Source organism: Allorhizobium sp. NPDC080224 (assembly GCF_050281005.1).
Classification (GTDB): Bacteria; Pseudomonadota; Alphaproteobacteria; order Rhizobiales; family Rhizobiaceae; genus Allorhizobium.
This window is the reverse complement of record NZ_JBNNWJ010000001.1, coordinates 2,687,239-3,137,833: the sequence shown is the minus strand read 5'-3', so window position 1 is coordinate 3,137,833 and position 450,595 is coordinate 2,687,239. Positions and strand designations below refer to the sequence as shown.

The 450,595-nt window shown below is 61.3% G+C and carries 416 protein-coding genes, 2 tRNA genes, 1 other RNA gene and 6 pseudogenes; 208 read left to right on the top strand and 217 right to left on the bottom strand.

Translation table 11 applies throughout. The features are described from left to right. Nucleotides 1–76: 76 nt before the first annotated feature. The 7 genes from ACQKP1_RS15420 to tkt all read right to left on the bottom strand — a co-directional run bounded on the left by ACQKP1_RS15420 (nt 77) and on the right by tkt (nt 10,773). Nucleotides 77–1,000 (bottom strand): PhzF family phenazine biosynthesis protein, encoded by a 924-nt coding sequence (locus tag ACQKP1_RS15420; RefSeq protein ID WP_427275927.1) that lies wholly within the window; start codon nt 998–1,000, stop codon nt 77–79. Nucleotides 1,001–1,125: 125 nt separating this feature from the next. Beyond that, a complete protein-coding gene (locus ACQKP1_RS15415; RefSeq protein WP_427275926.1) occupies nt 1,126–2,040 on the bottom strand; it encodes a fructose bisphosphate aldolase in 915 nt (304 codons plus the stop codon). 428 nt (nt 2,041–2,468) lie between these two features. Then, nucleotides 2,469–3,668, bottom strand: a complete 1,200-nt coding sequence (locus tag ACQKP1_RS15410) for a phosphoglycerate kinase (RefSeq protein WP_427275925.1) — start codon at nt 3,666–3,668, stop codon at nt 2,469–2,471. 84 nt (nt 3,669–3,752) lie between these two features. After that, nucleotides 3,753–5,582: a potassium/proton antiporter gene (locus ACQKP1_RS15405; RefSeq protein WP_203017460.1), complete on the bottom strand. Its 1,830-nt coding sequence runs from the start codon at nt 5,580–5,582 to the stop codon at nt 3,753–3,755. Between the two features lie 214 nt (nt 5,583–5,796). Beyond that, nucleotides 5,797–7,455: a BCCT family transporter gene (locus tag ACQKP1_RS15400; RefSeq protein WP_427275924.1), complete on the bottom strand. Its 1,659-nt coding sequence runs from the start codon at nt 7,453–7,455 to the stop codon at nt 5,797–5,799. Between the two features lie 249 nt (nt 7,456–7,704). After that, entirely contained in the window at nt 7,705–8,715 is a 1,011-nt protein-coding gene (gap, locus tag ACQKP1_RS15395; RefSeq protein ID WP_427275923.1) for a type I glyceraldehyde-3-phosphate dehydrogenase, read from the bottom strand. A 75-nt stretch (nt 8,716–8,790) separates the two neighbouring features. After that, complete coding sequence (tkt, locus tag ACQKP1_RS15390; RefSeq protein WP_427275922.1) at nt 8,791–10,773, bottom strand: transketolase; 1,983 nt, start codon at nt 10,771–10,773, stop codon at nt 8,791–8,793. Nucleotides 10,774–11,115: 342 nt separating this feature from the next. On the opposite strand from tkt, the gene ACQKP1_RS15385 reads away from it, so the two are divergent. From ACQKP1_RS15385 to ssrS, 3 genes are all read left to right on the top strand, one after another. After that, on the top strand, nt 11,116–11,388 hold the full coding sequence (locus ACQKP1_RS15385) for a DUF4164 domain-containing protein (protein WP_006726844.1): 273 nt from the start codon (nt 11,116–11,118) through the stop codon (nt 11,386–11,388). 71 nt (nt 11,389–11,459) lie between these two features. Next, nucleotides 11,460–11,840, top strand: coding sequence for a cell division protein ZapA (locus ACQKP1_RS15380; protein WP_203017456.1), 381 nt, complete (start codon nt 11,460–11,462; stop codon nt 11,838–11,840). Between the two features lie 54 nt (nt 11,841–11,894). Then, nucleotides 11,895–12,053: non-coding RNA, 6S RNA (gene ssrS / locus ACQKP1_RS15375), on the top strand. An 84-nt stretch (nt 12,054–12,137) separates the two neighbouring features. Here the strand turns inward: ssrS and ACQKP1_RS15370 are convergent. Next, nucleotides 12,138–14,162: a methyl-accepting chemotaxis protein gene (locus tag ACQKP1_RS15370; RefSeq protein WP_427275921.1), complete on the bottom strand. Its 2,025-nt coding sequence runs from the start codon at nt 14,160–14,162 to the stop codon at nt 12,138–12,140. Nucleotides 14,163–14,330: 168 nt separating this feature from the next. Here ACQKP1_RS15370 and ACQKP1_RS15365 point away from each other — a divergent pair, with 168 nt between their 5' ends. The 3 genes from ACQKP1_RS15365 (at nt 14,331) to ACQKP1_RS15355 (ending at nt 16,695) form a co-directional block, all read left to right on the top strand. Continuing rightward, nucleotides 14,331–14,909, top strand: a complete 579-nt coding sequence (locus ACQKP1_RS15365; RefSeq protein WP_427276464.1) for a 5-formyltetrahydrofolate cyclo-ligase — start codon at nt 14,331–14,333, stop codon at nt 14,907–14,909. 10 nt (nt 14,910–14,919) lie between these two features. Then, complete coding sequence (locus tag ACQKP1_RS15360) at nt 14,920–15,744, top strand: TIGR00282 family metallophosphoesterase (protein WP_203017452.1); 825 nt, start codon at nt 14,920–14,922, stop codon at nt 15,742–15,744. Nucleotides 15,745–15,852: 108 nt separating this feature from the next. Beyond that, nucleotides 15,853–16,695, top strand: coding sequence for an MBL fold metallo-hydrolase (locus ACQKP1_RS15355; RefSeq protein ID WP_427275920.1), 843 nt, complete (start codon nt 15,853–15,855; stop codon nt 16,693–16,695). A 15-nt stretch (nt 16,696–16,710) separates the two neighbouring features. On the opposite strand, the gene ACQKP1_RS15350 is transcribed toward ACQKP1_RS15355, so the two are convergent. Then, complete coding sequence (locus tag ACQKP1_RS15350; protein ID WP_006726837.1) at nt 16,711–17,214, bottom strand: pyridoxamine 5'-phosphate oxidase family protein; 504 nt, start codon at nt 17,212–17,214, stop codon at nt 16,711–16,713. A gap of 147 nt (nt 17,215–17,361) precedes the next feature. Here ACQKP1_RS15350 and ACQKP1_RS15345 point away from each other — a divergent pair, with 147 nt between their 5' ends. Then, complete coding sequence (locus tag ACQKP1_RS15345) at nt 17,362–18,108, top strand: YebC/PmpR family DNA-binding transcriptional regulator (protein ID WP_427275919.1); 747 nt, start codon at nt 17,362–17,364, stop codon at nt 18,106–18,108. A gap of 79 nt (nt 18,109–18,187) precedes the next feature. Here ACQKP1_RS15345 and glmM read toward each other — a convergent pair whose 3' ends face one another. The 18 genes from glmM to ruvC form a co-directional block, all read right to left on the bottom strand. Beyond that, nucleotides 18,188–19,543, bottom strand: a complete 1,356-nt coding sequence (glmM, locus tag ACQKP1_RS15340; protein ID WP_427275918.1) for a phosphoglucosamine mutase — start codon at nt 19,541–19,543, stop codon at nt 18,188–18,190. Between the two features lie 249 nt (nt 19,544–19,792). Continuing rightward, complete coding sequence (gene ftsH, locus ACQKP1_RS15335) at nt 19,793–21,724, bottom strand: ATP-dependent zinc metalloprotease FtsH (RefSeq protein ID WP_427275917.1); 1,932 nt, start codon at nt 21,722–21,724, stop codon at nt 19,793–19,795. 120 nt (nt 21,725–21,844) lie between these two features. Next, entirely contained in the window at nt 21,845–23,164 is a 1,320-nt protein-coding gene (gene tilS / locus ACQKP1_RS15330; protein WP_427275916.1) for a tRNA lysidine(34) synthetase TilS, read from the bottom strand. Further along, the gene (ybgF, locus tag ACQKP1_RS15325) at nt 23,164–24,153 is read right to left on the bottom strand and encodes a tol-pal system protein YbgF (protein WP_006726832.1); all 990 of its coding nucleotides are present in this window, start codon (nt 24,151–24,153) and stop codon (nt 23,164–23,166) included. Before ybgF ends, tilS begins: the two co-directional genes overlap by 1 nt. A gap of 162 nt (nt 24,154–24,315) precedes the next feature. Continuing rightward, complete coding sequence (pal, locus tag ACQKP1_RS15320) at nt 24,316–24,855, bottom strand: peptidoglycan-associated lipoprotein Pal (protein WP_006726831.1); 540 nt, start codon at nt 24,853–24,855, stop codon at nt 24,316–24,318. A 165-nt stretch (nt 24,856–25,020) separates the two neighbouring features. Then, entirely contained in the window at nt 25,021–26,325 is a 1,305-nt protein-coding gene (gene tolB / locus ACQKP1_RS15315) for a Tol-Pal system beta propeller repeat protein TolB (protein ID WP_203017444.1), read from the bottom strand. A 21-nt stretch (nt 26,326–26,346) separates the two neighbouring features. Continuing rightward, complete coding sequence (locus tag ACQKP1_RS15310; RefSeq protein ID WP_427275915.1) at nt 26,347–27,381, bottom strand: cell envelope integrity protein TolA; 1,035 nt, start codon at nt 27,379–27,381, stop codon at nt 26,347–26,349. A gap of 10 nt (nt 27,382–27,391) precedes the next feature. Beyond that, nucleotides 27,392–27,844: a protein TolR gene (gene tolR / locus ACQKP1_RS15305; RefSeq protein WP_006726828.1), complete on the bottom strand. Its 453-nt coding sequence runs from the start codon at nt 27,842–27,844 to the stop codon at nt 27,392–27,394. A gap of 24 nt (nt 27,845–27,868) precedes the next feature. Next, the gene (gene tolQ / locus ACQKP1_RS15300; protein WP_203017443.1) at nt 27,869–28,588 is read right to left on the bottom strand and encodes a protein TolQ; all 720 of its coding nucleotides are present in this window, start codon (nt 28,586–28,588) and stop codon (nt 27,869–27,871) included. A 245-nt stretch (nt 28,589–28,833) separates the two neighbouring features. Next, complete coding sequence (ybgC, locus tag ACQKP1_RS15295; RefSeq protein WP_427276463.1) at nt 28,834–29,217, bottom strand: tol-pal system-associated acyl-CoA thioesterase; 384 nt, start codon at nt 29,215–29,217, stop codon at nt 28,834–28,836. A gap of 118 nt (nt 29,218–29,335) precedes the next feature. Then, entirely contained in the window at nt 29,336–29,851 is a 516-nt protein-coding gene (locus ACQKP1_RS15290) for an NUDIX hydrolase (RefSeq protein ID WP_427275914.1), read from the bottom strand. Nucleotides 29,852–29,855: 4 nt separating this feature from the next. Beyond that, nucleotides 29,856–30,896, bottom strand: a complete 1,041-nt coding sequence (gene ruvB / locus ACQKP1_RS15285) for a Holliday junction branch migration DNA helicase RuvB (RefSeq protein WP_307367692.1) — start codon at nt 30,894–30,896, stop codon at nt 29,856–29,858. Then, complete coding sequence (locus ACQKP1_RS15280) at nt 30,893–31,291, bottom strand: PIN domain-containing protein (RefSeq protein ID WP_427275913.1); 399 nt, start codon at nt 31,289–31,291, stop codon at nt 30,893–30,895. The genes ruvB and ACQKP1_RS15280 overlap by 4 nt, the downstream gene beginning before the upstream one ends. Then, nucleotides 31,288–31,548 (bottom strand): AbrB/MazE/SpoVT family DNA-binding domain-containing protein, encoded by a 261-nt coding sequence (locus tag ACQKP1_RS15275; RefSeq protein ID WP_427275912.1) that lies wholly within the window; start codon nt 31,546–31,548, stop codon nt 31,288–31,290. Before ACQKP1_RS15275 ends, ACQKP1_RS15280 begins: the two co-directional genes overlap by 4 nt. A 54-nt stretch (nt 31,549–31,602) precedes the next feature. Next, nucleotides 31,603–32,220, bottom strand: a complete 618-nt coding sequence (gene ruvA / locus ACQKP1_RS15270) for a Holliday junction branch migration protein RuvA (RefSeq protein WP_427275911.1) — start codon at nt 32,218–32,220, stop codon at nt 31,603–31,605. 16 nt (nt 32,221–32,236) lie between these two features. Beyond that, a complete protein-coding gene (locus ACQKP1_RS15265) occupies nt 32,237–32,656 on the bottom strand; it encodes a type II toxin-antitoxin system VapC family toxin (protein WP_427275910.1) in 420 nt (139 codons plus the stop codon). Next, a complete protein-coding gene (locus ACQKP1_RS15260) occupies nt 32,637–32,897 on the bottom strand; it encodes an AbrB/MazE/SpoVT family DNA-binding domain-containing protein (protein WP_203017432.1) in 261 nt (86 codons plus the stop codon). The genes ACQKP1_RS15265 and ACQKP1_RS15260 overlap by 20 nt, the downstream gene beginning before the upstream one ends. Before the next feature lie 55 nt (nt 32,898–32,952). Further along, nucleotides 32,953–33,465, bottom strand: coding sequence for a crossover junction endodeoxyribonuclease RuvC (gene ruvC / locus ACQKP1_RS15255; protein WP_006726817.1), 513 nt, complete (start codon nt 33,463–33,465; stop codon nt 32,953–32,955). A gap of 151 nt (nt 33,466–33,616) precedes the next feature. Here ruvC and ACQKP1_RS15250 point away from each other — a divergent pair, with 151 nt between their 5' ends. The 8 genes from ACQKP1_RS15250 to ACQKP1_RS15215 all read left to right on the top strand — a co-directional run bounded on the left by ACQKP1_RS15250 (nt 33,617) and on the right by ACQKP1_RS15215 (nt 45,050). Beyond that, entirely contained in the window at nt 33,617–34,618 is a 1,002-nt protein-coding gene (locus tag ACQKP1_RS15250) for an LLM class flavin-dependent oxidoreductase (protein ID WP_427275909.1), read from the top strand. A 156-nt stretch (nt 34,619–34,774) separates the two neighbouring features. Next, a complete protein-coding gene (locus tag ACQKP1_RS15245; RefSeq protein ID WP_427275908.1) occupies nt 34,775–37,054 on the top strand; it encodes a methyl-accepting chemotaxis protein in 2,280 nt (759 codons plus the stop codon). 230 nt (nt 37,055–37,284) lie between these two features. Next, nucleotides 37,285–38,121, top strand: coding sequence for an outer membrane beta-barrel protein (locus ACQKP1_RS15240; protein WP_427275907.1), 837 nt, complete (start codon nt 37,285–37,287; stop codon nt 38,119–38,121). A gap of 199 nt (nt 38,122–38,320) precedes the next feature. Further along, nucleotides 38,321–39,499, top strand: coding sequence for a phosphoserine transaminase (locus tag ACQKP1_RS15235; RefSeq protein WP_427275906.1), 1,179 nt, complete (start codon nt 38,321–38,323; stop codon nt 39,497–39,499). 88 nt (nt 39,500–39,587) lie between these two features. Then, nucleotides 39,588–41,183 (top strand): phosphoglycerate dehydrogenase, encoded by a 1,596-nt coding sequence (serA, locus tag ACQKP1_RS15230; protein WP_427275905.1) that lies wholly within the window; start codon nt 39,588–39,590, stop codon nt 41,181–41,183. A gap of 205 nt (nt 41,184–41,388) precedes the next feature. Then, complete coding sequence (locus tag ACQKP1_RS15225) at nt 41,389–42,801, top strand: cytochrome ubiquinol oxidase subunit I (RefSeq protein ID WP_006726811.1); 1,413 nt, start codon at nt 41,389–41,391, stop codon at nt 42,799–42,801. Then, nucleotides 42,791–43,795 (top strand): cytochrome d ubiquinol oxidase subunit II, encoded by a 1,005-nt coding sequence (gene cydB, locus ACQKP1_RS15220; protein WP_427275904.1) that lies wholly within the window; start codon nt 42,791–42,793, stop codon nt 43,793–43,795. Before ACQKP1_RS15225 ends, cydB begins: the two co-directional genes overlap by 11 nt. A 238-nt stretch (nt 43,796–44,033) precedes the next feature. Beyond that, nucleotides 44,034–45,050, top strand: a complete 1,017-nt coding sequence (locus tag ACQKP1_RS15215; RefSeq protein WP_427275903.1) for a Tim44 domain-containing protein — start codon at nt 44,034–44,036, stop codon at nt 45,048–45,050. A 65-nt stretch (nt 45,051–45,115) separates the two neighbouring features. Here ACQKP1_RS15215 and ACQKP1_RS15210 read toward each other — a convergent pair whose 3' ends face one another. Further along, nucleotides 45,116–45,556: a GNAT family N-acetyltransferase gene (locus tag ACQKP1_RS15210; protein WP_427275902.1), complete on the bottom strand. Its 441-nt coding sequence runs from the start codon at nt 45,554–45,556 to the stop codon at nt 45,116–45,118. Between the two features lie 183 nt (nt 45,557–45,739). Then, nucleotides 45,740–46,324 carry a transglycosylase SLT domain-containing protein gene (locus ACQKP1_RS15205; RefSeq protein ID WP_006726806.1) on the bottom strand — a complete coding sequence of 195 codons (585 nt, stop codon included), beginning with the start codon at nt 46,322–46,324 and terminating at the stop codon, nt 45,740–45,742. A 270-nt stretch (nt 46,325–46,594) separates the two neighbouring features. Between ACQKP1_RS15205 and ACQKP1_RS15200 the strand changes: the two genes are divergently transcribed. Together ACQKP1_RS15200 and ACQKP1_RS15195 are read left to right on the top strand one after the other, a co-directional pair. Continuing rightward, nucleotides 46,595–47,695 carry a Gfo/Idh/MocA family protein gene (locus ACQKP1_RS15200; protein WP_427275901.1) on the top strand — a complete coding sequence of 367 codons (1,101 nt, stop codon included), beginning with the start codon at nt 46,595–46,597 and terminating at the stop codon, nt 47,693–47,695. Between the two features lie 24 nt (nt 47,696–47,719). Next, nucleotides 47,720–48,361 carry a ThuA domain-containing protein gene (locus ACQKP1_RS15195; RefSeq protein WP_427275900.1) on the top strand — a complete coding sequence of 214 codons (642 nt, stop codon included), beginning with the start codon at nt 47,720–47,722 and terminating at the stop codon, nt 48,359–48,361. A gap of 7 nt (nt 48,362–48,368) precedes the next feature. Here ACQKP1_RS15195 and ACQKP1_RS15190 read toward each other — a convergent pair whose 3' ends face one another. Next, nucleotides 48,369–48,569, bottom strand: coding sequence for a hypothetical protein (locus tag ACQKP1_RS15190; RefSeq protein ID WP_427275899.1), 201 nt, complete (start codon nt 48,567–48,569; stop codon nt 48,369–48,371). Nucleotides 48,570–49,089: 520 nt separating this feature from the next. On the opposite strand from ACQKP1_RS15190, the gene ACQKP1_RS15185 reads away from it, so the two are divergent. Then, nucleotides 49,090–50,346, top strand: coding sequence for a hypothetical protein (locus ACQKP1_RS15185; protein ID WP_427275898.1), 1,257 nt, complete (start codon nt 49,090–49,092; stop codon nt 50,344–50,346). A gap of 554 nt (nt 50,347–50,900) precedes the next feature. On the opposite strand, the gene ACQKP1_RS15180 is transcribed toward ACQKP1_RS15185, so the two are convergent. Further along, a tRNA-Met gene (locus ACQKP1_RS15180) sits at nt 50,901–50,977 on the bottom strand. A gap of 159 nt (nt 50,978–51,136) precedes the next feature. After that, nucleotides 51,137–52,333, bottom strand: coding sequence for a tRNA 2-thiouridine(34) synthase MnmA (mnmA, locus tag ACQKP1_RS15175; RefSeq protein ID WP_427275897.1), 1,197 nt, complete (start codon nt 52,331–52,333; stop codon nt 51,137–51,139). A 179-nt stretch (nt 52,334–52,512) separates the two neighbouring features. Here mnmA and dgcA point away from each other — a divergent pair, with 179 nt between their 5' ends. After that, the gene (gene dgcA / locus ACQKP1_RS15170; RefSeq protein WP_427275896.1) at nt 52,513–53,496 is read left to right on the top strand and encodes an N-acetyl-D-Glu racemase DgcA; all 984 of its coding nucleotides are present in this window, start codon (nt 52,513–52,515) and stop codon (nt 53,494–53,496) included. A gap of 271 nt (nt 53,497–53,767) precedes the next feature. On the opposite strand, the gene ACQKP1_RS15165 is transcribed toward dgcA, so the two are convergent. Continuing rightward, on the bottom strand, nt 53,768–54,436 hold the full coding sequence (locus tag ACQKP1_RS15165; protein ID WP_427275895.1) for a spermidine synthase: 669 nt from the start codon (nt 54,434–54,436) through the stop codon (nt 53,768–53,770). A gap of 185 nt (nt 54,437–54,621) precedes the next feature. Here ACQKP1_RS15165 and ACQKP1_RS15160 point away from each other — a divergent pair, with 185 nt between their 5' ends. Together ACQKP1_RS15160 and ACQKP1_RS15155 are read left to right on the top strand one after the other, a co-directional pair. Beyond that, nucleotides 54,622–55,392: an HpcH/HpaI aldolase family protein gene (locus ACQKP1_RS15160; protein ID WP_427275894.1), complete on the top strand. Its 771-nt coding sequence runs from the start codon at nt 54,622–54,624 to the stop codon at nt 55,390–55,392. 34 nt (nt 55,393–55,426) lie between these two features. Then, nucleotides 55,427–56,418: pseudogene (locus ACQKP1_RS15155) on the top strand (Ldh family oxidoreductase). Between the two features lie 69 nt (nt 56,419–56,487). On the opposite strand, the gene ACQKP1_RS15150 reads toward ACQKP1_RS15155, so the two are convergent. Next, a complete protein-coding gene (locus ACQKP1_RS15150) occupies nt 56,488–56,796 on the bottom strand; it encodes a ribbon-helix-helix domain-containing protein (protein ID WP_427275893.1) in 309 nt (102 codons plus the stop codon). A gap of 230 nt (nt 56,797–57,026) precedes the next feature. Here ACQKP1_RS15150 and ACQKP1_RS15145 point away from each other — a divergent pair, with 230 nt between their 5' ends. The 3 genes from ACQKP1_RS15145 to ACQKP1_RS15135 all read left to right on the top strand — a co-directional run bounded on the left by ACQKP1_RS15145 (nt 57,027) and on the right by ACQKP1_RS15135 (nt 59,747). Beyond that, nucleotides 57,027–57,422, top strand: a complete 396-nt coding sequence (locus ACQKP1_RS15145; protein WP_427275892.1) for a VOC family protein — start codon at nt 57,027–57,029, stop codon at nt 57,420–57,422. Between the two features lie 123 nt (nt 57,423–57,545). Then, the gene (locus ACQKP1_RS15140) at nt 57,546–58,076 is read left to right on the top strand and encodes a twin-arginine translocation signal domain-containing protein (protein ID WP_006726792.1); all 531 of its coding nucleotides are present in this window, start codon (nt 57,546–57,548) and stop codon (nt 58,074–58,076) included. Nucleotides 58,077–58,175: 99 nt separating this feature from the next. After that, nucleotides 58,176–59,747 carry a GMC family oxidoreductase gene (locus ACQKP1_RS15135; protein ID WP_203017297.1) on the top strand — a complete coding sequence of 524 codons (1,572 nt, stop codon included), beginning with the start codon at nt 58,176–58,178 and terminating at the stop codon, nt 59,745–59,747. A gap of 75 nt (nt 59,748–59,822) precedes the next feature. On the opposite strand, the gene ACQKP1_RS15130 is transcribed toward ACQKP1_RS15135, so the two are convergent. The 3 genes from ACQKP1_RS15130 to ACQKP1_RS15120 form a co-directional block, all read right to left on the bottom strand. Beyond that, nucleotides 59,823–61,025: a ceramide glucosyltransferase gene (locus ACQKP1_RS15130; RefSeq protein ID WP_427275891.1), complete on the bottom strand. Its 1,203-nt coding sequence runs from the start codon at nt 61,023–61,025 to the stop codon at nt 59,823–59,825. Nucleotides 61,026–61,106: 81 nt separating this feature from the next. Continuing rightward, complete coding sequence (locus tag ACQKP1_RS15125) at nt 61,107–61,706, bottom strand: DedA family protein (RefSeq protein WP_427275890.1); 600 nt, start codon at nt 61,704–61,706, stop codon at nt 61,107–61,109. Beyond that, nucleotides 61,703–62,062: a hypothetical protein gene (locus tag ACQKP1_RS15120; RefSeq protein WP_427275889.1), complete on the bottom strand. Its 360-nt coding sequence runs from the start codon at nt 62,060–62,062 to the stop codon at nt 61,703–61,705. Before ACQKP1_RS15120 ends, ACQKP1_RS15125 begins: the two co-directional genes overlap by 4 nt. Before the next feature lie 98 nt (nt 62,063–62,160). On the opposite strand from ACQKP1_RS15120, the gene ung reads away from it, so the two are divergent. The 6 genes from ung (at nt 62,161) to ACQKP1_RS15090 (ending at nt 67,810) form a co-directional block, all read left to right on the top strand. Next, nucleotides 62,161–62,853: a uracil-DNA glycosylase gene (ung, locus tag ACQKP1_RS15115; RefSeq protein ID WP_427275888.1), complete on the top strand. Its 693-nt coding sequence runs from the start codon at nt 62,161–62,163 to the stop codon at nt 62,851–62,853. A gap of 153 nt (nt 62,854–63,006) precedes the next feature. Beyond that, nucleotides 63,007–64,281 carry an NAD(P)/FAD-dependent oxidoreductase gene (locus tag ACQKP1_RS15110; RefSeq protein ID WP_427275887.1) on the top strand — a complete coding sequence of 425 codons (1,275 nt, stop codon included), beginning with the start codon at nt 63,007–63,009 and terminating at the stop codon, nt 64,279–64,281. Between the two features lie 111 nt (nt 64,282–64,392). Then, nucleotides 64,393–65,820: an aldehyde dehydrogenase family protein gene (locus ACQKP1_RS15105; RefSeq protein ID WP_427275886.1), complete on the top strand. Its 1,428-nt coding sequence runs from the start codon at nt 64,393–64,395 to the stop codon at nt 65,818–65,820. A 263-nt stretch (nt 65,821–66,083) separates the two neighbouring features. Continuing rightward, nucleotides 66,084–66,482, top strand: coding sequence for a DUF1236 domain-containing protein (locus tag ACQKP1_RS15100; RefSeq protein WP_427275885.1), 399 nt, complete (start codon nt 66,084–66,086; stop codon nt 66,480–66,482). A 78-nt stretch (nt 66,483–66,560) separates the two neighbouring features. Beyond that, the gene (locus ACQKP1_RS15095; protein WP_203017282.1) at nt 66,561–66,935 is read left to right on the top strand and encodes a hypothetical protein; all 375 of its coding nucleotides are present in this window, start codon (nt 66,561–66,563) and stop codon (nt 66,933–66,935) included. Nucleotides 66,936–67,063: 128 nt separating this feature from the next. Continuing rightward, on the top strand, nt 67,064–67,810 hold the full coding sequence (locus ACQKP1_RS15090) for a metallophosphoesterase (RefSeq protein WP_427275884.1): 747 nt from the start codon (nt 67,064–67,066) through the stop codon (nt 67,808–67,810). Nucleotides 67,811–67,825: 15 nt separating this feature from the next. Here ACQKP1_RS15090 and ACQKP1_RS15085 read toward each other — a convergent pair whose 3' ends face one another. Then, a complete protein-coding gene (locus ACQKP1_RS15085) occupies nt 67,826–68,725 on the bottom strand; it encodes a DMT family transporter (RefSeq protein ID WP_427275883.1) in 900 nt (299 codons plus the stop codon). Nucleotides 68,726–68,938: 213 nt separating this feature from the next. On the opposite strand from ACQKP1_RS15085, the gene ACQKP1_RS15080 reads away from it, so the two are divergent. From ACQKP1_RS15080 to ACQKP1_RS15065, 4 genes are all read left to right on the top strand, one after another. Continuing rightward, nucleotides 68,939–70,237 (top strand): adenylosuccinate synthase, encoded by a 1,299-nt coding sequence (locus tag ACQKP1_RS15080; protein ID WP_203017278.1) that lies wholly within the window; start codon nt 68,939–68,941, stop codon nt 70,235–70,237. A 59-nt stretch (nt 70,238–70,296) separates the two neighbouring features. Beyond that, complete coding sequence (locus tag ACQKP1_RS15075) at nt 70,297–72,792, top strand: hypothetical protein (protein WP_427275882.1); 2,496 nt, start codon at nt 70,297–70,299, stop codon at nt 72,790–72,792. Between the two features lie 118 nt (nt 72,793–72,910). After that, the gene (locus ACQKP1_RS15070; RefSeq protein WP_427275881.1) at nt 72,911–73,855 is read left to right on the top strand and encodes an ATP-binding cassette domain-containing protein; all 945 of its coding nucleotides are present in this window, start codon (nt 72,911–72,913) and stop codon (nt 73,853–73,855) included. Then, nucleotides 73,852–74,634 carry an ABC transporter permease gene (locus tag ACQKP1_RS15065; RefSeq protein WP_427275880.1) on the top strand — a complete coding sequence of 261 codons (783 nt, stop codon included), beginning with the start codon at nt 73,852–73,854 and terminating at the stop codon, nt 74,632–74,634. The genes ACQKP1_RS15070 and ACQKP1_RS15065 overlap by 4 nt, the downstream gene beginning before the upstream one ends. Before the next feature lie 77 nt (nt 74,635–74,711). Here ACQKP1_RS15065 and rpoH read toward each other — a convergent pair whose 3' ends face one another. Both rpoH and ACQKP1_RS15055 read right to left on the bottom strand, forming a co-directional pair. Further along, entirely contained in the window at nt 74,712–75,614 is a 903-nt protein-coding gene (gene rpoH, locus ACQKP1_RS15060; RefSeq protein ID WP_054148332.1) for an RNA polymerase sigma factor RpoH, read from the bottom strand. A 188-nt stretch (nt 75,615–75,802) separates the two neighbouring features. Beyond that, nucleotides 75,803–76,831, bottom strand: coding sequence for an RluA family pseudouridine synthase (locus ACQKP1_RS15055; RefSeq protein ID WP_427276462.1), 1,029 nt, complete (start codon nt 76,829–76,831; stop codon nt 75,803–75,805). Nucleotides 76,832–77,003: 172 nt separating this feature from the next. On the opposite strand from ACQKP1_RS15055, the gene ACQKP1_RS15050 reads away from it, so the two are divergent. Both ACQKP1_RS15050 and ACQKP1_RS15045 read left to right on the top strand, forming a co-directional pair. Then, nucleotides 77,004–77,396 (top strand): hypothetical protein, encoded by a 393-nt coding sequence (locus ACQKP1_RS15050; protein WP_427275879.1) that lies wholly within the window; start codon nt 77,004–77,006, stop codon nt 77,394–77,396. A gap of 7 nt (nt 77,397–77,403) precedes the next feature. After that, a complete protein-coding gene (locus ACQKP1_RS15045; RefSeq protein ID WP_427275878.1) occupies nt 77,404–78,237 on the top strand; it encodes a TrmH family RNA methyltransferase in 834 nt (277 codons plus the stop codon). A 43-nt stretch (nt 78,238–78,280) separates the two neighbouring features. On the opposite strand, the gene ACQKP1_RS15040 is transcribed toward ACQKP1_RS15045, so the two are convergent. Both ACQKP1_RS15040 and ACQKP1_RS15035 read right to left on the bottom strand, forming a co-directional pair. Further along, a complete protein-coding gene (locus tag ACQKP1_RS15040; RefSeq protein ID WP_427275877.1) occupies nt 78,281–79,426 on the bottom strand; it encodes a hypothetical protein in 1,146 nt (381 codons plus the stop codon). Nucleotides 79,427–79,612: 186 nt separating this feature from the next. After that, entirely contained in the window at nt 79,613–80,200 is a 588-nt protein-coding gene (locus ACQKP1_RS15035) for a DUF1134 domain-containing protein (protein WP_427275876.1), read from the bottom strand. A 190-nt stretch (nt 80,201–80,390) separates the two neighbouring features. Between ACQKP1_RS15035 and chpT the strand changes: the two genes are divergently transcribed. Together chpT and ACQKP1_RS15025 are read left to right on the top strand one after the other, a co-directional pair. Continuing rightward, nucleotides 80,391–81,035 carry a histidine phosphotransferase ChpT gene (chpT, locus tag ACQKP1_RS15030; RefSeq protein ID WP_006725858.1) on the top strand — a complete coding sequence of 215 codons (645 nt, stop codon included), beginning with the start codon at nt 80,391–80,393 and terminating at the stop codon, nt 81,033–81,035. Nucleotides 81,036–81,147: 112 nt separating this feature from the next. Next, a complete protein-coding gene (locus tag ACQKP1_RS15025) occupies nt 81,148–81,510 on the top strand; it encodes a response regulator (protein WP_427275875.1) in 363 nt (120 codons plus the stop codon). 165 nt (nt 81,511–81,675) lie between these two features. Here the strand turns inward: ACQKP1_RS15025 and ctrA are convergent, their stop codons facing one another. Next, nucleotides 81,676–82,377 carry a response regulator transcription factor CtrA gene (ctrA, locus tag ACQKP1_RS15020; protein WP_006725856.1) on the bottom strand — a complete coding sequence of 234 codons (702 nt, stop codon included), beginning with the start codon at nt 82,375–82,377 and terminating at the stop codon, nt 81,676–81,678. Nucleotides 82,378–82,812: 435 nt separating this feature from the next. Here ctrA and ACQKP1_RS15015 point away from each other — a divergent pair, with 435 nt between their 5' ends. Beyond that, on the top strand, nt 82,813–83,163 hold the full coding sequence (locus ACQKP1_RS15015; protein ID WP_006725855.1) for a hypothetical protein: 351 nt from the start codon (nt 82,813–82,815) through the stop codon (nt 83,161–83,163). A 98-nt stretch (nt 83,164–83,261) separates the two neighbouring features. Here ACQKP1_RS15015 and ACQKP1_RS15010 read toward each other — a convergent pair whose 3' ends face one another. Beyond that, a complete protein-coding gene (locus ACQKP1_RS15010; RefSeq protein WP_203017254.1) occupies nt 83,262–83,546 on the bottom strand; it encodes a GNAT family N-acetyltransferase in 285 nt (94 codons plus the stop codon). An 81-nt stretch (nt 83,547–83,627) separates the two neighbouring features. Here ACQKP1_RS15010 and ACQKP1_RS15005 point away from each other — a divergent pair, with 81 nt between their 5' ends. Then, a complete protein-coding gene (locus tag ACQKP1_RS15005; protein ID WP_427275874.1) occupies nt 83,628–84,080 on the top strand; it encodes a paraquat-inducible protein A in 453 nt (150 codons plus the stop codon). A gap of 122 nt (nt 84,081–84,202) precedes the next feature. Here ACQKP1_RS15005 and ACQKP1_RS15000 read toward each other — a convergent pair whose 3' ends face one another. Then, nucleotides 84,203–84,478: a DUF1153 domain-containing protein gene (locus ACQKP1_RS15000; RefSeq protein ID WP_006725852.1), complete on the bottom strand. Its 276-nt coding sequence runs from the start codon at nt 84,476–84,478 to the stop codon at nt 84,203–84,205. 402 nt (nt 84,479–84,880) lie between these two features. Between ACQKP1_RS15000 and ACQKP1_RS14995 the strand changes: the two genes are divergently transcribed. Beyond that, entirely contained in the window at nt 84,881–85,621 is a 741-nt protein-coding gene (locus tag ACQKP1_RS14995) for a helix-turn-helix domain-containing protein (RefSeq protein ID WP_427275873.1), read from the top strand. Between the two features lie 66 nt (nt 85,622–85,687). Here ACQKP1_RS14995 and ACQKP1_RS14990 read toward each other — a convergent pair whose 3' ends face one another. Together ACQKP1_RS14990 and cysQ are read right to left on the bottom strand one after the other, a co-directional pair. After that, a complete protein-coding gene (locus ACQKP1_RS14990) occupies nt 85,688–86,713 on the bottom strand; it encodes a DUF2793 domain-containing protein (protein WP_427275872.1) in 1,026 nt (341 codons plus the stop codon). 123 nt (nt 86,714–86,836) lie between these two features. Continuing rightward, nucleotides 86,837–87,640, bottom strand: coding sequence for a 3'(2'),5'-bisphosphate nucleotidase CysQ (gene cysQ, locus ACQKP1_RS14985; RefSeq protein WP_427275871.1), 804 nt, complete (start codon nt 87,638–87,640; stop codon nt 86,837–86,839). Nucleotides 87,641–87,858: 218 nt separating this feature from the next. Here cysQ and ACQKP1_RS14980 point away from each other — a divergent pair, with 218 nt between their 5' ends. The 5 genes from ACQKP1_RS14980 (at nt 87,859) to ACQKP1_RS14960 (ending at nt 94,115) form a co-directional block, all read left to right on the top strand. Continuing rightward, on the top strand, nt 87,859–89,112 hold the full coding sequence (locus ACQKP1_RS14980; RefSeq protein ID WP_427275870.1) for a sarcosine oxidase subunit beta family protein: 1,254 nt from the start codon (nt 87,859–87,861) through the stop codon (nt 89,110–89,112). A gap of 9 nt (nt 89,113–89,121) precedes the next feature. Then, on the top strand, nt 89,122–89,403 hold the full coding sequence (locus ACQKP1_RS14975; RefSeq protein ID WP_427275869.1) for a sarcosine oxidase subunit delta: 282 nt from the start codon (nt 89,122–89,124) through the stop codon (nt 89,401–89,403). After that, nucleotides 89,400–92,357, top strand: a complete 2,958-nt coding sequence (locus ACQKP1_RS14970; protein WP_427275868.1) for a sarcosine oxidase subunit alpha family protein — start codon at nt 89,400–89,402, stop codon at nt 92,355–92,357. The genes ACQKP1_RS14975 and ACQKP1_RS14970 overlap by 4 nt, the downstream gene beginning before the upstream one ends. A gap of 10 nt (nt 92,358–92,367) precedes the next feature. Next, nucleotides 92,368–92,919: a sarcosine oxidase subunit gamma gene (locus ACQKP1_RS14965; protein WP_427275867.1), complete on the top strand. Its 552-nt coding sequence runs from the start codon at nt 92,368–92,370 to the stop codon at nt 92,917–92,919. 77 nt (nt 92,920–92,996) lie between these two features. Continuing rightward, complete coding sequence (locus ACQKP1_RS14960) at nt 92,997–94,115, top strand: metallophosphoesterase (RefSeq protein ID WP_427275866.1); 1,119 nt, start codon at nt 92,997–92,999, stop codon at nt 94,113–94,115. A 58-nt stretch (nt 94,116–94,173) separates the two neighbouring features. Here the strand turns inward: ACQKP1_RS14960 and ACQKP1_RS14955 are convergent, their stop codons facing one another. After that, entirely contained in the window at nt 94,174–95,907 is a 1,734-nt protein-coding gene (locus ACQKP1_RS14955; RefSeq protein ID WP_427275865.1) for a methyl-accepting chemotaxis protein, read from the bottom strand. 253 nt (nt 95,908–96,160) lie between these two features. Here ACQKP1_RS14955 and ACQKP1_RS14950 point away from each other — a divergent pair, with 253 nt between their 5' ends. From ACQKP1_RS14950 to ACQKP1_RS14920, 7 genes are all read left to right on the top strand, one after another. Continuing rightward, entirely contained in the window at nt 96,161–98,587 is a 2,427-nt protein-coding gene (locus tag ACQKP1_RS14950; RefSeq protein WP_427275864.1) for a GcvT family protein, read from the top strand. Between the two features lie 273 nt (nt 98,588–98,860). Further along, entirely contained in the window at nt 98,861–99,763 is a 903-nt protein-coding gene (locus tag ACQKP1_RS14945; RefSeq protein ID WP_006725839.1) for a branched-chain amino acid ABC transporter permease, read from the top strand. 4 nt (nt 99,764–99,767) lie between these two features. Beyond that, on the top strand, nt 99,768–101,162 hold the full coding sequence (gene livM / locus ACQKP1_RS14940) for a high-affinity branched-chain amino acid ABC transporter permease LivM (RefSeq protein WP_427275863.1): 1,395 nt from the start codon (nt 99,768–99,770) through the stop codon (nt 101,160–101,162). Continuing rightward, on the top strand, nt 101,162–102,034 hold the full coding sequence (locus tag ACQKP1_RS14935; protein WP_427275862.1) for an ABC transporter ATP-binding protein: 873 nt from the start codon (nt 101,162–101,164) through the stop codon (nt 102,032–102,034). The genes livM and ACQKP1_RS14935 overlap by 1 nt, the downstream gene beginning before the upstream one ends. Continuing rightward, complete coding sequence (locus ACQKP1_RS14930; protein WP_427275861.1) at nt 102,034–102,762, top strand: ABC transporter ATP-binding protein; 729 nt, start codon at nt 102,034–102,036, stop codon at nt 102,760–102,762. The genes ACQKP1_RS14935 and ACQKP1_RS14930 overlap by 1 nt, the downstream gene beginning before the upstream one ends. Nucleotides 102,763–102,780: 18 nt before the next feature. After that, a complete protein-coding gene (locus ACQKP1_RS14925; RefSeq protein WP_006725835.1) occupies nt 102,781–103,134 on the top strand; it encodes a DUF6867 family protein in 354 nt (117 codons plus the stop codon). Nucleotides 103,135–103,299: 165 nt separating this feature from the next. Beyond that, nucleotides 103,300–104,415 (top strand): branched-chain amino acid ABC transporter substrate-binding protein, encoded by a 1,116-nt coding sequence (locus ACQKP1_RS14920; RefSeq protein ID WP_427275860.1) that lies wholly within the window; start codon nt 103,300–103,302, stop codon nt 104,413–104,415. A gap of 64 nt (nt 104,416–104,479) precedes the next feature. Here ACQKP1_RS14920 and ACQKP1_RS14915 read toward each other — a convergent pair whose 3' ends face one another. The 6 genes from ACQKP1_RS14915 to ACQKP1_RS14890 all read right to left on the bottom strand — a co-directional run bounded on the left by ACQKP1_RS14915 (nt 104,480) and on the right by ACQKP1_RS14890 (nt 113,176). Then, nucleotides 104,480–105,013, bottom strand: coding sequence for an AAA family ATPase (locus tag ACQKP1_RS14915; protein WP_427275859.1), 534 nt, complete (start codon nt 105,011–105,013; stop codon nt 104,480–104,482). A 132-nt stretch (nt 105,014–105,145) separates the two neighbouring features. Continuing rightward, the gene (locus ACQKP1_RS14910) at nt 105,146–106,069 is read right to left on the bottom strand and encodes a response regulator (protein ID WP_427275858.1); all 924 of its coding nucleotides are present in this window, start codon (nt 106,067–106,069) and stop codon (nt 105,146–105,148) included. Next, nucleotides 106,062–109,445 carry a hybrid sensor histidine kinase/response regulator gene (locus ACQKP1_RS14905; protein WP_427275857.1) on the bottom strand — a complete coding sequence of 1,128 codons (3,384 nt, stop codon included), beginning with the start codon at nt 109,443–109,445 and terminating at the stop codon, nt 106,062–106,064. The genes ACQKP1_RS14910 and ACQKP1_RS14905 overlap by 8 nt, the downstream gene beginning before the upstream one ends. Nucleotides 109,446–109,522: 77 nt before the next feature. Beyond that, nucleotides 109,523–110,005 (bottom strand): DUF5680 domain-containing protein, encoded by a 483-nt coding sequence (locus ACQKP1_RS14900; RefSeq protein WP_427275856.1) that lies wholly within the window; start codon nt 110,003–110,005, stop codon nt 109,523–109,525. A gap of 71 nt (nt 110,006–110,076) precedes the next feature. After that, nucleotides 110,077–112,632, bottom strand: coding sequence for an HWE histidine kinase domain-containing protein (locus ACQKP1_RS14895; protein WP_427275855.1), 2,556 nt, complete (start codon nt 112,630–112,632; stop codon nt 110,077–110,079). Next, nucleotides 112,595–113,176 carry a biliverdin-producing heme oxygenase gene (locus ACQKP1_RS14890; protein ID WP_427275854.1) on the bottom strand — a complete coding sequence of 194 codons (582 nt, stop codon included), beginning with the start codon at nt 113,174–113,176 and terminating at the stop codon, nt 112,595–112,597. The genes ACQKP1_RS14895 and ACQKP1_RS14890 overlap by 38 nt, the downstream gene beginning before the upstream one ends. 224 nt (nt 113,177–113,400) lie before the next feature. Here ACQKP1_RS14890 and urtA point away from each other — a divergent pair, with 224 nt between their 5' ends. From urtA to ureG, 18 genes are all read left to right on the top strand, one after another. Further along, nucleotides 113,401–114,690: an urea ABC transporter substrate-binding protein gene (gene urtA, locus ACQKP1_RS14885; protein WP_427275853.1), complete on the top strand. Its 1,290-nt coding sequence runs from the start codon at nt 113,401–113,403 to the stop codon at nt 114,688–114,690. Between the two features lie 245 nt (nt 114,691–114,935). Then, entirely contained in the window at nt 114,936–116,540 is a 1,605-nt protein-coding gene (gene urtB / locus ACQKP1_RS14880) for an urea ABC transporter permease subunit UrtB (protein ID WP_427275852.1), read from the top strand. Continuing rightward, a complete protein-coding gene (urtC, locus tag ACQKP1_RS14875; RefSeq protein ID WP_427275851.1) occupies nt 116,537–117,706 on the top strand; it encodes an urea ABC transporter permease subunit UrtC in 1,170 nt (389 codons plus the stop codon). Before urtB ends, urtC begins: the two co-directional genes overlap by 4 nt. Before the next feature lie 4 nt (nt 117,707–117,710). Next, nucleotides 117,711–118,466 (top strand): urea ABC transporter ATP-binding protein UrtD, encoded by a 756-nt coding sequence (urtD, locus tag ACQKP1_RS14870; protein ID WP_427275850.1) that lies wholly within the window; start codon nt 117,711–117,713, stop codon nt 118,464–118,466. A gap of 143 nt (nt 118,467–118,609) precedes the next feature. Next, complete coding sequence (urtE, locus tag ACQKP1_RS14865; RefSeq protein ID WP_153762647.1) at nt 118,610–119,305, top strand: urea ABC transporter ATP-binding subunit UrtE; 696 nt, start codon at nt 118,610–118,612, stop codon at nt 119,303–119,305. A 97-nt stretch (nt 119,306–119,402) separates the two neighbouring features. Further along, nucleotides 119,403–120,530: an alpha/beta hydrolase family esterase gene (locus ACQKP1_RS14860; RefSeq protein WP_427275849.1), complete on the top strand. Its 1,128-nt coding sequence runs from the start codon at nt 119,403–119,405 to the stop codon at nt 120,528–120,530. Continuing rightward, on the top strand, nt 120,473–121,291 hold the full coding sequence (locus ACQKP1_RS14855) for an urease accessory protein UreD (protein ID WP_427275848.1): 819 nt from the start codon (nt 120,473–120,475) through the stop codon (nt 121,289–121,291). Before ACQKP1_RS14860 ends, ACQKP1_RS14855 begins: the two co-directional genes overlap by 58 nt. Nucleotides 121,292–121,313: 22 nt before the next feature. Continuing rightward, nucleotides 121,314–121,616: an urease subunit gamma gene (locus tag ACQKP1_RS14850; protein WP_006725821.1), complete on the top strand. Its 303-nt coding sequence runs from the start codon at nt 121,314–121,316 to the stop codon at nt 121,614–121,616. An 11-nt stretch (nt 121,617–121,627) separates the two neighbouring features. Then, on the top strand, nt 121,628–121,882 hold the full coding sequence (locus ACQKP1_RS14845; RefSeq protein ID WP_427275847.1) for a DUF1272 domain-containing protein: 255 nt from the start codon (nt 121,628–121,630) through the stop codon (nt 121,880–121,882). A gap of 20 nt (nt 121,883–121,902) precedes the next feature. Further along, the gene (locus tag ACQKP1_RS14840) at nt 121,903–122,208 is read left to right on the top strand and encodes an urease subunit beta (RefSeq protein WP_427275846.1); all 306 of its coding nucleotides are present in this window, start codon (nt 121,903–121,905) and stop codon (nt 122,206–122,208) included. 24 nt (nt 122,209–122,232) lie between these two features. Next, the gene (locus tag ACQKP1_RS14835) at nt 122,233–122,661 is read left to right on the top strand and encodes a lysozyme inhibitor LprI family protein (protein ID WP_427275845.1); all 429 of its coding nucleotides are present in this window, start codon (nt 122,233–122,235) and stop codon (nt 122,659–122,661) included. Nucleotides 122,662–122,673: 12 nt separating this feature from the next. Further along, the gene (locus ACQKP1_RS14830) at nt 122,674–123,324 is read left to right on the top strand and encodes a Urease operon accessory protein (RefSeq protein WP_427275844.1); all 651 of its coding nucleotides are present in this window, start codon (nt 122,674–122,676) and stop codon (nt 123,322–123,324) included. A gap of 5 nt (nt 123,325–123,329) precedes the next feature. Further along, the gene (gene ureC, locus ACQKP1_RS14825) at nt 123,330–125,042 is read left to right on the top strand and encodes an urease subunit alpha (RefSeq protein ID WP_427275843.1); all 1,713 of its coding nucleotides are present in this window, start codon (nt 123,330–123,332) and stop codon (nt 125,040–125,042) included. Continuing rightward, a complete protein-coding gene (locus ACQKP1_RS14820; protein WP_427275842.1) occupies nt 125,042–125,725 on the top strand; it encodes a TIGR02117 family protein in 684 nt (227 codons plus the stop codon). The genes ureC and ACQKP1_RS14820 overlap by 1 nt, the downstream gene beginning before the upstream one ends. A 164-nt stretch (nt 125,726–125,889) precedes the next feature. Further along, on the top strand, nt 125,890–126,744 hold the full coding sequence (locus ACQKP1_RS14815) for a GGDEF domain-containing protein (RefSeq protein WP_427275841.1): 855 nt from the start codon (nt 125,890–125,892) through the stop codon (nt 126,742–126,744). Nucleotides 126,745–126,809: 65 nt separating this feature from the next. Then, complete coding sequence (gene ureE, locus ACQKP1_RS14810; protein WP_427275840.1) at nt 126,810–127,295, top strand: urease accessory protein UreE; 486 nt, start codon at nt 126,810–126,812, stop codon at nt 127,293–127,295. Beyond that, complete coding sequence (locus tag ACQKP1_RS14805) at nt 127,282–127,974, top strand: urease accessory protein UreF (RefSeq protein ID WP_427275839.1); 693 nt, start codon at nt 127,282–127,284, stop codon at nt 127,972–127,974. Before ureE ends, ACQKP1_RS14805 begins: the two co-directional genes overlap by 14 nt. Nucleotides 127,975–128,002: 28 nt before the next feature. Continuing rightward, on the top strand, nt 128,003–128,614 hold the full coding sequence (gene ureG / locus ACQKP1_RS14800; RefSeq protein ID WP_006725811.1) for an urease accessory protein UreG: 612 nt from the start codon (nt 128,003–128,005) through the stop codon (nt 128,612–128,614). A 32-nt stretch (nt 128,615–128,646) separates the two neighbouring features. On the opposite strand, the gene ACQKP1_RS14795 is transcribed toward ureG, so the two are convergent. The 8 genes from ACQKP1_RS14795 to ACQKP1_RS14760 form a co-directional block, all read right to left on the bottom strand. Beyond that, entirely contained in the window at nt 128,647–129,330 is a 684-nt protein-coding gene (locus tag ACQKP1_RS14795; RefSeq protein ID WP_427276461.1) for a Crp/Fnr family transcriptional regulator, read from the bottom strand. 275 nt (nt 129,331–129,605) lie between these two features. After that, nucleotides 129,606–132,929, bottom strand: coding sequence for an efflux RND transporter permease subunit (locus ACQKP1_RS14790; RefSeq protein WP_427275838.1), 3,324 nt, complete (start codon nt 132,927–132,929; stop codon nt 129,606–129,608). A 14-nt stretch (nt 132,930–132,943) separates the two neighbouring features. Further along, nucleotides 132,944–134,134 (bottom strand): efflux RND transporter periplasmic adaptor subunit, encoded by a 1,191-nt coding sequence (locus ACQKP1_RS14785; RefSeq protein WP_427275837.1) that lies wholly within the window; start codon nt 134,132–134,134, stop codon nt 132,944–132,946. A 320-nt stretch (nt 134,135–134,454) separates the two neighbouring features. Then, on the bottom strand, nt 134,455–135,447 hold the full coding sequence (locus ACQKP1_RS14780) for an ABC transporter substrate-binding protein (RefSeq protein ID WP_427275836.1): 993 nt from the start codon (nt 135,445–135,447) through the stop codon (nt 134,455–134,457). A 29-nt stretch (nt 135,448–135,476) separates the two neighbouring features. Beyond that, nucleotides 135,477–136,343 carry an ABC transporter permease gene (locus ACQKP1_RS14775; RefSeq protein WP_427275835.1) on the bottom strand — a complete coding sequence of 289 codons (867 nt, stop codon included), beginning with the start codon at nt 136,341–136,343 and terminating at the stop codon, nt 135,477–135,479. Beyond that, nucleotides 136,340–137,227 (bottom strand): ABC transporter permease, encoded by an 888-nt coding sequence (locus tag ACQKP1_RS14770; protein ID WP_427275834.1) that lies wholly within the window; start codon nt 137,225–137,227, stop codon nt 136,340–136,342. Before ACQKP1_RS14770 ends, ACQKP1_RS14775 begins: the two co-directional genes overlap by 4 nt. After that, the gene (locus ACQKP1_RS14765; protein ID WP_427275833.1) at nt 137,227–137,562 is read right to left on the bottom strand and encodes a hypothetical protein; all 336 of its coding nucleotides are present in this window, start codon (nt 137,560–137,562) and stop codon (nt 137,227–137,229) included. Before ACQKP1_RS14765 ends, ACQKP1_RS14770 begins: the two co-directional genes overlap by 1 nt. Before the next feature lie 357 nt (nt 137,563–137,919). Further along, on the bottom strand, nt 137,920–138,708 hold the full coding sequence (locus ACQKP1_RS14760; protein ID WP_427275832.1) for an ABC transporter ATP-binding protein: 789 nt from the start codon (nt 138,706–138,708) through the stop codon (nt 137,920–137,922). 124 nt (nt 138,709–138,832) lie between these two features. On the opposite strand from ACQKP1_RS14760, the gene ACQKP1_RS14755 reads away from it, so the two are divergent. After that, entirely contained in the window at nt 138,833–139,246 is a 414-nt protein-coding gene (locus tag ACQKP1_RS14755; RefSeq protein ID WP_427275831.1) for a cupin domain-containing protein, read from the top strand. Between the two features lie 8 nt (nt 139,247–139,254). Here ACQKP1_RS14755 and ACQKP1_RS14750 read toward each other — a convergent pair whose 3' ends face one another. The 5 genes from ACQKP1_RS14750 to ACQKP1_RS14730 are packed head-to-tail and all read right to left on the bottom strand — an operon-like array spanning nt 139,255 to nt 143,063. After that, entirely contained in the window at nt 139,255–139,722 is a 468-nt protein-coding gene (locus ACQKP1_RS14750) for a hypothetical protein (RefSeq protein ID WP_427275830.1), read from the bottom strand. A gap of 2 nt (nt 139,723–139,724) precedes the next feature. Beyond that, nucleotides 139,725–141,182, bottom strand: a complete 1,458-nt coding sequence (gene hydA, locus ACQKP1_RS14745) for a dihydropyrimidinase (protein ID WP_427275829.1) — start codon at nt 141,180–141,182, stop codon at nt 139,725–139,727. A 2-nt stretch (nt 141,183–141,184) separates the two neighbouring features. Continuing rightward, on the bottom strand, nt 141,185–141,538 hold the full coding sequence (locus ACQKP1_RS14740) for a type II toxin-antitoxin system PemK/MazF family toxin (protein WP_427275828.1): 354 nt from the start codon (nt 141,536–141,538) through the stop codon (nt 141,185–141,187). 20 nt (nt 141,539–141,558) lie between these two features. Beyond that, entirely contained in the window at nt 141,559–141,771 is a 213-nt protein-coding gene (locus ACQKP1_RS14735) for an antitoxin MazE-like protein (RefSeq protein WP_427275827.1), read from the bottom strand. Between the two features lie 38 nt (nt 141,772–141,809). Beyond that, a complete protein-coding gene (locus tag ACQKP1_RS14730; protein ID WP_427275826.1) occupies nt 141,810–143,063 on the bottom strand; it encodes a Zn-dependent hydrolase in 1,254 nt (417 codons plus the stop codon). 286 nt (nt 143,064–143,349) lie between these two features. On the opposite strand from ACQKP1_RS14730, the gene ACQKP1_RS14725 reads away from it, so the two are divergent. Next, the gene (locus ACQKP1_RS14725) at nt 143,350–143,997 is read left to right on the top strand and encodes a TetR family transcriptional regulator C-terminal domain-containing protein (RefSeq protein ID WP_427275825.1); all 648 of its coding nucleotides are present in this window, start codon (nt 143,350–143,352) and stop codon (nt 143,995–143,997) included. Between the two features lie 9 nt (nt 143,998–144,006). Here the strand turns inward: ACQKP1_RS14725 and ACQKP1_RS14720 are convergent, their stop codons facing one another. Beyond that, nucleotides 144,007–144,948 carry a DMT family transporter gene (locus ACQKP1_RS14720; protein ID WP_427275824.1) on the bottom strand — a complete coding sequence of 314 codons (942 nt, stop codon included), beginning with the start codon at nt 144,946–144,948 and terminating at the stop codon, nt 144,007–144,009. Between the two features lie 138 nt (nt 144,949–145,086). Here ACQKP1_RS14720 and ACQKP1_RS14715 point away from each other — a divergent pair, with 138 nt between their 5' ends. Further along, a complete protein-coding gene (locus tag ACQKP1_RS14715) occupies nt 145,087–145,719 on the top strand; it encodes an exopolysaccharide biosynthesis protein (RefSeq protein ID WP_006725794.1) in 633 nt (210 codons plus the stop codon). A 19-nt stretch (nt 145,720–145,738) separates the two neighbouring features. On the opposite strand, the gene ACQKP1_RS14710 is transcribed toward ACQKP1_RS14715, so the two are convergent. The 3 genes from ACQKP1_RS14710 to ACQKP1_RS14700 form a co-directional block, all read right to left on the bottom strand. Continuing rightward, a complete protein-coding gene (locus tag ACQKP1_RS14710) occupies nt 145,739–148,432 on the bottom strand; it encodes a bifunctional diguanylate cyclase/phosphodiesterase (RefSeq protein ID WP_427275823.1) in 2,694 nt (897 codons plus the stop codon). 167 nt (nt 148,433–148,599) lie between these two features. Then, nucleotides 148,600–149,913 (bottom strand): NAD-dependent dihydropyrimidine dehydrogenase subunit PreA, encoded by a 1,314-nt coding sequence (gene preA / locus ACQKP1_RS14705; protein WP_427275822.1) that lies wholly within the window; start codon nt 149,911–149,913, stop codon nt 148,600–148,602. Nucleotides 149,914–149,940: 27 nt separating this feature from the next. Further along, nucleotides 149,941–151,302, bottom strand: a complete 1,362-nt coding sequence (locus ACQKP1_RS14700; protein ID WP_427275821.1) for an NAD(P)-dependent oxidoreductase — start codon at nt 151,300–151,302, stop codon at nt 149,941–149,943. A gap of 289 nt (nt 151,303–151,591) precedes the next feature. Between ACQKP1_RS14700 and ACQKP1_RS14695 the strand changes: the two genes are divergently transcribed. Together ACQKP1_RS14695 and ACQKP1_RS14690 are read left to right on the top strand one after the other, a co-directional pair. Beyond that, nucleotides 151,592–151,987 (top strand): DUF2325 domain-containing protein, encoded by a 396-nt coding sequence (locus ACQKP1_RS14695; RefSeq protein WP_427275820.1) that lies wholly within the window; start codon nt 151,592–151,594, stop codon nt 151,985–151,987. A 309-nt stretch (nt 151,988–152,296) separates the two neighbouring features. Then, nucleotides 152,297–152,692: a glyoxalase superfamily protein gene (locus ACQKP1_RS14690; protein WP_203017165.1), complete on the top strand. Its 396-nt coding sequence runs from the start codon at nt 152,297–152,299 to the stop codon at nt 152,690–152,692. Between the two features lie 69 nt (nt 152,693–152,761). On the opposite strand, the gene ACQKP1_RS14685 is transcribed toward ACQKP1_RS14690, so the two are convergent. Both ACQKP1_RS14685 and ACQKP1_RS14680 read right to left on the bottom strand, forming a co-directional pair. After that, nucleotides 152,762–153,127: a DUF423 domain-containing protein gene (locus ACQKP1_RS14685; protein ID WP_427275819.1), complete on the bottom strand. Its 366-nt coding sequence runs from the start codon at nt 153,125–153,127 to the stop codon at nt 152,762–152,764. A gap of 5 nt (nt 153,128–153,132) precedes the next feature. After that, nucleotides 153,133–153,522 (bottom strand): globin, encoded by a 390-nt coding sequence (locus ACQKP1_RS14680; protein WP_203017161.1) that lies wholly within the window; start codon nt 153,520–153,522, stop codon nt 153,133–153,135. A gap of 167 nt (nt 153,523–153,689) precedes the next feature. Between ACQKP1_RS14680 and ACQKP1_RS14675 the strand changes: the two genes are divergently transcribed. Continuing rightward, nucleotides 153,690–155,312 (top strand): ABC-F family ATP-binding cassette domain-containing protein, encoded by a 1,623-nt coding sequence (locus tag ACQKP1_RS14675; protein WP_427275818.1) that lies wholly within the window; start codon nt 153,690–153,692, stop codon nt 155,310–155,312. Between the two features lie 27 nt (nt 155,313–155,339). Here ACQKP1_RS14675 and ACQKP1_RS14670 read toward each other — a convergent pair whose 3' ends face one another. The 5 genes from ACQKP1_RS14670 to ACQKP1_RS14650 all read right to left on the bottom strand — a co-directional run bounded on the left by ACQKP1_RS14670 (nt 155,340) and on the right by ACQKP1_RS14650 (nt 161,881). Next, complete coding sequence (locus tag ACQKP1_RS14670) at nt 155,340–156,140, bottom strand: ion transporter (protein WP_427275817.1); 801 nt, start codon at nt 156,138–156,140, stop codon at nt 155,340–155,342. A 127-nt stretch (nt 156,141–156,267) separates the two neighbouring features. Continuing rightward, nucleotides 156,268–157,257: a UDP-glucose 4-epimerase GalE gene (gene galE, locus ACQKP1_RS14665; protein ID WP_427275816.1), complete on the bottom strand. Its 990-nt coding sequence runs from the start codon at nt 157,255–157,257 to the stop codon at nt 156,268–156,270. Nucleotides 157,258–157,270: 13 nt separating this feature from the next. Next, nucleotides 157,271–158,428, bottom strand: a complete 1,158-nt coding sequence (glf, locus tag ACQKP1_RS14660; RefSeq protein WP_427275815.1) for a UDP-galactopyranose mutase — start codon at nt 158,426–158,428, stop codon at nt 157,271–157,273. Nucleotides 158,429–158,541: 113 nt separating this feature from the next. Then, the gene (locus ACQKP1_RS14655) at nt 158,542–159,795 is read right to left on the bottom strand and encodes a hypothetical protein (protein WP_246753992.1); all 1,254 of its coding nucleotides are present in this window, start codon (nt 159,793–159,795) and stop codon (nt 158,542–158,544) included. A gap of 52 nt (nt 159,796–159,847) precedes the next feature. Further along, nucleotides 159,848–161,881 (bottom strand): glycosyl transferase, encoded by a 2,034-nt coding sequence (locus ACQKP1_RS14650; RefSeq protein ID WP_427276460.1) that lies wholly within the window; start codon nt 161,879–161,881, stop codon nt 159,848–159,850. A 600-nt stretch (nt 161,882–162,481) separates the two neighbouring features. On the opposite strand from ACQKP1_RS14650, the gene ACQKP1_RS14645 reads away from it, so the two are divergent. Further along, entirely contained in the window at nt 162,482–167,617 is a 5,136-nt protein-coding gene (locus ACQKP1_RS14645) for a beta strand repeat-containing protein (RefSeq protein ID WP_427275814.1), read from the top strand. A 257-nt stretch (nt 167,618–167,874) separates the two neighbouring features. Here the strand turns inward: ACQKP1_RS14645 and ACQKP1_RS14640 are convergent, their stop codons facing one another. The 3 genes from ACQKP1_RS14640 to ACQKP1_RS14630 form a co-directional block, all read right to left on the bottom strand. Next, entirely contained in the window at nt 167,875–168,774 is a 900-nt protein-coding gene (locus tag ACQKP1_RS14640) for a bile acid:sodium symporter family protein (protein WP_203017149.1), read from the bottom strand. Nucleotides 168,775–168,786: 12 nt separating this feature from the next. Beyond that, the gene (locus ACQKP1_RS14635; protein WP_427275813.1) at nt 168,787–170,523 is read right to left on the bottom strand and encodes an AMP-binding protein; all 1,737 of its coding nucleotides are present in this window, start codon (nt 170,521–170,523) and stop codon (nt 168,787–168,789) included. A gap of 261 nt (nt 170,524–170,784) precedes the next feature. After that, nucleotides 170,785–170,861, bottom strand: a tRNA-Arg gene (locus ACQKP1_RS14630). A 352-nt stretch (nt 170,862–171,213) separates the two neighbouring features. On the opposite strand from ACQKP1_RS14630, the gene ACQKP1_RS14625 reads away from it, so the two are divergent. Next, complete coding sequence (locus tag ACQKP1_RS14625; protein ID WP_139330410.1) at nt 171,214–171,666, top strand: MarR family winged helix-turn-helix transcriptional regulator; 453 nt, start codon at nt 171,214–171,216, stop codon at nt 171,664–171,666. A gap of 3 nt (nt 171,667–171,669) precedes the next feature. On the opposite strand, the gene ACQKP1_RS14620 is transcribed toward ACQKP1_RS14625, so the two are convergent. From ACQKP1_RS14620 to ACQKP1_RS14600, 5 genes are all read right to left on the bottom strand, one after another. Further along, on the bottom strand, nt 171,670–172,191 hold the full coding sequence (locus tag ACQKP1_RS14620; RefSeq protein WP_427275812.1) for a hypothetical protein: 522 nt from the start codon (nt 172,189–172,191) through the stop codon (nt 171,670–171,672). Nucleotides 172,192–172,276: 85 nt separating this feature from the next. Beyond that, nucleotides 172,277–173,098 carry a transglutaminase family protein gene (locus ACQKP1_RS14615; protein ID WP_427275811.1) on the bottom strand — a complete coding sequence of 274 codons (822 nt, stop codon included), beginning with the start codon at nt 173,096–173,098 and terminating at the stop codon, nt 172,277–172,279. Nucleotides 173,099–173,112: 14 nt separating this feature from the next. Then, nucleotides 173,113–174,054: an alpha-E domain-containing protein gene (locus ACQKP1_RS14610; RefSeq protein ID WP_006725771.1), complete on the bottom strand. Its 942-nt coding sequence runs from the start codon at nt 174,052–174,054 to the stop codon at nt 173,113–173,115. A gap of 7 nt (nt 174,055–174,061) precedes the next feature. Next, nucleotides 174,062–175,471, bottom strand: a complete 1,410-nt coding sequence (locus ACQKP1_RS14605) for a circularly permuted type 2 ATP-grasp protein (protein WP_427275810.1) — start codon at nt 175,469–175,471, stop codon at nt 174,062–174,064. A 206-nt stretch (nt 175,472–175,677) separates the two neighbouring features. After that, entirely contained in the window at nt 175,678–175,857 is a 180-nt protein-coding gene (locus ACQKP1_RS14600; protein WP_427275809.1) for a hypothetical protein, read from the bottom strand. Here ACQKP1_RS14600 and ACQKP1_RS14595 point away from each other — a divergent pair. Continuing rightward, on the top strand, nt 175,856–176,752 hold the full coding sequence (locus tag ACQKP1_RS14595) for a DMT family transporter (RefSeq protein ID WP_427275808.1): 897 nt from the start codon (nt 175,856–175,858) through the stop codon (nt 176,750–176,752). The genes ACQKP1_RS14600 and ACQKP1_RS14595 overlap by 2 nt on opposite strands. Before the next feature lie 64 nt (nt 176,753–176,816). Here the strand turns inward: ACQKP1_RS14595 and ACQKP1_RS14590 are convergent, their stop codons facing one another. Then, a complete protein-coding gene (locus tag ACQKP1_RS14590; RefSeq protein ID WP_427275807.1) occupies nt 176,817–178,226 on the bottom strand; it encodes a DEAD/DEAH box helicase in 1,410 nt (469 codons plus the stop codon). A gap of 466 nt (nt 178,227–178,692) precedes the next feature. Here ACQKP1_RS14590 and ACQKP1_RS14585 point away from each other — a divergent pair, with 466 nt between their 5' ends. Beyond that, the gene (locus tag ACQKP1_RS14585) at nt 178,693–178,965 is read left to right on the top strand and encodes a PepSY domain-containing protein (protein WP_040299764.1); all 273 of its coding nucleotides are present in this window, start codon (nt 178,693–178,695) and stop codon (nt 178,963–178,965) included. Between the two features lie 58 nt (nt 178,966–179,023). Here the strand turns inward: ACQKP1_RS14585 and ACQKP1_RS14580 are convergent, their stop codons facing one another. Together ACQKP1_RS14580 and ACQKP1_RS14575 are read right to left on the bottom strand one after the other, a co-directional pair. Then, a complete protein-coding gene (locus ACQKP1_RS14580; RefSeq protein ID WP_427275806.1) occupies nt 179,024–180,166 on the bottom strand; it encodes a DNA alkylation repair protein in 1,143 nt (380 codons plus the stop codon). Then, on the bottom strand, nt 180,159–180,470 hold the full coding sequence (locus ACQKP1_RS14575) for a hypothetical protein (RefSeq protein WP_427275805.1): 312 nt from the start codon (nt 180,468–180,470) through the stop codon (nt 180,159–180,161). Before ACQKP1_RS14575 ends, ACQKP1_RS14580 begins: the two co-directional genes overlap by 8 nt. Before the next feature lie 84 nt (nt 180,471–180,554). Between ACQKP1_RS14575 and ACQKP1_RS14570 the strand changes: the two genes are divergently transcribed. Further along, a complete protein-coding gene (locus ACQKP1_RS14570) occupies nt 180,555–181,232 on the top strand; it encodes a helix-turn-helix transcriptional regulator (RefSeq protein ID WP_427275804.1) in 678 nt (225 codons plus the stop codon). A 4-nt stretch (nt 181,233–181,236) separates the two neighbouring features. Here the strand turns inward: ACQKP1_RS14570 and ACQKP1_RS14565 are convergent, their stop codons facing one another. After that, nucleotides 181,237–182,823, bottom strand: coding sequence for a trimethylamine methyltransferase family protein (locus ACQKP1_RS14565; RefSeq protein WP_427275803.1), 1,587 nt, complete (start codon nt 182,821–182,823; stop codon nt 181,237–181,239). A 242-nt stretch (nt 182,824–183,065) separates the two neighbouring features. Here ACQKP1_RS14565 and ACQKP1_RS14560 point away from each other — a divergent pair, with 242 nt between their 5' ends. Further along, nucleotides 183,066–187,067: a response regulator gene (locus tag ACQKP1_RS14560; protein ID WP_427275802.1), complete on the top strand. Its 4,002-nt coding sequence runs from the start codon at nt 183,066–183,068 to the stop codon at nt 187,065–187,067. Here ACQKP1_RS14560 and mnmD read toward each other — a convergent pair whose 3' ends face one another. Further along, nucleotides 187,068–187,793 (bottom strand): tRNA (5-methylaminomethyl-2-thiouridine)(34)-methyltransferase MnmD, encoded by a 726-nt coding sequence (gene mnmD / locus ACQKP1_RS14555; RefSeq protein WP_427275801.1) that lies wholly within the window; start codon nt 187,791–187,793, stop codon nt 187,068–187,070. It abuts the gene before it with no gap. Here mnmD and ACQKP1_RS14550 point away from each other — a divergent pair. The 3 genes from ACQKP1_RS14550 (at nt 187,792) to puuE (ending at nt 190,857) form a co-directional block, all read left to right on the top strand. Further along, the gene (locus ACQKP1_RS14550; RefSeq protein ID WP_427275800.1) at nt 187,792–189,000 is read left to right on the top strand and encodes an NAD(P)/FAD-dependent oxidoreductase; all 1,209 of its coding nucleotides are present in this window, start codon (nt 187,792–187,794) and stop codon (nt 188,998–189,000) included. The genes mnmD and ACQKP1_RS14550 overlap by 2 nt on opposite strands. A gap of 137 nt (nt 189,001–189,137) precedes the next feature. Then, complete coding sequence (locus tag ACQKP1_RS14545; protein ID WP_427275799.1) at nt 189,138–189,845, top strand: DUF1045 domain-containing protein; 708 nt, start codon at nt 189,138–189,140, stop codon at nt 189,843–189,845. 91 nt (nt 189,846–189,936) lie between these two features. Further along, on the top strand, nt 189,937–190,857 hold the full coding sequence (puuE, locus tag ACQKP1_RS14540; protein ID WP_427275798.1) for an allantoinase PuuE: 921 nt from the start codon (nt 189,937–189,939) through the stop codon (nt 190,855–190,857). A 5-nt stretch (nt 190,858–190,862) separates the two neighbouring features. Here the strand turns inward: puuE and ACQKP1_RS14535 are convergent, their stop codons facing one another. Then, the gene (locus ACQKP1_RS14535; RefSeq protein WP_427275797.1) at nt 190,863–191,726 is read right to left on the bottom strand and encodes a LysR substrate-binding domain-containing protein; all 864 of its coding nucleotides are present in this window, start codon (nt 191,724–191,726) and stop codon (nt 190,863–190,865) included. A gap of 110 nt (nt 191,727–191,836) precedes the next feature. On the opposite strand from ACQKP1_RS14535, the gene ACQKP1_RS14530 reads away from it, so the two are divergent. Beyond that, nucleotides 191,837–192,694 (top strand): urea carboxylase-associated family protein, encoded by an 858-nt coding sequence (locus tag ACQKP1_RS14530; protein WP_427275796.1) that lies wholly within the window; start codon nt 191,837–191,839, stop codon nt 192,692–192,694. Nucleotides 192,695–192,876: 182 nt separating this feature from the next. Here ACQKP1_RS14530 and ACQKP1_RS14525 read toward each other — a convergent pair whose 3' ends face one another. Further along, on the bottom strand, nt 192,877–193,923 hold the full coding sequence (locus ACQKP1_RS14525; protein ID WP_427275795.1) for an NAD(P)-dependent alcohol dehydrogenase: 1,047 nt from the start codon (nt 193,921–193,923) through the stop codon (nt 192,877–192,879). A gap of 233 nt (nt 193,924–194,156) precedes the next feature. On the opposite strand from ACQKP1_RS14525, the gene uraD reads away from it, so the two are divergent. Continuing rightward, nucleotides 194,157–194,654 (top strand): 2-oxo-4-hydroxy-4-carboxy-5-ureidoimidazoline decarboxylase, encoded by a 498-nt coding sequence (uraD, locus tag ACQKP1_RS14520; protein WP_427275794.1) that lies wholly within the window; start codon nt 194,157–194,159, stop codon nt 194,652–194,654. A 1-nt stretch (nt 194,655) separates the two neighbouring features. Then, complete coding sequence (gene alc / locus ACQKP1_RS14515) at nt 194,656–195,678, top strand: allantoicase (RefSeq protein ID WP_427275793.1); 1,023 nt, start codon at nt 194,656–194,658, stop codon at nt 195,676–195,678. A gap of 94 nt (nt 195,679–195,772) precedes the next feature. On the opposite strand, the gene ACQKP1_RS14510 is transcribed toward alc, so the two are convergent. After that, a complete protein-coding gene (locus ACQKP1_RS14510; protein WP_006725752.1) occupies nt 195,773–195,952 on the bottom strand; it encodes a DUF2735 domain-containing protein in 180 nt (59 codons plus the stop codon). Nucleotides 195,953–196,348: 396 nt separating this feature from the next. On the opposite strand from ACQKP1_RS14510, the gene ACQKP1_RS14505 reads away from it, so the two are divergent. The 6 genes from ACQKP1_RS14505 to ACQKP1_RS14480 all read left to right on the top strand — a co-directional run bounded on the left by ACQKP1_RS14505 (nt 196,349) and on the right by ACQKP1_RS14480 (nt 199,769). Then, nucleotides 196,349–197,389 carry a glutamine synthetase beta-grasp domain-containing protein gene (locus ACQKP1_RS14505; RefSeq protein WP_427275792.1) on the top strand — a complete coding sequence of 347 codons (1,041 nt, stop codon included), beginning with the start codon at nt 196,349–196,351 and terminating at the stop codon, nt 197,387–197,389. Between the two features lie 125 nt (nt 197,390–197,514). Further along, the gene (locus ACQKP1_RS14500) at nt 197,515–197,805 is read left to right on the top strand and encodes a nucleotidyltransferase family protein (protein ID WP_427275791.1); all 291 of its coding nucleotides are present in this window, start codon (nt 197,515–197,517) and stop codon (nt 197,803–197,805) included. After that, entirely contained in the window at nt 197,802–198,167 is a 366-nt protein-coding gene (locus ACQKP1_RS14495) for a HepT-like ribonuclease domain-containing protein (protein WP_427275790.1), read from the top strand. The genes ACQKP1_RS14500 and ACQKP1_RS14495 overlap by 4 nt, the downstream gene beginning before the upstream one ends. 5 nt (nt 198,168–198,172) lie before the next feature. After that, nucleotides 198,173–198,673 carry an ureidoglycolate lyase gene (locus ACQKP1_RS14490; protein WP_427275789.1) on the top strand — a complete coding sequence of 167 codons (501 nt, stop codon included), beginning with the start codon at nt 198,173–198,175 and terminating at the stop codon, nt 198,671–198,673. Continuing rightward, a complete protein-coding gene (gene uraH, locus ACQKP1_RS14485) occupies nt 198,670–199,026 on the top strand; it encodes a hydroxyisourate hydrolase (RefSeq protein ID WP_427275788.1) in 357 nt (118 codons plus the stop codon). Before ACQKP1_RS14490 ends, uraH begins: the two co-directional genes overlap by 4 nt. Before the next feature lie 2 nt (nt 199,027–199,028). Then, the gene (locus ACQKP1_RS14480; protein WP_427275787.1) at nt 199,029–199,769 is read left to right on the top strand and encodes a metallophosphoesterase family protein; all 741 of its coding nucleotides are present in this window, start codon (nt 199,029–199,031) and stop codon (nt 199,767–199,769) included. Nucleotides 199,770–199,776: 7 nt separating this feature from the next. On the opposite strand, the gene ACQKP1_RS14475 is transcribed toward ACQKP1_RS14480, so the two are convergent. The 6 genes from ACQKP1_RS14475 to xdhC all read right to left on the bottom strand — a co-directional run bounded on the left by ACQKP1_RS14475 (nt 199,777) and on the right by xdhC (nt 206,278). Next, the gene (locus ACQKP1_RS14475) at nt 199,777–200,922 is read right to left on the bottom strand and encodes an alpha-hydroxy acid oxidase (RefSeq protein ID WP_427275786.1); all 1,146 of its coding nucleotides are present in this window, start codon (nt 200,920–200,922) and stop codon (nt 199,777–199,779) included. Nucleotides 200,923–201,028: 106 nt separating this feature from the next. Next, nucleotides 201,029–201,463 carry a potassium channel family protein gene (locus ACQKP1_RS14470; protein ID WP_427275785.1) on the bottom strand — a complete coding sequence of 145 codons (435 nt, stop codon included), beginning with the start codon at nt 201,461–201,463 and terminating at the stop codon, nt 201,029–201,031. A 27-nt stretch (nt 201,464–201,490) separates the two neighbouring features. After that, nucleotides 201,491–202,807 carry a guanine deaminase gene (guaD, locus tag ACQKP1_RS14465; RefSeq protein WP_427276459.1) on the bottom strand — a complete coding sequence of 439 codons (1,317 nt, stop codon included), beginning with the start codon at nt 202,805–202,807 and terminating at the stop codon, nt 201,491–201,493. Further along, nucleotides 202,807–204,039, bottom strand: coding sequence for a urate hydroxylase PuuD (gene puuD / locus ACQKP1_RS14460; protein ID WP_427275784.1), 1,233 nt, complete (start codon nt 204,037–204,039; stop codon nt 202,807–202,809). The genes guaD and puuD overlap by 1 nt, the downstream gene beginning before the upstream one ends. A 137-nt stretch (nt 204,040–204,176) precedes the next feature. Continuing rightward, nucleotides 204,177–205,076 (bottom strand): LysR substrate-binding domain-containing protein, encoded by a 900-nt coding sequence (locus tag ACQKP1_RS14455; protein WP_427275783.1) that lies wholly within the window; start codon nt 205,074–205,076, stop codon nt 204,177–204,179. 404 nt (nt 205,077–205,480) lie between these two features. Continuing rightward, on the bottom strand, nt 205,481–206,278 hold the full coding sequence (xdhC, locus tag ACQKP1_RS14450; RefSeq protein ID WP_427275782.1) for a xanthine dehydrogenase accessory protein XdhC: 798 nt from the start codon (nt 206,276–206,278) through the stop codon (nt 205,481–205,483). A gap of 130 nt (nt 206,279–206,408) precedes the next feature. On the opposite strand from xdhC, the gene ACQKP1_RS14445 reads away from it, so the two are divergent. After that, nucleotides 206,409–207,299: a hypothetical protein gene (locus ACQKP1_RS14445; RefSeq protein ID WP_427275781.1), complete on the top strand. Its 891-nt coding sequence runs from the start codon at nt 206,409–206,411 to the stop codon at nt 207,297–207,299. On the opposite strand, the gene xdhB is transcribed toward ACQKP1_RS14445, so the two are convergent. From xdhB to ACQKP1_RS14430, 3 genes are all read right to left on the bottom strand, one after another. Further along, nucleotides 207,296–209,632 (bottom strand): xanthine dehydrogenase molybdopterin binding subunit, encoded by a 2,337-nt coding sequence (xdhB, locus tag ACQKP1_RS14440; RefSeq protein WP_427275780.1) that lies wholly within the window; start codon nt 209,630–209,632, stop codon nt 207,296–207,298. The two genes, ACQKP1_RS14445 and xdhB, sit on opposite strands and share 4 nt — an antisense overlap. Before the next feature lie 2 nt (nt 209,633–209,634). Beyond that, entirely contained in the window at nt 209,635–211,107 is a 1,473-nt protein-coding gene (gene xdhA / locus ACQKP1_RS14435; protein ID WP_427275779.1) for a xanthine dehydrogenase small subunit, read from the bottom strand. A 98-nt stretch (nt 211,108–211,205) separates the two neighbouring features. Continuing rightward, a complete protein-coding gene (locus ACQKP1_RS14430; RefSeq protein WP_427275778.1) occupies nt 211,206–211,979 on the bottom strand; it encodes a 3-hydroxybutyrate dehydrogenase in 774 nt (257 codons plus the stop codon). 231 nt (nt 211,980–212,210) lie between these two features. Between ACQKP1_RS14430 and ACQKP1_RS14425 the strand changes: the two genes are divergently transcribed. Both ACQKP1_RS14425 and map read left to right on the top strand, forming a co-directional pair. Further along, nucleotides 212,211–213,257 carry an LLM class flavin-dependent oxidoreductase gene (locus tag ACQKP1_RS14425; protein WP_427275777.1) on the top strand — a complete coding sequence of 349 codons (1,047 nt, stop codon included), beginning with the start codon at nt 212,211–212,213 and terminating at the stop codon, nt 213,255–213,257. A gap of 41 nt (nt 213,258–213,298) precedes the next feature. Further along, nucleotides 213,299–214,051: a type I methionyl aminopeptidase gene (map, locus tag ACQKP1_RS14420; RefSeq protein WP_427275776.1), complete on the top strand. Its 753-nt coding sequence runs from the start codon at nt 213,299–213,301 to the stop codon at nt 214,049–214,051. A gap of 27 nt (nt 214,052–214,078) precedes the next feature. On the opposite strand, the gene ACQKP1_RS14415 is transcribed toward map, so the two are convergent. Further along, a complete protein-coding gene (locus ACQKP1_RS14415) occupies nt 214,079–214,315 on the bottom strand; it encodes a hypothetical protein (protein ID WP_203017094.1) in 237 nt (78 codons plus the stop codon). Nucleotides 214,316–214,529: 214 nt separating this feature from the next. Between ACQKP1_RS14415 and sbmA the strand changes: the two genes are divergently transcribed. Then, entirely contained in the window at nt 214,530–215,810 is a 1,281-nt protein-coding gene (sbmA, locus tag ACQKP1_RS14410) for a peptide antibiotic transporter SbmA (protein ID WP_427275775.1), read from the top strand. A 78-nt stretch (nt 215,811–215,888) separates the two neighbouring features. On the opposite strand, the gene ACQKP1_RS14405 is transcribed toward sbmA, so the two are convergent. Together ACQKP1_RS14405 and ACQKP1_RS14400 are read right to left on the bottom strand one after the other, a co-directional pair. Next, nucleotides 215,889–216,044 (bottom strand): hypothetical protein, encoded by a 156-nt coding sequence (locus ACQKP1_RS14405; protein WP_427275774.1) that lies wholly within the window; start codon nt 216,042–216,044, stop codon nt 215,889–215,891. Nucleotides 216,045–216,134: 90 nt separating this feature from the next. Continuing rightward, nucleotides 216,135–217,151, bottom strand: coding sequence for a polysaccharide deacetylase (locus ACQKP1_RS14400; protein WP_427275773.1), 1,017 nt, complete (start codon nt 217,149–217,151; stop codon nt 216,135–216,137). Between the two features lie 129 nt (nt 217,152–217,280). Here ACQKP1_RS14400 and ACQKP1_RS14395 point away from each other — a divergent pair, with 129 nt between their 5' ends. From ACQKP1_RS14395 to der, 3 genes are all read left to right on the top strand, one after another. Beyond that, nucleotides 217,281–217,859 (top strand): NnrU family protein, encoded by a 579-nt coding sequence (locus ACQKP1_RS14395; protein WP_427275772.1) that lies wholly within the window; start codon nt 217,281–217,283, stop codon nt 217,857–217,859. A gap of 110 nt (nt 217,860–217,969) precedes the next feature. After that, nucleotides 217,970–218,641: a tetratricopeptide repeat protein gene (locus ACQKP1_RS14390; RefSeq protein WP_006725728.1), complete on the top strand. Its 672-nt coding sequence runs from the start codon at nt 217,970–217,972 to the stop codon at nt 218,639–218,641. A gap of 40 nt (nt 218,642–218,681) precedes the next feature. Further along, nucleotides 218,682–220,097: a ribosome biogenesis GTPase Der gene (der, locus tag ACQKP1_RS14385; RefSeq protein ID WP_427275771.1), complete on the top strand. Its 1,416-nt coding sequence runs from the start codon at nt 218,682–218,684 to the stop codon at nt 220,095–220,097. A gap of 9 nt (nt 220,098–220,106) precedes the next feature. Here der and ACQKP1_RS14380 read toward each other — a convergent pair whose 3' ends face one another. Then, nucleotides 220,107–221,201, bottom strand: coding sequence for a glycosyltransferase family 4 protein (locus tag ACQKP1_RS14380; protein ID WP_427275770.1), 1,095 nt, complete (start codon nt 221,199–221,201; stop codon nt 220,107–220,109). A 181-nt stretch (nt 221,202–221,382) separates the two neighbouring features. Between ACQKP1_RS14380 and ACQKP1_RS14375 the strand changes: the two genes are divergently transcribed. Both ACQKP1_RS14375 and aac(6') read left to right on the top strand, forming a co-directional pair. Further along, a complete protein-coding gene (locus ACQKP1_RS14375) occupies nt 221,383–223,044 on the top strand; it encodes an alpha-glucosidase family protein (RefSeq protein ID WP_427275769.1) in 1,662 nt (553 codons plus the stop codon). Beyond that, a complete protein-coding gene (aac(6'), locus tag ACQKP1_RS14370) occupies nt 223,041–223,493 on the top strand; it encodes an aminoglycoside 6'-N-acetyltransferase (protein ID WP_427275768.1) in 453 nt (150 codons plus the stop codon). Before ACQKP1_RS14375 ends, aac(6') begins: the two co-directional genes overlap by 4 nt. Before the next feature lie 3 nt (nt 223,494–223,496). On the opposite strand, the gene ACQKP1_RS14365 is transcribed toward aac(6'), so the two are convergent. From ACQKP1_RS14365 to ACQKP1_RS14315, 11 genes are all read right to left on the bottom strand, one after another. Next, nucleotides 223,497–224,282, bottom strand: coding sequence for a potassium channel family protein (locus ACQKP1_RS14365; RefSeq protein ID WP_427275767.1), 786 nt, complete (start codon nt 224,280–224,282; stop codon nt 223,497–223,499). A 9-nt stretch (nt 224,283–224,291) separates the two neighbouring features. Next, complete coding sequence (locus tag ACQKP1_RS14360; RefSeq protein ID WP_427275766.1) at nt 224,292–224,396, bottom strand: type II toxin-antitoxin system YoeB family toxin; 105 nt, start codon at nt 224,394–224,396, stop codon at nt 224,292–224,294. An 18-nt stretch (nt 224,397–224,414) separates the two neighbouring features. After that, entirely contained in the window at nt 224,415–224,672 is a 258-nt protein-coding gene (locus ACQKP1_RS14355; RefSeq protein WP_427275765.1) for a hypothetical protein, read from the bottom strand. After that, a complete protein-coding gene (locus ACQKP1_RS14350) occupies nt 224,669–224,869 on the bottom strand; it encodes a hypothetical protein (RefSeq protein ID WP_427275764.1) in 201 nt (66 codons plus the stop codon). Before ACQKP1_RS14350 ends, ACQKP1_RS14355 begins: the two co-directional genes overlap by 4 nt. Before the next feature lie 50 nt (nt 224,870–224,919). Beyond that, nucleotides 224,920–226,614, bottom strand: coding sequence for an adenine deaminase (ade, locus tag ACQKP1_RS14345; protein WP_427275763.1), 1,695 nt, complete (start codon nt 226,612–226,614; stop codon nt 224,920–224,922). A gap of 90 nt (nt 226,615–226,704) precedes the next feature. Next, nucleotides 226,705–227,121 (bottom strand): carboxymuconolactone decarboxylase family protein, encoded by a 417-nt coding sequence (locus ACQKP1_RS14340; protein WP_427275762.1) that lies wholly within the window; start codon nt 227,119–227,121, stop codon nt 226,705–226,707. Between the two features lie 10 nt (nt 227,122–227,131). After that, entirely contained in the window at nt 227,132–227,944 is an 813-nt protein-coding gene (locus ACQKP1_RS14335) for a cyclase family protein (RefSeq protein ID WP_427275761.1), read from the bottom strand. 76 nt (nt 227,945–228,020) lie between these two features. Further along, a complete protein-coding gene (locus tag ACQKP1_RS14330) occupies nt 228,021–228,464 on the bottom strand; it encodes an SAM-dependent methyltransferase (protein ID WP_203017066.1) in 444 nt (147 codons plus the stop codon). Nucleotides 228,465–228,479: 15 nt separating this feature from the next. After that, the gene (locus ACQKP1_RS14325; RefSeq protein ID WP_427275760.1) at nt 228,480–229,346 is read right to left on the bottom strand and encodes an aldose 1-epimerase family protein; all 867 of its coding nucleotides are present in this window, start codon (nt 229,344–229,346) and stop codon (nt 228,480–228,482) included. Between the two features lie 131 nt (nt 229,347–229,477). Beyond that, a complete protein-coding gene (locus ACQKP1_RS14320; RefSeq protein WP_427275759.1) occupies nt 229,478–229,777 on the bottom strand; it encodes a hypothetical protein in 300 nt (99 codons plus the stop codon). A gap of 180 nt (nt 229,778–229,957) precedes the next feature. Beyond that, complete coding sequence (locus ACQKP1_RS14315; RefSeq protein ID WP_427275758.1) at nt 229,958–230,359, bottom strand: rhodanese-like domain-containing protein; 402 nt, start codon at nt 230,357–230,359, stop codon at nt 229,958–229,960. 138 nt (nt 230,360–230,497) lie between these two features. On the opposite strand from ACQKP1_RS14315, the gene ACQKP1_RS14310 reads away from it, so the two are divergent. The 3 genes from ACQKP1_RS14310 (at nt 230,498) to ACQKP1_RS14300 (ending at nt 232,822) form a co-directional block, all read left to right on the top strand. Beyond that, complete coding sequence (locus tag ACQKP1_RS14310; protein ID WP_203017061.1) at nt 230,498–230,908, top strand: thiol-disulfide oxidoreductase DCC family protein; 411 nt, start codon at nt 230,498–230,500, stop codon at nt 230,906–230,908. A gap of 51 nt (nt 230,909–230,959) precedes the next feature. Then, entirely contained in the window at nt 230,960–231,637 is a 678-nt protein-coding gene (locus ACQKP1_RS14305; protein WP_427275757.1) for an SDR family NAD(P)-dependent oxidoreductase, read from the top strand. A gap of 87 nt (nt 231,638–231,724) precedes the next feature. Next, nucleotides 231,725–232,822, top strand: coding sequence for an AI-2E family transporter (locus tag ACQKP1_RS14300; protein ID WP_427275756.1), 1,098 nt, complete (start codon nt 231,725–231,727; stop codon nt 232,820–232,822). A 91-nt stretch (nt 232,823–232,913) separates the two neighbouring features. Here ACQKP1_RS14300 and ACQKP1_RS14295 read toward each other — a convergent pair whose 3' ends face one another. The 8 genes from ACQKP1_RS14295 to ACQKP1_RS14260 all read right to left on the bottom strand — a co-directional run bounded on the left by ACQKP1_RS14295 (nt 232,914) and on the right by ACQKP1_RS14260 (nt 240,593). Continuing rightward, nucleotides 232,914–234,020: a branched-chain amino acid ABC transporter substrate-binding protein gene (locus tag ACQKP1_RS14295; protein WP_427275755.1), complete on the bottom strand. Its 1,107-nt coding sequence runs from the start codon at nt 234,018–234,020 to the stop codon at nt 232,914–232,916. A gap of 183 nt (nt 234,021–234,203) precedes the next feature. Beyond that, nucleotides 234,204–234,473: a hypothetical protein gene (locus tag ACQKP1_RS14290; protein WP_427275754.1), complete on the bottom strand. Its 270-nt coding sequence runs from the start codon at nt 234,471–234,473 to the stop codon at nt 234,204–234,206. A 254-nt stretch (nt 234,474–234,727) separates the two neighbouring features. Next, nucleotides 234,728–236,056 carry an aspartate aminotransferase family protein gene (locus ACQKP1_RS14285; protein ID WP_006725708.1) on the bottom strand — a complete coding sequence of 443 codons (1,329 nt, stop codon included), beginning with the start codon at nt 236,054–236,056 and terminating at the stop codon, nt 234,728–234,730. A gap of 350 nt (nt 236,057–236,406) precedes the next feature. Beyond that, nucleotides 236,407–236,724, bottom strand: a complete 318-nt coding sequence (locus ACQKP1_RS14280; protein WP_006725707.1) for an ArsR/SmtB family transcription factor — start codon at nt 236,722–236,724, stop codon at nt 236,407–236,409. Between the two features lie 116 nt (nt 236,725–236,840). Further along, nucleotides 236,841–237,587: a HugZ family protein gene (locus tag ACQKP1_RS14275; protein ID WP_427275753.1), complete on the bottom strand. Its 747-nt coding sequence runs from the start codon at nt 237,585–237,587 to the stop codon at nt 236,841–236,843. 45 nt (nt 237,588–237,632) lie between these two features. Then, nucleotides 237,633–238,676, bottom strand: a complete 1,044-nt coding sequence (gene choV / locus ACQKP1_RS14270) for a choline ABC transporter ATP-binding protein (protein ID WP_427275752.1) — start codon at nt 238,674–238,676, stop codon at nt 237,633–237,635. Then, nucleotides 238,673–239,542 carry a choline ABC transporter permease subunit gene (gene choW / locus ACQKP1_RS14265; RefSeq protein ID WP_203017047.1) on the bottom strand — a complete coding sequence of 290 codons (870 nt, stop codon included), beginning with the start codon at nt 239,540–239,542 and terminating at the stop codon, nt 238,673–238,675. Before choW ends, choV begins: the two co-directional genes overlap by 4 nt. 94 nt (nt 239,543–239,636) lie before the next feature. Further along, nucleotides 239,637–240,593, bottom strand: a complete 957-nt coding sequence (locus ACQKP1_RS14260) for a choline ABC transporter substrate-binding protein (RefSeq protein ID WP_427275751.1) — start codon at nt 240,591–240,593, stop codon at nt 239,637–239,639. A 257-nt stretch (nt 240,594–240,850) separates the two neighbouring features. Here ACQKP1_RS14260 and ACQKP1_RS14255 point away from each other — a divergent pair, with 257 nt between their 5' ends. From ACQKP1_RS14255 to ACQKP1_RS14220, 8 genes are all read left to right on the top strand, one after another. Continuing rightward, on the top strand, nt 240,851–241,237 hold the full coding sequence (locus ACQKP1_RS14255; protein WP_427275750.1) for a c-type cytochrome: 387 nt from the start codon (nt 240,851–240,853) through the stop codon (nt 241,235–241,237). A gap of 206 nt (nt 241,238–241,443) precedes the next feature. Continuing rightward, nucleotides 241,444–242,532 carry a hypothetical protein gene (locus tag ACQKP1_RS14250; protein ID WP_427275749.1) on the top strand — a complete coding sequence of 363 codons (1,089 nt, stop codon included), beginning with the start codon at nt 241,444–241,446 and terminating at the stop codon, nt 242,530–242,532. A 72-nt stretch (nt 242,533–242,604) separates the two neighbouring features. Continuing rightward, a complete protein-coding gene (locus ACQKP1_RS14245) occupies nt 242,605–243,756 on the top strand; it encodes a hypothetical protein (RefSeq protein ID WP_427275748.1) in 1,152 nt (383 codons plus the stop codon). A 2-nt stretch (nt 243,757–243,758) separates the two neighbouring features. After that, on the top strand, nt 243,759–245,672 hold the full coding sequence (locus ACQKP1_RS14240; protein WP_427275747.1) for an AAA family ATPase: 1,914 nt from the start codon (nt 243,759–243,761) through the stop codon (nt 245,670–245,672). Between the two features lie 162 nt (nt 245,673–245,834). After that, nucleotides 245,835–246,239 (top strand): endonuclease domain-containing protein, encoded by a 405-nt coding sequence (locus ACQKP1_RS14235; protein ID WP_427276458.1) that lies wholly within the window; start codon nt 245,835–245,837, stop codon nt 246,237–246,239. Further along, nucleotides 246,236–247,531 (top strand): DUF6638 family protein, encoded by a 1,296-nt coding sequence (locus ACQKP1_RS14230; protein WP_427275746.1) that lies wholly within the window; start codon nt 246,236–246,238, stop codon nt 247,529–247,531. The genes ACQKP1_RS14235 and ACQKP1_RS14230 overlap by 4 nt, the downstream gene beginning before the upstream one ends. Beyond that, a complete protein-coding gene (locus tag ACQKP1_RS14225; RefSeq protein WP_427275745.1) occupies nt 247,524–248,633 on the top strand; it encodes a DUF2333 family protein in 1,110 nt (369 codons plus the stop codon). Before ACQKP1_RS14230 ends, ACQKP1_RS14225 begins: the two co-directional genes overlap by 8 nt. A 162-nt stretch (nt 248,634–248,795) precedes the next feature. Beyond that, the gene (locus ACQKP1_RS14220; protein ID WP_427275744.1) at nt 248,796–249,446 is read left to right on the top strand and encodes a pyridoxamine 5'-phosphate oxidase family protein; all 651 of its coding nucleotides are present in this window, start codon (nt 248,796–248,798) and stop codon (nt 249,444–249,446) included. Between the two features lie 11 nt (nt 249,447–249,457). Here ACQKP1_RS14220 and ACQKP1_RS14215 read toward each other — a convergent pair whose 3' ends face one another. Together ACQKP1_RS14215 and ACQKP1_RS14210 are read right to left on the bottom strand one after the other, a co-directional pair. Continuing rightward, nucleotides 249,458–250,174, bottom strand: coding sequence for a LuxR C-terminal-related transcriptional regulator (locus ACQKP1_RS14215; protein ID WP_427275743.1), 717 nt, complete (start codon nt 250,172–250,174; stop codon nt 249,458–249,460). Between the two features lie 155 nt (nt 250,175–250,329). After that, nucleotides 250,330–250,794, bottom strand: a complete 465-nt coding sequence (locus tag ACQKP1_RS14210; RefSeq protein WP_427275742.1) for an Lrp/AsnC ligand binding domain-containing protein — start codon at nt 250,792–250,794, stop codon at nt 250,330–250,332. A gap of 107 nt (nt 250,795–250,901) precedes the next feature. Here ACQKP1_RS14210 and putA point away from each other — a divergent pair, with 107 nt between their 5' ends. The 3 genes from putA (at nt 250,902) to ACQKP1_RS14195 (ending at nt 258,529) form a co-directional block, all read left to right on the top strand. After that, a complete protein-coding gene (gene putA, locus ACQKP1_RS14205; RefSeq protein WP_427275741.1) occupies nt 250,902–254,021 on the top strand; it encodes a bifunctional proline dehydrogenase/L-glutamate gamma-semialdehyde dehydrogenase PutA in 3,120 nt (1,039 codons plus the stop codon). A 343-nt stretch (nt 254,022–254,364) separates the two neighbouring features. Further along, complete coding sequence (locus ACQKP1_RS14200) at nt 254,365–256,038, top strand: formate--tetrahydrofolate ligase (RefSeq protein WP_427275740.1); 1,674 nt, start codon at nt 254,365–254,367, stop codon at nt 256,036–256,038. 238 nt (nt 256,039–256,276) lie between these two features. Beyond that, on the top strand, nt 256,277–258,529 hold the full coding sequence (locus tag ACQKP1_RS14195) for a TonB-dependent hemoglobin/transferrin/lactoferrin family receptor (RefSeq protein ID WP_427275739.1): 2,253 nt from the start codon (nt 256,277–256,279) through the stop codon (nt 258,527–258,529). Nucleotides 258,530–258,585: 56 nt separating this feature from the next. Here the strand turns inward: ACQKP1_RS14195 and ACQKP1_RS14190 are convergent, their stop codons facing one another. Then, nucleotides 258,586–259,494, bottom strand: a complete 909-nt coding sequence (locus ACQKP1_RS14190) for an extensin family protein (protein WP_427275738.1) — start codon at nt 259,492–259,494, stop codon at nt 258,586–258,588. 287 nt (nt 259,495–259,781) lie between these two features. Between ACQKP1_RS14190 and ACQKP1_RS14185 the strand changes: the two genes are divergently transcribed. Then, nucleotides 259,782–261,971: an anthranilate synthase gene (locus ACQKP1_RS14185; protein ID WP_427275737.1), complete on the top strand. Its 2,190-nt coding sequence runs from the start codon at nt 259,782–259,784 to the stop codon at nt 261,969–261,971. A 44-nt stretch (nt 261,972–262,015) separates the two neighbouring features. On the opposite strand, the gene ACQKP1_RS14180 is transcribed toward ACQKP1_RS14185, so the two are convergent. The 3 genes and pseudogenes from ACQKP1_RS14180 to ACQKP1_RS14170 form a co-directional block, all read right to left on the bottom strand. Continuing rightward, nucleotides 262,016–262,276: a type II toxin-antitoxin system RelE/ParE family toxin gene (locus ACQKP1_RS14180; RefSeq protein ID WP_427275736.1), complete on the bottom strand. Its 261-nt coding sequence runs from the start codon at nt 262,274–262,276 to the stop codon at nt 262,016–262,018. Nucleotides 262,277–262,354: 78 nt separating this feature from the next. Continuing rightward, a complete protein-coding gene (locus ACQKP1_RS14175; RefSeq protein ID WP_203020077.1) occupies nt 262,355–262,669 on the bottom strand; it encodes a HigA family addiction module antitoxin in 315 nt (104 codons plus the stop codon). After that, nucleotides 262,641–262,919: pseudogene (locus tag ACQKP1_RS14170) on the bottom strand (type II toxin-antitoxin system RelE/ParE family toxin). The gene ACQKP1_RS14175 and the pseudogene ACQKP1_RS14170 overlap by 29 nt, the downstream one beginning before the upstream one ends. A 316-nt stretch (nt 262,920–263,235) precedes the next feature. On the opposite strand from ACQKP1_RS14170, the gene ACQKP1_RS14165 reads away from it, so the two are divergent. The 7 genes from ACQKP1_RS14165 (at nt 263,236) to ACQKP1_RS14135 (ending at nt 270,625) form a co-directional block, all read left to right on the top strand. Then, nucleotides 263,236–265,497 carry a TonB-dependent receptor gene (locus ACQKP1_RS14165; RefSeq protein ID WP_427275735.1) on the top strand — a complete coding sequence of 754 codons (2,262 nt, stop codon included), beginning with the start codon at nt 263,236–263,238 and terminating at the stop codon, nt 265,495–265,497. A gap of 204 nt (nt 265,498–265,701) precedes the next feature. After that, the gene (locus ACQKP1_RS14160; protein WP_427275734.1) at nt 265,702–266,610 is read left to right on the top strand and encodes a cation diffusion facilitator family transporter; all 909 of its coding nucleotides are present in this window, start codon (nt 265,702–265,704) and stop codon (nt 266,608–266,610) included. A 17-nt stretch (nt 266,611–266,627) separates the two neighbouring features. Continuing rightward, the gene (gene queF, locus ACQKP1_RS14155; RefSeq protein WP_427275733.1) at nt 266,628–267,092 is read left to right on the top strand and encodes a preQ(1) synthase; all 465 of its coding nucleotides are present in this window, start codon (nt 266,628–266,630) and stop codon (nt 267,090–267,092) included. 76 nt (nt 267,093–267,168) lie between these two features. Beyond that, entirely contained in the window at nt 267,169–267,519 is a 351-nt protein-coding gene (locus ACQKP1_RS14150) for a hypothetical protein (RefSeq protein ID WP_427275732.1), read from the top strand. A 369-nt stretch (nt 267,520–267,888) separates the two neighbouring features. Continuing rightward, nucleotides 267,889–268,131, top strand: a complete 243-nt coding sequence (locus ACQKP1_RS14145) for a hypothetical protein (RefSeq protein ID WP_425958821.1) — start codon at nt 267,889–267,891, stop codon at nt 268,129–268,131. A 646-nt stretch (nt 268,132–268,777) separates the two neighbouring features. Further along, nucleotides 268,778–269,461 (top strand): hypothetical protein, encoded by a 684-nt coding sequence (locus ACQKP1_RS14140; RefSeq protein ID WP_203017017.1) that lies wholly within the window; start codon nt 268,778–268,780, stop codon nt 269,459–269,461. 96 nt (nt 269,462–269,557) lie between these two features. After that, nucleotides 269,558–270,625, top strand: coding sequence for a hypothetical protein (locus ACQKP1_RS14135; protein WP_427275731.1), 1,068 nt, complete (start codon nt 269,558–269,560; stop codon nt 270,623–270,625). Between the two features lie 48 nt (nt 270,626–270,673). Here ACQKP1_RS14135 and ACQKP1_RS14130 read toward each other — a convergent pair whose 3' ends face one another. Further along, nucleotides 270,674–271,090 (bottom strand): hypothetical protein, encoded by a 417-nt coding sequence (locus ACQKP1_RS14130; RefSeq protein ID WP_203017015.1) that lies wholly within the window; start codon nt 271,088–271,090, stop codon nt 270,674–270,676. Between the two features lie 249 nt (nt 271,091–271,339). On the opposite strand from ACQKP1_RS14130, the gene ACQKP1_RS14125 reads away from it, so the two are divergent. Together ACQKP1_RS14125 and ACQKP1_RS14120 are read left to right on the top strand one after the other, a co-directional pair. Then, nucleotides 271,340–271,678 (top strand): hypothetical protein, encoded by a 339-nt coding sequence (locus ACQKP1_RS14125; RefSeq protein WP_427275730.1) that lies wholly within the window; start codon nt 271,340–271,342, stop codon nt 271,676–271,678. A 10-nt stretch (nt 271,679–271,688) separates the two neighbouring features. Then, nucleotides 271,689–272,567 (top strand): CsgG/HfaB family protein, encoded by an 879-nt coding sequence (locus ACQKP1_RS14120; RefSeq protein ID WP_427275729.1) that lies wholly within the window; start codon nt 271,689–271,691, stop codon nt 272,565–272,567. A 131-nt stretch (nt 272,568–272,698) separates the two neighbouring features. Here ACQKP1_RS14120 and ACQKP1_RS14115 read toward each other — a convergent pair whose 3' ends face one another. Continuing rightward, nucleotides 272,699–273,196 carry a hypothetical protein gene (locus tag ACQKP1_RS14115; RefSeq protein WP_427275728.1) on the bottom strand — a complete coding sequence of 166 codons (498 nt, stop codon included), beginning with the start codon at nt 273,194–273,196 and terminating at the stop codon, nt 272,699–272,701. Nucleotides 273,197–273,393: 197 nt separating this feature from the next. On the opposite strand from ACQKP1_RS14115, the gene ACQKP1_RS14110 reads away from it, so the two are divergent. Next, nucleotides 273,394–274,077: a glutathione S-transferase family protein gene (locus tag ACQKP1_RS14110; RefSeq protein ID WP_427276457.1), complete on the top strand. Its 684-nt coding sequence runs from the start codon at nt 273,394–273,396 to the stop codon at nt 274,075–274,077. 90 nt (nt 274,078–274,167) lie between these two features. Further along, nucleotides 274,168–275,631 (top strand): protein adenylyltransferase SelO, encoded by a 1,464-nt coding sequence (locus ACQKP1_RS14105; protein ID WP_427275727.1) that lies wholly within the window; start codon nt 274,168–274,170, stop codon nt 275,629–275,631. 91 nt (nt 275,632–275,722) lie between these two features. On the opposite strand, the gene ACQKP1_RS14100 is transcribed toward ACQKP1_RS14105, so the two are convergent. After that, on the bottom strand, nt 275,723–276,256 hold the full coding sequence (locus tag ACQKP1_RS14100) for a DUF992 domain-containing protein (RefSeq protein WP_203017009.1): 534 nt from the start codon (nt 276,254–276,256) through the stop codon (nt 275,723–275,725). 237 nt (nt 276,257–276,493) lie between these two features. Between ACQKP1_RS14100 and ACQKP1_RS14095 the strand changes: the two genes are divergently transcribed. From ACQKP1_RS14095 to ACQKP1_RS14080, 4 genes are all read left to right on the top strand, one after another. Beyond that, nucleotides 276,494–276,925, top strand: a complete 432-nt coding sequence (locus ACQKP1_RS14095; RefSeq protein WP_427275726.1) for a pyridoxamine 5'-phosphate oxidase family protein — start codon at nt 276,494–276,496, stop codon at nt 276,923–276,925. A 229-nt stretch (nt 276,926–277,154) separates the two neighbouring features. Then, nucleotides 277,155–279,716, top strand: a complete 2,562-nt coding sequence (locus tag ACQKP1_RS14090) for a GcvT family protein (protein ID WP_427275725.1) — start codon at nt 277,155–277,157, stop codon at nt 279,714–279,716. A gap of 378 nt (nt 279,717–280,094) precedes the next feature. Further along, on the top strand, nt 280,095–280,349 hold the full coding sequence (locus tag ACQKP1_RS14085; RefSeq protein ID WP_203017000.1) for a GlsB/YeaQ/YmgE family stress response membrane protein: 255 nt from the start codon (nt 280,095–280,097) through the stop codon (nt 280,347–280,349). A gap of 531 nt (nt 280,350–280,880) precedes the next feature. Beyond that, nucleotides 280,881–282,320: a coniferyl aldehyde dehydrogenase gene (locus ACQKP1_RS14080; protein WP_427275724.1), complete on the top strand. Its 1,440-nt coding sequence runs from the start codon at nt 280,881–280,883 to the stop codon at nt 282,318–282,320. Between the two features lie 17 nt (nt 282,321–282,337). Here ACQKP1_RS14080 and ACQKP1_RS14075 read toward each other — a convergent pair whose 3' ends face one another. Further along, nucleotides 282,338–283,708, bottom strand: coding sequence for a putative bifunctional diguanylate cyclase/phosphodiesterase (locus ACQKP1_RS14075; protein WP_427275723.1), 1,371 nt, complete (start codon nt 283,706–283,708; stop codon nt 282,338–282,340). Between the two features lie 250 nt (nt 283,709–283,958). Then, nucleotides 283,959–285,062, bottom strand: coding sequence for a saccharopine dehydrogenase C-terminal domain-containing protein (locus tag ACQKP1_RS14070; RefSeq protein ID WP_427275722.1), 1,104 nt, complete (start codon nt 285,060–285,062; stop codon nt 283,959–283,961). Between the two features lie 145 nt (nt 285,063–285,207). Here ACQKP1_RS14070 and ACQKP1_RS14065 point away from each other — a divergent pair, with 145 nt between their 5' ends. After that, nucleotides 285,208–285,639 carry an Lrp/AsnC family transcriptional regulator gene (locus ACQKP1_RS14065; RefSeq protein ID WP_203016991.1) on the top strand — a complete coding sequence of 144 codons (432 nt, stop codon included), beginning with the start codon at nt 285,208–285,210 and terminating at the stop codon, nt 285,637–285,639. A 3-nt stretch (nt 285,640–285,642) separates the two neighbouring features. On the opposite strand, the gene ACQKP1_RS14060 is transcribed toward ACQKP1_RS14065, so the two are convergent. Further along, nucleotides 285,643–286,986, bottom strand: coding sequence for an HD-GYP domain-containing protein (locus ACQKP1_RS14060; protein ID WP_427275721.1), 1,344 nt, complete (start codon nt 286,984–286,986; stop codon nt 285,643–285,645). 187 nt (nt 286,987–287,173) lie between these two features. Between ACQKP1_RS14060 and ACQKP1_RS14055 the strand changes: the two genes are divergently transcribed. Continuing rightward, nucleotides 287,174–287,758, top strand: a complete 585-nt coding sequence (locus ACQKP1_RS14055; protein WP_427275720.1) for an ATP-dependent Clp protease proteolytic subunit — start codon at nt 287,174–287,176, stop codon at nt 287,756–287,758. A 73-nt stretch (nt 287,759–287,831) separates the two neighbouring features. Here ACQKP1_RS14055 and ACQKP1_RS14050 read toward each other — a convergent pair whose 3' ends face one another. Further along, the gene (locus ACQKP1_RS14050) at nt 287,832–288,176 is read right to left on the bottom strand and encodes a hypothetical protein (RefSeq protein WP_427275719.1); all 345 of its coding nucleotides are present in this window, start codon (nt 288,174–288,176) and stop codon (nt 287,832–287,834) included. A gap of 82 nt (nt 288,177–288,258) precedes the next feature. Further along, a complete protein-coding gene (locus tag ACQKP1_RS14045; RefSeq protein WP_427275718.1) occupies nt 288,259–288,762 on the bottom strand; it encodes a hypothetical protein in 504 nt (167 codons plus the stop codon). Between the two features lie 181 nt (nt 288,763–288,943). On the opposite strand from ACQKP1_RS14045, the gene ACQKP1_RS14040 reads away from it, so the two are divergent. Both ACQKP1_RS14040 and ACQKP1_RS14035 read left to right on the top strand, forming a co-directional pair. Next, nucleotides 288,944–289,993, top strand: a complete 1,050-nt coding sequence (locus ACQKP1_RS14040) for an IS481 family transposase (RefSeq protein ID WP_427275717.1) — start codon at nt 288,944–288,946, stop codon at nt 289,991–289,993. Beyond that, nucleotides 289,905–290,387, top strand: coding sequence for a sigma factor-like helix-turn-helix DNA-binding protein (locus tag ACQKP1_RS14035; RefSeq protein ID WP_427275716.1), 483 nt, complete (start codon nt 289,905–289,907; stop codon nt 290,385–290,387). Before ACQKP1_RS14040 ends, ACQKP1_RS14035 begins: the two co-directional genes overlap by 89 nt. 311 nt (nt 290,388–290,698) lie before the next feature. On the opposite strand, the gene ACQKP1_RS14030 is transcribed toward ACQKP1_RS14035, so the two are convergent. Together ACQKP1_RS14030 and ACQKP1_RS14025 are read right to left on the bottom strand one after the other, a co-directional pair. Continuing rightward, nucleotides 290,699–291,193, bottom strand: coding sequence for an RES family NAD+ phosphorylase (locus ACQKP1_RS14030; protein WP_427275715.1), 495 nt, complete (start codon nt 291,191–291,193; stop codon nt 290,699–290,701). A 10-nt stretch (nt 291,194–291,203) separates the two neighbouring features. Then, on the bottom strand, nt 291,204–291,554 hold the full coding sequence (locus ACQKP1_RS14025) for an MbcA/ParS/Xre antitoxin family protein (RefSeq protein ID WP_427276456.1): 351 nt from the start codon (nt 291,552–291,554) through the stop codon (nt 291,204–291,206). 465 nt (nt 291,555–292,019) lie between these two features. Between ACQKP1_RS14025 and ACQKP1_RS14020 the strand changes: the two genes are divergently transcribed. From ACQKP1_RS14020 to ACQKP1_RS14005, 4 genes are all read left to right on the top strand, one after another. After that, nucleotides 292,020–292,322 carry a hypothetical protein gene (locus tag ACQKP1_RS14020; RefSeq protein ID WP_427275714.1) on the top strand — a complete coding sequence of 101 codons (303 nt, stop codon included), beginning with the start codon at nt 292,020–292,022 and terminating at the stop codon, nt 292,320–292,322. 656 nt (nt 292,323–292,978) lie between these two features. Next, nucleotides 292,979–293,185: a hypothetical protein gene (locus ACQKP1_RS14015; protein ID WP_427275713.1), complete on the top strand. Its 207-nt coding sequence runs from the start codon at nt 292,979–292,981 to the stop codon at nt 293,183–293,185. A 201-nt stretch (nt 293,186–293,386) separates the two neighbouring features. Beyond that, nucleotides 293,387–294,562: a glycosyltransferase gene (locus ACQKP1_RS14010; protein WP_427275712.1), complete on the top strand. Its 1,176-nt coding sequence runs from the start codon at nt 293,387–293,389 to the stop codon at nt 294,560–294,562. An 8-nt stretch (nt 294,563–294,570) separates the two neighbouring features. After that, on the top strand, nt 294,571–296,127 hold the full coding sequence (locus ACQKP1_RS14005) for a hypothetical protein (protein WP_427275711.1): 1,557 nt from the start codon (nt 294,571–294,573) through the stop codon (nt 296,125–296,127). A gap of 247 nt (nt 296,128–296,374) precedes the next feature. Here the strand turns inward: ACQKP1_RS14005 and ACQKP1_RS14000 are convergent, their stop codons facing one another. The 4 genes from ACQKP1_RS14000 to ACQKP1_RS13985 all read right to left on the bottom strand — a co-directional run bounded on the left by ACQKP1_RS14000 (nt 296,375) and on the right by ACQKP1_RS13985 (nt 304,105). Beyond that, nucleotides 296,375–297,385, bottom strand: coding sequence for a hypothetical protein (locus ACQKP1_RS14000; RefSeq protein ID WP_427275710.1), 1,011 nt, complete (start codon nt 297,383–297,385; stop codon nt 296,375–296,377). A 110-nt stretch (nt 297,386–297,495) separates the two neighbouring features. Continuing rightward, nucleotides 297,496–298,791 (bottom strand): glycosyltransferase, encoded by a 1,296-nt coding sequence (locus ACQKP1_RS13995; protein WP_427275709.1) that lies wholly within the window; start codon nt 298,789–298,791, stop codon nt 297,496–297,498. Further along, nucleotides 298,788–299,372 (bottom strand): 4'-phosphopantetheinyl transferase family protein, encoded by a 585-nt coding sequence (locus tag ACQKP1_RS13990; protein WP_427275708.1) that lies wholly within the window; start codon nt 299,370–299,372, stop codon nt 298,788–298,790. The genes ACQKP1_RS13995 and ACQKP1_RS13990 overlap by 4 nt, the downstream gene beginning before the upstream one ends. A 98-nt stretch (nt 299,373–299,470) precedes the next feature. Next, a complete protein-coding gene (locus ACQKP1_RS13985; protein WP_427275707.1) occupies nt 299,471–304,105 on the bottom strand; it encodes a MupA/Atu3671 family FMN-dependent luciferase-like monooxygenase in 4,635 nt (1,544 codons plus the stop codon). A gap of 383 nt (nt 304,106–304,488) precedes the next feature. Between ACQKP1_RS13985 and ACQKP1_RS13980 the strand changes: the two genes are divergently transcribed. The 3 genes from ACQKP1_RS13980 to ACQKP1_RS13970 all read left to right on the top strand — a co-directional run bounded on the left by ACQKP1_RS13980 (nt 304,489) and on the right by ACQKP1_RS13970 (nt 308,131). Next, entirely contained in the window at nt 304,489–305,697 is a 1,209-nt protein-coding gene (locus ACQKP1_RS13980) for a glycosyltransferase family 4 protein (protein ID WP_427275706.1), read from the top strand. Nucleotides 305,698–305,783: 86 nt separating this feature from the next. Continuing rightward, entirely contained in the window at nt 305,784–307,139 is a 1,356-nt protein-coding gene (locus ACQKP1_RS13975; protein WP_427275705.1) for an oligosaccharide flippase family protein, read from the top strand. Continuing rightward, nucleotides 307,136–308,131: a glycosyltransferase family 2 protein gene (locus ACQKP1_RS13970; protein ID WP_427275704.1), complete on the top strand. Its 996-nt coding sequence runs from the start codon at nt 307,136–307,138 to the stop codon at nt 308,129–308,131. Before ACQKP1_RS13975 ends, ACQKP1_RS13970 begins: the two co-directional genes overlap by 4 nt. Before the next feature lie 9 nt (nt 308,132–308,140). On the opposite strand, the gene ACQKP1_RS13965 is transcribed toward ACQKP1_RS13970, so the two are convergent. Then, nucleotides 308,141–309,349: a glycosyltransferase family 2 protein gene (locus tag ACQKP1_RS13965; RefSeq protein WP_427275703.1), complete on the bottom strand. Its 1,209-nt coding sequence runs from the start codon at nt 309,347–309,349 to the stop codon at nt 308,141–308,143. A gap of 264 nt (nt 309,350–309,613) precedes the next feature. Between ACQKP1_RS13965 and ACQKP1_RS13960 the strand changes: the two genes are divergently transcribed. Further along, a complete protein-coding gene (locus ACQKP1_RS13960) occupies nt 309,614–316,069 on the top strand; it encodes an SDR family NAD(P)-dependent oxidoreductase (RefSeq protein WP_427275702.1) in 6,456 nt (2,151 codons plus the stop codon). Nucleotides 316,070–316,159: 90 nt separating this feature from the next. On the opposite strand, the gene ACQKP1_RS13955 is transcribed toward ACQKP1_RS13960, so the two are convergent. The 5 genes from ACQKP1_RS13955 to ACQKP1_RS13935 form a co-directional block, all read right to left on the bottom strand. Beyond that, the gene (locus ACQKP1_RS13955; protein ID WP_427275701.1) at nt 316,160–316,822 is read right to left on the bottom strand and encodes a sugar transferase; all 663 of its coding nucleotides are present in this window, start codon (nt 316,820–316,822) and stop codon (nt 316,160–316,162) included. 294 nt (nt 316,823–317,116) lie between these two features. Then, nucleotides 317,117–317,260, bottom strand: coding sequence for a hypothetical protein (locus ACQKP1_RS13950; protein WP_427275700.1), 144 nt, complete (start codon nt 317,258–317,260; stop codon nt 317,117–317,119). A 187-nt stretch (nt 317,261–317,447) separates the two neighbouring features. Further along, nucleotides 317,448–319,040 (bottom strand): Wzz/FepE/Etk N-terminal domain-containing protein, encoded by a 1,593-nt coding sequence (locus ACQKP1_RS13945; protein WP_427275699.1) that lies wholly within the window; start codon nt 319,038–319,040, stop codon nt 317,448–317,450. A gap of 87 nt (nt 319,041–319,127) precedes the next feature. Beyond that, the gene (locus ACQKP1_RS13940) at nt 319,128–320,303 is read right to left on the bottom strand and encodes a polysaccharide biosynthesis/export family protein (RefSeq protein WP_427276455.1); all 1,176 of its coding nucleotides are present in this window, start codon (nt 320,301–320,303) and stop codon (nt 319,128–319,130) included. Between the two features lie 235 nt (nt 320,304–320,538). Then, entirely contained in the window at nt 320,539–321,834 is a 1,296-nt protein-coding gene (locus ACQKP1_RS13935) for an O-antigen ligase family protein (RefSeq protein WP_427275698.1), read from the bottom strand. A 198-nt stretch (nt 321,835–322,032) separates the two neighbouring features. Here ACQKP1_RS13935 and ACQKP1_RS13930 point away from each other — a divergent pair, with 198 nt between their 5' ends. Further along, nucleotides 322,033–324,675, top strand: coding sequence for a glycoside hydrolase family 9 protein (locus tag ACQKP1_RS13930; protein WP_427275697.1), 2,643 nt, complete (start codon nt 322,033–322,035; stop codon nt 324,673–324,675). A gap of 95 nt (nt 324,676–324,770) precedes the next feature. Here the strand turns inward: ACQKP1_RS13930 and ACQKP1_RS13925 are convergent, their stop codons facing one another. Further along, on the bottom strand, nt 324,771–325,526 hold the full coding sequence (locus tag ACQKP1_RS13925; RefSeq protein WP_427275696.1) for a WecB/TagA/CpsF family glycosyltransferase: 756 nt from the start codon (nt 325,524–325,526) through the stop codon (nt 324,771–324,773). Between the two features lie 229 nt (nt 325,527–325,755). Here ACQKP1_RS13925 and ACQKP1_RS13920 point away from each other — a divergent pair, with 229 nt between their 5' ends. Further along, nucleotides 325,756–328,467 carry a DUF5801 repeats-in-toxin domain-containing protein gene (locus ACQKP1_RS13920; protein WP_427275695.1) on the top strand — a complete coding sequence of 904 codons (2,712 nt, stop codon included), beginning with the start codon at nt 325,756–325,758 and terminating at the stop codon, nt 328,465–328,467. 31 nt (nt 328,468–328,498) lie between these two features. On the opposite strand, the gene istB is transcribed toward ACQKP1_RS13920, so the two are convergent. Both istB and istA read right to left on the bottom strand, forming a co-directional pair. After that, entirely contained in the window at nt 328,499–329,311 is an 813-nt protein-coding gene (istB, locus tag ACQKP1_RS13915) for an IS21-like element helper ATPase IstB (protein ID WP_427275694.1), read from the bottom strand. Continuing rightward, nucleotides 329,301–330,827: an IS21 family transposase gene (gene istA / locus ACQKP1_RS13910; protein WP_427275693.1), complete on the bottom strand. Its 1,527-nt coding sequence runs from the start codon at nt 330,825–330,827 to the stop codon at nt 329,301–329,303. Before istA ends, istB begins: the two co-directional genes overlap by 11 nt. A gap of 103 nt (nt 330,828–330,930) precedes the next feature. Here istA and ACQKP1_RS13905 point away from each other — a divergent pair. After that, nucleotides 330,931–331,398: pseudogene (locus tag ACQKP1_RS13905) on the top strand (ISNCY family transposase); the annotation flags it as partial. Nucleotides 331,399–331,630: 232 nt separating this feature from the next. Here the strand turns inward: ACQKP1_RS13905 and ACQKP1_RS13900 are convergent. Beyond that, nucleotides 331,631–331,834 (bottom strand): helix-turn-helix domain-containing protein, encoded by a 204-nt coding sequence (locus ACQKP1_RS13900; protein WP_427275692.1) that lies wholly within the window; start codon nt 331,832–331,834, stop codon nt 331,631–331,633. Nucleotides 331,835–331,942: 108 nt separating this feature from the next. Between ACQKP1_RS13900 and ACQKP1_RS13895 the strand changes: the two genes are divergently transcribed. Beyond that, nucleotides 331,943–332,833, top strand: coding sequence for a LysR family transcriptional regulator (locus tag ACQKP1_RS13895; RefSeq protein WP_427275691.1), 891 nt, complete (start codon nt 331,943–331,945; stop codon nt 332,831–332,833). 202 nt (nt 332,834–333,035) lie between these two features. Here the strand turns inward: ACQKP1_RS13895 and ACQKP1_RS13890 are convergent. After that, nucleotides 333,036–334,395 (bottom strand): annotated as a pseudogene (locus ACQKP1_RS13890) (type IV secretory system conjugative DNA transfer family protein); the annotation flags it as partial. Between the two features lie 242 nt (nt 334,396–334,637). Here ACQKP1_RS13890 and ACQKP1_RS13885 point away from each other — a divergent pair. Both ACQKP1_RS13885 and ACQKP1_RS13880 read left to right on the top strand, forming a co-directional pair. Continuing rightward, nucleotides 334,638–334,967 (top strand): hypothetical protein, encoded by a 330-nt coding sequence (locus ACQKP1_RS13885; protein WP_427275690.1) that lies wholly within the window; start codon nt 334,638–334,640, stop codon nt 334,965–334,967. Between the two features lie 114 nt (nt 334,968–335,081). Then, nucleotides 335,082–335,331, top strand: a pseudogene (locus ACQKP1_RS13880) (hypothetical protein); the annotation flags it as partial. 406 nt (nt 335,332–335,737) lie between these two features. Here the strand turns inward: ACQKP1_RS13880 and ACQKP1_RS13875 are convergent. Beyond that, complete coding sequence (locus tag ACQKP1_RS13875; RefSeq protein ID WP_427275689.1) at nt 335,738–336,976, bottom strand: saccharopine dehydrogenase family protein; 1,239 nt, start codon at nt 336,974–336,976, stop codon at nt 335,738–335,740. Nucleotides 336,977–337,026: 50 nt separating this feature from the next. Then, entirely contained in the window at nt 337,027–338,124 is a 1,098-nt protein-coding gene (locus tag ACQKP1_RS13870; RefSeq protein WP_427275688.1) for a carboxynorspermidine decarboxylase, read from the bottom strand. 339 nt (nt 338,125–338,463) lie between these two features. On the opposite strand from ACQKP1_RS13870, the gene ACQKP1_RS13865 reads away from it, so the two are divergent. The 4 genes from ACQKP1_RS13865 (at nt 338,464) to ACQKP1_RS13850 (ending at nt 342,790) form a co-directional block, all read left to right on the top strand. Next, nucleotides 338,464–339,645, top strand: a complete 1,182-nt coding sequence (locus ACQKP1_RS13865) for a benzoate/H(+) symporter BenE family transporter (protein ID WP_427275687.1) — start codon at nt 338,464–338,466, stop codon at nt 339,643–339,645. Further along, nucleotides 339,642–339,866 carry a hypothetical protein gene (locus ACQKP1_RS13860; protein ID WP_427275686.1) on the top strand — a complete coding sequence of 75 codons (225 nt, stop codon included), beginning with the start codon at nt 339,642–339,644 and terminating at the stop codon, nt 339,864–339,866. Before ACQKP1_RS13865 ends, ACQKP1_RS13860 begins: the two co-directional genes overlap by 4 nt. 427 nt (nt 339,867–340,293) lie before the next feature. Beyond that, complete coding sequence (leuA, locus tag ACQKP1_RS13855) at nt 340,294–342,009, top strand: 2-isopropylmalate synthase (protein WP_427275685.1); 1,716 nt, start codon at nt 340,294–340,296, stop codon at nt 342,007–342,009. A 4-nt stretch (nt 342,010–342,013) separates the two neighbouring features. Beyond that, entirely contained in the window at nt 342,014–342,790 is a 777-nt protein-coding gene (locus ACQKP1_RS13850) for an alpha/beta fold hydrolase (RefSeq protein WP_427275684.1), read from the top strand. A gap of 4 nt (nt 342,791–342,794) precedes the next feature. On the opposite strand, the gene ACQKP1_RS13845 is transcribed toward ACQKP1_RS13850, so the two are convergent. Continuing rightward, nucleotides 342,795–343,703, bottom strand: a complete 909-nt coding sequence (locus ACQKP1_RS13845; protein WP_427275683.1) for a metallophosphoesterase family protein — start codon at nt 343,701–343,703, stop codon at nt 342,795–342,797. Nucleotides 343,704–343,744: 41 nt separating this feature from the next. Between ACQKP1_RS13845 and ACQKP1_RS13840 the strand changes: the two genes are divergently transcribed. Beyond that, nucleotides 343,745–344,251 carry an NUDIX domain-containing protein gene (locus ACQKP1_RS13840; protein ID WP_427275682.1) on the top strand — a complete coding sequence of 169 codons (507 nt, stop codon included), beginning with the start codon at nt 343,745–343,747 and terminating at the stop codon, nt 344,249–344,251. A gap of 2 nt (nt 344,252–344,253) precedes the next feature. On the opposite strand, the gene ACQKP1_RS13835 is transcribed toward ACQKP1_RS13840, so the two are convergent. Then, nucleotides 344,254–345,237 (bottom strand): glutathione S-transferase family protein, encoded by a 984-nt coding sequence (locus tag ACQKP1_RS13835; protein WP_427275681.1) that lies wholly within the window; start codon nt 345,235–345,237, stop codon nt 344,254–344,256. A 248-nt stretch (nt 345,238–345,485) separates the two neighbouring features. Here ACQKP1_RS13835 and ACQKP1_RS13830 point away from each other — a divergent pair, with 248 nt between their 5' ends. Beyond that, nucleotides 345,486–346,046, top strand: a complete 561-nt coding sequence (locus tag ACQKP1_RS13830; RefSeq protein WP_203016974.1) for a GNAT family N-acetyltransferase — start codon at nt 345,486–345,488, stop codon at nt 346,044–346,046. Here the strand turns inward: ACQKP1_RS13830 and ACQKP1_RS13825 are convergent. Continuing rightward, on the bottom strand, nt 346,031–346,486 hold the full coding sequence (locus ACQKP1_RS13825) for a GNAT family N-acetyltransferase (protein WP_427275680.1): 456 nt from the start codon (nt 346,484–346,486) through the stop codon (nt 346,031–346,033). The two genes, ACQKP1_RS13830 and ACQKP1_RS13825, sit on opposite strands and share 16 nt — an antisense overlap. Before the next feature lie 120 nt (nt 346,487–346,606). Between ACQKP1_RS13825 and ACQKP1_RS13820 the strand changes: the two genes are divergently transcribed. The 3 genes from ACQKP1_RS13820 to ACQKP1_RS13810 all read left to right on the top strand — a co-directional run bounded on the left by ACQKP1_RS13820 (nt 346,607) and on the right by ACQKP1_RS13810 (nt 348,916). Then, complete coding sequence (locus tag ACQKP1_RS13820; protein ID WP_427275679.1) at nt 346,607–347,782, top strand: zinc-dependent alcohol dehydrogenase; 1,176 nt, start codon at nt 346,607–346,609, stop codon at nt 347,780–347,782. Nucleotides 347,783–347,796: 14 nt separating this feature from the next. Continuing rightward, entirely contained in the window at nt 347,797–348,327 is a 531-nt protein-coding gene (locus ACQKP1_RS13815; protein ID WP_203016971.1) for a hypothetical protein, read from the top strand. Between the two features lie 76 nt (nt 348,328–348,403). Beyond that, complete coding sequence (locus tag ACQKP1_RS13810) at nt 348,404–348,916, top strand: GNAT family N-acetyltransferase (RefSeq protein ID WP_427275678.1); 513 nt, start codon at nt 348,404–348,406, stop codon at nt 348,914–348,916. Nucleotides 348,917–348,943: 27 nt separating this feature from the next. Here the strand turns inward: ACQKP1_RS13810 and ACQKP1_RS13805 are convergent, their stop codons facing one another. Genes ACQKP1_RS13805 through ACQKP1_RS13790 form a run of 4 tightly spaced genes read right to left on the bottom strand, consistent with a single transcriptional unit; the run spans nt 348,944 to nt 355,787 of the window. After that, a complete protein-coding gene (locus ACQKP1_RS13805) occupies nt 348,944–351,013 on the bottom strand; it encodes a hypothetical protein (protein WP_427275677.1) in 2,070 nt (689 codons plus the stop codon). A 4-nt stretch (nt 351,014–351,017) separates the two neighbouring features. Next, nucleotides 351,018–353,840, bottom strand: coding sequence for a DUF4159 domain-containing protein (locus ACQKP1_RS13800; RefSeq protein ID WP_427275676.1), 2,823 nt, complete (start codon nt 353,838–353,840; stop codon nt 351,018–351,020). Beyond that, on the bottom strand, nt 353,840–354,757 hold the full coding sequence (locus tag ACQKP1_RS13795; RefSeq protein WP_427275675.1) for a DUF58 domain-containing protein: 918 nt from the start codon (nt 354,755–354,757) through the stop codon (nt 353,840–353,842). The genes ACQKP1_RS13800 and ACQKP1_RS13795 overlap by 1 nt, the downstream gene beginning before the upstream one ends. Before the next feature lie 16 nt (nt 354,758–354,773). Then, nucleotides 354,774–355,787, bottom strand: a complete 1,014-nt coding sequence (locus tag ACQKP1_RS13790; RefSeq protein WP_427275674.1) for an AAA family ATPase — start codon at nt 355,785–355,787, stop codon at nt 354,774–354,776. 160 nt (nt 355,788–355,947) lie between these two features. Between ACQKP1_RS13790 and ACQKP1_RS13785 the strand changes: the two genes are divergently transcribed. The 4 genes from ACQKP1_RS13785 to ACQKP1_RS13770 all read left to right on the top strand — a co-directional run bounded on the left by ACQKP1_RS13785 (nt 355,948) and on the right by ACQKP1_RS13770 (nt 359,117). Continuing rightward, the gene (locus ACQKP1_RS13785; protein ID WP_427275673.1) at nt 355,948–356,571 is read left to right on the top strand and encodes a DUF1285 domain-containing protein; all 624 of its coding nucleotides are present in this window, start codon (nt 355,948–355,950) and stop codon (nt 356,569–356,571) included. Then, nucleotides 356,568–357,200, top strand: coding sequence for a CoA pyrophosphatase (locus ACQKP1_RS13780; RefSeq protein WP_427275672.1), 633 nt, complete (start codon nt 356,568–356,570; stop codon nt 357,198–357,200). The genes ACQKP1_RS13785 and ACQKP1_RS13780 overlap by 4 nt, the downstream gene beginning before the upstream one ends. After that, the gene (locus tag ACQKP1_RS13775; protein ID WP_427275671.1) at nt 357,197–358,453 is read left to right on the top strand and encodes a CCA tRNA nucleotidyltransferase; all 1,257 of its coding nucleotides are present in this window, start codon (nt 357,197–357,199) and stop codon (nt 358,451–358,453) included. Before ACQKP1_RS13780 ends, ACQKP1_RS13775 begins: the two co-directional genes overlap by 4 nt. A 175-nt stretch (nt 358,454–358,628) precedes the next feature. Continuing rightward, complete coding sequence (locus tag ACQKP1_RS13770) at nt 358,629–359,117, top strand: fasciclin domain-containing protein (protein ID WP_427275670.1); 489 nt, start codon at nt 358,629–358,631, stop codon at nt 359,115–359,117. Nucleotides 359,118–359,191: 74 nt separating this feature from the next. Here the strand turns inward: ACQKP1_RS13770 and ACQKP1_RS13765 are convergent, their stop codons facing one another. From ACQKP1_RS13765 to hemF, 3 genes are all read right to left on the bottom strand, one after another. Next, on the bottom strand, nt 359,192–359,380 hold the full coding sequence (locus ACQKP1_RS13765; protein WP_006725630.1) for a DUF1059 domain-containing protein: 189 nt from the start codon (nt 359,378–359,380) through the stop codon (nt 359,192–359,194). 123 nt (nt 359,381–359,503) lie between these two features. Next, entirely contained in the window at nt 359,504–359,779 is a 276-nt protein-coding gene (locus ACQKP1_RS13760) for a hypothetical protein (protein WP_203016955.1), read from the bottom strand. 172 nt (nt 359,780–359,951) lie between these two features. Then, nucleotides 359,952–360,866: an oxygen-dependent coproporphyrinogen oxidase gene (gene hemF, locus ACQKP1_RS13755; protein ID WP_006725628.1), complete on the bottom strand. Its 915-nt coding sequence runs from the start codon at nt 360,864–360,866 to the stop codon at nt 359,952–359,954. A 139-nt stretch (nt 360,867–361,005) separates the two neighbouring features. Here hemF and ACQKP1_RS13750 point away from each other — a divergent pair, with 139 nt between their 5' ends. Beyond that, the gene (locus tag ACQKP1_RS13750; RefSeq protein WP_054151479.1) at nt 361,006–361,266 is read left to right on the top strand and encodes a hypothetical protein; all 261 of its coding nucleotides are present in this window, start codon (nt 361,006–361,008) and stop codon (nt 361,264–361,266) included. Nucleotides 361,267–361,427: 161 nt separating this feature from the next. Next, nucleotides 361,428–362,381, top strand: coding sequence for a flagellin (locus ACQKP1_RS13745; RefSeq protein ID WP_427275669.1), 954 nt, complete (start codon nt 361,428–361,430; stop codon nt 362,379–362,381). 80 nt (nt 362,382–362,461) lie between these two features. Here the strand turns inward: ACQKP1_RS13745 and ACQKP1_RS13740 are convergent, their stop codons facing one another. Further along, nucleotides 362,462–363,775 carry a cell envelope biogenesis protein OmpA gene (locus ACQKP1_RS13740; protein WP_427275668.1) on the bottom strand — a complete coding sequence of 438 codons (1,314 nt, stop codon included), beginning with the start codon at nt 363,773–363,775 and terminating at the stop codon, nt 362,462–362,464. A 152-nt stretch (nt 363,776–363,927) separates the two neighbouring features. Next, the gene (locus ACQKP1_RS13735; RefSeq protein ID WP_427275667.1) at nt 363,928–364,386 is read right to left on the bottom strand and encodes a tRNA (cytidine(34)-2'-O)-methyltransferase; all 459 of its coding nucleotides are present in this window, start codon (nt 364,384–364,386) and stop codon (nt 363,928–363,930) included. Nucleotides 364,387–364,752: 366 nt separating this feature from the next. Here ACQKP1_RS13735 and ACQKP1_RS13730 point away from each other — a divergent pair, with 366 nt between their 5' ends. The 11 genes from ACQKP1_RS13730 to ACQKP1_RS13680 all read left to right on the top strand — a co-directional run bounded on the left by ACQKP1_RS13730 (nt 364,753) and on the right by ACQKP1_RS13680 (nt 378,835). After that, nucleotides 364,753–366,621: an ABC transporter ATP-binding protein gene (locus tag ACQKP1_RS13730; protein ID WP_427275666.1), complete on the top strand. Its 1,869-nt coding sequence runs from the start codon at nt 364,753–364,755 to the stop codon at nt 366,619–366,621. Between the two features lie 264 nt (nt 366,622–366,885). Then, nucleotides 366,886–368,808 (top strand): HAMP domain-containing methyl-accepting chemotaxis protein, encoded by a 1,923-nt coding sequence (locus ACQKP1_RS13725; protein ID WP_203016946.1) that lies wholly within the window; start codon nt 366,886–366,888, stop codon nt 368,806–368,808. A 196-nt stretch (nt 368,809–369,004) separates the two neighbouring features. Further along, complete coding sequence (locus ACQKP1_RS13720) at nt 369,005–370,927, top strand: methyl-accepting chemotaxis protein (protein WP_427275665.1); 1,923 nt, start codon at nt 369,005–369,007, stop codon at nt 370,925–370,927. A 212-nt stretch (nt 370,928–371,139) separates the two neighbouring features. Continuing rightward, nucleotides 371,140–371,604, top strand: coding sequence for a DMT family transporter (locus tag ACQKP1_RS13715; protein WP_069043685.1), 465 nt, complete (start codon nt 371,140–371,142; stop codon nt 371,602–371,604). Beyond that, complete coding sequence (locus tag ACQKP1_RS13710) at nt 371,605–372,027, top strand: DMT family transporter (protein WP_203016944.1); 423 nt, start codon at nt 371,605–371,607, stop codon at nt 372,025–372,027. It begins immediately after the preceding gene. 120 nt (nt 372,028–372,147) lie between these two features. Continuing rightward, the gene (locus ACQKP1_RS13705; RefSeq protein WP_427275664.1) at nt 372,148–373,167 is read left to right on the top strand and encodes a hypothetical protein; all 1,020 of its coding nucleotides are present in this window, start codon (nt 372,148–372,150) and stop codon (nt 373,165–373,167) included. Nucleotides 373,168–373,271: 104 nt separating this feature from the next. Then, entirely contained in the window at nt 373,272–375,143 is a 1,872-nt protein-coding gene (locus tag ACQKP1_RS13700; RefSeq protein ID WP_427275663.1) for an ABC transporter ATP-binding protein, read from the top strand. 272 nt (nt 375,144–375,415) lie between these two features. After that, entirely contained in the window at nt 375,416–375,994 is a 579-nt protein-coding gene (gene petA / locus ACQKP1_RS13695) for a ubiquinol-cytochrome c reductase iron-sulfur subunit (RefSeq protein ID WP_427275662.1), read from the top strand. Nucleotides 375,995–376,008: 14 nt separating this feature from the next. Beyond that, the gene (locus ACQKP1_RS13690; protein ID WP_427275661.1) at nt 376,009–377,277 is read left to right on the top strand and encodes a cytochrome b; all 1,269 of its coding nucleotides are present in this window, start codon (nt 376,009–376,011) and stop codon (nt 377,275–377,277) included. 21 nt (nt 377,278–377,298) lie between these two features. Further along, a complete protein-coding gene (locus tag ACQKP1_RS13685) occupies nt 377,299–378,174 on the top strand; it encodes a cytochrome c1 (protein ID WP_427275660.1) in 876 nt (291 codons plus the stop codon). A gap of 118 nt (nt 378,175–378,292) precedes the next feature. Next, nucleotides 378,293–378,835, top strand: coding sequence for an adenine phosphoribosyltransferase (locus ACQKP1_RS13680; protein WP_006725613.1), 543 nt, complete (start codon nt 378,293–378,295; stop codon nt 378,833–378,835). A gap of 54 nt (nt 378,836–378,889) precedes the next feature. Here ACQKP1_RS13680 and ACQKP1_RS13675 read toward each other — a convergent pair whose 3' ends face one another. The 5 genes from ACQKP1_RS13675 to ACQKP1_RS13655 are packed head-to-tail and all read right to left on the bottom strand — an operon-like array spanning nt 378,890 to nt 381,796. Then, a complete protein-coding gene (locus tag ACQKP1_RS13675; protein WP_427275659.1) occupies nt 378,890–379,498 on the bottom strand; it encodes a LysE family translocator in 609 nt (202 codons plus the stop codon). Between the two features lie 37 nt (nt 379,499–379,535). Further along, nucleotides 379,536–380,363 (bottom strand): AraC family transcriptional regulator, encoded by an 828-nt coding sequence (locus tag ACQKP1_RS13670; RefSeq protein ID WP_427275658.1) that lies wholly within the window; start codon nt 380,361–380,363, stop codon nt 379,536–379,538. A gap of 4 nt (nt 380,364–380,367) precedes the next feature. Continuing rightward, nucleotides 380,368–380,844 (bottom strand): glutathione peroxidase, encoded by a 477-nt coding sequence (locus tag ACQKP1_RS13665; protein WP_427275657.1) that lies wholly within the window; start codon nt 380,842–380,844, stop codon nt 380,368–380,370. After that, a complete protein-coding gene (locus tag ACQKP1_RS13660; RefSeq protein ID WP_203016933.1) occupies nt 380,841–381,329 on the bottom strand; it encodes a MaoC/PaaZ C-terminal domain-containing protein in 489 nt (162 codons plus the stop codon). The genes ACQKP1_RS13665 and ACQKP1_RS13660 overlap by 4 nt, the downstream gene beginning before the upstream one ends. After that, a complete protein-coding gene (locus ACQKP1_RS13655; protein WP_427275656.1) occupies nt 381,326–381,796 on the bottom strand; it encodes a MaoC family dehydratase in 471 nt (156 codons plus the stop codon). Before ACQKP1_RS13655 ends, ACQKP1_RS13660 begins: the two co-directional genes overlap by 4 nt. 63 nt (nt 381,797–381,859) lie before the next feature. Here ACQKP1_RS13655 and ACQKP1_RS13650 point away from each other — a divergent pair, with 63 nt between their 5' ends. Further along, nucleotides 381,860–382,522 (top strand): Crp/Fnr family transcriptional regulator, encoded by a 663-nt coding sequence (locus ACQKP1_RS13650; protein WP_427275655.1) that lies wholly within the window; start codon nt 381,860–381,862, stop codon nt 382,520–382,522. Between the two features lie 89 nt (nt 382,523–382,611). Then, a complete protein-coding gene (locus ACQKP1_RS13645; RefSeq protein WP_427275654.1) occupies nt 382,612–382,818 on the top strand; it encodes a YgaP family membrane protein in 207 nt (68 codons plus the stop codon). 76 nt (nt 382,819–382,894) lie between these two features. Here ACQKP1_RS13645 and ychF read toward each other — a convergent pair whose 3' ends face one another. Next, nucleotides 382,895–383,998, bottom strand: a complete 1,104-nt coding sequence (gene ychF, locus ACQKP1_RS13640) for a redox-regulated ATPase YchF (protein WP_427275653.1) — start codon at nt 383,996–383,998, stop codon at nt 382,895–382,897. Between the two features lie 112 nt (nt 383,999–384,110). On the opposite strand from ychF, the gene clpS reads away from it, so the two are divergent. Continuing rightward, entirely contained in the window at nt 384,111–384,419 is a 309-nt protein-coding gene (gene clpS / locus ACQKP1_RS13635; protein WP_006725606.1) for an ATP-dependent Clp protease adapter ClpS, read from the top strand. A gap of 51 nt (nt 384,420–384,470) precedes the next feature. Here clpS and ACQKP1_RS13630 read toward each other — a convergent pair whose 3' ends face one another. Continuing rightward, nucleotides 384,471–384,869, bottom strand: coding sequence for a RidA family protein (locus tag ACQKP1_RS13630; protein WP_427275652.1), 399 nt, complete (start codon nt 384,867–384,869; stop codon nt 384,471–384,473). A 190-nt stretch (nt 384,870–385,059) separates the two neighbouring features. Here ACQKP1_RS13630 and ACQKP1_RS13625 point away from each other — a divergent pair, with 190 nt between their 5' ends. After that, entirely contained in the window at nt 385,060–385,623 is a 564-nt protein-coding gene (locus ACQKP1_RS13625; RefSeq protein WP_427276454.1) for a TetR/AcrR family transcriptional regulator, read from the top strand. Nucleotides 385,624–385,656: 33 nt separating this feature from the next. Here the strand turns inward: ACQKP1_RS13625 and prmB are convergent, their stop codons facing one another. From prmB to ACQKP1_RS13600, 5 genes are all read right to left on the bottom strand, one after another. Then, the gene (gene prmB, locus ACQKP1_RS13620; RefSeq protein ID WP_427275651.1) at nt 385,657–386,586 is read right to left on the bottom strand and encodes a 50S ribosomal protein L3 N(5)-glutamine methyltransferase; all 930 of its coding nucleotides are present in this window, start codon (nt 386,584–386,586) and stop codon (nt 385,657–385,659) included. Between the two features lie 70 nt (nt 386,587–386,656). Next, a complete protein-coding gene (gene pth, locus ACQKP1_RS13615; protein ID WP_427275650.1) occupies nt 386,657–387,391 on the bottom strand; it encodes an aminoacyl-tRNA hydrolase in 735 nt (244 codons plus the stop codon). 78 nt (nt 387,392–387,469) lie between these two features. After that, on the bottom strand, nt 387,470–388,210 hold the full coding sequence (locus tag ACQKP1_RS13610) for a substrate-binding periplasmic protein (RefSeq protein ID WP_427275649.1): 741 nt from the start codon (nt 388,208–388,210) through the stop codon (nt 387,470–387,472). 24 nt (nt 388,211–388,234) lie between these two features. Continuing rightward, nucleotides 388,235–390,613 (bottom strand): EAL domain-containing protein, encoded by a 2,379-nt coding sequence (locus ACQKP1_RS13605; protein WP_427275648.1) that lies wholly within the window; start codon nt 390,611–390,613, stop codon nt 388,235–388,237. Between the two features lie 210 nt (nt 390,614–390,823). Next, nucleotides 390,824–391,426, bottom strand: a complete 603-nt coding sequence (locus ACQKP1_RS13600) for a 50S ribosomal protein L25/general stress protein Ctc (RefSeq protein WP_427275647.1) — start codon at nt 391,424–391,426, stop codon at nt 390,824–390,826. Between ACQKP1_RS13600 and ACQKP1_RS13595 the strand changes: the two genes are divergently transcribed. The 5 genes from ACQKP1_RS13595 to ACQKP1_RS13575 all read left to right on the top strand — a co-directional run bounded on the left by ACQKP1_RS13595 (nt 391,425) and on the right by ACQKP1_RS13575 (nt 397,062). After that, nucleotides 391,425–391,634 carry a hypothetical protein gene (locus ACQKP1_RS13595; RefSeq protein WP_427275646.1) on the top strand — a complete coding sequence of 70 codons (210 nt, stop codon included), beginning with the start codon at nt 391,425–391,427 and terminating at the stop codon, nt 391,632–391,634. The genes ACQKP1_RS13600 and ACQKP1_RS13595 overlap by 2 nt on opposite strands. Nucleotides 391,635–391,719: 85 nt before the next feature. Beyond that, nucleotides 391,720–393,807 carry a putative bifunctional diguanylate cyclase/phosphodiesterase gene (locus ACQKP1_RS13590; RefSeq protein ID WP_427276453.1) on the top strand — a complete coding sequence of 696 codons (2,088 nt, stop codon included), beginning with the start codon at nt 391,720–391,722 and terminating at the stop codon, nt 393,805–393,807. 146 nt (nt 393,808–393,953) lie between these two features. After that, complete coding sequence (locus ACQKP1_RS13585; protein ID WP_427275645.1) at nt 393,954–394,910, top strand: helix-turn-helix domain-containing protein; 957 nt, start codon at nt 393,954–393,956, stop codon at nt 394,908–394,910. Nucleotides 394,911–395,046: 136 nt separating this feature from the next. Next, entirely contained in the window at nt 395,047–396,561 is a 1,515-nt protein-coding gene (gene adh / locus ACQKP1_RS13580; protein ID WP_076394631.1) for an aldehyde dehydrogenase, read from the top strand. Nucleotides 396,562–396,669: 108 nt separating this feature from the next. Further along, the gene (locus tag ACQKP1_RS13575) at nt 396,670–397,062 is read left to right on the top strand and encodes a DUF779 domain-containing protein (protein WP_203016910.1); all 393 of its coding nucleotides are present in this window, start codon (nt 396,670–396,672) and stop codon (nt 397,060–397,062) included. Here ACQKP1_RS13575 and ACQKP1_RS13570 read toward each other — a convergent pair whose 3' ends face one another. The 7 genes from ACQKP1_RS13570 to lgt all read right to left on the bottom strand — a co-directional run bounded on the left by ACQKP1_RS13570 (nt 397,063) and on the right by lgt (nt 404,118). After that, nucleotides 397,063–397,917, bottom strand: a complete 855-nt coding sequence (locus ACQKP1_RS13570; RefSeq protein WP_427275644.1) for a hypothetical protein — start codon at nt 397,915–397,917, stop codon at nt 397,063–397,065. A 145-nt stretch (nt 397,918–398,062) separates the two neighbouring features. Continuing rightward, nucleotides 398,063–398,995, bottom strand: a complete 933-nt coding sequence (locus tag ACQKP1_RS13565; RefSeq protein WP_006725592.1) for a ribose-phosphate pyrophosphokinase — start codon at nt 398,993–398,995, stop codon at nt 398,063–398,065. A 152-nt stretch (nt 398,996–399,147) separates the two neighbouring features. Further along, on the bottom strand, nt 399,148–399,936 hold the full coding sequence (locus tag ACQKP1_RS13560) for a hypothetical protein (protein WP_203016908.1): 789 nt from the start codon (nt 399,934–399,936) through the stop codon (nt 399,148–399,150). A 143-nt stretch (nt 399,937–400,079) separates the two neighbouring features. After that, a complete protein-coding gene (locus ACQKP1_RS13555) occupies nt 400,080–401,231 on the bottom strand; it encodes a M24 family metallopeptidase (RefSeq protein WP_427275643.1) in 1,152 nt (383 codons plus the stop codon). Between the two features lies 1 nt (nt 401,232). Continuing rightward, the gene (gene pgeF / locus ACQKP1_RS13550; protein ID WP_427275642.1) at nt 401,233–402,027 is read right to left on the bottom strand and encodes a peptidoglycan editing factor PgeF; all 795 of its coding nucleotides are present in this window, start codon (nt 402,025–402,027) and stop codon (nt 401,233–401,235) included. Between the two features lie 132 nt (nt 402,028–402,159). Then, the gene (locus ACQKP1_RS13545; protein ID WP_427275641.1) at nt 402,160–403,260 is read right to left on the bottom strand and encodes a class I SAM-dependent methyltransferase; all 1,101 of its coding nucleotides are present in this window, start codon (nt 403,258–403,260) and stop codon (nt 402,160–402,162) included. A 9-nt stretch (nt 403,261–403,269) separates the two neighbouring features. Further along, the gene (gene lgt / locus ACQKP1_RS13540) at nt 403,270–404,118 is read right to left on the bottom strand and encodes a prolipoprotein diacylglyceryl transferase (RefSeq protein ID WP_427275640.1); all 849 of its coding nucleotides are present in this window, start codon (nt 404,116–404,118) and stop codon (nt 403,270–403,272) included. Between the two features lie 190 nt (nt 404,119–404,308). Between lgt and ACQKP1_RS13535 the strand changes: the two genes are divergently transcribed. From ACQKP1_RS13535 to ACQKP1_RS13520, 4 genes are all read left to right on the top strand, one after another. Continuing rightward, nucleotides 404,309–404,569, top strand: a complete 261-nt coding sequence (locus ACQKP1_RS13535) for an accessory factor UbiK family protein (protein WP_076394649.1) — start codon at nt 404,309–404,311, stop codon at nt 404,567–404,569. A gap of 441 nt (nt 404,570–405,010) precedes the next feature. After that, nucleotides 405,011–405,511 carry a YbjN domain-containing protein gene (locus ACQKP1_RS13530; RefSeq protein WP_006725585.1) on the top strand — a complete coding sequence of 167 codons (501 nt, stop codon included), beginning with the start codon at nt 405,011–405,013 and terminating at the stop codon, nt 405,509–405,511. Nucleotides 405,512–405,513: 2 nt separating this feature from the next. Further along, nucleotides 405,514–406,332 (top strand): pyrroline-5-carboxylate reductase, encoded by an 819-nt coding sequence (gene proC / locus ACQKP1_RS13525; RefSeq protein ID WP_427275639.1) that lies wholly within the window; start codon nt 405,514–405,516, stop codon nt 406,330–406,332. Beyond that, nucleotides 406,329–406,673 carry a tRNA-binding protein gene (locus ACQKP1_RS13520; protein ID WP_427275638.1) on the top strand — a complete coding sequence of 115 codons (345 nt, stop codon included), beginning with the start codon at nt 406,329–406,331 and terminating at the stop codon, nt 406,671–406,673. Before proC ends, ACQKP1_RS13520 begins: the two co-directional genes overlap by 4 nt. A gap of 40 nt (nt 406,674–406,713) precedes the next feature. On the opposite strand, the gene ACQKP1_RS13515 is transcribed toward ACQKP1_RS13520, so the two are convergent. From ACQKP1_RS13515 to ACQKP1_RS13505, 3 genes are read right to left on the bottom strand one after another with little or no spacing between them, the layout of a single operon-like run. Next, a complete protein-coding gene (locus ACQKP1_RS13515; protein WP_427275637.1) occupies nt 406,714–408,096 on the bottom strand; it encodes an ATP-binding protein in 1,383 nt (460 codons plus the stop codon). Nucleotides 408,097–408,138: 42 nt separating this feature from the next. Continuing rightward, the gene (locus tag ACQKP1_RS13510; RefSeq protein WP_427275636.1) at nt 408,139–408,840 is read right to left on the bottom strand and encodes a response regulator; all 702 of its coding nucleotides are present in this window, start codon (nt 408,838–408,840) and stop codon (nt 408,139–408,141) included. 1 nt (nt 408,841) lies between these two features. Then, nucleotides 408,842–409,366, bottom strand: a complete 525-nt coding sequence (locus tag ACQKP1_RS13505) for a MarR family winged helix-turn-helix transcriptional regulator (RefSeq protein WP_427275635.1) — start codon at nt 409,364–409,366, stop codon at nt 408,842–408,844. A gap of 304 nt (nt 409,367–409,670) precedes the next feature. Here ACQKP1_RS13505 and ACQKP1_RS13500 point away from each other — a divergent pair, with 304 nt between their 5' ends. Further along, complete coding sequence (locus ACQKP1_RS13500) at nt 409,671–409,835, top strand: hypothetical protein (RefSeq protein WP_427275634.1); 165 nt, start codon at nt 409,671–409,673, stop codon at nt 409,833–409,835. A gap of 89 nt (nt 409,836–409,924) precedes the next feature. After that, on the top strand, nt 409,925–410,569 hold the full coding sequence (locus ACQKP1_RS13495) for an MBL fold metallo-hydrolase (RefSeq protein ID WP_300888349.1): 645 nt from the start codon (nt 409,925–409,927) through the stop codon (nt 410,567–410,569). 58 nt (nt 410,570–410,627) lie between these two features. Here ACQKP1_RS13495 and ACQKP1_RS13490 read toward each other — a convergent pair whose 3' ends face one another. From ACQKP1_RS13490 to ACQKP1_RS13475, 4 genes are all read right to left on the bottom strand, one after another. After that, nucleotides 410,628–411,080, bottom strand: a complete 453-nt coding sequence (locus tag ACQKP1_RS13490) for a BA14K family protein (protein WP_427275633.1) — start codon at nt 411,078–411,080, stop codon at nt 410,628–410,630. 154 nt (nt 411,081–411,234) lie between these two features. After that, complete coding sequence (locus tag ACQKP1_RS13485) at nt 411,235–411,450, bottom strand: cold-shock protein (protein ID WP_006725577.1); 216 nt, start codon at nt 411,448–411,450, stop codon at nt 411,235–411,237. Between the two features lie 538 nt (nt 411,451–411,988). Then, nucleotides 411,989–413,137, bottom strand: a complete 1,149-nt coding sequence (locus ACQKP1_RS13480; protein ID WP_427275632.1) for a PQQ-dependent sugar dehydrogenase — start codon at nt 413,135–413,137, stop codon at nt 411,989–411,991. Nucleotides 413,138–413,284: 147 nt separating this feature from the next. Further along, nucleotides 413,285–413,680, bottom strand: coding sequence for a hypothetical protein (locus ACQKP1_RS13475; protein ID WP_427275631.1), 396 nt, complete (start codon nt 413,678–413,680; stop codon nt 413,285–413,287). Between the two features lie 263 nt (nt 413,681–413,943). Here ACQKP1_RS13475 and ACQKP1_RS13470 point away from each other — a divergent pair, with 263 nt between their 5' ends. The 3 genes from ACQKP1_RS13470 (at nt 413,944) to ACQKP1_RS13460 (ending at nt 415,935) form a co-directional block, all read left to right on the top strand. After that, nucleotides 413,944–415,146, top strand: a complete 1,203-nt coding sequence (locus tag ACQKP1_RS13470) for a pyridoxal phosphate-dependent aminotransferase (RefSeq protein ID WP_427275630.1) — start codon at nt 413,944–413,946, stop codon at nt 415,144–415,146. A gap of 103 nt (nt 415,147–415,249) precedes the next feature. Further along, nucleotides 415,250–415,546 (top strand): type II toxin-antitoxin system Phd/YefM family antitoxin, encoded by a 297-nt coding sequence (locus ACQKP1_RS13465; protein WP_427275629.1) that lies wholly within the window; start codon nt 415,250–415,252, stop codon nt 415,544–415,546. Continuing rightward, entirely contained in the window at nt 415,546–415,935 is a 390-nt protein-coding gene (locus ACQKP1_RS13460) for a type II toxin-antitoxin system VapC family toxin (RefSeq protein WP_427275628.1), read from the top strand. The genes ACQKP1_RS13465 and ACQKP1_RS13460 overlap by 1 nt, the downstream gene beginning before the upstream one ends. A gap of 29 nt (nt 415,936–415,964) precedes the next feature. Here ACQKP1_RS13460 and ACQKP1_RS13455 read toward each other — a convergent pair whose 3' ends face one another. From ACQKP1_RS13455 to ACQKP1_RS13445, 3 genes and pseudogenes are all read right to left on the bottom strand, one after another. After that, nucleotides 415,965–417,194, bottom strand: coding sequence for a PQQ-dependent sugar dehydrogenase (locus ACQKP1_RS13455; protein WP_427275627.1), 1,230 nt, complete (start codon nt 417,192–417,194; stop codon nt 415,965–415,967). A gap of 166 nt (nt 417,195–417,360) precedes the next feature. Next, nucleotides 417,361–418,566 carry an OpgC family protein gene (locus ACQKP1_RS13450; RefSeq protein ID WP_427275626.1) on the bottom strand — a complete coding sequence of 402 codons (1,206 nt, stop codon included), beginning with the start codon at nt 418,564–418,566 and terminating at the stop codon, nt 417,361–417,363. 169 nt (nt 418,567–418,735) lie between these two features. Continuing rightward, a pseudogene (locus tag ACQKP1_RS13445) lies at nt 418,736–418,915 on the bottom strand (hypothetical protein); the annotation flags it as partial. 69 nt (nt 418,916–418,984) lie between these two features. On the opposite strand from ACQKP1_RS13445, the gene ACQKP1_RS13440 reads away from it, so the two are divergent. After that, nucleotides 418,985–419,254 (top strand): DUF2188 domain-containing protein, encoded by a 270-nt coding sequence (locus tag ACQKP1_RS13440; RefSeq protein WP_054151533.1) that lies wholly within the window; start codon nt 418,985–418,987, stop codon nt 419,252–419,254. A 48-nt stretch (nt 419,255–419,302) separates the two neighbouring features. Here ACQKP1_RS13440 and ACQKP1_RS13435 read toward each other — a convergent pair whose 3' ends face one another. After that, nucleotides 419,303–420,241 (bottom strand): LysR family transcriptional regulator, encoded by a 939-nt coding sequence (locus ACQKP1_RS13435; RefSeq protein ID WP_427275625.1) that lies wholly within the window; start codon nt 420,239–420,241, stop codon nt 419,303–419,305. A gap of 93 nt (nt 420,242–420,334) precedes the next feature. On the opposite strand from ACQKP1_RS13435, the gene ACQKP1_RS13430 reads away from it, so the two are divergent. Next, nucleotides 420,335–421,375, top strand: coding sequence for an NAD(P)H-binding protein (locus tag ACQKP1_RS13430; protein ID WP_427275624.1), 1,041 nt, complete (start codon nt 420,335–420,337; stop codon nt 421,373–421,375). Continuing rightward, nucleotides 421,372–421,746, top strand: coding sequence for a DUF6220 domain-containing protein (locus tag ACQKP1_RS13425; RefSeq protein ID WP_427275623.1), 375 nt, complete (start codon nt 421,372–421,374; stop codon nt 421,744–421,746). Before ACQKP1_RS13430 ends, ACQKP1_RS13425 begins: the two co-directional genes overlap by 4 nt. A 54-nt stretch (nt 421,747–421,800) precedes the next feature. Here the strand turns inward: ACQKP1_RS13425 and ACQKP1_RS13420 are convergent, their stop codons facing one another. The 4 genes from ACQKP1_RS13420 to trxB form a co-directional block, all read right to left on the bottom strand. Continuing rightward, nucleotides 421,801–422,901: an alkene reductase gene (locus ACQKP1_RS13420; protein WP_427275622.1), complete on the bottom strand. Its 1,101-nt coding sequence runs from the start codon at nt 422,899–422,901 to the stop codon at nt 421,801–421,803. 59 nt (nt 422,902–422,960) lie between these two features. Beyond that, nucleotides 422,961–423,254, bottom strand: coding sequence for an ArsR/SmtB family transcription factor (locus tag ACQKP1_RS13415; RefSeq protein WP_054151538.1), 294 nt, complete (start codon nt 423,252–423,254; stop codon nt 422,961–422,963). A gap of 364 nt (nt 423,255–423,618) precedes the next feature. Then, complete coding sequence (locus ACQKP1_RS13410) at nt 423,619–424,515, bottom strand: LysR family transcriptional regulator VtlR (protein ID WP_054151539.1); 897 nt, start codon at nt 424,513–424,515, stop codon at nt 423,619–423,621. A 20-nt stretch (nt 424,516–424,535) separates the two neighbouring features. After that, entirely contained in the window at nt 424,536–425,513 is a 978-nt protein-coding gene (gene trxB, locus ACQKP1_RS13405; RefSeq protein WP_427275621.1) for a thioredoxin-disulfide reductase, read from the bottom strand. A 238-nt stretch (nt 425,514–425,751) separates the two neighbouring features. Between trxB and ACQKP1_RS13400 the strand changes: the two genes are divergently transcribed. Then, a complete protein-coding gene (locus ACQKP1_RS13400; RefSeq protein ID WP_006725561.1) occupies nt 425,752–426,219 on the top strand; it encodes an Lrp/AsnC family transcriptional regulator in 468 nt (155 codons plus the stop codon). Between the two features lie 9 nt (nt 426,220–426,228). Here the strand turns inward: ACQKP1_RS13400 and ACQKP1_RS13395 are convergent, their stop codons facing one another. The 3 genes from ACQKP1_RS13395 to greA are packed head-to-tail and all read right to left on the bottom strand — an operon-like array spanning nt 426,229 to nt 428,785. Then, entirely contained in the window at nt 426,229–427,185 is a 957-nt protein-coding gene (locus tag ACQKP1_RS13395; protein ID WP_427275620.1) for a glycosyltransferase, read from the bottom strand. A 3-nt stretch (nt 427,186–427,188) separates the two neighbouring features. Then, the gene (locus tag ACQKP1_RS13390) at nt 427,189–428,286 is read right to left on the bottom strand and encodes a glycosyltransferase family 4 protein (protein WP_427275619.1); all 1,098 of its coding nucleotides are present in this window, start codon (nt 428,284–428,286) and stop codon (nt 427,189–427,191) included. Between the two features lie 22 nt (nt 428,287–428,308). After that, on the bottom strand, nt 428,309–428,785 hold the full coding sequence (greA, locus tag ACQKP1_RS13385) for a transcription elongation factor GreA (protein WP_203016868.1): 477 nt from the start codon (nt 428,783–428,785) through the stop codon (nt 428,309–428,311). Between the two features lie 267 nt (nt 428,786–429,052). On the opposite strand from greA, the gene ACQKP1_RS13380 reads away from it, so the two are divergent. Next, entirely contained in the window at nt 429,053–430,282 is a 1,230-nt protein-coding gene (locus ACQKP1_RS13380; RefSeq protein WP_427275618.1) for a putative DNA modification/repair radical SAM protein, read from the top strand. After that, nucleotides 430,282–431,745 carry a UdgX family uracil-DNA binding protein gene (locus ACQKP1_RS13375; RefSeq protein WP_427275617.1) on the top strand — a complete coding sequence of 488 codons (1,464 nt, stop codon included), beginning with the start codon at nt 430,282–430,284 and terminating at the stop codon, nt 431,743–431,745. Before ACQKP1_RS13380 ends, ACQKP1_RS13375 begins: the two co-directional genes overlap by 1 nt. Nucleotides 431,746–431,754: 9 nt before the next feature. Here the strand turns inward: ACQKP1_RS13375 and ACQKP1_RS13370 are convergent, their stop codons facing one another. Together ACQKP1_RS13370 and ACQKP1_RS13365 are read right to left on the bottom strand one after the other, a co-directional pair. Next, nucleotides 431,755–433,302, bottom strand: a complete 1,548-nt coding sequence (locus ACQKP1_RS13370) for an MFS transporter (RefSeq protein WP_427275616.1) — start codon at nt 433,300–433,302, stop codon at nt 431,755–431,757. Nucleotides 433,303–433,413: 111 nt separating this feature from the next. Then, nucleotides 433,414–433,842: an SRPBCC domain-containing protein gene (locus ACQKP1_RS13365; RefSeq protein ID WP_427275615.1), complete on the bottom strand. Its 429-nt coding sequence runs from the start codon at nt 433,840–433,842 to the stop codon at nt 433,414–433,416. 112 nt (nt 433,843–433,954) lie between these two features. On the opposite strand from ACQKP1_RS13365, the gene ACQKP1_RS13360 reads away from it, so the two are divergent. Further along, nucleotides 433,955–434,812 (top strand): DMT family transporter, encoded by an 858-nt coding sequence (locus tag ACQKP1_RS13360; protein WP_427275614.1) that lies wholly within the window; start codon nt 433,955–433,957, stop codon nt 434,810–434,812. A gap of 21 nt (nt 434,813–434,833) precedes the next feature. Here the strand turns inward: ACQKP1_RS13360 and ACQKP1_RS13355 are convergent, their stop codons facing one another. The 3 genes from ACQKP1_RS13355 to carB all read right to left on the bottom strand — a co-directional run bounded on the left by ACQKP1_RS13355 (nt 434,834) and on the right by carB (nt 439,008). Continuing rightward, a complete protein-coding gene (locus ACQKP1_RS13355) occupies nt 434,834–435,019 on the bottom strand; it encodes a hypothetical protein (protein ID WP_427275613.1) in 186 nt (61 codons plus the stop codon). A 143-nt stretch (nt 435,020–435,162) separates the two neighbouring features. Next, nucleotides 435,163–435,357 (bottom strand): DUF2283 domain-containing protein, encoded by a 195-nt coding sequence (locus ACQKP1_RS13350; RefSeq protein WP_203016857.1) that lies wholly within the window; start codon nt 435,355–435,357, stop codon nt 435,163–435,165. Between the two features lie 168 nt (nt 435,358–435,525). Then, nucleotides 435,526–439,008, bottom strand: coding sequence for a carbamoyl-phosphate synthase large subunit (carB, locus tag ACQKP1_RS13345; protein ID WP_427275612.1), 3,483 nt, complete (start codon nt 439,006–439,008; stop codon nt 435,526–435,528). A 256-nt stretch (nt 439,009–439,264) separates the two neighbouring features. Between carB and ACQKP1_RS13340 the strand changes: the two genes are divergently transcribed. Then, nucleotides 439,265–439,981: a DUF1868 domain-containing protein gene (locus ACQKP1_RS13340; RefSeq protein ID WP_427275611.1), complete on the top strand. Its 717-nt coding sequence runs from the start codon at nt 439,265–439,267 to the stop codon at nt 439,979–439,981. Between the two features lie 68 nt (nt 439,982–440,049). Here ACQKP1_RS13340 and ACQKP1_RS13335 read toward each other — a convergent pair whose 3' ends face one another. Further along, nucleotides 440,050–442,425: a methyl-accepting chemotaxis protein gene (locus ACQKP1_RS13335; protein WP_203016850.1), complete on the bottom strand. Its 2,376-nt coding sequence runs from the start codon at nt 442,423–442,425 to the stop codon at nt 440,050–440,052. Between the two features lie 208 nt (nt 442,426–442,633). Here ACQKP1_RS13335 and ACQKP1_RS13330 point away from each other — a divergent pair, with 208 nt between their 5' ends. Continuing rightward, nucleotides 442,634–444,121, top strand: a complete 1,488-nt coding sequence (locus tag ACQKP1_RS13330; protein ID WP_427275610.1) for an amidase — start codon at nt 442,634–442,636, stop codon at nt 444,119–444,121. A gap of 9 nt (nt 444,122–444,130) precedes the next feature. Here ACQKP1_RS13330 and ACQKP1_RS13325 read toward each other — a convergent pair whose 3' ends face one another. Next, nucleotides 444,131–445,156, bottom strand: coding sequence for a zinc-dependent alcohol dehydrogenase family protein (locus ACQKP1_RS13325; RefSeq protein WP_427275609.1), 1,026 nt, complete (start codon nt 445,154–445,156; stop codon nt 444,131–444,133). 179 nt (nt 445,157–445,335) lie between these two features. Between ACQKP1_RS13325 and ACQKP1_RS13320 the strand changes: the two genes are divergently transcribed. Continuing rightward, nucleotides 445,336–446,004 (top strand): glutathione S-transferase family protein, encoded by a 669-nt coding sequence (locus ACQKP1_RS13320; RefSeq protein ID WP_203016844.1) that lies wholly within the window; start codon nt 445,336–445,338, stop codon nt 446,002–446,004. A gap of 119 nt (nt 446,005–446,123) precedes the next feature. Next, nucleotides 446,124–447,050 carry a KPN_02809 family neutral zinc metallopeptidase gene (gene ypfJ, locus ACQKP1_RS13315; RefSeq protein ID WP_006725546.1) on the top strand — a complete coding sequence of 309 codons (927 nt, stop codon included), beginning with the start codon at nt 446,124–446,126 and terminating at the stop codon, nt 447,048–447,050. A 13-nt stretch (nt 447,051–447,063) separates the two neighbouring features. On the opposite strand, the gene ACQKP1_RS13310 is transcribed toward ypfJ, so the two are convergent. Continuing rightward, the gene (locus ACQKP1_RS13310) at nt 447,064–447,543 is read right to left on the bottom strand and encodes a DUF2938 domain-containing protein (protein WP_203016840.1); all 480 of its coding nucleotides are present in this window, start codon (nt 447,541–447,543) and stop codon (nt 447,064–447,066) included. 290 nt (nt 447,544–447,833) lie between these two features. Between ACQKP1_RS13310 and ACQKP1_RS13305 the strand changes: the two genes are divergently transcribed. Beyond that, nucleotides 447,834–449,246, top strand: coding sequence for an MATE family efflux transporter (locus ACQKP1_RS13305; RefSeq protein ID WP_427275608.1), 1,413 nt, complete (start codon nt 447,834–447,836; stop codon nt 449,244–449,246). 34 nt (nt 449,247–449,280) lie between these two features. Here ACQKP1_RS13305 and carA read toward each other — a convergent pair whose 3' ends face one another. After that, nucleotides 449,281–450,486: a glutamine-hydrolyzing carbamoyl-phosphate synthase small subunit gene (carA, locus tag ACQKP1_RS13300; protein WP_427275607.1), complete on the bottom strand. Its 1,206-nt coding sequence runs from the start codon at nt 450,484–450,486 to the stop codon at nt 449,281–449,283. Nucleotides 450,487–450,595 lie beyond the last annotated feature (109 nt).

The following is a 450,595-nucleotide window of genomic DNA, read 5'->3' as shown; positions in this document are numbered from 1 at the left end:
TGTGGAACGGAGGCGGCAAGGTACGCTCGTCGAAGTTTTCGGCCGGGATCCGGGGAGTGCGCGGGCGTGCGGGAAACTAGAGCGCCAGTTGACCCCGTATGACAAGGACGGAGCTTCCGGTGATCTCGACATGGTCGAAGGCGCCGTTGCTTGTCCGTACGGCAAGCCTGATCAGGCTGCGGCGCCCCATCTCCACGCCCTGTTCAACGAGAATGTGCCGCTCCCCCGCGGCAGGTGCGAGCGTCGTCAGGAAGGCGCCAAGGGCTGCGGATGCACTGCCAGTCGCCGGGTCTTCGATCACATTGTCGAACGGTGCAAACATGCGCGCACGCAGATGGTGCGGCCCGACCCAGGTGTAGAGGAAGGTGGCGCAGTCGCAATCTTCGCCGGCATGCATCTGCCTCAGGGCCGTCAGCGGCTCCAGGCGAGACGCAGCCCTTGCCAGCGCGTCGAGGTTTGCCACCTCGACCAGGATGAACTTCAGGCCGACGGAGGCGAATATGGGGTGGTGCCGGCTGGTGACAATGTCGTCGGGTGCGAGGGCGAGGCATGGTGCCATGATCTCGGGTGCAATCGATGCGCCTGTTGTCAGTGGCCCGGGTGCCCGGATGGTGGTAGCCGTCACCGTGCCGTCTGCGCCACGGTTCACGCTCACCTCGACGAGTCCCGCCTTCTCCTCGAATCGGATGCGATCTGCGACAGGCTTGCCGAAGACGTTGCCTTCGATGGCCAGCGCGTGAGCGGTGCCGACATTGGGATGTCCGGCAAAGGGCACTTCCGTCACCGGTGTGAAGATGCGGACTTCTGCTGTGTTGCCTGGATCATCAGGCGGCAGCACGAAGGTCGTCTCGGAATAGCCGAACTCGGCCGCAATCTCCTGCATCTCCTTGTCGCTCAAGCCCCGGGCGTCCGTGATCACGGCAAGCGGATTGCCGCAGAAGCGGGTGTCAGTGAAGACGTCGAGGGTGACGAAGGGAATGCTGCGGGAAGGGGACGGCATGATGGCTCCAGAGGATTCTAGCGCATCCTAATAACGCAAGAAGCCCGGCGCATGGCCGGGCTTTCGTGTCCTGATGACAAGATTTCGCGTGCGGCCGCGGATCAACCGGAGGCCGTGAACGCCGTCTATTCGGCGGCGATCGCGCCGACCTTGTTGACGCTTGCGGCATAGATCTGGTCGATGGTTGCGGCGATGCTCGCATTGAATTCGGCGTCGCTCATCGAGACGCGCAGCTTCTCGGCCAGCGCACGCGAGAAGCTTGCGATCATCCCGTGGTTCTGGCTCAACTTTTCACAGGCGTCGGCCGTGCTGTAGCCTCCGGAGAGTGCGACGACCCGAACGACGGAGGGATGCGAAACGAGAGGCGCGTAGAAATCGGCGACTGTCGGAATGGTCAGCTTCAGCATGACCTTGTCGCCGGAGGGCAGCTTGTTGAGCTCGGCGGCGATCTCTTCGCGAAGGATGGTCTCGGCCTCGGCCTTGCTCGGGCTCTTGATCGAAACTTCCGGTTCGACGATCGGGACGAGACCCTGGCCGATGATCTGGCGCGCGACTTCGAATTGCTGTTTGACGACGGCGGCGATGCCGGCCTTGTCGGCATGGGCGATGACCGAGCGCATCTTGGTGCCGAAGATGCCCTTGTCGCGTCCGCGGGTCAGGAGCGTGTCGAGGTCGGGCATCGGCTTCATCAACTGGACGCCGTTCTCTTCGTCGAGCAGTCCCTTGTCGATCTTGAGGAAGGGCACGACGCCACGCTTTTCCCAGAGGAAGGAGGGGACGGGTTCGCCGTCGACGTCGCCGTCCATCGTGCGCTCGAATAGGATGGCGCCGATGACCTTGTCGCCAGAGAAGGCTGGTGCCTTCATGATGCGCACGCGCATGGCGTGGATCAGGCGATACATCTCGTCGTCGCCGTTATAATCGGTTTCGGCAACGCCGTAGAGGCGCAGGGCGCCGGGTGTCGAACCCCCACTCTGGTCCAGCGCAGCGATGAAGCCCGGCGCCGAGGTGATCTTGTTCAACATCTTTGCGTCCACCATAACTCACTCCTATCCCGATCATGGCGCGCATGGCGCCGGACTGTTGTCTTGCTCTTAGGACGGACACTCTGGCCGTCCGGTCACTCCCTGACCCTCTTCGGCCTCTCAGGACCGTGGTGACATCGGCGATAACAGAACTTCCCCAAGGGGAAAATGGGCTGCTAAGCTATTGAAACGATTGAAATCATTTCAATCGTTTGAAAATTCAAAGATTTTTAAATCCGTTTCAATTGACGTGCGTTGCGCGGTCCGGCCGATGCCTTCTTCGCGATCCGGCTCGTCACGATACAAACCCATCGCGTGTGCCGGAGGTTCCCTTGGGGGGATGGTAACACGTCTCTGTCGACGGCCAAATGACGTACGAAAAAACCGCGCGCCCGGGAGGCACGCGGTTCATTCGAAATATCGGGCGGTTGAGCCGCCGTCGTTTAGCCCTTGGTAAGGACAGCCACGCCCGGCAGTTCCTTGCCTTCCATCCATTCCAGGAAGGCGCCGCCGGCGGTCGAGACATAAGAAAAGTCGTCAGCGACTTCGGCATGGTTGAGCGCTGAGACAGTGTCGCCGCCGCCAGCGACGGAAACGAGCTTGCCGGCTCTGGTCTGTTCGGCTGCGTGCAAGGCGGCCGACACCGTTGCCTTGTCGAAAGGAGCGATCTCGAAGGCGCCCAGCGGGCCATTCCATACCAGCGTCGAGGCCTTGCCGATCCAGCCATTGATCAGTTCGACCGACTTCGGGCCGACATCGAGCATCATCGCATCTGCCGGGATGGCGTTGATCTCGACGGTTTCGTTGGCGGCGTTAGCCTTGAATTCCCGAGCGACCACGCCGTCGACCGGAAGCACGATCGCGCAGCCGGCAGTCTTCGCCGTTTCCATGATCGAGCGGGCAGTGTCTGCAAGGTCATGCTCGCAGAGCGACTTGCCGACATTGATACCCTGGGCTGCGATGAAGGTATTTGCCATGCCGCCGCCGATGACGAGAGCGTCGACCTTGGTCACCAGGTTGGACAGGAGGTCGATCTTGGTCGAGACCTTAGCGCCGCCGACAATGGCGACAACCGGGCGTGTCGGCTGTCCGAGACCTTTTTCCAAGGCTTCAAGCTCGGCCTGCATGGTGCGGCCGGCATAGGCAGGAAGGTGATGGGCCAGCCCCTCCGTCGAGGCGTGCGCGCGGTGGGCGGCTGAAAAGGCGTCGTTGACGTAGATGTCGCCGTTCTTCGCGAGCTCCGCGGTAAACTCGGGGGTGTTCTTTTCTTCGCCCTTGTGGAAGCGGGTGTTTTCGAGAAGCAGGATGTCGCCATTTTCCATCTTGGCGATAGCGTCTGCTGCCGGGGCGCCGATGCAGTCGGAGGCGAAAGCAACGCGCTGGTCGAGCACTTCCTCGACGGCGGGTGCAATCAGCGACAGCGACTGGTCGGCAACCGGTTCACCCTTTGGGCGACCGAAATGCGCGAGCAGGATGACCTTGGCGCCCTTTTCAGACAGTTCGAGGATCGTCGGCGCCACACGCTCGATGCGCGTCGTGTCGGAAACCTTGCCGTCGGTGACGGGTACGTTGAGGTCGACGCGGACAAGCACACGCTTGCCTGCGATGTCGGTGAGATCGTCGAGTGTCTTGAAAGCCGGCATGGAATTACCCGTCTTGAATGCTGTTGAACTGGGCTGACGGGCCGGACCTTACACCGCTCGCGTGACGGTGCAAGGCGAGCAGCGTCATTTTTCGCCGCCGACATCGCCTCTTGCCGCAGCCCGCTTCTGGCGCAGGTAGTCGCGGGTCGCGTGGGCGAGTTCACGCAGGTTGAGAAAGATCGGCCAGGTGGTCGCCGGCTCCACAGGCTCCATGGAAACGCCGACCTTGGCAATGTGACCAAGTTCGTCGATGTCGCGGACGATGAGCACGATGGTGCCGAGGCGGACGCGGTCAGCATAATCGGCGCGACCGCCGAGACGCTGGGTGATCATCTCGGCAACGGTCTTGCCGCGTTCACTGTCCGTGATCGACAGAGGGCCATAGGCTTCGTCGAGGTCGCGCACATGGGTGGAGGGCGAAATGGCAAAGGTGCCGAAGAATTCGCCATCGTCCTCTGCGACCGGCGCTTCGGTCGCAAACAGGCGGTCGAGAAGTTTCGAATAGGTCGGGGCGATGAAGAGATAGACCTGATCATTCTCGCGCAGGCGTCCGGCATATTGATAGCGCATCGACTTGCCATCTCGAATGACGAGCGACGGCATGGCCCAGCGCGGAATGCGCTCACCCCCCAATACGGGGCTGCCGGCCACCACGCGATAGGCCAGCAGTTCATGATTGGCCGTGCCCGGCAGGTCGAGTTCGACCTTGTCGATTGCGCCGATGCGCGGCGGAATGATCAGGCCGAGGCGTTTCGCAAGCGGCTTGATGGTCCAGCCTTGAAGCACGAGCGAGATCATGACGACGATGAAGGCCGTGTTGAAGAAGGTCTGGCCGTTTTCCATCGCTCCGACGACGGGCACGATGCCGAGCAGGATCGAGACGGCGCCGCGCAAGCCCACCCATGCGATGAAGCCGGTTTCGCGCTGGGTGAAGTCGAAGGGCAAGAGGCAGAGCCAGACGGCGATCGGTCGGGCGATGAAGACCAGGAAAAGAGCGAGCAGAACTGCCGGCAGCAGGATTTCCGGAAACTGCGACGGGGTCGCCAGCAGTCCGAGGACCAAGAACATGATGATCTGGGCAAGCCAGGTCATGCCGTCCTGGAAGCGCTTGATCGAGACCGTTGAAGGCAATTTCCGAGAGCCTGCGTAGATGCCAGCCACATAGACGGCGAGGAAACCGCTACCGCCGATCAGGCCGGTGAAGGCGAAAATCATCAGCGCCATCGCCAACATGAAAATCGGCGCGAGCCCCTGCTCGATCTGCAGCTTGCGCAAGATGAAGGCGATCGAAGCGCCACCGAGGAGGCCAAGGATCAGGCCTATGCCCATCTGTTCGATGAAGAGCCTGAGCAATTCTAGCGACAGGCCATCGGAGCCGCTGCCGGTCGTAATCAGTTCGACGAGCGCGATGGTGAGGAAGATTGCCATCGGGTCGTTGGTGCCGGATTCGACTTCCAGAGAGGAACGAACCCTGTCGCGGATGTTGATGCCGCCAATACGGAGGAGGAAGAACACGGCTGCGGCGTCGGTCGAGCCCAGGATCGCGCCGAGCAACATGCCTTCGAGATAGGTGAGGCCGAACAGAAAATGCGCGGCGACCCCGACGAGAATGGTGGTCAGCAGCACGCCGAGTGTCGCCAGAGTGAGGGCGGGGCCGGCCGAAAGCCGGAAGGACTGGAGCGAGGTGCCAAAACCGGAATCGAAAAGGACGACCGCCAGAGCAAGCGAGCCGATGACATAGGCAAGCGGAAAGTTGGAGAACTCGATGCCGAGACCATCGATGCCGGCACCAAGGCCGATCGTCAGGAAGAGCAGAAGGAGGGGAGCGCCGAAGCGGAAGGCTATGAGGCTCGAAAACGCGGCCAGGAAAACCAGGGCTGTCGCAACCAGCGTGACCGCATAGAACTCACTCAATCCTCTTCCCCTCTCGCCCTATCGCCCCTCACCGAGGTCCCGCTCGTTCTCAGGCAGGCGGCGGCTGTCAGACCGATTGCGTCTGCGCATGCGACATGCCTGCAAGCTGACAATTTCATGAAACTCAGATTTGCCGAATGGCATAGGGAAAATGCAATGGGATCATGATGATATTAGGGCGGATTTAAATTTTTAAATCCGCCCTGATAGAGTTTTACCTTGGTTCCGACAGGAGTCCCTTGATCAAGGCATAGCTTGCGCCGAGCAAGACGATCGCGAAGGGCAGACCGGTGGAGACCGCCATTGCCTGGAGCGCGACCAGTCCCCCGCCGAGAAGCAGGGCCACAGCCACCAGACCTTCAAAGCTCGCCCAGAAGACGCGCTGCGGGACCGGCGCATTGACCTTGCCGCCGGCTGAGATCGTGTCGATGACAAGCGAACCGGAGTCCGATGACGTCACGAAGAAGACGATCACAAGCACGATACCGACAAACGAGGTTACCGCTGTGATCGGCAGGTGAGCCAGCATCTCGAATAGCTGCAGCTCAAGCGCCGCGTCCTGGACACTGGTCAGGCCGTCGTTGACGAACTGGCTGATCGCCGTGCCACCAAGCGCCGTCATCCAGAGGATGGAGACAAGCGAGGGAATGAGCAGCACTGCGGTCAGGAGCTCACGTACGCTGCGACCGCGGCTGACACGGGCGATGAACATGCCGACAAACGGCGACCAGCTGATCCACCAGGCCCAGTAGAAGGCCGTCCAACCCTGCGAGAAGTTGGTGTCTTCACGACCAAAGGGATTGGCCAGGGCCGGCAGATAGGTGGCGTAAGCCTTCAGGTTCAGGAAGAAGCCCTGAATAATCTGCATGGTTGGGCCAACGGCGATGACGAAGAGCAACAGTAGAGCCGCCAGGCCGAGATTGACCTCGGAGAGCAGCTTCACGCCCTTGTCCATGCCGGCAACCACCGATGCGATGGCAACACAGGTGATGGCCAGCACCAGCAGGATCATCGTGGTCTCGGTCGAGGGAATGCCAAACAGGAATTCCAGGCCGGCACTTGCCTGCTGTGCTCCGATGCCGAGCGAAGTCGACAGGCCGAAGATCGTCGCGAAGACCGCGAGAATGTCGATCACATGGCCCGGCCAGCCCCAGACGCGCTCGCCGAAGATCGGGTAGAAGATCGAACGCAAGGTGAGCGGCAAGCCCTTGTTGAAGGAGAAGAGTGCAAGCGACAGCGCAACGACAGCATAGATCGCCCAGGGATGGAGGCCCCAGTGGAAGATCGTTGCGGCCATGGCAAGCCGGCGTGCTGCTTCAGGATCGCCAGCGGCGCCATTCAAGGGCGCCCAGTCCGTGCGAACGCCGTCTTCGAAGACCGGTCCGCCAAGCGCTGCTGTGAAATGTCCCATGGGCTCGGAGACCCCGTAGAACATCAGGCCGATGCCCATGCCAGCGGCAAAGAGCATCGAGAACCAGGCGAGATTGCCGTAATCAGGTGTTGCTTCGGGTCCGCCAAGCCGGATTCGCCCGAGCGGCGAGAGGATGAGGCCGATGCAGACGAGCACGAAGACATTGCCCGTCAGCAGGAAGAACCAGTCGAGATTGCTCGTCAGAAAGTTCCTGAGACCCGTGAAGGCCGGTTCGAGCGTGGTCTGGAAGGCCAGCGTCAGGAAGGTAAAGAGTACGATTGACAGAGCCGAGACGCTGAAGACGACATTATGGATGTCGAGCTCGAAGACGAAACGGCGGCGGAAGTTGATGTTGTCCTGACCGATCTCATAATCAGTGTCGATGATTTCGGTCCGCCCTTCGGGCGCCGGTATCGCATCTTCGGCGACGGCTGTATGGGGATCGGTCGTTGTGAGAGCCAATGGTCCGGTATCCTTTCGATGTCATCAGGGGCTGAGCAGCACTGGAAGTAGGCGCATGACCTGCGCCGGAATGTGGTGAAGCGACCACAAGGGTGGCCGCATTTGCGCCACAATTCGTATGGGCAACTTGCGAGGCGGCTGATTGTTCCCCTTGCGGAGCAATTTTTCTGGCCGTCGTCCGAACGCTGCCCGAAACAAAAAAGGCGAGCCATTGCTGGCCCGCCTTCATGCGAGATCAGTTGATTGAGATCAGATGAGCTTGGCCATTGCCACTGCCGTATCCGACATGCGGTTGGAGAAGCCCCACTCGTTGTCGTACCAGGTCAGGATGCGCACGAAGTTGCCTTCGAGAACCTTGGTCTGGTCGAGCGCGAAGATCGACGAATGGCTGTCGTGGTTGAAGTCGCGGGAAACCAGCGGCTCGTCGGTGTAACCGAGGATGCCCTTCAGCGCGCCGTTCGAGGCGGCAATGATGGCGTCGTTGATTTCCTGAGCCGTCGTGTTCTTCTTGGCGACGAACTTGAAGTCGACGACCGAGACGTTCGGGGTCGGCACGCGGATCGAGGTGCCGTCGAGACGACCCTTGAGATGCGGCAGGACGAGGCCAACGGCCTTTGCTGCACCCGTCGAGGTCGGGATCATGGAGAGCGCTGCCGCGCGGGCGCGGTAGAGATCCTTGTGCATGGTGTCGAGCGTCGGCTGATCACCCGTGTAGGAGTGAATCGTGGTCATGAAGCCGTGGTCGATGCCGACGGCGTCATCAAGCGTCTTGACGACCGGAACCAGGCAGTTCGTCGTGCAGGAGGCGTTGGAGATGACCAGGTGGTCCTTGGTCAGCTGGTCGTGGTTGACGCCGAAGACGACGGTGAGATCAGCGCCATCAGCCGGTGCCGAGACGATGACGCGCTTGGCGCCAGCCTGGAGGTGCAGGGCGGCCTTGTCACGCGAGGTGAAGATGCCGGTGCATTCCATCGCGATATCGACGCCGAGTTCCTTGTGCGGAAGGGTTGCCGGATCCTTGATCGCGGTGACCTTGATCGGCTTGCCGCCGCCGACGGTGATCGTGTCGCCATCGACCTTCACGGTGGCCGGGAACTTGCCGTGGATCGAGTCGTAACGCAGCAGATGCGCGTTGGTCTCGACCGGGCCGAGATCGTTGATCGCGACGACTTCGATGTCGGTGCGGCCGGATTCGACGATGGCGCGGAGAACGTTACGTCCGATACGGCCGAAGCCGTTGATGGCAACTTTCACAGTCATTGGTGCACTCCCGATTGAATATTGAGCTCTTGGGCAATGTCAGGGCGCCCCGGGGGACGCCCTGGCGGGATGGTGTCAGGCAAGCTTGGCTTCGGCGGCAGCGACGACGGCGTCAGCCGTGATGCCGAAATGCTTGTATAGTTCCTTGGCCGGGCCGGAGGCGCCGAACGACTTCATGCCGATGAAGGTGCCGGTGGAACCGATGATCGCGTCCCAGCCCTGGCGGATGCCGGCTTCGACGGCGATCTTGACCGGCGCATTGCCGATGATCGCTTCCTGGTAGGCCGCATCCTGTTCGAAGAAGAGTTCGAAGCAGGGGACGGAGACGACGCGAGCCGGGATGCCCTTGGCTTCCAGCTGCTGCTGTGCCTTCATCGCGATTTCGACTTCCGAACCGGAGGCGAAGATCGAGACCTTGGCGTCGCTGGCCGAGATCAGCTCGTAAGCACCCTGGGCGCAAAGATTGCGCTCCTCGTACTCGGTGCGGGCCGGGATCAGGTTCTGGCGCGTCAGGGCGATGCCGGACGGACGATCCTTGGTTTCAAGTGCCACCTGCCAGCATTCCACCGTTTCCGTGGCGTCGGCCGGGCGGAACATCAGGAGGTTCGGGATAGCGCGGAGGGCTGCCATGTGCTCGACCGGCTGGTGGGTCGGGCCGTCTTCGCCCAGACCGATGGAATCATGGGTCAGGACGTGGATGACGCGGATGCCCATGAGGGCAGCCAGACGGATCGACGGACGGCAATAGTCCGAGAAGATCAGGAAGCCGCCGGAATAGGGGATCAGACCGCCATGAAGCGCAATCCCGTTCATCGCAGCCGCCATGCCGTGTTCGCGGATGCCGTAATGGATGTAACGGCCAGAGAAGTCGGTCGGGGTGATCGACTTGGTCTGGCTGGTCTTGGTGTTGTTCGAGCCGGTCAGGTCGGCAGAGCCGCCGAGCGTTTCGGTGACGACACCGTTGATGACTTCAAGCGCATCTTCCGAAGCCTTGCGGGTTGCAACCGTCGGCTTGGTTTCAGCGAGCTTCTTCTTGTAGGCGTCGACGGCGCCGGCGAGCGTGCCGGGCAGTTCGCCAGCGAAGCGGCGGTTGAATTCGGCGCGCTTCTCGGCGTCGGCGGCAGCCAGGCGGGCTTCCCAGTCCTTGCGGGTCTTGGTCGAGCGCAGGCCAGCCAGACGCCAGGCGTCGAGCACGTCGGCGGGGATCGAGAAGGCTTCGTCTTCCCAGCCAAGCGCCTTGCGGGTCGCGGCAATCTCATCGGCGCCGAGCGGCGAGCCGTGGACCTTGTGCGTGCCGGCCTTGTTCGGAGCGCCGAAGCCGATGACGGTCTTGGCGGCGATCATGGTCGGCTTGTCGGAGGCCTTGGCGGTTTCGATGGCAGCGGCGATCGCTTCCGGATCATGGCCGTCGATCGCGATGGTGTTCCAGCCGGCCGAGCGGAAGCGGGCGTGCTGGTCGGTCGAGTCGGCCAGCGAAATCGCGCCGTCGATCGAGATGCCGTTGTCGTCCCAGAAGACGATCAGCTTGTTGAGCTTCAGGTGGCCAGCCAGCGTGATCGCTTCCTGGCTGATGCCTTCCATCAGGCAGCCGTCGCCTGCGAGCACGTAGGTGTAATGGTCCTGCAGCTCCGAGCCGAACTCGTCTGCGAGCTTCTTTTCGGCGAGTGCCATGCCAACGGCCGTGGCGATGCCCTGACCGAGCGGACCGGTGGTCGTTTCGATGCCCGAGGCGTGGCCGTATTCCGGGTGGCCGGCGGTCTTGGCGCCCAGTTGGCGGAAGGACTTGATGTCCTCGATCGTCATGTCCTCATAGCCGGTCAAATAGAGGAGCGAGTAGATGAGCATCGAGCCATGGCCTGCCGACAAGACAAAGCGGTCGCGGTCCGGCCAGAGCGGGTTCTTGGGGTCGAAGCTCAGGTAGCGGGTAAAGAGAACGGTCGCGACATCGGCGCAGCCCATGGGCATGCCGGGGTGGCCGGAATTGGCCTTTTCCACTGCATCCATGGCGAGGAAACGGATCGCATTCGCCATCCGCTGATGTTTTTCGGGAGAAATCATGGCTTTTCCGCTTGTTCCGGGGCTTCGAGACACGGCTCGCCGAGACGGGCCGTCTGAACGGGGGTGATCCTTAGCAGGTGCATCGCGCAAGTCAACAAATGGGCCGGGTTGCGGCGTTTCCGGGATCAAGAAAACATCTCTTTGCCTCTTTCCTGTGCGATGGCGCCGGATGACTTACGGAGTGGCAAGAACGAGACAGTCTTCCACAGAATTGGCTTCTTCCGGAGGTGTGCGCTTTATTGACGCGTGCCAAGGGCGGGGCTTACTGTCCCGGCTCACATGATCGGGGCGGCCACGACGATTCGTGTAGCGAACAGACTTCACTGAGGCAGGGGCAAGAGAATGCCGGCGGAAAATTCGGTGGATGCCGCGCTCGCGGCGCTGCGGCAGGCTGTCGCCGGGCTCGAGAACGCCGTCGACATGCGTTTCGAAGCGGAGCGCGAGAGTATGGAGATCGATGGCGAGGTGCGGCGCGTTCATGCGGATCGCGCCCGTCTTGCTCAGGAACTGGACCAGTCGGAGTTTCGGGCCAACCGGCTCGAGGAGGTCAACCGCGAGGTCTCGCGTCGACTGGTGACGGCGATGGAAACGATCAGGGCGGTGCTCGATCGCTGAAGTATCGTGCCGCAGGGCGCTTTTTGCTTACGGTGCGATTGCACCACGCGTAGAAGAGAGTTGGAACGCCGATGGCGCAGGTCACAGTCACGATCGACGGAAAAGCCTATCGCATGGCGTGCGAGGAGGGGCAGGAAGCCCATCTGACGGAGCTTGCGAGCGAATTCGATCGTTATGTCGGCCATCTCAAGGGACAATTCGGTGAAATCGGCGATCTCCGGATCACCGTCATGGCCGGGATCATGGTCATGGACGAGATGGCGGAGATCAATCGGCGGCTTGCGGCGGCCGAGGCGGAGCTGGCTGGTTTCCGGGAGGGGCGCGATACGGTCCTGTCAGGCGTGCATAACCGCGAGGAGGCCGTGGCCCATGCGATATCAGACCTTGCGGATCGCCTGAATGGCATCACCCGCAAACTCACCCAGCGGCCCGCGCCCCAGCCTCAGGCTTGAGGACTATTTTTCCAGCCCACTGGCGCGGTGCCCGCGAAGCGCCTATATCTGAAATGCGATCTGCGCCTCACGACAGGAACCACAATCCCTGGGGCCATACTCGATCCAAAGGGAGCTGTCCCTGACCAGGCCCGTGGGCTTGGACATATGGCGCCCACCTACGTTTGTAGGCACCCAGGATCGTAAATCTCCATCGGTTGCCGTGGATCGCACCTTCCTCTTCTGATCAGACATGATGCAAGACAAAAGCCGCCGCGATCGCTCGCGACGGCTTTTGTCTTTGATCGGTTCCTGGGATCAGAATTCTTCCCAGTTGTCCTGCGAGGTGGCGGTTGCGGTGCTGCCGCCACCGAAGGCTTTGGCAAGGTTGCCGACCATGCGGCGAGCCGGGGAGGCTACGGGGCGCGTCTCGGCTTGAGCGGCGGCCGGGCGTGCTGCCGGACGGGCCGTCGGTGCCGGTGCAGCATAGCTCGGCGTCGGAGCGCGGTTCGGGGAAGCTGCTCCGCCGGTGACACGGAACTGCGCGACGAGCCCACCCAGACTGCGGGCGCTGTCGGCCAGACGGTGGGTCACGGCGGTCGCTTCTTCGACCATCGCGGCGTTCTTCTGGGTGAACTGGTCCATGTGGTTGACCGAGCCGTTGATCTCGTTCAGCGCGGTGGACTGCTCGCGGGCAGCCGAGGCGATCGACGAGATGTGGTCGTTGATGACGGCCACCTGACTGGAGATCTCGGTGAGCGCGCTGCCGGTCTGCTGAACGGGCGACACACCGCCGGCGACGGCTTCACCCGACTTGTTGATCAGCGCCTTGATGTCCTTGGCAGCATTTGCGGAGCGCTGAGCCAGTTCACGGACCTCCTGGGCGACGACGGCAAAGCCCTTGCCGGCTTCGCCAGCGCGCGCTGCCTCGACACCTGCGTTCAAGGCGAGCAGGTTGGTCTGGAAGGCGATTTCATCGATGACGTTGATGATCTTCGAGATCTCGCTCGACGCCTGTTCGATGCGGCTCATGGCCTCGATCGCGTTGGACACGACCTTGCTGGAGCTCTCCGTGCTCTGGCGAGCCTTGGTCGCCATGGTCGCGGCTTCGTCTGCCTTGGCCGACGAGCCACGCACGGTCGATGTGATCTCCTCGAGGGCGGCGGAGGTCTCTTCGAGAGAGGCGGCCTGCTGTTCGGTGCGCTTCGACAGGTCGTCGGTCGCAGAGCGCATCTCGGCCGAGCTCGCCTCGATGCCCGTGGTTTCATTGCGGATCTCGGCGAGCGTGCTGCTGAGCTTCTCGACGGAGGCGTTAAAGTCGACGCGCAGACGGTCGAGGTTTCCGGTGAAGGCGCGATCGATGCGCACGGTCAGGTCGCCGTCGCTCAGACGGTTCAGACCGTCGGCGAGAGCATCGACGGCTTCCTGTACGAGACGGGCATCCTCTGCCTTGGCGACTTCGCGCTCGGCGCGTTCCTGCTCGCCCTGGGCGGCAGCGTCGGCGGCACGGCGTTCGATCTCGATCTTCTGGATCGCGCTTTCGCGGAAGACGTTGATCGCTCGGGCAAGTGCGCCAATCTCGTTGCGCAGATTTTGATCCGGCACGTCGGTTTCGAGCTGGCCGGAAGCAAGGCGGTCAGCGACAGCCGTCAGGCGCGGCAGGGAGCCGACGATGCGACGGACGAGAAGGGCGATCAGCGTTGCGGCGATCAGAAGCACGATCAGCGCGGTGGTGCCGATCGCGTAGGTCATCTCGGTTGCGATGCTGTTGATGTCGGCCTTGCGCACGCCGGCATAGAGAATGCCGAGCACATCACCGGTCGGCGAGAAGATCGGCTGGTAGATCGTGTAATATGGCGTCTCCAGGATGACGGCTTCGCCGCGATAGACCTCGCCCTTGACGGAATAGGGATAGACAGCGCCGGTCTGGCCGAGTGCGGTGCCGACGGCGCGGTTGCCATCCGGCTTGATGATGTTGGTGGTGCGGCGCCAGAAGTCCTTGCTTTCAGCATCCCAGGCAAAGATCGTCGCCGTCTGGCCGGTCATGCGGCCGATGACGTCGATCATGCCGTGCTCGGTGAACTCAGTCGGAATGGATTCCATCACGATGCGGCTGACGTTGCCGTCCTGAGCCCAGGTGATCTGGGTGCCGGGCAGATCCCGTTCGATGATCGTGGCCGCTGTGCGAAGGCTTGCATCCTGGCCAGCGATCGCCTGCTGCTGGATGCGGGTTTCGATGCTGCCAGAGATGACCCAGGCCACGGCTCCGAGCGCCGCGATCAGGATGAGGACCGTGGTGGCGGTGATTGTCTTCGTGATGCCGAAGCGCGAAAAGAACTGCATTATAAAAGGGCCTTTGGACGTTGACTTGGACGTTAGTCTAAGCGCTTTGAGTTAATCCTTGGTTTTACAGAGGTTTTCGGAATCGAGTTGACGAAGGGCAAAAACACGATTTCTCGTTAGTCGGCCTCCCCAAATCTGGCGTGGCTGGAAAGAAAGGGCCTTGAAATGGTGGAAAAGCGGGAATTGAAGGCCGAGATCCGGAAAGCGCGGCTGGCGGTCCGGGACGCGATCCCGGCGGATACGAGACTGGAGCACAGTCTTGCCATGGCCGAGCTTGCGGGAGATGCTCTGTCGCTGGAGCCCGGGCTCGTCGTCTCCGGCTTCTTCCCGATCCGCTCCGAGGCGGATATTCGCCCTCTGATGGCACGGCTCAAGGCCCGGGGCGCGCGGCTCTGCCTGCCTGTCGTTCTGGACAAGGAGACGATCGTCTTTCGCGAACTCGCAGCCGACGCGGAGCTCGTCGATACCGGTTTTGGCACCCGCGGCCCAGGCCCTGAAGCTGCGGTTCTCGACCCCGATCTGCTTCTGGTGCCTCTGTCGGCCTTCGATGCTGCCGGCAACCGGATCGGCTATGGTGCCGGTCATTACGACCGCGCGATCGCCCGTCTCAGGGAAAAAGGCCGGCATCCGAGGCTGATCGGCATTGCATTCGACTGTCAGGAGGTGGCAGAAGTGCCCTACGAGGCCCATGACGTCCGGCTGGAAGCCGTGCTGACCGAGAGCGGCCTTAGAAGATTCATGGAGTGATTGGACGAAAATGCGACTTCTGTTCCTCGGAGACATGGTGGGCAAGACCGGACGTACGGCTGTATGGGAGCGGTTGCCGGGCCTGATCTCCGATCTGAAGCTCGATTTCGTCATCGTCAACGGCGAGAATGCCGCCGGCGGCTTTGGCATCACCGAGGATATCTATCTCGAGACGATCAATGCCGGTGCCGATGTGGTGACAACCGGCAACCATGTCTGGGACCAGAAGGAAGCGGTGTCGTTCTGCACCCGGCACGACCAGTTCCTGCGCCCGGCCAATTATCCGGCCGGCACGCCCGGCAAGGGTTCCGGTCTTTTCTACGCCCGCAACGGTGCGCGCGTGCTCGTCGCCAACATCATGGGCCGCGTCTTCATGCATCCTGAGCTGGACGATCCCTTCAAGTCTGCAGAGAGCATTCTTGCGGCCGCCCCGCTGAAGGAGCAGGCGGACGTCATCGTCTTCGATTTCCATGCCGAAGCGACCAGCGAGAAGCAGTGCTTCGGACATTTCGTCGATGGCCGTGCAAGCTTCGTTGTCGGCACCCACACCCATGTGCCGACCGCCGACCACCAGATCCTGAACGGTGGCACGGCCTATATGTCGGATGCCGGCATGTGTGGTGATTACGACTCCTCGCTCGGCATGGAGAAGGAAGAGCCGCTCAACCGCTTCATCTCGAAGATGCCCAAGGGCCGCTTCGAGGCGGCAAGCGGGCCGGCGACGATCTGCGGCGTCGGCGTCGAGATCTCAGACAGCACAGGGCTTGCCGAAAAGATCGCCCCCTTGCGGCTCGGCCCGCGGCTCGCCGAGACGATCCCGCCCTTCTGGGCCTAACGGCCCGGCGATAACGCCATTGTGAGGCCTGGAGACGGGGAGGCAGCTTTACGCTTTCCCGGTGCTCCCGCATTCTTGGCTTTCAAGCTAGACGGTGCAGGGAGCGGCATGATGCTGAGACTGGTGTTGTCCACGATGGTGCTCTCGGTTCTGACCGGTGGTGCCTTGGCGCAAGAGGCACAGCGACCGCAGGTCAGCCAGTGCCAGCTGATCGCCGAGAAGATTCCCAAGGTTCAGTACGCCAACTTCACGCCTGCAGGCTCCGGCGCCCCGGTCTTGACGCTCGCGCAGGTGCAGGAAGATGTGGTTATCAGCTTTGTCGGCCATTCCACCTTCCAGATCGACACGCCGGCCGGCATTTCAATCGCAACAGATTTCAATGGCTGGCTCCGCACGTCGCGTACACCCGATGTCGTGACGATGAACAAGGCGCATTCGAGCCACTATACCCTCAATCCCGATCCCGCCATCGGTTCAGTCCTGCACGGCTGGAACGAGGCCCAGCCCGGAGAGCCGATCGAGCATCGGCTGGTCGTGGGGGATGCCTATGTCAGAAACGTGCCAACGGATATCAGGAGTTGGGGCGGAACCATGGAGCCGAATGGCAACTCGATCTTCATCATCGAGGTCGCAGGCCTGTGCATCGGCCATCTCGGCCATCTGCATCATGAATTGACCGACACCCATTACGGTGAGATCGGCCGACTGGATATCGTCATGGTGCCGGTGGATGGTGGATTGACGCTCGGGGCAGACAGCATGAGCCGGATCGTGAAGCGTCTGCGCTCCGCACTGATCCTGCCCATGCATCGTCGCGGTCCACCGATCGAAACTTTCCTGTCAATGTTCGACGACAGTTTCGATACGCAGATCTCGGAGAATCGCGGCTTCACGGTGTCGATGCGGACATTGCCGAAAAAGCCGCTGATCCTAGTCTTGCAGGGGGTCTAGTACCCCCGCTGCGGTTCAGGCGAAGCGGACTTCGCGGTGTACGCCGACATCCGGCATCTTCTCGTCGCTCATGTTCGCCTTGGCGATTTCCCAGCCGAACTTGAGCGAGCTGTTGGTGGAGGCCCAGATCTCGCCATCGTCCAGCTTGAGTTCCAGAAGCGTCAGCTTCGGATCGGACTTTCCGCCTTCGTACCAGGCTGCGACGACGGAATTCCAATATTCGTCGATCTTGGCCGGATCCTTGTTCTCCACCAGCGTGCCTGCGAGGCAGGCATGATAGTCGTGATCCTTGCCGACGACGCAGAAGTGAGCGCGGCTGCCGGGACGCAGGGCCTGCACAAGATGGCTGTCGGTCTTGGAGAAGAACCAGATGCTGTTGCGCTTGCGATCCGCATTCGGGGCCATCGGCTGCATGTGCATATTGCCGCCCATAAGGCCGAGCATACCGGCATGGATGCTGTCGATTTCATCCCAAAGCTGTTCGACGGGATTTTCGCGGGCTTCGCTAAAACTTGCCATGTTCTGTCTCCTTGTCGTGTGTGCTCAGAGCAACGAGTTCGGCAGGCACTTGTTCCGGCTTTTTGAACCGATGTCGCGGCCTTGAAACAGCTGGCTTTCGCCCTTATAAGGCGGCCATTCCCACAAACAGACCTGATCAGGGGTGCCATGGCTGGCCATTCACAGTTCAAAAACATCATGCACCGCAAGGGCAAGCAGGACGGTATCCGTTCGAAGATGTTCTCCAAGCTCGCGCGCGAAATCACCGTTGCCGCAAAGACCGGTCTGCCCGACCCTGCGATGAATGCCGCACTTCGTCTCGCCGTGCAGAACGCCAAGGCGCAATCGATGCCGAAGGACAACATCGAACGCGCGATCAAGAAGGCGTCCGGTGCCGATGCCGAGAGCTACGACGCGATCCGTTATGAAGGCTACGGTCCTGGCGGCGTTGCCGTCATCGTCGAGACGCTGACCGACAACCGCAACCGTACGGCCTCCGTCGTTCGCTCGACATTCTCCAAGGCCGGCGGGGCGCTCGGCGAAACAGGATCGGTGTCCTACTCCTTCGACCATGTCGGCGAGATCACCTACAAGGCCTCCGTCGGCGATGCCGACAAGGTGATGGAAGCGGCGATCGAAGCCGGTGCCGAAGACGTCGTTTCGGATGAAGACGGGCATACGATCTACTGCGCCTTCGAAGACATGAACGAAGTGTCCAAGGCGCTCGAAGCCGTGCTCGGTGGTGCGGAATCGGTCAAGGCAATCTGGAAGCCGCAGAACACGATCGAGGTCGATGAAGAAAAGGCGACCTCGCTGATGAAGCTCATCGACACACTCGAAGACGATGATGACGTGCAGAACGTCTATTCGAACTTCGAAATCTCCGACGAAGTCATGGCGAAGTTGTCCGCCTGATCGTCTGGACCGATCGAGACATACAAAAGCCCGGCTGCATCGCAGCCGGGCTTTTATCATTCAGCGATTTTTCGGCAACTCAGGCAGCGGCGCTGCGTACACTGCCGATGACGTCGACGAGTTCGTTGACGATGCGCTCGACTTGCTCGCGGTCGTCTCCTTCGGCCATGACGCGGATCAGCGGCTCGGTGCCTGAGGGGCGGATGACCAGACGGCCGGACTTGGCGAGCTCTGCCTCAGCGTCAGCGATGGCCTGCTTGACGACGGCGTCTTCCAAAGGCTTGCCGCCGGAGAAGCGGACATTGCGCAGGAGCTGCGGCACGGGCTCGAAGCGGTGGCAGAGTTCGCTGACCGCCTTGCCGGTGCGCTTGACGGCGGCGAGGATCTGCAGGGCGGCGACGAGGCCGTCACCGGTCGTGCCGTGATCGGCGAGAACGATATGGCCGGACTGTTCGCCGCCGACGTTGAAGTCGTGGTTGCGCATGTGCTCGACGACATAGCGGTCGCCGACCTTGGTGCGGGCAAGCGTCAGGCCCTTGTCGCCGAGGAAACGCTCGAGGCCGAGGTTCGACATGACGGTCGCGACGATGCCGCCGCCACGCAGCAGCCCGTCTTGTGCCCAGGTTTCGGCAACGACTGCCATAAGCTGATCGCCGTCGATGACAGTGCCGTTTTCGTCGACGATGATGACTCGGTCGGCGTCGCCATCGAGTGCGATGCCGATGTCGGCGCGGGTCTCGTGGACCTTCTTCTGCAATGCGTCCGGATGGGTCGAGCCGCATTCCAGGTTAATGTTCGTGCCGTTCGGCTCGTCGCCGATGGTGACCACGTCGGCGCCGAGTTCCCAAAGGGCAGCCGGCGCCACCTTGTAGGCCGCGCCGTTGGCACAGTCGATGGCGACACGCAGACCGTGAAGGGTCACGTCGCGGGGTAGGGTGCGCTTGGCGAATTCGACATAGCGGTCATGCACGCCATCGATGCGCTTGGCGCGGCCGATGTCGTTGGGGGCTGCAAGCTGGCCGTAGAGATCCTTCTCGAGCAGTTCCTCGATCTGCTGCTCCAGCTCGTCCGACAGCTTGTAGCCATCGGGGCCAAAGAGCTTGATGCCGTTGTCGGCAAAGGGGTTGTGCGAGGCGGAGATCATCACGCCGAGATCGCAGCGGAGCGAGCGCGTCAGCATGGCGACCGCAGGCGTCGGGATCGGGCCGAGAACGAAGGCATCGAGGCCGGCGGCCGTGAAACCCGCGACCATGGCGTTTTCCAGCATGTAACCGGAGAGGCGTGTGTCCTTGCCAATCACCACGCGGTGGCGGTGCCCGCCGCGGCGGAAGATCGTGCCGGCGGCTATACCGACACGCATGGCGAGATCGGGTGTCATGGGGAAGCGGTTGGAGAGGCCGCGAATACCGTCCGTGCCGAAGTAACGACGTGTCATCAAGTGTTCCTTCAAGTCCATTTCGCTGGCGGTCGCTGCACGTGATCAGCACTGGCGATCGTGCAGGGGCCCGCGGTTGGCTGCTCATGCCATAGAACGCGGCGAAGAACACGTAAAATAGCGCTAAAACTCATTACATGGCGTTACCAAAGGCCCTGTCGTCCACCGGATTTTGCGGCTTGGCACGCTCCATACAAAAAAGGCCACCCCGTGAAGGGTGGCCTTTCACTTGATCTCTATCGCGTTCAATCAGTGCGGCTGCGGTTCCAGCCCGCCTTCCGGTTCGCCACCCTTGGGCGCATCCTTGCGACCGGTCGAGGGCACGGCGGAGCCACGGCTCGGTGTGCTGTCGTCACCGCTGTCGCGGGACGGCTTTTCGCCGCGGATCAGCGCCTTGATCTCTTCGCCCGAGAGCGTCTCGTATTCCAGCAGGCCTTCGGCAATCGCCACGAAGGCGTCGTGGTGGTCGGTCAGGATACGGCGTGCCTCGGTATAGGCTTCGTCGATCAGGCGACGCACTTCCATGTCGATCTTCTGGGCGGTCGATTCCGAAACATTCTTCGACTGCGAGACCGAATGACCGAGGAAGACTTCCTGCTGGTTCTCACCATAGGCGACCTGACCGAGGACATCCGAGAAGCCCCACTGGGTAACCATGGCGCGGGCAAGTTTGGTGGCCTGCTCGATGTCGGAAGACGCGCCGGAGGTGATGTTCTCCTTGCCGAAGGTCAGTTCTTCAGCCACGCGTCCACCCATCATAATGACGAGACGCGAGACCATCCACTTGTAGCTCATCGAGTAGCGGTCGCCCTCGGGGAGCTGCATGACCATGCCGAGCGCACGACCGCGGGGGATGATGGTTGCCTTGTGCAGCGGATCGGCGACGGGCACCTGCAATGCGGTGATCGCATGGCCAGCTTCGTGATAGGCGGTCAGCTTCTTTTCGGCCTCGGTCATGGCGGAGGAGCGGCGTTCCGCGCCCATCATGATCTTGTCCTTGGCGTCTTCGAACTCCGACATGGTGACGACACGCTTGTTACGTCGGGCGGCCATGAGGGCAGCTTCGTTGACGAGGTTCATCAGGTCGGCACCGGAGAAGCCGGGCGTACCACGCGCGAGAACCTTGAGGTCGACATTCGGGGCCAGCGGCACGTTGCGGGCGTGGACCTTGAGGATTCGCTCGCGGCCGATGATGTCTGGGTTCGGCACGACGACCTGACGGTCGAAACGGCCCGGACGCAGAAGAGCAGGGTCGAGAACGTCGGGACGGTTGGTCGCCGCGATCAGGATGATGCCTTCATTGGCTTCGAAGCCGTCCATCTCGACGAGCAGCTGGTTGAGCGTCTGTTCGCGTTCGTCGTTACCGCCGCCGAGACCGGCGCCACGATGGCGGCCAACGGCGTCGATTTCGTCGATGAAGATGATGCAAGGCGCATTCTTCTTGGCCTGCTCGAACATGTCGCGGACACGGCTTGCGCCGACGCCGACGAACATTTCGACGAAGTCAGAGCCGGAAATGGTGAAGAAAGGCACATTGGCTTCGCCGGCAACGGAGCGGGCGAGAAGCGTCTTACCCGTGCCCGGAGGGCCAACGAGCAGAACGCCGCGCGGGATCTTGCCGCCGAGGCGCTGGAACTTCTGCGGGTCGCGCAGGAATTCGACGATTTCTTCCAGGTCCTGCTTGGCTTCGTCAACGCCTGCAACGTCATCAAAGGTGACCCGGCCGTGTGCTTCCGTCAGGAGCTTGGCCTTCGACTTGCCGAAGCCCATGGCTCCACGCGAGCCACCCTGCATCTGACGCATGAAGAAGAGCCAGACGCCGAGAATCAGCAGCATGGGGAGAAGCGTGCCGATATAGCTCAGGAAGCCGGAGGACCCATCCGTTTCGGGACGGGCCACGATCATCACGTTCTTGGCTTCCAGCTTGGTCAACAGGTTGTCGTCGACCACTGGGGCATAGGTCTGGAACGCCGTTCCAGACTCGACATACTTGCCGAGAACGCGATTGCCAGTGACCGTCACTTCCCGCACGCGCCCTGCATCCACCTCTCGGAGGAACTGCGAGTAAGGCACCTCGCTTGAGGCCGTCTGCGACGGCGAGGTCTGGAACATGCTGAAGAGCGCGATCAGCAACAATGCGATAATCGCCCAGAGCGCGAAATTGCGAAAATTTGGGTTCATTGAACTCCCCGAACCTGTGGTGCGGGACGAAGCCCCGCAGAATTACTCTCTAACATAGGATCACGCCGCATCCTTGCCAAGGCAAACGGGCCTTCACAGATCGTTTTCCGTCAATAAGTCTTAAATGGGACAGCTGGGGCTCGGTTCCGCGCCAATGAGTGTGGCTATCGCGTCGGCCAATGGCTGGTCGAAACTGGGCATGAAATCCGCGTAGATCGAGAGCCGTGGTGCGACCGTCACGAGTGGGCCCTGCTGGTGGGAAATGCCATGGATATCAGCGATTTGTGGCGCGTTACCCTGCAATGCAGAACGGATCGAGCCAGGCAAAGCGCGGTCGATCGTGGATGCAGGACCGCCTGTGATCGTGACCTCGTCATCGCTCGAATTCAGGATTGTATAGCGGCCGTCCCAGACACCGATTGCCGCTGGTAAAAGCGACAGCGGCAAAAGACCGCGCCTTTCGCGCACGAGATAGAGCCGGTCGCGTCGTCGAAGGACCAGGGTACCCGACAGGGTCAGGCGAAAATCCGAGCCTTCGTCCAGTTTGAGGCTGAGCCGCGCGAGGCTGTTGGCACCGGGACGATGTAGCCTGCCGCCGAGCACGGCGACCAGCGCGCCAAGGGCGTGATCGCTAACGGCCTTCTCAGTCGAGGCAGGCAGCGACACAGTGACAAGCATTCCGGGTCCGGCAGTCGCATGACCTTTCAGCCAGTCTGCCGCTTGTGCCGAAAGGGATGTTCTTTGTCGGGCGGAAGCGTCGATCACGGCGAGATCGACTGTCGGAACCGCACGCCGCGTCCGGACCCGCTCATAGCGGGAGTCGTCATTGCTCGGGTCGTCGATCCACGTCCGGCCAGCGGCCTGGAGACAACTGCGGATCGTCGCGCGCCGCGTGCGGAGAAAAGGGCGCAGGATCCAGAGGCGGCCGGCATAAAGCGTGGCTGGCGCCATGCCGGAAAGACCGAGGACCGCGTCGGCGGAGCGACCCGCGCGCATGGCCACAGTCTCGATCTGATCGTCCAGAGTATGGCCGGTGACGATTGCGTCGGCGTCGTAGGTGTCTGCTGCATGGGCGAGCAACCGATAACGCGCCTCGCGAGCGGCAGCTGAGAGGCCGGTCGTGGGCTTCTCGCCGGTCCAGCGTTCGATCCGATGCGATATGCCGAGCTCTCCGCACAGTATCGCGATCTGCTCAGCCTCGTCGGCGGCTTCCGGCCTCAGGCCGTGGTCGATGGTTGCGGCGGAAAGAGAGTGGCGGTGAGGATATGTGTGTCCGTCGATCGCGCGCTTCAGTGACAAAAGCAGGCCGAGCGAATCGCTGCCACCGGATACGGCGACGAGCAGGCGCATGGGACGGTTGAGGAAGGATAGAAATTCTTGGGTCGCGGCTTCGGGCGAGAGTTCGGGCAGCGATGACCCTGCCGCGAGGACGGCGCTCATCAGCAGCTGAGGCGCTTCTGCTCGCTCGCGACCTTCGATACGACGGCGCGGGAAGCCTTAGGGTAGCGCTTCGAGACTTCGCGCAGCGTGGCGCAGGCCGTCTCGGTATTGTCGAGGGCGGCGAGCGACATGCCGAGCTTCAGCAGCATCTCAGGCGCCTTCGGGGAGGTGTTGTAGGTCTGATGGGCATTCAGGAAGGTTTTGGCCGCCTCGTTGAAATTGCCCTGGGAGTAGAGCGCTTCTCCGAGCCAGAAATGAGCATCGGCGATCTTGGCGCTGCTTGGATAGGCCGCGATGAAATCGCGGAACTCGCTCTCGGCTAGCGAATAGTCGCCGGAGAGCACATGGGCATAGGCAATCTGATAGACGTCGCCCTCGGAATTGAGCGAGGCGGTCTGCTGCGGCGCAGACGGAGGCGTTGTCGAGGGGGCGGTCACGCCGGTATCGACGCCGGGCAGGGCGGTAGAGCTGTTGTTCAGCGCATCCTGGTTGAGCGTGGCCGTGACGGGCATGCCGCTTTCATCGAGCGCGATGGAGCCGAGCGTCTGTTCGCCGGGTGCTGTTCCGGACCCGAGACCGGAAGCGTCGGCGGTTACGCCGACGTCCGGGGTTTCGGTGATGATCTCTGCGACCGAATCCTGCTGGTCGCCGGCGGTGGCAGGACGGGTCAGCGAGCCGCTTTTCTTCTCGAGATCCTGGAAGCGGAACTCATTGTCTTCCTGCTGCTTTCGGATGGCTTCCTGCATCTGCAGGAGCTGGAAGCTCATTTCCTCGATCCGGCCGTTCAGGGCGCGAATTTCTTCCTCGAGCTGCTGGACACGCAAGGTCGGATCCGTCGCCTGAGCGAACTGGACGTCTGCCTTCGGCGTTTGTCCGGTGGCCTTCTGGCCGAGCTGGACATTCGGAAACAGCTGGAATGCGTTAGCAGCGCTGCTCAGTCCGGTAAGCGAGGCCGTCGCAAACAGAGCGGCCATCACAAGTTTGTTCATGTTCCTTTTCCTGTTTTCGCGATGATTTTGCGCCGAACCAGCGCCGACAGGAGTTTTCCCAATTGCCTGCAAAAAGCAACCAAGTTCGGCCAAAGTAAGGAGAAAAGTAAAAGGCGGCCCATGGGCCGCCTTCAAGCTCTGGTGATGACCGGGTGAACCGGATCACATGCCGGCGCCACCGAGAACAGTGACGGCGCGGCGGTTCTGCGACCAGCAGGAGATGTCGTCGCAAACGGCGACCGGACGTTCCTTGCCGTAGGAAATGGTCTTCAGACGCTGAGCCGGAACGCCACGCTGTGCGAGGTAGTCGCGGGTCGCTGCTGCACGGCGAGCACCGAGCGCCAGGTTGTATTCGCGGGTGCCGCGTTCGTCGGCATGACCTTCGATCGTGATCGCGTAGTTCGGGTAACGCTGCAGCCACTGCGCCTGACGGTCGAGCGTCTGGGCGGCATCGGCGCGGATGGCGGTCGAGTCGGTGTCGAAGAAGATGCGGTCGCCGACGTTGACGGTGAAGTCCTGGGCAGAGCCCGGGGTGGCGGCACCAGCGCCACCGGCGCCGAGGCCGAGTTCGCCGGCGCTGTTCGGCAGGTTCTTCTTGTTGGCACAGCCGGCAAGGGCGAGGGCCACGGCAAATGCGACCATGGCCGGATTGGTTGCCATCTTCTGCAGGCGGCTCGTGGCCGGGGAATGAATGCGGCTCATCGCCGGTCTCCTTGAATTCTCTGTTAGGGTTGCCGGAGCATAACCAATCGCGGTTAACCGGCTTCCAACAATTATGGTTAACGAAGCGTCAATTCTCGTCAGAAACAGCGCAATTGCCGGCCCTTTGAGGCAAGAAAGAGGCGCAATTGCGCCTCTTTCCAGTCACTATTCCATCAGTGGCGACCAGGCCGGGTCGGAGGCGAAGGATGGCGTCTTCACCAGTTGCTCGTTGTAGCCCGTGAGGTCGATCGAGTAGAGCTGCGGGCCACCGGCGCCAGCGTTCTGGCGGAAGAACATCAGCACGCGTCCGTTCGGTGCCCAGGTCGGGCCTTCGTTGTGGAAGCCCGTGGTCAGGATGCGCTCGCCGGAGCCGTCAGTCTTCATGACGCCGATGGAGAACCGGCCGCCGGACTGCTTGGTGAAGGCGATCAGATCGCCGCGGGGCGACCAGACCGGAGTCGAGTAGGAACCGTCACCGAATGAAATGCGGCGCTGGCCGGAGCCATCGGCACCCATGACATAGAGCTGCTGGCGGCCGCCGCGGTCACTTTCGAAGACAATCTGGCTGCCGTCGGGCGAATAGGATGGCGACGTGTCGATCGCGGCCGTGTTCGTCAGACGGGTTGTGGTGCGCGAACGCAGGTCCATCGTGTAGATGTTGGCGTTACCGTCCTGCTGCAGGCTCATGATGACCCGCTGGCCATCGGGAGAGAAGCGCGGCGCAAAGGTCATGCCGGGGAAATTGCCGACGACCTCACGGGCGCCGGTTTCCAGCTGCAGGAGGTAGACGCGCGGCTGCTGGCCCTCGAACGACATGTAAGTGATTTCCTGTCGGCTCGGCGAGAAGCGCGGCGTCAGGACGATGTCGTTGCTGTTGGTCAGCATGCGGATGTTTTCGCCGTCCTGGTCCATGATGGCCAGCTGACGCTTGCGGTCTGTCTTCGGGCCGCTCTCCGAGACGAAGACGACACGGGTGTCGAAATAGCCCTTTTCGCCGGTAATGCGCTCATAGATCGCATCAGCGATCATATGGGCGACGCGCCGCCAGTTCTTCGGATCGGTGAAGAACTGCTGGCCGGTCATCTGCTGGCCACCGAAGGTGTCCCAGAGGCGGAATTCGGCGCGCAGGCGGCCATCGGGTTCGCGCACGATGCGTCCGACGACCAGAGCCTCGGCCTTCAGGGCTGTCCAGTCGGGAAAGCGCGGTGCCTGATCGGGGTTCTGAATCTTCTCGATGAAGGCGGCACGGTTGACCGGGGCGAAGAGGCCCGAGCGCTTCAGGTCGGCTTCCACGACCGCAGAGATTTGCGCGCCGATGCCGTCGGCCGAGATGAAGTCGGTGATGGCGATCGGCAGCGGTTGGACGTTGCCGCGGTTGATGTTGATTTCAACGGCTGCGTTTGCAGGCGCCACAAAGGCAGCTGCCATGCCGGCACAGACCAGCAGAAGTCGGAGGAGGAGAGTTTTCATGCTTACCAAGCCTTTCAGCTCTTACATCAGTTCGCTGGGGTCGAAATTGACGACAACTTCAGACCATGCGTCGTATTTGTCCGGGGGCAGATTGGTGAAGGGGGCGGACTTGCGTACGGCGCGTACGGCGCCGCTCATGAGAACCTGCTGGGCCGAGGGCGAGCCGCCAGTGGCAGTCGCTTCGGGTTCGCCGATCAGAGCACCGTTCTGGTCGAGGCGGAAGGTGACGCGGATGCGAACGTCGGCGGCATCCGCCATGCCCGGCGTGATCAGCCAGTTGTCCTGGATGACGCCACGCAGCGCATCGAGTTCGCTCTGGCTGAGCTTCGAACCGCCGGTGTCGGTGCGGCCGCCCAGGGCCGCCTGATCGGTTGAGCGCTTCGCCCCACCGCCGGCCGCGTCCGTCTTGTTCAGAAGGGCTGCGACCTCGTCGGCGTTGAAGTCGCTTTCCATCTGCGGCTTGGATTTCGCCGTTTCCTGCGCCTTGGTGTCTTTCTTGGCGTCAGGCTTGGGTGCCGGTTTCTTCTCCGCCGGCTTGGCGATCTCGGGCTTCGGGCGGGCAGCCGGGATCGGCGCCTGCTCGGGCAGGGGAATTTCTTCGGCTACCGCCTGTTCGACCGGCTGAGGCTCCGTGGGCTGTGGTTCCGGCTCCGGTGGTGGTGCCGTGTCTTCCTTGACCACTTCCTTCACTTCGTTCGCCTTCGGATCAGGCGTCGGCGCCGGCGTCTCGACCTTCTTCGGGGCGGCTGCGACTTCCTGTTCGACCGGACGCTTGGAGGGGGTCGGCGGTGACTTCAGATCGACCTCGTTGTCGCCGATGTTCTCGGCGGGCTCGGCAATCGGCGGCCTCTGGGTCGGCACGGGGGCAGATGTCTCCGCCAGCGGCGCGTCGGTCGCACCCTTCTGGATCTGAGTGAATTCTTCGATCGGAACGATGTCTACCGGAAGCGACTCCATCGGAGCGAATTCGAGTTTTTCAGGCGAGCCGAGGCTCACCAGCGCTGCCGAGAGCGCCAGAGTGTGCAGAAGCGAGGATGTGAAGAGGCTGCCCTTCATGTCCGTCCGATCAGTTCTGCTGTTCCTGCAGGGTCACAAGACCAATATTGGTAAAGCCTGCGGCTGAAATCCGCGCCATGACCTGCATGACGATGCCGTAGGTGGCGGCGGTGTCGGCGCGCACGAAGATGCGTTCACTGTAGCCGGTGGTGGCGATCGCCTGCAGCTTCGGCACGACTTCCTCGATCGGGATCGCCGTTTCCTGCAGATAGATCTCGCCTTCCGGATTGACCGAGACGGTGATCGGCTGATTTTCGCTGCTCATCGCCTGTGCCTGGGTCTGCGGCAGGTCGATCGGCACGCCAACGGTCATCATCGGGGCTGCGACCATGAAGATGATCAGCAGCACGAGAACGACGTCGACGAAGGGCGTAACGTTGATATCGCTGACGAGGGCCTTCTTGCCACCGCGGCGACCGCGGCGTCCACCGCCCTTGCTACCCGATCCAACCGACATACCCATGATGCGTCTCCTGCTCCCTGAGCTTTACTGGGCGGCCTGGCGAGGCTGCAGCTTCTCGTCGATCTGACGCGACAGGATGGCCGAGAATTCGTCTGCAAAGCCTTCCATACGCGCACCGAGCTTGCCGGCTTCGCCCGCAAACTTGTTGTAGGCGATGACGGCGGGAATAGCGGCGATCAGACCCATGGCGGTCGCGAGCAGCGCTTCCGCGATACCGGGGGCGACGACCGCGAGGCTTGCATTATTGGAGCCGGCGATGGCCTGGAAGGAGGTCATGATGCCGACAACGGTACCGAAGAGACCGATAAATGGCCCGGCGGAGCCGATGGTGGCGAGCGACGAAAGGCGGGATTCGAGCGCTTCGGATTCGCGTGCCATGGTGACATCCATGGCGCGGTCGATGCGCATCTGCAGGCCGATCGGCGAACGGGCGCCGCGCTCGAAGCTCTTCTTCCATTCGCGCATGGCGGCGACGAAGATAGCGGCAAGGCCGGTATTGCTGCGCTCGGCAAGCGTCCGGTACAGCTCTTCCAGCGACTGGCCGGACCAGAAGACCTGTTCGAACTGGTCGAACTGGCGCCGGGCGCGGGCATAGCTCACATACTTGTCGATGACGATGGCCCAGGTCCAGACGGAGGCGGCCACCAAGCCGATCATGACCAGCTTGACGATCAAGCCTGCCTGCATGAACAGGCCCCAAAGGCTCACGTCATGCGCTGCTGCAGCCATTCCAACTTGTTCCATCGCCTTCAATTCCCCGAAATCCAAACGCCCGGTGGGTTGGACCGGGCGGTGACATGAGCTCTACTGTGGAAAGTGTGCGCGGTCGCAGCCGCCGAAACCCTTTTCCCGCCTTAGCTCCCAGAGTGCTTCTGGTATGAAAATTTGGTCAAAGGAAGGCGTGCATTGCACAAACTTCCAGCTTCCGAGTAAGACCCGATTAAGGTTAAAAAGGGGTTACTGCAGCGCTCGCTCAGGGCTTTGTGAAGTCAGGTGAGGAACTGCCTGGCAAGGTCGTCGGGCAGGCGTCTTGGACGGCCATTGCGATTGACGACGGCGATCACGACCTTCGCCGCGATCAGCAATTGGTCTGCGCGGCGGATCTCCTGTTGCAAGACCATCTTGGCGCCCCCGGCCTTCTCCGTTCTCGTCAGAACGCTGATGATGTCATCCATCCGGGCAGGGGCCTTGAAGTCGATTTCCATCCGATGAACCATGAAGGCGAGGCCTTCGTCGGATGTCTCGAAAAGGGTCGATTGCTCGACGCCGAAACAGCGCAGATAGTCGGTGCGGGCGCGCTCCATGAAGTGCAGGTAACGGGCATGATAGACGGCACCGGAAAAATCGGTGTCTTCGTAGTAGACTCGCTGCATGAGGAGGTGCACGCCGTCGATGATTTCGCCACAAATCGAAATGGATCTTTTGTCTACCACGCCCTGTCCTCGCTGATCTCAGGCGGCACCTAGCAGAAGCCATGGGCCGAAGCCAGTCTCAGCCTTGGTTCTCGTCGAGATCGCCATCATGCCAGACGATATGCTTGGGAGAGGTCGGCAAGGATTCGATTTCATCGGCGATGAAGTAGGGCGGGATATCCAGCGCGACCAGCGCATCCCGCGTCGCCGGCACCCATTTGAATTCGAGGCTGTTCTTGCCGTCTTCGTTGCGGTGGATGATGTCGGTCGCGTGGAAGGGGAAGTGCTCCGGGATCTCCATCCGGTAGTAAAGTCCGAGTTCGTGCCAGGCCTTTTGCTCGTAGTCGAAGAAGTTCTCGACGATCCAGAGTAGCTCGCGGACCTCTGCGGCCACGCCCAGCTCCTCGTGCATTTCACGCACCAGCGTCTCGGCCGAGGTCTCGCCGATCTCGGCCCGACCGCCCGGAAAGGTCCAGAAGGTCTCATGCGTTGCGCGGTGGACCAGCACATGGCCGTCGCGAAAGGCAAGGCCCGCGATACGATGGTTGAAGCGTCGCTTGCCGTCCTTGATGGTGATCACGGTGCGTTTCGACACGGGTTCAGTCATCCTCAAGCGTCAGCCGGAATTGTGCGGCCTCGAGATCCTTGGGCGGGGTCATGCCGAGGTGCTTCCAGGCGGTGGCCGTCAAGACGCGGCCACGCGGTGTGCGCTGGATGAAGCCCTGCTGGATCATGTAGGGCTCGATGATGTCCTCGATCGCGTCGCGTGGTTCGGACAGGCCTGCGGCGATGGTTTCGATGCCGACCGGGCCGCCGCCGAAGTTGACGGCGATCATCGAGAGGTAGCGCATGTCGAGCTGGTCGAGGCCCATATTGTCCACGTTCAGCCGCGTGAGCGCTTCGTCGGCGATCTGCCGGGTGACTGCTTCTGCACGAGCGACCTCGGCAAAGTCGCGCACACGGCGCAACAGGCGGCCGGCAATGCGTGGTGTGCCGCGCGCACGACGGGCGACTTCGCGGGCGCCGTCTTCTGTCATCGGCAGGTTAAGGAGCCGAGCGCCGCGACGGACGATCGATTCCAGTTCCTCGACGGTGTAGAAATTCAGGCGGACCGGAATGCCGAAACGGTCGCGCAGCGGCGTCGTCAAAAGGCCAAGGCGCGTGGTTGCGGCCACCAGCGTGAATTTTGACAGGTCGATCTTGACCGAACGGGCCGCCGGGCCTTCGCCGATGATCAGGTCGAGCTGGAAGTCTTCCATCGCCGGATAGAGGATTTCCTCGACAGCGGGGCTCAGGCGATGGATTTCATCAATGAAGAGAACGTCACGTTCTTCGAGATTGGTGAGAAGAGCCGCTAGATCGCCAGCCTTGGCGATCACAGGGCCCGAGGTCGAGCGGAAGTTGACGCCGAGTTCCTTGGCCATGATCTGGGCAAGGGTCGTCTTGCCGAGCCCCGGCGGGCCGACGAACAGCACGTGATCGAGCGCCTCACCGCGATTCTTGGCCGCCTCAATGAAGATCTTCAGATTGGCGCGGGCTTCCGCCTGGCCGGTGAAGTCGTCAAGCGTCTGCGGGCGCAGGGCGGCGTCGAGATCTTCGCCGCGCTTTTCCGGCGTCAGGATCGGGTTGTTGGTCATCATGCGAGGAGTTCCATACCGGGCACACGGGTGGCGGCGCGTTTGTCGAAGGTCAGGGTGGTGCGACAGCCGAGTTCGCGGTTCTTCAAGGCAATAAAAATGTCGGCGAACTCTTCTTCGTTTCGCTCCATCTCGTCTAGTGCAAGTTCGATGACGTTCTCATCCTCCAGCACCAGATTGTCTGAATCCAGAAGGCCTCCCAGGATCTGCTTGAGCTCTTCCCTGGACATCCTTGCCTGCCGGCGTGCTGTCCAGATGAATTCCAGGAGAACCGCGCTGTTAACGAAGCCTGGTTCTGCCGGTGTCAGACCGCCGACCAGCGCAAGCGCCTTTTTCGAATGTGTTTCGTCATCTGGAAGTATCAACCGAAGCAGAATGTTGGTGTCGAGTCCGATCATGTGCTGCGGTTCACATGTTCAACGATGGCATCACCGATGGCCTCATCAATATCGGTCAGGCTGAGGGCCGAAACGTCGGGACGATGAAGGATACCCGCCAGATCGATCAACCGTTTGTTCTTTGCCTTGATCACGACTTCGCCGTTTCGCACGACGTAGCGAATTCGATCACCCGGCTTCAACTTCAGAAGTTCTCTGATCTCTTGGGGAACAGTCGTTTGTCCCTTGGAGGTCATCGTCCCATAGAACACGTTCATGATCTTCTCCTTACAATTTCAGGATAGTAAGGATTCCGAATCTGCGCAAGGAAGTCACCGCGACAGCTCCTTCAGTCCCAGTCGGATCAATTTTGCGCTGTCAGCCCCTTCGCCGCCGTTCTTCAGCGCTGCGGCGACGGCATTGGCGGCCTGGTCGCGGGAGTAGCCGAGATTGGTGAGGGCCGAGACCGCGTCGGCGACAGGGGCGGAGGCGACACCTTCGCCGAGTTCCTGCTTGAGGCCGATATTGGCAGCGGCCTCGCCGGCAAAGGCGGGTGCCTTGTTCTTCAACTCCGTTACGAGGCGCAGCGCGACCTTCGGGCCGACGCCGGGTGCGCGGGAGATAGCGGCCTTGTCCTGCAGCGCCATCGCATTCGCCAGTTCCGACGGGGTGAGGGTGGAGAGTACGGCGAGTGCTACCTTGGCGCCGACGCCCTGGACGCTCTGCAGCAGGTTGAACCACTCCCGCTCCAGCGCGCTCATAAAGCCGAAGAGCTTCAGCTGATCCTCGCGCACATAGGTTTCGATGAACAGCACGACAGCTTCGCCGACGGAGCCGATGCGCGACAGTGTGCGGGCCGAGCAATGCGCGACGTAGCAGACGCCGTGGACATCGACGAGGACGTAATCGTCGCCGATTTCGTCGATGGTGCCTTTGAGTTTGCCGATCATGGGAGCGTCCGTCGCGTTACAGGGGATGGGTTTCGGGGGAGATGATATCGAGGTCCGGGAAGTAGCTGCGGTAGCGCGCTGCATCCCGTGTCAGTAGCCGGTGAGACCGGACGGCGGCGTGCGCGCCGATGAAGAAGTCCGGCAGAGTGCGTTCGCGCTGTCCCCCATTCCTTCGATAGAGGAGATGAGCCTTGCCAGCGCGAAACGCCACTTCGTAGGATAGCGGTTCCTTTTTCAGATCGAGCCAATCAAGGGCCAGGCTCAGCTGCTGCTCGCTCAAGGGCGAGGCTGCGAGTTCGGACCAAATCACAGGATTGATCACGAGCGGCCCTTCATGGAAGCAGCGTTTCATTGCATCAAGCGACCAGGCGCGCGTTTCGCTGTTCGGTCCCAGCACGTCGATCAGCGCATTTGTGTCAATGATGGTCGAGGTCATCACGCGGTCCTCGAAGCCAATCGACATATTCGTCTGCTGTCATTCCGTTGGTGTCGAAGGTCCCTTGGACGCTCTGCGCCCAGGCATCGAAGTCCTTGAATGCATCCGTTGCATCGCCGGTCTTGATCAGCATGACACCTGTGTCAGCGATGACGAAGTCGACATCCGACCCCGGCTTGATGTCGAGCCGATCGCGGATTTCCTTGGGAATGGTGACTTGGCCTTTTTCCGTAACGCGCATGGTAATACCTCTGGGGTATTACTTAAGTGCAGACTTGGAACAAGTCAAGAACAAATCAGGCGCTGGCGAGCAGTTGGCGCATCCGTTCGCCGCCTCTGTTATGGGCGTGGCAGATGGCGATGGCGAGGGCATCGGCTGCGTCATTGCCCTTGAATTCGGCCTTCGGCATCAGGATCTTCAGCATCATGTGGATCTGTTTCTTGTCACCATGGCCGACGCCGATGACGGCTTTCTTCACCGCATTCGGCGCGTATTCGGAAACACGCAGACCGGCGCGGGCAGGCACCAGCATGGCGATGCCACGGGCCTGGCCGAGTTTCAGGGTGGCCACCGCATCCTTGTTGACGAAGGTCTGTTCGACGGCCGCCTCGTCGGGTTTGTGGGCATGAACCACTTCAGCCAGGCCGTCATGCAATTGGCAGAGGCGCGATGCGAGATCCATGTCGCCATCGGAGGTGACCGTACCCGAAGCGACGAAACGCAGCGAGTTGCCGAGTGTCTCGATCACGCCCCAGCCGCAGCGGCGAAGGCCAGGATCGATGCCGATGATGCGAATCGTTGAAGTCATGGCAAATCCTAGTGCAGGTCGGGGCAGAAGTGCCACTGAAATGTGAACAAAACAAAAACAAACGAAGTGATTATATTTTATTATCGTCACCTCTTGGGCGCCTGATCTGCCCTCCCTACATGAAAGGTCTCACAGATCGAAGGCCGCCGACATGATCCCGTTTTCCATTCTCGACCTCTCCCCGATTGCCGAAGGGCATACTGTGCGCGAAGCGCTGGATGCGTCGCGTCGGCTTGCCCAGGTGGCCGAGAAAAACGGATATCGCCGCTTCTGGCTGGCCGAACATCATGGCATGCCCGGCATCGCCAGCGCCGCCACTGCGCTCGTCATTTCCCATGTCGCTGCCGGCACGGAGACGATCCGCGTCGGATCGGGCGGAATCATGCTGCCCAATCACTCGCCGCTGGTGATCGCTGAGCAGTTCGGAACGCTGGAGGCGCTCTATCCCGGGCGCATCGAGCTCGGTCTCGGTCGAGCTCCGGGCACCGATATGCGCACGGCGCGCGCCCTTCGCCGCAACATGGAAGCCGGCGCTGAAAGCTTCCCCCATGACATCATCGAATTGCAGCGGCTGCTCGGGACACCGGATGAAGAGAGTGGCTTGATCGCCGTGCCCGGCATGAACAGCCATGTGCCGATTTGGCTCCTCGGTTCCAGTCTCTACAGCGCACATCTCGCCGCGGCGCTGGGTCTGCCGTATGCCTTCGCATCGCATTTTGCGCCCGATCAACTCCTCGAAGCTGTCGAGATCTACCGCGAACGGTTCCAGCCGTCGGCGGGCCTGCAGAAGCCATATGTCATGGTGGGTGTCATGGCCGCGATTGCCGAGACGGATGCGGAGGCGTCGTATCTCTTCACCTCGGCCCAGCAGCAGTTCGTCAATCTGCGACGCAACATCCGGCGGGCTTTTCCGCGGCCTGTCGATACCATGGAGGGCTTCTGGACCGATATCGAGCGCATCGGGGTCGAGCACACCTTGCGTTATGCGATCGTCGGGTCTCGGGAGACGGCATCGGACAAACTGGAGCGCTTCATCGCGGCGGTTCGTCCCGACGAGGTGATCATCTCGACGCCGGTACACGACCTTGATGCTCGACTAAGATCTGTCGAACTGTTTGCAGGCCTCAGACACGGCGTCAAACAGACGGCCTAACCCCCTGGATTACAGGGTTTAGCCTGAGATCTTTACCCCCGATTAAGTGCCGAGGGTGATTGTTCCCGCATAAGGGGAGCCTGCCGACTCGAATTGGCAGGCCATGAACTATGGGCGCGTGGTCTTCTGGCCGGGCTGCTCCGGGGAACAACAATCATGACAGCTCGCATCCATTCGCTATCGTTCAAAGTCATTGCCGTATTTCTCGTTCTGACTTTCATCACCGTCGCGCTCCTTAACGTCTTTGCCTATCGCAGCTCCAGCGCGCTGTTCGGCGAGCAGACCGAGAAGGCGATGACCAGCATGTTGACCTTCCGCGGCGACATGCTGACGGAAAAGCTCCAGGCCCTGGAAAACCAGGCGGCCTCCATCGCCAAGATCGAGACGCTGCAGCAGTCGATGACCGGGCTGAAGAGCGGTTGGAACACCATCAGCAAGAGCACAGGCGATGCGAAAGCGGAACTGCAGCGTGTCTTCGTTGCGGAAAATCCCAATCCGCCTGGCGAACGCGAGAAGCTTTTGAAGCCCGAGGGGCCGAGTGGCTTCTATTATTCGACGCACGAGACCACGCAGGCCCAGATTGGCGCCTATCTCGAAGGCACGAGCTTCAGCGACATGCTGATCGCCGACCAGAACGGCAACGTCATCTACTCCTTCAGGAAGGGCGCTGCATTTGGGGAAAATCTTGCGGAGGGAAGCTTCGCCGCGACGAACCTCGGGCGCGTCTTCCAGCAATCGGTGCAGGCGGCGGCAGCATCGGTCGACGATGTCGTCGGCGTCAACTTCTCCGGCCTGTCGGTCGGTGCAGATCCCGCTGCGCCGGACATCTATTTCGCCGTACCCTTCGTCAAGCTCGGTGATTACAAGGGCAGCCTGATGTTCCAGGTGAAGGCCGACGTCTTCGAGAACCTTCTGTCCAAGGGCATTGTCGCCGGAAGCAGCCAGAAGGCCGCCATTCTTTCAGGCGAGGGCTCGGGCATCGCGCTTGACGCCTCCGGCAAGCTCATCGACGTCCGGTCTGATTTCACCATGTCGGGCGACGGCGTTTCCGTGCAGTCCGGCGAACGTCCCGAAGGTGCAGCGATGGTCTATGGCCGTCGCATCGGCTTCGGTGACCAGAGCTTCGTGGTGACGGAAAGCCTGACGACGGCCGAGCTCGAAGCCGGCTCGATCCGCATTGCGACGATCCTGTTCGTGACCGGCCTGATCGCGCTCGGCGTGCTTGCCGCCGCGACCTGGGTCTTTACCCGCCGCCTGTTTGCGCCGCTCGAGCGCCTCGTCGCGTTTACGGGCGCCGTTGCCGACGGCGAGATCGACCATCCCGTTGCAAACCAGGACCGGCGCGACGAGATCGGCAGCATGGCGCGGGCGCTCGAACGCTTCCGCCTGGCATTGATCGAGCAGCAGCGGCTGTCTGCCGAGCGCCGGGAGGAGCGGGCGCGCGCCGAAGAAGAACGCCGCCAGCGGATGGAAGAGCGTGACAGCGAAGCTCGAACCCTGCAGGACGTGGTCGAAACCCTCGATCAGGGGCTGGACAGGTTGGCCGCAGGCGATCTCGCCTTCCGTATCGAAAGCCGCTTCCCGACCGATCTCGAAGCGCTGCGTACCAACTTCAACAAGGCGATCGAGACCCTGAGCGCAACGCTTGGCGGCATTGGCGGCAATTCTGTCGCTGTCCGTGAAGGCTCCGAGGAGATGCGGGCAGGTGCGGACCAGCTCGCCGAACGGACCGAGCGGCAGGCGGCTGCGATCTCGCAGGCTGCCACGGCAATCCAGGAGATTACCGGTGCGGTCAAGGTACAGATCGCGAGGGCCGAGGAAGCAGAACGGATCGCTCGGGCCGCGCGGGACGATACCGCGATGTCCGGCCACATCATGCGCGATACCATTGCGGCCATGGAGGCGATCCAGGGCTCCTCAATGGAGATCAACAAGATCGTGTCGGTGATCGACGAGATCGCTTTCCAGACCAATCTGCTGGCGCTCAATGCCGGCGTCGAGGCGGCGCGTGCAGGCGAAAGCGGCAAGGGCTTCGCCGTTGTCGCGCAGGAGGTCCGAGAGCTTGCGCAGCGTTCGTCGAATGCGGCGAAGGAGATTGCGGGTCTGCTCTCCAAATCTCGCGGCGAGGTCGATCACGGTGTGCAGCTGGTCGAAAAGGCCGGCAATGCGCTCGACGGCATCGGCTCGCATGTCCTGTCGATCAACAGCCATATCGCCGAGATCATGGAGTCCACCCGTGAAGAGGCGCAAACGCTTGTCGACATCAACACTTCGGTGAACCAGCTCGATGCGATGACGCAGCAGAATGCCGCGATGGTCGAGGAGACAACTGCTGCCATCCATCGCCTCGCTGGCGAGGCGGCCGAAATGGACCAGCGGCTCGGTCTCTTCAACCTCGGGGGCGAGCGTCCCGGCACGGCGCGCCACGCTGCCTGAGCACTTCGCGGACAGACCGGGAGATACTGAAATGCGGTCCTTCGGGCCGCATTTTTCTTTTGGGCCGGACTTCTTGCTCTAAGTATCAAGGTAAGCAAATGGATAACGTCTAAAGTTAAGAACTGTAGTTAATCCGAACTTAACCTTTCCACTCCATTATCTGTCCCAATTCAGGATGTTGGGTCTTTGACAGCCTGACGCGATAACGCTGGGATTTGGAGTATCCTGTCATGACGAAAACCATTCTTGCCGTGGCAACGGCTGCCCTGCTCGCCAGCTCGGCCGCCTATGCCGCCGATGTCTATCAGCCTGAACCGCAGCCCGTGTACGTCGATGCTCCTGAGGTTGCCGTTTCGGAAGCCTCCGGCTGGTATCTGCGCGGCGATCTCGGCTACAGCTTCAACAAGCTGCGCGGCGCCAACTATTTTCAGGGCAGCAACGGCAATCAGGTCGACTTCGCCACGTCCTCAATCAAGGACAGCTTCTGGGTCGGCGGCGGTGTCGGTTATCAGATCAACAGCTATCTGCGCACGGACCTGACGTTCGACTATCTGACCAAGGCCGACTTCAACGGCTCGACACGCGGCGAGTGCGGCTTCTCCGCCACGCCGTGCACGTCCTCTGATGTCTCCTCGATGCGCGCCTATACGCTGATGGCCAACGCTTATGTCGACCTCGGCACCTATGCCTACTTCACGCCCTATATCGGCGGCGGTATCGGTGGCTCGTACGTCAAGTGGGACAAGCTTCGCAACACGTCATGCGCCGACAACGGTACCGGTTGCGACGCAACCGTCGAGCACCATGGCGCAGGCAGCTGGCGCTTCGCCTATCAGCTAATGGCTGGCGCCTCGATCGATGTGACCTGCAACGTCAAGGCCGACCTCGGCTATCGCTTCCGCCACACTGCGGGCGGCGACATGTTCGGCTACGCGCTGAACGGCGGTCCTGGCTACGACAAGGGCTTCCACAGCCACAGCCTGCATGCTGGTGCCCGCTACGTCTTCGGTGGCTGCGAAACGCCTGTGGCATACCAGCCACCGGTAGAGCTGCCGGTCTACAAGTAAGACGCACATTCAGATCGTTCAAAGGGCTGCCTTCGGGCGGCCCTTTTGCGTTTCTGCCCTTTGCCGCGGCGGCGCAGACGAGACAAAAATTTCTCCTCATGCGACTTCGCCCCGCTTGACTGATAGGGGCGACAGGAGTAGTTCCGACGGCGGGACACCTCTCCCCAACGAGAGGCTAATTACCTGGAAGGGTATCTATATGGCTGATATCGTCGCCCCCGCCGCGCGTCCGGCGAATGCTCACTTTTCTTCTGGCCCTTGCTCGAAGCGCCCCGGTTGGTCGCTAGACGCGCTTTCCGATGCCCCGCTCGGTCGTTCGCACCGCGCCAAGGTCGGCAAGGAAAAGCTCAAGCTGGCCATCGACCTTACCCGCGAAATTCTCAAAGTTCCCGCTGACTACCGCATCGGCATCGTTCCGGCATCCGACACGGGCGCCGTCGAAATGGCCATGTGGTCGCTGCTTGGCGAACGTGGCGTCGACATGCTCTCCTGGGAAAGCTTCGGCGCCGGCTGGGTCACCGATGTGGTGAAACAGCTGAAGCTCGCCGATGTGCGCAAGTTCAATGCCGATTACGGCTTGCTGCCGGATCTCGCCGCCGTCGATTTCGACCGTGACGTCGTCTTCACCTGGAACGGCACGACCTCGGGCGTCCGCGTTCCCAACGCCGACTTTATTCCGGCGGATCGCAAGGGCCTGACGATCTGCGACGCCACGTCTGCGGCCTTCGCGCAGGATCTGGACTTCTCCAAGCTCGATGTCACCACCTTCTCCTGGCAGAAGGTTCTGGGCGGCGAGGGCGGTCACGGCGTGATCATCCTGTCCCCGCGTGCCGTCGAGCGCCTGACGACCTATGTTCCGGCCTGGCCGCTGCCGAAGATCTTCCGCATGACCTCGGGTGGCAAGCTGATCGAAGGCATCTTCGTCGGTGAAACCATCAACACGCCGTCGATGCTCTGCGTCGAGGATTATATCGATGCGCTGAAATGGGCAAAGTCGATCGGTGGCCTCGAAGCCCTGGTCGCCCGTGCCGACGCCAATGCCAAGGTGATCTTCGACTTCATCGACAAGAATGACTGGATCGCCAACCTGGCCGTCGATGATGCGACGCGTTCGAACACCTCGGTCTGCGTGAAGATCGTTGATCCCGAAGTCACGGCGCTCGATGCCGATGCTCAGGCCGCGTTTGCCAAGGGCATTGCCAGCATCCTCGAAAAGCAGGGCGTCGCCTTCGACATCGGCGCTTACCGTGATGCGCCGGCCGGCCTTCGGATCTGGGCAGGTGCGACGATCGAGACATCAGACATGGCGGCGCTGATGCCGTGGCTCTCCTTTGCCTATGAGACGCAGAAGGCGTCTCTGGCCAAGGCTGCCGCTTGATCCTGGACGATTTCGGCTCCGCCTGACTGGCGGAGCCCCGCAATTCTCATCATCCCATTCAAACGAACTCTCTGAAGGAGGCCTCGTCATGGCACCTCGCGTTCTCGTATCCGACGAATTGTCTGAAACCGCCGTCCAGATCTTCCGCGATCGCGGCGTTGAAGTGGATTTCCAGCCGAAGCTCGGCAAGGACAAGGAAAAGCTTGCCGAAATCATCGGCAATTATGATGGTCTCGCCATCCGCTCCGCCACCAAGGCGACGGAAAAGCTGATCGCTGCCGCCACCAATCTCAAGGTCATCGGCCGCGCCGGCATCGGTGTCGACAATGTCGATATCCCGGCTGCCTCCAAGCGAGGCATCATCGTGATGAACACGCCTTTCGGCAACTCGATCACGACGGCCGAACACGCCATCGCCCTGATGTTTGCCGTCGCCCGCCAGATCCCGCAGGCCGACGTCTCGACCCAGGCCGGCAAGTGGGAAAAGTCGAAGTTCATGGGTGTCGAAATCACCGGCAAGACGCTCGGCGTCATCGGTGCCGGCAATATCGGTGGCATCGTCTGCAAGAAGGCGATCGGCCTTGGCATGCATGTGCTGGCCTATGACCCCTTCCTGTCGACCGAGCGCGCCCAGGAAATGGGCGTCACCAAGGTCGAGCTCGACGAGCTGCTCGCCAAGGCCGACTTCATCACCTTGCATGTGCCGATGACCGACAAGACCCGCGGTATCATCTCGAAGGAAGCGCTCGCCACGACCAAGCCGGGTGTCCGCATCATCAACTGCGCCCGTGGTGGCCTTGTCGACGAGGCGGCTCTCGCAGACGCCATCAAGTCCGGCCATGTGGCTGGCGCCGGCTTCGACGTCTTCGAAGTCGAGCCCGCGACCGAAAGCCCGCTTTTCGGCCTGCCGAACGTCGTCTGCACGCCGCATCTGGGCGCCTCGACCACGGAAGCCCAGGAGAACGTCGCTCTGCAGGTCGCCGAGCAGATGTCGGATTACCTCATGAAGGGTGCCGTTTCGAACGCCATCAACATGCCGTCGATCACGGCTGAGGAAGCGCCGATCCTGAAGCCGTTCATTCGGCTTGCCGACGTGCTCGGCTCGTTTGCCGGTCAGATGACCGAGAACCCGATCAAGGAAATCGAGATCCTCTATGACGGTGTGACCTCGGGCATGAACACCAAGGCGCTGACCTCGGCACTGCTTGCCGGCCTCATCCGTCCGCAGGTGGCGGACGTCAACATGGTTTCTGCCCCGATCATGATCAAGGAAAAGGGCGTGATTGTCTCGGAAGTGAAGCGCGACAAGACCGGCGTCTATGACGGTTACATCAAGCTCACCGTCACCACCGAGAAGCAGACCCGCTCGGTGGCCGGCACCGTCTTCTCCGATGGCAAGCCGCGCTTCATCCAGATCAAGGGCATCAACATGGATGCCGATGTCGGTCAGAACATGATCTACATCTCCAACACCGACGTTCCCGGCATGATCGGCTTCATGGGCACGACGCTTGGCAATGCCAAGGTCAATATCGCGAACTTCCAGCTCGGTCGCGACAAGGAAGGCGGCGATGCCATCGCTCTTCTGTATGTCGACGGTCCCGTCGAGCAGGCGGTTCTCGACCAGCTGACCGCCAATCCGGCCGTCAAGCAGGCCAAGCCGCTGGTGTTCAACGTCGACTGATCGGCGCTTAGAAATTCATCGACAAAGACGGCGCGGGATCAAACCCGCGCCGTTTTCGTTTTGGAGCTTTCGGCTAAACGCAAAGTTACATATTGAAAAGCATATGCGTTGAACTGACGCATGGCGGGTTGTCGCATTGCTTCTGCAGTGCGAGGGTATAGTTGATGTTTATCATCTCCGGGGGGAGAGAAGGAAGGGACAGCCCATGTTCGAGCACTTCGACGCGCAACTCCTGGCACGCATACAGTTTGCTTTTACCGTATCGTTCCACATCATCTTTCCGGCCTTCTCGATCGGGCTTGCAAGCTATCTCGCGGTGCTTGAAGGCCTCTATCTCTGGAAGAAGGACAAGGTCTATCTGGAGCTCTTCGACTTCTGGAAGACCATCTTCGCGGTCGCCTTCGGCATGGGGGTCGTCTCCGGCATCGTCATGTCCTATCAGTTCGGCACCAACTGGTCCGTCTTCTCAGACAAGGCAGGACCGGTCATCGGTCCCTTGATGGGCTACGAGGTCTTGACAGCCTTCTTCCTTGAGGCTGGCTTCCTCGGCGTCATGCTGTTCGGCCGCAACCGGGTCGGGCCGGGGCTGCACTTCTTCGCGACCCTGATGGTTGCCTTCGGGACCCTGATCTCGGCCACCTGGATCCTCTCGGTCAATTCTTGGATGCAGACGCCGGATGGTTTTGCCATGAATGAGGTTGGCCAGTTCGTGCCCACCGACTGGTGGAAAATCGTCTTCAACCCGTCCTTCCCCTATCGCCTCGTGCATATGGTGATTGCCGCCTATCTGACCACTGCCTTCGTCGTCGGCGCTGTTGGAGCCTGGCATCTCGTCAAGCGCACGGCGCCACGCCGCGCCGGCAAGATGTTCTCCATGGCCATGTGGATGGCGGCGATCGTCGCGCCGATCCAGATCTTTGCCGGTGACATGCATGGCCTCAACACGCTGGAGTATCAACCGGTCAAGGTCATGGCCATGGAGGGCCATTTCGAAAGCCATCCGGAGGGCGCGCCGTTGATCCTGTTTGGCATCCCGAACCAGGATGAGCAGCGGATCGACTATGCGGTACAGATCCCGAAACTCTCCAGCCTGATCCTCAAGCACGACCTGAATGCGCCGCTCGACGGTCTGGACACCGTGCCACGGGAATTGCAGCCGCCGGTCGCCATCGTCTTCTGGTCCTTCCGCGTGATGATCGCCATCGGCTTTGCGATGCTGGGTGTCGGCCTCTTCTCGCTCTGGTGTCGCTGGAAGGGCACGCTCTATTCGAACGGATGGCTGCACCGCGCGGCACTCGTCATGGGCCCCTCTGGTTTTGTCGCTGTGCTCGCCGGATGGATCACCACGGAGGTCGGGCGCCAGCCCTACACGGTCTACGGCCATCTGCTGACCGCCGACTCGATCTCGCCGATTGCAGCGCCTGCGGTCGCGGCCTCGCTGATCGCCTTCATCGTCGTCTATTTCATCGTCTTCGGTGCCGGCACCTTTTACATTCTGCGCCTGATGGGCCGCCTGCCGCGGGATCCCTTGCCGGATCTCGACGACGGCCCGATCCGCTCGTCCGGCATCACGCCGGCCGCCCAGCCTGGACACCATGGAGGCAGACATGCCCATTGATCTTCCCTTCATCTGGGCCGGCATCATCGCCTTTGCCGTGCTCGCCTATGTCATCCTCGACGGCTTCGATCTCGGCGTCGGCATCCTCTTCCCCTTCTTTCCTGAAAAGCACGAGAAGGATCTGATGATGAACTCGGTGGCGCCGGTCTGGGATGGCAACGAGACCTGGCTGGTGCTTGGCGGGGGAGGGTTGCTTGCCGTCTTCCCGCTCGCCTATGCCACGATCCTGCCCGCGCTTTATGCGCCACTGATCATCATGCTGCTGGGCTTGATCTTCCGGGGCGTGGCCTTCGAATATCGCTGGCGCACCAAGCGCGCGGAGTATCTCTGGAACTGGGCCTTTACCGGCGGCTCCGTCGTTGCGGCCTTCTTTCAGGGCGTGGCGCTCGGTGCATTGGTACAGGGTATCCCGGTCGAGAACCGCGCCTATTCCGGCGGCTGGTGGGACTGGCTGACGCCGTTTTCGCTCGCAACCGGTGCTGCTCTCGTCATCGGTTATGCGCTTCTGGGCGCCACCTGGCTCGTGATGAAGACGGAAGGGGAGATCTCGGATCGGGCGCGGTCCTTCGCGCTGCCTCTGTCATTTGCCACCGTCGGCGCGATGGGCGTCTTCAGCCTCTGGACGCCTTGGCTCGAACCGCTCTATTTCGAGCGCTGGTTCAGTTTCCCGACGCTGATCTTCTCGGTCATCGTGCCTGCACTGGTGCTCGGCTGCCTCTACGTGATCGTCAACGGGTTGCGCAAAGGCCATGACGCGCGGCCCTTCCTGGCGGCACTCGGCCTCTTCGTGCTCGGCTATGCCGGGATCGGGATCAGCTTCTATCCCTATATCGTGCCGACGTCCCTCACCATCTGGGAGGCGGCGGCACCCGACGAGAGCCTTGCCTTCCTGCTGGTCGGTGCCGTCATTCTCGTGCCGATGATCCTCGGATACACGGCCTATGCCTATTGGGTCTTCCGCGGAAAGCTCAATCCGGACGAGGGCTATCACTAATGGATAAGCGCCTCATCGCCAGCCGTCTTCTCTGGTTCGTCGGCCTTTGGGCCGGCGGCGTGCTGGCAATCACGATCGTCGGACTGATCATCAAGTTCTGGCTTCGAGCCTGACGTCGATCACCTGAAATTCAATGGAAATCGGCTCGCTCTCTCTTCAAAAGAGAGCGAGCTCTCTCCATATGGGGGACAAGCCCGAAAGGGCATTCAAGACTGTTTCGAGGAGGACAGGAAACACGATGCGGCAATACGCAAAGACATTCGCGACGCTCGCGCTTGGCATGATGGTCACGCTGGTGGCCGTCGATTTCGCCGAGGCGCGCCGGGCAGGTGGCGGCGGCTTCGGCAGCCGCGGCACGCGCACCTTCGATGCCCCGGCGGCAACTCGGACCGCGCCCACCCCGGCCGCGCCGATCGAACGCACCATGACCCCGCGCACCAATGCGAACCAGCCCGGTGCTGCCCAGTCGACAGCGGCCAATCAGGCTGCGCGTCCGGGTGGTCTGTTCGGCGGTCTCGCCGGTGGTCTGATGGGCGGCCTGTTGCTCGGTGGTCTCTTCGGCATGCTGATGGGCACCGGTTTCGGTGGCGGTTTCGGCTTCCTCGGACTGCTGCTGCAGGGCTTGCTGATCTTCTTCCTGATCCGCTTTGCGATGCGTATGTTCGCCAATCGTCAGGCGCCGGCATCGGGCCCGAGCGGCGGCCCCGGCTTTGGCGGCTTTGGCGGAATGGCGCGCGACAACCAGAGCGGTGATCAGGCCCGTCCGAGCTTCCAGATCCCGAAGCTTGGTGGTGGCGGCGTGGCGTCGGCGGCTTCCGCTCGCCGGTCCGGTCAGTCCGACGAACTCGGCATCACGTCGAAGGATCTCGAGCGCTTCGAGGAACTGCTGCAGGAGATGCAGCGGGCCTATGCTGCGGAAGATTACGGCGCGCTTCGCCGCATCACCACGCCGGAAGCCATGTCCTATCTTGCCGAGGAACTGAGCGAGAACGCGACCAAGGGCGTCAAGAACGAGGTGCGTGACGTGCATCTGGTTCAGGGCGACGTGGCCGAGAGCTGGGCCGAGGACAAGATGGAATATGCGACCGTCGCCATGCGCTACGAGGCAATCGACTATATTGTCGATCGCCAGAGCGGGGATGTGGTCGAGGGGGATCCGAATGCGCCGACCGAGTCGGTCGAGCTCTGGACCTTCGCCCGCCGCCCGAACACCCTGTGGCAGATCTCGGCAATCCAGGGTGTCGAACAAAGCTGAGTGCCTCGGCACTTGGTATCCCTCAACATATTGGGGCCCGGCCTATTGGCCGGGCCTTTTTTGCGTCAGCGAACGAGCTTGATCAACTCGAAGGGTAGACCGCTGTCATCGGTCGGTCGGCGGCCTGTCTCGATGAAGCCAAGCCGGTCGTAGAAGCGGCGGGCGCTTTCATTGAGCGTATACACTTCCAGCTCCAGCCTTGGGCGGAGTCGTGAGGCATGGTCCACGAGATGCCGGCCGATGCCCGTCCCATGGTGGCTCGGGTCGACGAACAGGCCGCCGATGGTTTGATCCAGCAGGCTGATGAAGCCGACGATCTCGCCGTTCCGCAGCGCCACATGGGTCTCCGCCAGCGGCAGGTAATGGTCGGCCACGAGGGTCGCCTGAGCGTCCAGTTGCTCGCGGGCGAGGAAGGGGTGTCCTTTCTCAGATGCGGCACGCCAGATAGCGACGAGGCGCGTGCTATCCTCGGGCAGAAAAGCCCGGATTTGCAGGTCGTATTTCATGATTGTTCCGTCAGTGGTTTGTTGATGCGTATGCGACAGCATTCGGCCGTCGAGCCGTTCCCATAGGGTTCAAAGGCTATCGTTACTGCGCATCAAGCTCCTTCTTGCCGACGATCCTGAACTTTTAGACATTGAGGCGTCTCGCCTCAAGTCTTGAATGCATGCTGCCCGGTCAGATCACCCTCAGCCCGGGCACTGCTGCAGCTGCTTGGCGTAGGTATAGGTGATGTCGGTGAAGCGCTTGGCGCCCCTCAGCGCTTCCGGGCGCTTGTTATAGGCGCCGCGGAGATACCCGGTATGGCCGGAGTGATAGGCCAGATAAAGCTTGTAAGGGTCGTTCAGGGGGATGTTGACCTTGGTCGCGCTCTCGCGGTGATACCAGCCGATGAAGCGGATGGCGTCGGCGAAATCGGTGCGGCGGGCGCCCCAGCGGCCGGTTTCGCGCTGATACCGTTCCCAGGTGCCATCGAGGGCCTGGGAGTAGCCATAGGCGGTCGACTGGCGCTTGCCGGGGATAAAGCCGAAGATCTTCTTGCGCGGCGGTTTGGCGTTGTGGCGGAAGCTCGATTCCGTATAGATCGTCGCCATCAGGATCGGCACCGGCACGCCATATTCGCGCTCGGCAGCGATCGCCGCGCGGCGCCAGTTGTTGAACAGCCCGTTGCGCTGCTCGAAAATCGCGCAGGCATTGCGGGTCTGGGATGGCGGCTTGGCACAGGCCGACAGCATCAGCATGACGCCGAGGGCGGAGATAAGAGCGGTACGCATGACAAAACCTCGCTACAGGCCCTCCATCCTATTCATTAAAATTTAACGAAAGGTTTTCTTAACCGCCCCTGGATCTCGCATCCCCCGATCAGGGGTGGGGATGCCGGTGGCGAGCGGTCCTGCATGCTCGCCTGGCGAGAAACAGGCGTTGACGTCAGTCGCATTTGCTACCAGTCTGCCGGGCGATCGCCGAGGCAGCGAGGAGGAACGGTTGCGTTCTTGCCCGGCGATCGCAGGTGGACGGATGTCCGGGAGTGAGGAATTCAAGGCATGCAGCAGGTCGGCATCGGCATCATCGGATGCGGCAATATTTCAAGCGCTTATCTCAAGGCGCTACAGCATTTTCCTATTCTGAAAGTCTGCGGCATTGCCGATCTGAACAGTGATCTCGCCGCCGCGCGGGCCGCCGAATTCGGTGTGCCGGCGCGCACGATCGACGAACTGCATGCCGATCAGGATGTGCAAATCATCGTCAATCTGACGATCCCCAAGGCGCATGTCGAGGTGGGGCTGAAGGCACTCCAGGCCGGCAAACATGTCTATTCGGAAAAGCCGCTCGGCGTGACCTTTGCCGAAGGCATGCGGCTCGTCGAAACGGCCAGATCCCTCAATCTCCGCGTCGGATCTGCGCCCGATACCTTTCTCGGCGGCGCGCATCAGACGGCGCGTGGGCTGATCGACCAGGGCGTCATCGGCCAGCCGATCGGCGGCACCGCCTACTTCATGTGCCCGGGCCACGAGCGATGGCATCCCAATCCGGATTTCTACTACGAGGTCGGTGGCGGGCCGATGCTCGACATGGGACCCTACTACATCACCGATCTCGTCAATCTCTTCGGCCCGGTCGAGAAGGTGGCGGGCTTTGCCACCAAGGTGCGGGACACCAGAAAGATCGGCAGCGAGCCGCGCCGGGGCGAAACGATCCCCGTGCATGTGCCGACGCATGTTTCGGGGCTGATGTCCTTTGCCAATGGCGCGGTGGTGCAGATCTCGATGAGCTTTGATGTTGCGGCCCACTGGCACAAGCCGCTCGAGGTCTATGGCACCGAGGGCACGCTGATCGTGCCGGATCCCAACCATTTCGGCGGTGACGTCTTTGTCTTGCCGCTGACGGGCGAGGCGCAAGGCAAGCCGGTTACACTGCCCTATGCCGATGGAAACTGGCGCTCGCTCGGCGTCGCCGACATGGCGCATGCCATCCTGTCCAACCGCCCGCATCGGGCAAACGGCGACCTCGCGCTGCATGTGCTTGAAGTCATGGAAGCCTTCCAGACGGCCTCCGACCGGGGTGAGACCGTCGCCATCACCACCAGCGTCGAGCGGCCGGCGCCGCTCGAACAGTCGCTTATCGATGGCCTGATCGGCCGCTGAGTTCATTTCCAAAAGGATATCTTCATGCGTCAGGTTCTGATTTGCTGGGGCGGTTGGGATGGGCACCAGCCCGACCAATGTGCCGCCATCGTCTCCGACATGCTGCAGGCGGAAGGGTTTTCCGTCCGCGTCGAGGCAGGCACGGAGGCCTTTGCCGATCCCGCCATCCGCGACTACAGCCTCATCGTGCCGATGCTGACGATGACCAGGATCGAGAAGCCGGAAATCGAGAACCTCGAACTCGCCATCCGCGGCGGCGTCGGCCTCGGCGGCTTCCACGGCCAGGCGGGCGACAGCTTTCGCGACTGCGTGCAGTATCAATACATGATCGGCGGCCAGTGGGTCGCCCATCCCGGCAATATCTATGATTACACGGTCAATATCGTGAAGCCCGACGACCCGCTCGTAACAGGCATCGGCGATTTCCCCTATCGCTCCGAGCAGTATTACATGCATGTCGACCCCAACAACGAGGTGCTGGCGACGACCACCTTTACCGGCGAGCACGATGCCTGGATCGACGGCCATGTGATCCCGGTCGTCTGGAAGCGCCGCCACGGGCAGGGCAGGGTGTTCTACTCCTCGCTCGGCCATCAGGCGGCGGAGTTCGAGGTGCCGCAGATGCGGGAGATTGTGCGGCGGGGGCTGGTTTGGGCAGCGCGGTGAGAGCGGATTAGCCGACGAGCCAGGAACGCACGGCCGTCCAGTTGTTCAGGATGACGATGACGGCCGTTGCGATCGACAGCATGGCGGCCGCCTTGCCCATGGTCGGCAGGCTGTTGACGCGGCCTTTCAGCTCGCCGAACTCGATCGCAGACGGTGCTGCGCGCAGCATTCCCTTGATCTCGGCGGTGTCCCGCAGGACCCGCTTCATATCATCCTCGAGAGCTTTTACGCGCTGTTACATGGGGGGCAAATGTGCCATCACCTCCCTTCAACGCGGTTGCAGGGATTGTCCCGCCTCGAGGCGCCGGTTCAACCCTTGTCTTTGCTTGGCCGAACTTGTAGGTGTAAGAAGCGTAAACAACCTATGGGCGAGTTTAGGCGCAGCGAAAATGCTCTGGGTCAGGCAGTCGGGCAGCAAGTTATGTCGTTTCAAGCGTTCGAAGACTTTGATAGCGGAGGACTCACGAAAGCGGACACTGTGAACAGATCGAGATCAGCGCAGGGACATGGCAATTGCTCTTGGGCGAGTATCCGAAACACTGGTGGTACGAGTTTTGTGAATCTGACCGAGACTGACGCTCGTTGAACGGGGAATGCAGAGGAATAAGCGGAGCGGCAGTCAGTGGCGCTTTTCAAGCACGCTGCGGAGATAGCGAATTTGCAGGACGTTTCTGTCCGTCTCGAACCTGATGGCTCGATTAGCGAATAAACATCGAAAGGGGTGATTTATGTTTTTCGAAAGGGCCTGGGATGCAGTTAGCCGAGCGCGTTATAAAATCGCGATCAGGGTCCGCGTAATCGTTGATATTGTACTGCTCGCAGTCGGCATCGCACTCGCATTTTTTGGCGGTACGGATATCGTCGCTTTGATCGGCGTTTCACTCACGGCAATCAGCGCTATCCTTTTGTTTATCAACCTTTGGAAGGACGAGGCGGACAAAAAGAGAACCAGGGTTGTTGCCAATCCTGACTTCTTGCAGTCGCTGCGCAGTGCGCGCTTACCAAACGGGTTCGAACTCAAATCTGGTGCGATCCCAAGATCAGAAAATACCAACCCTACTGCTGGAGAGTTTCGGCCGTACATAACGAGCGAGGACGTCAATGCTATCCTCGACAAGTCCGCAAATCCGCTTGCGGTGGAAGAGGTAAGATTTGAGGTGCCGCGACAACTGCAAGAGTTTCGCGCACGTTCAATCAACATTAAACTCCCCAATCGCAATGATCCGAAAATCGGGTTGCGAAACGATATCACCGTCGATGTACTTGCCAATTCTGAGATCCTGTCTGTTCAGGAAACGGACTACTTCAGTGGAGCAGCCACAAACGAGATGGCGTGTGATCAGTTTATGTCAGTGCCCGTTTTGCGCTCGCGGCGCCCGTCCTTGCAGTTCGCAGTCGCAGACCTCGTTATCGATAACAACGAATTGGTGGGGCTGAGCGAAAGCTCATTATCGAATCATATCGGTATTTCGACGGTGGTCTTCACCGCTGACAGTTTTCTAGTCCTCCAAGAGCAAGACGAGCAAATGATATCCAGCAAAGAGGTAGCGATTGGTGCCTCAGGTTCGCTCGACCTAAAAGATATAGAGGTGACAAGACACCAAAATCCGACTCTTCAGGGGTTGGTTCGTTTTGGCATGGAGCGAGAAGCAACAGAGGAATTGTCTGCGGCTTTCTGGCCGAACAGACAGAACACTACTATAACCGGTTACGCTCGCTATCTTGCTCGGGGCGGTAAGCCTGAATTCTTTGGCATCACACGCACCACGTCGGTTTTCAGCGAACTCAAGCCGACAAAGAAAGATGTTCGTTACGTGAAGAATATTGTGGGGCGCCCGTTTGAGCCAAACAAGGCAGGTTTAGCTCGAGCGCTCGAGGAAATTCTCGGCGAAGGGCAGAATTCTGACAAGGTGTACAGCATGTCTATGGTCGTTAGCCTACAGATGGCGCTCAGCTACTTGGCCAAGCACAAACTGGTCTTTTGAACTGGATTGTACGGTTTAGATTGGAGCGTATGGAGTCATCGGCCAGATGCAACGGTAGCGGGGGCACGGTTCAGACCGTTCTGGGCCCGCCCATGACTCGCCACTGTGGCGTTGAGGTGTCATTCTGAGTCAATAATCACCGCCATTACACTCAGAAGATTGAGCAGGACGTGATCGAGCGCCTTGGTGTTATCTTAGCGGCCTGTAGCGCCATCGACGCCTATGTCGAGACATAAAAAGCTGAGAGCAAGCCTATTTCAATCGAACGGCGTACGGGCAGGGGCCCCTAGGAATGAAATGGCCAGCGTTCGGGAGCGTATCGCCGCCGTGCTCGACCAAGTGTCACGCGGCCGGCTCGACGGCAACGATATCGAGGCTCCGGTAGACATGCTCAAAATTATGATGGGTAACTATCGGGGAACTGGGGGAATGTGTTCAAGGGGCAGCGCCATGGTCCATTACACCCTAGCAGTGAATGAATCCAACCACAATTCAAAGAGCTGTGTGCCGGGTATTGCTAGACCGGAGTAGTCGGTATGGACAAAAGGAGATTTTGGTAGCGGGGGGCGGACTTGAACCGCCGACCTTGGGGTTATGAATCCCACGCTCTAACCACCTGAGCTACCCCGCCACACATCGAACATTCGGGCCTTGAAGCCGTCGCCGTCCGAAGCGATGGGCGGCTTATAAGGCGAGGGTCCGATCAAAGTCAAGCGCGGTTTGGCCAAAAACAGCGTGGCTTTCCACCGGCTTGACTGAAGAGCTTAAGAGCGGGCCGAAAGCCGTGGCTTCAGGCCGCCACGGGGCTCGCGAGAAGCGCCTTCAGCGCGCTTTCGGCCGTCCCTGAGCGCTCCGAACGCTCGATGAAGCCGCCGCCATAGACGCGGGCGTCGGCACCGGTTGCCGAATAGAGCACGCAGGCCTGGCCCGGCGCGACGCCGGCTTCGCCGATTTCGAGATCGACATATATGCCGCGCTCGTCGCTATGCAGCACGGCCGGGGTCGGCGGGCGGGTGGAGCGCACCTTGGCGAAGCAGGGCATGCCGTCGGCAGCGTCTTCCGCCAGTGTGCGGTCGCCGAGCCAGTTGATGTCACGCAGATAGACGCGGTGGGTTTCCAGCGCTTCCTTCGGGCCGACGATGACGCGGCGCGAGCGGGCGTCGAGATAGATGACATAGAGCGGCTCGCCCGTGGCGACGCCCAGACCCTTCCGCTGGCCGATCGTGTAATGCAGGATGCCTTCGTGATTGCCCAGCACGCGGCCGTCGAGATGCACGATGTCACCGGCCAGAGCCGCATTCGGCTTCAGCTTGTTGATGACGTCGGCATATTTGCCCTGGGGCACGAAACAGATGTCCTGGCTGTCGGCCTTCTGGGCAACGACGAGGCCCATCTCTTCGGCGAGCACACGGACTTCTGCCTTCGACATGGCACCGAGCGGGAAGCGCAGATAGTCGATCTGCTCCTGCGTGGTGGCAAAGAGGAAATAGCTCTGGTCGCGTTCGCTATCGATCGGGCGGAAGAGGGCGCGGTGGCCGGGATCGTTGGCGAGCGGCACAGACTTCGAGCGAATGTAATGGCCGGTCGCCAGCGCATCGGCGCCGAGTTCTCTCGCGGTCGCAAGCAAGTCGGCGAACTTGACCGTCTGGTTGCAGGCCACGCAGGGGATCGGCGTTTCGCCGGCGACATAGCTTTCCATGAACGGGTTGATGACCGTGTCGCGGAAGCGCTGTTCGTAGTCGAGCACGTAATGGGGGATGCCGAGCGTCTCGCAGACGCGACGGGCATCGTCGATGTCCTGGCCGGCGCAGCAGGAACCGGCGCGGTGGACGGCAGCGCCGTGGTCGTAGAGCTGCAGCGTGATGCCGAGGACGTCATAACCCTCGCGCTTCAGGATGCCGGCAACGACGGACGAATCCACGCCGCCCGACATGGCGACGACAACGCGCGTATCTTCCGGTCTCTTGTCAAAATCCAGCGTGTTCACGGGCTTCGTCTCTGTGCTTCATGTGACCGTTCAGCCCGCATTGTGCGGGGATCTACATCTGGCTTTGCGGGGTTTTTGGCCCGCTGCCGGTACCGGTCCTTTAGTTGACGGATATAGAAAGGATTGCATCTTCGTGCAAGAGCAGCGATTCGCGGGGATTGCCCGCGAGAGGAGATCCCATGCCTGTCCATATGACCGTCACACCGGAAAGCTTCCCGATTGCGGGCAGCTTCACGATTTCGCGCGGGTCGAAGACCGAGGCGAAGGTGGTCACGGTGCGGCTGACCGATGGCGCGCATGTGGGCCAAGGCGAATGCGTGCCCTATGCGCGTTACGGCGAGACAGTGGAGAGTGTCGTCGAGGTCCTTTCGGCGCTGGTGCCGGAGGTTGCGGAAGGTCTCAACCGGGCCGGGCTGCAGGGCAGGCTGAAGCCGGGTGCGGCGCGCAATGCGCTGGACTGCGCCTTCTGGGATCTCGAGGCGAAGCGGGCGGGCGGGCCTGTGTGGCAACTTGCAAAGTTGCAAGAGCCGAAGCCGCTGTCGGTCACCTATACGCTCTCGCTCGGCACGCCTGAGGGCATGTGGGCTGCGGCGGAGAAGGAGGCGGCGCGGCCACTGCTGAAGGTCAAGCTCGGCGGTGAAGGGGATGTCGAGCGAATCCGGGCCGTCAGGGCTGGTGCGCCGAAGTCTGCCATCATCGTCGATGCCAATGAGGGCTGGAACCTGGAGCAATACAAGGCGCTGGCGCCCGTCTTTCTCGATCTCGGGGTGAAGCTCGTCGAGCAGCCGTTTCCGTCGGGCGATGACGAGGCGCTTCTCGGCCTCGACCGAGTTCTGCCCGTCTGTGCCGACGAGAGCTGTCATGACACGGCGTCGCTGGCGAGCCTCAAGGGCAAGTATGATGCCGTCAACATCAAGCTCGACAAGACTGGCGGGCTGACGGAAGCGCTTGCTATGCGCGATGCGGCTCTCGAAGCCGGCTTCGAGATCATGGTGGGCTGCATGGTCGGCACATCGCTCGCCATGGCCCCGGCCTTTCTGATCGGGCAGGGCGCGGCGTTTGTCGATCTCGACGGGCCGCTGCTTCTGGCGCGGGACCGGGAGCCTGCGATTGCCTATGACGGCGCGGTGATGCCGCTGCCGCCGCGTGGGTTGTGGGGGTAGATTTCCCGCTTTGCCCGACGGCACCCCCCTCTGTCCTGCCGGACATCTCCCCCACAAGGGGGGAGACTGGCTACCCTGCTAGCCTTTCACCCACCTTTGGGGTTGCATTCGGTGCGGCAGACGCGACGCCCCGCTCTCCCCCCTTGTGGGGGAGATGTCACGCAGTGACAGAGGGGGGTGTTGGCGAAGCCGCAGCGGCGCGTCTGGGTTAAGCCCTCCCCCTTGTGGGTGGGTTAGGGAGGGGATTTTCTTCAAATGGAAAGACCGAACCTCACGCCTTCGCCATCCAGATCACATGCTTCTTGCCGCGACCGGTCCGCCCGGCGCGGACCGGAATCTCTTCCACGCCATAGCCGCAGTCCTTAAGGCGTCGCGTGAACTTCGGGTCGGGGCCCTGTGACCAGACGCCGAGCACGCCGCCGCGGGTGAGCGCCGACTTGGATTTGCGAATCCCGTCATGGGAATAGAGGCCGTCATTCGCCTCGCGTGTGAGGCCATCTGGCCCGTTGTCGACGTCGAGCAGGATCGCGTCGAATTGGCCCTTTGACTTGGCGATCAGGGCGCCGACATCGCCGACATGCACAGTGACACGCGGGTCGTCGAGGCTGCCGGCATAGATTTCGGCCATGGGGCCGCGCGCCCAGTCGACGACGGCGGGCACGAGTTCGGCTACGGTCACCTTCGCATCCTGAGGCAGGACGGCAAGCGCTGCGCGCAGCGTGAAGCCCATACCGAGGCCGCCGATCAGGATATGCGGGCGCTTGTGGGTAGCGATCCGCTCGAAGGCCAGCGTGGCGAGCGCTTCCTCGGAGCCGCTGAGGCGGCTGTTCATCAGCTCGTTGGTGCCGAGCATGATGGAGAATTCGGTGCCGCGGCCCTTCAAGCGCAATTCGCCGCCGCCGGGTATCTTGGCCGTGTCGAGCTTGATCCAGGGAAGCATGGTCAATTCCTGCGCGTTGGGGTCTCGGCTGCCCGTATCACGATGGGACGGACGGCTTCAACTGTGGCCGCCAATCGCCGTCCGTACCAAAGGTGTTTGATTGGCCCTTGCGGTCTGCGTCCGCCAGAGCGCATCTTGCGCCTTGAACACACCGTGTCGACACGTCCTGCAGTTGGAGAATGCCCATGCCCGCCCCCAAGAATGCCTTCAAGGCCGCCCTTTACGACACCAACGAACTGCTGGTCGGTTTCTGGGTGGCTCTAGCGAGCCCGCATGTTGCGGAAGTTTGTGCCGGGGCTGGCTTCGACTGGATTTTGATCGATGGCGAGCATGGGCCGAACGACATTCCGCTGATGGCCGCACAGCTCGCCGCCGTGGCAAGGCATCCGGCACATCCCGTCGTGCGCCTGCCGGTCGGCGAAAGCTGGCTGATCAAGCAGGCGCTCGATATCGGCGCGCAGACGCTGATGATCCCTATGGTCGAGACGAGGCAAGAGGCAGAGCGCCTGGCCAAGGCCCTGCGCTATCCGCCGGAGGGCATCCGCGGCATGGGCGCGAGCCTCGGCCGTGCCTCGGATTTCGGGCGGATTGCCGATTATGCGGAGACGGCGAATGCCGAGGTCTGCCTGATCGCGCAGATCGAAAGCCGGCTTGGCGTCGAGAACGCCGATTCCATCATCTCGACTGCAGGTGTTGATGCGATCCTCATCGGACCGGCCGACCTTGCGGCCGATATGGGCCATCGCGGCAACCCCACGCATCCGGAGGTCATGCAGGCTGTCGAAACCGTGATCGGCAAGGGTGTTGCTGCCGGCAAGCCGGTTGGCATCATGTCCGGCGATCCGGCCATGCTCACCATGGCACGCAAGGCCGGCATCCGCTTCTTCGCCTCGTCGACCGATGTCAGCCTGCTGTCCGCTGCCGCCGCCAATCTCGCCGCGTCGATGCGCGGTTGATCCCGCTCTCCCCCTATACTTTCATGGATTTTCGATGAAGCTCACACTTGCAGAAGCCGAGGCGCTGGTCGTCGACGCGCTGAACCGGTCCGGCGTCAATGAGGCCAATGCGCGATCCGTGGCTCGCGCGCTGGTCGCTGCTGAGGCTGCCGGGCAAGGCGGTCACGGCCTGCGTCGGGTCGAGGCCTACAGTGCCCAGGCGCGGGCCGGCAAGGTGGATGGCCGGGCGAGACCTCAGGCATCGCGGCCGAGGCCGGGCGTCGTCACCATTGATGCGATGAACGGCTATGCCTATCCGGCGCTCGATCTTGCCGTCGATATGTTGCCCGGCATCGCGCGGGAGCAGGGGATTGCAATCGCCACCATTCACCGCTCGCACCATGCCGGTGTGATGGCACTGACGGTCGCGCGTTTTGCCGAGCGCGGGCTGGCAGCGCTGATGTTTGCCAATGCCCCGGCCTCCATGGCCCCCTGGGGCGGCAACAAGGCGCTTTATGGCACCAACCCCATCGCCTTTGCCGTGCCGATCGAGGATGGCGAGCCCATTGTCGTCGATCTGGCGCTCTCCAAGGTGGCGCGCGGCAAGATCATGGCAGCACGGCAGAAGGGCGAGGCCATCCCCGACGACTGGGCCTTCGATGCCGATGGCCAGCCGACGACGGACGCCAACCGTGCAATGGACGGCTTCATGGCGCCACTCGGCGGAGCCAAGGGGGCAGCGCTTGCGATGATGGTCGAGATTCTTTCAGCCGGACTCATCGGTGCCAATTATGCCTTCGAGGCCTCCTCCCTGTTCGACGACAAGGGGCGTCCGTGGCGCTCGGTCAGACGATCATCGCCATCGATCCGGTTGCGACCGGGGGTATTGGTGTGTTCTCTCGCCTGGCCTTGCTGGCCGAGGAGATCGGGGCGCAGGAAGGGGCACGCATTCCAGGAAGGCGGGGGCAGGCTCTGTCCCGTAGTGCCGAGGCCGAAGGCGTCGTGATCGATGACGAGGCGGTCGCAGCGATCCGTGCGATCGCCTGAGCGAGTTCGCTTGCGCTCAAGCTCATCGGCAACAGCGCATGGCACGCAAGCTGCGCGACGTTCTTGAATTCACTCCGCGGCGATAATGTGGAATTCCTGGGGTGTGCCCGGATTCTGAGCCTTGCTCATCAGATAGATGAGACAGCTGGTCCTGAGCAACGACGCGAAGTTCGACACCGAGCCGTTGATCTCCAAAGCTTCGTCGTAGAGCGTCGACAGGAAGCGCGACGTCGAGAAATTCTGGCTGGCGGCGATCTCGTCGATCAGCACCCAGAAGGCGGCTTCGAGTTGGATGCTGGTGGAATGACCACCAATGCGGACGGAGCGGTTGACCGCGCGATATCGGCCCGGGTCCTGTCCTGCGAAGACTTCACACATGGCATGCTCCTCCCTGATGTCTTTTTCGGTCTGCAGTCTTTTGGCGCATTATGTTGTGCGCCGCTGCTCTGGTCAATTTCCGTCTTTTCTAAACTGCCTCGCCCTGCCGCGAAGAATTGACACATCTGCCGGCGAAAAAAATCGGCTGCGGTAATGGGCTGCTACCAGCCTTCAGGCAAATCGCGACATTCTCCAGACATGACATTTGTCAGCATGCGAGGAGCAGCCCATTGGCCAAAATGATCCATTCGATGATCCGTGTCCTTGAAGAGGTCCGATCCGTTTCCTTCTACGTGCAGGCATTCGGTCTGGAAGTCGCAGAACGTCTCGATTTCGAGACCTTCACCCTGATCTATCTCAGCAATCCTGAGAGCGAGTTCGAGCTCGAGCTCACGGTCAACAAGGGCCGCGAGGAGGCTTATGACCTTGGGACCGGTTACGGCCATCTTGCGGTCAGCGTCTCGGATCTCGATGCCGAACACAAGCGGCTGACGGATCTTGGCCTGAACCCGGGCAAGATCGTCGAGTTCAACCGGGATGGAGCGCTGCTTGCCCGCTTCTTCTTCATCACCGACCCCGATGGCTACAAGATCGAGGTCCTGCAGCGGCACGGTCGGTACAAATGATCGGATGGCCGGGGAAGAGGAGCCCTGGCCTTCTTTGCTTCGCAGCCGGTGGGCGCGGTATCGCGCCTGCCACCGCAGACGGCAGACTGGCCGTTGCGCATCATCTCATGGGAGGAGAATGACGTGGTTACGATACTTGACAAGACCGGCGGCATGTCACGCCGCCAGCTTCTGAAGACCGGTGCGGCAAGCGCCGTGCTGATGGTAACCGGCACGGCTGTCATCTGTCCCGACCAGGCCTGGGGCCTGGAGGCGACAGCCCTGAAGCCGGACACGCTCGCGACGCTGATCAAGATGGCGCGCGACATCTATCCGCATGACCAGCTTGCTGATCGTTTCTATGCGGCCGCCGTCAAGGGCCAGGATACGATGGCGGCCAAGGATGAGAAGCACAAGGCGCTGATCGAAGAGGGCATTGCCGACCTCGACAGCAGAGCGGGTGCCGGCGGTTATCGCGGGCTTGGCTGGGAAGACGATCGGGTCGCCATCCTGCGCGACATCGAGACGACGCCCTTCTTCCAGGCGGTGCGCGGCGACCTCGTGGTCAGCCTCTATAACCAGAAGGAGATCTGGCCGATCTTCGGCTACGAGGGCGAGTCCTATTCCAAGGGCGGCTATATCGAGCGCGGGTTCGACGACATCACCTGGCTCTGAGCGACCTTAAAGACACGCATTCATCGTCGCCGGAAGGAGGCCCATCGCAGATGGGAACGGCGGCGCTTACCCAATTGACGGATTTCCCGGGAGGAAAACATGGCAGCGCCCTATGATCTCAACGACGACAGCGTGGTCGTCATCATCGGTTCCGGTGCAGGCGGCGGCACGCTCGCCAACGAGCTTGCCCAAAAGGGTATCGACGTGGTCGTGCTCGAAGCCGGTGCCCGTATCGAGCACGAGGACTTCATCAACGACGAATGGGACAGTTTCGCCCAGCTCGCCTGGCTCGACCACCGCACCACCGGTGGCGGCTGGCGGGTGGCAAAAGACTTCCCCAATCTGCCGGCCTGGATCGTCAAGGCGGTCGGTGGCACCACCACCCATTGGGCGGGCGCGTCGCTCCGCTTCCAGGAGCACGAGTTCAAGACTCTGACCCACTATGGCAAGGTCGAGGGCGCCAATCTTCTCGACTGGCCGATCACGCTGGCCGATCTCGAGCCCTATTATGCCAAGGCCGAAGACAAGATGGGCGTGACCCGCACCAACGGCATCGAGGGGTTGCCCGGCAACAACAACTTCAAGATCCTGAAGGCTGGTGCCGACAAGCTCGGTTACAAGGACTGTCACACCGGCAATATGGCGATCAATTCGGCCGATCGCGACGACCGGATGAGCTGTCAGCAGACGGGATTCTGCTTCCAGGGTTGCAAATGGGGAGCCAAGTGGTCGACGCTCTATACGGAAATCCCCAAGGGCGAGGCGACGGGCAAGCTCGAAGTCCGGCCGAACTCGCATGTCGTCAAGATCGAGCATGACGATACGGGCAAGGTGACCGCCGTCGTCTATGCCGACAAGGATGGCAATCTGCAGAGCCAGAAGGCCCGTATCATCTGCGTTGCCGGCAATTCGATCGAAAGCCCGCGCCTGCTGCTCAACTCCGCTTCATCGAAGTTTCCCGATGGTCTGGCCAATTCGTCCGGCCAGGTCGGCAAGAACTACATGCGCCACACCACCGGTTCGGTCTATGCCGTCTTCGAAAAGCCGGTGCATTTCTACCGCGGCACGACCATGGCCGGGATCATCCGTGACGAGGCAAGGCACGATCCGTCGCGCGGCTTCGTCGGCGGCTATGAGCTCGAGACGCTGGCGCTCGGCGTGCCCTTCATGGCGGCCTTCCTGGATCCGGGTGGCTGGGGCCGGTCGTTTGCCTCGGCCATGGACCAGTATGCCAATATGGCTGGCCTCTGGATCGTCGGCGAGGACATGCCGCAGGAGCAGAATGCGGTGAAACTGCATGGTGAGCTCAAGGACAAATATGGCATGCCGATCCCGGATGTGTGGTTTACGGACCATCCGAACGACGAGGCCATGCGCAACCATGCCTACAAGCAGGGCGTGGCCCTCTATGAGGCAGTGGGGGCAACCCGTGCCTTCCCGACGCCGCCCTATCCGTCGACCCACAATCTCGGCACCAACCGCATGAGCGAAAAGGCGCAGGACGGGGTCGTCAACAAGTGGGGCCAGACACACGACATCAGCAACCTCTTCGTCTCCGATGGTAGCCAGTTCACCACCGGAGCGGCCGAAAATCCGACCCTGACGATCGTCTCTCTTGCGATCCGCCAGGCGGATTACATCGCCGAGCAGATGGGCCAAGGCACCATCTGAGCGGCGGGACTACCTCCCTCTTGCGGGCAGCGATCGCTATGCGGTCCTGCCCGCTTTTTCGTGGGAAGATGCGCCTTAGTGGCTGCGGGCTGCGACCAGCGCTCGCGCCTTTTCGCGCGCTCTGTCCCGGGTTCGGGCGACTGCGGTGCGAAAGCGCGCCGTGCGGCTGTTGTCATTGTCGGCGACTGTCATCGCGTTGCCGCGCCATTCGAAACCGCTGCCAAACCAGGCCGCGACGAACAGCCCCGGCAGCAACAGGTCACGGGCGAGCATGGCCGGAACGATCCGCCAGCCGCTCGGCCAGCCATAGCTTCTGGCGAGCAGAACTTCTGCGCCATACCAGGTGGCAAGATAGGCGATCGGGGCGATGAGCGGCAATGTGCCTGTCGCCGCGAGCGCAATCATGGCCGCCATCGGCAAGGCGGCACCGGTCAGGATCTCCGGCAGGAAGTAAAGCGGGAAAGACGCGCGGCGCAAGCGCGCCCAGCGCAACTGGCGCTTCCAGACAGCCTTGATATCGCGGGGACCGAGCGGCTGCGGGAAGGGTTCGTGAACGATACGGACCTTGAGGTCCGCATTGCGGATCAGCAGTGTTGCGGCGGCGTCCTCGGCGACTTCGTCGCCCAGTCGCTCGAAGCCGCCGAGCTGTGTCATCACATGACGATTGAACAGCATCGATTTGCCCTGGGCAAAGCCGAAGCCGCCGGCGTCGGCGAAGAGCTGCCAGCGAGCCTGGAAACTGTCGAGCCAGGCGCTTTCGAGAAGGGCGCCAGCATTCTCCGGCTCGGTTCCCGCCGGCGGCGAGCAGACGAGGCCGGTCCGCTCGTCCCAGCGGGCGATCATGCGCTCGATGGTGTCTGATGGCATCAGCACGTTGCTGTCGGTCATGACGATCCAGTCATGGCGGGCGGAACGCCAGCCTTTGACGACATTGTTGAGCTTGGGATTGGCGCTGAAGGGATCTTCGCCGACGAGGAGTGTCGAAGGAATGTCGGGATGTTCTGCCATCAGGCGACGGGCAAGGGATGCTGCCGGATCGTCGGCTCTCGCGACACAAAAGAGGATTTCATAGGTCGGCCAATCGAGCCGGAAGGACGAGGTGAGGCAGCGCTCGAGATTGTTTTCCAGCCCGCAGATCGGGCGGATCAGGGTGACCGGCGGGCACGGCGTCGGCGCAGCCTCTCGGCTTCGGTGGCGCAGCTTGACGGAGAGGACGACGGCGATGCTTGCAAGCTGGGCGAGAAGCGCGATCGCGGCAAACCAGATCAGAAAAGTCATGGCGAGTCTCCGGATTTTGGTATCCGGATAGCACCGCTATGTGACAGTTCGGCGAAGCCTCGCTGGGTGCGCTATGCGGCTTCAGTCCTTGCTGCGCAGAGCGCGAAGCAGTTTGAAACCCAGGAAGGCGGCGACGGCACCGGCCGCGAGGAAGCCGCTGATGCTGCCGCTGATTTCGGCAATCTCCGTGACGCTTTCGCTGAAGGCCGCTCCCAGACCGGTATAGAGACCGACCCAGACGATCTCTCCAAGGAGGCCTGCCAGCGTGAAGCGCGCCCAGGAAAAGCCGGAGGCTCCGGCCAGCAGGTTCAGATAAGGGCCGAGCGGGGAGAGCAGCCAGCGGGTGAGAAAGACGGCGACAGTGCCGCGTGCATCCATCTCGTGCTGCGCCCGCTCTATCGCCTTGCGGCGTGCCGGCTCGCGGCTGACGATCGGGACAAGGCGCTGTCCGGCGAGGCGGCCAAGCATATAGCCGATCTGGTCTCCCGCGACCGCCGAGGCGAGTGCCACGGCAATGACATAGGCCAGCGTGAAGTCACCGGCGGCGGCCAATGCGCCCATCAGCATCATGACGATCGAGGCGGGCAGGGGGGCACCAAGGCAACTGATGCCGACGACCAGCGCAAGCAGCAACAGCCCATAGGACGGCAGCGACGCCAGTAGCGTCTCGGTCAGGGTCATCTCGGAGGCCCCTGCCGGCGCAGTTCGGCAAGGGAGGCCTCTATCTCGGCCTTGAACTCTTCGAAGTCCTGGCCGCGCTCCTTGGCGAGGCGCTCCAGCGACGGGCGAGGGCCATCTTTTGGCGGGGGCGGCAGATCGAGGTCGCGCGCGAGTTTATCCACGGGGACATGCCAGGAATGGGCGACATAGCCGATCGTCATCCAGGGCTCGGGCGGCAGGTCCTGACGGGCGGGATCGCTCCAGTAGGCCACAAAGAAGATCGTCCGCCCGGCAAAGAAGATTGCGAGCGCCATTGCCAGCAGGAATGCCGAGGTCAGTATGCGCTGGCGGCGCCAGAGTTTCAGGAGTGACTTCACGGTTCTCTTGTGTGCGCGGCTCGGGTTGAGGTTGACAGGTCCGGTTGCCGGCTCTCTATCGTCTCCAAGCATGTAAGCGAGAACGAGGAGCGGCGGCAATGGCGGAGGCGGGTGTCAGGCTCGGAGACAGCTGGAAAGCGGTGCTGGGAGACGAGTTCGCGCAGCCCTACATGCGCCATCTCAAGGATTTCCTGCAGGCTGAAAAGGCGGCCGGCAAGCAGATCTTCCCCAAGGGGGCGGAGTATTTCCGGGCGCTCGATCTGACGCCCTTGGATGAGGTCCGGGTGGTGATCCTCGGTCAGGACCCCTATCACGGGGCAGGACAGGCGCATGGGCTCTGCTTCAGCGTCAGACCCGGCGTGCGCATCCCTCCTTCGCTTGTCAACATCTACAAGGAACTGCAGAGCGATCTCGGCATTCCGCCGGCGCGCCACGGCTTCCTGGAAAACTGGGCGCAACAGGGCGTGCTGCTCCTCAACAGTGTGTTGACGGTCGAGGAGGCGCGCGCCGCTTCCCATCAGGGGCAAGGCTGGGAGCGGTTTACCGATGCGGTGATCCGCGCCGTCAACGAGGACTGCGAGCATGTGGTCTTCATGCTGTGGGGCTCCTATGCGCAGAAGAAGGCCGCCTTTGTCGACGGGTCCCGCCATCTGGTCTTGAAGGCGCCGCATCCGTCGCCGCTGTCGGCGCATAATGGTTTCTTCGGTTGCCGGCATTTTTCGCAGGCCAATGAGTATCTTCTCTCCAAGGGCAGAAACGCGATTGATTGGCAGCTGCCGAGCGAAGCATGAGAATGTTCTGAATTTCAATTATCCATCGCGGCTTAAGTAGTAATTCGTCATTCTACCCATCGGCCAAAATACAGCCTGACGTTTATTGTGTGGTTTGTTCGGGCGGGGCAGATTGCCCGACGATTTTTCCAATCGTGTTCAGGTCTCACCTTTATGCAGTCCGCAATTCCGGTTTCGTCCGTTTGGCGACGGCCCGTTTCGCCGCTTCACTGTCGCTGTGAAGAAGGCGATCTCGACCTTGTTGTCATCGGTGCCGGGTATCAGGGTCTCTCGACAGCGCTGCATGCGGCGCGTGCCGGGCTTTCGGTCCAGGTCATCGAAGCCGGCGGGATCGGTGATGGTGCATCCGGGGTGAATGGCGGCCAGGTGATCCCGGGATTGAAGCAGGATCCGGATACGCTGCTTGCGCTTTTCGGTGAAGAGATCGGTCGAAGGCTGGTCGAGTTCTCGGCGGGGACGGCAGATCTTGTCTTCGATCTCATCGCCCGGGAAGGGCTTGATGTCGAGCATCTGCGCTCCGGCTGGATACAGGCGGCGCATACCGAGACCGCCATGCAGGCGGCCGCCCAGCGCAACCGGCAATGGCGGGCTCAAGGGGCGGATGTCGCGCTTCTCAATCCGGCAGAGATTGCGCTGCTGACCGGTGCCGAAGGTTATCGCGGCGGTTTCCTCGACCGGCGCGCCGGTGTCGTCAATCCGCTGGCGCTCGTGCATGAACTCGCGCGCATCGCAACCGAAGCCGGCGCAGCGCTGGTGCTAAATGATGCCGCCACGTCGCTGCAGAGGGAGGAGACCTTCTGGCAAATCACAACGCAATCCGGCCGCTCGTTCCGGGCGCGGAAAGTCCTTGTTGCCACCAACGCCTATTCCGAGGGGCTGGTGCCGAACCTTGCCCAGAGCCTCGTCTGGCTGCATTCCTTCCAGATCGCCACGGAGCCGCTGCCGCCCGATTTCGATTTCATCCTGCCGAGCGGACAGGCCGTCTCAGACAGCCGGCGGATCGTCCTTTACTATCGCCGCAGTGCCGACGGACGTCTTGTGTTCGGTGGACGGGGTCCGATGCGCGTGCCGCAATCGACAGACGACTGGCTGCATCTGGAGAGGGCCATGCGTCGGCTCTTTCCGATGCTTGGCTCCATGCGGATCGAACAGCGCTGGTTCGGTCGTGTTGCGATGACGCCCGACTATATGCCGCACTTGCATGAACCTCAGCCGGGACTTCTGATGGCGGCCGGCTGTCAGGGGCGCGGCATCGGGCTGATGGTGGCGCTCGGTGGAGTTCTCGCGCGGTATCTGGCCGAGGGGAGCCGCGAGGCCCTGCCACTGCCGATTTCGCCCCTGGTCCCCATTCCGCTGCATCGTTTCCGACGTCTCGGGGTCGCTGCTCATCTTGCCTGGTATCGACTGCTCGATGGACTGGAACGCTGATCCCCGCATTCAGGTTGGGGAAAGCCTGATCACGCCGTCTTGCATGCTTGCCGTGATCCGGCATGTGACCAATAGTGCCGAACACCTTACTTTCACTCCGCTGGAGCCCGCATGTCCAACCATCTGAAGTTCTTCATAGACGGTGCGTGGGTCGATCCGCTGGAGCCTGCGGTTCTGGATGTCATCGATCCGTCCACCGAGGAGCCCTTCACGACGATCTCGATCGGTGGACGCGGCGATGTCGACCGCGCCGTGGCGGCCGCCCGAAAAGCCTTTGCCACTTTCTCGCTGACCGACCGGTCAGAGCGGCTGGCGCTGCTCGAGCGCATCCTTGCCGTCTACAACGAGCGCTTCGAAGACATCGCTCAGGCGGTCAGCCGGGAAATGGGGGCGCCGCTCAGCTTTGCGCGGGACTCTCAAACCGGAGCAGGGCGGGCGCATCTCGAGGCAACGATTGCCGCCTTCAAGAGCTTCGAATTCATCGAGCAGCGCGGCCCAACCCGCATCGTCAAGGAGCCGATCGGCGTCTGTGCGCTGATCACGCCCTGGAACTGGCCGCTCAACCAGATCGTCTGCAAAGTCGCGCCGGCAATTGCCGCCGGCTGCACCGTCGTGCTCAAGCCCTCGGAGATCGCCCCGATCTCGGGGCTGATCTTCGCCGAGGTGATGCAGGCGGCGGGAACGCCTGATGGGGTGTTCAACCTCGTCAATGGCCGCGGGCCCGAAGTTGGTCAGGTGATGGCAGGCCATCCTGATGTCGACATGGTGTCGTTCACCGGCTCGACGCGGGCAGGCATCATCGTCGCCAAGACGGCGGCCGATACGGTCAAGCGTGTGGCGCAGGAACTGGGCGGCAAGTCAGCCAATATCATTCTTCCTGACTCCGATTTCGGAACTGCCGTGCGCAAGGGCGTGGAGGGCTGTTTCGGCAATTCGGGCCAGTCTTGCGATGCACCGACGCGGATGCTGGTGCCAGCTGATCGCCACGACGAGGCGCTGCATATCGCGCGCGAGGCTGCGGACGCTCACAAGGTCGGGGACCCGCGGGCTGAAGATACCGTCCTCGGTCCTGTCGTCAGCGACGTTCAATACAACAAGATCCAGCGGCTGATCGAAGTGGGGATCGAAGAGGGCGCGCTGCTGGTTACCGGCGGACCCGGGCGGCCAGAGGGCCTGAACCGCGGCTATTACATCCGTCCGACTGTTTTCGGCCATGTGACACCGGATATGACGATTGCCCGTGAAGAGATCTTTGGTCCCGTGCTGTCAATCATGCCCTACGAGACGGAAGAGGAGGCGATCGCGATTGCCAACGACACCGTCTATGGCCTCGCCGCCTATGTCCAGTCGCAGGATATCGACCATGCGCGGCGGGTTGCTGCCCGTATGCGCGCCGGCTCCGTTTATCTCAACTACCCTGATTGGGACACGTCCGCGCCGTTCGGTGGCTACAAACAATCCGGCAATGGCCGCGAATATGCCGACTGGGGTATCCACGACTTTCTCGAGATCAAGGGCATCGTCGGTTGGGGCGCCTGAGCGGCTTTCCACACCGACATGACGCTGCCTTTCCTGCCGCAAACACGTCTTGTTGCTCTTCAGCTTCGGTCTCGGCGTGCCCGTCGAAAGAATGCCGTTTTACTGCCACCTACAGTAATCCCTGCCTCAAATATTACGCTTCTGCCTAAATTCTGCCAATTTTTCCAAAGGCTTGTAGTAGAAGGCTTGGGAGAAGTTCGCGGAACAATTTCCTGTGAAGTCCGTTCTTTCCGTCAATGGCAGTCAACGGAAAGGATCAAGCCATGAATACGAAGATTATCGCTCTTGGAGCTGTAGTACTTGGTGCTGTCGCTTCTCCAGTCCTGGCACAGGAAGGCACTGTCACCGGTGCTGCCGGTGGTGCTGTGACCGGTGCCATTGTCGGCGGTCCCGTTGGTGCAGCCGTGGGCGGCGTCGTCGGCGCCATTGCCGGTACCGCAGTCGCCCCGCCGCCGGAACGGGTCGTCACCTATGTCCAGCAGCAGCCGGTCCCGGCCCAGCCGGTCGTGATTGAGCGGCAGGTGGTCGTTGGTGAACCTCTTCCGCAGGAAGTCGTCCTGACCACGATCCCCGAGGATCCAACCTATGCCTATGCCGTGGTCAACAACCAGCGCGTCATCGTCGACCCGCAGACCTACGTCGTCGTCGGCGTCGTTCAGTAAGCGACGGACATCCTTCATTGAAAACAAGCTCTCGATCGGCCGCGCAGCGGTCGGTCGCCGAAACCAGGAGGAAATACCATGGACCAACGTCCTGATCCCCGACTCGACCAGCGTCCGCATGTCACCCAGCAGACCACTGCGGGTAGCGGCGCGACCTGGGGCATCGCAGTCCTGCTGATCGTGGTGATCGCAGCCGGCGCATACTTCGTCTTCGGTGGTACGAATACTGCCGAAACGCCTGCTACGCCCGCTACGGAAAGCAGCACGCCCGCAGCCCCGCCGGCCGATGCTCCGGCTCCGCCGCCGGCTGACACGACAACGCCGCCCGCCGGTTCTGCAACGCCCCCCGCTGCTGATCCGGTCACCCCGCCGGCTGCAACCGATCCGGCTCCGGCCGCACCGGCTCCGACTGGTGGTGCCACCGATACGCCGCCGGCAACCACGACACCTTAATCGGTGTACCAATGCACAGCGAGGCCGGCCCCTGTGGGGGCTGGCCTTTTTCGTGCCGATACGCTTTTCTCTTGAGGCGTGCGGCGCAGCGACGGGACAGGAGGTGTCCAATGGGTGATGAGGGGCTGATGAGCACTGAGCCGGGCCGTGCGCCACGTCTCGTCATCGATCCCGCCGACTATGCCGCTGTCTATGCGATCGGTGACGTTCACGGCTGTCTCGACGCGCTTCTGGAACTGGAAGACATGATCCGCGAGGACGCCCTGTCGATCGATGGGCGCAAGTTGATCGTGATGCTCGGCGACTATGTCGACCGAGGACCGAAATCCGCTGCCGTCCTCTATCATCTCACGGCATCGTCGCCCTCAGGCTTCGAGCGGGTTTGCCTGCGCGGCAATCACGACGATGCCTTCCTCGCCTTTCTCGACGGTGATCCGGCCGGTGACTGGGTCCTCGACCACGGTGCGGAGACGACCTTCGCGTCCTATGGTATCGAGGTGGAAGAATTTAACCTGCCTGCGGGCCGTTTTGCCTTGAGAGAGGCCATCAGGAATGCAGTTCCGAGCAGCCATGTGGCATTTATCAGATCGCTGCCGGTGCTGCTCACAATGGGTACGGATGTCTTCGCCCATGCCGGTCTGAAGCCGGGGCGACCGCTTTCCGAGCAGACCGATGACGATCTCATGTGGATCAGGCGATCCTTCCTCGATCTCGGTCCTGGGCTGCCTGTTCGGGTCTTTCACGGGCATACGCCGATGCGGGAAGCCCATGTTGGGCCGGATCGGGTCAGTCTCGACACGCATTGCTATCGCACCGGACGGTTGACGGCCGCGCGTGTTGTTGCTGGAGACGTGTCCATCCTCTCGGTCGGGTGACCTCATTGGAGCGTTTCAGCGCGGAGCTTTGTTAGGCGCGGGCTTGCCCCATTCGGCAATCGCGATGCCACCGAGAACGAGCACCAGCGCTACCACATGAAAGACTTCCAGCTTTTCGCCGAGGATGGTGACCGATAGCAGCGTACCGAAGACCGGCACCAGATTGATAAAGAGACCGGCACGGTTTGCGCCAATGCCTTCGACACCCTTGATATAGAGGATCTGAGAGATCAGCGAGGGGAACAGGCCCGCATAAAGGATGATGAGCCAGCCGCGCGTGTCGGGCAGGATCAACTCGCCTTGGCCCGCTTCCCACCAGAGAAGCGGCAGACAGGTGATTGCGGCGGCGAGTGCCGGCACGGCCATCAGGCTCTTCCAGTGGACGGGCGGCTTCCAGCGCAATGACACGGTGTAAATCGCGTAGGCGATGCCGGCAAACAGCATCAGAAGATCGCCATAGTTCAGCGTCAGGGTCAGCAAGGTCTGGAGATCGCCATGAGAGGCGGTGACCGCCGCGCCGATGAAGCTGATCATGAAGCCGAGGATCTGGACCGCCGAGACGGCGATACGAAACAGCAGAAAGTTGATGACGAAGATCAGAACCGGGATCGCGCCCTGTTCGATCGCACCGTTCACCGCACTCGTGTATTTCAGCGCTGTGTAGAGGAAGCCATTGAAGGCAGCATAGCCGACGGCGCCGTAGAAAATCAGCAGCTTCCAGTTGGCCTTCAGCACCGCCCAGTCCTTGCGGATCTGCGGGACTGCGATGGAGGCGATCACCAGGGTCGCGAGTGCCCAGCGGCCGAAGCTCAGCACCATCGGGCTCACATGGCCAAGCGCCAGCTTGCCGGCAATCGTGTTGCCGCCCCAGAGCAAGGTCGTGATGACGAGAAAACTATAGGCGCGGATGGGCAAGACGTCATTCCCTGCATGCGGACGCCGCGTGACGAACCCGTGTGCCCCCGGTCTGTCACGGCGCGAATTGCCTCCGAAATAGGCCAGAGGGGATTGTTTGTCACGTAAAAAGCCAAATCGCCGGTCAAGACGGGTCGATTTCCCAAAAACAACACAGTATACATGCGCGGGTTTGGGTAGGCGCAGGCACTGCGCAATATACAGGATTATGTGATGACGAATGTCGTGGTGATTGGTTCGCAATGGGGTGACGAGGGCAAGGGCAAGATTGTCGACTGGCTCTCCGAACGTGCGGACATCGTGGTCCGCTTCCAGGGCGGACACAATGCCGGCCACACGCTCGTCATCGACGGCGTTTCCTACAAGCTATCCCTGCTTCCGTCAGGCGTCGTGCGTCCCGGCAAGAAGGCCGTGATTGGTAACGGCGTCGTCGTCGATCCGCATGCGCTGATCGCTGAAATCGGCCGGCTGAAGGATCAGGGCGTCGAAGTGACGCCGGACAATCTGCGCATTGCCGAAAACGCCACGCTGATTCTCTCGCTGCACCGCGAACTCGACGGCATGCGCGAAGATGCGGCCTCCAACAGCGGTACCAAGATCGGCACGACCCGTCGCGGCATCGGCCCGGCCTATGAAGACAAGGTCGGCCGTCGCGCGATCCGCGTCATGGATCTCGCCGACCTCGACGCGCTGGACGGCAAGGTCGAACGGATCCTGACCCATCACAACGCGCTGCGTCGCGGTTTCGGCGTTGCCGAAATCGAGCACAAGACGATCATGGACGAGCTTACCTCGATCGCCGATCGCGTTCTGCCCTTCATGGATTCGGTCTGGGTGCTCCTGGACAAGGAGCGCCGCAAGGGCTCGCGCATCCTGTTCGAAGGTGCGCAAGGCTCCCTGCTCGATATCGATCACGGCACCTATCCTTTCGTCACCTCGTCGAACACGGTTGCCGGCCAGGCCGCTGCCGGTTCCGGCATGGGCCCGGGCTCGCTCGGCTATATCCTCGGGATCACGAAGGCCTACACGACCCGCGTCGGGGAAGGTCCGTTCCCGACCGAGCTGCACGACGAGATCGGCCAGTTTCTCGGCGAGAAGGGCCATGAATTCGGCACGGTCACGGGCCGCAAGCGCCGTTGCGGCTGGTTCGACGCAGCGCTCGTGCGCCAGTCGGTCGCCACCAATGGAATCACCGGTATTGCATTGACCAAACTCGATGTTCTCGATGGTCTTGAAGAGCTGAAGATCTGCGTCGGCTACAAGCTTGACGGCCAGGAAATCGACTATCTGCCGGCAGCTCAAGCGGCTCAGGCGCGTGTCGAGCCGATCTACATCACGCTTGAAGGCTGGAAGGAATCGACCGTCGGAGCCCGCAAATGGGCGGATTTGCCGGCTCAAGCGATCAAATATGTCCGTCAGGTCGAAGAACTGATCGGTGCGCCGGTCGCCCTTCTGTCGACAAGTCCGGAACGCGACGACACCATACTTGTGACGGACCCTTTCGAGGACTAATCTAGGATTTTAATGAAATTTTGCCGGCGCGGCGGCCCGGCTCTCAAGAGAAAGTGCTGATGGCTGACTTTATCGCTGTGATTCGACGGGCCGTGGATGGCCTGTCGAACAATACTCCGGAGATGCGCGCGCGAGTCTACGAAAAGGCTCGCGCCGCTGTCGTTCGGCAGCTCGAGAACATGTCACCGCGCCCGCCCGAGCATATGCTGCAGCGTCAGCTCGACAAGCTCGATGCGGCTATCCGTGAAGTCGAAGCGGAACATGCGGATGCCTTGCCGCCGCTCGACGAGGCGCCTGAACCTTCCGTGCCTGCAGCTGCGGCTACCGGTGTGGCAACGGCAGCGGCTGTCTCTGCGCCCGCCTGGGCCGAGCCGCAGCCGGAATACGTGCCTTCTTCGAACGAGGAAGTCGCGGCGCAGGAACCGGCGGTAGACGCTGCTCCGGCCGCACAGCCGGTCGAGCCTCAACCGGCGGTGAGCGGTGATGACTGGGCGGACGCGCATATGGCCGAGCCTGCGGCCCCTGCGCCGGTTGAAGAGCCAGCCTATGTCGCCGAAGAACCAGCCTACGTCGCCGAAGAAACCATCACGCCCGTAGAAGAGGCTCTTCCGGAACAGGCCGTCGAACCGATGCGGCCGGCGGAAACCGCCTGGCAGGATCAACCCTTTGCGGTTCAGGAGCCGGAGAACGACTATTCGCGGCTCTACGAGAGCCGTGAAGACGATGCTCCTGCTGTCGAGCCGGAGCCGCAATACGAACCGGCGCCGGAGGCGAGGCACGAGGTCGAAACCGTCGCAGCCGCTGCGACCTACGGCGACGTTCCGACCGCCGAAGAGACCTGGCCTCGGGGCGATGAGCCGGAGACGGCTGCACCCGCCTGGGATGCCGGGCCTGCCGTGGAGGCCGAGCCGGTGGCCGAAGAAATTCGGCCGGTGGATGCGTCCGTCGAGGCCGAACCTTATCACCAGCCAGAGGCACCGGAAGTGGGCGTCCGGGTGGATTCGGTCGAGGATTGGCTGCAGAGCCGCGCGCTCGATCCGGCACCGACTGTACCCTCGGCAAGCTGGGACCTGCCGGCTGCGACCGAAACGGCTGCCAATCGCGTGCCCGAACTGCCGGAAATCGACACCGCCCCGCCGGCCGTCTCCTACACGCCGACCGACGAGTTCCCTGCCTATGAGGAACCCGTACATGTCGAGGCCAGCAACAACTATGTCGCGCCGGAGGGTTTGAGCCTTCCTGATGCCGACCCTGTCGTGCTCGACAAGATCGCCTCCACCTCCGCTGCACCGGCAATCGACGCCGATGACTTCAGCCAGTGGTTCCAGGAGCATGTCGATCAGGGCGAGACCCAGAAAGGCAATGGCGATCAGGCGTCTGCTTCTGCCGCCCCTGCTGCCAGCGAATGGGATGAGCATATCGACAGCTTTGCACCCAGCGCCAAGGGTGCACAGGTCGAGGTTGCCGGCCAGGCCGATGGCATGGAAGCGCTGGTCGGTGGTTATGGCCAGCAGCCTGCCTACCGCCTCGAGCCGAAGAAGCGTCGCAATCCTGCGCCGATCATCGTCGCCGCACTTGTTTTGGTGGTGCTCGGAGCGGGCGGCTATCTCGCCTGGAGCATGCGGGATCAGATCGGCAGCATGGTCGCCAATCTGACGGGTGAAGTGGCGCCGACACAAGAGACCGCAGACGCGCCCGAGACGACACCTGCCGAACAGCCGCAGCCCCCGGCCGACACTGCAGCTGCACCGCAAGAGGCGGCTCCTACTGTTGACGACGGCAGCCAGAAATTCACGCAGCGACTGCGTCCGGACGGGACGGAAATCGATGCAGGTGCCGGATCGGCGCCGATCGAGGGAGCGCCCGCTGAAGGTCGCTCCGTCTCGGCCCAGACCGTTGCATCCACTGTCGAGCCGACCGATGCGCCGGCTGCTGCCAATGGCGCGGCTGCCACGCAGACACCGGGAGCCGCCGCCAATACGTCAGCCGTTGCCGGCGGGGAAAAGCTCTTCCTCTACGAAGAGCGCATCGGCCAGGCAACGCCGGTCGCAGTCCCTGGTTCGATCACATGGTCGGCTGTGCGTGAAAACGGTGCGGACGGCCGACCCGATCCGCAGATCCAGGGCCGTATCAACGTGCCGGAGCGCGGCATCTCGGCGCTCCTGACCTTCAAGCGCAACACCGACAATTCGCTGCCGGCGAGCCACATCATCGAAGTGGTGTTCTCCGTACCTGCGGATTTCGAGGGTGGTGCGGTCGAGAACCTGCAGCGGATTGCCATGAAGCGTACCGAGCAGGACCGAGGCGACCCACTGGTGGCCGTGACGGCCAAGGTTACCGACGACACCTATCTCGTGGCGCTCAACGACTTCGAGGACGTGGTAAGGCGTAACATGGATCTTTTATCCACGCGCGGCTGGATCGATATTCCCGTCACCTACCGCAATGGTCGACGCGCGCTGATCACCCTCGACAAGGGAACGACCGGTGGAAATGTCTTCGATCAGGTCATCCGCGAGTGGGCGGCATTGACGCCCGCCGCGCCAGCGAACTGAGGCTCGTCCCTATCGCTTTCTACGGATCCGCCGGGCATGCCCCGGCGGATTTTTGTTTTCGAGTTGAGGGCAGGGCAGCGAAGTCTTTTTCCCTAACGACCAACGCAGGGACGACGTGATGTCATCACAGGCGCAGCGATCATCCACGATTCCCTCTGCCGATCCCGGCAATGATCCAGCGATTGCCTTCCTGTCCGTCAGCAAGAGTTTCGGGCGCGGCAGCGGCGTCGTTCAGGCGCTCGATGATTTGAGCCTTTCCATCTCCCGAGGTGTCGTTTATGGCCTGCTCGGTCCGAACGGCGCGGGCAAAAGCACGCTCCTGCGCATCCTCGCCGGATTGTTGAGGCCCGATCGCGGCGAGATCCGGATTTTCGGCGAGCCGGCTTGCCCCGGCCAGCGCCGCCGTCTCGGCATGCTGATCGAATCGCCAAGCTTCTACCCCTTCCTGACGGCCCGAGAACATTTGCACATGTTGGCTCGCTCCACGCGTACCCTGGCGCTTGTCGAGCCGGTGTTGCGGCGCATCGGGTTGGAGAAGGCCGCTGACAAGGCCGTTTCCGGTTTCTCGCTTGGCATGAAGCAGCGGCTCGGTATCGGCTGTGCGCTGATCGGGCAGCCGGATGCGCTCGTCCTCGACGAACCAACCAACGGGCTTGATCCCGATGGCATACTGGAGATGCGGGCCCTTATCGACGATCTGGCGCATCGCGATGGTTTGACAGTGCTTCTTTCCAGTCATCTGCTGGACGAGGTGGAGCGGGTCTGTGACCGGGTGGCGATCCTCCAGCGGGGGACACTGGTCGCCGAAGGTGCGGTTGCAGACCTCCTTGATCGTGACGGGCGCTTCTGGCTGAAAGTGGACGCGCCGGATGCGGTGCTTGCCCGTCTCGGCGATGAGGCCGAGGAAGCGGACGGCGGCGTTTACGTACGGATCGAACGGACGGAGGTACCCAACCTCATCCTGTCGCTCGCCAATGCCGGCGTTGGCATTCACGAGGCCAAGTGGATCAAGCCGGATCTGGAAACCGTCTTCCTCTCTGAGACGCGGGAGGTGCGCTCATGAACCCGCTTCTCTCTGCCGAAATGCTCAAGCTTGTCCGTCAGCCGGGGACCCTGTTCTGGGGATTCCTGGCCGTGCCGATCGCGGCACTTCTGGTCAAGCTGGTCATCGCAGGCTTCATCCATCTGCGTCTGGGGCGGCAGTCCGGCGATGTCGATGTGTTCCTGTCGGCGGCGAAGAGCCTCAGTCTCTCTGGAAACTCGCTGGGTCACCTGCTCTTTGCGCTCGGGATCGCCACCGTCTTCTTTCTCGAATATCGCTATTCCACCTGGCGGCTGCTGGTGCCCAGGCATCCGCGCGTGCAGCTCTTCGCCGCCAAGCTGCTCGTCTGCCTTGCGTGGCTCGCCGTTGCGCTTCTGGTGGCAGCTGTCGGCGATATGGTGCTGACTGTGCTGTTTGGTATGCTGGAGGGGCAAGGTTTCGACATCACGGCGTCTTCGCTCGTGACGCTTTCGGCGGCATTCGGCATCGCTTTTCTTGAGCTTGCGGTCCTGGCGTCGCTCGCTGCCCTGCTCGTGGTTGCCTTTCGGTCGATGATCGCGGCCGTTATCCCGACCTTTCTGCTGGCGATCGGTTCGACACTGCTCCAACTCTATCTAGGAGCGGATGCCGATCGGTTGCCATTGCCGGGCTATGCGGCTCAGGACTTGCGGGACTGGTTGCTGGCGGGAGGGGCGCCCGTTGCGGCAATGATAGGCGCCGCGGTGCTTTTCGGCTGGTTCTGTGCCCTGACGGGGCTTGGGCTTGCCGTCTTTTCGCGGCAGCAACTGGCATCGGAGTAACAAGGGGCCACCGACAAAGGAAAAGCCGCCCGGTTGCCCGGACGGCTTGAGCCAGTTGTCGTCGATGTCGACGACTTTTAAGCCTCGACCACGCGCAAGGCCTTGGCGCGCTCCAGGGCGTCCTTCTGGACGGCTTCCTGTACCTTTTCGAAGGCGCGGACCTCGATCTGGCGAACACGCTCGCGGCTGATGTCGAACTCGGTGGAGAGCTCTTCCAGCGTGACCGGATCATCTGCGAGGCGGCGCGCCTCGAAGATGCGGCGTTCGCGGTCGTTCAGCACGCTCATGGCCCGCTTCAGCATGCTGCGGCGGGTTTCGAGCTCGTCCTGTTCGATCAGGACGGCTTCCTGGCTCTCGTGGTCGTCGACGAGCCAATCCTGCCACTGACCGCTTTCGCCTTCGGCGGCGCGCAAGGGAGCATTCAGTGATGCGTCGCCGGAGAGGCGGCGGTTCATCGAAATGACCTCCTCCTCGGACACCTTCAGCTTGGTCGCGATCTCGGTGACCTGGTCGGGCTTCAGGTCGCCTTCCTCGATCGCCTGGATCTTGCCCTTGAGGCGGCGCAGGTTGAAGAACAGGCGTTTCTGATTCGCGGTCGTGCCCATCTTCACCAGCGACCAGGAGCGCAGGATGTATTCCTGGATCGAGGCCTTGATCCACCACATGGCATAGGTCGCCAGGCGGAAGCCACGCTCGGGGTCGAACTTCTTGACGGCCTGCATCAGGCCGACATTGCCTTCAGAGACGACTTCGCCGATCGGCAGGCCGTAGCCGCGATAGCCCATGGCAATCTTCGCAACCAGACGCAGGTGGCTCGTGACCATCCGGTGCGCCGCGTCACGGTCGCCGTGCTCGGCATAACGCTTGGCAAGCATGTATTCTTCCTGGGGTTCCAGCATTGGGAACTTGCGGATCTCGTCCAGGTAACGGTTGAGGCCGGCTTCTCCGGCTGTGATCGATGGCAAACTGCTGCGGGCCATATAGCACCCCTCTTTCTTCGCGGGCTCCCAAAATCCGGCGAGCCCTATCTCCGTGGATCTCTCTATCCCACAGAAATCCGTATGACAGATAAGTATGGCAAAACGGCGATACAAGATTTGCGTTCCGTCACGAGAGCGTGACGGAGTGTCAACCGATAAAGAACGGCCAGGCTCAGAGCGTTAGAGTCTCACATCGCCTTCAGCGCATCGATCACCTTCTGCAGATCCGCCGGGATCGGGGCTTCGAAGCGCATGGTTTTGCCTGTGGTCGGGTGTTCGAAGGCGAGCAGGTAGGCATGCAGCGCCTGGCGGTGGAATTTGTTGACGGCGCGCTTGGCGTCTTCGGGCAGGAGGTTCGCCTTGGTCTTGAAGGCGGCGCCATATTCCTGGTCGCCGACGAGCGGATTGCCGATATGGGCCATGTGGACGCGGATCTGATGGGTGCGGCCGGTCTCCAGGCGGCACTCGACCAGTGAGGCAAGGCAGGTGGCGTCCGGCTTTTCGCCATAGCGTTCGAGCACGGTGTAATGGGTGATCGCCTCGCGGGCGTCGTCGGTATCCTCGCGCTTCACCGTGCGCTTCGTGCGGTCGGCGCCGGAGCGGCCCAGCGCCGCATCGATCGTTCCGGCGAGCGTGCGCGGGCGGCCCCAGACGACGGCACGGTAGGCGCGCTCCAGCGGGCCGGTGCGGCCGTGATCGGCGAACTGGTCGGCGAGGTGACGATGGGCGATATCGTTCTTGGCGACGACCATCACGCCCGACGTGTCCTTGTCGAGCCGGTGCACGATGCCGGGGCGCTTGACGCCACCGATGCCCGAGAGCGTGTCGCCGCAATGATAGATCAGCGCATTGACCAGCGTGCCATGCCAGTTGCCGGCGCCGGGATGGACGACGAGGCCTGGCGGCTTGGCAATCACGATCAGGTCCTTGTCTTCGTAGAGGACCTCGAGCGGGATGTTTTCGCCCTTCGGCTGCGGATCCTCAGGCTCGGGCAGATCGATGACGACAGTGTCGCCCGGCTTGATCTTGCGGTTCGGGCTGTCGAGCAGATTGCCGTTTAGCTGCACCGCGCCTTGTTCGATCAGCGCCTTGACCCGGTTGCGGGAAAACTCCTGACCGAGCGCCGCTGTCAGCCAGGCGTCGATGCGGCCTGAGGCGTCGTCCTCGGCAATCAGCTCTTTCCTTGATGCGGCGGCTTCGTTAAAGGGGTCGGTCATCATGTCATCCCGTCTTACGGCGGCCAAGGTCTCGGCCTTTGTCGCTGCCATTTGGCACAGACCGGGGTCTTCGACAATCGACAGCCGGTCTGCCCGGCAATTTTCTCCGGCTCGTTCGCATCGGAGAAGGCATGCAAATCAGCGCGAACTCGGATTGGAAACGACTGCTGCCATGGCTCATATCGACGACGAGAACCCGGAAGACAAGCCGCTTGATCCCGTCATGGAAGGTGTGCGCCGCAAGATGGTCAAGCTGCAGCTCATCTCGGGCGGCATCATGGCGGTGCTCTTTCTCGCCGTGCTCGTATCGATCTTCTACAAGCTGACGCGCGATGAAGGTGGGGCCGAGCCGGTCGCTACGACATCGCAGCCCTTCGCCGTGCCCTCAGACCAGCCACTCAGCCTGACCGCCAACCTGCCAGCCGGCTTCCGCGTCGTGCAGACCTCGCTCTCCGGCAGCCAGATGCTGATCTACGGCGAAACGGCTGATGGCGCGCGTAAGGCCTACGTCTTCGATCTTTCGCTCGGCCGCATCATTGCCGACGTCACGCTTGCCGGCAACTGAGGCAGGCGTGGAAGCGGGTCGCCTTATCGAGATCACCGACCCCGGCGATTTGAGGATCGCCGAGTTCACCTCGATCCGCGAACGCGACCTGACCGGCCGGCACGGCCAGTTTGTTGCCGAAGGCACGGTGGTGCTCTCCATGCTGGCCAAGGCGCATGCAGGCGGCGGGTCGGTGCGGGCGGAAAAGCTGCTTCTCCTCAAAAACCGGGTGGCCGGGTTATCCGATCTGATCGGGCAGTTTGCGGCTGATATTCCGGTCTACGTGGCCGAGGCTGCGGTTCTGGACGCGATCGCCGGCTTTCACCTGCATCGTGGCGTCCTTGCGCTCGGCAGCCGTGCTGCGCCACCTGAACTGAACGATCTGGTCGCACGCCTGCCTGAAAGCTCTCTGGTGCTGGTTGGCTGCGGCATTTCCAATCACGACAATGTCGGCGCCCTGTTCCGTAATGCGGCGGGCTTTACCGCAGATGCCGTCTTCCTCGACGAGACTTGCTGCGATCCGCTCTATCGCAAGGCTCTGCGTGTTTCCGTCGGATCGGTGCTGACGGTTCCCTATGCTCGGCAGGGGAGCGCAGAAGAGGTGCTCGGGGCACTTGCAACCGCCGGGTTCGAGATCTGGGCTCTGTCGCCTGGCGGTGTGGTCGAGATCGGTGCGATTGCGCCAGGCCGACGCGTGGCGCTGGTGATGGGCACGGAAGGGGAGGGGCTTCCGGCTGCAATCCTCGACCGTTTCCGATCGGCCCGCATCGCCCAGGCCCCGGGGCTGGACAGCCTGAATGTCGGCACGGCGAGCGGGATTGCGCTCTATGCTATTGCGCGCGCCATGGGACGTCTCGGCTAAATCTCACGTCAAGGAAGCGTTTCAGATCACTGAGGCCGTCGTCTTATTCGGCCGGTGTCGCCATGCCGGCGCCGCGACCGATCGATGGGTCCATGGCGAGCACTCGGTCGACCAGGCTCTTCGGCTTGTCGCCGCTTTTTGATTGCGGTGAGACGAATTCGGTGATGACGCTCTGCTCGCCTTCGCGGGCGGCCGTCAGAACGATCATCTTGGCGGCGATATCGCCGAGTTCTTCGCGCAGGGCATCGTCTTCCGTCGACGCTTTCGCCTTCAACAGGCGCTCGGTCAGGGCCGTCTGGCTTCGGCGGATGTCGTTTTCCAGGGCGGTCGTATCGGTTGCGAGGTTTGAATTGGCGATCTCGTCTTCGGGCATCGGCGTGTCCTTGGAATCGGGTATCGCGATGCCGGCTTCGCGAAGGGCGCGCTGGGCCTCGCGGAGCTGGGCATTGGCCGTCTTCAGCTTGGCGCGAAGATCGCGAAGTTCGCGTGTGCGGCGCTCGACGAGCGAACTTGCGTCGGCTCTTTCGGCAGCATCCCGGGCCAGCACATCTTCGAGCCGCAATACCTTGTGTTCTTCCTGGGCGAGGCGCAGTTCCGCATCCTTGGCGCGTTTGCCGAGCAGCTTGTTTTCCCGCCGCAAGTCTTCGCGTTCGTCGCGCATGCCCTGAATGCGGGTCTTCAGCGTGTCGATCTCGGTGTCGCGGCTCATGGCTTCGATGCGCATGGTGTCCATGTCGCTGATCAGGCGGGCCATGCGATGGGCGCGTTCCTCAAGCTCGACATCCTTGGCAGCGGCGGAAATCTCCACGCGCTTCAACGTCTCGCGGATCGTCGACATTTCCACATCGCTGCGGCGCAGACGCGAGCGCAGGTCGGCGGCTTCCGTGCTCATGTCCTCGATCTGGACCTTGAGTTCCTTCGTCTCGGCGACGAGGCGTGCCGCTTCGCTGCTCAGCGTCTCGTTCTTCAGCGTCAGGCCAAGGGACTTTTCACGTTCGCGGCTCAGGTCATGTTGGGTTTTGGCATTTTCGGCCGCATAGAGTGCGCGCACCATGTCCTTTTGGGCCCGGATCTCCTGCGGGCTGAGCGGCATGGTGGCCTTCAGACGGTTTTCCGTATAGCGCACCACCCGCTGGTGTACGGCCGGGGCAACGAGCATTACCAGCAGCGCTGCTGCCATAAATCCCATTGCGAATATCAGTGTATATTCAATCACGACGGCGCCACAGCACTAGGGAAGCATTAGCAGATAGTTAAGCATGCACGGTGCCGCCCGGCAAGCAGAACAGCCTGACGTGCGACGTCCTTCGACCAATATGGCTAACGACAGAGCAGATCGAGCTTGCTTCAGCCTTAAGGATTAAGGCGAGGCGGCTCAGAACGGGTTCCAGGTCGGCGTGCGCGTCAGCTTCAGATAGCCGACATTGACCCCGAGGCGTGCGCCGATGCCGGTGCGGATCGGCACCAGGATCACGTCGCGGCTCTTCAATACCGTCATGCCGACGCCGGCAACGATGTAAGCCGAGCCGCTCACGCCGCCATAGCGGGCATAGAGCGTGTCGACATCCGGCAGGTCATAGACCAGCATCATGGTGCGGGTGCCGTTGCCGCCGTAGTCGATCCCGAGGGAAGGGCCCTGCCAGAAGACGTCGTGCTGGCCGACATTCTTGGTGTAGAGCGTGCCTTCGCCATAGGTCAGACCGGCAATCAGGGCGCCGGATCCTTCCTGACCGAGAATGTAGCCGTTCGGGAGGCCATACTGTTCGAAGGCCTGCTCGATCACCTTGGCGAGCGCTCCGCTGGTCTCGCCGAAGAAGCCATGGCCTGCGTCGACCACTTCCTGGATCGAATATTCGCCGGCAGCCTGGGCTGGGCGGAGTACCGAAACGACGCTGATCGTTGCCAGAACGGCGATGGCAAGCGACCGCAGCAACGGCAGGGAGCGGTAGGGCAGGTGACGCATAGTGCCTCCTAAATGCGAAGCCGACGGATTCGGCGTCTTCCTTGGGGGTAATTAAACCTAGCGAGCATCGTCTTAATAATCGGTTTACCAACTATGGTGTCATTATGGCCGAACGGCATCCGACCAAGTCGCGGCCAGCGGACGCGTGTCCGACTGTTGCTTCGAGGGTCCACATCTTCTGGAGAAGACCATGGCGAAGAACCCCAACCTCACGCTTGCAGGCCCCGATCTTGCTGCACTGCTTTGCAGCCGTGTCTGCCACGACGTGATCTCGCCTGTCGGAGCGATCAACAACGGCCTGGAACTGCTTGACGAAGGCGGCGCCGATGCCGATGCGATGGACCTGATCCGGACCAGCGCCCTCAACGCTTCGGTCCGCCTGAAATTTGCCCGCCTCGCTTTCGGCGCATCCGGTTCGGTCGGTGCTTCGATCGATACCGGCGAGGCAGAAAAGGCTGCGAAGGACTTTGCGCAGGCCGAGAAGAAGACCGAGGTGACCTGGAGCGGCCCGCGCGCGATCATCGCCAAGAACCGAGTGAAGCTGCTGCTTAACCTCTTCCTCGTCGCCTACGGCGCCATTCCGCGTGGCGGTTCGCTCGACATTTCTCTCGAAAACCCCGAGACGGACGCGAAGTTCAAGATCGTCGCCAAGGGTCGCATGCTGCGGGTGCCGCCGAAATATCAGGAAATCCTGTCCGGCCATCTCGAAGAAGCCGTCGATGCCCATACCATCCAGCCCTATTACACGGTGCTGCTCGCGGATGAGTGCGGCATGGAGCTGAAATGCGTGCCGAGCGAAGGCGAGATCGCGTTCACCGCCGAGGTGGTGGGTTAAGCCGTCCCGATTCGGGACGCGCCGGGGCTACAACCGGTAACCTTTCCTTAGGCGCGGCCCGTTAAGGTATCAATCATATTTCAGATCCCCGTCTCTGGGGAGGGAGGCCACCATGAAGCGCCTGATGATCGCAGATGGATCCGACATCGTTCGCAAGGTCGGCAAGAAGATCCTGTCGGAACTCGACTACCAGGTGACGGAAGCCGCTTCCGGCCGCGAGGCGCTATCGCGTTGCGAGCGTGAGCTTCCCGACGTGATGATCGTCGATGCCGGCATGGATGACGCCCTCGATCTGATCTCGAATGTCCGTGCGCTGCCGGAAGGCAAGGCGGTCAAGATCTATTACTGCGTGGTCGAAGCCGAGCTGAAGGTGATGATGGCCGGCAAGCGGGCCGGGGCCAGCGACTTCCTGCTGAAGCCGTTCGATCGCGAGATCCTCACCAAGACATTCGGCGACAAGGCGATCGCCGCCTGATTTCCCTCCCGGGGACTTGAAGAACGACATCTGACAAGGCGGTGCCCAGGGCGCCGCCTTTTGTGTTTCTGCTGTCCGAGGTCAGGGAAGCCATCGTTTCGTGGCTCTAAAATGCAAGAAGCCCGCGTCACCGACGCGGGCCTCTTTGAAGAAGTGGGAAAAGGCTCACGCCGTTTCCTGGTATTCCGCGCCGTCCGGCTCGCGCAGCACATAGCCACGACCCCAGACGGTTTCGATGTAGTTGGCGCCACCGGCCGCATTTGCGAGCTTCTTGCGCAGCTTGCAGATGAAGACGTCGATGATCTTCAGTTCCGGCTCGTCCATGCCACCATAGAGGTGGTTGAGGAACATTTCCTTGGTGAGCGTGGTGCCCTTGCGGAGCGAAAGAAGCTCCAGCATCTGGTATTCCTTGCCCGTCAGGTGAACGCGCTGACCGCCGACTTCGACCGTCTTGGCGTCCAGGTTCACGATCAGTTCGCCGGTGATGATGATCGACTGGGCATGGCCCTTCGAGCGACGGACGATCGCGTGGATGCGGGCAACCAGCTCGTCCTTGTGGAACGGCTTGGTCATGTAGTCGTCGGCGCCGAAGCCCAGACCACGTACCTTGTCTTCGATGCCCGCCATACCGGAAAGGATCAGGATCGGCGTCTTCACCTTGGACAGGCGAAGGGTACGCAGCACCTCATAACCGGACATGTCAGGCAGGTTCAGGTCGAGCAGAATGATGTCGTAATCGTAGAGCTTACCGAGGTCGACACCTTCTTCGCCGAGATCGGTGGTGTAGACGTTGAAGCTTTCCGACTTGAGCATCAGTTCGATGCTCTGCGCCGTCGCGCTATCGTCTTCAATGAGTAGAACCCGCATATTTATCCCCTTTACCGCCGCCGAAAGGTCAAGATGGCCCCCTACGCGATACGGATCCAGTCGTTGCCTGATTTGAAGGCTGCCACCAATTGGTTAACAAATTCTGATTCCCTCTGGCAAGGTGTATCGAATTTATTAAGCAAAGATTTTAGCCTCCTGATTCTTCATGTGTTTTCGGTCATCGCCACACTTGAATCTGCGCCTCAGGGAAACCCCGTAACCGATTCATTTGACTCATCATTGTCACGAGCTCTTTTCGGGCTCTGGCATTTACTGACCCTTAAGTGATCGGGCTTATCATTAACGATGCCCGTAAACGAAAGGTTACCAAAGGTAGCTTTTTGTTAACGCCGCGGACTTTTTTTGGACGAATCGGTGGCGGGCGTGTTGAGTAGCAAGTGTGGCGGGGGGTCTCGCATCACGGGAGTATTGCGTATGAAGTCGCGTGAGAGCCTGGTACGCCTGAAGGGATTTCAGGTTACCGAAAAGCGTCGGCAATTGCAGCAGTTGCAGTCTATGATGGCTGAATTCGAACGGATGGCGAAGGAGCTAGAAGCTCAGATCGGCATCGAGGAAAAGAAATCGGGCATCACCGATCCCAATCATTTCGCCTATCCCACCTTTGCCAAGGCGGCACGCCAGCGCGCGGACAATCTTCAGGTTTCGATTCGGGAACTGAAGGTCCAGCAGGAAGCGGCAGAACTGGCGTTGGAAGAGGCTGAAGCGGAATACCAGAAGGCAGCCGCTCTCGAAGAGCGCGATGGCCAGATGCGTGTCCGGGCCTGAATAACGCTATTCAGTCTGGTTGAGATTTCAAACAAGAAGGCGGGCGCGGGTTATCCGGCGTCCGCCTTTGTTCGTCTTGGGCACCGGATGGTCGGCGCTCACTTGCGCACGTCGTTCCAATCCGGGTGCCGGTCCATCTGCGCCTTCATGAACGGGCAAAGCGGGATGATCTTCCAGCCGCCGGTGCGCGCGGCAGCCACGGCGTGTTCGGCGAGAGCCTGACCGGCGCCCTGTCCGCGCATGGTGCCGGGAACTTCCGTATGGTCGATGATGATCAGGCTTGCGGAGGCACGGGAATAGGTCATTACGGCGGGTTCGCTGATGCCCTCGATACGGCCGACGTAACGTCCGCCCGATCCTGCTTCCTCACTGGTGATCTGCATTGCCGCCTCCTGTTGCCGCATTTCGATGGTTCTGCTTAACATCGGGCAGTGCCGGCCGGCAACGCAACTGCCGGATACGCAGTGTTCGATGTCGGGAAGGAAGCCATCGTGGTCGTCTGGTTGACGGCGCTCCTCCTCGTCGGAGCCTCGATCTCGATTGCGCTTGGCGTCAGCCTGCCGCTGATGCGGTTCGAAAGCTTTTACGTCTTTTCCACCGATGCCTCGCTCATCGAGGTGATTGTTTCGCTTTATGCTGACGGTGACTGCGTGCTTGCGCTGCTGGTCGCGCTCGTTTCCATCGTCTTTCCGCTGATCAAGTTGCTGCTTCTGACGGCCGAGGAAATTGCTGGCGAGGCGCAACCGGGGCAGGGGGCGCTGACGCGCCTGGTCCCGGTGTTGTCGAAATGGTCGATGATGGATGTGTTGCTGGTCGCAATTGTCATCTTCGCGACGAAATCCAGCGGCTCGCTCAGGCCTTCACGCAGCCGGGCCTTTGGTTCGATGCCGGCTCGAGCCTGGCAGTTGCGGCGCTGAGTGGCTTGAACGCAGGACGCTTCGCCCGAAAAGCATGAAACCGGCAGGCTGGGGCCTTGCCGGTTTCAGGTATGGGTCTGATGCAAATGGAAGTGTACCGGGCGAGCCGGTACGAAAATGGACTAATGGCGATACTGCTGAATTCGGGTGGTGCGCAGGCCCGGCAGGCCGTGGTCGTTGATCGACGACTGCCAGGACAGGAATTCCTCGACCGTCAGGGTGTAGCGTTCGCAGGCTTCTTCCAGGCTCAACAGGCCACCACGCACAGCCGCGACAACCTCAGCCTTGCGGCGGATCACCCAGCGGCGCGTATTGGCCGGCGGAAGATCGGCAATCGTAAGGGGGCTGCCATCGGGGCCGATGACATATTTCACTCGTGGGCGGATCATTTCGGTCATTGGACTCTCTATACAAACTCAAGACCACACACCCTCATACTAGGACCGATGCTTTAAAATTTGCCTAAGCCCATTGTAAGCATTTGATAATAATTTTCCCGATCAGGCCGGAGCAAGAGTCGTCGCGTTGCAGGCAAGTTGATTAAACTTGCGGCAAATGCATAGGAGTTATGCGAGGACTGCGACTGGTGCCCATTAGCGATCTATGGCATTGGCTCCGCAGCAATACTGATGTCTCGATCGTTATCTCGATCGGAAGGGTAGATGTCGAGCATCGCGGTTCCCGTCGGGCGCCGCAAGACCGGCGACAGGCCCAGCTGATACTCGTTCCGCATGGAACGATTCAATGTCCATAAACATTCGAAATCCCGATCGGACGAACGTCCGGTCGAAAGGAGTTTTATGTTCAGGCCAACTGATGTGACGGGCAGTCACGGTCTTGGTGACGGTGATGCCGTTTTTCAGAGCGAAGCGCTCTCCACCGGCCCATTGGGACGCGAGTTCTCTGCGCTCGGTCGCAGCCATGGCTTCCGAAACACGCTGCTTGCGCGCGTTCCAAAGGCCGATAGTCCGGAGTTCTCGGCCAATCTGATCCTCTGCACCTGGCCCGACGAATTGCGCCTCGGCTATGAGGCGGCAGAAGTCTATGCCGGCAGCCTGCTGATCGCGCGGATCAAGCAGACGATCCTTCCGCTCTTCACGCATGACAACCTGTTCCTCGGCACACCGGGTTCGGAGGCGCGCCAGCCGCTTGCCCCGCTTTTCCAGCAGTTCGAGCTCGGCGGTTCTCTGGTCCTCAATCTCTACGACCGAAACCAAACCCAATATGTGCTCGTCTTTTCGGGGCGCGACCATGCGCCCGAGCGTCCGGAAATCGCGGCACTCCAGCTGGGTGCAATGGAGCTCCTGGATGCCGGCGTCGAGGCCCTGGTGCCGCGGCTCGGACCGAAGGAAAAGCTGTCGGCCCGCGAGATCGAATGTCTTCGCTGGTCGGCTGCCGGCAAGAGCAGCGACGAGATTGCCATCATTCTCGACATTTCGAGCCATACGGTCGTCAGCTATCTGAAGAGCGCGATGCGCAAGCTCGAGGCGGTGAACCGCATGCAGGCGGTGGCGCGAGCCTGTCGCTATCGGCTGCTCTGACAGCAGTATCTTTGCAAACGAAAAGGGCGCCGGCTTTTCAAGCGGCGCCCTTCGTCGTTCTGGCCTTCAGAGAAAGGCGAGGCTGAGCTCGGTCTTGCCGTAGCCGAACTGGTACTGGATCGTGCCTTGATGGCGAAGTGCCAGCGTGTCGCCGGCATCGAGCCAGACCAGGGCGACCGTGCTCGATGTCCCGGCACCGCCGACATGGCTTGCGATATCGGTAGATCCGTTGCGGCTGACATGAACGGTGTGGGTGCCCGTGCTGACGGCGGAGACGCTGAGCGACAGCAGATAGTAACCGGATGCCGCGACCACGAGTGGCCGGCCATGGCCGGAGGCAAGCGGGGCGCCGAGGGACATGTCGCCACCGGAGAGGTGCAGATCGTCAAAGCCGGTAAAGCTGCCGGCCGCTGGTGTCAGCGTTGTTGCGGCAAGAGCGGCGCGGGCCAGCGGCCGCTGGTCGTGGCGGACGTAGCCTTCCGGGGTGACGCTCACGGCCTGGCGCCAACCTGTCAGGTCGCCGTTCACCTTCAGCGAGAAGCGATCCTCTCCGGCAAGGCCCATTTCTGCACGCCCCTGCCAGTTGGACTGGAAGATCATGCTCGCGGTATCCGCGGTTCCCGCCTTGTTGATCGCCAGCCGATGGCTGTCGCCTGCGTGATTGAACAGGGCTGCCGGCGAAGAAAGGGAGAGCCTGTTGAAGCCATCGGCATCGGCGGCGATCCCCAGACGCTCGAAGCGCGCTTCCTCCGCCAGCGGCGGGACAATCCACTCAGTGCCGTCGAAACTCTTTAACCTCTGCTCGCCGAGGAAAAGAGCGTGCCAGCCGATCCTAGGTGTCATGAAGACCCACACGCCGTCCTGAAACAGCGCGAGTTGCCCGGCATGCCCTGTCCACAGACCGCTTTCCGGCTCGACCACCCAGTAGATTTCTCCTTCCTCCGGAGCGGGAGGCGGACTGCTCGAATTGCCGACGACAACCAGTTGTACCAGCGCGTCCAGCCGCTGAAGCGCTTCATTGTGGGTGACGTGTTTCTGCGCCTGCGCCGGCAGGATGAAGGGCAGGGGGAGATTGGGGCTTGCGTCTGGCATGGTCTCTCCTTCGCGTTCGGCTGCCGGGGCAGCGCGGGTTGAAGCGGAGAGTGTGAGCGAGGTGCAGAGGAGGGGGATGAAAAGCACATGCCCCCATTGAAAAATATTGAGTTTTTCCGAAACTCATCCCCGCTCGGAGGGGCGTCCCGTGGCCAGGAAGGGCGGGTTTTCGAAGGCACGCAGCCCGGGAAGGCGTTTGCCATAGGTGAGCGGCGCGCCGTCTTCGGTGGCAACCATGCCGCCGGCCGCCCGAAGTACGGCATCGCCTGCAGCCGTGTCCCATTCCATTGTCGGGCTGAAGCGGGGGTAAAGGTCGGCGACCCCCTCGGCTACCATGCAGAACTTGAGCGAGGAGCCGACGGTCTTGCGCTCCAGGATTGCGGCCTTACGGATATAGGCGTCGGTTGCATCGCAATTGTGAGAGCGCGAAACCAGGGCTGACGGGGAAGCCCCCTTCAAACGTGCCGCAATCGGCATGCGGGCGATCACCGCATCCTTCTCATCCAGCTTGACCTTCTCCGCCTTGCCTCCGCCGCCAAGATAGAGCGCGTGCAGTGCTGGCGCATGGACGACACCGAGGACTGGCGTGCCGGCCTCGATCAGGGCGATGTTGACGGTGAAATCATCGTGGCCACCGATGAATTCGCGGGTGCCATCAAGGGGGTCGACGAGAATGAAACGGCCGCCGCTGACATCGGGAATACGCCCGGCGGCGACCTCTTCCTCGGCAACCACAGGGACGTCGGGCATGTGGCGGGCAAGGGCTGCGAGGATCAGCCGCTCAGCGGCTTCGTCAGCTTCTGTCACCGGTGAGGTGTCGCCTTTCAGGCGTACGGCTGCACCGGCCCTGTAAATGTCGAGGATCACGCGGCCCGCGGCAATCGCGCTCTCTTCGAAGAGTTTCAGTATGTCTGCCGACTGCTGCACCGAACCGGGCTCCCGATCACTTCACACTCGGTTTAACGGTGTCGAATGGGCTTGGGAAGTGCGCTGTGCCGCGGGCCGCCATGCTTGCCTGATGTTTCTGTGCTGCACTGCGATCAAACCTGTGTTCCATGTCTCAAACAGCATAGATTTTGTCCTGATCGCGCTTGCTCTTTGTGACGCCTATGCGAATGTGACGCGACATTTGCAGAGGTTGTTCGATGCGTTATTCCGCCCTTTCGATCTTCCGCCAGGCGCTTTCCGGCAACCGGAACTGGGCGCCGATGTGGCGCGAGCCGCAGCCGAAGCCGCACTACGATGTGATCATCGTCGGCGGGGGAGGGCACGGCCTTTCGACGGCCTATTATCTCGCCAAGGAATTCGGCATCACCAATGTCGCCGTTATCGAGAAGGGTTATCTCGGCGGCGGTAATGTCGGACGAAACACGACGATCATCCGCTCGAACTACATGCTCGAAGGCAACGAACCCTTCTACGAATTCTCCATGAAGCTGTGGGAAGGCCTGGAGCAGGACTTCAACTACAATGCCATGGTCTCGCAGCGCGGCATCGTCAATCTCTTTCATTCCGACGGCCAGCGCGACGCCTATGCGCGGCGTGGCAATGCGATGATGATGCATGGGGTGAAGGCCGAGCTGCTCGACCGCGAGCAGGTGCGCCAGATGATGCCCTATCTCAATTTCGATCATGCGCGCTTCCCGATCATGGGCGGGTTGCTTCAGCGGCGCGGCGGCACGGCCCGCCATGATGCCGTTGCCTGGGGCTACGGGCGCGGTGCGGACGAGCGCGGCGTCGATCTCATCCAGCATTGCGAAGTGACCGCTATCCGCCGCGACGAACTCGGCCAGGTGACCGGCGTCGAAACGACCAAGGGCTTTATCGGCTGCAACAAGCTGGCGCTGGCGACTGCCGGTCATACGTCCGTGACCGGCAAGATGGCCGGGCTCGACCTGCCGATCGAGACGCATGTGCTGCAGGCCTTCGTGTCGGAAGGCATCAAGCCTGTGATCGACAATGTCATCACCTATGGTGCGGGACATTTCTACATCTCGCAGTCGGACAAGGGCGGTTTGGTTTTTGGGGCCGATATCGACTATTATTCCTCCTATGCCCAGCGCGGCAATCTTGCGACCGTCGAGCATACGATTGAGGAGGGCGTGTCGCTGATCCCCGGTCTGTCCAGGGTCCGCGTGCTGCGCGCCTGGGGTGGCGCCATGGACATGTCGATGGATGGTTCGCCGATTATCGACCGCACGCCGATCGACAATCTCTACCTGAATTGCGGCTGGTGTTACGGCGGCTTCAAGGCGACGCCGGCTTCCGGCTTCTGCTATGCCCATCTGATCGCCAAGAACGAGGCCCATCCCGTGGCCCGCCTCTTGCGCCTTGATCGCTTCGAACGCGGCTTTGCCGTCGATGAAGGCGGCAAGGGTCCCCAACCGAACCTGCATTGAGACATCGCCATGGCAAGCCTGATTACCTGTCCGCATTGCGGCGTCCGTCCCAAGGAAGAGTTCAGCATTCGCGGTGATGCCAGCCCGGTGCGCCCGGCGCCCACAGCGACTGATGATGCCTGGAACGCTTACGTCTTCCTCCGCGACAACCCGAAGGGCCGGATCATCGAGCACTGGCACCATTCGGCTGGCTGCCGCCGCTGGCTGGTGGTCGAGCGCGACAATGCCGCAAGTCACGAGGTCTATAGCGTGACCGATGCGCGCGATTACGCGAAGGAGGCGGCGCGATGACCGGCTACAGGCTTTCCTCCGGTGGGATCGTCAACCGCGCCCGCACGCTTTCCTTCACCTTCGATGGTCAGACCCATACCGGCTATGAGGGCGATACGTTGGCCTCGGCCCTGATCGCCAACGACCAGCTGCTTGTCGGGCGCTCGTTCAAGTATCACCGCCCGCGCGGCATCGTTACGGCCGGCTCGGCAGAGCCGAATGCGCTTGTTATGATCGGCAAGGATGGCCGGACCGAGCCGAATACGCGCGCCACGGTGGCCGAGCTCTATCAGGGGCTCGAAGCCAACAGCCAAAACCGCTGGCCCTCGCTCAAATACGATATCGGCGCGGTCAACAGCCTGTTGTCGCCGTTTCTGTCGGCCGGCTTCTACTACAAGACCTTCATGTGGCCGAAGGCTTTCTGGGAAAAGCTTTACGAGCCGATCATCCGGAAAGCCGCCGGCCTCGGCAAGACGCCGTTCATCGCCGATCCCGATCGCTACGAAAAAGCCTGGGCGCATTGCGACCTGCTGGTGATCGGCGCTGGCCCGGCCGGCCTGATGGCAGCGCGAGCTGCGGCGCGTGCGGGGCTGCGCGTCATTCTGGCGGATGAAGGTTTCAGGATTGGCGGATCGCTGCTGTCCGAGCGTGTCACCGTCGGCGGCGTGCCTGCGGCAGAATATGCTGCCTCCGTCGTCGAGGAGCTGAAGAGCCTTTCCACTGTCACGCTGATGCCGCGCACCACCGTGTTCGGCTGGTACGACGACAATGTCTTCGGCGCCGTCGAGAACGTGCAGAAGCATGTCGCCCAACCCTCGGGCGATCTGCCGGTCGAGCGGGTCTGGCGCATCGTCGCCAAGCGGGCGATCCTGGCTTCCGGTGCCGAAGAGCGGCCGCTGGTCTTCGGTGGAAACGACAAGCCCGGTGTGATGACCTCGGGTGCCATCAGGACCTATCTCAATCGTTATGGCGTGGCCGCCGGCCAGAACGTCGCCATCTTTACCAATGGCGGTGCGGGCTATCGTACGGCGGCCGATCTGGTCGCTGCCGGTGTGGGTGTCGCTGCTATCATCGACGGGCGGACACACTCTTCTGATGTTGTGCCCGCCGGGGTGCGGGTGATCAGGGGCGGCTCCGTCATCGACACCAAGGGCTACTACCGGATCAAGGGGCTCATTGCCGAACGCATGGGCCATCAGGAGGAGATTGCCTGCGATGCGCTGGCGATGAGCGGCGGCTATAGTCCGATCGTGCATCTCGCCTGCCAGCGCGGCGCAAAGCCCACCTGGTCGGACGAGCATCAGGCCTTCCTGGCGCCGGATGTAGGGCAGCGGCTTCGGATCGCCGGCTCGGCTGCCGGTCATGCCTCGCTTGCTGCCGTTCTGCGCGATGGTGCGGACAAGGCACATGAGGCGATCGGCGATCTCGGTCGTCTCGTCGGCAATGTCGATGTGCCAGAAGTCGAAGGTGAATTCGACGCCTCCTTCGCGCCGCTCTGGTATGTGCCGGGCGCCAAGTCCAAGGCCTTTGTCGACTTCCAAAACGACGTGCATGTGAAGGACTTAAGCCTTGCCCAGCGCGAGGCCATGGGGCATGTCGAGCACACCAAGCGCTACACGACCGGCGGCATGGCGACGGATCAGGGCAAGCTCGGCAATGTCGCGACGATCGGCATCATGGCCGGCATGCGTGGCGTTTCCCCTGCCGAGATCGGCACCACCACCTTCCGGCCCTTCTACACGCCCGTATCCTTCGGCGCGATGGCGGGCACCTCGCGGGGTGAACATTCGCGGCCCGTGCGCACCTCGCCGCTGCACGGCTGGGCGAAGAAAAACGGTGCCGTCTTCGTCGAATCCGGCCTCTGGTATCGCTCCTCCTGGTTCCCGCGTGATGGCGAGAAGACCTGGCGGGACGCGGTTGATCGCGAAGTCCTGAATGTCAGGGCCAATGCCGGCATCTGCGATGTCTCGACCCTCGGCAAGATCGAGATCTTCGGCAAGGATGCCGCGGAATTTTTAAACCGCGTCTATTCCAACGCCTTCCTCAAGCTGCCGGTTGGCAAGGCGCGCTACGGGCTGATGCTGCGTGAAGACGGCATGATCTTCGATGACGGCACGACCAGCCGCTTGTCGGACGAGCATTTCTTCATGACCACGACGACGGCCTATGCCGGCGAGGTGATGACGCATCTGGAATTCTGCGCCCAGGTTCTGTGGCCAGATCTCGACGTGCGCTTCGTCTCCTCCAGCGATCAATGGGCGCAAATGTCGGTCGCGGGCCCCAAGGCGCGGATCATTCTCGAACAGATCATCGAAGACGATATCTCCGACGAGGCTTTCCCCTTCCTTTCGGCGCGCGAAGTGCTGCTCAAGGGGGGCTTGAAGGCGCGGCTCTTCCGGATCTCCTTCTCCGGCGAACTTGCCTTCGAAGTGGCGGTCCCCGCGAATTACGGCGAGGCGGTCGCCGATGCGATCATGGCGGCCGGCAAGCCGCATGGTATCTGCGCTTACGGCGTCGAGGCACTCAACGTGCTGCGCATCGAAAAAGGCTTCATCACCCACAGCGAAATCGACGGCCGCACGACGCCCGACGATGTGGGCCTTGGCAAAATGTTCTCGACCCAGAAGCCTGACTTTATCGGCAAGCGTCTGTCGAGCCGGTTCGGCCTGACCGCTGCCGATCGTCCGCAGCTCGTCGGCCTGAAGCCTGCCGATCGGGACAAGAGTTTCGCCGCCGGTGCGCATCTCTTGAAGGAGAACGTCAAGCCCTCGACGCTGAACGACCAGGGTTGGGTGTCTTCCGTCTGCCATTCGCCGACGCTCGGCCACACGATCGGTCTTGCCTTCCTGAAATCCGGCCGCGAGCGGCTGGGGGAGAAGATCGTCGTCTGGGACGGGTTGCGCGGATCGGAAGTGCTGGCCGAGGTTGTCAGCCCCGTCTTTTACGATCCCGACAACAAGAAACTGAACCTGTGAGGATCCGATCATGCCGGTGACCTATGCCATCAGTCACGTGCTCGAGGACCACATTTCCGGTTTCGAGGCGACACCCAATCCGCATCATCTCGCGACCCTGCGGGCCGTCTCCGTCTTTTCCGTGCTGGCCCATCAGGGCCATGAGGCCGATATCGACGAGGCGTTGACCACACTTGAAGATGTTCATGTGCGTGTCTGCGGCCCCAGCGAATGGCTTGTCATCAGCGAGACGGTTGCCGCCGACACGATTGCGCGCCAGCTTGCCGACCTTGGCAGTTCTCGCTGCTCCTTTGTCGACCAGAGCGACGGGCGCGTGGTGTTGCGGATCCACGGTCCAAAAGTGCGGGCGATCCTTGCAAAATGCACGGCGCTCGACCTGCATCCAGACCTCTTCGAAATCGGCCAGTCGACCAACTGCCAGATCTGCCATGTCGCCGCAAATATCGCTCGCACAGGCCAAGATAGCTTCGAAATTATCGTGATGCGCAGCTTTGCCGGCTTCCTGTTCGACGAGCTGCGCGAGATGGGCCGGGAGTTTGCGCTGACGGCGGGGTTTGCGTGAGGGGCTGACCGACCCTATGTCTCGGTGATCCGCCGACGCTCTTCCGGCGTTTACGGCACAAAGGATCCCGCCCCCGCATGTTTCATCTGATGTTCTCCCTGCCATGGCTGATCGTGGCAACCCGCTTCATCGCCCCCTTGCCGTGGCCGTTGATGGTCAAAGTCTTGCTCGCCGCTTTCCTGCTCGTGGCCTCGCAGTATCATCTGTTTAGCCGCTTCACCTCCGGCTCGGTGTTCGCTCCGGAGTTTCCGCGGCCACTGGTCATCGGCTTCAACCTGTTCTTCGGCGCGATCGTGCTGCTCGCCATGATGCAGGTGGCTCTCGATCTGGTCAGTCTCCTGATCTTTGCCGTCAAATGGTCGTTTCCCGCCGTTCCGGCGGAAGTGCGTTACACGATGGGCATCGCCGCCGTCCTGCTTGCCAGTTTCGGCATTTCCCAGGCGATCCGTGTGCCGCCGCTCAAGCAGATCGAGGTCGTGATCCCGGGACTTGCGCCCGAATTCGACGGCTACCGGATGGTGCAGTTGACAGACCTGCATATCAGCCGCCTGTTCACAGGAAGCTGGGCTGCCGCTGTCGTGGACAAGACCAATGCGCTCGATGCCGACCTGATCGTCATCACCGGTGACCTGATCGATGGCAGTCTTGATATCCGCCGCGAAGACATCGCGCCGCTTGGCGGGCTGACGGCTCGTGACGGCGTGCTGACGGTGCCTGGCAATCACGAATATTTCTTCGACATCGACCGCTGGCTTAAGCACTTCCCTGAAATCAACATGCGTATCCTTGCGAATGATCATGCCGTGATCGAACGGGGCGAGGGGCGGTTGGTGGTGGCTGGGGTCACCGATCTTTCGGCCCGGTTCACCGGCGCAGTCGAGCCTGATCTTGGCAAGGCCTTGTCCGGTGCGCCCGCAAACGCACCGATTATCCTGCTCGATCACCAGCCGCGGCTCGCACACCGGGCCGCTGAGCAAGGGGTTGCCCTCCAGCTTTCCGGCCACACCCATGGCGGGATGATCCGGGGCCTCGACCAGATCGTCGCCCGGGCGAATAACGGCTTTGTTTCCGGCTTCTATAAGGTCGGGGAGATGCAGCTTTATGTGAATAATGGCACAGGCCTGTGGCCAGGCTTTGCGCTTCGGATCGGCGTGCCGGCGGAGTTGGCCGAGTTCACGCTGCGTTCCGCGCCTTGATGGAAAGGCGAATTGGACCGGCCCGGTTTTGCCGGGCCGATTTCAGTTTTCAGAGTTTTCAGGACGCGGCGCGGTAAGAGGTGGTCCGCATACGGGCTGCCCGTTCGGCCGGTGTCCAGACCTCCTTGCCGCCGTCGCGGATATCGCCGCGGCGGTTGAGCTTGAAGCGGTTGACGAGTTCGGCAAGCACCGAGGCTCCATCCGACACCGCTCGGCTGATCTCGGTCGACTGGGCGACCATGGCGGCGTTCGCCTTGGTCATGCCGTCGACGTCGCTGACGGCACCGTTGATTGCTTCAAGGGCGGCCGTCTCTTCTGCCGCAGAGGTGGCGATGCGATCGACGTTCTTGCCGATGGCCGAGACGAATTTCTCGATCTCCTGAAGCACGCGGCCCGTCTCGCCGACGAGGCGCACACCTTCCTGGACCTCGTTGGCCGAGGTGCTGACCAGCGTCTTGATTTCCTTCGCCGCATTGGCCGAGCGCTGGGCGAGTTCGCGCACTTCCTGGGCGACGACGGCAAATCCCTTGCCGGCTTCACCGGCACGGGCGGCCTCGACGCCCGCATTGAGCGCAAGCAGATTTGTCTGGAAGGCGATCTCGTCGATCACGCCGATGATCTTGCCGATCTCGTTGGACGCATCCTCGATCCGTTGCATCGCGCTCACGGTGTCGCCTACTACGGCAACCGATGACGTGGCGGCGGCGCGCGCTTCCGTTGCGATCTGGCGTGTCTCCCGCGTCTGTTCGGTCGCCGTCCTCAATTTGACTGTCGCTTCCGACAGGGCCGCTGCCGTCTGCTCGAGGGCGGCGACCTGCTGATGGGTCCGGTCGGACAACTCTTCGGCTGAGTTCTTCATCGTGCTGCCGTTGCGGGCCAGTTCATGCGTCTGGTCGAGCACACCGGATAGCGTCTGCTGGAAGGCGCTGATGGATGCGTTGAAGTCACGCCTCAGCGGTTCAAATTCGGTGCTGAAGGGTTGGTCGAGGGTGATGCGGATATTGCTATCGGCAAGACGACCGAGACCCGCGCCAAGTTCCTCGATAACGCGGGTGCGTTCCGTCACGTCGGTGGCGAATTTGACCACTTTCAGCACCTTGCCGTCGACATCCATGATCGGGTTGTAGGAGGCCTGGATATGGATCTTCTTTCCGCCCTTGCCGAAACGGGTGAACTGGTCGGCGACGAACCGGCCCTCCCCGAGGCCGCGCCAGAAGTCGAGATATTCACCGGAGCCTGCGTAATTCGCATCGCAGAAAATCGAATGATGGCGTCCGACGATTTCGGACAAGGTGTAGCCCATGGCGCCGAGAAAGTTCTCGTTGGCATGCAGGATCTCGCCCTTCGGCGTGAATTCGATGATCGCCTGGGCGCGATCAAGCGCTGCAAGCTTGCCTTCGGCGTCCAGCGATTTCAGCTTCATCGCGGTGATGTCGGTTGCGAACTTGACGACCTTGTGCGGACGGCCGCCCTTGAGGACCGGATTGTAGGTCGCCTCGATCCAGATTTCACGGCCGCCCTTGGCGACCCGCTTGTATTGGCGCTGATCAAAATTGCCGGCCGCCAAATTGCGCCAGAACTGTTTGTATTCAGCGGAACCGGCCTCCGCCTGCGTGACGAATATCCGGTGATGCTGACCGACGATTTCGCTCAACTGATAACCGATCGCCTTCAGGAAGTTATCATTGGCGTGGAGAATGCGGCCTTCGAGATCGAATTCGATGATGGCCTGGGATTTTTCGAGGGCGTTTAGGATGGATCGGGCATCGCTGCCAAAGGCGAAAAGGGACATGCAGATCTCTAATTTTTGGAGCGGCTACGCAAACCTGCCGCCTTGAAACGATTATATCTGCTAACTTACTGAAGCCTTAAAAAGGGCGACCGCTGTCGCGTTGGGTTGACACTTTTGTCGCCAATCACAACGCCGCCCTGAGAACACTGGGTGCTACCGATGCGACATGTTTCGTCGCAGCATGGTCTTCTGGCTTTCATGCGGGCAATCTAGCTTTGTCGGATCATTTTTTGCCGCTAAGGGAGCGTTTTCCATGAAGAGCCATGCACGTGTCGTCGTCATCGGCGGGGGTGTCGTCGGGTGTTCGGTGCTGTATCACCTGACGAAGTTCGGCTGGACCGATGTCGTGCTACTGGAGCGCTCTGAGCTGACCTCCGGCTCGACCTGGCATGCGGCCGGCGGCATGCACACGATCAATGGCGACCCGAACGTTGCCAAGCTGCAGAAATACACGGTCGAGCTCTACAAGGAGATCGAGGAATATTCCGGCCAGGATATCGGCTTGCACATGACCTCGGGCCTGATGCTGGCGGCCACCAAGGAGCGCTTCGACTGGATGAAGTCGCTGCTTGCGAAGGGCAAATATGCGGGCGGCGAGGCGACGCTGATTTCGGCGCAGGAAGCCTATGAGATGATGCCGCTTCTTGACCCGAAGCAGTTCGTCGGCGCGGTCTTTGATCCGCATGAGGGCCATCTCGACCCCTATGGCACGACCCATGCCTATGCGAAGTCGGCCAAGAAGAACGGGGCGGAAATCTATCTGCACACCAAGGTCGAGGATCTGGTGCAGCTGGAAGACGGCACCTGGCGTGTCATCACCGACAAGGGCGAGATCCGGGCCGAGCATGTCGTGAATGCGGCCGGTCTCTGGGCGCGCGAAGTCGGCCGCATGGTCGGGCTGGAACTGCCGGTTCTCGCCATGGAGCACATGTATCTCATCACCGAGGACATGCCGGAGGTCATCGAATTCAACAAGACGACCGGCAAGGAACTCATGCATTGCGTCGATTTCGACGGCGAGATCTATATCCGCCAGGAGCGCAACGGCATGCTGATGGGCACCTATGAAAAGGACTGCCGTCCGTGGTCGCCGATCGAGACGCCCTGGACCTTCGGTCACGAGCTTCTGGCCGAAGACCTCGAGCGCATCACCAACGAACTGGAAATCGGCTTCCGGCATTTCCCGGCCTTCAACAATGCCGGCATCAAGAAGATCATCAACGGCCCCTTCACCTTCTCGCCGGACGGTAATCCGCTTGTCGGTCCGGTGCGCGGCATGACCAATTACTGGTCGGCCTGCGCGGTTATGGCCGGCTTCAGCCAGGGCGGCGGCGTGGGCTTGGCACTCGCCAACTGGATCATCGAGGGCGATCCGGGTTTCGATGTCTTTGCCATGGATGTCTGCCGCTACGGCGACTATGCGACGCTTGCCTATACAAATGCCAAGGTGCGCGAGAATTATACCCGCCGTTTCTCGATCCGCTATCCGAACGAAGAACTTCCAGGCGCACGCCCGCTGCTGACAACGCCTGTCTACGACAAGCTGAAGGCCGCCGGTGCGGTGTTCGGCGCGTCCTATGGTCTGGAAACGCCGCTCTGGTTTGCACCTGCAGGCGTCGAAGATGCCTTCTCCTGGCGCCGCTCGACCGACTTCGAGGCTGTGGGACGGGAAGCCAAGGCCGTGCGCGACGGCGTCGGCCTGATGGAGACCTCCGGCTTTGCCAAATACATGGTGAGCGGGGAGGGGTCTCGCGCCTGGCTCGACCACATGCTCGCCTGCAAGCTGCCGGAAGTAGGCCGCATGGCGCTCGCGCCGATGCTGAACGAGGCCGGCAAGCTGATCGGCGACTTCACCGTTGCCAATCTCGACGACGAGGACTTTCTCGTCATCGGCTCTGGCATCGCCGAGGATTATCACATGCGCTGGTTCGAGAGCCATCTGCCTGACGATGGTTCCGTTGATGTCGAGGCCTTGAACCTCAGCCTTGTCGGACTGTCGATCGCCGGGCCGAAGTCGCGCGAGGTGCTGGCCAAGCTCACCCATCTCGATGTCTCCGACGCCGCGCTGCCCTTCATGGCGATCCGAGAGATGGATCTCGGCATGGCGCCGGTCATGCTGGGGCGTGTCAGCTACACCGGTGACCTCGGCTACGAGATCTGGATGCGGCCGGAATATCAGCGCTACGTCTTCGACGCGTTGATGGAGGCAGGGGCCGAGTTCAACATCACCCTCTTTGGCCTACGCGCCCTCAACGCCTTGCGTCTTGAAAAGAGCTTCGGCAGCTGGTCGCGCGAATACCGTCCGCTCTACGGGCCACTCGAAGCCGGGCTGTCGCGCTTCGTCGCGCTCAAGAAAGAGGCGAGCTTCATCGGCAAGCAGGCGGCGATGGAGGAGAAGCTCTCTGGTGGGGCGCTTCGGCTCCGCACCTTCATCGTCGACGCCAAGGATGCGGATGTCATCGGCGACGAGCCGATCTCGTACAAGGGTGAGGTGCGCGGCTGGGTGACGTCGGGCGGCTTTGCCCATCCGAGCGGGGTCTCGGTCGCCATCGGCTATGTTCCGAAGGAAATCGCAGACGAAATCGACGGCTGGGAGGTGGAGATTCTTGGGGAAATCTTGCCAGCCCGCCTTCAGCCTCAGTCGCTTTTTGACGCGAACGGGTCGCGAATGAGAAACTGAACCGTTTTCGACATAAATGGGCTTGCTTTAGTTCCATTCGATTGACAGCAGGTCGCCCCGGCGACCTGCTGATTTCATAAGCTTTTTCTGCTGCTTTTTTGTGTGACCTGTCATTTCAGGTGTCAAAGTACCTGTTAACAGTAACATTTTGCCCGATGCCTGCCTTTTTGGCTTCACATTTTCGGACAAAGCGATATGGAATCCACCGACGCCTATGCCCGCAAGGGATAACAAAATGAGACGCAACAGTAAGGCGCGTCCGGGGGATAATATATGGAGTACTTTGCCCAGCAGCTCATCAACGGGCTGACTCTTGGTTCCATCTATGGCCTTATCGCTATCGGCTATACGATGGTCTACGGCATCATCGGCATGATCAACTTTGCCCATGGTGACATTTTCATGCTCGGCGGCTTTGCCGCTCTCATCGCCTTCTTGATCCTGACATCCTTCTTTGCCGGCGTTCCCGTAGCGATCGCCCTTTTGGTGATGTTGATCGTCGCGATGCTGATGACCAGCTTGTGGAACTGGGTCATCGAACGGGTTGCCTATCGGCCGCTGCGCGGTTCGTTCCGCCTTGCGCCGCTGATCACGGCGATCGGCATGTCGATCGTTCTGTCCAACTTCATCCAGATCTCGCAGGGTCCGCGCAATAAGCCGATCCCGCCATTGGTCAGCGATGTCCTGCATTTCGGTAACATCACCGTCGCTTTGAAGCAGGTGATCATTGTTGTGATCACGGCCGTCCTGCTGGCTGGCTTCTGGTATATCGTTAACAAGACGCCGCTTGGTCGCGCTCAGCGTGCGACCGAACAGGACCGCAAAATGGCGGCTCTGCTCGGCGTCGACGTCGACCGTACCATCTCCATCACCTTCGTCATGGGCGCTGCACTCGCGGCTGTCGCCGGCACGATGTATCTGATGTATTATGGCGTCGCCAGCTTCCACGACGGGTTCATTCCCGGCGTCAAGGCGTTCACGGCCGCAGTTCTGGGTGGTATCGGCTCTCTGCCGGGTGCCGTCATCGGTGGGTTGTTGATCGGCCTGATTGAAGCCCTGTGGTCCGCTTATTTCAGCATCGCCTACAAGGATGTCGCAACCTTCGGCATTCTGGCCTTCGTGCTGATCTTCAAGCCCACCGGTATCCTCGGGCGTCCGGAAGTCGAGAAGGTTTGATCCGATGAGCAACACTGCAAACGTAAACGGTGCCGCGTCGTCCGGCATAATGGCGCGTGCCCTGAAGGAAGCTCTGTTCGCTGGCCTCCTCTCGCTTGGCATGTTCAGCCTCTATATCGGCATCAAGACCGACCAGAACATGGCCAACGAGCTGATCTGGTACACGCGCTGGGGCCTTCTTGCGACCTTCGTCGCCATCGCCGCTGGCGGTCGCTTCGCTCTCGTCGCCTTTGTCCTGCCGTGGTACTCCGCGCGCAAGGAAAAGAAGTCGGCAGCGATGCCGGTCCATGAAATCGATGCCAAGCCGTCCTTCTTCAAGACGCATTTCCTGAAGATCGCGCTGCTTGCCCTGATCCTTTATCCACCCGTGATCCTCGCGCTCTCGGGTGTGCAGGGCTCGCTGAAATATGTCGACAACTTCGGCATCCAGATCCTCATCTACGTGATGCTGGCCTGGGGTCTGAACATCGTCGTCGGTCTCGCCGGTCTTCTCGACCTGGGTTACGTGGCCTTCTACGCCGTCGGTGCCTATTCCTACGCGCTTCTCGCGCAGAACTTCGGCCTGTCCTTCTGGATCCTGCTGCCGATGGCCGGCATTCTCGCCGCCTTCTGGGGCATTATTCTCGGCTTCCCCGTCTTGCGTCTGAGAGGTGACTACCTTGCCATCGTGACGCTCGCTTTCGGGGAAATCATCCGACTGGTGCTGATCAACTGGCAGGAAGTGACCCGGGGTACCTTCGGTATCTCCAGCATTCCGAAGGCAACCTTCTTCGGCATTCCCTTCGATGCGTCTGCTGGCGGCTTTGCCAAGACCTTCGGTCTGCCGATGTCCTCGGCGTACTACAAGATCTACCTGTTCTACATCATTCTCGCTCTGTGCTGCCTGACGGCCTATGTCACGATCCGTCTGCGCCGCATGCCGATCGGTCGCGCCTGGGAAGCCATGCGTGAAGACGAGATCGCCTGCCGCTCGCTCGGTATCAACACGGTCACCACCAAGCTGACGGCCTTCTCGATTGGGGCGATGTTCGGGGGCTTTGCCGGCTCCTTCTTCGCCGCGCGTCAGGGCTTCGTTTCGCCGGAAAGCTTCGTCTTCCTGGAATCCGCCGTCATTCTCGCCATTGTCGTCCTGGGCGGCATGGGGTCTCTGACCGGGATTGCCGTGGCTGCGATCGTCATGATCGGCGGAACGGAATTGCTGCGTGAAATGCAATTCCTGAAGCTCGTCTTCGGTCCCGACTTCACGCCGGAACTGTACCGCATGATCCTCTTCGGCCTCGCCATGGTCATCGTCATGCTGTTCAAGCCGCGCGGTTTCGTTGGCAGCAGAGAGCCGACGGCCTTCCTCAAGGAGCGCAAGGCCGTCTCGGGCAGCTTTACCAAGGAAGGTCACGGCTGATGGCTTCCGGGAATACGACAATGAACAAAGACACCATCCTGAAGGTCGAGCATCTGTCGATGCGCTTTGGTGGCCTGATGGCCATCAACGACTTCTCCTTCGAAGCCAAGCGCGGGGAAATCACCGCGTTGATCGGCCCGAACGGTGCAGGCAAGACCACGGTCTTCAACTGCATCACCGGCTTCTACAAGCCGACCATGGGAATGATCACGCTGAACCAGGAATCCGGCCAGCAGTATCTTCTCGAGCGGCTGCCGGACTTCGAGATCACCAAGAAGGCCAAGGTCGCCCGTACCTTCCAGAACATCCGGCTCTTCTCGGGCCTGACCGTTCTGGAGAACCTTCTGGTCGCCCAGCACAACACGCTGATGAAGGCCTCCGGCTATACCGTGCTCGGTCTTCTCGGCCTGCCGGCCTACAAGAAAGCCGAGGCGGAATCGATCGAGAAGGCCCGCTACTGGCTGGAAAAGGCGGACCTCATCGAGCGCGCCGACGATCCGGCTGGCGATCTGCCCTACGGCGCCCAGCGTCGCCTGGAAATCTGCCGCGCCATGTGCACCGGTCCGGAGCTTCTTTGCCTCGACGAACCGGCGGCTGGCCTCAACCCGAAGGAATCGCTGGCGCTCAACACCCTGTTGCGCAGCATCCGTGACGAGGGCGCCTCGCTGCTCCTGATCGAGCACGACATGTCGGTCGTCATGCAGATCTCCGACCACGTCGTGGTTCTGGAATATGGCCAGAAGATCTCCGATGGCACGCCTGATCACGTCAAGAACGACCCGAAGGTCATCGCGGCCTATCTGGGTGTCGAGGATGAAGAATTGGAAGAAGTGATCCACGAAGTTGAAGCGATTGCCGGAGGGGAAGCCTGATGTCCTCTGAACCGCTTCTCAAGGTTTCCAATGTCGAAACCTATTACGGCAATATCCGTGCGCTCGCCGGTGTCGACGTCGAGGTCCATAAGGGAGAGATCGTGTCGCTGATCGGTGCCAACGGTGCCGGCAAGTCGACGCTGATGATGACCATCTGCGGCAGCCCTCAGGCGCGTGCCGGCCAGGTCGTGTTCGACGGTGAAGACATCACCAAGCTTCCGACGCATCTGATTGCGCGTCGCCGCATCGCCCAGTCGCCGGAAGGGCGTCGCATCTTCCCGCGCATGACGGTTCTCGAGAACCTGCAGATGGGTGCCGGCCTCGACAATCTGAAATACTTCAAGGAGGATGTGGAGAAGGTCTTCACCATGTTCCCCCGTTTGAAGGAACGTCAGAGCCAGCGCGGCGGTACGCTTTCGGGCGGCGAGCAGCAGATGCTCTCGATCGGTCGCGCGTTGATGTCGCGTCCGAAGCTGCTTCTCCTCGACGAGCCGTCGCTCGGTCTCGCACCGCTGATCGTCAAGGGCATCTTCGAGCAGATCAAGCGGCTCAACAAGGAAGAGGGGCTGACCGTCTTCCTCGTCGAGCAGAATGCATTCGCCGCACTGAAGCTTTCCGACCGTGCCTATGTCATGGTCAACGGCAAGGTGACGATGAGTGGCACGGGTAAGGAACTGCTGGCCGATCCGTCGGTCCGCGCGGCCTATCTCGAAGGCGGCCATCACTGAGCGCGGGGAGTATTTGACATGCAAGGTTTGTTTTTCGAAAGCGACACGACTGTTCGTATGGTCCTCCGCTTCCTGGTGCTCCTGCTCGGTTTGTGGACCGCCTGGCGCACCGGCAAGGCTGCCGCGGAAAGCTGGAACGGCTATGGGACGGTGTTCGTCTATGTGCTGGGCTTGGGCTTCGCGATGCGTTTCCTGCACTTTTCGCTGTTCGCAGGGCCGTTCCTCAGCCCGTTCTTCTACATCCTCGATGTGGCCCTTCTGATGGTCTTCGCGGTCGCCGGATTCCAGGCCCGCAGGACCACCCAGATGGTCGACAACTATTACTGGCTCTACGAGAGAACTTCGTATTTCTCGTGGAAGAACAAAGATTGACAAGCTGTTGTTTTCTGTCGCAGATTGGCGACAGAAGGCTACGGCTTGGCGTATAACAAGGCCTCGGCCAGATACAAAAGAGTGGAACAGTTTTCCGGCGCAGTCGCAGCGGGTATTGCGCAGGGTTTTTAACCTAACCCGCACAAAAAACTTGGGAGTAACAATATGAAGAAGTCTCTTCTTTCGGCAGTTGCGCTGACGGCCATGGTTGCCTTCAGCGGCAACGCCTATGCCGAAATCCTGGTCGGCGTTGCCGGTCCGCTGACCGGCCCGAACGCTGCCTTCGGTGCACAGCTGCAGAAGGGTGCCGAGCAGGCTGCTGCCGACATCAACGCAGCTGGCGGCATCAATGGCGAGCCGATCAAGATCGTTCTCGGCGACGACGTCTCGGACGCCAAGCAGGGCGTTTCGGTTGCCAACAAGTTCGTCGCTGACGGCGTCAAGTACGTCATCGGCCACTTCAACTCTGGCGTTTCGATCCCGGCTTCTGAAGTCTATGCCGAAAATGGCATCCTGCAGATCACGCCTGCTTCGACCAACCCGAACTACACCGAGCGCGGCCTGTGGAACACCTTCCGCGTCTGCGGTCGTGACGACCAGCAGGGTGCGGTTGCCGGCAAGTACATCGCTGACAACTTCAAGGATGCAAAGGTTGCCGTCGTTCACGACAAGACGCCTTACGGCCAGGGTCTTGCCGACGAAACCAAGAAGGCGATGAACGAACTCGGCGTCACCGAAGTCATCTACGAAGGCATCACGCCCGGTGAAAAGGACTACTCCGCCCTGATCGCCAAGATGAAGGAAGCCGGCGTTTCGATCGTCTACTTCGGCGGTCTGCACACCGAAGCTGGTCTCATCATGCGTCAGCTCGACAGCCAGGGTCTGGACGCTAAGTTCATGTCCGGCGATGGTATCGTCTCGAACGAACTTGCCTCGATCGCCGGTGACTCCGTGGACGGCACGCTGATGACCTTCGCTCCGGATCCGCGTCTGAACCCGAACGCTACCGATGTCGTCGGCAAGTTCCGCAGCGCCGGTTTCGAGCCGGAAGCCTACACCCTTTATTCCTACGCTGCCGTTCAGGTGATCGCCGCTGCTGCCAAGGCAGGCGAGTCCGTCGATCCGGAAGCCGTTGCTACGGCAATGAAGGAAAAGGGTCCGTTCACGACCGTGATCGGCGACCTCGGCTTCGACGCCAAGGGCGACATCACCCGTCCGGACTACGTCATGTACACCTGGAAGAAGGGCGAGGACGGCAAGTACTCGTACTTCCAGGACTAATTCGATCCCTCATCGGACCGACGGAAAGCCCGGCCTCGCGCCGGGCTTTCTGCGTTTGCGGGCTTCAGTATGGCAAAGCCCGCAGAACGAACTCGGCGCGTTGCTCGACCGGTGCCTTCGGAATGATTGTCCATTCGTAGCCTAGCTCCGCGTAGTGGGCGGCGAGCCTATGATATTCCTCAACAGCGGCTGCGAAGTCATGTTGACGCTCATCGTCATTCGCGAAGATCTCGGGCCAAGGCGGCACGGCGAAGATGCGGCTGTGATACCGCGCGTCCTTCCGCAGTGCCTCGATTGCTGCAGTATTCCCGGTGGCGGATGCGAGGGCGGAGGCCGCGTCAACGAGGCTGCGATCAAAGAACACCCAGCCACCGTGTCCCGCCATGCGATTCCGATCCTCTTGGCCGAGGCGGATCGCTTCTTTGGCGAATGCCTTCAGATCGATCCAGGGCAATGCCGTGCCGCCGACCGCCTGCTGATGCCGGACGATGCGCCGTCCGGGCTCTTCGACCGTCGCAAAGCCGCGTTCATGCAAGGCCTGCAGGAGCGTTGACTTGCCGCCGCCGGAGCAACCGGTAACGATGACGAAATTGTCCATTGTCTTGTCCTGGCGATCGTTGCAGGGGCAGGGGTGCTATGGTGTTTCGGTCGCGGGGGCGAGGCCCCAGACGGTGGCGTGAGCGGTGCCCTATACGCTCCCGCTGGACGCTGACTAACTGAGCCGGTGTGCTCAGGTCTCGCGCAGCACATCCGCCGCTTTGACGGCGGCCGAGGCGCGGTTTTCGACCCCGAGCTTTGAATAGATCTGTTCAAGATGCTTGTTCACAGTGCGGGCGGAAAGGCCCAGGATTTCGCCGATGTCGCGGTTGGCCTTGCCCTTGGCGATCCAAAGCAGGACTTCGCTTTCGCGGTAGGTCAGGCCAAAGCTTTTGCGCAGCATCTCGTCTTCGCTCTGGCGGTTCGCCGAGGTCAGGCGGAAGAGATATTCGTCGGCGCCGATCGTGCCGAGCAATGATAGCGTGAGCGGCAGGCCAGTTGCGCCGGGAAAGGCAAAACTTGCTTCGCTCTGTTTTGGCGTTCCGGCGCGGCGCTGAGAGAGCCATGCCGCGGCGGCCTTCGCCACATCGCCGATTCCCTCTGCATGACCGATCGCCGTCTCGATCAGACGGTTGGCCTGCGGCGTCGTCCAGTGGACCTGCCCGTCCCCCCGGATGGCGAGCAGATGACGGCCGGCAGCGTCGAGGGCGACACGGGCGCTTTGGGCCGAGCGGGCATTCGAGAGGTGAACGCGGATGCGGGCGCGCAGCTCATCGATGTTGATCGGCTTGGTGAGGTAGTCCACGCCGCCCGATTCGAGTGCTTTCACCACGTGTTCGGTCTCTGTGAGCCCGGTCATGAAGATGACCGGGACCTGCGCGACCACCGGATCGGCCTTCAAGGTGCGGCAGGTCTCGAATCCGTCCATGCCGGGCATGACCGCATCGAGCAGAATGAGGTCGGGGCTGATCCGGGCAACGATCGAGAGCGCGCCGTGGCCGGAGGTTGCGATCAGCACGGAATAGCCCGAGGCTTCCAGCGCTTCGGTCAGGAAGCCGAGCGCATCGGGACTGTCGTCCACCAGAAGCACGATGTCGCGACGGTTCGCCTCAGCCATGGATCGGCTCCCTGCCGGTTTCGAATGAGGTGAGAAAGCCGCGCAGGCCGGCGAGGTCGAAGGCCTGCAGGTAAGTGCGGGCCGCGTCGACAAAGGCCGTCGTGTTCCCCAGCCCGCCGAGTTCGGCAAGCTTTGCCTCGATGCCGCGGACATAGCCGATATCGCAGAAGCTGATCAACTCCTCGATATGCATTGCCCCGGGCGAGACCGGACGCTCCGCCGGCACTGCCGGCTGCAGCAGCCGCGGGTCGTCTGCATAGATCCAGTCTAAGCCGAGAAAACGGGCGAGCTTGTCGCGCAGACGGGTGATGTCGACGGGCTTCGTGATCGCGTCATCATGACCTTCGCCGCCGGGCGCAGGGGCGTCGCCGACATTGGCCGAGAGCATCAGTATCGGCGCCTTCTGGCCGGCGTCGCGCAGCTTCTCCACGAGTTGCCAGCCATTCATACCCGGCATCGAGATGTCGACGAGGAAGAGGTCGGCCTTCACGCCTTCGATCAGGGTCAGGCATTCGGGCCCGCCACCCGCTGTCAGGACGACGAAATCGAGCGGGGCGAGCACCTCGCGCATCAATTCGCGGTGGTCCTCGTTGTCATCGACGACGACGATGGTGCGGCGCGGGCCGGTATAGGAGACGATCTTCCGCTCGGGCGCAGGTGCCGTATTCGGACGGTCGATGGCCGAGAGCATCAGGCGCACCTTGAAGGTCGAACCGCGGTCGCGCTCGCTGGTCACGGAGATCTCGCCTCCGAGCGTGTTGGTCAGGAGCTTGGTGATGGTGAGGCCGAGGCCGAGGCCCGGCTGCGGGCGGATGTTGTCGGCCTCGCCGCGCTGGAAGGGCTCGTAGATGCGGTTGAGGTCCTTTTCCGAGATGCCGCGACCGGTGTCGCTGACGGTGAAGGTTGCCACCTGGCTGCGATAATCGACGGAAAAGCGGATGGTGCCTTCCTCGGTGAACTTGATGGCGTTCGACAGCAGGTTGACGAGGATCTGGCGCAGGCGGCGCTCGTCGGTTCGCACATAGAGCGGCAGTGCGCGAGAGCGCTGGTGTTCGAAGAGAATGCCCTTGGCTGCCGCCTGGGGAGTAAACATGTCGATCAGCTGGTCGAGGAAATCCTGAATGTTGACCTCGTTGGAGAAGACCTGCAGGCGGCCCGCCTCGATTTTCGAGATATCCAGGAGGCCGTCGATCAGGCCGGACAGATGGTCGGCGGAGCGACGGATCACCTTGATCGCCGACTGGCGCGGCACGGGGATCGTCTCGTCGCGTTCGAGGATCTGGGCATAACCGAGCACGGCATTGAGCGGCGTGCGCAGCTCGTGGGAGAGGCCGACGACATAACGGCTCTTTGCCCGGTTCGCGGCTTCTGCCGTCTCCTTGGCAGTCTGAAGTGCGGCATCGGTCTTGCGGTGGGCAGCGATTTCCTTGAGCAGAAGCGTGTTCTGGCGGGAGGATTCTTCTTCCGCCACGACGCGGCTGTCATGGGCGAGCACATAGAACCAGGAAACGATGCCGGCGATGATGGCGAAGATGAAGAAGACGACGGTGACCGTGCGGTTGACCACGTCGGTCATCGCAGGGGTCGCGGCATTCACTTGGTGGGCGATGACCGCAAGGATGATGCCGATGACGGAGATCGAGATCATGGCGGTCAGCGCATAGCGGCCGAGACGGGTCGAGAAGGTCTCTATCACCGCATCTGGGAGCAGGGCGCGGGCAACCGTCGCGGCCTGGGCGTTGATCTTTGCGTGCGGCTTGCACATGTCGTGGCAGCGGCTATCGAGCGTGCAGCAGAGCGAGCAGATCGGGGCTGCATAGGCGGGACACCAGGCCATGTCTTCGGGCTCGAACGGGTGTTCGCAGATCGAGCAGGTGATGCCGGTCTGGTTCTTCCAGCTGTAGCGCGGCTTGCGCGCCAGGTAGAACTTGCCGTCGGTCCACCAAGCGATCAGCGGCGAGATCACAAAGGCCACCAAGGTCACATAGGTCGACAGCGATGCCATGGTCGAACCGAAGGCGCCGAAATGGGCAGCGAGCGCCAATCCGGCGGAGAGCGCCATGGTGCCGCAGCCGACGGGATTGATGTCGTAGAGGTGGGCGCGCTTGAACTCGATGCCGGGCGGGGACAAGCCCAGCTTCTTGTTGACGAAGAGATCTGCGGAGATGGCACAAAGCCAGCTCATGGCGATGATCGAAAAGATGCCGAGCGTCTCTTCGAGCAGTCCGTAGATGCCAAGCTCCATCAACAGAAGCGCGATCGCAACGTTGAAGACGAGCCAGACGACGCGGCCCGGATGGCTGTGGGTCAGGCGCGAAAAGAAGTTCGACCAGGCGAGTGAGCCTGCATAGGCGTTCATCACGTTGATCTTGAGTTGGGAGATCACCACGAAGCCGGCCATCAGCAGCATGGCGGCCGTCTCGTTGGGGATCATGTAGCCGAAGGCTGCGACATACATGTGGGCGGGATCCGCGGCCTCGCTGATCGGCACGCCGGTGGAAAGCGTCAGCACCGCGAGGAATGAGCCGGCGAGCAGTTTCGGGACGCCGAGCACGACCCAGCCGGAGCCGGCAAGAAAGATCGCGATGCGGTGGTGCAGTTTGCGGGGCCCTTCCGGGGGCAGGAAGCGAAGAAAGTCGACCTGTTCGCCGATCTGCGGCATCAGCGCCAGAATGACGGCGGAAGCGGCGCCGAATTCCAGGAGATTGAAGGGAGCAGTCTTGCCCAGATGGGCGTTGGAATGGCCGACACCGGCGAAGGCCAGCCAGAGGTCGATCTTTTCCCAGTCGAGAAAGGCGATGAAGACGAAGGGCAGAATGTTGAGCACGATCCAGAAGGGCTGGGTGATCAGCTGGAACTTCGAAATCATCCGGATGCCGTAGGTGACCAGCGGCAGTACGGCCACGGCGGAGATGATGTAGCCGAGCCAGAGCGGAATACCGAAGGCAAGTTCCAGCGCCTTGGTCATGATCGAAGCCTCGATGGCAAAGAGCATGAAGGTGAAGGCTGCATAGATCAGCGAGGTGATGGTCGATCCGATATAGCCGAAGCCGGCACCGCGGGTCAGAAGATCGATGTCGACGCCGTGACGGATGGCATAGCGGCTGATCGGTATGCCGACGAGCAGCATCAGGATCGCGGCAGCAATGATGGCGAAAAAGGCGTTCGTGGTGCCGTAGGCGATGGTGATTGTGCCGCCAATCGCCTCCAGGGCCAGAAAACTGATTGCGCCGATTGCCGTTTGCGAAATGCGACTGGAGGAGAATTTGCGGGCGCTCTTCGCCGTAAAGCGCAGCGCATAGTCCTCCAGCGTCTGGTTCGCGACCCAGCGATTGTATTCGCGGCGAACGGGGATGATGCGTTGGCGTGCGGCCATGCCTAAATTCTAGCGCCTTGTGTCGGGTGGCTTTCCTTTAGGCATTTTCACGCGATTGTCCAGAATAGCAAGGCCCGTCAGGGCTTGATGAGGCCGCCCTGATAGTCAAGTTGATAGACGACGCGCTCCCCCATCCGGATACGCTCGACACCGAGGAAGCTGCGATAGTCTCCGACAGACTGGTCGACATATTCTCCGAGCGAATGCAGATAGGTGAAGCCGCCGAGAAAGCGCTTTTCCTGGTAAAGCGCCGTCAGAGCTTGCTTGATGACGGTGCCTGCCCGCCCGCCGTCGAAACGCTCGGCATCAAGGATGCGACCGTAATAGTTCATTGCCCAGACCGGGGCAGTGTCATCCCAGACCACTTCCTGGCCGAGAAAGTCCGTTCCACCGTAGTAGCTGTCGAGATAACGAAAGCGTCCCTTCTCGTAGGGAATGTCCGTAGCGCCGATCCGGGTTGCCACGGGGGAAGGGGCCTTGCCGCTTATATAGGTCACGGCTTTGGCTTCTATGATGAAACTCTCCAAAGCGTCCACGGTCGCCTCCTTATGCTGGAACATAATGAGAACGTATTGACTTCGAGACGGCTGAGCAACCCTAGCAACGCAGGGGTTGCGGCAGGTTGATTGGATCATTCCGCCGGAACCTGGACGGCCAGCCGATCGGAGAGGGCCCTGACAAGCGCATTGGCATCGTAGGGCTTGCGCACGACCGGTACGGACAACAATTCCTCCGGAACCGAAGAGCGATCGTCGTAACCCGTGGCGAAGACAAAGGGAATGCCGCGACGCATGAGTTCCTGGGCAACGGGCACCGATGTGTCGCTGCCGAGATTGATGTCGAGGATCGCGATCGCCGGTGCGAAACTCCTGAGCCGGTTCAGCGCGTCGCTGCTCGAGCTCGCGGTCACGATATTGTCGATGCCGGCATCGGCGAGCATCATTTCCGCGTCCATGGCGATCAGCACCTGGTCCTCAACCAAGAGGACCGGTATTCCAGCGATGCTCGTCGGGTGATCAGCCACTTCGGCTTCGGCATGCGGATTGGGTTCTTCGCTCACGGTTTCAGCTTCCCAGTTCAGAAAGCGGCCCGGCAGCCGGAACTCGGCATCCAGCCCCGCGGGATGATAATCGACACGGCTCGTGCCGCCGAGGTCATAGGGGATGCTGCGCTCGATGAGGGCCGAACCGAAGCCTTTTCGGCCGATGGGACCAATGGTCGGTCCGCCACTTTCGCGCCAATGGAGACGGCAGTCGCCATCGCTGGTTTTCTCCCAGAAAATGGCGAGCGAGCCGCCGTCGCGCGACAGCGCGCCGTACTTCGCAGCATTTGTGCACATCTCATGGATCACAAGGGCTGCGACGGCATGGGCACGGGCGTCGAGCGTGACAGAGGGGCCCTTGATCTCGATCAGGCTGTGACCGGCGCGATAGGGCAGGAGCTCTGCCTGCAGGAGGTCGTTGAGCGTGCCGCCGCCGCCGCCGCGGGTCAGCTGGTCATGGGCATGGGAGAGGGCGTGGATACGGCCGCGCAGCGAACCGATATAGTCCTGGATCGGCACTTCATCCTGCGAAGGTGTGGCCACCAGCGACTTGATCACCGCCAGGATGTTCTTCACCCGATGGTTCAGCTCCTCGTTCAGCATGCGCTGGCGGACGTCGGACTTGCTGCGTTCCTCTTCCATCAGCTCGTTGTGACGCAGGACAATTTCGACGGTGGCGGAGCGGATCGCTTCCGCAATCTCGAAATCGCTGTCGCGCCAAGGCGTCGCCTGGCGCTGAACGGTTTCCTTCCACAGGGCAAAGCTCTTGCGCGGGGTCAAGCGATCGCCGAGCGGACCTGTTTCATAGGTCTTTTCCGGATTGCCAGCCCAATTCAGCGTCTGCAGGCGTTCCTTGCGGAAGAAGAAGATGTAGTCGCGCGGCAAATGCGAGAGGGGGACTGCCATGACGCCAGAGACGTTCTCGAAGTAGGCGGCGGCTGGCGGATAAACCTCGGACAGTGTCTTCGTCGACCAGATCCGTCCATCCGCTACCTCGGTGATGAAACGGGCGAAGTCTCCCTCCGTCCCTGGCGGTGGCGTGCTGCCAATGGCCGTCCAGCGGCCGTTCATCAAGAGGCCGACGCCGTCGCAGGCAAACAGCGTCTGAAATTCGGGAAGGGCGGCGGTCAGGATGTCGTCGAGATCGGAGCGGTGCGAAGCTGCCTGGAGAAAACGATCCAGCGAGCGGCGCGCATCGTTGGAGATATCCAGCTTGCGTTTCTGCTTGAGCGCAAGAAGATGGAGCGAGAAAAACTCGCCGAACATCTCAGCCGCGATGCGCTCGGACATCGTCAGGGTCTTTGGCGCGTAGTGATGGCAGGCGATCAGGCCCCATAGTTTGCCATCCACGATGATCGAGATCGACATGGAGGCCGAAACGCCCATGTTGCGCAGGTATTCGCAGTGGATCGGCGAGACGCTGCGCAGGTGGGCGAAGGAGAGGTCTAGCGGAGCAGCCCGCTCTTCCGCCTGCGGCAGCAGATCGACGCGCAGACCTCGTGCATCCGAAATGACGCGTATCGGGTTCTGCATGTAGAGAATGCGCGCCTGGCGCGGGATATCGGTCGCCGGAAAATACTGGCCGAGAAAACTTTCCAGATCGTGCCGCTTCGCCTCACTCGCGACCTTGCCCGACCCGTCCTCCTCGAAGCGGTAGACCATGACGCGGTCGTAGCCGAGCACAGTGCGAACCAGCTTGGCGGACGCGGAAATGAGCAGATCGATGTCGTTGATATCCTTCACCCGGCCGATCATCTCGCGGGCGAGCTGCAGCGGCTGGGTGCGTCGGAACGATGGCTCGAATTCGAGGATCGCCCCCTGCTTCTGGCGATGGACCGCGACATCGAAATGTTGCCCGGTCGGCAGGCGCAAATGGGCGATCACCGCCGGGCGACTCGCTTCGGGTGCGGCAGCCACAGCGTTGCGGATGTCATGGATCACGTCCTCGCCGAGTAGATCGGCGATCCAGAGCCCTTCCATGGGGCCCTTGGCGCCCAGCATCTGCGGGGCATTCGCCGAATAAAGCCGGATCGACGTTATCTCGGGGTCACAGGCGAGAAGACATCCATGTGGCTGGATCGAGCCGGGGATGTGGATGGGTTCGCGATCACAATTGGTGAGGTCTACGGACGGAACGTTCTGCATTCAGGGCGCTTTCGAAGGCACTACGGGCATAGTCGAAAGCGGTGTTTGCCCACCTAGCTGCGGCTCGGTTGTCGTATACACGCACGTTCTCCATATGCTCAGTCAACGCACGCCAGCTTGAAAAGTTCCGTGCTTGTGAAAAAAGATGTCGTGCGCCGAAATCGGCCGACAGACCGAGCGCTTCCGCGCGCTTGGCGAGAAGGCGAGCGCCGAGCGCCGACCCTTCCAGGACATAGAGCAGTCCGACGATGCCATTGCCCTCCGGGGGCGTAAACGCCGGCTGGTCGGTCGGCGGGCGGGTGTTCAAGTCAGACAGATCGGCCTCCAGCTCGGCATGGACCCGGTGGAGCTCGTAGCCCTTCAGGTCCAGAGGCAGTTCTGCCTCAGAGAGCCAGGCTTCGACTGGCATGCGGAAGGCTGCGATACCGGCCAGATAACATTTGTAGTCATCGAGGGTCCGGAAACTGCCGACGAGGCTATCGAGCGCCGCATGAGCGTCGGCAGTCGCCTCTTTGAGAGCAGTTCGACGGGGCGGAAAATCCATTGCAATCCTTTCTAGACACGCCCTTCTATATCGGTGGTCTTTTGATCTGTACAACCCTGAACTTCTAAGGCGGGGATCGGCCTGCGCAGAGGCTCCCTCTTTTGCCCCCCGACCTACGTTAAACGACGTATACGGTTTTGCACTGCGGCATCCGATAGTTCCCTTCAGCAACGGTTAACTTTCCTTAACCGACCGGTTGCGGACAAGAAGAGGGGATCACGACAATGACTGTGAAGATGAAACTGACCGGCGCCCTGCTGGGTGCCATGCTGTCGACGACGGCTTTCAACGGTGCATTCGCGCAGGAAGACACGATCAAGATCGGCGTCCTGCACTCGCTGTCCGGTACGATGGCGATTTCGGAAACGACGTTGAAAGACGCCATGCTGATGCTCGTCGAAGAGCAGAACAAGAAGGGTGGCGTTCTCGGCAAAAAACTCGAAGCCGTTGTGGTCGATCCGGCTTCCGACTGGCCGCTGTTTGCCGAAAAGGCCCGCGAGCTGATCGAAAAGGACAAGGTCGCGGCCGTCTTCGGTTGCTGGACCTCGTCTTCGCGCAAGTCGGTCCTGCCGGTCTTCGAGGAGCTGAACTCGATCCTCTTCTACCCGGTTCAGTACGAGGGTGAAGAATCCTCGCGCAACATCTTCTACACAGGTGCTGCTCCGAACCAGCAGGCCATCCCGGCCGTCGATTATCTCGCTGAAAGCGAAGGCGTCGAGCGTTGGGTTCTCGCCGGCACCGACTACGTCTATCCGCAGACGACCAACAAGATCCTCAAAGCCTATCTGATGTCAAAGGGCGTTGCCGAAGAAGACATCATGATTAACTACACGCCGTTCGGTCATTCCGACTGGCAGACCATCGTTTCCGACATCAAGAAGTTCGGTTCGGCCGGCAAGAAGACCGCCGTCGTTTCGACCATCAACGGTGACGCCAACGTTCCGTTCTACAAGGAGCTGGGCAACCAGGGCATCAAGGCCGAAGACATCCCGGTCGTCGCTTTCTCGGTCGGTGAAGAAGAACTCGCCGGTCTCGATACCGCACCGCTCGTCGGCCACCTCGCCGCCTGGAACTACTTCCAGTCCGTCGACACCCCGGCCAATGCCGAGTTCATCAAGACATGGCATGCCTTTACCGGCAACGAAAAGCGCGTGACCAACGACCCGATGGAAGCTGCCTATATCGGCTTCAACGCCTGGGTTAAGGCCGTCGAAGCTGCCGGCACGACCGAGACCGATGCCGTTCTCGATAGCATCATCGGTGTCGCCGTTCCGAACCTGACCGGCGGCTACTCGACCGTCATGCCGAACCACCACATCACCAAGCCGGTGCTGATCGGCGAGATCCAGGCCGACGGCCAGTTCGAAGTCGTCCAGGAAACGCCTGCCGTCGTCGGTGACGAGTGGTCCGATTACCTGCCTGATTCCAAGGATCTGATCGCCGATTGGCGCAAGCCGATGGAATGCGGCAACTTCAACGTTGCCACCGGCAAGTGCGGCGGCAAGGGCAGCTGATAACAGCCTTCTCAAACCTCCCCCTTGAGGGGGGAGGTCATCGCGCAGCGATGGGTGGGGGGTGATTTCGTGCACAGCGTCACCCCACCCCGAACCTTCGGTTCGACCCTCCCCCTCAAGGGGAGGGTGTTCGTGAACCGCAGTTAGCGGAACTACCCCTTCTTCCCGTTTACGGGGCGAAGGTGCCGGCAGGCGGATGAGGGGCTTTCCGAGCTCCGCCGCCCCGCCAACCGGGGGACAACAGAATGCTTATCCGTTTCATCACACTCGCCTTTCTCCTCCTCTCCTTCGCCGCGCCCTGCTTTGCGCAGAGCGATCCCAGAGATCTCATCAACGCGCTCGGAAAAGCCAATTTCAAGCAGGCCGAAGAGCTGCTCGGGCAGATCGCGGCCACCGCCGATCCCCGGGTCGTGCCGGCACTCGAGGCTTTCGCAGAGGGCGATCTTTATGTCCGCAAGTCGGACAATCAGGTCTTCATCACCAAGGCGGCCGGCAGCAATCTTGCGGCCATCGATCCGCTGACGGGCGAGACCGTCGCCGAAGAGCCGAAAGGTGCCTTCACCAAGGTCAAGGTCAACAACAGTCTCCGACGCGCCATCCGTTCGGCGCTCGGCGGCCTGACCCTGCTCAGCCCCGACCGCAGGGTTCGGCTTGCCGCGGCCCAGGCCGTCCTCCAGTCGCCCGGTGCCGAAAACCTTGATCTCGTAGAGGCAGCTCTGGCGCAGGAAGAAGACGGGGAGGTGAAGGCCCGCATGGAAGAGGCGCGTGCTGTCTCGGTGCTCGCCTCCGACCGCTCGGTTGAGGAAAAGCGTGCCGCAATCGAAACCGTGGCGTCCCTCGGCGGCCGCGGGGCGATCGGCATCCTGATGTCCGTCTCCTCCACCATCGACGAAAGCCTGAGGCCCGACCTCGATGCCGCCATATCCGGGCTCGAAAGCAAGCTTCTCCTTTGGGATGCGGCGGAGAATGTCTGGTATGGCATTTCGCTTGGATCGGTGCTGCTGCTGGCGGCCATCGGCCTTGCCATCACCTTCGGCGTCATGGGCATCATCAACATGGCGCATGGCGAGATGGTGATGATCGGCGCCTATTCCACCTTCGTGGTGCAGCAGGTCATCCGCACCAGCTATCCCGGGCTGTTCGACTGGTCGCTGGCGATTGCGCTTCCCGTCGCCTTCCTGATGACGGCTGTGATTGGCCTCGTCATCGAGCGCGGTGTCATTCGTTTCCTCTATGGCCGGCCGCTCGAAACCCTGCTGGCCACCTGGGGCATCTCGCTGATCCTGCAGCAGACCGTGCGCACGATCTTCGGCCCGACCAACCAGGAAGTGGGCAACCCCTCCTGGATGTCCGGTTCCTTTGCGCTCGGTGGCATGACGATCACCTGGAACCGCCTCTGGATCGTACTCTTCTCCCTCACCATCTTCTTTGCTCTGCTCGCGCTGATGAAGAAGTCCGCCTTCGGCCTGCAGATGCGTGCCGTGACCCAGAACCGCCGCATGGCGTCTTCCATGGGCATTCGCACGCCTTGGGTCGATGCCTTCACCTTTGCGCTCGGTTCGGGCATTGCCGGTATCGCCGGGGTGGCGCTTTCCCAGATCGACAATGTCTCTCCGAACCTCGGCCAGGCCTATATCATCGACAGCTTCATGGTCGTGGTCTTCGGCGGTGTCGGCAATCTCTGGGGCACGCTGGTCGGCGCCTTGTCACTCGGCATCCTCAACAAGTTCCTTGAACCGTCAGTGGGGGCTGTGCTCGGCAAGATCCTCGTGCTCGTGCTGATCATTCTCTTCATTCAGAAACGACCGCGCGGCCTCTTCGCGCTCAAGGGAAGGGCGGTGGAAGCATGATTACCGGCTTCATCTTACGTGCACTCGAAGGCAAGATCCTGATTGCCGCCGGCATCCTCGTCGCCTTCGCACTACTCATTCCGGCGCTCAATCTCCTGATGCCGCCGGACAGCCCTTTACATGTGCCGACCTACATCATGTCGCTGCTCGGCAAGTATCTCTGCTATGCACTGCTGGCGCTGGCCCTCGATCTTGTCTGGGGCTATTGCGGCATCCTTTCGCTCGGCCACGGGGCCTTCTTCGCGCTCGGTGGCTACGCGATGGGCATGTATATGATGCGCCAGATCGGCTCTCGCGGCGTCTATGGCGATCCCATCCTGCCAGACTTCATGGTCTTCCTGAACTGGAAGGAACTGCCGTGGTTCTGGTACGGCATGGACATGTTCCCCGTCGCCATGGCGATGGTGTTGATCGTGCCCGGCCTGCTCGCCTTCATCTTCGGCTGGTTCGCCTTCCGCTCCCGCGTCAACGGCGTCTATCTGTCGATCATCACCCAGGCGATGACCTATGCGCTGATGCTCGCCTTCTTCCGCAACGATATGGGCTTCGGCGGCAATAACGGCCTCACCGACTACAAGGAGATCCTCGGCTTCTCAGTCCAGGCCTCCGGCACGCGCGCCGTGCTCTTTGCGCTCTCGGCCATTTTCCTCGCACTCTGCCTGGTCATTGCGTCCGGCATCACCCGCTCGAAATTCGGCAAGGTGCTGGTCGGTGTGCGCGATGCGGAAAGCCGTGTGCGTTTCCTCGGCTACCGCGTCGAGAACATCAAGCTCTTCACCTTCGTCGTCTCGGCGATGATGGCGGGCATTGCCGGCGCGCTCTTCGTGCCGCAGGTCGGCATCATTAATCCCGGCGAGTTTGCCCCGGCCAACTCCATCGAGGTGGTCGTGTGGACCGCGGTCGGCGGGCGCGGCACGCTGATCGGGCCGATCATCGGCGCGATCCTTGTCAATGTCGGCAAGAGCTACTTCACCGGCGCTTTCCCAGACCTCTGGCTCTTTGCGCTCGGCGGCCTCTTTATCTTCGTCACGCTGTTCCTGCCCAAGGGCATCGTCGGCACGGTCCAGGCCACTCTCGCGAAACGCAAGGACTATGCCCGCGAGGCCGACAAGGACGCTGCCAATAGCGACGTGAAACCCCAATCGGCCCCCGTGGCTGCGGAGTGAGACCATGAGCGAAAAGACCACGTCCAGCTTGCTCTATCTTGACGGCGTTTCCGTCTCCTTCGATGGCTTCAAGGCGCTGAACTCGCTCTCCTTCATCGTCGAGCCCGGTGAACTCCGCGCCATCATCGGCCCCAACGGCGCCGGCAAGACAACGATGATGGATATCATCACCGGCAAGACCCGGCCGGACGAGGGCGAGGTCTTCTTCGACGGCGGCAAGATCGATTTAACCAAGAAGGACGAGGCCGAGATCGCCCAGCTCGGGATCGGCCGCAAGTTCCAGAAGCCGACGGTGTTCGAAAGCCATACCGTCTGGGACAATCTGGAACTCGCGCTCAACCGCAAGCGCGGCGTCTTTGCCACGCTGTTCTACAGGCTGACGTCCGAAGACAAGGCGCGCATCGAGGAGATCCTGGAGACGGTGCGGCTCACGCATCGCAAGGACGAGCTGGCCGCCAATCTCTCGCACGGCCAGAAGCAGTGGCTGGAGATCGGCATGCTGCTTGCCCAGGAGCCGAAGCTTTTGCTGGTCGACGAGCCGGTTGCCGGCATGACCGACGCGGAGACGGCGGAGACGGCCATTCTCTTGAAGGAAATCGCCAAGACCCGTTCGGTCGTCGTCGTCGAACACGACATGGGCTTCATCCGCGATCTCGGCGTCAAGGTCACCTGCCTGGCGGAAGGGTCCGTGCTGGCCGAGGGGTCGATCGATTCCGTCTCGAACGACCAGAAGGTCATCGAGAACTATCTGGGGCGGTGATGGCTCACCCTCCCCTTGAGGGGGGGTCGGGGCAAGGCGCCGGGGTGGGGTGACCGGTCGCACAAGGATCACCCCCACCCGCAGCTTCGCTGCGGCCTCCCCCCTCAAGGGGGAGGTGGGAACAAGACAACGGGAACAAACCCATGCTGACAGTCGAAAATGTCAATCTCCATTACGGTGCAGCCCAGGCGCTGCGCGGCGTTTCCATCAATGCCGAGATGGGCAAGATCACCTGCGTGCTCGGTCGCAACGGGGTCGGCAAGTCATCGCTGCTCCGCGCCATCACCGGCCAGCACGCGGTGTCGGCCGGAACGATCACCTTCAACGGCCAGAAGCTCAACGGCATGGCGCCGTTCAACCGGGCGCGGACAGGCGTGGGTTACGTGCCGCAGGGTCGAGAGATCTTTCCGCTCCTCACGGTGAAGGAGAATCTCGAAACCGGTTATGCGCCGCTGGAGCGTAAGGACCGCTTCATTCCGGATGATATCTTCGCGCTCTTCCCGGTGCTGGATACGATGCTGTCGCGGCGCGGCGGTGACTTGTCCGGTGGCCAGCAACAGCAGCTCGCAATCGGGCGGGCCATGGTGACGCGGCCGAAGATCCTGGTGCTGGACGAACCGACCGAAGGCATTCAGCCGTCGATCATCAAGGACATTGGCCGGGCGATCCGCTATCTTCGCGACACGACCGGCATGGCGATCCTGTTGGTCGAGCAATATCTGGATTTCTGCCGGGAGCTTGCCGATCACGTTTACATCATGGATCGTGGGGAGATCGTGCATCAGGGGGCGGCGGAAACACTGGATACCCCGGAGGCGCGGCGCCACCTGACCGTGTGATTTTGCATGACAGGGTTGATGATTTATTAGCGAAGTCGGGTTGATGCTGGGGCCACGCGTGATATTGAACGCGCACCTGCAAACAGAAGGCACATCCATGACAACCAGCACGGTTTTCCCACTCGTGCGGGCACGCGGTATTTCGCGCGTGGTCGCGGGGCTCTTTCTCTTCGGTCTGTCCAGCACTGCCGCCCATGCGGCAGGGTGCGGCGAACCCGTCCAGGCCGGTCAGTACAGCCTGACCTTCCAGGCCGGAGGCGTGGAACGCGAGGCGATCTATGTCATCCCCTCAAACTATTCGGGCAAGAAGAAGGTTCCGCTGGTCCTCGACTTCCACGGCTCCAATAGCAATCCCAAGGTCCAGCTTGGCCGCAGCCACTGGAACGAGGTCGCCGAGCGCGAGGGCTTCGTCGTGATGGCGTTGGCCGGCAGCCTCAAGGGCGAGATGCCGAATACCTATGCTTGGAACGTGCCGGGTGTCACACAAGCCCAGGGGGCGGATGAGTCGCAGGCAATCCGCGAACTTCTCAAGCGCGCCAAGGAGACGCTCTGCATCGACGCGAGCAAGGTCTACGCCTCCGGCTATTCCGGCGGCGGGCGCATGTTGTCGCAATATATCTGCAATGGCTATGGCGACTTCGCTGCCGCCGGCTTCGTCATGGGCCTGCGCGCCGGCACACCCGTCGAGGAAAATGGTGTCTGGCAGCCACGCCGCGATAGCTGCCAGCCAAGCCGCCCGGTCTCGATCATCGCCTTTTCGGGCAAGAAGGATCACGTCAATCCGTTCGAGGGCGGTGGCCGGGCCTATTGGCGCTATGGCGGTGAAGTGGCGCTCAACCGCTGGGCCGAACTCAACGGCTGCGAGACGCGGGCCTCTCTCGAGGCCGGCGAGAATGCCGACGTTTCCACCTATGCCGGCTGCCGTGCTGGCAACAGCGTCGTCTCCTATGTGATTGCCAGCGCCGATCACGCCTGGCCGGCCCGCACCGTCCGGTTCCGCCTTGCCTCCAACGGCGACAAGGCGATCCGCGAGGTTGATGCCACCGACAGAATGTGGGAGTTCTTCAAGGCTTCGGGCGGCGAGATGATCGCGACGGTCGCGGTCGACGCTGTCTGCAGCGACAAACAGAAAACCGCCGCGGTCAGCGATGGCGGGCAGGGGACACGGTGCACGCCATCCAGCAAACCAGACAGCAACGCGCCCGCGGTATCGGGAGACTTGTAACCAAGTCGCTCGGCGGGCGCACGCGCATCGCCGAGCTTTACCAGGAAGGGGCGGCCAAGATCCGCCTGCCTGAGAGCTTCACCGACGAACTCGAGGCGGTGACAATCAACACCGCCGGCGGCATTACCGGCGGTGACCAGTTCGATTGGAGCTTTCGTGCCGGCCCCGGAAGCTTTCTGACTGCCACGACCCAGGCCTGCGAGAAGATCTACAAGGCATCTGCCCGTACCGGCCAGATCACCACGCGGATCGAGGTGGGCGAGGGCGCTCGCATGCACTGGCTGCCACAGGAAAGCATTCTCTTCGACAACGCATCCCTTACGCGCCGGCTTGAGGTCGACCTCGCTGTGGACGCCGAGTTCCTTGCTGTCGAGGCCATCCTGCTCGGGCGCAAAGCTATGGGCGAGGCGATGAATACGGGCCTTGTGCGCGACCGTTGGCGGCTCCGCCGCGAAGGGCAATTGTTGCATGCTGAAGAGCTGAAGCTGGAGGGCGATGTCGCCAACCTTGTGGCGTCGCCGGCGGTGCTGGCCGGGCGTGTTGCCTTTGCGACTCTCATCCTCATCAGCCCGCGTGCCGAAGCGCTGATCCGCCCAATTCGTGAGCAGATCGGTGAAGAAATGGGCGGCGTAAGTCATTGGCAAGGCAAGCTTGTTGCCCGTATCGCCGCCCCCGACGGGTTTGCCTTGAGAAAAATCCTGATCCCGGTCATTTCGGCCTTGCGCGGGGGCGCGTCTGTGCCAAAAGTCTGGACTCTCTGACGAACACGCCATTGGAGCACGCATGAATCTGACGCCGCGGGAAAAGGACAAACTGCTGATCGCGATGGCCGCCATGGTGGCCCGTCGTCGGCTGGAACGGGGCGTGAAGCTCAATTATCCGGAAGCGATCGCGCTGATCACCGACTTCGTCGTCGAAGGTGCGCGTGACGGCCGAGCGGTGGCGGATCTGATGGAGGCGGGCGCCCATGTCATCACCCGCGATCAGGTGATGGAAGGCATTGCCGAGATGATCCACGACGTGCAGATCGAGGCGACCTTCCCCGATGGGACGAAACTTGTCACCGTGCACGAACCCATTCGTTGAGGACTGAGATCATGGCGCTGGAGCTTCGACCAAACTGCGAATGCTGCGACAAGGATCTGCCGCCGGAGAGCCTTGCGATGATCTGCAGCTTCGAATGCACCTATTGCGCCGACTGCGCCTCGACTACGCTTGCCGGCATCTGCCCGAATTGCGGTGGAGAACTGGTGCGTCGGCCGATCCGGCCTGCCGCCAAGCTCGCCAACAATCCGGCGTCCACCACACGCGTCCTGAAAGCCGAGGGCCGCCAGCCTTCGCGCGCTGCCTGAACCTGCTCAAGGAGAGATCGATGATCCCCGGTGAAATCATTGCCGCGCTTGGCGAAATCGAACTGAATGCCGGCCATCCGACCGTGACGATCGAAGTCTCCAACAGCGGCGATCGGCCCGTCCAGGTGGGCAGCCACTACCACTTCTTCGAGACCAATGCCGGACTGCTCTTCGAGCGTGACAAGGCGCGCGGCATGCGGCTCGATATTCCAGCTGGAACGGCGGTACGCTTCGAGCCGGGGCAGACGCGTCAGGTGACGCTGATCCCGCTCTCGGGCAAGCGCGAGGTCTATGGTTTCCGCCAGCAGGTCATGGGCGGCCTCTGAGATGCGCGAGGCGGGGGCTTGGTCATGGGGCGTGCGATGAACTGGGGCGTGATCCTGATGCTGTGCGGTTGCGTATTGCTGCAAGACGCGCCGGCCTCGGGTGAGGACGTGCGGGACGTCGATTGCAACAATGCCCAGACCCAGGCCGACATGAACCAGTGTGCGGCCGAGGACTATCGAAAAGCCGATGCCGCAATGAATGCCCAATGGGCCGAGACACGCGCCGCCATGCTCGCATGGGACAAGGCGACGCCACCCTCGGACGGCAATGGAGCAGCCAAGCGGCTTCTGGCTTCGCAGCGTGCCTGGCTCGCCTATCGCGACGCGGCCTGCGATGTCGAAGGTTACTCGGTCGAAGGTGGTTCGATGCAGCCATTGGTGATTTCATCCTGCCTTGCGGAGCTGACGCGGCGCCGCACCGAGGAGCTGAAATCGCTGGTCGGGCTCTTTTGAGGGTGTGACGCGATGGCTCAGGCGAGACAGATCATGATTGTCGGCAATGGTCCTGTTGATGCGGCGGCAGCGCCTCTGATCGACGGGGCCGATCTGGTGATCCGCTTCAACAGCAGCCGGAATTTCGGCGCGGCCGGCCGCAAAACCGACATCATCGCCGTCTGCAATACCGGGCGACCGGGGGCTCAAATGCTCGCCGATCCCGCCTGGCGCGAGAGCGAGGCGGTGCACCGGACCGCCGAGATCTGGTCCGTACGCGATCCCGTCAAGTTCGCCGAACTCAAGCCGCAGCTGGCGATCAGCCATCCCGAGCTCGACGATTTCTGCGACGACTACACCGACGGTTTCGCGACATTTGCGACGGCCAATGGCAAGCAGCACAGGATCATCCATGGCGACGTGCACACGGCCTTGGATGAGGCGCTTCTGGCGCTCGAGGCCGAACCCTATGTCGTGCCGTCGAGCGGCATGGTGGTGATCCAGGCACTGCTCACCGATCCCCGGCATGCCGAGGACACGATCATTCTCGCCGGCTTCGGCCATAGCGGCTGGGACGGTCATCCCTTCGAGGCCGAGCGCCGTCTGGTGGACCGTTACATCGCCAGCGGTCGCGTGATGCGGCTGCAACCTCTCTTTGCTTCCTCCCTCTCCCAAGGAACCTGACACCCATGTCCTACAAGATGTCCCGCGCCGCCTATGCTTCGATGTTCGGTCCGACCACCGGCGACAAGGTGCGTCTTGCAGATACGGAGCTGTTCATCGAGGTGGAGAAGGATTTCACCACCTATGGCGAAGAGGTGAAGTTCGGCGGCGGCAAGGTCATCCGTGACGGCATGGGCCAAAGCCAGGTGACGCGAGCGGACGGGGCCGTCGATACCGTCATCACCAATGCGCTGATCCTTGACCACTGGGGCATCGTGAAAGCCGATATCGGCTTGAAGGACGGCCGCATCGTCGCCATCGGCAAGGCCGGCAATCCGGACACGCAGCCTGGCGTCAACATCATCGTCGGCCCGGGCACGGAGGCGATTGCCGGCGAGGGCAAGATCGTCACGGCCGGTGGCATGGACGCGCATATCCACTTCATCTGCCCGCAGCAGATCGAGGAGGCGCTGATGTCCGGCCTCACCTGCATGCTCGGCGGCGGAACGGGGCCGGCGCATGGGACGCTCGCCACCACCTGCACGCCCGGCCCCTGGCATATCGCCCGGATGATCGAGGCCGCTGATGCCTTCCCGATGAACCTTGCATTTGCCGGCAAGGGTAATGCGTCTCTTCCCGGCGCGCTCGAGGAAATGGTTCTGGGAGGTGCGACCTCGCTCAAGCTGCATGAGGACTGGGGCACGACGCCTGGTGCCATCGATTGCTGCCTTTCGGTCGCCGACCAATACGATGTCCAGGTGATGATCCACACGGACACGCTGAACGAAAGCGGCTTTGTCGAGGATACTGTCAACGCCATCCGGGGCCGCACGATCCACGCCTTCCATACGGAAGGGGCGGGCGGCGGCCATGCGCCTGATATCATCAAGATCTGCGGCCAGATGAATGTCATCCCGTCGTCGACCAATCCGACGCGGCCCTACACGGTCAATACGATCGCCGAGCATCTGGACATGTTGATGGTCTGCCATCACCTGTCGTCGTCGATCCCGGAAGACATCGCCTTTGCCGAAAGCCGTATCCGCAAGGAAACGATCGCTGCCGAAGACATCCTGCACGACATCGGCGCCTTCTCGATCATCTCGTCGGACAGCCAGGCCATGGGCCGCGTCGGCGAAGTGATCATCCGCACCTGGCAGACGGCCGACAAGATGAAGCGTCAGCGCGGTGCGTTGCCGTCGGAAACCGGCGACAACGACAACATGCGCGCCAAGCGCTACATCGCGAAATACACGATCAATCCGGCGATCGCCCATGGGGTCAGCCACGAGATCGGCTCGGTCGAAGTCGGCAAGCGTGCCGATCTCGTCATCTGGAACCCGGCCTTCTTCGGCGTGAAGCCTGACATGATCCTGATGGGGGGCATGATTGCGGCCGCCCCGATGGGCGATCCGAATGCCTCCATCCCGACGCCGCAGCCGGTGCACTACCGGCCGATGTTCGGCGCCTATGGCAAGGCACGCACCAACACCTCCGTCACCTTCGTCAGCCAGGCGGCGATTGATTCCGGCCTCGGCAACCGTCTCGGTGTCGCCAAACAGCTGGTCGCCGTTAAGAACACCCGTGGTGGTATCTCGAAGAAGTCGATGATCCATAACGACTTGATGCCCCATGTGGAAGTGGATCCGGAGACTTATGAAGTGCGCGCTGATGGGGAGTTGCTGACCTGCGAGCCGGCGACCAAGCTGCCGATGGCGCAGCGGTATTTCCTGTTCTGATGATTGCGGCTCTCCGGTTGCTAAAATGGATGGGCGGCCTGTTGGTCGCCCTTCTGGTCTCTCTGGCCTTGGGTACAGTCGTCCCCCGCCCTCTGACCACGCCTGCTGGTGCCGCCGTTCAGGGCGAGACGCAAATCCTGCTGCTCGCCAACCCGATCCACACGGATATCGCGCTGCCTGTCGATAACGAAGTGCGGACCGCCTTTGCCGATCTCGTTCCCTCCGGCCTGCCGGTCGACATGCCCGGCGTCGAGTATCTGATTGTCGGCTGGGGCGGGCGATCCTTCTATGTGGAGACACCGACCTGGGGCGATATCCGGCCGCTGCCGGTCCTGAAGGCGCTGACCATCGATCGCTCCGTCCTGCATGTCTCAGTTGCCGGTCCGATCGATCCTGCCCATCCCACGGTGCGTCCGCTGATGGTGACGCCAGAAGCGCGCAGCCGGATGATTGCTGCGATCCGGGAGAGCTTCATCCGCGATGGCGGTTTGCCGGTTGCCATTCCCGGTGCGGCCTATGGTGCCGACGATGTATTCTTCGAGGCCAAAGGTGTCTTCAACGCCCTTATCGGCTGCAACACCTGGACGGCTGCGGTGTTGCGTGCGGGTGGGGTGCGTACCGGCTGGTGGACGCCCTTGCCGCAATTGCTCGATCTTTCCATCGATCTTCACCACGGCGCCTGAGGGTGGCCATCATCATCTGAGCTTGCGCTATCGGACGAGAATCTCGTCCAATTTAGGGGCTTCCGAAGTCAATGCGGCGATCGATCGTATTTTAGCGATTCGATTAGGGATTGGGGAAGCGACACTGCCTAATCCAGTACGCATCTTCATGAAGGAGCGGGCGGTTGAGTCGCGGCAGCAAATGGCTTTGGCGGCAGGTCGATGTGGGGGCGCTGGATAGCGCCGGCGCGGTCCGTCGCTTTGCCCTGTCGGTGGGTTTCCGGGCGGTGATCGCAACCAGCCTGGCAGGCCTCGTCTTACTGCCGCTCCTCTATGTCCTCAACGTCGTCGCCACGCCGATCGACCAGACGATGCGGCTGATGGTGGCCTTTTCCTGGCTGTTCGGCGGTGTGCTTTCGGCAGCTTGCGCCTTCGTCGCCGGCCATGTAGTGCGTGAACTCGTGCTGTCGCGGCGCAGGTTCGAGCGTCTCAGCCGCACCGACACCCTGTCCGGTCTCGCCAACCGCCGGGCCTTCAACGAGGCGTCTCTTGCCACAGGCGGGGAGGCGTCGCTGGCGATCATCGATGTCGACCGGTTCAAGACGATCAATGACCGCTACGGCCATCAAACGGGGGATCGCGTCATTCAAGCGATATCCAATCTCTTAAAGGAGGTCTTCGGCGAAGCGCATCTCGTCGCCCGCCTTGGCGGGGAGGAATTCGGCGTCATCGTCAGGGGTGGCAGCGTCGCCGAAAGGCTTGCCCTTGTCGAGCAGGCGAGACGTCGTGTGGCGGCCGAAACCATCCTGTTTCAGGATGCGGAGCTTCGCGTTACGGTTTCGGCCGGCGTTGCCGAATTTGCGCCGGGAAAGCGGCCCGAAAACGTCTATGCCTGGGCCGATAAGGCGTTGTATCTGGCCAAGGAGAGCGGACGGGACTGCGTTTTCCACGAAAATTCGCTCGCCCTCGTCGAAGCCTTCCCGAGCGACCATGCGCCTGAAGATGCTCAGCTTTTTGCGGCCATAGGGCGCCGGGGCTGAAGAACGATCTTGCTGTTTGCCTCATTCCTGTGCATGGTTCAAAAAACAGTCATGCCGGAGTTTCCATGCAGCGCGCAACGTCTTTCAAACCCGCCGGTTTCATCACCGACGCGCCTGATGGCGTCGTTGTGCTTCCCCATGACGGGCGCCATCTGCGGCGCAAGCTCTTGCATCTCGACCATGGCGAGATGGTCATGCTCGACCTCAAGGAGCCGGTGCTGTTTCATCATGGAGACCGGCTCGTGCTCGACGATGGCACGACCATCGAGATCCAGGCGGCGGACGAGCGGCTCTTCGAGATCCGTGCGCGCGATACACTGCATCTGATCGAACTCGCCTGGCATCTCGGTAATCGGCATCTGGCGGCACAGATCGAGACCGACCGCATTCTCATCCAGCGCGATCACGTCATCCGCGACATGCTGGTCGGGCTCGGGGCCGAGGTCAGCGAAGTAGTCGAGCCGTTCCAGCCGGTGCGCGGGGCCTATCATGCCCATGGTGGCCACGGATCTCACGGGGGGCACCAGGATGCCGGCCATGGCCACGGCTGAACTCGGAGCCGGTGGCCTTGCCGGACGCCAGGCGCTCCTGCGTCTGATGGCCTGGCTGTCTCCGGCCTTCCCGGTCGGCGGCTTCTCCTATTCGGCGGGCTTCGAAAGTGCGGTGGTCGAGGGTCATGTCGTCGATGGTGACGCGGTCGAGGCATGGCTTCAGATCCTGATCAGCGACGGCGGGCTGCGCAATGATGCAATCCTGCTCTCCGAGGCGCATCGGCGGCAAGGAGCGGGCGAGGCGCTCGATGATCTGATTGCGCTCGCGACCGCATTGGCTGGATCGGCCGAGCGCCACGCGGAGATCACCCGGCTCGGCGAGGCCTTCGTCAAGGCTGCTTCCGCCTGGCCGCATCCCGTGATCGACGCATTGGCTGGGCCTGTGCCTTACAGCGTTGCTGTTGGTGCGGTGGCCGCAGCCCATGGGGTCGATCGATCGGACGCGCTTGCCGCCTTCCTGCATGCGCAGATGTCGCAATATGTCTCAGTCGCGATCCGCCTCGGCGTGATCGGACAGACGCGCGGCGTGGCGATCCTCGCTAAATCGGAAAGCCTCATTCTCGATGCTGCCGCCAGATTTTCCGAGCTCGGCCTCGACGATCTCGGATCCGCGACCGTCATTGCCGATACGCTCAGCATGCGCCACGAGACGCAATACTCACGGCTTTTCCAATCTTAGGCGAAAGCGCTCACACAGGACGAAGATGATGAAATCGAAGAATGGTCCTCTCCGCGTCGGGATCGGCGGACCGGTCGGATCCGGCAAGACGGCGCTCACTGAAAAGCTCTGCAAGGCCATGCGCGACGACTATTCGGTCGCAGTCGTGACCAACGACATCTATACGCGCGAGGATGCCGACGCGCTGATCCGCATGCAGGCATTGAGTTCGGACCGCGTTGTCGGCGTCGAGACTGGCGGCTGTCCGCATACGGCCATCCGCGAGGATGCCTCGATCAATCTGAAGGCCATCGCCGATCTCAATGCACGAATCCCGGATCTCGACGTGGTCTTCATCGAGTCGGGCGGCGACAATCTCGCGGCAACCTTCTCGCCCGACCTCGCTGACATCACGCTTTACGTCATCTCGGTGTGCCAGGGCGAGGAGATCCCGCGCAAGGGCGGTCCAGGCATCACGCGGTCGGATCTGCTTGTGATCAACAAGACGGATCTCGCGCCGCATGTCGGAGTCGATCTCGAGGTCATGGAGCGGGATGCGGGACGGATGCGCTCGGAGCGCCCCTTCGTCTTTACCGATCTGAAGCGGGGTTCCGGCGTCGACAGGATCGTCAGCTTCCTGCAGCAGAGTGGGGGGCTCTGAGCGGAAGGCAGGGGTGCCGGGTGCCGATGCCCTCAGATCTGCCTGAGGGCGTTGACGTCGCTGATCTGGATCGTGCGTCCACGCACCACGACGCCTACGCGCTTGAGCGTTGAGAACGCGCGGGACAGGGCCTCCGGTGCCAGGCCCAGCTTGCCCGCAAGCAGGCTCTTCTGGAACGGCAGGCGGATGGAGGCCGGGCCGCCCTCGGCTTCACAATGGGTCAGGAGATAATGCGCCACGCGCTGCGGGGCGGTCTGCAGGCGGTCATTGGCGATACAGTCCATGGTCGTGCGCAGATGGTCGGACAGGCAGCGGATGACCGCCTTTGCGACATCCTTTTCCTGTTCGGAGAGGGCCCGGACGCGCTGCAAGTCAAAACGAGCGAGCGTCACCGTTTCAGCCGCCTGGGCGTTGTAGAGATACTTGTCGCCGACGGCCAGCAGGCATTCCGCAAAGGTATCTCCGGGACCGCAGATGCGGATGTCAGCTTCGCGACCGTCCTTGTTCAGGCGATAAAGGCGAACATAGCCGGTCAGCACGCTGTAGAAGCTGTCGGCAGGTTCTCCTTCGCGGAACAGGACCTCGCGCGCCTCGTAGGTGGAGATGTTGGCAATCTCCATCATCGAGGCCATCGCCGTGGGGGCCAGTTGTGACAAGAACGACGTCCGCAGAAGCGTGTTCTTGTCGCGCGCGTTCAGTCTCAGGATCTTGTTCACGGTCGTCACGGCTCCCCATCCATCGCGGTATCAGGGCATGCACCGCTGCGGTCGTCGTGCCGCATCCGCCTCGTCGGAGGTGCACGTCTCCTGCAGGTCCGGGTGATCGTGCCCTTTCCAGTGACAGTCACATTATCGCGAGCAGCGGGAGACCGGATTGATTTCGATCAACCGCAAAGCGGCAAATCAGATTTTCCTAATCTGAGTGTGGCAGCTGCTAAAACGCCAAAAGCCGGGCGCTTGGGCCCGGCCTCTGGTGACGCTATGGAAAGGTCTTACTCTGCCGCGAGCGGTGGCAGGTTGATGACATTGCCGTTGCCATCGCTCTTGCGGTTGACAGGCTGGCTGCGTTCGACGGCTGCGACACGCTTTTCCATCGCTTCAATCGCCTGCACGTTCTTGCGGGCGAGGAAGGAGAGGACTTCCGGCGTGAGCGGCTCTTCCTCTTCCTCCTTCTTGCCGACGAAGCGACCGAAGAACCATCCGAGCAGTCGGGAGACATCGTCGAGGATCAGGAAGAAGGCCGGCACGACCACGAGGCTCAAGACCGTCGAGACGATGATGCCGCCGATGACGGCGATTGCCATTGGCGCTCGGAATGAGCCGCCTTCGCCGACACCGAGCGCCGAGGGCAACATGCCCGCCGACATGGCGATCGAAGTCATGATGATCGGGCGGGCGCGCTTGCGGCCCGCTTCGACCATGGCCTCGAGCCGGTGCATGCCCTGACGGCGCATTTCGATCGCGAAGTCCACCAGCAGGATGGCGTTCTTGGTCACGATGCCCATCAGCATCAAAATGCCGATCAGGACGGGCATGGAGAGCGCGTTGTTGGTGATGATCAGTGCGACCGCCACGCCGCCGATCGCGAGCGGCAGTGAGAACAGGATGGTGAAGGGCTGGATCACGTCCTTGAAGAGCAGGATCAGCACCGTCAGCACCAGAAGCAGGCCGAGGATCATGGCGTTGACGAAGCTCTGCTGCATCTCGGCCTGGATCTTGGCGTCGCCGCTTTCAGCCAGACGGACACTTGCCGGGATCTCGGCACTCTCAACCGTCGTTCGGAAGACGGCCGTTGCCGTATCGAGGGCGACACCCTGCGGCAGTCCTGCACCGATCGAGACGACACGGTTGCGGTCGTTGCGCTTGATCGACGAAACGCCCTCGGCGTAGTCGATGTCGGCGACGCTGGAGAGGGGCACGGTGGCGCCGCTTGCCGTTCGCACCTTCAGCGAACGGATGGCGGCGAGATCCGTGCGCAGGCCAAGCGAAGCCTGGACGCGGATCGGGATCTGGCGGTTGTCGAGCGAGATCTTCGGCAGGGCTGCATCCACGTCGCCGATGGTTGCCACACGCACCGTCTGGGCGATCTGCTGCGCGGTGATGCCGAGGCGGGCTGCCTCGTCGGCGCGGGGGCGGATCTGCAGTTCAGGACGCGGCAGGGCACCGTCGGCGCTGACATTGGCAAGTTCGGGCACCTGGCGAAGCTTGGCTTCGAGGATGCCTACAGCCTGATTCAGCTCTTCCTCGTTCTTGGAGAGGAAGTTGAAGGTGATGTCGCGCTCACCGCGGTCATTGAGCTTGGTGACCCGGATATCCGGAATGCCGGCAAGCTTTGCGAAGACTTCTTCTTCGACATCCCATTGCGGACGGATACGCCCGTTTTCGGGAAGTTTCGGCAGATATTGGCCGATCAGCGGAATGCTGCCGAGACCGCCATTGACGAGCGTCTTGGCGAGCGAGTGCTCGATCCGGTCGAGATTCATGGTGACGCTCGCACGGCGCAACTCCAGATCCCCGCGCGGCGAGGAGCCGCCGAGGATGAAGATGCTGTCGACATCCGAGACGTCCTGGATGGCTGCGTAAATCTCGTCGGTCTTGCGTTCCGTTTCGTCGAGCGTCGCATTTGGCGGAAGCTCGACGGAGAGCACGATACGGCCTGCATCTTCCGGCGGAATGAAGCTGCCGGGGACGCCTGCGAGAAGGATGATCGAGCCCACCAGGAAGGCGATGGCAGCAGCCAGCGTGCCGAGGCGCGAATACCAGTGGCGCGTCGTGAAGCGCACGAGCTTCGTGTAGAGCTTCAGCGGCAGGCTGTCGTTGTCGTGATGGTCGTCCATCGCGTCTTCCGCCCGCATCAGATAGGCGGCCATCATCGGGGTGATGAGACGCGCCACAAGCAGCGAGAAGAAGACGGAGAAGGCCACAGTCAGGCCGAACTGGATGAAGTACTGGCCGGGAATGCCCGGCATGAAGGACACCGGCACGAAGACGGCAATGATCGTAAACGTCGTCGCGATGACGGCGAGACCGATTTCGTCCGCCGCCTCGATGGCCGCCCGGTAGGGCGTCTTGCCCATCTTGATGTGTCGGGCGATGTTTTCCACCTCGACGATCGCATCGTCGACGAGAATACCCGTCGCCAGCGTCAGGGCCAGGAACGAGACGAGGTTCAGCGAGAAGCCCATCATGTCCATGACCCAGAAGGTCGGGATCGCAGACAGCGGCAGGGCAACGGCGGAGATGAGTGTCGCACGCCAGTTGCGCAGGAAAAGCAGAACCACGATGACGGCAAGGATAGCACCCTCGACGAGGGTATGCATCGCGGCTTCATAGTTGCCGTAGGTGAAGTAGACCGAGTCGTCGATCATCTCGATCTGGACATCGGGGTTCTCGGCGCGAACCGTGGCGAGGCTTTCGGCCACGGTTTCGGCCACGGTTACTTCGCTGGCGCCCTTGGCACGGAATACGGCGAAGGACACGACCGGCTTGCCGTCGTGACGGGCGAAGGACCTCTGTTCCTCATAGGTGTCGTAGACACGGCCGAGATCCGAGAGCTTGACGAAACGACCGCCGGGCAGGGCGATGGAGGTGTTCGCAAGGCTTTCCACATCGCGGTTGTCACCGAGTGTGCGGATCGACTGCTCGGCACCCGCCACCTGACCGCGGCCCGAGCCGAGATCGACATTGGTGCCCTTCAACTGACCAGAGATATCTGATGCAGTAACGCCCAGTGCATCGAGGCGGTTGGGATCGAGTTCGACGCGCACTTCGCGATCGGCGCCGCCATAACGGTCGACGCGGCCGATGCCGGGCTGGCCCTGCAAGGCGCGCTTGACGGTGTCGTCGACGAACCAGGAAAGTTCGGCAAGGTTCATGTTCGGCGAGGAAACAGCGAAGCTCTGGATCGCCTGTCCCTCGACATCGATCTTGGTGACGATCGGCTCCTCGACGGAGGCCGGAAGATCGCCACGGATCTGGTCGATCGCGTCCTTGACGTCCTGTACCGCCTGTTCGGTCGGCACTTCCATGCGGAACATGACGACCGTCTGGGACTGGCCGTCGGTGACGGTCGAATTGATCTCGTCGACGCCGGTGATCGAGGCCACCGCGTCTTCGACCTCCTTCGTCACCTGGCTTTCGAGTTCAGCCGGCGAGGCGCCGCTCTGGCCGACGGTGATTGCCACCAGGGGCACGTCGATGTTCGGGAAGCGGGTGATCGGCAGCGCATTGAACGACTGGATGCCGACGACCATCAACAGGAAGAAGGCCAGGATCGGCGCAATCGGATTGCGTATGGACCATGCAGAGAAGTTCATGGCGTCGTCGCCTCTCAGTTGGAAACGCTGCTGGTTTCTTCCACGGGATTGATGCGGTCGCCGTCACGGACGAAGACGCCCGCCTTGGCCACCACCTTGTCCCCTTCGCTTAGGCCTTCGGTCACCTCGACATAGGCGCCGTCCTGAATGCCGGTGCGGATCTCCACCATCTGGACGCTGCCATCGGAAACCTTGCGTACCGTCGTCTTTCCGCCCTCGGTGGTAATCGCCGAGAGGGGTAGGGCAATGCCCTTCGTCTCAGTCACAATAATCGCCGCATTCCCATACATGCCAGAGCGAGCCGCCGCGTCATCATCAAGCGCGATGTGCACCGAGCCGAGGCGCGTGACCGGATCAATCACCGGAGACACGAGGCGGATGGAGCCGGACAGCGGTTCGGCGCGTCCGGCAACCGAGATGGCCGCCTTCTGGCCCGGCTGCAGGCGCAGGATATCATTTTCCGGGACGTCCGCCACCAGTTCGATCTGACCGTCGCGGATGACGGTGAAAAGTGGCTGACCGGCGCCGGATGCGATCGCGCCGATGCGCGCATTGCGCACGGAAATCGTGCCGGCCACAGGCGACTTGACCTCGGTGCGCGCAAGTCGCAGATCGATGTCGGCGATCTGGCTGTCGACGACCTTGATATCGGCATCAGCGACCGTAATCGCCTGACGGGCGGTTTCCACGCGAGCGGTGGCGCTTGCGAGCGCTGTTTCGGCCTGCTCTTTTTGTGCGGTCGAGACGGAACCGGAAGTGACCAGGCGCGTTGCACGATCGAACTGGCGCTGTGCGTCACTCAGGCTCGCTTCGGCTTCGACGACTTGAGCCTGATACTGGGCAAGTGCCGCTTCCGCCTTGGCGCGGTTGGCCACCAACTGGCTACGCTGGAGCACGAGCGTGTCTTCGTTCAGTCGCGCAACAACAGCGTCGGCTGCGATCGTGTCGCCGACATCGGCTTCGAGAGACTTGATCTGCAGCCCTTCGACCTGGGGTTGGATCTGGACCTCTTCAACGGCCATGACGGTCCCCGTCGCAACGACGCGGTCCACCAGGTCGCGGGTCTGGGCCGGCGTGACGATGATGGCTGGAAGGTTCTGGGCGGGTGCCGGAGGTGTCGGCTGCTCCTGCGCCAGCGCGACCGAGGCCGACAGCGAGAGAGTGGCGGCCATCAATACGGCCTTGGCGCTCGTGTTAAGAAACATAGGTCCCTTCCCAAAGATCTATTATGCAGTTCACGCCCTGATACGTGGCGACAAGCCTTTCGGCTCACCGCCCCAATCCCGCCTGACGATAAAGCGCGTCTTCACAATCGCGGCATTGAAATCTGGTGAAAGAGGTGGGGGATGGCGAAACCGCTTGCAAGTGGCGGAACAGCCGATTCCATGATTCCTCTGAAAATTGTTCAATATAGAACGGTAGTGTTGCCGAACTGCCAGACCAGGCGTCTGAATCGATAAGCAGAACCTACAAAAAACACGGGGACCACTGCCCCCGTGTCTCTATTTTCGATGGTCCGCCAGGATCAATTCAGGGCCGCGTCGGTGATCTCGGTCGTGAAGGCGCCGGTCGGCTCCTTGGTGATGACCGGATCCGAACCGCCGCCAAGCAGGGTCTTGACCGTGCGGTCGTAGTCGGCCTGGTCGAGGGCGCCATTGGAGCCTGCCGTCAGCTTGGCGACTTCGCTCATCATGCGCTTCTGATGGGCTTCGGTCTGCGCGCCGGACGCATCGTTTTCGAGCACGATTTCTGCCGCTTCGTCGGAGTTCTCCTCGGCATACTTCCAGCCCTTCATCGAAGCGCGGACGAACTTGACCATCTTTTCCTTGAAGGCCGGGTCCGCGAGCTTGTCTTCGAGCACGTAGAGACCGTCTTCGAGGGTGGCCACACCTTCGTCTTCATATTTGAAGGTCACCAGTTCCTCCGGCTTGATGCCGGCATCGATGACCTGCCAGTATTCGTTATAGGTCATGGTCGAGATGCAGGCGGCCTGCTTCTGCAGGAGCGGGTCGACGTTGAAGCCCTGCTTCAGAACGGTGACGCCGCCGTCCGAACCGTCGGTCTTGATGCCGAGCGTGCTCATCCAGGACAGGAACGGATATTCATTGCCGAAGAACCAGACGCCGAGCGTCTTGCCCTTGAAATCCTCCGGCGTGGTGATGCCGGTTTCCTTGAGGCAGGTCAGCATCATGCCCGAGGACTTGAAGGGCTGGGCAATGTTGACGAGCGGCACACCTTTTTCGCGGGTGGCAAGAGCGGACGGCATCCAGTCGACGATGACGTCTGCGCCGCCACCGGCCAGAACCTGCGGAGGAGCGATGTCGGGGCCGCCCGGCTTGATTTCGACGTCGAGGCCTTCTTCTTCGTAGAAGCCCTTGTCCTTGGCGACGTAGTAGCCGGCGAACTGGGCCTGGGTCACCCATTTCAGCTGGAGGGTCACCTTGTCGGCGGCAGCGGCCTGCATGGCGGTCAGCGAGACCGCAGCAGCCAGCAGCAGGGATGCGAGTTTGACAGTCATTTCAGTTCCCTCTTTTTTGTTGGTTCAGTTCACGCCCGTCCACCACGGACGGACGGATGCCAGAAGGTGGCCCGGCGTTCTGCCAGTGCCACCAATCCGTAGAAGACCGAGCCGGCGAGTGCGGCAACCGCAATCTCGGCCCAGACCATGTCGACGTTGGAGCGTCCGACCTCTGTCGAGATACGAAAGCCCATGCCGACAATCGGGGTGCCGAAGAATTCTGCCACGATCGCACCGATTAGCGCGAGGGTGGAATTGATCTTCAGCGCATTGAAGATGAAAGGCCAGGCGGCGGGAAGCCTAAGCCGCACCAGCGTCTGCCACCAGGAAGCGGCATAGGTGTGCATCAGGTCGCGTTCCATGTGGCTGGCGGCCGCCAATCCCTGCACGGTGTTCACGAGCATCGGGAAGAAGGTCATGATCACGACGACGGCAACCTTGGACTGCCAGTCGAAGCCGAACCACATGACCATGATCGGGGCGATGCCGACGACGGGCAGCGCCGAGACGAAGTTGCCGATCGGCAGCAGGCCCTTCTGCAGGAAAGGCGAGCGATCGATCAGGATCGCGACGATGAAGCCGAGGCCACAGCCTGCAACATAACCTGTTATCACCGACTTCAGGAAGGTCTGCTGGAAATCCGCCCAGAGGATATGGGTGGAGGTGAGGATGCGGGCCCAGATCATCGAGGGGGCGGGGAGCAGGATCGAGGGGATCTCGAAGCCGCGCACCATGCATTCCCAGATCACGAGCAGGGTGACCCCGAATATCAGGGGGACGGCAAGCCCGATTGCGCGTTTCGTCGTCTGGTCCTTGGGACGGCGGCGGACAAGCCACTCGTTGAGACCCCAGGCGCCGAGCCAGAAGAGGATAGCGAAGACGAGGTAACCGTTCATGGCTTGACCCCCATGCGTGCAAGAACCCGTGTGTGGGCCATGCCGACGATCGAGACGAGCAGGGCGGCGAGCCCCGCCGCCATGAAGAGGGCAGCCCAGATCTGGATGGTCTGGCCGTAATATGAGCCGGACAGCAGACGGGCGCCAAGACCTGCGACGGCCCCTGTCGGCAGCTCACCGACGATGGCGCCGACCAGCGAAATCGCGATCGCCACCTTCAGCGAGGTGAAGAGATAGGGCATGGAGGCCGGCCAGCGGAGCTTCCAGAAGGTCTGAGACTGGCTGGCATTATAGGTGTGCATCAGGTCGAGCAGCAGGATGTCCGGACTGCGCAGGCCCTTCACCATGCCGACGACGATCGGGAAGAAGGAAAGATAGGTGGAAATCAGCGCCTTGGGCATCAGTCCGGAGATGCCGATGGAATTCAGAACCACGATGATCATCGGCGCGATCGCGAGGATCGGGATGGTCTGGGAGGCGATGACCCAAGGCATCAGCGACTTGTCCATGGCGCGGTTGTGCACGATGGCAATCGCAAGCACGATGCCGAGCACGGTGCCCATGGCGAAGCCCATCAGCGTCGCCGATAGCGTGATCCAGGCATGATAGACGAGGCTGCGCTTGGAGGTGACGGCCTTGTTGATCGTCGTGTCCCAAAGCTCGGCGACGATCTGGTGCGGTGCCGGCAGGACCGGGCGCTCCTGGGCGAAGGTCCGCTCAACGATCTGGGAGAAGGTGATCGTCTCGCCGGCGCGTGCGGCCTGATCGCGGACGAACGGCGCGTTCAGATAGACGACGAAGACATGCCAGAGGACGAGGATGGCCAAGAGGACCGTCAAGACTGGAAGGATGCGGTCACGAAAGGCGGAAGGGGCTGACGTCATCAGACACCTCCTTTTGCAGGAAAGAGCATCAGGGCCATGGAGACGACACCGAGTGCAACGCCGGCCATCTGGATGTTGCTCAGCCTCTCGCCGAAGAGGAGGAAGGCAATGACATTGATGAGCACTAGCTGGGCGACCGCAGAGGCGGAGATGGCAAGGCCTAAGCCCCCCTCGCGCATCAGCTTCACCATCATCAGATTGCCGATGCAGTAAAGGGCGAGCGAGGCTGTAAGCACCCAGAGCTTGCCGTTGTCGACATAGGCGCGGCTGACGGTGGCGGCACCGAGGAAGGTCGCCATCGCGGCACCCAGCCAGAGAAGGAAGGTGGGGTTCATGGGGTGGGTTCCACTTCTGCAGCGACCGACACCCGCCCCTTGAGGGGGAGGGTCGGAGCGAAGCTCCGGAGTGGGGTGATGTGTGAAGCGTCAGCGTCGAATAAGGAGGTCGAGCTCGTCGCCCGGGTCACCCCCACCCGCCGCTTCGCGGCGACCTCCCCCCTCAAGGGGGAGGTGGGGAGCGAGTGACCGGCGTCTACCACGCCGATGGCCTTGCCCCTCATCCGCCTGCCGGCACCTTCTCCCCGTCGCAACGGGGAGAAGGGACGTGCGGCACCGCGCTGGCCGTCCCCTCTCCCCGCCTGCGGGGAGAGGGTGAGGGTGAGGGTGAGGGGCATCTTTCCCTCAGGCATCGCACTATTCTTCATAGCTATGCCCCGCCTTCAGACCCTCGCGCACCCGGTGCGCGATCTCAAGAAACTCCGGGGTCTCGCGGATGTCGAGCGGGCGTTCCTTCGGCAGTGTCGACTCGATGATGTCGGTCACTCGGCCAGGACGCGGGCTCATGACGACGATCTTGGTCGAGAGGTAGACGGCCTCGGGGATCGAGTGGGTGACGAAGCAGATCGTCTTGTTGGTGCGGTCCCAGAGCTTCAGAAGCTCGGAATTCAGGTGATCGCGGACGATTTCGTCGAGCGCGCCGAAGGGTTCGTCCATCAGGAGCAGGTCGGCGTCGAAGGCGAGCGCGCGGGCGATCGAGGCGCGCTGCTGCATGCCGCCTGAGAGCTGCCAGGGATATTTCTTGGCAAAGCCCGAGAGGTTGACCAGCTCCAGCGTCTGCTCGATGCGCTTCTGCTTTTCCGCAGCGCTATAGCCCATGATCTCGAGCGGCAGCGCGATGTTGTTTTCGATCGTGCGCCACGGATAAAGCGCGGCGGCCTGGAAGACATAACCGTAGGAGCGCGCCTTGCGGGCATCCTCCGGTGTCATGCCGTTCACCGTGATCTCGCCGGCGGTGTGTTTCTCGAGGTCCGCGATGACGCGCAGGAAGGTGGTCTTGCCGCAGCCGGAGGGTCCGATGAAGGAGACGAAATCGCCCTTCTTCACCTCCAGATCGACATTCGACAAGGCGTGGACGGGGCCGTCATTGGTCTCGAAGGTGAGGCTCAGGTTCTTGGCCGAGACGACGGAGTAGGGTGCATTCATGCGCTGGGACCAATCGGGTTAGTTGCAAAGGCAGCCTGCCTCTTGCATTCTTTGGACATGCGGCCGCTCGGGAGCAGCGGGCCGGGCGTGGCGGACGGGCCGCCGGGACAAAGAGGACGGGACAATGGACGCATCAGCAAAGCCCACCTGCCGGATCGTGAAGCCCGGCCATACCTATGAGGGCAAGCAGGGGCTGAGTTATTTCGAAGGCATCGCTGCCGAGACCGTGGGGGCCAAGGGCATCTGCATGCATGTCTTGACCATGCCGCCGGGTGCGCGCGCCAAGGCGCATCTGCACGAGAGCCACGAGACGGCGATCTATATGCTCTCCGGCCAGGCGCACACCTGGTATGGCGACCGGCTGGAAAACCATGTCGTGGTTCACGCAGGCGAGCTGTTCTACATTCCGGCCGGCGTGCCGCATCTGCCGGCGAACCTGTCGAACGCCCCCTGCACGGCGATCATCGCGCGTACCGACCCGAACGAGCAGGAGAGCGTCGTGTTGCTGCCGGAGCTGGATGGGTTGGTCGAGTTGTAACGTCGGGCTCATGTCGCCAGCCTCTCTGTTCGGGGCAGGGCGATCAGCCAGTAGATGATCGCGCAAATCATGCCTGTCGGGACCAGCGACAGGGCCATTGATGCCGAGTTCTGATTGAAGAAGCGGCCCCAGGTTGCCAGCTGCAGAAGGGCGATGCCGGACAGAGGGCATGCGGCACCGGCAATGGCGAAATGCCACCAGCGATTCCAGTGCATCCGCAGCAGCACCCAGGTCGCCAGCAAGGTGAAGGGAGCTGCCAGCAACAAGGCGACCGGCATGATTTCCACGGTCAGCCGAAGTGCTTGAAGAATGGAGCCGGGAAAGATCAGGACGAAGAGCGGCAGTCGACCGTAGGTGACGGCATCTGTGACCTGAAGCGTCGCCCAGATGCCCATGACGCCGACAAACACGGCGGCTGCATAGCCCGCGCCGAAGCGCGCACTTCTCCGCAGCCATGTCTTCTTCGCTGGCGTCACGCTCAAACCCCCGTCGCCGGAATGCCCGTGCGTTCGACCTTGCGCGGCGCCACGAGTTCCTTCCAGGTGGAGAGAGCTTTGTTCACGGCGGTAAACGGCTCGCGGTGCACGAACTTGCCATGGCCCTCGCGGGTCTTCACGGCGTTTTCCTCGATCGCGACATAGCCACGGGTCAGCGTGTAGCGCGGCAGGCCGGTGACCTCCTTGCCTTCGAAGACATTGTAGTCGATCGAGGACTGCTGGGTCTTAGCGGAGATGGTCTTGGAGCGCTTGGGATCCCAGACCACGAGATCGGCATCGGCGCCGACCAAGACCGCGCCCTTCTTCGGGTAGATGTTGAGGATCTTGGCGATGTTGGTCGAGGTGACGGCGACGAATTCGTTCATCGTCAGGCGACCGGTCGCAACACCATAGGTCCAGAGCATCGGCATGCGGTCCTCAAGCCCGCCGGTACCGTTCGGGATCTTGGCGAAGTTGCCGACGCCGAAGCGCTTCTGTTCGCTGGTGAAGGCGCAGTGGTCGGTGGCAACAACCGAGAGCGAGCCGGACTGCAGGCCGGCCCAGAGTGAATCCTGATGCTGCTTGTTGCGGAATGGGGGCGACATGACGCGGCGGGCGGCGTGGTCCCAGTCCTTGTTGAAATACTCGCTTTCGTCGAGCGTCAGGTGCTGGATCAGGGGCTCGCCATAGACGCGCATGCTCTTCTGGCGGGCGCGGCGGATCGCTTCATGCGCCTGTTCGCAGGAGGTGTGCACGACATAAAGCGGGACACCGGCCATGTCGGCCAGCATGATGGCGCGGTTGGTGGCTTCGCCCTCGACCTCAGGCGGACGGGAATAGGCGTGGGCTTCCGGCCCGTTATTGCCTTCGGCCAAGAGCTTGGCCGTCATCGAGGCCACGACGTCGCCGTTTTCGGCATGGACCATCGGCAGCGCACCAAGCTCGGCGCAGCGCTGGAAAGAGGCGAACATCTCGTCATCATTCACCATCAACGCGCCCTTATAGGCCATGAAGTGCTTGAAGGTGTTGATGCCCTTGTCCTGCACGATGGTCTTCATCTCGTCGAAGACGCCTTCGTTCCAGCCGGTGATCGCCATGTGGAAGGAGTAGTCCGATGTGGCGCGTGAGGTCTTGTTGTCCCACATCTGAAGGGCTTCGAGCAGCGATTGGTCGGGGGCGGGCAGGCAGAAATCGACGACCATGGTCGTGCCGCCGGAGAGACCGGCACGCGTGCCGCTTTCGAAATTATCGGCGGAGTAAGTGCCCATGAACGGCATTTCCAAATGTACATGCGGATCGATGCCGCCCGGCATGACATAACAGCCTGTGGCATCGAGGGTCTCGTTTCCGGAGAGGTTCTGCCCGATCTCAACGATCACGCCACCCTCGATCTTGACGTCAGCCTTATAGGTGAGATCGGCGGTGACGATCGTGCCGCCCTTAATGACAGTGGTGGTCATGGCTATTGCTTCCCTCCGTTTTCGGCTTCGTTTGTTGGTATGCTGGCTAGGCCGAGGCCGGTTATGTGGATCAGAGCGGTTTCGAGCCGCTTTATTTCGCCGGTCGTAAGTCTTCCAATCCGCTGCCGGATCACGTCCCGCCTTAACGGGGAGAGCTTTTCGACCATAATCTGCGAGATCTCTTGCAGACCATTTTCAGGACTAGGCACAATGATCGGACGAAGCGTTGGGGCGTCGATCAGATGCGTCGTCATCGGGCAGCAGAGGATCGTGCTGAATAGGCCGAGGAGTTCATCCCTCTGAAGGATTACCGCGGGTCTTGGTTTGCCCAATTCCCCTGGAAAGACTGCGATCACGATGTCCCCTCGCGTGAGCGTCACGGCTTGTCCCAGTCAGTTGGACCGACGCCCTCAAGCCAGTCGGTCACATCGTCCCGTTCGTCAGCTTCTGCAACTCGTCGAGCCTCCTCAGCGAGTTGCGCCCTGATGGTTTCATTCTCGAGATCAGGCACCCAGATTTCGACCGGCCTGTAGCCCCGCCGCAGCAGGTCGGCGCGCTCTTCCGGTGACAATTCCCTCGGTCGTCCCATGGTTCGCTCCCGTTCAGGACTGTTCGCAAGGCCTGATCCTACGCCACAATCTCCGCCGTCTCCAGAACCGCGCGTAGCAGTACATCCGCGCCCGCCGTCGCCCAGTCCTTGGAGATTTCTTCCGCCTCGTTGTGGCTCAATCCGCCGACGCAGGGGCACATGATCATGGTCGAGGGTGCGACCTTTGCTGCCCAGCAGGCGTCGTGGCCGGCGCCGGAGATGATGTTCATGTGGGAATAACCGAGGTCTTCCGCGGCCTTGCGGACGGAGGCGACGAGTTTTTCGTCGAAAGTGACCGGATCAAAATGGCCGACGGCCTCGACCGAACAGCCGACGCCGAGTGCGGAACAGATTTCGGCTGCCTTCGCCTCGATCGTCGCGCGCATGCGGTCGAGCTTCGCTTGCTCGGGCGTGCGGATGTCGACGGTGAAGACGACGGTCCCGGGCAGGACGTTGCGGGAATTAGGCGAGAACTTCACCTGGCCGACACCACCGACCGCGCCGGGTTGTTCGCTCATGGCGACCTCCTGGACCATTTCCATGATCCGGGCCATGGCAAGGCCGGCATTGACGCGCAGGTTCATCGGGGTGGAGCCGGTATGGGCTTCACGGCCGGTGAGCGTGAATTCCAGCCACCATAGACCCTGGCAATGCGTGACCACGCCTATCTGCTTGTTCTCGGCTTCGAGGATCGGGCCTTGTTCGATGTGGTACTCGAAATAGGCGTGCATCTTTCTCGCGCCGACCACTTCGTCGCCCAGCCAGCCAATGCGCTTCAGCTCGTCGCCAAAGGTCTTGCCGTCCATGTCCTTGCGGCCATAGGCATAGTCCTGGTCGATGACGCCGGCGAACACGCCAGAGGCCAGCATGGCGGGGGCGAAGCGGGCGCCTTCCTCGTTGGTCCAGTTGGTGACGACGATCGGATGCTTCGTCTTGATGTTGAGGTCATTCATCGACCGCACGGCCTCTAGGCCAGCGAGGACGCCCAGCACGCCGTCATATTTGCCGCCGGTCGGCTGGGTGTCGAGGTGGCTGCCGATATAGACGGGCAGGGCGTCGGGGTCGGTGCCGGCGCGGGTCATGAACATGTTGCCCATGGTGTCGACGCCCATGTTGAGCCCCGCATCTTCACACCAGCGCTGGAAGAGGCGGCGGCCTTCCGCATCCTCGTCGGTCAGGGTCTGGCGATTGTTGCCGCCGGCAATGCCGGGGCCGATCTTCGCCATCTCCATGAGCATGTCCCAGAGCCGATCGCCGTTCACGCGAAGGTTCGTGCCGGTTTGCGCCGTCATTGCAGGTCCTCACCTGTTTTGCTGGGACCGGATCTTCCGCCCGTTCCCCTTGTTCCCGGGGTCAACAACAGCGACTTGTCTTTGTTTTTTCGCTGTCGTATCGGCAGTTGCCTTTATTTGACATCTGTCCAATAATTTGACCGACTGGTAAAACATTACAGCTTCCATCACGGCACTCAAGACAAAATCGGCAAAAATCTGCGACAAAAAACAGAGCAGATGCACAGAATTTGAGCGCGGATATTGTTGAGTAACTTCAGGGTCTTAGGCGGGGAACAACTCTAAGATGGCAATACCGAGAGCGGCGCAAACCCAGAGGCGGACGCGGATCCAGGAGGAAAAGGAAGAGCAGATCCTCGAAGCGGCCCTGGAAGTGTTTTCGCAACGGGGATTCCACGGCTCGACCATCGACCAGATTGCCGAGGTCGCGGGCATGTCGAAGCCCAATCTGCTCTATTATTTCCGCACCAAGGAAGCCATGCACCGGGCGCTGATCGACCGGGTGCTCGAAAACTGGCTGGAGCCGCTGCAGGCCTTCGATGCGGACGGCGACCCCGAACACGAGATCAAGTCCTATATTCGCCGCAAGCTGGAGATGGCACGCGACTTCCCGCGCGAAAGCCGGCTGTTTGCCAACGAGATCCTGCAGGGTGCGCCGCATATCGCCGGTGTTCTCGAAGGACCGTTGAAGGAACTCGTGGATGAGAAGGCCGAGGTCATCAGGGCCTGGATTGCCGCGGCCAAGATCCGAGAATGCGATCCGTATCACATGATCTTCTCGATCTGGTCCACGACGCAGCATTATGCCGACTTCGACGTTCAGGTCCGATCCGTGCTGGGGGCAGGCCAAGAAGGCGAAGACCGCTTCGAGGCGGCCGCCTCGTTTCTCGAAGGTCTCTTCGTGCACGGCCTCATTCTGAAGCCTGCCGTGTGACGCCGGCCGTCAGTCCCTAAGCAGGCCCATCACCAGAAGACCGGCGGCGGTCACCAGCGCGCCGAGAAAGACGGCAGGGCTTGCCCAGCCGTGACCGAGCACGCCTTCCAGGAGGATGATGAAGGTCGGCGTCAGATAGCCGTAACCGAGCACCTTGGGGGCCGGCAGGCGCATGGAAGCGTATTGCAGCAGCATGAAGGTGAGTGCGGTCGTGATGACGGAGAGATAGGCGATCGTCGCCCAGACCATGGGGGGGAGGTTGAGAAAATCCGTCGTCGCCAGCTGGACAGCACCGGTCGGCAGGAGCCAGGGCACGGTGAAGACCACGACCCAGAAACCGAAGGCGACCGGGTTGTCTCCCTGATTGAACTTGCGGATCAGCGGAACATAGGCGCCGTGGCAGATGACCCCGACGAAGAAGATCAGTTCGCCGCGTCCGACATCGAAGGAGAGGATCGCCTGGATATCGGCGCGGAAAATGACCCAGATCGCCCCGAGGGCTGCGATGACCAGCGCGATGAACACGTCCGGGCGGGTTTTCTGCCCGATGAAGAGAAGCGCGAAGCCGGCGCTGATCAATGGCATCAGGGTGAAGACGGCACCCGTCTGCACAGGGCTGGTGAATTCCAGCGCCACGAACATGGTGAGCATGTAGACGGCGATCAGCCCGCCAAGCAGGGCAAAGCGCCAGATCCGCTGTGGTGCCCGGAACGGGACACGCAGGATGCCAAACGTCAGGACGCCCATGACGATAACCGTCATCAGATAACGCCAGAGGGTCAGCGGGCCGGCATCCATGTGCCGCGCGGCCATGCCGCCGAAGGAGAAGGAGCCCGCGATCAGGGCGGCAAAGAGCAGCATTGCAGCATGCGCCTTCAGTTTTTCCCGGCCTTTGGCATGGACGGTATGTCGATTCACGGGGGAGGCGACTGGTGGGGCTTGCTCTGTCATCGGATGTCTTTCGGCACGAAGCAGTCTCGCCGTTGGCGTGACTTGACCCGACCGTCTTTCTCATTCATCTGCGATCGCGGATGCGCGCACCATGCGCCGCCCCAAGATCCTTCCGGCAGTTAATCGAAAGCGGCTCCGATGACAACGATGATCGGCTTCACTGATACCGACAAGAGTACCAGCGCAGTGCTGCAGGATGTGATCGACTCGATGGATGAGGATCACGTCACGCTGCGGCAGATCCTGGAGAAGATGGGCGAAAGCGGGCTTCTGCTGCTTTGCGGCCTGTTGTCTCTGCCCTTTCTGGTGCCGGTTTCGATCCCGGGCGTCTCGACGGTCTTCGGTGCCGGCATCGTGCTGATCGGGATCGCGATCACCTTCAACCGATTTCCCTGGCTGCCGAAGAAGGTGGCCGATCGCAAGCTCGATCGGGCGCGCCTCGTCCCGGTGCTGGAGCGAGGGCTCAACGTCCTCAGAAAGGTCGACCGTTACGTTCGTCCCCGCATGCCGGGTCTCACGGATGGCGCGGCGGTCAACCGTATCAATGGTCTCGTGCTGACGGGCGCCGGCGTGCTCCTGATGATGCCGCTCGGCTTCATTCCGTTCTCGAACACGCTGCCGGGCGTTGCGATCCTGCTTCTGTCGACGGGGATTTCTCAGAGAGACGGCATGGTCGTTGCCATGGGGCACCTGATGGTGCTGCTGACGCTCGTCTATTTCTCGGCCTTGGCCTATGCCGGGTTTGCCGCCGGCCAGAGCCTGCTCGGCTGATCCTTCGTCAACGTGAGGATCACGCGCTCCGCCGCAGCAGGTCTTCACGTTGCAAGGCATGCGTCCTTGCGAAATCGATGAAACTATCAGGGCTCATCGGACGCGCCAACGCGTAGCCCTGCAGCGTCTGGCAGCCGAGGTCGCGCAGGATGGCGGCATGCTCCATCGTCTCTACACCCTCTGCGACGATGCCGATCCCGTAGGAGCGGCCGATATCGACGATCGAGCTGATCAGCTTGCGCTGGGCAGGGTTGGTCACGATCGGGGCCACCAGCTGCCGATCGATCTTCAAGCGGCTCGGCGAGAGCTTGATCAGGGAGAGGATCGAGGCGTAACCGGTGCCGAAATCATCGATTTCAATGGCAATGCCCTGAGTGCGGATGCGTTCGAGGCTTTCTGCCACGGCGTCGGCCTTGTCGTCGAAGGAGATCGATTCCAGCAGTTCGAATGAAAGGCTGCCCGGCGTGACGGCGAGCTTGGCCAGGTGGTCGAGCAGCTTGTCCTCGAATAGACGCTGTGCAGAAATGTTGACCGAGACATGCTCGATGCCGAGGCCCTCGGTCTTCCAGCGCGCCAGCTGCTCGAGTGCCTGATCGAGAATGCTCGCGTCGATCTGGGAGACGACATTGAGGTTCTCGGCCGTTTCGAGAAAGGCGATGGGTGCGAGGATGCCTTTTTCCGGGTGACGCCAGCGAGCAAGCGCCTCCACACCGTTGATCGCAAGCGTTCGGGCATCGAATTGCGGCTGGTACCAGGCGATGAAATCGTCATCGCCCAGGGATCGAAGAATGGCGTCGGCGGTGCGCTTGATGTTGATCGTGCGCGCGCGCAGCGTGTCGTTGAAGCGCTCGACGCGATTGCGGCCACGGCGTTTTGCCTCGTAGAGGGCGATGTCCGCATTGACGAGGAGCTGCTCGGCGGTCAGTTCGGGCTCGATCCTGTCGGCGATGCCGATCGATGCGCCGACACGGCATTCGTGTCCGTTGTATACGATCGGCCGGTTGACGGCTGCGATCAGGTTCGACCCCATGGCCTCATAGCCTTCGGAGAGATCGCAGCCCTGGCAGACGATGACGAATTCATCGCCGCCGATCCGGGCGACGAAATCAGAGGCGCCGACCATGCTCTGCAGTTCCTGCGCGACATGGCGAAGAATGGCGTCGCCAGCCCCATGGCCAAACGTGTCGTTGATTTCCTTGAAGCGATCGAGATCCATATGGAGCACGGTTAGCCGCCCGCTAGGACGATCACCTGCTGCAACCAGGGCCTCGAGGCGCTGGTCCAGATAGCGGCGATTGGGCAGGCCGGTCAGCGCGTCGTGCAGCGAATTGTATTCCATCCGCTGTCGTGCGCTTTCCAGCTCCTCGTTGCGCTGCGCCGTCTCGCGCTGCGCGAGCCTCAGCTCTTCCTGGAGCTGCACGTCAGCGCTGACATCCCAGTTGACGCCAAGCAGCATCGTCTTGTTCTTGTGGTCGCGGAAGGCGGTGCCCACAGTGCGGAAATGCACCATCTGGCCATCCGGCCGGGTGACGCGGAAGCGGCCGGTATAAGAGGATTGTTTCTCGATGGCTTGCTGCATGCCCAGCTCGATGGCGTCGACATCGTCGGGATGGACCATCGACCGCCACAATTCGCCGGTGACGGGCGTGTCGAGCGGAAGGCCATAGAGATTGTAGATGCGCTCGTCCCAGCGGAGTTCGTCGGTACTGACGTCCATCTCCCAGACGCCGATACGCGATGACTCGAGCGCCACGCCAAGCCGATGGGACATGGCGCGGAGTTCTCCCTCGCGTTGCCGCAAAGCCGCATAGTTGCGCTGCCGCTCCCGCATCAGGCCGGCGACCCAGATGACGCTGCCGGCGATCAGCGCGGACATGGCGGCGATCATGCCGCGGATCAGGATGTCGGGCCTACTCATCGCGTGCCAGCCACCCTTCGGCACTGCCGAAATGAACCAATGCTCGTTGCCAAGATCGACGGTCATGGTGACCGGATCGTCGGCCAGCACGTAATTGTCGCCGTAGATCACGGCTTGGCTTCCCGTCTGCTGACTGTCGTCGGTGATGGTGATGGCAAGCGGCAGATCGGGGGCACGAAGGCCGCTGTCGTCGTAAAGTCTCGCGACATCGACGACACCCGCCAGACCACCCCAAAAGACCCGCTTGCCCTCATCATTGGTTATGTGCACGGGCAGCGTGATAATGAGGCCCATGGCGCCATTCTTGAGCGGCAATGGGCCGCTGATGATGGTCTTGCCCTCGTCGCGCAATTGACGCGCCTGTTCCTCGCCATTCGGTGGCGGGAGTATCCAGTACCCGATGAAGGATTTGTTGTCCTCGTAGGGGTGGACGAAACTGGTGATCAAATTCGGTGCTGCGGCGATGTTGCCGATCTGCGACGGCGTCGACAGGAGGCTGGATGCCAGCGCCTCGAAACGCTTCTGGGTGACATAGGGCTCGGTCCCGATCACCGCGACCATGCCTTGCAGAAGCTTCACATTCGCGTTGATGTTGGCTTCGAGCTTAGTGCGGATCAGGCCTAGGTTTTCCTCGACCGCGTTGCGGGCTGCCTCGCGGCTCAACCGTTGCTGCTGAAGGTCGGCATAGAGAGCAGAGACGGCGACGCCGACGAGGACGATCGCGCTCGGAATGAGGATCTGCAGGCGGGACCGCAGATTCGACCCACCATCCGTGTTCTTGCTCTTGATCGCCATGGTCTCCTTGCCCGGCTTGCCCGGCCTGACGCAAATGCGGTCAGTGCCGATGGCCGAATGGTGGAGTATAGCGCTGAATAATTTCTGAAGGGCTGGGCGAAAGTTCGAGTTTTTCTTTTGTCAAACGGTATCCGGCCCGCAAGCGGGCCGGATTTGCTTCATCGAGACTATTCTGCGGCCTGCACGGCCATCGGGTTGTTCGGATGGGTCGTCCAGTTTGCATAGTTCGGATCGACCGGTTTGCCGGTGCGCTGGTCGAGCGTGCCGGTCGGCAGTTCGACCATGGTGATGCAATTCTCCACCGGACAGACGTTGACGCAGAGATTACAGCCGACGCATTCGTCTTCCATCACCTCGAAATGCCTGATGCCGTTGACCATGTTGGTAATCGCCTGGTGAGACGTGTCCTCGCAGGCGATGTGGCAGCGGCCGCATTTGATGCAGGCATCCTGGTCGATATGGGCCTTGGCGATGTAGTTCAGGTTGAGATACTGCCAATCGGTGACGTTCGGCACGGCGCGGCCGCAAATATCGTCGAGGCTTCGGTGACCCTTGGCATCCATCCAGTCGTTGAGGCCTGATATCATCTCCTGGACGATCTTGAAGCCGTAGGTCATGGCGGCCGTGCAGACCTGCACATTGCCGGCGCCGAGCGCCAGAAATTCGGCAGCATCCCGCCAGGTGGTGACACCACCGATGCCCGAAATCGGCAAGCCGTATGTTTCCGGATCGCGGGCGATCTCGGCGACCATGTTGAGGGCGATCGGCTTGACCGCCGGGCCGCAATAGCCGCCATGGGTGCCCTTGCCGCCGACGGTGGGCGAGGGGGCAAAGCTGTCGAGGTCAACCGAGACGATCGAGTTGATCGTGTTGATCAGCGAAACCGCATCTGTGCCGCCCGCTTTTGCCGCACGCGCGGGCTTACGGATGTCGGCGATGTTCGGCGTCAGCTTGGTGATCACGGGCATGCGGGTATATTGCTTGCACCAGCGCACGACCATTTCGATATATTCCGGCACCTGGCCGACGGCGGCGCCCATGCCGCGCTCGGACATGCCGTGCGGACAGCCGAAGTTGAGCTCGATGCCGTCAGCGCCGGTCTCTTCCACAAGCGGCAGGATTGCCTTCCACTCTTCCTCGACGCAGGGGACCATGATCGAGGCGACAAGCGCCCGGTCCGGCCAGTTCTTCTTCACCATCTTCATCTCCTGCAAGTTGATCTGCAGGGGGCGGTCGGTGATCAGTTCGATGTTGTTGAGGCCGAGAAGGCGGCGGTCAGCACCCCAGATCGCACCGTAGCGCGGGCCGTTGACGTTGACTACGGGTGGTCCTTCCGAGCCGAGTGTTTTCCAGACGACGCCGCCCCAGCCCGCCTTGAAGGCGCGCTCGACATTATAGGCCTTGTCGGTCGGTGGGGCAGAGGCCAGCCAGAAGGGGTTGGGCGACTTGATGCCGACGAAGTTATTGCGAAGATCAGCCATGTTTCAAATCCTCTCGAGAGCAGTGCGTCATGCGACGGCGGTTGCGCCCGCCGTCATGACGGCGAGAGAGCGGTTGATGCTTTCGGCCGCATCGCGGCCCATGGCGACGGCGGAGACCGTCAGGTCCTGGCCTCCGAAGGCACAGTCGCCTCCGGCCCAGACGCCCGGAATGGACGTGCGGCCTTCGGCGTCGATGGCGATCTTGCCACCTTCGAGCTTCAGACCGTCCAGACCCTGACCATCGAGTTTCTGACCGATGGCGACCAGAATCTGGTCGGCCTTGATCTCGGTCGTGTGGCCGGTGCCCTTCATCATGCCGTTTTCAAGATGGGTGTATTCGAAGGTGATCGCCGAGCAGTGACCGCCGTGATGGGCGACTTCCTTTGGCTGCAGCCAGTGGCGGATGTGCACGCCCTTGGAGGTCGCCAGATCCTGCTCGAATTCCGAGGCGTTCATGTGCTCCTTGCCGCGGCGGTAGCAGATCGTGACGTTCTCGGCGCCGAGCAGCTTGGCCTGCACGGCAGCGTCGATCGCGGTCATGCCGCCGCCGATGACGACGACGTCGCGACCGACGGGCACGTCTGCCTTGTCATCCGCCTGGCGGAGATGGGCGATGAATTCGACGGCGTCGAGAACGCCGTTGATCTTGGCACCTGGGATGTTCAGCCCGTTGACGTTGCCGAGACCCGCACCGAGGAAGACGGCGTCGTGTTTCGCCTGGAGGTCGCCGAGCGTGAAGTCACGGCCCATCATCTGGCCATCCAGCACATCGATATTGCCGAGCGACAGGATGTAGTCGACTTCCTTCTGGGCGAAATTGTTGGGTGTCTTGTAGGCTGCAATGCCGTATTCGTTCAGACCGCCGGCCTTGTCCTTCGCTTCGTAGATGGTGACCTGGTGGCCGTGCATTGCAAGGCGATGGGCCGCTGCAAGGCCTGCTGGGCCTGCGCCAACGATGCCGACCGTGCGACCGGTCGAGGCGGCCGGACGGTAGAACTGGCGACCTTCTTCTATGGCGATATCGGTAGCGTAACGTTGCAGGCGGCCGATTTCGACCGGGCGCTCTTCGGCCGTGTTGCGCACACAGGCTTCCTCGCAGAGCGTTTCGGTGGGACAGACGCGGGCGCACATGCCGCCGAGAATGTTCTGGTCGAAAATTGTCTTGGCGGCGCCGAGTGGATTGCCAGTCGATATCTGCCGGATGAACATCGGGATATCGATGGCGGTGGGACAGGCCGTCATGCAGGGCGCGTCGTGACAGAAGTAGCATCTGTCGGAGGCGACCAGCGCCTCATGGCCGCCGAGGCGGGGATGCAGGTCGGAGAAATTCTTTGCATAGTCGGCAGCATCAAGCCGCCCGGCCTTGAGGCCCGGTTCCAGTCTTCGCATCGCAGTTCCCTCTTTTATATTCGAAGCGATGCAGAGAAAGGTAACTCAGGAAGAAAGTTTTATCAAACGGTAAAAAATTGCCATGAGCGCCGTGGATCCCCTGAAAATCAAGGGAAGTTGATTGCCGTCAATCCCGGACGAGATGTTCGGGTCGGGTCGCATCTGCGTCAGCGAAAACATGACTGAAAACATCAAGTATATACTTTACTCTTCTTGTCATGTTTTGTATGCCTGTCCACCTGAGGCTCGCAACCGTTGCCTCTAATCGGATTCGAGGAGACAGGACGTCATGGCGAAGAAGAAAAAGCAGGCTGCGAAAAAGTCGGGTGCGGAGGTTTCCGCGACGGCCTCCACCGCGAAAACGCAAGCGGAAGTTCGCAGCTTTCTGTATGTCGGCGGGCGGGATTGCCAGGTCGCCCATCTTCGTCAGATCGCCAGCAATTTTGGTGCGGAACTAATTCACCATGATGGGGGTTTACGTGAAGCGGTTTCGCGTATCGACACGGTGCTACCCTCCGTCGACTGCGTCTTCTGCCCTATCGACTGTATCAGTCACGATGCTTGTCTGCGCGTGAAGAGCGGTTGCAAGAAGTTCGGAAAGACTTTCATTCCGCTGCGAAACGGCTCGAAATCCAGTCTCGAGCGCGCGTTGCAAACGCTGAATGAAAGGAATGTCGAAGCATGAGCAGGGACGGGTCAGACAAGGGTGGCATCAGCTCGTTCCACGAGCTTGCACGTCAGCGCGGCGAGGGACTCCTTCCGGAGCTCGCCGAGGCAATGTTGCAACGCTCTCAGGAAAGTGAAGTGATGAATTGCGAAATCATCACTTTGCCGGGCTTGCACGAGCGCAAACCTGCTACCATGTACGCAGAATTGAACCGGGCCCCCGCCCTTGTTATCGATTTTCCCGCGCCAAGATGGCAGCGAAACGCCAACGCAAGGTCGTAGCCGTTTCGTCAGCCAATCTCATGCGGGAACCAGAGGAACTTTCCGCATGAACGCCCAGCAACCTGTTGCGAAGACGATCCTCAACGCCGTGCCCATCCTCCCATCCCTTAATCTTTCGGAAACACGCAATTTCTACGTCGATACGCTCGGTTTCGAGGATGTCGGCTTCGATGGGCTTGATTATCTCGTCGTCCGCCGCGGCGGAATGGAACTGCATTTCTGGCTGAGCGATGATCCGCTCCAGTGCCAGAACAGCTCAGTTTTCTTCAGGGCCGAAGCGCCGACGGAGATCTACCGGGACTTCTGCGATCGCGGCATCGAGGCGATCCGTCCATCGGATAATTCGGGAGAGTGCGGCGGAACCGTGCGTTTCCATATCCGCGATCCCCACGGCAATCTGCTGATGTTCGGTGGTACCATTTCGGCTACCATGGCCCATTGACCCCAGTCATCACAATGATTTCGGGGCGTTGATGCCGAAGCCTCGTCCTCCAGTGGAGGTTGATCGGCGTCAGTCGCGCCCCGGAGCTAAAGCTCCTGCGCAGAGCAGCAGCCACGATACGATGAGCGTCACCCCACCTGTGGGGGCCGCCATCGGAAAGAGCCCGCTGCCGATGAAGTGCCGGGCAACCAGATCGCCTGAAAACAGCACCGTGCCGAGCGTCATGCCGACCACCACCAGTGCTGCCAGTCTGACCCGGTCTCCGGCGATGGAGAGTGCAACGAGTGCCGGGGCATGGGCGAGACATATCGTCGAGGCCGGGCGCAGAAGCGCTTCGCCGCCCGCGTGACTGGCGGCTGCGGCCAGTCCGACACCGGCAGCCCCGATCAGTCCGGCCGCGACGGTCGCCCAGCGGTAACTCCGTACGCTCGCCATGTCCCTCATTCCTTGTTCTGCATGTGAAAGGCCAGCTTCTCGATCGGCGGCCAGATGAGTTCCCGCAGCTTCGGATGCTCGACGGTTTCATCCAGCGCGCGGCGAAAGCACAAGAGCCATTCGTCCCGTTCCAGCGGGCCGATTTCTGCCACGAAATGGCGCCGCCTTAGCATCGGATGGCCGCGCTTCTGCATGTAGACGGGTGGACCACCGAGATAGCCGGTGAGGTACTCGTAGAACTTCTCTTCGCTGCCGGAGAGATCCGGTGGATGCACAGCCCGGCAATGGGCGGCCTCGGGCAGTGTGTCCATCAACTCATAAAAGCGCCGCGTCAGCGCCTTGACGGTCGCATCGCCGCCGATGGCTTCGTAGAGGGTTATCGTCTCGTCACTCATGTTGTCGTCCTTGCGTGAGCTCTTTTCGCGCTTTCGCCCCGCTCTTGCAACCAGCGTGGCGTTCCCGTGGCAATCCAGCGCAGCTGCGATGCCGCTCTGCAACAAAAGCACAGGACATCGATCTGTCGACATGCCATAAGGGCGCCGAAGTCCAGCAGGCGCCCGTCATGATCCGTATCGAAAACATCTCCAAGCAGCTCAGCCACCGTATCCTCTTTATCGAGGCCTCCGCCGCGCTCAATCGCGGCGAGAAGATCGGTCTCGTCGGACCGAACGGGGCGGGCAAGACTTCGCTCTTCCGCATGATCATCGGGCAGGAACAGCCGGATGAGGGTCAGGTCTCCGTCGATAAGGGTGTCAGCATCGGCTATTTCAGCCAGGATGTGGGCGAGATGTCCGGTCGCTCGGCCGTGGCCGAGGTGATGGACGGGGCAGGGCCGGTCAGCGAAGTAGCGGCGGAGCTGCGCGAACTCGAGGCGGCTATGGTCGATCCTGACCGGATGGACGAGATGGACGCGATCATCGAGCGCTACGGCGAAGTGCAGGCGCGCTACGAAGAGCTCGACGGTTATGCGTTGGATGGCCGTGCCCGCGAAGTGCTGGCCGGTCTCTCCTTCTCGGAAAGCATGATGGACGGCGATGTCGGCGCTCTCTCGGGCGGCTGGAAGATGCGCGTGGCGCTCGCCCGCATTCTGCTGATGCGGCCGGACGTAATGCTGCTCGACGAACCGTCGAACCATCTCGATCTCGAAAGCCTGATCTGGCTCGAGCAGTTCCTTAAAGGTTACGAAGGCGCGCTTCTGATGACCTCGCATGACCGCGAGTTCATGAACCGCATCGTCAACAAGATCATCGAGATCGATGCCGGTCAGCTGAACAGCTATTCCGGCGACTATGTCTTCTACGAGGGGCAGCGTGCCTTGAACGAGAAGCATCAGCAGTCGCAGTTCGAGCGTCAGCAGGCGATGCTCGCCAAGGAAATCAAGTTCATCGAGCGCTTCAAGGCGCGCGCCAGCCATGCCTCCCAGGTGCAGAGCCGGGTGAAGAAGCTGGAAAAGATCGACCGGGTGGAACCGCCGAAGCGCCGCCAGGTCGTCGCTTTCGAATTCCAACCGGCGCCACGTTCGGGCGAAGATGTCATCAATCTCAAGGGCGTCTCGAAGCGCTACGGCGACAAGGTCATCTATGACGGCTTCGACTTCATGGTCCGCCGCCGCGAGCGCTGGTGCATCATGGGCATCAACGGCGCTGGCAAATCGACTTTGCTCAAGCTCGTCGCTGGCGATTCGAAGCCGGACGACGGGACCGTCTCGATCGGTGCCAGCGTCAAGATGGGCTATTTCGCCCAGCATGCGATGGATGTGCTCGACGGTGACATGACGATTTTCGAGATGCTGGAAACGAGTTTTCCCCGTGCCGGGCAGGCCCCGCTTCGGGCGCTTGCCGGTTGCTTCGGCTTCTCAGGTGATGACATCGACAAGCGCGTGCGGGTGCTGTCAGGCGGCGAAAAGGCGCGCCTTGTCATGGCGATGATGCTGTTCGATCCGCCGAACCTGCTGGTCCTCGACGAGCCGACCAACCACCTCGACCTCGATACCAAGGAAATGCTGATCAAGGCATTGTCGCAGTTCGAAGGCACCATGCTCTTCGTCAGCCACGACCGCCACTTCCTCGGCGCCCTGTCGAACCGCGTGCTGGAGATTACGCCCGAAGGCGTCTTCCAGTATGGCGGCGGCTATACGGAATATGTCGAGCGCACGGGCCATGAGGCGCCGGGCCTCAGAAGCTGAGGCACGGCGATCAGTGGCGACTTGGATTTAGGCGCCAGCCGTCGTTCTCTCGGCCCGAAGCGCGGCGATCTCGGATCGCAGCGCCTGCATTTCCCGCAGCAGTTCGGCATTGTCGACATGCAAGGTCTTCAGGTCCGCATCGGTGTCGGCCATGCTCTGTTCCTGCATGGCAGAGACGATGACACCGATGAAGAGGTTCAGGACCGAATAGGTGCTGAGCAGGATGAAGGGCACGAAGAACAGCCAGGCATAGGGATGGACCTCCATCACCGGCCGGACGATGCCCATGGACCAGCTTTCCAGCGTCATGATCTGGAAGAGCGAATAGGTCGACGCACCGAGATTGCCGAACCAGTCAGGGAAGGTCGCGCCATAGAGCTTGGTCGCCATGACGGCCGCAACATAAAACAGCATGAACAGGAGCACGATGATCGAGCCCATGCCGGGAAGGGCGGCAATGAGGCCGCCGATGACCCGTCGCAGCGAGGGCACGATCGAGATCAGGCGCAGGATACGCAGGACGCGCAACGCGCGCAGGACCTGGAAGGGGCCGGTCGCCGGGATCAGCGCGATGGCGACGATCGAGAAATCGAAAATGCTCCATGGGTCGCGGAAGAAGGCGAGCCGGAAGGTGTAGAGCCGGGCTGCGATTTCGATGACGAAGATCGCAAGAATGAGCCGGTCCAGCGTCACCAGCAGCGGCCCCATGACCTGCATCACCGCGGGCGACGTCTCAAGGCCCAGCGTGACCGAATTGATCAGGATGACCGCAATGATAAACCGCTCCCACGCGTTGGAGGAGAGGATTGTCTTCAGTCTGTCGCGCATGGTTCTGGCTCCGCAAAATCTGCACGACGAAAAGCGGAAGGATCGCGGCTCGTCAAGGGGCTCCAGCCAGCGGTACCGGCCGTTCACGCGCCTTTTTAGGGAAAGTCCGATCGCCGGGTAGTTGTGCTCAGTCGGAATGACCGTTGAAAGTCGAATGCCACTTCCAGGCAGAGCGGATGATGTCGTCGATACCGTGCTTGGGATCCCAGCCGAGAACTTCGCGGGCAAGAGCGTTGCTGGCGACGAGGCCAGGTGGATCGCCCGGGCGGCGCTCGGTGCGCTTGATCGGCATCGGACGGCCGGAGACCGTCTCGATGGCAGTAATCAGTTCCTTGACGGTGGTGCCGTTGCCGGTGCCGAGATTGATGGCAATCGTCTCGCCGCCGTTCAGCAGGTATTCAACGGCACGGACATGGGCGTCGGCAAGATCGTTGACGTGGATGTAGTCACGGATGCAGGTGCCGTCGCGGGTGTCGTAGTCCTCGCCGAAGATCGAGAAGAACTCTCGCCGTCCCAGAGCCGTCTCGATCGCGAGCGGAATGGCGTGAGTTTCGGGCGAGTGCCATTCGCCGATCCGGCCCTCGAAATCGGCGCCGGCGGCGTTGAAGTAACGCAGCATGACCGAGCGCATACGGCCGCAGAGGTTCAGGTCACCCAGCGCCTGTTCGACGATATGCTTGGTGCGACCGTAAGGATTGATCGGCTTCTGGCCGTGCTTTTCGTCCAGCGGCAGATATTCCGGTGCGCCATAGGTGGCGCAGGTCGAGGAGAAGACAAAGTTGCGGATATCGGCTTCGCTCAAGGCCCGCAGGAGGCTGAGCGTGCCCGAGACGTTGACGTCGTAGAAGTGCTCCGGCTCCTTGAAGGACTGGCCGACCTCGATCAGGCCTGCGAAATGCATGGCTGCTTTTGGCTGGTATTTGGCAAGCACTTCCTTCAGCCGCGCCTTGTCCCGGATGTCGCCCTGTTCGGCCGGGCCCCATTTGACGAATTCCGGATGGCCCGAGGTGAAGTTGTCGTAGACAACAGGCAGATAGCCGCGCTCGGAGAGCGCGAGGCAGGTGTGCGAGCCGATATAGCCGGCGCCGCCGACAACGAGGATGGGGGTGGCAGTCATGGTCATTCTCTGATCAGAGCGGTGCATGGACGAAGGCCGGCATGGCTGCCTCTTCCTTCGATTTGGCGAGGAAGAGGCGAGCGGTATCAAGCGCTTCTCGGATCGTTACATCCATATCGAGATAGCGGTAGGTGGCAAGGCGGCCGACGAAGGTGACGGCCTTCTCCTCGTTGGCGCGGGCGACGTAATCTGCCAGTTGCGCCTTCTCCTCGACGAGACGGATCGGATAGTAGGGTATGTCGTCCTCGCCGCAGGCGCGGGAGAACTCGCGGTAGCAGACCGATCCCTCGTGGCTTTCCCAGGGCGAGAAATGCTTGTGCTCGGTGATGCGGGTGTAAGGCACCGAGGCGTCGCCGTAGTTCATCACGGCGCAGCCCTGATAGTCGCCCTGATAGGTGAAGCGCTCGAAATCCAGCGTGCGATAGCCGAGGCGGCCGAACTCATAGGCGAAATAGCCGTCGAGCGGACCGGAATAGAAGAGGTGTGCATAATCATGCGGCGCGCGCGGGTCGAAATGCTGGCCGAGCGTCACCTTGATCTTCGGATGATCGAAGATCTTTTCGATCATGTCGGTGTAGCCGTTTTCCGGCATGCCCTGGAATTTGTGAAAGAAGTAGTTGTCATCATAGTTGAAGCGCACGGGCAGGCGCTTCAGGATCGAGGCCGGCAGGTCGGTGGGCGAGCAACCCCACTGCTTTTCGGTGTAGCCTTTGAAGAAGGCTTCATAGAGGTCGCGGCCGACGAAGCGGAGCGCCTGTTCCTCGAAGGTCTGCGGGTCGGTGATCGTCTTGTCGGCCTGTTCCTCGATGAAGGCGCGCGCCTCTTCCGGGCGGAAGGTCTTGCCGAAAAACTGGTTGATCGTGTGCAGGTTGACCGGCAGCGAATAGACCTGGCCCTGGCTCGTGGTCTTCACCCGGTTCTTGTAGGGCAGGAAGGTCTGGTAGCTGTTCACATAGTCCCAGACTTCCGCGTCGTCAGTGTGGAAGATGTGGGGGCCGTAGATGTGCATCATGACGCCCGTTTCCGCATCGCGCTCGGTGTGGCAGTTGCCGCCGATATGCGGACGCGTGTCGAAGACCTCGACCTCGTAGCCGGCTTCCGCCAGTTCCCGTGCGATGACCGCGCCGGACAGGCCCGCGCCGACGATGCCGATTTTCTGACCCTGTGCCATCCGGTGGGTGTTCCTCGATTTTCGGGGCGGTGCGGTTCCAGCCTCACGGCCTGCCGCATCTCGCCTAATTGCAGAGAGACCGGCGGTTGCCCGCCGGTCGAATCATGAATTACTCAGGCTGACAGCTTCTCGCGCATGAGCTTGTCATAGGCGGCGATCAGCCGGTTGACGTCGACGCCGGTCTCCTGTGGTCCGAAGCTCAGATGGCTGACGGTAAAGTCAGAGTAGATGCATGTCGGGCGTTCGAGGAAGGCCGGTAGGTCGACGGTCAGCATCTTCTCGTCATCGCCCTTGGCGAGCGCCATATGCTGCAGGTCGCGGCCGAGCCAGGCAATGAAGTTGATCGACTGGCGCTCCTGCCAGTCGACGACCTTCGACGGCAGCGGCAACTCTTTCTCCGGCGATGCCAGGAAGAAGTCATGCAGCTTGTTTGCCTTGTCCGGATCGGTCCAAAGGGTGCCGCCAAAGCCGCCCGGTGGACGCTCGAAATGGCCGAGCGAGGCGGGGAGCGCTCCCGAGGCCTGCTGGAAGTAGGCGCAGACGCCATTGTTGACGACATTCGCCGAGGTCACGAAGTAATGCGGGTTCTTGCGACGGTGGTCGATGAAGCCTGCGAGGCCGTCGAGATCCAGGTAGACGATGTCGTCGTCGCATTTCAGGAAGAGTGCGTCAGCGAAATCGGCCAGACGGCGGGCGTAATACTGATAGGCTTGGAAATAGGGCATCTGTTCGCCGGGGTTGCCGACGTATCGGCGCACTGGCGCGTCGACATGGCAGAGTTCGAGCGTGGCCCCCCAGCCGCCGCGGACCATGACGTCGGCCCCAGCAGGCAGGGCGATGTCCGGCCAGCTACCGAGCAAGACGCCGTTGACCATCAGTTCGGGTGTTCCTGAGTGGTCGGTGGAGACGATGACCTCGTTTGCCCTGCCGGGCGACAGCACGCTCGGGGTCAGCTTCGCCCAGACAGTCGGGGCGTCACCTCGGTCGGCATCATTGAGCCGCGCGCGCGGCGCCTTGCGAATGACGGACTGCTGATTGTTCCAGCCGCCAATGACGACCTCGTAGAAATTGTCCGGGTCATGCTTTGGCAAGATCGCCAGATGCAGGTCGTTGTTGATCCTGGCATCGAGCCGCAGCGGAGACCGTGCGGAGACGGTCCCGCAGGCATGGTAGCCAACGGCGTCGCCCATGAAGCGGAGCGGGCCAAACTCACGCGTGACCCATTGGTGATCGGCAGCCGCGCGGGTGAAGTCCCAGATATGCCATTCGTCGATCAGACCGTCCGCCATGGCCTTGCGGACATAGCTGTTGAGGATCTGCATCCGGTGTTCCCGGCCGGCAAAGGTCACAAGTATTACAGGCGCCACAATTCTCTCCCAGCCCAGTTCGGTCTTTGCCCGCAGTCTTTCGTCACTGCCGTTACGTCCACAGACGTGTGTCGGTCGGGACGGGGTGGAAATCGTGCCAGGCGGAGATGCGGTCGCGATAGCGCTTGCGATAGGCCTCTTCGTCTTCGAACTCGACTTCGGTCATCATCACTTCGGAGCCGATTTCGTAATACATCTCCATGTTGGTGAGATCCGGAACCGGGGTCTCGCCGCGCTCGCGCTCGCCCTGCATCTGCCAGTAGAGTTCTTCCAGCCGGCGGACGAGGCGGGGAATGTCCCGGAGCGCGCAGGTTTCGCGCTGGGCCTGCAGAGAGCTGCGGATCCGTGCCAGTTCCGTCTTGTCGTTCGCCAGCGCCACTGCCTTGCGGACGTAGTCGTCAGGGCTTGTGCAGATCAGTTCGGGAATCCCAGCCGATTTGACGATGCTGCTGCAGAAGCGCGAGGCGAAGCTTTTGCCCGGGAGCGTCAGCACGGGGAGACCCATGGTCAGAGCATCCGAAGCGGTCGAATGGGCGCCGTAAGGGAAAGTGTCGAGGAAGAGGTCGGCAATTGCGATACGGGCCAGATGGTTCGGGTTCGGCACCTTGGAGGCGAAGTAGAGGCGAGCCGGGTCGACACCTGCGGACTTCGCGAGGTCGCGCAGTCTCTGATTGACGGCATCGGAGCCACCGAGCAGCCAGAGAATACTGCCGGGGGTCGCAGTCAGGATGGCCATCCAGCGGGCAAACATCGGGCCCGTGATCTTCTGCATGCCGTTGAAGCAGGCGAAGACGAAGGCGTCTTCCGGCAAGCCGACCTCGCTGCGTGTCGGGCGCGGTCCGATCGCGCGCTTGCGGTCGACCGGCTGGTTGCAGGGAATGTGGAGCACCTTTTCGGTGTAGTAGAGTTCGTTGCCGGGCGGAATGATCTGCTCGTCGGCAATGATGTATTGATGTACTGGGCTCGCCATGGTGCCGGGATAGCCGCAGAAGTTCACGATGACCGGGGCAGGGCGGTAGGAAAAGATCTTCGTGCGGGCGAGCTTGGTATAGCCGTTGACGTCGATGAGGACGTCGATCTCGTCGGTCATGATCTGCCGGGCGGCGTCGAGGTCCGAAAGTGCGGTGATGTCGCGCCAGACATCGATGACGGCCTTCATCCGGTTTTGTGTGGCATCATTGGTGCGCGGCTCGCCGATGTAATAGGCATAGACTTCGACAGATGTCTTGTCGTGCAGTTCGAGAACTTCGCTCAAAGCGAAGCCAACAGCATGGTCGCGCAGGTCGGAGGAGACGTAACCGATGCGCAAACGCTGGCCGGTACCGACCTTCTTGCGCGGAACCGGCTTGTTGAGATGGGCTGCATCCGGGCGGCCGGCGAGCATCTTGAAGTAACGATGGGCCTTGGCCATCTGGTAGAGCGGATCGTCGGCATAGCAGGCAAGCGGCAGCGGCGAGATGGAATCCAGCATCTGCCGCTTCGTCACATATTCCGATCCCTGGACGACCGGCCACTTGCACTGGTGCTGGCGGACCGAGATCCAGTGCTGGCCTGCTTCAGGTTTGTCGGGACGCAGTTCGATTGCCTGCCAGAGCGCGATCTCGGCATCCTCCAGAAGGCCGGCGCCTTCCATGACGCGGCCGATATGCTGCAGGGCCATCAGACGATGAACCGATTTGTCGGGGGTGATTTCGGCGGTCGAGTCCACGTAGCTCCGCCACTGCTGGATCGCCTGGGCGCCCAGACCGCAATCCTCGTAGGTTCGGCCAAGATTGATGTGCGCCTGGCCCATCATCGGCTGCGCCTTCAGCGCCGCTTTCAACGCGTTGATCGCGCCCGCCGAGTCGCCGAGTTGCTTGAGCGTTACAGAATAGTTGAAGAAGGCGAGGTGAAGCAGCGGGCTTTGATCATTGAACGCCGTCCATGTCTTGTAGAGTTCGGCCGCAAGGGCGAACTGCCCGGCTGCCGACCACCGTTCCGCCAGCTGCAGGGCGTCGAGCAGCGAAAGCTGCTGGCGTCTCGACTTTTCCAGAGCCGTTGCGAGCTGGGCGTTCTGCTCCGGGGCGAATGCGGTATGTATCACCATCGACATGACATCTCTCATCGGCACGGGGCCGGGTTTCGTTCCCGCTGAGCGGCGTGTAAAAAACTCCTAATCAGCTTAGCTTGCTTTGGGCTTGCGTGGTCGCAGTCCGCCTTATCTTAGGACTTGCCAAATCACTCGCCATTGGCGATAGCATCCGAGGTTAAGAGGTGCCGTCGTAGCTTTCTGCCAAGAATAGACAGGTGAGTTCCGGGGGCGACTGTTAATAGAAAATTAGACTGTGCGCCCTAATCATCTGGGCAAGACTCGTCTCATCGTATTTTTGTGTTTGCGGAAAGATGAGGCAAGGTCGTCTCCCGGGTCCGGGGGTAGACCTTCCAAAAGGTGTGGGAAGCAGAGATCAACTCTGCATGCATGATGCCCTCTCCAACGCCAGGCTCGGTCGAGCCATGTTCCACTTAAAAACTTTCGTCCGTAAGGACACCGCACGGTAAGCGCGATCGATCTGCGCTTGCGTTCGGATTGTGGCCATTCAGGGCGCAGGATGCTCCCTGGGTCGCGCGGTGAGGCACCCGAAGTGCTCCCCCGACCGGTGGCAAAGGAATGCAACGGCCAATCGCTAACGTTGAAGGCGCGCGTCAAATGACCTCGATTATCTCTTCTCTGAGCATCACCCAGATCAAGTCGCTGTCTACGGCGACCATCGCTTCCTTCACGAGCGACGACGTTGCTGCGCTGAGCTCCGCTCAGGTCGCTGCGCTTTCGTCCAAACAGATTTCCGCCTTCCAGACCGAGGATTTCGACCAGCTCGACGCCACCCAGCTCGGTGCGATCTCCAGTGTCGCCATCCGCGGCCTGACGGTGGACCAGCTGTCCGTCATCGACAGCGCCAAGATGACTGCCCTGAGCAGCCGTCAGCTGGGTGCGCTGACATCTACGCAGATGACCGCCCTGACATCGGAGCAGTTCGCTGCCCTGACCACAGGCCAGCTCGCTTCGCTGAGCAGCGCCGCTCTTTCCGGTCTCCAGACTGACGATATCGCGACGCTGACCTCGGCCGAACTCGCCGTCATCAGTACCCGCGCTCTCAGCGGCCTCTCTACCGCCAACTTTGCCACTCTCGACTCCGCCCAGCTTTCCGGCCTGACCTCCGGCCAGATCGCCGCGCTTTCGACCGCTGCCATCGCAACGCTGACGTCGGATCAGATCGACGGCCTGGACGCATCGCAGATCTCGGCCCTCAACTCGCGCCAGATTGCCGCTCTTTCTACCGATGCCCTCGCCTCCTTCTCCACCGACCAAATCGTCGCCCTGAACAGCCGGGCCCTGTCGGTGCTGAAGTCGACCCAGGTCGCGGCGCTTTCGACCGATCAGATCGGCGTTCTCACCACCGGTCAGCTTGCTTCGCTCACCTCGACGGCGGTCGCCGGCCTCGGCACGGACGACGTTGCCGCGCTCAGCTCGGACGGTGTGGCTGCCCTGAGCACCAGAACGCTTGCCGCCCTTTCGACGACGAACTTCGCGGCTCTGGGATCCGACCAGCTGGTCGGCCTGACCTCAGCGAAGATCGCCGGACTGACGGCAGCACAGATTGGCGTGCTGAGCTCCGATCAGGTTGATGGCCTCACGCCCGGCCAGATTGCTGGCCTGACCAGCGCCCAGATGAACGCACTGACCGCGGACACGCTGGCCTCGTTCTCGACCGATCAGGTCGGTGCGCTCAGCAGCCGTGCGATCGGTGTCCTCAACTCCGCCAAGGTGGCCGCACTGAGCAGCGACCAGGTCGCTGCTCTCTCCACGTTGCAGCTCGCTTCGCTCAGCTCCGCCGCCGTCAAGGGGCTGGAGACGGAAGATCTTGCAACCTTCACCTCGACGGAACTCGCCGCACTCAATTCCCGTGCGCTTGCTGCTCTCTCCACCGAAAACATCGCGAGCCTCACATCCGAGCAGCTCACCGCCCTTTCGACCGGGCAGATCGCCTCACTGACAACGGCGCAGGTGGCTGTACTCGACAGTGCTCAGCTTGACGGCCTCAGCGCCTCCCAGGTCGGTGCCCTGAGCTCCGCCCAGGTCATCGCGCTCGGTACGGACAATGTGGTGTCTCTCTCCACCGAGCAGGTCGCTGCGCTCAGCAGCCGCGCGGTTGGCGCCCTGACGGCGGCCCAGCTCACCGCCATGACGAGTGATCAGATCGAAGCCCTTGGATCGGCGCAGATTGCCGCGCTTTCCTCGACTGACCTGCTGGCCCTTTCATCTGAAGACATCAATACCTTCACCACAGCCGAATTTTCGGTCATCAGCTCGACCGCCATCCGCGGCATCTCGACCGACGTGATCGGCGAGCTTTCGACTGATCTGATCGCTGCGATGAACACCCGCGCCGTGGCTGCACTCTCTGCAGCCCAGGTTGCCGCCATGACCTCGGACCAGATCGCCGCACTGTCGATCGGCCAGCTCGGAGCGCTGACCTCGGTTGCCGTTGCCGCCCTCGAAGCAGAGGATGTGGCCACCTTCTCCTCCACCGAACTCGCTGCCTTGCAGTCGCGTTCGCTGGCCGCTTTGTCGAGCGCCAACTTCGCCACCCTGGGTTCGGACCAGATCATCGGTCTGACGACCGCGCAGATCGCAGCACTCTCGACGGTCCTGGTCGGTTCGCTGACGACCGATCAGATCGACGGCTTGACCACGGCGCAGGTCGCGACATTCTCCTCTTCTCAGCTCACCGCCATCAACACGGCTGGCATCGCGTCGATGACCACCGACCAGATCGGTGCTCTGAACACCCGAGCCCTCGCTGCGATTAAGTCTGAACAGCTTAACGTTTTGACTTCGGACCAGTTTGCGGTTCTCGGAACCGGACAGCTGGCCGTCCTCTCGTCTGCAGCAATCCGCGGCCTCAACTCCGATGCCATCGGCACCCTCACTTCGACAGAACTCGCTGTCCTGAATTCTCGTGCAATTGCCGCGCTCTCGACCGACAACCTGGCGCTGATCAGCTCTGACCAGATCGCAGGTCTCACGACCGCGCAGATGGCTGCGCTGACCTCCACGCAGGTCGGCATCCTCTCCACCGATCAGATTGACGGTCTGACGGCCACCCAGATCGCGACACTGAGCAGCGCCCAGCTTCGCGCCCTCGACGCTGACGCGATTGCTTCCTTCACGACGGAACAGGTCGGCGCTCTCAATACACGTGCCATCGCAAGCCTGTCCTCCACCCAACTTGGTGCGCTCGACTCCGACCAGTTCGCCGCACTTGGAACCGCTCAGCTTGCGGCCCTGACATCTGCGGCGATCGTCGGTCTCGACAGCTCGGCTATCGGCACCCTGACGTCTGCGGAACTTAGTGCGCTGAACTCCAGAACTCTGGCAGCACTCAGCACCAGCAACTTTGCACTGCTCGACTCAACCCAGTTGGCCGGTCTCACGACTGGTCAGGTCACCGCTCTGACCACCGGCCAGATCGAGAGCCTGGTCAGTGATCAGCTCGATGGGATAACGACGGCCCTCATCGCGATGCTCTCCAGCTCGCAGGTCAAGGCGCTCACCACCGATGCCCTGGCATCGCTTGACACGGCCCAGGTGGCTTCGATCAGCAGCCGCGCTGTCGGCGCCCTCGGCTCGGAGGCCATCGCTGCCCTGTCTTCCGACCAGATCGGTGTGCTGACGACAAGCCAGCTTGCCGCCCTGACATCCGCAGCGGTTGCCGGCCTTGCAACCGAGGACGTTGCAGCCTTCGAATCGAGCGATCTGGCGGCTCTGAACTCTCGCACCCTGGCTGCGCTGTCGACGGACAACATTGCTGCCCTCAACTCGCTGCAGCTGACTGGCCTGACAACGGGCCAGATCGCCGCCTTGACGACGAACCAGCTCGCTGTCCTCGACTCCGACCAGCTCGACGGTCTGTCTTCGACCCAGGTTGCTGCTCTGAGCTCCACTCAGATCCTTGCGCTGTCGACCGATAACATCGCTTCGCTGTCGACCGATCAGGTGGCTGCCCTTAACTCCAGAGCCATCGGCGCCCTGACTTCCGAGCAGCTGGATGCTATGAGCACGGATCAGGTGGAAGCCCTGACTTCGGGTCAGATCATGGCGCTCAGCTCGGCCGACCTCGCTGCCCTGTCATCCGCTGACATCGCCACCTTCACGGCTGCCGAGATCGGGGTGATCAGCTCCGCCGCGATCTCCGGCCTGTCGACAGGTGCGATCGCTGGTCTCGATACTGAGCAGGTCGCGGCGATCTCTAGCCGATCGGTTGGCGCGCTGAGCTCGGCCCAGATCGGAGCACTCGATACGGCTCAGTTCGCGGCCTTGTCGACTGCCCAGCTTGCCCAGATCAGCTCTGCTGCGGTCGCCGGTCTTGGCACTGATGACCTTGCAACCCTCGACTCCTCGGAAATTGCCGTCCTGCAGAGCCGCACCATTGCAGCTCTCAGCACCGACAACTTCGTGGCTCTCACCTCTACCCAGCTCTCGGGTCTGACAAGCGACCAGCTGGCGTCGCTGACCACTACTCAGGTATCGCTGCTGACCAGCGATACGATCGCCGGTCTCTCCTCGAGCCAGATCGCTTCCCTGAACTCCAGGCAGGTTGCGGCTCTGTCGACTGGCGCGCTGGCTGCACTGACGTCTCTACAGCTTCCGGGTCTGTCGACCTCGGGCGTTGCCAGCCTGAACTCGGCGCAGATCGGAGCCATGACGTCTGGCCAGTTCGACTACCTATCGACGGCACAGATCGGGGCAATCAGCTCCGCCGGTGTCGCCGGTCTGACGACCGAGGATATCGCGACATTCGCACCGACGGATCTCGCCGCTCTTAACACTCGGGCTCTGGCTGCCCTGTCCACCGAGAACTTCGCAGCCCTCGACTCGACGCAGCTCGCCGGGATGACCACCGCTCAGGTGGCCGCCCTGACGACTGCCCAGATCGGGGTCCTGACCACTGACGACATCGATGGTCTGACGACAGGGCAGGCAGGTGCGCTGACGACCGCTCAGATCGCCGCGATGTCGACCGACAATCTGGCTTCCTTCTCGACGGAACAGATTGCGGCACTCGGAACCCGTATCTTCGCAAGCCTGAGCTCGGGCCAGGTGAGGGCACTCTCGACCGACCAGATCGACGTCTTGTCGTCCGCCCAGCTGGCATCGCTGAGCACCGCAGCGATCGGCGGTCTCGAAACCGAGGACATGGCGACCTTCTCGTCGGCTGAACTCGGGGCTCTGAGCACGCGGACCATTGCGGCCTTGTCGACCGCCAACTTCGCCGAACTGACCTCGGCTCAGCTGACCGGCCTCAGCGCCGCTCAGGTGGCTGCGATCAGCTCTGCCCAGGTGGGTGTGCTGAATTCTGATCAGATTGACGGGCTCTCCACCGGCCAGATCGCAGCACTGACCTCGAGCCAGATCCGCTCGCTTTCGGCCGAGAATCTGGCCTCGTTCAGCACCGACCAGGTGATGGCATTGAGCACCCGCGCCATTGCGGCCCTCTCTACCGACCAGCTGGTGGCGATGACCACGGACCAGATCGAAGCGCTGACACCGGCGCAGGTGGCGGCTCTGAATTCGGCTGGCATCAGCGCCCTGTCGAGCGAAGATCTGGCCGAGTTCTCGACCGCCGACATTGCCGCGATCAACACGGCAGCTCTTGCTGGTCTCTCCACGCAGGACATCGATGATCTGACCAGCGATCAGCTGCGGGCCCTGACGTCTGCACAGATCCAGGCATTGAAAGACGATCAGATCGCTGCTGTCATCGCAGCCTACCAGTCGCTCTGATCAAGGGAGGCGCTCGCCGCCTCTTCCCACCGATCGTTTGAAGAGCCCCACCCATTGCGGTGGGGCTTTTCGTTTGGGGCATGACGTGTTCGTCTCGTGCAGAGGTCGACCTTGAGTGAGGATGTCTGCATCGGGATCCCGGTGTAGGCAGAGACTCGCCACGGAAAAGCCCGCCAACTTGGAAGCTGGCGGGCTCGATCCGATGGCAAGGGGACTACAATAGCTGCCGGGTGGTGTCCCCATCAGCCTTGCTGCCGTCAGACCCTCACCTTCGCGGCATCGCGGGCCAGAGCCTCGGCTGTTGCGCTTCGTCGATACCACATGGTGATGAAGGACGAGGTGATGACGATGAAGAGGCTGTAGAGGATCGGGATGAACAGAACCTCCTGCTGCTGAATGCCTGTGAAGGAGAGTGTCACGATGAGTGCCGCGAGCGGCCCGTTCTGGATGCCGGTTTCCAGGCTGATGGTGCGGGCACGGTTGCTGTCCTGGCGGAGCGCCCGGGCAAGCCAATAGCCGAGCAGCATGCCCGTCAGGCCGATCCCGACTGCCGCGATGTAAACGGGGAAGGGGGTGTCGAGCAGCATCTGGTAATTGCGCGGCACCCAGGACCCGATCAGGAAGAGGATGACGACCACGCCGAGCAGCGAGCCGATCATCTCGATCGTGGCGCCGACATTGGCGTTCATCTTGCGCAGGAACATGCCAAGTACGGTCGGCACGAGCAACACCACGAGCACCTGCGCGACATTGCCGGCCGGGATCACGTATTCGCCCCCGAGGCCCGCGAGGCCGCTGTAGAAGCTGAGCAGGAAGGGGACGGTGACGACCGCGACGAGTGTCGAGACAGTCGTCATCATGATCGAGAGCGCCAGTACGCCCTTGGAGAAATAGGCGAAGATGTTGCTGGTGGTGCCGCCCGGCATGCAGGCGATCAGGATCAGGCCCGCCGCCATGCCGGCCGGCAGGCCGAGAGCGAGTGCCAGGGCATATCCGAGGAAGGGCATGATCAGATACTGGCTCAGCAGCCCGATCAGGATGCCCTTGGGCTTGCGAAAGGCGATGAAGAAGTCGCGCCAGGTCATGGAGGCGCCCATGCCGAGCATGATCACCATCATCATGATGCCGAGAAGTGTGGTTTCAAGTTCCGTCAACATGGTGGCTGCCCCTCACTTCTTGAATTCGCTCTGCACTTCGGCCTTCAGATCCTTGCGCAGGATCTTGCCGATGGGCGTCTTTGGCAGCGTGTCCCGGAAGACGATGGATTTCGGCACCTTATAGTCGCTGAGCAGGGTCTTGCAGTGATTGCGGATGGCCTCCTCTGTGAGCTCGCCGTCGTGGTCCGGGTTCTTGACGACATAGGCACGTACGGCTTCACCGGTCTTGGCGTCGGGAATGGCGACGACGGCGGCTTCGAGCACCGCATCCATCTTGGCGAACGCGTCCTCAACCTCGTTGGGATAGACATTGAAGCCGGAGACAAGGACCAGATCCTTCTTGCGGTCGACGATCTTCAGGAAGCCCTGGTCATCCATCACGGCGATGTCGCCGGTCGCGAACCAGCCGTTTTGCAAGGCCGTCGCCGTTTCATCCGGACGCTGCCAGTAGCCGAGCATGACTTGGCGGCCGCGCACGAGTAGTTCTCCCGGCTCGCCCGATGGAACCAGCTTGCCGTCGCCATCCACCAGAATGACGTCGCAGCCGGGCACCGGAATGCCGATGCTGCCGGATTTGGCGCGATCATCCAGCGGATTGAAGCTCACCAGCGGTGAGGTTTCGCTGAGCCCGTAGCCTTCGGCGATCGGGGTCCCCGTCATCACCCGCCAGCGGGTTGCAACTGCCTCGTGCAGCGCCGTGCCGCCGGCGATCGCCGCGCGCAACTTCTTCGGCGGATAGGCTGCGAACCATTCTTCGTTCATCAGGCCGTTGAACAGCGTGTTGACGCCGGTGATCCAGGTGATCGGGTAGTTCTCGATTGCCCGCTGAAGGTTCTGGACCGGGCGCGGCGAGGGGATCAGGATGTTGCGCGCCCCGAGTTCAAAGAAGGTCATCAGGTTCGCGGTGAAGGCGAAGATGTGATAGAGCGGAAGCGCCGTCAGCACCTGATCCTCGCGGGCCATCACGCCGCCGGAGACCGCACGCACCTGGTCGAGATTGGTCAAAATGTTGCCATGCGTGAGCATGGCGCCCTTGGCGACGCCGGTGGTGCCACCCGTATATTGCAGAAGCGCGAGGTCGTCGGGGCCCGAGGCCGCCCACATGGCCTTCACGTCGGCGCCGTGGCTCCTTCCCTTGGCGAGCGCTTCCTTGATCCGCAGGATCGGAACGCCGATGTTCGGGATAGGCGGGAGTACCTTGTTCCAGACCTTCTGGACACCGCGAATGATGATCTCGGGCAGCTTGGGGAAGAATTCCGGCACGCCGGCGAGAACCACGGTCTTGATTCCCGTCTTCGGCACGACTTCCGCCAGCTTGTCGGCGAATATGTCGACGATGACAAGCGCCTTGGCCCCGGAATCGTTGAACTGATGGATCATTTCGCTCGGCGTGTAGAGCGGGTTGGTGTTGACGAGAATGCAGCCGGCCTTGAAGACGCCGAAGGCGACCAAGGGATAGGGCAGGCCGTTCGGCAGCTGCACGGCGACCCGGTCGCCGGCGCGCAGGCCGCAATCATGGTGTAGGAAAGCCGCGAAGGCATCCGACATCTCGCCGATCTGGTCGTAGGTCAGGCTACCATTCATGCCGTTCGGCACGACGCAGGTAAATGCCTTGCGCGGACCGTTTTCGGCGCAGGACCGATCCACCAGTTCGGCGATGCTGCGATAGCGCAGGTCGCCCAGTTCCTGCGGGATGCCTGTTCCGTAAGCCGCCAGCCACGGGCGTGGCGGCGTGAATGCATGTTCCATGTTTCCTCCCCCGCGCGCTCTCCGGCGCTTCACCGTCGAGGGGCCGGGTGCAAATGCGATTCCGGTTCCCTCTAACGTGTGGAGGATGGATTTCTCCGTAGTCAAAGTCCAGCGTTTTCCGGGGCTTGGCACAGCAATGGAGCGTCGGGTGAAGCCTTGAACGGAGAAATCCCATCACGTCCGCGTTATCGGGCAGACACGTGCAGAGGCAGCAACACGGTCGGAGCCACTGTCGTTCGATGGATTGAATAAACAAGAGAATGGCGCACCCGACAGGATTCGAACCTGTGACCTTTGGAATCGGAATCCAACACTCTATCCAGCTGAGCTACGGGTGCATCCGAAGGCGATATGACTCGCCGTTCCAGAAGCGGTCATAGCGCAGTCGCTCGCGCGCATCAATCCGAAAAACAGTAGACGGCTGGGGGTAAATCAACGGAGCGGGGCTGCGACGGAAGCGAAGTGGGCAAATGTCGATCAAATGTTCGCGGGAACTGATGGAGCCGATACCTAACTTGGGGAAATGAACGTTAGACGTTCAAAATCTGCTGCTCACACCGTGACGGCTGCCGTTGTGCCCTTGTGGCAGCGGTTTAAACAGTTAGTATCGTTACAGGAAGGTCGTTGTCGGGGGCAGCGGTCGCCCGAGGGGGCAATTATGACAGTGGCGGGGAAATGCCGGAAATTACTATGGATGAATTGGTACCCAACACGTCCGGGCTAGACTTTTCAGTCATGGACGATGCTGTGGGATATCGACTGCGGCGGGCGCAGCTTGCCGTTTTTCAGCATTTCAATGAAGCCTTTTCTTCGAAAGGTCTTCGCCCGACCGATTTTGCGGTCCTGCTTCTTCTGACCGACAACCAAGGTGCCAAGCAGAGCGAAGTCGCCGAGGCACTCGGCATTCAGCGGGCGAATTTTGTCGCGATCGTCGATGGTCTGGAAAACAAGGGCTATATCGAGCGTCGCAAGTCGGAAACCGACCGCCGGGTCCAGTCGCTCTACATGACGCCCGCCGGCGAGGCCTATCTCGAAGAGTTGATGCCGATCTGGATCGATCACGAGCGCTGGGTACTCGAGCAACTTGGCGGCGTCGCCGAGCGCGATACGGTGAACCGTCTCCTCAGGCGCCTCTACGACTGATTGTCAGCGTCCAAATCCCAAATCATATCGCTTGATCGCCTCGTCGATCAGGCGATTGGCGATTTTCATTCGGATTGTTGCCTGTTCGCGGAAATCTTCGGGCAGACGGTCCGGATGATTGTCGCGGGCGAATGCCCGCCTGCGTTCCTGAAGTCGCTCGCGATCGTCCGATGGCTCGAGGCCGAGATCTTCGACGACCTCCTCGGGAGAAAGCCGATGCAGCCAGACCGGTGGTGGCGGAGGAAGGGTCTCAAGGAGTTCGGCAGGCGGTTCAGGCTCTGCCGGCGGGATCTCGTCGGACATCAGGGACAGATAGGCATCGAGCCTCGGATCTGCGCTCGGTTCGGAAAGAGTGGGCGCTTGCTCGGGCGTGTCTGGCAGGAAGCTCGTTGACAGGCCATTGATCCGGAAGGTCGGCTCTTCTGTCGGAGGTGCTTCTTCCGCCTCGGCATCGAGCCGGTCGACGACCGACTGGAAGAGCGACTTGCCAAACAGCATGCGTGCAAAGACCTCCGCTGCGGTCACCTTGCCGCGCCTTCCCTGCAGGAGAACAGGCCGACGTGGTGCGGGGCTTGCGTCGTATGATCCGAGCCAGCCCGGCGGCGAAGGATCAGCTCTGGGACTGGCTCTGGCTCTGCGTCGACTCGACCATCAGCTTGACCGTCAGGTCCTCTCCGGCGAGCCCGATGCGCATGCCGGATACGGGGGCGGCATCCGCATAAGACAGGCCTGTCGCGATCCTGATGTATCGGGTGTCGGGGCAGTGGTTGTTGGCGGCGTCGAAACCCACCCAGCCGAGGCCCTGCAGATAGACCTCCGCCCAGGCATGGGTCGCGGTCTGCTCCATCCGGTCGTCCATCAGGAGATAGCCCGAGACATAGCGGGCCGGCAGGCTCAAAACCCGTGCCGCGCTGATGAAGGCATGCGCATGGTCCTGGCAGACACCTTGGCCAGCTTCCATCGCCTGCTCTGCCGTGGTTTCCGTGCCGGTCGTTCCCGTTTCATAGGCGATCTGTGCGTTGAGTTTCCCCATCAGGTCATGCATCTTCGCCAATTCGTTGTCGCCCGAAAGGCTGCGTGCGAGTTCGCGGATGAGCTTGCCTGGCTTGGTAAGCGGCGTATCCCGCAGATAGAGCCAGAGTGGCACATAGCCCTGATGCGGGCCGAAGACGCCGGCCCGGTCTTCCGTCTCGATCTCGCCCGAAGCGACGATGTGCACGCTGTGGCTGTCGCCTTCGGTGGAGACGAGGTGGGTGTGGTTGCCGAACTGATCATTGAAGCCCGCTTCGACCTTCGCGCCATCAACGACGATGTTCCACGACAGCACTTTCTGGCCCGGGCCATCCTGTGGGCTCAGTCGCAGGCGCTGCAGCGAATATTGAACGGGATCGTCGTAGCGATACTCGGTGGTATGGGTAATCCGGAGACGCATGCGCTCAATCCTGCTCAACTGTAGAACCTGTAGCCCTCGGTGATCTCGCTGCCCAGCTTGTTGTTCAGGGCAATGAAATTGTCGAGGAACTCGTGCAGCCCCTGATCCATGATCTGGTCGATGCTGGTCGTCCGAAGGGTGGCATAGACCGTGTCGGCGGTGTCGTGTGCCGCGATGCGCTCGCCGTAATCCTTGCCGATGTAACCGAGATTGGAGACGATCTTCTCGTAGCAATAGGCAAGCGAGCGCGGCATCTGACCGCTGAGGATCAGGAAATCGGCGATGTTGGTCGCCTTGTATTCCCCGTCATAGACCCAGCGATAGGAACGATGGGCGGAGACCGATCGCAGGATCGATTCCCACTGCATGTTGTCGAGCGAGGAGCCGACATGGGTGATCGCCGGCAGGAGCACGTAATACTTGACGTCCAGGATGCGGCTGGTGTTGTCGGCCCGCTCGATGAAGGTGCCGATGCGGGCGAAGTTGTAGAGCTCGTTTCGGAGCATCGAGCCATGGAAGGCACCGCGGATCAAACCGGCGCGGCGCTTCACGGTATCGATGACCTCGGGCAGGTCGGCCGATTTCAGCTTGCGGGCGAGCATCTGCTTCAATTCGATCCAACATTCGTTGGTCGCTTCCCAGGTCTCGCGGGTCAGCGCGGTTCGCACCATGCGGGCGTTGTTGCGGCCGGCGTCGATGCAGGACATGACGCTCGATGGGTTGGCAGTGTCGCGCAGCATGAAGTCGATGGCATCAGAGGCCGTCACCTTGCCGTGGCGTTCGGCAAAGAGCGGGCGGACGTCGGCGCTTTTCAGGACCGCGTCCCAATCCTCGTCCGAGGCGCCGGAGCGGGTGAGCGACATGCGGAGGCCCGCATCGACTAGACGGGCGATGTTTTCGGCTCTCTCGATGTAGCGGAACATCCAGAAAAGACCGTTGGCAGTTCTTCCGAGCATGACCATGTCAGTCCTCCAGTACCCAGGTGTCCTTGGTGCCGCCGCCCTGACTGGAATTGACCACGAGCGAACCCTGTTTGAGGGCCACGCGGGTCAAACCGCCGGGGATGATCTGCACCTTGTCGGAGACGAGGACATAGGGACGAAGGTCGACGTGGCGGGGCGCGATCCCCTTGTTGACGAGAATCGGTACCGTCGAGAGCGACAGCGTCGGCTGGGCGATATAGTTCGAGGGCCGCGCCTTCAGCTTGTCGGCAAAATCGGCACGCTCCTTCTTCGTGGCCGTCGGGCCGACCAGCATGCCATAGCCGCCGGAGCCGTGGACTTCCTTGACCACGAGCTCTTCGAGATGTTCGAGCACGTATTTCAGGCTGTCGGCTTCCGAACAGCGCCAGGTCGGCACGTTCTCGAGCAGTGCCTTGCGGCCGGTGTAGAATTCGACGATCTCCGGCATGTAGGAGTAGATCGCCTTGTCGTCGGAAATGCCGGTGCCTGGCGCATTGGCGATGGTGATGTTGCCGGCGCGGTAGACATCCATGATGCCGGGAATGCCGAGCGCAGAATCCGGCCGGAAGGTGAGCGGATCGAGGAAGTCGTCGTCGACGCGGCGGTAGAGCACGTCGATCGCCTCGTAACCACGCGTGGTGCGCATCTTCACCTTGCCGTCGATGACGCGCAGGTCCGAGCCTTCGACCAGTTCCACGCCCATCATGTCGGCCAGGAAGGAGTGCTCGTAGTAGGCCGAGTTGTAAATGCCGGGGGTCAGTACTGCGACGCGCGGCTTGCCCTTGCAGCCGGGCGGGGCGAGCGAGGCCAGCGACTGGCGCAAAAGATAGGGATAGTCCTCGACGCGTTGCACCTTGTTGAGCTGGAAGAGTTCCGGGAACATCTGCATCATGGTTTCCCGGTTCTCCAGCATGTAGGAGACGCCGGACGGGGTGCGGGCATTGTCTTCCAGCACGTAGAACTGGTCCTCGCCTGTTCGCACGATGTCGGTGCCAACGATGTGGGTGTAAACGCCGCCCGGCGGGCGAAAGCCGATCATCTCGGGCAGAAATGCGACGTTTTTCTCGATCAGCTCGCGCGGGATGCGGCCAGCCTTGATGATCTCCTGCTTGTGATAGATGTCGTCGAGAAAGGCATTGAGGGCCAGCACGCGCTGTTCGATGCCCTGGGCCAGCTTGCGCCATTCACGGCCGGAAATGATGCGCGGGATGATGTCGAAAGGTATCAGCTTTTCGGCGCTGTCGGCATGACCATAGACGGCAAAGGTGATGCCGGTCCTGCGAAAGATGTTTTCCGCATCTCGCGACTTCGCCAGAAGCCTTGCCGGATCCTGGCTGGAATACCAATCGAAGTAGTTCTGGTACGGTGCGCGCGGATCGTTGTCCGCAGTCATCATTTCATCAAATGCCAATGGCGCCATCCCCTTTTTTGTTCATTTGAATACAACCAATTGGGCAATGCAAGGTCGTTCGCGGGCTCCGCTCGCAGAAAGAGAGACGACCGCATCTGCTAGAAAATGGTGCAATCGCGTAAAGCCTGTGCAGGTTCCCGACTGTTTTGCCGGTCTCAGTGGCTCTACTCCCGCGTGATTTGGCATATCGTAAAATTCGGCAGGCATTATCCGGCCGGATTTGCCGAAAAAACATGCATGCCGGCCTGAGAGATTTTTTGCAAAGAAGTGCCTGAACGGAATTCATAGCTGCCTGCAGGAAAACTCTTTTGACCGTTGCCTGGTGCCGCAGTATCGAAGCTTTCCGCCGGCTGCTGCGATCCGGTCCAAGAAAGATACGTTTCCATGACCCTTGCCCGGCTTGCGCCCGTCCTCTTCGTTCTCCTGTGGTCGACCGGCTGGATCTCCGCCAAATACGCGACATTCTTTGCCGATCCGCTGACCTTCCTCGTGGTGCGCTACGGCACGGCCGTCGTTCTCTTCTATGTGGTCTGTCGGCTGGGCGGCGTTTCCTGGCCGAAGCAGCGATCCGGGTGGCTGCATGCTATCGTATCCGGCATGTTCCTGCACGGGCTCTATCTCGGCATGGTTTGGTGGGCGATCGGGCAGGGCGTGCCGGCCGCCTTGTCCGGAATCATTGCAGGGCTGCAGCCGTTGATGACCGGGATTGCCGCGGCTTATCTGATCGGGGAAAGTCTCAATATCGGCCAGCGGGTCGGTCTGGTCATCGGCTTCCTGGGTGTGGCAATTGCCGTCTTGCCGAAGGTGTTGATCATCGATGCCTCGAGCATTCCGGCCTATGCGGTTGCGGTGAACGTGCTGGCCATGGCCTGCGTGACCGCCGGCACGCTTTACCAGAAGCGTTTCGTCAAAGAGGGTGACCTCCGGTCGGTCGCGACGCTGCAATATGTCGGTGCGCTGATCGTCACCATTCCGGCGGCCCTCGCAATGGAAAACCTGCGTGTCGACTGGAGCCTCGGTTTCTTCGCCACGCTCGCCTGGTCGGTGGTCGGCATCTCGATGGGGGCCGTCGCGCTGCTGCTCTACCTCATCCGTCGCGGGGACGTGTCGAAGGCAGCGTCGCTCATCTATCTCGTGCCGCCGCTTGCCGCACTTGAGGCGGCGATCGCCTTCGGTGAAGAGCTTACCGTGCCGATGATGATCGGCACCTCAGTGGTTATGGTCGGCGTCTATCTGATCAACCGCAAGAGCCCGGTCGAGCCGGTCATCCTCAAAGACTGATGCTATGAAAAATGGCGCGGTGTGAACCGCGCCATTTCAAATTCAAACAGGTTCAAACCGTGGCTCAGGCTTCGCGACGGCGTCCGCCGGCTGTGCCGGAGCGGGCCGGACGGCCTTGGCCGCTGCCATTGCCCGGACGACCCTGGCCGCCATTGGCGTTGCGGTTCTGTCCGCCGCCATTGCCGCCCTTGCGGTGACCGGACTTTGCCGGACGACCGTCGGCCTTGGCGCCGCCTTCAGACTTGCCACGACCGGGGCCACCCTGGTGGTTGCGGTTGTTGCCGCCGCCACCGCCGCCAGCGCGACGCTGCGGACGGGCCGGGCGTGCGAGGTTTGCCGGCGGCTCGCCAGAGGCGACCGGAATGTCGATGCCCATCAGCTTTTCGACGTCGCGCAGCAGGCGACCTTCGTCGGGACCGCAGAATGCAATCGCGATGCCGTCACGGCCAGCACGGGCCGTACGGCCGATGCGGTGAACATAGGCATCCGGCACTTCCGGCAGATCGTAGTTGAAGACGTGGGAGACGGCCGGAATGTCGATGCCACGGGCGGCAACGTCGGTGGCGATCAGTGTCTTGATCTCGCCGTCGCGGAAACCCTTCAGTGCCCGCTCGCGCTGGCCCTGGCTCTTGTTGCCATGGATCGAGGCGACCGAGTAGCCGGTGGCGTCGAGATGCTTCATCAGCTTTTCCGCGCCATGCTTGGTGCGCAGGAAGACGATGGAGCGGCCATCCGGATTGTCGTTGAGGATCTTCTTGAGCATCTCCGTCTTGGCGTTCTGGCCGGCGACGAAATGCACGTGCTGTTCGACCTTGTCGGCAGCCTTGCCCGGAGGCGAGACGGCGATCTTCAGCGGATCGGTCAGGAAGCTTGCAGCGAGATCGGCGATCGACGGCGGCATGGTGGCCGAGAAGAGCAGGGTCTGGCGCTTCGGCGGGACCATCTTCGAGATCTTGCGCAGGTCATGGATGAAGCCGAGGTCGAGCATCTGGTCGGCTTCGTCGAGAACGAGGTAACGCACGGCGCGCAGCGAGATCGCGTTGCGGGCGATCAGGTCGAGCAGGCGGCCAGGCGTGGCCACGAGGATGTCGGTGCCCTTTTCGAGCTGCAGCTGCTGCTTGCCGATGGAGGCGCCACCGACGACCTGGTTGATCTTCAGCGGCAGGCGGCGCAGGTAGCTGCGCAGGTTGTCGCCGATCTGGTTCACCAGTTCGCGGGTCGGAGCGAGAATGAGGGCACGGGTGGTGCGGTTGTCGGGACGCTTCTCATCCTTGAGGAGCATCTCGATCATCGGCAGGCCGAAAGCGGCTGTCTTGCCGGTGCCGGTCTGTGCGAGACCGATCAGGTCACGACCGCCGAGAACGACGGGGATACCCTTCTCCTGGATCGGAGTGGGGGTCGTGAAGCCAAGCGTCGTCAGCGTCGCGACGATATTCTTGGAGAGGCCAAGATCATCGAAAGTTGTCAAAGTCATACCTTTCGGGGCGCCAAATGCACAAACCCCGGAACGCGTTCTTCGCGAGCCGGTTGGCATTGGCGTCAAGAACCCCGCGTGATTTGGGAACTTGTAAGTTGGAAAAAAGCTTTCCAAGCGCATCGGCGGAATGTCCGCCCTGATGTCATGCGCCTTATCCTTCGTCGCGTCTCAGTTGTCGCTGGGCACGCTCACGCGGCGGCCGGAAGGTAAAAGCTGACCTGCAAATGATCCCTTTTGCCTGAGAAGTCAAGTGCAATGCACAAAACAGTCTCCTCGGCGCCGTCCTTCGCACGCCATCGGTTCGTCCGTTTCCGGGATCCGTTGCCGCAATCGTGAGGTGAACAAATACGGTTGACGGGTGTTTGCAACAGGACGACGCCCGCTTTGGGTCGGCCTTCGGTGACAGGCGCGATCTGTAACCTTCGGCACTGCGTCACCCGATGAATGACAAATGGAGACAGCCATGAAGACCCTTCTCGCCGCATCTGCCCTTATCCTCGCCGCTTCGATCGGATCCGTTCAGGCCGATGACGATCCGTCCTGCCGGGATGTGGCGGCTGATGCGCGGATGTCGCTCGGGGACATGGAGCAGAAGGCTCTGGCTGCGAATGTCAGGGCCGAGGAGATCACCGTCGATGACGGCTGCTATGAGGTGAAGGGGATGCGCGACGGTCAGCGTGTCGAAGCGACCTTCCATCCCGTCTCGGGCGAATTGCTGAAGATCGAAAACGACTGAGGCGCAGGACCGCTATCTCAATCTATTCGAGGCCCGCTTCCGGCGGGCCTCTCTCGTTCTATCGTGTCTCAATGGTTGCGCCGCTTCCTGTCATCGGTGTTTGCGGGGCGGTCAGCTCAAAATCTGCCCCGGCCTGAACGACGCCGTTCAGCATGACTTCCAGCCTGTGAACGCCAGGATGATAGACCCGCGTCGTGATCGGCCGTAAGGTGTGGCGCTTGGCGAACGCCAGGCTTTCTCCGGGCCGTATCGTCAGACTCTTGCCCTTGAAGACCTTGGGCGAGAGCGAGCCGTCCTTCTTCTGATGGTGGATGGCGTAATCGACCAGAACGGTGCGTACCTCAATTCCATTGTTGCGAAGCCGGACCTCGAAGCCGAGCTCTCCGGGGAAGCTCACGCGGTCGTTTGCAAGAGCCAGTGTCACGGTGACATCGGAGAGTGGCTCGAAGCCGAAATTGGCGAGCGCCTTGGCATGGCCCTTCTTGATGAGCGTGCGCGAGGCGTGTTTGAGCAGCCAAAGCCGATCCTTGGAAGCGCCGGCCCTATGCCGTTCAACGAAGTCTGCTACCAGATCCGGGTGATCCTTGGCGATGTCGTTCAGGCTGTTGGCAACCGAGCGGCGGACATAATCCTCGGGGTCGTCAATCAGGGCTTCGAGGATTGGCAGGATCGGGGATGGTTCCCGGACCAGCCGCGGTAGTCGCATGGCCCAGGGGAGGCGGGGGCGGGTGCCTTCGCTGGCAAGTCGCCGGACATGGTGGTTCGGGTCGTTTGCCCAGCCGGCGATAATCGCCAGGGCCCTGTCTTGCTCTTCGGCAATGAAGGGGCGGATGCCGAATTCTCCGGTGAAATGCGGCGTCAGTGCCTTCAGAAGGCCGAGGGAGGTTACGAGATCGCGGCGGCCATGGGCGGCAATATACTGATTGAAGGAGAGGAGGGCCCAGCCGCTGAGGCCGCCCTGTTCCGGTCCTGGGAGGCAAGAATGCAGGACGGAGGCTGCTTGCTCGAAATCGTCCGGCAGATGGCGGTGCAGCGCATCCGCAATGCATTGACCACGTTGCATCAGTTCCAGGTCGTCGATGACCGGCAGGATGTCAGCGAGGAAGGCGGCGCGATCGAAAGTCTCACTCGCCCGCGCCACGGCCTCTGCCGTGTCGCGAGCGGTGTTTGGGCCGATCAGGTGTTTCAGCGGCTCAGCCATTGTCTCGGATAGTGTCCTGCGTCTCGAAGTGCTGCATTAGCGTAACACCCGTGATCGCTGCCATGTAAGGTGCGAAGGCCGGATCTGCCTGAACCTTTGCGGCTGCTGCGTCGGCGCTTTGCTTGTCGGCCCATTCGACGAGGTCGGCGATCATGTCGCGTTGATCCATGGAGTTGAGCGGCCGCCAGCTGACGAAGCCTGGATAGGTCTTGACCGCAGCCATGGCGGCACGACGAGCCTCTTCCGCGGCCGGTTTGTCGGTTACGGTGCAGACCGCGATTTCTATGATGGTGTTGGTGGTCATGTGGCTCTCCCGTTGACGATGATGGCTTGACCTAGCACAGAGCAACTGACAACCTTCTGGCCATTACCTTCGAAGGAGGCCTGCATGCGCCCCGCCGACCGCCTGTTCCGGATCATCCAGCTGATGCGCGCGACAGGTCGCGCGATGACCGCAGCCGAGATCGCCGAGAAGATGGAGGTGGCACCACGCACCATCTATCGCGACATGGATCACCTGATCGCCTCCGGCGCGCCGATCGAGGGTGAACGCGGGGTGGGCTACATGCTGCGCGAGGCTTTCGACGCACCGCCGCTCACTTTCACATTCGAGCAACTTGAGGCGCTCGCCTTCGGGCTTCGCGCTGTCGAAATGCTCGGCGATCCCAGGCTCGGCCAGGCGGCGCGGGAGGCGAAGGATAAGATGCTCGGCATGCTGCCGAAGGATCATGCCGAACGCCTGATCTCCGCCCCGATCCATGCCTTCCGATCCACGGTCCAGCCGGAAGTGCCTGCCTGCCTCGGCGATGTCCGATCGGCGCTGTCGGCCAAGCGCAAGGTGTGGGTGGCCTATCACTCGCTGCCCGGCGAGCGCAGCCAGCGCGTCGTCTGGCCGCTGGGGCTCGCCGCCTTTGGCGCGATCTGGGTGATGACCGCCTGGTGCGAGATGCGCGCCGGCTTCCGCGATTTCCGCCTCGACCGGGTCGAGGACTGGAAGGTCATGCCGGACCGTTTCGAACCTGAGCCGCATCAGACCTATCAGGCTTACTTGAAGCAGCTGTCCTGACTGATCAGAAATCCGTCGCAACCCCGCCTTCGGCCTTGCGTTTCGCCACAAAGGCGTCGAGCTCTTCCTCGATGGCCGGATCGATCGGCGGACGCTCGTAAGAGGCCAGCTTCTCCTTGAAGATGCGGTTGGCGTGGTCGTAGGTGGTCGGGCGGCCGGCCTCAGTCCAGGTCTCGAAGTTGCGCCAGTCGGAGAGGATCGGTGAATAGAAGGCGCTCTCATAGCGGGCGAGCGTGTGGGCCGTGCCGAAGAAATGGCCGCCGGGGCCGACTTCGCGGACGGCGTCGAGCGCCAGCGCATCCTGGCTGACGTCGAGGGGGGTGAGGAATTCGGCAACCATCTGCAGCATGTCGACGTCCAGGATGAATTTTTCGAAGGATGCCGTCAGGCCACCCTCGGACCAGCCGGCCGAATGCATGATGAAATTGCCGCCGCCTTGTGTCAGTGCCCAGAGCGAAAAGGCGGATTCGTAGGCTGCCTGGGCATCGAGCGTGTTGGCGGCATTGGTGTTGGAGGTGCGGTAGGGAATGCGGTAGCGGCGGGCGAGCTGGCCACCGACAATGACCGCCTTCATGTATTCCGGCGTGCCGAAGGCGGGTGCGCCGGTCTTCATGTCGACATTCGAGGTGAAGCCGCCATAGACGACGGGCGCCCCGCGCTTGACCATCTGGGTGAAGGCGATGCCGCAGAGCGCTTCGGCATTCTGCTGGACGACGGCGCCGGCAATCGTCACGGGCGCCATGGCGCCGGCCAGCGTAAACGGCGTCATCACCACGACCTGGCCGCGGGACGACATTTCAATGATGCCCTGGAGCATGGGGCCATCGAGGCGCAGCGGCGAGGACGAGTTGATGATGGTGAAGAGCGAGGGTTCGCTCTCCATCTGCGCCATGGAGACGCCGCGGCCGATGCGGGCGATCTCGATCGCGTCAAGATTGCGCTGCTTGCCGAGCGAATAACAGTGGAAGACCTTGTCGGTCAGCTTCACCATGTCGGAGAGGCAGTCGAGGTGGCGCACGGAGGCGTGGATGTCGATCGGCTCGACCGGATAGCCGCCTGTCGTGTGGATCACGTCATAGCACTGGGCAAGCTTGACCAGCTTGCGGAAGTCTTCCTGGTTGCCGGCACGGCGGCCGCCTTCGCGATCCGCGACGAAGGGGGCGGATGCGATCTGGGCAAAGACGAGGTTGTTGCCTCCCATCTTGACGTTCCGCTCTGGATTGCGGGCGAACATCTGGAATTCGCGGGGGGCCGGCGCGATCATGTCCATGATCAGGTCACGGTCGAAGCGCACGCGCTCCGAGCCTTCGGTCACGTCAGCGCCATGCGCCTTCATGATTGAGCGGGCCTCGGGCAGCATGATGTCCATGCCGATCTCTTCGAGGATGGTGAGCGAGGCCTCATGCATCGCGTCGAGCGCCACCGGATCGAGGAGCTCCGTCTTTGCGAGGCGATTGACGAGATTGCGATACGTGCCGGCCGCACCGGTGCGGATGCGTTCGGCGCCTCGACCGCCAGTTCGTCGGCGGCGTTCACCGCCGACGGATAACGTATCAGTCTCGGACAAGGCGGAGGTCGTAATGTCGCTCATGGTCGATCCATTGTGTCAATCTCGACATCAAGTCTCGCAGGTTCGCGGCTGAAAAGGCATTGCCGTTTGCGACGAAAAACCGGCTCATCTGGAACAGTGGTGCCGATGACGGGATCCGAGACCGATACGCGTTCATTCTGCTTCGCTTTTAAAGCTTGGGATGGTGGTTCGCTTACCCGCTGTTTACCATTCCGCGTCATTGATCGGAGGAGGGAGAAACTGATTTGATCCGGGGAAGCGACTTGCTGGACTTGGTCTGCGACAAGATCGCGGTGCTTGATCTGCCTTCCTACGTGAAGGACAGCGAGCTGCGCTATGTCGCGGTCAATGCGGCCTTTGCCGACCTGCACAACCTGTCGGTCGAAAGCTTCGTCGGTCGCAGCGATCGGGAAATCCTGGGGGGCGATCTGGACGCCCTGCGCGACGATCGCGAGCGGCGGGTTCTCGTGTTCGGGGAAGACGAGGCGCTGCAGCTGCGGGCTGAACCGGGCGGACCGACGCGGGTCCTGCATATCGAACGCTTCTTTGACGACGATGACAGGATCTATCTCTTCGCTTTCATGGAGGAGAAGGGATCCGCTGCGCGGTCCGACCCATCGGCCGCTCCCGCGGCTCTCGGGACGCTTCCCTCCGTCGCGCTCTTTCAGGCGGTTCTCGAACAATATCCCATCGCCACCTATGTCCGCAGCGCTGATCACCGGCTGCTCTTTGCCAACGGCGTCTATTCGCAGATTGTGGGGCGGCCGATCGAGGATCTCCTGGGCCGGACCGAACAAGAGAATTTTCCCGAGCTCGGCCAGGAGTATTTCGAGGGCAACCAGCGTGTCCTCGAATGCGGCGTGACGGAGGAATATCAGGACAATTTCATCCGAGCCGACGGGACACGCATCCCCGTCCTCAGCCGCACCGGCGCCGTCACAGGACCGGATGGCGAACGCTATATCGTCGGCTCGATCACCGACCTCTCGCCACTCAGACACGAGCAGGAGAAGCTGGAGGCCGTCCGGCAGGAATCGGAAGAGCTGCAGTTGCAGGTTCAAAGCCTGATGACGTCCTTGCCGGTCGGCATCATCGTTCTCGGGCCCGATCTGCAGATCTCTTTCGCCAATGCAGCGGCCGTCGAGATGACGGAATTCGATGCCTCGCAGCGTCTGGAAGGCATGTCCTATCGGGACTTCCTGACACGGGCGATGATCCGCACCATGCCCAACCTTTCTTGCGAAGAAATCGACGAGCGCGTCGCCTATCGCATCGAACAGGTCGTCAGCATGGACGAGGGGCCGCTGATCGACGTGAAGACGCCGTCTGGACGGGCTCTGGCCGGCGGAAGCCGCCGGCTTGAGGGCGGGCGCATCCTTTTGACCTATACCGACGTCTCGGACATTTATCAGCGCGAAGAAGAGACGCTGCTCTATCGCGCGGCGCTCGAGCAAATGCCGGTGCCCGTCTTCATCCGCAATCCGGATCGCCGGATGATCTATGTGAACAAGGCCTATGAGGACCTTCACGGCCAGCGTCGGGAAGACATTTACGGGCTCACCGAAGAAGAACTCTGGCCAGAGAACGGCCAGATCATGAAGGAGGAAAACCTCCGGATCTTCGCGACCGGAGAGATGATCGAGAAGAACAGGGAAGTGGTCGTCCGCGACGGTCAGGAAATCTCGGTCATCACGCGCCTGAGCCGGATCACCACGGCGCAGAACAAGCATTACCTCGTCGGCTCGGTCAACGACATCTCGATGCTCAAGAAGGGGCAGGAGGCGCTGGTTGCGGCACAGGCGCGCGCCGAGGCGCTCTATGCCGATATCGTCTCGATGCTGCAGGTCATGCCTGTCGGCGTGGTGATCATGAATTCCGACTACATGGTCGAATTCGCCAACGAGAAGTGCCGGGACATCTGGCGCTGGCCGGCTGATATGCAGCTGAGTGGGTTGAGCTTCCGGTCCTATTGCGAACAGAACCACAAGCTTGGCTATGCCTGGCCGGGGATCGACTTCGAGGAAGGCTACCGCGCCCGTATCGCGCAGTTCGATGCGCTGGAAGGCTCGCATGTCACCGAACTCGCCTATGACGATGGCAAGTTCGTTCTGGCAACGATCACGCGGTTGCACGACCGCAAGATCCTGCTCACCTATTCCGATCTCACCGAGATGCGGGCCCGCGAACGCGAGATCGACGAGGCGCAGCAAAAGCTGGAGCGGCTCGGGCGCTTCGTCCAGGAATCCATGCGGATGATGACGCAGGGCCTGATGATGATCGAGCAGGGGCGAATTGCGGAGGTCAATCCGTCCTTCAGCCGCATCCTGGATCTGCCCGAAAACCTGATAGCATCGGGCGAAAGCTGGCGGCCGATCTTCGAATATTGTGCGGCGCGCGGCGATTTCGGCGCGGAAGCGCACGAGATTCTGCAGCAGTGGCAATCGGCATTGCAGAACGCGAATGCGGTCTCGACCAACTTCCTCGTCGACGGCAAGACCTGGGTCAAGCTGGAGGCGACCTTCGGTGGCGACCGCAGTTGTGTGGTCGTGCTGACCGATTTTACCGAGCTCAAGGAGCGCGAAGCCGAACTCGAGGTGCTGCTTGCGCGGAGCGAAGCCGCCGACAAGGCAAAGTCTGACTTCCTCGCCAATATGAGCCACGAGATCCGCACACCGATGAACGGCGTTCTCGGCATGGCGGAACTGCTCTCCAAGTCCGAGCTCGATAGCCGCCAGAAGACCTTCGTCGACATCATGGTGAAGTCCGGCAACGCGCTGCTCACCATCATCAACGACATTCTCGACTTCTCGAAGATCGATGCCGGACAGCTCAAGCTGCGCAAGTCTCCTTTCGATCCGGTCGAGGCCATCGAGGATGTGGCGACACTGTTGTCTGCCGCCGCCGCCGAGAAGGACATCGAACTCGTGGTCTCCGGCGACCAGAAGGTGCGCCACACCTTCATGGGGGATCCGGGGCGCTTCCGGCAGATCGTCACCAATCTCCTGGGCAATGCGATCAAGTTCACCGAAAAGGGTCACGTGCATGTCGAGGTGTCCACCGACGCCGTGGCAGAGGGGCAGGCGATCCTGAAGCTCCGCATCGAGGACACCGGCATCGGCATCCCAGATGAGATGCAGGCGAAGATCTTCGAGAAATTCTCCCAGGTCGATACATCCTCGACCCGGCGTCACGAAGGCACGGGTCTCGGTCTTGCGATCACCGCCGGGCTCGTTCGCCTTTTTGGCGGCAAGCTGCAGGTCGAATCCGAAGTCGGGCGCGGCTCGGCCTTCACCGTCGAATTGCCACTCGCCATCGTTGCCGAGCGCCGCGGCCAGAAGGAGCTGCCGGCCACGGTCAAGGATGCGAGGGTGCTGGTCATCGACGACAACGCCGTCAACCGCCGCATTATCACCGAGCAGCTGGATATGTGGGGTTTCGACGGGCTCGCGGTTCCGGACGGGCTGACCGGCCTTGATATTCTCGCTGCCGCCCATACGGAAGGGCTGGCGATCGACGTCGTCGTCATCGACTACCAGATGCCCGACATGAACGGCATCGACGTGGCGAAAGCAATCCGCAGCGACCGTCGCTTCGACGATATTGCACTCGTCTTCCTGACCTCGATGGACATGGTCGGCGATGACAGGCTGTTCGAAAGCCTGAAGATCCAGGCACATCTGATGAAGCCGGCGCGGGCCAACGTTCTTCGCGGCGCGATCATCGACGTGGTGCGAACGGCGCGGGTTCACGGCGTGAACTCGCCACGCCTTCGTCCCCTTTCGTCGCCGCCTGCACCACTGGCTCCGCGCGCGCCATCGGCTGTTGAGGCCAAGCCAATGGCTTCAGTGCTTCCCCACGATGGGGCCCTGAGGGTGCTGATCGCCGAAGACAATCCCGTCAACCAGATCGTCTTCCGCCAGATCCTGACCGGAAGCGGCATTGCCTATCGCATCGTTGGTAATGGCGAAGAAGCCGTTCAGGCCTGGCGCAGCGAGCCGCCGGATCTGATCCTGATGGATGTCTCGATGCCGGTCATGAACGGGCATCAGGCGACTGGCGTGATCCGCGCAGAAGAGGCTGCCCTCAGCGGCGGAAGGACCCCGATCATTGGCGTCACCGCCCATGCGCTCGACAGCGATCGTGAGGCCTGCCTTGCCGCCGGGATGGACGACTATCTCTCCAAGCCGATCTCGCCGGAACTCCTGATGCGCAAGATCGAGCAATGGAGCGGCAGGCCCGTCACCGGGCTCGCCGCCGAAGGCTGATTAGGCCGAGCGCCTGACGCCGCACAGCATTTCCCGCTTGCCGGCGAAACCCGGTCGACGTTTGACGTCAAAACCCGCTGCGATCAAGTTGCGCCGGACAAAGCCGGCTGCGGAATAGGTCGCAAAGCTGCCGCCCACTCGCGTCGTATCGTGGACCCGCTGCATTAATTCCGCCGACCACATGGCGCTGTTGCGCGAGGGGGCGAAGCCATCGAGGAACCAGGCATCGAAAGTCAGTGTGCTTACCGTCAGGTTCTCGAAGGCATCGCCGCAGACGACGGTCAGGCGCGTCTGATCGTCGAGTTCGATCGAGACTATGCCGGTCGGTGCTTCCGGCCAGCGTCCGACAAGGGTCTGGCGTTCGGCATGGATCTCCGGCCAGCGGGAGAGGGCGCGGTCGATCTGTTCGGGCTGCATGGGGAATAGTTCGAAGGAGACGAAGTGGAGTTGAGTGCCGGGACCACGATGCTCCTTCCATTGGCGCCAGGTCTCGCAAGCATTGAGCCCTGTGCCGAAGCCGAGTTCGCCGATAGTGAAATCGTCCGCATCCCGCCAGCGTTCCGGCAGTCCGTTGCCGGCCAGGAAGACATGGCCACATTCCAGCCGACCGTCTGTCTGGCAATAAAAATGATCGCCAAAGGCGGTGGAAAAGGGCATATCGCCGTCGTGCCAGGCCAGCGGTGCCTGGGCGTCGCCGGTGCCTGGCGGATAATTTGAATGGGTCATGGTGATGTCCGATAAAACGGCTGCGATGTCAGGTCAATTGCGCGCCGATCTCGTGATCGTCGGTGGCGGCATCATGGGCCTCTGGGCGGCTCTAAAGGCCGAGCGCCGTGGCATCGATACGATCCTGATCGACGGCGACGGTGTTGCGAGCGGGGCGAGTGGCGGCCTGCTTGGCGCCCTGATGGCGCATATGCCCGATCGGTGGAACGAGAAGAAGCAGTTGCAATTCGAGGGGCTGCTGTCGCTCGAGGCAGAGATCGCTCTGCTCGAGGACGAAACTGGGCATTCCGCCGGCTATCACCGCTGCGGTCGTCTTATCCCCTTGCCGAAGCCGCATCTGAGGCCGATTGCCGAACGGCATTCGGGCGAGGCGGCAACGAACTGGAACCAAGAGGGCAGGGCCTTCGACTGGACCGTCCTCGATGAGAGCGCCTTTGCCGACTGGCCGTCGCGGAGTTTTTCAAAGGCCGGTGTGGTGTTTGATCGCCTCGCGGGCCGTGTTTCGCCGCGTGCTCTCACCACGGCGATCCGGGCGCGTCTCGAGCGATCGGGGCGTGTGCGGTTTCTTGTCGGGAGCGCCGTGCAATCGATCAATGCCGGGGCCAGGCAAGTGAAGCTCGCCGACGGGACGATCATTGGTTACGGGGATCTGCTGGTCGCAGCCGGTGTCGGCTCTTTCCCGCTGCTCGAAGCCATCGGACCGGCGCCTCGCAAGCCGCTCGGACGGGGCGTTAAGGGGCAGGCGGCGCTGCTTAAACTGGACCTGCCGGCCGATCTGCCGCTCCTCTACCTCGACGGTCTCTATGTGGTGCCGCATGAAGGCGGACTGGTCGCCATCGGCAGCACCAGCGAAAACACGTTCGAGGATCCATTCTCGACGGATGCGCAGCTGGATGTCCTGATCGCCGGGGCGAGGGAGCTTGCACCGGCGCTGCAGGGAGCGGAGGTGGTCGAACGCTGGGCAGGTCTCAGACCCAAGGCGGTCGATCGCGATCCGATGGTCGGGCCGCATCCCGATCATCCGCATGTGCATGCGCTGACCGGCGGCTTCAAGGTGAGTTTCGGTATTGCGCACCTGCTGGCGGCGGCGGCTCTCGATTCGATTGGCGGTCAGGCCTTGTCCCTGCCTCACGGCTTTGCCCTTGCCCATCACGTTTCGGTGGCTGCGCGCCGCACAGACGATAAGGAATTTACCGAAATACCCTGAAATCAAAGGGATTGTTTCGGGCTTTGGCCGCGCAATTGCCTCGCCCGCTTCGTGATACTGTCATGCAAATCACCTATCCACGAGGTTGTAACGGCAACTGCTAAAGTGCCGTCGCGAGCCAGTGCGAGGTGCTCGACATGCGCTATGCCATCTGCTTTACGCCGCCCGCCCGCGATCCGCTTGGCGATGCCGCTGCACGCTGGCTAGGCCGCAACGTGTTCTCCGGCGAAGCGGAGGAGCATCCGGGGCTGAAGGGCCTTGGCGTGCACGAGATTGCCTTTCACACGGCCCTCCCGCGTCGCTTCGGCTTTCATGCGACCTTCAAGGCGCCGTTCCGCTTGAGCGAAGGCGCGAACGAGGCCTCTCTCCTGCGCGACCTGATGCATTTCGCCGGCCGGATGGAGCCCGTGGTTCTGCAGGGTCTGTCGGTCGGACGCATCGGTGACGTCTATGGCTTGATCCTTCAGCGCCCTTGTCCGGAAGTCGATCATCTGGCGGCATCCATCGTCCAAGCTTTCGACGGCTTTCGTGCGCCGCTTTCCGAGGCGGAGATCGACCGGCGCAACCCCGAACGGCTCTCGGCGCCGCAATTCACCAATCTCAGCCGCTGGGGGCATCCTTACGTGATGGACGAGTTCCGGTTCCACATGACGTTGACCGGACCTTTGCTCGCCCGCGATTTTCCGCGAATCGAGCAGGCTCTCAAAGCGCATTTCGATCCTGCCCTCGCCGAGCCTGTTGCCATCGCCAATCTCGCCCTATTCGTCGAAACCGAGCGTGGCGCACCGTTTACCGTGCATTCGCTGCATCCGCTGGGCCGGGTTTCCAGCCGCAAGATCGCCTGAGGCCTGTGCGCTGCAGCAAAATGCGCGTTTTCCATCTCGACAGGTGCCGTCCTCGCCAATAGCCTCGCGTCAAAACACGAGAGGTGAACCGATGACGACTGCTCCTTATCCCCGCGACCTGATCGGCTATGGCCGCGACATTCCCGATCCGAAGTGGCCGGGGGAGGCGCGGATCGCGGTGCAGTTCGTGGTGAACTACGAGGAGGGCGGCGAGAGCTGCATTCTTGATGGCGATCCGGCCTCGGAATGCCTGCTGTCCGAGATCGTCGGCGCCCAGCCCTGGGCCGGCCAGCGCAATCTCAACATGGAATCGATCTACGAATATGGCTCGCGCGCCGGCTTCTGGCGGCTTTGGCGGATGTTCACCGGGCGGAAAGTGCCCGTCACCGTCTATGGCGTGACGCTCGCCATGGCGCGCAACCCGGAAGCGGTCGCGGCGATGAAGGAAGCCGACTGGGAAATCGCCAGCCACGGCTATCGCTGGCTCGAATACAAGGATTTCCCAGAGGACGTCGAGCGCGAGCATATCCGCGAAGCGGTGCGGCTGCACAAGGAACTGACCGGCTCTCATCCGCTCGGCATGTATCAGGGCAAGCCTTCCGACAATACGCTGCGCCTTGTAATGGAGGAGGGCGGTTTCATGTACTCCTCCGACAATTATTCCGATGACCTGCCGTTCTGGGTGCCGGATCTGGAGGGCAAGCCCTTCCTGATCATTCCCTATACGCTCGAAACCAACGACATGCGTTTCGCGACCCCGCAGGGCTTCAACACCGGAGACCAGTTCTTCACCTATCTCAAGGACGCCTTCGACGTGCTCTACGAGGAGGGGAAAAACGGCAGCCCGAAGATGATGTCCGTCGGCCTCCACTGCCGCCTCGTCGGACGCCCCGGACGGGCTGCGGCACTGGCGCGGTTCATTGATTATGTCACCAGCCACGAGAAGGTCTGGGTGCCCCGGCGCATCGAGATCGCGGAACACTGGCACAAGCATCACAAGCCGGCGTGGTGAGGGTGCTAGTCGGCAACTTCCGCCAGCAACCAGTCCCGCAAAATCGTGGCTGGCTCGGACAATTCCGCGCCTGAGAGCAGCCAATAGGCCTTGTCCTCGTCGGCTGCTTCATCGAACAGCACCGTCAGCGTGCCGACTGCCAGATGGTCTGATATCAGGGCCGTCGGGCATAGGCCGATGCCGAGGCCCGAGAGGACCGAACTGACCAGCAGGTTGAAATCGGCATAGAGTGAGCCCGAGGGTGTCGGGCCGCGAGCGCCAAGTGCGGTCAGCCATGACTGCCAAGCGGCCTCGGTCGCGTCATGTAAGAGGTCATGGTCGAAGAGGTCGGCTGGTGTGGTGATCGGTCCGTGTCGCTCCAGATAGGCGGGCGCACAGGTGGGCCGGGTGGCGGCGTCCAGGATGCGCTCGGCGCGACCCGGTGGGCGGGTGCCGTGGCAGATCAGCAGGTCCGCGCCGGCTTCCTCCGGGGTCTGCGCTCCCAAGGGGTAGACGATCGAGACCTGGATCTGAGGATGTGCTGCGCGGAAGCGGGGCAGGCGGGGGGCGAGCCAATGGGTGACCACCGAGGGCATGCAGGCGAGGCTGGCACGGTCCAAGGATTTGTGAGTGGTCAGTCGTTCTGCGGCACGGGCAATGTGGCCAAGGCCTTCCGAGCAGGCGGCGCCGAATTCGCGTCCATCGGTGGTGAGGCGCACGCCACGGGGGCGTCGCTCGAAAAGGGCGAGCCCCAGCCAATCTTCCAGCGCCTTCACATGCTGGCTGACGGCCGCTGCCGTCATGCCGAGTTCGGTCGCGGCCTGCAGGAAGCTTTCTCGGCGGGCGGCGGCCTCGAAGGCACGGAGCGTCGGGAGCGGTGGCAGTTTCATGATTTCATGACTAAGCCAGGCTTGGCCATGGGGCAAGAAGAGAGGCAGTTGTCTTGATGGGGTAGGTGGGGCACCTTGCGGATCACATTATGCCCAATCCGGAGCCGCCCATGCCCCCCTTCAACGCAAACATCCCCATTCCCGCCGATGCGGCGGCCCGCCGCGCCGTGAAGCCTGTCGTCTGCTATCCGGTGGAGTCGCTTGTTGCTCCCGACATGAGCATTCTGGATCGGGCGCGGGCGACGATGGAAAAGGTCGGCGAGGTGATCGTGCCACCGCGTGAGGGCAATACGTTCGAAGTGCCGAAGGGGCATTTTTTCCGCATTGTCAGCGTCGAGGGGCCGCAGGTCGGCGATCTCAACCTGTGGAACGCCAATGATCTTTCGGAGCGCTTCTTCTCCGGCAAGACGCGGGCGCTGCATGCAACCCATGTCACCACCGGCAACCGTCTCTGGAGCAATCTGCCGTCGCTTCGGCCCATGGCGACGATCAGCCATGATACGCTTGGCTGGTACGGCTTCGACGAATTCGGTGGCGGCGTGCATGACGTGATCGGCACGCGCTGCGATCCCTATACCAACCGCCTGCTATCAGGTGGCGACTACCATCACTGCTGCCATTCCAACCTCTGCCGCGCGCTGGCGCATCACACCGGTTCCGACATCAGGGCAGTCGAGCCGCATGTGCATGACGTGCTGAACGTCTTCATGTGCACCGGTTTTACCCGCGATACTCAGCAGTATTTCATGAAGGCGAGCCCCGTCCGTCCGGGTGATTTTCTCGAAATGTTTGCGGAGATCGATCTCTTGGGCGCGCTTTCGGCCTGCCCGGGTGGTGATTGCAGCACGAGCCATTCGAGCGACGTCGCCAAGTGCTATCCGCTGAAGGTGGAGATTTTCAGGCCCGATATGGCGCTTGTAGCCGACTGGCCGTTTCCGGAGCGCAATGGCTATCAGTTGCAGGATTGAACGCCGTCGACCCCTTGGCCGTCATGCTCGGGCCTGTCCCGAGCATCTACCAACGTCTGATTTTCCTCGAGGGCAGTAGATCCTCGGCACAAGGCCGAGGATGACGGCGCCTTTGCGGGCGGCACTGAAACGACAAAGGGGCCGGCAGCGCTGCCGGGTCCTTCTCATTCTATCCGCGTAGATCAGCCCTTGTCGAGCGTCGCCATGTCGATGACGAAGCGGTAACGGACGTCGCTCTTGATGACGCGCTCATAGGCTTCGTTCACCTGGGCGATGTCGATGATTTCGATCTCCGGCGTGATGTTGTGCTTGCCGCAGAAATCCAGCATTTCCTGGGTTTCCTTGATCGAACCGATCATCGAGCCGGCGAGCGAGCGACGGCCGGCGATTAGGGCGAAGGCATGCACCGGAACCGGATTTTCCGGCACGCCGAGCAGGACCATGGTGCCATCGACCTTCAGCAAGTTGAGATAGGCGTTCCAGTCGATCTCGGCGCTGACGGTGCAGAGGATCAGGTCGAAGGAGCCGGCGAGCGTCTTGAAGGTCTCCGGATCCGAGGTGGCGTAATATTCCTTGGCGCCGAAGGCGAGGCCGTCTTCCTTCTTCGACAGGCTCTGGCTGAGCACGGTGACGTCGGCGCCCATGGCGGAGCCAATCTTGACGCCCATATGGCCGAGGCCGCCCATGCCGATGACGGCGACCTTCTTGCCGGGGCCTGCCTTCCAGTGGCTGAGCGGCGAATAGAGCGTGATGCCGGCGCAGAGCAGCGGTGCTGCCTTGTCGAGCGGCAGGTTGTCGGGAATGCTCAGCACATAGTCTTCCTGGACGACGATAGAGTCGGCATAGCCCCCTTGCGTCGGGGTTACGCCGTCGACTTCCGTAGAATTATAGGTGCCGACGAGGCCAGGCATATATTGTTCGCGGTAGAGATCGCGTTCGCAATGCAGGCAGGAATTGACGAAGCAGCCGATGCCGACGCGGTCGCCGATCTTGTATTTCGAAACGCTCGAGCCGACTGCTGTCACGATGCCGGCGATCTCGTGGCCGGGGACCATGGGGAAGGTCGAGTTGCCCCATTCGTTGCGCGCCTGGTGAATGTCGGAGTGGCAGATGCCGGAGAACTTGATCTCGATCACCACGTCGTCCGCGTTCGGTTCGCGACGTTCGAAGGTGAAAGGAACCAATGGCTTGGAGGCATCCGTTGCGGCATAGCCTTTGGCAATCGGCATGGGGTATCCTTTCAAATGGAACGGGAGGAGCGAGCTGCAGATAGGTCGCAAGCGCTGCTGCACAAGCGAACCGACCTGCTGTTTGCGTTGAAAGTGTCTGTCGCCTTCGGAAACTCGACAAGGACAGGGGGCTCGGCTAATCCTTGTCGTCAACTGCTTCGCGGGATGCGCAAGCGGACCCTCCCTGCCGCCGCTATCTCAGCTGCGGCCTCACATGATACTGGATTGGTTGCATGGACAGAGCGGACTTCGTTCAGCGTTTCGGCGGAGTGTTCGAACATTCGCCCTTCATTGCGGAGCGGGCCTTCGATGCCGGCATGATCGAGGAGCCGCTGGCAGCGCTTGACGTGCATGATGCGATGGCGATGATCTTTCGCACCTCGAGTGCCGAGGAACGTCTCGGCGTGCTTCGCGCCCACCCCGATCTTGCCGGCAAGCTCGCCATATCAGGCCAACTGACGGAAGACAGCAAACGTGAACAGGCCGGTGCGGGGCTCGACCGCTTGAGTGCCGATGAGCATGCGCGCTTTACTGAGCTGAATACGGCCTATGTCGAGAAATTCGGCTTTCCCTTCATCATCGCGGTCAAAGGGCTGACGAAGGACGATATTCTCGCCGCATTCGAGACGCGCATCGCCAACGCTAAAGACCAGGAATTCGACACCGCCTGCCAGCAGGTGGAAAAAATCGCCAGGCTTCGCCTCGAAAGCCTGCTTCCGGAGACACACTGACATGCTTGAGACCTCAACCGTCGTCCTGCCGGATTTCGCTGCCGGTGCCGTCAATCTCGCCTCGGCTCGCCTTGGTGCTGTGGGCATTTACTCGACCGACGAGTTCTTTGCGCCGGTGTCGCGCATGCTGAACGACGATCCGGCAAGCTTCGATCCGGATCTCTACGACGATAACGGCAAATACATGGATGGCTGGGAAAGCCGTCGCAAGCGTGTGCCGGGCCATGACTACGCCGTTATCCGGCTCGCAATGCCGGGCCGCATCTTCGGCTTTGACGTCGATACGCGCTTCTTCACCGGCAATTATCCGCCGCATGGCTCGATCGAGGCGGCTTTCGTGGAAAGCGGCGATCCGACCGATGCGACCGTCTGGACAGAGCTGGTGCCGAAGTCTCCGCTCGGGGCGTCCGCCCAGCATTTCTTTGCCAATGCGGATAGCTCGAAGGTCTGGACGCATCTGCGCCTGCATATCTATCCGGATGGCGGCGTGGCGCGATTGCGCGTCTATGGGGCTGCCCATTTCGACTGGTCGAAGGTCGGCGCGACGGAAGAGATCGATCTCGCCTATATCTTTCATGGCGCCAAGTCGCTCGCCTGGTCGGACGCCCATTACGGCCATCCCGACAAGATCCTGTCGCCCGGCCGCGGCACAAACATGGGTGATGGCTGGGAAACCAAGCGCCGTCGTGGCCCCGGCCATGACTGGGCGATCATCCGCCTTGGCTATGCCGGTCTAATCAACCGGGTGTTGATCGACACGCATTTCTACAAGGGCAACTATCCCGACACCTGCGAGCTGCTGGGTGCCTATCTGCCTGACGCAGGCGACACCTTCTCCGAAGCGGAGATTGCGGCATCCGAACAGTGGCAGCCGATCCTGACGCGCCAGAAGATGCAGATGGATGCGGAGCACTCTTACGAGGGCGACCAGATCCAGAAGGTTGGACCGGTCACGCATGTCAGGATCGGCGTGCACCCAGATGGTGGCGTGATGCGCCTGCGCCTGTTCGGCACGAAGGCATAGGTTGATACAAACGAAAAGAGCGGGCAAAGGCCCGCTCGTCGCATGCTTTTCGCCGTCCGCAATGCGGGCGGCTTTTTTATCGCCTGAATGGCGTCTACTGCTTCGGCGCCCGTTCGGCTTCGCGGATCGCTTCCTCGTGATACCAGCTCGCCGACCCGCTCTCATAGATGACGGGCTTTGGAGCCTGGCGCTCACGCATGGCATTGAGCCGAGCTAGGTCGCGCACCGGGAATTCGTAGATCTTCGCCGATTCCCGAACCATGTTCGTTGTCATGCTACTACCTCTCGTTTCCACCGAGTGTCTACTCGATGATCCCTATCTACCACGTCCCAAACCGTAATGCACATGAAAAGTGCAAAATGCCCATTTATTGGGCAGTATTCGCAAAGAAAAAGTGATGAATTTAAAATCATCACACCGTTCTTGTGGTCGTTTGTGCTTGAAAAACACCCGACACGGCGCGCCGGTTCCTGACTATCAGTGGAATCTGTTAAAGAAACGCCTTCTGTTGCAGAGTTTCCGGGTGCCGCCTGCGACAAAATGGCTTGATCTCGGCCGCCATCGCCAAACTGGCACGCTTCCTGCTTTTTAGTCTCCGACTCCCGGGCACGCCGGAGAATCACCCCTCTGTTGCGCCGATGAGTGGCGCGAGACTGAAGAGAGAGCACCATGACCAAGTTTAAGCTCGAGTATATCTGGCTCGATGGCTACAAGCCGGTAGCGAACCTGCGTGGCAAGACGCAGATCAAGGAATTCGACAGCTTCCCGACCCTGGAACAGCTGCCGCTCTGGGGCTTCGATGGCTCCTCGACGATGCAGGCCGAAGGCCACTCGTCTGATTGCGTGCTGAAGCCGGTCGCCATCTACCCCGACCCGGCTCGCACGAACGGCGCTCTCGTCATGTGCGAAGTCATGATGCCCGATGGCGTCACCCCGCATCCGTCGAACAGCCGCGCCACGATCCTCGACGACGAAGGCGCCTGGTTCGGTTTCGAGCAGGAATATTTCTTCTACGAAAACGGTCGTCCGCTCGGCTTCCCGGAGCAGGGCTACCCGGCTCCGCAGGGTCCGTATTACACCGGCGTCGGCTACAAGAATGTCGGATCGATCGCCCGCGAAATCGTTGAAGAGCATCTCGACCTCTGCCTCGAAGCCGGCATCAACCACGAGGGCATCAATGCCGAAGTGGCCAAGGGCCAGTGGGAATTTCAGGTCTTCGGCAAGGGCTCCAAGAAGGCCGCCGACCAGATCTGGATCGCTCGCTACCTGCTTCTCCGCCTTTGCGAAAAGTACGGCATCGACGTCGAATTCCATTGCAAGCCGCTCGGCGACACCGACTGGAACGGTTCGGGCATGCACTGCAACTTCTCGACCACCTTCATGCGCGAAGTGGGCGGCAAGGAATATTTCGAAGCCCTCATGGCGGCCTTTGCCAAGAACTGGCAGGAGCACATCGACGTTTACGGTCCGGACAACCACATGCGCCTGACCGGCAAGCATGAGACGGCTCCGTGGAACAAGTTCTCTTACGGCGTTGCCGACCGTGGCGCCTCGATCCGCGTTCCGCACTCCTTCGTCAACAACGGCTACAAGGGCTATCTCGAAGATCGCCGCCCGAATTCCCAGGGCTGCCCCTACCAGATCGCTTCCGTCGTCCTGAAGACGATCGCCGAAGTGCCGACGGCCGATTACGCCAAGAACGCTGCCTGATTTCAGGTTAAGTGTTAAGATTGCAGCGCTGGTGGAAACACCGGCGCTGTTATGATTTGGGGGCTCGCTGTGGAGCTTTCTCGAGCTTCGGGTTTGTTCTATGATTGCGGACGAGGAGATGGGCCATGCGACCGTCCGAAGTGCTGGAGAAGAACAGGCAAGCCATCCGCGATGTGACGGCACGTCACAAGGCGACAAACCCCCGCGTCTTCGGTTCTGTCGCCAGAGGCGACGACGGGCCGGACAGCGATCTCGATATCTTGGTGGATGGCCTCCCCGGCATGACGCTCTTCGACCTCGGCGGGCTACAGGCGGAGATGGAGGACCTGCTGCCCTGTCGGGTCGACATCGTCTCCTCGGGCGGCTTGAAAGAGCGGATGCGAGCGCGGATCCTCGCTGAGGCTCGCGCCATATGACGCCCGAAGAGCGGCTGCTCGATAATCTCATAGACATGGAGGAGGCCGCGGCGGAAGCCATAGGGTTCCTCGATGGGGTGAGTTTCGAGGCGTTCGAGAATGATCTGCTGCGCCAGCGCGCTGTGGCCATGACCTTCGTTCTGATTGCTGCCGCCGCCGCCCGTATCCAGGCGAGGTTTCCCGATATTGCCTCTGAGCAACCCGAGATCGCCTGGGCACAAATGCGGGGGCTGCGTAATCTTGTGGTCCATCAATATGACCGGCTGGAATGGCGTCAGGTCTGGGATACGGTGCAGCGCGACCTTCCGAAGCTGGTTCGCCAGATCCACCAGCTCCGCCATCCGCATATCCAGGGAGAATAACCCCTTTGCCCATCGACCTCCCCATCCGTCCCCTGACGGCATCCGACTTCGCGCCCTTCGGTGAGGTGATCGAGGCCGATCCCTCAACCATGCGGCTGATCAATGGCGGCACGACCGAGCGCTTTCATGCGCTGTTTTCGCCGGAGATAACGGGCGAGGGCGCCCGGGTGATCGTCAATATCTTCCGAGGCCAGCCACGCACCTTCCCTCATGAGATCGGCATGATGGAGCGCCATCCGTTCGGCAGCCAGAGCTTTTCGCCGTTGTCCGGTCGGCCGTTCCTTGTCGCGGTGTCGCCTGATGAGGACGGCAAGCCCGGTGCGCCGCAGGTGTTTCTCGCGAGCGCGCATCAGGGCGTGAATTATTGGCGCAATACCTGGCACCATCCCTTGATGGCGATCGGCGAGGTCAGCGATTTCCTGGTTGTCGATCGCGACGGACCCGGCAACAATCTCGAAGAGTATTTCTTCGATACCCCCTTCATGATTCGGGAGCCCCAGATATGACCGGCCTCACCACCCATGTGCTCGACACCGCTCTCGGCAAGCCCGCCCAGGGGCTTCGCATCCAGCTGATGCGGATGAGCGGCGAGGAGGCGGAGCTGATCAAGACCGTCTTCACCAATGACGATGGCCGCGTCGACGGCGGGCCGATGCTCGCAGGCGACGAGTTTCAGATCGGGCAATACGAATTGCTCTTCCATGCCGGCGATTATTTGAAGGCCAAAGGTTTTGCGCTGACCGATCCGCCCTTCCTCGACGTCGTCCCGATCCGCTTCGGCATTTCCGACACCACGGCGCATTACCACGTGCCTTTGCTGCTCTCGCCCTATGGTTACTCCACCTATCGGGGAAGCTGAGCATGCGATTTGCGGCGATCGCCGATATTCATGGCAATCATCTGGCGCTCGAAGCCGTGCTCGCGGATATCCGGGCGCAGGGCGTTGAGACGATCGTCAATCTCGGTGATAGTTTTTCCGGGCCGCTCGAGGCTGGTTTGACCGCTGACTTGCTGATGCCGCTCAATCCACTGACAGTTCGCGGCAATCATGATCGGGCGCTCATCGATCGGCCCTTCGAGGCAATGGGGGACTGGGAAAAGCCGAGCTATCCGCAATTGACGCCCGCTCATCTCGACTGGATCCGCAACCTGCCGGAAACGGCTCGCCTCGGTGACGATGTCTTCCTCTGTCACGCGACGCCACGCGACGATAACACCTATTGGACCGAGACATTGGCGGCCGACGGCATCTTCCATTTGAAGCCGCTCGACGAAATCGAAAGCCTGGCGGACGGTATCGATGCAACGCTTCTGCTCTGCGGACACAGCCACATTTCGCGCGCCGTGCAACTCAGCGATGGCAGGCTGATCGTCAATCCCGGCAGCGTCGGCTGCCCCGGCTTCGATTACGACGTGCCCGTCTATCACAAGGCCCAGGCGGGCACGCCCTTTGCCAGCTATGCGATCCTGGAGAAGACGCTGCGCGGCTGGCAGCCGAGCTTTCGCCTGGTGCGTTATGACAATCTCGCCATGGCAGAGCTTGCGCGCCGCCATGGCATGATGGATTGGGTCAGTGCGCTTTCGAGCGGCTGGATCGCCTGAGGCAAGCTCAGAACGGGCTTTCCGCGATGATCGACCTGTCGACATCGGCAAGCTGTCGCTTGCCGCAGAGCGCCATGGTGACATCCATTTCCTTGGCGATGATCTCCAGCGCCTTGCTCACGCCGTCCTTGCCCATGGCACCGAGGCCATAGAGGAAGGGGCGGCCGATATAGGTGCCCCGGGCGCCGAGCGCCACGGCCTTCAGCACGTCCTGGCCGGAGCGGATACCGCCATCCATATGCACTTCGATCTTGTGGCCGACGGCCTCGACGATCTTCGGCAGCATTGATATCGAGGAATGCGCGCCGTCGAGCTGGCGACCGCCATGGTTGGAAACGACAATCGCGTCAGCGCCGGTCTTTGCCGCCATCTTGGCGTCTTCGACATCAAGGATGCCCTTGATGATCAGCTTGCCGCCCCACTGTTTCTTGATCCATTCGACATCCTTCCAGGACAGCTTGGGATCGAATTGCTCGTTGGTCCAGGCGCCGAGCGAGGCAAGATCGGAGACATTCTTGGCATGACCCTGGATATTGCGGAAGGTGCGGCGCTGGGTCTGCAGCATGTTCCAGCACCAACGCGGGCGCATGGCCATCTGGAAGAGGTGTTTCGGCGTCAATCGCGGCGGGGCGGAGAGGCTGTTCCTGATATCCTTGTGACGCTGGCCGAGCAACTGCAGGTCGGCAGTCAGAACCAGAGCCGAGCATTTGGCCGCCTTGGCGCGCTCGATCAGGTTCATCACGAAGTCCCGGTCGCGCATGACGTAGAGCTGGAACCAGAAGGGGCGGGTGGTGACAGAGGCGACGTCCTCGATCGAGCAGATGCTCATGGTGGACAGCGTGAAGGGCACGCCGAATTCTTCCGCCGCTTTCGCCGCCAGCATCTCGCCATCGGCATGCTGCATGCCGGTCAGACCGGTCGGGGCAAGCGCCACCGGCATCTTCACCTTCTCGCCGACCATGGCCGTTTCGAGCGTCCGGCCGCTCATGTCGACCAGCACGCGCTGGCGCAGCTTGATCCTCGAAAAATCGCTCTCGTTCGCGCGGTAGGTGCCTTCGGTGTAGGAACCACTATCGGCATAGTCGAAGAAGAGTTTCGGCACGCGTTTGCGCGCAAGGGTTTTCAAATCTGCGATTTCGAGGATCGGGGCCATGCGACAGGTTCTCCGGAAATGTCTGGTAACCGCCATATCATGACCGCAAGGCGGCTGGGAACTGCGATGACAGTAAGAGGTAAAAATATTTGACCTCTTGTATTGGTCAAAAATGCTCGCCCGAGCGGAACGGTCCGACGCGGATGCCGGCGGCGATCAGATAGGCGGTCGACCAGCCGATGAGAAGGAAGCCGTTGATGCCTTCGAGTGCGGCCAGCATGCGCCATTCCGGATGCGGCACCACATCGCCGAAGCCGACGGTGGAGAAGGTCGTGGTGGAGAAATAGAGGGCGGTCTCGAAATCGTCGACCACCCCGATCAGGCTGTATGCGGCGGCCCAGAGCCAGACCTCGGCTGTGAGAACCGCAAAGACGCCGATGATGACCGTGTTCATGGCGAGCATATGACTTCTGTGGCCATGCAAGCGGATGCGGTCCGTGACCCAGGCCATGACATGGGTGACAGCCATCAGGCCGAAGGTGTGAATGACCACCGTCAGCGAAATCATCAGGGTGCCGAGGGCGAGGTTGGTCAATAACATGGATTCCAACCCTCCCTCGGGGCTACTTCAGAGGCCAAACTGAGGCTTCGAAGCCTTGCCTGCCACATAGGTCTCGACCACCGAGCGGTCGTCACCGAGTGTCTGCAGTAGGAAGAGCTCTTCGGAGAGCGACGTCACCGTCTCCATACGGAGGCGCATGGCAGGCGTCGCTGCGGCATTCATCACGACGATATCGGCATCCGAGCCTTCGTCCAGCGTGCCGATGCGATCCGCGAGGTCGAGTGCCACGGCATTGCCGAGTGTCATGTGGTAGAAGCTTTCGAGTGGGTTCAAGCGCTCACCGAGCAGCTGCTGGATCTTGTAGGCCTCATCCATGGTCTTCAGCATGGAATAGCTGGAGCCGCCGCCGATATCGGTGGCGACTGCGACGGTGACGGGCTTTTCCCGCCGCTGGATTGCCTTCAGCGGAAAGAGGCCGGAGCCGAGGAAGAGGTTGGAGGTCGGGCAATGGACCGCGACCGCGCCGCTTTCGGCCATGGCATCCGCCTCGCGCTCCGAGAGGTGGATCGCATGACCATACAGGGCCTTCTTCCTCAGCAAGCCGTAGCGGGCATAGATGTCGGTATAATCGGTGGCGTTAGGATAGAGCTCGCAGGTGTAGCGGATCTCGTCGTGGTTCTCGGACAGATGCGTCTGGATATGCAGATCGGGGAATTCCTCCGCCAGCTTCTGCGTCATCGCCATCTGCTCTGGCGTCGAGGTGATGGCGAAGCGCGGGGTGATGGCAACGTGGTTGCGGCCCTTGCCATGCCATTGCTCGATGACCGCACGGGTCTCGTCGTAGCCCAGCTGCGGTGTATCGAGCAAGCCCTGCGGGGCGTTGCGGTCCATCATCACCTTGCCGCCGATCATCAGCGTGCCGCGCTTCAGGCTTTCGGCGAAGAAGGCGTCGGCGGAGGCCTTGTGCACGGAGCAATAGGCGACCGCCGTTGTCGTGCCCTGGCGCAGGAATTCGTCGAAAAATTGCGTGGCGATGCGTTCTGCATGTGCCGTTTCGACGAAGCGGCATTCCTCGGGGAAGGTGTAGGTATCAAGCCATTCCAGAAGGTTCGCCGCGTAGGAGGCGATCACCTGCATCTGCGGGAAGTGCACATGGCAATCGATCAGCCCGGGCAGAATCAGGTGCGGGCGGTGGTCGATTTCTGCCGCTTCCGCGCCGGCCTTCGCCTTGACGTCGGCATAAGTGCCGACGGCTGCAATCTTGCCATCGCGGACGAGCAGCGCGCCGTCTTCCTCGTAGTGATAGCTTTCGCTGTCGGCGGCATGTTGCGGGGCGCGGCGGAAGGACAAAAGGCGTCCGCGGATCAGGGTCTCAGGTGTCATCATTTGCCTTGAACCGTCGTCTCATACCAGGCGACGAGCAGCTTGCGCTCTTCGCTCGAGAGATCGGTGATGTTTCCGGGCGGCATGGCATGGCTGCGGCCGGCCTGGAGATAGATTTCACGGGCATGGGCGGCGATCTCGCCGTCCGTTTCAAGCTTCACGTTCTTCGGTGCCCGCGCAATGCCTTCCCAGACGGGCTCGGCTGCGTGGCACATCGAACAGCGGCCCTGTACGACATCGCGCACGGCTTCGAAATGGCCGTTTGCAACAAAGGTCTGTTCACGCATGGAAAGGCGCGCCTGTTCCTCCTCGCCGGTCAGCACCTTCGGCACGGTCGACAGCCACATGATGACGATGAAGATGAGCACCGTCACCAGCCAGGTCCAGGTCGGCTTGCCCTTGCGGGCATGGGTGGTGTTGAACCAGTGGCGGATGGTGACGCCCATCAGGAAGACGAGTGCTGCAATGATCCAGTTGAACTCGGTCGCAAAGGCCAGCGGATAATGGTTCGACAGCATGAAGAAGATGACGGGCAGCGTCAGGTAGTTGTTGTGCAGCGAGCGCTGCTTGGCGATCACGCCGTATTTCGGGTCGGGCGTGCGGCCAGCGATCAGGTCGGCGACGACGATCTTCTGGTTCGGGATAATGATGAAAAAGACATTGGCCGACATGATGGTGGCGGTAAACGCGCCTAGATGCAGGAAGGCGGCGCGGCCGGTGAAGATCTGCGTATAGCCCCAGGCCATGGCAATCAGCACGAGATAGAGGAAGACCATCAGGCCCCAGGTGTTCTTGCCGAGCGGCGACTTGCACAGGAGATCATAGAGGATCCAGCCGACGGCCAGCGACCCGACGGACAGGGCAATGGCCTGCCATGGTTCGATATCGAGGACCGTGCGGTCGATGAGGAAGAGATCGGCGCCGCCGTAATAGACGACAGCCAGAAGCGCAAAGCCCGAGAGCCAGGTGGCGTAGCTTTCCCATTTGAACCAGGTGAGGTGCTCCGGCATTGAGGCGGGGGCAACCAGATATTTCTGGATATGGTAGAAGCCGCCGCCATGCACCTGCCATTCCTCGCCATAGGCGCCGACGGGAAGCCCCGGACGCTTCACGAGGCCGAGATCCAGCGCGATGAAATAGAAGGACGAGCCGATCCAGGCGATCGCGGTGATCACATGCAGCCAGCGGACGGCGAAGGACAGCCATTCCCAGGCGATTGCGTATTCATACATTCGGAGTTCCCCTTGTCATCCTCCCGGCCGGACAGTGTGGAAAATATTGCGCTGCAAGGGAAGCCCTCGTGAACACGCTGAGGGCTCTGAAGCGCGATTTATGCAGAGATTCTTTTCTTGCCGAGAAGCCGGTGAAATCAGTGGGCTTTTTCCGCTTCAAGCGTGGCCATGAGCCATGTCTCGAAGGCCTTGATCTTGGGCTGGTTGCCACGAGTTTGCGGGTAAACGAGCCAGTAGGTGTTTTCGTCGGTCCAGCTGATGTCGAAAGGCCGAATCAGGCGGCCGGATAACAGGTCATCTTGAACATAGAAGGGGCTCAGCATTGCCACACCATGGCCGGCAAGGGCGGCACCTGCTTCGAGATCAAGGACGCCGAGAGCATCGAGCCGTCGCGCGGATTTTGCTGGCGCTTCTAGGCCGGCGAGCTGAAACCAGTAGCGCCACCGAAGGTCATCGTGGCTGATCCATGGCAGTTTCAGAAGATCTGCCGGCTCGTTTACCCCGCCTATGGTATCTGCAAGCTTGGGGCTGAGGATGGGCGTGTAGTCAAGCCGGATCAGTTCGCGACAGGTGAGGCCAGGCCAGGGACCCTGGCCGACCCTGATGGCGACATCGGCCGTCTGACGATTGAAATCCGTGAGGATCGATCCACGCAGAAGGCGCACGGCAATGTTGGGATGCTGCAATTGAAAGGCCCCAAGCGTGCGGGCCAGCCACTGAGACGCAAATGTGGGCGAGGAGTGGATTTCCAAGATCTCGTCGTCGCCGCGTGCTGCACCCGCCATCGCTTCCTGGAGCAAGGCGAAGGCGTCGGACACCTTTGGCAGGAGACGTTCGCCTGTGGTGGTCATTTCTATCCGGCGTGGCAAACGTAGAAAAAGCCTTTCTCCCAAATGCTCCTCCAGGAGCTTGATCTGATAGCTCACGGCTGTCTGGGTCATGCCGAGCTCATCGCCGGCTTTGGTGAAGCTCGACAGTCGCGCCACCGCCTCGAAGACGCGGAGGGCATTCAACGGGAATTGGCGCGACAGCTTCATGGATAAGGCCTCTTTATGCATCGTCAGCGTAATTGAATTGGATCTGGCGGGCAACCGGCTGCATGATCGTCGCATCAGACACAAACGAATTCATGCATGTGGAGGCAGAGATGATGTCCGCGGTCGGACGGTTCATGCCCGGATCAGAGGGCATCCAACATTGGCTGCGAGAGGTCTTCTCGCTACAGAAACGGCGTCGGCGGTTCTCGGTGGACGAGTTGCCCGAAGACCTCAGACGGGACGTGGGGCTGGAGGCAGAAAGTGATTTGCAGCGGGGAATGGAGGCGTCTCAGAGACGGTTGCTCGACCGCATGCGGCTTGGGTCGATGTGAGGAGAAGACCAATCAATAGAGCAGGTTGGGACGTGTTTCTGCCGATGTGAATCCGCTTGTTCGGATATCGCTTCAGGGGAGCAGCACACCCAGCAATTCGGCCGCGACCATGGCGGCAATCACCGCCGGGCGCTTGTCCCTCACCGTGCTGCCGCCGATCGGCAGCGTCAGGCCGTTGATGGAATCTCGCCCCACGCCCTCCCGCTCGAGAAAGGAGGCGAAGGTAGCGCGCTTGGTCTTCGAGCCGATCATGCCGACATAGGCGAGGTCGGTCCGGGCGAGCGCTTCCTTGCCTATCAGAAAATCCAATGCGTGATCGTGGGTGAGGATGACGGCGGCACCGCCGGGTTTCAACTTCGCGATCTCTGCCTCGGGCATGGCGACGCGGCGGAAGGTGATGCCTTCGGGCGGTTCGCCATCGATTTCCGGCCGCGAGTCGATGAGCGTGACGTTCAGCGGGAGAGGGGCGAGTGCCTGGGCTAGCGCGAGGCCGACATGGCCGGCGCCGAAGACCATGACCTCGGGGAAATGTGACCGCTCCTCGGCGAGGCGTTGCAAGAGTATCTGGTTGCCGTCCCTGTCGAGCCGGGTGAACTTCAGAAGTGTCCGTCCACCGCAGCACTGACCGATCTCCGGGCCGAGCGGCACGTCAAGGGTTGCAGCAAGCGTCTCGCCGCTGAGCAGCCTGCGCGCATGGCCGATCGCCAGGAATTCCAGATACCCGCCGCCGATCGTGCCCCACAGCGCGGTTTCCGCGACCAGCATGATCGTGCCGTTGTCGCGCGGCGTCGATCCCTTGGTCTCGGCGACCTCGACGAGGACGGTGTTTTGATGGGCGGCGAGGAATACGCGGAGGGTGGTGAGGCTCATGATGCGGCGATCCTAGCATTTTCGGCGGGGAACTGGACAGCGTGGCTTTTGGTTTATCCGACCATGGTTTCTCTGCGCCCGTAACATGCCGACCATGTTATGGTTTCGCATCGACGACATGGGAGTTCGAATGACCAGGACGCAGGGAACGATCATCTGGCTTCTCGTTGCCTGCTTTGCGGTGGCGCTCTTTCTCGTCAATCCGCTGGCAGACATTGCTGCCCGATTCAGCCGCGACGTCATGATTGGCAGCGGCGCGCTTTATGGGACCTTGCGCGTGGCGAATTCGGTGATGAGTGTGGCGCGCGATGCCGATATCACCGGCGGCGTTGGCGTCGCATCGGTGACCGCAAGCCCGGGGCAATTGCTGCAGCCTGTCATCAACACGATCGAGCGCCTGGTCGACTTTCTCTTCGGCCTTGCGATCGTCTCCGGCATCCTGTCGCTCGTTCTGGTGCCGGTCGCGAAGGTCGCGTCGATCGCTCTGGGAGCTTGCGCGCTGTTTTGCGCCGGGCTCACCCTTACCGCGCGTCGGGTGCCACCCATCCTTAACCGGTTGGCCAGGGCCGTTCTCGTCCTTTGCGTGCTCGGGGCGGTCCTCCTGCCTGCATCCTATACGATCGCCTTTTATGCGGGTGATGCGATCACCGACCGAGCCTGGACCAATGCGACGGAAGTTCTGGATCGCATGAGCGGCCAGCACGATTTGGTCGGGATCGAGGGGGAGGCAGCGCCAGCGCTTCCGACGCTGTCTCCGACCGACCGGATTCCACCTGCGGAGGAGGGGATGTTCGACCGCCTCGGTTCGGCCTTTACCGGGACATTGCAGGCGGCCTCCGACATGGCCGCCACCGCCGCTGCGAATGCGCAGGTGATTCAGGATGGCGTCGCGATCTCGGCCGACCTCTTCTCCGCATCGATCGGCATCGCCACGGCCTATCTGGTTAAGCTGCTGGTTCTACCGGTGCTGATCCTCGCGGCCTTTCTCTATCTGTTGCGGGCAGCAACACGCCAGAGCTAGGCCCGCTTCAACCTCTCCACCGCCATCAGCACGCGCTCCGGCGTCGCCGGCGCATCAAGCCTTGGGCAAACACGGTAATCGGCAACCGAAGCCACCGCCATGGACAGCGCCTCCAACACCGAGATCGCCAGCATGAACGGCGGCTCGCCAACGGCCTTGGAGCGGCCGATGGTGGGCTCGGCGTTCTCAGACCAGGGCACGAGCCGGGTGTTGAAGATCTTTGGCCGGTCGGACGCGAGCGGGATCTTGTAGGTCGAGGGGGCGTGGGTCCTCAAGCGTCCCTTGCCATCCCACCACAACTCTTCCGTCGTCAGCCAGCCCATGCCCTGGACGAAGCCGCCTTCGATCTGGCCGATGTCGATGACCGGGTTCAGCGACTTTCCGACATCGTGGAGAATGTCGGTGCGCTCCATCAGATATTCGCCCGTCAGCGTATCGATTGAGACTTCCGTGCAGGCGGCGCCATAGGCGTAGTAGTAGAAGGGCGTGCCGCGACCGGCAGCCCGGTCCCAGTGGATCTTCGGTGTCTTGTAGAAGCCGGCGGCAGACAACTGGACGCGGCCGAAATAGGCCTGTTTGACGAAGTCGCCGAAGGAGAAGATCTCACCGCCGACGCGGACCTGGTTGGGCAAGAATTCGACCTCCGAGGCCGGGACCGCATACTTCTCGGCTGCGAACGCGATCAGCCGTTCCTTGATCTGCCGGGCGGCGTCCCATGCTGCCATGCCGTTCAGATCCGAGCCGGAAGAGGCGGCGGTGGCCGAGGTGTTCGGCACCTTGGCCGTGGTCGTTGCGGTAATCTTCACCGTGTCGACATCGACCTGGAAGCAATCGGCAACGACCTGGGCGACCTTGGTGTAGAGGCCCTGGCCCATTTCGGTGCCGCCATGGTTCAGATGGATCGAGCCGTCCTGATAGATATGGACGAGCGCGCCCGCCTGGTTGAAGGCGGTCATGGTGAAGGAGATGCCGAATTTCACCGGTGTGAGCGCGATGCCCTTCTTGATGACGGGGCTGGTCCGGTTGAACTCCAGGATCGCCTGGCGGCGGGCCTGGTAGTCGCAGGAGGTTTCCAGCTCCTCCACGACCTTGAGGATGATGTTGTCTTCCACCTGCTGGTGGTAGGGGGTCACGTCTCGGCCGGAGCCCTTCTCGCCGTAGAAATTGGCCTTGCGGACCTCGAGCGGGTCCTTGCCCAACGCATAAGCGATCTCCTCGATCACCCGCTCTGCCCCAAGCATGCCCTGCGGCCCGCCGAAGCCGCGATAGGCGGTGTTGGAGACGGTGTGGGTCTTCAAGGGCTGCGAGGTCAGCTTCACATGCGGATAGAAATAGCTTGAGTCTGCATGGAAGAGGGCGCGGTCGGTGACCGGGCCGGAGAGGTCGGAGGAATAGCCGCAGCGGGCGGCGAAATTGGCTTCGATCGCATGGATCCTTCCGCTATCGTCGAAGGAGACGTCGAAATCCATCTTGAAGTCGTGGCGCTTGCCGGTGACGCCCATGTCCTCGTCGCGGTCGGGGCGGAATTTGACGGCGCGCTTCAGCTTCTTGGCGGCGAGTGCGGCGAGTGCCGCGAACTGGTTGCCTTGCGTCTCCTTGCCGCCGAAGCCGCCGCCCATGCGCCGCGTGTTGACGGTGATGGCGTTGGAGGGGATGTCGAGCACATGACCGACGATGTGCTGGATCTCCGACGGATGCTGTGTCGAGGACCATACGGTGACATCGTCGTCCTCGCCGGGGATGGCAAGAGCGATATGGCTTTCGAGATAAAAGTGTTCCTGGCCGCCGATGCGCATCGAACCCTGGATGCGGTGTTTGGCCTTGTCGAGTTCGGTCTCCGGTGTGCCGCGCTTCAGGGTCATGCCCGGCGTGACGAGCGGACTGCCATTTCCCAACGCGCCGTCGATATCGGTCCAGAAGGGCAGGTCGCGGTACTCGACCTTGGCGAGACGGGCGGCCTTTCGGGCTGCGTCGCGGGTTTCGGCAATGACGGCGAAGATAGTCTGGCCGTGGAATTCGATTTTGTCGGTCGCGATCAGCGGCTCGTCGTGGCGGCCGCCAGAGGAGACGTCGTTGACGCCGGTGATGTCGTCGACCGTCAGCACGCAGACGACGCCGGGATAGGCCTTCACCGCCGAAAGATCGATCGACAGGATCTCCGCATGGGCGCGGTCCGCCATGCCAAGCGCGCCATGCAGGAGGCCTGCGGGTTCTGGAATATCGTCAATATATTCGGCACTTCCGGCGACATGCTTGTGCGCTGAATCATGCCGGAGCGACTGGTGCATCGGCCCCTTGATGTACTTCGTCGTCTCGTAGGTCGCCTTATCCATGATCACGCCTCCTCCACCGCAAAGCGCTGCAGTTCCTGCGGCGTGCCGGACACTTCCAGGAAAAACCGCGTCAGCAGGTTCTTCGCCGTCAGCTGGCGATATTCCGCCGTGGCGCGCCAGTCGGTGAGCGGCTTGTAGTCGAGATCGAAGGCGTCGCGGGCAGCTTCCACGGTCGCCTGGGTGAAGGGCTTGCCGTAAAGGGCTGCCTCGACGGCGCGGGCGCGTTTCGGGGTTGCCGCCATGCCGCCGAAGGCGATGCGGATATGGGTGACCGTGCCATCGGCATCGCTCTCCAGATGGAAGGCGCCGCAGAGCGCCGAGATGTCCTCGTCGCGGCGTTTGGTGATCTTGTAGATCGCGACGTGACTCGAAGCTTTCGGGCGGGGCACAAACATGCTTTGGACGAATTCGCCCGGCTGGCGGTCCTGCTTGCCGTAGTCGATGAAGAAATCTTCGAGCGGCATGGTGCGGGTGCCTGAGGCTGCGCGCAGGGTGACAGTGGCGGAGAGCGCGATCAGGGCCGGCGGGCTATCGCCGATCGGCGAGCCGTTGGCGATATTGCCGCCGATCGTGCCCATGTTGCGCACCTGCTGGCCGCCGATGCGTTCAATCAGACGACCGAAGGCGGGGATTTCGCGGCGCAGCGCTTCGAAGGCGCTGGTATAGCTGACACCGGCGCCGAGCGTGATGCCCTCTGGCGTGACGGTGATCTTCCGCAGGTCTTCCAGATGATTGATGAAGACGACAGGGTCGAGCACGCGCATCTGCTTGGTGACCCAAAGACCGACATCGGTGGCGCCGGCGACAACGGTCGCCTTGGGATGGGTAGCCAGCGTTTCGGCCAGCCCTTCGACGCTGCCGGGCACGACGAGGCGCCGGCCATCGGGGCCTGTAATCGCGATCGCCTCGCGGGTCGAGATCTCTTCCAGCCGCGCGATGATGTTGGCCCGTTCGCGTTCCAGCGGGTCGAAGAGGGAAGACGGGCGGATGCGGGCGACCTGTTCGGCAGCCTTAACGATCGGCTCATAACCCGTGCAGCGACAGAGATTGCCCTGAAGCGCGCGCTCGATCTCGGCACGGCTGGGGTTTTCCGAGGTCAGCCAAAGCCCGTAAAGCGACATGACGAAGCCCGGGGTGCAGAAACCGCATTGCGAGCCGTGACAGTCGACCAAGGCCTGCTGCACGGGATGCAGCGTCCCGTCCTTGGCTGCGAGGTGTTCGACCGTGACAACGTGCGTGGCGTTCAATGAGCCGACAAAGCGAATGCAGGCATTGACCGTCTCATACTGTAGCCGTCCTGCGACGAGCCGCCCGACCAACACCGTGCAGGCGCCGCAGTCGCCCTCGGCGCAGCCTTCCTTGGAGCCCGTCAGCCGGCGCTTCAGGCGCAGGAAATCGAGAAGCGTCTCGGTCGGATCGAGGCTTGCAAGGGCGATGTCCTCGCCATTCAGGATGAAACGAATGCTGTCTGCCATTTATGTCTTTTGTCCCCCTGGAGACGTCCATTTTGCGGACGCCGGCGCTGCGCCGACCACGTGACCAATGGTGGGCGGCGCAGCGTTATCTTTCAAGTCTATTGTGCGGTCCAGCCACCATCGATGGAGATCGAGGTGCCGGTGATCTGGCGGGCAGATTCGCTCGCGAGGAAGATCGCGGTCTGAGCGACCTCGTCAATCGATACGAATTCCTTGGTTGCCTGCAGGCGCAGCATCACCTCGGTCTTCACCTGTTCTTCGGTGATGCCGCGGGCCTTGGCTGTGTCCGGGATCTGTTTTTCCACAAGCGGGGTCAGCACGTAGCCCGGGCAGATCGCATTGATGGTGATGCCGAACTCGGCGACTTCGAGCGCGACCGACTTCGTCAGGCCGAGAATGCCGTGCTTTGCTGCCACATAAGCGGACTTGTAGGGCGAGGCGACGAGGCCGTGGGCCGAGGCGATGTTGATGATGCGGCCTTTTTTCTTCGCCTTCATGCCGGGGACGACTGCGCGCACCGTGTGGAAGGAACTGGTCAGGTTGATCGCGATGATCTGGTCCCATTTCTCGATCGGGAAATCCTCGACCGGCGCGACATGCTGAATACCGGCATTGTTGACGAGCACATCGACGCCACCAAAGGTTTTCTCGGCGGTGGCGATAAGGTCGGCGATCTCGGCCGGCTTGGTCATGTCGCCGCCATGGTAGAGCGCCTTGCCGCCATGCGCTTCCAGAGACATGCGCGCCTTCTCGATCTCGGCGGCATCGCCGAAGCCGTTGATGACGACATTGGCCCCTTCAGCGGCAAAGGCACGGGCGATTCCAAGGCCGATTCCACTTGTGGAACCGGTAATGACAACAGTTCTTCTCATGTGAATGCTTCCTTCTCGACGGATGCCGATGGATCACGGGCGTGATGTTGCGCCCGCGAAGGGAAAGGTTAGTCCTAAAGGAAGTTCCAGTGCAACGGCGTTTTGCCGCAGCCGACAACGCCCCTCGCTATAGAGCAAGTCCGGGGAGACACACTGTTCGATCGCGGGCCCTTTTGTCTGCAGCCGCAAATCTCTATGTCTGAGCCAACACACGCAATCAGGAGTCTTCCCATGGAACTCGGACTTTACACCTTTGCCGATGTCGACCCAAATGCCGCTAACAAAGGGGCCGATGCCAAGCGCCGTGTCGACGAGCTGCTGGCGGAAATCCGTCTGGCGGACGAGGTCGGTCTCGATGTCTTTGGCTTGGGCGAACATCACCGCCCTGACTATATGGCATCCTCGCCGGCCACGATCCTCGCGGCTGCTGCGGTGCAGACAAAGAACATCCGGCTGACCAGCGCCGTCTCAGTTCTGTCCTCGGACGATCCGGTGCGCGTCTTCCAGCAATATGCGACGGTCGACCTGCTCTCCAATGGCCGCACCGAGATGATGGTCGGTCGCGGGTCCTTCATCGAGAGCTTCCCGCTCTTCGGCTATGACCTCGAAGACTACGACCTGCTGTTTGCCGAAAAGCTGCAGCTGTTGATGGAGATCCGCGAGAACGAGGTGGTCAGCTGGGAAGGCCAGACCCGCAAGCCTATCCAGGGCAGGGGCGTCTACCCGCGTCCGCTGCAGGATCTGCTTCCGCTGTGGATCGCGATCGGTGGTACACCGCAGTCGGCAGCGCGCGCCGGTTATCTCGGCCTGCCTCTGGCGCTTGCCATCATTGGCGGCGAGCCGCATCGCTTTGCGCCCTTCTTCGATCTTTATCGGCAGAGTGCCGCCAAGGCGGGTGTCGATCCCGCAACGCTTAAGACCAGCATCAACGTGCATGGCTTCATCCACGACACGACCGAATCGGCGGCCGATATCTTCTACGCGCCGCAGGCCGTGGTGATGGACCGGATCGGTCGCGAACGCGGCTGGGGTCCGACGAACCGGGCGCAGTTCGATGCCTCGCGCGGGCCTCGCGGTGCGCTTTTCGTCGGCGACCCGGAAGCTGTCGCCGAGAAGATCGTCGCCATGCACGACATCTTCAAGAACGACCGCTTCCTGATGCAGATGGCGATCGGCCCGATGCCGCACAAAGAACTGATGCGCGGGATCGAACTCTTCGGAACAAAAGTCGCGCCCCTGGTTCGGAAGGCGTTGACGCAGAAGGCATCCGCCGCCTAAGGCAGCGGTTGCCCCACCTGATAGCCGAATGAAGGACCGCCATGATCGTCGAAACCGAAGAGGACCTCATTCGTCTCAAGGATATCGGCCGTATCTGTGCGACCGCCGTCAAGACCATGGCGGCGGCGCTCGAGCCGGGGATCACGACGCGCGAACTCGATCTGATCGGCCGCAAGCTTCTCGAAGACAATGGCGCGCAATCGGCACCTGAGCTCTGCTACCAGTTCCCCGGCGCGACCTGCATCTCGGTCAATGAAGAGATCGCCCATGGCATTCCGGGCGACCGGGTGATTAAGGCGGGCGATCTCGTCAATATCGATGTGTCCGCGGAAAAGCTCGGCTATTTCGGCGATACCGGCTCGTCCTTCATCGTGCCGCCGGGGACGACCAAGCAGGAACGGTTGCTGCGCGACGGAAAGCGGGCGCTCTGGGTGGGCTTGAACCAGGTGAAGACCGGCCGTCCGCTCGCCGATATCGGCAATTCGATCGGCGCCTTTGCCAGGAAGAACCGCTATACGCTGATCACCAATCTCGCGAGCCACGGCGTCGGCCGCTCACTGCATGAGGAGCCGACCGAGCTTTCTACCTGGCCGGATCCGGACGAAACAAGGATCATGGAGGAGGGGCTTGTGTTTACCGTCGAGCCGTTTCTCTCGCTCGGCGGCCAATGGGCCGAGGACGGCGACAAGGACGACTGGACGCTCTTCAGCGAGCCGCGCGCGCCGACTGTGCAGTTCGAACACACGATCGTGGTGACGAAGAACGGACCGCTGGTGCTGACGCTCGCCGAGTAAGGCGAGCGCCGTGGCTTCTGGTGTGTCTTAGTCGGCCTTGGAGAAAGCGACGGCGACGCCCTTCTTCTTGAAGTAGGACTGCATGATTTTGCGACCCTGACGGTTCGACTGGGCGAGCTTGGACGGCTCGAACACGGCTTCCTTGACGCCTTCCTTCGCCATGGCGGCCTTGAGGGCTGCAATGTGAAGGTCGATGTCTTCGTTGTCGTTGTTGATCGATGTGTAGATGTTGTCGATGGCCTGCTGCAGGCTGAGATCGCTCATGGGGCACTCCTGAAAAAGCTTTGGCACTTCCCTAGCGGTTTTTGGGCTGGAGGCAAGACAAGCTTGAGACACACGCCTTCCATCCAACCTTACAGACCCTTAATTTTCGCGGGGGTAATTCTGCCACAATTTGGCGATGCCATTGCTGCACGGAACCATCTGCCCTAGGTTCCGGCTGGCTCTACAGGACTTCTCCCACACGAAGGTTTTCCGCGTGTTTCACTCCTTCTTTCCTCAGCCCAAACTGTTCTTCACGTCGGCTGCGCTCTGGACCCTCGTCTGCATCATCGTTTGGTATACGGTCGGACCGCAGATCGGTGCCGCGATCGGTCTTCCGCCGCTTGCAGAGGGGCAGCAGCCGCCGGTCGGTCTCGCCTTCTTCTTCACGCCAGACAATCTCTGGTTCTATCTGTATTTCACCATATTCGTGCTGATTTTTGGGGTCGCCTGGCAGTTGATTGCAAAAGATCATCCCTGGACCAACTGGTCGATCTGGGGCTCGGCCTTCATCATCTTCATCGCTTATTTCAGCGTGCAGATCTCGGTCGCGGTCAACAACTGGCGCGGTCCCTTTTTCGACCTCTTCCAGCAGGCGCTGAACGGCGACGGCACGGTGACGGCCGGCCAGCTCTATGAGTTGCAACTGCGGTTCCTGGAAATCGGCATGGTCGGCGTGACGCTTTCGGTCTTCACCGCCTTCTTCACCAACCACTATGTCTTCCGCTGGCGCAATGCGATGAATGACTTCTACCTGTCGAAGTGGGACAAGCTGCGTCACATCGAGGGTGCCTCGCAGCGTGTCCAGGAAGACACGATGCGTTTTGCCAACATCCTGGAAGGACTGGGCGTTGCCTTGATCAATTCGGTCATGACGCTGGTCGTCTTCCTGCCGATCCTCTTCCGCATGTCGGAGAATGTCAGCGAGTTGCCGATCATTGGCGCGGTGCCGCATGCGCTGTTCTGGCTGGCGATCTTCTGGTCCGCCTTCGGCACCATCCTTCTGATGGTCGCCGGCATCAAGCTGCCGGGCCTGCAGTTCCGAAATCAGCGCGTCGAGGCTGCTTTCCGTAAGGAACTCGTCTATGGCGAGGATAATGCCGAGCGGGCCGAGCCCATCACGATGCGCGAGCTTTTCAGCAATGTCCGCCGCAACTATTTCCGCATGTACTGGCACTACACCTATTTCAATGTCGCCCGTTACACCTATGGCCAGCTTGACGCGATCTTCCTGACCTTCATCCTGATCCCGACGATCGTTGCCGGAAAGATCACCATGGGCCTGTGGCAGCAGATCGCCACCGCCTTCGGCCAGGTGACAGACAGCTTCCAGTATCTGGTCAGCTACTGGTCGACGATCATCGAGCTGCTCTCGATCCACAAGCGCCTGAAGGCCTTCGAAGCCGCCATCGACGGCGAACCGCTGCCGTCGATCGACCAGCGCTACCTTGAGCGCGAGGCAGCAGAGGGTGAGATTGCCGCAGATCGGCCTTACTGAGATAGGGACAAAGGTATCAAACATGAAGGCCGCGCCGGGAAACCGGTGCGGCCTTTGCGTTTGCGATGACGGAGGTTGTCAGCCCAAGCTTGGCGACACCAAGACCGTCGTGGTGGAGCCCGCGGGCAGGGCGGCATAGGCTTCCGGTTGGGTGAACAGTGAAAGCCCAATGGCGACAGCGCCGATGGTGGCGGCTATCACGCAGGCGCAGGCAAGAAGGAACAGGATCTTCATGGATTTCCCCGAGATGTTTACCCTGGCATATCGGGTCTGCCAGCCGGGAAGTAAATGCGTCACGCGATCACATGCCGATCAAGGGGGATATCACATGGCGCCGGGTGCTGCCGCCGGATTGGCCCGGCCCTCCAGCATGTCGAGCGCTTCGGCATAGGTGACGCAGGCGACATCGGGCAGGGGGCAGACTTCCGTGACTAGTCGTTCCATCGCGGTCCAGTAGGCGCCGCCGTTCATTTCGACGAAATGCAGGCCGATCTGAAGGGGAATGCGCTCGCCCTCGTACTGCCGGTCGAAGGCCGACCGGAAGGCCTGGTAGCTGCGCTCGGCGAATTCGTCGGCCTTCGAGGGATGGTCGATGCCGGCGGAATGGCGGATGAAGAGGTTGTAGTCCATGGCGATGATGCGTCGCTCCCTCGGACCTTCCGGAATCAACGGCAGGCCGAAGCGGGCGACGCCTGCTTTTTCGACCGGTAGCGTCGGATCGTGGGTGACGATGCTTGCGTCATACCGGAAGCCGTGTTCGCGCTCGGCCTGAAACAAGCTTTCGGGTGCCGAGAGATAGGGTGCGCGGAAACCTGTGATGTCATTCTCAACGAAGTCCGCCCAACCCTCCGGTTCGCGATCGGCAAAGCCGTTGTCCTTCCAGGCATTCGTCAGAACCCGGTCGAAGGCCTCGAATTCCGTCAGCCAGTCCGCTTTCGTCCAGTCCTTGCCGTCGAAATGGCCGCAGGTATGGCTGGCAATCTCATGGCCTTCGCTGCGGGCCTTCCAGATGTGGTCCAGCCGGTTGCCGACTTCCTCCGGGCTCATGGCAAAGCCGATATTTGAGCGCCCCGCCTTGATGCCCGGGGCCTTGTAGTCGCCGGCACGGGCACGCGGGATCAGCGTGGTGCAGGAGAGGAAATAGGTGAAACGGGCATTGGCTTTCTGGCCGATCTCGCGGCTGCGCGCCCAGAGCCTGTTGTCATGGGCGCCATCGAAGGAGACGAGCAGCAGTTGTTTCGGCCTCTGTTCATCTGCGCCTTTTGCCGCAGGGGAAGGCTCCCCGGCGAGCGCGGTGGTCGCCATTGCGGCGAGGGAAAAGGCAATCAGGCTACGCAACATCAACATTTACCCGGCAATCAAAAGGGTGCGTTGCCTCCCATCCAAATGCGGCGAAGCTTTGAACGCTCTGGAAATTCGATCGCCGGACCAGTAAGGCTTTGGGCAACTCGACCTGAAAGGTTCTGACCCATGACGCTTCTCATCCTTGGCATCATCCTGTTTCTCGCTACCCATCTCATCCGCGTCGTCGCGCCTGGTTTCCGGCTCTCGATGATCGACCGCTTTGGCGAGACGGGTTGGCGGGTGATCAACTCGGTGATGAGCCTGGTATCCCTGATCGTGCTAATCTGGGGCTATGCGACCGCGCCTGTCATCAATCTCTGGTTCCCGCCTGTCGGCATGAACCACCTGACCACGACGCTGATGCTGTTTGCGATGATCTGTCTGGTGGCCGGCTTCCTGCCGGCGGGCCATATCGCCACCAAGACCAAGCACCCGATCGTGCTGTCCATCAAGATCTGGGCCGCCGCTCACCTGCTTGCCAATGGCGACCTGGCGTCCGTCCTCCTGTTCGTCGCACTTCTCGCCTGGGGCGTGGTCCTCAGGATCAACTACAAGCGGCGTGTACGGGCCGGCGATCTGGTGCTCAAGCCCTTCGTTTCGGCCCGCTTCGATGCGATTGCCGTGGTCGGTGGTATCGTCGCTTGGGCCGTCATCACCATGTGGCTGCACAAACTGTTGATCGGTGTGGCACCGCTTGCCATGTGACGGCTTAAGGCTCTTGGCGGTTTTCCCCTTACAAGCGGGCAAAAATCGGCTAGAAGGCCGCTCACGCATGAGAGACTGCATGGAAAGGCCGGCGACGTCCGGGAGTATGAATGGTTGACCAGAACGACAGCTTTATCCGCGAAGTGAACGAGGAGCTTCGCTCCGACCAGGTACGCAATGCCTGGAAGCGCTACAGCCGCTGGATCATCGGTGTCGCCGTCGTCATCGTGCTCGGCACGGCCGGCCATCGTCTCTGGACCCATTGGGATTCGACCCAGGCGTCGGATGCCGGCGACAAGTTCCTGGCGGCGCTTACTCTGGCCGACCAGGGCAAGCGCGACGAGGCGGAAGCCGCACTTCAGGCGCTGGAGCAGGAGGGCTACGGCGCCTATGGCGTGCTCGCCCGTTTCCGTGGCGCCTCGGTTTTGGCCGAAAAGGGCGATCCGGCCGGCGCCATTGCCTCTTTCAAGACGATCGGCGACGATGCCTCGATCCCGGATGCCGTGCGCAATACGGCGAAGATCCGCGCTGCCTGGCTGCTCGTCGATACCGGCACCTACCAGGATGTCTCGGCGCTCGTCGAGTCGATGGCAACGCCGACCAATGCCATGCGCCACGCCGCCCGCGAAGCGCTGGGTCTCGCCGCCTACAAGGCCGGCGACATGGTCCGCGCCCGCGAATGGTTCGAACAGATCAGTGAAGATGCGGAAACCCCGCGCAATGTCGCCAACCGCGCCCAGATGCTGCTCGACAACATCAAGGCGTCGGGCAAGGCGCCGTAACAACGACAAGGCCTGTTAAGGCCGGAAAGCTAGCGTTCCCATGAGTTTCACAGTCGCCATCGTCGGGCGCCCGAATGTCGGTAAGTCCACGCTCTTCAACCGCCTCGTCGGTAAGAAGCTGGCGCTGGTCGACGACACCCCGGGTGTGACCCGCGACCGCCGTCCGGGCGAGGCCAAGCTCGTGGACCTGCGTTTCACCATCATCGATACGGCTGGTCTCGAAGAGGCTGGCGCCGACACGCTCGAAGGCCGCATGCGGGCGCAGACGGAGATGGCAATCGACGAGGCGGATCTGTCGCTCTTCGTGGTCGATGCCAAGTATGGCCTCACGCCCGTAGACCAGACGCTCGCCGAAATGCTGCGCCGCCGCGGCAAGCCCGTCGTGCTGGTCGCCAACAAGTCGGAAGCCAAGGGCTCTGACGGCGGCTTCTACGACGCCTATACGCTCGGCCTCGGCGAACCCGTGCCAATCTCGGCCGAGCATGGCCAAGGCATGATCGATCTGCGCGACGCCATCGTCGAGGCGATCGGCGAGGATCGCGCCTTCCCCGAGCCCGATGACGAGGCGGAAACCGACGTCCTTCTGACCGAGGGCGAGGACGACGAAGAGTTCGAACCCGAATACGACGATACCAAGCCGCTGCGCGTCGCGATCGTCGGCCGTCCGAATGCCGGCAAGTCGACGCTGATCAACCGCTTCCTCGGCGAAGACCGTCTTCTGACCGGGCCTGAGGCCGGCATCACCCGCGATTCGATCTCGGTTGAGTGGGACTGGCGCGGCCGCACCATCAAGATGTTCGACACCGCCGGCATGCGCAAGAAGGCGCGCGTGCAGGAAAAGCTCGAGAAGCTCTCGGTCGCCGACACGCTGCGCGCCGTCCGCTTCGCCGAAACCGTGGTCATCGTTTTCGACGCGACCATTCCGTTCGAAAAGCAGGACATCCAGATCGTCGATTTCGTGCTCCGCGAAGGCCGTGCCGCCGTGCTTGCCTTCAACAAGTGGGATCTCGTCGAAGATCCGCAGGCGGTCCTGGCCGACTTGCGTGAAAAGACCGAGCGGCTTCTGCCGCAGGCCCGCGGCATCCGCGCCGTGCCGATGTCCGGCCAGACCGGCTACGGCCTCGACAAGCTGATGCAGAACATCGTCGACACCGACAAGGTGTGGAACAAGCGTATCTCGACGGCCAAGCTCAATCGCTGGCTGGATAGCGTTACGACCCAGCATCCGCCACCGGCCGTCTCTGGCCGCCGCTTGAAGCTGAAATACATGACGCAGGTCAAGGCTCGCCCGCCGGCCTTCATGATTTCCTGCACGCGTCCCGACGCGCTGCCGGAAAGCTATGTGCGCTATCTGACCAATGGTCTGCGTGCCGATTTCGACATGCCGGGCGTGCCGATACGCATCCACTTCAAGGCGGGCGAAAACCCGTTCGAGGGCCGCAAGCGGCGCCGTTGACCTCCAGCCTCACTCGGTTGCCGGTGCCTGATAGCTGTCCGCGTCCTGCGGGCGGATGCCGAAGCGCTGCCTGAGGCCACGCCTGCGTCGTTGCTCTTTCGCTTCCACGACATTGTCAAAAAACTGCTGTGTGGCCGCTTCCCAGGAATAGGTCTCGGCAAGCCGCCGTGCGGCCTGGGGCGAGGCCTGAAGGGCTGCGATACAGGCGATCTGCAGGTCGTGATCCATGGCGCCGGCGTTTGAGCCGGACGGAATGATATCGACGGGGCCGGTCACGGGATAACCGGCGACGGGGACGCCGGAGGCGAGCGCTTCGAGGATCGTGTTGCCGAAGGTATCGGTCTTCGAGGGGAAGACGAAGACATCGGCCTCGGCATAGGCGCGGGCGAGATCCTCGCCATGTTTCATGCCGGTGAAATGCACATCGGGATAGCGCGCCTGAAGATCGGCGCGGGCAGGACCATCACCCACCACCACTTTGGATCCCGGCAGGTCGAGGTCGAGGAAGGCCGGCAGGTTCTTTTCCACCGCGACGCGCCCGACTGTCATGAAGATCGGACGGGGTAGGCCGAAGGGCTTTTCCGATTTCTCGCGTGGGTAAAACAGGCTCGTATCGATGCCCCGGCTCCAGAGGCTAAGATTGGTGAGCCCTTGTGCTGCCAGTTCCCGTCTCAGGCTTTCGGTCGCCACCATGCAGGCGCCGCCGCGATTGTGGAACCAGCGAACATAGGCATAGAGCCAGGACAGCGGCACCGGCAGACGGGCCGCCACATATTCCGGAAAGCGTGTGTGATAGGTCGTCGAGAAGGCACGCTTGTGTTTAATGCACCAGCGACGGGCCATCAGACCAAGCGGGCCTTCGGTGGCGATGTGAATGTAGTCTGGCTGCTGCTCCTCCAGCATTCGGCCGATGCGGCGCGGCGTGACCAGTGACAGGCGTATCTCCGGATAGGTCGGCATGGGGGCGCTGCGGAAGGGGGCCGGCGTGATCATGGAGACCTCGACGCCCATCGTCTGGAGTTCGCGATTGGTGGTTTCGATTGAGCGGACGACACCATTGACCTGAGGGTGCCAGGCATCGGTCACGATGGTCAGTCTCGGCATGGCGTGTCCGCCCTCATCCGAACGGCCGCCGGAGCGGCGATTCACCCTTCACAAGCTCTCGCCGCCTTATGCGGGTCCAATATTACAGTCTGATGTCAGTCTAAAAAGGGGTGTTTGACATCGGTCTCCGAACCCGATTCCCTAGGCGTGACCTCACGATTCCCGCCATAAGGATCTGCCGATGACAAAGTCACCCGCAAAACCCACCCGTTCCAATGCGGCCGACTGGTGGCGGGGCGCCGTCATCTACCAGGTCTATCCGCGCTCTTTCCAGGATACGGATGGCGACGGGATCGGTGACATCAAGGGCATCATCGCGCGACTGCCCTATATCGCCTCGCTCGGGGTGGATGCGATCTGGCTCTCGCCTTTCTTCATGTCGCCCCAGGCCGACATGGGCTATGACGTGTCGGATTATTGCGACGTCGATCCGATGTTCGGCACGCTTGCCGATTTCGACGCGATGATGGCAGAGGCGAAACGGCTCGGACTGAAGGTGATCATCGACCAGGTGATTTCGCACACGTCAGACCAGCATCCCTGGTTCAAGGAGAGCCGCGCGAGCCGAGAGAATCCGAAGGCCGACTGGTATGTCTGGGCGGCCGCCAAGCCCGATGGTACCGCGCCGAATAACTGGCTCTCGGTCTTCGGTGGCCCCGCCTGGGAGTGGGACGGCGTGCGCAAGCAGTATTACATGCACAACTTCCTCACCTCGCAGCCGGATCTCAACTTTCACAACAAAGCGGTGCAGGATGCCGTGCTCGACTCGGTGAAGTTCTGGCTCGATCGCGGGGTCGACGGCTTCCGGCTCGACACGGTCAATTACTATTTCCACGACAAGGAATTGCGTTACAATCCCCCGCATGTCCCAGACAGCGAGGATGCCGGCCTCGATGCCCCCGACGTCAATCCCTACGGCATGCAGAGCCATCTCTACGACAAGACACAGCCTGAGAACATCGAGTTTCTCAAGCGCTTCCGGGCATTGCTCGACGAGTATCCGGATCGCACCACGGTCGGCGAAGTGGGCGATGGCGCCCGTTCCCTGAAGACGGTCGCGGCTTATACGTCCGGCGGCGACAAGCTGCATATGTGCTACACCTTCGACCTGCTGGGGCCAGACTTCACGCCGAGCCATATCCGCCACTGCGTCGAGAGTTTCCAGAAACAGGTGAAGGATGGCTGGGTCTGCTGGGCCTTTTCCAACCACGACGTCACGCGGCATGTCAGCCGTTTTGTCCAGCAGCCGCAGGAGCGGGAAGCCGTGGCGCGGCTCGCCATATCAGTGCTTTCGGCTCTGCGCGGCTCGATCTGCCTCTATCAGGGCGAGGAGCTTGGCCTGCCCGAGGCAGAACTCGCTTTCGAGGATCTGCGCGATCCCTATGGCATCCGCTTCTGGCCGGCCTTCAAGGGGCGGGACGGGTGCCGTACGCCGATGGTCTGGGAGAAGGCGAAGAAGCAGGCCGGCTTTTCCACGGCCAAGCCCTGGCTTCCGGTGTCGGCGGAGCATCAGGCGCTTTCGGTCGATGTGCAGGAAAAGGATGCGGGCTCGGTGCTAGCTCACTATCGCTCGACGCTTGCCTTCCGCAAAAGCCATCCGGCGCTGATCGACGGGGACATGGAGTTTCTGGCGACCAATGAGGATGTGCTGGCCTTCATCCGCTCCAAGGGTGATGACCGACTGCTCTTCGTCTTCAATCTCCGCCGAGGGCCGCAGGAGATCTCCCTGCCGCAGGGGCACGGCGTGCGCGACGTGTTTCCCATGCCCGGCCTGACCGGCACGGTCGTGGATGGGGAAATCCGCCTCGGACCGCTGGACGGCATTTGTGCGAGGTTGTCGTGACCGGGTCTGCTATTCGTCGAGCAACGAAAGACGATCTTGAGGCCTGGGCGTCCTTACGCCATCAGCTCTGGCCGCACCTGTCGCTCGAAGGGCATAGGGCTGAAATCGTCGACGCGCTGGCACAGCCGAAGAAGCTTGTCACCTTCCTTTGTCTGACTGCGACCGGCAACGCGATCGGGCTTGCGGAGGCGAGTGTGCGGTCGGACTATGTCAATGGCTGCGAGACGTCGCCGGTGGCCTTCCTGGAGGGCATTGTGGTGGACCCGTCTTTCCGTCGGCAGGGCGTGGCCGCCAGCCTCGTCGCGGCCGTCGCGGAGTGGGCAAGGGGCCAGGGCCTGAGCGAACTCGCCTCCGACGCCGAGCTGCATAATACCGTTTCCCATGCCATGCATGCGGCGCTGGGCTTCGAAGAGACCCAGCGGGTCGTCTATTTCCGCAAGCGGTTTTGAGCCTCAGGTCGCGCCTTCGTCGGGGATGTTCAGGATGTGACCGCACGCCTTGCAATGCACTGCGTCGATATCGTGCCGCGAAAGGCCGCATTGAGGGCAGGGGAAGGTCACCTTGTTCGGCCGGACAATCGCCTGCGCCAAACGCACGAAGAGCGAGATGCCAATGATCATGGTGACGATCGAGGTGAGCTTGCCGAAGGTGCCCGGCAGCGTGATGTCGCCGAAACCGGTCGTCGTCACGGTCGCCACGGTAAAGTAGAGAGCATCGACAAAACCGGTGCCGGGATCCTCACGATAGAAGAAGAAGGTGTAGACGAAGCCGCTGACGAGAAGCAGGAAGACGATCAGGTTGACGAAGGCCTTGACCACATCGACGCGCTCCTTGAGCCCCAGCCTGGCGAGCATCAGCCCGAATACCGGCCTCTGGACCACGGCCCATATCCGGGCGACGCGGAGGAAGGCGAAATTGTATAGCCAATAGGGGAAGAGCAGAGTGCACAGTACGAAGATGTCGACCCAGGTCATCGGGCGCATCAGGAAGCGGCGGGTGGACCAGGAGGCGGACCACTGGGCGAGCAGCTCGAGCGCGATCCAGGCGGCAATCATGTAGTCGAGGATCAGGTAGCTCGGACGCTCCCGCAGATAGGGTCCGGCGAGGAAGAAGCCGATGATCGCGAGATCGATCACCATGAGTGCGAATTGGAAACGGATTGCGGCGGTGTCGCGGCCGTAATAGAGCCGGGCGAGGCGCTGGCGGAGGGGCTTGGGGATTTCAGTCGTCGATGCCATGGGCCCTCGTCAGTAATGGTAGCGGCATTGCAGGACGACCAGCGACTGGTCTTCTCCCTTGCCGACAACGGCGTAGGCGATCCTGTGTTCCTGGGTGATGCGGCGGGACCACATGCCTCTAGCACACAGCGATCATCGAGTGATCAGTTTATCGTAATCCGCATGAGAGCCGATCCAGAACCAGATCCAGTCCTCGCCCGACCGGACGGCGAGCGCCCGATGTCCAATGCCGTCCCTCGCCGACCAGACCTTGCCGATCTGCTTGAAGTGCAGTGATGGATGCTGGGGATCGGCCTTCATGCGATCGAAGTTACGGTCGGCGAGTTTGCGAACCGCTTCTGGAAGCGCGTTGTAACAAGCCCAGAACTCCGGTGTGGTGTAGTGGTTCACAACGGCCGCGTTCGCGCCCCCGCGTGAGATGCCAACGCACCCTCGATGAGTTTGTCCAGTTGTCCTGCTGCCGAGTCCTGTTCGATTTCTCGATCCCAGCGCTCTGCGCGCAGTTCTTCCACCGATGCCGCAAAGGTGTCGAACTCCTCAGGCGACAATTCGCGGACCATTTCTACAAGACGTTCGAGACGGGTCATGGCTTCATCCTCGCCTCAAACATAAGGCTTCTCTGGTCCGCTGCCAATCCTCACCCGATCAGGCAGAACTTGTCGACATCCACCATGCCCTTGTCTGAAATCTTCAGATGCGGGATCACCGGTAGAGGCAGGAATGCGACCTGGAGGAAGGGCTCTTCGAGTTGCGTTCCAAGAGCATAGGCGGCTTGTCTCAAGTGATGCAGCGTGTCGCGCACGCTCTCATAGGGCTCGAGGCTCATCAGGCCGGCGACCGGCAGAGGGATCTCGCCGGTCACCTTGCCGTCCTCGACCACGACGAAACCGCCCTTGATTTCGCTCAGACGATTGGCGGCGATCGCCATGTCCTCCTCGGAAACGCCGACCACGCAGATATTATGGCTGTCATGGCCGACGGTCGAGGCGATCGCGCCTTTCTTCAGGCCGAAGCCCTGGACGAAGCCATTGGCGTGGTTGCCGTTCTTGCCGTGGCGCTCGATGACGGCGACCTTAATCACGTCGTTTGCGAGATCGACGGAGGTCTGGTTGCCCGAGGTCGGCAGACGGTAGCGGCGGTGTTCGGTGATGATCTTGCCAGGCATGACACCGATCACGGGCGTTTCGCCTTCGGCTACCGGCACACCGAAATCGGCGGCCTTCACGACCTTGGCCTTGACGCTGTTGAGACCGACGGGAGCAACCGGCTTGCGGCTGGCGAAGAGTTCGTCCGTCACGCGCCGGCCGGCTGCAAACACCATTTCGGCCTTGCAGTTTTCCAGGCTGTCGACGACCACTAGATCGGCCCGCCAGCCGGGTGCGACGAGGCCGCGATCACGCAGACCAAAGGCGCGGGCCGCCGAAATCGAGGCGGCGCGGTAGACGGCGAGCGGCTCGACGCCGTTTCTGATCGCCTCGCGGATCATGTAGTCGAGATGGCCCTGTTCGGCGATGTCTAGCGGGTTTCGGTCGTCGGTGCAGAGCGCAAGGAAGGGCGAAAGCCGCTCTGACAGGATCGGCATCAGCGCATGAAGGTCCTTTGAGACCGATCCTTCGCGCACCAGGATATGCATACCCTTGCGGATCTTCTCCATGGCTTCCGCAGCACTCGTGCATTCATGATCGGTACGGATGCGGGCGGAGAGATAGCCGTTCAGATCCCGGCCTGAAAGCAGCGGCGAATGGCCGTCGATATGACCGTCCTGAAAGGCTTCGAGCTTCGCCATGCAGATCGGATCCATGTGGATCACGCCCGGGAAATTCATGAATTCGGCAAGGCCGATCACCTTCGGATGATGGCGGAAGGGCAACAACCGTTCGATCGGCAGGTCGGCGCCGGAGGTTTCCAGATGCGTCGCCGGCACGCAGGAGGAGAGCTGGACGCGGATGTCCATGATCGTCTGCTCGGCCGAATCGAGGAAGAACTGGATCCCCTCGGTGCCGAGCACATTGGCGATCTCGTGCGGGTCGCAGACGACAGTCGTCACGCCATAGGGCAGCACGCAGCGGTCGAATTCATGCGGGGTGACCAGCGAGCTTTCAATATGAAGATGCGTATCGATGAAACCGGGCACGACGATCTTATCCGTGATGTCGATGACCTCGCGGCCTTCATAGTCCTCGACGGTTCCGACAATCGTCTCGCCTGATATCGCGATGTCGGATGAAACCAGCTCGCCGGTGACCAGATCGAAGAAGCGCCCACCCTTGAGGACGATATCCGCCGGCTCGCGGCCGGTGCCCTGGTCGATACGGCGTTCAAGGTCGGTCATGCGGCGTCTCCGATTCTATTGTTCCCGCCACTGTAGCGACTGGGCTGGGTAGAGGGAAAGGGCCGCAATCTCGATCTGTCGTGCTGCGGCTCAATCCCCCTTCGCCGGAGGCTCTGCCTTAAACCGCGCGTCCACTGGCACGCCCAGCGCCACAGCCAGCGCATTGGTGCGGCTTGCCATGGCGATCACCTGCAGGAGTTCGGCATGCATCTGCGGCGTCATGCCCTTGGCTTTGGCCGAGGCCGTGTGCGAATGAACGCAATAGGCGCAGCCATTGGTGGCCGACACCGCGATGTAGATCAGTTCCTTGACCAGCGGGTCGAGGGCGCCGGGTGCCATCACGGTCTGCAGTCGGTCCCAGACGGACTTCAGCTCGTCCGGATCATGGGCGAGCGCCCGCCAGAAGTTATTGACGTAATCGGTGCCGCGTTTTGCGCGGATGTCATCGAAGACGGCGAGCGCTTCCGCGCTCGCCTGCTCGTCGCTGAGGAGAGGGAGGACCGCCATGTGGTCGTCCTCAAACCAGCGCCAGGACGCGGGCCGGCCCACCGGTGCCGCCCTTGTGCTTCGGGGCGCCGACCATGATCGTCGCTCCGGTGACCGGCAGCTCCTCCAAATTGTTCAGGCATTCGATGCCGTAGCGCCCGCCCGGCAGCCAGCTGTTGTGCACGGCGAAGTCTGCCGAATTGCCGGGATCAAGTGACAGCGTATCGACGCCGATTGCGGCTACGTCGAATGTCGCCAACAGGTCGGTTGCCGACTTGGCAAAGCCCGGGAAGGCGAACTTGCCTTCACCGTCGTTGCGAAAGGACGGGTCCGTCACCTTCTTCGCCCAGCCGGAGCGGAGCGCCATGACCGCCCCTCTCGGGATCTCGCCATTGGCGCTGATCCAGGCTTCGACGTCGGTTGCCTCGACCATCGCATTGGCGTCTTCTTTGGCCCGGTCGGTGATGTCGATGATGGCGAGCGGGGCGACCAGCTGTTGCGGTTCGATCTGGTCGACGCTCTTGCCGTCGGCGCTGAAATGGAAGGGCGCGTCGATATGGGTGCCTGTGTGTTCGAAGATCGTCAGCTTGTGCAGCTGATAGCCGTTGCCTTCAAATTCCACCGCCCATTCATATTCGATGCCGGGAATGCCGTCGAAGGTCGGAAAGGTGCCGTCATAGGCATGGGTGAGGTCCACCACCTTGCTCGGGCTCTGCTGCGCCAGCACCGGCTTTGCAATCCCGCCGGTGGCGGCCGCTGCGCCTGCAAAGGCCATGCCTTTGAACAGGGAGCGCCTCGACAACATGTTCTGCTTCACAGTCTCGATCACGCAATGATTGCACATAGGCCTGCCCTCTCCACGGTTGTTGACCGGTGGAGAGTATCCGAAGCATGGCAACGGGCAAGAGGTGTCTCGGGCGCTAGTCCGTAAGCCCCGTCAGCGGAATTTCCCGAAGCGGGTTGCCGCCGTCGATGAAAAGGCGTGCCTGCGAAGTCAGCGCTGCCCGGAGGCGCCGAAGCGCCATCCTGCCGGCCTCCGGGTGGCGACCATCGAGCGCACCCACCCGGACCGCGACCGCAAGATCATAGGGAGCTTCGTTCTCGGCGAGCTGGAAGCCCTCGGCCTCTGCCTCTCGAAAGGCGAGGGCAGTCGGATAGGCGGCGTGCTGGATCTTAGCCCTGGCGACCGCGATCGCTTTCGCGGACCGGTCGATGCCAAGCACAAAGACTTCGCCTTGCATGCGCTCGACGATGAGCCTGGCGAGAACGCCAGGTCCACAGCCGATTTCCAGCACGCGCATCCCGGGCGACAGGGGGAGCGCGTCGGCGATCTCCATCAGTCGTCTTGACGACGCCTGGGCCACCACGCTCCTCCTTCGTTAGCCGCTGATTTCGACCGTAAAGCCGAAGCGCATCACATTCCCCGCCGGCAGTGCCACCGTATAGGGCCGTTCGACCAGTTCTGCGGTCCCGCCCGCATGGGCCGCCATGCCGTGCCAGGGCTCGACGCAGAGGAATGGGGCGCCGGGCTTTTGCCAGAGTGCGATATTGGGCAGGTTCTCGAAGGTGAAACGCATCGAGGGCCCGTTTTCTGCGGCATAGGTCAGCCCCGTGCCTGCATCTTCGGGAAAGACCAGGGCATCATTGGCAAAGAGCGCGTGGTTCAGATCGAGCCTGCCGGCCGTGAAGGGGGAGGGCAGGCGCTTGCCGATCAGGCCGGCTTCGAGTTGCACCACGGCAGGTTCGGCGCGATTGTCGAGCTGAACATGATGCGGCTTGCCCTCGGCGCCAGGCATGGGCCAGAGAAAGGCCGGGTGAAAACCGAGGCCGAAGGGCAATAGCCCGTCGCCGGTGTTCTCGACCGTCGCGCTCACCGACAGGCTGCGTCCGTCGAGGCGGTGCTCCAGCGTCAGGCGAAAATCGAAGGGATAGACCTCGCGCGTCTCGTCGCTCGAGACGAGTTCATGGCGGCAGGCCGTCGCCGTTTGCTCGACAATTGCAAATTCGCGGCGGCGAGCGATGCCGTGTTGCGCCATGGGATAGGTCTTGCCATTGATTGCCAGCCGGTCGTCCGGCGCCTTGCCGACGATCGGGAAGAGGATGGGAGACCGCCCCGTCCACCAGGCACCATCGCCGTCCCACAGGAAATTCCGGCCATCCGCGGTCTTCAGGGACTGCATCTCTGCGCCAAGCGTCGAGACCTCGACGGCAAGTTCCTCGTTTGCGATGCGAATCGTATGGGGCATTGATGGTCCTCGTCTGTTTGGCCGCACCCTAAAGGGATTGGCGGCAAAGTGCGACGCGGATATGTCGAGTACCCTATCTCGAACCCTGCAGGGCAGGTTTGGCTGGGCAACCTTTCGAGAAACAACCCGTCTCAGACGATCACGACGCGCTCGCCGAACGGGGTGTTTTCATCGAAATTCTGGGTGCCGATGCGCTCGCTCTCGCCGGAGAGGCGTTTCTCTTCGACATCACCGCCGTCTTCCGCCGGTGAATCGTGAGCGATCTTCTCTTCTGCATCCCGCTGTTGTCGTTCTTCGAGGTCGTGATTGATCTTCGACTGGCGCGCAGCGACCCAGGCGTTTTGCGCGTCGGAACCGAGGTTGAGGGTTTGGCCGGATTCTGTCTGCAGAGAGGCGGCGCTTGGAGATGTCCGGCTAATGCGTTCGACCATGATCGTCTCCTCACGAGACTGGGCCCGAAACACCGCCATGACCTCCTGTCATGGACCAGGCGAGAGCGGGCCGTTGGGAACCATCGATCGAACCTCGTCGCCGTCATGCGAAGGGGGGCGATCGTGCGGCTTTCACGCTTCAAGATAGAGCAAGGGCCCTCGGTATTCAACGTGTGGCCGTCAGCCCTTGGTCTTCGCCACGACGGCCTCGACCGGAAGGCCCCGATCTCGCCAGGCGGAAAAGCCGCCTTCCAGATGGCAGACATTTTCTAGCCCCATCTCGAGTGCTGTCTTCGTTGCCAGCGCCGAGCGCCAGCCGCTGGCGCAGTAGAAGAGGAAGAGCTTTTCCTCGGCAAAGACGGATTTGTGGTAGGGGCTCTCCGGGTCGATCCAGAATTCCAGCATGCCGCGCGGGCAGGAGAAGGCCCCCGGGATCGTGCCTTCCCGTTCGCGTTCGCGCGGGTCGCGCAGATCGACGAAGACGACGTTGCTCGCCGAATGCAGACGCGCTGCCTCCGCCCCATCCACCGCCTCGACCAGCGCCTCGGCCTCCGCCAGCAAGTCCTTGTAGCCCTTCTTCATGTCGATCCTCCCGACCTCAGTCCGCAATTTGCGATGTTTCGCTATCCTACCTCTGTCGCAGCGTCTGTCACGAACTGCCTTGCCGAAAGACGGCTTGCCGCATTGTCGTCGGTGTCGAAAGCGCCTAGCCTGTCTCACATGGACACCATACCCGCCGGCGGCCCAATCATCCTCTTCGATGCCGAATGCATCCTGTGTTCGGCCAATGCGCAATTCGTGCTTTCACACGATGGCAAGAAGCGGTTTCGTCTGGCTTCGATGCAGGGCGAGGTGGGCTCGGCGCTCTACCGCCGCTTCGGCATCGATCCTGGCAATCCTGACAGCATCATCGTGGTCGATGGCGAGCATATGCTGCGTGACAGCGATGCCGTGTTGTCGATCTATGCCGGCCTCGGCTGGCCATGGAAGGTCCTGTCGGTCTTTCGGCTCATCCCCCGCTTCATCCGCGACCCGCTCTACCTCTTGATCGCGCGCAATCGCTACCGGCTCTTCGGCAAACGCGACAGCTGCTGGCTGCCGTCGGCGGAGTATCGCGACCGATTGCTGTGATGCTATCGACTCCACGCGAAACTTTCCTCGTCCGCCGCCGTTGAGGGCTTCATGAAACATGCAATCGTTACAGGTGGTGCCGGCCTCATCGGCGCAGAAGTTTGCACCGCCCTCCAGACCGCCGGTTACGAGGTGGCCTCTTTCGATCTGAAGCAGGCTCCGGCCGGCATCCGTTCGGTTATCTGTGATGTCTCGGATGAGGCGGCCGTTGCGGCTGCTTTCGCCGAGCTCGGCTGGACAAGTCTCGATCTGCTCGTCAATAATTCCGGCATTGCCAGTCCCGATTGGGGCCCGATCAGCAGTCTCTCGCTCCACGACTGGCGCAAGGTCACTGACAGCCACCTGACAGCCGCTTTTCTGACGACACGTGCTGCTGTGCCCCTGATGGGTGAGGGGGCATCCATCGTCAACATGCTGTCGACGCGTGCCTTCATGTCGGAAAAGAATACGGAAGCCTATGCCGCCTCGAAAGGTGGTCTCTTCGGGCTCACACATGCTCTCGCGCTCAGTCTTGGCCCGAAGATCAGGGTGAATGGTATTGCGCCTGGCTGGATCTCGGGAGAGCGCGATTTGCGGTCGGAAGACCACGCCCAGCACCCCGCCGGCCGTGTCGGTCGGCCGGAAGATGTCTCGAAGGCCGTGCTTTATCTCGCCGATGCCGGCTTCATGACCGGAGCAGTGCTAACGCTTGATGGCGGCATGACGCGGAAGATGATCTACGAGGAGTGAGGCGCGCCAACGGGGGCGTGACTTGTGCCTCCGGCCGCGATGCGCTTCACTTGCCCCGGCGCCATGCGTCGCATCGGTGCATGCGGAATGCGCTGGTGGAAGAACGAGGCGGGGAGCAAAGCATTGCGGGCATCAGCGGCACGACCACAACTGACAATCATCGCCGTCATTCTCAGTCTTTGGGCCGCCTATGCAGCAGGGGCATTTCTTGCTCCGCTGTCGCTTGCGATCTTCATTCTTGCCTTCGCTTGGCCCGTGCAGCAGCGGTTGTCTTCCGTCATGCCGGCACCGCTTGCCATCACCTTGACGCTGATCGGCATTGTCGCCGTGATCATCGGCCTCAGTTCTTCGACGATCTGGGCCTTCAACACCATCTGGCGACTGATCAGCGATAACGCCACCTACTACCAGGAACTCTATCGGAATGCGGCCGCCTGGCTCGAGGAGAACGGTATCGGCATTGCTGGCATCTGGGCAGATACGGTCAGTGTGCCCTGGTTGCTGCGGCTTGCGCAGCAAGCCGTGACGCGCATGGCGCAGACGATGACCTTCTGGCTGGTGGTGCTGGCCTATGTCATGGTCGGCCTTATCGAGATTTCGCGGGCGCGGCGCGTCGTCGAACGGCTGCCGCACGGGCAGGTTTCCGCCCATATTTTGACTGCGTGCCGTGAGACAGCCCGTCGGTGGCGGATCTATATCGCCGTACGCACCTTGATCAGTCTGATGACCGGGATCCTGATCGCAATCTTCTTGATGATCTCCGGGGTGCCCTATGCGCTGGAGTGGGGCGTCATGGGGTTCGTGCTCAACTTCATCCCGTTCATCGGACCCTTGATCGCGACCATCGTGCCGAGCCTCTTCGTGCTGGCGCAGTTCCTCGATCCGAGCTTCGCGATTTTCGTCTTCTTCAGCCTCATGGTGCTGCAATTCCTGTTCGGGAATTATATCGAGCCCTGGATTTCAGGCGATGCCCTGTCCATGTCGCCGTTCGTGGTCCTGATATCGATCTTCCTCTGGACCTTCCTCTGGGGGGCGTATGGCACGTTCATCGGTGTGCCGATCGCCATTGCTGTCGCAACATTCGCTGCGCCTTCGCGCTCCATGGGTTGGATCAGTCAGCTGATGGGCGGGCCACCTGCGCAGGTGGAAATCGCCGATCCACAGCCTCAGACATCCGCCGAGTGACTGCAGGCGGAAGTTGGCTGCCGCCAATTTTGATCCAACAAAAAAGGCGACCCTCGCGGGCCGCCTTTTCAGTGTCTCGGAACACGTCCGCTTATTCGGCAGCAACCGTCTTGCCGGCTTCCCACTTGTAGACGGCGAAGCTCTGCGAGGTCAGGTCGCCGGTTTCGCCATAGGTTAGCTTGCCGATGGCGGTCGGGATTTCCGAGCCGTCCTTGAGGGCTGCGGCCACGGCTTCCGCGTCGTCGGTGCTGCCGGCCTTTGCGATGCCGGCGGCGATGACTTCGACGGCGGCATAGGTGTTCAGCGTGAAGGCTTCTGCCGGGATGTTCTTGGCGGCAAGCGCGTCAACCGCGGCCTTGCTGTCGTCCGACTTCAACGCGTCGGCGGCATTGGTGAAGATCGTGCCTTCGGCAGCGTCGCCGCCGATGGTGACGAATTCGTTGTTCGACAGGCCGTCACCGGCGATCAGCTGGGCAGAAAGACCGGCATCCTTCATCTGGCGGACCATCAGGCCGGCCTCCGGGTGGTAGCCGCCGAAATAGATGACCTCGACGCCTTCAGCCTTCAGGCGGGTGATGAGGGCGCCGAAATCCTTTTCGCCTGCTGTCAGCGAATCCTTAAAGACTTCGGTGACGCCGCCGGCGTTCAGGGCCGCCTGAAAGGCATCGGCGAGACCCTTGCCGTACTGGCCCTTGTCATCGAGGATGGCGATCTTCTTGTCCTTGTAGGCACCGAGAACGAGCTTGGCGGCGACATCCGCCTGCTGGTCGTCACGGCCGCAGGTGCGCAGCACCGTGGTCAGGCCACGAGCAGTAAGGTCAGGGGCGGTCGCGGTCGGGGTGACCATGAGCACACCGTTTTCGGCAAGAACGCTGGACGCAGGGACGGCGACACCCGAGGTGACCGGGCCGACAACGAAACGCACGCCTTCGCCGACGAGCTGGTTTGCGGCGGAGACGCCCTGCTTCGGTTCGCCGGCATCGTCAGCGATCTTCAGGCTGACCTGTTCGCCGTTGATGCCGCCCTTCTTGTTGATTTCCTCGACGGCGGTTTCAGCGCCGTTCTTGATCTGCGCGCCGACGGCGGCGAGCGGGCCGGTCAGCGGCGCCATCAGGCCGAGTACGATTTCGGCGCGGGCAACGGGGGCGCTGGCGATCAGTGCTGCAAGGGCCGCGCTGGCGAGAAGTTGAAATTTCATGTCCTGCTCCTTGGGTCGGCGCGACCGATCTCTGTCGGTTTTCGCGTCATTCGGGTTCTTTTGTTGCTCCCCATGATCGCTTTAGACAAAAACGACGAGTAGCAAAAGAGCCGATGCCGCGGTGCGTGATCACGCCACAGCTTTGTCAGGGCAGGAATCGGCCTGGTGGGTGCAGACCCGTGTTCAAACAGTCAGGATACGGCCAGCAACGCCGTCTTCGGCTTCGAAGCCGGCTTTTGCGGCTGCTGCATCCTGTTCGCGGCGCAGCGCGAGCTCCGCCATGGCGATCTGCTGAAGCTCGAAGAGATCATTGCTGATCTGAGCCCGGCGTGCGGCAAGGCGAGCTTCGTCGGCGCGCGCTGCGGCGATCGCCTCGGGTTCCGGGGTTGCCCGTGTGGGGGACGTTGCGAGGGAAAGGTCTTTACCGAACATGCGCTTGAAGAGGTCGACCACGGATTTCCTCCAGGGACCAGATCCGCTTGCGGCTTTCGCGACGTGATGTCGGTGATGACGATTGCGGATGTGCTGAACTCGTCGCCCGAGCCTTTCGCGATCATCTGCGCCAGGATCGAACGTGCGATTCCCCAGAGGATACGGGATGGTGCGACAGGCGACAAGCGGGAGCGAATTCGATGGTCAGCCTCGCGCAAGCTACAAAAAAGCGGCCACGCGGGCCGCTTCCTTGCATCGGGTCTCGAGCGGCTGGCTCAGATGTTGTTCATCAGCACCTTGCGCAGCTTGTCGAACAGTTCGTCGATCTGTTCGTGGGTGATGATCAGCGGCGGCGACAGCGCGATGATGTCGCCGGTGGTGCGGATCAGCAGGCCATCGTTATAGGCGTTGAGGAAGGCGTTGAAGGCACGCTTCGTCGGCTCGCCATCGATCGGTTTCAGTTCGATCGCGCCGATCAGGCCAAGATTGCGGATGTCGATGACGTTAGGGCAGTCCCGCAGCGAGTGAAGCTTCTCTTCCCAGTAGGAGGCTATCTCGGAGGCGCGGGTCAGCAGACCCTCTTCCTTGTAGGTGTCGAGCGTGCCGAGGGCGGCTGCAGAGGCGATCGGATTGCCCGAATAGGTGTAGCCATGGAAGAACTCGATCATGTGCTCGGGGCCCTGCATGAAGGCGTCATGGATCTCGGCGGTGACGAAGACCGCGCCCATCGGGATGACGCCGTTGGTCAGGCCCTTGGCGGTGACCATGATGTCGGGCTTCACGTCGAAATACTGGGCGGCAAAGGGCGCACCCAAGCGGCCGAAACCGGTGATGACTTCATCGAAGATCAGGAGGATGCCGTGCTTGGTGCAGATCTCGCGCAGGCGCTGCAGGTAGCCCTTCGGCGGGATCAGAACGCCGGTCGAACCGGAGACGGGCTCGACGATGACGGCCGCGATTGTCGAGGCGTCATGCAGGGTGACGATGCGTTCCAGCTCGTCAGCAAGGTCGCCGCCATGCTCGGGAATGCCCTTGGTGAAGGCGTTCTTCGCCGGCTGGTGGGTGTGCGGCAGGTGGTCGACGCCGGTCAACAGCGTGCCGAACATCTTGCGGTTGGAGACGATGCCGCCGACCGAGATGCCGCCGAAATTGACGCCGTGATAGCCGCGCTCGCGGCCGATCAGGCGGGTGCGGGACCCTTGCCCCTTCACGCGCTGATAGGCGAGGGCCACCTTCAGCGCCGTCTCCACCGATTCCGAGCCGGAATTGGTGTAGAGCACATGGGCCATGTTGTCGGGGGCGAGATCGATCAGGCGGTTGGCCAGTTCGAAGGCCTTGGGATGGCCGAGCTGGAAGGCCGGTGCATAGTCCAGCTCTCCGGCCTGCTCGCGGATCGCTTCGGTGATCAGCGGGCGGCAGTGACCGGCATTCACGCACCAGAGGCCGGCGGTGCCGTCGAGCACCTGGCGGCCGTCATGGGTGGTGTAGTGCATGTCCTTGGCGCCGACGAAGAGGCGCGGCTCCTTCTTGTACTGGCGGTTCGCGGTGAACGGCATCCAGAAGGCGCGCAGGTCGTTCGGCGTGGAATTCAGGCGGTTAGACATCGTGTTCTCCATGGCCCTTTAGTCGCGGGCGGCCATTCTCCCTGATGCCGGCTGCAAGGGCCGAACTCCGTTGATTGCGCCGTCACGTTATCAGGGCGCATGGCATGGTCAAGCCACCGGCAGGGGCGCATCAACAAAGGTCATGGATCGCTGAATTCGGGTGATGGAAGCGCGCTGCATCGACGACCCGTTGCTGAAAAGGCGCGTGCCGTCGACGCCAAGCAAAAAGCCCCGGCGGCGAAGCCGTCCGGGGCTTTGAAATATCGAATGCCAGAGGCTTCATCCGCGCGAGCGGATGTTCACCTGATCGCCTCCCACCCTCAATCGGTGCGCTACTGGCAGCGCTGTCATCAAGCGGCGGTCTTGCTCGCTGCCGGGGGGCAATAGATGCTTTCGAGCGTTGCGAGGATCTTGATCACCGATTCCGAGGTCGAGGAATAGTAGATCGTCTGTGCGTCGCGACGAGTCTTCACCAGCTTCTGTGCGCGAAGCTTGGAGAGGTGCTGCGACAGAGCCGACTGGCTCAGGCCGACCTGGGTCGCCAGAACACCGACGGGAACCTCACCTTCGACGAGGCTGCAGAGGATCATCAGTCGCTTCGGGTTTGCCATGGCGGACAGCAAGCCTGCAGCAACGGTCGATTGTTCGGACAAAGCTTTCGTTTTCATCTCAGTTCAACTTTCCTTGGTCGAGCGCCCTTGGGGGGAGTGGCAGTCGTTGAAAATCCATCACTTAATTGGAGGCTAAACTCTACCAGCATCATCAAAATTGTATATGCCTAAATTTAAGGTACTGCGTATACTGATTTAGGTAACTCTAATAGCAGATGCTGGACATTTGTGATCGGCGTCACAAATTCATGTCGAATAAGCAAGTCTTTGAAAACGATGTCGATTCCATGCGAATCGATGGCGGCGATGCGCCAGTCACCCTCAGATGCACCATAAGTTTTCACGGCAATGCGTGTTGCGAGATCCGGATGCCGCCCCCCTAATTCTCGCAGTAAGGCAGCCTCACTTTCAAACAAATTATCATTGATTTGCGGGATGAGGAAATCTTCGCTGCTCAAATGATAGGCACGGCCGAATCCGCCATTGAGGCTCGCCCGTTCGGGGCGCAAGCGAAAGAAACGAAAGTCGGGAAAGTCGATGTAAAGCTGCGATTTCGCATGGCGGGCGAGGAAGCGGCTGCGCAGCCTCTGGTGCGTGTCGCTGTCGCGCTCGACGGTTTCCGCCGTGCATTGCAGCGTCAGGCGCGGATGGGCAAGCGGGTCGCCCTTGCCCGGTTCCCCTGTCAGAAGCGAGGCGCGCGGATCGGCGAGCAGGGCCGTCGTGTGGGCGGACAGGCCGGAGACGAGAATGACGGCGGCGCCGTCACTGTCCATGCCGAGCAGCACGCGGCTGACGAAGGGAAAGCCGGTCTCCGGATCGATCACGCCGATTGCCGCGAATCGCGCCCCCCGCAGCAGAATGCGCGCCTGGCGGCGCGCATCGTCGTCGGTATCCCGGATTACCTGGGGCTTGTCGTTCATGTCCGTCTCCCGCATGCGCCTGATGTCGATGCGGGGGAGGGCACGCTACGCCTTGCGGCGATGTTTCGTCAGCCCGCTCACCACATCCTGAGCGTCGATCGTGCCGATGACGACGCCGTTGTCAACGACCCCGATCGTGCCAGGTTGACGCGACAGGGCATCCAGGATGTCGACGAGCGGTGTTGCCGGCGCCGTGGTGCCGGTCACCTGGTGCTGTTCGCCGGTCACGCCGGCGCGCATCACGTCCGAGGCGATCAGCATGTTGATCGGGTTCATGTTCTGCACGAAGTCGGCGACATACTGGTTGGTCGGGTTCTGGACGATCTCCTGCGGCGTGCCGCACTGGATGATCCGGCCGCCCTCCATGATGGCGATGCGGTTGCCAATGCGGAACGCCTCGTCGAGATCGTGGCTGACGAAGAGAATCGTCTTCTTCAGCCGTGCCTGGAATTCGAGGAGCTCGTCCTGCAGACGGGTGCGGATTAGCGGGTCGAGCGCCGAGAAGGGCTCGTCCATCAGAAGGATCGGGGCACCTGTTGCGAAGGCGCGGGCAAGGCCGACGCGCTGCTGCATGCCGCCGGAGAGTTCGTTGACCTTGCGGTCCGCCCATTTCGACAGGTTTACCAGCTCGAGCTGCTCGGCGACCGTCCGATTGCGCTCGGCTTCCGGAACGCCGGCGAGCTCGAGCCCGAAGCCGACGTTGTCGGCAACCGTCCGCCAGGGCAGGAGGCCGAACTGCTGGAAGACCATCGAGACGGTGTGCATGCGCAGATCCCGCAGCACCTGGGCCGATGACTTGTAAGGATCGACATAGCCGGTTTCGGTACGGACGCTGACACTCCCGCGGACGACGGGCGCGAGTGCGTTGACCGCACGCAGGAGGGTCGACTTGCCCGAGCCGGAAAGCCCCATCAAAACGAGGATCTCGCCTTCCTTGACGGTCAGCGAGGCGCCGGCCACGCCGAGCACGAGGCCTGTACTGGCGCCGATCTCGTCGCGGGTCTTGCCCTGGTCGACCATTGCAATGGCACGCTCGGGATTGTCCCCGAAAACGATGTCGACATTGTCGAAGATTACGGCGTCGGTCATGTCTCTTCTCCGGGAATGCGGAACATCCGGTCGAGGATGATGGCCAGGATCACGATGCAGAGACCGGCCTCGAAGCCACGCGCGATGTTGACGGTGTTGAGCGCGCGAACGACGGGAACGCCGAGGCCGCTTGCGCCGACGAGTGCGGCAATGACCACCATCGACAGCGACAGCATGATGGTTTGCGTCAGCCCCGCCATGATCTGTGGCATGGCGAAGGGCAGTTCAACCTTGCGCAGCACCTGTGTCGGGGTCGCGCCGAAGGCCACGGCCGCTTCCACCAGAGAAGGCGGGGTGGAGATGATACCGAGCCGTGTCAGGCGGATCGGGGCTGCGATCGCAAAGATCACGGTCGCGATCAGGCCAGGCACCATGCCGAGGCCGAACAGGATGAGCGCCGGAATGAGGTAGACGAAGGTGGGGATCGTCTGCATCAGGTCGAGAACGGGGCGGACGACGGCATAGAGCCAGGGGCGCCGGGCGCAGGCGATGCCGATCGGCACGCCGATGACCATGCACACACCGGTTGCTGCCAGCACCAGTGCCAGTGTCTCCATGGTCTCCTTCCAGTAGCCCTGGTTATAGATCAAGAGCAGACCGAAGAAGGTGAAGGCGGTGACGCCGAGCGAGCGGCGCATGAACCAGGCGAGAAGCGAAAACAGCGCGATCATGAACAGCGGATAGAAGTCTTCCAGTGCTGTTCCCCTGAGATAGGGGGCCTGAAGCACGAAGAGCATCGCGTTGATCGACGCGCTGAGAATTGTTGCGATGAAATCGAATACAAAATCGACGTTATCGGTCAGCCAGTCGACGAAGCTCTTCGACCAGGGCCCGATGGGCAGTTTATTGTCTGTCAGAAAGTCCATGTTCGTCCCCTGATAGCCGCAGGTTTAATACCCAGGATCCCGCGCGACCGGATCCCCCTTCCGGCCGCGCGGTTCCAGCATCATTGGACAGGGCTCAGAGGCCGAGTGCCGTCTTCACAGCAGCGAGGCCGTCGCCGCCATCCTTGGTGGTGACGCCGGCGAGCCAGGGCTCGACAGCCGCCGGATTGGCCTTCAGCCAGTCACTTGCTGCCACTTCAGCGTCCTGGCCGTCATTCAGGATCTTGCCCATGATCTCGTTCTCCATCTGGAGTGAGAACTTGAGGTTGGTGACAAACTTGCCGACGTTCGGGCACTCGGCCGTGTAGCCAGCGCGGGTGTTGGTGAAGATGGTCGCGCCGCCGAAGTCAGGGCCAAAGACGTCATCGCCGCCAGACAGGTAGGTCAGCGCAAAATTGGCGTTCATCGGATGCGGTTCCCAGCCGAGGAAGACGACCGGCTGGCCATCCTTTTCGGCGCGGGCAACCTGCGCCAGCATGCCCTGTTCTGAGGATTCGACGACTTCGAAGTCACCGAGTTCGAACTTGTTGGCGTCGATCATGTCGAGGATCAGGCGGTTGCCGTCATTGCCCGGCTCGATGCCGTAGATCTTGCCCCCGAGCGCGTCGGCATGCTTGGCGATGTCGGTGAAATCCTTGATGCCGAGTTCGGCGCCCTTGGCATTTGTGGCCAGCGTGTATTTCGCGCCTTCGAGGTTGGGGCCGAAGACCTCGACCGACTTGTCTTCGCGGTAAGGCGCAATGTCGGCTTCCATCGTCGGCATCCAGTTGCCGAGGAAGACGTCAATATCCTTGTTCTTCAGCGAGGAATAGGTGACCGGAACGGAGAGGACCGTTGTGGTCGGCTCATAACCGAGCGCCTTCAGGAGAACCGAGGCGGTGGCGGTGGTCGCGGTGATATCGGTCCAGCCGACGTCCGAGAAGCGGACGGTCGAGCAGCTTTCGGGCTCCTGGGCGAAGACCGGCCCGGCGCTGATGGCGATCAGCGAAACGGCTGCCGCAAGGGTGCGGCGACAAGTGAGTAGAGACGTCATGGAAAGGCTCCCGGTTTTTTTATTGATGTTCCCAAGTCAACATTCAATACCGGAGAATTGCAAGGATGCCCGCGCGTTTGCGTCGCAGCACCGGCCCTGTTTGCGACTTGCAGCCCCTGCAGGGCAGGGAACTCGGGTTCCTGAAAAAAAGCCAAGGATTTTGATGGCGGTCAAAGCAATCGATTGCGTGTCGTGCGAATTGGTGCTGCCATATGCATGCGACGCGCTGGCGCCGTTCTATGGATCAAGGAGTTTCCATGAAGCCGTCTACCATGCTTATGATACTTGCCGTGTCTGCCGCTCCCCTTCCAGCATTCGCAGCTGGCGATCCCGTCGCCGGCGCCAAGGCTTTCAAGGCTTGCCAGGCCTGTCACATCGCGACCGAAGCGAAGAACAAGGTTGGTCCGACGCTGCAGGGCGTGGTCGGCCGCCCGGTCGCTTCGATCGCCGATTACAAATATTCCAAGGCCATGACCGATTTCGGTGCGGGCAAGGTGTGGGATGAATCGCTGCTTTCCGAATATCTGAAGGCGCCAAAGGCCGTCGTGAAAGGCACCAAGATGGCCTATGCCGGGGTGAAGAAGGACGATGATCTCGCCAACATCATCGCCTATCTCAAGGACCCGGCCGCCGGCGGTCAGTAATACCCGCACAACTTGCTGATGTGACAGCCGTTTCGCGGCTGTCGCATTTCTCTGATAGCGCCTCTTGTGTGGAGGCTGCGATCATCCATATCGGATGAAGGCCGCCTCTGCTTGTGCGTTGCGATACTTCCCTGCATGGGGAAACGCGCTAAGGTGGTGACAAACGAGTCCGGCGCGCCGCCGGGATGACGGCACAGGGAGACAACATGGCGACTTTGCAGGGCTTCGACACTGAGATCGAAAAGACGCGTAAGATCGTCTCGGAGATGCGTGGCAAGATCGAACAGTCTGGTGTGGTGCTGGATACGCTCGCAAAGAGCGACTCCAAGCTCGTCGGCCAGGATTTCGACATCGAGAACGCCCGGATCTCGGATGTTCTCAACCAGCAGAAGGTGATGGAGGCGAATATCGCCGACCTGATCATCGGGCTGGAAGATGCGACAAACGTCTTCGGTGCCGAATTCGAGAGCATGAAGAGCTTTTCCGGCATGGAAAAGTTCATCGGCATCTTCTCCAAGCAGAGGGCGCAGCGCATGCGCACCGAGCGCGTCCGCAACATGTCGCTTGCCGGCAATCTTCAGGAACTGCTCGCCAAGTCAGACAGCATCGTCGGCATCCTGAAGGAACAGAAGACGGTTCTCGAGGAGCGCTACAAGACGTCAGAGGCGAGCCTCGTGCAGGTGATCGAGCGGCGCAAGCAGACCATCGCCAATCTCGAAGAGACCCAGACGAAGATCGAAACGCTTAATCCAGCGCTGCTCGACATCGAGAACAAGATCGCCGCTTCGACCGACACCTCGGAGCGCACCGAACTCGAGGCCCAGCGCTCGAAGCTTGCGACCGATTACAATCAGGCGCAGGCCCGCGAACAGGAGCTGCTGGCCGAAAGCCAGACACTCGAACGTTATACCTCGATGTTCCAGACCTTCGTCGACAGTCTCAACAACCAGATCGCGGCGCAGAACACGCTGATCAACAAGCTGAGCATCGATACCGAGCAGCGCATCGTGCTCTACAAGGCGCTTGAGGATTCGCTGAAAACAGCTGCCCAGCAGGAAGTTGCGCACCGGATCAATACGCTTGGTTCCCAGGTCGACACGGCCGCAGAGGAAACGATGGCGGGGATCGGTGCTGCAGCCCAGCGGCATATCGGCGATCTGCTCGAACTGCACGAAAAGAACATGCTCTCGACGCAGGACATCCAGCGCCGCAAGAAGCTCGCCGACGAAGCCTTCGCTCGGCGTTTCCAGGCGGTTCTCGACAAGCATAATTCGGCCGACTACGTGAAGCCTTGAGCATGCCCGTGACGTGGGCGCGGCCATCCGGCCGCGTGCCGCTTCCGCGGGCCTGTCTATAGGGAGAGGGGCATGAACGTCGTCGATCGCAACAGTGCCGTCACGCACTATTTCACCACCATGGCTTCGGCGCTGTCAGGGCTCGAACAGTTTTTCGGCCAGTCCGATCGCCGCTTCGGCGACAAAGGGCCGCCAACGCTTCACCTGCTGCCCTATCTTGATCGCCTCCGGAACTCCTTCACTTCCTGGCAGAACCGCATCGGCTTTACCGGCCAGTTCAAGATCGCGCAGGCCGAGAGCGGCTTTCCCATCTTCCAGAACGTGCTGGAGCTGGAAAACGACCGAGCGGGGGCCGCCACACGGCTCTCGACCATTCCGGCCGTTTCCAAGCTGCGCGAGGAAATGGTCGATTTCATCCTGCGGCAGAAGGAGTTTCCGACGGCATTGCAGCAGCAGATCGCCGAGCGGCTCTATCTGGAGCAGGTGAGTGCCGGCGAGATCTTCTCGCCGTTCGTCCTGCCGACCACGGTTGCCGTCAGTGTCAACCCGCAGTCGCGTCGGCCCTCCTATCTCGTCAGCTGGGCCGCCTTCGATGGCGTCAGCACGTTGCCGATGATCTATCTCGCAACGGTCGAAGATTCCTCTGAGAATGTCGCAAAGATCCTTGTGACGACCCAGGGTAAGCTCAATGAAGAGGTCGAGATCCCGCTTCCGGTGGGCGGTCTGCTCAATCCCGAGCTCGCCCGTACATTCGACGATTTCTGCGCCAGGAATTCCGCCTATTCGCTGACGCCTGCGACCATCGCCACCAACATGGACCGCGATTTCCCGACACTGCATCCGAAGTCGGTCCGCCGTATTGTGCTCGGGCCGCTCTATTCGACAGGGCTCACCCAGAATTCCGGCCGTGTCACCGAGATCCTCGACCGGGTCCGCAGGCCTGAGAACGCCTGGGTTATGACCTGGACGGTGCAGGAGGTGTTCTCCAAGCGCGAGCAGCCTGCAGTGAAAGGCTTCTTCTCGTCCACGCCGGCCACCCAGGAATTCCACATCGAGACGCATGATCTTGAAGCCGCGCGCATGGGTGTCTCGACTTACGAGAAGCACGCGCTGGTGCCGCATGACGCCTACCAGGCGCTCTATGCCGCCGGCGAGATCAAGCCGATCTTCGGCAATTTCAAGGTTCACGTGATTTCCGGCAACCAGGTCGTGAGCGAGGTCTGAGGATGAGTGAACTGACGGCAGGGCTGACGACGCTGCGGGAAGAAGACATCGCCAAGCATCTGGCCGTTGCCCAGGGTCTCGTGACGCGTTTCGTGGTGCTCGACCAGGGCGAGGGCACATCTGGTGCGCCGATTGCCGGCACTGGGCGGCGGTTCGTCTCGACGGTCTCGACCGGCTCGGTGCGGCGCACGCGCGAAATCGACCTCATCAAAACGGTGCAATCAGCCGGTTTGGCTGATCCACTTTTGACGCCTGCCCAGCACACGGTCCTGTATCGCGTGCGGCGTGGTGCGCAGGTGGCGCTTGCGATAGCGGATGTCTTTGCCAGGCAGAGCGAGCTTGAGCCTTTGCAGGCCCGGAATATTTCAGCACCCCTGCAGGGTGAGGAGGCCGGCCGTTTCAAGGCGCTGCTTGCGTCCCAGGCCTATGTCGCGGCCTTCGCCTTTGCCGCCTATCTGAAATCGAATGTCGCAGGCGAGGGCGAGCAGCTGGACGGCACTCGCGCGCCGGATTTCCTCTTCGACACGGCCCAGGATGCGCTCAAAAGCATAGTCGCTGGCATCGACGCAGCCGTGCAAGGAGCGGGTGACGACGCGACGCTGATCGGCCGCGTTCGTGGTCTTGCCGATCTTGCGCTCGACGGGCTTCTGACCCGCAAGGCGCGGTTCGAGCATCTCGGCGTCTTCGAAAACGCTCATATCCGTGTGGATCAGGATGATTTCACCCTCGACGGTTTCGACGCGGTGCCGGGCGTAAAGTCGAAGCCGCTTTCGATGAGCTTCAAGAAGCCGGAAGAGATCATCGGCAACCACATCGCGAAGTACCAGGCGCTGAAGCTCGCCAAGATGCTGATGGCCTATGATTTCGACCGGCAGATGAACCCCTTCGTCGATCTCGGTGGCTTCCTCTTCACCTTCATCGGCGATGGCATGCCGGGCACGGGCAAGACGATCCTGATCCAGATGCTGGCGGGCTTGCTCAACGACTACTGCAAGATGGCGGGCTATGCCTTCCATTACGAGAATTTCGGGGTCGACCAGATCTCGTCCTACCAGGGCAAGTCTGGCCAGAACTGCAAATCCTTCGTCAACAACGTGCTCAACCCGCGCGTCATCGGCTTCGGCACGATCGACGATGTCGATCAGGTAACAGCCAAGCGCTCCGACGACCGGGCATCTGCCGGCCAGCACGAGGTGACCGCCGTGCTGATGGAAAGCTTTGCAGGTGCCTCGACGGTTGTTCGCGGCAATTCCACCTTCGGCATGTTCTCCAACTATCCGGAAAATGTCGACGATGCGCTTCGCCAGCGCGCCGGGGCCCGCTGGCTGGTCGACGGGCCGCAGACGCGCGAGGACTATATCGACATCTTCTCGCTGCTCGTCGGCAAGAACCATTCGATCCCGCTTGGAGAACACCAGCTGTTCGCGGGTCAGCAGATCCAGCAGGCGGTCAGCCGCTCCTATGGCGAGCATGACCGTCCGAAGGAAGACGGGCTCGTGGCGGTCTGGGAACGCCACGAGGCGACCCATGGCAAAATCGAGACGCTGGCCGATGTCGGCGCCTATCTGCATGCCATCAAGCTCGCCGAACCGCGCTTCACCGGCCGGGCGATCAAGAACATCACCGATGCGATCAAGATGCGGGCGATGGATGTCGAACTGCCCGACGCCTGGTTCGAAAAGCCGGACGCTTTCGTCCACAAGAGCTATGACGAGAAAAAGGCGATGATCGCCGAGCTACGCGGCCCCGTGACCATGGAGATGATCTGCCAAGAGATCAATCGCTACGCGGACAGTGAGTTCCGCTATGCCGACAAGTCTGATGATGCGGCGGTGACGGAGATCATCCGACGAGAACGGCAGCGCGAGCGGGCGATTGAGGAGATAGAGAAGATGAAGGGGGAGGGGAATTGGTGATTGAGCGCTGCGCTTGCCCCTCATCCGCCCTTCGGGCACCTTCTCCCCGCAGGCGGGGAGAAGGCCGGGACGCCGGCCACGCGCTCCTCCCTCTCCCCGCTTGCGGGGAGAGGGTAGGGTGAGGGGCAATTGCAGAACGCGGTGGTGTCAACGGGGGCACAGATGCGGGGTGCGAACGGAAAAAGGACAGCAAAGGCCAGAAGCCTCCGCAAGGTCGAGAATGATGCCGAAGCCGCATTGTGGAGCGATTTACGGGCACGGCGTCTTGCGGGGCACAATTTCGTGCGGCAGCTTCCGATCGGACCGTACTTCGCTGACTTTGCATGCCGCGAAGCATTGTTGGTCGTGGAAATCGATGGAAGCCATCATGCTGACAGTGAATATGATGCGAAACGGAATGCATTTATGAATGCCAATGGGTGGTCAGTGGTCAGGTTCTGGAATGCAGATGTGCTGCGAGAACGAACAGCCGTGCTCGACACTCTGATCGCTATCTTGGATGGTCGGTTAAACGAAACCGTTCTAGCTCACGATCTTACCTTCCTTCCAGCGGAGCGGTCCGCATGAACCGCCTCCTCGAAGCCGAACTCATCTACGGCCGTCTGCTTGCGATCCGCGAGCCGCATCTGGTCGCGCGCTACAACAAGGCGCTCGCGGCCTTCGACCTGCCGCAGACCAAACTCACCGAATTCGATATCGACATCACCGGCTTCTCGCCGCAGATCGCAGAAGAACTTGGTGATCCCGACTATCTCGACCCCCTGAAGGTCAACCGGCGCTTCATCATCCTCACCCCGGAGCAGGACAGCCTGCCGGTGGTGCATACGAGCTTCTCCAACACCGCCGGCCTGATGCACGAGTTCTTTTCGGCGAACGCCCGCGCCATTCACGCGATCACGCTTAAGGACACCCTTTACGGCGAGATCGAGGACAGTGTCTCCGAGGTGAAAACTCTCGACGACCTGCTGTCGATCAATGAGGTGAAGTTCAAGGTGCTTTCGGCCGAGGATTTGCTCGGCAAGGCTGGGCAACTCCGGCAGCTCTGTGACGCGCTGGTGACGAGCCCCGACGCCTGGCGCGATGACGTGATGCTGGAGCGCATGGTGTCTCTCGCGAAAGAGACTGGCGACATCAGGCAGAATACGCTGGTGCCGGACAAACTCGTCTTTCGCCATGACGCTTTCTGGGCCGATCATTTCGGCGGGGTCTTCGTCTTCGTCGATGAGAAGATCACCACGGTCATCTGCGATCCCCAGGCCCCGGGCTTTCGCCGGTCGCGGCCCTGGCAGGTGAGCTACATCTCGATCGACGACACCGCCCAGGTCGCCGATTTCCTGGCACGCACCGGTCGGCTCGAATTGCCACGGGCAAGCTGGGTGGAAAGCTCCGGTCTTTTTGCTCATCGTCTGGAGATGGCGCTGCTGTCGGTTGCCGCCACGCTCGATCCGGTGCCGGATCTGACGCGCCTCGATCCTGTCTGGATGCAGACCTTCCTGCATCGAAACGCCAAGGCGATCAGCGATCGCGGCGTCTATCCGCTGCTGCAGGAAGCGCTGAGAACGCTCTCGCGCACCGGCAACCTTAGAATGGCGGATATCGATCCGAAGCTGCGTCTCTGGCTGGTGCGCGCCGAGCCCGGCCATCCCGACCAGTGGCTCATCAACCGGCTGATCGCGCATCTGACGCCAGAGGATTTCGTCTCGCGCTTCGTCTTCGACAAGCAGGGCTTCTACAAGGCTTATGACCAGTATCCGGAAGCTTATCGCGATTATGTTGTATCCCGCCTGTCCGACACTTATCTGAAAGACAAGCCCGCCTTTCGCAAACGCCTCTACGGCCTAGGAGATGACCATGCTTGATCCGATCATCGCGTTTTTCCAGCGCGTCTTTGCCGCGATCGGTCGCGGTATCGGCATGGCGGTCGCGTGGTTTCTCTGGCCGTTCCTCGCCGCCCATGGCTGGTATCGTGACCGAAGCTGGATCATCAAGGGACCGATCCTTGGTGTCCTCGTTCTGCTGGTGATCGTCTATGGACAATTCATCTATCGCACCCAGGTGTGGCACGGCTTCGATCCGGCTTTCGTGCAGGCCTATAAGTTCGAGGAGCGTACCGTCCCGGCTGGTACAGCGCTGCCGGGGGAGGCCAATCGATGCCAGGATTCGGCGATCGTCACCGTGGCCGCTGCACTCACCGACCAGAATGTGAACCAGAACAGCTGGATTTCCTCGACACTGCTCTACAAGCTCGGCTTCTTCAGCCTGGATTGGGACAATACGCCGTTCATGGACAACAAGGCTGCGTTCCAGCGCGGCGTCAATCAGGTGGTCCGCCGCACGGCCATCCAGCTCGCCGACAATCTCGGCCGCGTGCGCGGCACCTCGGGGATCAACAACGACCTGCAGAGCGCTCGCGGCAACATCCAGTTCAACGAGACCACCTGGTATTTCGGGACCAACCCGTTCGGCTTTAAGACACCGACGCCGAGCTATTACCGTTCCGCCGTGTCCAGCTGGAACAGCTTCAACACATCGCTTTCGACCTGCGAGTCGGTCTTCGACACGCGCTCTGACAACCTGCTGCAGTTGCTGGACGGCATGGCGAGCGATCTCGGCAACACGTCCGATATTCTGCGTCGCCGTTCGGAGGAGTTCAATGCGGGCTGGTTCGACACGCGCGCCGATGACCGCTTCTGGTTCTCCTACGGCCAGCTCTATGCGCAATATGCCCTGCTGCAGGCGACGCGCACCGACTTCAGCGGCGTCATCCGCGATCGCAATCTGACGGCGATATGGACCGAAATGGAGCGGCAGTTGCAGGCGGCTCTGCGCATTCAGCCTGCCATCATCTCGAACGGCAGCGAAGACGGGTGGATCATGCCGACGCATCTCGCGACCATGGGCTTCTATATCCTGCGGGTTCGCTCCAACATGGTCGAAGCCCAGTCGATCCTCGATCGCTGAGGCCCGGGCAGCCGGTCCATTGGAGGCGGTTCGCGGTAGAGCGAGCCGCCTTTTTGCCGGCAGCTGTATCCACGCATCCCTGCTTGTTCATGCCGCCGGTATGTCGTATGGTCACCATTGAGGTACGTACCTCAGATTTGTCATGCGATGGAGGGCGAAACGATGAGCGGGGTTGAATTGAAGCCGGAATTTGTGGTGCAGGATTTGGCCGCATTGCGGCGTCTCTATGAGCCGGTGCACGCGCTTGCGGTGACGAAGCAGCGTTCGACACTTGGCCCCCATGCCGAGGCCTTCATCCGGCGGTCGCCGTTTCTGTGCATCGGGACGCAGGGGGCGGAGGGTAGGGCCGATGTCAGCCCGCGGGGCGATGCGCCGGGTTTCGTCCAGATCATCGATGCCGGCACCCTGGCGATCCCCGACCGACCCGGCAACAATCGGCTCGATACGCTGGAGAACATCATGGCCAATCCATCGGTCGGCCTTCTGTTCATGATCCCGGGTTACGACGAGACCCTACGCGTCAATGGTCGTGCAAGACTCAGCACGCAGCCGGACCTCCTAGAGGCCATGGCCGTGGATGGCCGACGTCCGAGACTGGCAATCGTGGTGGAGATCGATGAGGTCTTCCTGCATTGCGCAAAGGCATTCCGCCGCTCGCATCTCTGGGATCCCGCTAATCGGCAGGACAGGAGCGATATGCCGTCCCTGATCAAGATGATTCTAGACGACACGAACGGGGCACCCACCGATCAGCAGGTGATGAGCAAGATGGACGAAGACCTGGAGAATGATTATCGCCAGACCCTCTATTGAGGATTACTGCCTCAGTTGATGATCTTCATGCGGATCGCCTTGGCGACCAATTGCGTGCGGTTGACGCAATCGAGCTTGCGGATCGCATTGGTCATGTAGGCGTTCACGGTGTGGTCCGAGAGCGAGAGGATCTGGCCGATTTCGAGCGAGGTCTTGCCCTGCGATGTCCAGCGCACGACTTCGAGTTCGCGTGCCGACAAGACGTTGGAATTGCCTGCCGTGCGGCGCAACCGGTCGAAGACGTCGAAGGCCTGGATGCTCAGCATCGAAAGCTCGTTGATCTCCGGCATGGCCAGCGGGCTGCGGTCGCCGTCATAGCGGACGACGAAGCGGCTCCCGTCGACGGAATTTATCGAAAAGAGAATGCCAGTGATCAGCCGGTATTTCAGCATCAGGGCGGAAAATTCCGGCGGGCAGTCAAATGTCGGGGCCGACCCATCCGGTCCGATCGTCCAGGCATTGTGCATGATCGACCGGCTGATATGCGTGACTGTCGGGCAGTGTTTGAGGAATTCGAAACGATCGAATTCTCGGCAAAAATCGGCCGGAAGCGTCGTTTCCCGCACCAGCGGGCCGAGCAACTTGTCCTGGGCCGTGGGCGCGGCTGCCAAGCTCACATACTCAAGGCCGTATTCACGCGCTGCCCGGGACCAACTGTCCATCAGCTCGGCGCGGCTCTGACAGCTCCCGATATGCTCGCTCAAGAGTGCCTGTCTTTCTGGAAACATCTTATCAATTTCGAAAGTTGACATCAATTCGGAAGTTTAAGACCAATATATCAGTCCAAACGAAAAGCTAGCAGTTTTTCGGGGTCTGTCACGATTAATATGACTAATGTCTGACCGCTGCCGATCAAAATGGCAAGTGCCTGTTAGCCTGATATTCAAACGGGCAGGGCCGACACAGCCTTCACCTCTTCCATCACCGCGTAGGTGTGGGTTTCGCGCACGCCCGGAAGGGGCAAGATGACCTCGGAGAGGAATTGCCGGTAGGCCTCCATGCCGGCGACCCGCGCCTTGACCAGATAGTCGAAGCCACCGGCAACCATGTGGCATTCCATCACGTCGTCCGATCGCTTCACGGCCGCCGCGAAGGTGTCGAAAACATCCGCCGTGGTACGATCGAGCTTCACTTCGATGAAGACCAGGAGATTGCGTCCGAGCTTCTGGGGTGAGAGCATCGCCATGTAGCCGGTGATATATCCTTCCCGGGTCAGGCGGCGGACCCGCTCCGCGGTCGCGGTGGGCGACAGGTTCACCCGTTCGGCAAGCTCGATATTGGTCAGACGACCCTCGGACTGCAGGGCGCGCAGGATCTTGCGGTCAAGGCGATCCAGTTCTTTACTCATTCTCTGCCAAACTCCATTTCTCTAGTGAATATGCCAGAGAAGTGACCAAAGAATAGTGGGAAAGTCGGTAAATCCGAAGATATGTTGCGGATACCACGGAGGTGATAATGATCAAGCCAGCCACGACCGATTTCCCGCGCTTCGAAGCCCCCTATGCCGGCGACGACGACCAGCTCATCCGCCATTTCGCCTCGCGCCTGTCGCTCTCGGAGAGCCAGAACGGCGCCATCGACCGGCGGGCCACGACCTATATCGATGCCATCAGAAACAATTCCGGTTCAGTCGGCGGCGTCGAGGACTTTTTGCGCGAATACGGATTGTCGACCCGTGAAGGTCTGGCGCTGATGGTGCTTGCCGAAGCGCTTCTGCGTGTGCCGGATGCGCTCACCCAGGATCGCCTGATCGAGGACAAGCTGAAGGAGGGCGGCTGGAGCGAACACGAGGCGCATGGTGACAGCTGGTTCGTCTCTGCCTCTGCCTGGGCGCTCGGCCTCTCCGCCCGCGTCATCCGTCCCGGCGAGACGCCTGAAGGCGTCATGCGTGGTCTGGTCAAGCGCCTCGGTCTGCCCACGGTTCGCTCCGCCACCAAGCAGGCGATGCGCTTCCTCGGTCATCACTTCGTGCTCGGCGAGACGATCAAGGACGCGCTGTCGCGTGCAGCTAAGAGCGAGGAGCGCGGCTATCGTCACTCTTTCGACATGCTGGGAGAAGGCGCGCGAACGGCCGAAGACGCCAAGCGCTACTTCCAGTCCTATGCCAGCGCCATCGAAGCGATCGGCGCGCATATGGCAAAACACGGGAAGAGCCAGCAACTGCCGAACCGCATGGGCATCTCCGTCAAGCTCTCGGCGCTGCATCCCCGCTATCTCGCCACCCATCGCGACCGGGTGATGCGTGAACTGGTGCCGGATCTCCTGAAACTCGCGCAGATGGCGAAAGCCCATCAGCTGAATTTTACCGTCGATGCCGAAGAGGCCGACCGTCTCGAACTCTCTCTCGATGTGATCGCTGCCGTCTTTGCCGATCCGACCCTATCAGGCTGGGACGGTTTCGGTCTCGCCATTCAGGCCTATCAGAAGCGTGCGCCGCAGGTGATCGATTACATCGACGGCCTCTGCCAGCAGTATGGTCGCCGGATGATGGTGCGCCTGGTCAAGGGCGCCTATTGGGATACGGAAGTGAAGCGCGCCCAAGAGCGCGGCCTCGACGACTACCCGGTCTGGACCCGCAAGCAGGCGACGGATCTCTCCTATCTGCATTGCGCGGCGAAGCTGATGGAAAAGCGCGCCCGCATCTTCCCGCAGTTTGCCACCCACAATGCGCTCACCGTATCGACAATCATCGAGCTTGCCGGTGCCGATCGCTCCGGCTTCGAGTTCCAGCGCCTGCATGGCATGGGCGAGGCCCTCTACGATACGCTGCTGTCGGGCAATGATCGTATTGCCTGCCGTATCTATGCGCCTGTCGGCGGCTACCGCGACCTGCTCGCCTATCTCGTCCGTCGCCTGCTCGAAAACGGTGCCAACTCCTCCTTCGTCGCCGTTGCCGGTGACAAAAATATCCCGGTGACGGCACTTTTGGAGCGGCCGACCGAAAAGCTCGGCCTCGGCAATGGTCAGAGCGCCCGCCACAGCCAGATCCCCATGCCGCTTGATCTCTACAGTGACCGCCGAAACAGCGCCGGCTTCGAATTCGGCCATCGCGACAATCTCGAGCGGCTGATGGCCCGCATCGGCCAGCCGTTCCCTGAGATCGCGGCGCGTCCGCTGGTTCCGGGGGCAACCGGCGCGACCAGCGACGAGGCCGTGCTGTCGCCCGCCGACCGCTCTCGCAAGGTCGGGACCGTGCGCAATGCGACGCCTGCCGATGTCGACCGCGCCTTTGCTGCTGGACGACAAGGCTTTGCTCTGTGGTCGCGCACATCGGTCGAAGAGCGCGCGGCAACGCTGGACACGCTTGCCGACCTGCTGGAGGCCGATCGTGACCGTCTCCTGGCGCTGCTTGCGCTCGAAGCTGGCAAGACGCTGGACGACGGCGTTGCCGAAATCCGCGAGGCGGTCGATTTCTGCCGCTATTATGCAGCCCAAGCCCGCAAGCAGTTCGGCGAGGCCGAAGTCATGCCGGGCCCGACCGGCGAGCTCAATCGTTTGTCCTGGCGCGGTCGTGGCGTCTTCGCCTGCATTTCACCGTGGAATTTCCCGCTCGCCATCTTCCTCGGCCAGGTCTCGGCTGCCTTGGTCGCCGGCAATGCCGTCATCGCCAAGCCCGCGCCGCAGACGCCGCTGATCGCTTTTGAGGCCGTCAAGCTCTTCCACAAGGCGGGTGTCCCGGAAGACGTACTGATGCTCATGCCCGGCGCCGGCGACGTGGGGGCTGCCATCGCTGCCCATCCAAAGCTCGCCGGCATCGCCTTTACCGGCTCGACGGGCACGGCCCAGGCGATCAACCGGACGCTGGCTGCCAAGGACGGTCCGATCGTGCCGCTGATTGCCGAAACTGGTGGCCTCAACGCCATGATCGTCGATGCGACGGCGCTTGCCGAACAGGTGGCCGACGATGTCGTGATGTCCGCCTTCCGCTCGGCGGGCCAGCGATGCTCGGCGCTCCGCATCCTCTATCTGCAGGAAGACATTGCCGATGGCATGCTGGAGATGATCGAGGGGGCGGCCCGCGAGCTCAATCTCGGCAATCCGCTTGAGATCACCACCGATATCGGCCCTGTCATCGACGAAAAGCAGAAGGCGATGCTGGAGGCCCATATCACCGAGATGAAGCGGAGCCAGAAGGTGCGCTATGCCGGCAAGGTGCCGGCCACTGGCAATTTCTTTGCCCCGCATATCGTCGAGCTCGATCGTCCCGAAGCCTTGACCAAGGAGATCTTCGGCCCCGTGCTGCACGTCGTGCGCTGGAAGGCAAAGGCACTCGATCAGGTCATCGTCTCGATCGATGCCACCGGCTACGGACTGACGCTCGGCGTGCACAGCCGCATCGAGGCCACCATCCGCAAGGTCACCGAAGCGCTCGACACCGGCAATATCTATGTCAACCGCAACATGATCGGCGCCGTCGTCGGCACCCAGCCCTTTGGTGGCTCCGGCATGTCTGGCACCGGATTCAAGGCGGGTGGACCGGCTTATTTGAGCCGCTTTGCGGTCGAGCAGGTGATCTCGGTGAACACGGCCGCTGCCGGCGGCAATGCCAGCCTGATCGCGATCGGCGAGGGTTGATTGGCTTGCCCACCTCCCCCTTGAGGGGGGGGCGCCGCGAAGCGGCGGGTGGGGACGAAACCTATGCCAGACATGTTGATTGCGCCGGGAGGGGGCACCCCACCCCGGAGCTTCGCTCCGACCCTCCCCCTCGGGGCGCGCACCTCATTCCGTTCTCCTGCCGTGTGGGGGAGATGCCGTCCTTCGGCAAACTCAGGAGGGCAGAGGGGCGGGCTCCGCGGGAGCGAGAGGTCTCATGTCGCATTCAGCCTCATCCCCTTCGCTGTGAAAAAAGTCCTCTAACCTGCTTGCCAGCCGGGCTGCGTCGTCCGATCTTCTCGGCACACATGAGGGGCAGGGACACATGACCGTACCATCCGACATTGAGATTGCGCGCGCAGCCAGGAAAAAGCCGATCCAGGAGATCGGCTGCAAGCTCGGCATTCCCTCCGAAAGCCTCATTCCTTACGGCCACGACAAGGCGAAGATCTCCGCCAGCTTCATCAGGGGGCTGTCGGATCGTCCCGATGGCAAGCTGATCCTGGTGACGGCGATCAATCCGACACCGGCGGGCGAGGGCAAGACGACGACGACCGTCGGTCTCGGCGACGGGCTGAACCGCATCGGCAAAAAAGCCGTCATCTGCATCCGGGAACCCTCGCTCGGCCCCTGTTTCGGGGTGAAGGGCGGGGCGGCGGGTGGCGGTTATGCGCAGGTCGTGCCGATGGAGGACATCAATCTCCATTTCACCGGTGATTTCCACGCGATCACCTCGGCCCACAATCTGCTGTCGGCGCTGATCGACAATCACATCTACTGGGGCAACGAGCTTAACATCGACACGCGCCGCATCACCTGGCGCCGGGTCATGGACATGAACGATCGGGCGCTGCGCCAGATCGTGACGTCGCTCGGCGGCGCGTCCAATGGTTTCCCGCGCGAGGCGGGCTTCGATATCACGGTTGCATCGGAAGTCATGGCGATCCTCTGCCTCGCCACAGATCTCGAAGACCTGGAGCGGCGCCTGGGTGCCATTATCATCGGCTATCGTCGCGACAAGACACCTGTCTTTGCCCGCGACCTGAAGGCCGATGGCGCCATGGCCGTGTTGCTTAAGGAGGCCCTGCAGCCGAACCTTGTTCAGACGCTCGAAAACAATCCGGCACTCGTCCATGGCGGCCCCTTCGCCAATATCGCCCATGGCTGCAATTCCGTGGTGGCAACGAAGACAGCGCTGAAGCTTGGCGACTATGTGGTGACCGAGGCCGGCTTCGGCGCCGATCTCGGTGCGGAAAAGTTCTTCGATATCAAGTGCCGCAAGGCGGGGCTCACGCCTTCGGCCGTCGTCCTCGTGGCGACGGTCAGGGCGCTGAAGATGAATGGCGGCGTCGCCAAGGAGGATCTGGGACGCGAGGACGTCGCAGCGGTCGAGCGGGGTGCCGTCAATCTGGCGCGGCATCTGGAAAACCTCGCCAAGTTCGGCGTGCCGGCGGTGGTGGCGATCAACCATTTCACCAGTGATACCGAAGCTGAGATCGCCGCCGTCAAGGCGGTGGCCGAAGGTCTCGGAGCAGAAGCCGTGCTCTGCCGGCACTGGGCAGACGGCTCGGCGGGGATCACCGAGCTTGCCGAAACGGTGGTCCGGATTGCCGCGACGCCGTCGGTGTTTCGTCCGCTCTATCCCGATGCCATGCCGCTCTTTTCTAAGATCGAACGGATCGCAGCCGAGATCTACCGGGCCGGCGAAGTGACCGCCGACAAGGCGGTCCGTGAGCAATTGGCTGACTGGGAGAGGCAGGGCTATGGGGATCTGCCGGTCTGCATGGCGAAGACGCAGTATTCCTTTTCCACCGATCCGACACTGCGGGGGGCGCCTGAGGGCCACGAAGTGCATGTTCGCGAGGTGCGGCTCTCGGCCGGCGCCGGCTTCATCGTCGCAATCACGGGCGAGATCATGACCATGCCGGGCCTGCCGCGCGTGCCGTCCTCGGAAAGGATCCGGCTCAATACGGACGGCGCCATCGAGGGGCTGTTTTAGTCGGTCCTGAAAATTACCACTGAAATCTTGTGGTATTTCCGTCACGTCCGAGTGCGTGATAATTCATGATGAAAAGAATCATGTTTTATATCTTGACGATAGTAATCATGTTTTATACGGCATGATTACGGCGGGAACAACGCCTCCGCCACGTTTTTGACGCAATCACATTCGGCCGATCCGCTTTCGCCCTCGGAAGCGGGAACCCTTTCCTGCGGCCATCGAAAGGACGACACCCATGCGCTCCCGGTCCCTCCGCCCCATCTTGCTCGCCTGCACGGCGCTCGCAGCGATCACTTCGCTGGCGCCCGCCCAGGCGCAGACTGCTGCAACGACCACGACGAATGCTGACGAGACGCAACTGCAGACGATCGTGGTGAAGGGCAAACGGGTGGCGGCCGGATCGGTTGCCGATACGCCTCTGGCCACGGAGACGACGGCGGACGACATCCGGAAGAAGGAAATCAAGGACCTGAGCGACCTCGGCAATACGACCGAAGCCGGGATTGATTTCATCAAGTCGAAGCCCGGCAGGACCGGTGGCCTGTTCATCCGCGGTCTGACCGGCCCGCGCGTTGCCGTTCTGGTGGACGAGATTCCTGTTCCCTTCCTGCAGACCATTGCGCGTAACGGCGCGGGCTCACCGACGACTGGCATCAATGGTCAGCCAGACAGTTTCGACGTGGATTCGCTCGGTGGACTGGATGTCCTGCGCGGTGCCGATTCCAGCAAGGTCGGCTCTGGCGCGCTCGGCGGCGCGCTCGTTGCCCGCACGCTTGAGCCGGAAGATCTGATCGCCGAGGGGCGTAATTGGGGCGGTGTCGCAAAGACCGGCTATGACAGCGAAGACAATAGCTTCAGCAACTCCCTGGCTGTGGCCAAGCAGGTGGAAAATACCTCGGTGCTCTTCCAGGGCTCCTACACGCGCGGCCACGAGACAGACAACCAGGGCACAGCTGATATCTACGGTAGCTCGCGCACCGAGCCCAACCCTATGGACTTCGTCCGCAACAACCTGCTCTTCAAGTTCCGTCACAAGCTCGAGGGTGGTCACACCGTCGGTCTGACCGCGGAGCGGTACGACTACACGAGCGACAGCAATCTCAAGACGCTGCAGTCTTCCACGTTCACCACGACTACTGCCGCTTCCACCTTCCGCCCGGATGCCTATTTCGGCTGGGATGACGTCCGGCGCGAGCGTGTGTCCCTCGATTACTTCTACGAGGCACCTTCCACCGACACGCTCGTTCAGGCCGCCAGCCTGCGCCTCTACTGGCAGCAACTGAGCAAGGATGCCGGGTCCTTCGGTCTGCGCAACAGTGGCGCGCAATATCTCCGCGCCAACTCGGCAGAGGAACAGGATTTCGGGGTGATCGGCTCGCTGGTCTCCGAATTCGACACCGGCGCGCTTAGCCATCAATTGCGGTTGCGCGGCAATGCCACCACCTTCGAAACGCACCAGTTCATCTCGGCCTTCCCGGCCTCGGCGACGGTGGTCTCGCAGTCCGATGCACCCGATGTCGATGGCGTGACGCTGGGCTTCTCGATCGAGGATCAGATCACTTTCGGCGACAGCGGCTTCTCGCTCACACCGGGCATCCGCTTCGACTTCCACGATTATGAGCCGCAGGATTCGGCCGCCTATCGTGGCAATACCGGCTACAATGCCTTCGGCCTTCCGAAATCCTTCAGCGACAGCAACTTCTCTCCGAAGCTTCTGGCCGAATATCAGCTGAACGAAAGCGTTGGTGTCTTTGCCCAGTGGGCAATGGCCTATCGTGCACCAACCGTGGACGAGCTCTACGGCAACTTCACGAACACGCTGGGCGGCTATGCCAGCATCGGCAATCCCAATCTTGAGGCTGAGACCGGGCATGGCTTCGAGGTGGGTGCCAAGTGGAATACGGGTGATTTCAACGGCAGCGTGACGCTGTTCCACAATATGTACGACAACTTCATCAACAACGTGACGCGCGTTGGCGTGTCGCCACAGCCGGCAAGTCTCTTTACCTACGAGAACGTCCGTGATGCCCGCATCTCCGGTGCCGAGATCAAGACGCGGAAAGACTTTGCCAACGGCTTCTTCGCGGAAGGCTCTCTGGCGGTGGCCTATGGCGAATACGGCGATACCAATGCCCGGCTGCGCAGCGTAGCGCCGCTCAAGGCTATCCTTGGCCTCGGCTATCAGCAGGAAACCTGGGGAACGCAGCTGACCGGCATCTTCTCTGCCGCCATGCCCGATGACAACGTCGCCAACACCTTCGATGCCCCCGGCTACGGCGTCTTCAACGTGTCCGGCTGGTGGGAACCGGAGGCTGCGAAGGGGCTGCGCATCCAGGCTGGCGTCTACAACATCTTCGACAAGACCTATTGGAACGCGGTCGGGGTGGAATCGGTCAACCCGAATGCTGCAAGCTCGGCCAACCAGCCCACGGCCTTCTACTCGGAAGCCGGAACGACCTTCAAAATCTCGCTCACCCAGAAGTTCTGATCAGAGCAAGAACGATGGAAAGGCGGCGCAGCGATGCGCCGCCTTTTTTCATGGCGTCAACGGCAATAGCGGTAGCCGCTCTTCCGCTTGATGACGTCGAGATGCATGTGGTCCTGGTGGGTGGCGTCGCTGCCAGGGGAGAGCACAGTGGTGAAGTAGAGACAGGCAATGGCGTTGAAGGCGCGCTGGAAGGCAGCCTCGGCCGTGCCGTCATCCTGCTTTGCGATCATGACAGGCTCCTCTTCGTCGCCGAAGCGCAAGGCCGCAATGTCGATCGCATTGCCATAGGCGTGCTCTGATACCTTACCGGTCTCCTGGCTATTCCTGTTGCGGCAGACATAGCCGGAGGCGTGACGGATGGCGGTAAGCTTCGGCTTATCGGGGAAGGCGGCCTCTGCCGCCGGTTTCAACATGTCGCGTGTCATGCGCGCCAGCTGCAATGCCGTTTCGCAGCGGATGGTGGCCACCGGCTCAAGGGCGACGTCCGGGAGCAGCTTGGTCAGCGTGATCGGGGACGCGACGCCGCAGCCATCGGCGTCATCAATGGCCTTGTCTGTCTCGAAGCGCGCGCCAATCGCCTTGAGATCGGCAAGGCAGGCGGCAAGAGCCTTCGGGTCTTCGACCGGCGGGGGCGGGTCGACGGCAACGGCCTTTTGCTCCTCTGCATCCGGCTCGGCCCCCTCACTCGCCTCGTCCTTTTCGGCCTCTGTCTCCGCGGGGCTCGCCGGCTTTGCTTCTTCCTCAGCCTCGCCTGCCGGAGCCGTGGGCTTGTTCTGCGGCGTGGGAATGTCCTGGGGCTCGGCAGCTTTTGCCTCTTCTGGCGGTTTCGCTTCCGGATCTGGTGCCGACGTCGTCACTTCCGGTCGCATTTGCGGCAGGGGGCCGCGCGAGGGCAGGGTGAGCCCGGTCGCGATCGGCCAGGCAAGCAGGAGGCCGACCAGTGTCGGCGCTATCGTCTTCGTCATCTCGTCTTCCTGTTCCCCAGTCCCCAGGTCGAAAAGGCGCGAGCCGCCGAAAAGTTCATCTTCAGAGCATGGCAAAACGCCCTTGCTAAGGCGGCGGCTCCACGGTATTCCTTGGCGCATGAAGATCGTTTCGAAGAACATTGCTTGGTGGTGGGCACGCTGACGCGGCCTTGACCAGTCATGTCTTCTCGACGATTGACCCCAAAGCCGCCCGGAAAATCTCCTGAGGCGGCTTTTTTGTATTCAAGGCGCCGGGAGAGGGCCTCGAAGAACAGAAAAGGACAGACATGTCGACGATTTTGCAGGAAGACGGCTCGGAAGCCTATCAGACCCGCGGCGGTGTGACCGTCACGCGCAAGCGCCGGCCAACGCCCTACGCCGATGCCATCTCCACCTATGTCGACAAGCTCGACGAGCGGCGCGGCGCCGTCTTTTCGTCCAACTACGAATATCCGGGTCGTTACACCCGCTGGGATACGGCGATCGTCGATCCGCCGCTCGGCATTTCCTCCTTCGGCCGCAAGGTCTGGATCGAGACATATAATGGTCGCGGCGAAGCGCTGCTGACCATGATTGCCCAGGCGCTCGCCTCCGTGGACGATCTCGCGCTCGGTGCCCGCACCGCCACCCGCCTCGATCTCGACGTCAAGCCGCCGTCGCGTGTGTTTACCGAAGAAGAGCGCTCGAAGATGCCGACCGTATTTACGGTTCTTCGCGCGATCACGGCGCTGTTCTATTCGGAAGAAGACGCGGCCATCGGCCTCTTCGGTGCTTTCGGCTATGATCTGGCCTTCCAGTTCGATGCCATCGACCTGAAGCTCATCCGTCCCGATGACCAGCGCGACATGGTGCTCTTCCTGCCCGACGAGATCCTCGTTGTTGACCACTATTCCGCTAAGGCCTGGATCGACCGCTACGACTTCACCAAGGGTGATGTCACCACCATCGGCCAGTCGGAAGAGATCGCACCCGAGCCGTTCCAGCATACCGACACGATCCCGCCGCGTGGCGATCATCGTCCGGGCGAATATGCCGAACTCGTCACCAAGGCCAAGGAAAGCTTCCGCAAGGGCGACCTGTTCGAGGTGGTGCCGGGCCAGAAGTTCATGGAGCGCTGTGACAGCAAGCCATCGCAGATCTCCAAGCGGCTGAAGGAAATCAACCCTTCGCCCTATTCCTTCTTCATCAATCTCGGCCATCAGGAATATCTCGTCGGTGCCTCGCCGGAGATGTTCGTGCGCGTCAATGGTCGCCGCATCGAGACCTGCCCGATCTCCGGCACAATCCGCCGCGGTGCCGACCCGATCGAGGATTCGGCGCAGATCCTGAAGCTGCTCAACTCCAAGAAGGATGAGAGCGAGCTGACGATGTGTTCCGACGTTGACCGCAACGACAAGTCCCGCGTCTGCGAGCCGGGTTCGGTCAAGGTCATCGGGCGGCGCCAGATCGAGATGTATTCGCGCCTCATCCACACCGTCGACCACATTGAAGGCCGCCTGCGCGACGGCATGGATGCCTTCGACGGCTTCCTGTCCCACGCCTGGGCTGTCACCGTCACGGGTGCACCGAAGCTGTGGGCCATGCGCTTCATCGAGAAGCACGAAAAGAGCCCGCGCGCCTGGTATGGCGGTGCCATCGGCATGGTTGGCTTCAACGGCGACATGAACACGGGGCTTACGCTCCGCACCGTGCGCATCAAGGATGGCATTGCCGAAGTGCGTGCCGGTGCGACGCTCTTGAACGACAGCGACCCGCAGGAAGAAGAAGCCGAAACCGAACTGAAGGCCTCCGCCATGATTGCAGCGATCCGTGACGCCAAGAGCGGCAATGATGCTTCCTCCAAGCGCGGCGTGGCCCGGGTGGGCGAGGGGGTCAATATCCTGCTTGTCGACCACGAAGATTCATTCGTCCACACGTTGGCCAACTACTTCCGCCAGACGGGCGCGACCGTGAATACGGTGCGCACGCCGGTGCCAGAAGAGATCTTCGACAGCCTGAAGCCCGATCTCGTCGTGCTCTCGCCCGGCCCGGGATCACCGACGGATTTCGATTGCAAGGCGACGATCAAGAAGGCCCGCGCCCGCGAACTGCCAATTTTCGGGGTCTGCCTTGGTCTCCAGGCGCTGGCAGAAGCCTATGGCGGGGAGCTGCGCCAGCTCGCCGTGCCGATGCACGGCAAGCCGTCGCGTATTCGTGTGCTCGAACCCGGCCTCGTCTTCTCGGGGCTTGGCAAGGAAGTGACCGTCGGCCGATACCACTCGATCTTCGCCGATCCGTCGTCGCTTCCGCGTGAGTTCATGATCACCGCCGAAAGCGAAGATGGCACGATCATGGGTATCGAACACGCGAAGGAACCGGTCGCTGCCGTCCAGTTCCACCCAGAATCGATCATGACACTCGGCGGCGAAGCCGGCATGCGGATGATCGAGAATGTGGTGGAGAAGCTGGCGAAGCGGGCGAAGGTGAAGGCGGCTTGAGGGGTTGAGGCGGGGCGCGGCTGGAAACGGTCGCGCCTATCGGCTCATATATCCTCCTGCCAATCTTCCCGACCATGGCGAACACGAACGATCAGCACGCCGCCGCCGTCTTCAATCAGGTAAATCGCCAAGTGTGCTCGATTGCGCTGAACCCGGACCGGCGGCGATAACTCGGTTCTCTGTCGGGCCATCTCAGGTGTCGATGCGATCAGCTCGAAAAGGTCGAATAGGCCGTTGTGATAGGTTTGGGCTTGCCGAATGAGCCAGGTGCGGATGCCGATCTCGGCAATCTCGATTTCGAACACCGTGTTGCGACGTCGGACAGGTGGATATCGAAAGCCTGACCGTTTTCGTCCCCGCAATCAGGCCGCACGTTGAACTGGTTACGCGGCTCTCGGCTCGATCCGCTTCAATTCGTCCTCGATCTCGCGCCGCCGTTGCATGAGGTCGTAATCTGCTTGCAGTCCGAGGAAGAAACCTTCGGAAACGCCGAAATAGCGCGCCAGCCGTAGATCCGTGTCTGCGGTCAGCGAACGCTTGCCGAGCACAATTTCGTTGATGCGGCGAGGGGGCACGTTCACGGCGCGCGCCAGGGCGTTCTGGCTCAACACCATCGGCTTCAGGAAATCCTCAAGCAGGATGTCCCCCGGACTTGGGTTGGGCAAAAGGTCAGTCATGATAGTCGACGATCCCGACATCGCTTGGTCCTCCGCCATTCCAGGTGAAGCGAATGCGCCATTGGTCGTTGAGCCGGAGCTGTGCTGGCCGAGCTGATTGCCTTTCAACGCTTCCAGCCGGTTTCCTGGCGGCACGCGGAGGTTGTTCAGGTTCCGTGCACTGTTCATCAGGCGCAGTTTCCTGAGCGCCACAGCCTGTATGTCCGGCGGAAGTTTTCGGCTTCGCTGACCGGATGCGTTCAGTCTCGGCATCCGCGAAACTCTGGATCATAATCCACTATGACGCAGTGCGTCATGGCCTGCAAGGAGGGCATTGGCCCATGCCTACCCCCGCCCTACTCGAATAATGATGAAATCTCTCAAGATTTTTTCTTTCCCCTGAAAAATCCCGCTGACCCGATCGTTTTTCCCTTGGCAGCCTGCGTCAGGAGCCGGTGGTCTCAATGGTCATGTCCCGTCGTTGGACGGCTTCGGTCAGCGTTGAACCCGGTGAAACGGCCGCATGCGCGCGCAGCCTCGCTTCGAGGATGCGCTTTGCGGCAAGGCTCGGACGCTGCTGATCGTGTTTTGGTAACAGGGGACTTTTTATGCACATGTCGAGGGGAACTCACACGCGAAGCCTGAAGGCGAGCAGGCGGAGCATTGTTGCAGGCGTTTCGCTTCTGGCGATCTCGGTCGTTTCGGCGCATGGCCAGGATGCGACCAGCGAAGACGGCGCCACCGAGAACGGTGATACGAGGCTTGCGCCGATCGTGGTGACGACGACGGCCGAAGGCCAGCCGCCGGCCACGGGAACGGTCGGCCAGCCGCCGGAAGCCTATGCCGGCAACCAGGTGGCCAAGGGTGCCCGCCTCGGTTCGCTCGGCAATCGTTCAATCATGGAAACGCCGTTCAGCATCACGGCCTATACGGCAAAGCTGATCCGCGACCAGCAAGCGCGCACGGTCGCCGACATCACGCTCAACGACCCCTCGGTGCGCGCTGATGCGCCTGCCTTCAGCGAGCGCGATTCCTTCTTCATTCGCGGTTTTTCGGTGGTCAATCTGGACGTGCTCTATGACGGGCTGCCCTATATCGCCAATCCCCGTCGCAGCTACCTTGAAGGCATTGAGCGGGTCGAGGTTCTGAAAGGTCCGACTGCCTTCGTCAACGGCGGCATCGGCCGTGTCGGCGGTACCGTCAATCTCATCCCCAAGCGCGCCAGCGACGAACCGCTGACCCGCCTGACGACAACCTATATCAGCGACGGGCAGTTCTGGAACCATCTCGATGTCGGTCGCCGCTATGGCGCGGCCGGCGAATGGGGCATTCGCGCCAATGGCTCCTACCGCTTCGGCGATACCGCCATGGACAGTAACGAGATCAAGGTCGGCGTTGCCTCGCTCGGTCTCGACTACGAGGGTGAAGACGTGCGCGCCTCGCTCGATCTTAGTCATACGAACCAGAAGATCGATGCGCCGACATCGCTGTTCAATGCGGCGGCCTCCGGCATTGCGATCCCGGATGCTCCCGATGGCCGTATCAATACGGCGAGCCCCTTCGAATATCACGACAGCACCCACAGCATGGCTGCTGCCCGGGTCGAATATGATCTGCTCGACAACACGACGCTTTATGCTGCCGTGGGCGCCAGCCGCTATCGCGAGGACTTCCTGACCTCGTCCTATACGATCAACAATGCCAACGGCAATGCGACCTCGGAGCTTGCGATCCAGCCGCAGCAGATCGATGGCTATTCCGGGGAAATCGGCATCCGTTCAGAGTTCGAGACAGGCCCGGTCAACCACAAGGTCAATCTCTCGGTGCAGAAGAGCCTCAACGAGAACTACCGTGGCGGCTTTGCGCCCGGTGCACTCGGGCTGCCCGGATCCTATTCGACCAATATCTACAATCCGAGCTACCTGCCTGGTAGCGCCGTGAGCAGTCTCAATCTGCCGACATCGGACAACCTGCCGCTGTTTGCCGACCTCTTGTCCACCAGCGTCGCGTTTTCGGACACGCTGGGTTTCTTCGACGAGCGCCTCGAGGTCACACTCGGTGGCCGCTATCAGGAAATGCGCCAGAGGGGCTTCAACACCCGGCCCGATCGCGGGACGGTCGGCGTGCAAAACTACTATTATGACGACGCCCGTTTCAGCCCGGCCGTTGCCGCCAATCTGCGCCTGATGTACGGTCTCTCAGTCTATGCCAACTATGTCGAAGCATTGACGGAAGGGGCGATTGCCCCGGCGACCGCCGCCAATGCCAACGAGGTGTTCCAGCCCTTCGTCAACGAGCAGAAGGAAATCGGCTTCAAATACGATCTCGGCAGTGTTGCGTTTACCGCCGCCCTGTTCGAAATCCGACAGGCGAGCGGGTATACTACGGCTGCCACGAACATGTATTCGGTTGACGGTCTACAGGTGAACCGCGGAATCGAACTCTCCGCTTTCGGCGAGCCGATCGGCGGCTTGCGGCTCCTCGGCGGCGTCACGTTCCTCGATGCGGAACTGGCACGGACCCGCAATGGCGCCTTCGACGGCAAGGATGCGCCGGGAGTGCCGAAGACGATGGTCAGCCTTTACGGCGAGTATGACCTGCCATCGATCGAGAACCTGACGCTCACCGGTCGCCTCGTCTACAGCGGCAGTACCTTCTACGACCAGGCCAACACGCAGAAGGTCGATGGCTGGACCCGCGTCGATCTCGGTGCGCGCTACAAGTTCGAACGTGAGAACGGCAAGCCGATTGAAATCCGGGCGAATGTCGAGAACGTCTTCAACGAGAACTACTGGGCATCGTCCGCGCGTGGTTTCCTCGCGGCCGGCGCACCCCGGACATTCATGCTCTCCGCCTCCTTCGATTTCTAAGCGTTGACAACACCCTGACGAAGGAATTGGCCGCGCTGTTCACGGCGCGGCCTTTCGGTTCTGTGCAGAGAGCATCTCCTGCCTTGACCTTTCCTCAACCCTTCGGCATTACGCTCACACTTCAACGAACCGCCCGCTTTGCCGGGCGGTTTTGTCGTTTTGGAATTGCGTCTGCAATTCACTCGCATCTGCAGGGAAAAGGCCATGGTGGCTGACAACAACACTTACGTTCGGCGGCTCGCGCTCTTCGGCATTCCGCTTGCCTTCGGTGTCATGGGGCTGAAGCTTTGCGCCTGGTGGGTGACGGGTTCGGTCGCGCTCTTGTCCGATGCGTTGGAATCCACCGTCAATGTGATTGCCGCCTTCCTTGCCTATTTCGTCATCCGCTATGCGCAGAAGCCGGCGGATGACGATCATCCCTATGGCCACCACAAGGCGGAATATCTCTCGGCCGTTCTCGAGGGCGTGCTGATCGTGGTGGCGGCACTGCTCATCATCCGCGAGGCGATCCCGGCCCTTCAGAACCCGACCTTGCCCGATGCGCCCTTCCTTGGGCTTGCGATCAACGGCCTTGCTGCCGTGATCAATGCGGCCTGGGCGACCATCCTCATCCGCGTCGGCAGAAGCCACCGTTCGCCTGCGCTGTCGGCCGATGGGCAGCACATCATGTCGGATGTCGTCACCTCCGTCGGTGTGATCGTCGGTCTGCTGCTGGTGCTGGCGACCGGCTATGCCATCCTCGATCCGGTGCTTGCGATCCTCGTTGCGCTCAACATCATCTGGCAGGGCTGGAAGGTAATCGCGCAATCCGTCGCCGGGCTGATGGATGTCGCCGTCTCCCCCGAGGAAGCCGAGGCGATCCGGCAGGCGATCAAGGACAATTCGGAAGGATCGCTGGGCGTCCATTATCTGCGCTCGCGCCGGGCAGGGGCTGCGACCTTCGTCGCCTTCGATCTGGTCGTGCCCTCGACGATGAACGTGCGCGACGCTCATCTGATCTGCGACCGGCTCGAAATGGCCGTGCATGATGCCGTGCCCGGCACCCGCGTTACCATTCACGTTGAGCCCGAAAACGAGATGGCGCATGGCGCCGGCATCGAACTCGGGCGGTAAATTCAAAGGATCCCATCATGAGCAAGACCGATACTTCAGGGCTGACCCAGCTCGGCCAGAGCGTGGAGGCCCCGACCAGCCCCGAAACCGCCATTCTCGAGCGGGTGCCGAACGGCAATGCCGGGACGGATTATGTCGTGCGCTTCACAGCACCCGAGTTTACCTCGCTCTGCCCGATGACCGGTCAGCCGGATTTTGCCCATATCGTCATCGACTACATTCCCGGGGACTGGCTGGTGGAATCGAAGTCGTTGAAGCTTTTCCTGTTTTCCTTCCGCAATCACGGCGCCTTCCACGAGGATTGCTCGGTCTATATCGCCAAGCGCATCGTCGAACTTCTGGATCCCAAGTGGCTGCGTATCGGTGCCTACTGGTATCCCCGCGGCGGCATCCCGATCGATGTCTTCTGGCAGACCGGCGAGCCGCCAAAAGGCGTCTGGCTCCCCGAACAGGGCGTCGCCACCTATCGCGGACGCGGTTGATCTCAAACGCTTCGGGTGACTTCCCGCGCCCGAAGCGCTAGCCTCCGGCCCGTTGCATCCGGATCGGAGGCCCTTCATGCCACAGTTTCTTGCCGTCTATACGATGAAGCACGAGGACTTCGCGCGCTTCCGTAACCTGCCCAAGGCGGAGCAGGATGCGATCGATGCCGAGGGCATTCCGAACTGGATGGCCTGGGAGGAGCGCAACGCTGCCGCCATCGTCAATCGAGGCGGCATGGTTGGCAAGACCACGCGCGTCACCAAGCATGGCATAGCCCCGGCGACAAATGGGATCTGCGGCTATCTGATTGTCGAAGCGGAAACGGCAGAGGCGGCAGCCCTGCTTTTCGAAGACCATCCGCATATCACCGTTTTTCCCGGTGATGGCGTCGATATCATGCCCTTCGTTACCGATCCGCCGGACTGAGGTCAGCGTCTGCGTCATATCTCTCAGTACAAACAAAACCGGCGGCCAGGAACCGCCTGTTGCATCTTCGGATAGGGCTTGATCAGCCGAAGGCGATCAGAGCGTCGCCTGAGGTTGTCATCAGGCCAATCCATCTTATGACCATGGGGCCGAGGCGGCTTACGCAGAGGCCAAGCGCGATGCCTGTAACATGCGGTGCTGCGGCGGCAATCAGGAACCCGATGCTGAGAGGAGGTCGCCGACGCGCAGATGCCGACGACGGCGGCTAGGGCTGCGACCGACAGGCAGCGTGTGGCTGCGGCGAGGAGGAGGTCGAGACCGTTGACCGAGGCGAGGATCGCCAGCATCGACACGAAGCGTGGGAGGGAGATGCAGACCACCAAGGACCCGTTTTCGCACGGATCGATGCGGGCAAAGGCTGGGGCTGCGGTCAGCCTGGACAAGGCGGCGCCGCAAGTGCAAGGCGCTTCAACCTGTCCGTGTCTCTTTCCTGATTCGACCAAAGCGTCCGGTATTCGCGTCCCCCGATCGTTACTTTTCAATGATGAGAAACGTCAGCGCAAGCCGTTCTCCGTCGTCCACGGAAACACGGAGCAAATCTATGTCGAATAGCGGAGGTCGCAAACCAAATCTCGATGATCGCAACCGCCTTCTCCCTGTCATCGAGGGTGGCATCTCCGAAGGTGACTGAGGTCGCCGACGGCGCGAAGTAAACAGTGACAGTTACTTAAAATCGGATCGGCTGCGGTCACGCCGGAGGCCTCTTGTGTCCGAAATTCCCGACTTGCGCCACGCCACGGATGAGCCGTTTTGCCGAAGTAATGGTGGCTATCGCAACCAATGATAATCAAACATCTGATTCGAAACTCATTTTTGAGTTCCGCCAGTGTCATTAATCATCATTAATTTTGTGTTAGTAAAGTATTGACCATGGCAACTAAGGTGTGGTTCTATTCCTTTCAGCCGTTCTGCGTATGATTGCAAGAATTGCGCTGCACATATAAAAATAACTAAATATATATTGTGGCGTTTGCAACGGATTTGGCGCGACCGGCGCTCGTTCTGTGTCGTCAGGGTTGGTGTTTTATTGTCTCTGCCGGCGCGCGGGGACTCTTAAAAAATGAAAATATACATGTAGATTCTCCGGAATAGTCTGGAGAGTGGAAAGCTCTGTCGTCTTGTGCTGCCTAATCTCTGTCTGAGGTGGATGAGTACAGATTGAAATCGGGGCGATAAGTTAAAACAGAGGAGAGAGACTATGAAAACTATTCTTGCAACTTCGGTCATTGTGTTGATGGCTACTTCTGCGATGGCGGGTGGCCCGAAGTGGCCGAAGCCACATAATCCGCCGGTCCCGGCGCCTGAGGTGAACATGCTTCAGGTCTTCAATGGCATCCAGTCTGCGTTGAACAAGATCGAAGGCGGGAAAGACGTCAGCGGCGTGGAGCAGGAAGCCTTGAACGCTGCCAACCTGATCAACCTCCCGGACGAAGAACTCGACGTGGTAACCCAGGTTGCGGCTGGCGCGCAGCTTGCTGCCAACTACGTGAACTTCTCCAAGGATCTGTCCGAGGTCACGCAGTCGGCGACGAACGTCTTGAACTCGCTCACCGTCGATTCCGTGACGGGTTCGATCACACAGACGACGACGGCCGGCCAGTCCGCGTTGAATGCGGTTGAGGGTGTCGGCTCCTACAGCTGGAAGCATGGGAAGTATGGCGGCTATGGCAGCGATGACATCAATGACGTCACGCAGACAGCTCTCAATGCGGCGAACCTGGTCTCGCTCGGCAGCGTCAGTGAAGATCTGAACATCGTTCAGACCTTCACAACTGGCCAGCTTGCTGCGAACTACGTCGGTGCGCTCGACAACGTATCGAAGGTCACGCAGAGCGCGACGAACGTCGCCAACTCTATCGGTGCAATCACCGCGGGTGAGTGACTTGTTTGGATGGGGGCGAGTGTCGACTCGCCCCCATTTTCTTCCAATAGATGTCTGAGGGGTTCCGGTTCATGACGAGCCGGGATGCGTGTTGTCATGTTCCGGAGTTTGCGAGTTCCCCTCGCAGTTGCCTGTGGGGTCGCCATTGTGGTGCCCGGCTTTCCGGCCGCGGAACCTCTCGAACTGGTCGCGTCTGGTGAGGCCGTGCGCTCTACCCAGATCATGCAGCGTTTCGCTAGTCAGCAGGATGCGACGCAGGTGTTGAACTGGAGCGCACCATCGTCGGCAGTTGGAGTTCGGCAGATAGCCAGCAATGCGGGCAATCTCGTCGATATCAATGATAGGGCGCTGAAAAGCGTGCGTCAGGATTTCGACGGAAAACAGCTTTCGCTGAATGAAATCGTGCTGAACACCATTGCTGCCCTGGAGTCGATCGAGCAGGATTCCTCCAATGTCGGCAATGCTGTGATCGGCGGCGATATCGGCAATGTCGAGCAATACTTCGCTGATGGTTCTGTGCAGCACGCGATAAACCATCTTGTCCTGCCTGACTTGCCGAACACAGTGCGACAGGTCGGCCTCAACACCATGAATTTGGTCTATTCCGAGCAGTCGGTGGCGCTGAGCTCGCAGAATTTCACCAAGCAGGCCGAACAGGTTGTCGACAACAGACTCAACGTCACCGGGGTCGGGGCCGGCGGGGCGATTGTCCAGGAGGGTACCAATCTCGGCAACATCATCATCGCGCGCAATGTCGATGAGGTCGTGCGCGATTTCTCCGGCGATCAGGTCATCAACAATGTGGTGACGCTACAAAATGGGGCGCGTTGGGGATCGATCAGTCAGAACGGCATCAATATTGCGAACTACATCGAAGCGGAGAGCATCGGCTATCTCCGCCAGACATCCAGCAATGGACAGCAGATCGTCAACAACCGGGTCGAGCAGGTCACGCTCGACGGTCTGACGCAGACGATCACTTCGCCGAACATCACTCAGAATTCGAACAACTATGTCAACGTGATCGTCCTGAAGAAAACGCTACCGGACGGCACGTCACAAGTGGTCGATGTGCTGCAGTCTGCCGAGTATGGTCAGACCGTCCAGGGCGCAAACGCCGGCGCCGTGTCCCAGACCGGCAATGCGGTCGTGATCGAGCGCTGATCGCACGACTGCTGCCTGTTCAGGTGGTGATCTTCTGTTTCAGTACTGTCAATAATCTGCGCAGGCCGGATCCTGGCACCATTGCGGGAAATCGATCCATGGTGCGTCAGGCCATTGTGCCGGCTTCGTCTCCATGTAAGACGCGGCCGCGCGAAGGTAGTTGTCTTGCGCTTTCACCAGTTTTGTCGAACAAACATAGGCGGCGTGCTGTTTTATCAGCTTGCCGATGCTGTCCTTCGAGCGTTGATCCACGGTATTCGGCACCGGCTGGTTCAAGGTTGCGAAGTAGGCGTCAATGCTGCTCGTTACGCTCATCGGCGAACCCCGGACATAGGATTCGCATGTCGCGCCGGTTCGCTTCAGTTCCACCATGGCACGCACCATGTTCTCGACAGCGGTTGTCTCGGACGCGGCCGGTGTCGCGCCAAGGCCTAATGCAAGTGTAAAATATGCAAAAATACGCATCGTAGTCGCCTATACAATCGCTCTTCGCTTAAAGAATTTTTGCTTCATTCATCGTCTATTGTCCAGCGTCGTAATATGCGCCCCTGTTGTTGTTTCAAGGTGTTGTCTTTCAGCAACGAGCCAGCGGCGACTTTTCTGCTCTCTTGTTTTGTGTGTATATTTCCGCTGTGTCTCGATGGCTTTAGTGCTATCCAACCCCTAGTAATTGGGTGGAAAGAGATGCGTAAACTATAAAGTTATGGGGGTATTATGATCAATTCTCCGCATGTCGCCTGGCTTGTTGCGTTGGGTCTCGTCAGCCCTGCGGCTGCTCTCGCGAATGGCCTCGGTGAGGATCGTCCCTATCAGTTTCGCACACCCAACGAGCGCCAGGTCCTTCTCAACCTTGAGCGTACCCGCCTCGAACTGCAGGGCAAGTTCCCGGCGACTGGCGTCGGATCGTCGGCCGGTCTTGGGACCCAGCAGACCGGCAATGCCACGACCATCACGATCAATGGCTCGGGAAATACAGTGACTGTCGATCAGGACAATTCCGGTGATCAAACGATCACCCAGACCGACAGCAACAATTCCATCCTGAACAATTGAGGCTTGGGGCATGACTTCTGGTAAAATCCGCAGTCTCTTGCTCGCCCCCGTCCTGTTGCTCGCCGCATGCCAGTCGCAGACGGCCGAGAAGGCCCCAAAGGAACCTTTCCTTGGGCCAGTGCCGATTGCCACGCGTACGCCGGTCGACGCAGCGCTTGAATGCCTGAGCAAGACGCCCGAGGTTCAGCGCTACCCGCGCATGTTTGCCGTCCACGTCATCACCGACCAGACTGGCCGCTATTCGTCCGAAGAAGCAGGCAACTACCTGCCGCGCGACAGCGCCGGAATGATGGTCTCGCTACTGCAGAAGGCTGGGGTAAAACAGGTTAATCGGTCAAACACGGCTGTTTCCGAATGGGAGATCGCCCGCGCCCGTGAGCAGATCCTGGGCGACGGCGGCAATGTGGTTGTCGGCGACGAGAGCCTGCCGTTCCGCCCCCTCGTCAAGGGGGCGCTACGCGGCTCCGACTATGTCATCGATGGTGTGATCACGCAGCTCGACTTCAACACCTATTCCAGCGGCCTCGAGGCAACCGTGGGTGGCGGCGGCGGTGGCGCCCGTCGGTTTGCCGTGACAGCGGCCGTCGACATCCGGGTCACGGACACCAAGTCGACACGCATCGTCAAGGCCAAATCCTATTCGAAGCAGGCCGTCGGACGCGAAGTCTTTGCCTCCGTCTTCCGCTTCTTCTCCGATGAGTTGTTCGACATCAAGATTGGCACGAAGTCACAGGAAGGCTTGCAGGCCGCGATTCGCTGGACACTCGCTGATGCAACCTATGATCTCGTCAAGGAATTGACCGGGCACAAGGGCGCCTGCGACGTCTATCTGCCCAAGGCGTCCCAGGACGATCGGGCCGAGACCGCAGTGGTCGCCTCGACCAATTGAGCTCGGGCTGACGGCAGCTGGTGTGGCGCAGTCCGTAGCGTCTTCCTTCATCCTTGAACGGGTCTGGGCGTCGCTTGTTTTCGCTCACGTTTTCCGTTCAATCCGTTGAAGGCGCTGCTGCTGGGTCACTTTTACACGCCCAGTACTTCTGCGCAGCGCGACAGGCTGAAGCCATCGCCGTCGGTGTCGTTGCTGGCACGGATGCTGGTGATTGCGCCTGCAGTATCGCTATTGATCTGCAACTCACAGAAGAGCTGCTGATATTGCGGCGGCGTGATCATCTCGGATTCCCAGAAGGGATCACGGGTTATGACGCGTGTCTGGGTCACGACCGTCTGGCCGGATCCGTCGGTGCGGGTTTCCGTGCGCACGATGGTGCGGTCCGGTTCCGGGCTCGAATACGTCGGCGGGATGTAGCGTGTCTTGTCGCCGCCGCGCCATGTGTAGATCTTGCCGGATGACAGCGGATATTCACTCTCCGGCGGACCATAGGCTGCAAAGAAGCGCTCGACGGGTTGGCCGATCCAGCGCGACTGCAGGGCGCGATTGGCATCCTCTGTCGTCGTGCAACCGGCAAGCAGCGATAGCGGCAGAAGAAAAGCGGCGATCAGGTCTCGGGCGGGGCGCATCTGGTTCTCGCAAGACAGGTACGTGTTGAGGTCTTCAGTCGTACTGCGTCGGTGGCGTCGCCCGCAAGATGATGTGGTGGTCTGTCGGGCTGAAGTCCTGGTCCAATCCTGGTCGTTTTGAGCTGATGGGACTGGACCGACTGCGTGTTCCATGGCTCCCTGTCCTTGGAGGCATAGGTGAGAGGCGCAATTCAATGATGACACTGCATTACAGTCGCAATCCCAATCCGCGGCTTGCCGTGGCCGTCGCCCGTCATCTGAGCGTGCCGATCGAGTTCGTCTTCGCCGCGCCTTTCGCGCCCGGCCAGGCGGAGCGCTACCTGTCGCTCAATCCCAGCCTCTCCATTCCGATCCTCGAAGAGGAGGGGCGGCGCAGCCTGTGGGAGGCTGATGCGATCGCCTGCCGGCTGTCCCGGCTTTCGGGCACAGGCTTCTGGCGGACGGATGAGGACGAGCCGGACATGATCCGCTGGCTGAGCTGGGGCAAGGCGAATTTCGTCCGTGCCTGCGACATGGTGCATTTCGAATATGGGACCAAACAACGTTACGGGATCGGCCCTGTCGATGCAGCAAGGGTAGAGGAGGGGCTCAAGACCTTTCGACAGTCGGCCGGCATTTTGGAGATCGAACTCAAGGCGCGGCCCTTCCTGCTCGACAGCGGCCTTTCCTATGCCGATTTTCGGATGGCGAGCTTCCTGCCCTTCAACGACGTTGCGGGGCTGCCGCTCATCGACTACCCCGCGGTCTATGCCTGGTACCGTCGGCTGGAGGTGCTGCCTGCGTGGTCCGATCCCTTCGCCGGCCTCGATGCGCCCTCGCTACCTTTCGCACCGCTCGCCGCTGAAAGAGGGGCTTTGCTCCCGCCTGAACCACGGGAGTGAGCCGCGTTTCGGCTTGTTTGCCCGGGTGGCGATCCCATATCTGAAAGAAAGCCCAACACATGTCCGCCCCCACGGACAAGGAGTGCCATTTTGTTTTCCTTCGACAACAGTTACGCCCGGCTGCCACAGAGTTTTCATCGACCGGCGAGGCCGGCCGCCGCAAGGGCGCCCGGCCTGATCCGCTTCAATCATGTGCTGGCCGAGGAGCTCGGGCTCGATCTTGAGGATGTTAATGAGGGGCGGCTGGCGCAGGTGTTCGGCGGACAGGTGATTCCGGTTGGCGCCGAGCCTCTGGCTCAGGCCTATGCCGGCCATCAGTTCGGCCATTTCAATCCGCAGCTCGGCGATGGGCGCGCGTTGCTGCTCGGCGAAGTCATCGACCGTGCCGGCAGGCGCCGCGACATCCAGCTCAAGGGCTCGGGCCCGACGGCCTTTTCGCGCAATGGCGACGGCATGGCAGCCCTTGGCCCGGTGCTTAGGGAATATATCGTGTCGGAAGCCTTTGCCGCCCTCGGCGTCCCCGCCACCCGGGCGCTCGCCGCCGTTTCGACGGGTGAACGGGTCGTCCGCGAGACCATGCTGCCAGGTGCGGTTTTCACCCGTGTTGCCGCAAGCCATGTCCGCGTGGGAACCTTCCAGTTCTTTGCCGCCCAAGGCGACGAACAGGCGGTTCAGACGCTCGCAGACCACGTGATTGATCGCCATTATCCCGAGGCGCGCGAGACGGACAACCCTTACCTCGCGATGCTGACAATGGTCGCCGAACGGCAGGCACGGCTCATCGCCCGCTGGCTCTCGATCGGCTTCATCCATGGGGTGATGAACACCGACAACATGGCGATCTCGGGCGAGACCATCGATTTCGGCCCTTGCGCATTTCTCGATGAGTATGATCCGCGCAAGGTCTTTTCTTCGATCGATCAGCGCGGCCGTTATGCCTATGCCAACCAGCCCGGCATCGGTCAGTGGAATATCGCCCGGCTTGCCGAATGCCTGTTGCCGCTGCTTGATGCGGACGAGGAAAAGGCGATCGAGGCGGCGAACGGTGTCTTGAAAGCCTTCGGCGACGTCTTCCAGGACGCGTGGCTTGAACTCTTCAAGTCCAAGCTCGGTCTCACGGGCGAGGGCCCGGACGATCGGCTGCTGATCACCGATCTCCTTGAACTGATGCACCAGGGTGAGGCCGATTTCACGCTGACCTTTCGTACTCTGTCGAAGGTCGCTGGCGGGGCGGCCGTCGAAACGTTCACCGATCTCTTCACCGTGCCGCCGCCGGGGTTGTCCGATTGGATCATCCGCTGGCAGGCCCGCATGGATGATGATCGCACCGCCGCCGCGCGCCAGGCGGCGATGGAGGCGGTCAATCCGGCGCTGATCGCCCGCAATCACCGGATCGAGGAGGCCATTGCCGCTGCCGTCTACGGCGATTTCTCCTTCTTCCACCGGCTGGTCGAGGCGCTTGCCAATCCTTACGTGGAGGATCCCGACATCGCTGACCTGCGCGTGCCCCCGACGCCAGACGAGCGGGTCACGCGAACCTTCTGCGGAACCTAAGTTACCCTTCGCGTCGGTGAGTGAGACGCAGCACGGAAAAAAAGGCGCCCCTTCCGAGGCGCCTTTTCTATTGACCGACGAATGCGACCGATCAGATTGCCGACGGCTGCAAGGTCATCGAGGTGCCGGTGGCAGCGATGTTCAGGCCGATCTGGCCGGAAATGCTGACGGGCTGCAGGTGGATCGAGCCGGAGGTGCCGCCGAACAGCACATTGGCACCGATGCCGGCACCGACGGTCGCTTCCGCAGTCGCACCGCCATAAAGGCCGCCGAGCGAGCCCTTGTGGTAACCGGCGGTCGGGGCGAAGACGGCCCAGACCACGCGGCTCTGGGTGGTGAAGCCGAGGTCGACGCCGAACTTCTTGATTGAGCCGGAATAGGTGTCGAGCGGCTCGCCGTCGATCACGGAGGTGAAGGCGCAATCGGCGGTCTTGGCCGAGCCGAGGACATAGCCGAAGCCGCCGCCGATCTGGCAATCCAGGTAGCCGATGCGAACACCGCCGACACGGTCGCTTTCGATGACGACGGGGGCAGGGGCCGCGCCGGTCATGTCTGCGGCGGTGGTGATGCCGGCCGAGGTGAGGACGGGGAGGGCGGCGAGGGTGAGCGTAACGAATTTCTTCATGGGATTTCTCCTTCCATGTTCTGCTGCCCGCGGGGAGGGTGGCCGTTTTCGGCTTCTCGGACAGCGTGGAACAACGCCTATCGGCAAAGATTGATCCAACTGAGGCTGAAGATAGGCGGCAAGGTGGCGATCCACCGGCTTATCGGCCTAAGGAGAACCGGCGCCGCGCCGGGCTTTCCTTGCCGGAACATTTGCGCCGTTCGGCGCTTGTCCCGGACACTCAAGCCGGAGGCCCCCATGACGCTCACCCTTCCCGAACTCGCCAAGAAGATGCAGAAGATCGACTTCTGCATGATGATCACCAAGTCCGAATTCGGCGCCATCGCCAGCCGACCGATGAGCAATAACGGCGATGTCGACTATGACGGCGACAGCTACTTCTTCTCCTATACCGACACCCGCAAGATCCGCGAACTGACGGCCGATCCGACCGTGTCGCTCACATTCACCGCCCCGCCCAGCCTGCTCGGAAAGCCTGGCATCTTCGTCGCCGTCGAAGGTCGCGGCAGCCTTATTGCCGATAAGGCCGTCTTCGAAGCCCATTGGACCAAGGATCTCGATCGCTGGTTCCCCGAGGGCATGGACACACCCGGCATCATCATGATCAAGGTGCATGCCGAGACCATCCAGTATTGGGATGGCGAGGACAATGGCGTGATCCGCGTCTGATTTTCACCTGCGGCAAACACATTAAATGGGCGTCGACTGTTGTCGGCGCCCATTCTCGTTCCCGATGCGACATCCCTTCCGCCCATCGCGCCGCGATCAGACGGATTTTGCGGTGCAAACGGGTCGTGGGTCTCTTGCAGAATGTCGCAGACAGGCTGCAATTGTCTTTGCCCGCCTCTTAAGATCGGTGCCACATCATCCACTCCCAGACATCAGGGTTCACAAGGCTATGGTAGAGTTTCCGACCAAGGCGAAAGTCGTCATCATCGGTCTAGGCGGCATCGTCGGCGCGTCGATCGCGCATCATCTCATCGAGCGCGGCTGGGATGACATCGTCGGCATCGACAAGTCCGGCATTCCGACCGATATCGGCTCGACCGCCCATGCCTCCGACTTCTGCTACACCACCTCCCACGACTACCTCTCGGTCTGGACCACACAGTATTCGATCGATTTCTACGAGAAAATGGGCCACTACGCCCGCATCGGCGGTCTCGAAGTCGCCCGTACCGGCGACGATACCTGGATGGAAGAGATCAAGCGCAAGCTGTCGTCGGCCCGCGCCTTCGGCACCCGCGCCCATTACGTCTCTCCGCCGGAGATCAAGAAGCTCTTCCCGTTGATCGAGGAAGATCAGGTCATGGGTGGCATGTTCGATCCGGATGCCGGCCTCGTCGTTCCCCGCTCACAGACCGTTGCCGGCAAGCTCGTCGATGCGGCTGAAAAGTCCGGCAAGCTCAAGATGTTCGGCAATACGCCGGCCCAGTCGCTGATCGTCGAGAATGGTCGCATCAAGGGCGTCGTCACCCATCGCGGCACGATCATGGCCGATCACGTCGTCGTCTGCGCCGGCCTCTGGGGCCGCCTGATTGCCGAAATGGTCGGCGAAGACCTGCCCGTCATGCCGGTCGACCATCCGCTGACCTTCTTCGGTCCGTATAACGAGTTCGAAGGCACCGGCAAGGATATCGGCTATCCGCTGCTGCGCGACCAAGGCAATTCCGCCTATATGCGCGATACCGGCGACCCGAAGACATCAGAGGGCGGCCAGATCGAATGGGGCTATTACGAGCAGCACAATCCGCGCATGTGCCATCCGCGCGAGCTCCTCGAAAAGCACGAGGCGCGGCTTTCGCCCTCGCAGCGCGACCTCGACATGGAGCAGATCCTCGAGCCGCTCGAGCGCGCCATGGAGCTCACCCCGATCCTCGGCGAACTCGGCTACAATGAGAGCCATTCGTTTAACGGCCTCCTGCAGGTCTCCGCTGCCGGCGGACCTTCGTGTGGCGAAAGCCAGAAGGTGCGCGGGCTCTGGTATTGCGTCGCCATCTGGGTCAAGGACGGCCCCGGCTACGGCAAGCTGATTGCCGACTGGATGACGGATGGTCGCACTGAGATCGACCACAACTCGATCGATTACGCCCGCTTCTATCCGCACCAGCTGACCGAAGACTTCATCGCCGGCCGCTGCTACGAGGCCGCCCAGAAGATTTACTTCCCGGCGGTCCACACCCGCGAACCCTATGCATCCGGTCGCGGCGCGAAGCGCTCGCCGATGTATGAACGCGAGGTCGAGCTCGGCGGCTATTTTATGGAACTCGGCGGCTGGGAGCGTGCGCATGGCTATGCTGCCAACGAACACCTTCTTGAAAAGTATGGCGACCGCGTTCCGGTTCGTGAAAACGAATGGGATAACAGACACTTCTGGCGTGTTTCGAATGCCGAACATCTGGCGATGAGCGAGGATTGCGGCATCGTCAATCTTTCTCATTTCCACATGGTCGACATCGAAGGCCCTGATCATGTCGAGCTGCTCGAATGGCTCTGCGCCGCGAAAATCGGCGGTGACGCGAATATCGGAAAGGGCATCTATACCCACTTCCTCGACGACGAGGGCATGGTGCGCGCCGACTTCACCGTCTTCCGCCTCGCCGACCGCTGCCGCCTGGTGAACGGCGCCGATGCCGGCCCGCGCGACTTCCACTACATGAAGCGTGTCGCCCAAGATCGGGGCCTCGACGTCACCATCACCGACACGTCGGAAAAATACATCACCATCGGCATCTGGGGCCCGAACGCCCGCGATACGCTGAAAAAGGCCGTCACCGATCCGGCTGGTCTGGACCCCGAAAACTTCCCCTTCGCCGCGATCAAGCAGATCGAACTCGCCGGCAAATCCGTCACTGCCTTCCGCATCTCCTATGTCGGCGAGCAGGGCTGGGAACTGCACATGAAATACGAGGATGGCCTTGCCGTCTGGGATGCGCTGCGTGCGACCGGCGTCATGGCCTTCGGTGTCGAGACCTATGCGAACTCGCGCCGCATGGAAAAGAGCCTGCGCCTGCAGAACGCCGATCTCTTGACCCAGTACAACCTGATCGAAGCCGATCTGGCGCGCCCGAAGGTCAAGGAAGCCGATTTCCGCGGCAAGGCCAAGCATCTCGAATACAAGGCCCGAGCACAGCAGCCGGCCATGCTCTGCACGCTCGTGATGACCGACAATGTCGACAAGTCAGGTGTCGCCCGCTACCCCGTCGGCTCCATGCCGGTCGTTGACTCCGCCACCGGCGAGGTGCTCGTCGACAGCCTCGGACGGCGCTCTTACACGACGTCCGTCGCCTTCGGCCCGACGATCGGCAAGAACATCGCGCTCGCCTATCTGCCTGCGGAGTATTGCGAAGTGGGGCGGAAGCTGAACGTGGAATACTTCGCCGAGAGCTTCCCGGTCGAGGTCGCGGCAGTGGGGTATAAGCCGCTCTATGATCCGGAGAATCTGAAGCCGCGCAGCTGAGGGCAGGGAGGTTTGCTCAGTGAGTTATGGACCCGTCGGTCGAGAGGCCGGCGGGTTTTTGCAAGAAGCTAGGCGCCTCTCCCGCAAGTTGAGATAGCCATCGCACATGCGGCCTTCGCCCCTCATCCGCCTCCTGAGTTGTCGAAGGGCGGGCACCTTCTCCCCGCAGGCGGGGAGAAGGATACGACCGCCACCGCTTGGCTCCTCCCTCTCCCCGCCTGCGGGGGAGAAGGTAGGCTGAGGGGCAAGAACCTAGCATTCTGAGCCAGCGGCGGGCTCCGGCTTCTCCCAGGCGTGTGAAAGAGGGGCAGACCAAAGAGGAACATTTGTCGCCAGGAACCATTGTTCCATCATTCGAACGACAATGGAGATAAGACGATGGATCTGAACGGCGTGGGTATTCTCGGCGCAATCGTGATCGGCGGCCTCGCCGGTTGGCTGGCAGAGCGGTTCATGCGCAGCAATATGGGGCTCGTGATGAACATTCTTCTGGGTATCGTGGGCGCCATCGCGCTCAACTTCATCCTGGCCGCCGTGTTCAACGTGGCCTTTGCCGGGGCCATCGCCTATCTGATCATCGGCTTCATCGGCGCCTGCATGCTGATTGCCGTCGGTAGAATGGTTCGACGATAAATCGCGTCATCCGCCTCGATCTTCGCAGAGCGAGGGGGAGCTTCGAGACATTTCCCAATGAAAACAAGGGCGGAGATGATATTTCATCCTCGCCCTTTTTTCTTTCATAGACTTGGAGCCGTCCATGAGGTGCCCGACCTCGTCGGGCCTCGATGGGCGAGGCCAGCTATACAGTGGAAAGAGGGATGCTTCGAGGCCCGCGCTTCACGCGGGCACCTCGGCATGAGGGTGTCGAGACGCATTCGCGGAACGCATCTCCCCCTTGGTGGGGGAGAAAGCGAAATCGAAGGCTTAGGCGAGCGCAAGCCGCCTAAACTTCAGATTTCGCAAGTGAGGGGGTCCGTTCGTCGTGCCACCATCACCAATCCCCTCACCAACAAAATCTGAGGTTTAGCCCTGATCGGGCTAAACCTCGATTTTGGGCCCCTCTCCTACAAGCGGAGAGGGCCCCAAAAACAATTCGTTCTCCCTTGAACAAACCACCGTAAACTGCCCACATTGAACAAGAAGAACAATGAGAAGGAAACGGCCATGGACGGACAGGTATCGCCGAAAGCAGAGATCGCAGATCCGGCCGCGCGCATCGCATCCCTGCTTGCCGCCCAAAAAGCCGCCTGGGCCGCTGACGTTACCCCAAGCCATGCCATCCGCGACGATCGCCTGGCGCGGCTCGATCGGATGGTTGAAGCCTGGCAGGAGCGTTTCGCCGTGGCAATCTCTGAGGACTTCGGCAATCGGCCGGCCGTCGTTACCACGCTCACCGACATCGTGCCGGTGCGCGCCGCGATCCGCCACGCGCGTAAGCATCTGAAGCGCTGGATGCGGTTGCGCCGCGTGTCGCTCGCCTGGACGGGCAAGCCTGCCTCGGCGGTCATTCTGCGACAGCCGCTCGGCGTGGTCGGCATCGTTGCCCCCTGGAACTATCCACTCAACCTGATGCTCTCGCCGCTGACCGGCGCGCTTGCTGCCGGCAATCGGGCGATGCTGAAACCGTCCGAGCTGACGCCGGCCTTTTCCGAAGTGCTGGCCAAGGCCGTTGCCGAGACATTCGCCGAGGACGAGGTGGCCGTCGTCACCGGCGGGCCTGAGGTGGCGACCGCCTTTACCGCTGCACCCTTCGACCACCTGATCTTCACCGGATCAACCGCCAACGGCCGCAAGGTTGCGGAAGCAGCCGCCAACAACCTGACGCCTGTCACCCTCGAGCTCGGCGGCAAGTCGCCCGCTATTCTCGACGCTTCCGTGCAGTTCGACAAGGCCGTGCCGCGCCTCGTCTGGGGCAAGCTTTTGAATTCCGGCCAGACCTGTGTGGCGCCCGATTATGCGCTGGTGCCGCGCGAGCGGGTCCAGGACTTCCTCGCTGCCGTTAAGGCAGAGGTTAACAGGCAATATCCCGGGCTTCCTGCCAATGCCGATTACACCTCGATCATCAGCCCAAGGCATTTTTCGCGGCTCACCCGGCTGGTCGAGGAGGCGCGCGACCGAGGTGCGGAGGTGGTCGAGCTAGGTGGTCCGCATGACGGCGAGCGACGGGTATTCTCGCCGGTGGCCGTGATCGGTGCGCCTGATGAGACTGCGGTGATGTCGGAAGAGATCTTCGGGCCGATCCTGCCGATCGTGCCCTATGACACGCTGGACGAGGCGATTGCCTATATCAACCGGCGCGACCGGCCACTGGCGCTCTACTGGTTCGGCGACGACAAGGCGGCGCAGGAGCGTGTCCTCACGGGTACGATTGCCGGTGGCGTGACGATCAACGACACGATCCTGCATCTGGCCCAGGACGATCTGCCGTTTGGCGGCGTGGGTGCTTCGGGTTACGGCGCCTATCACGGCGAGGCAGGCTTCCTGGCGCTCAGCAAGGAAAAGCCAGTGCTGAAGCAGTCGGTGATCTCGGGCGTGAAGTTCCTCTATCCGCCCTACGGGCGCATGGCGCAGTGGATGCTGAAACTGCTCGGCCGCTTCGGCTGAGTGATCAGGTTTTTCGGTCAGCCGGCGGCAAGGCGGGGCGAGGGCCGTTCCGGGGCAGGCATTGGCTTCGGCTTCGGGGCCAGCACCGAGAGTTCGAATTCGGCAAGCGGCATGGGCCGACCGAAGAGATAGCCCTGGAAGACCCGGCAGCCGGTCGTTTTGAGAAAGGCGAGCTGAGCCTGGGTCTCGACGCCCTCGGCGACGGTTTCGAGCCCAAGATCGGTGGCGATTGCCCGGATGGAGCGAACGAGGGCTGCATCTCGGTCGTTTTCGGCGGCGGCCGTGACGAAGCTGCGGTCGATCTTCAGCTCGCTCACCGGCAGGCGGCGCAGATAGGCGAGCGAGGAAAAGCCGGTGCCGAAATCGTCGAGCGAGAAGGTGAGGCCGAGCTTCTTCAGGGAGGCCATTTTTTCCGCCACGGGTTCGGGTCCGGCGATCAAGACGCTTTCGGTGAGTTCGAGCCTTAGACGTGTGGCATCGATGCGGTGACGGGCGAGCAAGTCCCGCAGCGTGGTTTCGAAATCGGCCTCGTTGAACTGGCTGGCACTGACATTGACGGAAAGTGTGAGGCGCCCGAGCTTAGGGTCGGCCTGCCAGCGGGAAAGCGTCGCCATCGCCTCCTCCAGCACGAAACTGCCGACGAGCGGCATCAGCCCAACTTCTTCGGCGGCGGGGATGAAGGTGGAAGGCGGTATGGGACCCTTCACTGGGTGATGCCAGCGCAGCAGGGCTTCGGCGCCTGTGATATCGCCCTTCCCATCGACCTGCGGCTGGTAGGCGAGGTTGAGCTCGCCATGCCGGAGAGCTGCCACCAGATCCCGGGCGATGCCGCGGGGCGCGGAGAGCCGTTGCTGCAAGGCGTAGATGGCAGTGCAGAAGATGAGGGCGGCCATGGTTGGATTGAGCCAGACGCCGATGCGGTGCAGGTCCGGGGGAACCGGCTGGGCGAAGGGGAGCCGCAGATCGGCGGCGTGCAGGACGACAAATGCGATGAGGCTTGCAGCGATCACCGACAGTTGCAGGCGGGACGGGCGTCGCAGATAATTGATGTAGGCGAGCATGCCAAGCACCGGCAGGAAGAGATGGGTGACGCGCGGCGCGCCATTCTGCGGCACGTCGAACATCAGGCAGAAGCCGATGACGAAAAAGAGAAAACTGATCTGTGCAACGAGAAGAAAGAGATCAAGCCGTCGGCGGGTGACGAGCGCGAAGCAGACGAGGGCAGCGATCACCGGAAAGAATTCGGCGAAGGCCAGTAGAGGGTAGCCCCTGACCAGGAATATCACCGTCCAGAACAGTGCGAAGCCACCCACGGCAAGGGTCACGGCCTGATAGACCCGGATGACGCGATCCGCCTTGTCCTTGTGATTGCCCTTGCCGAACATCATCCGCAAAATCGTCCCTTCGGGCCCCGGGTTAGGCCTCTCTGGCACGGTGATCCAAGTGCTTTCGGAGGCTGAAATTCAGGATACCCTAACTTAGCCCGCTAAAGAAACCATGTATCTCGATGATCAAGTTTTTCTGTTCGTCAAGAAGTCTCGCAAGTCGAACGGTGTTCGGGGCGGCCCATCTCGCGATGAACCGCCCCGCCGGACCTTGACGGTCCATCCTCCCCCCGGAGAATTAACAGCTCGATTTTCAGCCGGCCTTGGCGACCTTCATGACCTCGGGATCGTAGACGCGGCCGAAGCGATTGGCGAGGAAGGCGGGAAGATCGATCTCTTCCTGGCGGACAAAACCGGCCTGGGGCAGGGTGCCGTCGGCCAGCAGATCGAGCACGGTGCAGATGCCGGCGGCCGTGGTGATCTGGATGGCGCTCATCTTTTTGCCCGCGACCACACCGGCATAGACCTTGTTGGCATAAGTTTCCTGCAGGTAGCGGCCATCCTTCCAGCCGCAGACCGTGACGAAGACGACAACCACGTCCTGCATGGTGGCAGGCAGGGCGTTTTCGAAGAGGTCCTTCAGCACGTCGCGGCGGTTCTTCAGGTTGAAGTCGTTGAGAAGTGCTTTGATGATCGCCTGATGGCCGGGATAGCGGATGGTGCGATAGTTCATCGTGCGGACCCGGCCTTCCAGCGTCTTCGCCAGCGTGCCAAGGCCGCCCGAGGTGTTGAATGCCTCATACGTGACGCCGTCGAGGGAAAATTCCTCGCGCTCTTCCATGGCCGGCACGACCGTCAGCTTGCCTTCAACGATCGCCTCACAGGGCTCGATGTATTCGTTGATCAGCCCATCGGTCGACCAGGTCAGATTGTAGTTCAGCGCATTCGACGGGTATTGGGGAAGCGCCCCGACGCGCATGCGCACCGTATCCAGCGTGTCGAAATGTTTGGTGAGGTCGTTGGCGACGATCGAGATGAAGCCGGGCGCGAGACCGCATTGCGGAATGAAGGCGGAGCGTGCGCCGCGGGCGAGCTCCTCGACCTTGCGGGTCGTCGCCACGTCTTCCGTGAGGTCGAGATAGTGGGTCGCGGTGCGGGCGGCACTTTCAGCGATCGCGCCCGTGAGATGGAACGGAGCGGCCGAGAGGACGGCGAACTGACCGGAAAGGGCCGCGTCGAGGGCCGCCGCGTCCGATATGTCGAGTTCGAGCGTCTTGACGGCGGGATGTGCGTCGAGCTTTGCCAGCTGTTCGGCGCTGCGGTCGGCGACTGTGACCGCGTAGTCGCCGGTTTCAGCGAGCATCCGGGCAATTGCGCCGCCGATCTTGCCCGCGCCGATGATGGTGATGTTCTTCATGTTGCCCCTCGCATGCCTGATGTCCGCAATTCGGACGAGATGTCATTTGTCAAAGCAGTGTGCGGGCGGAGGCTGTCGATTCCAAGTGACGATCTGATCAGATTGCAGTATCAATCTTCACGTATCGACGGATAAAGTGGGCGAAATGCAGATCACGGACAAGGATCGGGAGTTGCTCTCCCTGCTTTCGGAGAATGCGCGAATGCCGGTGGCGGAACTCGCGCGGCGGCTCAATCTTTCCCGCACCACGGTTCAGGCCCGGCTTGAGCGGCTGGAAGCGCAAGGGGTGATTGCCAGCTATCAGGTGCGGCTCTCCGATGCCTATGAGAGCGGGCTGATCCGGGCGCATGTGATGATCACCATCGCGCCGAAGGCGCTGACCGCGGTGACCGGAGAGCTAAATGCGATCCGCGAAGTGACCGCACTCTATTCGGTCAACGGCCCCTACGACCTGATCGCCATTGTCGCCGCCCCGTCGATTTCCGAGCTCGACCGGTTGATCGACCGGATCGGCGAATTGTCCGGCGTAGAGCGGACGCTGTCGTCGATCATCCTGTCGACGCGGATATCGCGGTAAAGATTACGCCGCCTTGAGTTCCGCCCTTGCCAGTGCCCGTTCGAGTGCTGCGATGCAGGTTTCATCGTGGTGGCGGCCGGCGCCTTCCCAGAGGATGGCGAGTGCCTTTTCGACAGGCATCGCGGCCCGGTAGGGGCGGTCGGCGGTGAGCGCATCGAAGACATCGGCGGTGGCGACGATGCGGGTCTCGAAGGAAATCTCGTCGCCCTTCAGGCCGCGCGGATAGCCTGAGCCGTCGAGCTTTTCGTGATGGGCGCCGCCGATCAAGGCGAGATCGGCAAAGGCTGCGACGCGCGACAGGATGGTCTCGGAGAATTCCGCGTGGCGCTGCATCTGTTGCCACTCCTCGCCCTCCAGCCGGCCCGGCTTGTCGAGCACGCTGTTGGAGACGCCGAGCTTGCCGATGTCATGCAGCAGGGCAGCACGTTTCAGGCGGCGTCGTTCCGGCAATGCCATGCCCATTTCCTCCGCGATCATGTCGGTAAACAGGGCGACGCGGTCGCTATGCCCCGAGGTGTAGGAGCTCTTCGCATCGATGACGCGGGCAAAGCCTGCGGCGATATCGTCGAGATAACACTCGTCGGCCATAACGGCCTGGCGGCCCGGTTCAAGCGCCAGTACATAGGCTTCGAGATTGTCGGCGCCGAGCTCAGCAAAAAAGACCGGGGTGGCAAGCCTTTCGAAGACGGTGACGAGTTCCGGATCGAACCAGCCGCCGGCGCGCTTCTTCACCTCAATCAGGGCTGCCTCCGGGCCCTGATGGACGAAGAAGACGTCGATCACCTGCGCCATCAGCGCGATGCGGGCGAAGAGGTGGATTTGCTCGCCCTTCAAACCTTGAGGCTGGCCGCCGCCATCGACATGTTCGTCGAGATCGAGAATGCCCTTGGCCACTTCTTCGGAAAAGCGCATCTGCCGGGCAATCTCGGCGCCGCGCTGGCATCGCGTCTGGATCAGGCTGGTCGAGATCTCGCCGCCATTCTTGAAGATGTTGAGAATGCCGCGGAAGCGTTCGGCAAGCCCCGCTTCCATGCCGGTGTGGGAGAGCACGAATTTCAGGATCTGCGGGAAGGAACCATCGACCAGCTTGAAGTCGCGTTTGAACTTCAGGTCGTCGGCCAGATAGAGCTCGCAAATGCGGGCGGCATTCGACGAGCAGCCGAGATCCTTCAAAAGCAGGGTGTAATAGAGATCACGCAGCGCCTGTTCATCGAGGCCGAGCGTCTGCCCGATGCGTGTGCCGATGAAGCAGCAGCGCACGCAATGGCCGGCCGGCTGGCCTTCCGTCATGTCGAGCGCGTGGCTCAAGGCCTCGATCAGTTCTGCCAGGCGGATGGTCTCGGTCATGGGCGCTCCTCAGATGAGGGCCAAGCTAACCCGCTAATATTAAGAACAAGTGTTGGACAGGGTTGACGAAGGTCCTCGCGTCAACCTCCTGTTCATCGCTTCCATGCTTGTCTTTTTCCCGCATTGTCTTAAGCCATGAGACGCACTATGTGCGGATAAGCCAAACCAACGAGGACTGTCCCCTGTGATGAACGAAGACGAAGACGACAAGAGCAAGGAACTGCCGATCGGCAAGGAAACGGAAGCGAACCTCTTCAAGTCGCGTTCGATCTTCATCTATGGCGGCATCACCATGGAGCTGGCGCAGAAGGTCTGCACGCAGCTCGTCGCGCTCGCTGCCGCATCGGATGAAGACATCCGCGTGTTCGTCTGCTCGCCGGGCGGCCATGTGGAAGCCGGTGACGCGATCCATGACATGATCAAGTTCATCAAGCCGAAGGTCTGGATCATCGCGACCGGCTGGGCGGCGTCTGCCGGCTCGCTGATTTTCGTTGCGGTTCCGAAGGAGCGTCGTCTGGCCCTGCCGAACACCCGCTTCCTGATGCACCAGCCGTCTGGCGGCACCCGCGGCATGGCCTCGGATATCGAGATCCAGGCCCGCGAAATCATCAAGATGAACGAGCGCCTGATCAAGATCTACGCCAAGGCCACTGGCCAGTCGGAAGAGAAGATCGCAAAAGACATCGACCGCGACTACTGGTTGTCGGCCGAAGACGCCGTCACCTATGGACTGGTCGGCCGGATCATCGAGAGCCACGCCGACATCGGCTGAGGCGCTTGCCTGAGATTGATGTGAAAAAGCCGCCGGAGCGATCCGGCGGCTTTTGTCATTTCAGGCTTTTCGATCAGATCAGCGGGCAGCCGCGACGGTTGGCAAAGCGCAGCTGTTCAGGCCCGCGACGGGTGAAGCCACGCACCGTGATGCTGCGATCGGTGACGCGCACCACTTCGGCGCGGCGCAGACCCTCTTGCGCTGCCGCACGCTGGGCTTCACGCGGGCTGCAGCCGCGATTGCGATCGCGGCGGTCACGCTCGGCTTCGCGCTCGCGAATAATCGGGCGCACACCATCCGGGCCGATGCGCAGTTCAATCCCTTGCGCGGCAGCCGGGGCGAAAAAGGGGGCGGCGAGCGGAAGGCCGGCGAGGGCGAGCGTGGTTACGAGCGCGGCGCGCAGGAACTTGGCGGACATGATGGGGGCTCCTTTGATGTCGTGGCGGAGAAAGTCGCACGGAGCCCGAAAGTTCCCTCGTCTTAGGCGGATGAGCCGGCTTTCAGCGCCACTCGTGCAGCCTGTCAGCCATCAGCGGCCGAGATGTCACCAGCGGCAGTTTGCCCTCTGCAAGCTCCGCATAGGCGATCGCATCCGCCTCGTCGTTGAAGCCGATGAAGATCATCGACAGCGATTTCGCCTTCGGCGCGCCCTTCTTGCGATAGGAAAGTTTCACCGCGCAATGGGGATAGGCTTCGTCGAGCACCGCACCTTCCGGCAGCGCATCCGACAGCGCCAGGTGGGCGCCGAGGCCGAGGAAACGGTCGATGGCGGCAAAGGCTGTCGCCTCCGGCAGCTGCTTGTTTTCTTGTGCATTGGGTGCGCGGCCCCAGAACAGGCTGTCGACCACGCCCTTGGCCCGCTTCGACTTCACCACCACGAGACCGCCAGCGGCGACGAGTTCCAGATGGGCGTTCCACGTCTGGAAGAGCTCGGGGGATTGGTGGAGTTCGGTAAGTAGGGGACGGAGGGCGGCGGTCAGGTCGGTGTGGAGGGCGGTGGGCATGGAGCGTCTCGGCGTGTGTGGGGTGTCGTGTGGCGGCCTCATAGCATGTTGGGGGCAGGGTGGATATCGGGCGTTGTGGATCACCGGGCAGAGGCGCATATTGTGACTGTAGTGGTTGCTCTAGGTGTTTAGTCCCGGCATTTGATGGTGCATTATTCAGCCAGGAATGGAGGGATGCGCTATGGGTCAAATTCTACACGGGAGCGCCCGCACGACAGAGGCAGTCCGTCGAGCGATACAACATAGTCAAGAGAGCCTGAGGGTTCTGGCGAAACGCTATGGGATCAACCAGAAAACCGTCGCTAAGTGGAAGCGGCGCACAGCGGTGAAGGACCTGCCAACCGGTCCGAAAGACGCGCGCTCAACCACACTTTCAATCGAAGAAGAGGCGATCGTCGTTGCCTTCCGCCGACACACGCTGCTGCCGTTGGATGACTGCCTCTACGCCCTGCAGGCTACGATCCCGCATTTGACCCGTTCGTCGCTGCATCGCTGCTTACAACGGCATGAGATCAGCCGATTGCCAGAAGTGACAGGGGAAAAGGAACCGAAGAAGAAGTTCAAGACCTACCCCATTGGCTACTTCCACATCGACATCGCCGAAGTGCGCACGGCCGAAGGCAAACTCTATCTTTACGTAGCGATAGACCGGACCAGCAAGTTCGCCTTCGTCCAGTTGGTCACCAAAACAGGCAGGACATCGGCGTCCGCCTTTCTGGTCGCGCTGATCGCGGCCGTGCCCTACAAAATCCACACCGTCCTGACCGATAATGGTATCCAGTTCACGTTCCCGCCGCGCTACGCCGATGGGCCGACTGCCACTTACATGACGCACATGTTCGACATGCGTTGCCGTGAAAACGGGATCGAGCACAGGCTCACCAAAATCAAGCATCCCTGGACCAACGGCCAGGTCGAGCGAATGAACCGAACGATCAAGGAAGCGACTGTCAAACGTTACCACTACGACAGCCATGCCCAGCTAACCGCCCACCTTCATGACTTCGTTGACGCCTACAATTACGGCCGGCGGCTAAAGACGCTGCGCGGCCTCACGCCCTACGAATACATCTGCAAAATCTGGGCAACAGAGCCAAAACGGTTTAAACTCAATCCGCACCATCAAATGCCGGGACTAAACAATGGCGCAGCACCCTGCGACGGTTACAGACTGTCTGCCTCAGTTGCGAATGTTCGCGAGGGTGATGTGCAACGATGTGGAACGCGCTGATGATCTCGTTGCACGGTGCCTTTCGCAAGCCCAAGATCATCTGTCTGAGATCAGCGACGCTCAAAGCCTCTTGCCCGCCTTGCTGAACGATCTGGCAAGGCTCATTCGTGAACAGGAGGTGGTTCGAGCGCCTCCTGCATCACTGACCGATCGTGATCCAGTCTCTCTTATTCGCCAGCTGCCGCCCTATCACAGAAACGTGCTTATGACCGTCACGGTGTTTGGGCTGCGTTATTGGGAGGCTGCTGCGATCTGTGATTGCCCGATTGGTACAATCAAGAGCCGACTGAACCGTGCCAAGGCAGCGTTTGCGATAAACGCATCCGAGGCGAGCCGTCCTGAGAGAGCCAGAATACACACAAGTTCGCACGCCGCCCCCGTGCAGCGCGTTTGAGACCTTCACAAGGAAAGCCAGCTGGGCTGATAGCGGGGCTATAGCGGCCGATATCAGATTTCAAACGTCGCGCGAAGAAAACCGATCTTCCGCCTGTATCCGTGCATTGCGCGGGATACTAGGTCGGGAGGTCGACGTATTGCCGGCCTTGCAAGCCTGGCTGACGCGATCTCGCGCATCGCGATACGGTCCCCTCTTGTCAAGCAGGAGTAAGTTGAGGGCGCCTTGAGTGGACTGCCATCATTGGATGCTGAGTTGATTGCGAGCTCGGGAGGACCTCAGCTTCGAGCAGACAAAGCCTTGGTCTGCCATCAAGCAAGCCGGTTTTCGTCATCAATGACGATAAGACGCGATGACGCTTCGTCGGCCCATTGCCAAAGAACGAGATTGAGGTCGCTTGGCGATGAACCATGCACGAAACCTCGCTCGAGCAGTCCATGATAGTCATCTTTGACCAGCTGCCGAGCAAAGGCCCGTGTTCTTGCCTCCCCACTCGATTTTATCTGGTCGCGCCAGGTGATGTCTGCGAGTGCCGCAGCATCCATCCCGTAAGCCGCCAGAGCGGCCTCATCCCGGCTGTCAAAGACCCGATCGACCTCCGCCTTGTAAGAAACGATTGTCGTGGGTTGTAAGCTGCCGACCTGATTGGCCTCTCGGATAGCGGTCAGTATTGACAGGGAGGTGTAGAGCGCAGGCACGCCCCTATTGTTGAAGCGCCCGCCATTAAGCTGCGCCCCACGGCCAGACCGTGGTTCACGGGCGTAGATGGGGTTAAGTGCCCTGTACAACGCGCCCTTAAACCTCATGGAGGCTCGCCTAGGCGTGGATGCCAGCATCGACGGCGTCGATATAATCGAGCACATCGTCAGCGCGTCCATTTCGCACCAGCTGCATCGCTGTCATGCCCGAGAAGCCGGGGAGGGGTTGGGAGCGATACCAGGCATAGGCCATCAGCGCCGAGCCGAAGCGGGGTTCGACCTTATTGATGATTTCCGCCACTTCGCGCAAACGGCGCTGCGTCTTGTCTGAACGGATCCGGTCCTTGCGTTGAACCGCATCCTTGCCAAGGCCCGCTGTCCGGGCAATGTCTTCGCTGGTCGTCCGCAGGGTTTCTGCAATCTTGCGTGGGGAAAACAGCCCGTCCTCGGCATATTGGGCAAGGCTCATGGTCGTTGCGTCCATTCTCTTATCGCCGATAGTTCTGACGCAAATAGCGTCAGGATGATGGAGTTTCCAGAACAGCCGGCGCGGATGACTGAGCGCCAGATCAGCCGCGCAGTTTGCAGATCAGGGTTTGGTCAGCCCTTCCGCAGAACCGCCTCCAACAAAGCCTGCTGCTGATGAAAGACAATTGAAGAGCGCTATTCCGGTTGTCATAGTTTCGGAGGGTCACAGGCGTGTCGATGTCCGGGCGATCAACGATGCTGTTCGATCAGCACTGCAAGCGCGGGGAGTTTTGGCGAAAGCTGATACGGGGAGAGCCGGTGCAGGGCATCCGTGAGCTCAGGTACAGGATGGGGGCAGAGCCAACCGGGAGATTGTCTACCAGACGAATGATAGCAAGCGCGGCTTTGCGCCAGGTGACCGGATCGTGCTGCTGGAGAACAATCGGATCTCAGGATGAATAACGGCATGCTGGGGACGGTTACTGCCGTCGAGCCTGACGCAGTACAGGTAAGGCTCGACGGCGCGGGGCAGAATACCGCCCGTATGATCTCCATACCAGTCAGAAGTTACCAGAGTTTTGACCATGGCTTTGCTACGACAATCCACAAGTCGCAAGGCGCAACGGTCGACCGGGCCTTCGTCATCGCATCCACCACAATGGATCGGCATCTGACCTATGTGACGGTGACCAGCCACCGGCATGCTGTCGGGCCCTATGCTGGGCGCGATGAGCTCCAGGATCTGAATGCGCTTGCCGAGCCTTGGTAGCTCCGGCGCCAAGGAAACGGTGCTCGACTACACCAATGCCTTTGCCGCACGGGCGGGGCTGGAGGAGGGCATTTCTCTCCGGAGTGAGATGGTCATGGCCGCAACGCCACACCGGGATGGCGCACACCGAGCTGACGATCGGCCGGCGGCTCACTACGGCGCTGTGGGTGAGCGCGTTCGCTCGCCCGCCGATCGGCAGCCCTTGGAGCCGGAGGCGGGGTCTGAGAGTGATCAGAGGGGTGTGGGTGAGCAACTTGGGGTGCCGCCGCTGGTGCCTGCCATTACGACTTCCGCGCGGACGGTCGATCAGGTGGCGCGGGAGGCGGCGGCACAGCATATGGAGGGGGGGTGGGAGACGGTAGGCTCCCTGGGTGCCGGGGTCATTGTCGATCGCGACCGGTTTGTCGAGCTGGTCGCGAAAAGCATTCAGCAGCGGGATGGCGACGTCAGTGCCCTGGCAAAAGCAGTGGCCGAGCCGCCGGAAGTGTTTGGCGCGTTGCGAGGCAAGGCCGGATCGTTCGGGGAAACAGGGAGCGGAAGGAGGTTCGTCATCTGGCGGGATCACTTGCCGCTCACGTGGGCTACACCGGAAGGACTGGATCCGGCGTCAAGAACAGGCGGTCGATACCGAGCAGTGGAGGCGGGAGAAGAAGGATGTGATCGAGGTGCCGGGTCTGAGCCCAGGAAGTGAGGCTATCCTTGGGCAGATGGTAGGCCTCGGCAGTTCGCAGAGGCCAGTATTTCTGGAGAAGCTCGTTCAGACGCCGGAAGGGAGGAAGACGCTTGCGGAGGCAGAGGCCATCACCGATGCGATGAAAGAGCGGTTTGGGACCGATGATCTGCGCAACAAGAACCTAGGTTGAAACATACTTAGCAAAACGCCCGAAACTGTTCAGACAAACCGAGACACTTCTCGAGGAGGTGGAGGGGTTTGCGTGTTAAGAGGCATCAGTGAGCCTGAGGCAATCAAAGACAGTTTTCAGATCGACTTGGATAGTGCATAACCGCAAATAAGACGAAGATTATCTATACACATATCAGAGCGTTCTTTGGGTGCGGTGGCGATGTCAAATTTAGTAAAGCAGGGTCTAGCGTTGCGAGATGCGGTGCCGCAGGAAGAGCAGGAGACGTTCGCAAAAATCGTCATTTCGACGCCCCTCAGCATCATCGTCCCCACCTTTAGAGAGTGCGAGAACATTCCTCGGCTGATCGAGCGAGTACGGGCTCTCAAAGAGGCGCACGACATTTCGCTTGAGCTGATCTTCATGGACGATCAGAGCCGCGACGGCAGTGTTGAGGTCGTGGCCGCCACAGGGCTCGACTGGGTAAGAATCTTGGAGCGTGACGGGGAGCGCGGGCTCAGCCCAGCTGTGATCGACGGTTTCCGGCTGGCGCGCAACCCGGTGCTCGTCTGCATGGACTGCGACCTGAGCCATCCACCGGAGAAGATCCCTCAACTCATTCTGGCGTTGTCCTCCGGCCAGCAGTTTGTGATTGGATCGCGCTATGTCCCAGGTGGTTCGACCGATGATGACTGGGGCTTCCTTCGCTGGCTCAACAGCCGGATCGCCACTCTTATGGCTCGCCCGTTGACGTCGGCACGCGATCCGATGTCGGGCTTCTTCGCCTTGCGTCGGGCGGATTTCGAGAAGGCGAGGGAGCTTAATCCAGTCGGCTACAAGATCGGCCTCGAGTTGATTGTAAAATGCGGCTTCGAAAACGTAGCCGAGGTGCCCATCCACTTCGCCGACCGTGTTTATGGCGAGAGCAAGCTGACGCTTAAGGAGCAGCTGAAGTATCTTCAGCACATCCGCCGCCTCTACATCCACGAGTTCGGGAATGCGATGCATTTCCTCCAGTTCTTGGTCGTTGGAGCTTCCGGAACGGCGGTCAACCTGCTGGTGCTCTCAGCAATACTCCTAACCGGGCTACCTGAAGCCGTGTCATTAGCCGGCGGCATTGCGGTCAGTCTTGTGACCAATTTCCTTCTGAACCGCCGCTTCACTTTTAGCTACGCGCGAGACCGCAATCCTTGGAAGCAGTTCGCCGGGTTCGTCGGCGCATCCGCGGTTGGTCTGGCTGTGAATTATGGTGTCGCCCTCTATCTCGTATCCGCTGTTCTACCCGAGCGTCCGACATCGGTTTATTTCGCAGCACTGGCGGGTGTAGCGAGCGGGATGCTCTTCAATTTTCTGGGAAACCGCTACTTGGTCTTTCGCAAGAGGTACATTCGTCGATGAATCAATCCTTGACAGCTGGACTGTCGGCGCTGATCTGCTTCCTGTTTGTCGCCGGCGCCGGATATTTCTCATCTCAACAGACGATCTGGGTAGACGAGACGACCCAGCTTTCGGGTTTGGCGCTGCCCCTGGATTCGCAGCTTCAATGGCTTGTCGGTCGTTCGGAGTTGCAACTCGGTGTGCCGCCAGACCGGATGCCGCCCCTGAGCTACTGGGCCGGGACGCTCTGGGCGGCCTTGTTCGGTCTCTCTGAGGCCACGATGCGTTGGTTCGGTGTTTTTGCGACACTGGCAGCTGCGCCCGCGCTATACCTCGCAGGGCGTATGCGGGGGGGGGTGACGGGCGGACTTTTCGTCATGGCTGTGGTGTTTCTCTCGCCAAACACGCTGGTCATGGCGGGGGAGATCCGCGCTTATCCGCTGTTCCTCACGCTCTCGGCTTGGAGTGTTTGGGCCTTCTTGCGCTGCCTGGCCCCCGATACCGGCAATCGGATCGGTAGGCTCGCGGCGCTTACGATCCTGCTTGTGCTGACAGCCTACACGCATTTCTTTGGAATTGTCCTCGCTGGAGCGCTCCTCGCCACTCTTCTGATCGAGCGCATCCTGTCGGGCGATAGCGTTCGCCCGATCCTCCTTGCCGGTCTATGCGGCGCTGTAGCGCTGGGCGGTCTCGTTCCGTTCGTTCTCAGTGCGGTCGCTAAATCCGGTGACGTGGGCGCGGCGACCGAATCTTCGCTGCGCGATGTTGCAGCGGCCAGTGCTAGGCTTTTCTTCCGGTTGTTCCTGCACGGCAGCCATAGCGTGTATATGAGCGTCTTGCTTGCGACGGGCCTAGGGCTGCTGGGCCTTGCGATCCTGACGCTGGCGCGTTTACGTCGTAAGGTGGATAGAGAGACTTTCGGACCGCGGCAGGGGGCCTTTATACTTCTGCCGCTCATGCTGGCAGGTATTGCATTGCCCATCCTGGACCTCAGCATCGGCAGTTTTGAGGTGCTTGCACCCCACTACAATCTCTGGATGGTCCCGTTGGCGGCGGTCTTTATCGCCGGGGCCTTCGCGCCCAATCCGGGCCACGCATGGTTCACCCGCAGCGCGCAGGTCTTCGGGGTCATTGTGCTCGTCGGGTATCTCGCAGCGAATGCAATTGTCCTACGGCATGCCCCAGTCTACAGCCATGGTCCAGGCGAATGGCTCGCCGAGCTTTGGGTCGAGACGCAACGCCCTGCCATTGTTCACGATGAAACAGGGCACTGGGGTCACGCTTATTTCCCCCTTCACTATCTGAGCAATGGTGACGCCGTTCAGATGCTTTCCCGAAACGATGGAACGCTGTGGCGCATACAACCCGTCGGCCTCGAACCCGTCACTGACTCGACAGCTTATCTGTCGACATTCAATCACGTCATGCGCGTGCGGGTGGAAACCATGAACAGTGGCGATCTCGCGCAGATTGTCCGCGGTGAGGTTTCTTGCAAGCCGCAACCCCCGGCAGGCGCTGAGTTGGTCAGTTTAAAATACTTCTGCGCTTACACCGCAGCTTCTGTCTTCGTCGTGCCAAACATTTAGCAATAGCCGCCATTTTAAGCGTAACTGAAGCCGATGTGGCAGAATTATTTAAGGACGATGGCCAATATAATTTTGCTGGCTGGTAGGCTGCATCAGGCTTGGCTTGTCCCTGACAGGCAGTGAGGAAGGCGAGCGCTTTGATGAGCGGGCTTTAACCACTCAGCCAGAAGGAAGCGGCCGGTTTCCATTATTGATCGATCGGCGCTCGGCTTTCGTGCCCGTGTGTCAGAGCCGAACCGACTTCGGGTTAGACGGCGAGCGCGAAGCGCAGCAGATTACGCACACGCCGAAGCTTTGCGCGAACATAGCCCATTTCTTCACGATGATAGGCCTTTTCAACGTAGCCAGTGTAATGGGCGACGAAAGCCCAGCCGACTGTTTTACTGCATTCTACTCCGAAGGTCGGCCCAGAACGGCGGTTTGCGGCAATGAAGTTCGCTGCAAAGCGTTGCAATGTCATTGCCTGTTCAGCCGGGATGCTGCGTGGATAATCCTTAGCTGGCAAATCGCCGTAAAGTGCGCTCGCAGTCAGGGCGGCCACGAAATAAGATCCTAATGGCGTCAGATGCACAGTGTCAGAAAAGAAGGCATCCGTGAGGTGGCGTCCTTTCAGCCTTTCAAATCCCGGCTGATCCGGGTTTTGCTGGAGATTTTCCAGCAAGGCTGCAAGCGCAAGGGATGCCGGAATCATCCCTATCGGTCGGCTGCCTTCTACACCCTTAAGGCCCTGATTGACATCGGCGACGGCGCACCGCCAGACAGGCCAAGCTGCACGCTCATAGGTAATCCAGTCCGAAAGGTCATTTTTGTCGGAGAGGCTGATCCAGGGGGTGAAGAACAGAATTTCCGCCTGCGGGCTGAAGCTGATGAAACGGTCTCGATAGGCACGCAGATATCTTTTTGTATCTTGCCAGAGAAGGGCGTCCAGCAGGCCATGCTGTTCTGTGATCAGCAGGACATCGTACGGCTTGTCATCAACCGCTCCCTTTTTCAGCGTCGCCAGGACATTCGCGGCATTGCCGCTGGCACTCTGTCCACGTTCAAAGCCTGTCCACGGGCGAGAGGGGTCCTGACCGAAGGAGCGGTCCTTGATCGAGGAGCCGTCAGCGTGCTGCCCGTCCCAGGAGATTGCCAGGCCGGAGACTGCAGTGATTTCCTGGAGGAAATCCGGCATGGGGCGTGCAGTTAGACTGTGGCCGGAAACGAAGATCCGGCGTTTGCCGATCATCTCCTGCGGATCGGGTAAAGACACGTCCACGCGACTGTCCCTTTCGTTATGTGAAATTCGTCCTGTGGACGTCAAAGCGATCCCGATCCCGATCCCGATAATGACGGCGCATGCAAGAATCGGGACGGCGCGAGGTCGTGTCATGTAAATGCCTTTAGCAGTTCCGCACGCCGGCGATAGAGTGTGGCTTCATCGAAGCGCGTTCCCGACAGAGCGGCGTTTTGGATGTGTTTTGCAAGCGCTTGCCGGTTTTGATGGAGTTCGGCGATTTTCTGTCCAAGCTCTGCGGGATTGTTGAGCGGCGTCAGCGCCCCGCCGCCGTGGAGCGAGAGCAGATCTTGCGGGTAGGGCGAGGAATAGCCGACGATCGGGCAACCGCTGACCAGAGATTCGATCAGGCAGCGTGGGGATTCCGGGGTCTTGTGGCAGAACAACAAGACATCACTCTCCCGCATTGCCTGCAATACGGTCTCGCGGTCAGAGACGTGCCCCATCAGCTTCACCCGATCCGTCAGGTTTTTTTTGCCCAGCGCCTCCTGCATGCGCGCAATCAGCGGTCCGTCTCCGAGCCAGCGGGCCTCAAATTCGACCCCTTGCGCGGCCGCCTCAGCAAGGCTGGAAATCCAGTCTTCAGGCCCCTTCATCTCCACTGCCCTGCCTGCGTAGAGGATGCGCAGTGGTGCTCCGGACATCACCCGCGCCGTTTTGATCAGCAGATCTTCCTCGCTGATTTTGTCCTCTTCATCCGTGTGCACGTCATACATGCAGACCGGATTAGAAGAGGCTTTCTCGTAGGCGTTGAACGTGTCCCGTCCCTGGAACAGCCCCAGAGCGCTGCGGCCGATCAGGTAGCGATGATATCGCTTCATGATCGGAAGTGTCGCCCGCTCTTTGATCCGACGGCGGAAACTGAGCGTCGGCAGTGTGCGGGCGATCACGTCGTGCTCCACCCTATCGAACCAGACTGCGAACTTGCGGCCCTGAGCGTTAGCTTCAAGTGCGGCAACCGCTCCCCAGTCCCCGAAAAGATAGCCAAGGGTGAAGCAGAGATGGTCGACCTGACGAATATGCTCACCCAAGACAGTGCGGGTGCGCTTGTAGCTTCGAAGAAAGCTGTTGATCCGGTAGGCGTGAGGTAATGCGATGAACTCGATACGGTCCGCTTGGGGGTGATCAGTGACATCCAGCCATGTGACGGATGTCTCCTCCTCCTTCTCCCTGTTGAGTGCGATCCCGGCAAACTTTACCCACCGGAAATTCTCCGCATAGCGTGCAAGGCCCGCATAAGTCTGGTCATCAATTTGCAGCCCGCGGGGCCCAGCTTTCAATCGCACGGCCGTTACCAGCAGGACGCTTCCTTGCTGGAGTGTCTCGGATGCGCATTGGTGCAAGTGCGAGGTAGTCTCCAGGGCGTGGCCTTCTGTGGCAATATTCATGCAGTCAAGCTCCCTAGCCGGGCAACCGGAACAGTGACGCCGGTGACGATGCAGCCATGGGCGAATGCGACCCGCCCTTCGAAGATCGAACCCTTGCCGAACATGCCGACAGGGCGTTGCAACTTCGCCTGAAAACAGGTCTCGGCGAAGGTGACCTCCAGATCCTGGAAATCGAGAATGGTCCCCGTCAGGGGATACTGGCATTTGTAGACAGCTTCCTTGGCGCTGAAGAGGATACGTGCCAAAAGAAGCCGCTCTTCAGGCAATTTGTCATCCAGTGCCGCCTTTTCGCCTGGCGAGCAGATGGCATCGAGAAGTTCGGATGGCAGATCTTCGGCCGGTTCGACATCCACGCCGATGGCACCGTGTCTTTCGCCCTTGCGAGCGACCGCAGCCAAGCAGAAGGTCGCGCAATGGCTGATGCTTCCGATCAAATGTGCCGGCCAGACGGGTGATCGGTCCGGTGCTGCCGGTATCGCAACCGGCAGCTCCCCCAGAAGCTCCATTGCCAGCCGTGCACAAGCGCGAGCGGCGTGAAACTCGCGCTTGCGGCGTTCTACAGCCTGTTGAACATATTTCATCTCCTGCGGGTGTGCCTCGACACATGCGAGCCGTGGATCTGTGCAAGCCAGCGCCACCCCTGGACCGAGAAAATCCTCCAAAATGTCATTCGCAGCCATCATGTCCTGGGTCGGCTGAGCGCCGCGCGTCTGTCACCCAATGCCGCGCGTCGCGTCGCCGCCCTGTCCGCGACCTGGCTCAGCCGTTCGTCCGCTTTCCCCCGATCGAAAAGATGCGCCGCCAGGGTTCCAACCGTTGGAAAGCGAAACACGTCCGTGATCGTCAGTTCAGGCGCGATGCTTGCTTTGAGATCGCGATGCAGTTGCACGGCGAGAAGCGAATGGCCGCCGATCGCGAAGAAGTTGTCGTTCAGTCCGACGCGATCAAGGCCCAGTGTGCGTCGGTAGGCTTCGGCAAGATCCCGTTCCAGCGTGTTCTCCGGCGCGACGAAGATCTCGTTTGCCACAGGTTTCGTCGTCGCTTCCGGCTTCGGGAGCGCCTTGCGGTCCACCTTGGCATTCGGTGTCATTGGAAAAGCATGAAGAACCACGAAATGGGCGGGGACCATATAGTCAGGCAGGATATCGGATAGATGTCGACGCAGGATCTCCTCGTCAAGCAGCGACTGGTTCATGCGAAGGTAAGCGACGATCCTGACATCGTCAGCCCGATCCTCCCGCGCGACCACAACAGCTTCGGCGACGCCTGGATAGGCCGATAGCACTGTTTCGATCTCGCCAAGTTCAATACGGTAGCCGCGCACCTTGACCTGATGATCGGTACGGCCGAGGAACCGCAGCGTCCCGTTCTGGGAACGACAGACCAGATCGCCGGTCCGGTATATGCGGCCAGGTGCAAACGGGTTGGGCAGGAAGCGCTCGCGTGTCAGATCCTCGCGGTGCAGATATCCCCGTGTCACCCCGTCCCCGCCGATGTAAAGTTCGCCAGGCTGGCCGGGAGCCGTCAGCCGTCCGGCGGGATCGAGCACGTAAAGCTGGGTATTGGCGATCGGAAGACCGAGTGGAACAACGCTTTCCGACATGTCAGCAGGCATCGTCGAAGACCAGATCGTCGTCTCCGTTGGACCGTACATATTCTCCACGCTGGCATCGCTCACGGCCCTGATCTCTTGCAGAAGCGACCTGGTCAAGGCCTCTCCGCCAACAAAGAGATGAGCTATTTTGGAAAAAGCCGCCCTGTCGGCCTCGTTGACCAGAAACATGCGGATCATCGAAGGCGTACATTGAAGATGCGTGATACCATGGCGACGCACATCTTCGTGGAAACTGCCGGCATCGCTTTCGATCTCAGCTTCGGGCCGATCTACACGCGCCTGCGCCACGGCCTTGGCCAGAGGCTCAAGGCGCTCAAGGACAAGCGCCGAGGGGACGCCGAAATCGATCAGGCAGGCAATTTCGTCGACACCGATGTCTTCGAGTTGCCGGATGCGGGCCATTGCGTCATCGATCGTGCCGAACAGGCCACTGTCTTCGAAGTAGCGAAGAAACGCGAACTCGAGAATGCTATCCAGTTCAGCGGCATCCAGTGACTGAAGATCGATGTCGTGGGCGGCTGTGGCACCTGCCGGCTTCTTGAAGGCCGGGAAAGCCCAGGCATACTGCTTGATCAATGCGGCTGCGCTCTGAAGATAGGCCTTCATCGGCCCCCGGGCTGCCTCCCTGACATCCTCCCGGTTGTCGCCGAGAAGTGTGTGGAGCATCAGTGTCACCTTGAAGTCGCTCGGGGAGCGGCCGCATTCGACCAGGGTTTCGCGGTAGATCCTGATCTTCAAGGCCAGCTCGTCGATCGATTGGCCCAGCAGGTGAGTGAGGACATGGGTGCCGGCACGAGCGGCTTCGCGATACGTCTCGGGATTACCAGCCGTCGTCAGCCATACGGGAAGCTCCGGCTGAAGTGGTCGCGGCTGGGTGATAACACCGGCCATTCCGTGACCGAAATCGAAGTCCATTTGTTCGCCTCGCCACAGTCGGCGGACGGTTTCGATCCCTTGCATCAGCGCCATTTTGTTGTTTGGCGGCGCATTCTCCGGACGAAGCACGAAGTCTTCAGGCATCCATCCCGAGGCAAAGGCGAGGGCTACCCTTCCGTTGCTCAGATTGTCGATCACGGCCCATTCTTCGGCAATCCGGATCGGATGGTGGAGCGGCAGGACGCAACTACCCGCTCTGATCGACAGGTTCCGTGTGATAGCGGCGACGGCGGCTCCGGTCACCGCCGGGTTGGGATAGGGGCCGCCAAAGGCGTGGAAGTGCCGTTCCGGCGTCCAGATGGACTGAAAGCCATTGTCGTCAGCAAATTTGGCACCTTCCAGAAGCAGGTGATATTTGGCAGGTCCGGCACCGTCATCATTGCCCCAGTAGAAGAGGCCGAAGTCCATCGGCCTGGAGCCCGGCGGGCGACCTTCCCTGACCTTGCTCTTGCCAACTTTTGGTTGTGAGGAGTGAATGACGACCTTGAAACCACGTGCGAGTGTCCAGAATAACTCCAGGACCGAAATGTCAAAGGAAAGGCTCGTGACAGCGAGCCAGACCGGCTGCAGATCGCGATCATAAGTGATGCGTTCGTCCATGCCGACGAAGAAATTGGTGACGTTTCGATGCTCCACCATCACGCCCTTCGGCCGCCCCGTCGAACCCGAAGTGTAAATCACGTAAGCGAGGTTTTCACCTGAGACCTGCACCTCTGGCTTGGCGGCTGAGAGATTTGCCGCAAGAATGTCCTCAATGAAGACGGTGCGCGTGCCCGGCTCATGAAGGGCAGCAGCCGTCATGCGACTGGAAAGAATGATCTCCAGACGGCTATCCTTGACCATGTAGGACAGTCGATCCGTCGGAAAGTTCGGATCCAGCGGCAGATAGGCGCCGCCTGCCTTCTGAATGGCCAGAGCTGCCACCGGAAGATTGGTGCAGCGTGGGATATTGAGCCCGACCATGGTGTCGGGACCGACCCCCATTGAAATGAGCGTCTGGGCAATGCGGTTGGCGCGCTCGTCCATGTCCCGGTAGCTGATCTGCTCGTCCCGCCATGCGATCGCAATCGCATCAGGCGTTGTTGCGGCCTGCTGTTCGATCAGCATGTGCATACACGCTGTCGGATCGAAGGGCCTTGCGCTGTCGTGACAGCCATTCTGGACCATGTCCAGTTCGATATCCGTCATGAGCGGCATTTCCGCGACCAAAGCGTCGTCGGTCGTAAACGCTGCGGCGAGTATCTCTATGCGTCGCGCATATTGAGTGGCCACATGGGATGCGAGGCGAGCCTCATCGACAATCATGCAGATGCCAGCATCTGCCTCATCGATGACGAAGGTCAACGCGCAACCTGCCAGGCCCTGGCCGTCGATCGGCGGTCTTCCATCGATGAGCCCGACACTGTAATGCGGCTGCGCCACATCGGGGTGTCGCCAAATGAGGTCTGCAAGATGGCTTCCGCGCTCGCGCAGGCTTGCAATGTTCTCGCCAATTGCGACCGTAAGCGTTGCTGCAGTGTCGGCGGCGTCCACATGGAGGCGGAGCGGTACGGCCTCTGCGAAATAGCCCGGGAAACGGCTGGCCAGGTCTTGGGTCTTTGGACCGGCATACGCGATGTCGAACCCGTCCTGTGTCGACAGCCGCGCCAGGAATGCGACAATCGCCGCAATGCGCCTGTCACGAGGCAGGTGGACCGGAAACTCCAGCCCAATTGTCGTGAAGCGCGTTTCGCCGACCGACCGGTCCGCGACGTCGACCAGCTTGACGTCTTCCACCGACCTCAATCTGTGGATGAAATGATCTTCATGTCTGACCAGATCGCCAACGGCCGACGTCAGCGCGTCGATCTCACCTTCGGAAAGAAGCGGTAGGCGGTCACCCGGACGCACGCAGTCGCGGAGCTTCGTTTCCGTGTGCCGATCCTGCTTTACGGCCTCAAGCAGCACGCTGCCGCGCCCGGTGGCAACGACCACGCCTTCTGCCTCAACCGCGAGAACAATGCCGGGCTCTGCGAAACCCTCGGCTGTGTCACGCACTGTAAGGCTGCGAACGATGAATACGCCGTCCTTGAGCCGTAGCTTCGGGCAGACGAGGCGATTGGCGTAGCCCGATCCAAAATTCAAGCCGCGAAAAAGGCGAAAGAGTTGCTCGGCTGGCCGATCGAAAAGAAGAGTACCCGCCGCATCCGGCCGTTTGGTCTTCGCGTAGTAATTGCGAAGCGACAGGTCCTGAGCGACCCGCGGCAGAGAGGATTTAGCGATCGCGTCAAGCAGGGTCGCGAAGGAATCAATGCCGGCAGCAAAGCACTTGGTGTTGAGGCTCAGGCTCGTGTCGTCGGCGCTTATGTCGAAATCGGCCTGCACATGAATGCAGCCTTCGTCAACGCCATCGGTGATCTCGTGCCATGTGACGCCGAAGCGGGTCTCACCTTGCATAACGGCCCAGGCCGGTACGTTGAGGCCGGCAAACCGGGGCAGGGGGCCGTCATGGAAATTGATCGCCCCGAACCGGGCTTTGCGCAACACCGGCGAAGGGATGATGCGAAGGTTTGCGATACTGAAGAGATAATCATAATCGATCGTCTCTACCGCATGCTCAAGACTGGCCCCCCACTCCACCGTCGGGATGCTGTTTCGGCCGGCCCAGCTTCTGACCGCATTGTTGGAGGTGACAATTGCGGCGATCACGTTCCCGCGATCGAGAATGAGCTGTCCGCATTGGACCAGGAGGGATTCATTGCCGATCAATAGGCACTTAAACATCCAAGACTTACTCCAACACTTTGTCAGCGGCGCAAATGAGCCTATACGCGCCGGTCGGAACGGGAGATCCAACATAGTCAGCGCATGAGATGACGGTTACGTTGAATATAGACCACCTATCCTTAAATTGGCTGAAAAAACCTGCTAAATCAATTGTTAACTGCCAGTCTGCGACTTTTGTGTGCGCGTGGAACCTGTGCGGTTTAATTATCTGCTATGTACTTTTGTTTAGAAGTTTCCGGTGGTGGCAGTCCTCATGGACGCAGTCTTGCTACGCGCATATCAAAGCAGCAATGTTTTTGCTGTAGCCTGCGTGTACTCACTCGGTCAGGGACAGTCGGGATGGTCAGTTTTGCGATGTATTTGCTCGGGTGGGGACTGTGATGAAGATCGGTTATTTCCTCAACACCTATCCCGTACCGAGTGCTACATTTATCAGACGCGAGATTGAGGCGCTCGAGGCGCGCGGGCAGGTCGTTGTCCGGTTTGCTGCGCGAAGGTTCACAAATGCTCTCGTCGATGAACGGGACCTCGCAGAAGCTTCGAAAACGGCCTACCTGCTGCAGGGCAGCGGCATGACACTGCTTACCTCCTTCGCACGGGAACTGCTTGGCAATCCGCGCGGGGTGGGGCGTGCGCTGGTCGCGTCCATAAAGCTCTTCAGGCACGGAAAGGCGGGGGTCGTGCGACACGCTGCCTATCTGATGCAGGCGGCAGACCTGCGCCAGAAAGCGCGTCTCGCCGATATCGACCATTTTCATGCACATTATGGGACCAACGCGACGACCGTGGTGATGCTGTCTCATCTGATGGGTGGCCCCCGGTACAGCTTTACCGCCCACGGCCCAGACGAATTTTTCAATGAGACCGCAGCGAATTTTGGACTGAAGATCCAGCATGCAGCTTTCGTCATAGCCATCTCCGACTATTGCCGCAAACTTTTGGTCGATCGATGTCTGTCTGCGGATGATCACGAGAAGATCGCGATCGCCCGATGCGGTCTTGAGCTTGATGAATTCCAGCCATGCGCGCCGGTGGCATCAAACAATCACACCTTCGTCTGTGTTGGTCGGCTTTGTCCGCAAAAGGGGCAGGTCCACATCCCGGCGGCCGTGGCAGCACTTCGTGACGAGTTTCCTGATCTGCGGGTAATTTTGGTCGGAGACGGTGAAAGCCGCTCAGAGATTGAGGCGGAAGCTGAACGCCATGGCCTGGAAGGGGACAGGATTGTCTTTAAAGGTTGGGCAGCAAATGCGCAGGTAAAGCGTCTGATTTGCGAAAGCCGTGCGCTTCTGCTTCCCAGTTACCATGAAGGCTTGCCGATTGTCCTGATGGAGGCTTTGGCACTGGCGCGCCCCGTCGTCACAACCAGGATCACCGCCATTCCCGAGTTGGTCGACGCCAGTTGCGGCTGGCTGGTGTCGCCCGGAGATCACGATGAACTTGTCGCGGCCTTGCGGGCAGCCCTTCTCGCCACGCCGCAAGATCTGGACATAATGGGGCTTGCCGGCCAACAGCGAGTCGCGCGATTGCATGATATTCGCGATCTCGCAGAGGCGCTTTGCCGAAATATTGAAGCTGTCGCACACTGATCTCCTGATGCCACCCTCCATTGCGCGGAAACGTATACTCCCCCAGTCCGTCTCGCCCGGATGGTCCGGCCCACGAAAGTAAACTGATGTCGTCCATTTCAGAGAAGCGGATTTTCAACGGCGCCCTTTGGACCGTGGGAACCTATGCGTTGACTGTGGTGCTCCGCTTCGGCTCCAATGTCGTCTTGACCCGGCTCGTCGCACCAGATGTCTTCGGGATGGTCATGATCGTCACCACTTTGAAGATCGGGATGGAACTCCTGACCGATGTCGGGATCGGCCAATCTGTCGTGCGCAACGAGAACGCCGATAATGTGCGGTTTCGCTATACGGCCTGGACGCTGCAGGTTCTGCGCAGTTTCCTTCTTTGCACGCTGCTCTTGCTCGCCTCCTTTCCGCTTGGTGCATTTTATGATGTCCCGCCTGGCATCCTGCAATTGGGTGCCCTCACTATCATGGTACTCGGTTCCGCTTCGACGGTTCACTACTATATGCAACGGCATATGCAGCTGAAGAAAATGAACATCTTCGATCTCGTCTGCGATATTGCCTCGATCGTCCTTGTGCTCGGTTTTGCCTATCTCAGCCCGACGGTCTGGTCGATCATGGTCGCCAGCGTTGTCGCGGCCCTCTTCCGGGCTGCGACAAGTTATCTGCTGCCGGGTGCCCGCAACTGGTTTGCCTGGGAGGGACCCTATGTTCGTGAGATCCTCTCGTTTGGGAAGTGGATCTTCCTGTCGTCGATGCTAGTCTTTCTCGCCAACAGCTTCGACAAGCTTTTCCTGGCGCAGTCCGTGCCGCTTGCCGTGTTTGGTATCTATGCGATTGCAAGGACGATTTCTGAGCTTCCCGCGACCCTGGTGGCAAGGGTCAGCTTTCAACTCGTATTCCCCTTGATCTCAGCCAATTCTGGAGAAGTCCGCGCGACTATGCGACGGCAAGTCGGACCAATGCGCCTCAAGCTTCTGCTTGTTGTGGCCGTCGGCTTGGCGCTGACCGTCGTCCTGTCCGATATAGCGGTCGGGATTATCTATGATGCACGCTATGGCGAAGCGGGCTGGATGCTCGCCTTGCTCCTGATCGCGTCCTGGTTCGCAATTTTGTGCACCGTCAACGAATACACGATGATGGGGCTCGGCAAGCCCGCCTATGGCGTGGCAGGCAACATCGTCAAGCTTCTTGCCCTCGTGTCTCTTACTCCTGTCGGGATACACTACCTGGGTCTTCCAGGTGCGATACTCGCCATCATAGCCGGAGAAATTCTGCGCTACTTTCCGGTGCTTCGCGGACAATTTGCGGAAGGCCTATCCTTTGTTCGGCAAGACCTCCTGCTCCACTTGGTCTTTTTCTCAGCGCTTGCACTGTTTCTGCTTCTACGTTTTGAAATCGGCTACGGAACGCCCTTCGAGGCCGTCTCGCTGCCGGCATGGAGCAGACTATGACGGCCATTCCAGACCCGGGCCTGAACGATGTCGGCGTCGTCTTGATTGGGCGCAACGAGGGCGCTCGTCTCCTTGGCTGCCTTGCATCCTTGGGAGGCCTTGCCTCGAGAGGGGTGTATGTGGATTCCGGTTCCACCGATGGCAGCGTCGAAGCAGCGAAGCAGATGGGTCTGACCGTGGTCATACTGCCTTGCGACCAACCATTCACGGCTGCACGCGCGCGCAATGCCGGTTTCGAGGCCCTGGTGAAATCGGTGCCAAACCTTGCTTTCGTTCAATTCCTCGACGGCGACTGCCAACTTGCCAATAATTGGGTGGAAACAGCGCGTGCCTATATGGTCGCCAACGCCGGACTTGCAGTGGTTTGCGGGCGCCGGCGTGAAATGTTTCCGGAGGCGTCAATTTACAATCTGCTTTGCGACGAAGAGTGGAACACACCGGTCGGCGAGGCGGAGGCTTGCGGGGGCGATTGCCTTGTTAGATGCACAGCCTTTCTCGAAGTCGGTGGTTACGCCTCGAAATTGATCGCGGGTGAAGAGCCTGAAATGTGCCTCAGGATGCGCGAGCGAGGCTGGACGATCTGGCGGATCGATGCGGAAATGACCCTGCACGATGTCAATATCAGACACTTCCATCAGTGGTTCAAACGCTCGGTTCGGGCAGGGCATGCCTATGCGGAAATCTCTATGCTGCACAGAAAGTCCACGAAACGGATCTGGTCCACCAATTTGCAGCGCTCCGTGGTATGGGGTGCTTGTATACCAGCGCTGGCACTGATCGGCGGCGTGATCCACTCCGGCCTGTTTCTGCTTCTACTGCTTTACCCCGTCCAGATCCTCCGCTTGGTTCAGCGAACCGGGATGACAGAACGCACAAGTTATAAACGCGCAAGCCTTATGGTGCTGGGTAAATTTGCTGAAGCAAAGGGTGTCGCACATTATGCCACGGGTGTGTTTTTCAAGCGGCGGAAGGCCATAATCGAGTACAAGTAGACAGAGACGTCAGTCGCCGCTACGGCTGCGATCTGTCCGTATCCAGGACGACGTTCTCAAGCGGGCGAGACTACGTGGCGCAGACGCCAGTCTCGCCAGGATTAGCCAGGCCGCCCGCATGGCGGCGCGAGGGGGGAGTATCTCCTGACCGAACTTCACCCACGCGATGAGCGTCATCGCAAGCGCTACGGTCAGATTGAACGCGGCAATAAGCACTGCCGCTAAAGCCCCTTCGGCCAGGAGGCTGGCGATCAGACTGATGGCAAAGAGCAGGCCGAGCATGAGAACAAATATGGTCAATGGCGGAATGGCCGTCGCCACAGCCGAAAGGGCTGCAGCCAGCCTTCCCTGATAAAGTGCTGTCGGAATAGCGCGCAAGGCTGACGAAATCAAAGAGATATGGCCCTGGATCCAGCGTCCACGCTGTGTATCAAGCCCTGTGGTCGTTTCAGGAAATGCACTGAGAACAACAGCGCGTTCACAAAACAGGGGTGGGTGACCTGCAAGAGCGAGTTTCAGGCCCATCTTCATGTCTTCCGCAAGATGTCCGTCGGCAAGGTCGAGCGTGCTGATTGTCGCCCACGGGAAAGCCATTCCGCTGCCGGTCAGGTGACAGGGCAGGCCAAGCCTATGCAGGCCTCGCTGTCTCACCCTGTTCTTGAGAGTGAAGGCGAATTCGCTAACCTTTGTACTCAACGGCCCGCCGGCGGGAGATGTCATCAGATAGAGCGATTGCGTTGGCCGCCCGCTCTTGGATGCCGTTGCCGCAAGCCAGCTAAAGGCGTCCGGCTCGGGAAAGCAATCAGCATCAACCATAATGACTATGGCCGGGGGGGACAGTGCGAGATGCCGGATGCCGGCGTCGAGAGCATAGCCTTTTCCCCGCAGTAATGCATCATGCCGCTCTATCACCTCGGCCCCCGCGGCGCGCGCGACGCTCGCGGTTCTGTCGGTGCAATTGTCGGCAACAACCAGAAGCCTGTCAGTCGAGGCCATTGCTTGGCGCATCGCCGAAAGCGTAGCACCGATTCCCACCTCCTCGTCGTGGGCGGGTACGAGAATTGCCACCGGTCCCGCAGGAGTCGGCTCTAACGATGTGTTTTCATGCTGTGGCAAAAGTGACGCCAAGAGCTGGGCAGCATACATAAGCACCAGAACCAACGCGCCAATGTTCATAACGAGGAGTGGCCACGTTATGACATGTTCACTAAAAGCCAATTTCAGCTCCTCGCAAGGCCTTATCCCGTTGGCTCTGCCAATCACGAAGGCTCTCGAAGACAAATACTACCAATTTTAGTCCATGCCAAAAAACATGTTCAACCTATGTTGCGTTTCGGCCAAGGTCAATTCACATTTGACTCCTTGCTTAAGTAGAAGCCTGTTAATGTTCCCGTGCTTTCATCCAACGACCTGGGTTTCATTCTTTCGCTACGGCTTAATGCAGGTTTACCATTTTTCGGATTTTTGAGAAGCGCTTGAAAAATGCAAGAACAGACTGATGTGTCGCCGAGCGACGTTGCAATTGTTGGAATGGCACTTCGCGTGCCTGGTGCCGCGACAACCGACCAATTCTGGCGCAACCTGAAGGCTGGCGTGGAATCCATCCGGTCGGTTCCGGACGAGGAGGCTCTGGCAGCCGGTGAATCGGCGGCGCGGCTTCAGCATCCGAACTATGTCGCGCGCACTGCCGATGTCGCGGACATGGAATTGTTCGACGCTGAATTCTTCGGGTTAAGCCCGAAGGAGGCCGCGGTCATGGATCCGCAGCACCGCAAGTTTCTTGAGTGTGCCTGGGAAGCTATGGAGGCGGCCGGGCGCACCCCCAACACGCTGGCAGGGCCCATTGGTGTGTTCGCCGGCTGCGGCATGGGAAGCTATTTCTATTTCAATATTTGCAGCAACCCGCAACTGGTCGAGGAGACCGGTATGTTCCTGCTGCGGCATACTGGGAACGACAAGGACTTTCTCGCGACCCGGGCCTCCTTCTCATTTGATCTCAGGGGGCCAAGCGTCAATGTGCAGACGGCCTGTTCGACATCGCTGGTTGCCGTGCATTATGCTTGTCAGAGCCTCCTGAATGGGGAATGCGACATGGCCCTAGCAGGCGGTTCGACAATCGAACTGCCGCATCGCCGGGGATACGTCTTCCAGGAGGGGGAAATACTGTCGCCAGACGGACATTGTCGCCCCTTCGATCATCGCGCCGCTGGAACGGTCTTTGGTAGTGGAGCTGGGGTCGTGGTATTGCGTCGCCTGGCGGATGCGATGGCTGATGGCGACATCATTCACGGCGTAATTAAGGCGTCGGCGGTCAATAATGATGGAGCAACCAAGGCCGGCTATTTGGCGCCAAGCGTGACGGGGCAGGCGGAAGCCATAATTGAAGCGCAAGGATTAGGCGGCATTGATGCTGAGACAATCCAGTATGTGGAATGTCATGGAACAGGAACCGCTCTTGGCGATCCCATCGAGATCCAGGCGCTGACAGAAGCCTTTCGCCAAAGTACCGGCAGGACGGGGTTTTGCCATGTGGGCTCAGTCAAGTCGAACATAGGCCATCTCGATACCGCAGCCGGCGTCGTGGGCCTTATCAAGGCGACACTTGCGGTGCGGCACGGAGAGATACCGCCGACATTGGGATTTGAGAAGCCAAACCCCGCAATCGATTTCGCTAATAGTCCGTTTCTGGTCAACAGCCAAGTTGCGCCCTGGCCGGCAGTGGTTGGCCCACGACGCGCAGCTGTCAATTCCCTTGGTGTCGGCGGCACAAACGCCCATGTGATCATTGAGGAAGCGCCGCGCGCCGCTCTGAAACCCTTTGTCGATGCCGACATGGGAAACGTATTGGTGTTCAGTGCCAAGAGCCGCAAAGCCCTGGACGAGCAAGTGGCGCGGATGGCGAAGGCGCTTGCGACAGATGCCGATCTGAACATTCTGGACGCCGCTCATACGCTGTTCAGGGGCAGGAAGCACTTTGAACATCGCCGGGTCATATCTGTGCGTGGACGGGACGATGCGCTTGCCGTTTTGGGGGGGGGTGATGAAAGGCGCATTTTCTCCCACTCGGTGATTGATGGGGCGGCCGAAGCGGTCTTCATGTTCCCGGGCGGTGGCGCCCAGCACGTTGGAATGGTACGGAACCTCTATTCTAGGGAGAGGCGTTTCAAGGAGTGGATTGACGAAGGTCTCTCCTATTTGCCTCAAAAGGCTGCCGCCGAAATCCGAGCGGCCTGGTTCGGCTTAGACAGGATGGCAGACGCTGCGCAACTATTTCTCCTGCCATCACTGCAGTTGCCTGCCATCCTGATTGCCGAAATTGCCACCGCGCGCCTTTGGATGCATTGGGGACTTCGTCCATCTGCAATGATCGGTCACTCGATGGGTGAAAACGCTGCCGCATGTGTCGCGGGGGTGATGTCCTATCGCGATGTGGTCAACCTCGTTCGCTTGCGTGGCGAGCTTTTTGATAATGTCGAGCCTGGTGGCATGCTCAGCGTGCCGCTTTCCGCCGGCCAGTTGCAATCGCTGCTGCCATCGGAACTGGACCTTGCTTCTGTCAACGCACCTGAACTCTGTGTTGTATCGGGCCGGGATGCTGACCTCGATCGCTTTGCGAGCCAATTGGCCGAACAAGGTGTCGACAGCAGTCGAATTCCGATCAACATCGCAGCGCATTCCCGGATGCTCGATGCTGTCCTGCCGCGCTTCGAAGCGTTTTTACGCGGGATCCGTTTGAGTGCGCCAACCGTCCCGATCCTGTCCAATCTGACAGGTAACTACTTGTCTGACGACGATGCGCGGGACCCGCTATATTGGGTCCGGCATTTGCGCTCGACTGTCCTGTTTGCCGAGGGCATGGCCGAACTGGCTCCTGTTTCCACCCGGGTTTACATCGAAGTAGGCCCTGGTCGCTCGCTGTCGACGCTGGCAAAAGCGCAGCCGGGCATAGAGGCCAATCAGGTCATCAATACGCTTCCGCATCCCGAGCATGAGACAGACGACCATCTTCATTTTCTTTCGGCTATTGGGCGTGCCTGGGCCCTGGGCTTGCCGGTTGAGCCGGTGGAGCCGGACGCCAAGAACAGGGGCCGGCTCGTTACGTTGCCCACCTATGCCTTCCAGCAACAGCGCTATTTCATAGAGCGAAACGAGACTGTCGCGGTAAAGGACCATGCGGCAGAACTTAAGCGCCATACGGACATGAGGGACTGGGGATACAGGCCCTGCTGGCGACAAGTCGCTTCCGACACGCCGCTCGATGCAGAACTGGAACCATCATCCTGGCTGATCTTCCTTGATGAAACCGGGTTGGGCGAGCGATTGGCGGCACGCCTGCGCGACGACGGACACGAAGTGGTCACCGTGGCTGTCGGCGATGGATTTGAGCAAATCTCCCCGCGGGCCTATCAGCTATGTCCCGAGGACGGCAGGGCCGGTTATGACGCGTTGGTATCCAGCCTTGTCGAAGGAGCGGGCTTCCCAAGTCAGGTGCTCCATCTCTGGCTTTTGACTACCGATGAGACTCATCGGCGCGGATCGAGCTTTTTCGAAAGAACGCAGGAACATGGTTTCTACAGCCTCTTGCATCTCGGCCAAGCAATGGGTGACGCCGAGGTTTCGAGTGTTCACCTAACCGTCGTTGCAAATGGCATGCAGCGGCTCGGGGACGAGACCCTGCCTTATCCAAGCAAGGCAACGGTCTTCGGGCCGGCACTTGTCATGCCGAAGGAACTTGACGGAGTCACAGTTCGCGTGATCGACCTCGAGCTCCCGGCAGCCGAGCGTCAATCATGGTGGTGGCCTACAGGCCGAGCATCGCCTTCCAGAGCGGATACTTTCGCGACTGACAGTCTGGCACTCTTATGGGAAGAGCTGTGTGGGTCACCGGTAAGCGAAGTTATCGCTTATCGGCAGGGGCGTCGTTTCAAGGCGGGCCATATGCCATTGCCACTGCTGGATGCAGGTTCCAGACCGCAATTCCGCTCAGGTGGCGTCTATCTTTTGACGGGGGGGCTGGGTGATCTTTCGCTTGTCATCGCCCGAGAACTGATTGAACGCTATCAGGCGCGCCTTATCCTCGTCGGACGTACCAAGCTCCCAGAACGGAGTGAATGGCAGCTTTATCGCCGCCTGCATCGGGGCGATGACCGGATAGCGCGAGCGATCAAGGTGCTGCAGGAATTTGACGCATTGGGTGCCGAGATTTGCTATGTCGAGGCGGATGTGTGCAATGCAGAACAGATGGCGACAGCTGTTGCGTATGGCAAGCAGAAGTTCGGCGCGCTCCATGGTGTGCTGCACACGGCAGGCGTCGTGAACGACAATTTGATTCAGCTGAAGTCGCTCGACGAAATTGAGCGCGTGATGGCGCCAAAAGTGTATGGGACAGACGTATTGGACCGTCTCCTTAAAGACGAGCCGCTCGACCTCTTCATTCTTTTTTCTTCGACCAGCACCGATATCGCGCCGGCCGGCCAAGTCGATTATGTGGCGGCAAACGCCTATTTGAACGCCTATGCCGAGAGCGCGGCGTCGGCGGGTCGCCGAACTGTTGCCGTCCACTGGGGTATCTGGAACGAAGTCGGTATCGCAGCGCGTGCGGTTGGGTCAAGTCAACAGTCGCTCGGCGGGCGAAGCGATGAAGTATCCCTGAGCGCCCTGTTCGAGCGATGGGTGGAAGACAGTGACGGCAGCGTCTGGCTTGAATTCGTGGCCAGCCCCCAAAGTCATTGGCTGTGGAACGAGCATCGCCTTGTTTCCGGGCACTCCATTCTGCCAGGGACGGGATACATCGAACTCATGATGCAGGCTGCTGCAGAGTACGGATTCGGTTCCGGGGTCGACTTTGAAGATCTGGTCTTCCTGGGTATGCTCGATATAGCCGATGGAGGGACGAAGAGGGTCCGTTGCCGCATAGAGGCGCAGGAAAACGGACTGCGCGCTTTCGTGACTGCTGGTCCAGATGGTAGCGACGGCGGCCAAGACGGGTTTAGGCTCTATGCAGAAGCTAGGGTTGTTCCGCGAACCGAAGCGCGACCGGTGATAACCTCTTTCATAGCCGACCATTCTGACGGCCGTTGGATCTCGACAATTGAAGCGCCGGATGGCACGGCATTGGTCTCAGCCCAGGAGGGCAGGGTCAACTTCGGTCCGCGTTGGGCTGTTCTGCGAAAGCTCTCTCTGGGAAAGGCCGAGGCCCTCGCCACGCTTTCTTTGCCGCGAGAGTTCTTCACGGATTTGGTGGAGGGATGGCGCCTTCATCCGGCCCTACTCGACATTGCGACCGGATATGCGATGGCGCTTGTTGCCGAATATGAGAAGTCCGACACACTTTGGGCTCCGATCTCATACGGACGCATTCGCGTCTTGGGTGATCTGCCGGCCGTGATTTGCAGTCATGTAAGCCTTGCAGAAGTTGGCCAAACGCAGCAGGGATACGCGGTCTTCGATGTGACGATAGCGGATCCTGATGGACGGGTTTTACTGCAGGTTGATCGCTTCATGGTCAAGCGGTTGGCTGCCGACACCGGCTTTGCGGAGGGTGCGCAGATCGCGGCTGCAAAGACGCGGAATGCGTCAGATGGAGCTTCGTCCGCAGTGAGTGCAGACTTCGCCTTTCAGGTGAGCCTAGGAATACTGCCTTCCGAAGGGTTTGAGGTTCTGGAGCGTGCACTTGCGTCTGGCAAGACGCAGCCTATTGTCTCTTCGATAACACTTGAAACATTGATCGATAAGGCGGAGCGGCGCCGTCACGCATCGCAGCATGCGGGCGTCCAGCTTTTCGACAGACCAGATTTGGATACCGACTATGTTGCACCAGAGAGCGACACCGAACGGAGGCTTGCCCAATGCTGGAGTGAACTGCTCGGGGTAGAGCGGGTCGGCGTCCATGACAACTTCTTTGATATTGGTGGACATTCGCTGATCGCAGTGCGGCTGTTCCGGATGATCCATCAAAACTTCGGAATGGAATTGCCAATTTCAGTCCTATTTCGTGCGCCAACAATTGCTGCCTGTGCTGCCTTGATTGATGAGCAGATGCCGGCGAATACGCAAGGATCATCAAAAGAACGGGCTGATGGCCCCCCTGACGAGCTGACACACTTGGTGGCGATGAGCGACGGGCCGAAAAACTGGCGTCGTCCGATCTTCCTTTGCGCGGGAATGTTCGGCAACGTCCTGAACCTTCGATCTCTCGCCATGCAGCTGGGGCAGGAGCGACCGGTTTACTGTCTGCAGGCGCGCGGCCTCTATGCGGGGCAGGAGCCACATGAGACGTTCGAGGCAGCGGCACGAGATTGCCTGGCCGAGATTCGACGCGTGCAGCCGCAGGGTCCGTACTATCTTGGCGGTTTCTCCGGCGGCGGCTTGGTCGCGTATGAGATGGCCCTTCAATTGCAGGAAGCTGGAGAAACGGTCGCGCAGCTTTTCATGCTCGACACGCCTCTTCCGGAAAAGACGCGCCTGACACTGCTCGATCGCCTTCTGATGAAGCTGCAGGATATGCGGCGTGACCGAGTGCAATTCGCCGCGAACTGGATCAACAGCCGGCGTCGCTGGGCTAACTACCAGAAATCGAGACTAGACGCCTTGGCACAACAGCCAAAGTCGTTCGAACTTCACAACGAGCGGGTTCACGAAGCCTTCCTGCGCGCGCTGGAACGCTATCGTATCGCGCCATACGACGGAGAGGTCGTGTTGCTCCGGCCCAAACTGAAAGTCCTCTATCACATCACCGGCGGCCGGAAGTTACAAGAAGGGCGCAATATTGCGTCGCACGACAACGGCTGGTCGGCGTATTGCCCGCACCTCACCGTGATCGAGGTCCCGGGAGACCACGATAGTATGGTCCTGAACCCGAATGTCCGGGTTATGTCTGACAAGATGCGCCAGCATCTTCGCTTGGCTGACGGTGAGGCACCTCGCAAGTCTGCATAGGACAGTATTGTGCCGCATATGTCGGTGGCGTCTGCCATGCCGCCCCTCCCTCTGCTTTGGAGAGCCGAGACGGTCTGCTCTGGGCGCTGGTTAAAACCCGGTTCCGCCCTTAAGCTCGTTGCGGATCGTTGCAAAAACGATCCACAGATCGAGCCATATACTGTAGTTCTGGATGTAATACAGATCACACGCGATTCTGGCTTTAGCCTTGGAAGGTCTGTCTGTGGGACCGCGTAAACCGCGAACTTGCGCCAGTCCGGTGAGGCCTGGTCTTACCGTATGGCGTGCTCCGTAGTTAGGAACCAGTTCCTCGTATGGCCGGCCCGCAGCCATCATTCCGATTGCATGACAGCGCGGCCCCACCAGGGACATGTCGCCGATCAGTATGTTCCACAATTGTGGCAGTTCATCCATATTGGTGCGGCGAAGCCACGCTCCGACGAAAGTAAGTCGAGGATCTTGAACGGTGGTCTGCCTTCGGCCACTTGCGTCGCATTCGTCGATCTTCATCGAGCGAAACTTATGTATGACGATTACGCTACCGTCTTTACCCCATCTCTTCTGCTTGAAGAGGATCGGCCCCGGGCTATCCAGCTTAATCAATATGGCCAGGGCGAGGAGAGCAGGCAGCAAGAAAATCAGAGCGCTTGCCGAAACCACGACGTCAAACAGCCGTTTCAGCTTCGAATTGGCCGTAATTTGGGAACGTATGTTTGCTTGATGCGGCGCCAACCGAGAAAATTGGCGCCGCATATTGACAGGCCGCCGATGTGATGCCGGGAGATACGCCATAAATCACCACATGCTTGAACTAAAATGCCGAAAAATACCGCCAATGAAGTGTAGTAGGCTTCCGGTGTATTATCAACCAGTTGTTAACCTTCGCCCGGCACAGTGTTTCATTGCAATACGGATACGGCGCGTCACTGAGTTGTACCCAGAATTGGACGCGACTTGCCGCTTTTCTGTGTGGTGCAAGTGCTCGGTGCCATGATCTGTTGAAATCTGAGGCTGACTGGAGACGGGGATCCGCTCACCCCATACGCGTCACTTTTTGACGCTGGCAGTGTTGTTCGTGTCGAGCCTTGGTTCCTGACCGTGAAGGATGCCGACTGCAGCGACGACCACAAGCGACCAGCATGCTGCCGAAAAGACTGCGGCGTAGAGCAGTGCCTTCATTCGTGGGGTCATAGTCTCTCTCTACGATGGCCGACAGCTAAGAATCAAACTGTCTCAGGCAAAACCTAGCATAATTGTGTCACGCGATGGCATGTGACACAAACGGACAGGCGTCCGAGAAGTGACGGACAATTTCTCGGAGACCAATCCTGGGGGGGGAGGGACAGCGAAAGCCGCTCGATGGCGCGCACTCAGTCCTCTACGCGGGCGAAAGTGCTGCTTGCTTTTGGAAAAGTGTTGCCGAGGGAGAGAAGACGCGTTTCATGCGTGAGCGGTCCGCCCGGTTAAGGACAGCGCCTGCGAGCTTGGTGTGGAGCCGGGGATTCAGTGCTAACGCGGCGCGCAGCATATCAGTGGTCAACTGGCCCCACCCGACGACGAGCACGAAGTGATCGACTACGCGCGCGGCGGATTGTAGATCGCCCATTGCCACGAGAGGCGGCAGGTCGATTACGACCACGTCGTACATGGCGAATAGTGGCGCCAAGCGCCTGGTTACCTCTGCGCCCGACCAGTTCAGCTGAGCTGTCGGCTCCGCAGTGCCGTTGCCGAGAGGCAGGAGTTCGAGGCCCGTCCTTTCATCGACGATGACGCAATCTGCGTGGCTATCCCCACCACTCGTCAAAATGTCACAAAGACCTTCTTTTCCCCGTGCGTGGAGTAGACGGGACAGCTGGCTATCATAGAGCTGCCCATCGACCAGCAGAGTGCGTTGGCCCTGTAACATCTTCAGAGCCGCAAAGTTGGCGGCAACAGTCGTGGCACCCTCACCAGCGACGGTCGATGTAAAGCCAACGATCAACGGAGCGGCACTTCCATCCGCTTTGGTTACAGTGGCATCGACATGGCGCAGCGCATGCCGGAGTTGCGCCCCGTCATCTCTCGAAATTGCCGCCAAAACTGCGAAGCTGTGTCTGTCTCCCCGCGCACCGGGTGTACGAAGTGTTGGCAAAAGTCCCAAGCAGGGCTTGCCCACGATGCTTGTAATTTGTTCGGGGATTCTCACCTGCCTATCGATTGCCGCCAACGTTAGTATCAAGAATACTGAACTTGCTGCACCGACGCTGATCGCCGCAGCTATCAGGAAAACCCCACGAATGCTGCTCTTGTTGACCGGGGGGAGCGCTTCCGAGACGATCTGAGCCTTTGGTCCGACCTCCTGAAGTCTTTCCCTCAGCCAACTGCTCGCAGTCTCAGCGGCCTCGGACCGATCCTGATCCAGTTTCTCGAGGTAGGTTGTTGACACCGCATTGGCGACTTGCGCTGCGTATTGTGGATCCTCGGCCGTAAAGTTGATGCTGACGAGATTACTCATTCCACGGCGTTGGACCTCAAGAGCACGGCGAAATTCGTCGAGTGCCTTGGCATCCGCTAAACGCCAGATTGCCTCTTCTTCTGGCGAGGCGTCGATATTGCGGGGCTCCATCAAGCCTAGTTTTATTAGCGCTTGATGGAGGACTGTGTCGGAGCCGATGATCTGAATCTGAGTTTCCAGAAAGGTCGGATCAAACTGCATTTCAGCGAAGTATGCATCATCGCGACTTAGTGTCAGTCTCAGATTGTTGATGTTCAGCGTCGAAACCGCCGTGTACTCTGCGGGTCGCAAAAGCACGTAGGCCACGGCCGCGCCAGCGAACAACGACGTGATCAGGACTACAAGAGCAAATTTGCCAAAGACTGTGCGGAGCATCCAACGCATGTCATACATGCTACCTGGAGCGACCGGCAGCGAGTTCTGTGAAGCATCAATCAAATCGGCTGACGGCATTCTGACCTCGAATTCCAGTGTCATGAGATGGAAGGATCAAGCGGGCCGTAACGGGCGGGAGATCGTTTGGTTTGGTCGTTGCTCGGTGCGAGAGAACCGTGAAAGGAACCATTACATCCCATTCCTGCTCGACAACTCCACCTTTATGATATCTCCCGGCAGTACGGGCGTCACCTCAGTGGCTTCTATGTGCCGCATGGCATCATCGCGCCCTCGGATTATGGTGTAGCGTATCTGAGGCTGGGAGCGGGAGGAATTATCAGCGGATATCTGACCACTTTGGGCTGTGGCGCCCGCGACCAGCTGGCCCAATGTCGCCAGTTGCTGTTCGGTCTCGCGTATCATGGCGTGCGTCCGCTGCAGTCCCTCTTGTGCAGACGCTTTCCTCGCACTTTGTAGCGTTTCGATCCGTAGCCTTGCTTCCTGTACAGCCCGCTCGGCCCGGACCTTTTCAAATTCCAACTGGCGCTTTTCGCGCTGAATGTCGAAGACATCGCGCTGAAGCGGTAAGCGGCGGTTTGTCGCAAGACCGGCGTCTTCCAGCCGTGTCGCTTTGGTGACTTCCTCCTCGTAGGACAGAAGTTTGGCGCCAACGGTCTCGAGTTGCGTCACAATTGACTCGATCTCGGCCTGATGCAGCCCAACCATGGCTTCGAGCGTTTCGGTCTGCTTGCCGTGGCTTGCCTGGCTTGCCTCGAAAAGTTCCCTTTGCTCCGCCAATGCTCGAACGAACTCAGGGGAGGCATCTGAAGGTGTCGGCGGAAAGGAGCGTTCGTTCACCTCCGCCTCGTAGCGGATCTGCTCGGCGCGAAGTGTTGCCTGGCGCAGTTCGGCAACCCCGGCCTCTCCCATCCCGCTGATCGAGGTCCGCGCGAGATCCCATTCGGAAATTCCCACGGCACGGTATATGCCGCTGGCGATGCTGACGGCATTCACGACGAGCATTTCGGGTCGGTAGGCATATTCGCCGGGCGTTGTAACAGATCCCAGAATATAGAAAGGACGATAGCCAACGATGTCGATCGAGACGTCGGGAAGCTTCCTTTGTCTGGATTTTTCCTGCAACTGGGTGGCTATTGTACTGGCTAGCTCAGCTGGCGCCAAGCCGCGCGCGGGGATCTCGCCGATCAGGGGCAGCGCGACGCTTCCGTTCGCGCCGACGGCAACCTCGACATTCAGCGCCGGCCACTCCGCGACATATACCCTGACACGATCCTGCACGTCGAGCGCGTATGGTTCCGAGGCTCGGGCCGGCACAATAAGCAGTAGAAGTGACAACAGCGACATCACGATGGCCGAGGCGCCTCTCACCCTGCCGTCCCTGTTTGGACCTTCTTCATAGGGCTCTTTGATCCTGCAAAATCTCATGGGTGTCACTCGAACGCTGTCTTCTGCGAGAAACCTTCCCGCCCAAGGCCGATCTGAACCAGTTCAGAATTGCACCTGGCGGTAGTTTATAGAGAATTTTCTTTTCAAAGCGCAGTCAAATCATTTTTTGACTGCGCCGTCTTCATTATGAATTTTAACTCTTCGCTGCCTTCTTCTGTCTGGATGAAACGCCAAATATTATGCCCATGGCGATGGCCATCATATATTGTATTTCCTTGGCGTAGATTATCCATTCCAGGAAAGAATGCAGATAAACAGTTACCAAAGCCATCCCGCATCCGGTCAACAGCACGCCGTCCGCTCGATCTTTTATTCGAAAACCATTGCCGAAAGCGATCGCCACAGGGGTCAGCAGCATAAGTGAAAAGGCGAAGAGGCCGGCATATCCAGTTTCGGCCGCCGCCAGTAGATAGGCGTTGTGCACGATCGACCTGCGATTTCCTTCAAACGGCATAACGCCGCCTCGATCCGAATAACCAAAGTTCTGCGCTGCGTAGACATAGTGGTTGACCCCGATACCCATCGGGAAATCTTCCAAGATATAGGCTGAGACATTGTTGAACGCGGCCCTTTCGTCATAGGCTTCCTCGTTCAGTGGTGCTCTTTCGAAACGTTTCTCAAACGTGGCAATCACGATGGGTGCCGCCAGTGCGACGGCAAGCAGGGTGGCGGCTATGGCTGCGATCTTTCGTTGAGTGAGGCCCTGCATTGCCACAAATGCGAACGTGATGGCCATACCGATCGCGGCCGTCCCGACGGAGCCGCGCGAAGCAGTGAAGATGATGGCGAGCAGCGAAAGCATGATTGTGGGCCCAAGGTAAATCAGTCGTCTCGTTCCGGACAGAAGCATGACCAGATGTGGCACCAAGACAAAATGGATTGCCATGCCGAGCGTGTTCTGATGCGCGAAAAGCCCGGTATTCTGGGCAAGATCCAGCCCAAAGCGTTGCCACAGCACGGCAATAAAATTGGCAAAAAGGCCAATCACCATACCCTTGAATATAAGATAGGGGACGCCCTCGAAAGCGCAGGCTCGGGCAACGACGCCCAAGACAAGGAACACACGGGCGAATTGCCAGACGGCAAATCCCGCGGCCAGCGGTTCAGGTGCATAAGTCATGCTGGCCGCTGCGATGGCAAAGTAGACGAGAAACGGCAGGAAGTAGACGAGCGGCGTACGATGCGCTGGCAGGATAAGAAAGGCCATAACCGCGAGAAGGTCGATGGCCGTTACTTCGATGGCAGCCACGAAGCCGGGCCAGTCTTCCCATAAAATGATGCCGACATCAAATAGGGGGGCCGAAGAGAGCGTGAAGGGTAGTGCGCCGAAGCATAGCCAGAATATTCGTGTGAGCCAGGCGTAACGCCTGATCAACAGGGCTGCCGGAAACAGGCTCAGTAAAAGCAGGGCAACAAACGCTAGTTTCAACACGATTTCCCTTGATAGCCGTCGATCTATCGTTTCTCTTAATCTCTAGCACACTGCGTGACCGTGGAAAGGTCTTCGAACTCTATGCCTAAATCGTTTACGCATGTTCTCAGTCTCATCTTTTTAATCTTCTCGGTGCCGTATCAGGGCAACGCGGCTGGCGATCAGGGGCAGAGTTTGCGCGTCCACGAGATAACGATGGCAACGCCGGACACCATCGCAGTCGAGATTAGAGATGCTCCGTTCAAGCGCGGCGGCGTTCTGGAGCTGGAAGAGGCGGTGGATGGGCCCGTCGGATCGTGGATCCGCCACAGCGACACATGGGCGATGGTGATTGGTACTCGGCAGCGCCATCTTCGACTGGCAGATGATCCGCCGGAGGTCTTTCTCGACCGGGTGGCTTTCGACGATCCGGATAGCTACCGGCTCAACGGTGAGGCGCGCGTCGTTTCGGTGTACCGCAAGTCAATGCCATATGGCTCGGGCCTTTTCAGGGGAGATGATGGGCAGACCAAGTCCGGGGCTACGTTCAAACATTTTCTGTACCTGAAGTTGGATCACGCTCTTGAGCCGGGGATGTATCGGATAGACTGGCCCGACGGCCGGTTACCGCCCGAGACCTTCAGTTTTGACCCCTTGAAGACGCGTGCATTGGCGCTGCGCACCACGCAGGTCGGTCATGCTGCTGCGGATGTATCAAAGACTGCCTATCTGTCTCTCTGGATTCCAAATGGTCCGGACAACGGTGCGGTCGACTTCGGTCAGTATGGGATCAAGACGTTCTCCGTCATTGATAACGGCGGGACTCCCGTGTTTTCTGGTGCCGTGCGCCTTCGAACGCGGCCTTCGGATCCCGAACCCGGAAATGGTCTGCCTGCATCATTGGTCGACTACGTCGCCGGCGCCCCACGGCAGTTGGATGGCTTCCGGCCAGGACCGACCCCTTATGTTGAAGCGGACGGTCATGGGCTGATCGAGGGACAACGCGTTCTCTTTCAACGTCTGCAAGGGGACCAGGACGCCTCGGCGTTGGCAGCCACCGTGCTTCGGGTCGATGAACAGGGTTTTGCCGTTACCGATATGGAGAGGCCTTTTCCTGAGGTCATCGCGCCGGGTGCGACATTTGCGCCAACCTACAAGGCCAATAGAGCCGGGACATTCGTCTTCGAGCTGGATTATTCCGAATGGGTACCGCAAGGACCGGGCCGCTACCGGCTCGCCGTTCCAGGGCTGGGGGTGAGTGATCACTTCGAGGTGGCCAATGATCAATGGCTTCGGCTTGGCGCGGTGGGCTTCTCTGGCCTCTATCATCACCGCAGCGGTATCGCACTCGATGGACGTTTTGGCTATCGAAGGCCAAGTGCATTCCGTCCTCTTGGCGGCTTTCAAATACTTGAAAGCGCCTTGCCACTGCTCTGGTCGTCAAACTGGCCCAATGGCTTCGTGTCGCTCGATGACGGGCTGAAAGGTGCGTGGAATTCCGGACGTCCGGCCTCTGAGGACTATTGGGGCGGGTACATGGATGCAGGCGACTGGGACAGACGCATCCAGCACCTGGCCATCTCCGACGCTTTCCTGGATCTTTGGGAGCAACTGCCACAGGAAAAGCGCGCCGTCGAGCTGGGCATTCCGAAATCAGGCGATGTTCTGCCGCTCGCAGAGTATGCAAGTCTCGACGGAGTGAGTGACCTCATTCATGAGGCTGTCTGGAACATCGATTTCTACCGTCGTCTGCAGATGCCCGATGGTCGGGTTCGCGGAGGTGTGGAAAGTGCTGGCCACCCGCTGCTGGGCACAACGAGCTACCTGGAGCATCTTCCGGTTTATGCCTATGCGCCCGATGTCGTGTCCACCTATCGCTACGCGGCGTCTGCGGCCCGGCTGTCGCGGATCTTGGGTGAGCTAAAACTTGCGGAACTTGCTGGTATCTATCGGGCCAGCGCGCTGGCTGCATGGCATGCAGCAGAGGACGGCTTTTCAGAACCTGACAGGTTCTACGAAGAGGCGATTGGGGCCGCAAATGAAATGGACGGTTGGGGAGGCGCGTCCTGGGATGAGCGCAAGCCGGCAATTCAAGCGGCGGCGGCCGAGTTTCGAGCAGCGGCGGCAGCTTCCCTTTTTCGGCTGGACGGAAGTCGCCAGTTTGCCGAGATCTTCGAGGCCGGATGGCGGAACGGGCGGGAGCTCTATTTTCACAAGGGTGACGCAGCCTGGGACTATTACCGGAGTGCTGGAGCCGATCCAGCCATTCAGCGTCAGATCGAAGAAACTGTAATCCAGGAAACGAGTTTACTCCTGTCTGGCCAGTCTACCTCCAGTTATCCGAGTATGAAGCACCCCTATGCGCCGGCCGGATGGGGCCAGGGCGGGCCGCCTGACTTTTCCCAGAGCCAGTTAGTGTTCAGGGCCTATCAGATCAATCGCAACCCTGAAATCCTGGCGCTCATCCAACAGACATTGCACGGCCTGCATGGCGCCAACCAACTGGGACTAAGCTTCACGACCGGTTTGGGCGTGCGACAGATCGAGCATCCCCTGCATGAAGATCATCGAGCCATGGGCGTTCCGGCACCAAGCGGGATCACGATATATGGATGGGCGCCGCAGAGCGCTTCTGCTTATGGATGGGTTTTTGGCCCGGAGTGGTCTCCCTTGCCGGAAGTTGGTGACCCCAGCGTCATAGGGCACAGGCGCATCGAGCCGCAGCGTTTTGCCCTGCCGTATTTCGAGTATCTGGTGGAGCACCCTGCCGTCATCATTCAGCAGGAATACACCGTCGATCAAGCCATAGGGCCGATCGCCTTTCTCGCTCTCTTCCTCGACGCAGAGGCGGCGCGTTGAAGGCAAAATCCTGGAATGAAATGCGTTAGCCTCCCACTTGTCGGGGCAAGCAAGGGCGGGCAGTTTGGTATCCCTGTCCTGGCGCGCGACAAACTTTAACCAGCGCGAAGTGGCGTTGTCTTGCTTGCGATCACGCCGCTGCGTTTCATGATTTCTTTCAAACATAGCCACGCCAATGGCGGCACTGAATAGACATACCGTCGCCATAGACGCTTCGGGTCCGACAGGAGACGATAAAGCCATTCCAGTCCAAGGCGTTGCATAAGCGCTGGTGCACGCGTTTGAAGATCCGTTATGAACTCGAGCGATGCACCGCAACAGATACAAATGCCGCTTGCTTGTTTGCTTTTCGAGATCTCATGGGCGAGGAGCTCCGACTGTGGAGAGCCCACGGCGATGAACACGAAGTCTGTTTCGCTCTCGGTCACGAAACGGACGCATGCTTCCATAGCTTCAGGCTTGCTGATCAAGCCCTGTGGTGGCACGTGGCATCGAAAATCGATTTCTGGGAAGCGCTCGGCCATTCGGCTGCCGACCTCGGCATAGGGAGCAATCAGTACAACCTTGTCATGAGGGCGAATTCTCTCATGGAAGAGGTGCGAGGTGAGGTCTGAACCGGTCACCAAGGTCATGCGGATGCCCAGCAACCGGGCGACCCAGTAAATGGGCTTGCTGTCGCATAGCGAGAGCCATGAAGCCTTGTAGATTTCCTTCAATCTCAAATTACCGCGCATTCGGACGACGTGATCGACATTCGGAGTGACCACGTAGCGAAATTGCCCGGATCGCCGCTCGGCTTCGATGCAATCGACGACTTCATGAAACGTCAAGAAATCATAGGGAACGTCCATGAATATCTGTTTCTCGTCGGCGTCAACCGTCGCAGTTTTCCTTAACGCAATCATGTCACACCAACAAAAAATCGAAAGGAGGTTTCTCTTTTAATGTTACCTGTAATGTGTATTCCGTCAATCAAGAATAGTAGATCGTTTTAGATTCCAGTTTTTCTGTCATTCAAATTGACTGAGGAACGTGTCTGTCTGTTGCGGATAAGTTACGGGCTCGTTCAACATCGACGTCATGGACGATGCGCCGGAGATTGACGGCACTGCGGCTGCGATCACGATCACGGTCGATGAAGATGACATCGACACCCCGACCTCGCTTGGCACGTCGCCGGATGATGGTGCAGGCAAGGACTTCTCCTTCACGGGGCCTGCGGGTGACGGCGGTGCTGGCCCTGCGAATGCGACATCGGTTGGGACGCTTGCAGGTCTTGTGAAGGGTGGCGCGGATGAAGCTGTATCCTTCGGCTTCATCGACAAGGCAACGATGCGGGGCTATCTGGAAGGTCTGAAGCTGATGTCAGGCGAGAAGCCGCTCGGCTTTGACCTCGACGAGGCTGGCAAGATTGTCGGTTTTGTGAACAAGCAGGGAAATGGCCAGGCTGTTCCGGGCGAGGATTACAATTCTGGTGATGACCGTTTGGTGTTCGAGTTCGTCTTGAACCCGAACGGCACGTTCACGTTCAATCTGCATGATCAGCTGGACCACAAGGGGCAGACGGTTGGCCTCTCGGCTGACAAGAACTCTCTGACGATCGACTTCGGCGCAGTTCTGCAGGGGACCGACAAGGACGGCGACAGCGTGACGCTGACGAACCTGGTGAAGGTCAATGTGACGGACGATGCGCCGGAGATTGACGGCACTGCGGCTGCGATCACGATCACGGTCGATGAAGATGACATCGACACCCCGACCTCGCTTGGCACGTCGCCGAATGATGGTGCAGGCAAGGACTTCTCCTTCACGGGGCCTGCGGGTGACGGCGGTGCTGGCCCTGCGAATGCGACATCGGTTGGGACGCTTGCAGGTCTTGTGAAGGGTGGCGCGGATGAAGCTGTATCCTTCGGCTTCATCGACAAGGCAACGATGCGGGGCTATCTGGAAGGTCTGAAGCTGATGTCAGGCGAGAAGCCGCTCGGCTTTGACCTCGACGAGGCTGGCAAGATTGTCGGTTTTGTGAACAAGCAGGGAAATGGCCAGGCTGTTCCGGGCGAGGATTACAATTCTGGTGATGACCGTTTGGTGTTCGAGTTCGTCTTGAACCCGAACGGCACGTTCACGTTCAAGCTGCATGATCAGCTGGACCATAAGGGGCCAACGGTTGGCCTCTCGCCTGACAAGAATTCCCTGAAGATCGACTTCGGCGCAGTTCTTCAGGCGACCGACAAGGATGGCGACAGCGTGACGCTGACGAACCTGGTGAAGGTCAATGTGACGGACGATGCGCCGGAGATTGCCGGCACTGCGGCTGCGATCACGATTGCGGTCGATGAAGACGACATCAACACCCCGACTTCGCTGGGCACGTCGCCGAATGGCGGTGCTGGCCCTGCGAATGCGACATCGGTTGGGACGCTTGCAGGTCTTGTGAAGGGTGGCGCGGACGAAGCTGTTTCGTTCGGCTTCGTCGACACGGCGACGATGCGGACCTATCTTGAAGGTCTCAAGCTGATGTCAGGCGAGAAGCCGCTTGGCTTCGATCTGGATGAGGCCGGCAAGATCATCGGTTTTGTGAACAAGGAAGGCGAGCCTTCTCCGGGTCAGGACTACAATTCGGGTCCCGATCGCCTTGTGTTCGAGTTCATCTTGAACCCGAACGGCACGTTCACGTTCAAGCTGCATGATCAGCTGGACCATAAGGGGCCAACGGTTGGCCTCTCGCCTGACAAGAATTCCCTAAAGATCGACTTCGGCGCAGTTCTTCAGGCGACCGACAAGGATGGCGACAGCGTGACGCTGACGAACCTGGTTAAGGTCAATGTGACGGACGATGCGCCGGAGATTGCCAGCACTGCGGCTGCGATCTCGATTGCGGTCGATGAAGACGACATCAACACCTCGACTTCGCTGGGCACGTCGCCGAATGGCGGTGCTGGCCCTGCGAATGCGACATCGGTTGGGACGCTTGCAGGTCTTGTGAAGGGTGGCGCGGACGAAGCTGTTTCGTTCGGCTTCGTCGACACGGCGACGATGCGGACCTATCTTGAAGGTCTCAAGCTGATGTCAGGCGAGAAGCCGCTTGGCTTCGATCTGGATGAGGCCGGCAAGATCATCGGTTTTGTGAACAAGGAAGGCGAGCCTTCTCCGGGTCAGGACTACAATTCGGGTCCCGATCGCCTTGTGTTCGAGTTCATCTTGAACCCGAACGGCACGTTCACGTTCAAGCTGCATGATCAGCTGGACCATAAGGGGCCAACGGTTGGCCTCTCGCCTGACAAGAATTCCCTGAAGATCGACTTCGGCGCAGTTCTTCAGGCGACCGACAAGGATGGCGACAGCGTGACGCTGACGAACCTGGTGAAGGTCAATGTGACGGACGATGCGCCGGAGATTGCCAGCACTGCGGCTGCTGGGGTGGTCTCTGAAGACGGTGTTAAAACCGCGACGGGTTCGATCGGCGTCAAATGGGGAGCCGACGACGGTGCGACTAAGGATCTGACTCTCGCTCCGTCGGTGGTTGTCAAGGATCAGGATGGGAATGCAGTTAACCTGAAGTCCAACGGCGAAGACGTTCAGGTCGCACTGGTGGGCGCCCTACTGATCGGTTATCTCGGCACGACCGCCCCGAGCGCTGCATCGGACGCGAACGTTGTGTTCACCGTCACCGTCGACAAGGCTACGGGACAGTATTCGTTTATGCTGAAACAGGCGCTGGACCATGCACCCCCAAATTTGACCAGCAAAACGCAGTATCTCGATTTATTGTTGATTTCCACTGAGAGCTGACCCGGCGTTTCCACCGAGAATTGACCCGCCTTTAGGTATCGTTCGTGTTGTTGGTCGGGGTCAAGTTCCTGCGTTTCTCCTTTGATGTTTTGGGCTGATGCGCCGAGCTGTTCTTGAAGCGGAAGCTATCGTTTCCGGTTTCGAGGATGTGGCAGTGGTGGGTGAGCCTGTCGAGCAGCGCGGTGGTCATCTTTGCGTCTCCGAAGACGCTTGCCCATTCACTGAAGCTGAGGTTGGTGGTGATAATGACGCTGGTGCGCTCGTACAGCCTGCTCAGCAGATGGAAGAGCAGCGCCCCACCTGAAGCGCTGAATGGCAGGTATCCCAGCTCGTCGAGAATGACGAGATCGGAGTGAACGAGCCGATTGGCGATCTGTCCCGACTTGCCTTGCGCCTTCTCTTGCTCGAGCGCGTTGACCAGTTCGACCGTCGAGAAGAATCTCACTCGCTTGTGGTGATGCTCAATGGCCTGAACGCCGAGCGCGGTGGCAATGTGCGTCTTGCCCGTGCCAGGTCCGCCGACCAGTACGATGTTGTTGGCCTCATCGAGGAAGTCGCAGCGATGGAGTTGCTGTACGAGAGCCTCGTTGATCTCGCTGCTGGTAAAGTCGAAGCCATTCAGGTCGCGGTACGCTGGAAAGCGTGCGGTCTTGAGCTGATAGGCCGTTGATCGAACCTCGCGCTCCGCCGTCTCTGCCTTGAGAAGCTGCGACAGGATCGGAAGGGCAGCCTCGAACGCGGGTGATCCCTGCTCGGTAAGCTCTCCGACTGCCTGAGCCATGCCATGCATCTTCAACTGCCGCAGCATGATGACGATCGCGCCGCTTGCTGGATTATGACGCATGGCGAGCCTCCATCTTTCTCAATGTATCGTATCGTTCAACATTGGCCTTGGGTTCGTTGGTGAGTGTCAGTGCCTGTGGCGCGTCGAGGGTCGGCGGCGTGAAGGATTTACCGTCAACGAGCCGATGCAGCAGGTTCAGCACATGCGTCTTGGTCGGAACGCCAGACTTCAGCGCCATGTCGACGGCAGACAGGACTGCCTGCTCGTCGTGCTGAAGAACGAGGGCCAGGATATCGACCATCTCTCGATCGCCACCCGGCTTCTTGAGCAGGTATTGCTGCAAGGTCCGGAATGCATCGGGAAGCTCGATGAACGGTGCGCCGTTGCGAAGAGCGCCGGGCTTGCGCTGCACCACCGCCAGATAGTGACGCCAGTCATAGATGGTCTGTCCTGGCCGATCATGGGAACGATCGATGACGCGACGGTGCTCGCAGACGATCTGGCCTTCTGCCGCGACGACAACCCGATCCGGGTAGACCCGGAGGCTCACCGGGCGATTGGCGAAGGATGCCGGAACGCTGTAGCGATTGCGCTCCAGATGCACGAGGCAGGTGGGCGTGACCCGCTTCGTATATTCGACGAACCCGTCGAACGGCCTGGTGAGCGCCATGAGAGCTGGGACTTCCTCGGCCCAGATGTCGGCAATAGTGCCACGCATCTGACCGTGGGGCGTCTTAGCCCAGAACTCCTTGCAACGGGCCTCGAGCCAATCGTTCAAGGCCTCCAGTGATGGAAAGCGCGGGATCGGTTGAAAGAAGCGATGACGCGCATCCTGCACGTTCTTCTCGACCTGTCCCTTCTCCCAGCCGGAAGCCGGATTGCAGAACTCGGGCTCGAACACATAATGGCTGGCCATCGCCATGAAGCGGACGTTGACGTCGCGCTCCTTGCCACGACCGACCTTGTCGATCGCCGTGCGCATGTTGTCGTAGATGCCGCGACCAGGAATGCCACCGAAGACACGGAAGGCATGGTTATGGGCATCGAACAGCATCTCGTGCGTCTGCAGGAGGTATGCCCGGACGATGAAGGCCCTGGAGTAGCTCAGCTTCGTGTGGGCGATCTGCAGCTTGGTGCGCTCATTGCCAATGATCGCCCAATCTTCCGACCAGTCGAACTGGAAGGCCTCGCCGGGTTCGAACGCCAAGGGCACAAATGTCCCGCGGCCCGTCGTCTGCAATTCCCTCTGACGATCATCGCGCCATTCCCGCGCAAAGGCAGCCACACGATTGTACGACCCCTCGTAGCCGAGGCTGACAAGATCAGCGTGTAGCTGCTTCATCGTCCGCTTCTGCTTGCGGCCTTTCTTAGACTCCGTCTTCAGCCAGGCCGATAGACGATCTGCAAACGGATCAAGCTTGCTCGGCCTCTCCGGCACGTTGAACTTCGGCTCCACGTCGCCGGCGCGCAGATATTTGCGGATGGTATTCCGGGACAAGCCGGTCCTGCGGCAAATCTCCCGGATCGATAGATGCTCTCGAAAATGCCAGCGTCGGATTACGCTCAGTAACGCCATGTCGATCACTCCAGAGCCCCCGCTGAAAACATGCGAGGGACGGTTGAAACATGGGTCAATTCTCAATGGAAATATCGGGCTGCGCCGGGTCAGCTCTCAGTGGAAATCAACAGTCCGCACCCTGTCGCAGGCTTTGACGCTACGTTACGACAAGGTGCTGTTCATTCTCGATCCGACCGAGATCTCGCAGCCACTGGCTGGGCAGAAGGTCGTCGTCTGTGATTACCCGGACGGCAGGCTGGAGATCATGCATCAGAGCTTTTCCCTGCCCTACAGAACTTTCGACAAATTACGGTCTGTGCATCGAGCGCAGGTCGTCGACAACAAGCGGCTGGATGACATGCTGTCGATCGTTGCTGAGATGCAGGCCGGGCGCCAACTTGAGCGCAGCAAGAGCGGCCCATCCCGGACGGGTCAGAAAGATCATATGTTTGGCATTCGGGACGGCAGCATTGGAAACGGTTATCAGAAGCGCGGCCGCAAGTCCGGCCCTCGGACGGATTTCATGAACGATCCGGAAGTCATCGCCAAAAGGAAGAAGGCTTTGGCGCGCATGGAAGCCGCAGAATGACGTTAGCTATTCTCAAAGCTAAAGCCGAAGCGGAGTTCCCACCCGCCCCGATCTGATCTTGCAAGCGGGTCTGCCGCTCAGATCGGGGCTGATCGGCAGCGCGAGTGTCGCGTTTCTAACTGGCTAGTGAGCACGCACCTCTAATCAGCTTTGACAAGGGCTAACTTTAGCCCTCTCAACGTGGAAATTATGCAAGTCTCAGTGCAATCAGGCCCCCGCAACCAATGCGCAGTCATTTGATCAGATCTTCAGGCTGAACCCCAAGGGCGTGGGCCAACTTCTCAAGAACCTCGATACTCGGGCTGTAAACAGCCCTCTCTAGAGAACTGACATAGGTTCGGTCGATGCTCGCTAGGTGAGCCAATTCTTCCTGCGACAGGCCTTTTGCCTGCCGCGATTTCCGCAGATTTTTGGCGAACAGTTCACGAATTCCCATACCTCACGAAAATCGTTTGTAGAGTATTCGGCTACGGAGTATTCTCTACAAACGGCGCGTGCTGCTGCTATTGCGGCAGTCTCGCGTATGCAGTTTGGGATAGTGTTTATGGAACTTCGCCAACTCTCCTACTTTGTCGCTGTCGCTGAAGAGCTGCATTTCGGTCGTGCCGCCATGAGGGTGAACATCGCCCAGCCGGCGCTGAGCACACAGGTCCAGGCGCTGGAGAAGGGGCTTGGTGTGCAGCTTTTGACCCGCTCGACGCGCAAGGTCGAACTGACGCGGGCAGGGGAGGTGTTCTACGATCGCTGTGTCAGGATGCTGGGGGAGCTTGATCTCTCCGCGGAGATGGCACGTGCGGCAGGAGGGGGCACCATGCGGGAGATCAGGATCGGGACGATCTATCCGGCAACGACGGGAGTCCTGCCGGCGTTCCTCGCCCGCATCGGTCGGAAGTTTCCCGCTATTCGCCTGCATGTGTCGAATGGTTCGACATCGGAGATCATCCGCCAGCTGGAATGCGGCAAGTTGAACCTAGGCTTCATCCGTCCTGTCGAAAACATCGGGTCCCTGCGCTTCTTCTCGATTGCCCATGAGCGCTATCTGCTGGCGGTGCCGTTGGGAAACCCGCTAGCCTCAAAGCACGAGGTGACGATCGAGGATCTGAAGGCCGAGAAAATCATCGCCTTCAGGCGACAGAACCTGTCCTACACCGAGCGCTACTTTGCAGAGACTTTCCAAGAGCACGGGCTGAATGACAATGTCGCCTATACCTGTGACGACACCTTCTCGCTGATCTCGCTCGTCTCTTCCGGGCTTGGTGTCGGTTTCGCGCCCGAATGGACAGGAGATCTGCCGGGCAGGGACGTGGTGCTGAAGAAGGTAACGGGCATTGATCTGAAGATCGGGCTCGGTGTTGCCTGGAGCAAGGATGATCCAACGGCGGCACGTGACGACATCATCGATATTGCAAAGACATTGGGGCGGTCGGGCAGGTGAGGGCCGCAGTTGGTGCGGCTTCTCCGACGAAGCTGACGGCCCTTCAAGCGGAACGCCATGGCCGGGGGAAGGCGGTCCCGCCTGACCCTGAGGGGTCGCTATGCTCAGGCTCCTGCGGCTTCCCTTTGTCCGGCCCTGACGTGTCGAGAATTCCCGCTTTCGCGCCCTGCGGTCGCCGCGATGCTGAAAGCTCCGATGTTCTTCATTGTCTGACCCGGATCTCGCGCAGGCGCGGCTTTGATCCGGGTCGGTCTTGGGCGGCTGTGCCTGCAAGTGCCGGCCTCTGACCGGTGTTCAGCAGGATCATCGCCTCGCTGGGAAGCCGCATGATCTCATCGGGTGTGATCAGGTCGCGCGCCACGACATGTTCGCTCGACGTATTCGCCGGTGGCTTCCACGGTAGTTGCGGACTGCTCCATGAGTTCGTCATGTGATGGGCATCCATGCGGCCGATGGTCTTTGCGATCAAGCTTGCCGTCTCGATGTCGTTGACCCCGAACACTTGGCATACGCTGGCATTGGAAAGGAAGGTGCCATCCCGCCCGCCGTATGTGGCGCGCAGCTGATGCATGTCCTGGAGGATCGGCCAGAGCTGCACACCATATCCCGCCATCAGGCCCATGGCGCGTTCGACCGGTGCGAGATGGCCAAGGGCGGCAAACTCGTCGAGCAGATAGAGCACGGGTTTGGCCGGTGTCATCGGATCGCGCGCCATGTCGGTCAGGCTTTGGGTGATCAGCAGTCTCAGCCATCGCGAATAGGTCGAGAGACGATCCGGCGGCAGGACGAGGAAGACTGTGGCGGGCTGGTGCTTCAGATCGGTGAAGCGGAAGTCCGATTGCTTCAGCACCTCCACCATGCGCGGACTGTCGAGGAAATGCGTGTGGCGCTGGGCAGCCGACAAGACGCCCGCCGCTTCCCGGTCCGCCTTGCCCAGATGACGATTGGCGGCCCGGGCAATCAGGCCGTTTGCTTCATGCATCTGCTGCATTCGCTTTAGCAGATCTGTGAAGCTTTGCGGGTCGGCGGTCAGATGTCGGCGCAGCGTTCCGAGATGCCGCTCGTCGGGTGGAGCCGTTGCGACAATCATCAGGATCAGCCCCGATATCAGCGCGTTTGCTTCCTCATTCCAATGGGCTTCTCCCGCCACGCCCGGTCCATCGAAGACGAGGGCATCGGCTAGCGTGCCGGCATCTTCGGCCAGATCGAGCCCATCAGGATCGAGATGGTCGAGCGGATTGAATGCCGCGGTCTGGGAGCCGGTACTACCGAAGGGATCGAGCACGTGCACCGGACCGAACATCATTCTTGCACGCGCCGTGATCCTGGCATTCTCTCCCTTGGGATCGATGCAGATGACCGAGCGATTGGCGGTCAGCAGATTGGGAATGATCGTACCGACATCCTTGCCGGTTCTGGTCGGTGCCATGGTGAGCAGGTGCCCTGGTCCGTCAAGGCGCTGCAGCTTGCGCGAATGGGGATCGCGCCCGATCAGCAGGCCGTCATCGCTCTTCGTGAGGCGTGCCAGCTCCTTCGGTCGCCCAGCCGGCAGAGCCATGGATCGCTGATGGCCGGGCTCTGACCAAGAATGGAAACACGAGGCCGGTGAATGCCAGGATCAGCGGCACGTACTTCAGCACGTCGGGCAGGACGCGACTGAGCCATCCCCGCTCTTCGTCCGGAGTTGTGCTGGATCACCACATCCACCCCGAGGATGACCGAGATCAGGATGTAGCCCAGAAACAACCCGACCAGAGCAAGCTTGATACCCAGACCCAGCAGACGAAGTCGATCGAACAGGGTCATGACTGCTGCTCCCGTCTGTGGCCTCGTCCGGGTTGGCTGTCCCGAGGATATCGTCGAACAGCTCCCGATCCTTCTCCCGCATCAGAAGCCCCGCCAGTTCGGCACGCAGCCACTCTTCGAGTCGGCCAGTGAGATAGCGGTCCGGTTGGCGCTCGATCCGATCGAGCACGAGTGTCCCGATCAGGATCTTGCGTCTCGTATCCCGGGCACGCTCTTCTCTGCCAAGGCGTGCCACCAGCATCTGCTTGCGGGCTTCCAGCTGTCGCAGTCTTTCCTGAATGCTTCGTCTGGTCATCGCATCGTTCTCCGCGTCGTCGGTTCGAAATGAAACTTAATTCGACGCGCAGGCGGCAAGTCCCGCAAGGTACAAATCTGTCATCGGTCGCGATCTGCGAAGCCGCATCCCAACTGCTGGCGAGGTAAGCGAAGCAATCAACAAGGGCACGGCTACGCGACGACGATCCATAAGCCGCAATGGGCAACGGTCGACCGGGCGGTTGTCATGGCATCCACCACCATGCACCGGCATCTGACCTATGTGGCGATGACCAGGCACCGGGATGCTGTGGGGCTCTATGCCGGGCGCGATGAGCTGAAGGATCTGGAGGCTCTCTCGATGAGCCTCGGTCGCGCGGGGCGCCAAGGAGACGATGCTCGATTACACGCATGCCTTTGCCGCACGGCGTGGGCTGGGCGAAGGCATTACTGTCAGGAGCGGTCCTGGACATTGCTGCCAACCGGGCTGACGATCGGCCGGCGGCTCACTACGGCGCTATGGGGAAGCGCGTTCGCTCGCCGGCCGTTCGGCAGCCCTTGGAAGCCCCGACCTGGTCCGACAGCGGTCAGAGGGGTGTGGGTCAGGAACTCGGGGTGCCGCTTGATGAAAGGGAAACGCTCCAAACCCTTTCGCAACCGCTTTCGGATGGCTGGTAACTCGGCCTTCGACCTTGCTGCCTACCGCCCGCGTCGTAAGATCCTCGGGACATGGGCCTGGCCCGAGGATGAGGGCAGCGGGCGTTGGTGGACACAAGAAAAACCCCGCCAGATCGCTCCGGCGGGGTCATCATTCCCTCAATCCTCAAGCGCTTACCCGCGCTCTCAGAATTCCACGGCCCGATCGCCATCTTCGTCCTGAATGCGCGTCGGCAGGCCGATCTTGTTCAGGAGGTTGATGAAGGGCTTGGGCGGCAGTTCTTCGACGTTGGCCATCTTCTTCACGTCCCATTCGCCCGTGGCGACGAGCATCGCGGCTGCGACCGGGGGGACGCCGGCGGTGTAGGAGATGCCTTGGCTGCCCACTTCGTTATAGGCTTCCTTGTGGTCGGCGACGTTGTAGAGAAAGACGGTCTTTTCCTTGCCGTCCTTCAAACCCTTCACGTAATCGCCGATGCAGGTCTTGCCTTCGTAGTTGGGCGCAAGCGAGGCCGGATCCGGCAGGCAGGCCTTGACGACCTTGAGCGGCACAACTTCGGAGCCGTCGGCGAGCTTGACCGGCTGTTCGGAGAGCAGACCGATCGACTTCAGGACGGTGAAGACGTTGATGTAGTGATCGCCGAAGCCCATCCAGAAGCGCACGTCTGCGCCGTCCATGTTCTTGGCCAATGAGTGCACTTCGTCATGGCCGCAGAGATAGGCGCGGCGGGTGCCGACGACCGGCAGGTCGTAGTCCTTGCCGATCTCGAACATCTTGTTGACCTTCCATTCGCCGCCCTGCCAGGAATAGACGACGCCGGTGAATTCGCGGAAATTGATTTCCGGGTCGAAGTTGGTGGCGAAGTATTTGCCGTGGCTGCCGGCATTGATGTCGACGATGTCGACGTCGGTCACCTTGTCGAGATATTCGTCCTTGGCGAGACGCGCATAGGCGTTGACCACGCCCGGATCGAAGCCGGCGCCGAGGATGGCGGTGATACCCTTTTCAGCGCATTCTTCCGCACGCTTCCACTCGTAGTTTCCGTACCACGGCGGTGTCTCGCAGATCTTGTTCGGCTCTTCATGGATCGCGGTGTCGATATAGGCGACGCCGGTGTCCATGCAGGCGCGCAGCACCGACATGTTGAGGAAGGCGGTGCCGACATTGATGACGATCTGAGTACCAAGCTTCTTGATCAGCGCCTTGGTGGCTTCGATGTCGAGGGCGTCGAGCGCATGGGCTTCGAGAACGCCTTCCTGCTTCATCGCCTTCTTTTCATGAACCGAAGCGATGATGGCGTCGCACTTCGCCTTGGTGCGCGAGGCGATATGGATGTCGCCGAGCACGTCATTGTTCTGCGCACACTTGTGGGCGACCACCTGGGCGACGCCGCCGGCGCCGATGATGAGCACGTTCTTCTTCATAATGGGACCAACTCCTATGTCCAATCGTCAGAACCTGGGCTTGAAGGATTTCAAGACAGGCTTTGTTCGTAGTCCGTGTAGTCGAACTCACGGACCGTCCTGAGGCTGCCATCCAGTTCGCGGATGGCGATTGCCGGCATTTGCACGCCGTTAAACCAGTTTTTCTTGACCATCGTGTAGCCGGCGGTGTCCTGCAGCGAGATGCGGTCGCCGATGTTCAATTCTGCTTCAAAATTGAACTCGCCGAAGATATCGCCCGCGAGGCAGGACTTGCCGCAGACCTGGTACCGGTGCGGTCCCTGGTTGGGGTGGACCTTCGCGCTTTCCCGGTAGATCAGGAGATCGAGGAGATGCGCTTCGATGGACGAATCCACCACGACAAGATCCTTGCCGTTGTAAAGCTTGTCGAGCACGGTGACTTCGAGCGTGGTCGACTTGGTGATCGAGGCTTCGCCGGGCTCCAGAAAGACCTGGACGCCGAACTCGCCGGAGAAACGCTTCAGGCGCTCGGCGAACTTCTTCAGCGGATAGTCTTCGCCGGTGAAATGAATGCCGCCGCCTAGGCTGACCCAGTCGGCCTTCTTCAACAGGGGGCCGAATTTCTGTTCGATGTCGCCGAGCATGCGGTCGAAGAGGTCGAAATCGCCGTTTTCGCAGTTGTTGTGGATCATGAAGCCGGAGATCATGTCCACGACCGGCTCGACCTTTTTCAGATCCCATTCGCCCAGCCGCGAGAAGGGACGCGCGGGGTCGGCAAGATCGAAGCTTGAGGAAGAGACGCCGGGGTTCAGCCGCAGGCCGCGGATGATGCCTGCGGACTGGCTCTCGAAGCGGGTCAACTGGCCGATCGAATTGAAGATGATCTTGTCGGCGTGCGACACGACTTCGTCGATCTCGTAATCGGCGTAAGCCACGGAATAGGCGTGCGTCTCCTTGCCGAAACGCTCATGGCCGAGGCGGACTTCATTGAGCGACGAGGAGGTCGTGCCGTCCATATAGTCGCGCATGAAATCGAAGACAGACCAGGTGGCGAAGCATTTCAGCGCCAGAAGCGCCTTCGCGCCGGAGAGTTCGCGCAATGTCGCGATCTTCTCCATGTTCTGGAGCAGCTTGGACTTGTCGATCAGGTAATAAGGAGTCTGGATCAAGGCTCTATCCTTCGTGAACCCAGCCATATCTGGCGGAAGTGAACGGGACGCCCCGAATGCGTCGGAGGGGTCCCATAGGCAAAAGGGGGTCAAAAGGCAAGCGGAAGCTCGGCTTTTCAAGAGTCGTGCCACCGGGATGCCCGAACAAGGTGAAACCTGCATGACACGGTTCGGCGGAGTTGACAGGTTCAAGGGCGCAGCTGCCGGGGCGGTGTTGCCACAACCGTCGACCGCTCGTCTGCGGGCGTACCGCAGGTGGCGTCATGCGGCTTGCATTTCAAGCGGCGTACGTCGAATGCTCGCAGCTTTCACCCTTCCTTGTCCCGTTCGGATCCTACCATGCTCAAAGATTTTTCCCCCCAGGCCGCCTTCATGGGCGTGCTCGTCGCCTTTGTCGGTTTTGCCAGTTCATTTGCCGTGGTGCTTCAGGGGTTGAAAGGCGTCGGCGCGACGGACTATGAGGCGGCCTCCGGGTTGATGGCGCTGTCGGTCGCCATGGGGATCTGCGGGATCGTCTTGAGTGTCTGGACAAAGCTGCCGGTCTCTGTCGCCTGGTCGACGCCGGGTGCTGCGCTGATGGTGACGGCGGGAATTCCTGTCGGCGGGTTTCCGGCGGCGGTCGGGGCGTTTCTGGTCTGTGCGGCGCTGATCGTGCTCGCCGGCCTCATTCGGCCCTTCGGGCGGGCGGTTGCCGCCATTCCGGCGCCGATTGCCAATGCCATGCTGGCGGGCGTGATCCTCAATCTCTGCTTTGCACCGTTCCAGGCGGTCGCCTTTGATGGGGCCCTCGGACTGCCGATCCTGGTCGTCTGGGCGGTGGTTGCGGCCTTCAAGCGGCTCTATGCGGTGCCGGCTGCATTGCTTGCTTTCGTCGTGGTGATCGTCTTCGGGGTCGACCTGCCTCATGGCGCCATGGCCAGCTGGGCGGCGTCGCTCGCGCCGCCGGTGGAGTTCGTAGCTCCGGCGTTTACGCTGCCGGCGCTGATCTCGATTGCCCTGCCGCTCTTCATCGTCACCATGGCCTCGCAGAACATTCCGGGGATCGCGATCCTCAAGGTCAATAAGTACGAGCCGCAGCCTGGGCCGATGTTCGCGGTCACAGGCTTGTTCTCGGCGCTGTCGGCGCCCTTCGGCGGGCATGCGGTCAATCTTGCGGCGATCACGGCGGCGATGTGCGCAGGCGAGGATGCGCATCCCGATCCTGCCAGGCGCTATTGGTCTGCGATCATCGCTGGCATCGGCTATGTTCTGCTCGGCCTGACTGCCGGCGCCGTGACCGCCTTCGTGGCGCTCGCGCCGCCGATCCTCATCCAGGCGGTGGCGGGGCTGGCGCTGATCGGGGCGTTTTCGGGCTCTGCGGTCGCAGCGTTTCAGTTGCCGGAGACGCGGGAGGCGGCTGCGGTGACCTTCTTGGTGACGGCGTCGGGGATTTCCATTCTGGGGATTTCAGGCGCGTTCTGGGGGCTGATCGCGGGGGTGGCCATGCTGGGGCTGGTGAAGCTCGCCAGAGTTCGCGCGTGAGGCGGATACGGATCAGGGCGATCGTCCTTGCCCTGGCTGCCGGTCTCTTCGGCTTCGTTTTCTACACCCGCTACTGGATCTGGCGCGACTGTATCGCGGTAGCGCAGTCGAGTTGCGTGACGTCTGATGGCAGCAATGTCACCGATGGTGGAATGGTCTGGGGCATGATCGCGCTCGGCTTCCTGGCCGCGGCCTTTATCGTGCAGTTCGGGCGTCGGTGAGCGAGGTGTGTCGGATCTGGTGAAACCGCTCTCGAGGTAAGCTGTTTTCGCGATGGGTTCGCAAAGGCTTCGAACAGCCCCCGAAGTCAGCTGCCGAATAACACCCTTGCGCGATTCAATTCATCGCGTTATTCCTGATCCCATGAATACCAACGGCACGACTATTGCTGCGACAGACATGACGGCCCGCACTGCGGCCGGCTTCGTCGCGTCTGTGCCAAACTCGCTTCTTCTTCTCGGCCTTATCCGCGGTTGCCGGGTCCATTGAGGAGCGCCCGGCGGCCGGGTCAGCCGTTTGGCGATTGCTCCTCGAATTTCCCTTTGTAATGCAATCCATCCTTTGAATAGGGCCTGTTCGGACGTGCCAAAGCTCCGCTGATTTGTTATCAGCCACGGCAGCCGCCAGGGACGAGAAGAGACCAACACAATGATTTTGAAGACCCATACCGTGAAGCAGGGCATGCCGGACGCTTCGCAGAAGTACCGCCCCTATCCGCAGATCGATATTGCCGACCGCACATGGCCGTCGAAAGTGATCGACAAGGCGCCGATCTGGTGCTCGGTCGACCTGCGCGACGGCAACCAGTCGCTGGTCAACCCGATGGGCCATGACCGCAAGGCGCGCATGTTCCAGCTCTTGCTCGACATGGGCTTCAAGGAAATCGAGATCGGTTTCCCGTCGGCTTCCCAGACCGATTTCGACTTTGCCCGTTGGTGCGTGGAAGAGGGCGGTGTTCCCGCCGATGTCTCCCTGCAGGTGCTGGTACAGTGCCGCCCTGAGCTGATCACGCGGACCTTCGAGGCGCTGGAAGGGGCCACGAACCCGATCATCCATTTCTACAACTCGACCTCCGAACTGCAGCGTCGCGTGGTGTTCGGCAAGGATGTGGCCGGCATCAAGCAGATCGCCGTCGATGCGGCGAAGATGATCATGGATATGGCGGCCAAGGCCGGTGGCGGCTATCGCTTCGAATATTCGCCTGAGAGCTTTACCGGCACCGAGCTGGAAGTGGCCTTGGAGATCTGCAATGCCGTCATCGCCGAAGTGAAGCCGACCGCCGACAACAAGCTGATCCTCAATCTGCCGTCGACCGTCGAGATGTCGACGCCCAACATCTATGCCGACCAGATCGAGTGGATGTGCCGCAATATCGACAACCGCGAGAATGTGCTGATCTCGCTGCATCCGCACAATGACCGGGGCACCGGGATTGCTGCCACCGAGCTCGGTCTGATGGCGGGCGCGGACCGTGTCGAGGGCACGCTGTTCGGCAATGGCGAGCGCACCGGCAATGTCGACATCGTCACCCTGGCGCTGAACATGTATACGCAGGGCGTCGATCCGGAGCTGGACTGCTCCGATATCGAGCGGATCAAGGCCGTCTACGAATATTCCAACGAGATGGTGATCCCTGAGCGCCACCCTTATGTCGGCGAACTGGTCTATACGGCCTTCTCCGGCTCGCATCAGGACGCGATCAACAAGGGCATGAAGGCGATCCGCCAGGCGAATTCGCCTGTCTGGGAGGTGCCTTACCTGCCGATCGACCCGCAGGATGTCGGCCGCACCTATGAGGCGATCATCCGAATCAACTCACAGTCGGGCAAGGGCGGCATCGCCTATATCCTGCAGGAAGACTATGGCATCAACCTGCCGCGCAACCTGCAGATCGAGTTTCGTGAGGATATCCAGCGGATCACCGACGAAGGCGGCAAGGAGCTGCCGTCGAAGGCGATCTATGAGCGCTTCATCGAGCGCTATGTCGACCAGACCGGCGCGCGGATCAAGTTCGTCGACCACCACACCTATCCGGCCGGCACAGATCAGAAGGGCATCCGCGTGGTTGCCGCTGAAATCACCGACAACGGTGAGACGAAGCGGATCGAGGGCAAGGGCACGGGACCGATCGACGGCTTCGTCAATGCACTCTCGACCTATCTCGGCATTGATCTCTCGGTGCAGGATTATTCCGAGCATTCGCTGCAGCATGGCTCGAATGCGGCGGCCATCGCCTATGTCGAGATGGCGCATTCCGGCGGCAAGCTCTTCGGAGCCGGCATCAACACCAATATCGTGACGGCCTCGCTGGAAGCGATCGTCTCGGCCGCCAACCGTGTGTTGGACGAGCAGAAGAAGGCCTGATGCCATGACGCTCTTCGCCGAGGTTCGACATTTGTCCTCGGCGAAGGCTCCGCTCGTGCTGCTGCATGGGTTTGGCGGCATTGGGTCTGCGTGGGCGCCGGTCATCGCGCGGCTTGATCCGGATCTGCCACTTCTCGTCTATGACCTGCCAGGGCATGGACACTCGCTCGATGCAGTGGGTGTCGGGCATGCCGGCGTCATGGCCAAGGCCATTCTCGATGATCTCGACAAACGCGGATTGTCGTTTTTCCATCTCTGTGGCCATTCCATGGGCGGAGCGATTGCCAGTTTGATCGCGCTCAGGGCGCGGGATCGGGTGGCATCCCTGACACTTGTGGCGCCTGGCGGCTTTGGTCCCGAGATCGATCATCAGGCCTTGCGGCGCTATGGCCTGGCCGTCGAAGTCGAGGAGTTGGCTGGCGGGTTGGCCGCGATGGCTGCCCAGGGCGTTGCGTTCGAGGCAGTGGGTCTCGACCTGCACGCGGCGGCTCGACGGAATGCCGGGGCAGCGGATCGACTGATGCAGATCGTCCAATCCTTCCTCGTGGAAACCGACGAACGGATTGGGCAGGGGACGCTGCCACTTTCCTCATTCTCCGATCTCGGCATTCCAACGCGGTTGCTCTGGGGAACGGCCGACCCGATTTTGCCGGTCGCGCAGGCCAAGAACATCTGGCAGGGGGCCGAGGTTGCTCTGATCGAAGGTGCCGGCCACATGCTGATCGACGAGGCGCCTGAACGGGTGGCCGCGGCCATCCGGGCGGCGATGGCTGAAGGCTAGGGGGTTAGCCGAGCAGTCTTTCGCTGTGGTCGAGCTTCAGCGGCGCATCCTCGCGCTCGATCTTGTAACGCTGCCAGTCGAGCTGCCAGTTTCCGGCTTCGCCATCGATGGAGAAGAGATTGTAGCCGGCGGCCGGTTTCTTGGCGCCAGGCCCCTGGCTTGCCGAGGCGATGCCGACGACGGGGACCTTCTTCTCGCGGTCTGTCAGCCAGTAGAGCGTATTCAAATGGGTGTGGCCGTGCAGCACGAGTTCGGCGCCGCCGGTGCGGATCGCGGCGGCAAAGCGGCGGATGCCGATCATGCGCTTGTGCTGGGCGGCGGCTCCGCGGATCGGCGGGTGATGGATCATCACCACGCGGAACAGGCCTTCCTCGCCGGCGGCCTTCAGGAGGGCGGCCGTCTCGCGGGCCTGCCGGCCGCTGAAATAGCCCTGGGCGGAAAAGGGTGGGGTGGCAATCGAGGTCGAGCAGCCGATCAGCGCGACGGGGCCGCGGCGGCGGATATAGGGAAAGAGCTTGTGGTCGTCCTGGTAGATCAGCGGGTCGTCGTCACCGCGCATGTAGTCGTACCAGGCCTGGACCGAGCGCTCGTGCGCGCCGGGCACATAGGCGTCGTGATTGCCCGGAACAACGGACGTGTCGAGCGGCGCGCCCGCTTCACTCAGCCATTCCGCGACAAGCTTCACCTCGAGCTTCGAGGCGAGGTTCACCAGATCGCCTGTGATCGCCAGATGATCGGGATTTTCGGCACGCAGGCCGTCCAGAACCATTTCCAGTGCATTGGGAAAAAGATGCTTGCGACGGTTGCGGTGCCAGTTCACATAGCCCGTAATACGCTTCGAGGCCAATTCCCGGATCGTCAGGTTCGGCAGCGGGCCGAGATGCACGTCGGAGATGTGGGCGAGCTTGAACATGGCGCTTCTCTTAGCGGCGCTGAAACCGAGGGGCAAGGAAAATGAAGCCAGCAGGAGGCACCGTGCGGGGCGCCGATAGCGAAAGGCTCGGATGGCCCAAGAGGTTCCTCATTCGCCTTCTGCATGTCTATTTCGCCGTCAATCGCGGGATGACGCTCGGCGTTCGCGCGGCCTGTTTCGACGAGGCAGGACGGATCTTCCTCGTCCGGCACACCTATGTGCCAGGCTGGCATATGCCGGGTGGCGGGGTGGAGCGCGGCGAAACCGCGATGGAGGCGCTTTTGAAGGAAATGTGGGAAGAGGGCAATCTTGAAGCGGTCAACGAACCCGCGCTCTTTCATGTGTACTTCAACGCGCGCGTCAGCCGGCGCGATCACGTCCTGCTCTACCGCGTCAACGTGCGCCAGACCTCGGCCCGTCCGGCGGATCGGGAGATCGCCGAGGCGGGCTTTTTCGCCCTCGACGCACTGCCGGAGGGCGTGACCCAGGCTACACAGCTGCGGATCGCGGAACTGCGCGGGGAAATCGCCCCCGCGCATCACTGGTAGGCTCAGGCGCCAAGCGTTTCGCGGCCGTGGGGCGCCATCAGATTCTCGTCCGGGCCGACCGGGACGACGCCCGTCGGATTGATCATCGTGTGGCTGCGATAATAGTGATGCTTGATGTGGCGCATCTCGACCGTCTCGGCGATGCCCGGCGTCTGGTAGAGGTCGCGTAGATAGGCCGAGAGCGCCGGATAGTCCGCGATGCGGCGGATGTTGCACTTGAAGTGGCCGACATAGACGGGGTCGAAGCGCACCAGCGTGGTGAAGAGCCGCCAGTCGGCTTCCGTCATGCGCCTGCCGAAGAGGTAGCGCTGATCCGTCAGCCGCTTTTCCAGCCAGTCGAGCGTCTCGAACAGCGGATAGACGGCGCTTTCATAGGCATCCTGAGTGGTGGCAAAACCGGCCTTGTAGACGCCGTTGTTGACGGTGTCGTAAATGCGGGCGTTCACCTCGTCGATCTCCGCATGCAGATCTTCGGGATGCATGTCGAGGGTCGAGCCGGTCAGGACGTCGAAGGCCGAATTGAGCATGCGGATGATCTCGGAGGACTCGTTCGAGACGATCGTGCCCTGATGCTTGTCCCAGAGCACCGGGACCGTAACGCGACCTGAGAATTCCGGGTCAGCCTTGACATATACCTGCCAGAGATAGTCCGAGCCGAAGATATGGTCAGGCGTCGCGCCATCACGGTCATGAAATTCCCAGCCATTCTTCAGCATCAAGGGATCGACGACCGAGACTGAAATTAGGTCTTCGAGACCTTTCAGCTTGCGGAAGATCAGGGTGCGATGCGCCCAGGGGCAGGCATAGGAGGCATAGAGGTGGTATCGACCGGCCTCCGCCTTGAAGCCGCCCTTGCCCGACGGGCCGGCCGAGCCGTCTGCGGTTACCCAGTTGCGAAAGCTCGAATCGGCTCGCTTGAAATGCCCTGAGGTCGATTTCGTGTCGTACCAGACGTCCTGCCAGACGCCATCCACTAGTCTGCCCATGATCATTTCCTTCTGTTTTTCACTTGTCAGGCAAAATACGGCTGCTGGCTGCAATTGCGAGGGGCGATGGGTTGAACAGTGCGTTTTCCGTTGGACGGCGAGAAAATTTGCTGCTATCAGAACAAAACTGAAAATTTGAAGGCCCCGATGACCATCGCACGGAACCCACGACGACGCTGAAGCTCTCGAACGCACGAATTTCGTGCGCGTGAACCCTATTGCTGTCTGTCTATTGGTTTCGGTCATCCATGTTTCACTCCGGCCTTGTCTACCTCACCGAGGATGCGTCGCACGACGCTGTCATTGAACTCATCAACGAAGAAGCTTTTGGTCCTGGCCGGCACACCCGTGCGGCAGCGCGCATCCGCGAGCAGGGGCCACATGACCGGTCACTTTCCTTCATCTGCACCGACAATGGCGAGACGATCGCTTCCGTCCGCATGACGCCGGTTCTGGCCGGCGGCGTCCAAGGGCATCTGCTCGGACCGCTTGCTGTGCGTCCCTCCCACAAGAACCGGGGGATTGGCCGCGAACTCGTGCGGATCGCGATCGAGGCGGCGCGGCGGAAGGGCTCGGAAGGTGTCATTCTGATCGGTGATCCGCCCTATTACATGCCGCTCGGCTTCGAGAAGGTCGCCTACCAAGCGCTCGACTTTCCCGGTCCCGTCGATCCAAACCGTGTGTTGGTCGTGCCTTTGGCCGACGACGTGCATGACCGGTTGAAGGGTGTGATCGCCTGGCGGGACTGCGGGGCGAAGATGCCTGCGGCGGCCGACGAGGCCCCGGATCGCGCCTATGCTTCGGCGTGAGACGTGTCCTCAAGCGCTTCGCCGAAGCGCTTGATCAGCCAGCAGATATCGTAGCCCTTGGCGAAATCCTCGATGCGGCCGAAAACATGGTAGCCGGCACGCTCATAGGCGCGGCAGGCGACCGGGTTGATCGTGTCGATGTAAGCGCCGATGCAGCCGCGGGCCCTCGCTTCCTCCTCAGCTCGTGCCAGTAGCGCCCCGGCTATGCCCTGACCGCGCAGGCGCTCGGGAACTGCAAGCAGCTCCACAAACAGCCAGCCCCGGCCCGTGTAGCCGACGAGGCCACCGTCGACCGTGCCGTCATCGGCGGTGATCGGGATGTAGATGTCTTTTCTATCCGTTGCGCCAAGCAGCGTTCCGTTGTGCGCCTTGATACTGGCGAGGATGGAATCGCGGGCGGATTCGGGAACGGTGTCCGAGAGGGTGAGGGGTATCGTCATGCCTTGCAGTGTTCCGCTTTACCCGGGGATTGTCGAGAGCGGGTCCTCGAAATTCCTGAGGAACCCTTCGGTGCAGCGCGTGTTGGGCAGGCATCAACAGATGGCAATGAGGAGGCCCGGATGCGCGCACTGGTATGGCACGGCAAGGAAGATATCCGATGTGATCGGGTGTCGGACCCCGAAATCGAGGATCCGCGCGATGCGATCATCAAGGTGACAAGCTGTGCGATCTGCGGCTCGGACCTGCATCTCTTCCACAATTTCGTACCCGCGATGATGCCGGGCGACATCATGGGCCATGAGACCATGGGCGAGGTCGTTGAGACCGGTTCGGGCATGAACGGCAAGCTGAAGAAGGGCGACCGTGTGGTCATTCCCTTCACCATCACCTGCGGCGAGTGCGAGCAGTGTCAGCGCGGTAATTTCTCGGTCTGTGAGCGCTCGAACCGGAAGAAGGAACTCGCGGAAAAAGCCTTCGGGCGGACCACCGCGGGGCTGTTCGGCTATTCGCACCTGACCGGTGGTTATCCGGGTGGCCAGGCCGAATATCTGCGCGTCCCCTTTGCCGACAGCACGCATATCAAGGTGCCCGACGGCATGAGCGACGAGCAGGCGCTCTTCCTCAGCGACATTCTACCAACCGGCTGGCAGGCCGCCGTGCAATGCGAGATCGAGCCTACCGACACCGTGGTCGTCTGGGGCTGCGGGCCTGTCGGACAGATGGCAATCCGCAGCGCCGTTCTCCTGGGCGCAGCCCAGGTCGTGGCGATCGATTATCTGCCGGAGCGGCTTTCCATGGCGGAAGCTGGCGGCGCAATTCCTGTCAACTTCAAGGAGGAGAGCGTCATCGACCGGATTGACGAACTCACCAGGGGCAAGGGGCCGGAGAAATGCATCGACGCCGTCGGCATGGAGAGCCATGTCTCGGTGAGCCACCCTGACAGTCTGATGGACCGGGCCAAGCAGATGATGCTGATGGAAAACGATCGGCCGCATGTGCTGCGCGAGATGATCTATGTCTGCCGGCCGGGCGGGATCATCTCGATTCCCGGCGTCTATAGCGGGCTCGTCGACAAGGTCCCGATGGGCATGGCGATGAACAAGGGACTGACCTTCCGCATGGGGCAGACGCATGTCAAACGCTGGACGGACGATCTCCTGCGCCGCATCGAAGAGGGCGAACTCGATCCATCCTTCGTCATCACCCACACCGTCGGGCTCGAGGACGGGCCGGAGATGTACAAGGTGTTTCGCGACAAGCAGGACAGCTGCATCAAGGTCGTGCTCAAGCCCTAACCGGAGGTATCGTCATGAATTTTCTCAGCACACTCAAGCGTTCGAAGAGCGATCCTAAGGTTCTCGAAACAGGACCGAGCTCGTTTTCATCGTCCGACCGCCTGGCTCGCAATCTCGGCTGGTTCAGCATCGGGCTCGGTGTCGTCCAGCTGTTCGGCGCGCACCGGATCACACGGGCACTCGGCATGGAGGGTCAGGAGGTGGCGGTCAGGGCCTATGGCCTGCGCGAGATCGGCTCGGGCATGATGACGCTCTCTGTCGACAAGGAGGTGGGGCTTGCCAGCCGCATTGCCGGCGACGGGCTCGACATCGTTGCACTGGGATCCGCGATGCACCCCGATAATCCCAAGCAGGACAATGTGGCGATCGCGCTTGTGATGGTCGCGGGCGTGACCCTGCTCGATTTCATTGCTGCAGGGGCTTCGACAGGGCGGCACATGCGTCGTGGCGAGGTGCGGGATTTCGGTGACCGAAGCGGGTTTCCGAAGGGTGTCGCGGCATCGCGCGGGCTGGCCAAGGAGAAGGCCAAGGCGTTGATGGGGTGAGGGGAGCGCGTAGCGTCGGCGGGAAGAACCTTATAGGCTCACTGCTTAGTCGAACAGTACGAGCCCATACCAGAGAATGCAGCCCATACCCACGCTCACAACCTCACGTCTCACCTTGCGTCCCATGCGCTTCGATGACTGGCCGGCGTACCGGCAGCTGATGGCGTCGGAGCGGGCGCAGTTCATGGGCGGGCCGTTTTCTGAGGCTGCAGCCTGGGGTATGTTCTGCAGCGATCATGCGCAGTGGGATCTGTTTGGCTGCGGGGCGCTGATGATCGAGGATCTGGCCAGTGGCGCATGCGTCGGTCAGGTGGGGATCAATGCGTGGCCGCTGTTCCCGGAGTTCGAGCTCGGCTGGTTCGTCTATCCGGAGTTCGAAGGGCGCGGCTATGCGCGGGAAGCTGCGGAGGCGATGCTTTCCTGGGCGCGGGACATTCGCAAACTGCCGAGCCTGGTGAGTTATGTCGATCCCGAAAATACGCGGTCGGCTGGGCTTGCCCTTCGGCTCGGTGCGGTCCTTGACCCCAGCGCAGAACGGCCAGCGCCAGAGGACCTCGTCTATCGACACTATCCCCGGTTTTCCGCCTGACACGGCACTTTCTTCATCTGAAGCGCCTTACCGGCCCTCGCGCCACCACATGGCGGATACCGCGATCAGCAGGATGCCGAGACCGGCAAATCCTGCAAACAGGGGCAGCGTATTGACGCCCTTGAGCACGGTTTCGTCGGTCAGCTTGATCAGCATGCGGCGATCGTCGGCGACGCGGACTTCGCCGCGCACGGGCAGGATGTCGGGAATGCGCACGGTCTCATCGCCGTCGTCGAGGCGGGCGGTGAGGCCACGGGTTTCCTGGCTGATCGGGGCGAGCGTGTCGGTCGTCGAGATCATCGCGCGGAATTCGGGCGCATCGACGGCGCCGACATGCACGAGGGTCGAGAAGTCACCATTGGTGATGGTGAAGAGGCCGGTCTCTGTCATGCGGCTCTCGCCGCGATAGAGGCCGGGCTGGATTTCGTTCAGGTTTAGCGCGATCGTCTCACCCGAGGGCGTGGTGATCGTCGCGGGGCCGGGGGCGTCGCCGATGGTCTGGCGGGTCACCTCCAACGTGCGGCCGGTAGCGCGGGCTTTGAGCGCCTCTTCCTCGAGTTCCGGCTCCTTCATCAGCCAGTGAGCGATGCGGCGATAGAGCGAGACATGCGGGCCGCCGCCTTCGAAGCCGCGGGCCCAGAGCCAGCCCTGATCGGAGAGCAGCATGGCAACGCGGCCCTCATTGGCGCGGTTCAGCACCAGCAGAGGACGGTCGCCGTCGCCGGTCATGACGGTTTCGCCGTCGGTACGTCCGACATCGACGCTGCGGAACCAGCGCCCCCATTGCGGCGGCTCGACGGCCGAGCCATCAAGGCCACGGGTGACGGGGTGCCGCTTGCCCTGTTCCGACAGGCGCGGATAGAAGCCGGCCTGATGGACATCGCCGGTTGGCGTGGCCGGAAGCACTGACTCGAGCGGCGTGAGGGCGATCGAATCCTGGCCGGCATGTTCGGGGCCAGCTGCGATCAGCAGCGCGCCGCCATTCCTCACATATTCGGCGATGTAGTCGTAATAGAGAATCGGCAATACGCCGCGATGCTGGTAGCGGTCGAAGATGATCAGGTCGAAATCGTTGATTTTTTCGACGAAGAGCTCGCGGGTCGGGAAGGCGATCAGCGAGAGCTCATTGATCGGCGTGCCGTCCTGCTTTTCCGGCGGACGCAGGATGGTGAAGTGGACGAGGTCGACCGAGGCGTCTGACTTCAAGAGGTTGCGCCAGGCACGCTCGCCGGCATGGGGTTCGCCCGAGACGAGTAACACGCGCAGGTTCTGGCGGATGCCCTCGATCAGGTGGATAGCGCGATTGTTGACGTCGGTGACTTCGCCCGGTGTCGCTGCGACCGAGAATTCCAGGACATTGTTGCCGCCGCGGGGGACGCGGAAGGCAAAGGAGGTCTCGGCGCCGGGGACAGCTGGCACGGTGCCGAGGTCTTCGCCGTTCATTCTGACCGAAACGTCGGCCGGCTGGTTGGAGGCCTCACCATCGTCGAAGACGCGGAAGGTGAGTTCCTGTTCCTCGTCGACGATGCCGAATCGCGGTGCGCGCAGGACCTCGATGCGGCGGTCGAATTCGTCGGCCTTGCCCGTGATCAGGGAATGCACCGGTGCGTCGAAGGGGAGCGCCTGGTTTTCGGCCGGGATATCATGCACCTGGCCGTCGGTGACGAAGATTGCGCCACCGACACGGGCGGGGGGAACATCCGTCGTTGCCGCAGCCAGCGCTTCGAAGAGCTTGGTGGAGGGGGCGTCGCTGTCGCCGGGATCGGTCACCTCGACGATGCGCGGTTCGATATTGGGGAAACGGCCGAGGCGGTCGCGGATGCCCTGAAGCGCCTGATCGGTTTCCTCGGCGCGGCCGGCGATCTGCTGGCTCTGGCTGCGGTCGACGATGACGGGCACGACCGTGGTCAGCGGATCGCGCTCTTCCTGCAGGAGAAGCGGGTTCGCGAGGGCTGCGAGTACGGCGATCGAGGCGGCAAGCCGGATGGCCGTGCCGCGGACGCCGCGCAGGAAGCCGAGGGCGGAGAGCACCACGGCGAGCACGGCAAGTGTGGCAATGGCGATCCAGGGGATGAAGGGGGCGAATTCGAGCGTCATGGCCTCACTGCCCCAGTCGTTCGAGCAAAGCAGGCACGTGGACCTGGTCTGCCTTGTAGTTGCCGGTCAGCATATACATCATGATGTTAACGCCCGAGCGGAAGGACATTTCGCGCTGCATTTCGTCGGCGGGGACGACGGGAAGCACGCTTGCGCCATTCGCATCGACCGCCCAGGCGCCCATGAGATCGTTGCCGGTGATCATGATCGGGGTCACGCCATCGCCGGAGGAGGCAACGCCGCTGTTGCTGGAGAGCGCCTCCTGACGGGCCTCGACCCAGAGCGGGCTGCCGCTGTAGCGGCCGGGAAAGCCCTGCAGCAGGTAGAAGGCACGCGTCAGCACGTGATCTGAAGGCACCGGCTCTAGCGGCGGGATATCGATATTAGCGAGGATCGCCTGCAGACGCTCGCCGTTTGGCGAGGCGCCGACTTCGTTGCCCAGTGTCGAGCCCTGGTCACGCGTATCGAAGAGCACGGTGCCGCCTGATCGCATATAGGCGTCGATGCGACTGATCGCGGCGGCCGAAGGCATGGGCGCGGAGGCGGAAATCGGCCAGAAAATGATCGGGTAGAAGGAGAGTTCATCCTTCGAGATGTCGACGCCAACTGGCGGCGCGGGTTCGAGCGTCGTGCGATAGGTGAGGAAGTCCGTGAGGCCCGCGAGCCCTTGTTCGGACAAGCGGTCGACCTCCGCGTCGCCGGTGATGACATAGGCGAGGTGGGTGTTGTCGAGGCGCTCCAGGATCTGTTCGTCTCCGGGCTTGGTATCGGCCGACTGAGCCAGCGCCTGACCGGGGGTGGTGGAGATACCGAAGGCGAAAGCGAGGGCCAGGATCGAGGCGGCAGCGGCGGGCGCGCGCTGCGGCATGCGCGAGAAGGCGCCGCCCATGAAGAGCACGATCAGGCTGTCGATAACGAGGAGCAGGAAGGCAAGCGTCAACAGGCTCGGCTTCAGCGGCGTGGCAGCGGTGCCGGCCATAGGGTCTCGGGCGACGTTGAGACCTGCTGGCGAGGGGAGCGGGCGCAGTGTGGCGTCGGATGGCAGGAGGTTGAGGGCGGTGAAGCCGTCTTCCGTGCCGTAGAGGCCGGGCGGGTTGTCGAAGGTTGCGGCTTCGGGACGTTCCGGGCCGAGCGAGAGCGGCTTGGCGGTCCCGGCTTCCGTCGTCAGCGCACCACGCTCGTTGAGCAGGCGGAAGGGCGGCAGCGAGGGGGCGGTCGCCTGGCCGGCTTGCGCTTCGGCTGCGCCAACGCGGGTGAGCTGGACGATACGGCGGAGCATTTCGACGAAGGTGCCGGAAATCGGCAGGTCCGACCAGGTGGCTTCGGCGCTGACATGGAAGAGTACGATGCGGCCGGCGCCGTCGTCTTCGACAGTGACGAGCGGCGTGCCGTCGGCAAGGCTTGCCCAGGTGCGGGCGGCGAGATCCGGGGTCGGTTCGGCGAGAACCTGGCGCTTGACGAGGATACCTTCGGGGCGCGGCATGCCGGCAAACGGGCCGAAGGTCGGGAAGTCGGCGAGCGGCTGCGGCTCGGCCCAGGAGAGCGCGCCGCCGAGCGCGCGTTCGCCCTGACGCAGGATGACCGGGACCAGCGGGTCGTCTGCGGGGGCTGCGGCCAAACGCGGACCGGCAAAGCGGATCAGCGTGCCGCCACGGTTGATCCAAGCTTGCAGCGGATCATAGACATCGGCCGGGAGACGGCCCACATCGGCGAGCACCAGAGCGGACGGGTTCTGGTTGAGGATCTCGGGGATGGCGACGGCGAGGTCGGTCTGGCCGGGCTTGACCACATCGGCATAGGGGCCGAGCGCGCGTTCAATGTAATATAGCGGCGAAAGCAGCGGCTGGAAGCCGTCTCCACTGTCGCCGGAAACAAGCGCGACCTTGCGGCGGCGGAAGCCGTCGTCGAGCAGGTGGGTGGCACCGGCCGAGGCAACACCTGCAATCGAGAGGCGGGCGAAATCATTGCGCAGCTCGAAGGGCGCGGCAATCTCGCCGGAGGCTTCAGCGGTGCCCGCTGCGAAATCGACCTGGCCAGAGGCGATGACGCGGCCCTGGCGGTCCTGGGCATCGACGATGAGGCTGCGAGGTTCCGAGGCGTTGAGGCGCGAGAGCGAGACAGTGAGTGCATCCGAGCCGTTGTTGGCGCCGGTGATGGCGACGCTCGTTGCGCCGTCGCCTTCGACGATGCGGAATTCTGCGGGCGAGAGGTCGGCGAGGTCTGACAGGAACGGATCTTCCGGATCGCGTGCGATGCCGTCGGAGACATAGGTCAGCGTGCCCGGGCGTTCTGAGGAGAAGGTGGTGCGCAGGGCTTCGATCGTCCTCGTGCGGTCCGGTCGAAGCGGATGCGGGGTGGCGGCTGCGAGTTTTTCGAGCGCGACGGCCGGCGTGCCGGGGATTGCGTCATGGGTCGCATCGGCGGTGAAGACGATGGAGACGGGCAGGCTGCGGTCGGCGGCGTCACCGATCAGCGCCGTTGCTGTCTCGACGCGGCGATCCCAGTCGCCGACGGTGGCCCAGCCGTTGTCAACGACAAGCAGCAGCGGGCGGTCGCCGGAAAGCGTCGCGTTGCGCGGATTGAGAACCGGGTCAGCGAGTGCGAAGATGACGATCGCGGCCATCAGCATGCGCAGGAGCGTCAGCCACCACGGGCTTTTCGAGGGCGTTTCCTCGCGCTTCAAGACACCGGCCAGGATCTTCAGTGGCGGGAAGACTTCCGCCTTGGGGCGCGGCGGCGTGAGCTTCAGGAGCCACCAGATCAATGGCAGGGCGAGCAGGGCGCCGAGAATGGCGGGAGCGCCGAAGGCGAGTGGCATACCGAACATCAGCCCGCACTCCTGTTGACGGCGGGCGGCATGCCCGACAGGTGCATGTGGACGGCGACGAGGGCCTCGGAGGCGAGGCGATCGGTGCGGTTATGAGTGAAGCTCCAGCCCATGCGGCGGAGCTGGTCGGACATGGTCTCGCGACGGGCGAGATAGGCCTGCTGATAGTCTTCGCGCAGCGTCTCAGCGCGGCCGGAGGTGAGCTTTTCGCCGGTTTCCGGATCGGTGAATTCGGTGCGGCCGGTATAAGGGAAGGTTTCTTCGGCGGGGTCTGCGACCTCGAGCACATGGCCGCGCAGGCCGCGGCGGGCTAGCGGCGTGATGCGCTCCATCACCCGGTCCGCATCGTCAAGAAAATCGCCGATCAGCACGATGTCGCTTGCGCCGCGGATCATACGGGTGTCGGGCAGGCCTTCGGTCGGCGGCGCATGCATGATAGCGGTGGCCAGTCGCTCGGCGGCGTTTCGGGCGGAGATCGGCTCCATGATGCCAGGGCAACCAATGCGTTCGCCGGAACGGGCGAGGATTTCGGCGAGGGCCAGCATCAGGACGAGGGCGCGGCTTTCCTTGGAGACAGAGGCCAGCGTCGACTTGTACATCATCGACGGCGACATATCAGCCCAGAGCCAGACCGTGTGGGCCGCTTCCCATTCGCGATCTCGGATATACATGTGGTCGTCGCGGGCCGAGCGGCGCCAGTCGATGCGCGAGAAGCTCTCGCCATCGGCATAGGGCCGGAACTGCCAGAAGTTTTCCCCGATGCCGCGCTTGCGGCGGCCATGCCAGCCGGCAATCACGGTATTGGCGATACGCTTTGCCTCGACCATGCAGTCAGGCACGAGCACGGCGCGCTGGCGCGCGCGCTTCAGCACTTCGCTGCCGGCGGTTTGCTCGACGATCTGGCCGATCGATGCCACGCGGTTAAGGCCTCCCTTACTTGCGCAGGTCGGAAACGAGACCCGCGATGACGTCGCGGACGGTCATGCCTTCGGCGCGGGCCGCAAAGGTCAGCGCCATGCGGTGTTCGAGCACGGGTTCGGCGAGTGCGTACACGTCGTCGATGGAGGGGGCGAGGCGTCCCTCATAGAGTGCGCGGGCGCGGGCGCAGAGCATCAGGGCCTGTCCGGCGCGGGGACCGGGACCCCAGGCGATGTTCTTGTCGGTCGTGTCGTTGCCGTGGCCCGGACGTGCCGAGCGAACGAGCGTCAAAATGGCGTCGACGACGGTGTCGGAGACCGGCATCTGGCGGATCAGCTTCTGGATCTCCAGCAGACGAGCGCTGTTGATGACTGCACTGGCGCGGCGGTCACCGACGCCTGTTGTCTCCAGCAGGATCTGCCGCTCTGCGGCAAGTTCCGGATAGAGAACGTCGACCTGCAGAAGGAAGCGGTCGAGCTGGGCTTCCGGCAGCGGGTAAGTGCCTTCCTGCTCCAGCGGGTTCTGGGTCGCGAGCACGTGGAAGGGGGCGGGCAGCTGATAGGGCTGGCCGGCGACGGTGACATGATATTCCTGCATGGACTGCAGAAGAGCGGACTGAGTGCGCGGGCTCGCGCGGTTGATCTCGTCGGCCATCAGCAACTGGGCAAAGACCGGACCCTTGACGAAGCGGAAGGAGCGACGCCCCGTTTCGTCCTGGTCCATGACCTCAGTGCCGATAATGTCCGAGGGCATCAGGTCCGGCGTGAACTGGATACGGTTGGCATCGAGGCCAAGGGCCGAGCCGAGCGTCGTCACCAGTTTGGTCTTGGCGAGACCGGGGACACCGACCAGAAGAGCATGGCCACCGGAGAGGATGGCGAGAAGGGTATTTTCGACGACCTTTTCCTGACCGAAGATGACCTTGGCCACTTCCTGGCGGATCGCCGCGATGTCCGCGAGCGCCTTTTCGGCTTCCGCGACGATCGCCTTCTCGTCCAGTGCAACATCGGGATTTGGCATCATGCCCATGGTCTGCTCCAATTGGTTTTGGACGTGTCCGGCGAATCGAACGGACGCGTAAGGTGCATGTTACTGAAACTAACTTATTGGCGAGAGGACGGCTGACAAGGACGTTTCGAATGACTATCTCGTGACTGTTATAGGCTAAAGACAAAACCGGGACGCAAAGATGGCAGGCGATACGCTAAAGGCGACGACAGATGCGGCGGGGCTTGCCGCGCTGATTTCGCGCGCGTCAGCGCAAACATCGGGCGGAAAGGCGTCGCTGCCGCCGGTGGAGCGCTGGGAACCGCCGTTCTGCGGGGATCTGGACATGGAAATCAGGGCCGACGGGACCTGGTTCTACATGGGTACGCCGATCGGTCGGGAGCCTCTGGTCCGTCTGTTTTCGACGGTTCTGCGCAAGGACGAGGACGGTAAGACCTATCTCGTCACGCCTGTGGAAAAGGTCGGCATCCGCGTCGAGGACGCCCATTTCGTCGCGGTCGAGATGAGCGTGACGGAAGAGGCGGGTGAGTCGGTGCTGACATTCCGCACGAATGTCGGCGACGTGGTCGAGGCGGGGCCCGAGCATAAGCTGCGGTTCGAGATCGTCGGCGAGAACCATGAACTCAAGCCTTACCTGTCCGTTCGTGGCCGTCTGGAGGCGCTAGTCTCGCGAGCGGTCATGTATGATCTCGTCGAGCGGGGAGAGGTGGTGGAGATCGAGGGCAAGGCGATGTTTGCCGTGCGCTCGCGCGGCGCCGTGTTTCCTGTGATGCCCGCCGAAGAACTCGATCGACTGTCGCGATGAGCTTGATGCCGTTTACCGCAGAGGATTTTCGTCGTCGGGCGCTGGAGCAGGTGGGTGCGCCGCTCGAACATGCCTGGCGCGACCATGGCGACCATGCGCTGAATCCCGATACCATCCTGCAATACGAGCAGCTGAAGCTGAAGGACGCGGCGGTGCTGATCGGCGTGATCGACGATCCGGACGAGGCGCGGATCATCCTCACCCAGCGCACCAGCAAGCTCCGGCAACATGCTGGCCAGATCGCCTTTCCGGGCGGCGGCATCGATGCGACGGATACCTCGCCGGAAGAAGCGGCGCTCCGCGAGGCCGAGGAAGAGATCGGCCTCGACCGCCGTTTCGTCGAGACGGTCGGCCGGCTGCCGCAATATCTCTCAGGCACTGGGTTTCGCATCCAGCCGGTGCTTTCCGTCGTGCAACCCGGCTTCGAGCTGGTGCTCAATCCCGACGAGGTGGACAGCGTCTTCGAGGTGCCGCTTTCCTTCCTGATGAATCCATCCAATCATCGGCAGGACAGCCGGATGTGGCAGGGCTCCGTCAGGCATTTCTATGTGATGCCCTATCGAGAGCGGCATATCTGGGGCATTACGGCCGGCATCATCCGGACGCTCTATGAAAGGCTCTATGCATGACCAATCTGGCCGATCGCGACTGGTTCCAGGAGCCCGCTCTGCAAAAGCTGCTGACGCTGCTGAATAGCGGCGGCGCGGAGACACGGGTGGTCGGTGGCGCTGTGCGCAACAGTCTGATGGGACTGCCGGTCGGGGATATCGACCTTGCCACGACGCTGATGCCGGAAGAGGTGAGCGGACGGGCGGCGGCGAAAGGCATCAAGGCGGTACCGACCGGGATCGAGCATGGGACCGTGACGCTTGTTGTCGACGGCAAGGGTTATGAAGTTACGACGCTCCGGCGTGACGTCGAGACCAATGGTCGCCATGCCCAGGTCGCCTTCGGCGCGAGCTGGCAGGAGGATGCCGACCGGCGCGACCTGACGATGAACGCGCTTTATGTCGGTCTCGATGGTGAGGTGATCGATCTCGTCGGCGGCTTGAAGGACATCGAAACGAGAACCGTGCGCTTCATCGGCAATGCCGAGCAGCGGATTGCCGAAGACTATCTGCGCGTCCTGCGCTTCTTCCGCTTCTTCGCCCATTATGGCAGTGGGCGTCCGGATACCGATGGGTTGAAGGCTTGTGCGAGGGCGCGCAGCCAGCTGAAATCGCTCTCCGCCGAGCGCGTCTGGAGCGAGATCAAGAAGCTCTTGTCGGCGCGCGATCCGGGGCGGGCGCTGCTCTGGATGCGGCAGTCGGGCGTGCTAACCGAGATCCTGCCGGAAACGGAGAAATGGGGAATCGATGCGATCCCCGGCCTCATCGCAGCTGAACAGGCGCTCGGCTGGGAGCCGGATGCGCTGTTGCGTCTTTGCGCGATCGTACCGAAGGATGCAGCGCGGCTGGTGACGCTGTCCGAGCGGTTGCGGATGTCGAATGCCGAGGCAATGGCGCTCGACCGGTTCGCGCGGGCGCCGAAGCCACAGGAGACGGTGAGAGATGTTGCCTTCGATCGCGATCTCTACCGGTTCGGCAAGGACGGCATGATCTCGATGCTGAAGCTCGAACTTGCCTCCGCCCGTGCGCGTGCGGAGGGTGACCAGAAGGCGATGAGCCGCAGTGCGCGGCTGTTTTCGCTGTTGAAGCGTGCCGAGGGCTTCGTGCGGCCGGTGCTGCCGATCAAAGGCTCCGACGTGCTTGCTGCCGGTATTCCTGCCGGGCCGAAGGTCGGAGAAATTCTCGGCAAGCTCGAGGAAGGCTGGATCGCATCGCAGTTCAACCTCAGCCGCGAGGATCTGCTTGCCCGGCTGGAGACACTGGCGAAAGCTTGAAAGTTCGGCGCAACAAGGTAAGTCAATACGTCCGAGAGCGGGTTCGGTTCATCAGGCCCTGCTCAACAAAGAGTGTCCATTTGCCCGCGATCCAGCGGCGATCCCTGGAGCGTATCTCTCCCGGCTTCAGATGATCGACATGACGTCGGTCTGGCCTTTCAGAGGAGGGATTTCCATGACACGCATCGCAGCCGCATTTCTTGCCGCAGGCATGACCTTCGCCGCTTCTTCGGCGAATTCCGCCAATATCGTCGAGACCGCCCAGCAGGCCGGCAGCTTCAAGACGCTGCTTGCCGCGGCAGAGGCGGCCGGTCTCGTTGATGCGCTTTCGGGCGGCGGTCCGCTGACCGTCTTCGCGCCGACCGACGAAGCCTTTGCTGCATTGCCGGCCGGCACGGTCGAGAACCTGCTCAAGCCGGAGAACAAGGACCAGCTCGCCGCGATCCTGAGTTATCATGTCGTCGGTCGCGAACTGACCTCGACCATGCTGCCGGGCCGCACGATCCATGTCCGCACGATCAAGAGCGGCGGTGATCGCACGCTCGCGGTGTCCAAGTCGGGTTCGGGTGTAACCGTTGACGGCGCAAACGTGGTGTCTGCCGATATCCGCACGGATAACGGCGTCATTCATGTGATCGACAAGGTCATGCTGCCGAGCAGCTGAGACACGCAAGCTTCTTTCTGGAGACGGAGCCCGCATGCCGGGCTCCGTTGCCGTTTGGGCAGTCGCGCGCGGCTTCAGGCCGTCTGGGACTGATCGTTGCGAATCCGTTCCTTGATGTGATCCACCATGGACGGACGGATGATCTCCTCGCCATGGGTGACCTTCAAGTGTTCCACGGCCCTTCTCACGACTTCAGCCTCTTCCTCGGCCCGCGTGTGCCAGTCGCAGCCGGGGACCAGAGTTCCGCATTCGAAGCGTTTCATGATCGTCTCCTCCTTCGTCTCCTCAACTCTCGAAACCGCAGAATGCCACGATTGTTCGGCGGATGCCAAAAAAATGGCCCGCACAGGGCGGGCCAAAGTATCGACGCGGTGGATTCTGTCTGATCAATCGGGCATGGCCCAGGCATGGAAAACGGAGCGCGCGGGCTGGCGTTTGCCCCGATGGCTGCCGGTTTCGATGTCGTTTGCGGCGAGCCGGTCGGCGAGATCTTTGCCGGCCAGACCGAGGCGCACCTGCTCAACGAAATAAGAATGGGGCAAGTCGACATCACTCGACTGACGCATTTGCTCCGCCAGCCGATCGATCAATTCTGGTGCCTTGAGCGCACGATCGGCGGGGTCACTGACGCGGGATACGGATACTGAGCTGGATGGGGGCATCGCAATCTCCTCCTCGATACTGCGTGAGGCCGCAGAATGCCTCCCGTCCGGCGTGAGCGCAATGAAAACCGTCAAGTTCTCGACACACTTTGTCGTAAGCGACGGGAATCACCGCTCATTCTTTTTCGTGAATTGACTTGTGGATAACCGTGTCAGCGGTAACCCCAAGCGATCAGGGATATCGCACGAGCGGCGGGAGCGAGGAGAGGATTGATTCGACATTGCCGCCGGTCTTCAGGCCGAAGATCGTGCCGCGGTCGTAGAGCAGGTTGAACTCCACATAGCGGCCGCGACGGACAAGCTGTTCCTCGCGGTCCTCATCCGTCCAGGGATTGTTGAAATTGCCCCGGACGATCTTCGGATAGACGAGATTGAAGGCACGGCCGACATCCTGGACAAAGGCGAAGTTGGCGTTCCAGCCCCCCTTGTCCTCGTCTGCCGTCAGCCAGTCGAAGAAAATGCCGCCGATGCCGCGCGCCTCGTTGCGGTGGGGCAGGAAGAAGTATTCGTCGCACCACTTCTTGTAGGCGGGGTAGTCGGCCACGGCGGGATGGCGTTCGCAGGTGACCTCCATGGCACGGTGGAAGAGGCGGGTGTCGGGATCATCCTGGCTGCGCCGGCGGTCGAGCACCGGCGTCAGGTCGGCGCCGCCACCGAACCACTGGCTCGATGTGACCACCATGCGGGTGTTCATGTGCACCGTTGGGACATGCGGGTTCACGGGATGCGCGATCAGCGAAATGCCAGACGCCCAGAAGCGCGGGTCTTCCTCGGCGCCCGGCATCTGCTTGCGGAATTCGGGCGAGAACTCGCCATGCACCGTCGAGGTGTGCACGCCGACCTTCTCGAAGACGCGGCCATACATCATCGACATGCGGCCGCCGCCGCCCTTGCCCTCTTCACGCAGCCAGTCCTTGGCCTGGAATCGGCCAGGCTCGCGATCGGACATCGGCCCGGTGAGTTCGTTCTCCAGGGTTTCGAACGAGGCGCAGATCGCATCGCGCAGACTTTCGAACCAGGCGCGTGCCGCGTCCTTCTTCTCCTCGATATCCTCGGGCAGGCCTTTCGGCAGAACCGGTCGCTCCATGTCGTCCCCCTCAACTTCTTCAGGCAAACGAATATCAGGTGAAATCGCAGGCGGCCATATGGGGGCGGGGGTGTCCCCGTAAAATCGACTCGCCTTCCGGTTTTGCGTGGATTAATCTCTTGTCCATGCGAGGGATTTCATGACGAAGATACCTGGCCCGCCGCCATTTACAGGTCTCAGGAAACGTATTGCCGATCACCGCGCCGGAACGGCCGGGCGTCTCGGTGGGCAGTTCGTGCGCGAAACCTATTGCCTGACACGCGAAGAGGCTCGAGCCAAGGCGCGCGAGTGGTTCGACGCCTTTCCGAAGGCGGCTTACTGGACCGAAGTTGAAAGCTGGCGGCAGCTCGACGAAGACCAGATCGAGTTCACAATGCGCCGGCTGCCTTCGGCAGATTGACGGCGCCCCGCCCAGGTGCGATCCAACGGCAAATTCTCAATTCGCTAGAATTCTAACTTTCTTTGAAAGCCAATCACAAAACCTCGTCGCTAGGTTCGTCTGTACATAGCCGGAATGATGCCGGCTTCGGATCGACATGATATGCGACATAAGGTTTTCCCATGAGTACAGTCTGGCTCAACCCATCCGTTGCCGGTGCGGCTTCGATGGCGAGCGCTGCCGCGTCCGCGCTCGATCGCGTGACGCCGCGCGCGGTGACAGCACCTGTCGCCGAGACTGAGACGGATGCGTCCAGCTATTGGTCGATTTCGACCACCATGCGGCCCGGAAGCCTTTCGGCCGGCAGCGTGCAGGAAGCCAACGAGATTGCGGCAGCCGTATCGGATACGGCAGCGCTCGGTCTGGAACAGGCGACGGATATCGTCGCGCGCATCCAGCAGAAGCTCGTGCTTGCCAAGGCCGTCGGGGCCGATCGCAATGGTATCAATGCCGACATCTCGCAGATGAAGGCCGAGCTTGTTGACGTCGTTGCTGACAGTACGTTCAACGGCGACAATTGGCTGATGGTGGAGGCCGGCGGACGGCCCAAGGTCACCTCGCTGCTCGCCTCCGTGACCACGGGCAATGATGGCGGCCTCTCCATCAACATGGTCGATTTCGACACTGCCAAATCGACGCTTGTCTCGCGCGAGGATGCGCGCGACGGTGTTTTGACGCGGGCCTATGCGGGCACCAGCCTCGGCGGCGTGCCTTACAATTATTACCTGATGGATGCGCAATCGCGCGAGCCGGCTGAGGCCGGGGCCCGCGAGATCAGGATCGATAGCCGTACAACCGGCGACGAGATCGACGGGATGATCTCGACCCTCAATCGCGTTCTGATCGATATGGTCAGCGCCAGTGCCGAGGTGAGCACGACGCGCAGCCAGGTGACGGGCGGCGGTGTGCTTCTTCAGGGCTTGCAGGGGTCATCCGAACTCGGCGTCAGCCGGCTGGTCGATACGGAGCTCAACGAGCAGCGCGTGCGGCTGACGGCGGAGAAGGTGCAGGATCAGTTGCAGTCCTCGGCGCTGAACATGGCGAATGTCTCGATGACGTCGTGGTTGAAGCTCTGAGCTCAAGCTTCTGTTTGTGAATCGAAAAGGCCCGCTTCGCGCGGGCCTTTTGCTGTTTCTGGTGGCTGACTTGCCGCTCGTCAGTTCTTCGCGCGGGGACGCCTTGCCTTGCCGCGCGGCAGCGGAACCATGATCGGGGTCGCAGCTTTTCCTGCCTTCTTCGGCACGTCGGTGCCCTTGGTCATGACTTCCGGCGATGGGGCCGCCTCGACGGTCGGCTCTGCGGCTTCCGGTGATGCCGAAGCCTCCGGTAATGGCTCGTCCCATGCTGGTGGTTCAACGTCGATCGCGGCGGGGAGCGACGCCTCCGCGGCGAGCACCGGAAGGGCTTCAGGCTCGACCGGTTCTGTTTCGATTGTGACCGGTTCCAGGACAGTGTCTTCAACGACCGGGCCTGCGACCTCCTCGGCTGTTGCAATCACAGCCTCGGCGGGCGCTTCTGCGATAGGTGCTTCACCACTCAGAATATCGCCGAGTATTCTGGTCACCTTCAGGGCTGTCGGTAGGTCGGTATTGGTCGAATGGCCGCAGAAGGACACCTTGATGTCGGTGGCAATCTTCGGGCGCGAATTCAGTTCGCCGAACCAGTCGAGTTCGCCGACGACGTCGATAACCTCGGTGAAGGCTTCCGGCATCTTGATCCGGCCGCCGAAGGTGACGATCCGCGCGGTGTTGGCCAGCGTTTCTATCCGGTCCGGGTCGCTCCCCTTCAAGGCGTAGAGGGCATCCGCAATCACGCGATTGCCGCGGGAATGGCCAGCGATCAGAGTGAAGGACAGCGTGGGATCTGCAAGCAGGGTCGATACCGTATCGGCATCAAGGCCGGTGCGGCGACTGGTATCGGTATCCTCGCTGCGCTTGCCATAGGCACCGAGCTTCGGCCGACCGACGACGTCGTCGATCACCTCGAGGTTGCTTCTGACATGACCGAGCCAGCCGAAGAGGAAGGCGCCGCCGATAGCCTCGTTTAGGATGTCGCCGAGGCCGTAGCCCGATACCACCGCTGCTACCGGGGCGTCGATCGCGTCGGCCACGTTGCGGGCGAAGGCGGCGGCACCGATCGCCGAGCCGCCGATGCCGGCGACTGCCATGGCGCGCACCTCGCGCCCACCGCGCAGGCGGAATTCCTCGACGCTGTCGCAGAGTGTCAGCATTCCGGCGCCTGTGGGCGGAACGATCATGATCAGGCCTTCAGAGGCGAGACTGTCACTGATGTAGAAGGTCTCGTCGGCCGTGAGGGCCTTGACGTCATAGTAGAGCGCGTCCATGCCCGTGTTGCGGAGCCGCCAGGGCTCCAGGGCGGCGTTTCGGACCGGGCGCTGGCTCAAGCGCTCGGGAAAGCTCAAGGATCGGGCGAACTGGGTCAGACCCAGGGCGAATGCTGTCTCGAACATGACTCCATCTCCCTTTTTGCTGCAATGCAGCATAGCGCAATACGGTTGAATTAGCAATTGCGGTTGAAGGGGCGCATTGCTACCGTCTCGCTATCCTAGGCGAGGGCGACTGTGGGCGCATTGATCTATGTCTGGTTCCTGCCGATCCGGAGTCAGAAACCGGTCTGGCGCAGCGCTTCCCCGGCGATCATGGCTGCCGACATCGCGACATTGATCGAACGCTGGCCCGCGACCATGGGGATGATCACACGGTGATCGGCCCGGTCATGCACCGGATCGGGGACACCGGCACTTTCGCGCCCGAAGAGAAGGATGTCATTTTCGGCGTAATCGAATTGGGTGTAGGGCAGGGCGGCTTTGGTCGAGGCGAGCACGAGGCGGCGTCGTTCGGAAAGCCGCCATGCGTCGAATTGCTCCCAGTTGACATGGCGTGTCATGGCGACGCTTGCGAGATAGTCCATGCCGGCACGCTTCAGATTCTTGTCGGAAAGCACAAAGCCGGCTGGCTCGATGATATCGACCTTCAGCCCGAGACAGGCAGCCAGCCTCAGGATCGTGCCGGTGTTGCCTGGGATGTCGGGCTGATAGAGGGCGATGCGCAAGTCGGTCATGGGCCGGTCTTATGCGATCGGGGCACGTCGCTCAAGGCGGACGCAGCCTTGCTTGTTGCCGTCTGTGATCGGTGTGCAACAGTTGCGGCAGAATGTCTCGATCGCCTCGAAAGCCGGCTGGAAAATTTGGCAGTCGGCCGATAGAACGGTGCTCTACTTCAACACGCAAGCGGGAGGGCCATCGATGGATCTATTCGGTATTTCGCGCCAGCCCCGATTTATGGCTGTGGCTGCCTGAGCGCGTCACCTCCGCCTCTTTTCCCAAACTGATTCATCCTGCGGCCATAAGTGGCCCCAATCATTGAATATTCGCGTGTTTTGCACCTTTGTTCGGTGTCGCGCGCGCGCCATTTCTGGAGACGTTTCATGTTCTCGTGGTTCGAAAACCGCCTGAATCCGTACCCGGCCGGTGATCCGGTCCTGCCGCCCAAGGGCCTTGTCGCCTTCTGCTGGCACTACACCAAGCCCGCCGGCTGGTGGCTGGCGTTGCTCGGCCTGTGCTCCGGCCTGATCGCGGTTGCCGAAGTGTTCCTGTACCAGTTCCTCGGCAATATCGTTGACTGGCTGTCGACGGCCGAACGTTCGACCTTCTTGCAGACGGAAGGCGGCACGCTTGCCTGGATGGCGGGCCTGCTGCTGATTGGCCTGCCGGTGCTCGGCGTCATGCACACGATCACCATGCACCAGGTGCTGGCCGGCAACTTCCCGATGATCGCACGCTGGCAGATGCACCGCTTCCTGCTCCGGCACTCGATGACCTTCTTCGCCAACGAGTTCGCCGGTCGTGTCTCGACCAAGGTGATGCAGACGGCGCTGTCTGTCCGCGAAAGCGTGATGAAGATCATCGACGTCTTCATCTATGCGACGACCTTCTTCGTCTCGATGCTGGCGCTGGTGGCATCGGTCGACTGGCGGCTCGGTGTGCCGCTCGTCCTCTGGCTGGTGATCTATGCGCTGATCCTCAGGCACTTCATTCCGAAGCTTCGCAAGTCCTCCAGCGAGCAGGCGGATGCCCGCTCGATGATGACGGGGCGGATCGTCGACAGCTATACCAATATCGCGACAGTGAAGCTGTTCTCGCATGCCGGCCGGGAAGAGACCTATGCCAAAGAGGGCATGGACGCCTTTCTCGGCACGGTGCACCGGCAGATGCGGCAGATCTCGTTGCTCAATATCTGTGTCGACATCAACAATGCCATCGTCCAGTTCTTCGTGGCGGCCTTGGGCATCTGGTTCTGGCTGAACGGCACGGTGACCGTCGGCGCGATTGCGGTCGCCATCGGTCTTTCCATGCGCATCAACGGCATGTCGCAGTGGATCATGTGGGAAGTGGCGGCGCTCTTCGAGAATATCGGCACCGTCTATGACGGCATGGGCATGATGACCAAGGCCCACGATATCGTCGACAAGCCGGCCGCCAAGGCGCTCGCCGCACCGAAGGGCGAAATCGTCTATGACGCCGTGCGCTTCCACTATGGCAAGCAGAAGGGCGTGATCGAGGACTTCTCGCTGACCATCAAGGCGGGCGAGAAGGTCGGCCTCGTTGGGCGCTCCGGTGCCGGCAAGACGACGCTGATGAACCTGCTTCTGCGCTTCTACGATCTGGAGAAGGGCAGGATCCTTGTCGATGGCCAGGATATCTCGGCGGTGAGCCAGGACAGTCTGCGGGCACTCGTCGGCGTTGTGACCCAGGATACGTCGCTTCTGCACCGCTCGATCCGGGATAACATCGCCTATGGCCGGCCGGAAGCGACCGATGCCGAAGTGATCGAGGCGGCCAAGCGGGCCAATGCCTGGGAGTTCATCCAGGGGCTTTCCGACATGCAGGGCCGCAGCGGGCTCGACGCGCATGTCGGTGAGCGCGGCGTGAAACTCTCGGGCGGCCAGCGGCAGCGTATCGCGATCGCCCGTGTATTCCTGAAGGATGCGCCGATCCTGGTGCTCGACGAGGCGACCTCGGCGCTCGATTCAGAAGTCGAGGCTGCGATCCAGGAAAGCCTGTTCAAGCTGATCGAGGACAAGACGGTGATTGCTATCGCCCACCGGCTGTCGACGCTGACGCAGATGGATCGGCTGATCGTGCTCGACAAGGGCCGGATCGTCGAAGAGGGGACGCATCAGCAGTTGGTGGCGAATGGCGGCATCTATGCCGATCTGTGGACCCGCCAGTCCGGTGGTTTCCTAGCCGATCAGGCCGACGGGCCGAACGAGGTCCGGGAAACGGCGGCTGAGTGACGCGCTGCCGTCACGGCTAAAACGATTGTTGGAAAACTGGCGGCGGCGGAGCAATCTGCCGCCGACCTTTTTTGGGCTACAGCTATTTCGCGAATTTCCAGCCAATTTTGGTCATCAAAGGTTGCGTGCAATCTAAGTAAATTATTCATTGTTTACATCTTAGAACGGTTTCATCCCGACCTATACGGACGATGTCTTGTCCTCACACCTGGCGACCTCCCACGCCCGGTTGGGAATGTATTTTTCCTCCCCTGGAGACCATTCATGTCCAATCTCAAGATCAAAGTGGTGCTGCCACTGCTGTTTGCCGTGGTACTTACCTTCGGTATCGGCCAGGGCATTCTGGCGATTAACTTCATTGGCGACGTCAAGGAGCAGGTGAACGTCATCGGGCGCGAACGCCTGCCCAGAACGCTTGCTGTCGCACGGATGAATGCGACTTTCGCCGAGGTCCGCCGCGACTACGCGATGCTGTTGAATGCGGAACCGGCAGAGCTGGATTCGATCGTTTCTGCCACTCAGACCGCCGTTGCGGAGCGCGATGCAGCTTTTGCCGCCTATGAGCCGATGATCACCATGCCTGCAACTCGCGCTCGCTTCGACAGCATGAAGGCTGCGCTCGCGGAGTATGATCGACTCGCCTTGCAGATGGTCGAATTGAAGCGTACCGGCAATCAGGCAGCGGCTAAGGCCGTCTTCAATGGCACCATGGCGGCGAATGCTCGCACGCTCGTCCAGCTCATGGACGAGATGATCAAGTCCAATGTGCAGCTCAGCGACGCCGCAATTGTCAAAGCGGACGACGTCTCCAACACTGCGGTCAACACCACGATCATCGCCGTTCTGATCAGCGCGCTGATTGCCGTCGGTGCCGCCTTCTTCAGCTTTGCCCGGATCGTTCGCCCGATTTCGGCGATCACCGGGTCGATGCGTACCCTTGCTTCCGGCGACACGCAGACCGAGATCCCGTTTGCCGGTCGTCAGGATGAAATCGGCGAGATGGCGGCTGCCGTTAGCGTGTTCCGCGACAATGCCATCGAGCGTGCAGCGCTCGAGCGTCAGGCCGAAGAAAACCGTTCGCTCAGCGAAACCGAGCGTCAGGCGCGCGAGGCCCAGAAGGCACGGGAAGCGGCCGAAGTGCAGTTTGCCGTCGACCAGCTCGCTTCGGGTCTGCAACGTCTGTCGGATGGCGATCTCGTGGCGCAGATCAACGAACGTTTCGCCGATCATCTCGATCCGCTGCGTTTGAATTTCAACCAGTCCGTCTCCCGACTGAAGGAGGCTATGCGCGCCGTTAGCGAAAACGCCCGGACGATCGATGCCGGCGCCAACGAGATGCTGGCTGCCGCCGACGATCTTTCGAAGCGGACCGAGCAGCAGGCGGCGTCCGTCGAAGAGACGGCAGCAGCACTCGAGCAGGTGACGACTGCGGTCAAGGACAGCGCTGTGCGCGCTGACGAGGCCGGCCAGCTGGTTAGCCGCACGCGGGAAGGGGCCGAGCATTCGGGCGAAGTCGTTCGCCGTGCCGTTGCTGCGATGCAGGCAATCGAGAAATCCTCTTCGGAAATCTCGAACATCATCGGCGTGATCGATGACATCGCGTTCCAGACCAACCTTCTGGCGCTGAATGCCGGCGTCGAAGCGGCTCGCGCCGGTGAAGCCGGCAAGGGCTTTGCGGTCGTTGCCCAGGAAGTGCGCGAGCTTGCCCAGCGTTCGGCCAATGCGGCGAAGGAGATCAAGGCCCTGATCACCACTTCGGGCGAACAGGTCCGCAACGGTGTCAGCCTCGTGGATGAAACCGGCAAGGCGCTGGAGACCATCGTGCGCGAGGTGCAGGAGATCAACCAGAATGTTCTGGCGATCGTCACCTCCACCCGCGAGCAGTCGACTGGCCTCCAGGAAATCAACATGGCTGTCAACCAGATGGACCAGGGCACGCAGAAGAACGCGGCCATGGTGGAGCAATCCACGGCGGCAAGCCATGGTCTGGCTCAGCAGGCCGGTCAGCTGATGCAGCTGATGGCGCAGTTCAAGACGGACGAGAACGGCTATCGCGCTTCGCCGCGGGTCGCCCCGGCAACGCCGGCCGCCCAGCCGCAGCCTTCGCCTGCCCGGGCGCTGGGTCGCAAGATCGCCAATGCCTTCAAGGGCAACACGGCCGTGGCGGCCGAGTGGTCCGAGTTCTGAGCACTGCATATTAGACGATGCGAAGTAGAGGGGCAGAAATGCCCCTCTTTTGTTGTCGATGCCTGCGCACCGGATTGTGGATGAGGCGAGAACTGCCCTTCGGCGCGTAAGGCTTTGTTAGAATTCGGATTGGCATGGAAGTCTGCCGGCATTTTTCCCCGGTCGTCTCATTCCGTTTCAATCCAGGATTTCAGTCGTGAAAAATCTCAAGATCAAACTGCTGCTGCCGCTTCTCTTCGGGCTGATGGTGATCGTATCGCTCGGGCAGGGTGCTATTGCCGTCCGCTCCGTGACCGACATGAGTGGTCAGATGGAAGCGCTGGGCGGCCGTCTCGATCGTTCCATGATGATTGCCGAGATCGATTCCGTTCTCGGCGATGTTCGCCGTCTCCACCTGATGATCCTGACGGCCGCCACCTCGGCCGAGAAGAAGACGCTGGTCGAAGACCTCGGCGCCGCGCGTGAGCGGCTGGATGCCGCGATCGCCGAGTTTGACGCTGCGATCGTGCTCCCCGATGTCCGCCAGCGTTTTGACAGTTTCAAGGCGACCGTCGTCGAGTTCAACGGTCTTGGCCAGAGCTTCGTCGAACAGGCCATGGCATCGAAGCTCTACCAGGCGAAGGACACGCTGGCCCAGATGGTGCCGCTCGGCAGCGCTGCGGAACAGAGCCTGGGGGACATCAAGGACATCAACCGGGCTGCCGGCGTGCAGGTTCGTCATGATGCCGATGCGTCTGCGACGCTTGCCATGCGCCTGTCGCTGGCGGCTTTCGTGCTGGCCGCGCTGATGGCGCTCGGCGCGGCTGTCGTGTCGATCCTGCGGGTTGCGCGTCCCATCTCAGCGATCACAGGTTCGATGCGGACGCTTGCCGGTGGCGACACCGAAACGGAGGTTCCGTTTGCGAACCGTCGGGACGAGATCGGCGAGATGGCGGCGGCCGTTTCCGTCTTCCGTGACAATGCGATCGAGCGTGCGGCCCTCGAGCGCCAGGCCGAAGAGAACCGGTCGCTGAGCGAGACGGAGCGTCTGGCGCGCGAAGCACAGAAGGCGCGTGAAGCGGCCGAAGTACAGTTTGCCGTCGACCGTCTGGCCGGTGGTTTGCAGAAGCTTTCCGATGGTGATCTTGCCGTCGAAATCGGCGAACGCTTCGCTGAGCACCTCGATCCGCTGCGTGTGAACTTCAATCACTCCGTCGAGCGGCTGCGTGATGCCATGCGCGCCGTCGGCGAAAATGCGCGTGCCATCGACGCCGGAGCGAGCGAAATGCTGGCAGCAGCCGACGACCTGTCCAAGCGCACCGAGCAGCAGGCAGCCTCTGTCGAGGAAACGGCAGCCGCCTTGGAACAGGTGACGACTGCGGTCAAGGACAGCGCCGTGCGCGCGGAGGAGGCTGGGGCACTGGTATCGCGGACACGGGTCGGAGCCGAACAGTCGGGTGACGTGGTTCGCCGCGCGGTCGATGCGATGCATGCGATCGAAAAGTCGTCGAGCGAAATCTCCAACATCATCGGTGTGATCGACGAGATCGCCTTCCAGACCAATCTTCTGGCGCTGAACGCGGGTGTCGAAGCTGCGCGTGCCGGAGACGCCGGCAAGGGCTTTGCCGTCGTTGCCCAGGAAGTCCGTGAGCTCGCCCAGCGTTCGGCCCATGCGGCGAAGGAAATCAAGGGTCTGATCACGGCGTCTGGCGAGCAGGTCCGGAGCGGGGTCACTCTGGTCGGTGAGACCGGTCAGGCGCTCGAAGCCATTGTCCGACAGGTGCAGGAGATCAACCAGAACGTTTCCGCGATCGTCACGTCCGCACGCGAGCAGTCGACGGGCTTGGCCGAAATCAATGCGGCCGTGAACCAGATGGATCAGGGCACGCAGAAGAATGCGTCCATGGTGGAGCAATCGAGCGCTGCCTGCCATGGCCTGGCGCAGCAGGCGACATCGCTGACGCAGTTGCTCGGCCAGTTCCGCCTCGGGGAAGAGACGCCTCGCGTGGCTGCACCGCGGCTTGCCCCGGCGCGGGGCGAAAGCCAGCCGCAAGCGTCGCCGGCGCGTGCCCTTGGCCGCAAGATCGCCAATGCCTTCAATGGCAATGCGGCTGTCGCAGCGGAGTGGTCGGAGTTCTGAGATCCTCCACATCGGATCCAGAGACAAAGAAACGGGGCAGGGATGCCCCGTTTCGCGTTTGTCGGGGCGGTGTTGTGCCGGACATTCATGCGGCTGATCGGTTCATTTGCCGAATTGGCTTGTCGGCGGGATGGCGGGGCCGCTATGCGGTGACTTCAAACAGACGGGGCCGACACCTTCACGCGCGCCCTCGCGTTCCACTCAGGAGCAACATGCTGAAACATATCGACTGGATCTGGGCGGTCCTTGCCGGGGCCCTGCTCGCCGTCATGGTGACCATCAACAGCGGCCTTGCGGCTTTGACGACCCCGTTTACCGCATCCTGGGTGGTGCACGGCGTCGGCGGCGTGGTTGCCTTTCTGCTCTTGGTCGCCAATGGTGCCGTCGCGCGCCGGGCGGGGCGCATTCCGGCCAATGGCAAGGCGCCGCTCTGGTCCTATCTCGGCGGTGCGCCGGGTGCCTTTGCGGTGGCGTTGAGTTCGATTGCGGTCAATTCGGAGCTGGCACTGGCCGGCGGCCTATCCTTGTTGCTCGTCGGTCAGATCCTGTTCGGGCTCCTTTCCGATCAGTTCGGGCTGTTCGGCACGCCGAAGCGCAGGCTCAACCGGTTCGATTTCCTGGCCACGGCATGCGTTATCGGCGGCAGCGCACTGCTCATCTTCTCGAAGGGGGCGTGAATGCTGGGCGCTGTTCTCATCGCACTCGCCGGCGGTGCTGCCGTCGGCATGAGCCGGTCGATCAACGGTCGGCTGACCATGGACCGTGGAGCGTTTACGGCGTCGGCCTGGAACCACTGGATCGGCTTCCTGTTGTTGACCGTCTATGTGCTTCTCTTCCACCGCATCGGGCTGCCGCTGCTCGCCGATGTCCCGGTCTTCTATCTCACGGGCGGCGTGATCGGAGCCTGTTTCGTGGTCATCAGCTCCTATGTCTTTCCGCGCATAGGTGCGGCCCGCTCGGGCCTTCTGATCATCGGCGGGCAGATGATCACAGGCCTTCTCATCGATCTCGCACGCGGTACCGCCGAGTTCCACATCGGCCAGCCGGCCGGCGTGGCGTTAATCCTCCTGGGCATCTATCTCACCCGCTACACGCGCTAGAGGATCACCACTCCACAGGCGCGGGGCGAGGCTCAAGGCATTTTAGTGTTTTCCGAAAGGATCGGTTTTTGTTTGGCGCGTAGCTTGACCGGATAGGAACAGCCATCGGAGGTGCCTCGCATGCGCCCGCCGCCCCATCGCCTCTTGCCCCATGTCAGGGAAGCCGACATTCTTGGCCGCAAGGCTTTCGAGTTCCTCAGCAAGAACCATCTCGACCTTAGTCCTGACAACTTCGAGCTCGTCCACGCGGTGATGACGGGGCGCGACAAGGCGCTTCGCGCCGCTTTTCTCGCGCTGCCGAAGCCAGTCGGCCAGGCGGCTCTCTCGATCCTCGCGCAGCGTTTCCTTCCCCGGCGCCCGATGGTGTCAGCGCTCAAAACGACGAGCGAACAGGCGGTGGGAGCGCTGGAGGATCTGCGGAGGTTGCTGGAGGGTGGGGCCGTGACGGTCGCCGGATCGTCGGATGATGGCGAGGACCCGATGGCGGCATTGGATACCCAGCTCCAGGCCTGTCTCGATGCGCTGCAAGCCGTCTGCAAGCTCGTCATTGCCGAACCGGTCGAAGTGCCGGGGCAGGACCATTTGACCGCGCAACTCAGCTTCGGATTGCCGGGTTATTCTTCCCTCGTGCAGCGTCTGGACGATGTATTCAAGGAGGGTATGCCCGAGGAGGGGCTGAGCCTGATGCTGTGCCGGATCGAGGGACTGGAGCCCTTAAGCCGCAGCGGTCTTGTCAAGGTCAGTGACTACATGAAGAACACGCTGGCGCGCTTCACCCATCGACTGATTGCCAAAAACGATGCGGCCTACTGGACCGCACCCGACGAGCTAGGCTTGCTGATCGGGGCAAGCAGCGAAACCTATCTCGCCCAACTCGGCGAAAAAGTCTCCCGAGTTGTTGCGGACGCCGAGGCTATCGCGCGCAAGTCGATCAAGTCGATGCCGAAGCTCGCCTGTCGGTTCGGTTGCGCAAGAACGGATCGACCGGTGCCGGTGGCTCAGCTCTATGGTGCTGCGCGGCAATCCCTTCAGCGTGCCGAACTAACCGAGAGCCTGGTGCCCGTGTTCACGGGGGTCTCAATAGATGCCTCGACCTTGCGCCGCTACGAGGCGCTTTACGGCCGCCGTCACCGCGGCTGACGTTACGGTACATCATATGGGACGTTGGTCTCTGACCAAAATGTAATGGTCGCGATCATGTTTGAGGCTTTGCCCTCCTGGGCAATCGGCCTATATCGCTTTTCATGTTTCAAGCTGTCGCCCGCCTCTTCGAAAACTGGCTCGATCCCTTCGCCCGATCGGACAATCTGCGTCCACCGGAAAAGATCTGGGCCTTCGTCTGGTTCTATGTCAGCCAGGCGAAGATGGCCTTCTTCCTGATGGCGATCTTCGGCGGTGCCGTGGCCATGCTCGAAGCCGGACTGTTCTGGTTCGTCGGACGGCTTGTCGATCTGCTCGATACCGTGCCGAAAGAGGCCGGCTGGGAAGGGCTGATTGCGGCTCACGGAGGTGAGTTGCTCGCGATGGCGCTGATCGTGTTGATCGGCCGCTTTGTCGTCGTGACGATCGGCGCCCTCGTTGAAGAACAGGTCATCGTCCTCAACTTCTTCAACCTTGTGCGCTGGCAGGCGCATGCGCATGTGGCGCGTCAGTCGCTCTCCTTCTTCCAGAATGATTTTGCCGGGCGCATTGTCACCAAGGTCTGGTCTGCGGGGCAGTCGACCGGGGATCTGTTGACCTCGCTGCTCCAGGTCGTCTGGTTCATGGTAATCTACACCATTTCGACCATGGCGCTCGTTGCACAACTCGACTGGCGGCTTGCGGCCATCATCGGCGCCTGGGTGGCGATCTTTCTGGTGTTGGCCCGGTATTTCGTGCCGAAGATCCGCCATCACGCGCGAGAGACGGCGGAGGCGTCATCGATGCTGAATGGCCGTCTTGTCGACAGCTATTCGAACATCCAGACGCTCAAGCTCTTTGCCCGCGAGCGGCAGAACGACCACTATATCCGGGCCGGTTTCGACCGTTTCCAGGATACGCTGCGCCCATTCGCCCGGTTGCTGACTGGAGTGCGAGCTTCACTTGCCATACTGTCCGGTTTCATGATCCTCATGGTGGCACTTCTGTCCGTCGATCTCTGGTTCGCCGGAGCCGTGACCGCCGGCGGCGTCGCGTTCACGCTTGGCCTTGTGCTGCGTCTCAACATGCTTCTCGGCCGGATGATGACGCAGCTCAACGGCATCATGCGCAATATCGGCACGATCCAGAATTCTGCCGAACTGGTGGCAAAGCCCATCGGGCTTACCGACAGGCCGGATGCGGCCAAGCTTCAGGTGAAGTCGCCGGAGATCCGCTTCGAGGATGTGACCTTCCACTACGGACGCAAGACCGGTGCGATCGACAATCTGACGCTGACCATCGAGCCCGGCGAGAAGGTCGGCATCGTCGGACGTTCAGGCGCGGGCAAGTCGACGCTGGTCAATCTGCTGTTGCGATTCTACGACCTGGAAGGTGGCCGTATCCTGATCGACGGACAGGACATCTCGACCGTGACTCAGGAGAGCCTGCGCTCGCAGATCGGCATGGTTACGCAAGATACGGCGCTTCTTCACCGTTCGATCCGCGACAACATTCTTTTCGGTCGCGAGGATGCAAGCGACGAGATGCTGGTGAAGGCCGCCGAGCGCGCCGAAGCGCTCGACTTCATCCAGCGGCTGGAAGATCAGCGCGGGCGGAAGGGTTTCGACGCCCATGTCGGCGAACGCGGAGTGAAGCTTTCCGGTGGCCAGCGACAGCGCATCGCGATTGCGCGCGTTATGCTGAAAGATGCGCCGATCCTCGTGCTGGATGAGGCGACGTCTGCGCTGGACTCGGAAGTGGAGGCGGCGATCCAGTCCAATCTCGATCGGCTGATGCAGGGCAAGACCGTGCTGGCGATCGCCCACCGTCTGTCGACGATCGCGGCGCTGGATCGTCTCGTGGTCATGGACAAGGGGCGGATCATCGAGCAGGGAACGCATCAGGAGCTGGTGGCGCAAGGCGGCCTCTATTCCGAGCTCTGGGCACGGCAATCGGGCGGCTTCCTCGATACGCGGGACCAGCTGGTAACGGCTTGATGCCTGCTGTCGTGTTTTCCTGGACGTTTAACGCGCTGCATTGCTTGATAAACTGCCTGTCACTCTTGCGTTAAATCAAGCTTTTGGGGATGGTGTCCCGGAAATCCGCGACAACGTGGCTCCTTGTCCGACGAAGACTGGACAGAATAGATTATCGGGCTTAGAACGCGCCAATCTGGCGGGGAATCTGTGGCTGCACAGTGGCTGAATTGTGATTCCCGCTGCGGGGGCAAATGCGGTGTGTCGCAGGATTGCGAGAGGAAAAAGTGACCGTGAGCGAACACGAGACAACGACAGAACATGCGGGCGAGCCTACGCGCCGCGACTTTCTCTACATGGTGACCGGCATGGCCGGCGCGGTTGGTGCGGCTTCGTTCGCCTGGCCCTTCATCGACCAGATGCGTCCGGACGCATCGACGCTCGCGCTCGCTTCGATCGAAGTGGACGTGTCGGCGCTCGAGCCGGGCATGTCGCTGACGGTGAAGTGGCGCGGCAAGCCGGTCTTCATCCGCAACCGTACGGACAAGGAAGTCGAGGAAGCCAACGCTGTTGCGCTTGCTGAGCTGAAGGATCCGGTTGCCCGCAACGAAAACGTCGATGCGACCGCCGAAGCGACCGACCTCGCGCGCTCGGCCGGCGAAGGCAAGGAAAACTGGATCGTCATGATCGGCTCCTGCACCCATCTGGGCTGCGTGCCGCTCGGCCAGGCCGGTGATTTCGGTGGCTGGTTCTGTCCCTGCCACGGCTCGCACTATGATACGGCGGGCCGTATCCGCAAGGGTCCTGCGCCGACGAACCTGCCGGTGCCGACCTTCGCATTCACATCCGACACTGTCATCAAGATCGGCTGAGGGGATAAGACACAATGAGTGGCCATTCGAGTTACCAGCCGTCCACCGGCGTCGAGAAGTGGATTGACGCGCGCCTGCCGCTGCCGCGTCTGATGTATGACAGCTTTGTCGCCTATCCGGTGCCCCGGAACCTGAATTATGCCTACACCTTTGGTGGCATGCTGACCGTCATGCTGCTCGTGCAGATCCTCACCGGCGTCGTGCTTGCCATGCACTATGCTGCTGAGACGACCGTCGCCTTCAACTCGGTCGAGAAGATCATGCGCGACGTCAACAACGGCTGGCTGTTGCGCTACATGCATGCCAACGGTGCATCGTTCTTCTTCATCGCCGTCTACCTGCATATCGCCCGTGGTCTCTACTACGGTTCCTACAAGGCGCCGCGCGAAATCCTCTGGATCCTCGGCGTGGTGATCTTTCTCCTGATGATGGCAACCGCCTTCATGGGTTACGTTCTGCCGTGGGGTCAGATGTCCTTCTGGGGTGCGACCGTCATCACCGGCTTCTTCACCGCCTTCCCGTTTGTCGGCGAAACCATCCAGCAGTTCCTGCTTGGCGGCTTTGCGGTCGACAATCCGACGCTGAACCGCTTCTTCGCGCTGCATTACCTGCTGCCGTTCATGATCGCCGGTGTGGTCATCCTGCACGTTTGGGCGCTGCACGTTACCGGTCAGACCAACCCGACCGGCGTAGAAGTGAAGTCGAAGACCGATACCGTTCCCTTCACGCCCTATGCGACGCTGAAGGATGCGCTCGGCCTGTCGGTCTTCCTTCTGGTCTTCGCTTACTTCATCTTCTACCTGCCGAACTATCTTGGCCACGCCGACAACTACATCCCGGCCGACTCGCTGAAGACCCCGGCGCACATCGTTCCGGAATGGTACTTCCTGCCGTTCTACGCGATGCTGCGCGCGATCACGTTCGACATTCTCTTCATCGACTCGAAGCTCGGTGGCGTCCTCGTGATGTTCGGTGCGATCATCGTGCTGTTCTTCCTGCCCTGGCTCGACACGTCGAAGGTCCGTTCGGCCGTCTACCGCCCGTGGTACAAGCTGTTCTTCTGGCTCTTCGTGGCAAACTCGCTGCTCCTCGGCTGGCTCGGTGCCATGCCGGCGGAAGGCATCTACGTCATCCTGTCGCAGGCCGGTACCGCCTATTACTTCGGCTTCTTCCTCGTGATCATGCCGCTGCTCGGACTGTTCGAGACGCCACGGCGCATCCCGAACTCGATCACCGAAGCGGTTCTCGAAAAGAGCGGCAAGTCCGCCGCCGCACAAGCCTGAGCACGTGAGAGGACGATAACAATGAAAAAGCTTGTCACGAGCATCGCTCTGATCGCAGCCATGGCCGGTTTTTCCGGCCAGGCCATCGCGGCAGAAGGCGGCGATCTGGCCGAGATGACGCATCATGCAGCGCAGACCGGTCACTATCCGATCCTGAAGCCCGAGCAGATGGACTGGTCCTTTGCCGGCCCCTTCGGCAAGTATGACAAGGGCCAGCTTCAGCGTGGACTCAAGGTCTACACCGAAGTCTGCGCCGCCTGTCACTCGATGGAGCTGGTTGCCTTCCGCACGCTGGAAGACCTCGGCTACTCGGAAGCGCAGGTAAAGGCCTTCGCCGCAAACTACGAAGTCGAGGACGGTCCGAACGCCGACGGCGAAATGTTTATGCGCGCGGCCGTTGCCTCCGATCACTTCCCGTCGCCCTTCCCGAACAAGGAAGCGGCTGCGGCGGCCATGGGTGGTGCGGCTCCGCCGGACTTCTCGCTGATCGCCAAGGCCCGCGCCGTGACCCGTGGCTTCCCGACCTTCGTGTTCGACATCTTCACGCAGTATCAGCAGGGTGGCCCGGATTACATCCACGCGCTGCTGACCGGCTACCAGGATCCGCCAGAGGGTGTTGAAGTTGCCGAAGGCACCTACTTCAACCCTTACTTCATTGCCGGCCAGTCGCTTGCCATGGCGCCGCCGCTCTCCGATGGCCAGGTCACCTATGACGACGGTTCGCCGGAGACGCTCGAGCAGTATTCGCTCGACGTGTCTGCCTTCCTGATGTGGGCCGCCGAGCCGCATCTCGAAGACCGCAAGCGCATGGGCTTCATGGTCATGGTGTTCCTCGCGATCTTCACCGCGCTGATCTACCTGACGAAGAAGTCGGTCTACTCGACCAAGGAACACTGATCCTTCGGGAATGACGTTTCACTGAAAAGGCGGTCTTCGGGCCGCCTTTTTTGTTGGGGGGCCATGCCAATCTTGGTAAGGTCCCGCAAAACCCCTCCCGTCACTCTCCGGATGCCATATGACCAAGATCGCCCACGAACTCGCCGCAGCCATCCGCTCCATTCCAGACTATCCCAAGCCCGGGATCATCTTTCGTGACATCACCACGCTGCTCGGCGACGCGCGGGCGTTTCGTCGCGCTGTAGATGAGCTGGTGCAGCCCTATGTGGGGCTGAAGGTCGACAAGATTGCCGGCATGGAGGCACGTGGCTTCATTCTCGGGGGCGCGGTCGCGCACCAGCTCTCGGCGGGCTTCGTGCCGATCCGCAAGAAGGGCAAGCTGCCACACGAGACCGTGCGCATCGCCTACAGCCTGGAATACGGCGTCGACGAGATGGAAATCCATATGGATGCGGTGAAGCCGGGTGAGAAGGTCATTCTCGTTGACGATCTCATCGCGACCGGCGGGACTGCTGTCGGCGCGGTTCAGCTGCTGCGGCAGATCGGTGCCGATGTCGTGTCGGCCTGCTTCGTCATCGACCTGCCGGAGCTTGGTGGCCGCAAGAAGCTTGAGGCGCTCGGCGTCGAAGTCCGTACGCTGGTGGAATTCGAGGGGCACTGAGCCGCTCGTCGCGACCGGGGACCAATCGTCCCGGGTGGCCAATATGCCAGTGTATCAGCGTTGCGCCAGCGCCAGTTTTCCCGCCATCAACAGAAATCCGCCCGATAGAATTCGGTTGACGAGGCGCATCCTGTGCGGTCGCGTGACAAGCCCCTGGCGCATCGTTGCGGCGGCCATGCCGTAGAGCGCGAAGACGGCGAAGGTTGCCGCCATGAAGACGAGGCTCAAACCTGCCATTGTCTTCAGCGGAGAGGGATCTGTCGCTTGCACGAACTGCGGCAGGAAGGCCAGGAAGAAAAGCGACAGCTTTGGGTTCAGGAGGTTGATCAGCACCGCCTTGCGGATGATGCGCCAGGCTTCCCGGCGCGGTTCCGCTGCGGTATCCGTTGCAAGACCGCTTCTCCAGAGGCCAATGGCCATCCAGACAAGATAGGCGATGCCGGCAAAGCGGATCAGTTCGAAGAGGCGCGGTTCTGCCGCGACGAGGGCGGCGAGGCCAATGGCTGCCGCGAGCATGTGCGGGATGATGCCGAGCGTGCAGCCGAAGGTAGCAATCAGGGCACTGCGGCGTCCGCCGCCGAGGGCGGCTGCGAGCGTGTAGAGCGCGCCGGTACCCGGCGTGGCGACGATGATCAGAGTGGTCAGTAGGAAATCAAGGCTCATCAATCTCTCCTGCATTGGCGAGGAGAGCATGCGGTTGTCAGGCCAACCGGTCTTGTACAGGATTGCAGTTCAGCCAGGCGCTGCGGTAGGCGCCGGGTGTCAGGCCGAAGCGGCGGCGGAATTCGCGGTGCATGTGGCTCTGGTCGACATAGCCGCAAGCGGCGGCAACATCTGCCGGTGAGAGGCCGTCGGCAAGCAGGCGGCGGCTGAGAAGCGCCCGCCGCTGCATGTGATAGGCATGGGGTGTCAGGCCGGTGTGGCGCTGGAAGGCGCGGATCAGCTGGAAGCGGCTGAGGCCGGCCTCGCAAGCCAGAAGCTGGAGGTCGGCTGCTTGTGCCGGATCATCGTCGAGACGCTGGCGGACACGCCTGAGCGATAAGGGGAGGGGCAAGGGTGCGGTGGCGCTGCGGGTTAGTGTCCTGCCGCAGAGGTGGACGAGTGCCTCCTGCAGTGCGCCCCTATCCGTCGACAGATCATCATCTTCAAGCCGGTGATGGACGGCCAAGAGCAGGCTGCGGATGACTGGGTCGGCGAAGACCGGACGTTCGAATTCGAGATCGGTCGAGGTGGAGACGAGATCGGACAGGCTGTCGGAGATGAGGTCCGGCGTCAGATAGAGCATGTGCCAGCTGCGAGCGGTTCGGCCGATGGGGGCGCCGTCATGCACTTCGCCGGGATTGACGGTGATCAGGTGCCCGGCTTCGGCTTCCACCTGGCCGCGACCGGAGGCCGAGATCTGGCCTCCCGCGGAGAGGAAGCCGATGCCATAGGTGTCATGGGTGTGTTTGGGGAAGACGTGGGCGCTGGTGGCCGAGACCGCTTCCAGGCCGGCAAGGGGTGTCCGTTGGAAGCGGAAGCCGGCCATGGCGTCAGCCGGCGAGGGCAGCGGCGATGTCCGCCTCGAGATCGGCGGGTGCCGTGCGGGGTGAGTAGCGGGCGACCGGCTTGCCATCGCGACCGATGAGAAACTTGGCGAAGTTCCAGCCGATGTCCTGGCCCTGTTCGGTCCCAAGCGTCTGCGATTTGAGAAAGGCATAAAGCGGGTGCGCGCCTTGTCCATTGACCTCGATTTTGGTGAACAGCGGGAAGGTGACGGCGAACTGGGTTTCGCAGAAGAGGGCGATCTCCTTCTCCGTTCCGGGTTCCTGACCGGCGAACTGGTTGCAAGGGAACCCGAGCACGATGAGATTGGGATGGGCCTTGTAGAGCGCTTCGAGGCCTTCGTACTGGGGCGTCAGCCCGCAGGCGCTTGCGGTGTTGACGATCAGCAGGACCTTGCCGGCGTAGTCCTTCAGGCTGCGCGCCGTGCCGTCGATGGCGGTCATGGTGAAGTCGTGCACGCTCATGGCGCTTGCTCCTCATCGGGGAAGAATTCAATCAGATTGCTCTTGAAGCGCAAGACCGTCTCGCCGTTCTGGTTGATGCCTTCGGACAGCGCGGAGTTGAGAATATAGCGATGGCGCCCCTGGACGGTGCGGCTTTCAAGCGGGGTCATGAAGAAGGTGATCGTGTCGCCGGCATAGACGGGCTTTAGCCATTGCAGTTCGGTAAAGCCCGGCGAGGGGCCGAGCTTCGGCGGTGCGATGCCCTCGGCCTTCAGACGCCTGGTCTCGCCTCCCCAGAAAGCCATGAAGCTCTTCATCCAGTTGGCGCAGGTATGCCAGCCCGACGCGCAGAGCGCGCCGAAGACGTAAGACTTCGCTGCTTCCGCATCGACATGAAAGGGCTGCGGATCGAATTTCTCGGCGAAGCGGACAATGTCGTCGGCGGTGAAGGTTACGGAACCGAGTTCGAGACGGGTGCCGGCACTGTAGAGGTCGAGCATTCTCATGCCGTCACCTCTGTCACTGCGCGGCGGCGGACCATGACGGCGTTGCGGGCCTTCAGTACGGTTTCGCCGCGCTGGTTTTTCAACTCGTGGCCGAAGGTGACGATGCCGAGATGTGGCCGCGAGCGCATGAGGCGGGCCTCTTCCACGACGGAGTGGCCGGAGAGCGTGTCGCCAGCCAGCACGGGCTTGCGCCACTGCATGAATTCGATGCCGGGTGCGCCTTCGGAGGCGGCTTTCAACACATACGCGTCAATCATCAGGCGCATGAAGAGGCTCGAGGTGTGCCAGCCGGAGGCGGAGAGGCCGCCAAGGATGCTTGCCTTGCCAGCTTCCTCGGAGAGATGCATCGGCTGCGGATCGAACTCGGTCGCGAATTCGATGATCTCTTCGGCGGTCACCAATCTCGGTCCGAGATCGAAGCTGCGCCCCTGCGCGAAGTCCTCGTAGTAAAGCTTCTCTGCCTGCATGCGGCATGTTCTCCAATGCACTGTCAGTCGCTATGGTCATATGCGGGAATCGGGAGACGGTCCATGGCAGGCTGGGCGGATCAGGTTAGCTTTCTGGCGGATATCGATGCTGAGGCGCGGCAGGCGCTTCAGGTGCTGAAGCCGATGCATGTACCTCAACGCACCACGCTGTTTCGCCCGGGAGACGCGGCGCAGAGCTTCGTCATCCTGCTCTCCGGCCGGATCGGGGTTTATCTGACGGGCCGCAACGGGCGAGAATTGCTGCTCTATTCGGTGACACCCGGGGAAACCTGCGTGCAGACCACACTTGGAGTGCTAGGTGGCGCGCCCTATTCGGGCGAGGCTGTTGCGGAAAGCGATCTGGTGGCGGTGATGGTGCCGCCTGCCGTGTTCGAGCGGCTGATGGCGAGCTCTCCGGCCTTCCGCGCCTTCGTCTTCAAGGCTTTTGCCGATCGGCTCGGTGATCTGATGTTCGTGCTCGAGCAGGTTGCCTTCGTGAAGGTCGAGCAGCGGCTGGCGCATGCGCTTCTCGAGCGGGCGGACGAGGAAGGGCGGGTGGCGCTTACGCATCAGGAGCTTGCGGCAGTCATCGGGACGGCACGGGAAGTGGTGTCCCGGCGGCTGGAGGCGCTTTCATCGAAGGGGGTCGTGGAAAACGAGCGCGGCCAGATCCGTCTGGTCGACCGCGGCGAGCTTTCGCGCATGGCCCGGGTCGGTGAGGGTTAAGACTTTGCAAAAGCCGTGACTAAGTCACCGACGTCACTGTCATATCCCGCTAGGGTCTGCTCATTGTCAGATCAAACGGAGGGAAAATCATGTTTGCCAAGAATGTCGGCGGTATCGACCGCATCCTCAGGATCGTTGTAGGGCTGGTGCTGCTGTCGCTGTTCTTCATCTATCCGGATGCCTCCTGGCGCTATTTCACGCTGATCGGCATCGTACCTCTGGCAACAGGTTTGATGTCGAGCTGCCCGCTCTATTCGATCATGGGCCTTTCGACCTGCCCGGTGAAGCGGGCCTGACGCTTCCTACCTCCCTGAAACAAAAAAAAAAGGCCGCGAGGGGATCGCGGCCTTTCGTCGTTCTGATCGTCGCGCTTCAAGTGTTGAAGCGGAAGTGGATGACGTCGCCGTCCTGGACGACATATTCCTTGCCTTCATCGCGGCCCTTGCCGGCTTCCTTGGCGCCGACTTCGCCCTTGAAGGCGATGTAGTCGTCATAGGAGATGGTGAAGGCGCGGATGAAGCCGCGTTCGAAATCGGTGTGGATGACGCCGGCAGCCGCTGGCGCCTTGGTGCCGCGGACAATGGTCCAGGCGCGGCATTCCTTCGGGCCGACGGTAAAGTAAGTGATCAGGTCGAGCAGGTGATAACCGGCGCGGATCAGGCGGTCGAGGCCGGCTTCGTCGAGGCCGAGGGCCGACAAGAATTCGGTCGCTTCTTCTTCCGGCAGCTGGGCGACTTCGGCTTCGATTGCAGCCGAGATCACGACGCATTCGGCGCCCTGTTCGGCAGCCATCTTGGCAACGGCTTCGGTGTGCTTGTTGCCGGTCGCAGCGTCACCCTCGGCGACGTTGCAAACGTAAAGGACCGGGTGCGAAGTGAGGAGGTTGAGGCCCTTCAGGACTTCGATCTCGTCGGCCGGCATTGTCTTCAGGAGGACGCGAGCCGGCTTGCCTTCGTTCAGAAGCTTGATGACGGCTTCCATCACCGGCAGTTGGGCAGCGGCTTCCTTGTCCTTGCCGGTCGCGCGCTTGCGGGCCTGTTCGACGCGACGCTCAAGGCTTTCGAGGTCTGCAAGCATCAGCTCGGTCTCGATCGTGTCGGCGTCACCCACGGGATCGATCTTGCCTTCGACATGGGTGATGTCGTCGTCTTCGAAGCAGCGCAGCACGTGGACGACAGCATCGACTTCGCGGATATTGGCGAGGAACTTGTTGCCGAGGCCTTCGCCCTTCGAGGCGCCGCGCACGAGGCCGGCGATGTCGACGAAGGAGATGCGGGTCGGGATGATTTCCTTGGAGCCGGCGATGTCGGCCAGCTTCTTCATGCGCGGATCGGGGACGGCCACTTCACCGGTGTTCGGCTCGATCGTGCAGAAGGGATAGTTGGCTGCCTGGGCGGCGGCCGTCTTGGTCAGCGCGTTGAAGAGAGTGGACTTGCCGACATTCGGCAGCCCGACGATACCGCATTTGAAGCCCATGGCTCTATATACCTGCTCGGGATGGATTTTCGTTGCCCACGCCTATGGGGTATAGGAGGGGCATGGTCAAGTGTTGTGGCCCTGATGCGGCCTCTAGATCCGGAAGGAACCCATGGCGAAGGATACGGTACTGACGCCGAAGACGGTGACCAAGCCCAAGGTGGAGAAGCCCAGGCTCTACAAGGTGCTTCTGCACAATGACGATTATACGCCGCGGGAATTCGTCACGATCGTCCTGAAGGTTGTGTTCCGGATGAGTGAGGAGACGGGCTACCGGGTGATGATGACGGCGCACAAGTTCGGGTCGGCAGTTGTCGTGGTCTGCACGCGCGAGATTGCCGAGACGAAGGTGACGGAAGCCATGGATCTCGCCAAGGAGGCGGGCATGCCGCTGTTGTTTACGGCAGAACCGGAGGAGTGAGGACGCGAAGCTCGCGTCCTCTCGATCGGGCAAGCGGTTACCTGCGCTTGCTCATCGCGCCTGCGGAATGCGCGCGATCACCTTGATCTCGAAATCGAAGCCAGCCAGCCAGTTCACGCCGACCGCCGTCCAGTTCGGATAGGGCGGGGCGGGGAAAACCTCTGCCTTGACCTTCATGATTGTCTCGAACTGGTTTTCCGGGTCGGTGTGGAAGCTGGTGACGTCGACGATGTCAGCGAGGGTGCATCCGGCGGCTGCCAATGTTGCTTCAAGATTGGCGAAGGCGCGGCGCACCTGGGCCTCGAAGTCCGGTTCTGGCGTGCCATCCTCGCGGCTTCCGACCTGGCCGGAGACGAAGAGGAGGTCGCCGGAGCGGATGGCGGCGGAATAGCCATGTGCCTCGTAAAGGGCGTGGCGGTTTGCCGGGAAGACGGGTTCTGGCTTGGTCATGGGTATCCTTTCGGGCATGCGGCGTCATTCCGCCCTAGAGTGGGTCGGTGAAATGCCGCTTGGCTGCGGGCTGAAGATTTCATATACGTTGCGTATGTAGGTTTATTCGCATACGGAACGTATGTCAATCTCGCATACGCGACGTATGTGAATTCCGGAGGTCTCCTTGAAGCGCACAAGAGCGGAAAGCATGGAAGAAAACCGCGCCCGGTTGATTGCCGCGGCGCGCAAGGCCTTTGCCGACAAGGGCTATGCGGCAGCGTCCATGGATGCGCTCACCGCAGAGGCCGGGCTGACGCGGGGCGCGCTTTATCACAATTTCGGCGACAAGCGGGGCCTCTTCGCCGCCGTGGTCGAACAGATCGATACGGAAATGGCAGGGAGGGCGAAGCGGCATGCCGCGGCGGCCGGCGAGGGGTGGGATGCGCTGCTCGCTGAAGGGGCCGCCTATATCGAGATGGCGCTCGATCCGGAAGTGCAGCGGATCGTGTTGCTCGATGGGCCGGCGGTGCTCGGAGACCCCTCGCAATGGCCGAGCCAGAATTCCTGTCTGCAGGTGACGCGCGAGGCGATCGGAGCATTGATGGGGCAGGGCGTCTTGAAGCCGGTCGACGCCGAAGCGGCCGCCCGGCTGATCAGTGGCGCGGCGCTGAATGCCGCCATGTGGATTGCCGCCAGCGCAGAGCCCGAAAAGGTCTTGCCAAAAGCGCAGGAGGCGTTTCGGGCGCTGGTTGAAGGGCTTTTGGCGCGGTGATCTGCATCGTCAAACACAGGTGAGGCCGTGGCCTTACTTGCCCTTGACCGACTTCACGCCAAGCGCTTCCGCTGAGATCCAGAACACCGCGTCTTCCTCTTCCGTCGTCTCGACCCAGAGGAAGTCGAGGTCGGGAAACTCGACTTCGAGGATATCGCGGCCGCGGCCGATCTCACACAGCATGCCGCCGCCCGGGTTCAGGTGCTTGGGGGCCTCAGTGAGCAGCGTGCGGACGAGGTCGAGGCCGTCTTCGCCGCCGTCATGGGCCATGGCCGGTTCGGCGCGGTATTCGGCCGGGAAGGCGTCCATGGCCTCGTGGTCGACATAGGGCGGATTGGTGATGATGAGGTCGAACTTGCGGCCTGATAGCGGCGTAAAGAGATCGCCCTGGTGCAGCGTCAGCTGGTCTTCGAGGCCATAGGCCTGGCGGTTCTTTTCGGCGACCTCAAGCGCATCGGCGGAGAGATCGACGGCATCGACTGATGCCAGCGGGAAGAAGCGCGTGGCGAGGATCGCGAGGCAGCCGGAGCCGGTGCAGATGTCGACGACGCTTTCCACCGCGAAGGGATCGGGCAGGAAGGTCGAGCCGAACTCGCCGCCATATTCGTTGAACAGGATCTCGCCGATATGCGAGCGCGGCACGATCACGCGCTCGTCGACGAAGAAGCGAAGGCCCTGAATGTAGGAGCGGCCGGTGAGATAGGCCGAGGGCTTTCGGGTCGCGACGCGCGTTTCGATACGCTCGGCGAGCAGGCGGCGTTCCGCGGGCAGCAGTTTCGCGTCAAGGAAGGGATCGAGCGTGTCGATCGGCAGGTCGAGGCTGTCGAGCACGAGGAAGGCGGCATCATCGACAGCATTGTGGGTGCCGTGGCCGTAGCTCAGTTCAGCGACATTGAAGCGGGAAATGGCATAACGCCAGTAGTCGCGCAGGGTGACGAGGTCGGTGGTGATGTCGTGGCTCATGGCGTTATCCGGTCGTTTCTGCGGCTATCGGTTTGAGGCGGGGGCAGGGCAGTCATCCGCCCGGATCGTGTTAATCGCCCTTAGGGCCGAACAGCTTCTTCAGCATGTCCGCCATCGGGCCCGTTTCGGGAAGCTTCTTCGGCTGGTTGAAATTGCGTGCCTGATGGATGTGGGACTGGGCGGGTTTCGGCGCCTTGGGCGCCTTCGGCGTCTTGGCCGGCTTTTCGTCCTCGGCCTTAGCACCGGTTGCGAGCGCCAGCTTGTTCATCAGCTGCGAATCTTCGCCACGTACCAGCATCTCGGCATTGTCGGCGAGTGCCTCGAGCAGCGGATCGAGCCATTCGGCGTCCACCTTGGCGAAGTCGCCGAGCACGTGGTTGTGGACCTTCGACTTGTCGCCGGGATGGCCGATTCCGAGACGGAGGCGTCTGTAGTTCAGCCCGCAATGCGCATCGAGCGACTTGATGCCGTTGTGGCCGCCATGGCCGCCGCCGGTCTTGATGCGGGCCTTGCCGGGCAGGAGGTCGAGCTCGTCATAGATGGCGACAATGTCTTCGGGGCCGAGCTTGTAGAAGCGCATGGCTTCGCCAACGCTTTCGCCGGAGAGGTTCATGAAGGTCTGCGGCTTTATCAGCATGACCTTTTCGCCGGCAAGCGTGCCTTCCGAAATCTCGGCCTTGAACTTTTTCGCCCATGGCGAAAAGCCATGGCGGCGCTGGATCGCGTCAACCGCCATGAAGCCGATATTGTGCCGGTTATTCTGGTACTGCGCACCGGGATTGCCGAGGCCGGCCAGGATGATCATCGCCGAGGCTCCGTCTTGAATTCCTTTGCCTTTCCCGACAGCGAAACGGCGCGAAAGTCAAGACTGATGTCGGCCGGCTCAGGGTTTGGCGGCGACCTGACCGAAACTCGAATAGCGCAGATCGTAGGTCTCGAAGATTTCCGCTTGGGTGCCGTCAGCGATCAACTTGTCGAGTGCGCCCTGCATGCGGGCGAGCAGATCGGCGGGAAAGTTGACGTTGCAGGCAATGGCGAACTTCTGCTCGGAGAAGACGAACTGGGCTTCGAGGTCGACGCCCTTCTCCTGCAATTCGATGTAATGCTGCTCGGAGATTGGCATCAAGTCGATGCGCTTGCTTTCCAGCTTCTTCAGGGTCAGCTTCAGGTCGGTGGCGAGATCGATCTTCGGGAAGCCCTCGTTTTCCAGCAAGGTCTGGGTGTAATCGTTGCGCTGGGTGCCGACGATGTGGCGCTTGGCCTCTTCAATATTGGCAGCCTTGATGCCCGAATTCTTGTGGGAGACCATAAAGTTGCGGCCGACCGCGACCGGCTCCACCCATTTGAAGCGCGTGTCGCGCTCCGGGATATGGGCGGTGGTGAAGACGCAATGCATCGGTTCGCTTTCGGCCAGGGCAATGGCGCGGGCCCAGGGCATCATCTCGATGGTGTAGGGATGGTTGATGTCCTCCATCATCAGAAGGACCTGATCGTAACCGGCTCCGCGGATTTCGCTTCCGACCCTGAAATTGTAGGGCGGGTAGTCCTCCGTGGTGAAATGGACGATGTCTGCGGCGGCGACCGGGGCCGCCGCAAGTGAAAGCATGATTGTATAGACTTTCATTGCGGTTCCCTCTTTCTGATGATGTCAGCCTGCGGACACCTTTGGCAGGTTGGTCGGGGCGGACAGGGCGAGTTCGATCAGCTTCGGCAGCGGCTGCGGGCGGGCGAAGTGATAGCCCTGGCCGTAGTCGACGCCGAACTCTTCCAGAATGCGGCGCTGTTCATCCGTCTCGATGCCTTCGGCGACGACGGTGCATTCCATCTTGTGAGAGATGGCGGTGATGCCTTCGACGAGCATGCGGCTCTTGTGGCGCAGTTCAGGTTCGTCCTCGGTCAACGATCGGATGAAGGACTGGTCGATCTTCACGATGTCGACCGGGAAGCGGTTGAGATAGCTCAGGGATGAATAGCCGGTGCCGAAATCGTCGAGCGCGAGACGATAGCCGTAGCGGCTGAATTCATCGAGGATGGTGCGGATCTGCGGATTGTCGTGCAGCAGCGTCGCTTCGGTGATCTCGATGACGATGCGGCGCGGCGCGATGTCGAAATGGGCGGTGAGGGCTGCCAGCCGGACCGGCAGCGAGGCGTCGAACTGCAGCGGCGAGAAGTTGACGGCGAGATAGGCGTCGTGGTTGCAGGTGGCCGCGCTCAGGCGGGCGAGATTGGAAAGCGCCTTCTCAAGCACATGGCCGCCTAGGCGGCTGATCGCGCCGGTTTCCTCGGCGACGCCGATGATTTCTGCCGGTGGCACGATCCCGCGTTGCGGGTGGACGAGGCGCATCAATGCTTCGTAGCCGACAGTCCGTCCACTCTCGATCTCGACGATCGGTTGGAAGAAGGCATCGAACCAGTCTTCCTTTAGACCTTCCTCGATGTCGTGTTCGATTTCGGCACGGCGGCGGGTGTGATCCTGGATTTGCGGGTCGTAGAGCTGCGCGCCATTCTTGCCGTCGCGCTTCTTGCTGTACATAGCCATGTCGGACTTTTGCAGCAGTTCTGCGGCATTGGCGGCATGGCGCGGATAAAGGGCGATGCCAATGCTGGCGCTCAAGCGCACGGTCGAGCCCTCGATCGACATGGGGTCAACGAAGATGTCGCAGAGTGCACGGCTGATCCCAGTCGCCACGTCTTCGATCGCGACACCGCGCAACAGGATGGCAAACTCGTCGCCACCAAGCCTTGCTGCGATCGCACCCTTCGGAAGCTGTTCCTGCATGCGCTCGACGAAGCGGCACAGCACGAGGTCGCCGGCCTGGTGGCCGAGATTGTCGTTGATCCACTTGAAGCGGTCGAGATCGACGAAAATGCAGGCGAGTTCTTCGCCCGCAGCATCGGTCGCGGCGATCTCGCTGTCGAGGGCGGTTTCAAAGCCCTGGCGATTGCGTAGCCCGGTCAGATGGTCGGTAATGGCCTGGCGGTGGTTACGCTCTTCGGACTGCTTGAGCGCGGTGACGTCGGTCATGACCGAAAGGGAGAGGTCTTCCTCGGCGCCCTCGATCTTGCGGTTTGCTTCGGCAATCAGCACGTCCATCACGATGCCGTCGGCGCAGACGAATTGGGTCGTCGCTTCCAGCACGTCGGCGATCGAGCGTGTCTTCTTGCGCTCCAGATAGGCGGCGCGCGCTTCCGGGGGCACCAGTTCGATGAAGCGGCGGCCGACGATCTGCTGGCGTTGGTAGCCGGTGGCGAGCAGCCAGTAGTCGCTGACGCCGGTGATGCGATCTTCTTCATCGAGCGAAAACAGCATGGCCGGCGTGGTGTTGTAGATATCGGTCGCGCGGCGGTGGGCGAGACGCAACTCGCCTTCTTCCTGCTCAAGCTTGATCTGCATGGCGTTGAAGCTGCGCGCCAGACGCCCAATCTCGTCGTTGGACTGCCAATCCACATGGTGGCGGGAACCCAGACGGCGGGTCGCCTCGATGGCGGCGGTGAGCTTCAGGAGCGGTTTCATCACCATCAGACGATTGCCGATGATGGCCGCGCCGACGACGCCGATGACTGCCAGCATGAAGATGCCGATCAGCATCACCTCTGCCTGGCGCAGCGAGGAGAAGATATCGATCCGGCTGTAATAGATGGTGATGGTGCCGACCAGCTTGGGACCTTCGACCGCACGGTAGAAGATCTCGCGGGTGATCGATTCCAGGCCGTTTTTCGGCCATTTCGGCAGAGCCGGCATGGAGACGGCAATGCCGCCCGAGACGTCCTTGACGTTGACGCGGCTGACGGGGCCGTTCGAGACGATGGTCGCGGTAATCTGTTCGACGCTTTCCTGGTCGAAGTCCCAGAGCGGCTTGGCCAGCGCCTGGGCATTGGCGGCGAGCAGGATATCGAGGTTCTGCTGCAATTCGTTGGAGGCGCGTTCTGTCGCCAAAGACAGGAACAACGCGAAGAGCGGTACGACGAGGATAAAAATCGTCGTGCCCACGATCGCCAGGAAGCGGCTCTCCACCGAACGGGTCATCAGCGGTCCGCCTCAAGCGGCGCGGGATGATGCGGCATGCTGCTCAATGCTCCCTCACGCAATAATTGAGAGGCGGAGCGTTTCACGAAATACTTTAAACTTGCCTAAAGAGAAATAGTGGGATTCGAGTCTCTTCTACTGCCGCGCGAAAGCCATAAAAAAGCCCACCCCGGAAAGGGTGGGCTCCATCCATCGAATGGATCAGATCGATCAGGCTTCCGCCGAACCTTCTTCTTCGGCAACGCCGGCTGCCGGAGCGACGATCGTTGCGATCGTGAAGTCGCGGTCTGCGATGACCGGGGTCACGCCCTTCGGCAGCTTGACGGCCGAGATGTGGATCGCGTCGCCAACCTTCAGGCCGGCGAGGTCAACCGTGATCGCTTCCGGAATGTCGGAAGCCGGGCAGTGCAGTTCAACTTCGTGACGAACGATGTTGAGAACGGCGCCGGTCTTGATGGCCGACTTCTCTTCGTTGACGAAGTGAACCGGAACCTGAACCGAGACCTGGCTGTTTGCCGAGACGCGCAGGAAGTCGACATGCATCGTGAAGTCACGAACGCGGTCGAGCTGGTAGTCCTTCGGCAGAACGCTGATCTTCTTGCCATCGAGATCGATGGTGGCGATCGTGGTCATGAAACCGCCGGCATGGATGCGCTTGGTGATCTCGTTCGTGTTGATCGAGATCGCAATCGGGGCCTGCTTGTCACCATAGATGACAGCCGGGATGAGACCGTTGCGGCGAAGTTCGCGGGAGGACCCCTTACCTACCCGTTCGCGTGCTACGGCCTTGAGCTCGTAAGAAGCGTGGCTCATGGCTTTACCTTTCAAGTTACTGGAGAGCCCTGGCGGCAGTTATGCAATGCCAGAACCGGAGACCGTTGCCGGTCCCATCCACATTGCCTCCAAGGGTGTCTGTGCGGATCGGGCGCCTATAGACCAGATGTGGCGCAATAGCAAGGTTGTGCGGGAGAAACTGCCGCATAACGCGCTTGTGATCCGGCTGCTCGCCAACACGGCCTGAAACACAACTTGATAACCATGCGCGGTGAGCATTTGGAAATTGACCATTGATAGATTTGACCGTCAATTCGAACTGGTTTTCGCCCATGCTCGCCGTTCTATCCTGCATCGCCGTCGATCACGACCCGGTTTCACTGGTCGCAGCAGTCCTTATCTGTGTGCTGGGATCGCTGCTCACAATGCGCCTTTTCAGCCGCGTTCGCAGCACACGGGGTCCGGCGCGTGCGAGCTGGATTGCCCTTACGTCCATCATCGGCGGTTCATCCATCTGGACGACGCATTTCGTTGCCATGATGGGCTACGAAGCAGACGCTCTCGCAGGCTATGAGCCGACCGCGACGCTGCTTTCGCTGGTGCTCGCCATCGTGATCACGGGCATGGGTCTCTTCATTGCCGCAGTGACCACGCGCAGCCTCCTCATTGAAGCCGGTGGAGCGATCGTCGGTGCTGGCATTGCATCGATGCATTATGTCGGCATGTCTGGCTATCAGGTTCAGGCGGATCTGCATTGGAACATGAACTACGTCTGGGCCTCTCTGGTGGCAGCCGGACTGTTCGGAGCCCTTGCCACCAATCGCGTGGCCCGGCCGGTCACGCGATTCTGCCGTTATGGCGGTGGCGTCGCACTCGTGCTGGCAATTGCGTCGACGCACTTCATCGGCATGACAGCATTGACCGTCGAGCCGAATTTTGGTGCTTCGTTGCCGGTAAACATGCTGCCCGAAAGCGTGATGACGGTCGTGCTGATCTTCGTCACGCTGCTGATCCTGGCGATCGGTGCGATGACCTATGTCATCGACCGCCAATCGAACCGCTCGGCGGTCGAGCGCTATCGCCAGCTGTCGCTGCATGACGCGCTCACTGGCCTGCCGAACCGCATGGCGTTCCTGGAGCGTCTCGGGGACCTCATGGACCGGCCGGCTGCGCGCAATGATCGCATCTACATCTTCTCCTTCGATCTCGACCGTTTCAAGGAGATCAATGACGTGCACGGCCATGCGGCAGGTGACCACGTGTTGCGTGTGGTTGCCGAGCGCATGTCGGCCAGCCTGAAACCGGGTGAATTCGTGGCCCGCATCGGCGGAGATGAATTCATTGCGGTCAGTCCCCGGTTGTTCACCGCAGGCGCTGCCGAGTCCTTTGCACGGAGCATCATCTCCGAACTGGTGTCGCCGATCCAATGGAAGGGACTGACACTCTCCGTCGGGACAAGCATCGGGGTTACGGCCTTTCCTGATGGCGCCGAGGACATCGACGACCTCATGGCGCAGGCGGATATTGCCATGTATCGCGCAAAGTCTGCCGGCTCGAACAATGTCTGCTTCTACGACAAGTCCATGGACCAGGCCGCTCGCGAGCGGAGCGCGCTCGCGATGGACATGCGGGCCGGCTTCCTGCGCAACGAGTTTCAGCTCTATTTCCAGAAGCAGAACGACACGCAGACCGGCGAGGTGGTCGGTTTCGAGGTTCTGTTGCGCTGGTTTCATCCCACACGGGGCATGGTTCCGCCATCCGAATTCATTCCGATTGCGGAGCGGACAGGATTCATCGGCGAGCTCGGTGACTGGGTGCTGCGTCAGGCCTGCCTGGAATCCGTGCAGTGGCGCAATCCGCTCAAGATCGCCGTGAATGTCGCGCCCAAGCAGTTGGCCAATTCAGCGCTGCCTGAGCGGGTGCGCGAAATTCTCGATGAGTCGGGTCTCGATCCGGCGCGCCTCGAACTGGAGATCACCGAGTCCGGCATCATTGATGACCAGCAGCATGCACTGCACATTATCCGACAGTTGAAGGCGATTGGCGTGAACATCGCCATGGATGACTACGGCACGGGATATTCGTCGCTTTCGACGCTGCAGCTTTTCCCCTTCGACAAGATCAAGATCGACAGGGGCTTCATCGACAGCGTCGTGGAGAACCGCCAGTCGGCCGCGATCGTCCGCTCGACGCTCATTCTGGCCCAGAGCCTCGACATTCCCGTGCTGGCCGAAGGCGTCGAGAATGCGGCGCATCTGCGCTTCCTCCAGGAGGAGGGGTGTCAGCAGGTTCAGGGCTTCCTCTATGGCAAACCGCAGCCGCTCTCGGAACTGCAGGATATCGTCAATCCCGCGCAGCCCTCGGTGCCGAGCGGGGAAGAAGTTCTCAAGCCCGGCAGCGCTGCCGATATGGCGGCCTGAGCGTTCGAAATAAACGTGTTTTGAAGGTGTCGCAGATTTGCGCCATTCCGGGCGACAAAATGTTGCCTGATCATTTGCCGGTTATATGAGCGATTGCCTCTGGAGCAGGAAGGCGCATACTGCAGCCTGTGCTTTGGGAGGAGCAGATGCGTCAGGATCTCAGACATTCCGAACTCGTGTATTCGACGGCGCAGAAGGCATCCGCCGCTGTGACCTCGCCGGTTGCTGCCTCGTGGAGCCGTTGCCTCAACCTTTACCACCTGCAACCCGAAGAGGCGCGCAAGCCGGTGCTGGTCGACGAGGCGATGTATCGCGAAGCGCGCGAGCGCATGGAACGGCTGATCGGTAGCTCCGCCGACGAGGTGGACCGGCTCTATCAGCTGGTCGGAAAATCCGGCTGTTGCATCATTCTCGCCGATCAGAACGGCATCGTGGTCGACCGGCGTGGTGCGCCCGGTGACGACGTCGAGTTCCAGGCGCTGGGGCTGTGGCAGCAGACGCTATGGAGCGAGGCGAGTGTCGGGACAAACGGGATCGGCACGGCGCTGGCCGACGAGCGCGCCGTCGTTATCCACCGTGACCAGCATTTCATGAGCGCAAATATCGAGCTCTCCTGTGCGACGGCACCGATCCGCGACCATCTCGGCCGGCTGACGGCAGCACTCGATGTTTCCACCTGCCGCAACGATGTCTCCGACATGACGCTCGCCGTGCTTTCCCAGGCTGTGCGCGATGCCGCAGCCCGGGTCGAAAGCAATCTCTTCCGCCAGGCATTTGCCGGCGCGCGCATCGTCATTGTGCCCCAGGCGAACTCCTTGTCCGCATTGATTGCGGTCGATGGGGACGACCTGATCCTCGGCGCGACCAAGGCGGCGCGTCTTGCCCTGAAGCTCGATGACGGGCTGATCGCGCAGGGGCTTCCGGCTGCCGATGCGCTGCGCGAGACACGCGGGGAGGTGAGTAGCGATCTCGACGATGCCGAGCGGGCTGCATTGCGACGCGTGCTTTCGCGGACTAATGGCAATGTCTCACAAGCAGCCCAGATGCTCGGCATCAGCCGCGCGACCCTGCACCGGAAGATGAAGCGCTTCCAGCTGCACTGACCTGCCGATATGTGTCGCATTCCTGAAACACTGTGCGCTGCAGCACTGTTTCGCGCCACTATCTACTGACCCGGAACGCAGCAATCATCCTGCCATCGGGACCCGAGGAGGGGTCCTTTCACAGGGAGGATGACAGATGAACATTCAGGTCCAGACCATTGCGGCTTCGCCGTTCAAGCTGAAATACGGCAACTTCATCGGCGGCGAGTTCCGTGAGCCGGTCAATGGTCGCTACTTCGAGAACACCACGCCGGTGACCGGCGGCAAGCTCTGCGATATCGCCCGCTCCGATGAGCATGACATCAATCTGGCGCTCGATGCGGCCCATGCCGCCAAGGACAAATGGGGTCGGACGTCCTCGACCGAACGCTCCAACATCCTGATGAAGATCGCCCAGCGGATGGAGGACAATCTCGAACTGCTCGCCCGCGCCGAGACCTGGGACAATGGCAAGCCGTTGCGCGAGACCATGGCGGCCGACATTCCGCTCGCCATCGACCACTTCCGCTATTTCGCTTCCTGCATTCGCGCCCAAGAAGGCACGATCGGCGAGGTCGACCACGACACGATCGCCTATCACTTCCATGAGCCGCTCGGCGTCGTTGGCCAGATCATTCCCTGGAACTTCCCGATCCTGATGGCAGCCTGGAAGATGGCGCCGGCACTGGCGGCCGGAAACTGCGTCGTGCTGAAGCCGGCCGAACAGACCCCGGCTTCGATCCTCGTCTGGATTGAACTGGTCGGCGATCTCCTGCCGCCGGGCGTGCTCAACATCGTCAATGGTTTTGGCCTCGAAGCCGGCAAGCCGCTCGCCACCAGCCCGCGCATCGCCAAGATCGCCTTCACCGGCGAGACCTCGACCGGTCGCCTCATCATGCAATACGCATCGCAGAATCTGATCCCGGTGACGCTGGAACTGGGCGGCAAGTCGCCGAACATCTTCTTCGAGGATGTCATGCGCGAGGACGATGACTATCTCGACAAGGCGCTCGAAGGCTTTGCGATGTTTGCGCTCAACCAGGGCGAGGTGTGCACCTGCCCGAGCCGCGCGCTGGTGCATGAAAAGATCTATGACCGCTTCATGGAGAAGGCGCTGAAGCGCGTGGCCGCGATCCGCCAAGGCGATCCGCTCGACATGTCAACGATGATCGGCGCGCAGGCATCCTCCGAGCAGCTGGAAAAGATCCTGTCCTATATGGATATCGGTCGCCAGGAGGGCGCCGAAGTGCTGATCGGCGGCGAGCGCAACAATCTCTCGGGCGAACTGGCCGGCGGCTACTACGTCAAGCCGACGGTGTTCAAGGGCCATAACAAGATGCGCGTCTTCCAGGAGGAGATCTTCGGGCCTGTCGTGTCGGTCACGACCTTCAAGGACGAGGCGGAAGCGCTCGAAATCGCCAACGACACGCTTTATGGCCTGGGGGCCGGCGTGTGGAGCCGCGATGCGAATACCTGCTACAACTTCGGCCGCAACATCCAGGCCGGTCGCGTGTGGACCAATTGCTATCATGCCTATCCGGCCCATGCGGCCTTCGGCGGCTACAAGCAGTCGGGCATCGGTCGCGAGACACACAAGATGATGCTCGACCATTACCAGCAGACCAAGAACATGCTTGTGTCCTACAGCCCGAAGGCACTCGGGTTTTTCTGAGGCCCTCCCCAGGGGCGGTGTCCGCCAATGCCGCCCCGATACCCCCTCTTCCTGCTCTCGACCAGGAGGAGGGGTTCTTTCGTTCTGACAACAGGAGGAGGGCAGATCATGACCAATGGAGACCAGCCGCGCGTCGCCGCAACCGACGCCGCACTCGCGTTTCTCGCCGAAATCAAACAGGATCACCCCGAGATCCTCTTCCACCAGTCCGGTGGATGTTGCGACGGGTCTTCGCCGATGTGTTATCCGGTGAGCGACTACCGGGTCGGCGAAACGGATGTGAAGCTCGGCGAGATCGGCGGAGTGCCGTTCTATATCAGCGGCAGTCAGTATGCGGTCTGGGCGCATACGCAGTTGATCATCGACGTGGTGCCGGGGCGAGGGGGCATGTTCTCGCTCGACAATGGCCGTGAGCGGCGTTTTCTGACGCGCTCTCGGCTGTTTGACGGTGGCGAGGTGTGCCCGCTGCCGGAGATGGCCCGTTCTTCCGGCACCACTTGATCAGCGCAGGCCGACGGCCTCGCAGGCGGCATCGATGACCGCAAGCTTGACGGCCTGCGTGGCGAGATATTCCTGGAGGAAGTCGCGGGAAATCCACATGATCGAGCGACCGCGATTGCCTTCCCAGCCGACACTGCCGATGGCTTCTGCTTCGCGCAGCTTGCGCGTCAGATGCGTGCGGGAGAGCCGGAAGTTTTCCGCAAGTTCCGGCACGGAGCGCACCTGTGTGGGCACGCGTTCGATCGCCGGATCGACCGGATCGATCCCGACCATCAGCCAGTCCATGACGATGCCGCCATTGTTCAGCCAGGTGAACAGCGACCAGGTCTGAGGCGGTGTGCGGATTTCCTGCGAGACCATGGCGCGGCGGGTGATCTCCGGATGCAGCCGGGCAAGGATCGTTTCGTCCGCCTCGAAGGCATCCAGCCTGTTGCCGCCGTCCAGGCGGTCAAGACTGGTCAGATGAATGAAGACCCATCGTCGGGTGGCCGCGATCGTGATCGGTGCCGGCACGAAGGGACGGTTGCGGCGGTCGGGCGCCTGGCCGTGCTGGGCAATGCCGTAGACAAGCATCTCCTTGATGAAGGCGTCTGCGGTGTTGACCGATGATATGTCCAGCGTCTTCACCTGCTCCAGGTAGCGGGCCATGAGAATGACGGGTTCCGGATTGCCGCGGGCGACCTCCTGGAAATAGTGGCTCATCGCCAGATGACCCAGCAGCCAACGTTGTTGGGTGCCGAACACGGCGGCAAGCCGTGGGCTTTCCTCATTGACGCGCAGCAGAGCCCTGGACTGGTCCTGGACCGTTTCGTGCAGATCTGGATTGGCCAGAAGTTGTTCAACCGAGAGTGACATCAACTCACGCGCAAAAGCCGGGGTGCCGGGTCCGAAAGGAAGTATTGCGGGCGAAGCTGTATGCAAAGCAAAGACCGCGTGCAAGTGGCTGTGACACCGCTCACATCGCTTTGTCGGTCTTAATCTTAACTGTTAAGGATCGGTCTCAGTCGAACAAACTGGAGACCGACTCTTCCTGGCTCGTGCGGTTGATTGCTTCGCCGAGCAGCGTTGCCGTCGAGAGCACGCGAATGTTGTGCGCCGACTGGACGGCCGTTGTCGGTTGGATCGAGTCGGTGATCACGAGTTCGCGCAGCTTGGAGGAGGCAACGCGGGTCACGGCACCACCGGAGAGCACGCCGTGGGTGATATAGGCCGTCACGCTGGTCGCACCGTTCTTCAACAGCGCCTCGGCTGCATTGCAAAGCGTGCCGCCGGAATCGACGATGTCGTCGATCAGGATGCAGTCCTTGCCGGCCACTTCGCCGATGACGTTCATGACTTCGGATTCACCCGGGCGGTCGCGACGCTTGTCGACGATTGCGAGCAGACAGTCGAGACGCTTGGCAAGTGAACGGGCACGCACCACGCCGCCGACGTCAGGCGAAACGACCATGACGTTGTTGGTGTCGTACTTTTCCTTGATGTCGCGCGCCAGGAGCGGCACGGCATAAAGGTTGTCCGTCGGAATGTCGAAGAAGCCCTGGATCTGACCGGCATGCAGGTCGAGCGTTAGAACGCGGTCTGCACCAGCCTCGGTGATCAGGTTTGCGACCAGCTTTGCCGAGATCGGCGTGCGCGGACCAGGTTTGCGGTCCTGACGTGCATAGCCGAAATAAGGAAGAACGGCCGTGATGCGGCGTGCCGAGGATCGACGGAAGGCGTCGATCATGATCAGCAGTTCCATCAAGTGGTCGTTCGTCGGGAAGGACGTCGATTGAACGACAAAGACGTCTTCGCCGCGAACGTTTTCCTGGATCTCTACGAAGATTTCCTGGTCTGCGAAACGGCGGACGCTGGCCTTGCCGAGTGGTACGTTGAGATAGGAGCAGATCGTTTCGGCCAGTTGCCGGTTCGAATTACCTGCGAAAACCTTCATCTTGGCCCGCCTGTTACCATGCTGAGATGCGGGCTTTTTAGCGCCGTTCCCCCTGAATGCAAGAGGTTTGGACGGCAAGGCCCATATTTTCGGTTGATGCGCCAAAAGGGGCGCATGATTTGCGGTTTTACAGAGCGGATGTCGCTTGGGCGTCAACCCGCGCGAGTGTTCCGCCATGATACATATTCGGCCATGCTTTTGGTCGCGATCTGCTGCATGACCGAGGCCGGCACGCCGGCCCAGGGGTCCTGCGCACCCGATGGCACGACCTCCTGGCCCTGGATCCGGTGCAGCCGTCCGCCGCTGCCATCGAGGACATCCCAGACATAGGTGATCGTGACATTCCCGCCATCGGAGAAGGCGGAGAAGTAGCCTTTGAGGATGTGCTCGCTCGAAGCGTCGCTGGCACTCTTGATCGTCAGGCCACGGGCGCGCGCCTCTGCGCCGAGCTGGCGAGAGAGCGGCGTGACGGCCTGGACCGGGGCGCCGATGATCGGCAGGAAGCGGATGCTGCCGGTCGATTGGGCCGCAGGCGGCAGGGCCGCCTGCTGAGACTGCGTGGCTTGCGGGGCGGGCTGCGCGGGTTGCGACGCCTGGAGGGTGGTGGCCTGCTGTTGTTGCGGGGCGCTGGGGAAAGTCTGATTGCCTGCGCCATCAAGCGGTGCGGAGGCTGCCGGATTGCGGCCGCCCTGTGCCAGGGCCGCGGCCTGGGCCTCCAGCGAATTCTGCGGGCCGCGTACTGGCTCTGTATAGACGCCGGGCTGGCCGAGCGGTGCACTTTGAACCGGCTGAGTGCCGCCTGCCGGGGCTGCAAGCTCCTGGGAATAGGTCTGCGGCAGACTGCCATTGCCGACATTCTCCGGGGGCGTCAGCACATCCGTGCTGTTGCAGCCCGAGATCAGCGCCAGCAAGCCGAGGATGCCGGCCAGCTTCGTGGTCATCCTGCGAGAACATCTCACCACGGCGGGTCCTTCCGCTTCGATCCTGTCACAATTAATGTGACTAGCATGATCAGGCTGTCAATTCCCTGAACAGACAGGCAAAACCGTGCCACCCCTCGACAAAGGCGTCCGACGAGCTTTCGTCAGACGCTGATCAGATCGAGCGGATGGCGCGAAAGAGCGCGCGGGCCCGTTTCCGTCGTCAGGTAGGTGTGTCCGATGGTCATCGCCGCTTCCTTGTCACTGTCCATGATGATCATGTGCACGAAGACGGTCATGTCGGCTGCGATCTCCAGCGGGTTGCCCGCATGGAACATCTGGTGCTCCATCCAGGACGGCGCGAAACGCGCGCCGACCGAATAGCCGCAGGCATTGAAGCGATGCCGGGTGAGGCCGCGGTCGTCCATGACCTTGGCATGGGCGTCGAAGACCTCGCCGAAGGTGTGGCCGGGGCGCAGCACCTGCTCGATCGCCCGCATACCCTCGATCGCTGCCGTATAGAGTTCGCGGTGACGGGAGGTAACGTCGCCGATCAGGACGGTGCGCAGCATGGGAGCGTGATAATGGGAGGCGACACCGGCCCATTCGAGCGTCACCTGGTCGTTGGCAGAGAGCTTTCGGCGGCCCGACTTGTAGCGGCAGAGAAGCGCGTCGGCGGCCGATCCGATGACGAAGGGATTGGCTGGATAGTCGCCGCCGCCGGCGAGCACCGCCGACTGCATGGCAGCCAGAATCTCCGCTTCGTCTGCACCGGGTCCGATGAGGGGCAGGGCGGCGTCGAACGCAAGGTCGGCCAATTCGGCAGCCTCGGTCACCTTGGCGATCTCGGCTGGAGACTTCACCAGGCGGAGATTGCTGACGAGGTAAGAGGCATCCACGGCTTCACAAAAATTGGTGAGCTGGTTGTCGACGAGACGCGCGACGCGACCGGTCATGCCATGGGTGTCGTATTCGACGCCGACGCGCATGCCGAGAAGATCGAGATCGCTCAGCAGGTTGCGCAGATCGACAGCCGGATCGGCATTCATCCGGTCGACCCAGACGACAATGTTCTCGATCGTCGAGGTCTGCTTGGCCTGACGCAAATCGGGGGTCCGGGTGAGCAGCGTCAGGCTTCCATCTGCCTTGACGACGAGGGTCTGGAAAAAGCAGTAGCCAAAGGTGTCGTAGCCGGTCAGCCAATACATGCTTTCCTGGGCGAAGAGCAGCAGGGCGTCGAGCTTTTCTTCGGCCATACGGGCCATCAGGCGGGTGCGACGAGCGGAGAACTCGCTTTCCGTAAAATGCAAGGCCATCTTATTCCTCCATAATCGCAATCGCGGATATCTGCCGCCCATAGTCGGGTTCGCACGCATGGGTCGTCCGGCGATAGGAGAAGAACGTTTCAGGGGCCGCATAGGTGCAATGGCCGGTGCTGTCGGCGATGACGCCAGCTTGGCTTAGGCGCATGATGGTGAGACCTGGAAGGTCGAACATGGCATGGTCAGGTTTCGACGAGGGGGTGAAGAAGACCTCGAATTGGGGATTGGTGGCGAGGAAACGGTCGACGAATTCCGGACCGACCTCGTAATTTCTCTGGGAAATAGAAGGTCCTAGGGTCGCCCGTATGGCCTCGCGCCGAGCGCCAAGCGCGATCATGGCGTCAACGGTGTTTTCGAGAACGCCACCCAATGCGCCCTTCCACCCGGCATGCGCCGCACCGATGACCCGATTTTCTGGGTCGGCGAAGAGGATCGGACCGCAATCGGCGGTCAGGACGCCAAGCACCACGCCAGGGCTCGCTGTGACCTGTGCATCAGCCTCTGGCCGGCTGCCGTCATAATCGGCGCCGACCACCACGACGTCGGGCGAATGGATCTGATGGGCGGTGGCAAGCCGTTCGGGCGGCAGGCCGAACCAGGCGCTGACCCGGCGGCGGTTCTCGCGCACCTTGTCAGGCTCATCGTTCGAACCGAGACCGACATTGAGGCCGCGATAGATGCCTTCCGAGACGCCGCCGTCGCGGGTGAAAAAGCCGTGGCGGATGCCGGCTGCAGTCGTGGCGTCGAGGCTCTCTGCTAGGATGGGGCGTGGCTGGTCGGCTGTGCTCATGATTTGTCTCCTGAGCCTTGGCAAATCACGCGTATGCTATGCGGATACTGCGAAACGATTGGATTCAATCGGCTTTCTTCAAGTTCGAGCCGTCTGGAACGGGCGCGATCGTGCAGATCGCATCCCGTCCTGTCAATGCTTGGACTTGAATGGCAACAAGTGGACGACAGGCATCGACACCGCCATGACCTTAAACAGCTCGCCCATGTAGCCATTGCCGGCGCCGGCAAGCCGATGCACGGCCTCTACGATTTCGGCTTGCGTCTTCTCGTCCTTGTCACGGCCAAGCGAGGCTGCGCGCTGCTCGATGCCGAGGCCTACGAGAAAGTCGCCCTGATGCATGCAGCCGTTCAGATGCACGCCGGCGGCAAGGGCAGTGCGGGCGAGATTTTCGAAGTCGACATGGCTCGTGAGATCGGCCAATCCCGGATGGGCAAGCGGCGGATCGTACTCATGGGCGCGCACCGCCTGGAGGGTGTCGCCGAAATTGGTGACCATGTGGCCATAGTCGATGATCAGCGCGGTGCCGTGGCTTTGCTTCAGACGTTCGCAGATCGTCAGCATCACCGACTGACGGGCAGGGGCCACTTCGAAGATTTCGCCATCGGCAGCCGTATCGGCGCCCTGCGGCAGCATAGACGGGTCGAGCGTTGCGACGCCGAGCGTGAAGCACAGCTCGTCATTGTCGTCGATACCGACCATGCGTTCGCGAAAACCCTCTGCGGTCTTGACGAACTGGCGGATCGGGATCGCATCGAAGAGTTCGTTGGCTGCGAGCAGGGTAAACCCTTCAGGCACGCCGTCGAAGCTTTCGTGCCAGGAGACCTTGTCGCCGTGGCTGGAGAGCGTTTCCATCTGGGTGAGTTTCAGGAGTGCGCTTGTTTCGACGAGGTGGACGGTCGCCGTTTCGTAGAGCTCGGGTGCCGCACGGGATATCACCCTCAGCATGTCGGCCATCATCGTGCCGCGGCCAGGGCCGATTTCGACGAGGCGCACGTCGCGCGGTTCGCCGTGGCGCTGCCAGGTGTTGATCATGAAGATGCCGAGCATTTCGCCGAAGAGCTGGCTAATCTCGGGTGCCGTGACGAAATCGCCGGCACGGCCGAACGGATGGCGGGTGCGATAGTAGCCGTGTTCGGGGTCGGCGAGGCAGAGGGCGAAATAGTCCGTGATGCTGATCGGACCATTGGCAGAGATCAGCGACTTGATCTTTTCGGCGAGCGGTGTGGCCATCTTGGCTCCTCAGCCTTGGGTCGCGGTGGTCTGACGCCCCGACCGCACGAAAATCCAGATCCCGATCACGACCATCGGTAGCGACAGCACCATGCCCATGGTCAGCCAGCCGCCATAGAGATAGCCGAGCTGCACGTCGGGCTCGCGGAAGAATTCGACGAAGATACGGGCCGACGCGTAGCCGGCAACGAATATGCCGGTGATGCGACCGGGGGCGCGCAGGGCGCCGAATGCGCGGGCGAGGATCTGCAGCAGGATGAGCAGGACCAGACCTTCGAGCGCTGCTTCATAAAGCTGGCTCGGATGGCGGGGGAAGGGGCCTCCGGTTGGAAAGGCCATCGCCCACGGCACATCGGCGGGCCGGCCCCAAAGTTCGCCGTTGATGAAGTTTGCGATGCGCCCGAACAGCAGGCCGAGCGGCACGACGCTGGCGACCAGGTCGAAGAGGCTCCACAGGCGGATCTGATGTTTCCGGGCGAAGTAGACCATGGCGAGCGTCGCGCCGATGAAGCCGCCATGGAAGGACATGCCGCCGTTCCAGACTTCGATAGCGCGCATCGGATTGGCGGCAACCGAGGCGAAGTCATAGAAGAAGATGTAGCCCAGACGACCGCCGGCAACGACGCCGATCGCGACCCACAGGATGAAGTCGTCGATCTGTTGTAAGCTGGCGGGTGCCTGGCCGTTCGGCCACAGATGCGGGCGCTTCAGGAGATCGCGGGCGATCAACCAGCCGAGGAGGATGCCGGCAACATAGGCGAGGCCATACCAATGGACCGACAGCGGGCCGATCGAGAAAGCGACCGGGTCGATCGCGGGAAAGGATACGGCGGCGAAAAGATCCAGGACTGACAACAATGGAGTACTTTCGTTAATGCTGCTGGAAAATGGCGTTGCGAATTGGCACGGTCAAGATGGAATCGCGGCGGCTGCGACACCGTCAACCACCTTTATCTGTCCTTCGCGTCTTGCGTGCCGGGCTGTCTGGTCCTACCTCATCTGCAGGTACCGATTTTCCAGTCCGCAGTCTGCTTCAGAGGAGTTTTCCATGTCGACCGGCCCCAACCGTATTCTCGATGATTTCGCTAAGTTGATGACGGACGCCGCGGGCGCTGCCCAAGGCGTTCGAAAAGAGGTGGAAACGGCGTTTCACGCTCAGGCGGAGCGCTGGCTGAACAGCATGGATCTGGTCAAGCGTGAAGAGTTCGATGTGGTGCGCGAGATGGCGCTGAAGGCGCGCGAAGAGAACGATGCGCTACAGAAGCGTATCGAGGCTCTCGAGGCCCAGCTCTCCACCCAGCCTAAGTAACGGCTGCTCCGTTTCGAAACAGCTTCGCGAGACGCCGCAAGGCTTAGCAAGACCCATTGCCTGTGGCTTTGGGTCTTTTTGTATTTTCAGCACCTTGACGGGTGTCGCTCGGGCCGGAACCCACGAAAAAATTGCAGCTTGTGGACAGCTTCGAAAAAGCCAATCGGCAGAGTCGCTTATGGGGTGATGCAAAGGCGATTCTGAAAGCGCCATCCACAGGTCACACAGTCAAATATGGCGAAGGGGGCTGGTGCTGGCCCCTGACGATTATACACTGATTTTCAACGATGATTCTGAGCGGGGGCCGCGTAAGTTTCGGACAGGGTGCGTGTTCTACCCTGGGGTCCTTCGGAATCGTTTTCAGTAGTTTCCGGTTCAGGTGTCCGAGTGGCCCGGCGGTTCGCCGGGTGCCCGTATTCATTCCGGTCAAGAAGGTGATGCATGAGCCTCATGGAAATCGAAGTCGAACGCCAATCCAACCCGGTCGACATGATCGAGTTTGTCGCGGCGACCAATGACTGGTCGTTCGAGCGTTCGGGCGAAGACGAAATCGCAATGACTGTCGAGGGGCGCTGGGCCGATTACCATGTCTCCTTCTCCTGGATGGAGGAGTTCGAGGCGCTGCATCTGGCTTCCGCCTTCGATCTGAAGATCCCTGAAAACCGCCTGAACGAAGTCATCAAGCTTCTGTCCTACGTCAACGGGCAGGTGCTGATGGGCCATTTCGACCTGTGGCGGAACGAAGACGTTGTGATCTTCCGCCAGTCTCTTCTGCTTGCCGGTGGTGCCGAGCCGACCAATCGCCAGGTCGAGGTGCTTCTCTCCTCCGCTGTCGATGCCTGTGAAGCCTATTACCAGGCCTTTCAGTTCGTCGTCTGGTCCGGCATGGACGCCAAGAGCGCCATGGATGCCGTCCTGTTCGAGACGGTCGGAGAAGCCTGAGTATGACGGATGCCGCATTTGGACAGATCGTCCTCGTCGGAGCCGGCAACATGGGCGGCGCGATGCTGGCTGGCTGGCTGAAGAGCGGTGTGCCGGGCAGCGCCGTCACGGTGCTCGATCCGGGTCCCTCCGACAAGATGATGGCGGCGATCAACGATGCCGGTGCCCAGCACTTTGTCACGCCGCCCGTGGGTCTGCAGGCTGATATTCTCTTTCTCGCCCTGAAGCCGCAGGTCATGGACGCGGTCCTGCCGGGCCTCACGTCTGTTGTCGGGCCGAAGACGACGGTGGTTTCCGTCGCCGCCGGCAAGACCATCGCCTCGATGGAAGGCCATCTCGGTAAGGCGGCCATGGTGCGCGCCATGCCAAATACGCCTGCTATGGTCGGCCGTGGCGTCACTGGTGCCTTTGCCAATGCTGCCGTCTCCGAAGAGCAGCGCGACGTCGTTCATCGTCTTCTTCAGGTGTCCGGCCCGGTCGAATGGGTCTCGAGCGAAGCCGACATCAATGCCGTGACCGCCCTGTCTGGTAGCGGACCGGCCTATGTCTTTTACCTCGTCGAATGCATGGCAGAGGCAGGCCGGAAAGCGGGCCTGCCGGCGGACCTCGCCATGCGTCTCGCACGAGAAACGGTCGCGGGGGCTGGTGAATTGTTGCACCAGTCCCCCGACCCGGCTGCCCAGTTGCGAAAGAATGTCACCTCCCCGGGCGGCACTACCGCGGCGGCTCTTTCGGTGCTGATGGCTGAGGACGGCATGCAGCCGCTGTTCGATCAGGCGATCGAGGCGGCGCGCAAGCGGGCCGAGGAACTCGCCCAGTGAGCGGCTCCGAGATCACGTTTGCCGATTTCGAGAAGGTCGACATCCGTGTCGGCACGATCGTCGAGGTCGAAAACTTCCCGGAAGCGCGCAAGCCGGCCTTCAAGCTGAAGATCGATTTCGGTCCCGAGATCGGTATCAAGAAGTCTTCGGCGCAGATCACCGTGCATTACACGCCGGAGATGCTGCTGGGACGCCAGGTGCTTGGCGTCGTCAACTTTCCGCCTCGCCAGATCGGGCCGTTTCGCTCGGAGGTTCTGACGCTCGGATTCGAGGACGAGAATGGCGCCATCGTGCTGGCGGCCGTCGAGCAGCCTGTACCGAACGGCAAGAAGATGATGTGACCAGGGGCCCTCGGGCCCCTTTTTACTGGCCGAAATGACCTCAGACCGGAACGCGGATGATGGCGCGCAGGCCGCCGAGCGGGCTGTCCTCGAGCGTCACGTTGCCGCCGTGGCTGCGGGCGATGTCGCGGGCGATTGCAAGACCGAGCCCGGTCCCGGAAGCATCCAGGTTTCGTGCTTCATCGAGCCGATAGAAGGGTTTGAAGACATCGTCGCGCGATTCCTTGGGAATGCCCGGGCCGTCGTCGTCGAAAACGATGATCAGCCATTTCGCCGTGTGGCGGGCGTCGATGTCGAGCCTGTGTGCGTAGCGTCGCGCATTGGAGGCGAGGTTGGTCACCAGGCGCGAGAAGGCATTGGGGCGCACATGGACCAGAGGCTCGCCCTCCAGCGTCCAGGAGAAAGCGCGGTTGTGCAGGCTGAAGTCGGCGGCGACGCGTTCGAAGAGGTCGCCAAGATCGAGTGTTCCGACATCTTCCTCGACCTCTCCCTTGGCGAAATCGAGATAGCCTTCGAGCATGCTCTGCATGTCGTCGATATCCTGATTGAGACTGTCGATTTCCGGTCCGTCACCGGCGAGCGCCAGCTGCAGGCGAAAGCGCGTCAGGATGGTGCGCAGGTCATGGCTGACGCCCGCCAGCATGGCGGTGCGCTGTTCCATTTGCCGTTCGATACGCTCTCGCATCAGGATGAAGGCAAGGCCGGCGCGGCGCACTTCGTCGGCACCACGCGGCGAGAAGTCTTCCGGCGGACGTTGCCCCTTGCCAAAGCTTTCGGCGGCATTGGCCAAGGCGAGGATCGGGCGGATCTGGCCGCGCAGGAAGAGGATGGAAATGGCGATCAGCACGAGCGCGGTCGAAACCATCCAGACCAGGAAGATATGGGTGTTGGAAGCATAGGCGGAATTGCGCGGGGCGAAGATCCGCAAGGTCCTGCCGTCGATGACGATGCGGATCTCGACGAGGCGCGAGGTTCCGACCGTGTCGATCCAGAAGGGGCGGCGGATCTGCTCGGCGATCTCGTCGGACAGGATCTGGTCGAGGATCGAGAAAAATGGCCGCGGTCGCGGGGAGGGCAGTTCGGTGCCCGGTTCGATCGAGACCATCAGGTTCAACTTGCTGGCGGCAACATCGGCGATCGTGGAGAAGTCCTCGTCGCCTGGATAGCGCTGCAGAAGTTCGATGACAGCTGCGATGTCTCGTGTCACGGCTTCCGAAAGCCGCTCGGTGACGAGCTGCCAGTGACGTTCCATGAAGACGAAGGCGACGACCGTCTGCAGGATCAGCATCGGCAGGATGATGATCAGCAGGGATCGGGCGTAGATGCCAGTCGGCAGCCTGTGACGCAGCCAGCGGAAAGAGCCCTTCAGGCCGGTCGCCGGGTTGCGGTCGCGATCCCGGCGGATCTGATCGAACAGCGTCATCTGCTACACTTCCTCGACGCATCGCGCGCCGTTGCCGCAGCCTCAGTCCATGCTGAGGCGATAACCGATGCCGCGCACCGTCTGCAGCCAGACGGGGTTGGCGGGATCATCCTCGATCTTGCGCCGCAAGCGATTGATCTGGACGTCGATCGTGCGCTCACCGACTTCGGCGTCGTTGCCGACCAATTCGTGGCGCGGGATCGTGTCGCCGGCACGCGTCGCAAAGAGGTACATGATGTCCTGTTCACGATCGGTGAGGCGGATGACCTCCGCACCCTTGCGCAACTCCTTGCGCAGCACCGAGAAGGTGTAGGGACCGAACATCACCTGCTCAATCTTCGGCGCATCGGGGTTCATGTTGCGCTTGAGAATATTGTTGATCCTGAGCACCAGTTCGCGCGGATCGAAAGGTTTGGCAAGATAGTCGTCCGCACCGGCCTCCAGACCGGCAATGCGGCTATCGGCCTCGGAGCGGGCGGTCAGCAGAATGACCGGCACGCGCTTCTCGTCGGACAGGCTCTGGGTGAGAGAAAGACCGGATTCGCCCGGCATCATCACGTCGAGGACGAGAAGATCGAAGCTCAGGCCTTCAAGCTTGCGGCGTGCCTCTGCGGCATCGGCTGCGACGGAGACGCGGAAGCCTTTTTCCGTGAGGAACCGATGCAAGAGGTCGCGAATACGCGTGTCGTCGTCAACCACCAGGAGATGCGGGGCGTCGTCGGTCAGCTCGATCTTCTTCGACACGTCAGTCGGCTCCGTCCGTTTCAAGGGGCTGGGTCACGGTCTGTCTCTGCATACCGTCGAGGAAACGGCGCACGGTCGCGCGCTCGTCAGCGCTCATGCCGTGCATGGCATGGGCAATGCGGCGCGACTGTGGTTCGGAGAGCGCCAGCGACAGTTCACGTCCGGCAAGCGTCGGGTAAAGACGGCGTTGGCGACGGTCGGCGGGACCCGCCATCTGCCTGATATAACCGCTGTCGATCAGTTCCTTCAGAACCCGGGCAAGACTTTGCTTCGTGATTTGCAGGATGCCGAGCAAGTCGGCAACGGTCATGCCTGGACGGCGGCTGACGAAATGCACGACGCGGTGATGGGCGCGTCCGTAACCGAGCTTGGCAAGGATGGCATCCGGATCGGACACGAAATCGCGATAGGCGAAAAACAGGCTTTCGATGGTTTCGAAGTCGATCGACTTGTCATCGACCACCGGCAACTCCGGCAGGATCTTTTTGGCAGTCTTCGTCGCAGACTGTCGGGCCACGCTCGTCATTCCTTTCCTCCGGCGCAGACGCGAGTGCCACCGCCGGTTATTGCCTCATCGCCGAAGGCGACGCTTTTCCGAACGTCGGACATCACAATGTGATCGACCGTTCATCCTCGTCTCCTTGACGGGGATTGCCGGCAAAACTATGCGCAAGTGTAGCAAATTTCCAACAAATTTACGCTGATCGCACAGGTTAGACATTCACCTGGAAACCTATGGCCACCATGCTCGTTACTACTGCACTGATCAATCACAAGTTCCGGACAAGCAGCTTCGGCAAGGCTTTGCCGTAGGAGAGAGGATTCGCGCCATGATGAACCGTGACCGTACCGCCAAGATTTCCGTAAGCCCAAGCCTTCGTCCCGTTGCGATCTTCGTGTTCACCGCCAAGCTGATGGTGGCGAGCTTTCTCGTCGCTCAGGCTTCCCTGCTTCCGGCGTCGCCTGTGTCTCAGGTGTACGGCCTGTCCCGTTAAGCCTAAACCCTTTGAGTTCGTCGCGGTTTCTCTCGTCGATCTGACATGATAGAGCGCATGTCGATCACGATCAGAAGGATAGCGAGCCCATGGGACAGATACAGGCGGGCATCATCCCGGTTACCCCCTTCCAGCAGAATTGTACGATCCTGTTCGATGACGAAACGCGCGAGGGCGTGATCGTCGATCCGGGTGGGGATGTGGATGTCATCCTGCAGGTGATTGCGGAGAATGGACTGACCCTCAAGGCGATCTGGCTCACACATGGGCATCTGGATCATGCGGGAGGTGCTGCCGAGCTCAAGGAAAAGACGGGGCTCACCATCATCGGACCGCATAAGGACGACCTGCCGCTTCTGCAGCGCATCGAGACGCAGGCGGCAAGCTACGGCATTTCGGGATTGCGCAGCGTGCTTCCCGATCAGTGGCTCGAAGACGGCGATACGGTCAGCTTCGGCGATCATACCTTCGAGGTCTATCACTGCCCGGGCCATGCGCCGGGGCATGTCATCTACTTCAACCGCGACCAGAAGTTTGCCCATCTGGGCGACGTCCTGTTCAGCGGCTCGGTCGGACGAACGGATCTGCCGGGTGGTGACCACCAGACGCTGATGAATTCGATCCGTGACAAGGTTCTGCCGCTCGGGGATGACGTCGGCTTCATCTGCGGCCATGGGCCCGGCAGCCGCATCGGCGACGAGCGCCGATCCAATCCCTTCATCCAGGGCCTCTGAACGAGAAAAAGCGCCGTGTGACCGGCGCTTTTGTCATTCTGCGGTGCGGTTACGGTCCTTAGCGGGCCGTGCAGAAATGAGTTCTGCCGTCATAGCCGACGAAGGTGCCTGTGCGCGGGTTGAAGCTGCGATAGCGCTGCGCACAATAGTCATACCAGGCGCCGGTCCAGGGCTCGACGGCATAGGACTGAACCACCGGGCGCGGCTGCTGATAGACCGGGCGTGGGCGATAAGTATGACGCGGGGGCGGCGGCGGATAATCGTCGACGTAATAGCCGGGCTCGTCATAGACCGAGACGGGGCGATCGATGTACACACGGCGCTGCGGCGGCGGGCTTGCGATCGCCGAGCCGACAATCATGCCGGTTGCGAGACCGATCACTCCCAGTGCAAGGGCATCGTCACTGCGGTGGCGGTAGTGACGGTCGCCGGCTTCGGCCTGGCTTGCCGCGGCAATCGGCGTCAGGGTGACTGCAGCCGCGAGAAGTGCATTTTGCGCGAATTTCATCATGACGTCGTTCCTCGACCTTCGGAAACTATCTGGCCGATGTGGCTGTTCGGGCCATCGGCGATGATCGCAATCTATGAGGCCTTGCCTGAACGGAGGCTGAACGAAAAAACCCGGCATAAATGCCGGGCCGCAATTCGTAGAAAACCGGGTGAAATCAGCCGGAGATCTGCAGGTTTACGGCCTTAGGGCCCTTGCCACGGCGATCGGGTTCGGTGTCGAAGCTGACCTTTTGGTTTTCGGTCAGGCCCGACAGGCCCGATGCCTGAACGGCGGAGATGTGGACGAAGATGTCCGCGCCGCCATTGTCGGGCTTGATGAAGCCAAAGCCCTTGTCGGTGTTAAAAAACTTTACAGTGCCAGTCTCGGCCATGCGTCAGGTCCTTTTCTCTCTGCCCATATTCGGCGGGGCAGCATTGCAATGTACCCGCAAGCGGGTGAGCGACAGGCATTTGTCGAAATTAGAGGAAAGGGGCCCTGTTACCGCAGTCTAACTCCCGACGATGTTTCCACCCTCTCAAGTTAGCCTGCCCGGGGTTGTTATAGCGTCCCCGGCGCGCACTCATTTATAGGTCTTCCCATGCTCGCAAAATTGCCCGAACGCGTGAAGATTGCTTGGTTTGTCGGAAATTGGCAAGCGAAAGTTTTAACCCTGTATGGGGCGAGATTCCTTTGTTTTCAGTGTGAATGGAGTGATTCGTTACCGTCGAAAGGCGTCGTCACGCCATTTCGAAGAAAATTTGCATCGCTTGCGATGGAGATTGAGGCAAAACCCCTCTCGAACACGGAAATTTGCGGGTGAAAATTTTTCGTGTTCAATGGTCTCGCATTCTGCGGGGCCAGGTTTGTCAGGCAAATTGGCCCCGAATATGGGGCAAATGCCCGGCGGATAAGAGGCGGGCGTCGTCTCCTCAAGTCTGGCCAGCGCGGGTGAGGCGCAGAAGCTGCCCATCCTCTTCGTCGGTCACCAGCAGGATGGAGCCGTCTGGCGCGACCTTCACGTCACGGATGCGGCCGTAGTCGCCTTGCAGAATGCGTTCTTCTTTGCCGATCGAGCCGTCATTGTTGCGCTCGATGCGGGCGATCAGCTGGTATTTCAAGGCGGCGACCAGGAAATCGCCTTCCCATTCCGGGAACATGGCGCCCCGGTAGATTGCTAGCGCTCCCGGCGCGATCGACGGGTCCCAGTAGTGAAGCGGCTGCTCGTAGCCATCGGCGGACTGACCGATGCCGATTTCGGCGCCGGAATAGTGCTTGCCGTAGGAGATGATGGGCCAGCCATAGTTGTTGCCTGCTTCGGGTGCATTGATCTCGTCACCGCCGCGCGCGCCATGTTCTACGGTATAAAGCCTGTTGTCGGCGGGATCGATGACGATGCCTTGGGGATTTCGGTGGCCGCTGGACCAGACTTCGGGAAGGGGCTGCCCGCCGGGATTGGCGGAAGAGGGGGTGCCGTCTGCATTGATGCGTATGATCTTGCCGGCGTGATCGCCCTGATCTTGGGCGCGGTCCGGTTCTCCCCGATCGCCGATGCCGAAAAACAGGCTGCCATCAGCTGCGACAGCGATCCGGGATCCAAAATGCTGGCCGGCGCCAGTCAGCTTGTTCATGAGAAAGATCCGACGGACATCCTCAAGGCGTCGTTCGTTCGCGCTCAGGCGGGCGGAGAAGACGGCCGTACCCTGGCCACCCGGACCGGGGGCGGCGGCGGTAAAGAAGAGACGTCGGCTTTCGGCAAAGTCGGGAGAGAGGGCGAGGTCGAGCAGGCCACCCTGGCCGACGGCCGCGATCCTCGGCAGGCCGCCCAAGGGCCGCCCGACTTCACCATCACGGATGATGCGCATGCGGCCTGGCCGCTCGGTGACGATGAAGGCCCCATCCGGCAGCACTTCAACCGACCAGGGGTTTTCTAGGCCCTCGGCGATGCTGGTGACCTCGATGGTGACGTCGCCGGCCCGGATCTCCCGGGGCTCTTCGGCCGACGCGGATGTCGCAACCGACAAGGCTAGAACGGATACGCACAGTCGTCCGATCTTGTCGAAGGGGTTCAGCATCGTCATCTCCTCACAGCCATCGATTGCTCGTCGAGAAGATGGGGACTGAAATGCAGCTGGCAAGGCGTTTCACAGCCGGCGCGGGCTTCATGACGGAGTTTTGAAGGCGAAGCGCGCGGCTGCCGTCGTCAGTGTCCCGGATTCGACCTGCGCTTAACGCTGATCGCTGCTTTCGCCTTGAACGATCTCCCGCCATCCCCGCCGCCAAAGGGCGAAGCCTCCGGCTGCCATGACCGTGAAGCAGGCGAAGAGGAGGACGATCAGCACATGACGCTCCTTTTGCGGAAGGGGCAGGTGCTTCATCGCGGAGGCCGGGACATCGACCAGTCGGACGGGGGAGGCCGGGACGATGCTGCCGGTGGTCAGGCGATCTGCCGAGATGGTGGAGGTCTGCGGTGCCACGATGAGCTTGTCCCCGCTGGGTGGCGAGGCGGCACCCGGGCTTCCGAACATGAAGAGAGCCAAAGCCAAGCCGCTGGCAGCGGCGAGCCAGGCCAGTGAACGGCTTCGCCTTGAGGGTGGCGTACATGCTTCCAATTCATAATCCATGACAGGCACCTTCATTCTTGTCCTGACCGCATGAAACCGTGTGATCGCGTCGTCATGGCGACGAAATTGTGGCGTTTCCCAACTCGAATTGTGATTTCGGCGGTGCTTGGGAAATCGTGCCCACAGACGCATTGGAATGGTGACGCAAATCTCTTGCGTCATCCGTGCTTTTGGCTTGAAAGGCCGGGGCTCTTTCGCCATAGAGCTTGGACCTGAGGCCCCGGGGAGCGGGGTCGATGTTCAATCAGCTCAGGACCTGCACAATGGCTTTCCTTGCCGACGCCCTTTCCCGCATCAAGCCTTCCGCGACCATCGCCGTCACGCAGATGGCCCGGGAACTCAAAGCGCAGGGGAAAGACGTCATTTCGCTCTCCGTTGGCGAGCCCGACTTCGACACGCCACAGAATATCAAGGATGCGGCCGTGGCGGCGATTGCTCGCGGCGAGACGAAGTACACGCCGGTCGCCGGCATTCCGGAGCTGCGCAAGGCAATTGCCGACAAGTTCAAGCGCGAGAACGGTCTCAACTACAAGCCGGAGCAGGTCATCGTCGGCACCGGCGGAAAGCAGATTCTTTTCAACGCCTTCATGGCGACAATCAATCCGGGAGATGAAGTCGTCATCCCGGCGCCGTTCTGGGTCTCTTATCCGGAAATGATCGCGCTTTGCGGTGGCACGCCTGTCTTCGTCGAGACCACGCTTGAGAACAATTTCAAGCTGACCGCCGAACAGCTGGACAAGGCGATCACGCCGAAGACCAAGTGGTTCATGTTCAATTCGCCGTCGAACCCGTCGGGTGCCGCCTATAGCAAGGACGAGCTGAAGGCGCTGACCGACGTGCTGATGAAGCATCCGCATGTATGGGTCCTGACCGACGACATGTACGAGCATCTCGTCTTCGGCGACTTCGTCTACTACACGCCGGCCCAGGTGGAACCCGCGCTCTATGAGCGTACGCTGACGATGAACGGAGTGTCGAAGGCCTATGCCATGACCGGCTGGCGTATCGGCTATGCCGCCGGCCCGCTGCCGCTGATCAAGGCCATGGACATGATCCAGGGCCAGCAGACGTCCGGTGCCTGCTCGGTGGCCCAGTGGGCCGCCGTCGAGGCGCTGAATGGTCCGCAGGATTTCATCACGGAATCGAAGAAGGCCTTTGAAGAGCGCCGTGACCTCGTTGTTTCGATGCTCAACCAGGCCTCCGGTATCGTTTGCCCGAAGCCGGAAGGCGCCTTCTACGTATACCCGTCCTGTGCCGCGCTCATCGGCAAGACCTCGCCGTCGGGCAAGGTCATTGAGACGGACGAAGACTTCGTCATGGAACTGCTGGCGACCGAAGGTGTTGCGACCGTGCACGGCTCGTCCTTCGGCCTTGGCCCGAACTTCCGCGTCTCCTACGCGACCTCGAATGCCAAGCTGGAAGAGGCCTGCAGCCGCATCCAGCGTTTCTGCGCTTCGCTGAAGTAAGCGTAAGCTTCATGTGTTTTGAAAGGGCTCGCCGTGAGGCGGGCCCTTTTCGTATTTCAGGTGTTTGTTGAGAGGGCAGAGTGCTTGTGATATTGTCTCTGGCATGAAGACGGTCAGCCTGCAGGAAGCCACACGTGATCTTGATGGACTCGCCCGCGCGGTTGAGCAAGGCGAGGTCGTGACGGTGACGCGGGACGGCAAGCCGGTTCTGGATCTGGTGCCGCATGCGGGGGCGGGATCGGTGCAGGAGACGGAAGCGAATCCGAAAAAAGGTGGGATCGATTGGGAGGCTGGCCAGGCATATTTGCGGTCGAGGGGGATCGAGAATGCCTTTCCCTATATCGCCGAAGATTTTGATGATCCGCTTCCGGAAGATTTCCTCCTAAGGCCGCTCCCGTAGTGTCGCCTGTCCTGCTTGATACGCACATAGCGCTTGCCTTTTTTGGGCGTTCATTTCGGCAGCATTTTCCTGTGATACACGAACTGCTCGAAGTCGGGGGCGTCGACGGTTTTGTCAGCGCTGCAACTCTGTGGGAAATTGCGATAAAAACCAGGCTCGGCAAGCTGGATGTTGGTATGCCACTTTGTGATTTACCAGAAGCCATAGCGTCAGTTGGCCTCCAAATACTCGGGATCGAAGTCGCCCACGTTCTCCACACCCTCGAACCTGAACCACCCACACGCGACCCCTTCGACCGGCTGTTGCTTGCCCAATGCCATGTTGAGGGCCTTCAGCTCATCACAGTCGACCGTGCCCTTGTCGATCATCCCTTAGCATTCCGCCCCTGACTGCGAGAGCCAGAGGCGGAATGGGTTGATCAACCCTTGGTCAGCTTGACGATGGTCGAATTGCCGCCGCCGCGCTGTTCGGTGACGGCGTAGACGGCGCCGTCGGGGCCTACTCTCACGTCGCGAATGCGGGCGCCGAGGTCGACGCGCTCCTCATGCTTCACCCGGTCGTTTTCCATGTGCAGGACAACCACGCCCTGGCTGACCAAGCCGCCAACGAGGAAGGCGCCCTTCCATTCGGGGATGGCATCGGCATCATAATAGGCCATGCCGGAAGGCGCGATAACGGGATCCCAATAGTAGACGGGCTGTTCCGTGTCGGCCATCTGGGTGATGCCGTCGCCTACTTCAGCGCCACTGTATTCCACGCCATAGGTCACTTCCGGCCAGCCATAGTTCTTGCCGGCTTCGGGCAGGTTCAGTTCGTCGCCACCCTTCGGTCCATGTTCGACGGTCCACAGGCGGCCCTGGCCGTCAATCGTGGCGGACTGCAGGTTGCGGTGGCCGAGCGACCAGATTTCCGGCTGGGCGCCGTTCTGGCCGATGAAGGGGTTGCCTTCCAGAGCTTCCCCCGTCTGGCTGATACGGAAGATCTTGCCGAGACCGCTCTGCAGATCCTGGGCCTGAACGCGAGGTTCGGCGTCGGAGCGCTCGCCGACCGTCACGTAGAGTTCACCTTCCGGACCGAAGGCGAGGCGCGAGCCGAAGTGCTTGTTGCCGTCATAGCCGGGGGTCTGGCGGAAGATCACATTGACGTCTTCCAGAGCGCCGCCGCCCTGGTCGTCCGCGACGAGGCGTGCGGAAGCAACCGATGTGCCGTTGCCGTCGTCATCCCGTGGTTCGGCGAAGGAGAAGAAGATCATGCCCGAGCTTTCAAAGTCGGGTGCCAGGGCAACGTCGAGCAAGCCGCCCTGACCGTCGGCGAGGACTTCCGGAACGTTTGCAATCTCGGGGCCGGCCGTACCGTCGGTGCCGATGATGTGCATGGCGCCCTGCTTGGCGGTGACAAGCATGCGGCCATCGGGGAGGAATTCCATCGCCCAGAGATGCGGCAAGCCTTCGGCCACGACTTCGGTCTGGATGCTGACGGATTCCGGAGGCTGCGGCGCTCTCGTCTGACCGGAAAAGGCCGGCTGCTGGTCGGGCGCGTTGGGTGCCTGGGTCTCGACGGGCGTTCCCGCCTGCTGGGCAAGAGCGGGCGCGGAGACAAGGCTGACGCTCAGCATGGTTCCGGCGAGAATGTGGGGTAGACGCTTCATCAATTCCTCCTGGTCGAATGATTGGACCCGTTCAACGCCTAAGTGGTCTGAAAGCTCCAGCTCGGTAGAGCACGCCAGATCAAGTTCGCTTTATCGGTTGGTGAGTGCGGAGCTGGCTGATCTCAAAGAAAGAGCGGGTCCAGGGGCCCGCTCTGATGGTCTCTCTTCATGCTGGAGTTTTGATCCAGCTGCCGACGTAAGGCGCATTGGCGAAGATCTTTTCGCGGTCTCGCCACAAGGCCGGCAAGGCGAGGATGGCGAGCGCGCCGATTGTGATGGCCGTCTTGGTCAGCTGCGACAGTTCCGGTGTACGGGCATCGATGTAGTAGACCGCATAGACGATCAGTACGTGCCAGACATAGATCTGAAGCGAATGGCGGCCGAGCAGTTGCAGGAAGTTCAGCGTGAAGAGGCTTGTCAGCGTCGAGGCGATCTTGCGGATGACTGCATTCTCGTGACGCGGACCGGCCACCAGGATCCAGGCCATGCCATAGGCCACGGCTGCGAAGTTGATGAGATAAACCGGACCAAAGTCGGCGCGGATTTCCATCAGGCCGAATTTTTCGAGGACGAAGCCCGGCATGAAGCCGTGGGCCGTCGCCAGGCGAAGCGGCAGGAAAAAGAGGGTGATCGCAAGAGCCGTCCAGGCGAGCGTGGTGCGCTTGGGGTCGAAGACCTTCTGCCACTCGATCTTCTTCATCGAGGTCAGGGTGCCGGCGATGATGCCGGCGAAGAATACGATCTGCCAGCCCAGAAGGTTGAAGGAGACACGCAGGCCCTGCTGGTCCGGCGCGCCGGCGAGCCAGGCGTCGAGTGGGTAGGTGACAATACGGTGCAGGCCTAGCTGGGCCGCAAGCCAGATCAGCAGCGAACCGACGGCGACGCCGAGCCAGTGGCCGCGGATGCAAAGCCAGATCACGACAGGCGCGAATATCATGTAGACAATGTATTGCGGGAGGATGTCCATGAAGGTTGGCTGAACGAGGAACGTGGCGATCGGCGCGAGCGAGCTTGGATCAAGCAGGCTTGCGTCACCGAGCCAGTTCTTCCAGGCCGAGACAGCACCGGGCAGGACCAGTTGCAGTGCGAGCACGATCAATACGATCGCCATGGCATAGCGATAAAGCTCCAATGCGCGGGACCAGATCTTGTCGCGGCCGATGGCATAGCCGTCTTTCATCATCTTGCGACTGTAGACCATGCCGGTCAGCAGGCCCGAAAGGAAGACGAAGCCTTGTGCATCCTCGACGAAGGCGAGGTTGCGATGGTTAACTTGAACGAGCCAAAGGCCCCCCGTGAACACCAGGTGGTTGATCAGCATGAAGACGAGGAAGTATCCCCGCATGCCGTCGATCACATCCAATCTCTTCACGTTCGACTCCCGAGTTGGCCCCCCGGTCACCCGCGGCGGCGATCATCATCCGCATCGTGTTGAGAATGCGGCGGGAGGCCCAACTGGGCCGATCCGTGCGGAGGGAACGGTGGTTTTCAACAAAAGTTCCGAGCCGGTTTGCTCACGGATTCGTGGGCGGAAGCCGCAGTTAAGGCGAATCATGCGTGTTCAAAAGACCTAGGCAGGGGCGCATGCTGAAGGTGGCGAAGAGGACGAAATGGGTCTGCGTAGGATCGCATTCGTCTCCATCGTTGAGATTGATCGCTGCCGCGACCCGGGTCATGGCGACCATGGTGGTCTGCACCGGCGTCATCGTCATTGGCCGTCCGATCGCTCGTCCGTTTGCGCCGAGGCTCTTTTGATGGAATACTCCTTCTTAGCCTAGGAGGAGAAGGCCATGGTGAAGATCATCTACGAGATCGTTCCTCATGATGGCGGTTGGGCCTATCGGCTCGGTGGCGCCTATTCGGAGGCGTTCCCGACCCATGACCAGGCCCTCGAAGCCGCACGCATCGTCATGCTGGAGCAACAGGTCGGCGACGAGCCGGTCACGATCAGCTATCAGGACGAGACGGGACGATGGCGAGAAGAATACAGCGATGGCGGCGACCGTCCCGAGGTCGAGATCGTCGACACCTTTGTCGATGAGCAGCGGCCCCCGGCTTGATGTACCGTACCAGAACGTAAGTCGTTTCAGTCGCTTGAGGTCGTTCGTTCAGGTCTCGATTCCGCTCGTTTTGTCGTCGTCCGATGCTTCGCGCGTCAGCTTCTTCCAGTCGTTGAGGCCAGAAACCAGCGCGTCGAAGGTGGCGCGATAACGCGGCACGGATTTCAGGTTCTCGTGCATCACGACGAAGGTTTCGAGTGACAGCTCGAGTGCTCCCGGCAGGACTTCCACGAGGTCCGGTTCCCGGGCTGCGATGGCGTGCTGGCACATGCCGATGCCGAGCCCTGCGCGGATGGCGGCGAGCTGGACCAGGTTGCTGTCGGCGCGGAAGTCGAAGCCGATGCCGGCCAAGTCTTGCCGCTCCTTCAGGATGTCCCTGATATAAGCGAGCTGTCTGTCGAAGCCTATAAGACGGTGGGTGGCAAAATCGCTCAGGGCTTCTGGCGTTCCATGGCGATCAAGATAGCGCCGGTGGGCATGGAAACCGAGCGACAGCTTGCCGATCCGCCGACTGAGCAATGCGGCCTGTCTGGGCTGGACCATGCGGATGGCAATGTCTGCTTCCTGCTGAAGCAGATCCTCAACCGCATCGGAGGCCGAAAGCTCGATCTCTAGCCCTGGATGCTTCTCTTGCAACTGGGTGAGGATGGGTGGCAAGGTTTCGACCGCGATCACCTCGCTAGCGCTGATCCGCACGGTGCCGCGTACCGCCTCCATGTCGCCAGAGGCAATGCGAGCGAGAGCCGAGGACATCGCGGCCATGCCAAGCGCATGTCCCTGCATGGCGCGTGCCTTTTCCGTGGGCAGCAGACCCTGTGGGCTGCGCAGGAAAAGCGGTGCGCCAAAGGCCTGTTCCAGCGCCTCAATATGTCGGCCCGCCGTGGGCTGGGTCAAACCCAGTCGGCGAGCGGCGGCCGACAGCGACCCGGTCTCAAGGACGGCGAGAAAGGTTCGGTAGTGATCCCAGCTGATTTGATCAATAGTCATTCATTTTTGTATATCGACTGAACGCTCTTTGGCAATTCTGCATATCGTTTGTCGCTGTCACACTCACTCCAGTTTCAATCACAGGAGATGAGCATGACAGAGATAAGGACAATGACATCGCTGGAGCGACCGCTGGCACTGGTGCTCGGGGCAACGGGCGGTATCGGCGGCGCACTGGCCAAAGCACTTCTGCAGCGCGGCTACCGCGTTCGCGCCATGCACCGCGCACCGGAGCGCCAGGTATCGACTCGTCCGGCCTACGAGTGGGTAAGGGGTGACGCAATGCGGGCTGAGGATGTCTTGCGGGCAGCGGAAGGCGCAAGCATCATCGTGCACGGCGTCAATCCACCGGGCTACCAGAATTGGGGCGAGCTTGTCCTGCCGATGATCGACAACACGATTGCCGCTGCACGCGCCGTCGGGGCGCGGATCCTGATGCCCGGCACGATCTATAATTATGGCCGCGATAGCTTCCCGCTCGTGGCCGAGGACTGTCGTCAGGCGCCGGAAACGGTGAAGGGCTGCATCCGCGTGGAGCTTGAGCGGCGGTTGAAACAGGCGGCGGAGGAGGGCGTGCCGGTGCTGATCGTTCGCGCCGGGGACTTCTTCGGGCCTGATGCCGGCAACAACTGGTTCGCGCAGGGCCTCGTGCAGCCCGGCAAACCGGTGCGCTTCGTCGTCAATCCCGGACGCAAGGGTGTCGGGCATGCCTGGGCTTATCTGCCGGATGTTGCCGAGACTTTCATGCGGCTGCTTGATCGGGCTGATGCTCTGCCACGCTTCGCCCGCTTTCACATGGACGGATTCTACGATCGGGATGGAACGCAGATCGTGGCTGCGATCGGCCGGGCCGTCGGCCGGCCGCGCATTCTGACGATCGGTTTTCCCTGGCGTCTGGCGGGGCTCGCCCGACCCTTCTTTCACCTGATGCGAGAATTGTACGAGATGCGCTATCTCTGGCGTGAAACGATCCGGCTCGATAATTCCCGGCTCGTCGACTTTCTCGGGGAAGAGCCTCAGACCCCGATCGATGTCGCGCTCACCGCGACACTTCTGAGCCTCGATTGCCTGACTGAGGCCGAAACTGCGGCGATGAGTGAACCGGTGCTGCGTCTTGCGGGAGGCGAACAATGAGCGCGGCGGTCACTCGCACGCCGTTTGCGGTCTCGGTCTTCAGAGGACTGGGGATCGTGGTGCTCGCCGGTGTCGCCGGACAATTCCTGCTTGCCGGGATGGCTGTGTTTGGCGCCGGGACAGGCTGGGAATTGCATGTGGCGACTGGCGGGGCACTTGGATTGCCGGTGCTCACGCTCTTCCTGTTGTCGCTCTCGCCAGCGCTACACCCATATCGGCGCGATGGCGGACTGTTGTTCGCCATCTATCTGCTGCAGGTCGCGCTGGCCGCTGTTGGGGACGCGTTGCCGATGCTGGGGGCGCTGCATCCGGTCAATGGGATGCTGATGGGGCTGATCACTGTAAGGCTGGTCGGCCGCGCGGCGCTCTGACGATGTCAGACGCAAGCCGAAGGGCACCCGGCAGAACCGGGTGCCCTCGTCGTGTCAGGCGAGTGCCGGATAGGTCGTGTAGCCTTCCGCCCCGCCGCCGTAGAGCGTGGCCTGATCCAGCGGGTTGAGGGCTGCATCTTCTTTAAGGCGGCGGACGAGATCCGGATTGGCGATGAAGGGGCGGCCGAAGGCGACGAGGTCGGCATAGCCGCTCTCGACGGCTTCGATCGCAGACGCGCGGTCATAGCCATTGTTGGCGATCCAGGCACCCTTGCCGCCAGCATCGCGATAGGCGGATTTCAGCGCCTTCCAGTCGAAAGGCAGGACATCGCGCGGACCGCCGGTCGCGCCTTCGATGACGTGCACGAAGGCGAGGTCGAACTTGGCCAGCGCCTCGACAAGTGCCGTGTAGACGGCCTTCGGATCAGGGTCGGAGACATCGTTCGCCGGGGTGGTCGGGGAAATGCGGATGCCGGTCTTCTCGGCGCCGATTTCCTTGGCCACGGCTTCGACCACTTCCAGCGTCAGGCGGATGCGGTTTTCGATCGATCCACCGTATTGATCCGTGCGCTGGTTGCTGTTCGAGCGCATGAACTGCTCGAGAAGATAGCCGTTGGCAGCGTGGATTTCCACGCCATCGAAGCCGCCTTCAATGGCAGCGCGTGCCGCCTTGCGGTAGTCCTCGACGATGCCGGCCAGCTCTGCCGTTTCCAAAGCACGCGGCTCGGACGTCTCGACGAATGCGCCTGAACCGTCAGGATTGAGGATGTAGGTCTTGGACTGAGCCGCGATGGCGGAGGGTGCTACCGGGGCGGCGCCCTCGGGCTGCAAGCTCGTATGCGAGATGCGGCCGACATGCCAGAGCTGGGTGACGATCTTGCCGCCGGCTGCATGCACGGCGTCGGTGACCTTCTTCCAACCTTCAATGGCTTCGGACTTGTAGAGACCGGGAACGTCGGCATAGCCCTGCGCCTGGTGGGTGATCGCCGTGCCTTCGCTGATGATCAGGCCGGCAGTCGCACGCTGGCGGTAGTACTCGACGTTGAGATCGTTCGGCACTGCGCCCGGCGACCGGTTGCGGGTCAGCGGCGCCATAGCGATGCGGTTCGAAACGGGGATGGTGCCGACGGATGTCGGTTCAAAAAGCTTGGACATGAAACCTCTCGGGAGTTTCCAATGATGGGAAGGTTCATTGGCGATCCCGATGTGGTGCCTCAGAGTGTTCCATTCAAGGTCTTGACGAACTCCGCGATGGCATCTTCATTGCGTCGGTACAGAACCCGCTGGCCAACACGCTTGGAACTGATGAGGCCCGCGCGCTGAAGGGTCGCAAGATGGGCGGAAACCGCGGATTGTGACAGGCCTGACCGCTCGAACTGACCGGCGCTTATGCCGTCGGTCGCGTCCTCTTTCGGAACCCCGAAATACTCTTTGGGATCTTTCAGCCAAATCAGCATTTCCATGCGCGCCGGGTGAGCCAGCGCCTTCATCACGTCCTCCAGGAACATGTCCCCTCCAAATCGTCAACAATTCCAGTCTGCGGCGGAGCGATCTCTGGTGTCGGGCACTGAGAGTGTCCGGCGTCAGTTCCGCCAGACGCTGAAACGGTTCGAGGGATCTATTGTTCCAACAAAATAACAAAAAAAGAGGGCCACCGGAAAAACCAGGGCCCTTTGAATTGTGAAGGTCAAAAACCTCCAGAGGGGAACAGCTGCTGCGGTGGAACTGGGAGGAAAAAGCCACCATGTGCATCAGCTGTGTGCGATATGGTGGTTTTTTGTGCAGTGAACAATGCTTTTTTATGCATGTCAGGCATGCGTGATGCGCAAGTCTGTGTGCGCAACCTACTAAAAAGGCAGCCGAACGGCTGCCTTAGAAGTTCCAGTTGCGGGCCTTGGCGACGATGAAATCCCTGAAAGCCTTGAGCTTTGCGGCGTTCTTGATTTCGTCGGGATAGCAGAAATAGGTGTCGAAGGAGGGCACGTCGGCACTGGTGACCAGCTGCAGCAGACCGGGATCGCGGCCGACGATGTAATCCGGAAGCATGGCGATGCCTATGCCGAGCAGGCAGGCACGCTTGATCGAGGTCAGGCTGTTGATCTGCAGATGCGGCATGCGCGGATTGTCGGAGGAACGGCCGGCGACTTCCAGCCAATTGACGTCCAACAGGTAATTCGGTGCCGGTTCGCCGAAGGTGATGATCCGATGGTTGTCGAGATCCTCGATCGACTGCGGTTCGCCGTAGCGGTTGATATAGGACGGTGCGGCGTAGACGTGCATATGCACCGTGAACAGCTTGCGCTGGATGAGGTCCGATTGCTGCGGCTGGCGCAGCCGGATGGCGCAGTCGGCATGGCGCATGTTGACGTCCAATTCCTCGTTGTCGAGGAGCAGCTGGATCGACATGTCGGGATAGAGCTGCAGGAATTCCTGCACCTTGTCGGTCAGCCAGCCCTGGCCGAGGCCGACGGTTGTCGTGACGCGCAGCTTGCCGGACGGCTTTTCGGTCGTCTCGGTCAGCTGCATCTTGACCGTCTGCAGCTTCAGTAGAACGTCATGGGCGGTGCGATAGAGCAGTTCGCCCTGTTCGGTCAGGATCAGGCCGCGGGCATGGCGGTGAAAGAGTTTGACCCCGATGTCCTGTTCCAGCGAGGAGACCTGGCGGCTGATCGCCGACTGGGACAGATGCAGCTTGTCGGCCGCGTGGGTGAAGGACCCAGCTTCGGCGGCCGCATGAAAAATGCGCAGTTTGTCCCAATCCAGCGGCATGCCGCCCCCTCTCATGGCGGCTATTCCGCGGCTTGTTGTGTCTCGACGGGCAGGGCCGAGAGGAAACGTTCGGCCTCGAGCGCTGCCATGCAGCCCATGCCGGCGGCGGTGATCGCCTGGCGGTAGACGTCGTCGGTCACGTCACCGGCGGCAAAGATGCCGGGCACGTCGGTCGCGGTCGAATCCGGCGCGGTCCAGAGATAGCCGTTCGACTTCAGCTTCAGCTTGTCCTTGAACAGTTCGACGGCCGGCGCATGGCCGATGGCGACGAAGACGCCGTCGATCGGCATGTCGGTGACGGCACCGGTCAGCGCATCCTTGAGCCTGACGCCGGAGACGGACGGCGGCATCGGCGGCTTGGCCGGGGCGCCGGTGATTTCCTCGACTGTCGTGTTCCACAGGACGCGGATGTTCTCCTTGGCGAAGAGGCGTTCCTGCAGGATCTTCTCCGAACGGAATGAGTCACGGCGATGGACGACGGTGACAGACTTGCAGATATGCGAAAGGTAGAGGGCTTCCTCGACGGCCGAGTTGCCGCCGCCGACGACGATGACGTCCTTGTTGCGATAGAAGAAGCCGTCGCAAGTCGCGCAAGCCGAGACGCCGAAGCCCTGGAAATGCTGCTCGCTCTCGATGCCGAGCCACTTGGCCTTGGCGCCGGTGCAGATGATCAGCGTATCTGCTGTCCAGACCTGACCGCTGTCGGTCTTCACCGTGAACGGACGATGGCTGGTGCCCACTTCGGTCACGAGATCGCTGACGATCTCGGTGCCGACATGGATGGCCTGATTGAGCATCTGCTCCATGAGCCAGGGGCCCTGGATCGGATCGGCAAAGCCCGGGTAGTTTTCCACATCCGTGGTGATCATCAACTGACCACCCTGTTCCATGCCGGCGATCAGAATCGGCTTCAGCATGGCGCGGGCGGCATAGATCGCAGCGGTGTAGCCGGCAGGGCCTGAGCCGATGATCAGCACCTTGGTGTGGCGGGCAGTCATGTCGCTTCCTTTCAATGCGCGGTCTTCGTCTTCGATCGGGGGTATCAAGCGCAGGCAAGCCCGACCGTTGCGCAACTGTCGCCCATTTAGGATCGAAGCGACAAGCAATTCAAGGCATGGCCCGTCATTAGCAACAGAGCTTTGCGCGTCCACGCAATAATTGTGCGTGAACGCGGAGGATTCTTGCCAATTACGTCTGAAGGAGTAGATATCGCACACATCTTCAAAAGGATCGACCGTGCTTAAGGTAGAACTCGACGCCATCGACCTGCGCATTCTGAAAGAATTGCAGCGGGACGGGCGCATGACCAATGTGGAACTCTCCGAACGTGTCGGCATATCGGCACCGCCCTGCCTGCGCCGGGTGCGCAAGCTCGAGGAGGCCGGCGTGATCGAAAGCTATCACGCCGTTCTGAATGCCAGCCGGCTGGGCTATGATCTCGTTGCCTTCTGCATGGTGGGGTTGAAGCACCAGTCGGAGGCGAACCTCAAGGCCTTTGCGGCGGCGACCGACAGCTGGCCGATCGTCCGGCAGGCCTGGATGGTCAACGGTGACAGCGATTTCCTGCTGCATTGCGTGGCGGAAAACCTGACACGCTTCCAGGACTTCGTCATTGAAGTGCTGACGGCGAACGAACATGTCGACACGGTGCGCACCATGCTGACGATCCGGCAAGTGAAGAAGGTCGGTCTGGTGGAGATCTGAGCAACGAGCTCAGAACGATTTTAGCGCTTCCGCCAGTCTGGTGCGGAAGCCGGTGTCGATCTCGACGAAACGTTGGCGCGCAGCAGCCCCCAGCGCCTGCTTTTGCGCGACGTCCATGCTCAGCAGATTGTTGATGACCGTCTCCATCGCTTCGGGATCAACGCAATAATTGGTGCCCAGATGCCTGGGTTCCGTCCGCGCATAGGGCACGAGGATGCCGCAATCGGCGGTTACGTGCTCGTTCATCGGCGGGCCATCGGTAGTGACGGTCACCGCGCCGACGGAGAGGGCTTCGACGAGATGATGCCCCCAGCCTTCCGAGCGGGAGGGGCAAAGATGAAGGCCGCAGCTGTTCTGCAATTTTCTCAGTTCGGCGTCGGTGATGTAGCCACTGACCACTCGGATATTCGGGACCCCGGCGGCCTTCGGATGCGGATCGCGCTGGACCAGGACCAGTTCCGGCCATTCGGGATGGCGGGACCATAATTCGATGACGTCTTCCGTGCCTTTCAGCGTGCTGCCGCCGGCCAGATGAAAGAAGCTGTTCCAGTTCTTCGCGACGCTGTCGTCGAGCCGGTCTTCGGACGTGAAGCCGACATAAACAGTGGTTACGCCCAGATCACGGAAGATCTCTTCGGCATGGCGGCTCTTGGCCAGAACGAGGTCGATACCCTTCAGCCGGCCAATGTGCCGCCGCGGGAAGCGTTCCTGGTTGGGACAAAGCAGATTGTGTCGGGCGGCGCTGTACCAGCGGGGAAAGGCGCGTTCGACGTGGATGATGGTCTTTGCCTGTTTGCGGCGAAGCAGCCGGTCGACGACGTTTCGTGCTCGAATACCCTTGGTCGCCACATCCTCGGAGCGGCCGACGGAGGCCAGCGCTTCGATCAGCAAAGACGTGTCGCGCGTCAGCCCGAAGCTGTTGTCCTTGTTGACGATGAGGATGTCGAGAAGATCGCGGTCGGCCATCGGTCAAACGGTTCCGGATGTTGCAGGCTTGGAGCTTGCGCTCGCATGCGGCAGGGCAGTGCCGAGCAGACCCGCATAGACTTCGGCCAACTGGTCCGCTTCCCGTTCCAGTCCGAACGCCGCCTCGACATGCGCGCGTCCGCGCCGACCGGCCTGCATGGCCTTTTGCGGCTCGAGAAAGGTCGAGATCGCGTCGCGCAGGCGTTCATAGTCGTCGGCCGGCACGACCGAACCCGTTTCGCCCTCGACGATCATCTCTGCATAGGCGCCGGCGTCGCTTGCGACCACGGCGGTGCCGGAGGCCATGGCCTCAAGCGGCGTGAGGCCGAAGCCCTCATTGCGCGAGGGGGCGACATAAAGCGTCAGGCGGCGATACCAGGGCTTGATGTCATCGACTTCGCCAAGGAAGCGGATGCGATCGGTGAGCCCGGCGGCGGCGATGTCGGCCTTCAGCTTGTCTGCAAAGGCCGTATGCTCGGCGGTGACCCGGCCGGAGATCACAGCTGTCCATTCGGGATTATCCGGGAGGAGTTCGATCATCGCCCGGACGAAGAGATCCGTGCCCTTTTGATGGCGGACCCGGCCGAAGCAGCCGACGAAATGCCGACCCTTCAAATCTTCCGGGAGGCTCGTGTCGATCTCGTCGGAGGGATGGAACAGCTGCAAGTCCACGCCGTGGCGGATGACACGATGCGGGACCTTGAGAAAGGAGCCGGACTTCCCATTCGTCGCGACCACGCCGTCCATCTTCGAGATGAGCCAGCGGGTGTAGCGGCTGTGATGTCTTTGGGCCGCAGACGTGAAAAGCAGTTTCAGCGGCATGCGGAAGAGATCGCGCAGGATCAGGCCCGCCAGCATTTCGTTGTTGCGGCGAGCATGCCAGACGCGTGCAGGGGCGGCTTTCGGCCTCTTCCAGAGGCCGGGCAGCTCGGCCCAGCGCATGCTGGGCAGATGACCGGGAAGGCCTGGGCCGAGCGTCAGGATGCCGAGACCCTGGCGCTTCTGTTCCGGCACGAGCTGGATGACGGTCGAGGTCACACCGGAGAGGCGCCGCTTGAAATGCGGCGCAATCACCGTGATGTCGTCGAGAGAATGCGCCACAGAGGGGCCCTTCCGGACTGGATCAGCCCCACTTGACCGCGAGGATCTCGTAGGCCTTCGAGCCGCCTGGGGCGACAACTTCGATGTTGTCGCCGACTTCCTTGCCGATCAGAGCGCGTGCGATCGGCGAGGAGATCGAGATACGTCCGGCTTTCACGTCGGCTTCCTGGTCGCCGACGATCTGGTAGGTCTTCTCTTCCTCGGTGTCTTCATCGACCAGCTTGACGGTGGCGCCGAACTTGATCTTCGAACCGGACATTTTCGAGAGATCGATGACCTCGGCGCGCGCGATCAGATCCTCGAGTTCGCCAACACGACCCTCGTTGTGGCTCTGCGCTTCCTTGGCTGCGTGATATTCCGCATTTTCGGAAAGGTCGCCATGAGCGCGCGCCTCGGCAATTGCCTCGATGATGCGCGGACGCTCTTCCTGCTGACGCCAGCGCAGCTCTTCGCTGAGCTTCTCGAAACCGTTCTGCGTCATCGGTACCTTGTCTACCATTTCCTCTTCCTTCGTCTTCATGGCCGCGAGCGCGGGCACAAAAGAAAACAGGTTCCGAAGCAAAGCTGCGGAACCAGTCACAAATCACATTGATAGGGACTATAGCAGAATGCTTCGCGCAATTTCCAGAGTTTTCGTCGAGCGGCTCCGAAAGCCTGTCCGAGACTGAAAAAGCGTAGTAAAATCAGAGTGAAGAACGATAGGCGGACGCAATGTCGCAGGTGGTATTCTTGACCATTGTCACGAGAACATATAGAGAACATTCTTATGAAGAAGTCGCTCAAAGAACGTCTCGCCATCCTGTCCGACGCTGCCAAATATGATGCCTCCTGCGCATCGAGCGGGACAACGAAGCGCGACTCGTCGGCATCGGGCGGGCTCGGCTCCACGGAGGGCTCGGGCATCTGCCATGCCTATGCGCCGGATGGACGCTGTATCTCGCTCCTGAAGATCCTGCTCACCAATTTCTGCATTTACGACTGTGCCTATTGCATCAACCGCTCTTCGAGCAATGTCGAGCGGGCGCGCTTCACGCCGGACGAAGTTGTTTGGCTGACGATCGAATTCTATCGTCGCAATTACATCGAGGGTCTGTTCCTCTCCTCCGGCATCATCAAGTCCTCGGATGATACCATGGCCGAGATGGTGAAGATCGCACGGGATCTGAGGACCAAGCACGATTTTCGCGGCTATATCCATCTGAAGACGATCCCCGAGGCATCCGCGCATCTGGTCGAGGAGGCGGGGCTTTATGCCGATCGCCTGTCGATCAATATCGAGCTGCCGACCGATCACGGGCTGGAGCGCTATGCACCGGAGAAGCGTCCGGTCAACATCCGCCGCTCAATGGCAGATCTGAGGCTGAAGATCGACGAGGCGCGCGAGCCGACTCACACCGGACGGCGCAAGAAGTTCGTGCCCGGCGGGCAAAGCACCCAGATGATCGTCGGTGCCGATGGCGCCAATGACGCGACTATCCTCGGCTCCAGCGCACGGCTTTACAGCAGTTACGGATTGAAGCGCGTCTACTACTCCGCCTTCAGCCCGATCCCCGACAGTTCGAAAAACCTGCCGCTGATCAAGCCGCCCCTGATGCGCGAGCATCGACTCTATCAGGCGGACTGGCTTTATCGCTTCTACGGTTTCTCGGTCGAGGAGATTTCGTCGATCGGGCAGGGCGGCATGCTTGATCTTGAGCTGGATCCCAAGCTTGCCTGGGCGCTGGCGAACCGCGATCGTTTTCCGGTTGATGTGAACAAGGCGGATCGCGAGACGCTTCTGCGCGTCCCCGGTTTCGGGACGAAAACGGTAAACGGGCTCCTCTCGGCCCGTCGCCATCGGCGTGTGCGGCTCGAAGACCTGACGCGTCTGGGCGTGTCACTGAAGAAGGTGCGATCCTTCATCGTCGCCGAGGGATGGTCGCCCAATCGCAGTCTTGACCGGTCGGATCTGCGGTCGGTGTTCGCGCCGCCGGCCGAGCAGCTGTCGCTCTTCTGATGCGGACCGTGACGCTCGAAGGGCGAGGGGCATTCGACGAGTGGCGCGATGCTACAAGGGCGCTGCTGGCTGAGCGGGTGGCGCCAGATCAGGTGCGCTGGCAGCTTTCTGGCGAGGGTGACGATCTGTTCGGCCCGTTGCTACCAGAGAGAACCCCTGTCGAGGCACCCTCCGGGACCGTGGTGCCGAAGGGCTTCATCGAGGCGGCGGAGGCGGCGATCTGCCATTCGGATCCGGATCGATTTTCACTTCTCTATCGCATCCTCTGGCGGCTGCAGGGGGAACGGGCACTGCTGCAGGTGCGCTCCGATCCCGATGTCGCCGACCTCACACGACTCATCAAGAATGTCCGGCGCGACAGCCACAAGATGAAGGCCTTCGTGCGGTTTCGTGAGGTCAAGGCCGTGCAGGCGGGGCGACGGCGTTTCGTTGCCTGGTTCGAGCCGGAGCATTTCATAGTTGCTCGCACCGCCGGTTTCTTCCAGCGGCGCTTCACCGACATGGACTGGCTGATCGCGACGCCAAAGGGATCTGCGGCCTGGAACGGGCAGGAGCTGAAGACCGCGCACGAGCCTGCCCTGCGCCCAAAGGCCGAGGATGCGACCGACGAGCTGTGGCGGACCTATTTCGCCAATATCTTCAATCCGGCGCGGGTGAAGATCAGGGCGATGCAGTCGGAAATGCCGAAGAAATACTGGAAGAACATGCCGGAAGCCTCGCTCATTCCGGACCTGATTGCCGGTGCGGAGCGACGGGTCGCCGAGATGGAAGAACGGCAGGCGAGCCAGCCGCCGGCTTTTCATGAGCGCCTGCAGGCACAGTGGCGCGGGCGCGAAGAGGAGGACGAGGTGGCCGCCGACCTGCCGCCGCTCGAACGGTTGCGCCAGGAGGCGGCCCGCTGCACGCGCTGTCCGCTCCATTGCCATGCGACGCAAACGGTTTTCGGCGAGGGCCCCCAAAATGCCGAGATCATGTTTGTCGGAGAGCAGCCCGGCGATACCGAGGATCTCGCTGGCAAGCCTTTCATCGGCCCGGCCGGTCAGGTCTTCGATGAGGCCGCGACGGCCGCAGGGATCGACCGGTCTCAAGTCTACGTCACAAACGCAGTTAAACATTTCAAATACGAGCGGCGCGGCAAACGACGCATCCATATGCGCCCCGATGCCGGCGAGGTTGCCCATTGCCGCTGGTGGGTTGCAAAGGAAATCGAGGTCGTCCGGCCGCGTATCGTCGTTGCGCTGGGGGCGACCGCCTATCTGTCGCTGACGGGCGAGAGCCGGCCCATCGCTGAGGTCAGGGGCATGCCGATCCCAATGCAGGACAACCGCATGCTGCTCGTCACCACCCATCCGTCGGCGATCCTCAGGATGCCGGATCTGGATCTGAAGGCACGAAGCCTTGCGGCCTTCCGATCTGACCTTGCAGACGTCAAGCGGCTATACGACACGCTAGCCGCTGTCTGATTTTCGCGGTCAGTGGCTAGCGGCCGCAGCGTCGAGATCGATTTTGGTCCTCGCATAAACCCGCGCAGCGATGGCCGCGAGCAAGAGCAGGGTGACGGTCGCCAGTGCGCAGCAGAGGGCAAAGCCGCCGGCATAGCTCGCCTTTGCCAGATCGATCCATGGTGCGGCGTCGTTGCCGGTGTTGCGGGCGACTTCGAGGGCCGTGCCCAGTGCGGAGGTGACCGACGTCTGGTCGGTGGCGGAAAGGCCGGCCAAGTTGGCGTCCTGCATGCCGAAACGGTAGAAGAGCGTTCCAAGACTGCCGAGGACGGCGACGCCGAGCGCACCACCGAATTCGGCACTGGTTTCAGAAATGGCAGATGCCGAGCCCGCGCGCTCCGGAGGGGCCGTGCCGACGATCAGGCCTGTGGTCGTCAGGATCACCGTCACGAAGCCGAGGCCCATGATCATGCTTGCGCCGAGGACACCGATAAGGCTCGAATGCCAGGCGGCGATTGCCATGAGGCCTGTGCCGAGCGCATTGACCATGAGGCCGAGCAGCACGGTTCGGACAGGGCCGAGCCGGTTCGTCACGCGCCATGCCTGGAAGGACATGATGGTAAAGACCAACGAGGAGGGGATCGACCAAAGGGCTGCCTTCAGCGGTGTCAGACCGATAACCAGTTGCAGAAAAAGGTTCTGAAACAGGAAGATGCCGAAGATGAAGAAGACGCCGGCGAGATTGACCATCAGCGAGGCTGTGAACGCCGGGATCCTGAACAAGGCAAGATCGATCATCGGATGCTCCAGCACCTTCTGACGCGTGACGAAAATCGCGCCGACGGCAAGGCCGAAGAGCACGGGAACGAGCTGGATCGGTTCAAAGCCTTCGGCTGCCATCTTCTTGAAGCCATAGACGACCGGAAGCACGCTCAGGAGCGAGAGCAGGACACTGAAGAGATCGAGGCGCCCGGCATTTTCATCCTTGTATTCGGGCAGCAGGAAAGGAGCGCTGGCGAGAAGTGCTGCCATGATCGGAACATTGATCAAGAAGACAGAGCCCCAGTGGAAATATTGCAGCAGTAGGCCTCCGATCAGCGGGCCGATCAGGCCGCCGAGCGCAAAGGCGGTGCCCCAGATGCTGATCGCGCGATTGCGTTCGTGCTCGTCGCGGAAAAGGTTGACGACCAGCGACAGCGTCGAAGGCGCGATCGTGGCCCCGGCAATGCCGAGCAGGGCGCGCGCGACGATCAGCATTGAGGCAGTGTTGGCAAAAGCGGCGAAGACGGAAGCGGCGCCAAAGAAGAAGGCGCCGATCAGCAGCACCTTGCGACGGCCGATGTGGTCGCCGAGCGTGCCCATGGTCACCAGGAAGCCGGCGACCATGAAGCCATAGATGTCGTTGATCCACAGCAGTTGGGTGGCCGACGGATCCAGATCAGCGACGATCGCCGGCATGGCGAGGAAGAGGACCGAGAGGTCCATCGAGTAGATCAGGCAGGCAATGGACAGGATCAGCAAACCGATCCACTCGCGGCGCGTCGCCTTTGCGGCGCCATCGGCAGACGTAACGGACATGGGGCAATCTCTCACTTGAAACCAAGGGAGAGTGCCGCAGCCGGTGTCTTTCGACAAACGTCAAATTTTGATGGGATCGGTCACGCCAACTGATCGATCGACGGATAACCTCTAGGCCCTAAGCTCCGCTTCCAGCCGATCGAAGTTCTGTTCGTTGGCCGCAGCAATGAAGCGCTCGATCTCGCGGTTTTCTGGCGTGTCGTCGAACTGCATACGCCAGATCATGCGTGTTCCCTCGGCCTCCGTGGCGAAGGTCACCTCGAGCGTGAAGACATGCATCGGCTCATGGTGGAGCGCCAGGATCCGGGACGGCGGCTCGATCGCCTGAAAAGTCCAGCGATTGGCAAAATCGGTGCCGTCGGAATTGGTCATGGTGACGCGCCAGTCACCGCCGGGCGAAAAGTCGAAATGGGTGATCTGGTTGGTGAAGCCGTGCGGTCCCCACCAGCGGGCAAGGGTCGCCGGATCGGCAAAGGCGGCGAAGAGGGTTTCGGCCTGAACGTCGAAGATCCGTTCGGTGATGATGTGCAGCTTTTCCATGGAAATCTCCAGACGATCACAGCTTGCCAAGGTGTGGAGCTTCGCGTTTAACACGTGGCGGAGCCAGCCGGATAGTCTTGCGACACGGCATGGTTCGGGAGGGGTATTTCAGTTGCATTCGACATTTTTACTGACCGCCGTCGCCATGCTGGCCTTCGCCGCCAATTCGCTCTTGGCGCGAGAAGCGCTCGGCACCGTGTCGATCGAGGCTGCGGGCTACACCGCCGTCCGTATCGTCTCCGGGGCGCTTGTGCTTTATGCCCTGATGCGGCGGGGGCAGGATCAGCCTACATCCGATGGCAGGCACCTGCCGGGGGACTGGTGGGCGGCTGCGGCTCTTTTCGTCTATGCCATCGCATTCTCCGCAGCTTATCTTTCGCTTGGCGCTGCGACCGGCGCGCTGATCCTCTTTTCCTCCGTCCAGGCAAGCATGCTGGCCTTCGGACTTTTCAAGGGTGATCGGCCGAGCCTGCGGGAAATGATTGGCTTTGCGATCGCGTTTGCGGCCTTCGTCTATCTGATCCTGCCCGGTGTGGGGCGACCGGATCTCGGCGGCAGTTTGCTGATGATCGCCTCGGGCATCGCCTGGGCCGTCTATACGCTGCGCGGTCGAGGCTCGCGGGATCCGATCGGCGAGACGGCGGGCAATTTCGTCCGGGCCTCCTTCTTCTGCCTGCCGCTTGTGATTTTCGCGCTGCTTTACGAGACGGCGACGCTTGCGGGCGTGCTCCTGGCCCTCGGCTCTGGCATCGTTGCCTCCGGGCTTGGCTACTCCGTCTGGTACAGGGCGCTGCGCGGGCTCACCACGTTCCAGGCGGCGCTCATTCAGCTTTCCGTCCCGGTGATTGCGGCGCTCGGGGCCATCCTCTTCCTCAATGAGCGGCTGACCCTGCATTTTGTCGTGGCGGCCGCTTTCGTCATCGGCGGCATCGCCTTCGCCATTCTCGCCAAGCAGAAGCGGCAGGTCTGAATGCGCCGAGGTTCACCTTGGTCAGTTGAAGAATTCGAGCAATCCCGAAATGACCGTTGCGCCGCCGATGGGGGCGATGAACAGCAGAATGATGTTCAATGCGACGATCCAGGCCAGCGCCTTCTGCTGGCGCGGCGTCAGAGGCTCCGGCCCCCGGCTCGGTGGTGGCTCTGGCGGCGGCGTATAATTCTTGAGATCGAGAAACATGACGGTTGACCTGTCTCGTCTGCCGGTCGGTGAGGATCGATCCTCATAACATAGGCAGGGGGAACAGATTTCCACCTGGGACTGTCAATCGGCGCCGGTGTTTGGCTTTAATGGGCTAGTGGTCGCGCGAAACGGAGTGCGGCCTAGGCGGTATCTTCAAGTGCTGCCGCCGGCAGGTTGGCACGCGCGTTCAGGACTTCCAGGCCGACGATTCGGCCATCGCGATCATAGTCGAACATTACGCCTTCAGAGACCTCTTCGGTTTCCTGCACCGCCTCGGTGGAGAAACGGATATAGGCAGCGTTGGCTGCAGCATCGTATTCGACCTTTGGCTTCATTGCGGCATCCGTGCGTTCCGATCGAAGAACGGCTCCAGGATAGCCACTTCAGCCGTTGCCTCAATACACCTTGCCCACAAACAAAAATCGCCGCATCCGAGGACGCGGCGAAAATGTCTTGTTAGTGCTTGCCGGAGCCACGCGTAGAGTGGCCAAGCCGTTGCCAACTCAGAAGTAGCTCTGCAGCGGGCGGACTTCGAGCTGGCCGCCCTTGAGTGCTCGGATGGCTTCGGCGGCGGCGAGGGCTCCTGCCATCGTCGTGTAGTAGGGCACCTTCTGCATCAGCGCGGCGCGGCGGAGCGACTTGGAGTCCGAGATCGCCTTGTTGCCGTCGGTCGTGTTGATGACCAGCTGGACCTGACGGTTGCGGATCGCGTCCTCGATATGCGGACGTCCCTCGAGCACCTTGTTGATCTTGATCGCCTCGATGCCGTTTTCGGCGAGGAAGCGCTGGGTGCCACCCGTTGCCATGACCTTGAAGCCGATTTCCGCCAAGATGAGAATTGCCGGCAGGACGCGGACCTTGTCCTCGTCACGCACCGAGACGAAGACCGTTCCGTCACGCGGCAGCTCGACGGATGCACCGAGCTGGCTCTTGGCGAAGGCCAGTGCAAAATCGGTGTCGAGGCCGATGACTTCGCCGGTCGAGCGCATTTCCGGGCCCAGCAGCGTATCGACACCGGGGAAGCGGGCAAACGGGAAGACGGCTTCCTTGACGGCGATGTGCTTGAGATTGCGCGGATCGGGTTTGGCGCCATAGGCGGCAATCGCATCGTCGAGCTTTTCGCCGGTCATGATGCGGGCGGCGATCTTGGCAATCGGTGCGCCGATGGTCTTGGCCACAAAGGGGACCGTGCGCGAGGCGCGCGGGTTGACTTCGAGAACGTAGATCACATCGTCCTTGATGGCGTACTGGACGTTCATCAGGCCGCCGACATTGAGCGCCTTCGCCATGGCGGCCGTCTGGCGTTCCAACTCGTCGAGCATCGCCTTGGAGAGCGAACGCGAGGGGAGCGAGCAGGCGCTATCGCCCGAATGGATACCGGCCTCCTCGATATGCTCCATGATGCCGGAGACGAAGACTGTCTCGCCGTCGCAGAGCGCGTCGACATCCACTTCAATGGCGTTGGTCAGGTAGCTATCGAAAAGCAGCGGGTTCTTGCCAAGCAGCGTGTTGATCTGGCCGGTCTTGTCGTTCGGGTAGCGCTGCTTGATATCCTCGGGGACCAGGCCCGGAACCGTGTCGAGCAGATAGGACTGCAGCATCGATTCCGAATGGATGATCTGCATGGCGCGGCCACCCAGAACATAGGAGGGACGTACGACCAGCGGGAAGCCGATCTCGCTGGCGACCAGGCGAGCCTGCTCGACGGAATAGGCGATGCCATTGTTCGGCTGCGTCAGGTCGAGCTTCATCAGGAGCTTCTGGAAGCGGTCGCGGTCTTCGGCAAGGTCGATCATGTCGGGCGCGGTGCCGAGGATCGGGATGCCGTTCTTTTCGAGTGCTTCAGCGAGCTTCAGCGGTGTCTGACCACCGAACTGCACGATGACACCGACGACTTCACCCTTTTCCTGCTCAGCGCGCAGGATCTCAATCACGTCTTCGGCCGTCAACGGCTCGAAATAGAGGCGGTCGGAGGTGTCGTAGTCGGTCGACACGGTTTCGGGGTTGCAGTTGACCATGATGGCTTCGAAGCCGGCATCCTTCAGCGCGAAGGCGGCATGGCAGCAGCAATAGTCGAACTCGATGCCCTGGCCGATGCGGTTCGGACCACCACCGAGGATGACCACCTTCTTGCGGTCGGAGACCTGAGCTTCCGAGCGGAGCGCGCCGACGAAAGGCGTCTCATAGGTCGAGTACATGTAGGCCGTCGGCGAGGCGAATTCGGCAGCGCAGGTGTCGATGCGCTTGAAGACCGGGCGGACGCCGAGACCGTTGCGGAGTTCAGCGACTTCCTTCGGGCGCTTGCCGGAGAGCGAAGCGAGGCGGGCATCGGAGAAGCCCATGGCTTTGAGCATGCGCAGGTTTTCAGCATCCTGCGGCAAGCCGTGTTCACGAACACGGGCTTCCATGTCGGTGATCGCCTTGAACTGGGCGATGAACCACGGATCGATCTTGCAGCCCTCGTGGACTTCTTCCGGCGACATGCCGAGGCGAAGCGCCTGGGCAACCATGCGCAGGCGATCGGGGGTCGGGGTGCCGATGGCGGCACGAATGGCATTCTTGTCGTCACCCTGGCCGAGGCCGGGGATCTCGATCTCGTCGAGGCCGGTGAGGCCGGTTTCGAGACCACGCAGAGCCTTCTGCAGCGATTCGGCAAAGGTGCGGCCGATCGCCATGACTTCACCGACCGACTTCATGGCAGTGGTCAGCGTCGGTTCGGCGCCCGGGAACTTTTCGAAGGCAAAACGCGGGATCTTGGTGACGACGTAGTCGATCGACGGCTCGAAGGAGGCCGGAGTTGCGCCGCCGGTAATGTCGTTTTCGAGTTCGTCGAGCGTGTAGCCCACGGCGAGCTTGGCAGCGATCTTGGCAATCGGGAAGCCGGTCGCCTTCGAAGCAAGCGCCGACGAGCGCGAGACGCGCGGGTTCATTTCGATGACGACGAGGCGGCCATCGGCCGGGTTCACGGCGAACTGGACGTTCGAGCCACCGGTTTCAACGCCGATCTCGCGGAGAACCGCGATTGAGGCGTTACGCATGATCTGGTATTCCTTGTCCGTCAGCGTCAGCGCCGGTGCGACCGTGATGCTATCGCCGGTGTGCACGCCCATCGGATCGATGTTCTCGATTGAGCAGACGATGATGCAGTTGTCCGCCTTGTCGCGGACGACCTCCATTTCATACTCCTTCCAGCCGAGCACCGATTCTTCGATCAGGACTTCGGTGGTCGGAGAGGCATCGAGGCCGGAATTGATGATCTCGTAGAATTCTGAGCGGTTATAGGCGATGCCGCCGCCGGTGCCGCCCATGGTGAAGGAGGGGCGGATGATGGCGGGTAGGCCGACGACGTCGAGCGCCTGTGCGGCAATCGCCATTGCATGGCTCATGTAGCGCTGCTTGCGGTCGGTCTCGCCGAGATTCCACTGGTTTTCCAGCTCATCGAGCGCCTTGTCGAGTTCGGCGCCTGACAGTTTTGCCTTCAGCTCGTTGCGGGCGGCTTCATGCGTCTTGCGGTCGGCGTCCTTGATCTCGGTCGCGTTGGCGAGCATCGACTTCGGCGTTTCGAGCCCGATGCGGGTCATGGCTTCGCGGAAGAGGGCGCGGTCTTCTGCCATGTCGATGGCGGCGGGCTTGGCGCCGATCATCTCGACATTGTAGCGGTCGAGCACGCCCATGCGCTTCAAGGAGAGCGCGGTGTTGAGCGCCGTCTGGCCGCCCATGGTCGGGAGCAGCGCGTCTGGGCGCTCCTTGGCGATGATCTTGGCGACGACTTCCGGCGTGATCGGCTCGACATAGGTCGCGTCGGCAAGACCCGGATCCGTCATGATCGTGGCCGGGTTGGAATTCACCAGAATGACCCGGTAGCCTTCTTCCTTCAGCGCCTTGACGGCCTGGGTGCCGGAATAGTCGAATTCACATGCCTGGCCGATGACAATCGGCCCCGCGCCGATGATGAGGATGGACTTGATGTCTTGGCGCTTGGGCATGGCTCTATCCGTTCTTTGACCTGCGCGAAAAACCGGCCTGGGTGAGGGAGGTCACCGGCCGGGCGCAGATAGATGGTCTTTTCAGGCTAGAAGCGGCTTATAGGGAAATGTTGGCTGGGAAGGAACCCCATATTTGCACCGTCCGACAGGAAAGTTGGGGAGGGGTGGAATGGGGCTGCGACTGGCGCCCAATGTCACACCTGGTTCGCACTCGGCGCGTACCGCAGGTGCTCCCAACTCAAAGGAATGAAACCTGATGACCCCGCGTGTTCCCGACCACCTCAAATCTGCATCACTCGGCCACAGCACCGGCCCGATCCCGCATCTCGGGCGGCGCTACGACACCTCGGGCACATTTCTGAAAGAACGCGGCAACACGGTCGTGTGCCACCTCGTCGAGGGATCTCAAGCGGCGGCTGCGATCAGCGACGCAAGGGAGCGGTTCAGGCAGATGCCCGGTGCCTACAAGCTTGCCTTCACGGCCGCCTCCAGCCTGCACATGACGCTCTTTCAGGGCATCATCGAGACGCGGCGGGAGTTGCCCTACTGGCCTTCCGACGTGCCGCTGGAGACTCCGATCGACGACATGACGGGGCTCTTCATTGATCGCCTGGCGCGATTCGAGCCGGGCGACGCCTTCGCGATGGAGGTGACGCATGCCACCCCAAATGGCCTCACGCTCGATGGTGTGACGGAGCGCGACCGGGCAATCCTGAAAGACTGGCGGAACCGCCTGGCGGATCTGCTCGGCTACCGGCATCCGGATCACGAGACCTACGTCTTCCACATCACCTTCGCCTACATGATCGAGCGATTCGACGATCGGACCATGGCCGCCTGGGTGCCGTTCCTTGATGACATGGCCAAGGATATTCGTGCGCGTGCTCCGGTCATCACGCTTCGACCCCCGGCCTTCTGTGCCTTTGACGACATGAACCACTTCGAAGAGCTTCTTGTCTTCGAGCCGAAGTGAGCTGCAAAGCGAAAACGAAAATGGCGGGCCGAGCCCGCCATCCCAAGCATCAGAAATCGTCTCTACGATCAGAATTCTTCCCACTCGCCGCCACTCGGGGCGGGCTTTGCGCCCATGGCCGAGGCGATCTTGCCGGCCAGTGTGCGGGCCGGGGAGGGGACCGGGCGGGCAGCTTCGCTTACGGCCGACGGACGGGCAGGGGATGCGGGTCGCGTGACGATGGATGCCGGAGCGCTGTGGGTCCGCGCCGAATGCGTCGTTGCCGATGCATGTGAGGCCGCGCCGAGATTGAACTGCGCGAGGCGAGCCGAGAGGGCCTGCACTTCCGACACAAGGGTGTGCGAGGCGGCATTCGTCTCCTCGACCATGGCGGCGTTCTTCTGCGTGCCCTGATCCATGATGTTGACGGCCGAGTTGATCTCGTGAAGGCCGGTCGACTGCTCGCGGGCCGCTTCGACGATTGCATGGACGTTGGTGTTGATCTGCTGCACTTCGGCGACGATCGCCGAGAGGGCCTCTCCCGTCTCATCGACGAGCGAAACCCCGTGTTTGACCTGCTCGCCAGATGCGGTGATCAGGGTCTTGATTTCCTTTGCGGCATTGGCCGAGCGCTGCGCGAGTTCTCGGACTTCCTGGGCGACGACAGCAAAACCCTTGCCGGCTTCGCCCGCGCGGGCGGCCTCGACGCCTGCATTGAGCGCCAGCAGATTGGTCTGGAAGGCGATCTCGTCGATCACGCCGATAATGTTGGAGATCGACTGCGATGACTGTTCGATGGCGCTCATCGCATCGATCGCGGAGCGTACGACCTCACCGGAGCGTTCGGCGCTTTCCTTGGTGCGGCTGACCTGCTGGCCGGCTTCTTCGGCGCGCTGGGTCGATTCCTTGACGGAACGGGTGATCTGCGAAAGGGCGGCTGACGTCTGTTCGACCGAGGCCGCCTGCTGTTCGGTGCGGCGCGCCAGATCGTCGGCTGCCGAGCGGATTTCGTTCGAGCCGTTCTCGATGGTGGTCGCGTTGTCGCGGAACGAGATCATCGCTGCGCGCAGCTTCTCGATCGAATCGTTGAAGTTGCCGCGGATTTCGTCGAGCGCCGGCGAGAAGGGCTTTTCGAGCCGGACAGTCATGTCGCCGTCCGACAGGCGGGCGAGGCCAGCGCGCAGTTCGTCGACGACGAAGCGTATTTCTTCTTCGCGGGCCTTGTGTCCCTTGGAGCGTTCGACGCGTTCGATCTCTTCCTGCTCGTAACGGGCTTCCGCCTCCTTCTCGAGCGCGACCTTCTTGCGGTTGCTATCGAGTAGGACGGCGAGCGAGCGGGAGAGGTCGCCCAACTCGTCCGAACGGTCCTTGTCTGTCAGTTCGACATCGAGGCGACCGGCGGCGATGTCGGTAGTCTGGCCGATAACGCGGTTGATTCGGCCGATGAAGCGGCGGGCGAGCAGCCAGCCGACGACGATGAGAATGATGGTGGCGCCGGCGATGATGAGGGCAGAGGTCCAGACGGTCTCCGTCAGGACGCCGAGCACGGTTGCGCTCGGGACAGCGACCACGACATTCCAGACGGCACCCGGGAAGGGCTCGATCGGGACAGCAATGGCCATGCGCTCGACGCCGTTCTTGTCGATCATGGTGCCGACCGTACCGGGTGATTTCAGCAGGCCTTCCCAGGCGGCGGCATCGAGACCGCTGTCCTTCAGCGCCTTGCCCATGGCGGCCTTGTCCGGATGGCTGACAAAGGCGTTGGCGGAGGAGAGGAGGGCGATGTAACCGTCGCCCAGCGGGCGCTTGGCCGCGAGGTCGGCGGCCGTCTTGTCGAGATCGATGTCCGCGCCGACGTAACCGAGTGCCTTGCCATTCTCCATCACCGGGATCGAGATCGTGGTCATCAGGACGTCCTTGCCGTCCACCGGATAGACATAAGGCTCGAGCAGGACCGTCTTCCCGGTCTTGACTGGCAGTTGATAATAGTCGCCGGCGCCGGGCGTGTCATAGTCGACCAGCACGTCGGTCTTGATCACGCCGCCGGCACGATAGATGTAGGGCACGAAGCGGCCGGTCTGATCGTGGACGGGTTTGCCAACGAATTCAGAATCCTTGCCATCGAAGGCATTGGGTTCCCAGCCTGTGGAGAGGCCGATGGCTCCCGGAAAGCCTTCGAGCGTCTTCGTCAGAACCGCCATGACGAGTTCGCGGTCGGCTATTCCTTGCTGCCTGAGTGCCGAGACCGAGTAGTCGAGGCCTGCGACCATTTCATGGGCCACGCTCAGCGTGCGATTGACCTCGGCGGCGGCTTCAGAGGCTGCCGTCTGCATCTTGTCGATGCCGGCACCGCGGATTGCACCATAGCTGATGCCAACCACTGTCGCGGCCACGCCGATGGTCGTCACGACGCCGAGTGCCACCGTCGAGAAGATGTTCCGGCTGGTTGCGGATTTGAATAACATGGGCCGTTCCCTCATTAGCCTATGACTGCGTTGCGGCAGACAGCGTCCGCCGCGCCGGTGTTGTGCCGGCCGTTGAGGCAGACTTTAGTCCTCCATGGTTAAGTAGGTGTTTATATTCGGGTGAGCCGCTAAGTCCGATGGCGCTTGATCGAGGTGTGGATCGACCGGAAGGTGAGGACAATCGACCGAGTCGGCCGTGGGGGGAGTGATGGTGTTCAAGGAGTATGCTGATTTCGACGGATTGGCGCTGGCCGATCTGATCAGGCGCAAAGAGGTGTCCGCTGGCGAAGTGCTGGAGGCGGCGATCACACGGATCGAGGCGGTCAATCCCAAGCTGAACGCAGTGATCCGACCGCTCTTCGATCGGGCGCGGCAGCGGGTCGCGAAGGGATTGCCGGACGGCCCGTTTTCCGGTGTTCCGTTCTTGGTGAAGGATCTGCTGGCGCAGATTGACGGTGTGCCGACGGGTAATGGCAATCGCCTCTGGGCAACGCGGGTCGCACAGGGCAACAGCGAATTGGTCAACCGGTGGGAGAAGGCCGGCCTCGTCATCGCAGGGCGCACCAATACGCCGGAATTCGGACTGACGCCCTATACCGAACCAGGCGCCAATGGCCCGACACGCAATCCATGGGATCTTACGCGCACCCCCGGCGGCTCATCCGGCGGTTCGGGTGCGGCGGTAGCCTCCGGCATGGTGCCGATCGCATCGGGCGGCGACGGGGGAGGGTCCATCCGCATCCCGGCATCTGCCTGTGGCGTATTCGGCATGAAGCCGACGCGTGGGCGCACACCGGTCGGACCCTTCATCGGCGAGGCCTGGTCCGGTTTTGCCATCGAGCATGTGCTGACGCGCTCGGTGCGCGACAGCGCAGCCGTGCTCGACGCCACGCATGGAGCCGACCGCGGTTCGCCCCATCCGCTGCCGTCGCAGGAAGGCACATTCCTCGCTGCCTGCCAGCGCGCGCCTGGAAAGCTGAAAATCGCGGTGTCGCGCCAGCCGATGCTCGGCAAGGCCGTGGCGCCGGAAGTCGTGGCTGCCTTCAATGATACGGTGAAGCTTTTGGCCGATCTCGGTCACGAGGTGATCGAGGCGGCGCCTCCTGTGGAGCGCGAGGCCTTTTCCATGGCCTTCCTGACGGCTCTTGCCGGGGAGCTTCGAGCCGATATCGAGTTCACGGCAAAGACCTTCGGGGTAAAGATCCGTCCCGGCGACTATGATGCCTCCTCCTTCGGCATGGGGCTCCTGGGCGAGGGTTTCACCGCCTCCGACTTGATCACCGCCCATCGCTATCTCACGCTGTCGGCCCGCTCCATCCTCGGTTTCTTCGAGGATGTCGATGTGCTGATGACGCCGGTGCTATCGACCCTGCCCGTCAAGATCGGTGCCTTGCAGCCGAGCGCCATCGAGAAGAAGCTCTTGACGCTGCTCGGCTATGTCGGCGGCGGCAGACTGTTGAAGAAGCTTGGGATTGCCGAGCAGCTGGCGGCCCAGACCTTCGAGTTCATTCCCTGGACACCCGTCTTCAACGTCACCGGCCAGCCGGCCATGTCGGTTCCGACAGGCTGGTCGCCCGAGGGCTTGCCGATCGGCATGCAGTTCGTCGGGCAATTTGCCGGGGAGGACACGCTGTTTTCGCTTGCGGGCCAGCTCGAGCAGGCGCTGCCCTGGAAGGACAGACGCCCGCCGCTCTGACAGCCCCGCTTACAGGCCGGGCACGACGAGCACCTTGACCTCACCGGGCTGCGGCGGATTGCTGACCACGCCCGGCGCGTCATCGAGCGAGACCTTGCGGGAGATGAGTTTCCCGACCTCGATTTTGCCCGAGGCGATCAGGTCGGCTGCGCGGCGGTGGGTGAAGGGGTTCAAGAAGGAGGTGACGAGCTTCACCTCGCGGAAGAGCAGGTCGAAGGGCTCGATCGCCACTTTTTCCCCTTGCGCCATCACACCCAGTATGACTGCAGTGCCGCCCGGACGGACGAGCTTCGTCGCCTGGATGACCGTTTCGCCGACGCCTGCACATTCGAGGACGACATCGACCCCACCGGGGACGAGGCCGGCATCGCTGGATATCTGCGTGACGACGTCACCTGCGGCAGGATCGACACTCGCCGTCGCGCCGAGCTCTTCGGCGAGTTTGCGCCGGGCGGCCTGGCGGGTCACGAGAATGACGGTCGCAGCACCCGCCAGGCGGGCGAGTTGCACCGTGAGCAAGCCGATGACGCCTCCGCCGAGCACCACGACCGAGGAGCCGGCCTTGATCTCGGCGAGATCAATGCCGTGCAGGCAGCATGCAAGCGGTTCACAAAAGGCGCCATGCATCGGGTCGAGATCTGCCGGGAGCAGAAAGGCCTGTTTGTGGGGAACGACCACATAATCGGCGAAACCGCCATCGCGATGAATGCCGATGGCTTTCAGGTTCCGGCAGAGATTGACCCGGCCATTGACGCAGTGGCTGCAGCGGCCGCAGGCGATATTCGGGTCGCCCGTGATGCGGTCCCCGACCTTAAAATCGGTAATGGCGCTGCCCACCTTTTCGACGATGCCGCTGAATTCGTGACCAAGGGTGACCGGTGGCGTGCAGGGAAATTCACCGTGGTAGAGATGCCGGTCGGTGCCGCAGACGCCGCAGGCTTCGACGCGCACCAAGAGATCATCGGGTCCTGCTTCCGGCTTTTCCACCTCCCGTGTGAAAAGCTGGCCCGTTGCTTCCAGTCGCATCGCCTTCATTCGTCACTCCTCCCAAAGCACTGTCTGTCCTTGCAGATTTGCATGCAGGAGGAGGGCTGCCAAGTCGTCGTTGCGGGCGATCTGGTGTCCGGTCGTCGACAAAGTTGCGGTCTCAGCCTCGACGGCGGTCGGGGTCGTCGCTAGATGTTCAAGCAACGACAATCGAAGGCCCGTTTTTGATGATCACTGTGCACTATCTCGACAACTCGCGCGCCCACCGGATTCTCTGGCTGCTCGAGGAGCTCGGGCTCGACTATCAGGTCAAGGTCTATCATCGGACGAAGGAATACCTGGCGCCGAGGGAGCTGAAGGCGGTGCATCCGCTCGGCAAGTCGCCGGTCATTGAGGATGCCGGGCGCGTTGTCGCGGAAAGCGGCGCGATCATGGAATATCTTATCGAGACATATGGCGGGGAGGGCTTGCGCCCCGCAGCCGGCACCGAGGAGCGGCTGCGCTATCGCTACTGGATGCATTATGCCGAGGGATCGGCCATGCCACTTCTGGTTATGAAGCTGATCTTTGCGCGCATTCCTGGGCAGGTGCCCTTCTTCATTCGGCCGGTGGCCAAGATGATCAGCCAGGGTGTCTCGCGCAAGCTGCTTGACCCGCAGCTCTCCGACCATCTCGACCTCTGGATCAACGAAGTCGGCAAGGACGGCTGGTTCGCCGGCCGGGAGTTTTCGGCCGCCGATATCGCCATGAGCTTTCCGGTCGAGGCCGGTCTGACCCGGATCTCCGGTGGCAAGGATGTGAGCGTGCTGAAAGGCTGGATCGAACGCATCCGCGCACGACCGGCCTATCAACGGGCGCTGTCGCGTGGCGGAGATTACGGTTACGCCAAGAGCTGATAGACATTCGGTCGGCTCTTCGCTTGCCTTTCGCCAGAAGAATGTCGTTGGCTCACTGGTGTCGTGGAACAGTTCGGCTATCTTCTCATTAAGCTGCGACAGCGGAGAGAGGTAGCACCATGGAATGGCGAGGGCGGCGGCAGTCGAACAATGTCGAGGACCGGCGTGGGCAATCCTCCGGTGGCGGCCTGGGACGCAATCCCTTCGGTCGCTCGGGCATTCAAATCCCGATGGGCGGGCGGCGCGGCGGCGGCTTGAGCTTCGGCACCATCATTTTTCTTGTCGTCATCTACTTCGTGCTGAAGGCCATGGGCATCGACATGCTGCAGGTGTTGGGCGAAGGCAATGTCGGCGGCGCCGGATCCGGCTACGAGCAGTCGATCGGTCAGCGTCCTTCAGGACAGTCCAGCGACGACACCACAGCTTTCGTGCGCACGGTTCTGGCCGAAACCGAGACCACTTGGAACACAATCTTTGCCGCTTCCGGCGAAAACTATCGGGAGCCGACCCTTGTTCTGTTTGCCGGTTCGACATCATCGCCCTGCGGTCAGGCCTCTTCGGCCACGGGGCCGTTCTATTGCCCTGCCGACAGCAAGGTCTATCTCGATACGGAGTTCTTCGACCAGCTCGAGCAGAAGTTCGATGCGGCCGGCGATTTCGCCCAGGCTTACGTGATCGCGCATGAGGTCGGGCATCATGTGCAGAACCTCACCGGTGTTCTGCCGGAGTTCAACCGCCAGCGGCGCTCGATGGGGCAGCGCGAGGCAAACCAGATGTCTGTGCGCGTCGAGCTTCAGGCGGACTGCTATGCCGGGATCTGGGCGAAATCGGCCGACAAGGAGGGCATCCTGTCGGACGGCGACCTGGAGGAAGCGTTGAATGCCGCGCAGCAGATCGGCGACGATACGCTGCAGAAGCGCAGCCAGGGCTATGTCGTGCCCGACGCCTTCAATCACGGCACGTCTGCGCAGCGGATGAAGTGGTTCAAGCGCGGCTATGACAGCGGCAATGTCGGGTCTTGCGACACCTTCTCCGGCGCGATCTGACGCGCCGGTCCTTTCAGCGGATCACCAATGCGGTCAGCCAGAGGCCGAGACCGAACACTGTATGGGCCAAGAGATTGAGGGTGCGGACCTTGTTCGGGTTCGGGGTCTTTGCGGCGGCCCAGCCGAGCCCAAGGCCTGGCTGCAGCAGGAACCAGCCGGCGGCAACGGTGACAATGGCCCAGATCCAGGCCGGCAGTAGGGTCGGCTGGGCAAGCCAGCTTGAGCCGAGCGCAAGGACGAGGATGATGCCGTAGGCAATGCCGACGGCGTAATGCGCGATCCAGCCGAGAGCCTGTTCGTGGCGGTAGGGCGCAGCGTCTGCGATCGTGTGATGAAACACCGTGCCGGCTTTCAGATGGTAGAACCATCGTCCTACCGGGGCCCAGTTGGCCTTCGGCTGGCGGAAGGCGAGCGTCAGACATATGGCCCAGAGGTCCATGGCAAGCGTCGCGCCGAACCCAATGATGGAGCCGCGCCAGATCAGTTCCCACATGCTTAATCCGCCCCTGTGATTGGAAATAGAGACTTGAACCTATGGGCGGTTTCCGGCCGTGAGAAAGGCCGTTTTGCACGTCAACGGGCACATCCCCTGTTTTTCGGGAGGAAATCGGTTCGGATTGGATGGTTCGGTCCTGATTTTCATCAATCTTGCTGATGCATGGCGCAATTATTTTGCAGGTTGTCGATTCCGACTTGCTGGATTGCAGGTTGCCGCTTATCCCGTTGCGACATGCCGCTCGCCAGGGACCCCTGGAAGCGGCTTTTTCCGTTGAGATCATCGCCATGCACATCGACGTCGCTCCGCTTGAAACGCACAGCCATGCACCCGTGGGTGCCGGCAGCTGGACGTCTCATATCCGCGCCACCCTTTCGCTCGGGATACCGCTGATCGGCGCGCAGCTGGCGCAACTCGGCATTCACACGACGGATGTAGTCATCGTCGGTCAGCTTGGGGCGGTGCCGCTTGCAGCCATGGTGCTGGCCGGGCAGTTCTTCTTCACGATCTTCATTTTCGGATCCGGTTTCTCCATGGCTGTCATGCCCATGGTTGCCCAGGCTTATGGACGCGGTGACATCGTCTCCGTTCGGCGCTCCATCCGCATGGGCATGTGGGTGTCGATCCTCTATGTGATCCTGACCATGCCGTTGTTCTTCAATGCGGAGGCGATCCTGCTTGCCTTGGGGCAAAAGCCCGAGGTGGCAGCACTTGCGGCAAACTATGTCTTCATCATCCAGCTCGGCCTGCTTCCGGCACTGCTCTTTGCCGTCTTGCGTGCGCTGGTCAGCGCGACCGGCCGGGCGCGGATCGTGCTGTGGGTGACGCTCGGCATCCTGGTCCTCAATGCGATCCTCGCCTATGCGTTGGTGCTCGGACATTTCGGACTGCCGGCGCTCGGCATGACCGGAGCGGCGATCGTTGCTGTCATCGTGCAATGGGTGAGCTTCGTCGCCATGGTGATCTACATCCAGACCCGCGACGAGACGCGGCGCTACGAACTCTTCGTGCGCTTCTGGCGGCCCGACTGGCAGGCGTTTCGCGAAGTGCTGCATCTGGGGATGCCGATCAGCGTCACAGTACTTGCCGAAGTCAGCCTGTTCAGCGCGGCCTCGCTGCTGATGGGGCGGATCGGCACGATTGAACTCGCAGCCCATGGCATCGCGCTGCAGCTCGCCTCGATCGCCTTCATGCTGCCGCTCGGTTTGGCTCAAGCCGCAACCGTGCGGGTCGGGCTCGCCCATGGACGCGGCAATTATCCCGAGCTGGTGCGAGCATCGATCACGGTGCTTGGCATTGCCGGTCTCATGTCCCTGTCGGGCGCAATCCTGTTCCTGCTCGTGCCGAACCAATTGTCTGCCGCCTTCATCAACGAGAATGCCCCGGCCGCTGCCGAAGTGCTGGCCTATGCGGGGCCGCTCGTCATGGTGGCCGGGCTCTTCCAGCTGGTTGACGGGCTGCAGGCGATCGCGGCGGGCCTCCTGCGCGGACTGAAGGATGCGCGGGTCCCGATGATCCTCGCGCTCGTTGCCTATTGGCCGATCGGCTTCTTCCTCGCCTGGCTCATGGCCTTCCCGCTTGGGATCGGTGGCATCGGCATCTGGTACGGCTTCTGCCTTGGGCTTGCCAGCGCTGCCTTTATGCTCAGCCTTCGGTTCTACCTGAAGGTCCGTGGGGAAATGCAAACGGCCCGGGGGTAAACCGGGCCGTCGTCTTCAAACAGTCAGAAATCGCTCAGCGTTCGGCGAGAGCCGGTTCGCCCTTCGTTTCGCGCACCATGTTGATGAAGCGGCGGAAGAGATAGTGGCTGTCCTGCGGGCCGGGGGAGGCTTCCGGGTGGTGCTGGACGGAGAAGACCGGCTTGCCCTTGAGGCGCAGGCCGCAATTGGTGCCGTCGAACAGCGAAATGTGAGTCTCTTCAACGCTTTCCGGCAGCGACTTGGAGTCGACTGCGAAGCCGTGGTTCATCGAGACGATCTCGACCTTGCCTGTGGTGAAGTCCTTCACCGGGTGGTTTGCGCCGTGGTGGCCCTGGTGCATCTTCTCGGTTGTGCCGCCAAGGGCGAGGCCGAGCATCTGATGGCCGAGGCAGATGCCAAAGACCGGCTTGTCCGTCTTGATCAGGTTCTGGATGACAGGGACTGCGTATTCGCCGGTTGCTGCCGGATCTCCCGGACCATTCGACAGGAAGACGCCATCCGGATTGAGCGCCATGATATCCTCCGCCGAAGTGGTGGCGGGAACGACGGTCACCTTGCAATCGAGGCCGGCAAAGAGGCGCAGGATGTTGCGCTTCACGCCGAAGTCGACGCAAACAATGTGGTATTTGGCGTCGTCCGCACCGAGCGTTGTGTGGCCTTCGGTCCAGTTCCAGTCCTTCTCGCTCCAGACGGACGATTGGCCCGAGGTTGCGACCTTGGCGAGGTCGAGGCCTTCGAGACCGCTCCAGGCCTTGGCTTCGGCCTTCAGCGCCTCAATGTCGAAAACGCCGTTCGGATCATGGGCGATAACCGCATTGGGCGCACCGTTTTCACGGATCCAGGCGGTCAGCGCGCGGGTGTCGATGCCCGAGAGGCCAATGATGCCGCGGCTCTTCAGCCAAGCGTCGAGATGGCTTGCGGCACGATAATTTGAAGGCTCCGTGATGTCGGCCTTGAAGATCGTGCCGACCGCCCCGTGGCGTGCTGCCGGCGTCAGGTCTTCGATGTCTTCGTCATTGGTGCCGACATTGCCGATATGCGGGAATGTGAAGGTGACGATCTGGCCGAGATAGGAGGGATCGGTCAGGATTTCCTCGTATCCGGTCAGGGCCGTGTTGAAGCAGACCTCGGCCTGGACCTTGCCGGTCGCGCCGATTCCGTGGCCTTCGATGACGGTGCCGTCGGCGAGAACGAGGAGGGCGGTCGGCTTGCGGGTCGTCCAGGGGGCTGTCGCGGTCATGGTCGTTCCTTGTTCGCCCGCGTGCCTGCCCCTTGTCGGAGCGGTTTCGCAGGACCATTTATGTTGCAGATCGAGGGCGCGCGAAGTCGCGCGTTTTCGGCCCTGATGA

Bases quoted from the DNA above. Each gene is read 5' to 3' on its own strand.
- ACQKP1_RS15420 (WP_427275927.1), bottom strand. From the start codon at position 1,000: ATGCCGTCCCCTTCCCGCAGCATTCCCTTCGTCACCCTCGACGTCTTC.
- ACQKP1_RS15415 (WP_427275926.1), bottom strand. From the start codon at position 2,040: ATGGTGGACGCAAAGATGTTGAACAAGATCACCTCGGCGCCGGGCTTC.
- ACQKP1_RS15410 (WP_427275925.1), bottom strand. From the start codon at position 3,668: ATGCCGGCTTTCAAGACACTCGACGATCTCACCGACATCGCAGGCAAG.
- gap (WP_427275923.1), bottom strand. From the start codon at position 8,715: ATGACTGTGAAAGTTGCCATCAACGGCTTCGGCCGTATCGGACGTAAC.
- tkt (WP_427275922.1), bottom strand. From the start codon at position 10,773: ATGATTTCTCCCGAAAAACATCAGCGGATGGCGAATGCGATCCGTTTC.
- ACQKP1_RS15385 (WP_006726844.1), top strand. From the start codon at position 11,116: ATGCCGGCGGAAAATTCGGTGGATGCCGCGCTCGCGGCGCTGCGGCAG.
- ACQKP1_RS15380 (WP_203017456.1), top strand. From the start codon at position 11,460: ATGGCGCAGGTCACAGTCACGATCGACGGAAAAGCCTATCGCATGGCG.
- ACQKP1_RS15370 (WP_427275921.1), bottom strand. From the start codon at position 14,162: ATGCAGTTCTTTTCGCGCTTCGGCATCACGAAGACAATCACCGCCACC.
- ACQKP1_RS15360 (WP_203017452.1), top strand. From the start codon at position 14,920: ATGCGACTTCTGTTCCTCGGAGACATGGTGGGCAAGACCGGACGTACG.
- ACQKP1_RS15355 (WP_427275920.1), top strand. From the start codon at position 15,853: ATGATGCTGAGACTGGTGTTGTCCACGATGGTGCTCTCGGTTCTGACC.
- ACQKP1_RS15350 (WP_006726837.1), bottom strand. From the start codon at position 17,214: ATGGCAAGTTTTAGCGAAGCCCGCGAAAATCCCGTCGAACAGCTTTGG.
- ACQKP1_RS15345 (WP_427275919.1), top strand. From the start codon at position 17,362: ATGGCTGGCCATTCACAGTTCAAAAACATCATGCACCGCAAGGGCAAG.
- glmM (WP_427275918.1), bottom strand. From the start codon at position 19,543: ATGACACGTCGTTACTTCGGCACGGACGGTATTCGCGGCCTCTCCAAC.
- ftsH (WP_427275917.1), bottom strand. From the start codon at position 21,724: ATGAACCCAAATTTTCGCAATTTCGCGCTCTGGGCGATTATCGCATTG.
- tilS (WP_427275916.1), bottom strand. From the start codon at position 23,164: ATGAGCGCCGTCCTCGCGGCAGGGTCATCGCTGCCCGAACTCTCGCCC.
- ybgF (WP_006726832.1), bottom strand. From the start codon at position 24,153: ATGAACAAACTTGTGATGGCCGCTCTGTTTGCGACGGCCTCGCTTACC.
- pal (WP_006726831.1), bottom strand. From the start codon at position 24,855: ATGAGCCGCATTCATTCCCCGGCCACGAGCCGCCTGCAGAAGATGGCA.
- tolB (WP_203017444.1), bottom strand. From the start codon at position 26,325: ATGAAAACTCTCCTCCTCCGACTTCTGCTGGTCTGTGCCGGCATGGCA.
- ACQKP1_RS15310 (WP_427275915.1), bottom strand. From the start codon at position 27,381: ATGAAGGGCAGCCTCTTCACATCCTCGCTTCTGCACACTCTGGCGCTC.
- tolR (WP_006726828.1), bottom strand. From the start codon at position 27,844: ATGGGTATGTCGGTTGGATCGGGTAGCAAGGGCGGTGGACGCCGCGGT.
- tolQ (WP_203017443.1), bottom strand. From the start codon at position 28,588: ATGGAACAAGTTGGAATGGCTGCAGCAGCGCATGACGTGAGCCTTTGG.
- ybgC (WP_427276463.1), bottom strand. From the start codon at position 29,217: ATGCAGCGAGTCTACTACGAAGACACCGATTTTTCCGGTGCCGTCTAT.
- ruvB (WP_307367692.1), bottom strand. From the start codon at position 30,896: ATGATGACCAACAACCCGATCCTGACGCCGGAAAAGCGCGGCGAAGAT.
- ACQKP1_RS15280 (WP_427275913.1), bottom strand. From the start codon at position 31,291: ATGATCGGACTCGACACCAACATTCTGCTTCGGTTGATACTTCCAGAT.
- ACQKP1_RS15275 (WP_427275912.1), bottom strand. From the start codon at position 31,548: ATGAACGTGTTCTATGGGACGATGACCTCCAAGGGACAAACGACTGTT.
- ruvA (WP_427275911.1), bottom strand. From the start codon at position 32,220: ATGATCGGCAAACTCAAAGGCACCATCGACGAAATCGGCGACGATTAC.
- ACQKP1_RS15265 (WP_427275910.1), bottom strand. From the start codon at position 32,656: ATGACCTCGACCATCATTGACACAAATGCGCTGATCGACGTGCTGGGA.
- ACQKP1_RS15260 (WP_203017432.1), bottom strand. From the start codon at position 32,897: ATGCGCGTTACGGAAAAAGGCCAAGTCACCATTCCCAAGGAAATCCGC.
- ruvC (WP_006726817.1), bottom strand. From the start codon at position 33,465: ATGACTTCAACGATTCGCATCATCGGCATCGATCCTGGCCTTCGCCGC.
- ACQKP1_RS15250 (WP_427275909.1), top strand. From the start codon at position 33,617: ATGATCCCGTTTTCCATTCTCGACCTCTCCCCGATTGCCGAAGGGCAT.
- ACQKP1_RS15245 (WP_427275908.1), top strand. From the start codon at position 34,775: ATGACAGCTCGCATCCATTCGCTATCGTTCAAAGTCATTGCCGTATTT.
- ACQKP1_RS15240 (WP_427275907.1), top strand. From the start codon at position 37,285: ATGACGAAAACCATTCTTGCCGTGGCAACGGCTGCCCTGCTCGCCAGC.
- ACQKP1_RS15235 (WP_427275906.1), top strand. From the start codon at position 38,321: ATGGCTGATATCGTCGCCCCCGCCGCGCGTCCGGCGAATGCTCACTTT.
- serA (WP_427275905.1), top strand. From the start codon at position 39,588: ATGGCACCTCGCGTTCTCGTATCCGACGAATTGTCTGAAACCGCCGTC.
- ACQKP1_RS15225 (WP_006726811.1), top strand. From the start codon at position 41,389: ATGTTCGAGCACTTCGACGCGCAACTCCTGGCACGCATACAGTTTGCT.
- cydB (WP_427275904.1), top strand. From the start codon at position 42,791: ATGCCCATTGATCTTCCCTTCATCTGGGCCGGCATCATCGCCTTTGCC.
- ACQKP1_RS15215 (WP_427275903.1), top strand. From the start codon at position 44,034: ATGCGGCAATACGCAAAGACATTCGCGACGCTCGCGCTTGGCATGATG.
- ACQKP1_RS15210 (WP_427275902.1), bottom strand. From the start codon at position 45,556: ATGAAATACGACCTGCAAATCCGGGCTTTTCTGCCCGAGGATAGCACG.
- ACQKP1_RS15205 (WP_006726806.1), bottom strand. From the start codon at position 46,324: ATGCGTACCGCTCTTATCTCCGCCCTCGGCGTCATGCTGATGCTGTCG.
- ACQKP1_RS15200 (WP_427275901.1), top strand. From the start codon at position 46,595: ATGCAGCAGGTCGGCATCGGCATCATCGGATGCGGCAATATTTCAAGC.
- ACQKP1_RS15195 (WP_427275900.1), top strand. From the start codon at position 47,720: ATGCGTCAGGTTCTGATTTGCTGGGGCGGTTGGGATGGGCACCAGCCC.
- ACQKP1_RS15190 (WP_427275899.1), bottom strand. From the start codon at position 48,569: ATGAAGCGGGTCCTGCGGGACACCGCCGAGATCAAGGGAATGCTGCGC.
- ACQKP1_RS15185 (WP_427275898.1), top strand. From the start codon at position 49,090: ATGTTTTTCGAAAGGGCCTGGGATGCAGTTAGCCGAGCGCGTTATAAA.
- dgcA (WP_427275896.1), top strand. From the start codon at position 52,513: ATGCCTGTCCATATGACCGTCACACCGGAAAGCTTCCCGATTGCGGGC.
- ACQKP1_RS15165 (WP_427275895.1), bottom strand. From the start codon at position 54,436: ATGCTTCCCTGGATCAAGCTCGACACGGCCAAGATACCCGGCGGCGGC.
- ACQKP1_RS15160 (WP_427275894.1), top strand. From the start codon at position 54,622: ATGCCCGCCCCCAAGAATGCCTTCAAGGCCGCCCTTTACGACACCAAC.
- ACQKP1_RS15150 (WP_427275893.1), bottom strand. From the start codon at position 56,796: ATGTGTGAAGTCTTCGCAGGACAGGACCCGGGCCGATATCGCGCGGTC.
- ACQKP1_RS15135 (WP_203017297.1), top strand. From the start codon at position 58,176: ATGGCAGCGCCCTATGATCTCAACGACGACAGCGTGGTCGTCATCATC.
- ACQKP1_RS15130 (WP_427275891.1), bottom strand. From the start codon at position 61,025: ATGACTTTTCTGATCTGGTTTGCCGCGATCGCGCTTCTCGCCCAGCTT.
- ACQKP1_RS15125 (WP_427275890.1), bottom strand. From the start codon at position 61,706: ATGACCCTGACCGAGACGCTACTGGCGTCGCTGCCGTCCTATGGGCTG.
- ung (WP_427275888.1), top strand. From the start codon at position 62,161: ATGGCGGAGGCGGGTGTCAGGCTCGGAGACAGCTGGAAAGCGGTGCTG.
- ACQKP1_RS15110 (WP_427275887.1), top strand. From the start codon at position 63,007: ATGCAGTCCGCAATTCCGGTTTCGTCCGTTTGGCGACGGCCCGTTTCG.
- ACQKP1_RS15105 (WP_427275886.1), top strand. From the start codon at position 64,393: ATGTCCAACCATCTGAAGTTCTTCATAGACGGTGCGTGGGTCGATCCG.
- ACQKP1_RS15100 (WP_427275885.1), top strand. From the start codon at position 66,084: ATGAATACGAAGATTATCGCTCTTGGAGCTGTAGTACTTGGTGCTGTC.
- ACQKP1_RS15095 (WP_203017282.1), top strand. From the start codon at position 66,561: ATGGACCAACGTCCTGATCCCCGACTCGACCAGCGTCCGCATGTCACC.
- ACQKP1_RS15090 (WP_427275884.1), top strand. From the start codon at position 67,064: ATGAGCACTGAGCCGGGCCGTGCGCCACGTCTCGTCATCGATCCCGCC.
- ACQKP1_RS15080 (WP_203017278.1), top strand. From the start codon at position 68,939: ATGACGAATGTCGTGGTGATTGGTTCGCAATGGGGTGACGAGGGCAAG.
- ACQKP1_RS15075 (WP_427275882.1), top strand. From the start codon at position 70,297: ATGGCTGACTTTATCGCTGTGATTCGACGGGCCGTGGATGGCCTGTCG.
- ACQKP1_RS15070 (WP_427275881.1), top strand. From the start codon at position 72,911: ATGTCATCACAGGCGCAGCGATCATCCACGATTCCCTCTGCCGATCCC.
- ACQKP1_RS15065 (WP_427275880.1), top strand. From the start codon at position 73,852: ATGAACCCGCTTCTCTCTGCCGAAATGCTCAAGCTTGTCCGTCAGCCG.
- rpoH (WP_054148332.1), bottom strand. From the start codon at position 75,614: ATGGCCCGCAGCAGTTTGCCATCGATCACAGCCGGAGAAGCCGGCCTC.
- ACQKP1_RS15055 (WP_427276462.1), bottom strand. From the start codon at position 76,831: ATGACCGACCCCTTTAACGAAGCCGCCGCATCAAGGAAAGAGCTGATT.
- ACQKP1_RS15050 (WP_427275879.1), top strand. From the start codon at position 77,004: ATGGCTCATATCGACGACGAGAACCCGGAAGACAAGCCGCTTGATCCC.
- ACQKP1_RS15040 (WP_427275877.1), bottom strand. From the start codon at position 79,426: ATGGGATTTATGGCAGCAGCGCTGCTGGTAATGCTCGTTGCCCCGGCC.
- ACQKP1_RS15035 (WP_427275876.1), bottom strand. From the start codon at position 80,200: ATGCGTCACCTGCCCTACCGCTCCCTGCCGTTGCTGCGGTCGCTTGCC.
- chpT (WP_006725858.1), top strand. From the start codon at position 80,391: ATGGCGAAGAACCCCAACCTCACGCTTGCAGGCCCCGATCTTGCTGCA.
- ACQKP1_RS15025 (WP_427275875.1), top strand. From the start codon at position 81,148: ATGAAGCGCCTGATGATCGCAGATGGATCCGACATCGTTCGCAAGGTC.
- ctrA (WP_006725856.1), bottom strand. From the start codon at position 82,377: ATGCGGGTTCTACTCATTGAAGACGATAGCGCGACGGCGCAGAGCATC.
- ACQKP1_RS15015 (WP_006725855.1), top strand. From the start codon at position 82,813: ATGAAGTCGCGTGAGAGCCTGGTACGCCTGAAGGGATTTCAGGTTACC.
- ACQKP1_RS15010 (WP_203017254.1), bottom strand. From the start codon at position 83,546: ATGCAGATCACCAGTGAGGAAGCAGGATCGGGCGGACGTTACGTCGGC.
- ACQKP1_RS15000 (WP_006725852.1), bottom strand. From the start codon at position 84,478: ATGACCGAAATGATCCGCCCACGAGTGAAATATGTCATCGGCCCCGAT.
- ACQKP1_RS14995 (WP_427275873.1), top strand. From the start codon at position 84,881: ATGTTCAGGCCAACTGATGTGACGGGCAGTCACGGTCTTGGTGACGGT.
- ACQKP1_RS14990 (WP_427275872.1), bottom strand. From the start codon at position 86,713: ATGCCAGACGCAAGCCCCAATCTCCCCCTGCCCTTCATCCTGCCGGCG.
- ACQKP1_RS14980 (WP_427275870.1), top strand. From the start codon at position 87,859: ATGCGTTATTCCGCCCTTTCGATCTTCCGCCAGGCGCTTTCCGGCAAC.
- ACQKP1_RS14975 (WP_427275869.1), top strand. From the start codon at position 89,122: ATGGCAAGCCTGATTACCTGTCCGCATTGCGGCGTCCGTCCCAAGGAA.
- ACQKP1_RS14970 (WP_427275868.1), top strand. From the start codon at position 89,400: ATGACCGGCTACAGGCTTTCCTCCGGTGGGATCGTCAACCGCGCCCGC.
- ACQKP1_RS14965 (WP_427275867.1), top strand. From the start codon at position 92,368: ATGCCGGTGACCTATGCCATCAGTCACGTGCTCGAGGACCACATTTCC.
- ACQKP1_RS14960 (WP_427275866.1), top strand. From the start codon at position 92,997: ATGTTTCATCTGATGTTCTCCCTGCCATGGCTGATCGTGGCAACCCGC.
- ACQKP1_RS14955 (WP_427275865.1), bottom strand. From the start codon at position 95,907: ATGTCCCTTTTCGCCTTTGGCAGCGATGCCCGATCCATCCTAAACGCC.
- ACQKP1_RS14950 (WP_427275864.1), top strand. From the start codon at position 96,161: ATGAAGAGCCATGCACGTGTCGTCGTCATCGGCGGGGGTGTCGTCGGG.
- ACQKP1_RS14945 (WP_006725839.1), top strand. From the start codon at position 98,861: ATGGAGTACTTTGCCCAGCAGCTCATCAACGGGCTGACTCTTGGTTCC.
- livM (WP_427275863.1), top strand. From the start codon at position 99,768: ATGAGCAACACTGCAAACGTAAACGGTGCCGCGTCGTCCGGCATAATG.
- ACQKP1_RS14935 (WP_427275862.1), top strand. From the start codon at position 101,162: ATGGCTTCCGGGAATACGACAATGAACAAAGACACCATCCTGAAGGTC.
- ACQKP1_RS14930 (WP_427275861.1), top strand. From the start codon at position 102,034: ATGTCCTCTGAACCGCTTCTCAAGGTTTCCAATGTCGAAACCTATTAC.
- ACQKP1_RS14925 (WP_006725835.1), top strand. From the start codon at position 102,781: ATGCAAGGTTTGTTTTTCGAAAGCGACACGACTGTTCGTATGGTCCTC.
- ACQKP1_RS14920 (WP_427275860.1), top strand. From the start codon at position 103,300: ATGAAGAAGTCTCTTCTTTCGGCAGTTGCGCTGACGGCCATGGTTGCC.
- ACQKP1_RS14915 (WP_427275859.1), bottom strand. From the start codon at position 105,013: ATGGACAATTTCGTCATCGTTACCGGTTGCTCCGGCGGCGGCAAGTCA.
- ACQKP1_RS14910 (WP_427275858.1), bottom strand. From the start codon at position 106,069: ATGGCTGAGGCGAACCGTCGCGACATCGTGCTTCTGGTGGACGACAGT.
- ACQKP1_RS14905 (WP_427275857.1), bottom strand. From the start codon at position 109,445: ATGGCCGCACGCCAACGCATCATCCCCGTTCGCCGCGAATACAATCGC.
- ACQKP1_RS14900 (WP_427275856.1), bottom strand. From the start codon at position 110,005: ATGTTCCAGCATAAGGAGGCGACCGTGGACGCTTTGGAGAGTTTCATC.
- ACQKP1_RS14895 (WP_427275855.1), bottom strand. From the start codon at position 112,632: ATGCAGAACGTTCCGTCCGTAGACCTCACCAATTGTGATCGCGAACCC.
- ACQKP1_RS14890 (WP_427275854.1), bottom strand. From the start codon at position 113,176: ATGGATTTTCCGCCCCGTCGAACTGCTCTCAAAGAGGCGACTGCCGAC.
- urtA (WP_427275853.1), top strand. From the start codon at position 113,401: ATGACTGTGAAGATGAAACTGACCGGCGCCCTGCTGGGTGCCATGCTG.
- urtB (WP_427275852.1), top strand. From the start codon at position 114,936: ATGCTTATCCGTTTCATCACACTCGCCTTTCTCCTCCTCTCCTTCGCC.
- urtC (WP_427275851.1), top strand. From the start codon at position 116,537: ATGATTACCGGCTTCATCTTACGTGCACTCGAAGGCAAGATCCTGATT.
- urtD (WP_427275850.1), top strand. From the start codon at position 117,711: ATGAGCGAAAAGACCACGTCCAGCTTGCTCTATCTTGACGGCGTTTCC.
- urtE (WP_153762647.1), top strand. From the start codon at position 118,610: ATGCTGACAGTCGAAAATGTCAATCTCCATTACGGTGCAGCCCAGGCG.
- ACQKP1_RS14860 (WP_427275849.1), top strand. From the start codon at position 119,403: ATGACAACCAGCACGGTTTTCCCACTCGTGCGGGCACGCGGTATTTCG.
- ACQKP1_RS14850 (WP_006725821.1), top strand. From the start codon at position 121,314: ATGAATCTGACGCCGCGGGAAAAGGACAAACTGCTGATCGCGATGGCC.
- ACQKP1_RS14845 (WP_427275847.1), top strand. From the start codon at position 121,628: ATGGCGCTGGAGCTTCGACCAAACTGCGAATGCTGCGACAAGGATCTG.
- ACQKP1_RS14840 (WP_427275846.1), top strand. From the start codon at position 121,903: ATGATCCCCGGTGAAATCATTGCCGCGCTTGGCGAAATCGAACTGAAT.
- ACQKP1_RS14835 (WP_427275845.1), top strand. From the start codon at position 122,233: ATGGGGCGTGCGATGAACTGGGGCGTGATCCTGATGCTGTGCGGTTGC.
- ACQKP1_RS14830 (WP_427275844.1), top strand. From the start codon at position 122,674: ATGGCTCAGGCGAGACAGATCATGATTGTCGGCAATGGTCCTGTTGAT.
- ureC (WP_427275843.1), top strand. From the start codon at position 123,330: ATGTCCTACAAGATGTCCCGCGCCGCCTATGCTTCGATGTTCGGTCCG.
- ACQKP1_RS14820 (WP_427275842.1), top strand. From the start codon at position 125,042: ATGATTGCGGCTCTCCGGTTGCTAAAATGGATGGGCGGCCTGTTGGTC.
- ureE (WP_427275840.1), top strand. From the start codon at position 126,810: ATGCAGCGCGCAACGTCTTTCAAACCCGCCGGTTTCATCACCGACGCG.
- ACQKP1_RS14805 (WP_427275839.1), top strand. From the start codon at position 127,282: ATGGCCACGGCTGAACTCGGAGCCGGTGGCCTTGCCGGACGCCAGGCG.
- ureG (WP_006725811.1), top strand. From the start codon at position 128,003: ATGAAATCGAAGAATGGTCCTCTCCGCGTCGGGATCGGCGGACCGGTC.
- ACQKP1_RS14790 (WP_427275838.1), bottom strand. From the start codon at position 132,929: ATGAACTTCTCTGCATGGTCCATACGCAATCCGATTGCGCCGATCCTG.
- ACQKP1_RS14785 (WP_427275837.1), bottom strand. From the start codon at position 134,134: ATGTTTCTTAACACGAGCGCCAAGGCCGTATTGATGGCCGCCACTCTC.
- ACQKP1_RS14780 (WP_427275836.1), bottom strand. From the start codon at position 135,447: ATGACTGTCAAACTCGCATCCCTGCTGCTGGCTGCTGCGGTCTCGCTG.
- ACQKP1_RS14775 (WP_427275835.1), bottom strand. From the start codon at position 136,343: ATGAACGGTTACCTCGTCTTCGCTATCCTCTTCTGGCTCGGCGCCTGG.
- ACQKP1_RS14770 (WP_427275834.1), bottom strand. From the start codon at position 137,227: ATGACGTCAGCCCCTTCCGCCTTTCGTGACCGCATCCTTCCAGTCTTG.
- ACQKP1_RS14765 (WP_427275833.1), bottom strand. From the start codon at position 137,562: ATGAACCCCACCTTCCTTCTCTGGCTGGGTGCCGCGATGGCGACCTTC.
- ACQKP1_RS14760 (WP_427275832.1), bottom strand. From the start codon at position 138,708: ATGAATGCACCCTACTCCGTCGTCTCGGCCAAGAACCTGAGCCTCACC.
- ACQKP1_RS14755 (WP_427275831.1), top strand. From the start codon at position 138,833: ATGGACGCATCAGCAAAGCCCACCTGCCGGATCGTGAAGCCCGGCCAT.
- hydA (WP_427275829.1), bottom strand. From the start codon at position 141,182: ATGACCACCACTGTCATTAAGGGCGGCACGATCGTCACCGCCGATCTC.
- ACQKP1_RS14735 (WP_427275827.1), bottom strand. From the start codon at position 141,771: ATGGGACGACCGAGGGAATTGTCACCGGAAGAGCGCGCCGACCTGCTG.
- ACQKP1_RS14730 (WP_427275826.1), bottom strand. From the start codon at position 143,063: ATGACGGCGCAAACCGGCACGAACCTTCGCGTGAACGGCGATCGGCTC.
- ACQKP1_RS14725 (WP_427275825.1), top strand. From the start codon at position 143,350: ATGGCAATACCGAGAGCGGCGCAAACCCAGAGGCGGACGCGGATCCAG.
- ACQKP1_RS14720 (WP_427275824.1), bottom strand. From the start codon at position 144,948: ATGACAGAGCAAGCCCCACCAGTCGCCTCCCCCGTGAATCGACATACC.
- ACQKP1_RS14715 (WP_006725794.1), top strand. From the start codon at position 145,087: ATGACAACGATGATCGGCTTCACTGATACCGACAAGAGTACCAGCGCA.
- ACQKP1_RS14710 (WP_427275823.1), bottom strand. From the start codon at position 148,432: ATGGCGATCAAGAGCAAGAACACGGATGGTGGGTCGAATCTGCGGTCC.
- preA (WP_427275822.1), bottom strand. From the start codon at position 149,913: ATGGCTGATCTTCGCAATAACTTCGTCGGCATCAAGTCGCCCAACCCC.
- ACQKP1_RS14700 (WP_427275821.1), bottom strand. From the start codon at position 151,302: ATGCGAAGACTGGAACCGGGCCTCAAGGCCGGGCGGCTTGATGCTGCC.
- ACQKP1_RS14695 (WP_427275820.1), top strand. From the start codon at position 151,592: ATGGCGAAGAAGAAAAAGCAGGCTGCGAAAAAGTCGGGTGCGGAGGTT.
- ACQKP1_RS14690 (WP_203017165.1), top strand. From the start codon at position 152,297: ATGAACGCCCAGCAACCTGTTGCGAAGACGATCCTCAACGCCGTGCCC.
- ACQKP1_RS14685 (WP_427275819.1), bottom strand. From the start codon at position 153,127: ATGGCGAGCGTACGGAGTTACCGCTGGGCGACCGTCGCGGCCGGACTG.
- ACQKP1_RS14680 (WP_203017161.1), bottom strand. From the start codon at position 153,522: ATGAGTGACGAGACGATAACCCTCTACGAAGCCATCGGCGGCGATGCG.
- ACQKP1_RS14675 (WP_427275818.1), top strand. From the start codon at position 153,690: ATGATCCGTATCGAAAACATCTCCAAGCAGCTCAGCCACCGTATCCTC.
- ACQKP1_RS14670 (WP_427275817.1), bottom strand. From the start codon at position 156,140: ATGCGCGACAGACTGAAGACAATCCTCTCCTCCAACGCGTGGGAGCGG.
- galE (WP_427275816.1), bottom strand. From the start codon at position 157,257: ATGACTGCCACCCCCATCCTCGTTGTCGGCGGCGCCGGCTATATCGGC.
- glf (WP_427275815.1), bottom strand. From the start codon at position 158,428: ATGGCACAGGGTCAGAAAATCGGCATCGTCGGCGCGGGCCTGTCCGGC.
- ACQKP1_RS14650 (WP_427276460.1), bottom strand. From the start codon at position 161,881: ATGGTGATACATACCGCATTCGCCCCGGAGCAGAACGCCCAGCTCGCA.
- ACQKP1_RS14645 (WP_427275814.1), top strand. From the start codon at position 162,482: ATGACCTCGATTATCTCTTCTCTGAGCATCACCCAGATCAAGTCGCTG.
- ACQKP1_RS14640 (WP_203017149.1), bottom strand. From the start codon at position 168,774: ATGTTGACGGAACTTGAAACCACACTTCTCGGCATCATGATGATGGTG.
- ACQKP1_RS14635 (WP_427275813.1), bottom strand. From the start codon at position 170,523: ATGGAACATGCATTCACGCCGCCACGCCCGTGGCTGGCGGCTTACGGA.
- ACQKP1_RS14625 (WP_139330410.1), top strand. From the start codon at position 171,214: ATGGATGAATTGGTACCCAACACGTCCGGGCTAGACTTTTCAGTCATG.
- ACQKP1_RS14615 (WP_427275811.1), bottom strand. From the start codon at position 173,098: ATGCGTCTCCGGATTACCCATACCACCGAGTATCGCTACGACGATCCC.
- ACQKP1_RS14610 (WP_006725771.1), bottom strand. From the start codon at position 174,054: ATGCTCGGAAGAACTGCCAACGGTCTTTTCTGGATGTTCCGCTACATC.
- ACQKP1_RS14595 (WP_427275808.1), top strand. From the start codon at position 175,856: ATGACCCTTGCCCGGCTTGCGCCCGTCCTCTTCGTTCTCCTGTGGTCG.
- ACQKP1_RS14600 (WP_427275809.1), bottom strand. From the start codon at position 175,857: ATGGAAACGTATCTTTCTTGGACCGGATCGCAGCAGCCGGCGGAAAGC.
- ACQKP1_RS14590 (WP_427275807.1), bottom strand. From the start codon at position 178,226: ATGACTTTGACAACTTTCGATGATCTTGGCCTCTCCAAGAATATCGTC.
- ACQKP1_RS14585 (WP_040299764.1), top strand. From the start codon at position 178,693: ATGAAGACCCTTCTCGCCGCATCTGCCCTTATCCTCGCCGCTTCGATC.
- ACQKP1_RS14580 (WP_427275806.1), bottom strand. From the start codon at position 180,166: ATGGCTGAGCCGCTGAAACACCTGATCGGCCCAAACACCGCTCGCGAC.
- ACQKP1_RS14575 (WP_427275805.1), bottom strand. From the start codon at position 180,470: ATGACCACCAACACCATCATAGAAATCGCGGTCTGCACCGTAACCGAC.
- ACQKP1_RS14570 (WP_427275804.1), top strand. From the start codon at position 180,555: ATGCGCCCCGCCGACCGCCTGTTCCGGATCATCCAGCTGATGCGCGCG.
- ACQKP1_RS14565 (WP_427275803.1), bottom strand. From the start codon at position 182,823: ATGAGCGACATTACGACCTCCGCCTTGTCCGAGACTGATACGTTATCC.
- ACQKP1_RS14550 (WP_427275800.1), top strand. From the start codon at position 187,792: ATGGTGATGTCCGATAAAACGGCTGCGATGTCAGGTCAATTGCGCGCC.
- mnmD (WP_427275801.1), bottom strand. From the start codon at position 187,793: ATGACCCATTCAAATTATCCGCCAGGCACCGGCGACGCCCAGGCACCG.
- ACQKP1_RS14545 (WP_427275799.1), top strand. From the start codon at position 189,138: ATGCGCTATGCCATCTGCTTTACGCCGCCCGCCCGCGATCCGCTTGGC.
- puuE (WP_427275798.1), top strand. From the start codon at position 189,937: ATGACGACTGCTCCTTATCCCCGCGACCTGATCGGCTATGGCCGCGAC.
- ACQKP1_RS14535 (WP_427275797.1), bottom strand. From the start codon at position 191,726: ATGAAACTGCCACCGCTCCCGACGCTCCGTGCCTTCGAGGCCGCCGCC.
- ACQKP1_RS14530 (WP_427275796.1), top strand. From the start codon at position 191,837: ATGCCCCCCTTCAACGCAAACATCCCCATTCCCGCCGATGCGGCGGCC.
- ACQKP1_RS14525 (WP_427275795.1), bottom strand. From the start codon at position 193,923: ATGCCGATTGCCAAAGGCTATGCCGCAACGGATGCCTCCAAGCCATTG.
- uraD (WP_427275794.1), top strand. From the start codon at position 194,157: ATGGACAGAGCGGACTTCGTTCAGCGTTTCGGCGGAGTGTTCGAACAT.
- alc (WP_427275793.1), top strand. From the start codon at position 194,656: ATGCTTGAGACCTCAACCGTCGTCCTGCCGGATTTCGCTGCCGGTGCC.
- ACQKP1_RS14510 (WP_006725752.1), bottom strand. From the start codon at position 195,952: ATGACAACGAACATGGTTCGGGAATCGGCGAAGATCTACGAATTCCCG.
- ACQKP1_RS14505 (WP_427275792.1), top strand. From the start codon at position 196,349: ATGACCAAGTTTAAGCTCGAGTATATCTGGCTCGATGGCTACAAGCCG.
- ACQKP1_RS14500 (WP_427275791.1), top strand. From the start codon at position 197,515: ATGCGACCGTCCGAAGTGCTGGAGAAGAACAGGCAAGCCATCCGCGAT.
- ACQKP1_RS14495 (WP_427275790.1), top strand. From the start codon at position 197,802: ATGACGCCCGAAGAGCGGCTGCTCGATAATCTCATAGACATGGAGGAG.
- uraH (WP_427275788.1), top strand. From the start codon at position 198,670: ATGACCGGCCTCACCACCCATGTGCTCGACACCGCTCTCGGCAAGCCC.
- ACQKP1_RS14480 (WP_427275787.1), top strand. From the start codon at position 199,029: ATGCGATTTGCGGCGATCGCCGATATTCATGGCAATCATCTGGCGCTC.
- ACQKP1_RS14475 (WP_427275786.1), bottom strand. From the start codon at position 200,922: ATGGCCCCGATCCTCGAAATCGCAGATTTGAAAACCCTTGCGCGCAAA.
- ACQKP1_RS14470 (WP_427275785.1), bottom strand. From the start codon at position 201,463: ATGTTATTGACCAACCTCGCCCTCGGCACCCTGATGATTTCGCTGACG.
- guaD (WP_427276459.1), bottom strand. From the start codon at position 202,807: ATGACACCTGAGACCCTGATCCGCGGACGCCTTTTGTCCTTCCGCCGC.
- puuD (WP_427275784.1), bottom strand. From the start codon at position 204,039: ATGTATGAATACGCAATCGCCTGGGAATGGCTGTCCTTCGCCGTCCGC.
- ACQKP1_RS14455 (WP_427275783.1), bottom strand. From the start codon at position 205,076: ATGAAGCTGTCGCGCCAATTCCCGTTGAATGCCCTCCGCGTCTTCGAG.
- xdhC (WP_427275782.1), bottom strand. From the start codon at position 206,278: ATGAGCCTCACCACCCTCCGCGTATTCCTCGCCGCCCATCAAAACACC.
- ACQKP1_RS14445 (WP_427275781.1), top strand. From the start codon at position 206,409: ATGACCAGGACGCAGGGAACGATCATCTGGCTTCTCGTTGCCTGCTTT.
- xdhB (WP_427275780.1), bottom strand. From the start codon at position 209,632: ATGGATAAGGCGACCTACGAGACGACGAAGTACATCAAGGGGCCGATG.
- xdhA (WP_427275779.1), bottom strand. From the start codon at position 211,107: ATGGCAGACAGCATTCGTTTCATCCTGAATGGCGAGGACATCGCCCTT.
- ACQKP1_RS14430 (WP_427275778.1), bottom strand. From the start codon at position 211,979: ATGAGAAGAACTGTTGTCATTACCGGTTCCACAAGTGGAATCGGCCTT.
- ACQKP1_RS14425 (WP_427275777.1), top strand. From the start codon at position 212,211: ATGGAACTCGGACTTTACACCTTTGCCGATGTCGACCCAAATGCCGCT.
- map (WP_427275776.1), top strand. From the start codon at position 213,299: ATGATCGTCGAAACCGAAGAGGACCTCATTCGTCTCAAGGATATCGGC.
- ACQKP1_RS14415 (WP_203017094.1), bottom strand. From the start codon at position 214,315: ATGAGCGATCTCAGCCTGCAGCAGGCCATCGACAACATCTACACATCG.
- ACQKP1_RS14405 (WP_427275774.1), bottom strand. From the start codon at position 216,044: ATGAAGATCCTGTTCCTTCTTGCCTGCGCCTGCGTGATAGCCGCCACC.
- ACQKP1_RS14400 (WP_427275773.1), bottom strand. From the start codon at position 217,151: ATGTTGCGTAGCCTGATTGCCTTTTCCCTCGCCGCAATGGCGACCACC.
- ACQKP1_RS14395 (WP_427275772.1), top strand. From the start codon at position 217,281: ATGACGCTTCTCATCCTTGGCATCATCCTGTTTCTCGCTACCCATCTC.
- ACQKP1_RS14390 (WP_006725728.1), top strand. From the start codon at position 217,970: ATGGTTGACCAGAACGACAGCTTTATCCGCGAAGTGAACGAGGAGCTT.
- der (WP_427275771.1), top strand. From the start codon at position 218,682: ATGAGTTTCACAGTCGCCATCGTCGGGCGCCCGAATGTCGGTAAGTCC.
- ACQKP1_RS14380 (WP_427275770.1), bottom strand. From the start codon at position 221,201: ATGCCGAGACTGACCATCGTGACCGATGCCTGGCACCCTCAGGTCAAT.
- ACQKP1_RS14375 (WP_427275769.1), top strand. From the start codon at position 221,383: ATGACAAAGTCACCCGCAAAACCCACCCGTTCCAATGCGGCCGACTGG.
- ACQKP1_RS14365 (WP_427275767.1), bottom strand. From the start codon at position 224,282: ATGGCATCGACGACTGAAATCCCCAAGCCCCTCCGCCAGCGCCTCGCC.
- ACQKP1_RS14360 (WP_427275766.1), bottom strand. From the start codon at position 224,396: ATGTGGTCCCGCCGCATCACCCAGGAACACAGGATCGCCTACGCCGTT.
- ACQKP1_RS14350 (WP_427275764.1), bottom strand. From the start codon at position 224,869: ATGACCCGTCTCGAACGTCTTGTAGAAATGGTCCGCGAATTGTCGCCT.
- ade (WP_427275763.1), bottom strand. From the start codon at position 226,614: ATGACCGACCTTGAACGCCGTATCGACCAGGGCACCGGCCGCGAGCCG.
- ACQKP1_RS14340 (WP_427275762.1), bottom strand. From the start codon at position 227,121: ATGGCGGTCCTCCCTCTCCTCAGCGACGAGCAGGCGAGCGCGGAAGCG.
- ACQKP1_RS14335 (WP_427275761.1), bottom strand. From the start codon at position 227,944: ATGTGCAATCATTGCGTGATCGAGACTGTGAAGCAGAACATGTTGTCG.
- ACQKP1_RS14325 (WP_427275760.1), bottom strand. From the start codon at position 229,346: ATGCCCCATACGATTCGCATCGCAAACGAGGAACTTGCCGTCGAGGTC.
- ACQKP1_RS14320 (WP_427275759.1), bottom strand. From the start codon at position 229,777: ATGGTCGAACGCATTAGCCGGACATCTCCAAGCGCCGCCTCTCTGCAG.
- ACQKP1_RS14315 (WP_427275758.1), bottom strand. From the start codon at position 230,359: ATGAAGAAGGGCTACAAGGACTTGCTGGCGGAGGCCGAGGCGCTGGTC.
- ACQKP1_RS14310 (WP_203017061.1), top strand. From the start codon at position 230,498: ATGGACACCATACCCGCCGGCGGCCCAATCATCCTCTTCGATGCCGAA.
- ACQKP1_RS14305 (WP_427275757.1), top strand. From the start codon at position 230,960: ATGAAACATGCAATCGTTACAGGTGGTGCCGGCCTCATCGGCGCAGAA.
- ACQKP1_RS14300 (WP_427275756.1), top strand. From the start codon at position 231,725: ATGCGCTGGTGGAAGAACGAGGCGGGGAGCAAAGCATTGCGGGCATCA.
- ACQKP1_RS14295 (WP_427275755.1), bottom strand. From the start codon at position 234,020: ATGAAATTTCAACTTCTCGCCAGCGCGGCCCTTGCAGCACTGATCGCC.
- ACQKP1_RS14285 (WP_006725708.1), bottom strand. From the start codon at position 236,056: ATGTCTAACCGCCTGAATTCCACGCCGAACGACCTGCGCGCCTTCTGG.
- ACQKP1_RS14280 (WP_006725707.1), bottom strand. From the start codon at position 236,724: ATGAAAACGAAAGCTTTGTCCGAACAATCGACCGTTGCTGCAGGCTTG.
- ACQKP1_RS14275 (WP_427275753.1), bottom strand. From the start codon at position 237,587: ATGAACGACAAGCCCCAGGTAATCCGGGATACCGACGACGATGCGCGC.
- choV (WP_427275752.1), bottom strand. From the start codon at position 238,676: ATGACCGACGCCGTAATCTTCGACAATGTCGACATCGTTTTCGGGGAC.
- choW (WP_203017047.1), bottom strand. From the start codon at position 239,542: ATGGACTTTCTGACAGACAATAAACTGCCCATCGGGCCCTGGTCGAAG.
- ACQKP1_RS14260 (WP_427275751.1), bottom strand. From the start codon at position 240,593: ATGACGTCTCTACTCACTTGTCGCCGCACCCTTGCGGCAGCCGTTTCG.
- ACQKP1_RS14255 (WP_427275750.1), top strand. From the start codon at position 240,851: ATGAAGCCGTCTACCATGCTTATGATACTTGCCGTGTCTGCCGCTCCC.
- ACQKP1_RS14250 (WP_427275749.1), top strand. From the start codon at position 241,444: ATGGCGACTTTGCAGGGCTTCGACACTGAGATCGAAAAGACGCGTAAG.
- ACQKP1_RS14245 (WP_427275748.1), top strand. From the start codon at position 242,605: ATGAACGTCGTCGATCGCAACAGTGCCGTCACGCACTATTTCACCACC.
- ACQKP1_RS14240 (WP_427275747.1), top strand. From the start codon at position 243,759: ATGAGTGAACTGACGGCAGGGCTGACGACGCTGCGGGAAGAAGACATC.
- ACQKP1_RS14235 (WP_427276458.1), top strand. From the start codon at position 245,835: ATGCGGGGTGCGAACGGAAAAAGGACAGCAAAGGCCAGAAGCCTCCGC.
- ACQKP1_RS14230 (WP_427275746.1), top strand. From the start codon at position 246,236: ATGAACCGCCTCCTCGAAGCCGAACTCATCTACGGCCGTCTGCTTGCG.
- ACQKP1_RS14225 (WP_427275745.1), top strand. From the start codon at position 247,524: ATGCTTGATCCGATCATCGCGTTTTTCCAGCGCGTCTTTGCCGCGATC.
- ACQKP1_RS14220 (WP_427275744.1), top strand. From the start codon at position 248,796: ATGAGCGGGGTTGAATTGAAGCCGGAATTTGTGGTGCAGGATTTGGCC.
- ACQKP1_RS14215 (WP_427275743.1), bottom strand. From the start codon at position 250,174: ATGTTTCCAGAAAGACAGGCACTCTTGAGCGAGCATATCGGGAGCTGT.
- ACQKP1_RS14210 (WP_427275742.1), bottom strand. From the start codon at position 250,794: ATGAGTAAAGAACTGGATCGCCTTGACCGCAAGATCCTGCGCGCCCTG.
- putA (WP_427275741.1), top strand. From the start codon at position 250,902: ATGATCAAGCCAGCCACGACCGATTTCCCGCGCTTCGAAGCCCCCTAT.
- ACQKP1_RS14200 (WP_427275740.1), top strand. From the start codon at position 254,365: ATGACCGTACCATCCGACATTGAGATTGCGCGCGCAGCCAGGAAAAAG.
- ACQKP1_RS14195 (WP_427275739.1), top strand. From the start codon at position 256,277: ATGCGCTCCCGGTCCCTCCGCCCCATCTTGCTCGCCTGCACGGCGCTC.
- ACQKP1_RS14190 (WP_427275738.1), bottom strand. From the start codon at position 259,494: ATGACGAAGACGATAGCGCCGACACTGGTCGGCCTCCTGCTTGCCTGG.
- ACQKP1_RS14185 (WP_427275737.1), top strand. From the start codon at position 259,782: ATGTCGACGATTTTGCAGGAAGACGGCTCGGAAGCCTATCAGACCCGC.
- ACQKP1_RS14175 (WP_203020077.1), bottom strand. From the start codon at position 262,669: ATGTCGGGATCGTCGACTATCATGACTGACCTTTTGCCCAACCCAAGT.
- ACQKP1_RS14165 (WP_427275735.1), top strand. From the start codon at position 263,236: ATGCACATGTCGAGGGGAACTCACACGCGAAGCCTGAAGGCGAGCAGG.
- ACQKP1_RS14160 (WP_427275734.1), top strand. From the start codon at position 265,702: ATGGTGGCTGACAACAACACTTACGTTCGGCGGCTCGCGCTCTTCGGC.
- queF (WP_427275733.1), top strand. From the start codon at position 266,628: ATGAGCAAGACCGATACTTCAGGGCTGACCCAGCTCGGCCAGAGCGTG.
- ACQKP1_RS14150 (WP_427275732.1), top strand. From the start codon at position 267,169: ATGCCACAGTTTCTTGCCGTCTATACGATGAAGCACGAGGACTTCGCG.
- ACQKP1_RS14145 (WP_425958821.1), top strand. From the start codon at position 267,889: ATGCAGACCACCAAGGACCCGTTTTCGCACGGATCGATGCGGGCAAAG.
- ACQKP1_RS14140 (WP_203017017.1), top strand. From the start codon at position 268,778: ATGAAAACTATTCTTGCAACTTCGGTCATTGTGTTGATGGCTACTTCT.
- ACQKP1_RS14135 (WP_427275731.1), top strand. From the start codon at position 269,558: ATGTTCCGGAGTTTGCGAGTTCCCCTCGCAGTTGCCTGTGGGGTCGCC.
- ACQKP1_RS14130 (WP_203017015.1), bottom strand. From the start codon at position 271,090: ATGCGTATTTTTGCATATTTTACACTTGCATTAGGCCTTGGCGCGACA.
- ACQKP1_RS14125 (WP_427275730.1), top strand. From the start codon at position 271,340: ATGATCAATTCTCCGCATGTCGCCTGGCTTGTTGCGTTGGGTCTCGTC.
- ACQKP1_RS14120 (WP_427275729.1), top strand. From the start codon at position 271,689: ATGACTTCTGGTAAAATCCGCAGTCTCTTGCTCGCCCCCGTCCTGTTG.
- ACQKP1_RS14115 (WP_427275728.1), bottom strand. From the start codon at position 273,196: ATGCGCCCCGCCCGAGACCTGATCGCCGCTTTTCTTCTGCCGCTATCG.
- ACQKP1_RS14110 (WP_427276457.1), top strand. From the start codon at position 273,394: ATGACACTGCATTACAGTCGCAATCCCAATCCGCGGCTTGCCGTGGCC.
- ACQKP1_RS14100 (WP_203017009.1), bottom strand. From the start codon at position 276,256: ATGAAGAAATTCGTTACGCTCACCCTCGCCGCCCTCCCCGTCCTCACC.
- ACQKP1_RS14095 (WP_427275726.1), top strand. From the start codon at position 276,494: ATGACGCTCACCCTTCCCGAACTCGCCAAGAAGATGCAGAAGATCGAC.
- ACQKP1_RS14090 (WP_427275725.1), top strand. From the start codon at position 277,155: ATGGTAGAGTTTCCGACCAAGGCGAAAGTCGTCATCATCGGTCTAGGC.
- ACQKP1_RS14085 (WP_203017000.1), top strand. From the start codon at position 280,095: ATGGATCTGAACGGCGTGGGTATTCTCGGCGCAATCGTGATCGGCGGC.
- ACQKP1_RS14080 (WP_427275724.1), top strand. From the start codon at position 280,881: ATGGACGGACAGGTATCGCCGAAAGCAGAGATCGCAGATCCGGCCGCG.
- ACQKP1_RS14075 (WP_427275723.1), bottom strand. From the start codon at position 283,708: ATGATGTTCGGCAAGGGCAATCACAAGGACAAGGCGGATCGCGTCATC.
- ACQKP1_RS14070 (WP_427275722.1), bottom strand. From the start codon at position 285,062: ATGAAGAACATCACCATCATCGGCGCGGGCAAGATCGGCGGCGCAATT.
- ACQKP1_RS14065 (WP_203016991.1), top strand. From the start codon at position 285,208: ATGCAGATCACGGACAAGGATCGGGAGTTGCTCTCCCTGCTTTCGGAG.
- ACQKP1_RS14060 (WP_427275721.1), bottom strand. From the start codon at position 286,986: ATGACCGAGACCATCCGCCTGGCAGAACTGATCGAGGCCTTGAGCCAC.
- ACQKP1_RS14055 (WP_427275720.1), top strand. From the start codon at position 287,174: ATGAACGAAGACGAAGACGACAAGAGCAAGGAACTGCCGATCGGCAAG.
- ACQKP1_RS14050 (WP_427275719.1), bottom strand. From the start codon at position 288,176: ATGTCCGCCAAGTTCCTGCGCGCCGCGCTCGTAACCACGCTCGCCCTC.
- ACQKP1_RS14045 (WP_427275718.1), bottom strand. From the start codon at position 288,762: ATGCCCACCGCCCTCCACACCGACCTGACCGCCGCCCTCCGTCCCCTA.
- ACQKP1_RS14040 (WP_427275717.1), top strand. From the start codon at position 288,944: ATGGGTCAAATTCTACACGGGAGCGCCCGCACGACAGAGGCAGTCCGT.
- ACQKP1_RS14035 (WP_427275716.1), top strand. From the start codon at position 289,905: ATGGCGCAGCACCCTGCGACGGTTACAGACTGTCTGCCTCAGTTGCGA.
- ACQKP1_RS14030 (WP_427275715.1), bottom strand. From the start codon at position 291,193: ATGAGGTTTAAGGGCGCGTTGTACAGGGCACTTAACCCCATCTACGCC.
- ACQKP1_RS14025 (WP_427276456.1), bottom strand. From the start codon at position 291,554: ATGAGCCTTGCCCAATATGCCGAGGACGGGCTGTTTTCCCCACGCAAG.
- ACQKP1_RS14020 (WP_427275714.1), top strand. From the start codon at position 292,020: ATGCTGGGGACGGTTACTGCCGTCGAGCCTGACGCAGTACAGGTAAGG.
- ACQKP1_RS14010 (WP_427275712.1), top strand. From the start codon at position 293,387: ATGTCAAATTTAGTAAAGCAGGGTCTAGCGTTGCGAGATGCGGTGCCG.
- ACQKP1_RS13995 (WP_427275709.1), bottom strand. From the start codon at position 298,791: ATGAATATTGCCACAGAAGGCCACGCCCTGGAGACTACCTCGCACTTG.
- ACQKP1_RS13990 (WP_427275708.1), bottom strand. From the start codon at position 299,372: ATGAAATATGTTCAACAGGCTGTAGAACGCCGCAAGCGCGAGTTTCAC.
- ACQKP1_RS13985 (WP_427275707.1), bottom strand. From the start codon at position 304,105: ATGTTTAAGTGCCTATTGATCGGCAATGAATCCCTCCTGGTCCAATGC.
- ACQKP1_RS13980 (WP_427275706.1), top strand. From the start codon at position 304,489: ATGAAGATCGGTTATTTCCTCAACACCTATCCCGTACCGAGTGCTACA.
- ACQKP1_RS13975 (WP_427275705.1), top strand. From the start codon at position 305,784: ATGTCGTCCATTTCAGAGAAGCGGATTTTCAACGGCGCCCTTTGGACC.
- ACQKP1_RS13970 (WP_427275704.1), top strand. From the start codon at position 307,136: ATGACGGCCATTCCAGACCCGGGCCTGAACGATGTCGGCGTCGTCTTG.
- ACQKP1_RS13960 (WP_427275702.1), top strand. From the start codon at position 309,614: ATGCAAGAACAGACTGATGTGTCGCCGAGCGACGTTGCAATTGTTGGA.
- ACQKP1_RS13955 (WP_427275701.1), bottom strand. From the start codon at position 316,822: ATGCGGCGCCAATTTTCTCGGTTGGCGCCGCATCAAGCAAACATACGT.
- ACQKP1_RS13950 (WP_427275700.1), bottom strand. From the start codon at position 317,260: ATGACCCCACGAATGAAGGCACTGCTCTACGCCGCAGTCTTTTCGGCA.
- ACQKP1_RS13945 (WP_427275699.1), bottom strand. From the start codon at position 319,040: ATGACACTGGAATTCGAGGTCAGAATGCCGTCAGCCGATTTGATTGAT.
- ACQKP1_RS13940 (WP_427276455.1), bottom strand. From the start codon at position 320,303: ATGTCGCTGTTGTCACTTCTACTGCTTATTGTGCCGGCCCGAGCCTCG.
- ACQKP1_RS13930 (WP_427275697.1), top strand. From the start codon at position 322,033: ATGGCAACGCCGGACACCATCGCAGTCGAGATTAGAGATGCTCCGTTC.
- ACQKP1_RS13925 (WP_427275696.1), bottom strand. From the start codon at position 325,526: ATGGACGTTCCCTATGATTTCTTGACGTTTCATGAAGTCGTCGATTGC.
- ACQKP1_RS13920 (WP_427275695.1), top strand. From the start codon at position 325,756: ATGGACGATGCGCCGGAGATTGACGGCACTGCGGCTGCGATCACGATC.
- istB (WP_427275694.1), bottom strand. From the start codon at position 329,311: ATGCGTCATAATCCAGCAAGCGGCGCGATCGTCATCATGCTGCGGCAG.
- istA (WP_427275693.1), bottom strand. From the start codon at position 330,827: ATGGCGTTACTGAGCGTAATCCGACGCTGGCATTTTCGAGAGCATCTA.
- ACQKP1_RS13900 (WP_427275692.1), bottom strand. From the start codon at position 331,834: ATGGGAATTCGTGAACTGTTCGCCAAAAATCTGCGGAAATCGCGGCAG.
- ACQKP1_RS13895 (WP_427275691.1), top strand. From the start codon at position 331,943: ATGGAACTTCGCCAACTCTCCTACTTTGTCGCTGTCGCTGAAGAGCTG.
- ACQKP1_RS13885 (WP_427275690.1), top strand. From the start codon at position 334,638: ATGACTGCTGCTCCCGTCTGTGGCCTCGTCCGGGTTGGCTGTCCCGAG.
- ACQKP1_RS13875 (WP_427275689.1), bottom strand. From the start codon at position 336,976: ATGAAGAAGAACGTGCTCATCATCGGCGCCGGCGGCGTCGCCCAGGTG.
- ACQKP1_RS13865 (WP_427275687.1), top strand. From the start codon at position 338,464: ATGCTCAAAGATTTTTCCCCCCAGGCCGCCTTCATGGGCGTGCTCGTC.
- leuA (WP_427275685.1), top strand. From the start codon at position 340,294: ATGATTTTGAAGACCCATACCGTGAAGCAGGGCATGCCGGACGCTTCG.
- ACQKP1_RS13850 (WP_427275684.1), top strand. From the start codon at position 342,014: ATGACGCTCTTCGCCGAGGTTCGACATTTGTCCTCGGCGAAGGCTCCG.
- ACQKP1_RS13845 (WP_427275683.1), bottom strand. From the start codon at position 343,703: ATGTTCAAGCTCGCCCACATCTCCGACGTGCATCTCGGCCCGCTGCCG.
- ACQKP1_RS13840 (WP_427275682.1), top strand. From the start codon at position 343,745: ATGAAGCCAGCAGGAGGCACCGTGCGGGGCGCCGATAGCGAAAGGCTC.
- ACQKP1_RS13835 (WP_427275681.1), bottom strand. From the start codon at position 345,237: ATGGGCAGACTAGTGGATGGCGTCTGGCAGGACGTCTGGTACGACACG.
- ACQKP1_RS13830 (WP_203016974.1), top strand. From the start codon at position 345,486: ATGTTTCACTCCGGCCTTGTCTACCTCACCGAGGATGCGTCGCACGAC.
- ACQKP1_RS13825 (WP_427275680.1), bottom strand. From the start codon at position 346,486: ATGACGATACCCCTCACCCTCTCGGACACCGTTCCCGAATCCGCCCGC.
- ACQKP1_RS13820 (WP_427275679.1), top strand. From the start codon at position 346,607: ATGCGCGCACTGGTATGGCACGGCAAGGAAGATATCCGATGTGATCGG.
- ACQKP1_RS13815 (WP_203016971.1), top strand. From the start codon at position 347,797: ATGAATTTTCTCAGCACACTCAAGCGTTCGAAGAGCGATCCTAAGGTT.
- ACQKP1_RS13810 (WP_427275678.1), top strand. From the start codon at position 348,404: ATGCAGCCCATACCCACGCTCACAACCTCACGTCTCACCTTGCGTCCC.
- ACQKP1_RS13805 (WP_427275677.1), bottom strand. From the start codon at position 351,013: ATGACGCTCGAATTCGCCCCCTTCATCCCCTGGATCGCCATTGCCACA.
- ACQKP1_RS13800 (WP_427275676.1), bottom strand. From the start codon at position 353,840: ATGTTCGGTATGCCACTCGCCTTCGGCGCTCCCGCCATTCTCGGCGCC.
- ACQKP1_RS13790 (WP_427275674.1), bottom strand. From the start codon at position 355,787: ATGGGCATGATGCCAAATCCCGATGTTGCACTGGACGAGAAGGCGATC.
- ACQKP1_RS13785 (WP_427275673.1), top strand. From the start codon at position 355,948: ATGGCAGGCGATACGCTAAAGGCGACGACAGATGCGGCGGGGCTTGCC.
- ACQKP1_RS13780 (WP_427275672.1), top strand. From the start codon at position 356,568: ATGAGCTTGATGCCGTTTACCGCAGAGGATTTTCGTCGTCGGGCGCTG.
- ACQKP1_RS13775 (WP_427275671.1), top strand. From the start codon at position 357,197: ATGACCAATCTGGCCGATCGCGACTGGTTCCAGGAGCCCGCTCTGCAA.
- ACQKP1_RS13770 (WP_427275670.1), top strand. From the start codon at position 358,629: ATGACACGCATCGCAGCCGCATTTCTTGCCGCAGGCATGACCTTCGCC.
- ACQKP1_RS13765 (WP_006725630.1), bottom strand. From the start codon at position 359,380: ATGAAACGCTTCGAATGCGGAACTCTGGTCCCCGGCTGCGACTGGCAC.
- ACQKP1_RS13760 (WP_203016955.1), bottom strand. From the start codon at position 359,779: ATGCCCCCATCCAGCTCAGTATCCGTATCCCGCGTCAGTGACCCCGCC.
- hemF (WP_006725628.1), bottom strand. From the start codon at position 360,866: ATGGAGCGACCGGTTCTGCCGAAAGGCCTGCCCGAGGATATCGAGGAG.
- ACQKP1_RS13750 (WP_054151479.1), top strand. From the start codon at position 361,006: ATGACGAAGATACCTGGCCCGCCGCCATTTACAGGTCTCAGGAAACGT.
- ACQKP1_RS13745 (WP_427275669.1), top strand. From the start codon at position 361,428: ATGAGTACAGTCTGGCTCAACCCATCCGTTGCCGGTGCGGCTTCGATG.
- ACQKP1_RS13740 (WP_427275668.1), bottom strand. From the start codon at position 363,775: ATGTTCGAGACAGCATTCGCCCTGGGTCTGACCCAGTTCGCCCGATCC.
- ACQKP1_RS13735 (WP_427275667.1), bottom strand. From the start codon at position 364,386: ATGACCGACTTGCGCATCGCCCTCTATCAGCCCGACATCCCAGGCAAC.
- ACQKP1_RS13730 (WP_427275666.1), top strand. From the start codon at position 364,753: ATGTTCTCGTGGTTCGAAAACCGCCTGAATCCGTACCCGGCCGGTGAT.
- ACQKP1_RS13725 (WP_203016946.1), top strand. From the start codon at position 366,886: ATGTCCAATCTCAAGATCAAAGTGGTGCTGCCACTGCTGTTTGCCGTG.
- ACQKP1_RS13715 (WP_069043685.1), top strand. From the start codon at position 371,140: ATGCTGAAACATATCGACTGGATCTGGGCGGTCCTTGCCGGGGCCCTG.
- ACQKP1_RS13710 (WP_203016944.1), top strand. From the start codon at position 371,605: ATGCTGGGCGCTGTTCTCATCGCACTCGCCGGCGGTGCTGCCGTCGGC.
- ACQKP1_RS13705 (WP_427275664.1), top strand. From the start codon at position 372,148: ATGCGCCCGCCGCCCCATCGCCTCTTGCCCCATGTCAGGGAAGCCGAC.
- ACQKP1_RS13700 (WP_427275663.1), top strand. From the start codon at position 373,272: ATGTTTCAAGCTGTCGCCCGCCTCTTCGAAAACTGGCTCGATCCCTTC.
- ACQKP1_RS13690 (WP_427275661.1), top strand. From the start codon at position 376,009: ATGAGTGGCCATTCGAGTTACCAGCCGTCCACCGGCGTCGAGAAGTGG.
- ACQKP1_RS13685 (WP_427275660.1), top strand. From the start codon at position 377,299: ATGAAAAAGCTTGTCACGAGCATCGCTCTGATCGCAGCCATGGCCGGT.
- ACQKP1_RS13680 (WP_006725613.1), top strand. From the start codon at position 378,293: ATGACCAAGATCGCCCACGAACTCGCCGCAGCCATCCGCTCCATTCCA.
- ACQKP1_RS13675 (WP_427275659.1), bottom strand. From the start codon at position 379,498: ATGAGCCTTGATTTCCTACTGACCACTCTGATCATCGTCGCCACGCCG.
- ACQKP1_RS13670 (WP_427275658.1), bottom strand. From the start codon at position 380,363: ATGGCCGGCTTCCGCTTCCAACGGACACCCCTTGCCGGCCTGGAAGCG.
- ACQKP1_RS13665 (WP_427275657.1), bottom strand. From the start codon at position 380,844: ATGAGCGTGCACGACTTCACCATGACCGCCATCGACGGCACGGCGCGC.
- ACQKP1_RS13660 (WP_203016933.1), bottom strand. From the start codon at position 381,329: ATGAGAATGCTCGACCTCTACAGTGCCGGCACCCGTCTCGAACTCGGT.
- ACQKP1_RS13655 (WP_427275656.1), bottom strand. From the start codon at position 381,796: ATGCAGGCAGAGAAGCTTTACTACGAGGACTTCGCGCAGGGGCGCAGC.
- ACQKP1_RS13650 (WP_427275655.1), top strand. From the start codon at position 381,860: ATGGCAGGCTGGGCGGATCAGGTTAGCTTTCTGGCGGATATCGATGCT.
- ACQKP1_RS13645 (WP_427275654.1), top strand. From the start codon at position 382,612: ATGTTTGCCAAGAATGTCGGCGGTATCGACCGCATCCTCAGGATCGTT.
- ychF (WP_427275653.1), bottom strand. From the start codon at position 383,998: ATGGGCTTCAAATGCGGTATCGTCGGGCTGCCGAATGTCGGCAAGTCC.
- clpS (WP_006725606.1), top strand. From the start codon at position 384,111: ATGGCGAAGGATACGGTACTGACGCCGAAGACGGTGACCAAGCCCAAG.
- ACQKP1_RS13630 (WP_427275652.1), bottom strand. From the start codon at position 384,869: ATGACCAAGCCAGAACCCGTCTTCCCGGCAAACCGCCACGCCCTTTAC.
- ACQKP1_RS13625 (WP_427276454.1), top strand. From the start codon at position 385,060: ATGGAAGAAAACCGCGCCCGGTTGATTGCCGCGGCGCGCAAGGCCTTT.
- prmB (WP_427275651.1), bottom strand. From the start codon at position 386,586: ATGAGCCACGACATCACCACCGACCTCGTCACCCTGCGCGACTACTGG.
- pth (WP_427275650.1), bottom strand. From the start codon at position 387,391: ATGATCATCCTGGCCGGCCTCGGCAATCCCGGTGCGCAGTACCAGAAT.
- ACQKP1_RS13610 (WP_427275649.1), bottom strand. From the start codon at position 388,210: ATGAAAGTCTATACAATCATGCTTTCACTTGCGGCGGCCCCGGTCGCC.
- ACQKP1_RS13605 (WP_427275648.1), bottom strand. From the start codon at position 390,613: ATGACCCGTTCGGTGGAGAGCCGCTTCCTGGCGATCGTGGGCACGACG.
- ACQKP1_RS13595 (WP_427275646.1), top strand. From the start codon at position 391,425: ATGGCTTTACCTTTCAAGTTACTGGAGAGCCCTGGCGGCAGTTATGCA.
- ACQKP1_RS13600 (WP_427275647.1), bottom strand. From the start codon at position 391,426: ATGAGCCACGCTTCTTACGAGCTCAAGGCCGTAGCACGCGAACGGGTA.
- ACQKP1_RS13590 (WP_427276453.1), top strand. From the start codon at position 391,720: ATGCTCGCCGTTCTATCCTGCATCGCCGTCGATCACGACCCGGTTTCA.
- ACQKP1_RS13585 (WP_427275645.1), top strand. From the start codon at position 393,954: ATGCGTCAGGATCTCAGACATTCCGAACTCGTGTATTCGACGGCGCAG.
- adh (WP_076394631.1), top strand. From the start codon at position 395,047: ATGAACATTCAGGTCCAGACCATTGCGGCTTCGCCGTTCAAGCTGAAA.
- ACQKP1_RS13575 (WP_203016910.1), top strand. From the start codon at position 396,670: ATGACCAATGGAGACCAGCCGCGCGTCGCCGCAACCGACGCCGCACTC.
- ACQKP1_RS13570 (WP_427275644.1), bottom strand. From the start codon at position 397,917: ATGTCACTCTCGGTTGAACAACTTCTGGCCAATCCAGATCTGCACGAA.
- ACQKP1_RS13565 (WP_006725592.1), bottom strand. From the start codon at position 398,995: ATGAAGGTTTTCGCAGGTAATTCGAACCGGCAACTGGCCGAAACGATC.
- ACQKP1_RS13560 (WP_203016908.1), bottom strand. From the start codon at position 399,936: ATGACCACGAAGCTGGCCGGCATCCTCGGCTTGCTGGCGCTGATCTCG.
- ACQKP1_RS13555 (WP_427275643.1), bottom strand. From the start codon at position 401,231: ATGGCCTTGCATTTTACGGAAAGCGAGTTCTCCGCTCGTCGCACCCGC.
- pgeF (WP_427275642.1), bottom strand. From the start codon at position 402,027: ATGAGCACAGCCGACCAGCCACGCCCCATCCTAGCAGAGAGCCTCGAC.
- ACQKP1_RS13545 (WP_427275641.1), bottom strand. From the start codon at position 403,260: ATGGCCACACCGCTCGCCGAAAAGATCAAGTCGCTGATCTCTGCCAAT.
- ACQKP1_RS13535 (WP_076394649.1), top strand. From the start codon at position 404,309: ATGTCGACCGGCCCCAACCGTATTCTCGATGATTTCGCTAAGTTGATG.
- ACQKP1_RS13530 (WP_006725585.1), top strand. From the start codon at position 405,011: ATGAGCCTCATGGAAATCGAAGTCGAACGCCAATCCAACCCGGTCGAC.
- proC (WP_427275639.1), top strand. From the start codon at position 405,514: ATGACGGATGCCGCATTTGGACAGATCGTCCTCGTCGGAGCCGGCAAC.
- ACQKP1_RS13515 (WP_427275637.1), bottom strand. From the start codon at position 408,096: ATGACGCTGTTCGATCAGATCCGCCGGGATCGCGACCGCAACCCGGCG.
- ACQKP1_RS13505 (WP_427275635.1), bottom strand. From the start codon at position 409,366: ATGACGAGCGTGGCCCGACAGTCTGCGACGAAGACTGCCAAAAAGATC.
- ACQKP1_RS13500 (WP_427275634.1), top strand. From the start codon at position 409,671: ATGATGAACCGTGACCGTACCGCCAAGATTTCCGTAAGCCCAAGCCTT.
- ACQKP1_RS13495 (WP_300888349.1), top strand. From the start codon at position 409,925: ATGGGACAGATACAGGCGGGCATCATCCCGGTTACCCCCTTCCAGCAG.
- ACQKP1_RS13490 (WP_427275633.1), bottom strand. From the start codon at position 411,080: ATGATGAAATTCGCGCAAAATGCACTTCTCGCGGCTGCAGTCACCCTG.
- ACQKP1_RS13485 (WP_006725577.1), bottom strand. From the start codon at position 411,450: ATGGCCGAGACTGGCACTGTAAAGTTTTTTAACACCGACAAGGGCTTT.
- ACQKP1_RS13480 (WP_427275632.1), bottom strand. From the start codon at position 413,137: ATGACGATGCTGAACCCCTTCGACAAGATCGGACGACTGTGCGTATCC.
- ACQKP1_RS13475 (WP_427275631.1), bottom strand. From the start codon at position 413,680: ATGGATTATGAATTGGAAGCATGTACGCCACCCTCAAGGCGAAGCCGT.
- ACQKP1_RS13470 (WP_427275630.1), top strand. From the start codon at position 413,944: ATGGCTTTCCTTGCCGACGCCCTTTCCCGCATCAAGCCTTCCGCGACC.
- ACQKP1_RS13465 (WP_427275629.1), top strand. From the start codon at position 415,250: ATGAAGACGGTCAGCCTGCAGGAAGCCACACGTGATCTTGATGGACTC.
- ACQKP1_RS13455 (WP_427275627.1), bottom strand. From the start codon at position 417,194: ATGAAGCGTCTACCCCACATTCTCGCCGGAACCATGCTGAGCGTCAGC.
- ACQKP1_RS13440 (WP_054151533.1), top strand. From the start codon at position 418,985: ATGGTGAAGATCATCTACGAGATCGTTCCTCATGATGGCGGTTGGGCC.
- ACQKP1_RS13435 (WP_427275625.1), bottom strand. From the start codon at position 420,241: ATGACTATTGATCAAATCAGCTGGGATCACTACCGAACCTTTCTCGCC.
- ACQKP1_RS13430 (WP_427275624.1), top strand. From the start codon at position 420,335: ATGACAGAGATAAGGACAATGACATCGCTGGAGCGACCGCTGGCACTG.
- ACQKP1_RS13425 (WP_427275623.1), top strand. From the start codon at position 421,372: ATGAGCGCGGCGGTCACTCGCACGCCGTTTGCGGTCTCGGTCTTCAGA.
- ACQKP1_RS13420 (WP_427275622.1), bottom strand. From the start codon at position 422,901: ATGTCCAAGCTTTTTGAACCGACATCCGTCGGCACCATCCCCGTTTCG.
- ACQKP1_RS13415 (WP_054151538.1), bottom strand. From the start codon at position 423,254: ATGTTCCTGGAGGACGTGATGAAGGCGCTGGCTCACCCGGCGCGCATG.
- ACQKP1_RS13410 (WP_054151539.1), bottom strand. From the start codon at position 424,515: ATGCCGCTGGATTGGGACAAACTGCGCATTTTTCATGCGGCCGCCGAA.
- trxB (WP_427275621.1), bottom strand. From the start codon at position 425,513: ATGACTGCCCGCCACACCAAGGTGCTGATCATCGGCTCAGGCCCTGCC.
- ACQKP1_RS13395 (WP_427275620.1), bottom strand. From the start codon at position 427,185: ATGGCCGACCGCGATCTTCTCGACATCCTCATCGTCAACAAGGACAAC.
- greA (WP_203016868.1), bottom strand. From the start codon at position 428,785: ATGGTAGACAAGGTACCGATGACGCAGAACGGTTTCGAGAAGCTCAGC.
- ACQKP1_RS13380 (WP_427275618.1), top strand. From the start codon at position 429,053: ATGAAGAAGTCGCTCAAAGAACGTCTCGCCATCCTGTCCGACGCTGCC.
- ACQKP1_RS13375 (WP_427275617.1), top strand. From the start codon at position 430,282: ATGCGGACCGTGACGCTCGAAGGGCGAGGGGCATTCGACGAGTGGCGC.
- ACQKP1_RS13370 (WP_427275616.1), bottom strand. From the start codon at position 433,302: ATGTCCGTTACGTCTGCCGATGGCGCCGCAAAGGCGACGCGCCGCGAG.
- ACQKP1_RS13365 (WP_427275615.1), bottom strand. From the start codon at position 433,842: ATGGAAAAGCTGCACATCATCACCGAACGGATCTTCGACGTTCAGGCC.
- ACQKP1_RS13355 (WP_427275613.1), bottom strand. From the start codon at position 435,019: ATGTTTCTCGATCTCAAGAATTATACGCCGCCGCCAGAGCCACCACCG.
- ACQKP1_RS13350 (WP_203016857.1), bottom strand. From the start codon at position 435,357: ATGAAGCCAAAGGTCGAATACGATGCTGCAGCCAACGCTGCCTATATC.
- carB (WP_427275612.1), bottom strand. From the start codon at position 439,008: ATGCCCAAGCGCCAAGACATCAAGTCCATCCTCATCATCGGCGCGGGG.
- ACQKP1_RS13340 (WP_427275611.1), top strand. From the start codon at position 439,265: ATGACCCCGCGTGTTCCCGACCACCTCAAATCTGCATCACTCGGCCAC.
- ACQKP1_RS13335 (WP_203016850.1), bottom strand. From the start codon at position 442,425: ATGTTATTCAAATCCGCAACCAGCCGGAACATCTTCTCGACGGTGGCA.
- ACQKP1_RS13330 (WP_427275610.1), top strand. From the start codon at position 442,634: ATGGTGTTCAAGGAGTATGCTGATTTCGACGGATTGGCGCTGGCCGAT.
- ACQKP1_RS13325 (WP_427275609.1), bottom strand. From the start codon at position 445,156: ATGAAGGCGATGCGACTGGAAGCAACGGGCCAGCTTTTCACACGGGAG.
- ACQKP1_RS13320 (WP_203016844.1), top strand. From the start codon at position 445,336: ATGATCACTGTGCACTATCTCGACAACTCGCGCGCCCACCGGATTCTC.
- ypfJ (WP_006725546.1), top strand. From the start codon at position 446,124: ATGGAATGGCGAGGGCGGCGGCAGTCGAACAATGTCGAGGACCGGCGT.
- ACQKP1_RS13310 (WP_203016840.1), bottom strand. From the start codon at position 447,543: ATGTGGGAACTGATCTGGCGCGGCTCCATCATTGGGTTCGGCGCGACG.
- ACQKP1_RS13305 (WP_427275608.1), top strand. From the start codon at position 447,834: ATGCACATCGACGTCGCTCCGCTTGAAACGCACAGCCATGCACCCGTG.
- carA (WP_427275607.1), bottom strand. From the start codon at position 450,486: ATGACCGCGACAGCCCCCTGGACGACCCGCAAGCCGACCGCCCTCCTC.